Origin of the sequence: Streptomyces sp. NPDC096013 (genome assembly GCF_044763565.1) — a bacterium.
GTDB lineage: Bacteria > Actinomycetota > Actinomycetes > Streptomycetales > Streptomycetaceae > Streptomyces.
Map to the genome: position 1 here is coordinate 376,377 of NZ_JBIWGK010000004.1, position 353,911 is coordinate 730,287.

Consider the following 353,911-nt stretch of genomic DNA (forward strand, 5'->3'; position numbering starts at 1 on the left):
GCAGCAACACCTGGATACGGGCGAGCACTTCGGCGATCCGGAAGGGCTTGGTGACGTAGTCCCGCTCCCCCGCGCCCAGTTCGGGCAGCAGTTTGTCGAGGGCGTCCCAGGCGGTGAGCAGGAGGACGGGCGGGCGGTGCGTGACGAGCCCATGGCCCTGCGCGAGGGCGTCCATCTCGGGCAACTCGGCGTCGATGACGACCAGTTCGAACCGCTGCTCCGCGAGCCGTGTCACCACTTCGGTGCCGCTGCCGGCGATCCTGATCCGGTAACCCGCCAACTCCAGCGTCGTGGACAGGAGTTCGGCGTCGTCCGGCCCGTCCACGGCGACGAGCAGGTGCTGCCCGCCACCGAGGGCGAGCGATCGCGTCTCACTGATGCCGCCGTACGTGGACATGTGCGCCACCTTACCGTCCTGCTTGCCTGACTCAAGCAAATCGATGCCGTTGCTTGACTCAAGTAAGTCACATATGCTTGCCTAACTCAAGTAAGGTCACCGTGAGGCGGCCACGGGACAGCAGGGGCACGACCGAGCCCTCGCCTCCAGAACCGAGGCCGCCTTGAGCGGAAGGCGGCTCCCGCGCCGAACCCGTGGGGACGGGGGTCGGCGCCGTCCCGGACCCGGTCGCCGTCCACTTCCCGGACCGGCGCCGGGCCCGCGGACGAACCCCTCGCCGTCTCCCGCACGCTTTCGAACGAGCAGATGTGGATCCTGGCTGACGTGTTGCCCCGACGATTCCGGCGTCCGCCCGGCACCCCGAGGAAGCGGTCCCCCGCACCGCCGGTGGACCGCGCCGCACCCCTGTCCGGCGAACCGCTCCGCCCTGCCCGCACGGATGCGCCTGACCTGATCCTCATGCGCGCCACCGTGCGGCAGGCCGGCCGGGCGACACTCCACCTGGCCCTCTCCGCCGCGACGGCCTTCGGGTCGTACATCTTCATCACCGTGCTGCTGCTCACCGCGATCGCCACGGCCACGGTCGTCGGCGCGTTCATGCTCCCCGAGACGGTCCTGCTGATACGGCGCATCGCCGGGGCCAAGCGGCAGCAGGCGGGCGCGTGGACGGGCGGGAAGATCCCCGAGGCGTACCAGCCGCTCACCGGCACCGTGCGCGAGCGGCTGCGGACGGCGGTCCGCGACCCGGGCACGCTGACCGACTTCCGCTGGATGGTCGCCTACTACGCCTACGGCACGCTGCCCGTGCTGATGCTGCCGTTGTGGCCGCTGGGCCTGGTCGTCGACGGGGTGTGGTGCGGCCTGCTGCGCCGCAGGGCCGTCGTGCTGCCGCTCATCACCCGGCTCGCGGATCTCGACGCGCACTGGTCGACCGTCCTGCTGAAGCCCTCACCGAAGGCCCGACTCGCCGTGCGGGTCGAGGAGTTGACGCAGACCCGGGCGGGCGCGATCGCCGCGCACGGTGCCGAACTGCGCCGGATCGAACGCGATCTGCACGACGGCACCCAGGCCCGGCTGGTCTCCCTGTCCATGCGCATCGGGCTCGCCAAGCGGGCCTACGACCAGGACCCGGAGGCGGCGCGCCGGATGCTGGACGACGCGCAGACGCTGGCCGAGGAGGCGCTGACGGATCTGCGGCACGTGGTGCGTGCCATCCATCCGCCGATCCTCACCGACCGCGGCCTGGTCGGCGCGGTGCGCGCGCTCGCCGCCGGCAGCGCGCTCGACGTGACCGTGACCGTGGACGGGCTGACCGACGGCCACGACGGGCCGCGCGCCCCGGCGGCCGTGGAGGCGGCGGCGTACTTCGTGATCGCCGAGTCGCTGACCAACGCGGCCAAGTACAGCGGCGCCGGCCGCGCCGCCGTCCACCTCGCCCGCTCCCGCACCGGACTGCGTGTCCGGGTGCGCGACGAGGGCCGGGGCGGAGCGGACGAGGCGGGTGGTTCGGGGCTGCTCGGTATGCGGCGCCGGATCGCCGCGCTCGACGGAAGCGTGACTGTGACCAGCCCCGTGGGGGGACCTACCGTGATCGAAGTGGAGCTGCCGTGCGTCTGGTGAACGTGGCCGAGGCGGGACTGACGTGAGAGTCGTGATCGCCGAGGACAACGCCCTGCTGCGGGAGGGCCTGGTCCTGTTGCTGACCTCCGTGGGTCACGAGGTCGTGGCCGTCGCCGGCAGCGGCCCCGAGGTGCTGCCCGCGCTGCTCGACCACCGGCCCGACGTGGCCGTCCTCGACGTCCGGATGCCGCCCGGCTTCCGCGACGAGGGGCTGCGGGCCGCGCTGGAGGCACGGGAGCGGATTCCGGGGCTGCCGGTGCTGGTGCTCTCGCAGTACGTCGAGGAGTCGTACGCCGCCGAGCTGCTGGGCGTGGGCGCGAGCGGGGTCGGCTATCTCCTCAAGGACCGGATCGGGCGCGTGGACGAGTTCCTCGACGCGCTGGACCGGGTGGCGGCGGGCGGTACGGCGCTGGACCCCGAGGTGGTGACCGAGCTGCTGACCCGGCGCCGCGATTCACCGCTGGACTCGCTGACCCCGCGTGAGCGCGAGGTGCTGAAGCTGATGGCGGAGGGCCACGACAACACGACGATCGCGAAGACCCTGGTCGTCACGGAACGCGCGGTCAGCAAGCACATCGGCAATGTGTTCCTGAAGCTGAGCCTGCCACCGAGCGACAGCGGACACCGGCGGGTGCTGGCCGTGCTGGCGTATCTGCGGAACATGTGAGCCGTGGCACCGGACGCCGGTCGCGGCGGCCGTCCCGCCCAACCCTCCGCAACCCTGTTCGACCCCGACGCCTGACGCTACCGCCGAGGGGGCACCATCGTTCTCAGGGCTCCCGGGATCATCTCGACCCCGGAGGCCCGAGAGGACGGAACGTGGCAGCTGAACGCGGGATCTCACGGCGGGCGGTTCTGATCGCGCTGGCCATCGCCGGGGCGACGGCTGTCCCGGCGGGTGCCCAGGGCCCCGCCCCCGGGAACGGCTACACCATGCCCACCCTCACCTTCGACGACGACACCGTCCAGCAGCGCCTCGGCACCGTCCACGCGTCCGCGCTCCGCTCCGTGTCCGGCGCGAACACCATCGGCGCGGACCGCGCGGTGTACGACCGTTCCGGCCTGCTGTCCTATCCGCCCGGCACCGTCGTCCGGGCGGGCGGCGGCTATCCCGCGCCGCAGCGCTGGACCCGGGACGCGGCGGTCAACGCGTGGAGCGGGGTCAGCCTGCTGGCGCCGGACATCGGCCGGAACACCCTGTGGTCCGTCGTCGACCGGGCACGGGACGGGCTCGTCGTCCAGCAGGACAACCAGTGGTGGGACCAGATCGTGTGGGTGCTGGCCGCCCACCACCACTACCTGGTCACCGGCGACCGCGACTTCCTCACCCGGGCCCACGACACGTCCGCACGCACCCTCGCGGCCCGCCGCGCCGAGCACTTCAACCCGTCGTTCGGCCTCTTCACAGGCCCGGGATTCATGAACGACGGCATCTCCGGCTACCCCAGCCCGCCCGCGTCGAAGTCCGTCCACTCCTCGTTCGTCCTCGACCACCCGCACGCCGCGAAGCTGATGTGCCTGTCGACCAACTGCCTCTACTACGGCGCCCATCAGGCCCTCGCCGCCATGTCCGAGGCCCTCGGCCACCCCGTGCAGGCCGCCTCGTTCCGCTCGGACGCGGATCACCTCCGTACGGCGATCGACCAGCACCTGTGGCGCGCGGACGCGGGCACCTACGGCTATCTCGTGCACGGCGAGGGCCCCCTCGCCGGACATCTCGACACCTCGCAGGAGGGCGCGGGCCTGGCCCTCGCGATCCTCCTCGGCGTCGCCGACAGCACACGCGCCGGCCAGGTCCTGGACGCCACCCACTGGCAGCCGTACGGCATCGTCAACGTCTGGCCGCACTTCCCGCGCTTCGACGACCGGCACCCCGGGCGGCACAACGTGATGGTCTGGCCGATGGTCCACGGCCTCTACGGCCGGGCCGCCGCCGACGCGGGCCGCACCGAGCCGTTCGCCCTCGCCGTCGACACCCTCGCCGGCCTGGTCACCGCGAGCGGCGGCTTCTACGAGCTGTACGACTCGGAGACCGGCAAGGTCGACGGCGGCTGGCAGGGCGGCGCGAGCGGGCACGCGGACCACTTCGTGTCCCAGCCCGACCAGACCTGGTCGGCGACGGCGTACCTCCGCCTGATCCACGAGGGCCTCTTCGGCCTGACCTTCACGGACGACTCGCTACGGCTGGCTCCGTGCCTGCCGTCGGCCTGGGGACCGGTGAGCCTGCGCGGGCTGCGGTACCGGGGCATGACGCTGGACGTGCGGCTGAGCGGCGGTGGAAGCCGGGTGGAGTCGTGCACGGTCGACGGACTGGCCGGGGACCCCGTCGTCCCGGCGGACGGGCGGGGGCATCACACGATCGAGGTCGCCCTGACGGACTAGAGCGTGCCGTACGGACCCGGGAGACCCGTGGGCCGCCTGCCCGGAGATGGGCCTGAAGTTGTCGCCAGGTGTCTCCATGGGTCAACGCGGACATGCCGGACGGTCTATCGTGTCGGCATGTCCGTGCCCGAACTGATCCGTATCGTCTCCCGTGACTCGCCCATGGCGCTGGCCCAAGTGGAGCGGGTCCGCGCCGAGTTGGCCGTCCTTCATCCGCAGGTGCGCACCGAGGTCGTACCGGTGAAGACGACCGGCGACAAGTGGATGGGCGATCTCGCCCTGGTGGAGGGCAAGGGGGCGTTCACCAAGGAGGTGGACGCGGCGCTGCTCGCCGGTGACGCGGATCTCGCGGTGCACTGTGTGAAGGACGTGCCCGCCGACCGTCCGCTCCCCGCCGGTACGACGTTCGCCGCGTTCCTGAAGCGGGACGACATCCGTGACGCCCTGATCCACCCGGGCGGCCTGACCCTGGACGAGCTGCCGCCCGGCACCCGCGTCGGCACCTCGTCGGTCCGCCGGGTCGCCCAGCTCGCCGTCACCCACCCCGAGCTGGAGTGCGTGCCGTTCCGCGGCAACGTCAACCGGCGGCTGGAGAAGCTCGCGGCGGGCGAGGCCGACGCGCTGCTGGTCGCGATGTCGGGCCTGGAGCGCATCGACCGCACCGACGTGATCACCGAGGTGCTGTCCCCCGAGGCGATGATGCCGCCGATCGGCGCGGGCATCCTCGCCCTCCAGTGCCGCGAGGGCGACACCGACGTCATCGACACGGTCAGCGGACTCGGTCACCCGGAGACGCACCGCGAGGCGACCGCCGAGCGCATGTTCCTGCATGTCCTCCAGGGCCACTGCAACAGCCCGATCGCCGGCTACGCCAAGGTCGACCGCAGCGGCGAACTCTCGCTGCGCGCCTGTGTGTTCACCCCGGACGGCAAGACCCGCCTCAACGCCCACGAGTGGGCGGGCCGTCTCGACCCGGCGACGCTGGGCACATCGGTGGCGGTGGCGCTGCTGCGGCAGGGCGCCCGCGAGATCATCGACGGCATCCCGCACTGACGGCTCAGCGCCGGCAGGCTCAGGGAGTACCGGAGGCTCAGGCGGTACCCGGCTCCGCCTGGTCCCGGAGGAAGTTGCTGACCTGGTGTGCCAGGCCGTCCCGCCCGACCCCGGCGGCGACGGCCGCCTCGCACAGGCCGATGCCGCCCGCCCACAGCCGCCGTTCGGTCCACTCCTCCTCCACCCGCAGCTGGACCTGTACGTCCACCTGCTTCAGGGAGGCCTCCGCACCGGCCGCGTACACGACGGCGGTGGCGCGGCGCAGCGGATAGACATCGAAGCCCTCGATGAACTGCGAGCTGCGCCAGTCGATGAAGGCGCTCTCGCCGTCCGGGCCCACCCTGACGTCGATCTGACCGTCCTCCAGGTGGATGCCGTAGTGCCGCGCGCCGCGGTTCTCGACGGTGACACGGAGCGTGAAGTACGTCAGGCCCTCGGCCGCGTCGTCGCGTCCGCGTGGCGGCTCGGCGGCGGCCAGGCTGTGGACGCGGACACGCAGACCGGCATGTTCGTCGTACTCCTGCCAGTCCCCGACCACGTTCGGCTCGTACACAGTGCACCCTCTCGACCTCAGAGAGCTGCTTCCTATCTGTGTGCTCAGCGCACTGTCAAATGAGCGGAATGCGCTGTGGCCAGCGTTTTCGTCCGCTTGATCACTGATCAAGCCGTGCGCAGGAGAAATCCGTTTTCCGGCCATCGAATCCCGGTCGGGGGCGTGCCGCACATCACGTCGCCAGCAAGATCACCGGGCGAGCCGTCCGAGCAGGGAGGAGGCGGCCGCGATACCGAGTGCGGCGGCCACCAGGAGCACGGCGAAGTCGGTGCCGACGTGGGACGGGGTGCCGAGCAGCAGCCCGCGCAGCGCGTCCACTTCGTAGCTCAGCGGGTTCACCTTGCTGACCGCCTGGAGCCAGCCCGGCATGATCGCCACCGGGTAGAGGGCGTTGGACCCGAAGAACAGCGGCATGGTGATCGCCTGTCCGAAACCCATCAGCCGGTCCCTGCTGAGGACGATGCCGGCGATGGTCATCGACAGACAGGAGAAGAAGGCCGAGCCGAGGATCACGATCGCCCCGACGCCGATCAGCTTCAGCGGGTTCCAGGTCAGCGCGACGCCGAGAAGTGCGGCGATGACGACCACGACGACGGCCTGGATCAGCGACTTCACCCCGGCCGCGAAGGCCTTGCCGGTGATCAGCGCCGAGCGCGGGGTGGGGGTGACGAGGAGCTTGTTGAGGATGCCCGCGTCGCGTTCCCAGATGATCTGGATGCCGTAGAAGATGGCGATGAACATCGCGGACTGGGCGATGATGCCCGGGGCGAGGTAGTCGATGTACGGGATGCCGCCGGTGGGGATCGCCTTGATGCGGGTGAAGGTCTGGCCGAAGATCAGCAGCCAGAGCGCCGGTTGGACGGCCCGGGTGTACAACTCGGTGCGGTCGTGGCGGAGTTTCTGGAGTTCGACGGCGCACATCGCGATGACGCGGGCGGGCAACAGACGCCATCCGGCCCGGGGTTGGGGCGGAGTCAGGAGAAGGTTCAGGTCGTTCTCGGTGGCGGGGTCAGCCGACACGGTTCGCGGTGCGGCGGGTGCTTCGGACATCGCGGAAACCTCCTGACTGGTCTTCGAGGCCGCTGCCGGCGATGTCCCGGAAGACGTCTTCGAGGGTGGGCAGCGGATCGGTGGCGGGCGCTCCGTCGGCGCGGCGGCGTTCGCCGAGGCCCTCGCGGAGCTGCTCCGGGGTGCCCAGGGCGCGGATGCGGCCGCGGTGCATGAGGCCGACGCGGTCGCAGTACTGGTCGGCCTCGTCCATGTAGTGGGTGGTGACCAGGACGGTCATGCCGGTGGCCTCGCGCACCGCGTTGATGTGCTCCCACACGCTGGTGCGGGCGATCGGGTCGAGGCCGATCGTGGGCTCGTCGAGGATGAGCAGGCGGGGCGCGCTGACCAGGGCCTGCGCGAGTTCGAGACGGCGGACCATGCCTCCGGAGTAGGTGTTGGCGAGCCGGTCGGCGGCGTCGGTGAGGTCGACGGCCCGCAGCGCCTGGGCGACGCGTGCGGCGCGTTCCTTGCGCGGCACGTCGAAGACGCGGGCGAAGAGAGCGACGTTCTCCCGGCCGGTGAGCCCGCTGTCGGCGGACAGTTGCTGCGGGACGTAGCCGAGCATGCGCCGTACGGACATCTGCTCCTTGGCCGTGTCGTGGCCGAAGACGTGGACCATGCCGGCGGGGACCGGCAGGAGGGTGGTGATACAGCGGATCGCGGTGGTCTTCCCGGCGCCGTTGGGGCCGAGCAGGCCGAAGACCTCGCCCTCCCCCACGGACAGGTCGAGCCCGTCCACCGCGGTCGTCTCGCCGAAGGAATAGGCGAGCCGGGTGCAGCTGACGGCTGCGGACCGCCCGGTGTCGGTGGCAGCGTCGATGGACGGCGTCATGATTCCTCGGCCTCCTCGTGCAGGTTCACGGCCAGGTGGCGCAGGGCCGGGATCGCCGCGCGCAGCGCGTCCCGGTCCGGCCGGCCGAGACGGTCCACCTGGGCGCGGACGAGCGCCGCGCGCCGCGCGTGCCAGTCGGCGAGCCGGGTCTTGGCCGCCTCGGTGAGCTGGAGGCGGGCGGCGCGCCGGTCGGCGGGGTCCGTACCGCGGATCAGGAAGCCGTCCTTGACTAGTTGGTTGACGAGCGTCGACACCGAGTTGCTCGCGAGGAACAGCTCCCTTGCCGCGTCCGAGATGCCGATGCCGGGCCGGACCTCGACCAGGCGCAGCAGTTCCACTTCGGCGCCGCGCAGCCGCGGCAGGGTCATCTCGCTGCGCAGTCGCCTGCGGATCAGCCGCTGGACCCCGACGAGCGCGTCGGCCAGCTCTTCAGGGAAGTTCTCCGTCTCCACACTCCTGAGATTACCTCTTTAGCAGAGGTAACTAACCCAAAAGGATGGTCAAGACGCCCGCTCGGCAGGCCGTCGGACCGGTTCCGGTTGGACACTGGTGGAGACCGGTGGCCGCCGGTCCACGAGATCGGAACGCGACTGCCATGAACCACGACAGGAAAACGTCCCCCGGTGAGCCGGACGCCGTCTCCACGCGTTCGGTGTTCGGCGCCCCCTGCTGGGTGAGTCTCACGAGCCGCGATGTGGAGACGACCGAGGCCTTCTACGAGTCCGTGTTCGGCTGGAAGTGGCGCTCGGCCAGCCTCGGCGACCGGTTCCGGATCGCCACGGCGAACGATGTCCCGGTGGCCGGTCTGGCCGCGGTGGCCACGGTGTGGCAGGTGGCGGTGGCGTGGACGCCGTACTTCGCGGTGCCCGACGCGGACGAGGCCGCCGCCCGGGTCCGGGAGCGCGGTGCGACGGTCGCCGTGGGCCCGCTCTCCTTCCCGCCCGGCCGCGCGGCACTGCTGGCCGACCGGGACGGCGCGACCTTCGGGATCTGGGAGGGCGACCTCGTCGGCGGCTGGGAGACCTGGCGCCGCTCGGCCCCCGCCTTCGTCCGGCTGCACACCCGGGACGCCTTCGACGCGGCGATCTTCTACGGCGAGATCCTCGACTGGGCGTCGGCGGACCCGGCGAGCTGCGAGGTCCGGTACGAGGGCGGCGAGGTCGTCCTGCGCAGTGGCGGCAAGACCGTGGCCCGGATCACGTCGGGCGCGCTGGAGGCGGCGCCCGACCCGACGGTCCGGCCGCACTGGCAGGTCCACTTCGCGGTCACCGACATCAGGTCGTGCGCCCGCGTCGTGGAGGCACAGGGCGGCAGCGTCCTGCGGGAGAACGCCACCGAGGCCGTCCTGCGCGACCCCGACGGCGCCCGCTTCACGGTCACCTCCCGCGACGCGCCCTGACTCCCGCGCCCTCCCGGGCGGGCCGCGACAACAGCACCAGGCTGCGCGCCTCCACGAGCCTCTCGGTGCCGGCCTTGTGTTCCGTCTCGTCCGGGGCGTCCCGCGGTTCGGCGGTGTCGATCAGCGTGGTCCAGCGCTCGCCGTAGGCGACGTCGGGCAGCCGGAAGCCGACGGGCTCCCAGAAGCTGTTCAGCAGGAGCAGGAACGAGTCGTCGACGACGGGCCCGCCGTGCGGGTCGCGTTCGGCGATGGCGTCGCCGTTGAGGAACACACCGACGCAGTGCGCGTCGGAGCGCTGCCAGTCCAGGTCGGCCATCTCCCGGCCGTCGGGCAGCAGCCACACCAGGTCGGGCAGCGGCTGCCCGGCGTGCACGGCGGTCTCGCCCCGGAAGAACCGGCGTCGCCGCAGCACGGGGTGCGCGGCCCGCAGCCCGATGACATACCGCGTGAAGTCGGCGAGTTCACGCTGCTCGTCGGTCAACTCCCAGTCGATCCAGGAGATTTCGTTGTCCTGGCAGTAGGCGTTGTTGTTGCCGCGCTGGCTGCGGCCGAGTTCGTCGCCGTGGCCGAGCATCGGGATGCCCTGCGAAAGGAGCAGCGTGGCGAGGAAGTTGCGCTGCTGCCGGGCCCGTAGTTCAAGGACGCCGGGGTCGTCGGTCTCTCCCTCGGCCCCGCAGTTCCAGGACCGGTTGGTGCTCTCGCCGTCCTGGTTCCCTTCCCCGTTGGCCTCGTTGTGCTTGTCGTTGTAGGAGACGAGGTCGCGCAGGGTGAACCCGTCGTGCGCGGTGACGAAGTTGACGCTGGCGCGCGGCCGGCGCCGGCTGTGCTGGTACAGGTCGGAGGACCCGGTGAGCCGGGACGCGAACTCGCCGAGCGTGTGCTCGCCGCCGCGCCAGAAGTCCCGTACGGCGTCACGGTACTTGCCGTTCCACTCCGACCACAGCGGCGGGAAGTTGCCGACCTGGTAGCCGCCCTCCCCCACGTCCCAGGGTTCGGCGATGAGCTTGACGCGGCTGATCACCGGGTCCTGCTGGATCAGGTCGAAGAACGCGGACAGCCGGTCGACCTCGTGGAACTGCCGGGCCAGGGTGGCCGCGAGGTCGAAGCGGAAGCCGTCGACGTGCATCTCGGTGACCCAGTAACGCAGCGAGTCCATGATCAGCTGGAGGACGTACGGGTGGCGCATCAGCAGGCTGTTGCCGGTGCCCGTCGTGTCGTAGTAGTGGCCCCAGTCGCCGTCCACCAGGCGGTAGTAGGAGGCGTTGTCGATGCCCCGGAAGGAGAGGGTGGGGCCCCGCTCGTTGCCCTCGGCGGTGTGGTTGTAGACGACGTCGAGGATGACTTCGAGTCCGGCCGCGTGCAGCGCCTTCACCATGGACTTGAACTCGGTGACCTGGCGCCCGCGTTCACGGTGCGCGGCGTAGGCGTTGTGGGGCGCGAAGAAGCCGATGGTGTTGTAGCCCCAGTAGTTGGACAGACCTCGGTCCTGGAGCACGCCGTCCTGCACGAACTGGTGCACCGGCATCAACTCGACCGCTGTCACCCCGAGTTGGACCAGGTGCTCGACGACGGCCGGGTGCGCGAGTCCCGCGTACGTCCCCCGGAGTTCCTCGGGGACCTCCGGGTGCGTGCGGGTCAGGCCCTTCACATGGGCCTCGTAGATCACCGAGTCGGAGTAGGGGCGCCGGGGCGGCCGGTCGTCGCCCCAGTCGAAGGCGGGGTCGGTGACGACGCCGAGCATGCCGTGTCCCGCACTGTCGCCGGGGGCGGGTCCGGCCGAACGCTCGTACAGCGAGGGGTCGTTGTCGATCTGGCCGTCGACCGCCGTGGCGTACGGGTCGAGGAGCAGTTTCGCCGGGTTGCAGCGGTGTCCGGCGCCCGGATGCCATGGCCCGTGCACCCGGTAGCCGTAGCGCTGGCCGGGACCGATGTCCGGCAGGTAGCAGTGCCACACGAAGCCGTCGGCCTCGGTCAGCCGGACGCTTCGGTGGCTGCCGTCGTCGTCCACGAGGACGAGGTCGACGCGTTCGGCGACTTCACTGAAGAGCGCGAAGTTCGTGCCCGCGCCGTCGTATGCGGCCCCCAGGGGAAAGGGGTGCCCGTTCCAGACGGGCACCCCTTTCCGGGACGGGCTCGCGCTCACTTGGCGTCCTCCAGGACGCCGTCCGCCGGTCGGGCCAACAGGGCGGCCGGTACCTCGCGGGGAAGGTCGAGCATCTCCCGCAGGCGCGGCGCGGGCGTCCTGGGGACGCGCGGGACGCGTTCACCGCTGCGGGCACGCTGCGAGAACCAGATGACCCTGCTCCCGGTGTCGGTGGCGCAGCATCCCCAGCCGTCGCTCATCGCGGCGATCCGGGCGAGGCAGGCGCGCAGGTCCAGGTCCGGGCGCAGATCGCGGTCGTTGTCGCCGATGGCGGTGATCAGGTGCTGGCCGTTCCACCACAGCTCGATGGACGTGTGCTTGTCCGTGGCGTGCTCGTCGATGGCCCGCAGCAGCAGCTCGGCGCCGCGGCAGACGGGCTCCACGAGGATCTCCAGGTCCCACAGCCGCAGGTGCGCGGCCAGAATCCGCTTCACCTGTCCGACCCGTTCCTGACTGACGTCCACGTCGAGGTGGTAGTAGCACGGGACTGCGGTCTTCATCTTCGTTGGCTCCTCACCGGCGGAACTCACGCTCCGCCTCTGCCCCCTGCGGGCCCCGGACCCGAACACGAAGCGTGAGCACTGATCGCTTCTGAGTCACCTCCCAGAGTGCGAGGGCTAGGCCATTCGTGCAACACGAGCGACGGATGAGGTAGTTGAAGAACCAACAAGACGCTTCGTCATCAGATGTGCACCATGAGTGAAAGCCTCGACTGCCGTGACGGAGCCATGCCGCTCCGTGCACGGCCGCCACCCGACGGTCGGGAACCGCGGTCCGCCGAGGCGAAAGGTGAACAGCGCCATGCTGCTACCCGCCAAGGCCGAGGTCGCCCGCCAACTGCGGCGCTACCGGGCGTGGGAACGCGTGATGCTCGCGTCGCCGGGCGACCGGACGGTACGGGCCTCCTTCGAGGACTCGGGCTACACCCTGTGCGTGCTGATGGGCGAACGCTGCGCGCGCGAGGCCGCGGAAGCCGCCGAGCGCTATCTGCGCAGCACCGTGGGCACGTGCCTCCAGGAGCAGAACGGACGCCCCCGTACGACGGCCGTCGTCCACCGCGGTCCGCCCATGACCGTCGATCATCGTTCGCCGGCGGGAAGGTAGGTCCCCCGTCCGGCGCAGCGCGCACCCACCCCACGGCCGGGCGAACAGCCCGGCCTCCGGCACGACGGAGGTGACACCCATGAACGCGACCCCGGCAGCCATCGGCCGCATTCCGGTACGTGACGTACGCCCGTCCGTGGACAGCGGCGCCCGCCCGGCGAAGGCGGTGGTCGGCGAACCGTTCCAGGTCACCGCCACCGTCTTCCGCGAGGGCCACGACACGATCGGCGCCAACGCCGTCCTGTACGACCCGGACGGCCGCCCCGGCCCCTGGACCCCGATGCGGGAACTCGCCCCCGGCAGCGACCGCTGGGGCGCCGAGATCACCCCGACCGCCACCGGCCGTTGGTCCTACGCCGTGGAGGCCTGGGGCGATCCCGTCGCGACCTGGCGCCGGGCCGCCCGCATCAAGATTCCGGCCGGAATCGACATCGGCCTGATGCTGGAGGAGGGCGCGGAGCTGTACGCGCGCGCCGCGGCCGGGGTGCCCGAGGGCCCGGCCCGCGCCACGGTCCTGGCCGCCGCGGAGACACTGCGCGACGACACCCTGCCGGTGGGGACACGCTTCGTGGCCGCGCTGACGCCGGACGTGAACGCGGTGCTGGAGCGCTATCCGCTGCGGGACCTGGTCACGGTCTCCGAGCCCCGCCCCCTCCTGGTCGAGCGGGAACGGACGCTCTACGGCTCCTGGTACGAGTTCTTCCCCCGCTCCGAGGGCACTCCCGCGCAGCCCCACGGCACGTTCCGCACGGCCGCGAAACGGCTGGAGGGGATCGCGGCGATGGGCTTCGACGTCGTCTACCTCCCGCCGATCCACCCGATCGGGACGACCTTCCGCAAGGGCCCGAACAACACCCTCTCCGCGGGGCGCGAGGACGTCGGCGTCCCCTGGGCCATCGGCTCACCCGAGGGCGGACACGACGCGATCCACCCGCGGCTGGGCACACTGGAGGACTTCGACGCGTTCGTCACGCGCGCCGCCGAACTGGGCATGGAGATCGCGCTCGACTTCGCGCTCCAGTGCTCCCCCGATCACCCGTGGGTGGAGAAGCACCCGGAGTGGTTCCACCACCGCCCCGACGGGACGATCGCCTACGCGGAGAACCCGCCGAAGAAGTACCAGGACATCTACCCGATCGCCTTCGACCGGGACATGGACGGACTCATCGCCGAGACCGTCCGCGTGCTGCGGCACTGGATGGACCACGGCGTACGGATCTTCCGCGTCGACAACCCGCACACCAAGCCGGTCGTGTTCTGGGAGCGGGTGATCGCGGAGATCAACGGCACCGACCCGGACGTGATCTTCCTCGCCGAGGCCTTCACGCGCCCGGCGATGATGCACACCCTCGCCCAGATCGGCTTCCAACAGTCGTACACCTACTTCACCTGGCGCAACACGAAAGAGGAACTCACCGCATACCTGACCGAGCTGTCGGGCGACGCGGCGGCCTACATGCGGCCGAACTTCTTCGTCAACACCCCCGACATCCTCCACGAGTTCCTCCAGAAGGGCGGCCGGCCCGCCTTCGAACTGCGGGCGGTACTGGCCGCCACCCTGTCCCCGACCTGGGGTGTCTACAGCGGCTACGAACTCTGCGAGAACACCCCGCTGCGGGCGGGCAGCGAGGAGTACCTCGACTCGGAGAAGTACCAACTCCGCCCGCGGGACTGGGACTCCGCTGAGCGGGAAGGACATAGCATCGCGCCACTGCTGGGCAAGCTCAACGCGATCCGGCGTCGTCACCCGTCGCTCCACCGGCTCAGGAATCTCCGCTTTCACGAGACGGACAACGACGCGGTGATCGCGTACAGCAAGACCACGGGTGTGGACACGGTCCTGGTGGTCGTCAACCTTGACCCGCACCACACCCAGGAGGCCACGGTCTCGTTGGACATGCCGCAACTCGGCCTGGAATCAAACGAATCCATGTCGGTGTACGACGAACTGACGGGTGAGTCCTATCAGTGGGGCAGGACCAACTATGTGCGCCTGGAACCCGGCAGGGCACCCGCGCACGTGCTCCACGTCCGGCGGTCCACACAGAGCGGAGGGTCAAGAGCTTCATGACTGTCAACGAACCGGTCCACGACACCTTCGAGGACACTCCCGCCAAGGACCGGGACCCCGAGTGGTTCAAACGCGCCGTCTTCTACGAGGTCCTGGTCCGCTCCTTCCAGGACAGCAACGGCGACGGCGTCGGTGACCTCAAGGGCATCACCGCCAAACTCGACTACCTCCAGTGGCTGGGCGTCGACTGCCTCTGGCTGCCCCCCTTCTTCAAATCACCGCTGCGCGACGGCGGCTACGACGTCTCCGACTACACCGCCGTCCTCCCCGAATTCGGCGACCTCGCCGACTTCGTCGAGTTCGTCGACTCCGCCCACCAACGCGGCATGCGCGTCATCATCGACTTCGTCATGAACCACACCAGCGACCAGCACCCGTGGTTCCAGGAATCCCGCAAAGACCCCAACGGGCCCTACGGCGACTACTACATGTGGGCCGACGACGACAAGCAGTACCCCGACGCCCGCATCATCTTCGTCGACACCGAAGCCTCCAACTGGACCTTCGACCCCGTCCGCAAGCAGTACTTCTGGCACCGCTTCTTCTCCCACCAGCCGGACCTCAACTACGAGAACCCCGCAGTGCAGGAAGAGATCCTGGCCGCCCTTCGCTTCTGGCTCGACCTCGGCATCGACGGCTTCCGGCTCGACGCCGTCCCCTATCTCTACGCCGCCGAGGGCACCAACTGCGAGAACCTGCCCGCGAGTCACGAGTTCCTCAAGCGCGTCCGCCGCGAGATCGACGCGATGTACCCGGACACCGTGCTGCTGGCCGAAGCGAACCAGTGGCCCGAGGACGTCGTCGACTACTTCGGCGACTACCAGAGCGGCGGCGACGAGTGCCACATGGCATTCCACTTCCCCGTCATGCCCCGCATCTTCATGGCCGTACGGCGTGAGTCCCGCTACCCGGTGTCGGAAATCCTCGCCAAGACCCCGGCGATTCCCTCGGGTTGCCAGTGGGGCATCTTCCTGCGCAACCACGACGAGCTGACCCTGGAAATGGTCACCGACGAGGAACGCGACTACATGTGGGCCGAGTACGCGAAGGACCCGCGTATGCGCGCCAACATCGGCATCCGCAGGCGCCTCGCGACCCTGCTGGACAACGACCGCAACCAGATCGAACTGTTCACGGCCCTGCTGCTGTCCCTGCCCGGCTCGCCGATCCTCTACTACGGCGACGAGATCGGCATGGGCGACAACATCTGGCTCGGCGACCGCGACGCCGTCCGCACCCCCATGCAGTGGACCCCCGACCGGAACGCGGGCTTCTCCTCCTGCGACCCGGGGCGGCTCTTCCTGCCGGCCATCATGGACCCCGTCTACGGCTACCAGGTCACCAACGTCGAGGCGTCGATGTCGTCGCCCTCCTCGCTGCTGCACTGGACCCGCCGCATGATCGAGATCCGCAAGCAGAACCCGGCGTTCGGGCTCGGCTCGTACACCGAACTCCAGTCGACGAACCCGGCGGTGATCGCGTTCCTGCGGGAGTACGAGGACGACCTCGTGCTGTGTGTGCACAACTTCTCGCGGTTCGCGCAGCCCACGATGCTCGATCTGCGGGAGTTCGCGGGCCGGCATCCCGTGGAGCTGATCGGCGGGGTGCGGTTCCCGGCCATCGGTGAACTGCCGTATCTGCTGACGCTCGCGGGGCACGGCTTCTACTGGTTCCGGCTCCCCCGAGCAGCTCCCCGCACCGGCCGACGACGTTGAGGATGGGCCCGCGAAAGGACGCGTCACCATGCCGAAGACCGCACCTCTCCCACTGAGCAGCCCCGGCGTCGACCGGCCTCCGGCCACGCTCGCCGGGCTGCTGCGTGAATGGCTGCCCGGGCAGCGCTGGTTCGCCGGCAAGGACCGGCCGGTGGCCGACCTCGACGTGCTGTCCACGACGGAGATCTTCCCCGGCTGCCTGCATGTGCTGGTCCACGCCTCCCACCCGCCGGTGCCCTCCTCCGGCGGCACTCCCCCGCCCGGCGACTGCTACCAACTCCTGCTCGGCGTAAAGGAACACGTCTCGCCGCGGCTGGCCCGGGCCTTCATCGGCCGGGTCCGGGAGGGGCAGTTGGCCGGTCTCGTGGTCTACGACGCCCTCCAGGACCCGCGGTCGGCGCAACTGCTGCTGGAGCGGCTGCGGCAGCCCGGCAGGACGGGTTCCCTGCACTTCGAGGCGGACCCTTCGGTCTCCGTGCCCGCCGGACTCACGCCCCGGCTGCTGGACGCCGAGCAGTCCAACTCCTCGCTGGTGTACGGCGATCGGTTCATACTGAAGGTCTTCCGGCGCATCCAGCCGGGCATCAATCCGGACCTGGAACTGCCGGGGGCGCTGGCCGCGCAGGGCTGCAAGCGGGTCCCGGCGCCGGTGGCCTGGTTCCGGACCGCGGATGCGCGGGCCGCGACGCTCGGGGTCCTCCAGCCGTTCCTGCCGGACGCCTCCGACGGCTGGGCGCTCGCGCTGCGCGCCCTCGCCGACGGGGACGAATTCACCACCGAGGCCTACGAGTTGGGGCAGGCGACCGCCGATGTCCATCTCGCGCTGGCCGCGGCCTTCCCCTCCGACGACCATCCCCTCGCCGAGAACGACCGCACGGCGGCGGCGATGACCGAGCGCCTGGAGGCGGCCGCGCACTCCGTGCCCGCGCTGCGGCCCTTCGTACCCGGGCTGCGGACCGCGTTCGGGGCGCTCGTCGGCCGCGACGCCGGACCGGCCGCCCAGCGCATTCACGGCGATCTGCATCTCGGCCAGGTGCTGCGGGCCGGCCGCGACTGGTTCGTCATCGACTTCGAGGGCGAGCCGTCCAAGCCGCTGGCCGAGCGGCGCAGCGCGCAGTCCCCGGTGCGGGACATCGCCGGGATGCTGCGGTCCTTCGACTACGCGGCCCGGCAGCGCCGGCCCTGGCGCCCGGAGTGGGCGCTCCGCTGCCGGGAGGCTTTCTGCGCGGGCTACGCGGCCCGGGCAGGCTGGGACCCGCGGACCAAGCACGCCCTGCTGCGGGCGTACGAGACGGACCGCGCCGTGTATGAAGTGCTGTACGAGGCCAGACACCGTCCGGACTGGCTTCCCGTACCCATGGCGGCGATCAAGCGTCTCGCCGTCCGAGGAGGCTGAACTCCGTGGCCCTGCGCGACACTTCACCTCAAGAGGCGGGCGGCCCGTCCGCGCCCGCGCCCGCACCCAGGAGCGCCTCCGCACCCCGGAGCACCGCCGCTCCCCTGGACCCCGCCGACCGCGACCGCCTGCTCTCCGGCGCCCATCACGACCCGCACGCACTGCTCGGTGCGCACGCGGTGCCGGGCGGGTTCGTCTTCCGGGTGCTGCGGCCGTACGCGCGGGCCGTGAGCGTCGTGATCGAGGGGACGCGCACTCCGCTCACCTCCGACGGGGGCGGCCTCTTCTCGGGCGTGCTGCCGCTCGACGCGCTCCCGGAGTACACACTGCTGGTGTCGTACACGGAGGACGACGAGCACGAGATCCATGACCCGTACCGTTTCCTCCCCGCCCTCGGCGACCTCGATCTGCACCTCATCCGGGAGGGGCGGCACGAGGAGCTGTGGAAGGCGCTCGGCGCGGAGCCGATGACGCACGGCGGAGTAGCGGGCACCCGGTTCACGGTGTGGGCGCCGAACGCCCAAGGGGTGCGTGTCTGCGGGGAGTTCAGCTCCTGGGACGGGACCGCGTTCCCGATGCGGTCGCTCGGTTCGTCGGGTGTGTGGGAGCTGTTCCTGCCCGGCATCGGCGAGGGCACGCGCTACAAGTTCGAGATCACCTCCCGGTACGGCGAGCGCCTCCTGAAGGCCGACCCGATGGCCCGCCGCACGGAGGTGCCGCCCGCCACCGCGTCCATCGTGACCGCCTCGCACTACGAATGGGACGACGAGGCCTGGCTCGCGCGACGGACGGAGACCCCGGTCCACGAGGCGCCCTTCTCGGTCTACGAGGTCCATCTCGCCTCCTGGCGACCGGGCCTGACGTACCGTCAGCTGGCTGCCGAACTCCCCGCCTATGTCAACGAACTCGGCTTCACCCACGTCGAGTTCATGCCGGTCACCGAGCACCCCTTCGGCGGTTCATGGGGTTACCAGGTCACCGGCTTCTACGCGCCGACCGCCCGCCTCGGCAGTCCCGACGACTTCAAGTTCCTCGTCGACGCGCTCCACCGGGCCGGTATCGGCGTGATCATGGACTGGGTACCGGCGCATTTCCCCAAGGACGACTGGGCGTTGGCCCGGTTCGACGGGGAGCCGCTGTACGAGCCCGGGGACGCGCGGCGGGCCGAGCATCCGGACTGGGGGACCTACGAGTTCGACCTCGGGCGGACCGAGGTGCGCAACTTCCTTGTGGCGAACGCCGTCTACTGGTGCCAGGAGTTCCACATCGACGGCCTGCGGGTCGACGCGGTCGCCTCGATGCTCTACCTCGACTACTCGCGCGACTCGGGCCAGTGGACCCCCAACGTCCATGGCGGGCGTGAGGACCTGGACGCGATGGCCTTCCTCCAGGAGATGAACGCGACCGTGTACCGCAGGGTGCCCGGTGTCGTGACGATCGCCGAGGAGTCCACCGCCTGGGACGGGGTGACCCGGCCGACCGACACCGGCGGTCTCGGCTTCGGGTTCAAGTGGAACATGGGCTGGATGCACGACTCGCTCGGCTACATGTCCCACGAGCCCGTCCACCGCAAGTTCCACCACCACGAGATGACCTTCTCCATGGTGTACGCGTACAGCGAGAACTATGTCCTGCCGATCTCCCACGACGAAGTCGTCCACGGGAAGCAGGCGTTGGTGTCGAAGATGCCGGGCGACTGGTGGCAGCGGCGGGCCAACCACCGCGCGTATCTGGGATTCATGTGGGCCCACCCGGGCAAGCAACTCCTCTTCATGGGCCAGGAGTTCGCCCAGGGCGGGGAGTGGTCCGAGTCCCAGGGACCGGACTGGTGGGTCCTGGACCCCGCCTACGACGCCGCGCCCGACCACCGGGGCGTCCAGGATCTCGTCCGGGACCTCAACACGGCCTATCGCGCGACCCCCGCGCTGTGGCAGCGCGACACCGATCCCGGCGGCTTCCGCTGGGTGGTGGGGGACGCGGCCGAGGACAACGTCTTCGCGTTCCTGAGGTTCGACGCGGAGGGCTCCCCGCTCCTCGCCGTCAGCAACTTCTCCCCCGTGGTCCGCCAGGACTACCGCCTCGGCGTCCCGGAGGACATCCCCGCCTGGCAGGAGACCCTCAACACCGACTCCGCGCGCTACGGCGGAAGTGACGTCGTCAACCGCGACCCGGTCAAGCCGGAGGACGGTCATATCCGGCTGACGCTTCCGCCCTTGGCGACGGTGTGGCTGACACCGGGGTGACATGCTGCTCCCATGCCGACGCCGATTCCCCCCACTACCGCCCAACTGACCGGCCTGTGTCTTGAGTTGCGGGGCGTCACGCAGGAAGTGCGGGGCGCCGGGCGGGTGTTGGACGATGTGTCCTTGGAGGTCGGGGCCGGGCGGCTCGTGGTCATCGCGGGCAGCAGCGGTGCGGGCAAGACGGTGCTGTTGCAGACCCTCGCGGGACTTCAGCGCCCGACAGCCGGGGACGTGCTGCACGACGGGGTCAGGCCAGGCCCGCCGGGACCGGAGTTCGGGTTCGTGCCGCAGGAGGACGTCATCCACCGTGAGCTGCCGTTGCGGCGCACGCTGGAGTACGCGGGGCGGTTGCGGATGCCGGGCGGGACGGTCCCGGCGCGGGTGACCGAGGTGCTCGACGTCCTCGGTCTCGCCGGGCGCGCGGATACGCCGGTGCGGGCGCTGAGCGGCGGGGAGCGCAAACGGGCCTGTATCGCGGCCGAGTTGCTGACCCAGCCCCGGGTGCTCTTCCTCGACGAGCCCACGTCCGGGCTCGATCCGGTCACCGGGGCCGCGCTGCTGGCGACCTTGCGCGGGCTGGCCGAGTCCGGGACCACGGTGGTCCTCACGACCCATGTGCCGGCCGATCTGCCGCGCTGCGACGAGGTCGTGTTCCTGTCTCCGGGCGGGGCGGTCGCGTTCGTGGGGGCGCCGGACGCGCTGCTCGGGGCGTTCGGCGCGGAGACGGCGGAGGACGTGTACGCGGCGGTGGCGGAGGGGAAGCGGGCGGAGCGGGCCGCCCCGGCACGGGGTGCGGAGCGGGTCCCGGCGCCGGTCGCGCACCGTCCGCCGCGCGTCGGCGCCGTACGCCAGTGGGCGCTGCTGACCCGTCGTACGACGGCGCTGGTGGTGCACAACCGGCTGTCGGTCGCAGTGTTCGTGGGGTCGCCGGTGATGATCGTGGCGATGTTCGCGGTGTTGTTCCGGGCGGGTGCGTTCGATCCTGCGGCGCCCGATCCGGGGTCCACGGCGATGATCATGTTCTGGATCGCGTTCGGGGCGTTCTTCTTCGGGCTGACGTACGGACTGCTCCAGATCTGCACGGAGTTGGCGGTGCTGCGGCGCGAGTGGCTGGCCGGGGTGCGGATCGGGCCGTATGTCGCCTCGAAGTTGACCACCGTGCTGCCCGTACTGGCCGCGGCGGACACGCTGTTGCTCGCGGTGCTGCGGGCGCTGGACCGGTTGCCCGCGGCGGGCTGGGACACGTACGGCTCGCTGTTCCTCACCAGTGTGCTGGCCTCGGCCGCCGCGCTCGCCCTCGGGCTGCTCACATCGGCGGCGGTCACGGACCCCGGCCAGGCGACCCTGATGCTGCCGTTGCTCTGCTTCCCGCAGGTGCTGTTCTCGGGGGCCTTCGTGCCGGTACCCCGGATGGCGACGGCCGGGCAGGCGATCAGCTGGGCGATGACCAACCGCTGGGCCTTCGAGGCGCTGGGCTCCGCGATCGGCCTGGAGAGCCTGTGGCACGACGGCGACTCCCCTGCGGGACCTCCCCTGCTGAGTTCCTACGGCAACTCGTTCGGCCACCCGGCCGACCGCGGCCGCCTGATCCTGGCGGGCTTCACCGTGCTGTTCCTGGCGGCGACGTGCGCGGTACTGGTGCGCAAGTGCCGACAAGGGGTGGGGGCGGCCCGCGCCGGGCGGTGAGCGGTGGCGGGTCTTCTGCGGTCCTGGCGGTCCCGGCGACCCGGCGGGGTTCTGTTTCGCCGGGTTCTCCCGGCGGTGCCGGCCAGGCGTCGCATCCTCGCTCGCACTCAGCAGCCCGCCCGGTCCGTGAGGCCCGCCGCCGTCGGGACGCGGTCGCGGTAGGTTGTCGCGACGAAATCCAGGAACCTGTCCACGTCCCTGGGTTGTGAGGAGACGCCCACCGAGGCGCGGACCGCGCCCGCCGACGGCAGTCCCAGGACCGTCAGGTACTCCTCCAGGGAGCCCAGGCGTTTCCGGGCCGCCGAGCGGAGGCCGCGGAGCGGGAGGGCGAACGCGGCTTCTCCGGCGCCCGGGTTGCAGAAGCAGCCGAAGCGGAGCGAGATGCGGTGTTCGGCGCTGTCCTGGGAGACGACCCGTTCGTCGATGACGCGGCCGTCCGCGCCGAGGAGGTTGAGGGCGACGGTGCCGCCGCGTGCGGGTCCGGTCTCGGTGGGGCCGTAGACCTGGGTCATCGGGGTGCCGTCGGAGTGGCGTAACTCGGCCACGCCCGCGAGGAGTCGGCCGGTCAGGCGGGTCACGTGGTCGTGGACCCGGTCCATGCCGATGGCGTCGATCCACTCCAGGCCCGCCGTGATGTCGGGGATGGAGAGGAAGTTGACGGTGCCGTCCTCGAAGGCCGCCTCGCCGTCGGCGAGGACGTGCCACTGCGCCTGGGCGCTGGCGGCGTAGATGGTGCCGCCGGAGAACCAGGGGCGGCGCAGCCGGGCGAGGGCCTCGCGGCGGACGATCAGGCTGCCTATGCCGGTGGGGTAGCCGAACACCTTGTACCAGCTGACCACGGTGAAGTCCGGGTGGTGGCGGGAGAGATCGAGGGGGTTGGAGGGGACGGACGCGGCGGCGTCGAGGAGGACGTCGTAGCCGAGTTCCTGGGCCGTGGCGATCCAGTCCAGGGAGTGCCGTACGCCGGTGAAATTGGACTGTGCCGGATAGGCGAGGAGTCCGCGGCGGCGCCTGCGGGCCGTGAGGGCGGTGTGCAGGCGGTCCTCGTCGATCGCCAACTCCTCGCCCCGGACGGGGACGTACTCGGTTCGGGCGCCGGCCGCGCGAGCGTACTCGCGCAGTCCGTTCACGGAGTTGTGGTTGTCGAGGAGCATCACGAGCCGGCCGCCGGGGGCGAACGCGTACGACTCGCCGATCAGACGCAGCGCGGCCGTCGCGTTCGCGGTGAACACCACCGCGTACTCGGCGGGGTCGGCGGAGAAGTGCCGCAGCACGGCGGCGCGGGCTCCGGCCAGCAGGTCGCCCGAGGCGCGGGAGGCGGGGCTCTCCGAGTGCGGATTGCCGAAGACGCCTCCCGTGATCCGCTCGGCGCTGGCCCTGACCAGCGATGTCGGGGCGAGTCCCGCGCCCGTCCAGTCGAGGTAGGTGTGTCCTTCGGCGTCCAGATAGCCGAAGTCCTGGGCCCTCAACTCGCCGAGATCCACCGCGTCCATGCCCTCGCACCCCCCGTGCCGTCGAGTCATTTCCACTCAACCACCGAACTACGCGAGAGCACTTCCCTGTTCCCCACACCAATCGCTCACACCTGGGCTACATTCGAGCACCGTCGATAACAGTAATGATCGGCCAAGTCACGCCCCGTACAACCCAGGAGCAGCGCATGCGCGACTTCGCCGTCGCTCCACCCCCCACCTCCACCCTGACCGGCGGCCTCGCCGACAGCATCTTCGAGATGGCCGTCCGCAATCCCACCCTTCCGCTGGTCGCACGGCGGGCGGACCCCGCCTCCACGGTGTGGGAGGAGGTGACCGCCGTAGAGCTGCGGGACGAAGTCGTCGATCTGGCCAAGGGGTTGATCGCGTCCGGGATCTCGCCGGGCAGCCGGGTCGCGATCATGGCCCGCACCCGTTACGAGTGGACGGTGCTGAGCCACGCCCTGTGGGCGGTGGGCGCCGAGGTCGTGCCGGTGCATCCGACGTCCTCGCGGGAGCAGGTCGAGTGGATACTGCGGGACGCGAACTGTGTGGCCGTGGTGGTGGAGGACGAGCAGGGCATCATGACGGTCGGCACGGTGTGTGCCGCGCTGCCGCTGCTGCGGCACGTCTGGCAGCTGGACTCCGGGGCGCTGGCCCAGATCGCGGAGCGGGGCACGTTCATACCGCAGACCACGGTGGACTCGCTGCGCCGGATCGTGATGCCGGACTCCACCGCGGTGATCGCCTACACGTCGGGCACCTCGGGCCGCCCCATGGGCTGCGCGCTGAGCCACCGCAGCCTCGCCAGCCCCGTCGACACACTGCTCGCGGGCTGGTCGCACACGGCGGCCCCGCCGGGCGAACAACCGTCCGTGCTGGCCTTCCTGCCGTTCTCGCATGTGTACGGGCTGATGATCCAGGCCCTGTGCATGCGCGGCGGCTGGGTGATGGCTCATGAGCCGGAGATGACGGAGGAGGCCCTGGTGTCGGGGCTGCGTTCGTTCCGGCCGACCTATCTGTACGCGGTGCCGTCGATCTTCGAGAAGATCTACAAGAACTTTCTCCGTACGGCCCAACAGGCGGGCCGCGGCGCCCTGTTCGACCGGGCGGCGGCGACCGCGCGGGAGTTCGCGGCGGCCGAGGAGAGACAGAGACTGGGCCGGGGTTCGGGCCCGGCCCTCGATCTTCGGCTCCAGCACGCCGTGTTCGAGCGGACGGTGTACCGGAAGCTGCGCTCCGCACTGGGCGGCCGGGTGGTCCGCGCCACCTCGGGCGGCTCCCCCCTGAACCGTGAACTGTCCCTGTTCTACTCGGGTATCGGCATCCTCGTGCACGACGGCTACGGCCTCACGGAGACCTCCGGCGGGATCACGATGCAGCCGCTGGGCCGGGAGAAGATCGGCACGGTCGGGCAGGCGCTGCCGGGCACGGAGATCCGGGTCGCCGAGGACGGGGAGATCATGGTGAACGGCCCGTCGGTGTTCCAGGGTTACATCAACGACGAGCGGGCGACCCGGAGCGTCCTGCACGCGGGCTGGCTGGCCACCGGGGACATCGGACGGCTGGACACCGAGGGCTATCTGACGATCACCGGCCGCAAGAAGGACATCATCATCACCAGCAGCGGCAAGAGCGTCGCGCCGGCCGCCCTGGAGAACCGGCTGCGGATGCATCCGCTGATCCATCAGGCGGTGGTCGTCGGCGACGACCGTCCCTGTGTGGGGGCGCTGCTCACCCTGGACCCGGAGTTCGTCGCGCACTGGCGGGCCGGGCTGGCGTTGCAGAGCGACGCGCGTGGCCGGGAGGCGCGCGAGGAGAACGCGCTGCGGGAGGAGATCACCCGGGCCGTCGCGACCGCCAACAGCCCTGTGGGGCGCGCCGAGTCGATCCGGGTGTTCCGGGTGCTGCCGCAGCCGTTCGACGTGGCGGGCGGACTGCTGACGCCGTCGATGAAGCTGCGCAGGGACGCGATCGTGCGGCACTACGCGTTCGAGATCGACGCGATGTACCAGGCACGCGCGCGTACCCCGCAGCAGTCGACGGCGGAGGAGCAGCTGTCGGGCTGGGACGACGCGGACAACGTGTTCCGCTGACCTCACCGGCCCGGGATCACTCGTGGCCGGGGTCCTTCCGGCCGGGTGTCAGTCAGGCCGGGTGTCACTCGGGGCGGTGGGCGACGACCGCGAACATCGTGACGGACATGTGCAGCGCGCCGCGCTCGGCCGCCTCGGCGAGGTCGGCGTAGGCCCGGTCGCGCTGGGCCTCGGTGAGCGCCCCGCGGCGCACCGCGGACTCGCCCAGCATGCGGATCAGCGGCCAGGCCACCGACCGGTGGTCCTGGAGCAGCGCCTGCGAGCCGCGGTCGTCGACGACGAGTCCGGCGGCGCTGAGCTGGCCCACGAGCCGGCGTCCCGAGTAGGGGTTGACCGCGCCGGTGAGGGCGCCGGAGGTGAACGCGGCCGTGATCTCGGGGTCCCCCGGGTGCAGGATCGTGGTCGCCCAGTCGGTGTCGAGGAGGGCGACGCGTCCGCCGGGGCGCAGCACGCGGGCGATCTCGGCGACGGCCTTGTCGGGTTCCGTGAGGTGCTGGAGCACCCGTTCGCACCAGACGACGTCGACGGAGGCGTCGGGCACCGGCAGGGACAGCGCGTCGCCGTCGGTGAAGCGGGCCGGGTTACCGGCCGACGCGGCACGTTCCTCGGCGATGGCGCGCAGTCCGGGGTTGGGTTCGACGCCGAGCGCCGACCCGTTCGAGCCGACGGCGGCGGCCAGTTCACGGGTGGTCGAGCCGGTGCCTGCCCCGATGTCCAGGGCGCGCTCGCCGCTGCCCGCGGCGAGTGCCTCGTGCGCCCACGCGCGCAGTCGTCGTACGCCTGGATTGGCTTCCTGGATGTCGAGCGCGGCCACCAGCCGCGTCACGTTGCCGGCGTCGATGTTCTGGGTGCGGAAGCCTGACCCCGGCTCGGGCTGAGTGTGCGACATGGCGTGCACTCTACGGTCAGGAGCGATCGCCGAGAGGCGGGTCGAAGGTCATCCGGATACGCCATTTGTTCACACATCCGCGGCGTACGGACAGCCTCGGCGGGGCATGCTGGTGCCCACGCGTTCGTCTGCCTGCCGCGCTCAGCTGGCGGAACGGCTCCCGGCACGATGGGATCGACTGTGGTGCGAAGCAGCGATCCAGGGGCAGGCGTACGGCGTCGAGGCAGACCGCCTGGAGCCGCAGAAGGGATGAACACCGTGACACGACCGAGGATCCTGGTGGTTGGCGCAGGCTTCGCAGGAGTGGAGTGCGTTCGCCGCCTGGAGAGGAAACTGACCCCGGAGGAAGCCGACGTCACGCTGGTGACGCCGTTCTCCTACCAGCTCTATCTGCCCCTGCTGCCCCAGGTCGCCTCCGGCGTCCTGACCCCGCAGTCGATCGCCGTCTCGCTGCGCCGCAGCAGCAAGTACCGCACCCGGATCATCCCGGGCGGCGCGATCGGTGTGGACATCAAGGCCAAGGTCTGTGTGATCCGCACGATCAACGACGAGATCGTGAACGAGCCCTACGACTACATCGTGCTGTCCCCCGGCAGCATCACCCGCACCTTCGACATCCCCGGGCTGACGGACCACGCCTTCGGGATGAAGACCCTTGCGGAGGCCGCGTACATCCGCGACCACGTCATCACACAGCTGGACCTCGCGGACGCGAGCGACGACCCGGCGGAGAAGGCGTCGCGGCTTCAGTTCGTGGTGGTGGGCGGCGGGTACGCCGGCACGGAGACGGCCGCCTGTCTGCAAAAGCTGACGCATGCCGCGGTCAAGCGGTATCCGCGTCTGGACCCGGGTCTGATCAAGTGGCACCTCATCGACATCGCGCCGAAGCTGATGCCCGAGCTGGGCGACAAGCTCGGCAGGAGCGCGCAGGAGGTCCTGACCCGGCGGGGTATCGACATCTCCCTGGGTGTCTCGATCGCGAAGGCGGGCCCGGAGGAGGTCACCTTCACCGACGGGCGGGTGGTGCCGACCCGGACGCTGATCTGGACGGCCGGTGTGGTCGCCAGTCCGCTGGTCGCGACGCTCGGCGCGGAGACGGTGCGCGGGCGGCTCGCGGTCACCGCCGCCATGAACCTGCCCGGCCACGACGGGGTGTTCGCGCTCGGTGACGCCGGTGCGGTGCCGGACGAGGCCAAGGGCGAGGACGGGGCGATCTGCCCGCCGACCGCGCAGCACGCCATGCGGCAGGGCAGGGTCGTCGCGGAGAACGTGATCGCGACCCTGCGCAACCAGCCACTGAAGCAGTACGTCCACAAGGACCTCGGGCTCGTCGTGGACCTCGGCGGCAAGGACGCGGTGTCCAAGCCGCTCGGTATCGAACTGCGCGGTTTCCCCGCCCAGGTCGTGGCCCGCGGCTACCACTGGTCGGCGCTGCGCACGACCGTCGCCAAGGTCCGCGTCGCGACGAACTGGACGCTGAACGCGCTGGCAGGCGACGACTTCGTGCGCACCGGCTTCCAGGCCCGCAAACCGGCCACGCTGAAGGACTTCGAGTACACCGACTCGTACCTCAGCCCGGAGCAGGTGCGGGAACGCGTCGAGGGGTCCGGAACCCAGGAGCCGTAGCATCGGGGTTACGGATCTTGGCGTGAACCTGGGGAGAGTACGGCGGCGTGAGGGCAGCGGGACGGGCGGCGTGGGCACGGGTGTGGGATCGCGTCTCGGCGTCCGATCCCGGACTGCTGCGACTGACGGCGGGGCTGCGGACGGTCTGCTCGATCGCCCTCACCCTCGCCGTGCTCTCCCTCGCGGGGGCCTCGGTGCCGCATCTGGTGGCCGGGGCGATGTCCGCGATGGTGTCGACGTTCGCGATCCGCGAGAAGCAGCGCGGACAGCAGGCGGTGACGCTCGCACTGGGGCTGCCGGTGGCGCTGGCCTCGGTGTCGCTGAGCGCGCTGCTGAACTCGCGGGTGGTCGCCGGTGACGTCTTCTTCGTCCTGCTGATCTTCGGCGCCGTCTACAGCCGCCGCTTCGGCGACCGCGGCACGGCGCTCGGTCTGATCGGCTTCCAGATCTACTTCCTGTCCCTGTTCGTCGGCGCGACCGCCGCCGCGCTGCCGCGGCTGTACGGCGTGATCGGCGTGGCCTTCGTGTGCAGCGCGCTGGTGCGGTTCGCGCTGGTGCCGGAGACGCCGACGGGGACGCTGGACCGGCTGCGGCGGGCGTTCCGGGCGCGGTTCGCGCAACTCGTCACCGCACAGCTCGCGTTGCTCGACGCCGGTCCCGACGACATGGAGAAGGTCCTGGCCGACGTGCGTGAGGGCACCGCGCGGCTGCACGAGACGGCGCTGCTGATCCAGGGCCGGCTGGAGGACGGGACCTCCGACGAGACGGTGGCGCGGCTCGTGCAGCGGCGTATCGCCGACGCCGAGGTCGCCGCCGAGCGGCTGGGCCTGCTCCTGCTGACCGCGCGCAGCGCCGAGCGGGGACACACGCTGACCCTGCATCTGCCCGGGGCGCCGGTCCCGCCGGCCGCCCGGCCGCCGGTGCGGGACGAGGCGACCGAGACGCTCCGCCGCGATCTGGAGGCGCTGCGGCTGCTGGTGCTGCGCCCCTCGGGCCTGGACTCGGGCACCGCGCTGGCCCATGTGCGCAACCGGCTGCTGGGGTACCGGGAGGAGGAGAACCTGCCCGACGCCTCGGACGCCGTGCAGGACGTGTTCCGGGGCATCGGTGAGGCCGGGCGGGCGGTGCTGGGGCTGCGGATCGCGGTGGACGGGCCGCAGGACGAGTCGGAGGACACGCCCGCGACGACCCGCTCGCGCGAGGAGCTGGACGCGGAGGACCTCGCCATCGCGGGCAGCGAGGAGAGCGACTCCGAGGACGCGGACCGCACCGGGCTGCGGCGGCCGACGACGCGGGCGGCGGTGCAGGTCGCGGTGGGGTCGTCGCTGGCCATCGTCGGCGGCGAGTTCCTGTCCAGTCAGCGCTGGTACTGGGCGGTGCTGACCTGCTGGATCGTGTTCCTCAACACCTCGTCCACGGGCGAGATCCTGGTCAAGGGCTACCGGCGGCTGCTGGGCACGGTCCTTGGTGTCGTCGCCGGTATCGGCCTCGCGGGTCTGGTCGGGCCTCACACGTGGACGGCGTTCGCGCTGGTGCTGCTGTTCATCTTCGCGATGTTCTACACGGCGCCGCTGTCGTACACCCTGATGTCGTTCTTCGTCACCGCGATGCTGGGCCTGCTCTACACGCTGCTGCACACCTACAGCGCGTCGGTGCTGGTGCTGCGGGTGGAGGAGACCGCACTCGGCGCGGCCTGCGGGGTGGTCGCGGCGGCGCTGGTGCTGCCGGTGCACACGGACCGCCGTACGAACGAACTCCTCGGCACCGTGCTGGAGCGGCTCACGGACGTCACCGAGGCCGCCGTCGACCAGCTCAGCGGCGGGACCGCGACCGAACTGCTCGACAGGGCACGGGACCTGGACCAGGCGCTGGCCGATCTGAGCGCGTCCACGCAGCCGTTGACGCACCCGATCACGCCGTTGCGGGCGCGCCGGGACACGGCACGGTACGTCGTCGCGCTGCTGGAGACCTGCGCCTATCACGCGCGGTATCTGGCGGCGACGGCCGAGCTGCTGCCCACGCATCCGTCGATAGCGGCGGATCCGCGGCTGCGGGAGGCGGGCCGGCGGATCGTGCACAACATCGGGGTGATCGGCGCGCACGTCTCCGACGGGGACGAAGCCGCCGTCGGCGAGATCGAGACCGGGCCGAGCATCGCGTCCCTGCTGCGGCCCGGCACGCCGGAGACCCCGCGCTACGGCCGGGTCACCGACCGCGTGCTGCGCCATTTGCAGCGCCTGGACGAGGCCGTGGTCGGCCTGGCCCGCCCGCTCGACGTGCCGATCGGCGCTCCGGCGAAGTGAACCGCGCGCGCCGGGGTAGGCGACGGGCATGACTGATGTCGTGGACTCGGACGAACTGCTGCGGCGCATCCGGCGGGCCAGGGCTTTCGCCGCCCAGGAGATGCAGACGTGGGCGCAACAGGGCGACGCCGTACGGGAGGTGGCCTACGAGACGGTCCTGCGGGTGCTGGACGAGATCGTCGACCCCGGCCGGGCCGCCCCACGAAGTGAAACCGGTCACGCGACCGGTTGACCCGGGTACAAATGACGCGTTGATGGTTTACGGTTCATTCATACGTGGTCACGGAGTCGACCGTACCGTCCTCCGCCGCCACCGCTTACGGCCCTGGCTGGTCTCCCCCGTCCAGCCAGGGCTTTTTTCTGCCCGTTTCCGCCCCCGAGGTGCCTGGGGCGTCGGCAGAGGCTGAAATGGGCGTAGGGAGAATTCCGGATCCGCTGCCGGCGAGGAGCCCTGTGCCATGACCAAAGCGATAAAACTGCTGACCGCCTTGCCCCAGGCCCAGCGCGAGCGGCTGATGGAACTCGCCCGCGAGGTCTCGTTCGCCGAGGACTCCAGGATCTTCGAGGCGGGTGGCACGGCCGACCGCTTCTGGGTCGTGCGCTCCGGTGCCGTCTCGCTCGACCAGCAGGTCACCCCGCAGCAGCGGGTCACCGTGGCCACGCTCGGCGCGGGCGACCTGCTCGGCTGGTCGTGGCTGTTCCCGCCGTACGAATGGGACTTCGGCGCGGAGGCGTTCAGCGCGGTGCGGGCCTACGAGTTCGACGCGTCGGCGGTCCTCGCCGTGTGCGTGGAGGACCCGCTGCTCGGACTCTCCCTGGTCCGGATCGTCGCCGAGATCCTCGCGCACCGCCTCCAGATGACCCGGAGCAAGCTGATGGAGCACTACGCGATCCACCGGCCGGTCTAGGGCCTGTCCGGCGTCCGGCCGCAGGAAGGAAACGGCGACCGATCGGCCCCGCGCCCGCGACAAGGCTCCGCCGGACCGGCCCTGGGCGCCCTCAGATGCGGTAGCGGCGCAGCGCCGGGACCGTCGCGGCCAGGGCCAGCATGATGACGATCACCAAGATGCCGCCCCCCGCGACCGCCGTGCGCGGGCCGAAGGCCGAACCGGCCGAGCCGTGCAGGACGTCGGCCAGACGCGGGCCGCCCGCGACGACGACGGTGAAGACACCCTGCATCCGGCCGCGCATCTCGTCGGTGGCGGCGGACAGCAGGATCGCCCCGCGGAACACCATGGAGACCATGTCGGCGACCCCGGCGGCGGCGAGGAAGACCACGCCGATCCAGAGGTTGCCGCTCAACCCGAAGCCGGTGATGGCCGCGCCCCAGGCGACGACCGCGCCGATCACCATCCAGCCGTGCCGGCGGGCTCGCGAGAAAGTGCCGGAGAAGAGTCCGCCGACCACCGCGCCGATGGGGATCGCCGCGAACAGCATGCCGAGGGCGAGGCCCTCGCCGTAGGGCGCGTAGGTCTGGGCGGCGAGCTGGGGGAAGAGCGCTCGGGGCATGCCGAAGACCATCGCGATGATGTCGGCGAGGAAGGACAGCAGCAGCACCTTGTGCAGGGAGATGTAGCGGAAGCCGGCGACGACCTCGCGCCAGCCCGCGCGGCGCGGGGTCGCGGACGCCAGGGGCGGCAGCGAGGGCAGTTTCACGACCGCCCAGAGCGTGACGCACAGGGCCAGCGCGTCGATGAGGTACAGCTCGGGCAGGCCGATGACCGGGATGAGAACGCCCGCGAGGAGAGGTCCGACGACCTGCCCTGTCTGCATCACGGTCGAGCCGAGGGCGTTGGCGGCGGCCAGCTGCCCGGCCGGGACCAGACGGGCGATGGAGGCGTTGCGGGCGGGCGCGTTGAGGCCCCAGAACGCCTGCTGCATGGCGAGCAGCACCATCAGCGCGGTCACCGAGTCGAGGCCGACGGCGGCCTGCACCCAGAACAGCACCGAGGTCACGGCTATCCCGCTGTTGGTGATCAGCAGGAGTTTGCGGCGGTCCATGGTGTCGGCGATCGCGCCGCCCCACAGCGCGAACACGATGAGCGGCAGCAGGCCGGCCATGCTGGCGGCGCCGACCCAGGCGGAGGAGCCGGTGATGTCGTAGATCTGCTTGGGTACGGCGACCGCGGTGAGCTGGCTGCCGACGGCCGTGACGATGGTCGAGGACCACAGGCGGCGGTAGGCGGGGATGTGCAGGGGGCGGGTGTCCATGGCCCAGCGGCGCCAGCCGTGCCGGGGTGCTGTCGCCGGTTCCCGGTCCTTCTCCGACTCGGGTTCGGTGCCGCTGTCGGTGCTCTCGCTGGTGTCCACTGGCTTCCTGGTTGCTCGCTACATCTAATCGACCGGGGTTCACTATCGCAGCACCGGCTGTGGCTGCCGAACCGGCCGTCTCACGCTCCGGCGGCGAGCGTCGCGCCGAGACCGATCATCGTCGCGGCGACCAGGCCGTCCAGGACCCGCCAGGCCGAGGGCTTGGCGAGGAAGCGGCTCAGCAGGCGGGCGCCGAAGCCGAGGGCGGCGAACCAGCACACGCTGGCGCAGACGGCGCCGAGGCCGAAGGTCCAGCGCAGCGGGCCGCGGCCGGCGGCGATCGAGCCGAGCAGGAACACGGTGTCCAGGTAGACGTGCGGGTTGAGCCAGGTCATCGCCAGGCAGGTGAGCACGGCCCGGCGGCGCGAACGGGTCGCCTCGCCCTCGGCGTGCAGGGCGGCGGGGCGGAACACCCGGCGGGCCGCGAGGACGCCGTAGACGAGCAGGAAGGCGCCGCCGATCAGGCCGACCGCCCGCAGCGCGCCCGGCCAGGCGACCACGACCGCGCCGACACCGCCGACGCCGAGGGCGATGAGGAGCGCGTCGGACAGGGCGCAGATGCCGACCACGGCGAGGACCGCCTCGCGGCGGATGCCCTGGCGCAGGACGAAGGCGTTCTGGGCGCCGATGGCGACGATGAGCGAGAGGCCGGTGCCGAAGCCCGCGGCGGCTGCGGAAAGTGCGTTGTTCACGCCCTCGACGCTAAGGACGATGGCATCAGGAGTACAGCTAATGATTCTTACGTATCATTAGCACTTGTGATGGTTTCCGAACTGCCCCTGGACCAGGTGCGGACACTGCTCGCGGTGGTGGACGAGGGCACGTTCGACGCGGCGGCGTCCGCGCTGCATGTGACGCCGTCCGCGGTCAGTCAGCGGGTGAAGGCGCTGGAGCAGCGGACGGGCCGGGTCCTGCTGCTGCGCACCAAGCCGGTGCGGACGACCGAGTCCGGCGAGGTGGTCGTGCGGTTCGCCCGTCAGCTGGCCCGGCTGGAGCGGGACGCGCGCGCCGAGCTGGGGATGAGCGGGGCTGGTGAGGCGACCCGCGTGTCGATCGCGGTGAACGCCGACTCCCTCGCCACCTGGTTCCTGGAGGCGCTCACCCGTGTCCCGCGCGAGCTGCGGGTCTGCTTCGAACTCCGCCGGGAGGACGAGGACCATACGGCGGCCCTGTTGCGCGAGGGGCTGGTCATGGCGGCGGTCACCTCCTCGCCGGACGCCGTGCCGGGCTGTTCGGTGCGGGCGTTGGGGCGGATGCGGTACCTCCCGGTCGCGAACCCGGAGTTCAGGGACGCGTATCTCGGTGGTCCGCTGAAGGACGCGCTGGCCGAGGCGCCGGTGGTCACCTTCGACCGGCTCGACGACTTTCAGGACACGTTCGTGCGGCGGCTGGGGCGGGGGCAGGGCGGGGCGGGTGCCGTACGGCATCTTGTGCCCACCTCGGAGGGGTTCCTCGAGGCGGTGACCGCGGGGCTGGGGTGGGGGATGGTGCCCGAGATACAGGCAGCTCCGCTGGTGCGAGCCGGGAGGCTGGTGAACTTCGCGCCTTCGCGGTCGGTCGAGGTGCCGCTGTACTGGCAGCAGTGGAAGTTGGATTCGCCGGCGTTGGCCGCGGTGGCGGGGGCGGTTGTGGGGGTGGCGGGCGAGGTGTTGCGGGGGTGAGCGGGTCGTAGACCGGGGCGGTGTGCGGCCCCGGCCGTGGGGGTGTCCGTGCCGGTTTTTCTGGTGCGGCGCCGTTCTGGCCGGTCGCGCGGTTCCCCGCGCCCCTGTGGGGCGCCGGCCAGTACGGGCACAGCCTCGCTCGGTTCGCTCAGGGCCGGACGGTTTTCAGCTGGGCGGCCGCGCTGTCCAGGAGCATGTCCAGCGCCGTCGGGTAGGCGCTGTCGGGCATACGGGCCGCCAGAAGCTCGGCCGCCTCGGCGATGCGGGGGTGGGTGGTGCGGGGGAGGTGGGCGTAGGTCGAGCGCCACATGGACTCGTCGGCGTGCAGGGCGGCGCTCGGGAGGGCCAGGGACGCCGCGTCGAGGGCGGCGAAGGCCAGGGTCTGGTCGATGAAGGCGTGGTAGATCCGGACGGTGTCCGGGAGGGGGAAGCCGGCCGTGCGGAGGATGTCCAGCACGGCCTCGTCCGCGGCGAGTTCGTTGGGGCGGCCGGTGACACGGCTCGCGGTGAGCTGGGCGGCCTGCGGGTGGGCGACGTACGCCGCGTGGATGCGCAGCCCGATCGCGCGCAGGTCGGGGCGCCACTCCCCCGTCGGCTCCCAGCCCCGCAGCGCCTGTCCGACGAGGGCGTCACCGATGGCCAGGGTCAGTTCGTCCATGCCGCGGAAGTAGCGGTAGAGGGTGCTGGGGTCGGCGTCCAGGGCCAGCCCCAGGCGGCGGGCGGTGAGGCCCGCGCTGCCGTGTTCGCGCAGCATGCGCAGGGCCGTGTCGACGATCAGCTGCTCGGACAGGACGGTGCCGCTCCTGGTCGGACGACGCCGTCGCCGCTTCTCCTCGGACACCACCGGTTTCGGCATCGCGGCCTCCCACTCTCCTTATGCCAACGCCATTGACCTTATCCGTGCGACCGGCGTTGTATCTCCGGCAGGCCCGCTGACGTTCGCAGCTCGGCAGTGAAGGAGTTCTTGTCATGCGTGTACTGCTCGTGGGAGCCGGTGGGGTGGGGACCGCGGTCACCCGGATCGCGGCCCGGCGTCCGTTCTTCGAGGCAATGGTGGTCGCCGACTACGACCTGTCCCGCGCGGAGGCGGCCGTCGCGGCGCTCGGGGTCGACGGCGGCCGGTTCACCGCCGTGCGGCTGGACGCGAGCGACGAGGAGGCCGTCGTGACGGCGCTGCGGGCGCACGCGTGCGATGTGCTGCTGAACGCGACCGACCCGCGCTTCGTCCTCCCCCTGTTCCACGCGGCACGGACCGCCGGGGCCGACTACCTCGACATGGCGATGTCGTTGTCCCGGCCGCACCCGGAACGGCCGTACGAGGAGTGCGGGGTCAAGCTCGGGGACGCGCAGTTCGAGGACGCGGCCGACTGGGAGAAGGCGGGTGCGCTGGCGCTGGTCGGGATGGGGGTGGAGCCGGGGCTGTCGGACGTGTTCGCGCGGTACGCGGCCGACGAACTCTTCGACGAGATCGAGGAGATCGGCATCCGCGACGGGGCGAACCTCACCGTCGACGGCTACGACTTCGCGCCCTCCTTCTCCATCTGGACGACGATCGAGGAATGCCTGAACCCTCCTGTGGTCTACGAGGCCGACCGAGGCTGGTTCACCACCGAACCGTTCAGCGAGCCCGAGGTGTTCGACTTCCCCGAGGGCATCGGGCCGGTCGAGTGCGTGAACGTGGAGCACGAGGAGGTGCTGCTCGTGCCGCGCTGGGTGGACGCGCGCCGGGTCACCTTCAAGTACGGGCTCGGCAACGAGTTCATCGAGACCCTGAAGACCCTGCATCTGCTGGGGCTCGACCGCACCGAGCCGGTCACCGTGCCGAGTGCCGCCGGGCCGGCTGCCGTGTCGCCGAGGGATGTGGTGGCCGCCTGTCTGCCCGACCCCGCGACGCTGGGCGACCGTATGCACGGCAAGACGTGTGCGGGCACGTGGGTGCGGGGCACGAAGGACGGGGCGCCGCGTGAGGTGTATCTGTACCACGTGGTCGACAACCAGTGGTCGATGGCGGAGTACGGCTCCCAGGCCGTGGTCTGGCAGACCGCCATCAACCCGGTGATCGCACTGGAGTTGCTGGCCACGGGGGCGTGGAGCGGGGCGGGTGTGCTGGGCCCCGAGGCGTTTCCGGCCGGGCCGTTCCTCGACCTGCTGACGGAGTACGGGTCGCCGTGGGGGCTGCGGGAGCAGTGACCGGCGTCAACTCCCGCGCCGTCGCGCTGATCTGAGCGGGCATCAATCTCCGTTCGGCGCCTCGGCGTTGGGCAATCGTAGGGTGAACACCGAACCGGTGCCGGGCTCGCTCGTCGCCTCCACCGTGCCGTTGTGGGCGGCGACCAGGTCGCGGACGATGGACAGGCCCAGGCCGCTGCCTCCGGTGCGGCGGCTGCGGGACTGGTCGGCGCGCCAGAAGCGGTCGAAGACGTGGGTGAGGTTCTCGGGGGCGATGCCCGAGCCGGTGTCGCTGACGGTCAGGACGACGGTGCCGGCCTCGCGCCACGCGGTCAGGGTGACGGTGCCGTCGGCCGGTGTGTGGCGCAGCGCGTTGGACACGAGGTTGCCGAGGACCTGGCGCATGCGGACCGGATCGGCCTCCAGCCAGAGGGAGTCGTCCGTCTTGCCGGTCAGGGCGACCCCGGCCGTGTCGGCGGAGACGCGGTACGCGGCGACGACCTGGTCGACGAGGTCCTCCACGCGCACCGGTTCACGGTGCAGGCGCAGGGTGCCGGCGTCGGCGGCGGCGAGGTCCTGGAGGTCGTCGATGACGCGCTGGAGGACCATCGCCTCCTCGTGCAGGGAGCCGAGGAGGGCCGGGTCGGGTTCGACGAAGCCGTCCCGGGTGACCTCCAGCCAGCCGCGGATGTTGGTGAGGGGGCTGCGCAGTTCGTGGGCGATGTCGCTGACCATGGCCTTGCGCTGGGCCTCCAGGCGTTCCCGGCGTTCGGTGAGGTCGTTGAACGCCTCGGCGAGGATGCCGGTCTCGTCCCGGGTCCGCACCGGCACCCGGACGTGCAGCTCGGGCGGCTGCTGGGCCGCCTCGGTCAGCGCGCGCAGGGGGCGTACGAGCCGGGTGGCGACGACCGCCGTCACCAGGACCGTCAGCGCGAGGACGGCCGCCGCCGCGCCGACGACCTTGGCCTTGTTCGCCGGGGAGACGTCGAAGCGGGGGGCGGTGGTGTGGCCGCCGCCGAGGAAGAGTTCGGCCACCGGTGCGACGTACGGCTCCAGTTGGGCGCGACGGGCGGCGTCGGTGCAGGCCTGCGCCGCGCGGAGACCGGCCGCGTCGCCCATCTTGGTGTACGCGCTGATGGTGTAGCGGGAACCCAGGCTCTTGTCGAAGACGTCGACCCCGAAGTACGGGACCTTGTAGCCCACGCCTTCCCGGGTCAGGCAGGGCTGGGCGCTCGCCAGCAGGCTCTTCAGCGCCTTGCTCTCGGTGGGGGTCGGGGAGTTGAGCTTCCCGTCGGCGCACCGGTCGGGCACATAGCCGCCGTTGGCGTCGTTGCCGTCCGCGTCGGTGAGGACGGGACGGCCGCTGGGCGTCACCGTGATGGTCGTGTCGATTCCGCTCTGTTCGAAGCACGCCTGACGGTCCTTGGCCAGCTTCGCCAGCCGGACGCGTTCCTTCGCGGTCAGCCGGTACGGTCCGACGACCCGGGGGTCCAGTCCACTGAGCTGGGCGCCCGGCTCCGTGTACGTGTCGGTGTGCAGCGGGTCGATGTTCGCGGCGGCGCGGGGCGGCAGGGAGGTGCCGTGCGGTGCGGAGTCGGCGATGAGCGTGCGGTCGGAGGTCGTCAGGGCGATCCGGCGGCCCATCGTCACCGAGAGGGCGCGGACGGTCGGTGCGACGCCCGTCCACTCGGGGTGGGTCGCGGCGTAGCCGCTGAGCCGCGCGAGGATGCGCATGTCGTCGGCGAGGTCCTGGCCCTGTTCCTCCTTGATGGCCCGGGTGGTGGTCTCCACCGCCAGCCAGGCCGTCGCCCCGACCGAGCACAGCGCGATCAGCACGGTGGCGACGAGCAGCCGGACCAGGAGCCGCTTGCGCAGCGGTATCCGGGGCCTCACGCGCGACCGCCGCGCAGCTTGTAGCCGACGCCGAACACGGTCAGCAGCCGGATCGGGCGCCGCGGGTCCGCCTCTATCTTCCGGCGCAGGTTCATGATGTGGACGTCGACGGCCCGTTCCGTGGACGCCCGGTCGAGACCCCGGGTGTACTGGAGCAACTGCCGCCGGGAGAAGACCCGTTCGGGCTCGGTGGTCATGGCGAGGAGGATCTCGAACTCGGCCGGTGTGCAGTCCACCGGCACCCCGTCGCAGCGCACCTCGTGGCGTACCGCGTCGACGGAGAGACCCGCCGCCCGGACGACGGTGTCCTCCTGCCGGTCCTCGGCGGCCCGGCCGCTGCGCCGCAGGACCGTGCGGATGCGGGCCATCAGCTCACGCGGGCTGTACGGCTTCGTCATGTAGTCGTCGGCGCCGAGTTCGAGGCCGAGCAGGACGTCGTCCTCGGTGGAGCGGGCGGTGAGCATCAGCACGGGGATGTCGTCCTCGCCGCGCAGCACCCGGCACACCCCGAAGCCGTCGATCAAGGGCAGCATGAGGTCGAGCACCACGAGGTCGGGTCTGAGTTCCCGGGCCGCCGTGATGGCGGCGGCCCCGTCGTGGACCACGGTCGCGGTGTGGCCCTCCGTCAGCAGGGAGCGTCGTATCAGCTCGGCCTGCATCTCGTCGTCCTCGGCGACCAGCACATGTGCGCACACGTGGCGGATCCTAGGCGGTCAGTGGCCGAGGGCGGCGGCGTCGCCCATGACGACGACGGGGTGCCGGGCCGGGTCCAGGGTGCGCAGGAGTTCTTCCATGTGGTCCTCGGCGATGCTGACGCAGCCGTGGGTGGGGCCGCCGTGGTCGACGTGGATCCAGATGCCGCCGCCGCGCGAGGAGCCGAGCGGGCGGGTCCAGTCGAGGGGTGAAGTGCCGGGCTTTCGGTTGTAGTTGATGGCGATCACGTAGTCGAAGGACCCGGCGAGGGGTTCGCCCTCGAAGCCGGTGCCGGGCGAGACGAAGCCCGGCCCCTGGTCGTACGAGAGCTTGGTGCCGGGGTCCTTGAGCAGGCCGCCCGCGTCCGTGAGCCCATACACACCGACCGGTGAGCGCAGGTCACCGGCCATGTGGTGGTCGGACCAGCCCCTGCGCGCGTTGTGCGCGGCCCAGGTGGCGGTCTCCTCCCAGCCGTCGTCGGTGCGCTCGTACAGGGCGAGGGTGGAGAGGGCGGAGTTCACGCCCCGGCCGGTGACCAGGACGACCTGCTCGGTGTCCGCGGGTATCCGGGCCAGCATCTTCGGCCCCACGCCCGGGAGTTGCCGGGCCGCGGCCTCGGCGGATATCTCCGACGAGGGCGAGGGCGCAGACGAGGTTGGGGACGAGGAGGCGGGGGTGGGGGCGGACGCGTGGTCCGTCGCCGCCAGCGCACCGCCGCCGCATCCCGTGAGGAGAACGGATGCGGCGACCAGTGCGACCGAGGGAAAACGAGTGATCATGAGTCGACGATGACCGACACATGTGAGGAACTCGTCAGTTCCTACGGCTGGGTCGGCTTGCCTTTCGTGTAGAGCCAGGTGTGGAAGAGGGCATCCAGTCGTGTGCCCGATTTCCGTTCCGCCAGGCTGACGAACTGCGCGGTGGTTCCGTGGCCGTACCGGTGGGCGCCGGCCCAGGTCCGCAGGATCGAGAAGAACGTCTTGTCGCCGACGGCCAGGCGCAGTTCGTGCAGGGCCATGGCGCCGCGGGCGTACACCGGGGTGCCGAAGATGTTCGCGCCGCTGCCGGGGTCGCCGGGCGGGTAGGCCCACAGGTCGTCGGTCGCCTTGCGGGCGTACAGCGCGTCGAAGGTCTGCTGGGCGGTCTTGCCGCCGTGCTGCTCGCTGTAGAGCCACTCCGCGTAGGTCGCGAAGCCCTCGTTGAGCCAGATGTCCTTCCAGGCGGTGAGGGAGACGGAGTCCCCGAACCACTGGTGGGCGTTCTCGTGCACGAGGGTGCTGAGGTCGGGCGCCGAGTCGTAGAGCGGCCGTCCCTGGGTCTCCAGGGCGTAGCCCACGTCGGGGGCGTGGTCGACGATCGACCCGGCCGAGCGGAACGGATAGGGGCCGAACAGCTTGGTCTCCCACTCCAGGACGGCGGGGAGCTTCTTCAACACGGGTGCGGCCGCGGCGACTTCACGCGGGTCGACGGCGTTGTACACCTTGACGCCGTCGCGGGTGGTGTACTGCTCGACCTTGAACTTCCCGACCGTCGCGGTGGCGAGGTAGGCGGCCATGGGTTCCGGCGCGTGCCAGCGGAACGTGGTCTTCCCGTGCGCGGTCCGCTGCCCGAGGAGCACGCCGTTGGCGACCGCGGTGCGGCCCTGCGGGACGGTGATCGTGAAGTCGTACGCCGACTTGTCCTTGGGGTGGCTGTTCGCCGGGAACCAGGTCATCGCGCCCTGCGGCTCACCGGCCACGAAGGCGCCGTCGTCGGTGGCGATCCAGCCGTCGGCCGAGCCGTCGGGGTCGGTGACCTGCTTCGGGACGCCCTTGTAGGTGACGGTGACCTGGAAGCGCTGGCCCTTGCGCAGGGCGTGGCGCGGGGTGACGACGAGTTCCTGGCCGGCGCGGCGGAAGCCTGCCTTGACGTGGTCGACGGTGAGGCCGGTGACCGTGAGGCCCTTGAAGTCGAGGTCGAAGCGGGTGAGCTTCTCGGTGGCGCGGGCGGTGAGGACGGCGGTGCCGTCGAGGTGGCGGCTCGTCGGGTCGTAACGGAGCGTCAGTCCGTAGTGGGCGACGTGGTAGCCGCCGTTCCCGGAGAGCGGGAAGTACGGGTCTCCCGCGCCGGACGAGCCGATGGTCGTGGCGCCCGCGGGCGCGGCGGCCGCGAGCAGGGCCGCTACGGCGACGGGGACGGTGGCCACGACGGCGCTGCGGCGGAGCACGGCGGTGCGTCTTGTGGACTGCGGCCGGAGGTGCGTCACATGCGCTCCTACATGAGTGAGGGGGGTGATCATTCGCCTCAGAGACTAGGCCGGGGACTCCCCCGGAATCCCTCATGTCGAGGCAAAGTCCGGGCGCCGGCACCAACACGCCGCGGCCCGGGGGCTGTCGCGCCCGGGCCGCGGCGGCGGTCGAAGTGCCGGCCGGTCAGACCTCGCTCGGGGTGAGCGCGGCCAGTTCGCGGTCGACGGCCTCTTGGTGGACCGCCGCGTCCTCGCGGGCCTTCTTCGGGCTCCAGCGGCCGGCCATCACGAACACGAAGGGCAGGAACAGGACTTGGCCGCCGACGCAGATCCACCACCAGGTGCGCCACTCCCCCGGGCCGTTCTCCGCGGCCTTCTGCACCTTCGGCCCGTACTCCTTGAGGACCTTGAGCTGCGGCTGCGCCTTCTTTACGGCGGCCAGGTCGGCCGGTCCGACCTCCTTGACCGCTTGGGCGGCCAGGGCAGGGGGCGTGGTGGTGGGCGTGTACTTGCCGAGTTCGGCGAAGAGTTGGGGGTGGGCGTCGACGATGGCGAGGGCCGGGGCCGCCTGCTTCGTCGCGGCCGCCACCTCGGCGCCGTGCTCGACGAGCGGGGTGACGGAGGTGACGAGCACCGGGATGAACGCCGCCGACACGGCGACCACGATCCGTACCGTCCAGCCCCAGACCGCGAGGCCCGCGGCGGTGGCGGCCGGGTTCCGCTTCTCCACGGTCTCGGTGAAGCTCGCCATCCAGGGGGCGTAGGCGACCCCGCTGAACACGCCGATCGCGACGAACAGCCAGGCGAAGGTGTAGTAGCCGGTCGTGGCGTGGGTGGCCAGGGCGGCGAAGAACCCGGTCGCGACGATGGCGCCGACCCCGCCGACGATCATGAAGGGCTTGCGCACCAGCAGCCGGTCGGAGAGCAGTCCGGCCACGATCAGGGCGAGGGCGTTCGCGGCCCAGTACCAGTTGGCGAGGGCGTTGGTGCGCTGCTCGCTGTAGCCGAAGGTGGTCGAGAAGTAGACGACGAAGTTGCCGACGGCCGCGTAGTAGAGGAGCAGGAAGACCGCGATCGCGAAGGCGGAGCCGAGGATGTCCAGGCGCAGCATCTGCCGCCATTCACCGCGTCGTACGGCCTCGGTGTCGAGGCCCTTGGCGCGGGCCTCGACCAGGGCGCGGTCGCGCAGGCTGACCATGATCTGGTCGCGCAGAGCCGGGGCCAGCTCCCGAAGGGCGAACAGGGCGACGACGAAGACGATGAGTCCGGCGGCCCCGGAGTAGCGGACCTCGTCCTCCCAGGTGGAGGTGGAGAGCGTGCTGCTGGTGACCGAGGTGACGACGAGGCTGCCGATGACGGGGCCCATCGTCCAGTAGCCCATCGCGGTGGCGCGGCCGAGCTGGGGTGAGAAGTCCCTGATGAGGGCCGGGGTGGCGACGAGGACGATGCCCTCGATGAAGCTCACGGCGGCGAACAGCACCAAGTACGTCGTCTTGTCGCCCGCGTTGGGCAGTCCGAAGAAGACCAGGAGCGCGGCCACCAGCAGGCCGTAGACCACGAGGTTCGCGCGTCCCCAGCGGTCCGCGAGGCCGGCGACGAGGGAGGCGAAGGCCCCGACCGCGTTGCCGACAACCGAGACCCACACGAAGTAGCGGTAGGTCATGTCGAAGTGCGTGATGATCGACGTCGCCACCGCGTACTGGATGTAGAGCATGTAGTAGAGCACGACGGTCGTGATCACGACGATCGCGAGGTACGACATGCGTCGCCCGGTGGCCGGGTACGCCGCGAGGTCGCGGCGGTACAGCCGGGCGAGCGAGCCGCGAGCACCGGTGCCGGGCGCGTCGGCACCTGGGCTGCTCGTGTCGAAGGATGCGGAGGCGGAGGGCATACGGCTCCCTTTGGAACGGCCGGGGACGGTGCGGACGGCGGGAGGCTGGGGGTTCCTTCCGTTCGGGCGGACGCTAGTACCGACTAGTCGGTATGACTAGATGCGCGACACGACTTCGCGCGCAGTTATTGGGGCTTCATCACGCCGAGGGTGTTCTTGTCGATGCCGAACACGAATCCCACGCGCAGACCGGGGTTATTGGCGTCGAGGGCGGCCTTCGGTTCGGTGTGTACCCGCAGCTAACCGGTCGTGGCGCCTTTGCCGGTTAGATCGACGCAGAGGGAGTGGATGAGCCGGTCGGGGCCGACCAGTGGGCGAGCCGGTCGGGGCCGACCGACCCGCGCGAGGGCTTCAGCGCCAACGCCCTTGCCGCTAGCGCCCCTTGCGTACCCGCGCCGCCGCCCGGGCCTCCGCCGTCTTACGTGCCTCCGCGGCCTTCCGGGACTCCTTGGCAGGCCGTCCCGGCCGGGTGCCCATCCCGCGGAAGGGTGCGTTCCCGCCGCTGCTCTTCGTCGTGGTCGGCGGTCGCTTCGCCCCGGTGATGGCCGTCAGCTGCTCCTCGCCGGAGCGCACCTGCGTGACGGTCGGCCGGATGCCGGCCTCGGACATCAGCCGGTTCACGTCCCGCCGCTGGTTCGGGGTGACCAGGGTGACCACGCGCCCGGACTCCCCCGCACGCGCGGTACGCCCGCTGCGGTGCAGGTAGTCCTTGGCGTCGGCGGGCGGGTCGACGTTGACGACGAGGTCGAGGGCGTCGATGTGGATGCCCCGCGCGGCGACGTTGGTGGCGACCAGCACGGTGATCGCGCCGTCCTTGAACTGGCCGAGCGTGTGGGTGCGTTGGGGCTGCGACTTGCCGCTGTGCAGCGCGGCGGCCCGGACGCCGCTGGCCCGCAGATGACGGGTGAACTGGTCGACACCGGCCTTGGTGTCCAGGAACATCAGCACCCGGCCGTCCCGGGCGGCGATCTCGGTCGCCGTCGCGTACTTGTCGGCGGCGTGGATGTTCAGCACATGGTGGTCCATCGTCGCGACCGAGCCCGCCACCTGGTCGACCGACGCGTGAACGGGGTCGTGCAGATGCTCCTTGACCAGCGTCTCGACGTCACGGTCGAGCGTGGCCGAGAACAGCAGCCGCTGCCCGTCGGCCGGGACCTGCGCGAGGAGGTCCGAGACCTGCGGCAGGAATCCGAGGTCGCACATCTGGTCCGCCTCGTCCAGCACGGTGATCCGCACCTGGTTGAGATGGCAGTCCCGGCGTGACACCAGATCGGTCAGCCGCCCCGGCGTCGCGACGAGCACCTCGACGCCGGTCCGCAGCTGCGCCTGCTGCCGATTGATCGACAGCCCGCCGACGACCGTCGCGAGCCGCACCCCCAGCGTCCGCGCGTACGGCTCCAGCGCGTCGCTCACCTGCTGGGCGAGTTCCCGGGTCGGGACCAGGACCAGCGCGAGCGGTCGCTTCGACTCGGCGCGCTTCCCCGCGGTCCGCACCAGCAGCGCGAGCCCGAACGCCAGCGTCTTGCCCGAACCGGTGCGCGCCCGGCCGAGCACGTCCCGGCCCGCGAGCGCGCCGGGCAGGGTCGCCGCCTGGATCGGGAACGGCTCGGTCACCCCGAGGCTGGTCATCGTCCCGACCAGCGCGGGCGGCAGCCCCAGCTGGTCGAAGGAAACGGCCGGCGGCTTGGCGTTCATGGGGAACCTTCCTGGATCTGTTGCCCGCAACGCCACCGGGGCCCGTACCCCTTGGCACGGGCCCCGGCGACATCGAAGCGTGCCCCCATTTTACCAGCGGGACCACCCGCCCGGCCGGACCGCACCCCGCGTCGTCCCCGCCCCCGGCGCCCGCCCGGACGTAGGCTCACCGCACCACCGCCGCCCGAGGGAGCCCCGCCCGTGACCGTCCGTGTGCGCCGTGTCTACGACCCGCCCGAGCCGGAGGACGGCGTCCGCGTCCTGGTCGACCGGCTCTGGCCGCGCGGCCTGTCCAAGGACGCGGCCCGGGTCGACGAGTGGCCCAGGGAACTCACCCCGTCGACCGAACTGCGCCGCTGGTACCACGCGGGCGAGGGCTCCTACGACGAGTTCGCCGCCCGCTACGAGGCCGAACTCGCCGAGCCCGAAGCGGCCCAACTCCTGCACACCTTGCGGAACTTGGTCCGGATGGGCCCGGTGACCCTGGTGACGGCGGTCAGGTCGCCGCAGGAGAGCCACGCCTCGGTGCTGGCCCGCCTCCTGTCGTCGTGACATGCGGGGACGGGCCGTAGCGCCGACGAGCGAAGTCCCGCCCGGTCAGGCCGTCTGCTTGGCCGCCGCGCGTCCCGCCGCGCGCCCGGAGAAGAGGCAGCCGCCGAGGAAGGTGCCTTCGAGGGCGTTGTAGCCGTGCACTCCCCCGCCGCCGAAGCCCGCGACCTCGCCCGCCGCGTACAGTCCGCCGATCGGCTTCCCGTCGGCGGCCAGCGCGCGGGAGTCCAGGTCGGTCTGGATGCCGCCGAGGGTCTTGCGGGTGAGGACGTGCAGCTTGACGCCGATCAGCGGGCCGGCCGCCGGGTCGAGGATGCGGTGCGGGGTGGCGACGCGGCCGAGGCGGTCGCCGATGTAGCGGCGGGCGTTGCGGATGCCCTGGACCTGGGAGTCCTTGCTATAGGGGTTGGTCAGCTGAAGGTCGCGGGCCTCGATCTGGCGCCGTACGACGGCCGCGTCGAGGAGCGGCTTGTCGGTCAACTGGTTCATCTTCTCGACGAGTTGCTCCAGATTCCCGGCGGTCACGAAGTCCGCGCCCTTGCGCAGGAAGGCGTCCACCGGACCCGGCGCGCCCTTGCCTAGCAGCCGGTCGCGCAGGACCGCCTTCTTGTCCTTGGCGGTGATGTCGGGGTTCTGCTCGGAGCCCGACAGCGCGAACTCCTTCTCGATGATCTTCTGGGTGAGGATGAACCAGGAGTGGTCGTGGTCCGCCAGGTCCGGTGTCGTGCGCAGGTACTTGAGGGTGTTGAGGGTGTCGTAGCCCGGCAGGCACGGGTCGGGCAGGCGGCGGCCGAGGGCGTCGAACCACAGGGAGGACGGGCCGGGCAGGATGCGGATGCCGTGGCCGGGCCAGACCGGGTCCCAGTTCTGGAGGCCCTCGGTGTAGTGCCACATGCGGTCGCGGTTGACGAGCCGTACGCCCGCCTCGGCGCTGATGTCGAGCATCCGGCCGTCGACGTAGGCCGGGACGCCGGTGACCATCTCGGCGGGCGGGGTGCCGAGGCGCTCGGGCCAGTACGCGCGGACGATGTCGTGGTTGGCGCCGATGCCGCCGGTGGTGACGATCACGGCCTGGGCGGTGAGTTCGAAGGCGCCGATCGGCTCGCGGCTGGAGGAGACGCCCCGGGCGGCGTTGTCCTCGGCGAGGACCGTGCCGCGGACGCCGCGTGCCTCTCCGTCCTCGATCACCAGCTCGTCGACCTGGTGGCGGTAGTAGAAGGTGAGCAGTCCGTCGCGGGCGGCCTGCTTCGCGTAGTCCACGAAGGGTTCGACGACCCCGGTGCCGGTGCCCCAGGTGACGTGGAAACGCGGGACGGAGTTGCCGTGGCCGTGGGCGCGCAGGTCGCCGCGTTCGGCCCAGCCGACGGTGGGGAGCAGTTTGATGCCGTGGCTCTCCAGCCAGGGGCGCTTCTCACCGGCGGCGAACTCGACGTAGGCGCGCGCCCAGCGCACCGCCCAGGAGTCCTCGTCGTCGACGCGGTCGAAGCCGGCGCTGCCCTGCCAGTCGTTCCAGGCCAGGTCGAAGGAGTCCTTGATGCCGAGGCGGCGCTGTTCCGGCGAGTCGACGAGGAACAGTCCGCCGAAGGACCAGAAGGCCTGCCCGCCGAGGTTGTTGGCGTTCTCCTGGTCGACGAGGGCGACCCGGCGGCCCCGGCTGGTCAGTTCATGGGCCGCGACCAGACCGGCCAGACCGGCTCCGACGACGATGACGTCCGCATCCATGGCGACCGTTGCCCTTCTCAAGTGGGTTGTCATTCAGGGGTGTTGCCGCTGTCGGTGAGCAGCGCGGTGAGCAGCTGCCTGAGCCAGGAGCGCGCCCGTTCCGCGTCCTTGTCGAGCAGCAGTTGGGTGGTGACCCCGTCGTAGGCGGCGATCACCGCGTGGGCGGCGCCGTCGATGTCGCCCAGCACGGCTGGGAGTCGGGTGTGTCCACCCGCGCGGGTGAGCCGTTCGGCGATCGCGCCGCGCAGCCGGGCCCGGTGGTCGAGCAGGGTCTGGGCGACGGCCGGGTCCCGGGCCGCGTGCACCAGGAAGTCGGTCTTGACCAGCAGCCAGTCCCGGTCGAGGAGCAGCACGTCGGTGACGCGGTCCACGGCGGCGGGAACGTCGAGGCCGGGCCCGTCGAGGGCGAGCGCGCCCGCCACCTGCTCGGCGATCAGCTCGGCGCGGTCCCGGTAGAGGGCGAAGAACAGCTCGTCCAGGCTGCCGAAGTTCGAGTAGAACGCGCCCCGGCTGTAACCGGCGGCCTCGCAGACCTCCTCGATGGAGACCCGCCCGAACCCCTTCGCGGCGAACACGGCGAACGCGGCGTCCAGCAGATTGGCCCGCGTGCGGACCCGCCGCCTGGTCACACGCTTGGCCGCCGTCTCCGCCACCATGCCCGGCCCTCCGCCCTCGGTTCGATACGCGAATGTATCCGATACGCCGATGTATCCAAAGGGGTGCGACCGAAGAAGCGTCGGGGGCGGAGCACGGAGGGGGAAGCGTCACGGGAAGCACCGCGGAAGAAGTGCGGGAACTCTATTGGAACAGATATTCGAATAAGGAGTACGCTGGTCCCATGACCGCGCACCACCTCCAGGGCTCCCTCTTCGACCAGACCGACCAGCTCCGCCTCGGCCCCCTCGACGGGATACACCGCACGGCACTGGGACTCGGCGCCTGGATCGACGTGCTGCCCGGGTGGCTCTCCGGCGCCGACGCCCTCTTCGAGGAACTGGCCACCGAGGTCCCGTGGCGCGCCGAGCGCCGTCAGATGTACGACCAGGTCGTCGCCGTACCGCGACTGCTCGCCTTCTACGGCGCCGACGACACGCTGCCCCACCCGGTGCTCGCCGAGGCGCGGGACGCCCTGTCGGTCCACTACGCACGGGAGTTGGGCGAGCCGTTCGCCACCTCCGGGCTCTGCTACTACCGCGACGGCCGGGACAGCGTGGCCTGGCACGGCGACCGGATCGGGCGGGGTGCCCGCGAGGACACGATGGTGGCGATCCTCTCCGTGGGCGCGCCCCGCGATCTGCTGCTGCGGCCGGTGCGCGGCGGCGAGTCGGTGCGGCGCCCGCTGGGACACGGCGACCTGATCGTGATGGGCGGCTCCTGCCAGCGGACCTGGGAGCACTGCGTCCCCAAGACCAACCGCGCCGCGGGACCGCGCATCAGCGTGCAGTTCCGCCCGCACGGCGTGCGCTGAGGCGGAGAGGCGGCCGCTTCGGACGCACGCGGGGGCCGCCTCCGGCGGACGGCGCCGGAGGCGGCTTCCCCCGCGCGAGCCGATCTCGTCCGCGTCTGGTTGGCTGTCCCCGTACGGGGCACCACCTCACGAGGGACGATCATGCGGGCAGAAGTGCGCCAAGTCGCCGACGGTACCTACCTGGTGCACGGCAGCAACACCAACTGGGTGATTCTCACGGACGGCGACGCGGCCACGCTGGTCGACACCGGATACCCCGGTGACCGCGAGCTGCTGCTCGACTCCCTTGCGCAGGTGGGGAGTTCACCGACGTCGCTCACGGCGGTGCTGATCACCCACGCGCACAACGACCACCTCGGTTCGGCGGAGTACCTGCACAGCGCGTACGGCACGCCGGTCCTGCTGCACGAGGCCGAAGTACCGCACGCCCGGCGGGAGTTCCTCCAACAGGTCACCGTCGGCGACGTGTTGAAGAACATCTGGCGTCCTGGCGTCCTGCCGTGGATGGTGCACACGATCCGCGTCGGCGGCACCGAACAGAATCCGGTCGCCGCGGCCGAGGCGTTCCCGAACCCGGACGGCCCGCTCGACCTGCCCGGCCGGCCCGTCCCCGTGCACACCCCCGGCCACACCGGCGGGCACTGCGTCTTCCACCTCCCGGAGCGCGGGATCGTGATCTCCGGAGACGCCCTGGTGAGCGGCCACGCGACCTCCCGGATCAAGGGTCCGCAGCTGCTGCCCGACATGTTCCACCACGAGCGCGACCGCGCCGTGGCCTCGCTGGACGTCATCGAGGCGCTCGACGCGGACACCCTGCTGCCCGGCCACGGTCCCGTGCACACCGGTCCGGTCCGTGAGGCGGCCAAGCGCGCCCGCGAACACGCGATCTAAGGTCACCCCATGGCACTGCAGATCAACGCGACGAACCCGGAGCATCCGGTCCTCCTGCTGGAACTGCCCTGGGACGTTCCGCTGGAGGAGTGGCCCGACGAATACCTGGTCCCGCTGCCGCGCGGCATCTCCCGCCACGTGGTGCGCTACGCCCGCGCCGGCAGCGAGGTCATAGCCGTCAAGGAGCTGGCGGAACGGCCCGCGCTGCGCGAGTACGAGCTGCTGCGCGACCTGGACCGGCTCGGCATCCCCGCGGTCGACCCCCTCGCAGTGGTCACCGGACGCGTCGACGCCGCCGGCGAGCCGCTGGAGCCGGTGCTGATCACCCGGCACCTGGGCGGCTCGATGCCGTACCGCTCGATGTTCGAGACGACGCTGCGCCCGGCCACCATGCACCGGCTAATGGACGCCCTCGCGGTGCTGCTGGTGCGGCTGCACCTGGCCGGATTCGCATGGGGCGACTGCTCGCTGTCCAACACGCTGTTCCGGCGGGACGCGGGGGCGTACGCCGCGTATCTGGTGGACGCGGAGACCGGCGATCTGCACCCGCAGCTCAGCAACGGGCAGCGGGACTACGACCTCGACCTCGCCCGCGTGAACATCAGCGGGGAGCTGCTCGACCTGGAGGCGTCCGGGGCGCTGCACCCGTCCGTCGACCCGATCGAGTTCGGCATGGAGATCTGCGCCCGCTACCAGAGCCTGTGGGAGGAGCTGACGCGGGTCTCGGTGTACCCGGCGGGCAAGTACCACTTCATCGAACGCCGTATCCGCCGGCTGAACGAACTCGGCTTCGACGTGGCCGAGATGCAGATCGAGCACTCCTCGAACGGCGACACGGTGACCTTCGTGCCGAAGGTCGTCGACGCGGGCCACCACCAGCGCCAACTGCTGCGCCTGACCGGCCTGGACGCCGAGGAGAACCAGGCGCGGCGGCTGCTGAACGACCTGGAGTCCTGGATGGCCACCCAGGACGACTACGCCCCGGGCGATCCCCTCGCCGCCCGGCCCGAGGTGCTCGCGCACCGGTGGGTCCGGGACGTGTTCCGGCCGACCGTGCGGGCCGTACCGCTGGAGCTGCGCGGCTCGATGGACCCGGCGGAGATCTACCACGAGCTGCTGGAACACCGCTGGTACCTGTCCGAACACGCCCAGCACGACATCGGTCTGGACACGGCGGTCGAGGACTACCTCAAGAACATCCTGCCGAAGGCGCGCGAGACGCTGGAGCCGACCACCCCGGAGTGACCCGGGTCAGCCGGTGGCGGGCGGGGCCGTGGTGCCGCGGACCACGAGGCGCGGCGGGACCACGCTCTCGCCGTCCGGTACGGCCTCGCCGTCGAGCCGGGCGATGGCGCGGCCGACGGCGAGTTCCGCGAGGCGCGGGACGTCCTGGGCGACGGTCGTGAGGTCGACGTGGGCGAGCCGGGACAGGCTCGTGTCGTCGAAGCCGACCACGGAGATCTCGCGGGGGACGGACACACCGGCGCGCAGGAGGGTGTCGAGGACGCCGGTGGCGGAGCGGTCGTTGAAGGCAAGTACCGCGCCGGGCCGGGCAGTCGGGGCATCCGCGAGCAGGGTGCGGGCGCCGCGCGCGCCGTCCTCCTCGGTGGGCCCGCCGGGCAGCACCTGGACGTGGTCGGCGAGGCCGTGGCGGTGCATCGCGGTGCGGTAGCCACGGCGGCGGTCGGCTGCACCGGGTGCCCTGCCGCCGTCGATGTGGGCGATGGTGCGATGGCCGAGCGCGACCAGGTGGTCCACGGCCTGCCGGGCGCCCTCGTCGTCGGCGGTGCGGACGACGTCCACCGCGGGCGGGGCGGGCCGCAGCCGCCGGGCCACGGAGACCACCGGGACCTGGGCCGCGAGTTGCGCGAGGCGAGCGGCCGGGACCTCGGGGCCGAGCAGGACGAGCGCCTCGCACCGGTCGGCGAGCAGCGCCTCCACGGCCTGCCGCTCGCCGCGCGAGGGGGCGACCGCGCTCAGGGCGACCTGGTAGCCGGCGGGTTCGGCGGCGGCGTAGATGCCCTCCACCAGGTCGGTGTGGAAGGGGTGGCGCAGGCCGAACTGCACGCCGAGGAGGCGGGAGCGGTTGCTGCGCAGCACCCTGGCCCGGGTGTCGGGCCGGTAGCCGATCTCCTCGGCGGCCTTGAGGACCCGCTCACGGGTGGTGGCGCTCGCGCCGTAGGCCCCGCGCATCACGATGGAGACCAGTGCGACGGAGACGCCCGCCCGGGCCGCGACATGGGCCAGCGTGGGCCGCTTCCCGTCGGGGACCGCGGGGGTCGTCGGCACGGGGGTCCTTCCGGTAGAGGTGTCGTTCCGTTCCGGGATGGTAGCCGCTCCGAAGGGCCTGGTCTCCGGGACGGCAGGCCGCTGGGAAGGGCCTGGTCCGACGGTACTGCAACGTTCTAGAAACATGCCCGGCGAAGCCTTGACACAGGAATCCCGCGGTGGCGTACTACTGCCATCTAGAACGTTCTAGAAGAGGGCGAGCACTGATGTACACGTTGGCGGTCTGTGCCGAGATGGTCTTCCGGGACCTGCCGATCCATGAGCGGGCGCGGCGTATCCACGAAGCCGGTTTCCAGGTCGAGATCTGGGACTGGACCCGGCACGACCTGGACGCGCTGTCGCGGACCCCGGCCGAGTTCTCGTCGATGACGGGCTACATCCGGGGCAGTCTCACCGACGAGGCCGGCGCCGCCGAACTCCTGCGCACCGCCGAGGAGTCGGTGAAGGCCGCCGACCAACTGGGCTGCCCCCGGCTCAACGTGCACGGCACGGGTCTGGACTCCGCGGGCCTGCCGGTGGTCCCGGTGACCGGCGAGCCCACGGGCGCGATGTGGATCGCCGCCCACCGCACCCTGACCCGCCTCGCGGAGCTGGGCGAGAGCGCCGGGGTCACCTTCACGCTGGAGAACCTGAACGCCGCGGTCGACCACCCGGGCGTCCCGTTCGCGTCGGCGGCCGACACCCTGGCCCTGGTCCAGGCGGTGAACCGCCCGGGCCTGCGCATGAACCTTGACCTGTACCACGCGCAGATCGGCGAGGGGAACCTCATCGAACTGGTCCGCCGCGCCCACGAGTCGGACCTCATCGGCGAGATACAGATCGCGGACGTGCCCGGCCGCCAGGAGCCGGGCACCGGCGAGATCAACTATCCGGCGATCGCCCGCGCGCTGGCCGACATCGGCTACGACGGCACGGTCGCGATGGAGGCCTGGGCCTCGGATGGCGACAGCGAGCGCGCCCTGGACCGCTTCCGCACGGCGTTCACCGTCTGACCCTCAGGAGGCGTCAGGCGCGTTCACCGTCCGACCCTCAGGGGGCGTCCGGCGCGGGCACCACGGCCACCGGGCACTCCGCGTGGTGCAGCACCCCGTGCGCGACCGAGCCGATCCGCGCGCCCACCGCCGTCCGGTGGGCGCGTCGCCCGACGACCATCAACTGGGCGCGCCCCGCGACCGACAGCAGCACCTGCCCCGCGCTGCCGATCTCCACGTGCTCGACCACGGGCACGTCGGGGAAGCGCTGCCGCCACGGCTCCAGCGCCTCGGTGAGGCCCTTCCTCTCGTACGGTTCCAGGCCACCCGCCTCGTCGAGAAGCCGCAGGGAGCCGGGGCTGTAGGCGAACACCGGCGGCAGGGTCCATGCCCGCACGGCCCGGACCGTGGCGCCGCGTGCCGCCGCCGTCTCGAAGGCGAAGCCCAGCGCGGCGGCGCTGTCCTCGGGGTCGCCGTGCTGGCCCACGACGATCTCCCGCCCCGCGGCCTCCCGGGAGGCGTCGTCCCCGGCGCGCACCAGCACGACGGGCCGTACGGAGTCCGCGATCACCTGCTGACCGACGGACCCCAGCAGGAAGCCGACGACGGGCCCGTGTCCGCGTGAGCCGAGGACCAGCAGTTCGGCGTCGGCAGCTGCGGCGGTCAGCGTCTCGACGGGATCGCCCTCCACGACGTCGGTCCTCACGTCCAGGCCGGGGTGACGCTCGGCGAGCGTCCTGGCGGCCTCGGCCGCCGCGTCCCGCACCCAGCCGTCCTGGGTGTCCCGGTCCGCCGCGTCGAGGCCCTGGTGCTCCTCGTACCGCCACACCCGCACCACCCGCAGCGCCAGCCCCCGCCGTACGGCCTCCCGGCCCGCCCAGGCGAGTGCGGCGAGACTCTCCGCCGATCCGTCGACCCCTGCGGTGATCGGGCGTGTCATTCGGTGGCCTCCCTGTGGTGCGGTCATGTGCGTCGGCCTCAGTCTTCACCATGATCTTGGAGTGGGAGCAGCCAGTCGTGGGTGACGCTGATGGATCCCGAGGGGAACGAGTTCTGCGTGTTGCGCTCCCGGCGCCCCTGAGGCCCCGTATCAGGCGGAGCGGAGCGGACCGGGGCGATCGAACATACGATGAGGGTGAGCCGGCACGGTGACAACGGCGCCGCCGTGCCGTGAAGCCGACCACTCGGGGTGGGAGACGTATGGCACAGGCCGCCGAATCCGCGCGGACCGTCATCATGACCGTGGACGACGATCCGGGAGTTTCCCGTGCCGTCGCCCGTGACCTGCGGCGGCGCTACGGCGAGTCGTACCGCATCGTGCGCGCCGAGTCCGGCGAGTCCGCGCTGGACGCGTTGCGGGAGCTGAAGCTGCGCGGGGATCTCGTGGCCGTGATCCTGGCCGATTACCGCATGCCGCAGATGAACGGCATCGAATTCCTTGAGCAGGCCCTCGACGTCTATCCGGGCGCGCGCCGGGTGCTGCTGACCGCGTACGCGGACACGGACGCGGCGATCGACGCGATCAACGTCGTGGACCTCGACCACTATCTGCTGAAGCCGTGGGACCCGCCGGAGGAGAAGCTCTACCCGGTCCTGGACGACCTCCTGGAGGCCTGGCGCAACAGCGACTACCGGCCCGTGCCCGCCACGAAGGTGGTCGGTCACCGCTGGTCGGCGCGGTCCTCGGACGTCCGGGAGTTCCTGGCCCGCAACCAGGTGCCGTACCGCTGGTACTCGGCCGACACCCCGGAGGGGCTGCGGCTGCTGTCCGCCGCCGGGCAGGACGGGCAGAGGCTGCCGCTCGTCATCACCGCCGACGGGAACGTCCTGGTCGAGCCGGAGCCGACCGAACTGGCCACCGAGGTCGGCCTCGCGACCACACCGACGGCCGACTTCTACGACCTCGTCGTCATCGGCGGTGGTCCCGCCGGACTCGGCGCCGCCGTCTACGGGGCCTCGGAGGGACTGCGGACGGTCCTCGTCGAGCGGTCGGCCACCGGCGGGCAGGCCGGGCAGAGTTCGCGCATCGAGAACTACCTCGGCTTCCCGGACGGCGTCTCGGGGGCCCAACTCACCGACCGGGCACGGCGGCAGGCCGGAAAGTTCGGTGCCGAGATCCTGACCGCCCGCGAAGTCACGGGACTTGAGGTCAACGGCTCCGCGCGCGTCGTCCGGTTCGCGGACGGCTCGGCCGTCGCCGCACACGCCGTGATCCTGGCGACCGGCGTCTCGTACCGGCAGTTGGAGGCGCCCGGCACACCCGACCTGACGGGCTGCGGGGTCTACTACGGCTCCGCGCTGACCGAGGCAGCGTCCTGCCAGGGCCACGACGTGTACATCGTCGGCGGCGCCAACTCGGCCGGGCAGGCGGCGATGTACCTGTCCCGGGGCGCCAAGTCGGTGACGCTCCTGGTGCGCGGAGGCTCGCTGGCCGCGTCGATGTCGTACTACCTGATCCAGCAGATCAACGAAGCCGAGAACATCTCCGTGCGCACCGGCACCGTCGTCGAGGCCGCGCACGGCTCGGACCATCTGGAGCAGCTCACACTGCGCGACACCGAGAGCGGGAAGACCGAACTCGTCGACGCGCAGTGGATGTTCGTGTTCATCGGCGCGGCCCCGCTGACCGACTGGCTGGACGGCTCGGTGCACCGCGACGAGCGCGGGTTCATCCTGTCCGGGCCCGACCTCACCCCGGACGGCACCCCGCCCGCGGGCTGGGAGCTGGACCGGCCGCCGTACCACCTGGAGACCAACATTCCCGGCGTGTTCGTGGCGGGCGACGCGCGCGCCGAGTCCGCGAAACGCGTCGCGTCCGCCGTCGGAGAGGGAGCCATGGCCGTGATGCTCGTCCACCGCTACCTGGAGCAGTCATGAGCGGCCAGGTGCTGCCGTGCAGCCCGCAGGAGATCGGCACGCTGTTCCTGTTCGAGAAGCTCACACCGGAGCAGCTCGGCCGGCTGTGCTGCGACGGTCAGGTGGAGCTGTTCGAGGCGGGGCCCGTCTACACCGAGGGCGAACCCGCGACCTGCTTCTACGTGATGATCGAGGGCACCGTCGTGCTGTCGCGCCGGGTCGGCGGCGACGACGTGGAGGTCAGCAGGACCTCGCAGCGCGGGGTGTACACGGGCGCGATGCAGGCCTACATCGGGGACCGGGTGCAGCAGGTGTACCTCAACTCGATGCGGGTGACGGAGCCGACGCGGTTCTTCGTGCTGCCGGCCGAGACCTTCGCGAACATCATGAGCGAGTGGTTCCCGATGGCGGTCCACCTGCTGGAGGGCCTCTTCTTCGGTTCGAAGAGCACCCAGTTGGCGATCAGCCAGCGTGAACGGCTGCTGGCGCTCGGGTCGTTGTCGGCCGGGCTGACGCACGAGCTGAACAATCCGGCGGCCGCCGCCGTCCGCGCCACCTCCGCGCTGCGCGAGCGGGTGGCGAAGATGCGGCACAAGCTGCGGGTCATCTCGGCGGGCCGGTATTCGCGCGAGGCGCTCGCCAACCTGATCGACATCCAGGAGCGCACGGCCGAACGGGTCGCCAAGGCGCCCTCGTTGAGTCCCCTGGAGGCCTCGGACCGCGAGGACGCCCTCACCGACTGGCTCGACGACCACGGGATCACCGAGTCGTGGCAGATCGCGCCGACGTTCGTGCAGGCCGGTCTCGACATCGAGTGGCTGGACCAGGTCGCGGCGGCCGTGGACGCGGAGATCCTGCCGAGCGCGATCGGCTGGCTCAACTACACGGTCGAGACAGAGCTGTTGATGACGGAGATCGAGGACTCCACGACCCGCGTCTCGAACCTGGTCGGGGCCGCCAAGCAGTACTCGCAGCTGGACCGCGCGCCGTACCAGGTGGTCGACGTCCACGAACTCCTCGACAGCACCCTGCTGATGCTCGCGGGCAAGTTCGGCGACCGCATCAAGGTCGTCAAGGAGTACGACCGTTCGCTCCCCAAGATCCCCGCGTATCCGGCCGAGTTGAACCAGGTGTGGACGAACCTGATCGACAACGCGGTCTCGGCGATGGAGAGTTCGGAGGGGACCGGCACGCTGACGGTGCGGACGGCGTTGGAGCGGGATCAGCTGATGGTGGAGTTCCGGGACACGGGGCCCGGTGTGCCGCAGGAGATCCGCGGCCGTATCTTCGATCCGTTCTTCACCACCAAGCCGGTCGGCGAGGGCACGGGACTCGGTCTGGACATCTCCTGGCGGATCGTCGTCAACAAGCACCACGGCACCCTCCAGGTGGAGTCGGTGCCGGGCGACACCCGCTTCCAGGTCCTGCTGCCGCTCACCGCCGTCGACAACGAGACGCCCGAGGAGTCCGCATGAGCGACATCGCAGGAATCGAGCCGAACGTCCCGCCGAGCGGGGCGGGTTGTGTGGAGTGCGACGCGACCGGCGGCTGGTGGTTCCACCTCCGGCGGTGCGCGCAGTGCGGTCACGTCGGTTGTTGCGACGACTCCCCCGCCAAGCACGCCACGGCCCACTTCCAGTCCACGGGACACCCGTTCATCCAGAGCTACGAGCCGGGCGAGGACTGGTTCTGGAACTTCACCACCTCCGAGCTGTACGACTCCGGTCCCGAGCTGGCCGCCCCGGTGAGCCACCCGAAGGACCAGCCGGTGCCGGGTCCCGCGGGACGCGTGCCGGCAAACTGGGCCGAGACCCTGCGCTGAACCGGACCGCCGGGCGGGAGCCGTCTTCCGCCCGGTGGCCAGGTGCGTTGTCGGTGGCGCGTGCCAGGATGGGGGCGTGTCGTCATCCGTAGCAGCAGCGCCGCTCATCGGCCGGGACGAGGAACTCGCCCGCCTCACCGGTGTCCTGGACCGTGCCCGCGCGGGGACGGCCGGGGCGGTGCTGATCGCCGGGGACGCGGGCGTCGGCAAGACGCGCGTCCTGGACGAGGTCGCCGGGCGGGCCGCGGGCTCCGGTATGACGGTGCTCACCGGACACTGCGTCGACCTCGGTGACGTCGGTCTGCCGTATCTCCCGTTCACCGAGATCCTTGGGGCGCTCGCCGACGACGAGCGGTTCGCGGGGGCACTGGCCGCGCATCCGGCGGTCGACCGGCTGCTGGGCGCCGGTTCGGACGCGGACCGCGACGCGGGCGGCCGGCTGCGGCTCTTCGAGGGCATCGCGGGACTCCTCGCCGACCTCGCGGACATCGCACCCCTGCTGCTGGTCCTGGAGGACCTGCACTGGGCCGACCAGTCCTCCCGCGACCTGCTCCGCTTCCTGCTCAGCCGGGGCATCCTCCAGCGCCCGGCGGGCGGCACCCCCACCCACCGCCTCGCGGTCCTCGCGTCGTACCGCGCGGACGACCTCCATCGCCGCCATCCTCTGCGGCCCCTGCTGGCCGAGCTGGTCCGGCTGCCCGCCGTGGAGCGGATCGAGCTGCGGCCCATGGCGGACGCCGAGGTCGCCCGGCTGGTGCGCGCGCTGCGCACGGCCCCGGTGCCGGACGGCACGGTCCGCCGGATCGTCGAGCGCGCCGAGGGAAACGCCTTCTACGCCGAGGAGTTGCTCGCCGCGAGCGACCTGGAGGCGGGCGGGGTGCCGAGCGGTCTTGCCGACGTCCTGCTGATCCGTTTCGAGCAGCTCTCCGACACCGCCCAGCAGGTACTGCGCACCGCCGCCGTCGCCGGGCGCCGCGTCGAGTACGACCTGCTGCGGGACGCCGTCCGGCTCCCCGAGGACGAGCTGGAGTCGGCGCTGCGCGAGGCCGTCGAGCGCCAGCTCCTGGTCCCCGGGCACGGCGACACGTACTCCTTCCGGCACGCCCTCGCCCGCGAGGCGGTGTACGCCGACCTGCTCCCCGGCGAGCGCTCCCGGCAGCACGGCGCGTTCGCCCGCCTCCTCGCCTCACGCGGTCACCCCGCCGAGAGCGCGGCGGAGCGCGCCCACCACTACCGCGAGAGCCACGACCTCGCCGAGGCGCTGGCCGCCTCCCTGGAGGCCGCCGACCACGCCCAGCGCGTGGGCGCGCCCGCCGAGGAGCTACGGCATCTGGAGACCGTCCTCGACCTGTGGTCGTCGGTCGACCCGGCCGCCCGGCCCTCGGGCGAGGGCACCGACAGCGTGACCCTCACCCTGCGCGCGTCCGCCGCGGCGGCCCATGCCGGGGACGCGCACCGCGCGGTCTCCCTCACCCGGTCCGCGCTCGCCGGGATCGGCCAGGACACGGACTCCGAACTGGCCGCCCGCGTCCGCTACACGCTGGCCGGGAACCTCATGGGCGTCGACAGCCTCACGGCCGCGTTCGCGTACAGCAGCGAGGCGCTCGCGATGATCCCCGCCGACCCGCCCTCGCGGACCTGGGTGTGGGCGGCGGCCACGCATGTGCTGGCGGCGCGTCAGGTCGGCGAGGACGAGATCGCGCTGCGGATCGCCCGCCAGGCCCTCGGTGTCGCCGAGGAACTCCAACTGACCGACGCCCGGGCCGACTTGCTGATCTCGCTGGCCACTCTGGAAGAGGGCGGCCGACGCACCCGCAAGGGCCGGGAGCGGCTCGCGGAGGCACGCGAGCTGGCCCGGCGGTCCGGGCACGCGCCGGTGGAGATGCGCGCCCTGTTCCATCTCGCCATCGGCAGTTTCGAGTCCGGGGAGCTGGAGGAGTCGCTGCCCTGGCTCACCGAGGGCCTGGACCGGGCCCGCCGCGCCGGGCTGCTCTCGTCGCCGTATCCGCTGGAGATGCGGTATCTCCAGCTCCTGGTGCTGTACACGCTGGGCCGCTGGGACGAGTGCCTGAAGGCCGCCGCGAGTGACGCGGCGTCGCTGCCGCACGCGGCCGGGTTCACCATGGGTCCCGCACTGTATGTGGCGCTGGCGCGCGGGGACTTGGGGGCCGTGGAGCGGGCGCGGGCGCTCCTGGACGGGCCGTTCGACTGGATGGCCGTGATGGTGTCGAGCATCGCGCTGACCGACGCGGGCGCTCTCCAGGGCGATCCGGAGGCGGCGGTCGAGCAGGTGCGTACGGCGGTCGCCGCGCTCACCGACGACTCCGGGCGCCGCCCCGATCTCACGGTCCGGCTGGCCGCCCTCGCCCTGACCTCGGTCGCCGACCGCGCCGCCGCGCTGCGGCAGACCGGCGACGAGGCGGGGGCGGGCCGCTGGGCGGACACCGCGACGGAACTCGTCGAGCTGGCCCGGTCCGTGGCCGACACGGGCGGCGAGGCACGGCCGCAGGGTCCGGAGGGCCAGGCATGGCTGGCCCGCGCCGAGGCCGAGTGGACACGCGCGACCACGGGACCGGACGCGGCGGCCTGGGAGAAGGCGGTGACCGCGTTCGACTACGGCGATGTCTACGAACTGGCGCGCTGCCAATTCCGTTACGCCGAGGCCTTGTTGGCGGCCGACCGCCGTGCGGAGGCGACCGCCCCGGCCCGTACGGCACGGGAGACGGCCGCCCGGCTCGGCGCCGCGCCTCTGCTCGCCCAGCTGGACACCCTGATCCGCCGTGGCCGCCTGGGCGACCCGGCGCCGGACACCGGTGACCGCCCCTCGCCGCTGACGGCCCGCGAGCAGGACGTGCTGCGGCTGCTCGCGCTGGGCCGCAGCAACCGCCAGATCGGCGAGGAGCTGTTCATCAGCGGCAAGACGGCGAGCGTCCACGTCTCCAACATCCTCGCGAAGCTGAGCGCCGCGAGCCGTACGGAGGCGGTGGCGATCGCCTACCGCCAGGGCCTGATCACCCCGGAGGCGACGACGTCCGGCTGAGGTTCACCTCCGGCAGTCGAGGGCGTTGAGGTCGACCGCGTCGGCCATGGCCGCCATCCCCTTGTCGTTGGGGTGGATGTGGTCGCCGCCGTCGAGGAAGGGGAGCATCCTCTCCTGGTCGTAGGGGCTGCGGAGGATGTGGTCGAAGTCGGTGACCGCGTCCAGTTCCCCGCTGCTCCTGATGAACCGGTTGACCTCCTGGCGTACCGCCTCACCGGCCGCGTCCCATTCGGGCCAGCCCTTGAACGGTCCGACGGTGGCGCCGACGACACACTTCCCGGCCGCGTGCGCCCGCTCGATGATCTCGCGGTAGCCGGCGATCAGGTCCTGGGCGGTGACCCCGGAGTGCGCCTTGATGTCGTTGACGCCCTCGAAGAGGAACACGGTGCGGACGCCGGGCTGCGAGAGCACATCGCGCTGCAACCGGTTCAGCGCGCTCTGCCCGGCGCCGTCCGCGAGGACCTTGTTGCCCGAGATCCCCTCGTCGGCCACGCCCTTGACGGTCGTGCGGGCGTTCTGGAGCCGCCGGGCCAGGTAGTCGGGCCAGCGCCGGTTGAGGTCCGACGTGGACGCCCAGCCGTCCGTGATGGAGTCCCCGAGCGTGACCACGGCCCCGATGCCCGCGCTCGGCCGTACGGAGACGGCGTCGAGGTAGAACCAGGAGCCGGTGGTGTCCGTCCAGGCGGTGGCGTCCTCCTGGCCGGTGTGGTCGCCCTGGGTGACGTACGACGTCTGCATGGCCATGCCGTGGCCGGTCGCCGGGCCCGCCGCGTCCGGGGTGTGGATGCTGACCACGAGGTTGGTCGCGGCGGGCAGCCTGCCGGGGAGGGGGTCGCTGTAGGCGATTTCGCCCGCGGGGATCGTGACCGACTGGGCGCCGCCGAAGGTGAGCCGCCGGTTGGAGCCGGGGACGAGCGCGGCGCCCGACTTCTGCACACCTGCGTAGGCGCTGTCGAAGGTCAGCGGCCGGTCGCCGAAGGCGTTGGAGAGCCGGATCCGCGGATCGCCGCCGGCCACGCTGGTGTGCACGACCAGCCGGTAGCCGCGGTCGGCGACGCCGTCACCGAGGCGGTCGGCGCTCGCTCCCCAAGTGATCACGCCCTTCGGGTCGTTCACGGCCTTCACCTGCGCCTGTGCTTGCGGTTGCGCGTGTGCGGGTCCGGCCTGGAAGGCGGCGGCGAGCAGGAGGAGTGCGGCCGTGCGGCGCAGTCGTGCCCGTCCGGCGCTCACCGGGCGAAGTCCCGCAGCGTGACGGACCCGCCCGGCTTGACGGTCACCGTGCGGGTCTTCCCCCCGTGGGCGACGGTCGTGGTGCGACCGCCGACACTGCGGAGCTTGACCTCGGTCGGCCTGCCGTTCTTCCAGCGCAGGTCGACGACGAAGCCGCCGCGGGCACCGGCCCCGGTGATCGAGCCGGAGTCGGCCCAGGCGTCCGGGAGAGCGGGCAGCAGCTCCAGATGGCCGGGCCGGGAGTAGAGGAGCATCTCGGTCACGGCGGCCGGGGTGCCGAAGTTGGCCTCGATCTGGAAGATGCCGCGGCCGGTCTCCACCTCGTAGATGTCGAAGAGGTTGAAGGCGGTGCCGTTGGTGCCGTTCTCCGACGGGCGGAGGTTGTTGACGATCAACTGGTAGGCGTTGTCGGCGTTCTTGAGGCGGGCCCAGCACAGGCTGCGCCAGGCGTTGGCCCAGCCGAAGCTGTTCATGCCGCGCGCGGTGAGCAGGGCGGTGGCGCCGTCGACGATGCCCTTCGGGGTGGAGCCGTCGGGGCGGATGCGGTCGCCGGGGAACAGATTGATCAGCGGGGACAGATGGCGGTGGGTGGTCTCGCCGAGGTTGTCGGGCGACATCCACTCCTCCAGCCAGCCGGACGTGGGGCTCACCTCGGGCAGGTACAGCCGCCTGCGCAGACCCGAGATCGTGTTCGCGAACCCGCTGTCGCGCTGCAACTCGGCCGACGCGGCCGCGTAGTTGCCGAAGAGGGTCCACACCACTTCCTGGGCGTAGGTGTTGCCCCTGCCGTCCTGCGGACCCTGCTCGGGCGACCAGTCGTGGTCCGCGACCAGTACCTCCTTGCCGTTGTCCAGGGTGGTGGTGACCAGCCGCGTCTCCCAGAACTCGCAGGCACCCTTCAGGAGGGGGTAGATCTTCTCCAGGTGGGTCCGGGAGTGCGTGAACTCGTAGTGCTCCCACAGGCTGTTGCACAGCCAGGCGTTGCCCGCCGGGTGCCACCACCAGCCCAGTCCGCCATAGGGGTTGGTGGAGAACGCGACGGTCCAGCCGGCGACCTTTCCGCTGGTGTTGCGGAAGCGGTTGTGGGGGTCCTGGAACAGCCTGCCGGTCAGCTCGGTCCAGTCCTTCACCTGGGTGACGCAGTAGTCGGTGAACGCGTCGAAGCAGGAGGACAGGCCCACCCGGTCGGCCATCCAGTAGTTCATCTGGATGTTGATGTCGGTGTGGTAATCGCCCATCCAGTCCGGGTCGTTGCCGTCCAGCCACACCCCCTGGAGCCCCATCGGCAGGCTGCCGCGCGATGAGCCGACCATGAGGTAGCGGCCGAACTGTACGTAGGCGGCCTCCAGTTCGGGGTCGGGTTCGCCACTCGTGGCGCGCAGTCGGATGCGCTCCCAGGTGTCGAGCGCGCGCTGCTCGGCGGTCGACTCGCCGAGCGAGAGGCCGAACGTCCCGAACGCCGTTCGGTGGTCGGCGACATGGGTGCGCAGCAGGGTGTCGGCCGAGTGCTCGGCGGCGGCGCGGACCTTGCCGCGGGCGAGCTTCTGCGGGTCGGCCTTGGGGTCGCGGTAGCCGTGGGCGGGGTCCGGCGCGTAGTCGGTGCCGCCGCTGACCACGACGGTCAGGTCCTTGCAGCCGGAGAAGGTGATGTGCGCGCCGCTCACGGTGACCCGGCCGCCGCTGCCGTAGGCGGTGACGGCGGCCCCGTACTTCAGACCGTTGGCGAACGCGGCGCCGAAGGAGGTCGCGGGGGCCTCGCCGTGCGTCCCCTCCAGCGTGATCGTGCCGGTGTAGCGTCCGCCGCCGTTCTGGCTGAAGTGGAGGACGATCGCGTCGTCGGGGCGGCTGGCGAAGATCTCCCGCTGGTACGTCACCCCCGAGCGGACGTAGGAGGCTCCCACCACGCCCCGCTCCAGGTCGAGGGTGCGGCGGTAGCCGGAGACGGCGCCCAGGTCGTGGTCGGGGATGTCGACGGTGAGCTTGGCGAGCAGCGTCAGGGACCCGAAGTCCGCGCGGCCGTAGGGGAATTGGCCGTCGGAGTCGAGCGTGTCGTTGAGGCCTCCGGTCCACATCGTGGCGTCGGTGACGAGGAGGACCTCGTGGCCCGGGTCGTTGCTCGCGAGAGCGCCGAGCCGGCCGTTGCCGACAGGGAGGCCCTGTTCGATCATCGAGGTGTCGCCCGCGGGCGCCTGCCACCACAGGGTGTGGTGTGAAGTGCCGCTGTCGGTCGGGGAGTCGGCGGGGCGCTGCGGTGCGGCCGAGGCGGTGAAGGCGGGCAGTCCGGCGAGGGCGCCGGTGGCCGCGGCGAGGGCGAGCACATTGCGTCTGGGCAGGTCGAACGGTGCACTGGACATGACGGTCTCCGCGAAGGTCGGCTCAGGAGGAGGAGGTGGGCACGTCGATCCGGTCGATGTCCGGCGCGTAGCCCGAACCGCTGTCGAAGGTGATCGTGTTGGCGCCCGCCTTCAGGGACACGGGCACGCTGACCGTCCCGACGGTCCCCCAGTCGCCGGTGGAGGGGAACTTGTGGCTGGTGGCCGCGTTGCCGTTCGAGGAGATGCTCGCCGAGCGGGAGTCGCCGCTGACGTAGGCGATCTTCACCTGGTAGGTGCCGGCCTTGGCGACGACGACGTTGTTGACGGTGAGCTTGCCGCCGACGTAGAGGTTGCCCACCTTCTTGCCGTCGGAGCAGGCCGAGCAGTCGGCGGCGGAGGCGTTGCCGGAGAGGGTGTTGCCGGTGGCTTCGGCCTCGTAGGCGGTGGTGGTGACGGCGCTGCCGCGCGGGGTGACGGTGAAGAGGCGGGAGCCGTGGGCGGGCAGGGCCTCGGTGACCTTACCGGTGTAGGTGCCGAGGTCCTCGTGGTTCCAGAGGTCGCGGACGGCGGCCTTGCCGGTGAAGCCGAGGGCCGTCCAGTTCGCGGAGACGGCGGCGGGGGCGTCGGCGAGGTTGAACAGGGCCACGGTATAGGTGCCGTTGGGGTTCTTCGCGGCCCACACCTGCTGGGGGTCGGACGGGGTCACGGGGCGCGCGGGCGGTGCGTCGCTCTGGTCGACGCCGATGACCTCGCGGTTGGTGAGCAGCGAGAGGCCGTAGTCGTCGAGGCGGGTGAGGTCGTCACCGCTGAACAGCGGGGACTTGGCGACGGCCCACAGGGTCGCGTAGCTCTGGCGCTCCGCCTTGGTCAGGCCGTCCATCGCGCCGTTGCCGACGTCGAGGGAGTCGAGGTCGTTCCAGCCGCCGGGGCCTGCCTGGCCGGTCCACGCGGGGGTGTCGTCCCAGCGGTCGTCGACCGAGTTCTCCCAGCTGACCAGGGTGTTGCAGTAGCACTCGACGTCGGTGTCGATGCGCCAGCCGTTGGAGTACTTCTTCCAGTCGGCGGCGTGTCCGTAGTCCAGGGACCAGGACAGCTCCAGGTGGATCGGGCGTCCGGCGGCGGCGATGGCCCTGTTCCAGGCGGCCACGTCGGCAACGTTGTCGTACTGGTCGCCGCTCTTCCCCGACCCGGGGCCGACACCGTCGAGCTTGAGGAAGTCGTAGCCCCAGTCGGCGATCGACTGGGCCTGCGAGTCGATGTACTTCTGGGTGCAGGGGCGGGAGAAGTCGAGCTTGTACGAGCTGTCCCAGCCGTTGGTGGTGCGCAGGTCGCTGTAGACGATGTCGGCGGTGGTGCAGCCCGCGGCGTTCCAGATCGGGGTCCTGCCGTCGTTGTACGCCTCCTTCTCCAGGCCCGCCGGCAGGTAGATGCCGGCCTTGAGGCCCTTGGAGTGGATGCGGTCGGCGACGGCCTTCATGCCGCTGGGGAAACGTTTCGGGTCGGCCTTCTGGCGGCCGTACTGGTCGTACTCGGGCGTCCAGGTGTTGTCGCGCCACCAACCCGCGTCGATGTTCACGTAGGTGTAGCCGAACTTCTTCAGCTTCGAGGCCAGCGCGTCGGTCTGCTTGGTGACGTTCGCCTCGGTCAGGTAGCTGTAGTCGCCGTCCGGGTTGAGACCGGGGTACTTGGACGACTGCATGCTCCAACTCGACCAGCCCATGAAGGGTTTGGCGGCGAGGGTCGCGGGCGTGTCCGCCGCCGGGGTCGCCGCGTGCGCGGCGGGGAGGTGGGTGGCGAAGCCTGCGGTGAGGGCCAGGACCACCATGGCTCTCAGGGCGCGGACGGGCGTGAGGGAGTACATCGTCGGGCTCCTCGTGCGGGTTGGGAGGGGGCGGTTGTCAGGTGGGGTGCGAGGGCGGGCTAGCCGGCGGCTCGGATGAAGGACTGGATCGCGGTGGCGGCGGCCCCGCGCGCCCACTCGTCGAAGGGCAGGGGGCGGGTGTGCACGTCGCAGCGGGCGGCGGAGCCGAAGGCCGCGGCGGTGAAGGAGTCGCGGATCTGCTCGGCGAAGAGGTCGTAGGCGGCCAGGCCCTCGCCGGAGATGATCACGCGTTCGGGGCCGAACAGGTTGACCACGGTCGCGATGCCCCGGCCGATGGCCTCACCGGCCCGCGCGTACACCTCGCGCGCTCCGGCGTCGCCCCGGTGGGCGAGTGTCAACGCCTCGGCGGTGTCGGCGACTTGGACGCCGGTGACCTCGCGGACGCGGGCGAGGATCGCGGCGTCCCCGGCGATCGCCTCGACGCAGCCGCGGTTGCCGCAGTGGCAGGGCGGTCCGGTGGGGTCGACGACCACGTGCCCGATCTCACCGGCCACCCCGTGGGCGCCGGCGACGACCTGACCGTGCACGACGAGTCCGCAGCCGATGCCCGCGCCGACGGTCACCACGGCGAAGTCCGTGAGGCCCGCGCCGGCGCCGAACCACTGCTCGGCGACGGTCAGCGCGCGGACGTCGTTGTCGACGGTGACCGGCAACCCCGTGGTCATGGCGGCCAGTTCGGCCAGGGGGACGTCCCGCCACTCCAGGAACGGCGAGTAGCGGACGATCCCTTCGCCGCGGTCCACGTCGCCGGAGACCGCGAGCCCGAGGCCGAGCACCGGGATGCCCAACTCGTCCGCCTCGATGCGCAGTTCCTGGGCCAGGCCCGCGATCGAGGCGAGCACCGCCTTGGGGTCGTGGTCGGTCAGCGGCACATGGCGGGCGACGCGGAGGCGGCAGCAGAGGTCGGCGAGGACGGCGATGATCTCGTCGCCGGTGACCTTGATCCCGATGAACAACGCCCGTCCGCCGTCGACCCGTACGAGGTTCGCGGGCCGTCCGAGCGCCGGGGGCGCGTCCTGGTCGGCGCCCTCCGCCAGGTACCCGGCCTCCATCAGCGGCCGGACCGCCTTGGTCACGGCGGCCGCCGACAGCCCCGTCCTGCGGGCCACCTCAAGACGCGTGAGGGGGCCGTGGGACAGCACGGTCGCGAAGACCTGTGAGACGGCCGGCGTGTGTGCCGGGAACGACTCGGTACCGGGGATCGAGCGCATGGCGGGAACTTAGATCCCTTCTTTTCCGTCGTCAATAAAAGAAGCAGGATTGGTCGCAGCGAAGATGTGGGCCACCTGTGCCGCGCCGGTGACAGCGGGAGCCGAAGTGCTGGCAGCGGAGGCCGAGTTGACGGCAGGGCGAGCCGCGTTGTCAGTGCCGGGCGGCACAATCGCCGTATGACGACGATCGATTGGTCCGGACTGAACCACGCCTACGGCAGCGCCGAGGACATCCCGGGCCTGTTCGCGCGCCTCGGGGGCGCCGAGGACGACGAGGTGTGGCAGGAGCTGTGGGGCTCGCTGTGCCACCAGGGTTCGGTGTACGACGCGAGTTGGGCGGCGCTGCCCGTGCTCACCGACATCGCGCTCGGCCGGGCACCGGGCGGGGCGGTGCAGGCGGTCACGATGGCCGGGCTGATCACCACGGACCCGGACGAGGAGAGCCGGGTGCGGTACGCGCGGGAGATAGGCCGACTATTGGCCACGGCAAGGGAGTTGCGTGCCGAGCCGGGGCAGGACGCGCACACCTTCGTCTACCTCCAGATGGCGGTGCTCGCCTTCGAGGACGGCGGGGTGTGGGCGGAGGCACTGGAGGGGATCAACAGCGAGGAGTACGAACTGGAGTGCCCCGAGTGCGAGGAGGGCCTGTTCGTCGCGTTCGGCTCGTACGGCGTCTTCACCTCGGCCGGCGACTACGTGACCGGTGCGGGCGCCGAGGACACGGCGCGGCGCACGGAACTCGTCCCGGCGGTACCGGACCGGCTCGACGGCATCGGTGCGCGACTGCACGGCGAGGCGGTCGAGTTCGGACAGCCGGAGGTCGCGCGGGCGCTGACGTACGTGTTCGGGAAGGCGAGCTGTCCGTCCTGCGAGGCGGAGTTCACCGTGTCCGAGGAGATCGAGAAGCAGTGGGTCTGAGGAAGTCCGGAAGCCGGTAGGACCGAGAAGGCCGACAAGCCGGTCGGCCCGGGACCCGGCGGCCGGGTGCCCCGCTCGTGGTTCGCGGCAGGGCACCCGGCCGCTCGTCAGTGCCTGGCGGCAGGGGTGTTGGCGACCGTGACGTTCACGGCGGCCCACGCCTGGTCGACGGTCGTGTACGCGGTGCTGTTCGCGCCGTAGAGGTCCGCCGCCGCCTTCAGGGTCGCGATGCGCGCGTCGTGGAAGTCGGTGGTGGAGACCATGTAGCGGGTGAGCGCGCGGTAGAAGATCGCCGTGGCCTTGGTGCGGCCGATGCCGGTGACCGTGGACCCGTCGTAGGTGGGCGAGTCGTAGGTGAAGCCGCCGATCTTCTTGCTGCCGCTGCCCTCCGCGAGGAGGTAGTAGGCGTGCGAGGAGACCCCGGAACCGGCGTGCACCTCGGCGTCGTAGGCCTGCGGCGACCAGTAGTCGATCGTGCCCTCCAGCTTGTCGAGGGAGGGGTGGTCGAGGCGGCGCAGGAACTTCTGGGCGAGGCCGAGCTTCTCGCCGATGAGGTAGTTCGGCGGGTTCTTGGCGTTGTTCGCGCTGAACTCGACGTTGGAGCCGAAGATGTCCGCGAGTGACTCGTTCAGGGAGCCCGGCTCGCCGAACTGGTTGCCCTCCGCGTCGACGCGGGTCGGCTCCAGCTTCGCGGTGGCGTCCACGACGCCGTGGGTGAGTTCGTGGCCGGTGACGTCGAGGACGACGAGCGGCTTCTTGAACATGTCCCCGTCGCCGTCGCCGTAGAGCATGCAGCCGCAGGTCGAGTCCCAGAAGGCGTTGGCGACCTTCTTGCCGAAGTGGACCATGCCGCGCGCGGCCTTGCCGTTGTTCGCTATGCCCTTGCGGCCGAAGGTCTTCTTGTAGAAGTCCAGGGTCTTGGTGATGCCGAACTGGGCGTCGACGGCGGCGCTGTCGCGGCGCGAGACGGCGCCGTTGCCCCATATGTCGTTCGTGGTCGTGAACTTCTTGCCCTGCGCGAAGCTCTCCAGTTCCCTGCCCTGGGCGTCGCGGGTCTCGGTGCCCCAGCGGGTCGGGTCCTTGAGGAGGTAACTGGTGCGCGCGGTGCGGGTGGTGGTCAGCGGCACCTTGCCGACGAAGAGGGAGGCGCCGGTGCCCGAGGCGGTGACCGGGTAGTGGACCGCGCGGCTCGCGGCGGCCGACGTGAGCGACTTCGGCTGTACGCCGGTGCCGGTGGCGGGGTCCAGGGTCTCGCCGTGCTCGCGCAGGGTGTCGAGGAGCTTGGGCGAGAGGAACTCGTCGCTGTCGGGGGTGTTGCTGCGGATGCCGCCGGTGACGGCGTCGACGACGACCGTGCGGGTGCCGGTCGCGTCGGCGGTGCTGCTGTCGCTGACCGGTATGCGGTAGGCGAGGGCGGCTCCCCCGTCCCGGGCGTCCACGACGAGTTCGGCGGTGCCCGCGTCGCCCCGGGCGACGGCGGCGGCCTTCGCCTCGGCCTGCGCCGCCGTCAGTTCGGGCAGTGTGGTGGCGGGGCTGACGCCGTGGTCGGCCGCCCGGGTGACGCCGGTGTAGGCGAGCCGGCGGGAGAGATGGACGACGAGGTCGCCGCCGAGGACGGGCATGCCCTGGTGCGTGCGGAGGAACCGGACATGCCGTGCGCCCTCGGGGTCGATCAGCACGTCCTGGGCCCGGAGTTCATCGCCCCGCGTGACACCGGTCGCCGTGGCATGGGCGAACGCGGCAGCCCGCGCGGCCGCGACGACGGTGGGGGCGCTGACGCCGGTCGACGCCGTCGCGCGGTCCGTCCCCGTGGCCGGTCCCGCGAAGGCCGTTCCGGCCAGCCCCGTGGCGGCTGTCGTCACCGCGACGGCGACCGCCAGGCTGCGTATGTGGGGTCCACGCATGGATGAGGGCTCCTCCGTTCGAAGACGGCCGGGATCACCAACCGCCTTGTGCCGGGGCGCGGTTGACCGCGTCCCGGGGGGCTGGTCGGGCCCCGAGGAGAAACCCTTGCAAATCCGTCATGTGCATGTAAAGCCGAAATGAACGGGTTTCGAACTTTTCAGGGCAATACTTTGCGAATCCGATCGCTCAGTGATCAGCAAGTGACCAACTGTGCGTCAGCTGTGGAGATGTGACGGGACGCGAGAAGGTTGCCTCGCGCGACTGTGACCGATCTCGCAGACAGAGAGAAACGGGAGAGAACCGCATGGTCTCAAGAACGGTGCGCAGGGCCACGGCCTCGGCGGCGGCACTGCTGACGCTCGCGGCGGTACCGGCCCATGCCGCGAACCACGGGTCGGACACCACGAGCAAGGGTGGGTCGGCCACGCTTCCGCGTCCCGCCGCGGCGGGACGTGCGGCTCCCGACATGGCGGGTCTGCGGGCCGTGCTGCGCACGCTGACGGCGCAGGGCGCGCCGGGGGCGATCGCCCGTATCGACGACCACGGCACGGTCTACACGGCCGCCGCGGGCGTCGACGACCGCACGACCCGCCGCGCCATCGGCAACGCCGACCGCTTCCGCATCGGCAGCATCACCAAGTCGTTCTCGGCCGTCGTCCTGCTCCAACTGGCCGACGCGCACAGGCTGGACCTCGACGCCTCGGTCGACCGCTACCTCCCGGGGCTGCTGCCCGACCGGCGGATCACGGTGCGCCACGTCCTGAGCCACCGCAGCGGTCTCTACGACTACACGAACTCCATGTTCGCCGACTCGGTCTCCGGCTTCGAGGCCGTACGCGACAAGGTCTTCACCTACCGGCAGCTGGTCCGGCTCTCCCTGGACCACGCGCGCACCAACGCGCCGGGCGCCGCCTACTCGTACTCGAACACCAACTTCGTGGTCGCCGGAATGCTCATCGAGAAGCTGACGGGCCACTCCGTGGGCACCGAGTACCGCGACCGCATCATCAGGCCGCTCAACCTGCGCGACACCTTCTACGTCCACCCCGCCACCAAGATCCCGGGCCGCCACGCCCACGGCTACCTCACCCCCGACCGCTCGGGCGCGCAGCTCATCGACGCCACCGACCAGACGGTCTCCTGGGCGCAGAGCGCCGGCGCGGTCATCTCCACCACACGCGACCTGAACACCTTCTTCTCCGCCCTGCTCGGCGGCCGGCTCACCTCCGCCGCCCAGCTCGCGCAGATGGAGCGCTGGACCCCGGTCAACAGCACCACGCGCTACGGCCTCGGGCTGCGGCGCCGCGATCTGTCCTGCGGGGTCTCCGTGTACGGGCACACGGGCGCGGTCCAGGGTTTCTACACCTACTCGTTCACCTCGAAGGACGGCCGCCGCAGCCTCACCGCGCTGGCCAACACCTCCAACAACGGCACGGTCCTGAACACGATGGCGCGGACGCTGGAGTCGGCGTTCTGCGGCGCGCGCACCAAGGCGATCGAGCCGGTCAAGGTCTCGTCCCTCACCGGCCGGGGCTCCCTCGTCACCGAACGGAACGTCGCCTACGAGGACATCGCCCCGGGGATCGCCCGGGACTGAGAGGACACGGACGGGGGGCGAGGGGGCGAGGTCGCACCCCTCGCCCCTCCTCGCGCGGGAACCTCCGCGCCCCGGCGGGACGTTGAACGGCCGACGAGGTCCCCACCGGGCGACAGAGGTCCCCGGCAGGCCCGCGAGGTCACCACCGGGCACGAAAGGCGAGGGCGGTGCCATGAACGAGCTGGTGCCGGGCGGAAATCTGCCCCTCCCCGGCGGTGCGCTCACCCTGCGGGTGCCCGGCCCCTTCGACGTGTCGGCGCTGATCACCGACGTGAGCGGCAAGGTCGGCGGCGACGCGGACTTCGTGTTCTACAACCAGCCGACGACACCCGGAGCGCGCCTCCAGGGCGACACCCTGACCATCGACCCGGCCCGCCTGCGCCCCGGCGCCGCGCGGGTCACGGTGGTCATCAGCTCCGCCGATCCCGCCGCTCCCCTGGGCCGCCTGCCCGCACCCACCCTCCACGTGACCGACACCGCCGGCCGCCCCGTCGCCCGCTTCACCCCACCGCGCTCCCAGCAGGAGACGGTCCTTCTCCTCGCCGAGCTGTACCGACGCGGGACCGGCTGGAAACTGCGCGCGCTGGGACAGGGCTACGCCGACGGACTCGCGGGCATCGCACGGGACTTCGGCGTGGACGTCGCGGAAGACGTGACGCCCGTGCCCCCACGACCGGCTTCCCCACCCTGGTCGGCAGCCTCAACCGGCTCCCGCCCCCACTCGGCCTCCCCGGCACCCGACCCCACCGGTTTCCTCGCCCTGGCCAACTCGGCCCGCGCCGGCGCCGGTTCACCGCCCGTCTCGCTCGACCCCCGGCTCGCGTCCGCCGCGCAGGCGCACGCGTCCGACATGGCCGCCGCGGGACGGCTCGGTACCGAGGGCCGTGACGGCACGTCCGTGTACCAGCGCGTCCTGCGCGCCGGTTACTCGTATCTCACCGTCGGCGAGCACCTGGTCTCCGGCCCGCGCACTCCGGCCGAGTTCGTCGACTACTGCCTGCGCACCGAGCAGGCCCGGCAGACGCTGCTGGAGCGGGTCTTCACGCACGCGGGTCTCGCGCAGGCCCTCGATCCCCGTTCGGGTGACGTCTACTGGACGGCGCTGTGGGCACGGCCTCTCACCACGGGCAATCTCGCCAACACGGCGGAGAAGGTCGTCCAGCTGACCAACGCGGAGCGCGCGAGGGCCGGGCTGCGCGCGCTCGCAGTGGACCCGTTGCTGGCCGCCGCCGCGCAGGCGCACAGCACCGACATGGTGGCCCGCGCCTTCTACTCCCACACCTCCCCCGACGGCTCCCAGCCCTGGGACCGGGCCGCGGCGGCGGGTTCGCGCAGGCGCAGCATCGGCGAGAACATCGCCTGCGGTCAGCGCTCCCCCGCCGAGGTGGTGGAGGGCTGGATGAACAGCCCCGGCCACCGCGCCAACATCCTGAAGCCGGACTTCACCCACATAGGCATCGGCCTCGCGGGCGGCGGTCAGATGGGGACGTACTGGACGCAGCTCTTCGGCGCCTGACCGTCCGGCACGTTCAACCCGTCCCCGATCTTGGCGGAATGAGATCTTCCGGGTCAGGATGCCCGCATGAAGGGTGATCTGTTTTCCAGTGAGCACATGGTGCAGCCGGCCACCGCGCCGGGCATGACCGTAGAGAACGCCAAATGCATCAGATACGCGGTCAACGGCGAGATGCTCGCCCGCCAGGGGGCGATGATCGCCTACCGCGGCAACCTCCAGTTCGAACGCAAGGGCCAGGGCGTGGGCGGCATGCTCAAGCGCGCGGTCACCGGTGAGGGGCTGCCGTTGATGGCGGTGCGCGGCCAGGGCGAGGCGTGGTTCGCGCACGAGGCGCAGAACTGCTTCGTGGTCGAGATCGACCCCGGTGACGAGTTCACCGTCAACGGCCGCAACGTCCTGTGCTTCGACGCCTCGTTGTCGTACACGATCAAGACGGTGAAGGGCTCCGGCATCGCGGGCGGCGGCCTGTTCAACAGCGTCTTCACCGGGCAGGGCAAGCTGGGCCTGGTCTGTGAGGGCAACCCGCTGGTGATACCCGTCTCGCCGCAGTACCCGGTGTACGTCGACACGGACGCGGTGGTCGGCTGGTCGGCCCACCTCCAGACCTCGTTGCACCGCTCCCAGTCCATCGGCTCGATGCTGCGCGGCGGTTCGGGCGAGGCCGTCCAGCTCATGCTCCAGGGCGAGGGTTTCGTCGTCGTACGCCCGAGCGAGGAGACCCCGCAGAAGGCCCAGCAGCACTGAGGCACCGGCGGGCGGTCCACGACCTCGCCGTCCGCTACGACGCCTTGATCCGCGGCAGCCGACGCGCGCCCTGGCCGCCCCTGGCCGGGGCGGAGTGCCGGGCGGGTCCGAAACGTGTTGACCTGCGGGTCCCTCGCAGGTCAGGGTCGGAGCGGCACGGCTCACCAGTCCCCGTGCCGAGAGGATGACTGCCTTGATCGGCATCTCGGACATCGAAGCCGCCGCCGAGCGGATCGCCGGACACGTCGTACGCACCCCGACCGTGGAGAGCTTCGGACTCTCGGAGCTGCTCGGGGTGCCGGTCACGACCAAGCTGGAGCTGTTGCAGCGCACGGGTTCCTTCAAGGCGCGCGGGGCGGCGGCGAAGCTGCTGTCGCTGAGCGAGGGCGAGCTGGCCGCCGGAGTGGTGGCGGTCAGCGGCGGCAACCACGGGATCGCGCTCGCGGTCATGGCGGCGGCGCTCGATGTGAAGGCGACGGTGGTCATGCCCCGTTCGGCACCGGCGCGGTCCATCGCGCTGGTGGAGGCGACGGGCGCGTCGCTGCGGCTGACCGAGGACATGCCGAGCGCGTTCGCGCTGGTGAACCGGTTGCGGGACGAGGGGCTGACCCTGGTCCACCCGTTCGACGACCCGGTGGTGATCGCCGGACAGGGCACCGTGGGCCTGGAGTTCGCGGAGGACGCCGGTGACCTCACCGACGTCCTGGTCAGCATCGGCGGCGGTGGCCTGATCGCGGGCGTCGCCGTCGCCCTGCACGCCCGGCGGCCCGGCATCCGGGTCTGGGGCGTGGAGACCGAGGGCGCCCTGGCCATGACCGAGGCGCTGGCGGCGGGCGGCCCCGTGCCGGTCACGCCGTCGTCGATCGTGACGACACTCAGCGCGCCGAGCGTGGCGCAGCTGACGTACGACCATGTGTCGGCCCTCGTCACCGAGGTGCTGAGCGTCCCGGACCGGGAGGCCGTGCGCGGGTGTCTGGATCTCGCCGAGCACGCCAAGGTGTGGACCGAGCCCGCCGCGGGCTGTCTGCTGCCCGCCGCCCGGCAGGTGCTGGAGCGAGTCGGCGACGGCGCCCGGCTCGGCCTCGTGGTCTGCGGGGGCAACGCGACCGTCGGGGAGATCGCGGGCTGGTCGGACGAGTTCGGGCTGCGCTGACAAACCGTCAATGAGGCTCGACGACGGACTCGTTGACGGGAGTCACGACGAAGTTGTCGACAAACACTGGGGTATTGAGGGTCTCCGGGTCGCCGTTTACCGCTGGTTACCACCAGGTCCGGCGTTGATATTCCGCCACGGGCGCCTCCGTGGCGAATTCCGCCGGGCCGGGACACGAGCGGCGACCTGGGACCTCCTTGCGACTCCTTTTTCTCGCACACCTGCTCGCAGCCGTTGAATAAAAGGCAGAAAACACCGGGGAATTGGGCTTCGTTTGAACGCAGCCCGCCACACCCGCCGTACCTCTGGGAAAGGTGAGAAACCAGGGGTTCAGCGAGGGATGGCCATGGTCGAGACACATGTCTCCGCACACGAGTTGGTGGCCGGCAGATACCGGCCCATGGAGGTCGCGCACCGCGAGACCAACCTGGTCTCCTGGTACGGCGAGGACACGATCGCCGAACGCCCCTGCCTCCTCACGCAGGTGACCCTCCCCGCCGCCCCGGAAGGCGAGGGCACCGGGCGGACCGCCGCCGGTGTCCTGCGCACCACCGAGACCATGGTGCTGCTCGCCCCCACCCGGGTCGCCCCGGTCATAGACGCCATGGAGGACCGCGGCACGCTGTGGACCGTCACCGACTGGATCGACGGCGTCCCGCTCGGCCAACTCCTCGCCCAGCAGGGCACGTTCCACTATGTCCGGGCCGCCCGCATCGGACTCGAACTGCTCGACATCCTGGAGACCGCGCACAGCGAGGGCATCACCCACGGCGAACTCAGCCTCGGCCAGGTCTTCGTGCGCGACCAGGGCGGGGTCGTCCTCACCGGCTTCGGCCTGGCGGGCGCCACCCTCGCCCCGCGCATCACCGCCCCGTCGTACGCGTCGCCGGAGCAGGCCCGCGACGAACGCATCGGCCCCGCCGCCGACTTGTGGGCGCTCGGCGCGATCCTCTACACCCTGGTCGAGGGGCATCCGCCGTTCCGCGACCGGGGCCGCCCCGAGGCGACGCTGAAGGGTGTGGACCGGCTCCCGATGCGCGGCCCGTCGCGGGCCGGGCCACTGGCGCAGATCGTGCAGGGGCTGCTGCGCAAGAACTCCCGTGAGCGGCTGACCCGCCCGGTGGTCCGCGAGTCCCTCACCCGCATCCTCACCGACGACCCGTACGCCGACCGCGAGCCGGTCCCGCTGCACCGGCTGCGGCGCGCCTACGACACCGTCCGCGGCGCGGGCACCACCTGGAGCGGACGGGGCATGGCCGCCGGGACCGCCCTAGCCGTCGGCACCGTCACGGTCGCCGTCCTCGCCGCGACCCATCAACTCCCCGGCACCCAGACCTCGGCGGCCACCTCGCCCTCGCCGCTGCCGTCCGCCTCGGCCACGGTCGGCACACCGGGCGACACCGTCGACGGTCACGCCTACTCCCCGTCCGCGACCCCGTCGCCCACGTCCCCCGCCGCACCTCCCGCCTCCGTGTCCGCCGCCGCCTCGCCCTCCGTCACCGCTTCGCCCTCGCCCTCCCCCAGCGCCTCGGCGCTGCCCGCGGGCTTCCGCGTGTTCAAGGCGTCGCAGGGCTTCTCCGTGGCGCTGCCCAAGGGCTGGAAGGTGGTGGAGACCCAGCAGGTGTCCAGCGCCTACCGGGTCACCTTCGGCGCCACGGGCGACCCGCGCACGCTGGCCGTGACGTACAGCACACAGGCGGGCCCGGACCCGGTGGCCGTCTGGCGGGACGACGTCCTCCCCGGGCTCAGGCGGACCGAGGGCTTCCAGCAGATCGGCGACATCAGAGCCACGACCTTCCAGGGCGACAAGGCGGCCGACCTGGAGTGGTTCTCCGGGACGGGCGACGACCGGGTGCGCACCCTCGGGCGTGGTTTCCTGATCGGCGGCGGGCGCAGTTTCTCGCTACGGTGGACGACGCCCGCCGACGCGTGGAACGACGCCGCCAACCGCCAGGCCCTGGGGACCTTCTTCAAGACCTTCCGGCGGTGATCGCATGACGGCGCCGGTGGCGACGCGAAGGCCGGGCGCTCAAACCAGCGGCAATGGGTGGATATAGGCTGCGTGTTCGCACCGTGCCTCATCACAAGCCCAGGAGAGTCCGCCTTGACCGTAGTGATCGACCAGGCCGAGACGTCTTTCACCGCCCTCGACGACGCCGGCCTCGTGGCCCGGGACGCGCACGAGTTCGGAGCCTACGCCCGCACCGGCGGCTGGGCGTTCGGCCTCAAGGTGGCGCGCAGCGTCCGGCCCGGCGGGCAGAGCGCGGACGAGACACCGAAGGTGTCCGCGAAGGAGTTCGCCGAACTCGCCGACTGCTCCCCCGAGCGCGTCATGCGCTACTACAAGGCCTGGGACCGGGCCGCGGACGACGGTCTCGTCCCGCACTTCGAGGAGCTGGCCCCCGGCCAGGAGGTCGAACTCCCGGACGCGGACGTGTGGTTGACCTACTACGTCTCCCGTTCCAGCGCCACCTCCGAGCGCGGCACCGCCATCACCGAGGCCGCCGAGGCCGAGGGCATCCGCCCCACCAAGGCGCTGGAGGTCGCGGAGAACCCGACCGCGCTGCGTGCCGCGATCCTCGCCGACCCCTCCACCGCGCGGGCCGCCCGCCAGGCCCTGCTGGACCGTGTCCGTGAGGACCCCGAGCTCCAGTCCGAGCTGGCCCGGGACGTCGTCCGCACGGACGACCTGAAGAAGGCCGTGGCGACGGAGAGCCGCTCGGCGGACCGCATCGGGTACGTGCGGCAGATCGCCGAGTCGGGCCAGATCAAGACGCCCGCGGGCCAGACCGTCGACGCGCCCGTCGACCTGCGCCAGGAGGCCGAGCGGCACCTGTCCCTCCTCGACGAGCTGGAGGACGGCGAGGACACCGGCGAGTGGGCCACCGAGGCCTACGACACGATGAAGAACCTGGTCGTCGAGGCGGTCGAGGCCGACCCCGAACTGCGCGTCCAGGAGAAGCGGACCAAGTTCTACAGCAGCCTCCAGAAGGCGACGAAGGCGTTCGAGGAGCTGACCTTCGACGACGCCCAGGACTTCTACGAGGACGACATGGTCCAGCGCCTCGAAGAACTCCAGCAGGCCATCGACAGCTGCCTCAACGCGCTGCGCAGGACCACCACTCCGGGTGAGTAGCCGTACTCATGCCACGAGTTGGGCCTTCGGACACGATGGGGCTCCCCACGACAAGGGAGCCCATCGTGTCCGTTCCTGTTTCCCGGCGCCGACTGCCGGCCGTCATGGCCGCGCTGGTGGTCGTCGGCATGGCCGTCTCGGCCTGGCATCCGCACGACCGCACGACCTGGTTCCTGGAGACCGTGTGGGTCTTCATCGGCCTCCCGGCGATCGTCCTGACCTGGCGCCGCTTCCCCCTGACCGGTCTGCTGTGCTGCCTGCTCGCCGTCCACGCGCTGGTCCTCGCCGTGGGCGGTCACTACACGTACGCGGAGGTACCGGCGGGCGACTGGGTCCGGGACACCTTCGGCCTCAGCCGCAATCCCTACGACCGTCTCGGCCACCTGATGCAGGGTTTCGTGCCCGCGGTCCTGGTGCGGGAGGTGCTCACCCGGACCTCGCCCCTGCGCGGCAGCCGCTGGCTGGCTCCGCTCACGGTGTGCGCGTGTCTCGCCTTCAGCGCCCTGTTCGAGCTGTTCGAGTGGGCCGCGGCCGTGATCGGCGGGCACGGCGCGGACGCGTTCCTGGCCACTCAGGGCGATGTGTGGGACACGCAGTGGGACATGTTCTGCGCGCTGATCGGGGCCACGGTCTCGGTGCTGGTGCTGAGCCGGGTGCACGACCGGCAGCTGGCGCGGCTCGGGGTCATCGGGTCGTATGCCGGTGCCGTGTCCACAACGGCAGCACGAACCAGCACAGCAGGTACCAGATGACCACCCCGGAGACCAGCCAGGGCACATAGCCGTCATGCGTGGCGACCCGGAGGATCAGCAGCAGCGCGGAGGCCATCGTGGCGAGCAGCAGCACGAGCCCGACGAAGGTCAGCCGGGACGCCCAGCGCACCGCCTGCGGTTTCACCTTCCGGCCGGAGACCAGCCGGTGCAGGGACACCGGGCCGATCAGGGCGCCGGTGGCGGTGGCGCCGAGGACGACGGTCACGATGTACAGGACCTGGTTCGCGTGCTCGAGCTGCGCGTACTTCGGGGTGAAGACGACGGTGAGCAGGAACCCGAAGAGGATCTGTACACCGGTCTGTGCGACCCGGATCTCCTGGATCAGCTCGCCCCACATCCGGTCGGCCCGCTCGTCCTCGGACTCGTCGCGCCCCGACCGCCGTTCTTCCTCCTGGATCATGCGGTCCGTGTAACCGGACCGCCGACCCTTCAAACGGAGCCGCGGCCTACCAGCGGCCCTCGACCTGGTCCTTGATCCTGCGGTCGTAGAGGTCCCTGATCGCGGTGAGCGTGTCCTGGGACAGCGCGGGCAGCTTCGCCGCCGCCGCGTTGGCGCGGGCCTGTTCGGGTGAGCGGGCGCCGGGGATGACCGAGGTGACACCGGGCTGGTCGATGATCCAGCGCAGGGCCAGCTGGGCCGGGGTGTACCCCTCCGGGGCGAGCGCGGAGAACTCGGCGGCGGCCTCGACACCGGTCGTGTAGTCGACGCCGGAGAAGGTCTCGCCCTGGTCGAAGGCCTCGCCGTGCCGGTTGTAGGTGCGGTGGTCGTTCTCCGGGAAGACCGTGTCCTTGGTGTACTTGCCGGAGAGCAGCCCGGAGGCGAGCGGCACGCGCGCGATGATGCCGACGCCCGCCTCCTGGGCGGCCGGGAGCACCTGGAGCAGGGGCTTCATGCGGAAGGCGTTGAGGATGATCTGCACGCTGGTCACGTTCGGCCGGGCGATCGCGGTGAGGGCTTCCTCGCAGGTCTCCACGCTGACGCCGTACCGGGCGATGCGCTCCTCGGCGACCAGGGTGTCGAGGGCGTCGAACACCTCGTCCGAGGAGTACACCGGCGTCGGCGGGCAGTGCAGCTGCACGAGGTCGATGCGGTCGACGCCGAGGTTGCGGCGCGAACGGTCGTTCCACGCACGGAAGTTGTCCAGGACGTAGTTCTCGGGGATCTGGTCGACGCGGCGGCCCATCTTCGTCGCGACCAGGACGTGCAGGTCGGGCCGGCCGCTCAGGAACGTGGCGATGGTCTGCTCGCTGCGGCCGTCGCCGTACACGTCGGCCGTGTCGAAGAAGGTCACCCCCGACTCCGCCGCCGCCTCCAGCACGGCGAGGGCTTCCTTGTCGTCGACGTCTCCCCAGTCGGCGCCCAGCTGCCAGGTGCCGAGACCGACGACGGACAGCTGCTGATTCGACCTGCCGATTACACGTTCGTCCATGGAGCCAGTCTGTCATCCGTCACGGACATGCGCGGACCGGGCTCGTCCTGGTCATGACCTGTGAATCTTTCACTCGGACGAGTGAATAGGTTCGACAGGATGCCTACTCGTGTCAACGCCCGCCTAGCGTGTGCGCGTGACCGATCATGTGGCGAACAACCTCCAGCCGGGGAACGGCAGTTCCGCTCCCTGGACCCGTCGGGGCTTCCTCCGCTCAGCGGCGGCCCTGGCCGTCGTACCCGTGCTCCTGACGGCCGATCCGGCCGTCGCCGCGGCCGAGCTGCCCGACTTCCCCGCCGAGGTCGGCCTCTACCGCTCCGCGTACCGGAACTGGGTCGGCGAGATCACCGCCGACGGCCTGTGGGCCTGCGCCCCGACCGACGCCGACCAGGTGCTGGCCGTCGTCAACTGGGCCTGGCGGCACGGCTGGCGGGTCCGCCCGCGCGGCTCCTCGCACGGCTGGTCACCCCTGACGATCGAGTCCGGTACGACGTCCGACGCGCCGGTGCTGCTGGTCGACACCGCCCCGCACCTCACCGGCCTGGCACTCGATTCCCGTTCGGCGGTACGCGCCGGCCCCGGCATCACCCTGGAGGCCCTGCTCACCTTCCTGGAAGGCGAGGGCCTCGGTCTCACCGCCTCGCCCGCCCCGGGTGATCTGACGCTCGGCGGCGCCCTGGCCATCGACGCGCACGGCACGGCCGTACCGGCGCACGGCGAGGAGCGGACGACGGGGCACACGTTCGGGTCGCTCAGCAATCTGGTGCTGGAGCTGACGGCCGTGGTGTGGGACGCGGACATGGGCGCGTATGTGCTGCGGACCTACACGCGCGACGAGGCGGACTGCGCGGCGCTGCTCACGCATCTGGGGCGGGCGCTGGTCACCGAGGTCGTGCTGCGGGTCGGGGCGAACGCGAACCTGCGCTGTGTGAGCCGTACGGACATCCCGGCCGGCGAGTTGTTCGCGGCGCCCGGGTCCGGCGGGCGGACCTTCGCGAGCTTCCTGGACGCGTCGGGGCGGGCGGAGGCGATCTGGTTCGCGTTCACCGAGTTCCCGTGGCTGAAGGTGTGGAGCGTAGCGCCGACCCGCCCGCCGGCCTCGCGGCGCGTCTCGTCGCCGTACAACTATCCGTTCTCCGACAACGTGCCGACGGTCGTCGCCGATCTCGTCGGGCGTATCACGTCCGACGCGGCGTGGTATCTGGCGCCGGTGCTCGGCAATGCCCAACTCACCGCCGCGACACTGGGGTTGACGGCGACGCTGTCGGCGGACATCTGGGGGCCGTCGAAGAACACGCTGCTGTACATCAAGCCGACGACGCTGCGGGAGACCGCGAACGGGTACGCGGTGCTGACCACCCGGGCCCAAGTGCAGCGCGTGGTGCACGAGTTCACCGCCTTCTACCGGAAGCGGCTCACCGCGTACGCCGCGCTCGGCCGGTTCCCCGTCAACGGCACCGTGGAGATCCGGGTGACCGGTCTCGACCACCCCGCCGACACCGAACTGGACGGCGCCCGCGCCCCGTTGCTCTCCGCGCTGCGCCCGAGCACCGAGCACCCCGAGTGGGACACGGCGGTCTGGCTGGACGTCCTGACACTGCCCGGAACGCCCTACGCGGAGGAGTTCCTGCGGGAGTTGGAGCAGTTCCTGCTGCGCTCGTACGACGGCACGGACGCGCTGACGCGGGTCGAGTGGTCGAAGGGCTGGGCCTACACCGAGCGGGCCGGGTGGAGCGACGAGGAGGTGCTCGGCACGGCGATCCCGGGGTCGTTCGGGGAGTCGGTGTGGGGACAGGCGGCGGGCACCTTCGACCGGCTGGACCCGCACGGGGTGTTCGGGAACGCCTTCCTGGACCGGCTGTTCGGCTAGGGACTGCTAGGTCGTGTCCGCAAAGTCCCGTCGTCCGCCCGGAGGGCGGGCCTCGCGGCGTCCAGTGCGTGCGCTCGGTGTGCCGCCCGGAAGCCCCCGTACTGGACGTACTTGGGCTTCCGGGCGGTGCGGCGAGCGTGCGTGCCGGGCGTCGCGAGGCAGGCGGGACTTTGCGGACACGGCCTAGCGCTTCGCGGTGGTGTAGGTCAGGTGGGTCACCCGGGACGAGGCGTCCGAGCGGGCCTGGGTCAGGGCGAGGCGGTCGGGGTCCACGTGGTCGAACAGGCGGATGCCGGTGCCGAACAGCACGGGCGCGAGCGTGATCGAGAACTCGTCGACCAGGCCCGCGTCCAGGTACTGCTGGATGGTCTCGGCGCCGCCGGCGATCCGCACGTCCCGGTCACCGGCCGCCTCGCGGGCCTGGTCGAGGGCGCTCTCGATGCCGTCGTCCACGAAGTGGAAGGTGGTGCCGCCCGGCCGCTCCCACGGATCGCGCGCGGTGTGGGTGACCACGAACACCGGGGTGTGGAACGGCGCTTCCTCCGGCCAGGACAGCTCACCGGCGTCGAACATGCGCCGACCCATGACGCTCGCGCCGGTGCGCTCGTAGGTCGCCCGGGCGACGTCGTTGTCGGTGCCCTCCTCGCCGCCCTCGCCGAGTTTCAGGTTCTCCCGGAAGAAGCGGAGCGGGAACACCCATGCCTGAAGCTCCGACCACTTCGCCATCCAGCGCCGGACCCTGGGGTCGCTCTGGCCCGCCGACGAGAAGACGTCCTCGAAGGGCACGTCCTCCGGTGCCATGAAGCCGTCGAGCGACATCGTCACACTGAAGAACACCTTGCCGGCCATCAGTCCTCGACTCCCTTGGGTGCGGTCCCGTCCATGTCGCCTGCGTCCCGGGTGAGTTCGGCGACGTAGGCCGCCAGGTTGTCCAGCGTCTGCTCGCCGCCCTCGATGGCGTGGTACTTCTCCACGGCCTCGTCGCGGAGTTCCTTCGTGGGGAACAGCGTGCGCATGACGATCCGGGTCCGCCCGCCGGCCGGTTCGAAGGTCAGGGCCGACGCGAAGGAGTTCGGGTCGTCGCGGGACTCGCCGTGCAGCAGCTCGATCCGCTCCGGCGGGACGATCTCCCGCCAGGTGATCCACTCCTGGTAGTCGGTGCCGTCCGGCCCGTGCATCACGAAGTCCCAGGCGCCGCCGACGCGGAACGCGAAGGACCGGGTCGTGGTGGTGAAGCCCGCCGGTCCCCACCACCGGGACAGGTGCCTGACCTGGGTGAACGCCTCGAACACCAGCTCCCGCGGCGCGTCGATCACCCGGGAGATCACAATCTCGCGGTCCGCGGTCGATTGGGCGGCCTCGCCGCCGCTACCGGTCGTCGCCATCGTGTGGTCCTTCCTGTCTTTCCCGCTTCAACTCCTGGACGTAGTCGTCCAGTCGGCCGAAGCTCTCGTTCCAGAACCGCTCGAAACCGCCGACCCATGCATGGACCGGCCGCAGTCCGCTCGCGTCCAGGCCGTACAGCCGCTGTCTGCCCGCCTCACGGACCGTGACGAGCCCGACCTCTCGGAGGACCCGCAGGTGTTTGGACGCCTGCGGCTGGGTCATCCCGAGGTCGCGCGCCAGGTCGGTCACCGGTCGCTCGCCGAACCTCAGCAGCACCAGGATCTCCCTGCGCTGCGGTTCGGCGATCGCGTTGAACGCGTCCGAGGTCGTCGCCGCTCGTGCCATGACACCATCGTATGCCCATATAGGCATGTGTCAACGCCTCTCGCCCGGCCCGTCACCGGCGCCGTGCCGCGCGCCCACTACGCTTCCGAGGTCACTCGCCGTGCCGGACGGCCGAGGAAGGAACGCAAGAGGAGAGTCGTGACCCGCTGGTCCACCGCCCTGAAGACGGCGGGTGTCACCGACCCGCGACTACGACGCGCCTACGACGCCCAGCGCCGGCTCGTCCGCAGGTTCGCGCCGCACGAATACGCCGCCGTACGGCTGCTGTTGCCGCCAGAGCTGCATCCCCCGGCCGTCGCCGCGGTGGCCTATATGCATGCGACCGACGAACTCATCGACACCGGCGCCGTGGACGTCCGCACCACGGTCCTCGCCTCCTGGGACGCCGAGACCACGGCAGCCCTGGACGGCGGTGAACTCCCCTCCGACGAGACCCTGTTGGCGCTCCGGGACACCACGCTCCGGCACCCTTACCTGGCCGCCCGGGTGCGGGACTTCCTCGACGGCGCCACGGTCGAGGTGAAGTGGACCGGCTTCGCGACGGAGGCCGACTTCCAGGCCTACGTGGACAGTTACGCACTGCCCGCCCTGATGCTCACCGCGTCGCTGCTCGCGCCCGATCCCGACGCCGGCCCCGGCGATCCGTACGTCCGGGGGTGCCGCGCGCTGATCGAGGGACTCCAGCGCACCGACTTCCTGGCAGATCTCGCGGAGGACGCCGAGGACGGCCGTATCGGCATCCCGGAGGACGAACTGGTCCGGCACGGGCTCACGTTCGAGGATCTGCGCGGCAGGTCGGAGGCCGCCGTGCCCGCGCTGGAGCGACTGGTCCGCGAGCAGGCCGACCTCGCCGAGGCCACGCTCCCGGAGGGCCGCACGCTGCCCGCTCTGGTCGCCGCCGAGCACCGCCCGTTCCTCGACGCGCTGATCGCCGTCCAGGAACTGCGGCTGCGCGCGGTACGGCGCGAGGGCGGGAAGCTGATCCGACGCGGGGCGAACCCGGCGGTCCTCGCCGGTCTCGGGGTCCTGGCCCGGCAGTACGGGCGAGCACGGAAGGCACGGCGCCGGGCACGCCAGGGCCTGTCCGGCACTTCCCGTCGTCGCCCGTAGCCCGGCAGACGGGAAGTGCCGGACAGGCCCTGGGTCAGCGGGGCGTCAAGTGGGCCTGCACAGTGGGTCCGTAGCGCTCCACGACGGTGTCGATCGCGGTCGCGCGCAGCCGGGTGCCGCGCGCGATGCCGTACATGACGCCGAGGCCGAGGATGGTCGCGACGGCGAGTTCGGCGCGCAGGGCGGGATCGGGGCCCGAGAGGCGCTCGGTGAGGCGGTCGACCACCTGGGCGCGGAAGTTGACGCGCAGGATGTCGCCGCGGTCGCCCTGGATCGGTGCGAACGCGATCCGCAGCAGCGGGTCGGCGCCCCGCTCGCGCTGACTGACCAGGACGTGCCGGACCATGTGGTGGCCGAGTCCGTCGAGCGGGGCGTCCAGCAGGTCCGCCGCGTCGGTCTCGAAGGACATGACGCGGGCGAAGAGGGCGTCCTTGTTGCCGAAGTACTTGAGGATCAACGGCGCGCTGACACCGGCGCGTTCGGCGACGGCCTTGAGGGTGATGTCGGCGTGCGCGTTGCGCGCGAGGAGGTAGCGGGCGGCCCTGAGGATGGCCGCCTTGGTCGCCTCGGCGTCACGGCGGGCGGGCGGGGACGCGGTGGGGGGAGTGGCGCTCACGGCACTCATGCTCCCTCCAGCGCCTCGTTCCGCGCGCCCTCGGCGCGGTCCGGGGTGCGCCGTGTGTCGTCGGGGGCGGGGTCGCCCGGGATGGTCAGGGCCGCCGCGGCGGCCACCAGGGCGATGGCTCCGGCGATGCCGAACGCCATCAGGTAGCCGTGCAGCGTGGGCAGCGGGAGCCCGCCGACGAGGCTGGTGTGATGGACCAGCACGGCGGCGACCACGGCGCTGGAGGTGGCCTGGCCGATGGTGCGCATCAGCACGTTGACGCCGTTCGCGGACGCGGTCTGGCCGGCCGGGACGGCGCGCAGGATGAGGGTGGGCAGCGCCGAGTACGCGAAGGTGGTGCCGGTGGCGACGACCGTCGCGCCGAGGATGATCGTCCACAGGTCGCGGCTGTCGGCGATGCGCACCACATAGCCGAGCGCGATGATCGCGGCGCCGATGGCGAGCGTGATGCGCGGACCGCGCGCCGCCGAGATCCGGGCCGAGACGGGCGAGAGCAGCAGCATGGTGACCCCGCCGGGCAGCAGGCACAGGCCGGTCTGCACGATGGACAGTCCGAGCCCGTACCCGGTGGCCTTGGGCGCCTGCACCAGTTGTGCGGTGACCAGCGAGTTGGCGTAGAACGCGAAGCCGGTCAGCAGGGCCGCCACATGCGACAGGCCCACCCTCGGCCTGGACACCAGCCGCAGGTCCACCAGGGGCTGTTCCACCCGGAGTTGCTGCCACCACCACAGCCCGAGCACGACGACCGTGGCGAGGAACAGCGACAGGATCCGCCCGCTCCCCCACCCCCACTGCCCGCCCTGCGACACCCCGAGCAGCAGACACACCAGCCCTACGGCCAGTCCGAGCGCGCCGAGCACGTCGAAGCGGCCCGGTTCGCGGACGGGCGACTCGCGCACCGCCCACCAGATCGCCCACACGCCGAGTGCGCCGAGCGCGCTGGTCGCCCAGAACATGACGTGCCAGTTGGCGTACTGCACGATCAGCGCGGCGAGCGGCAGTCCGAGCGCGGCGCCGATGCCGACGGTGGAACTCATCAATGCGACGGCGCCGCCCCGGCGTTCGGGGGGAAGTTCGTCGCGCAGGATGCTGATCGACAGGGGGACGACGGCCGCGGCGGCGCCCTGGAGGGCACGGGCGAAGATCAGTACGCGGATGTCGGAGGACAGCGCGCACATGACCGAGCCGACGGTCATCAGCGCGAGCGCGCTGGTCAGCACGCGCCGCTTGCCGTACATGTCACCGGCCCGGCCGAGCACGGGGGTGAGGACGGCGCCGGAGAGGAGGGTCGCGGTGACCATCCAGGAGACGGCGCCCGCGGAGGAGTGGGTCAGCCGGGGCAGCGACGGCAGCAGCGGGACGACCACGGTCTGCATGACCGCCATGAGGATGCCGCCGAACGCCAGCACCGGAACGGTGAGCCGGTCCCGGAAGGGGGTCCGCCCGGCGAGGCTGCCGGACGGCTCGGGTATCGGGACGGGCTGGCCCATGGGCACTCCACAGCTGGCATAAAGGAGGTGAATGGCTATTCACCCTATCCGGTGAATAGCCATTCACCCAAGCTCGCCCGGCCGCCCGCGGAAGCCCGCGCGCTCCCGGCGGTCGTCTACTTGCGGGTCGCGAGCGTCCGCGCGTGCACGGTCCGCGCGACCTTGGGCCCGAGCCAGCGCTTGAACCGGCGCAGCGCCTCCAGGCTTCCCGCCGCCTTGTCGATGCCGTAGTAGACCTGCGGCGGGACGTACGGCAGCAGCGGCGAGTGGCGCTGGCCGAGCAGGGCGAACATGCGGTGCGGCGGCAGGTCGATGTAGCGCTGGAGGTTCTCGTACCACTGGGCGCTGTAGCGGGCCGCGCTCTGGATGGACAACAGGGCGGCCTTACGGCGCTGCTCGTAGGCGGCGAGGGCCTGCGGCAGCGCGCTGTGGTCGCGCAGGGCGTCGGCGAGCGCCATGGCGTCCTCCAGGGCGAGGGTGGTGCCGGCGCCGATGGAGTAGTGGGTGGTGTGGGCGGCGTCGCCGAGCAGGACGAGGTTGTCGCGGTGCCAGGTGCGGTTGGTCAGGGTGCGGAAGTTCAGCCACTGGGCGCTGCCGTCGGCGGAGGCGCGGCCGATCAGGGAGTGGCCGTCGAGGAGGTCCGCGAAGAGCTTCTCCAGCAGGGCGAGTCCGTCGGCCTCGGGCGCGGTGTCCAGGCCGAGGCCGGTCCAGGTCTCGGGGGCGCACTCGATGACGCAGGTGCTGCCCTCGGGGCCGAACGCGTAGCCGTAGCACCAGATCCAGCCGTGGTCGGTCTCGACGAACGCGAAGGTGAAGGAGCCGAAGACCTTGCTGGTGCCGAGCCAGATGTACTGGTTGCGGCCGGGTGTGAGGTCGGCGCCGAAGTGATCGGCGTGGCGGTTGCGCAGCGCGCTGTTGACGCCGTCGGCGGCGACGATCAGATCGGCGTCGGGCAGGTCCTCCGCCGTGACGTCGTGCTCGAACTCCAGGCGTACGCCCAGGGTCCGGGCCCGTTCGGCGAGGATCTTGAGGAGGCGGTGGCGGCCGATGCCGTGGCCCTCGTCGCCGGGCTGGGTGGTCGTCAGGTCCCGGACGCGGGCGACGCCGTCGCTCCAGCGCACCGAGTGCTCGTCGACGGCCTGCGCCGACTCCGGGTCGTACTCCCGGAGTTGGTCGAGCAGCCCACTCCAGTACGTCACGCCCCAGCCGTAGGTCGAGCCCTCGGGGTTGCGCTCGTAGACGGTGATGTCGTGGGACGGGTCCTGACGCTTCAGCAGGATCGAGAGATACAGACCGGCGGGCCCGCCTCCGACACAGGCGACCTTCACGCGCACACCCCTGGGGATTACTCAAAGTGGTCAATTGGCACCGCAGAGTAGCAGGCCGAGCGCGCAGGAAAGCCACCTCGACCCGAAGGGATGAGGCGCGTCGTTGACGGGCTCCCCGAGGAGGCGGGCACGGAGGCGGGCGAGCGGGTCCGTTGCGGCGGACCCGGTCTCACCGCGGGCCGGACCGGGTGGCTAGGCCTCGGCCGTGCGGCACTCCGGGTGGCCCCAGCCCTTGTCGTTCTTACTGATGGGTTCGCCCGCCGCGTAGGCGCGACCGCAGAGGCAGCGGCCGGGGAACTTGGCCTTGATGGTGCGGGCGGCCGAACTCGCGCTCTTCCGGGCCGACTTGGCGGCGCCGGCGCGGGCGGGCTTCTTCGGGGTGTCCGGCGAGGGGGGCGGTTCAGGGGAGCCGAGGTCGCTGCCCGCGGGCTCCTGGACGATGGCCGCCTGGCTGGCCGCGCGGTCGGCGAAGTCGTTCAGCGGGTCGCCGTCGACCTGGTGGGCGGGGACGTAGCGGAACTCGACCGAGCGGCCGTCGAGGAGTTCGTCGATACGGACGACCAGCTCCTGGTTGGCGACGGGCTTGCCGCCGGAGGTCTTCCAGCCGTTGCGCTTCCAGCCGGGCAGCCAGGTGGTGACCGCCTTCATGGCGTACTGCGAGTCCATGCGGATCTCCAGCGGCACGTCCGGTGCGGTCGCCGTCAACAGGCGTTCCAGCGCGGTGAGTTCGGCGACGTTGTTGGTGGCCTTGCCGAGCGGCCCCGCCTCCCAGCGGGCCGGGCTCTCCTTGTCGTCCGACACGACCCAGGCCCAGGCGGCAGGCCCGGGATTCCCCTTCGAAGCCCCGTCGCACGCGGCCACCACACGTTCACGCATGCGCCCGATCATGCCATGGCGCTACGGCACGCCCCGCACGCACCCGCCCGGTGGGCGGTCGACGGGGCGTGATCGACCGCGTCGGTCAGACGTCCGTGCTGGTGGGCATCTCGCCCTGGGTTTTGGTCACGTCGATCACCGTGAACGAGGCGCCCTGCGGATCGCTGAGGGCCGCGAACCGCCCGAAGGGGCTGTCCGTGGGGCCGAAGCGCACGATGCCGCCGAGTTCGGTGGCCTTGGCGACGGCCTCGTCGCAGTCGGGGACGGTGAAGTAGACGTTGATGTACGACGGCACCTCGGGCGGGAACTCGTCGCCCATCCGCATCCGGCCCAGCACCGGCCGGTCGCCGAGGCTGTACATCCGGTAGTCCATGCCGTCGCCGTCCATCTGCTTCTGCGCGAAGGGGAAGACGCCCGTGAAGAACGGGTCCGCCTTCTCGGGCTCGCGGGTGAAGACCTCGGCCCAGGCGTAGGCGCCGGGCACGCCGATGGCCTCGAAGCCCTCGTGGGCGTCGCCCTGCCAGATGCCGAAGACGGCGCCGCTGGGCTCGGTGGCCAGGCACATCGTGCCGAAGTCGCCGACCTTCATCGGCTCCATCAGCACCTGGCCGCCGTTCTCGCGGATCTTCGTGGCGGTGGCCGCCGCGTCCGGTGACGCGAGGTACAGGCACCACTGCGACGGGCTCTCCTGCCCGGGCATCGGCGGTACGACGGCCGCCACCGCCTTGTCGTCGACGAAGGCCTGTGTGTAGTTGCCGTACTCCGACGACGCGTCGCCGAAGGTCCAGCCGAGGACCTCGCCGTAGAAGCGCTTGGCTCCCTCCACGTCGCTGAACATCGCGTCGGCCCAGCAGGGGGTTCCCTCAGGTTGTACGGCCATGGCTGCGGCCCTCTCCGGTCGGTCGGGTTGTCCGAATTCTCACGCTAGTCACCCGGGGAGCGGGGCGCGCGCCGAACGTCGCGTTCCGTTCCACACTGGACGCATGGCGGATGCGACGATGCGCGCGTGGGCCGTGACCGAACCGGGGCCCGTCGAGGCGGGCGTTCTCCGGCTGGTGGAGAAGCCGGTGCCCGTACCGGGGGACGACGAACTCCTCGTGCACGTGCGCGCGTGCGGGGTCTGCCGCACCGATCTCCATGTCACCGAGGGCGATCTGCCGGTGCACCGCCCCGGGGTGACGCCGGGGCACGAGGTCGTCGGCACGGTCGCCGGGTACGGGGCCGGGGTGAGCGGCTTCGCGGTCGGCGACCGGGTGGGCGTCGCGTGGCTGCGCCGTACCGACGGGACGTGCGCGTACTGCCTGCGCGGGGCCGAGAACCTGTGCCCGCGCTCCGAGTACACCGGCTGGGACGCCGACGGTGGTTACGCAGAGTACACGACCGCACCGGCCGCGTTCGCCCACCGCCTCCCCGCGGGCCTGGACGACGTGGCCCTGGCGCCGCTGCTCTGCGCCGGGATCATCGGCTACCGCGCGCTGCGCCGGTCCGCCCTGCCACCGGGCGGCCGGCTCGGTCTCTACGGCTTCGGGGGCAGCGCCCATCTCTGCGCGCAGGTGGCGCTCGCCGAGGGGGCCACCGTGCATGTGCTGACCCGGGGCGAGGCCGCGCGGCGGCTCGCGCTGGAGCTGGGGGCGGCCTCGGCGCGCGACGCGTACGAGGCACCGCCCGAGCCGCTGGACAGCGCGATCCTGTTCGCGCCGGCCGGTGAGCTGGTACCGGTGGCGCTGCGGGCGCTCGACCGGGGCGGCGTCCTCGCGGTCGCGGGCATCCATCTGAGCGACACACCGCCCCTGGACTACGAGCACGAGCTGTTCTACGAGAAGGAGGTGCGCAGCGTCACCTCCAACACCCGTGCGGACGCCCGGGAGTTCCTCGGCCTGGCCGCCCGGTACGGGGTGCGCGCGACCACCCACACGTATCCGCTCTCACGCGCCTCGGACGCCCTGACCGATCTGAAGGCGGGCCGCTTCGACGGGGCGGCGGTGCTGGTGAACGACTTCGACGGACGGGCGGCGCGCGGCACTCCACGCGGGTGAGGTGTTCGCGCGCCCCGTGCGCCGGGGCACGGGGAACGATCTGTTCCACTCTCCGCCCCGATCAGGGGTTTACACCCTCCAGGGCTCGAAACCGCCCCCCTCGCGCGGTTACCGGTCCTCGGCAGGACTGTTTGGCTTGTACACCGACGACGCGCTCACCCCTGTTCACCTCCCGGGAGGGAAAGTGTCCACTCCGGAAAGCGCCACCGGTCCCGCCACCGACGAACCCGACCCCGCCAACCCCGGCAACGGGCAGCTCACCAGCCTCAGCACCGTGGCGGCCCGCCAGCTCGCCACGACGACCAAGTCCGAACCGCAGATGCAGGCCATCACCTCGCGATGGCTGCTGAAGATGCTGCCCTGGGTGGACGTGCGGGGCGGCGCCTACCGGGTCAACCGGCGGCTCCAGCTCAGCGTCGGCCGCGGCCGGGTGCAGTTCGAGCAGAACGGCGCCGACGACATCAAGGTCATCCCCCAGACGCTCACCGAGCTGCCGGTGCTGCGCGGGTACCCCGACGCGGAGGTCCTGAAGGAGATCGCGGGCCGCTTCCGGGTCCGTGAGGTGCGGGCCGGCCAGGTCCTCTTCGAGGCCGGACAGCCCGTCACCGAGGCCTACTTGGTCGCGCACGGCCGCTTCACCCGCTACACCGCCGGCAAGTACGACGAGGAGGAGATCCTCGGGGTCGTCACCGACGGCGACCAGATGGGCGACGAGGCGATCGGGCAGTCCGATCCGCTGTGGCTGAGTTCGGTGCGCGCCGAGACCGCGGGCGTCCTGCTGGTGCTGCCCTGGGACGTGGTGTCCGAATTCACCGACCGCGTACCGTCGTTGGCCGCCCATCTGGAGGCGTACGCCGAGCGGCAGCGGCTGCCGATGAACCGCAAGGGCGAGGCCGACGTCCCGGTGCAGGCCGGCCATGTGGGCGAGCCGACGCTGCCCGGCGGCTTCGTGGACTACGAACTCGCCCCGCGCGAGTACGAGTTGTCGCTCACCCAGACCGTGCTGCGGGTGCACACCCGGGTCGCCGACCTCTACAACGACCCGATGGACCAGACCCAGCAGCAACTCCGGCTCACCATCGAGGAGATCCGTGAGCGCCAGGAGTGGGAGCTGGTCAACAACCGGGAGTTCGGGCTGCTGCACAGCGTCGACTACACCCAGCGCATCAGCACCTTCACCGGCCCGCCGACCCCGGACGACCTCGACGAACTCCTCGCCATGCGGCGCAAGACACGGCTCTTCCTGGCCCATCCGAAGGCGATCTCGGCGTTCTTCCGGCAGTGCAACAAGCGCGGCCTGGTGCCCGGCACGGCGAACGTCGACGGGCACGAGATCCCCGCCTGGCGCGGTGTGCCGTTCTTCCCGTGCGGCAAGATCCCGATCACCCCGCAGCACACCAGCAGCATCATCGCGCTGCGCACCGGGGAGGCCGACCAGGGTGTCATCGGGCTGTTCCAGACCGGTATCCCCGAGGAGTTCCAGCCCGGCCTGAACGTGCGCTTCATGGGCATCGACTCGGCCGCGATCATCCGTTACCTCGTCACCGCGTACTACTCGATGGCCATCCTGGTCCCCGACGCGGCGGGGATCCTCGAGAACGTCCAGATCGGCCGGACGGCCGAATGACGGCGTGGAGCACTTCATGACCACACCCACCACGACCTCCGTCCCGCTCCCCGGGCCGCCGAACCTGGCCCGTACCGTGCGGGCCCGGCGCACCGGGGCGATCCCCGGCCTCACGTACCGCCCGGTGGCACCCGCCGACCCCGAGAAGGCCGCCGAGATCGACCGCAGGCTGGAGGCCTGGGCCCGCGAGCTCGATCTGTTCCCGGCCGAGTGGGACGGGGACTTCACCGGGTTCCAGTTCGGCCGGGCCGTGGTGCTCCAGCACCCGGGCGCCCTCGACCTCGAACGGCTCACCGCGGCAGGCAAGTTGCTGCTCGCCGAGAACATCGTCGACAGCTGCTACTGCGAGGAGGACGAGGGCAGGGGCGGCTCGCACAGCGGCCTCGGCGGACGGCTGATCTTCGGGCAGTCGGCGCTCGACCCCTTCCACTCCACCCCCGAGTACGAGGAGGAGTGGCGGCTCGGCGTCCAGTCCGACGGCCCGCGCCGCTCGTACCACTTCGCCCTCAAGGACTACGCCCTCCTCGCCACCCCCAGCCAGACGGACCGTTTCGTCCACGACATCGCCCGCCTCCACCTCGGCTATCTCGCCGAGGCCGCCTGGGCGGAGACCCGGTACAAGCCGCGGGTCTGGGAGTACCTGACGATGCGGCAGTTCAACAACTTCCGTCCCTGTCTGTCGATCGTGGACGCGGTCGACGGCTACGAACTGCCCGAACAGGTCTACGCCCGGCCGGAGATCCAGCGGGTCACGGCCCTGGCCTGCAACGCCACCACGATCGTCAACGACCTCTACTCCTTCACCAAGGAGCTGTCCGAACCCGACCATCTCAACCTCCCCCAGGTCGTCGCCGCCAACGAGCGGTGCGGGCTGAAGGCGGCCTATCTGAAGTCCGTCGAGATCCACAACCGGATCATGGACGCGTTCGAGGAGGAGTCTGCGGCCCTGTCCGCGCTCTCGCCCCTCGTCGAGCGCTACACCCAGAGCCTGGCCGCCTGGGTGGCCGGCAACCACGAGTGGCACGCCACCAACAGCCACCGCTACCACCTGCCCAACTACTGGTAAGAGCACGGACCCTGACATGCCGTCAGACGTACGACGCAAGGAGTCACCGTTGACCACTGCCGACGCCGGCACCACCACCGCCACTGCCCCGGTGCCGACCCAGTCCACGTACCAGAACCGTGTCGCGGACTACTGGAACGCCGAAGAGAACCCGGTCAACCTCGACCTCGGACAGATCGACGACCTGTACCACCACCACTACGGGATCGGCGGGGCGGACGAGTCCGTGCTCGACGAACCCGACCCCGTCCGGCGCCGTGAGCGGCTCACCGCCGAACTCCACCGCCTCGAACACGCGCAGGCCGAACTCCTCGCCTCCCACCTCGGCGGGCTCACCCCCGCCGACCGGGTCTTCGACGCCGGCTGCGGGCGCGGCGGCGGCAGTGTCGTCGCGCATCTGCGCTACGGCTGCCGGGCGGACGGGGTGACGATCTCCGCCAAGCAGGCCGAGTTCGCCAACGCGCAGGCGCGCAAGCGGGGCATCGACGACAAGGTGCGCTACCACCACCGCAACATGCTCGACACCGGCTTCCCGACCGGTGAGTTCGCCGCGTCCTGGAACAACGAGTCCACGATGTACGTGGAGCTGGACCTGTTGTTCGCCGAGCACTCCCGGCTGCTGCGCCGCGGCGGACGCTATGTGGTGATCACCGGCTGCTACAACGACACCTACGGCCGGGCCTCACGCGAGGTGTCCCTCATCAACGCCCACTACATCTGCGACATCCACCCCAGGTCGGAGTACTTCCGGGCGATGGCACGCAACCGCCTGGTGCCCGTCCACGTCCAGGACCTCACCGAGGACACGATCCCCTACTGGGCGCTGCGCAAGCAGGCCGACCATCTGGTGACGGGCATCGAGGACACCTTCCTGGACGCCTACCGCAACGGCAGCTTCCAGTACCTGCTGATCGCGGCCGACCGGGTCTGAGGCCCGGCGCCCGGCGATCCTGGAGGCCGCCTCGGGGAGTCCGGGCTCCGGGTTCAGCACGTCCAGCGTGCCGTGCGCCCGCAACAGGCGCACGGTGCGCGGGGCGCACACCACGGCGAACCCCGCCTCGCTCTCCCGCACCCGGCGGCGGAACCGCAGCACCAGGTTGAGCCCGGTGGAGTCGATGAACGTGACGCGCCGCAGATCGACGACGTAGGCGGGCGCGCGCAGCGCCACGACCGAGTCGAGCCAGTCGCGCAGCGGGGTGGCGTTCGCGAGGTCGACGTCCCCGTGCAGGTCGACGACGAGCAGGCCGTCCCGCGCGCCCAGCAGGGCGTGTGCGCCGGGTGCGGGCCAGGCCGCGGTGGGTCCCGGCGCCAGGCTGTTCCCGGGCAACAGGCAGTTCTCGTGCAAGGTGTTCCGTCCCCGTTCCGTGCCCGCCGCGCGCCGGCGCGCGATCCGGCGCGGGCCCGTGCGGCGGCTTCGACATCCCCGCACCGCACGAACCCACGCCGGAACTCCCCCCGAGCGGCTCCCCCTTGAACCGTGGGTACCAACTGTTCTACCTTCGCCACATGGTCGGGGCATCAACGCCCGCTCGTCAGCGACACAACGAGCGGGCAGCACATGGGCCAGGTGATCCGGAATGCGTCCGCACCTCGCCCTGATCGAGGACGAACCCGATTTCGCACTGATGTGCCGTTCCTATCTGGAACACGAGGGATTCACCGTCACCTGGGCCATGGACGCCCGCGCCGGCAAGGCCGTCCTCTACGAGAGCCGCGTCGATCTCGCCGTCCTCGACCTCGGCCTCCCGGACGGCAGCGGCCTGGAACTCCTGCGCGCGCTGCGCTCCACCAGCCGTCTCCCGGTCATCGTGGTCACCGGCCGGGGCGCGGAGACCGACCGGGTCGCGGGCCTGGAGATCGGCGCCGACGACTACCTCGTCAAGCCGTTCTCGCAACGGGAGCTGGTGGCCCGGATCAGGGCCGTACTGCGCCGCTCCCAGCCACCGGAGGTCCCGGCGGTGCTGCGGATCGGCTCGCTGCGCATCGACACGGCGGCCCGCCAGGCCTCGGCCGACGGCGTCCTTCTGACGCTACGGCCCAAGGAGTACGCCCTGTTGGAGATGCTCGGTGAGGCTCCCGGCCGGGTGTTCTCCACCGAGCAGGTGCTTGAGCGGATCTGGGGCGCCTCCTGGCAGCAGCCCGCGACCGTCATCGAGCACGTGTACCGCCTGCGCGGCAAGCTGGCGGCACTCCCCACGCCCGCACCCCGGATCACCACGGTCCGCGGCTACGGCTACCGCCTCGACCCCTGAGAGCCGCTATGCCGCCCGCCGCCACCCCGGACTTCCGGCTCCTCTTCGACTCGGCGCTGTCCCCGCTGCTGGTGCTCACCCCCGACTTCACGATCGTCGAGGTCAACCGCGCGTATCTCGCGGCGACCCGTACGGAACGCGCGATCGTCGGGCAGCGCATCTTCGACGTGTTCCCCGACAATCCGGACGACCCCTCGGCCGACGGAGTCGCCAATCTGTGCCGCTCACTGGAGTCGGTGGTGGCGTCGGGCCGTACGGACACGATGGCCTTGCAGCGCTACGACATCCCCGGCGGCGAGGCGGGGACCTTCGCCGAGCGCTACTGGAGTCCCGTCAACACCCCTGTCCTGGACGCCGGGGGCCGGGTCACGCACATCATCCACCGGGTGGAGGACGTCACCGACTTCGTGCATCTGCGCCGGGTCGGCCGCGAGCAGGAACGGGCCGTCGCCGAGGCGCAGATGCGGGCGCAGGGCATGGAGATCGACCTGTTCGTCCGGGCCCGGGAGATCCGCGAGGTCAACGAGCAGCTGAGCCGGGCCAACGCCGAACTGGACGCGGCCGGGCGGCAGTTGAGGGAGGAGCAGCGGGCCAAGGACCGTTTCATCGCCACGCTCTCGCACGAGCTGCGCAACCCGCTCGCCGCCGCGACGGCGGCCGTGGAACTGCTCGCCCTCGACCAGCCCGACGGCGGTCATCCCGCACTGTCCGTCCTGGAGAGGCAGTTGGGCACCCTGGTGCGGATGAGCAACGATCTCCTGGACGGGACACGGGCGTTGACCGGTCGCCTGGAGCTGGTCCCCGAGCGGGTCGACATCCGGTCCGTGGTCGAGAGCGCGTGCGCCGACATCCGCGGTCTGTTCGGCCACGAGGAACGCACGCTGCACCTCACTCTGCCGGACAGGCCCGTCGTGGTCGACGGCGACCGGCTGCGGCTGGCGCAGGTGCTGACGAACCTGCTGTCCAACGCGCTCAAGTACACCCCGCCCGGCGGCCGTACGGAGGTCCGCCTCACGATGGAGGAGGGGCAGGCCCGGCTCACCGTGCGGGACGACGGCATCGGCTTTCAACCCGCCCAGGCCGAGGACCTGTTCGGTGTCTTCACCCGCGCGGCCCCCGCGGGACCCAACACACCCGAGGGCCTGGGCCTTGGACTCGCGGTCGCCCGCACGGTGGTCGACCTGCACGGCGGCCGGATCACCGCGCACAGCGAGGGCCCCGGCAAGGGAGCGACGTTCACGGTCCTGCTCCCCCGGGCCGACGACACGACGCCCGAGCCGCCGCGGCCGTCCGCGCCGCCTCGCCCCCGCCGCCAACTGGCCATCCTGATCGTCGAGGACAACACCGACCTGGCCGCGACCTACCGCACCCTCCTGGAACGCCGGGGCCACCACGTCACCGCCGTCCACACCGGCGCCGACGCGCTCACCGCGACCGAGTCCGACGTCTTCGACGTGGTCCTGTGCGACCTGGGCCTGCCCGACACCGACGGCTACACGGTGGCCCGTACGGTACGCGCCCGGCCGCACGGCGCCCGGCCGCGCCTGATCGCGGTCTCCGGCTTCAGCCAGGGCACCGACCGCTCGCTGTCCCGGGCGGCCGGCTTCGACGCCCACCTCGCCAAGCCGCTCCCGCTGAACGATCTGCTGGACCTCCTGGACCGGCCCGCTCAGGAGAGCGGGGCACTCACCGGGCGGGACGACGACTCGCCCCTGGGCCCGGCCTAGGACAGCCCCAACTCCGTCTCGATCAGCCGGTTGAGGTGCCTGCGGGCGTCCTGGGTGCTCAACGGCGGTGCCTGGCGGAGCCGTTGGAGGGCGAGGCCGTCGGCGAGGGCGGCGAAGCGGACGGTGAAGCCGTCGAGGTCGTCGGAGGCGAACTCGCCGTCGGTGACGCCCCGTTGGGCCAGGGCCCGGATCTGCTCGTGCCAGGTCTCGTAGCGCCGGGCCTGCCCGCCGCTGAACGCCTCGTCGGTGCCCTGCTCACCCGCGTTCCAGTAGTCGAACCACATCCGCCAGTGCCGGTCGGTGTCCTCGGTGAACAGCGCGTCGACGAGCAGCCGCAGCGCCTCGGCGCCGCTGGTCGCCTGCTCGGCGGCCTCGTTCAACTCGGCGTAGTAGCGCTCGATATGGAGCACCATCGCCTCGGAGAGGATCTCCTGCACGCTGCCGAAGTGGTACGTCACGGTGCCGACGGAGACCCCGGCCGCCGCCGCCACGTCGCGTACGCCGACCGAGGCGTAACCGCGTTCCGCTATCAACGGCACGGCCGCCTCGACGATGAGCCGGCGGCGCACCTCGGTGGGCTGCCGGGTCCGGTCGGCGGCGGCGACCGCGCGGCGCGGGGACTTCGCGGCCGGCTGCTTGGCGGCCGTCATCCCGACGTCCTCGGGGTGGTGCGGTGCCATGCGCGCTTGGCCACTGTCTCTCCGTTCGCCCGTGCTTCGACCCGACTGTCCATGACGAAGTCCGCGGCCGTGGCCCGCAGCTCCGTCCGCGTCATGATCTCAGCGTCCCACTCGTCCCCGCGCCGCAGGCGGATCCGCCACTCGGACACGGCGTGCGCGGACAGCGGGTCGTCGCCGCGGATGCGGTACGTCTCCCGCGCGCTCTCCTCGTAGCGCAGCCCGTCCGGATACGTCCGCGACCCCCCGTAGTTGGGGTCGACCTCCAGCGTCCACTCCCCCTTGGCGACATCGTGGGTGACGAGCCGCTCGGGTGCCGCGTCGGCGGGCCGGTCGTAGGTCACGTCGAGCGGTAGGGACTGCTCGGGCTCCTCGAACCGGATCCGCGGCTCTGCCCCGCTTTCCCGCAGCGGCAGTTGTACGTCGCTCCCGGCCGGGACGACGCGCAGCTCGCCGCGTTCGCCGTGCGGCCAGACCCACGGCCAGTAGGTGTCGGAGACGGCGAGGCGGATGCGGTGGCCGGGCGGGATCGCGTAGCCGATGCCGGTCAGCTCGAACTCGACGTCCTCGTAGGTCCCCGGGGTCCACTCGACGGCCCGGTCGCGGCCGTGCCTGCTCAGCAGGTTGAGCACACCCCTGGTGACGAGCGTGGACGAGCCGTCCGGTGCCACGTCGCAGAGGCGGGCGATGACATGGGCGCGCGGGGTGCTGCTGTCGAGGCGGAGCCGGACGCGCGGGCGGCCGAGGATCTCGACGCGTTCGGTGAGCGGCTCGGAGTCGAAGCAGACCGAACGGCCGTCCTCCTCGCGCTGGTCCGGCGGCAGGTCGCTCGCGTTGCCGAAGGGGAAGAAGCGCCCGGCGTCGAGGCCGGTGTGCTGCGGGGAGCGCACGAGGACGGGCTCGCCGCTCGCCCCGAGCGTCCGCGCCTCCCACGTGACCTTGTGGCTCGGCCAGTCGGTGTCCCCCACCCACCGCCCCGGCAGCACGTCGTACGACGTCGCCGGCGGGACCGGGTCGGTGATCCAGGACCGCAGCAGCGGCTCACCCATGACGCCCGTGTCGACGCCCTTGAGGTGCTGGTCCCACCAGCGCAGGGTCTCCTGGAGGAAGCCGATCGCGGGACCGGGCGGCAGGCCCCGGTCGGGGTACTGGTGCGACCACGGGCCGATGATGCCCCGGACGCGGTCGCCGGGCAGGTGCTCGACGAGCCGCAGCACGGCGTCCCGGTACGGGTCGTTCCAGCCGCCGACCGCGAGGACGGCCGCGTCGATCGCTCCGTAGTCCTCGCAGACGCTGCCGTGCTTCCAGTAGTCGTCGCGCTGCTGGTGGGCGAGCCAGGTGTGGAGGAAGGGTTCGAGGGCGTCGAGGCGTTCGCGCCACATCGGCAGCCAGCGGTCCGCGCCGACGTTCGCGGGGTCCGGCGGGCGGGACGCGAAGGCGAGCATGGTGCCGGCCCAGGCGAGCATGTCGATGCCGAGGACGGCGCCGCCCATGTAGTGGACGTCGTTGTCGTAGCGGTCGTCGGTCGAGCAGACGGTGACGATCGCCTTCAGGGGTTCGGGGGCCAGCGCGGCGATCTGGAGGGAGTTGAAGCCGCCCCAGGAGATGCCGAACATGCCGACCTTGCCGGTGCACCAGGGTTGCGCGGCAAGCCAGTTGACCACGTCGACCCCGTCGGCGAGTTCCTGCGCGTCGTACTCGTCGCCGGGCAGGCCCTCGCTGTCGCCGTGGCCCCGGATGTCGACGCGGACGGAGGCGTAGCCGTGGCCCGCGTACCAGGGGTGGCGCTGGGCGTCGCGGGGCGCGGTCCAGTCGCTCTTGCGGTACGGGAGGTATTCGAGCAGCGCGGGCACCGGGTCCGACTCGGCGTCATCGGGCCGCCAGATACGGGCGTGCAGCCGGGTCCTTCCGTCCCGGGTGGGGATCCAGACGTCCTCCCGGACGACCCGGCGCTCGAACTGCTCGCGGTACTTCACGAAACTCCTTCCGCCACAGGGGCGTTGAGTGGGCGCCAGCGTCGGACGCGGTGGCCGTCGGCGCCCTGGTCGGTCCAGATGTCGTCGCCGTCGGCCGCGTCGGTCCAGTCGGCGCTGTCGTCGACGTAGGGCCGCGCGTCGGGGTCGGGTTCCAGAGCGGCGGCCATGAGCCGGCGGGTGTAGGGGTGCCGGGGGTCGGCGAACACGGCTTCCGTGGGGCCCTCTTCGACGACGACTCCGTGGCGCAGGACGACGACCCGGTCCGCGATGCCTCGTACGACCGCGAGGTCGTGGCTGATGAACAGGCACGCCAGGTCGCGTTCCCGGCGCAGGTCGTCGAGAAGGCGCAGGACGTCGGCCTGGACCGATACGTCCAGGGCGGTGGTGATCTCGTCGGCGATGAGGACGTCCGGTTCGCCCGCCAACGCCCGTGCGATGCCTATGCGTTGGCGCTGGCCGCCGGAGAGCTGGGCGGGCAGGCGGTCGGCGAGGGCCGGGTCGAGGCGTACGTCCGCGATGAGCCGGCGGGCCCGGTCGGCGGCCTCCGTGCGGTCGGTCACCGTGCCGAAGAAGCGCAGGGGGTGGCGGACCGCGTCGCCCACGGAGCGGCGGGGGTTGAGCGAGGTGTCGGCGTTCTGGAAGACGAGCTGCACCCGACGCCGCAGGGACAGCGGCCGTTGCTGTGCGGGGCGGGCGAGGTCGCCGTCCGCGTGGCGCATCGTGCCGCCGGACGGGGTGCGCAGTCCGGCGAGGGTCCACGCGAGGGTGGACTTGCCGCTGCCCGACTCCCCGACGAGAGCGAGGACTTCACCGCGCCGGACGTCGAAGGAGACACCGTGCATGGCCCGGGTGCTGCCGTAGTCGATGGTGATGTCCTGGGCGGAGATGGCGACGGGGGCGTCGGCGGGGACCTCGGCCCTGGGCCTGACCTCCCGTTCCCCCGCCTCGCCGACGACGGCGAGTCCGGCGTCGTCCAGGCGCGGCACGCTCGCCAGCAGGCGGCGCGTGTACGGGTCCTGGGGCTGCGAGAAGAGCTGCCCGGTGGGCGCAGACTCCACCACGCGCCCCGACCGCAGGACGGTCACATCGTCGGCCATGTGGGCGACGACCCCTAGGTCGTGGCTCACCAGCACCGCGGCGAGGCCGAGTTCGTCGCGCAGTGCGGCGATCAGGTCGAGGACGCTGCGTTGGGTGACGACGTCGAGGCCGGTCGTCGGTTCGTCGAGGACCAGGACCTTGGGGCGGGCCGCGATGGCCATGGCGATGGCGACGCGCTGCTGCTGGCCGCCGGACAGCTCGTGCGGATAGCGGCGGGCCAACTCCGCGGGGTGCGGCAGCCGGACCTGTTCGAGGAGGTCGACGACGGGCACGTCACCGCCCGTCTCGGCGATCTGCCGTCCGATGCGCATGGAGGGGGTAAGGGCGTGGCCGGCGTTCTGGCCGACCATGGCGACCGTGCCGCCGCGCAGCCGCCTCAACTCCCGCGCGGGCAGATCGAAGACATCGGCACCGGCGACCTCGACCGAGCCCCCGGTGATCCGGGAGCCGTGACGCAGATGGCCCAGGAGGGTCGCGGCGACGGTCGACTTGCCGCTGCCGGACTCGCCGACTAGAGCGTGGGTGCGGCCCTCGGCGACGTCCAGGGACACCTCGTGCACGACGGGGACGTCACGGCCGCCCGAACGGTAGGCCACGGACAGGGAGTTGACGGACACGATCGAGGTCATCAGGAGCCCTCCCTGATCCGGTCGACGCCCCACGCCTTGGACAGGCCGTCGGCCGCGAGGTTGAGCCCGACCACGAGGGTGGCCAGGGCGATGATGGGGGCGAGGCTGGCCATCGGGACGACGGTGATGGCGGTGCGGTTCTCGGCGACCATCAGGCCCCAGTCGGGAGTCGGCGGGTCGGCGCCGAAGCCGAGGAAGGACAGCGAGGAGATCAGCAGCACGACCCAGGAGGCCCGCATCGCGAACTCCACGCACACCACGTCGGTGATGTTCGGCAGGATCTCCCGGCGCAGGATCGACCAGGTGCTCTCGCCCCGGGCGCGGGCCGCGGTCACGTAGTCGGCGGGGACCACCGCGAGGGCGGCGCCGCGCACGACACGGACGACCTGCGGGACGTAGACGATCGCGACGGCCAGGACGATGACCGCCGGGCCGGTGCCGAGGGCCGTCACAACGACGAGGAGGGCCAGGACGGACGGGATGGAGAGGATCGCGTCCAGGACGCGGCCCAGGACGTCGTCGAACCAGCCGCCGCGCAGGGCCGCCGCGCAGCCGATGACCGTGCCGAGGGCGACGGTGAGGAGGGTGGCGGCGACGGAGACGCCGAGGGCGTACCGGCCGCCGTACAGGACGCGGGCGAGGACGTCGCGGCCGTACTGGTCGGTGCCGGCCCAGTGGCTCCAACTCGGGCCGAGCAGCGCGTGGCCGGCGTCGTTGGCGATCGGGTCGTAGGAGGTGAGGAGGGGGGGCGAGCAGGGCGATCAGGATGTGGACGGCGACGATCGCGAGGCCGACGAGGACGGTGCGGGAGCTGCTCAGGGTGCGCCAGGCGCGGACGGTGCGGGCGCCGCGGACGGTCGTCGGCGGGACGGTGTCGAGCGTGGTCATCGTGTCCTCCCTCGGGTGCGGAGCCTGGGGTTGAGGGCCATGGTGGCGAGGTCGGCCGCGAGGTTGCAGACGACGTAGACGACCGCGCTGATCAGGGCGATGGCCTGGATGGTGGGCAGGTCGCGGTTCTGCACGGAGGAGAGCATCAGCTTCCCGATGCCCGGGTAGTTGAAGACGTTCTCGACCACCGCGACCCCGCCGACCAGCCAGGCGACGTTGAGCGCGATGACGTGCAGCGTGGGCAGCAGGGCGCTGGGCAGGGCGTGCCGGGTGACGACCCGCCAGGTGGAGAGGCCCTTGAGGCGGGCGGTGGTGACGTACTCGGTGGCCATCACGTCGATGACCGAGGTGCGGGCCATGCGGACGATGTACGCGGCCATCACGACGGCGAGGGCGAGCGCGGGAAGCCATACGGCGGGCAGGAGTTGGCCCACTCCGGCATCCGGGCCGTAGAGGACGACGGCGGGGAACCACGGGAGGGCGACCGAGAAGCACAGGACGAGGACGGTGGCGACGACGAACTCGGGGACGCTCATGCCGACGAGGCTGACGGTGGAGATGACGTGGTCGGGCCAGCGGTCGCGGTAGAGGCCGGCGAGGATGCCGAGGACGATCGATCCGGTGACCGCGAAGAGGACGGTGACGAGGGCGATCAGCGCCGAGTTGCCGAGGTACATGGACACTTCGCCGCCGACGGCCTTGCCGGAGACGAGGGAGGTGCCGAAGTCGCCGTGCAGCGCGCCCCACACCCAGTGGCCGTACCGCTCCCAGGCGGGCTGGTCGAGGTTGAGCTTGGTGCGCAGGGCGGCCACCGCGTCCGGGGTCGCGTCCTTGCCGAGGATCTGGGTGGCGACGTCGCCGGGCAGCGCCTGGACGGCGAGGAAGACGAGGATGGACGAGAGGAACAGGGTGCCGACCGCGGCCGCGATACGGCGGGTGGTGAAGGAGAGCACGGTCAGGCTCCCTTCAGGCCGATGTTGAGGTAGTCGAACTCGAAGCCGTGCTCGGCGTATCCGCGTACCTTGCGGGAGATGCCGACGAGCCGGTCGGCGAACATCGGGGTCATCGCCCCGCCTCTCTCGATCACCAGCGTCTGTGCCTCGCCGTAGAGTTCGCGCCGCTTGGTGGCGTCGGTCTCGGCGCGGGCCCGGTCGAGCACCGCGTCGAAGCCCTTGTCGGACCAGGCGGTCTCGTTGTAAGAGGAGCCGCTGCGGAAGATCTGGGTGAAGAGCTGGTCGACGGGCCGACCGGTGAACCAATAGGTGGCCATCAGCGGCTTCTTCATCCAGATCTGGGTGTAATAGGAGTCCGCCGAGGCCGTCTTGACCCTGATCCTGATGCCCGCGCGCTTCGCCGAGTCCTGGTAGGCGAGCGCCATCGGCGTGAACAGCGGGTCGTAGGACGAGGTGTAGAGGTCCATCGCCAGGCCCTCGTGGCCCGCCTGCTTGAGCAGGTATTTGGCCTTCTCCGGGTCGTGCTGGGGGTGCGCGGTGATGTGCGCGGGGTCGCTCGGCGGCACCGGGTTGTCCCAGCCCGCGGTGCCCGCGCCCTGGAGGGCGACCCGCACGACGTGGTCGGGGTCGTAGGCGAGCTTCATGGCCTGGCGGACGCGGACGTCGGTGAAGGGCTTCTCGGTGGTGAGCATCGGGAGGACGTACCACTGGGCGTCCTTCACGCGGGCGACGGTCGCGCGGTCCGAGGCGGCGACCACGCGGGCGGTCGCGAAGTCGAGGTTGGTCTGCGACAGGAGGTCGACCTGCCCTGCCAGCAGGGCGTTCGAGCGGGCCGACATGTCGGCGACCGAGTAGAAGGCGATCGCGTCGAGCACGGGGCGGCCGGCCCAGTGGTCCTTGTTCGCGGTGACGCGGCCGGGGCCCGCCGGGGCGAACGACTCCAGCTTGAAGGGGCCGGTGCCTATGCCGGTGCGGCCGATGGACTTCGCGCTGCCGTCCGGTACGACGTAGCAGTTGTAGTGCGTCAGCAGGCTCGGGAACTCGGCGTTCGGCGTCTTCAGCGGCACGACGAGGGTGTGCGCGTCGGGCGTGCCCAGCTTCGCCGGGTCGATGAGCGGGGCGAGGACCGCGGCCTGCGGGGACGCCGTCGCCTTGTCGAGGATGTGGCGCAGGGTGTACGCGGCGTCGGCGGAGGTGAAGGCGCGGCCGTTGTGGAAGGTGACGCCCTTACGCAGCCGGAAGGTCCAGGTGCGGGCCTTGGCGTCGGTCTCCCAGGACTCGGCGAGGTCGGGGGCCAGTTCGCCGTTGGCCGATACGCGGACGAGCCGGTTGTAGAGGGCGCCCAGGTATTCGTACGCGGACAGGGAGCTGGCGGGGTCGAGGGTCTCGGCGTCGGAGGCGGGCGGCCGGGCGATGCGCAGGGTGCCGCCGCGGTCGGGGGCGCCTTTCCGGGCGGCGGCCGGGAGGACGGGGGCGGCCTCCGCCCCGCCGCAGCCGGTCAGCAGCCAGGACCCGCCGAGCGCGGCGGCCGAGGCGACGCCCGCGGCGAGCACCGACCGGCGGCCCGGGTGGTGGATGTCGGACATGTACCGACCGTCCTTGTCGCTATTCGTTCAGCCGAACGATTGAGTGAAGTTGGTGAACGATAACGAGGGGATGGTTTCCCGCCAACCCTTTGGGCGCGGAAATTAACGTCCGAAACGCACTGGTTACGCGGGGAATCCGCGCGGGATGCGGACCCTTGGGCCAACTGCCGCCCCTGGAGGCCCTGTTGCCGTCACACACGCACGCGTGGGCGAAGGCAGTGCACGCGTGGGCGACAGCATTGCACGACATGTCGAATGACATTCGAGATCTCGAACACGGCGGGGCGCTGGTCCTCATCCGCGCGGTCGGCAACGGGGAGCCGGACGTAGGTCTACGGCTTACGGGGCCGTGGCAGGGCGCCGCGCGCCGCCGGGGTGGCGGCGCCGGCGCGAGCGTTCGCTGCCTGACCGGGGCCCGGCCGGTCGGGCCGTCACTCCCCCGCGAAGGCCTTCTCCAACTCGGCGAGGTCGAACTTGCCCATGGCCATGAAGGACGCCGTCGCACGGGCGACCTTCGCGGGGTCCGGGTCGATCATCATCTCGATGAGCCGGCTCGGGACCACCTGCCAGGAGACCCCGAACTTGTCCTTGAGCCAGCCGCACGGGCCGGGCTCGCCGCCGTCGGTGAGCTTGGCCCAGTAGTAGTCGATCTCCTCCTGGTTCTCACACGGGATCTGGAACGAGATCGCCTCGGTGAACTTGAACTCGGGTCCGCCGTTCAGCCCCACGAACTTCTGCCCGAAGGCCGTGAACTCGACGGTGAGCACCGAGCCCGCGGGCTGCCGGGCGCCCTCGCCGTAGTGGCTGACGTGGCCGACGCTGGAGTTCTTGAAGATCGACACGTAGTGGTGGGCGGCTTCCTCCGCCTGGCCGTCGAACCAGAGGCAGGTGGTGAGTCCGTCGGTGCGTGCGTCGGTGGTCATGAGCTCCTCCATGGGCTGCGGGACGTCGAACACGGTCATCTGTATCGACCCCGGCCCGCCCCGAAACTCATCGGTGGACCGGAAACCCACCGGACCGGCACAGGCTCCGGCCGACTCCTCTGCTCACGGCGAATCTGCTGAGGGCCTAGAAACCCCCAGGCAGGGGCGTTGTCGGCCGACAGTGGAGACAGGTCACGACACACCTTCGACAGCCTCGACAAGGAGTGCCCATGTCTCCGCTCACGGCCGGTTTCGCGCCGGCCCTCATGCCCCGCGCCGAGGAGGGCGACACCCCGTCGTCCCGCTTCGACGACCATCTCGCCGCCCAACTGCTGGGCCAGCGCATCGTGTTCCTCGGCACCCAGGTCGACGAGGTCTCCGCCAACCGGGTCTGCGCGCAGCTGCTGCTCCTGTCCGCCGAGGACCCCCGCACGGACATCAGCCTGTACATCAACAGCCCCGGCGGCTCGGTGACGGCGGGCCTCGCGATCTACGACACGATGCAGCTGATCCCGAACGACGTCGCCACCCTGGCCATGGGTTTCGCGGCCAGCATGGGCCAGTTCCTGCTCAGCGTCGGCACCCAGGGCAAGCGCTACGCCCTCCCCCACGCGCGGGTCATGATGCACCAGCCGTCGGCGGGCATCGGCGGCACCACCGCCGACATCGAGATCCAGGCGGAGAACCTGGACTTCACCAAGCGGACCATCGAACGGCTGACCGCGCAGCACACGGGCCAGAGCGAGGAGACGATCTCCCGCGACGGCGACCGCGACCGCTGGTTCACGGCCGAACAGGCCAAGGAGTACGGCATGGTGGACCGGGTCGTCGCCTCCCTGGACGATGTCCGGCCGGCCGCCTCGAAGCGACGGATGGGGCTCTGACATGGGGACGTACACGATTCCGAACGTCGTCGAGCGCACCCCGAACGGCGAGCGTTCGTACGACGTGTTCAGCCGGCTGCTCTCCGAGCGGATCATCTTCCTCGGCACCGAGATCGACGACGGCGTCGCCAACGTCGTCATCGCGCAACTCCTCCATCTGGAGTCGTCGTCGCCGGAGAGCGAGATCGCGATCTACATCAACTCGCCCGGGGGATCGTTCACTTCACTGATGGCGATCTACGACACGATGACGTACGTCCAGGCCCCGATCTCGACGTTCTGCGTCGGTCAGGCCGCGTCGACGGCGGCGGTGCTGCTGGCCGGCGGGGACCCGGGGCGGCGGTTCGTCCTGGAGCACGCGCGGGTACTGCTCGGCCAGCCCGCGACCGGCGGGCAGCGCGGCATGGTCTCCGATCTCGCCCTCCAGGCCAAGGAGATGGTGCGGATCCGCTCCCAGGTGGAGGAGGTGCTGTCCCGGCACACGCACCACGACATCGCCACGCTGCGCGCCGACATGGACCGGGACAAGGTGTTCACCGCTCAGGAGGCCGTGGCGTACGGCCTGGCCGACGAGGTGGTCAGCCGACGCCTCGGCCAGGCCTGAGCGACCCGGCCGGTCAGGCGGCGACCAGACTGAGCCGGCCGTTGTAGGGCGAAGTGACCCTGCCCTGACGCCTGTTGCGGTGCCGGCCCAGTTCGTCGCGGGCCAGCGACAGCAGGTCTCCGAGGTCGAGCCCGAGGGCGTGGGCGGCGGCCGCGAGGACCTCAGAGGAGGCCTCCTTGCGGCCCCGCTCCACCTCCGAGAGATACGGCATGGAGATCCGGGCGGCGTCGGCGACGTCCTTCAGGGTGCGCTCCTGGGCGAGCCGCTCCTGCCGCAGGACATCACCCACCAGGTCGCGCCACAGGGGCTCCTTGGGCGCGGGGACCTGCGGCTCGGGCAGGTGGGGGGCCGGCTCGTGCGGGCGCAGGGGGATCACGCGGGCGTGGTTCGGCGCTTGGTTGGTCACCCTCTCAGACTAAAAGCGCTGGACGTCAGGGGAAGGGGTCAGCATTCTGCCCTGGGTGGAATCACCGAGGTGAAGGGTGTCGGAACGGTGCTGCGCGACACGTTCGACGGGGCGGCCGAGCGCTACGACCGGGCCCGGCCCCGGTATCCGCGCCCACTGGTCGAGGAACTCGCCCGTACGGCGGGCCTGGGCCCTGACAGCCGGGTGCTGGAGATCGCCCCCGGCACCGGCCAACTCACCGTCCCGCTCGCCGAGTTCGGGTGCCGGCTGATCGCCGTGGAGCTGGGCCCCTCGCTCGCCGCGGTGGCCCGGCGGAATCTGGAGGCGTTCCCGCGGGTGGACGTACAGGTCGCGGACTTCGAGCGGTGGGAGGTGCCGGACGAGCCGTTCGACCTGGTGGTGATCGCGACGGCGTACCACTGGTTCGATCCCGGCCTGTTCCTGGCGAAGGCGGCGTCCGCGCTGCGACCCGGCGGGCGGCTCGCGGTCGTCACGACGCACCATGTGGCGGGCGGCACGCGGGAGTTCTTCGACCGGATGCAGGCGTGCTACGAACGCTGGGACCCGGCCACTCCGCCCGGCCTGCGGATGCCCACCGAGGACGAATCGGCGACGGACACCGGGGAGTTCGAGCGTGCCGCGCGCTTCGGGGACGTCACGGTGTGGCGCGGGGCGCAGGAGATCACGTACACGACGGACGAGTATCTCGACGTCCTGCTGACCTACTCGGGCCATCTCGCGCTGGACGAGCCCGCGCGCCGGGGCCTGCTGGCCTGTCTCCGGGAGCTGCTGGAGACGCGGCACGGCGGCCGGGTCACCAAGCGCTATCTGCACGAGCTGATCACGGCCACCCGGGCGTGACCGACTAGGGCCTGTCTGCCAGGTGCACCACGGCGCGCACCCGCTTGCCGACCGGTACCCGTTCGACGGTCACCTGCGCGGCCAGGGCGTGGACTATCTCCAGGCCGTGCCGGCCGATGCGCTCGGGGTCCCGGGCGAAGAGCCGGGGCAGGGCGACGCTGCTGTCGCAGACGGACACCGTCACCGAGGTGTCCGTGCCCTCCAGCTCGAGGATGTACGGGCCGTTGCTGTGCCGGTCCGCGTTGGTGACCAACTCGCTGACCAGCAGGAGCAGTTCACCGTCGGACTGGTCGTCGATCGTGGCGCACCACTCGGTTCTGAGCTGTTCGAGGAACTGGTGCGTGAAGTGGCGGGCCGCTGAGATGCAGCCCGGTTCGCCGGTGTAGTGCGCCGCCCGCCGCAGCGGTTCCACGGGCACGTCGAAACGAGTCGGTATCACTACCCCGTCCCGGTGGTCGATCATGCGTGTCTCTCTCGGAAGGCGGCTCTGCCGGTCGCTGTCGTACCAGTGCTCGTACCCAGCACCACGCCCGGCAGTCCCCCCGATCAGAGTGCCGGTGAAATCGACTCGGAGGAAATCGACGCGCTGACCGTCGAGGCGGAAGTCGTGGCCGTGTCCGACGCGGCCGAGGCGGACGAGGAGGAGGCGCCGGAAGAGGCTGATGAGGCTGATGAGGACTCCGTCGACGGCGGCTGGGAGGACGGGGTGTCCGACCCCGGTGACGAGGACGACGGCGACGACGGTGCGCTCGACGACGGCGGGCAGGGGCTCGGGGACATGCCGGGGGTCTTGGGGGCGCACGGCGGCGGGGACTCGGAGGACGGCGAAGTCGGCGGGGACACGCTCACGGAGGGGCTGGCCGGGTTCACCGGCGGCGGGGTCCTGTGGTCGTGCTTTCCCGTGTCGCCGTGACGGCGGCCGAACCAGTGGCCGTTGTGCGGGTCGTAGATCACGAAGATGTTGATGATCCGGGGTGCGGGGGTGACCACGACGACGTTCTGCGGGCGGTACGAGGACCAGGTGTCGCCGGTGCGCTTCGGGGTGGTCTGCTGGGCAACGGGCGGCGTCAGCGGGTTGCCGCAGGCGCAGCGGACGCGGGGGACGCCGTGGTTGTCGACGAGGACGGCGGTGCCGGCCTGGAGGACGGCCTGGTAGCTGGTGGCGGCGCCGTCGCGGTAGCCGTGGTTGGTGACACGGGTGTCCATGCGCAGCTGTACGGGAGTGAGCGAGCGCAGGTAGGCGGGAACTCCGGCGGGCTGGACGCCGGCGACGGACGCGAACGCCGTGTTCTTCGCCGGGGCCGCCTGGAGGGCCTTGATCTGCCGCTCCACATCGCAGGCGGAGACGTTCTGGGTGCCGCCGTAGAGGCCCGGGGCACCGCCGTCGACGCCGCGTACCGCGTTCACCGGTTCCGAGGCGCTGGGGGACGCGGTGACGGGCGGGGCCGAGTTCTCGGTCGCGGTGGACTCCGTGAACGGTTCGGGGCCGGTCTTGGCCGCGGCCTGGAGGAACACCTCGCCCTTGCCCGCCGTGGTGGTCGAGCCGCCGTCGGACCGGGTGAGGACGACGGTCAGCACCACGGCGGCGACCACGACCGCGGTGAGGATCGCGACGCGGGGCGCCGACCTCCACCAGGGCCGGTGCGGCTCCGGCGCCCCGCCACCGCCGCCGCCCGAGGGCTGCGAGGGCGGTCCCGAAGGCGGCTGGGAGGGTCCCGAAGGCGGCTGGGAGGGTCCCGAGGGCGGCTGGGAGGGTCCCGACAGCGGGCCGGAGGGCGGTCCGGTGGGGCGGCCTGAAGACGGAGGTTCGACGCTCACGAGCTCTTCTTCCCGACGCGGGCTGCAAGGCCACTCGTACCGATAAGTGACCTTTTGTCCACAACGAACCCATTGTGTGCTCGGGGCATGGTCCGCCCGCAAGCCGACGCGGACGGCCCTCCCGGCGGGCGCGCTCCCCGGTCGCTGCTTAGCGTGGCCGTGTGACCCCCCGAACCCCCTCTGACCAGGCGACGGCCCGCCACGGCTGGCCCCAGGCGCTCGGCACGGTGCTGGCCGGACTGCTCACCATGGGCGTGGTCGCCGCGCTGGGCCTGTGGGCGGCGGGCGCGGCGGACCTCCCGGACGGAGCGTTCCCCCGGGTCGTCACGGCGACGGTGGTGGCAGCGGTCGGCGGCACCCTGAAACTCTCCGGGAACGCCGGCTCCCTGGCCGACACCAAAGCGGGCCTGACCGCCATCCCCCTCTCGGTGACCCTGTCCGGCGCCCTGGCGACCGCGACGGCCTTCCTACGGCCCCTGCGGCACCGCGCGGTCGCCTCGGCGACGGAGCTCGCCGGCTGGGCCGCCCGCATCGCCGTCCTGTGGCTGCTCGGCCTGATCGGGCTGGCGCTGGGCGCGCGCCAGAAGTTCTCGATCTCCCTCGGCAGCGGCACCCTCGGCGACATCGGCGACCTGCTCGGCACCTCCCCCGAGGTCGGCTTCGAGGCCGACGTACCGCAGACGGTCCTGTTCGGCCTCCTGTGGCTGGCCGGGGTCCTGGTCCTCGCGCTCCTGGTGTCCCCCGGCGCGCCCGTCCCCGCGCGCCTGCTCCGCTTCCACACGGCGGTACGCCCGGCCGCGTACGCGGTGGTGGCCCTCCTGCTGGCCTACGTGGCGCTCGGCGTCGTCCTGGCCCTCGTCCTGGCGGCCACCCGGGGCAATGCCACCCAGACCTTCGCCCTGATCCTGCTCGGCATGCCGAACCTGGTCTGGCTGGCCCTCACCCTCGGTTTGGGCGCCACCTGGAACGGGCGCGTCGACGGCCCCTTCGGCCTCCCCGTCCCCCACCTCCTCGACGAGGTCCTGCGCACCCCGGACATCTCCACCCTGAACCTGCACACCCTCGCCGCCCACGACGGCCGCGTGTGGTGGCTCCTGGTCCTGGACGCGGTCCTGCTCCTGGCCACCGCGTTCCTGATGGCCGCGCGTTCCCCGTCCCGCGTCCGCGCCTGGCAGCACGCCGTCCACCTCGCGGTCGCCCTCGCCCTCGCGGTCCTCATGATCTGCCTGGTCGGCCGCGTCTCCGCCCACTACGGCCTCTCCCTCCTCGGCATCGGCGACGTGGGCGGCGGCCTGTCCGGAGACCTGTTCCTGAAGCCCGAGGTGTGGTCGGCGATGGGGCTGGCCGCGCTGTGGGGGCTGGTGTCGGGCTTCCTGGGCGCCCTGCTGGCGAAGCCGGTCCACCGGAGGGGCGCGGTGGAAATCCCGGCGCAGCCGGGGCGGCGGACGTGAGAGGGTGCGCCGAGCCGACGGAAGGGCAGACATGGCGCTGACACTCGAAGACCGCCTGGCCATCACGGAGTTGATCGCCCTGCACGGCCACCTGGTCGACGAGGGCGAACTCGACCGGCTGGCCGAGGTGTTCACCCCGGACGTCGAGTACGACCTCACCGACTTCGCCCAGGGCACCCTCACCGGCCTCACCCAACTCACCGCCGCCGCGCTCGCGTTGGGCTCCGCCAACCCCGTCGCGCACCACGTGACGAACGTGCTGATCGAGGACTCGCCGGACGGCGGCGTCCGGGCCCGCTCAAAGGGCCTGGGCATCCGCACGGACGGCTCCTGCGGCTCGGTGACGTACGTGGACACGCTGGTGCGGGAGGGGTCGGGCTGGCGCATCGCACGCCGAAAGGTGTCAGCACGACGCACCCCGCTGAACGGGCTGAGCGACACCCCCGAGGACGCGCACCTGTGAACGCGCCGGGCGAGCCCCCCTTAGGGGCGCGCATCAGAACGGGCTGAGCAGCATCCCCTGAGGACACGCGCGCCTCTCAACCGGCTCGGCCTCATCCCCCCAGGGGCGCGGGGAACTGCGCGACCGACCCCCACGGACCCGCACCCGAAAACCTCACTCACGCACCCTGAACACAGGCTCCGCCCACCGAGGCAACGCGGGAGGCCCCTCATCCGGCCCCCCGCCCACCCGCAGATCCACCTCGGTCGCCGCATGCCCACCCCCGCCCCCGCCCTCACCCCCGCGCAACGCCGACACAAACGCACGACACGACGCGTACCGATCATCAGGACTCTTCGCCAACGCCTTCGCGAAGACCCCGTCGACATGCCCAGGCAGACCCGCCCGAGCCTCACTGACCGCCGGAGGCACGTCGTACTGGTGCGCCCACAACAGAGCCATGTCGTCATCACGCCGGAACGGCGGCCGACCCGCAAGGGTTTCGTAGGCGACACAGGCGAGCCCGTACACATCGCACCGCCCGTCGACCGGCCGCCCCGAGATCTGCTCGGGAGCCACGTAGTCGAGCGTCCCGACGAACTGCCCGACCGTCGTGAACCCGGTCAGTGACAGCGACTTCTTCGTCAGCCCGAAGTCGGTGAGGTAGACGTGCTCGGGATGGTCGCTGTCGGTACCGTGCGCCACGAGGATGTTGCCGGGCTTCACGTCCCGGTGGACCAGCCCGTGTTCGTGCGCCGCGTCCAGCGCGGAGGCGACCTGCCCGATGATCCGCGTGGCCGTCGGGAGGTCCAACGGCCCCTCCCGGTCAAGGAGATGACGCAGATCACTGCCGGAGACGTAGCGCATCGCGATGTACAGGACGCCGTCCGTCTCGCCCGCCTCGAAGACGGGGACGATGTGCGGATGGTCGATCGCGGCGGCGACCCGGGACTCGTGGGTGAAGCGTTTGCGGAAGGTGTCGTTGCGGGCGAGTTCGGGGGCGAGCAGCTTGAGGGCGACGGTGCGGTCGAGGCGCAGGTCGCGGGCGCGGTAGACGACGGCCATGCCGCCGCGGCCGATCTCGTCCTCGATGCGGTACCCGGCGATCTGCTGCCCGATGAGCTCGGAGGGCCGCCCGGAGAAGAGGCTCGCGTCACGGGCCATCGGTGCTCACGACCTGGGTGGGGGCGTGGCCGGGGTCGGCCGGTTCGGCGCGGGGTCCGTCGTCTGAGGCGTAGGTGCTGAGGCGGGTGCCGTCGGTGTGGACCCAGCGTTCGTGGTCGGCGTCGTAGAGCCAGACGGACTCGCCGTCGACGACCACGCCGATCCGCAGGCCCCTGGTGCGGGCCTGGAACGTGGCGCCGTCGAGGCCGCCGCCCGCGAGGTCCTCGACGGCGCTGCGGTAGCGGGCGAGGGCCTGTTCGGCTCGGGCGAGGAGGGGGCGTGGGTCGGCGGTGCGGGTGAGGGGGCCGCGGGCGGCCGGCGGGTCGTGGGCGACGGAGATGAGGTGGCGGCCGTCGACCCAGGCGGACCAGCCGTTGGAGCACAGGGCGTGGGCCCAGTCGCCGCGCCGCTCCAGCAGCTGCACGGGGAGCAGCGCGTCGAGGGGCACGGTGGGACGGGCGGGGTCCGGGGCCTCCCAGGCGGGCATCCCGTGCTCGGGGACGACGTGGGTGGGCCGGAAGCCGGGGGTCGTCATCGTGGCGGCCCCTATTTCCGCATCACGGCGGGTTCGTGCCGCCGGAGCAGCCGGGAGACGAGGAAGCCGAAGAGCAGCGACAGCACGACGAGCATGCCCATGTTGAGCAGCCACACCCCGGCCGAGTGCCGGAACATCGGATCGCCGGTCAGCTCGCCCGGCACGATCCGGGCCAGCCCGATGGTGCCGGCCATCCCGCCGAGCGCCCACCGCGAGGGGACGAGCCAGGACAGCTGTTCCAGGCCGGGCACGCCGTGCAGCTTCAACAGGGCGCCGCAGAAGACCACTTGGACGATGGCGAGCAGCACAAGCAGTGGCATCGTCACCTCCTCCTTGCGGACCAGCGCGGAGACCAGCAGGCCGAGCATCATCGCGGTGAACGCCAACAGGGCGACGGCGACCGTGATTTCGATCAGGGGTGGCATCAGCACCCCTTTGCCGCCGGGCGCGTTGAGGTCGACGCCGAACAGGCCGACCAGGGTGAGCACCACGGCCTGCGCCACGGTGATCGCGCCCAGGACGACGACCTTGGAGAGCAGATACGCCGATCTGGAGAGGCCGACGGCTCTCTCGCGCCGGTAGATCGCGCGTTCCTTGACGAGTTCGCGGACGGCGTTGGCGGCGCCGGTGAGCACACCACCGACGCACAGGATGAGCAGGGCATTCATCGCCGTGTCGCGGGTCAGCTGGCTTCCGGCCAGCGCGCGGGCCATCGCGCCCATGACGAACGGCAGCGCGATCATGATGGCGAGGAAGGTCCGGTCGGCGCCGAGGGCGGCGGTGTAGCGGCGGATGAGGGTGCCGAGCTGGGCGCCGCGGCTGCGGGGTCTGGGCGGCGGCGGGGCCGAGGCGACCGGGCCCGGGCCCAACTGGTGCGGCTGCGCGGTGGAGTTGACGATGTACTGGCGCCGGAACGGCGACTCCCGGTACTCCCCCGCCCAGTCCCGGTCCTGGTCCCGCTCGAACGCCTCGAAGGCCTCCGGCCAGTGCTCGAAGCCGAAGTAGGCGAGGGCGTCGTCGGGCGGCCCGTAGTAGGCGACCTTGCCGCCGGGCGCGAGCACGAGCAGCCGGTCGCACACGTCGAGGCTGAGGACGCTGTGGGTGACGACGATGACGGTACGGCCGTCGTCGGCGAGGCCGCGCAGCATGTGCATCACCGAGCGGTCCATGCCGGGGTCGAGTCCGGAGGTGGGTTCGTCGAGGAAGAGCAGCGACGGCTTGGTCAGCAGCTCCAGGGCCACGCTGACGCGCTTGCGCTGCCCGCCGGAGAGGCTGTGCACGGGCTGCGCGGCGCGCTGTTCGAGGCCGAGTTCGCGGACGACCTCGTCGACCCGGGCCCGGCGTTCGGCCTTGGCGGTGTCCTGGGGGAAGCGGAGTTCGGCCGCGTACGACAGGGCGCTGTGCACGGTGAGCTGGGCGTGCAGGATGTCGTCCTGCGGGACCAGGCCGATGCGCTGGCGCAGTTCGGCGTAGTCGCGGTAGAGGTCGCGGCCGTCGTAGAGGACGGTGCCGCGGTCGGCGGGGCGCTGGCCGGTGAGCGCGTTGAGCAGGGTGGATTTTCCGGCGCCGCTGGGTCCGACCACGGCGAGCAGGCATTTCTCGCCGACCGGGAACGACACCTGGTCGAGCAGCACCTTGCGGCCCCGGTCGACGGCGACGGTGAGGTCCTGCACGTCGAGGGAGACCTCGCCGGTGTCGACGTATTCCTGCAGCTGGTCGCCGACGAGACAGAACGCGGAGTGTCCGATGCCGACGATGTCACCCGGCCCGACGGGGGCGCGGGCGACGGGCTGGCCGTTGAGGTAGGTGCCGTTGTGGCTGCCGAGGTCGACGATCTCGTACGTGCCGTCCGGCCCGGCCCGCAGTTCGGCGTGGCGCCGGGAGACGACCAGGTCGTCGACGACGAGGTCGTTGTCGGCGGCCCGGCCGATGCGGATCGCACGGCTGGGCAGCGGTCGTACGGTGGTGGGTTGCCGGTAGGTGCCGGTGAAGGCCGGCATGGACACCGCCGAGGGGCGTTCCGGGGCCGGGGCGGGGCGGTCGGCGAGGACGACGCGGGGGCCGTCGGCCGGGTTGCCGAAGCGGATCACGCTGCCGGGTCCGACGCCCCACTCCTGGATGCGGCGGCCGTCGGCGTAGGTGCCGTTCGTGCTGTGCTCGTCCTCCAGCGTCCAGTGGTCCGCGTCGGGCCGCAGGACCGCGTGGTGCCAGGAGACACGGGCGTCGTCGATGACGATGTCGCTGAGCGGGTCGCGGCCGACGTGATAGTCGCGGCCCGGGGTCATGACCGTGGAGCCCGATTCCGTCTCCAGGAGGAGGTCGGGCGCGGTCGGCACCATCGGCCGCTCTGACATGCACCGAATTCTACCGATTCGTTCACGTGTGTGCCCGGTCAGCGGTCAGGGGGTGCGGTGGTCGACACGTGTCAGGCGACGGGGACCACGAGTGCCGGAACGGTCCGCTGCATCCTGAGGGCGTCGACCGACTCGGCGAGCAGTTCGTACTCGGTGGTCTCGTCGCTGATGGAGATCTGCACGAGCCGTCCGGCCGCCAACTCGTAGGCGACCTGCTCCTGTTGACCGACATCGCGGGACCAGGTGCGTAACGCGCGGGGCACGTCGGGGGCCGAGTCGGCGACCGGGACCAGGGCACCCCTGGGGAAGCGCGGGTTCTCCGGTTGCGGGTCGAGCCGGTCGGCCATCCACACCGCGCGGTCCCGTAACCACCACAGCGCGAGCGCCAGGGTCGGGGCGCGGTAGGTCCCCAGGGGCACCCCGACGCGCTGCCCGCCGCAGGTACCGTACGCGGTGACATGGCACAGGAATTCGTCGTGCACGATCACTCCCCCGTCGCGTGTCTCGATTGCCGGTCGGGCCTCGCTTTCCATGCGGCTCTGATGGCGGCTCGGGTGGCTCAAGTGGTGCGCACGATGGCGGCTTTGCCTCGTGAAGTGATGCCCTAGCAGTCGAGTATGTTCACTCCCGAAACACTGTCACCACGACTTTTTAGCCACTCTCTTGGCATATTCACAGCCTTGTTTGGCCGAAAACCTTCGGGACCCCTTTTGCGGTGATCTCGCGCCGTCATCACCCGAGGGGTAATCGACGTCCTGCGCACTTCCCGGCAGGGTGAAGGCACCGGGGCGGCAGGAAACCGGACCCCGGTCCTGACCAGTACGAACGACCTCGCTGAAGGCCGATGCACCACCGGTCCGTCGAGGGTACAAAGGCGGGGGCGATCAGGTCACCGTACGGCTTGAAGAACGGCTCGACTCCCGGCCAGGGCTTCTTCGCGATATCGCCGCGGTGCCACCCCGACCGTCCGCTTGAAGGCATTGCTGAAGGCGCTCTCGGAGGTGTAGCCGACGGAGCGGGCGAGTGCGCCGACCGGGGTGGTGTCCTGGCGGAGGGCCCGGGCGGCGAGGTTCATGCGCCAGTTCAGCAGGTACGTCAGGGGCGGCACACCGGCCGCCTCCTTGAACCGTACGGCGAACGTGGTGCGGGACATCGCCGCCGCCCGGGCCAGCTCCTCCAGCTGCCAGGGATGGGCCGGGTCGCCGTGCATCAGGCGCAGCGCCGGGGCGAGGCGCTCGTCGGCCAGGGCGCGCAGCCAGCCGGGCGGCAGCCCGTCCGCGTCGGTCAGACAGATCCGCAGCACCTGCACGAACATCAGCTGCGCGAGCTGCGCCGACACGAACTCGGCCCCTGCCCTGCGCATGCGCATCTCGGCCGCCAACTGCCCGATGAGCCACCGCAGTACGCCCGCCTCGGGCGAGTCGGCCCGCACGTGCACCAGCTCCGGCAGCGCCCGGCGCAGCAGGTCCCCGCGGTCCCGGCTCAGGTCGATGTGCCCGGACACGCAGGCCACGTCCACCGCGTCGCCCTGCCCGAGCCGGCCCATGCGGGTCGCCGGGTCCACGACGACGTCCGCGGAGTCGGTCGGCGCCACGCCGGGCCGGCTGCACAGGGTGTACGGCTGACCGCCGTCGGAGATCACGACGTCCCCCTCGGCGAGCCGCACGGGCTCGCCGCCGTCCCGGACCAGCAGACAGCCGCCCCGCACCACGGCGTTCACCTTCAGCCGGTCGCGTCCGCGCAGCTGGAGCGCCCACTCGCCGCCGGCGGTGAAGCCGCCGGAGAACACACTGCGGGCATCGGCGACGGCGAGGGCGTCGGACAGCGGATCCTCGGACATGCTCGAACTATCACGCAAGTAATGCGGATTCTCAAGTATTCATCGTACGGAACCGTCGACCTACGGTGGTCGCGACAGCCCAAGCCGACGAGGAGCACACAGACATGACCACCGCACAGCAGCCCCTGAATTCCGGGTTCGGCGCCGCCTCGACCGCCGAGGAGGTGATCAAGGGCATCGACCTCACCGGCAAGGTCGCGATCGTCACCGGCGGCTACTCCGGCATCGGCCTGGAGACGGTCCGCGTGCTGCGCGCGGCCGGCGCCGAGGTCGTCGTGCCGGCCCGGGACGTGGAGCGTGCCCGGGCGGCAGTCGCGGCCGTCCCCGGGGCCGAGGTCGAGCACCTGGACCTGCTGGACCCCGCGTCCGTCGACACCTTCGCGGCGACGTTCCTGGCCTCCGGGCGCCCGCTGCACCTCCTGGTGAACAGCGCCGGGATCATGGCGACACCGCTGGTCCGGGACGCGCGCGGCTACGAGTCGCAGTTCGCCACCAACCACCTGGGGCACTTCCAGCTCACCACCCGGCTGTGGCCCGCACTGGCGGCGGCCGACGGCGCGCGGATCGTCGTCCTGTCCTCGCGGGGCATCCGCTTCGGCGGCGTCGACTTCGACGACCTGCACTTCGAGCACCGGGCGTACGAGCCGTTCCTCGCCTACGGCCAGTCGAAGACGGCCAACGCCCTCTTCGCGGTCGAGGCGGACCGGCGCGGCCAGGAGCAGGGCATCCGTGCCTTCGCCGTGCACCCGGGCCTGATCATCGACACCGGTCTCGCCAAGCACCTCGACACGGCGGTGCTCCGGGCCGCGGGCGCCCTGGACGACGAGGGCCGGCCGGTCCGTGATCCGGAGCGGCAGTTGAAGACCGTGCGGCAGGGGGCGGCCACCGGCGTCTGGTGCGCGACCAGCCCACGGCTCGACGGCCTGGGCGGTGTCTACTGCGAGAACGTCGACATCAGCCCACTGGTGACCCCCGAGAACGAGGCCGCCTGGTACGCCGGGGAGAACACTCCGGGTGTGCTGCCCCGCGCGGTCGACCCAGAGGCGGCGGCCCGCCTCTGGGAGGTCAGCGAGCGGCTCACGGCCTGACGGCCGTGAGGTGCCCTACGGCTTGATGATCGCGTCGATGCGGGCCAGCTCGTCGGCGTCGAAGTCCAGGTTGCGGGTGGCCGCGACGCTGTCCTCGATCTGCTGCGCGCTGCTCGCGCCGACCAGCGCGGAGGTGACCCGGCCGCCGCGCAGCACCCAGGCGAGGGCGAGCTGGGCGAGGGTCTGGCCGCGTCCCTTGGCGATGTCGTTCAGGGCGCGCAGTTGGCCGACCAGGTCCTCGGTTACGGCGTCCGAGTTCAGGAACGGGCTGTCGCTCGCCGCCCGGGAACCCTCCGGGATGCCGTCGAGGTAGCGGGAGCTGAGCAGCCCCTGCTCCAGCGGGGAGAAGACGATGGAGCCGACCTTCAGCTCGTCCAGGGCGTCGAGCAGGCCCTCGTCCTCGGGGCGCCGGTCGAGCATCGAGTAGCGCGGCTGGTGGATGAGGAGCGGGGTGCCCAGCTCGCCGAGGATGCGGGCGGCCTCCCGGGTCTGCTCCGCCGAGTAGTTGGAGATGCCGACGTAGAGCGCCTTGCCCTGCTGGACCGCCGAGTGCAGGGCGCCCATCGTCTCCTCCAGGGGAGTCTCCGGGTCGGGGCGGTGCGAGTAGAAGATGTCGACGTAGTCCAGGCCCATGCGGCTGAGGCTCTGGTCCAGCGAGGACAGCACGTACTTGCGCGAACCCCACTCGCCGTACGGGCCGGGCCACATCAGATAGCCGGCCTTGGTGGAGATCACCAGCTCGTCGCGGTACGACCCGAAGTCCGCCTTCAGCGCCTCGCCGAGGGCGGACTCGGCGGCGCCGGGGGGAGGGCCGTAGTTGTTGGCGAGGTCGAAGTGGGTGACGCCGAGGTCGAAGGCGCGGCGCAGGATGGCGCGCTGGGTGTCGACCGGGCGGTCGGGCCCGAAGTTGTGCCACAGGCCGAGCGAGATCGCGGGCAGCTTCAGACCGCTGCGTCCGGTGCGCCGGTAGGGCAGGTCCGCGTAGCGGTCGGGGTGTGCGGTGTACAACGCGACTCCAGAGGGGTTGGCACACGGGATACCGGTTCCAGGGAACCACCGCCCACTCTGTCGTGACCTGCGGACAGTGGTCCAACAGAAGAATCCGATGGAATTCAGCGGTTACGCTTCTCAATCATGGAACTGCGTCATCTCCAGCATTTCATCGCCGTCGCCGAGGACCAGCACTTCACCCGTGCGGCCGAGCGGCTGATGGTGTCCCAGTCCGGGCTCTCGGCCTCGATCCGCGCGCTGGAACGGGAGTTGCAGACCCCGCTGTTCGTGCGCACCACCCGCCGGGTCACGCTCACGGAGGCCGGGCGGGCGCTGCTCGGCGAGGCGGAACGCATCCTGGCCCAGGTGCGCTCGGCGCACGAGGCGGTGGCCGCGGTGCAGGGCGTGCTGCGCGGCACACTGTCGCTGGGCACCGAGCAGTGCATCGCCGGGGTGCATGTGGCGGGGCTGCTGGCCGCGTTCCGGCGCCGTCACCCCGATGTGGAGATCCGGCTGCGGCAGGCGGGTTCCGGCGCGCTGGCGGAGGAGGTCGCGGCCGGACGCCTCGACCTGGCGTTCGCCTACCGCACCCAGGCGGACTCCGACCAGCTGCGCTCGGTGTCTCTCACCAGCGAGCCGATGACCGTGTTGTGCCATCCCAGCCACCGGCTCGCGGAGACCGGTGCGGCGGTGACCCCGGACGACCTCGGCGGCGAGGTCTTCGTCGACTTCCACCCGGACTGGGCCTCCCGCCGCACCACCGACGCCGTGTTCGCCGCGGCGGGCGTACGGCGGACGGTCGCGCTGGAGGTCAACGACGTCCACAGCCTGCTCGACCTGATCGACGAGAACCTCGGCATCGCGGTGGTCCCCCAGCACTTCCGCCACAAGCGCGAGCCCCTCACCGCGCTCCCCCTCAAGGGCACCGGCGAGGAGGTCTACGAGACGGTGGCGCTGCTGCCGCCTCCGCAGGCGACCAGTCCGGCGGCCCGGGCCCTGATGACGATCCTGGAAACGGACACCCCGGCCGCATGACGGACGGCGATGCGCGATGGTGGTCGCATGCATGCCAACGACATCCTCATTGACGCGTACGGCCGCATCCAGGAAGAAGTCCACGCCGCGGTCGACGGCCTCACCCCCGACCAACTGCACGCCCGCCCCGCCGCCGACGCCAACTCCATCGCCTGGCTGGTCTGGCATCTCACCCGGGTCCAGGACGACCATGTCGGCGAGGCCTCGGGACTCGACCAGGTGTGGCTGGCCCAGGGCTGGGAGAAGCGCTTCGGCCTCGACCTGCCTGCCAAGGACACCGGGTACGGCCACACCGCCGCGAAGGTCGCCAAGGTGCGGGTCGAGTCGGCCGGGCAGCTCACCGGGTACTACGACGCCGTGCACGACCAGACGCTGGCGTACCTGCGCGGGCTGACGGCGAAGGACTACGACCGGATCGTGGACGAGCGCTGGGACCCGCCGGTCACACTGGGCGTCCGGCTGGTCAGCGTCCTGTCCGACGATCTCCAGCACGTCGGACAGGCCGCGTATGTGCGCGGGCTGCTTCAGAGCGCGGAGGCGTAACCCGGCAGGACGACGTCCTCGATGAGGGCCTTGCGCTCGTCGTACGGGATGAACGCGCTCTTGAGGGCGTTCACCGTGACCGTGCGCAGGTCCTCGATCGTCCAGCCCGCCTCCTCGACCAGCAGGGACATCTCGCGCGTCATCGTCGTACCGGACACCAGTCGGTTGTCGGTGTTGAGGGTGACGCGGAAGCCGAGGTCCTTCAGGGCGGTGATGGGGTGCTCGGCGATCGAAGTGGCCGCGCCCGTCTGGAGGTTGGAGGTCGGGCACATCTCCAGCGCGATCCGGCGGTCCCGGACCCAGCCGGCCAGGCGGCCGAGCTTGCCGTCGACGATGTCCTCGGTGATGCGGACGCCGTGGCCGATGCGCTGGGCGCCGCACACCTGAAGTGCCTGATGGATGCTGGGCAGGCCGTGCGCCTCACCGGCGTGGATCGTGAACGGGACACTCTCGCGGCGCAGGTGCTCGAACGCGGCGAGATGGTCGGCGGGCGGGAACCCGTCCTCGGCACCGGCGATGTCGAAGCCGACGACACCGGCGTCCCGGAACGCCACCGCGAGGTCGGCCGCCTCGGCGACCCGGTCGAACATCCGCATCCCGCACAGCAGCGTCCGCACCTGCACCGGGGTGCCCGCGGCGGCGGCCTTGGCCATGCCGGCCGCGAGCCCCTCCTGCACGGTCTCGACGACCTCGGCGAGCGTGAGGCCGCCGTTGGTGTTCAGCTCGGGGGCGTAGCGCACCTCGCCGTAGACGACACCGTCGGCGGCCAGGTCGAGGACGTACTCCTCGGCGGTGCGCAGCAGGCCCTCGCGGTTCTGCATCACGGCGAGGGTGTGCTCGAAGGTGGCGATGTAGCGCACCAGGTCACCGGAGTTGGCCGCGTCGAAGTACCAGGCGGCCAGCTCGTCCGGGTCGGTGGTGGGCAGCGTGTGCCCGACCGCCGCCGCGAGCTCCACCACGGTGGCGGGACGCAGGCCGCCGTCGAGGTGGTCGTGCAGCACGGCCTTGGGGAGCCGGCGGAGGGTGTCGGTGTCTATGCGCGTAGATGACATGTGCGGGGGTTCCTCGGTCGTCGTTCGGTGAGCGGAGGTCGGCGGGTACGGAGGCTCAGGCGGCGGGCTGGAGCAGGTCCCAGCGGTTGCCGTACAGATCCTGGAACACGGCGACGGAACCGTACGGCTCGTGCCGCGGCTCCTCCAGGAAGGTCACGCCGGCGGCGAGCATCCGGGCGTGGTCGCGGGCGAAGTCGTCGGTGTGCAGGAAGAACCCCACCCGGCCACCGGTCTGGTCGCCGACCCGGGCGCTCTGGCCCTCGCCCTTGGCGCGGGCGAGCAGCAGCCCGGTACCGCCCTCGTCCGCACCGGGCGGCACGACGACGACCCACCGCCCCCCGCCGTCACGCGCCTCGTCCTCGACGAGCCGGAAGCCGAGAGCGTCGACGTAGAAACGGATCGCCTCGTCGTAGTCGTCGACGACGAGGGTGACCAGGGCGATACGGCTCATCGGGGGGCTCCGTGCGGGTTCCGGGCGAGGGGATTGACGGGTGAGGTTATACGTAAAACCCGGTGGGCGCCAGTCGGATTCACAGGGGGTTCGGGAGGGGCGGAAGGCTGCGCGAGGTTGGGGAGCCAGTGGATACGTGGGGTGAGGGCTGCACACCCGCATGGCGCGCGCCGCCTTCCCCCTGGCACGGGGACGGTCGGGCGTCAGCGGGCCGTCACGCCCGACGACAGGGCGTCAGCAGGCGGTCACGCCTCCCCGGACTCCAGCAGGTCCCGCAGCACGCGCTCGTCGTCGGGACTCAACTGCGCGACGAACCGGGCCAGCACCGTCTCCCGGTCGCCGTCCCGGTCGAGTTCCGTGTGCATACGGCGTGCGGTGAGCCCCTGCGCGTCCTGCACCGGAAAGTAGGCGTACCCCCGCCCCTGGCGCCGCCGCTCGACCACACCCTTGTCGTGCAGCCGAGTCAGGATCGTCGTCACCGTGGTGCGGGCCAGGCCCGTGTCGAGGTTCAGCTGTACCTCCCCGGGCGTCTGCGGGGCACCGGCTGCCCAGAGGGCGGCCATGACGCTGGCCTCCAGCTCACCCGCCGGTCGGCGTTCATCCTTCGCGTCGGCCATGGGAACGATCCTCACCCCGTCCTCGTCTACAGTTCAGTAGACCGTCTACAGAATTGTAGTCACTCGGGCGCCGTCTCGTCGCAGCGCCCTTGTGTCCATTCCCGCCCGCCCATTATGGAAGGCACCGTCGACGATGACCGCAGGGCTTCGCACACTCATTCCCACGCGCGCGTCGACGAGTCCGCACGCGATACCGGCGCTCCGTCTCCGCCCAGTTCCCACGACGGAAGAGCGCCACGATGTGTCCCAGGCCCGCCAGGATTCTCCCCGTACCCCGCATGCTCACCCTGCTCCGCCGCCACCTGGGCCGAGCCGTCGCCGTGACGTACGTCGCCGCGGCGGTGCTGCCTGCCCCCGGCCTGTGGCTCCGCCACCCGCACGCGACGGGCATCGGCGACCTGTCGCTGCGCACACCCCAGTTACTCCTGGCCCTGGTCCTCTTCGGCGCCGGCCTCCAGGTGCCCCTGCGTGAACTGCGGTTGCTGGTACGACGCCCCGCGGCCCTGCTCGCGGGCCTCGCGCTGCACATTCTGGTGCCGCTGCTGATCGTCCCCGGGGTCGCCCTCGCGCTGCGACTGTCGCCGGACCACGACGGCGGCAGCGGCATGATCGCCGCGATGATCCTCGTCGTCGCGATGCCGGTGGCGGCCGGGGCGACGGTCTGGACCGCGAAGGGCGACGGCGACCAGCCCACGGCGGTGGGCCTGGTCCTCGCCTCGACTCTCGTCAGCCCGCTCACCGTCCCGCTCACCCTGGCCGTCCTCTGCCCCCTCCTCCAGGGCGACTACGCGGGCAGACTCGCCGTCGCCGCCCACTCGGCCGGAAACGCCTTCGCCCTCACGTCGGTCGTCCTGCCCTGCGCGGCGGGCATCCTGTGCCGACTCGCACTTCCGCAGCGCGTGCTGAGCGGCCTCCTGAGCGTCGCCGTATCCGCCGCGCTCCCCGCATCCCTCCTGCTGACATACGTCAACGCCAGCGGGGTGCTGGGCCCCTTCCTCCGCCACCCGCGCCCGGCCCTCCTGCTGGCCGCGCTCGGCGTCGCCGCGACAGTGTGCGGACTGTCCTTCACGCTGGGCCGGGTCGCCGCGCGGGCCCTCCGCCTCGACGCCCGCGCCGGCGCCTCCGTGACCCTGGCCTGCGGCATGAACAACAGCAGCGCCAGCGCGGTACTGATCACGACGACCCTCCCCGACCGCCCCCACATCCTCCTCCCGGTACTGGCGTACGGCCTCCTCCAAAAGGTGGCCGCAGGCCGGGTGGTCCGCATGAGCGACGAACCGACCCGACCACCGACCCGCACCGAACAGCCGACCAGAACCGGATGACGGGCCTGAGCCGGGCAGCCGACCCCCACCGGACATCGAACCCCGCACCGGACGTCGGGCCCCGCGCCACATAGCCGACCCCTACCAGACGTCGAACCCCGCACCAGACAACCGACTCACAGCGGATGTCCCTCCCGCGCCACACAGCCGACCCTGACCAGACGTCGGCCCCGCGCCACTCAGCCGACCCCCACCAGACATCGGCCCCGCACCAGACAACCGACCCGCACCGCATGACAGGCCCGCACCCGACAGCCGCCCGCACCAGACGTCAGCCCCGCACCAGACAACAACCGCAAGCCAGTTGACCGCCCCGCGCCGAACCGCCGGTCCTCACGGGACCGTCGGCCCACGCCGCACAGCCGCCCCACAGACCATGATCGAGCCGCACCACACAGCGGGTTCTCACCAGACGGTCCACCCGCACCAGTCCCCGAGCAACGCCAGTTCACCTACGCGTGCCAAGCAACGGGCCCGCGCCATACAGCCGACCCGCACTGGTCCCCGACCAACACCAGCTCAGCAACTCGCGCTGGGCAGCGGCTCCGCGCCGGATGATCGACCCGTGTCGTCACGACCGGTCCTCGCCGGGCGGCCGGCCCACACCGAACAGCCGACGCACGCCAGTTGACCCGCCCGCGCCAAAACAACCGCCCCCTCCAACCCGCCGCACCCGGCCATGACACGCTGGAGATCGGATCGGGCCCCGGCCCGACCATGCCCCACCACATATCGCCGTACAGGAGTTGAGCCCCCATGTCCTCCGAGCTGCCGAAGTCGACCGGAGCCCCGGCCCACCAGAACGTCACCTTCCCCAGCGCCGGGGGCACCGCCCACGGTTATCTCGCGCTGCCGCCGTCCGGGAGCGGGCCGGGCGTGATCGTCATCCAGGAATGGTGGGGCCTGACCGACCACATCGCCGACGTGGCCGACCGGCTGGCCCAGGAGGGCTTCGTCGCGTTCGCGCCGGACCTCTACGGCGGCAACGTGGCGCACGAGAGCGACGAGGCCCTGCGCATGATGCTGGCACTCCCGGTCGCCCGCGGTGTCGAACTGCTCTCCGGTGCCGTCGACCACCTGCTGTCCCTGCCCGAGGTCACCTCGGACACGGTCGGCGCGGTCGGGTTCTGCATGGGCGGCGGCTTCGTGCTGTACCTCGCCGCGGCCGACCCGCGCGTCAGCGCCGCGGTCCCGTTCTACGGCGTGATCCAGGGCGAACTGCCCGACTTCTCCGGCCTGAAGGCACAAATCCAGGGCCACTACGGCGAGTTGGACGAGAGCATCCCGGTCTCCGGTCTCGACGCCCTCGCCAAGCACATCCAGGAACAGTCCGGCATCACCCCCGACCTGCGCCTCTACCCGGCCAACCACGCCTTCTTCAACGACGGCCGCCCGGTCTACGACGCCGACTCCGCCGCCCGCGCCTGGGCGAGCACCATCCCGTTCCTTCACGAGCAGCTGGGCTGACACCCCCCGACGTCCGCAACGCTCGACGTCCGCGGCACCTCGGGCCAGAGTCCTACGCCCTTGGCCCGAGGTGCCGCGTCCACATCCCCGGTACCGTCCCCGGCATGAAGATCACCGAGCCGCCCCGAAGCCCCGAGGAGCGCAGGCGTGACGTACTCGCCCGGCTGGAGCGGGAGTTGGACATCTGGGTGGCCTCGGCGGACGCCGACGGGGTGCCGTGTCTGGTGCCGTTGTGGTTCCAATGGGACGGGCGGTGCGTCTGGCTGGCGACCCGGGCCACCAATCCCACCGGCCGCAATCTCACCGGCCGTAATCTCACCGACGGGCGGCGCACCCGGCTCGCCTTCGCGGACACCCGGGACGTCGTGCTCATCGACGGCGAGGCGACCGCCTTCACCGCGCAGGACGTCCCGGCCGCCGCTGCCGACGCCTTCCACGCGAAGTACGGCTGGGATCCCCGCGAGGAGCGGGCGCCCTACTCGTTCTTCCGGGTACGGCCGGTAGCCGTGCAGGCTTGGCGGGAGCAGCGCGAGCTGCCCCGGCGTCATGTCATGCGCGACGGGACCTGGCTGGCCTGAGCCCCGGACAGGAGCCCCGCCACACCCCCGCCTCCGCTCAACTCGTCTTGCCGTGCACCGCGTTGAGCCGATCCAGCTCCTCCCCGGTCAGCCGGATCGCCCCCGTCGCCACGTTCTCCGCGAGGTGGTCGGGGTTGCCCGTGCCGGGAATCGCGAGGACGTGCGGGCCCTGGGCGAGGGACCAGGCGAGGCGGATCTGCGCGGGGCTGGCGTCGTGGGCGGCGGCGACGGCGAGGACCTCCTCGTCGTGGGCGGTGGTCGCGCCCTGCGGCCCGGCCTCGCCCGCGATGGCGAAGAACGGCACGAAGGCGATGCCCTGTTCACCGCAGATCCGCAGCATCTCGTCGGCGTCGGGGCTGGACGAGTCGAGCCCGAAACGGTTCTGCACACTCACCACCGGCGCGATCTCCTGCGCCTCGGCCAGGTGCCGCGGCTCGACGTCGGAGATCGCGAGGTGCCGGATCAGGCCCTCCTCGCGGAGTTCGGCGAGCGCCCCGAAGTACTCGGCGATCGAATCCTGTCCCATCCGGCGGAGATAGACGACATCAAGGTGGTCGCGCCCCAACTGCCGCAGGTTCTCCTCGACATGGCCGCGGAGGTCGTCGGGGCGGGCGGAGGTGCTCCACTCCCCCGAGTAGTTCCGGAAGGGGCCGACCTTGGTGGCGATCACGAGGTCGTCGGCGTAGGGGGCGAGGGCGGAGTTGATGAGTTCGTTGGCCGACCGCAGTGACGAGAAGTAGAAGGCTGCCGTGTCGATGTGGTTCACACCGAGCTCGATCGCCCTGCGCAGCACGGCGATCGACCGGTCGCGATCGCTCGGTGTCCCGAAGTTGAAGGCCGCGCTGCCCGTCAGCCGCATCGCTCCGAAGCCGATGCGGTGGACGGGCAGGTCGCCGAGTGTCCAGGTGCCCGAGGCGGCGGCGGTGATCTTCTCCGATGTCATCAGCGGAGTTTCGCACACCCCGCCCGCACGGCCGCCCGCACTTTACGGATACGTGTAGCTGTTCAGGGAGTTGACCGCGGCGGCCGGGTTGCCGAGGTCGTAGCGGTCCACGGCGAGGAAGGTGGGCTTCTTGCGCGCGGCCGGCTGGCAGAATCGCTGGGCCCGGTCGAGGACCTTGGTGTTGTCGGTCTGGGCGGTCCCGGCGATGGTCGCGTCACGGAAGTGGTTCATGACGAACAGCGGGCGGAACGCCGAATAGGTCTGCGTCAGCGGGACGTTGAGGTCGCTGCCGTACCAACGGCTGTAGCAGGACCAGTCGGAGGAGCCGGCGCCGGAACCCATGGACCAGTAGTTCTCGACAGTCCAGTCGCGCTGGTACATCACGCCGAAGCTGTCCCGGGTGAGTCCGGCGGACTCGTCGGAGGCGCGGCTGTGGTCGGTGAAGATCAGCAGCCGGTGGTTGGCGGCGATCAGGTCGGCCATCTTCGGCCAGCCGTTCTGCCGTACGCCGGTCTGGTCGGGGCGGTACAGCACGTCGTACAGGCCGTTGACGCGGGCGAGTTCACCGCGCAGGACGCCCGGGTCGACGTAGTCCTCCAGGAAGACGGTGACGAACTGGTCGGGGTGTGCCCTGAGGAAGTCGACCATGCGCTGGAGGTCGACGTTCAGGGCGACCGGGCTGCTGACCAGGGTGCAGCTGTCGTGGCAGAGGATCGCGCCGTCGGAGGTCTGGTGGATGTCCAGCATGAACCCCCGTACGCCGTCGGAGAGTTGCTGGTTGATGCCGCGCGACTGGTTCGGGAAGAAGTTCACGAAGGGCGGGGCGAACCCGCCGTCGACGCCGTTGGCGTAGGCGTTGTGCGCGGTGAGGAACGTGACCTGGTCCAGGGTGCGTTGGTCCTGGGGCGGCATCGGGTTGGTGGGTGAGGTGATCGGCGTGAGGTACCAGGAGGCGAGGTCGCCGGAGGAGCCGATGGCCAGCTGGGCCGGGTAGTTGGCGCCGGAGGGCTTGGCACCGACGGTCAAGTAGCTGTCCGCGCCCGGGACTTTGAGTGTGTACTCGTCGCCTCCGAGGGGCGTGATCTGCCAGGCGGCGTCGATGCTGGTGCAGGAGACGGTCCTGGCCTGGCCGCCCGAGCGGCCCAGGCAGCTGCCGGCCGTGTCGGCGCTCTCCAGGACGTACGAGGTTCCGCTCGTTCGGAGGTTCCACTGCTGGTGGTCCTCGTTGCCCTTGGGGTTGTGCTGCTCCACCGCTCCCCCCTTGTCGGCCGCGTTGAGCCCGGTGGTGGCGCTCTGGACGTAGTAGGTGCCGGCGGCCGGGACCGCGTCGGCGGCTCCGGCCGGTGGAGCGGCGACGGCCGCGGCGAGCGCGGCGGTGAGGGCGAGCAGGGCGTGGGGGGTTCTCATGGGTGCCCTTCGGTCGAGTGTGGTCAGGCTCATGACACCGAAAAGGTGATCGCGCCACACCCAAGCGCCTGTGGTCCGAACCGGTCAAGAGTCGTGAACGGTCGGCGGAGTGAACGGGGAAGGGCGAAGCCGGTCAGCCCGCCTTCCTCAACTCCCGCCAGGCCAGGTAGTGGTCGAGGAGTGTCTCCTCCAACGGCCGGTAGGTGATGCCCAGTTCCTCGATGCCGCGCCGGTTGTCGACGGGGAGCCTGATCCCGAGGTGCTTGCGGATGTAGTCCTGGGTGAGCCCGAACGCCGGGCCCAGCACGCGCACCGGCCAGTGCGGCAGACCGTGCCGGGGCAGCCGGTAGGCGCGCGGGAAGTGCTTCCGCAGGGCGCGTGACATGTCGAGGAAGGACGCCATCCGGGCGTCCGCGACGATGTACCGGCCGTGCGCCTCGGGGTTCTCCGCCGCCGCGATGTGCGCGTCCGCGACGTCCCGTACGTCGGCGACGGTGAAGCTGAAGTCGGGTGCCCCGTAGAAGAAGTAGCCCTTGAAGAGCTCGTCGAGGAGGAAGAGACTCCCGGAGTCGGAGGCCGGGGTGAGGGATGGGCCCAGGATCAGGCCGGGGTTGACGGAGACCATGCGCCAGCGGGACTGCGCCTGCTGGGCGTCCCAGGCGGCGCTCTCGGCGACCGTCTTGGCGTAGTGGTACGGGTTGTTCTCCACCGTGCTGGTGGTGTTGACGTAGTCCTCGGAGAGGATGCCGTCCTTCATGTTCCGTACGTCGATGTAGTCGCCGAAGATCGCGCCGACCGTCGAGGTGAACACCAACTTCTCGACCGTGGGCGTGCGTTCGATGCCGGCGAGCACGTTCCGGGTGCCGGTGAGCGCGGGGTCCACGACGTCCTTCTGCCCGTCCTTGATCTTCTCCGGCATCAGGAACGGCGAGGCGACATGGAAGACCACCCGGCAGCCCTCCATCGCCGCGTCGAAGGAGCCGTCCGCCAGCAGGTCGGCCTCGAACAGCTCCAGTGTGCCCGGGAGTTGGTCCCGCAGGGCGAGCAGGGGTGCGACCTTCGCCTCGTTGCCGAGGGAGCGCACGGTGGTGTGCACGCGGTAGCCGCGCTCCAGCAGTCGCCGGACCAGGTGGCTGCCGACGAATCCGCTGCCGCCGGTCACCAACACCGTCTCGCCGCCGTCACTCATCCCTGGCTCCGATCACCGTGGCGTCCAGCGCGCACGCTACAACGGTGATCGGTCCCGGGTCAGCGCTTCGGCCGCTCCGCGTCTCAACTCCCGGCGCCTGTGTAGGCGGCCGTGGTCCGGTCGGCCGCCTCGCGGGCCGCCGACTCGTCCTCGCCGCTCGCCACGTTCGCCGCGAACCACGCCTCGCTGCTCAGGGTGACGAACCGGCGGCCCTCCTCGGACACCATCCAGGCCATGGCGTCCTCGGGCTTCACGGACCCGCTGCCCGACACGTTCCCGTGCAGCCCGAGCAGGATCGAGTCCCAGCCGACGCCCACCGCGCCGGGCCCGAACTCGGCCCACTTCGTGTCGTCGACGTGGGCGATGTGCTCCAACTCGAAGCGCGTGCCGTCACCCTCGGGCGTCAACCGCAGCTCGATCCAGCTGACTTCGCCGCCGAACTCCCAGGTGGCGAAGAAGGAGTTGGGGGGATCGCAGCGCTCGACGGTGCCGCCCGCGTTGCCCTGCAACTGGTACTTCCCGCCCGGCCGCAGTTCGCCGGTGACCGGCAGGAACCAGCGCGGGATGCGCTCGGGGTTGGTGCAGGCGTCCCAGACGTCCTCGACCAGTGCGTCGTAGGACTGGCCGATGGTGATCACTCGGGCCTCGCCGGCCTTGAACGCGCGTCGGCCGACCGTGCGGCTCACGGAGTTGATCTGGTGGGTCACGTCGATCATGGGGTGCTCCTCGACTCGTCGGGGCTGTGGTCGTCGGACTCGCGGAGCCGGCGCTCGCGCTTGCCGCGGGCCAACTCGGTGGCCAGGGCGTCCAGATGAGGGGTCCAGTAGCGGCGGAACCGGTCGAGCCAGGCGTCGATGTCGCGCAGCGGCCCGGCGTCCACGGCGTAGAGGCGCCGGGTGCCGTCCGGCCGTACCGTCGCGAATCCGTTCTCCCGCAGCACCTTCAGATGCTGGGAGACCGCGGGCTGCGTTATCCCGAACTCGCGCCGGACGACGTCGCTGACCGTGCCCGCGGGCTGCTCGCCCTCGGCGAGCAGTTCCAGGATGCGGCGGCGCACGGGGTCTCCGAGCACATCAAAGGCGTGCATGCGGCAAAAAATATCACCGGTCGCTTATATAAGCGACCGGTGATAGATGAGTGATCCGGTCAGCCGAGCGGCTTCTCCAGCAGGGCCTTGCGGTGGCTGAACGTCTCGATGGAGTAGCGGCCGTGGTAGTTGCCCATGCCGCTCTCGCCGACGCCACCGAAGGGCAGGTCGGAGACGGTGAGGTGGGCGAGCGGGAGACCGTAGCCGATGGCGCCGGAGGAGGTCTCGGCGGCGATCCGGGCGCGGGTGTCGTCGGAGTCGGTGAAGACGTAGAGGGCGAGGGGCTTGTCGCGGTCGGTGATGAAGGCGATCGCCGCGTCGAGGTCGGGGACCGTGACGATCGGCAGGATCGGGCCGAAGATCTCCTCCGCCATGACCGGCGCCTTCGGGTCGACGTCGGCGAGGACGGTCGGCGCGATGTACTTGTCGCCGCGGTCGCTGCGCCCGCCGACGACCACGCGGCCGGAGTCGAGCAGTCCGGCGAGCCGGTCGAAGTGGCGTTCGTTGACGATCCGGCCGTACTCGCCCGAGGTCTGCGGGTCGGCGCCGTAGACCTTCTCGACCGCGCTCGCGAGGAGGGGTTCGAGGGCGGCGGCGGTCTCCGGGTCGGTCAGGACGTAGTCGGGGGCGACGCAGGTCTGGCCGGCGTTGAGGAACTTGCCGCGCGCCAACCGGTCGGCGACGACGGTGAGATCGGCGTCGCGGTCGACGAACGCCGGTGACTTGCCGCCGAGTTCGAGGGCGACCGGCGTCAAGTGCTCGGCGGCGGCGCGCAGGACGATGCGGCCGACGGCGCCGTTGCCGGTGTAGAAGATGTGGTCGAAGCGCTCGGCGAGCAGGGCCGTGGTCTCGGGGATGCCGCCCTCGACGACGGCGACCGCGTCGGTGTCGAGGTAGGCGGGCACCAGCCGGGCGATGGCGGCGGAGGTGGCCGGGGCCATCTCGCTGGGCTTGAGGACCACCGCGTCACCGGAGGCGAGCGCGCCGACGACCGGGGTCAGCAGCAGCTGCACCGGGTAGTTCCAGGGCGCGATCACGAGGACGACGCCGAGCGGGTCGTACTGCGTCCAGGCGGTGGCGTCCGTGCCGAGGTGGGCCGGGACCGGCGCGGACTCGGGGCGGAGCCATTCCTCGAGGTGGTCGAGGGTGTGGTCGATCTCTCGGATCGTGAAGCCGATCTCGGTGCGCTGGGCCTCGGCTGCGCTCTTGCCGAGGTCGGCGTTGAGGGCGGCGGCGAGGTAGTCGCCGTGCTCCGTGAGCAGGTCGCCCAGGCGGCGCAGCTGGGCGGTGCGCCACTCGACGGGCTTGGTGCGGCCGGTGCGGAAGGTGGCGCGCAGCCGGGTCACGATGTCGGCGGGCTGCTCGGGGCTGGACTGGTTCACGGTGCCTCGCTGCTGGTACGTGGTGGTTCTCGACGGTCAGATGTATATAGCAACCATTCTTGCACCGGGAAAAATTCCGGTGCGGCCATGGTCACCCTCCGCCGCACGGCTGTCACACGCGGACGAGTTCCCGCCGCCGGCGTTCCAGATAGGCGCGCTCGGCCGCGCTCCCGGTGCGCGCGATGGCCGCCTCGTACGCCCCGACGGCCTCGGTGTGGCGACCGAGCCGGCGCAGCAGGTCGGCGCGGACGGCGTGCAGGACGTGGTAGTCGTCGAGGTCCAGCGCGTCCACGAGGTCGAGGGCCTTGCGCGGGCCGTCGACCTCGGCGACGGCGACGGCCCGGTTGAGGGCGACGACCGGACTGGGGGCCACGGCCATCAGCTGGTCGTAGAGCTGAAGGATCTGCCCCCAGTCGGTCGCGTCGGCGGTCGGGGCGTCGCTGTGCACGGCGTTGATCGCGGCCTGGATCTGGTACGGCCCGGGGTGGTTCAGCCGCAGGCACCGCCGTACGAGTGACTGGCCGTCGGCGATCAGCTCACCGTCCCAGCGGTCTCGGTCCTGCTCGGGCAGCGGCACCAGCTCACCGTCCGGGCCCTCCCGCGCGGTCCGGCGCGACTCGATCAGCAGCATCAGCGCGAGCAGGCCGGTGACCTCGGGCTCGTCCGGCATCAGCTCGGACAGCAGACAGCCCAGGCGCAGGGCCTCCGCGCAGAGTTCGGGCGAGCCGGTGTAGCCCTCGTTGAAGATCAGGTAGACGACGGCCAGGACGCCCTTCAGCCGGTCGGGGAGGTCGGCGTCACGGGGCACCCGGTACGGGATTCGCGCGTCGCGGATCTTGGCCTTGGCGCGGACGAGGCGTTGGGCCATCGTCGGTTCCGGGACCAGGAAGGCGTCGGCGATCCGGGCGGTGGTGAGGCCACCGAGAAGGCGCAGGGTGAGCGCGACCTGCGCCTGGGTGGCGAGCGCGGGGTGGCAGCAGGTGAAGATCAGACGGAGCCGGTCGTCGCGCACGGGTCCCTCCTCGGCGGGCGCGTCGGACGCGTACAGCAGCGCGGCCTCGGTGTGGCGCGCCTCCCGGGAGGACTCGCGGCGCAGCCGGTCGATCGCGCGGTTGCGCGCGGTGGTGATGATCCACCCGGCCGGGCTCGGCGGCACTCCGGTCTCCGGCCACTTCTGTACGGCCCTGGTGAAGGCGTCCTGGACCGCTTCCTCGGCGAGGTCGATGTCACCGAGGAAGCGGACCAGGACCGAGACCGCCCGCCCGTACTCGGCACGGAAGACGGCCTCGATGTCGGTGTCGAACGGCATCAGCCCTCGGCCGTGTTCATGAAGGGGCGCACCTCGACGGGCAGTGTGGTGGCCCAGGTCGCGCGCTTCCCCCACTCCAGGGCCGCGTCCAGATCGGCCGCCTTGATCAGACAGAGGCCGCCCAGGTACTCCTTTCCCTCGGCGTACGGCCCGTCGGTGATCAGCACGTCACCGTCCTTGGGACGCAGCACGGTCGCGGTCTCCGGCCCGTGCAGTCCACCGGCGAAGACCCAGGCTCCGGCGGCCTGCAATTCGTCGTGGAAGATCTCCAGCTTGCGGACGATCTCCGCCATCTCGTCGGGCGAGGGCATCTGCCCGTCGGTCGGCGTGATCACGCTGAGCAGGTAGTGCTGCATGACGTCCTCCATGGCGTAAGCGATTCTCCGACCCCCTGGGGGTCTCTCACCTCCTACACGAACGTCATCGTCCCGGATCGACACCGCGCCTCGGAAATCGGGCGGGATTTTCTCCGCGGCCTCGTCGGCGGCGGTACGGGCGACATTGCCGCTGTCCTTCAGGTCGGTCTACTGTGCGGTTCTCATCACGAGCCTCTGCGAGGGCGCCGGGGCCTGGGCCGTTCCCCGCGCCCGCACGCCCTCACGGAGGTGGTCCGGTGCATCCCCTGCCGCCCGGACGGATCGACGGCCCGCTCGGAACTCTGGTCGTGGCCCTGGTCGTCCCGCTGCGCGGTCCGGCCGGTGTCTTCGGCCCGTCCTGCGAACTGGCCGCACAGCTCGCCGTCGAGGAACTCAACGCCGTCGGCGGTGTGTTGGGCCGCGAGGTCCGGCTCGTGGTGGTCGACGGCGGCGCGCCGCCGGAGCAAGTGGCCGCCGAGGTCGAGGTGTTGGTGTCGATGGGTGCGGTCGACGCGGTCGTCGGCTGGCACACCTCGGCGGTCCGCAAGGCGCTGCTGCCGCGTGTCGCGGGCCGGGTGCCGTACGTCTACACCGCGCAGTACGAGGGCGGCGAGCGCACGCCCGGGGTGTTCCTGACCGGCGAGACCGACGCGGCCCAACTGCTGCCCGCCATGCGGCTGTTGGCGGAGGCGACCGTGGCGCGCCGCTGGTGCACGGTGGGCAACGACTATGTGTGGCCGAGGGTGACCGCCCGCGCCGCGCGCCGCTACGCCCGTGCCTGCGGCGGCCGGGTGCGCGACGAGGTGTTCGTGCCGTTGGGGACATACGAGTTCGGGCCGGTGCTGCGCCGGATCGAGCGCTGCGAGGCGGACGCCGTACTGATGCTGCTCGTCGGGGACGACGCGGCGCGCTTCAACCAGGCGTTCGCCGCGTACGGGTTGCACCAGCGGTGTCTGCGGCTGAGCACCCACATGGACGAGAACATCCTGCTGTCCACCGGCGCGGACGCCACCGAGGGACTGTGGGCGGCGGCCGGCTACTTCGAGACCCTGGCCACCGCCGAAAGCCTTGATTTCAGCGGGCGTTACGCGGCCCGCTTCGGCGTGGAGGCCCCCGTCGTGGGCAGCCTCGGCGAGTCGTGTTTCGAGGGCGTACGACTGCTCGCGGCCCTGGCCGAGGAGGCGCGCTCCCTGGAAGTGGGCGCCATGTGCGCGCTGGGCGGCACCGTCTCCTACGAGGGTCCGCGCGGCGCACTCCGTCTGCACGGCAACCACCTCCGCCAACGTCTGTACCTGGCACGGGCGGACGCCTTCGACTTCGACATCGTCGCCCAGCTCTGAACTCCTTCGCGGGCGACTCCCCCACCACTCGGCCTCGCTGCTCACACCGACACGGACCGTCGCATCGCTCATGGTCAGCCCGCCGACCGGGAGAATCTCCGCATGACCCACCCCCTCGTCACCCGCGCCCGACACCTCGCGGACGACCTCCTCGTCCCGCATGCCGAACAGGTCGACCAGGAGGGCGTCCCGGCGAGCCATATCGAGGCGCTCAAACGGTCCGGCCTGCTGGGCGTGAGCGCCCCCGTGTCCTACGGCGGCTCGGCGGCACCGGCCGCGGTGGCGCGGGAGACGGCGGAGATCCTGGCCGGTGCGTGCTGCTCGACGTGGTTCGTGGGGACCCAGCACCACACCCCGGTCCTGACCCTGGCCAAGAGCGAACTCCCGGTACGGGAGCGGCTGTTGGGCCCGCTGGCACGAGGCGAGCTGCTGTCCGGAGTGGCCTACGCCCATCTGCGGGCTTACCCCCGGGTCCCGGTGCGGGTCACCCGCGACCGGGGCGGCTGGCGCTTCGACGGCACCGTCCCCTGGTACACGGGCTGGGGCCTGAACGACGTGATGCTGCTCGCGGGGGTGACGACCGCGGACGAGGCGCTGTTCGCGTTCACGGAAGCGAGGGAGCAGCAGGGTCTACGGCCGTCCGAGCCGATGCGCCTGGCCGCCCTCACCGCGTCCCGCACGGTGTCCCTGGAGCTGGACGGCCTGTGGCTGCCGGAGGACGCGGTGGCGCTGCGGACGCCGTACGAGGCATGGGCGGAGGCCGACAGCCCGAAACCGACGAACGCGTCACCGGCGGTCTTCGGGGTGGCGGAGGCAGCTCTCGCCCTGCTGGACGAGGACACGTCCGCCCCGCTCCGCACCCGTCTGGACGAGGTGCGCGAGGAGGCTTACGCGCTGGCCGAACACCCCGTCCCGCACGAGCACTTGGCGGAACGGCTGGCGCTCAGGACACAGGCGTACGAGGTACTGATGACGGCGACGACGGCCGCGGTGGTGGCGGGCGGCGGGCGGTCGCTGTCCCTGACGAACAGGGCCCAACGCCTCGCGAGGGAAGCCCTGTTCCTGCTGGTGCAGGGTCAGACCGCCGAGTCGAGAGGGGTGCATCTGAAGGCGCTGGCCGGCTCTTTCGCCTAGCACGGACGGCAGTTGGCCGCCCGGCCTTCCGGGGTTGTGGGATGACCTGTCGTAATTCGCTTGACCTGGTCACCGAGCGGCGCTGCACTGTGGCGGGACACCACGGGAGTGGTGACGTGTCAGGGGAGGCAGCGGCAGCGATGGAGATCCGTTCCACGACCGACGAGGACCGTGACGTCTTCGTCGACACCGTCCATGCCGCGTTCGGCAGCTTCCCGGAGACCCCGACCGACGGGGGCGGGCTCTGGTGGTCGGCGATCGAGATGGACCGCTGTCTGCTCGCCCTGACGGATGACGGGCGGCCCATCGGCACCGCGGCCACCTACCCCTTCGAACTCACCCTGCCCGGCGAGACGCTCCTCCCGGCCCCCGGGGTGACCGCCGTCGGCGTCCTGCCCTCGCACCGGCGCCAGGGCGTGCTCAGCGCGATGATGCGGCATCAGCTCACCGCCCTGCGGGACAGCGGGGAGGCCCTCTCCGTACTGCTGGCCTCCGAGGCCCTGATCTACCGCAGGTTCGGCTACGGACCGGCGACCTACACCGCGCGCCTCACCGTGCCTCGCCACCGGGCCGCTTTCGCCGCTCCCCGGGCCGGCGGCGCGACGGCGGCCGGCTCGGTCGAGGTGCTGCGCCGTGCCGAGTGCGGCGAGATCCTGGAGGAGGTCTACGACCGCTACCGCCGCGCCCAGCCCGGCGCACTGTCCCGGCCGCACCGCTGGTGGGCGCTACGCGCGGGGCAGCCCCCGATCTCACCGGCACCGCGCTACGTCGCCCTCCACCGGGACGCCGACGGCGTCCCGGACGGGTACGCCAGCTACTCGCTCGGTGAGGCCACCACCCTGACCGTCGATGAGACCATCGCCGTAGACGACGCCGTCTTCACGGCCCTGGCCCGGTTCGCGCTCGGCCACGACCTCGTCTCCCAGGTCGTGTTCAGGCATGTCCCGTCCTGGCACCCGCTGCGCTGGCAGCTCGCGGACTTCCGCGCCGCCGAGGTGAGCGGCGACACGGACTGGCTCTGGGTACGGCTGCTCGACGTGCCGCGAGCGCTGACCGCGCGCGGCTGGTTCGCGGACGGCGAGCTGGTGCTCGCCGTCGACGACCCGTTCCTGGACGGACACGGCCGGTACCTGCTGACCGTCCGGAACGGCAAGGCCGACTGCGTGCCGACGGGCCGGGAGCCCGACCTGTCCCTGGACATCGACGACTTGGGCTCGCTCTACCTCGGCGGCACCGCCCCGAGCACGCTGGTCCGGGCCGGACACATCCGGGCCCACCACCCGGACGCGGCCGCCCGCGCCGACACCCTCTTCCGCACCGACCGCTCCCCGCACTGTCTGCACTGGTTCTGACCCCGCGCCCGGCAACGACGCCCGCGGGGCGCGGAGTCGGTCCGTCGGCGGAACCCGTCAGCCGGCGAACGGCACCTGTGCGGCAGCGGTCCTCCGCTCGCCGACGGGGTGCTGCCACACCCCGTCCGCCGCCAGCCTCGGCAGCACGCCCTCCCCGAACCAGTACGCCTCCTCCAGGTGCGGATAGCCGGACAGCACGAACTCCTCGATGCCCAGCGCCGCGTACTCCTTGATCCGCTCGGCGACCTCCTCGTGGCTGCCGACGAGCGCGGTCCCCGCCCCGCCCCGGACCAGGCCGATGCCGGCCCACAGATTGGGATGGATCTCCAGCCCGTCCCGGCTCCCGCCGTGCAGGGCGAGCATCCGCCGCTGCCCCTCCGACTCACTCCGGGCGAGTCCCGCCTGGACGGACCGCACGGTCTCGGAGTCGAACCCCTCCAGCAGCCGGTTCGCCTCCGCCCAGGCCTCCTCGGACGTGTCACGTGTGATGACGTGCAGCCGGATCCCGAACCTCAGGGTGCGCCCCTCCTTCGCCGCGAGCCCCCTGATCAACGCGATCTTCTCGGCGACCTGGGCCGGCGGTTCGCCCCATGTGAGGTACACGTCCACGTACTTGGCGGCGATCTCCCCGGCGATCGGCGACGATCCCCCGAAGTACACCTCGGGCACCGGGTCGGGCAGCCGCGCCAGCTTGGCGTCCTCGACCCGCAGATGCTCACCGGCCAGATCGACGGTCTTCCCGTCCCACAACTGCCGTACGACCTCCAGGAATTCGCCGGTACGACGGTATCGGTCGTCCTTGTCGAGGAAGTCGCCGTAGGCCCGCTGTTCGTGGCTCTCGCCGCCGGTGACGACGTTGAGGAGCAGGCGCCCGCCGGTCTGCCGCTGGTAGGTGGACGCCATCTGCGCGGCGAGCGTCGGCGAGACGAAGCCGGGGCGGAAGGCGACGAGGAACTTCAGGCGTTCGGTGTTCTGGCTGACCATCGCGGTGGTGAGCCACGCGTCCTCGCACCAGGCGCCGGTGGGCGTGAGGGCGCCCACGAAACCGAGGTCCTCCGCCGCGCGGGCGATCTGGCTCAGGTAGGCGACCGTCGGCGGCCGGTCCCGGCCGGATGCGGTGGCGGGGGTGCCGTGACCACCGCCCACGACATGACGGCTGTCCCCGTTGGTGGGGAGGAACCAGTGGAAGGTGAGGGACACGTGGGGTCTCCGATCTGGGCTGTCCTGCAAGGGAGTCAGAGAAGGCCGTGGCGGGGCGGCCTGGTGCCGTTCAGCACGTACCGGCCGATGTGCTGGATCTTCCAGCGGGCCGGATCGTGCAGCGTGTGGGTGCGGGCGTCCCGCCAATGCCGGTGCAGATTCAGCGAGTTGAGCGCCGAGCGGGTGCCGGACACCTCGAACAGCGCGCCCGCCACCTCCACGGCCGCCTGCGCCGCGTGCACCTTGGCCGCCGCGACCGCGATGGACGCCTCCGCCGCCGAGTCGTCGTCGAGGTCGGCGCGGGCCGCGTCCACGGCGCGCGCGGCCTGGACGAGCAGGGCCTCGGACGCCCGCACCTGGATGGCGAGTTCGCCGAATCTCTGGATCAGCAGGGGGTCCTCGGCGGCGGTCTCGACCCCGCTCTCGAACCAGGGGCGGCTCTTCGTCCGTACGAACTCGGCGGCCTCGGCCAGCGCTCCCCCGGCGATCCCGGCGTCGATGGCCGCGTGCAGCAACTGGGCGACGGCGCCGTGGAGTTGGGGTCCCTCGAAGGTGAGGTGGTGCGGCAGGACCCGGTCGGCTGGCACGGCGACCGCCTCCAGGCGGACCGTGCCGCTGGCCGTCGTGCGCTGGCCCATGCCGTCCCAGTCGTCGACGACCGTGACGCCCTCGGCGTCGCTCGGGACGTACGCGACATGGAGGTTGTCGTCCTCGGTGCGGGCGAGGACGGGGATCCAGTCGGCGAAGAGGGCGCCGGTGGAGTAGTGCTTGACTCCGGTCAGCCGGTAGGAGCCGTCGGGCCGGAGTGTCAGCCGGGTGCGGATGTCCTGGACGTGCCTGGTGCCGGCCTCGGACTGGGCGTTGCCGAAGCGGCGGCCGGCGAGGAGCTCGGCGAAGAAGAACTTCTGCTGGTCCGGGGTGCCCTGACGGCGGATCACATTGACGTAGGCGAAGTGGCTCTGCGGGATCTGGGCGAGGCTGCCGTCGGCCGAGCCGAGGAGGCGGAAGATCTCGGCGAGGGTCTCCGCGCTCACGTCGGCGCCGCCGTGCTCGGCGGGCACGGTGACCGCGAGCAGTCCGGCGCCGGAGAGGCGGTCCAACTCGGCGCGCGGGAGCCTGCGTTCGGTGTCGCGCGCGGAGGCACCGGCCCGGAACTCGTCGGCGAGCGCGGCGGCCAGGGCGAGGGCCTCGGCGTCGTCCGCGATCACGTGGGCGGTCGCACGGTCGGTCATGGCGCTCAGCTCGCCGCGGCCAGGAGCGGGGTGCGGCTGAGGGCCGCCGAGAAGTGGTCCACCACCTGTGTGAGCGCCTCGGTGGCGGCCGGGGTGACGGTGAGCGAGCCGTCCTCGTGGGCGGTGATGTCCCTGTCCAGGGTGAACCAGCCCTGGACTATATGGGCGGCACCCATGGAGTTCAGCACCGGGCGGAGCGCGTAGTCGATGGCGAGCACATGTGCGGTGGACCCACCCGTGGCGAGCGGCAGCACGGTCTTGCCGGTGAGGGCGTACTGCGGCAGCAGGTCGAGCAGCGCCTTGAGGACCCCGGAGTAGGAAGCCTTGTAGACGGGAGTCCCTACGACGACCCCGTCGGCGCGGGCGAAGAGTTCGGTGGCCTCGACGATGGCCGGGTGGCGGAAGTCCGCGCCGAGCAGGGCCTCGGCGGGGATGGTGCGCACGTCGAGCGGGATCACCTCGTGGCCCTGGGCGATCAGCCGCTGGTCCAGGTGCCGTAGCAGGCGGTTGGTGCGGGAGGAGACGGAGGGGCTGCCGGAGACGGACAGGACGGTGGCCATGGGTCCTCTTTCGGGGAGGCGGGGCGCCCGGTCGACTGACGGGCGCCCCGGGGCAGTTCGGTCAGGAGTACCAGGTGGGTTCGGGCAGTTCGCCTTCCAGGACCCAGCGGCCGACCTCGCGCCGCTTGTAGGCGACGGGATCGTGCAGGGTGTGGGTGCGGACGTTGCGCCAGAACCGGTCCAGGCCCTCCGTGGTGGCGGTGGAGCGGGCGCCGGTGACCTCGAAGATGCGGTTGCCGATCTCCAGGGCGACATCGGTGGCGCGTGCCTTGACGGCGGCCACCCTGACCTCGAAGTCGCCGCGTGTCTGCGCGGTGACGGCGTCGGGGTCGTCGTGCAGTTTCTGTCCCTCGGCGGCGACGGTGTCGGCGAGGGCCTCGACCGCCCAGAGCTTGGCGGTGAGGTCGCCGTAGGTGTCGATGACGTAGGGCTCGTCGACGGCGCGCTCGTAACCCCCGTGCAGCCAGGAGCGGGCCTTGGTGCGGGTGTAGGTGGCGGCCGTCTCCAGGGCGCCCGCGGCGATGCCCAGGTAGAAGTTGACGAAGACGAGTTGGATCGTGGGGACGTTGAGCGTGTTGTACGTGCGCGGGGTGAATTCCTTGTCGACGTAACCGGCCGCCGAGGACCACGGGGTGCGGACGCCGTCGAGGATGACGCCGCCGCTCTCGGTGAGGCGCTGGCCGATGTTGTCCCAGTCGTCGAGGAAGGTCAGGCCCTCGCTGTCGGACGGCACGATCGCGAAGACGTGCTGGTCGGTGCCTTCCAGGACGCCTTCGAGGACGGTGACGTCGGAGACCTTGCTGCCGGTGGAGAAGGACTTGCGGCCGGTGAAGACGAGGTCGTCGCCGTCCTCGGTGACGGTGACGTCCTTGTCGCGCGGGTTGACGGCGCCGCCGAAGAACCACTGGTTGCGGGCGGCCTCGGCCTCGACGTGCTCCCACTGCTCGCGGGTGCCGACCAGGCGGGCGGCCCAGTTCCACAGGTAGTGGTAGCCGAGGAGCTGGCCGATGGAGCCGTCGGCCTTGGCGACCTCGCGGACCACCCGGTAGGCGGTGGGCCAGTCCTGGCCTCCGCCGCCGTGCTCCGTCGGGCCGAGCAGGGTGACGAGGCCGGAGTCCTTGAGGAGTCGGACCTCGGCGTGCGGGGTGGCGCCGGCCCGGTCGCGGGCGGCGGCGTCGGTGTCGAGGAGGGCGGCGACCTCGGCGGCGCGGGCGATCCAGTCCTGGGCGGACTGCGGGGCGGGGCCGGTCTGCCAGTGGGTGGGCGTGACGGTGCTCATGCTGGGGTCCTCTTTCGCAGTGGGGTGCGATCAGGCGTGCACGGAGACGGACTCGGCCTCGGCGTCGGGGAGTTGAGCCTCCAGTTCGCGCACGAGGGGCAGCACGCGCTTGCCGAAGTACTCGACCTCCTCGTGGTAGTGGAGGAAGCCCAGCAGGAGCAGGTCGACGCCCAGCTTCTTGTAGGCGACGATCCGTTCGGCGATCTGCTCGGGGGTGCCGATGAGTCCCGTGCGGAACCCGTCGTTGTACTGCACGAGGTCCTCGAACGTGGAGTCCTGCCACATGCCCCTGCCGTCGGCCGAGGACTGCCCGGCCTGCTTCACCGCGGCCCCGAAGCCCTCGACGGCCTCACGGTCGGCCTTGGCGACGATCTCCCGGAGCGTGTCGCGCGCCTCGGCCTCGGTGTCGCGGGCGATGAGAAAGCCGTTGAGGCCGAACTTCGGTGCGGTACGGCCGACTTGGGCCGCCGAGTGGCGTACGTCGGCGAGCTGCTCGGTGACGCCGTCGAAGTCCTTGCCGTTGGAGAAGTACCAGTCGGAGACGCGGCCGGCCATCGCGCGGGCGGCGGTGGAGTTGCCGCCCTGGAAGATCTCCGGGTGCGGACGCTCGGGGGTGTTGAGGGGCTTGGGCTTGAGGGAGAAGTCGCGCAACCGGTAGAAGTCACCGGCGAGTTCGGTGTGGTCCTCGGTCCAGATCTGGCGCAGGGCCTGGATGAACTCCTCGGAGCGGCGGTAGCGCTCGTCGTGCTCCAGCCAGGGTTCGCCCAGCGCGGTGAACTCGCCCTTGAACCAGCCGGAGACGACGTTGACGGCGAAGCGCCCGTTCGACAAGTGGTCGGCGGTGGCGCCGAGTTTGGCGAGGACGCCCGGGTGCCACAGGCCGGGGTGGACGGCGGCGATGACCTTCAGACGCTGGGTGGCGAGCAGCAGGGCGAGGCTGAAGCTGGTCGACTCGTGCTGGAACTCGGCGCCGTAGCTGGCCATGTAGCGGACCTGGCTGAGCGCGTACTCGAAGCCGTTGTTCTCGGCGAGGACCGCGAGTTCGCGGTTGTACTCGTAGCCCCAGTCGGTGCGCTGCTCGATCTTGCTGGTGACGAGTCCCCCGCTGACGTTGGGGACCCAGTAGGCGAATTTCACGGGCTCTGCGGGCATGCGGAACTCCTGTTGCGGAATGCGTTTTCGGGCACGCCGAATCCGGCCGGAGCGATATCCGGCGAATATCAGGTGCGAGGGAAAAGTGGGCGGCGGATCACAGGACGGAGGTGATGGGGATCAGGCCGCGGTGCAACAGGAGGCGCTGGAGACGCGCGCGAGGTCGACATGGCGTCGCCGCGTGAGGTCCAGTCGCATCATCATGCCGTCGATCGTGGCAGCCGTCGGCGAGAGCCGTCAAGGAAAACCCGACCGGTCTCGTATCCCGGACCATTGAATTTCACGAAGGTGTGACAGGGAAACCCTTGAACAGGCCGGGAAATCGGCCGCATTCTGCGGGCATGCGGACCGAACAGCTGGAATACATAGCGGCCGTGACCCGGCTCGGCTCGCTGCGCCGGGCCGCCGAGGAACTGCGCCTGTCGCAGCCCGCGTTGAGCGAGACGGTGCGGAACCTCGAACGCGAACTCGGCGTCGATCTCCTGGAGCGCAAACGGTCCGGGGCGACGATGAGCGCGGAGGGGCGGGAGTTGCTGCCGAAGATCGTCGATGTGCTGGACGCGGTGGACCGGCTGCGGGCGGCGGCAGGCGAGCAGCACAGGATCAGCCGCATGGTGCGGGTGGGCACGGTCAACGCGGCGACCGTGCCGCTGCTGCTGCCCGTCGTCCGCGACTTCCGCGCCTCGCATCCACTGACCCAGGTCGAGGTGGTCGGCGCGCAGCAGACCGACATCCACCGGGCACTGTCGGAGGGCGGCTTCGATCTCGGCCTGGTCAACCATCTCGACGGCGACGACATGCCGGCCGACTTCGAGTCCACGGAGCTGCTGTCCGGGCTGCCGGTGGTGTGCGTGCGCCCCGACAGCCCCCTCGCGTCCCGCCCGACCGTGAGTGTGGAGGAACTACTCACCGAGCCGCTGATCGGTATGCGGTCCGGCTATGTGATGCACCGCTATGTGCACCGGCTGCTCGACGGCCGGGGCCCCGCCTTCGCGTACTCGACCGACGGCGCCGAGATGGGCAAGCTCATGGTCGCGGAGGGGCTCGGGGTGACGGTCCTGCCGGACTTCAGCGTGGTCGGGGACCCGCTGGAGCGGCTTGGGGCGATCACCTTCCGGCCGATCGCCGGCGACACGGCCCGTGTCCTGCTGATGCTGCGCCGCCGCCGCGCCGACTCCGTACCGCAGGCGGCCGGGGATCTGCACGAGGCGTTCGTACGGCGGGCACGGGAGCTGAGCGGGGCAGGGGTCTGAGACCGGGCCGAACGTCAGCCCTCGGCCCTCACGTCCTCGTCGCCCGCCGGGACCGGACGTCAGTCCTCGTCGCCCACCGGAATCACCACGAGGAACGCGTCGGACTTCAGGTCCATGACGACCTTGGCGGGTTCGCCCTCGGCGCGGCGCCGGGCCGCGAACTCCTCGGCAGGCCATGATCCGCGCGGAGCCCCCGCCGAAAACCGCTTCAACACCTTCGCGCCCATGTCCGCAGACACCTCCAGCATCGTTCTTCGGCTCCCCACCGGGGCCTTCGTAGCTGTTCGCATGCCCGCGATCGACGCCTACATGCCAAGTTCGCCGACGGCCGGAGGGCGCCGGGAGCGTGTACGCCCGTCGGGTGACAGCCGCATCCGCCGGGCGCTTCGCACGGGAAGCATCACATGACACCCTTTTTCCCGTCTCCCGGAGCGCGCACCATGAACGTCTCGGTCGTCCTGTTCACCTCCGACCTGCGTCTGCACGACCACCCCGCGCTGCGCGCCGCCGCCGAGGCCCGCGAGGTGGTCCCCCTGTTCGTGCGCGACCGGGGTGTGCTGGACGCCGGGTTCGCCGCGCCGAACCGGCTGGCGTTCCTCGCCGACTGTCTGCGCGATCTCGACGCGGGCCTGCGCGAGCGGGGCGGCCGGCTGGTGCTCCGGTCCGGCGACGTCGTCGACGAGGTGTGCAAGGTGGCCGCCGAGACCGACGCCGACGAGGTGCACCTGGCGGCGGACGTCAGCGCCTACGCGCGGCGGCGCGAGCAGCGGCTGCGGCGGGCGCTGGAGGCGGAGGGGCGGCGGCTGCACGTCCACGACACGGTGACGACGGCCGTCGCCCCGGGCGCGGTGACACCGGCGTCCTCGGACCACTTCGCCGTCTTCACGCCGTACTTCAGGCAGTGGTCCGGGCAGCATCTGCGCCCGGCGCTGGCCGCACCGCGCACCGTGCGGGTCCCGGACGGCGTCGGCTCCGAGGAGCTGCCCGACCGCCCCGGCGCCGAAGAGCTGTCACCGGGTCTGGCGGCCGGCGGGGAGACCAACGGCCGTAAGATGGTGGGCCGTTGGCTGCGCGACGGCATCGCGTCGTACGAGGACCTGCACGACGACCTGGCCGCCGACTCCACCTCCCACCTCTCGCCCCATCTCCACTTCGGCACCCTCTCCCCCGTGGAACTGGTCCACCGGGCACGGCAAGCGGGCGGACCGGGCGCCGAGGCGTTCGTACGGCAGCTCGCGTGGCGGGACTTCCACCGCCAGGTACTGGCGGCCAGACCCTCGGCCGCGGGCGCCGACTACCGTACGAAGCACGACCGTTGGCGCTCCGAAAGCACGGCCCGCGAGGACATCGCGGCCTGGAAGGAGGGCCGCACCGGCTATCCCGTGATCGACGCGGCGATGCGCCAACTGCTCCACGAGGGCTGGATGCACAACCGCGGACGGCTCCTGACGGCGAGCTTCCTCACCAAGACGCTCTACGTCGACTGGCGCGTGGGCGCCCGGCACTTCCTCGATCTGCTGGTCGACGGCGACGTGGCCAACAACCAGCTCAACTGGCAGTGGATGGCGGGCACCGGCACGGACTCACGGCCCAACCGGGTCCTGAACCCCGTCACTCAGGCGAAGCGCTACGACCCGGACGGCGCGTACGTCCGCCGCTGGGTGCCCGAACTCGCCGAGCTGGACGGGCGGTTGGTGCACGAGCCGTGGAAACTCCAGGGGCTTGACCGTGCCGCTCTCGGTGACTATCCGGACCCGATCGTCGAGCTCTCCGACGGACTCGCGCGGTTCCGGCAGGGCCGGTCGGGCGACTCGGCGGGCGACTGAGGCCCCGGCACGCCCTTTCAGCGCCACGCCGTCCGCGCACGGTCAGCGAGCCGCCCTCTGCACACGCTCTGCGGGGCGCTCCGCACACCCGTCGGCGGGGCGCCTCCCCCGCCCGTCAGCGGCCCGCCCCGTGCGTCCCGTACGCCCCCGCCACGAGCTCCACCGCGTCCTGAAGGCTCGCGGGCCGCACCGCCCCCCGCACCGATGGCCCGGACCAGCCGGGTCCGGCCAGCACCACCGAGGGCTGGCGCCGGGCGCCCTTCACTCCCCAGCGGAGGTCGGCGACGTGCCGGGCCAGCGGCAGGCTCGCGGTGGAGCGTGCCTGTGCCCACAGGACGACGGCCGCCGGGCCCAGTCGCCGTACCGCGGCGGTGAGCGCCTCGGCGGGGACGGCGGCGCCGAACATCCTTGTGGGCAGGCCGAGTTCACTCAGCGCGGCGTTGAGCGCCTCGATCGGGAGGGTGTGCTGCTCGCCGGGTACGCAGGCCAGCATGACGGGCCCGGCGGGCGGGGTGTCCGGCCGCGGACCGGCGGCTGGAGTGCGTCGGCGCAGGGCGGTGGACACGTGCCAGGACAGCAGGTGCTCCACCTCCACGTAACGGTCCCCGGACGAGGCCCACTTGCGTCCCACCGCGTGCAGGGTCGGCATCATCACCTCCTGCCAGGCGACGACGATGCCGTACTGGCCGACGGCGTCGGCGAGTTGGCGCTCGACGGCGGGCGCGTCGAGCCGGACCGCGGCCCGCGCCAGCCCGCGGCACTCCTGGCGCACATCACCGAGGGGCAGGGTTCCGGCCGCCCGCGAGGACCCGCGGGCCCGGGCGGCCTGCCCGGGGTCCGCACCGGTGGCTCCCCTCGCCACCCGCGCGGCCTCGGCCGGGGGCACGCCCGACGAGGTCAGCCGGCACATCTCCTCCAGCGCTGCCACGTCCCCGGGAGCCCAGCGCCGGTGCCGTCCCTCGGCGCGGACCGCGGGCCCGATGCCGTAGCGCCGCTCCCAGGACCGCAGGGTGGTCGGCGCCACACCCAGTCGGCGGGCCAACGCGCCGGTCGTCAGGGGCACTTGGGCCGCGGAGGGGTGCGCGGGGTCCTGGTCGGCGGACAACTCGCTCATGCGTCGACTATACGACGCAGAATCGACGCGAGTTGAGCAACTTGCCCCGGCCTCTCACGATGGACGCAACCGGGCATACCCGGCAGACAACGCGAACCGCCGTGCACCACAGCCTGGCCCCCGGCGGTCGCCGTAGGACGTGACCCAGCAGGTGTTTCTCGGGGTGTGGCGCGGGCGCGGGGGTTTCCGGCCCGAGCGCTGCACGGTCGGCGGCTGGATCATCGGCATCGCCCGGCGCACGATCGCCGACACCCTGTCCGCCCGCACCCGGCGCCTGCGTCTGACGGCCGCCGCCGGGGCGTCACTGACACTCACCAAGCCGGAGCCGGTCGTACCGACGCCCGAGGCGGTGCTCGACCGTGTCCTCGTGCTGGGCAAACTGGCCCGACTACCCGCGCCCCAGCGGCGGGCGCTGCGGCTGACGCACTACGCGGACCTGACCCAGACGCAGATCGCGCGACGCGGGCTGCATCAGTTGGGGCGCCGCCCTCACGACGACGAACCGCCTGAACTCTACACATAAAGGTGAAATAAGAGCACAATGGAATGAAGCGGCTCCTACCGCGGACCGCACCAGACGCGGTCAGGCCAGCAAGGCAAGGCAAAGGAGACGAGTCATGGCCAACGTCTCGCACACCAGGGGTGACATGGCGAGCCACCCCGACGTCTCCGAGATGCAGGCGCGCTACGCCCGCATGCTCGGTGGACGCGATGTGGCGCTCGTGGACGGACCGGTGTTCCTGCTCGGTCTGTACTGCGCCGTATCCCCGTGGATCCTCCACTACACGACGAGCCAGCCCGCGCTCGTGCCGCACAACCTCATCATCGGCATCGCGATCGGCCTGCTGGCGCTCGGTTTCACCAGGGCACCGGAACGCATGTACGGCCTGAGCTGGGCCATGAGCGCCCTGGGTGTCTGGATGATCGTCTCGCCGTGGATCGTCGGCAGCAACCCCGACAAGGGCGTCATCCTGAACAACGTGATCATCGGCGGACTCGCCGTGCTCATGGGCCTGGTGTGCGCTGGTACGGCGGCGCGGAGCACCCCCAAACCGTAGGGACCCCGGGCCGACCCCGGAACCCCGGACTCCGGAAGGAAGCCACGCCCCCTTCAGTGGCCGCCCGGCACCTGCCAGGGCGACTGCGGGAGGGGGCTGCCGGTTTCGAGCAGCGACTTCAGGTTCGACAGCACGGCCGGCCAGCCGCCGGAGACGTCGGAGAGTTCGCCCTCGTCGGCGAGGTCCTCGTGGGTGACGGTGAGGCGCACGATGTCCTCGTGCGGCCGGATGTCGTAGGTGACCCGGGAGTGCGCGTCCTCCTGGTCCTCCTTGTCCGGCGAGGACCACGTGGTCACCAGCCGGGTCGGGCGCTCACTCTCCACCACCCTGCCGACGACGTCGGCGATGCCGGAGCCGTCGATGCGCCGGTGTTCCCAGCGGGAGCCGCGCCGCCAGTCGGACACGTTGCTGTGACCCCAGTAGGCGGCGGTCAGATCGGCGTCGGTGAGCGCGTCCCAGACCTTCTCCGGGGTGCTCGCGATGTAGGTGACGTAGACGAATGTCGGCTTGTCGGTCATGGCTTCCTCGGCTCGTCGTTTGAGGGCACCGAGCGCGCGCAGACGCGGGCGCTCGAACTTGTCGATCCAGCGCTCCTGCATCTCGTGCAGCGGGACCGGGTTGAGGTAGTGCAGCTTCTCCCGCCCGCGCCGCACCGTACTGACCAGGTTGGCGGCCTCCAGGACGGCGAGGTGCTGCGTCACCGACTGACGGGTCATGTCGATCCGCCCGCACAGCTCCCCGAGCGTCTGCCCGTTCTCCTCGTGCAGCCGGTCGAGCAGACGCCTGCGGGTCTCGTCTGCCAGCGCCTTGAAGACCTTGTCCATCCCTGAGTCCTGTTCGGATCGCACACTCAACGTTATGCAGGCGATTAACTGCATGTCAAGGTGAGCGACTTCGCCCGGTGTGCCCGGTTCGCGATGGCCTGGTCTACGACGGCTCAGCCCAGGAATGCGCCCAGCTCGCGGCGGTGCGCGGCCACCCAGTTCCGCGCGTCCCGGATCTCGTCCAGGACCCCGCGCGCCCGCAGCTCGGCCATGCCCCGCTCGCCGCGCTCGGCACCGGCCTCGATGCCCCGCCGGCACCGGTCCTGCCACCACAGCACGGTGTCGAGGAGCCGGTGGGTGTCGTCGAGGCCGTACGCCTCGCAGATCAGCGCGATGCGGCGGGCGGTCGCGGGGACGTCGGTGATGTCGGGGCCGAGGTCGAGGTACTGCCAGCAGACATGGGCGACGTCGTGGACGCGCTCACCGGGGGCCGCGAGGTCCCAGTCGACGAACGCCAGGGGGTGCCACGCGTCGTCGTAGACGGTGTTCTTGGGCGCCAGGTCGTTGTGGCAGACGACGTCCTGGTCACCGGCCTGCGGTGTGCCGTGGGTCAGATCGTGGAAGGCCCGCACAAGCCGTGCGACGCGCACGAGGCTGTCGTCGGTGCGGGCGGCAGCCCGTTCCTCGGCACTGACAGCCGCCCGGCCCTCGATGTACCGGAAGGTCTCCCGCCCTCGCTCGTCCGTGCCGAGGAACCGGGGCGCGCCCGGCCAGCCCCGGCGCTCGAAGTGCGCGAGGAGTCCGGTCGCATAGCCCGACCGTTCCGGCGACGCCGGAGTGCGCCGCACGGTCTCGCCGACCCGGACGACCTCGTTGACCGCGCCTCCGCCGAGCGCCGATTCCTCCACGTGGCCCGCCTCCCGAACTGGTTCGCCCGCACGAGTATCGCTCGGCACCCCGCCCCTGTGGATCACGCGGAGGCCTCACGCATCGGGCGGCGATCGGCGAGGCCGACTCGACCGCCGTGTGACCGCGCGCGCCCGCCGGCACCGTCCGGGTGGTGGCCGACGGGCGCCCGGTCGTCGACGTCGTGGAGGACGTGCTCGCCGCGACCGGGTGGGTCAATACACCTAGGTCGTGTCCGCAAAGTCCCGTCGTCCGCCCGGAGGGCGGGCCCCGCGGCGTCCGGTGCGTGCGCTCGGTGTGCCGCCCGGAAGCCCCCGTACTGGACGTACTTGGGCTTCCGGGCGGTGCGGCGAGCGTGCGTGCCGGGCGTCGCGAGGCAGGCGGGACTTTGCGGACACGGCCTAGGCGCCCGCGGGTTCCGGGGTCGCCTCCGTGAGGTACTCCTCCGAGATCTCCTTCGGGCCGAACGGCCAGACCTTCTCGAAGCGGGCCCAGAGGACGAACGCGACGCAGCCGAGGGCGAGCCAGGCCAGGGACCATTCGATGGGGTGGCGGCCCGGGGAGTTCTTGTCGGCGTAGCCGTAGATCACACACCAGCCGACGAAGGCGATGATGCTGGGGACGGGATAGAGCCACATGCGGTACGGGCGGCGCAGCGTCGGCTGGCGTCGGCGCAGGACCGTGAGAGCGATGATCTGGGCCAGTGCCTGGACGATGACCATGACGGTGGTCAGGAGCTGGATCAGGGTCGCCAGATCCGTGTGGCGGCCGATGAGGAAGCCGATCGCGGTGAACACGCCCATGGTGGCGAGGCCCAGCATCGGGAAGCGGTGCTTGGGGTGGAGCTTGGCGTAGGGGCGGAAGAAGACGCGTTCGCGGGCCGCGTCGTAGGGGACCCGGGAGCCGCCGAGGAGGCCGGTGAAGACGGAGGCGAAGGCCGTGATCAGGATCAGGACGGTGACCGTGTCGGCGGCGCCCTTGCCCCAGGTCTTCTCCAGGACCGCCGAGGCCACGGAGGTCGAGGCGATGTCGTTGACGTGGGTCATCCGGTGCCAGTCGATGACCCCGAGGGTGCCGATCTGGAGCATCAGGTAGATCGCCATGATGCCGACGATGGAGAAGAGGATCGAGCGCGGGAGGGTGCGGCCCGGGTCCTTGATCTCGGCGCCCATGTAGGCGGTGGTGTTGTAGCCGAGGTAGTCGTAGATGCCGATGGTCAGGCCGCCGGCGAACCCGAGCCAGAAGTGGTTGCTGCCCAGGTCGAAGGCGCCCGACGGGTACGTGAAGGCGAGGTGCGCGCTGAAATCGCTCGCGGCGGCCACGATGACCAGGAACACCGCCGCGATCATCACCGCCCACATCACGGCGGTGATCCGCGCGATGTTCTCGATGCCGCGCCACAGCAGGAGCACCACCAGGGCGATCACCCCGAGGCCGATGAGATCGCCCGACGTCTTGCCCATGTCCGGTGCCAGATAGCCGAGATACTGCACGAAGCCGACGACGCCGGTCGACATGATCAGCGGGATGAAGAGCATCGCCGTCCACACGAACAGGAACGGCATCAGCCGCCCGGTGCGGTACTGGAAGGCCTGCCGCAGATAGACGTAGCTCCCGCCGGAACCGGGCATCGCGGCGCCCATCTCGGCCCACACGAGCCCGTCGGCCAGCGCGAGGATCGCTCCCGCGACGAAGCCGATCACGGCCTGCGGGCCGCCGAACGCGGCGACCATCAGCGGGATCGTCACGAAAGGCCCGATGCCGCACATCTGGCTCATGTTGATGGCGGTGGCCTGGAAGAGGCCGACGCGGCGGACGAAACCGCCGTCTGGGGGCGGACTGCCGGACATGGAGGCTCCTGAGGGTGTGCGTGACGAAGGGAGAGGGGGTGCGGCGTGCGGGCCGGTATCCGGTGGCTGACTGGGCGATAAAGTTAAGGAGCCTTACTAGACTCGTCAAGAGGCTGTCCCGGATACCGGAGAATGATGCGATGCCCGTCAGTGACGCCGTGGAGCGACCGGACCAGCCATGGAGCCGTCAGCGGCTGCGCAGTACGAACGCGCGGCTGCTGCTCGACCGGCTGCGCACCGCCGGTGCCGCCTCGCGGGCCCAACTCGCCCGCGAGACAGGCCTGTCGAAGCCGACGGTCTCCAGCGCGCTGGCCGCGCTGGAGGAGGCGGGCCTCGTCCACGAGGTCGGCACGCAGGCCCCCGAGCGCGGCCGGACCGCCGTGCTCTACGCCCCTGACCCGTCCGCCGGTTACGCGCTGGGGATCGACGTCGGGCGCAGCTGGCTGCGGGTCGCGGTGGCGAATCTGGACGGCGAGGTGGTGGCCCGGGCCGATGTCCGCAACCGGGCCCGCAGCTCGGGCGCGATGGCCGAGCTGGTGGTCGCCACCGCCCACCAGGTCGTCGCCAACTCCGGGGTGGAACCGGCGGCGGTGGTGCACGCCGTGGTGGGCACGCCCGGTGTCTACGACGAGCAGCGGCGCCGGGTGCGGTACGCGATGCATCTGCCGGGCTGGGGCCGGGCCGGGCTGTTCGACCGGATGCGGGAGGAGCTGGGCGTCCCGCTGGAGGTGCACAACGACGCGAACCTCGCGGCACTGGGCGAGTACACGTACGGCGTCGGCGCGGGCAGCCGGCTGTTCGCGTACATCCTGATCGGCACCGGTCTCGGCATGGGCGTGGTGAGCGAGGGGCGGCTCTTCACGGGGGCGCACGGCGGTGCCGGGGAGATCGGGTTCCTGCCGTGGCCCGGGCGGCAGAAGCCGGAGACACTGGAGGACGCGGTGTCCGGGGTGGCCGTGGTGGAGGCGGCCCGCAGGTTCGGCATGAGCGGCCAGCAGCTCACCGCGAAGGCCGTGTTCGACGCGGCGAGGCAGAAAAACGCCGCCGCGATCAAGGCGGTCGAGCTGGAGGGCGAGCGGATCGCGCACACCGTGGCGGCAGCGGCGGCGGTGCTCGACCCGGACCTCGTGGTGCTGGGCGGCGGGGTCGGACACAGCGTGGATCTGCTGCTGCGCCCGGTGCGGGAGAACCTCCGCGCGCTCACTCCCCTCCGCCCGAAGGTCGCGCCCAGCGCGCTGGGCGAGGACGCGGTGCTGCTGGGTGCCGTGGCCACCGCGCTCGGCACCGCGCGGGACCTGGTGTTCGAGCGCCACTCGGCGTCCTGAGCAACTCACCCACGGACACAGGTGTTTGACAGGCACCGTCGGGCGCCCTACCTTCTGGTGCGGTTAGTAAAGCTTCCTAACTTGACGAGGCTGGAGACCGCCGTGTTCCATCGCCCCGCCGTCCCCCCACTCCGCAGAAGCCGTCTCACCACGGCCGCCGTCGCCCTCGGCCTCATGGGCTGCCTCACCACCGGCGCGTGGGCGGGGGCACAGGAGTCGTCCCCGCCACAGCACACGCGGGTCCCGGTGACCGCCGTACGCTCGACCGCCGGGACCGCCACCCCGCTGTCCGGCTACGCGATCCAGTCGTCCGCGAAGGTCCCCGACTCGGCCGCGGCCGTCTCCTCCCCCGGCTATCCGGCGACCGGCTGGTATCCAGCCGGGGCCCGCTCGACCGTCCTCGCGGCCCTGATCGCCGACGGTGTCTTCCCCGACCCCTTCTACTCGACCAACCAGCGGAAGATCCCGAAGGCCGACTTCCAGGTGCCGTGGTGGTACCGCAGCGACTTCACGGTCGCGGACACCGGCAGGCGCACCTACCTCGACTTCAGCGGGGTGATCTCGGCGGCCGACGTCTATGTCAACGGCAAGCAGATCGCCAAGGCCGCCGACGTCAACGGGGCTTACACACAGCACGAGTTGGACGTCACCTCGCTGGTCCGCTCCGGGACGAACACGGTCGCCTTCCGTATCCGGCCGAACGACCCGAACAAGAACCTCACCATGGGCTGGATCGACTGGCTCCAGCCGCCGCCCGACGAGAACATGGGCGTCGTCCGTGACGTCCTCCTCCGGCGCGGCGGCCCGGTCGCGCTGCGCGACGCGCACGTGGTGACCAAGCTGGCCGTCCCCTCGCTCGCCTCCGCGGACCTGACGGTGAAGGCGCGGGCCCGCAACGACTCGGGCGCGCCCGTCACCGCGAAGGTCAGGGGCAGCGTCGGCGGGACGGCCTTCGAGCGGACGGTCTCCCTCGCCGCCCACCAGACGAAGCCCGTCACCTTCGCCCTCCACCTCACCTCCCCGAAGGTCTGGTGGCCCGCGGGCATGGGCGGCCAGCCGCTCTACGCCCTCGACCTCACCGTCTCCGTCGCGGGCACCCCCTCCGACACCGCGCACCAGACCTTCGGCATCCGCGACGTGCGGGCCCCGCTGAACTCCGCCGGTGACCGCCACTACCTCGTCAACGGCCGCGCGTTGCTCATCAAGGGCGGCGGTTGGTCACCCGACGAGTTCCTGCGCTGGGACAGGACCTACGTCGAGGACCGTCTGAAGTACGCCCTCGACCTGGGCCTCAACACCATCCGCCTCGAAGGCCACATCGAGCCGGACGAGTTCTTCGACCTCGCCGACCGCTACGGCATCCTGACGCTTCCCGGCTGGGAGTGCTGCGACAAGTGGGAGGGCCAGGTCAACGGGGACGAGACCGGGGACAGGTGGACCGCCGCCGACTACCCGGTCGCCAAGGCGTCGATGGCCGCCGAGGCAGCCAGGCTGCGCGACCACCCGAGCGTGATCTCCTTCCTCATCGGCAGCGACTTCGCCCCCGACGCGAGGATCGAGAAGACCTACCTGGACGCCCTGAAGGCCGCCGACTGGCACACCCCGGTGGTAGCCGCCGCCTCCGACAACTCCTCACCCGTCAGCGGCAGTTCGGGCATGAAGATGACCGGCCCCTACGACTGGGTCCCGCCCGGCTACTGGTACGCCAAACGCGAGGGCGGCGCCACCGGCTTCAACTCCGAGACCAGCGCGGGCCCCGACATCCCCACCCTCGACACCCTGCGCCGCATGATGAGCCCGGCGGAACTCGCCACCCTCTGGAAGGACCCGAACGCCAAGCAGTACCACCGCTCCCCGTCCTCCACCTTCAACACCCTCAAGCTCTACGACAACGCCCTCACCGGCCGCTACGGCCCGCCGACGAGCCTCACCGACTACGTCCGCAAGGCCCAGCTCGCCCAGTACGAGAACGTGCGGGCCCAGTTCGAGGCCTACGAGCGCAACGCCACCGACGCCTCGAAGCCGGCGACCGGGGTCGTCTACTGGATGTTCAACAGCGGCTGGACCTCCCTGCACTGGCAGTTGATGGACCGGTACCTCGACCAGGGCGGCGCCTACTTCGGCGCGAAGAAGGCCAACGAGCCGCTGCACATCCAGTACTCGTACGACGACCGCTCGGTCGTCGTGGTGAACAACCGCAACGCACCGGCACGCCAACTCACCGCCCGCGCGACCCTGTTCAACACCGACGGCACCCGGAAGTACGACAAGGAGGTGCCCGGGGTGAAGGTCTCCGGGGGCGGCGCGCACAGTACGGCGCTCACCCTCCCCGCGCCCTCGTCGGTGCGCGGACTGTCGACGACGTACCTGGTACGCCTCACCCTGACCGACGCGTCCGGCAAGGAGGTGAGCCGGAACGTGTACTGGCTCTCCGGCAGGCCCGACACGCTCGACTGGGCGCACACCGACTGGTACTACACGCCGACGACGAGCTACGCCGACCTCAAGGGGCTCGACTCGATGGCGCGGACGCCGGTTTCGGCGACGGCGTCGACCGAGGCGGGTCCGGGCGGCACGTCGACGACGACGGTCACGGTGCGCAACTCCGGTAAGGGGAAGACGCCTTCGCTCCTCACCGACGTCCATCTCGTGGACTCGGCGGGCAGGCCGGTGCTGCCGGTGCGGTGGTCCGACAACGACGTGAGCCTGTGGCCCGGGGAGTCGACCACACTGACGGCGACCTACCGGACGGCCGATCTGCACGGCTCGGTGCCACGGGTGCGGGTCTCCGGCTGGAACGCCCCGGAGCTCACGGTCCCGGCGCGGTGAACCGGTGGGGCCCGGCCGCCGCCGGGCCCCACCGGTCGTTCCTCGTCAGCTGACGTTCAGCGCCGTGTCGTCGATGACGAAGGACGTCTGGAGCGTGGAACCCTCCACGCCGGTGAACTTGAGGGTGACGGTCTGCCCGGCATAGCTCGCGAGACTGAAGCTGCGCTGGGTGTAGCCGCTGGCCGCGTTCAGGTTGGAGTAGGTCGCCAGGGTGCTCAGGACGGTGCCGGAGCTGTTGAGGACCTGGACCTTGAGCGTGTCGTACGCCGTGCTGGTGGTCGTCTCCGCCGTGTCGACGTGGAGATAGAAGCTCAGCGCGGCGGTGGTGCAGCCGGACGGGATGGACACCGACTGGGACAGGGTGTCGGTGGTGGCGGTGCCGTAGCCGTCGAGCCAGGCCTTGTACGAACCGGTTCGGGCGGCCTCGCTGCTGGAGTTGGTGATCACACCGCTGGAGGCGCTCCAGGTGGTGTTGCCCGACTCGAAGCCGTTGTTGCCGAGGAGCTGCGAGGCGGTGCAGGTGGTCCCGCCTCCTCCGCCGCCTCCGCCTCCGCTGGTGCCCTCGCCGGCCAGCCAGGCGGTGGCGTTGAGGGCGAGGGCGGCGTTGGTGGCGCCGGTGTCGTTCCAGCCGTCGTAGAGCGTGTTGCCCGACTGGCCGGTGCCGTCGTCGATCGGTGAGCTGTCGCCCCAGAACGCCACGCGACCGCTGCCGAAGGTGCTGGTCGCGAAGAAGGCGCCGGTGTTCCCGGAGTAACCGCTGCGGTACACAAGGCCCTTGACGGCCGAGTTGTCGGCGGGCTTCAGCGTGGCCGTCGTGCCGTCGGCGATCAGGCTCTTGGTGACCGTGCCGAAGGAGCCGTGCAGGACCGGGTCCGTGCTGTCGCTGATCGCGGCCGGGTAGCCGGAGCTGATGTCGAGCGAGTCGATGGAGAAGCCGAACGGGTCGGTGGAGTCCACGCTGTTGTTCGTCATCAGGTCGTTCAGGATCTCGACGGCGTCCTCGCCGTCGTTGTTGCGGTCGGCGCCGGTGTGGTCGGAGATCATGAACAGGCCGCCGCCGTTCTTGACGAACGTCATGATCGCGGTCTTCTCGGCGGTCGTGAACAGCGTGTTCGGCTCGGGCAGGACCAGCGTGTCGAAGTTCGACAGGTCGGTCGTCGACGAACCGCCGTATGTCAGCGCGCTGGTGGCGGTCTTCAGGCTGTAACTGCCGGTCTTCTGGAGGGCGACGCCCCATGAGGAGAGCGCGCCGGTCCAGTCGGTCTCGGCGGACGGGGAGGAGTCCTGGGAGAGCGGGTCCGGCTTGCTGGTGGAGATGATCCAGTCCGCGTTCCCGGCCTCCTCGGCGTGCCCGTCGTCGAACAGGACCCGGTGGGTGGTGGCCGCGTGCGCGGGTGTGGCGGTGGTGGTGACCTGAAGCGCCGCCCCCGTGACGAAAAGTCCGAGGCCGGCGAGGGCGGTGGTGAGTCTGCGGCGGGATCTTCTGGATCCAAGCATCCGGCGAACCTCCGTGAGGGGATGGGGAAAGGTGCGATGCGGGCGCCTGATCTGCGCGCGTAGAACGGTAGTTGGGGAGTTCTACACGCGTTGAACGATTGAAAGGTACATGGCATGACGGGGTCGTGAACAGAAAGTCCCGGCAATAACAGGCGACGGAAGTCGGCCGGACTGCCTTGGCGTGCAGCGGGCACATGAAGAGAGCGGGGATATCGACAAAAAAGAGGGGCGGAGATGGAGATCTCGGGCATCATCAGTGCCATCATCATCGGCATCATCATTGGCGTGTTGGGACGGCTCGTCGTTCCGGGCCGCCAGCACATCGGCGTGCTGCTGACGATCGTGGTCGGCATCGTGGCCGCGTTGATCGGAGCGGCGATCGCATCGGGCCTCGGGGTCGCCGACACCAAGGGCATCGACTGGATCGAGTGGCTCATCCAGGTCGGCCTGGCAGCGGTCGGCATCGCCGCACTGGACCGGTCGAGGGTGCGCCGCTGAGCAGGGGCCGGGACGAGCCGCGGGTGAGACCGGGCGGAGGGTCGCACGTGCGGGCCTGTCGCCCGGTTCCCCTCGTCCCGCGCTCCTGACGGGCGACCCCTGTCACCAGGCATCATCCCGCTCGTCGATCCGAGGTCCGGCCCGCCGAGCCGCGGGCCGGCTTCCGTGCGCCTGCCCCTCCCTGCACCAGGGAGGGGCAGGCGTTCTCCTGCTCAACGCGCCGCGTGCAGGGCCGCGAGCCCCTCGCTGCTCGACGAGTACACCGGGGTCCAGCCCAGTTCCCGTTCCGCCTTCGCGCTGGACACCCGCAGGTTGCAGGTCATCATCGTGTGGACGTACGCCATCGGGCGAACTGCCCACAGCGGTACGGCCATTGGCTTCGGGAGGTCGAACTCCTCTGCCACGCACAGGAGATGGGCGCGGAAGCCGAGGGGCGTGCGGTCGGCGATGTTGTACGCCTCCCCCGGGCGCCCGCGTTCGACGGCGGCGGCCACCGCGCGGGCCGCGTCGGTGAGTTCGACCCAGGGCAGGACCCGGCCGTCGTCGTCGGGGGCGGGGAGCCGGCGCCCGCGCAGCATGGGGAGGAGGGGGTCGGTGCCGCCGGGGCCGTAGAGGAGGCCGAAGCGGAGGGCGATGCCTTCCAAGTCCTGCGCCTCGAAGGTCAGTTGTTCCTTGTCGCGCATGCCCGCCAGATGCTCTTCCAGCTGCGGGGTGGTGCCCCGTGGGCCGAAGGGGTCGTCCTCGGTGAGGGTGCGGGTGCCGAAGTCCCCGTAGCCGTAGCCGAGGACGATCGACTCGACGATGAAGCGACGGGCTCCGGTGGCTCGCGCCGCCTCGATGAGGTGGGCGGTTCCTTCGATGCGCAGGGCGTCGGTGGCGCGCATGTCGCGGTGGCGCATGGGTGCCTTGCGCAGGGCGGTCGCGGCGTGGATCACCGTGTCGAAGTGGTGTCCGTCGACCGCGCGCAGCAGTGCGTCACGGTCCATGAGGTCGGCGCGGATGTCGTTGCCCGGCCCGCGGCCGAGGCCGGTGACCTTGTGACCGGCGTCGGTCAGGGCCCGGGCGATGTGGCCGCCGAGGACGCCGCTCCCACCGGCGAGGAGGATCTCCTGACTGCTGGGACTGCTCTCGTTCGTCGTCATACCGATAAGACGCATCGGGCCGCCGCGGATGTGACATCCGGGCCGGACCGCTGCTCTACGGCTCGTAGACGTACGGCGTGGTCGTGGTCAGCGGGGCGAGGCCGAGGCGTTCGAGGATGGGGCGGCTCTGGTCGGAGGCGTCGACCTGGAGGTAGCGGTAGCCGTGGTCCGCGGCGATGCGGGCGCGGTGGGCGACCAGGGCGCGGTAGATGCCGCGGCCCCGCCATGCCTCGACCGTGCCGCCGCCCCACAGACCGGCGAAGCGGGTACCGGGGACGAGTTCCATCCGCGCCGCGCTCACCGGTTCGTCTCCCGCGAGGGCGACCACGGCCACAACGGTGTCGGGATCGGCGGCCAGTTGGTCGAGCAGCCGGGCGCGCAGCCGGGAACTGTCCGTGCCGAACGCCTTCTCGTGGACGTCCGCCACCATGTCGACACCGGCGAGGTCGGTGGCGGCCAACAGCCGCACACCGTCAGGGAGTTCGGCGTCGAGGGCGAGTTCGGTGATCTCGCCGACCATCAGCGTCTCCTGCGGCTCGGGCGTGAACCCGGCCGCCGTCAGCCGCTGTCCGAGATCCGTCGGCAGGTCGTGGCCGTAGAGCTTCCACTCGAAGTCGCGGCCGAGCCCGGTGAAGAACGCGATCTGCTCGGCGATCACCGCGTCCGCCTCGGCGGCGTCCAGGTCCGACCACAGGATGCCGTTCCACCCGTGCTCGTCGGCGACATGGCGCACCACTCCCCCGACCCGCTCTACACGGGCGCCGGGTCCGTCGGGGCGGGCGCGCTCGCGCAGGTCGCGGTCGTGGAGGGCGAGTACCGAGGCATGATCCATGCGCTCACTCCACCATCCGCCGGCGGACCGGGCAACGGGATTACGACCCCTGCGCGGGCACGTCGGGCCGCACCGCCGCCAGATACGCGCTGAGCCGGTCACGGTTGCGGGCCAGACAGTCGATGCGGGCCTGAATCCGCTCGATATGGCCGCTGAGCAGGGCGGCCGTCTCCGGAGTCAGACAGTCCGCGGGAACGTGGATCTCCTCCGGCCCGGAGAGGTACGGCAGGATCGCGCGAATCATCTCCGTGGTCAGACCCGAGTCCAGCAGTCCGCGGATCTGCTGGACGTCCCGGACCGCGGGCTCGCCGTAGAACCGGTAGCCGTTCTCGGTGCGGTCGGGGTGGAGCAGGTCCTGTTCCTCGTAGTAGCGCAGGAGGCGGGTCGGGACGCCGGTGCGGCGGGAGAGCTCGCCGATCTTCATGCCTGCCTCCGGGGACAGCGTGCGGGGCCCGGTCGCGGGGCGCGCTTGCCTTCACACTGATGTGAGGGTTCGACCATGGTCCCATGACCACCGTATCCCCGGCCAAGGGCACCGCCCTGCCCTGGTCCGGGCTCCTCGCCCTGTCCACGGCCGCCTTCACCGCCGTCCTGACGGAACTCCTCCCCGCGGGTCTGCTGCCCCGGATGGCACCGGCGCTCGGCGTCTCCGAGGCGCGGGTCGGCTTCCTCGTCACCGGTTACGCGGTCGCGTCCTTCCTGGCCGCGATCCCGGTCACCGCGGCGCTGCGCGGACTTCCGCGCCGCCCGGTCCTCGTCGGTACGCTGCTGGGCTTCGCCTGCGCCGACGCGGTGGTCGCGCTGTCGTCGTCGTACGCCGTCGCCTTCGGCGCCCGCCTGCTGGCCGGGGTCATGGGCGGCACGATGTGGGCGATGCTCGCCGGGTACGCCGCCCGGATGGTGCCCGCCGAGCGGCGCGGCCGGGCCATCGCGGTCGTCCTGGCCGGCATCACCCTCGCCCTCTCCCTGGGCATTCCCGCCGGCACCGCCCTAGCCGACGCCATCGGCTGGCGCCCGGCGTTCGGCACGCTGTCCGGGCTCGCGCTGCTGGTGGTGGTCTGGATACGGCGCCGGGTGCCCGCCTTCCCCGGCGAACTCCCGGGCACACGCGTCCCGTTGAGGCGGGTCGCCGCACTCCCCGGAATCCCGGCCGTCCTGTCGGTCACCCTGTTCCTGCTGCTGGGCCATCAGGTGATGTACACGTACGTCGCCCCGTTCACCGCGCACACCGGCCACGGCCGTACGGACGTCGTCCTGCTGGTGTTCGGGGCCGCCACGGTCGTGGGCGTCTGGGCCACCGGCGTACTCGTGGACCGCTGGGGACGCCCCACCCTGCTCGGCGCGCTGACTCTGATCGTGACCGTCATGTGCGTACTCGCCCTGTGCTCCGACTCCCCTGCCGTCCTGCTGACGTCCGTCGCCACGTGGGGAGTTGCCTTCGGTGGCGCCCCCACCCTGATCCAGACCGCCCTCGTCAATGCCTCCGGCCCCCAACACGCCGACGTGGCAACGTCGTTGCAGACCACGGTGTACAACGCGGGTATCGCCGGGGGCTCGTTCACCGGCGGGCTCGCGCTGTCGGAGTGGGGCGCCGGAGCCTTGCCCTGGACGGCGTCGCCACTGGTGGCGCTCGCACTCACCGTCGTCGTACTGAGCCGACGAGGATTCCCGGCCGGCGCCCCAAAGGGGCGCGGGGAACCGCGCGACCAGCCCCCACCGACCCGCAGCCGAACGACAACTCCCGACCACCCCCCGACTTCCTACAGCTCCCCGAAGTAGTCCCCACCCTCAAGATCGGCCAGCAATCCCACCTCCACCGGCTCCCACCCCGTCTGCTTCCGCGTGAGCGCACTCGACGCCGGGCAGTCCAACGAAGCGACCACGCCGAGGAAGCCGAAGTGATCGACCGCCTGGTCGGCCGGCACGCTTCCGGTCGGCACATCGAGTCGCCGCCCGATGACCTCCGCGATCGACCGCAACGGCAACCCCTCGTCACCGACCGCGTGGTACTGGGAACCCGCCGGAGCCGACTCCAGCGCCCACCGGTACAACCGCGCCGCGTCGAGCCGATGCACGGCGGGCCACCGCGCGCTGCCGTCGCCGACGTACGCCGACACGCCCTTCTCCCGGGCGGTGGCGATGAGTTGAGGCACGAAGCCCTGGTCCCCCGTACCGTGCACGGACCGAGGCAGCCGCACCACCGACGACCGCACCCCCCGCTCCGCCAGCGCGACCGCCGCGAGTTCGGACGGCTGCCGAATCGCCGCGAAGGACTCGGGGTCGACGTGGTCCTCCTCCGTCGCCACCTCCCCGCCGGGCAGCCCGGGTGTGCCGGAGGTGACGACGAAGGGCTTGTCGGTGCCCGCGAGCGCGTCGCCGATGGCCTCGATGGCGCGCAGGTCGGTGGCGCAGTTGGCGGCGAAGTCGGAGAAGTCGTGGATGAAGGCCAGATGGCACACGCCGTCCGCCGCTTCGGCGCCCGCGCGCAGACTGTCGAGGTCGTCGAGCGATCCCCGGTGCACGGCCGCCCCGGCCGCGGTCAGCGCCTCGGCGGACGCGTCCGAGCGGGCCAGTCCGGTGACCGTGTGCCCGGCGTCGAGCAGTTCACGGACCACGGCGGAGCCGATGAAGCCGCTGGCGCCGGTGACGAAAACACGCATGGTGCGTTCCTTCGAAGAGGTGGGGGTGGAACTCCGATGTGTCTCCATCGTGGGCATCACGCGGGCTCGGGGTCCAAAGCCTGTTACGTATGGAGCAATACGTTTCAGGCATCACAGCAGCTCAAGGTACACATCCAACGAGCAGGCCCCCGTGCTCCGCAGTACACTCCAGGCATGACGGACCTCCCTCCCGCCCCCGACCTCGAACTGCGTCTCGTGCGGTACTTCATCGCCGTCGCCGAGCAGCGGCACTTCGGCCGCGCCGCCGAGGCACTGCACATCACCCAGCCGTCACTCAGCCGTCAAGTACGGCGCCTGGAGGACCAGTTGGGGGCGCGCCTGCTGGACCGTACCCCGCAGGGCACCCGGCTCACGGAGGCCGGGGAGGTCTTCCTGCCGCGCGCGAAGGCGCTGTTGCGCTCCACCGCGCAGGCCGCCGCCGAGACCCGCGCAGCCGCCCAGCCCGGCCGCCTCACCGTCGGCTACATGGCGAACCTGTTCGTCACCCCGGCGGTGCGCGACGTACGGCGCAGGCATCCGGACGCCGATGTGCACGTCGTACATCTCGCCTACGACGACGTGCGGACGGCGCTGCTCGACCGGCGGGTGGACGTGGCGGTGGCCCGACTGCCTTTCCCCACCGGTCGGTTGGACGTCACGATCCTCTACGACGAGCCGCGCTTCCTGCTCGTCCCGCTCGACCACCGCCTCGCGGGCAAGGAGTCCGTGACCCTGGACGACATCGCCGACGAGCCGCTTCCCCAGATGCCCGGCGCGGACCCGGCGTGGACCGCCTTCTGGCGCATCGACCCCCGGCCGGACGGCCGCCCGGCACCCGGCGGTCCGGTCATCCGGGTGGTGGAGGACAAGTTCGAGTTCGTCGCCGACGGCCAGGCCGTGGCGATCGTGGCCGGTCTCCGGCCCGGCCAGACGGTCCGCCCCGACATCACGGCGATCCCGCTCCACGGCGTGGAGCCGAGCCATGTCGCCCTCGCGACCCGCGCCGGCGAGCACCACCGTCTGCTGACCGCGTTCCGGAAGTCCGCCCGCGCGCTGCTCAGGGCGCCGTCGGCGCGGCCCGATGAACTCCCCACCGTTTCCTAGGAGTTGATGCCCTCCGCCCTCCCCCGGAACGGCGGAGGCCCCACCGGTCGCACACCCGGCGGGGCCTTCCGTCCTGGTGCGGGTGCTGGGGTCAGCGTCCCGCCTTGGGGCGGTGGCGCCGGTAGAGGGCGGTGCCGCCCAGGAGGAGGGCCGCGCTCGCGACGGCGGCCGGGATGGTGCCGTCGGCGCCCGTGTGGGCGAGGGACGCCTCGGCCACGGGCTGGGCGGGGTGCCCCTTCACCTCCGTCATCGGTTCGGGGCCGGGGTGCGACTTCACCGGGGCGGGCGGCGCGGGGGTCGGGGGCGCGGGCTGGTCGGGGTGGTCGGGGTGGTCGCCCGAGGTGTTCTCGGAGTGGTTGCCCACGCTCGGGTTGCCGACGCCGACCACGCTCACGGAATTGCCGCTGAGGTTGACGGGGAGGTGGATCGGGAGTTGCACCCCGTTGCCGGAGAGCAGACCCGGCGAATCCTTTTCGCCGCCCTGTGCGACGGCACCGCCGTGCGTCCCGCCGGTGTTCTTCCCGCCGCTCCTGTGGACGCCTGCGGCTTTCGCTCCGCTGTCATTGGCGCAGCTGTTCCCCGCGGCCGGATTGAGGAGTCCCACCACGTTCACGGTGTTCCCGCACACGTTCACCGGTACGTGCACCGGGAGCTGAATGGTGTTGCCGGAGATCACCCCGGGCGAACCGGCCGCGGCGCCCTCCGCGCCGGAGTCCGCGAACGCGGGCATCGCCGCGGTCAGCGCACCGGATGCGGCGGCTACGGCGATCACACCGTTTCGGGCAACCCGTTTCATAGAATCCCTGCCTTCCAGAGATGTAGCGGGCACACACCCGCACCGGATAAAACGCGGGCGCACCATGCGAGTTATGGCTTATCTGCCTTTCACTCCATCGAGCGTCGCGATTATCGAACTGCCCGTAAAAATTCCCGATCAGTCGGAAAACCATTAGTCGGAAAACCTCTTAGGACTATGGAAGGAGCGCAGAATACGGCACCGGACGCCACCCCGCTCGCCGGGAGGCGCGGCCCGTTCGGCGCACTTATCGTGATCGGAGGCGCTGGTCACGGCGCGTTCTTGGAGGCATTGATGCTGGCCAAGCTGTCAACGCGGCCCGCGTTCCGGCGCCGCGCGTTCACCGGGGTCCTCACGCTGGCGCTGCTCGGCGCGGGGGTGCCCGCGCTCGCCACGGCCGACGACCGGCCGCAGCCCGACCTGTCCCGGTTCTACCGGCAGAAGGTGAAGTGGGCCGCATGCAAGGACATGGACGCGCCCAAGGACCTGGAGTGCGGGAAGGTCACGGTCCCGCTCGACTACGCGAAGCCCGGCGCGCGGACGCTCGACCTCGCGCTGGCCCGGTACCGCGCGACCGGCAAGTCGCGGGGTTCCGTGCTGCTGAACTTCGGCGGTCCCGGTGGCGCGGGGGTGAGTGAACTCGCCTCGGACGGCAAGGAGTTCATGGATCTGACGAACGGCTACGACGTCGTCACCTTCGATCCGCGCGGCGTCGGCCAGTCCTCGCCGGTCAGTTGTGGCGCGGGTACCGAGGAGGGCTCGACCGCGGGCGGGGAGGACCCGTCCGACAGCAGCGACCCGAAGGTCGTCATGCGGCAGCTGCGGAAGGCGGCGGCGATCTGCGCCAAGTACTCCGGGCCCGTCCTGCCGCACATCGGCACGGTCAACGCCTCCCGGGACCTGGACGTGATGCGTCAGGCCCTCGGCGACAAGAAGCTCAACTACTTCGGCTTCTCGTACGGGACACGGCTCGGCGCGGTGTACGCGGCCCAATTCCCCAAGAAGGTGGGCCGGTTGGTGCTCGACGGCGTCGACACCCTCACCGAACCGCTGTCCGAGCAGGGGGTGGCGGGCGCCCAGGGGCAGCAGACGGCGCTGGAGGACTTCCTCGACTGGTGCGTGCAGGACATCGCGTGCCCCTTCGGGACGGACGGGCGCGAGGCGCCGGACCGGGTCGTCCAGCTCGTCCGGTCCCTCGACAAGGACCCGGTGCAGACGGACTTCGGCGACACGTTCTCCGGCCAGGACCTGGTCGGCTCCATCAGTCAGGCGCTGTACAGCAGGCAGCTGTGGCCGGCGCTGGAGCGGGCCATCGCCTCCCTGGTGGAGGACGGTGACACGCGGGCCGTCATGGGGTTCTCCTCGGGCGGCACCGGTGTCCCCCGGCTCGGCGGCAGCGGCGGGATCGTCGACGCGCAGGACGTCCCGCTCGACAACCTCCCGGCCGCCCTGATGGCCGTCAACTGCGCCGACGACCCGGACCGCCCCACCGCCGACCAGATCACCAGGCACCTGGGCGCGCTGCGCGCCGAGTACGAGCAGGCGTCTCCGGTCTTCGGCCGCTACCGGCTCACCGAGGTGCTGATGTGCTACGGCCGCCCCAAGGGCACCGACTACATCCGCGACGACGTCAAGGACGTGGACACGTCGAAGATGCTCCTCGTCGGCACCCGGGGCGACCCGGCGACGCCGTACCGCTGGACCGTGGAGACGGCCCAGCGGCTGGGGTCCTCGGCCGTGGTGCTCGACAACAAGGGCGAGGGCCACACCGGTTACGCGTCCTCGAAGTGCGTGCACGGCAAGGTCGACGACTTCCTGCTCTACGGTTCCCTGCCGCCCAGCGGGAGTTCGTGCCCGCCGGACACCGTGCCCACGCCCTGAGTTCGCGCGAGTTGTTCAGTCGAGTGAGATCTCGGGCTTGTAGAGGTCCATCCAGAGCGCCAGGTCGAGGGCACGTTCCAGTCCCCGGCGGCCCGCCTGGGTGCTGATGGGGGTGTCGCGGTGGGCGGCCTGGTGGAGCCTCTCGCGGTCGACGAGGTCGAAGACCGGGTGGGAGGGCCGAGCCAGGAGGTCCTTGGCGTGGTCCTGGAGGGCGACCGCGTACTTGGGGTCCTGGGTGGACGGGTAGGGGCTCTTGACCCGGTCGTAGACGGACTGCGGGAGGACGTCCGCGGTGGCCTCCCTGAGCAGGGTCTTCTCCCGGCCGTCGTAGGACTTGAGGGCCCAGGGGGTGTTGAAGACGTACTCGACGAGCCGGTGGTCGCAGAACGGGACGCGGACCTCCAGGCCGACGGCCATGCTCGCGCGGTCCTTGCGGTCGAGGAGGATGCGGACGAAGCGGGAGAGGTGGAGGTGGCAGATGCGGCGCATGCGGTACTCGAAGTCGCTCTCGCCGTCGAGGCGTTGGATGCCGGCGACGGCGGTGCGGTAGCCGTCGGCGATGTAGGCCTGGGTGTCGAGGGCCTTGGTCAGGTCGGGGCGCAGGACGTCGGCGTCGTCGCCGAAGTGCTGGCCGAAGCGGACCAGCCAGGGGAAAGTGTCGGCGCGCCGGGCCTCCTCGTCGAAGAACTGGAGGTAGCCGCCGAAGACCTCGTCGGCGGACTCGCCGGACAGGGCGACCGTGGACTGGTCGCGGATGGCGCGGAACAGCAGGTACAGCGAGGCGTCCATGTCGCCGAAGCCCAGGGGGAGATCGCGGGCGCGGAGCATCTTCGCGCGGACGTCGAGGTCGGCGAGGGCCTGTGCGTCGAGCACGATGTCCTGGTGGTCGGTGCCGGAGGCCCTGGCCACATCGTGGACGTACGGGGTGTCGGGGGTGCCGCGCAGTTCGTCGGCGACGAAGTTCTCGTTCTGGCCGGCGAAGTCGACGGCGAAGCTGCGCACCTTCTCGCCGTGCTCGGCGAGTTGGCGGGCGGCGATCGCGGTCATGGCGGAGGAGTCGAGGCCGCCGGAGAGCAGGGTGCAGCGCGGTACGTCGGCGACGAGCTGGCGGCGGACGATGTCGTCGAGGAGGGTGCGGACGTGGGTGACGGTGGCGTCGCGGTCGTCGGTGTGCGGGCGGGTCTCCAACTGCCAGTAGACGCGCCGCCGAAGACCCGAGCGGTCGACGGTGACGACGGTGCCGGGCTCGACCTCGTGCATGCCGTCCCAGATGGCGTGTCCGGGGGTCTTGATCATGGTGAAGAGTTCGCGCAGGCCGTCCAGGGTGACCTTGGGGCGGGCCAGCGGGTTGGCGAGGATCGCCTTCGGCTCGGAGCCGAACAGGACGCCGTCCGACGTCGGGTGGTAGTAGAAGGGCTTGATGCCCATGCGGTCGCGGATCATGACGAGTTGGTCGCGGCGGCCGTCCCAGATCGCGAAGGCGTACATGCCGTTGAGGCGTTCGGCGACGCCGTCGCCCCATTCGAGATAGCCGCGCAGGACGACCTCGGTGTCGGATTCGGTGGTGAACCGGTGCCCCCTGTCGGCGAGTTCGCGGCGCAGCTCGGTGAAGTTGTAGGCCTCCCCCGAGTAGACGAGCGCGACCGTGCCGTCCGCCGTGTCGGCGGTCATCGGCTGACGGCCGCCGGGCAGGTCGATGATCGCGAGCCGGCGGTGTCCGAGGGCGGCGGGACCCTGCACCCAGGTACCGCGGTCGTCCGGGCCGCGGCAGGCCATCGTCTCCGTCATTGCATCCAATGCGGCGACCTCGGAGCGCAGTTCACGGTCGAAGGAGACCCAGCCGGTGATGCCGCACATGCGTTACCTCCTGCGTTCGGTCCGCCGGAGATGGGGCGTTGACCTGCGTGTTCCCGCACGCCAGGCCCGCATCCGGCGAACCAGATGTATTCAGCACCTATATGACGAGCGTGTGTCACACCCACCGGGCCGGTCAACACGCCCGTAACCTGAACGGCCGCCCCGACCCCCGGTTTTGAGCCGCGCTTTGCGCACCCGAGGTCCATGCGTCGGGGCCCCACCGGGCAGCGCTCGTCAGGAATCGGCCATGGGCAAAGAGTTGCTCAACATCCCGTCGGCGCCCGGAACCTCAGAACTCCACCGGGTCCCGCACGATCGGGCAGGTCATGCAGTGGCCGCCGCCCCGGCCGCGCCCGAGTTCGGCGCCGACGATCGTGGTGACCTCGACGCCCGCCTTGCGCAGCAGGGTGTTGGTCTGGGTGTTGCGGTCGTAGGTGAAGACCACGCCCGGCTCCAGCGCGACCGCGTTGTTGCCGCTGTCCCACTGCTGGCGTTCGGAGGCGTAGATGTCGCCGCCCGTCTCGACGACCCGCAGTCCGGGCAGGCCGAGCGCCTTGGCGACGACGTCGGTGAAGGGGGCCGAGCCCTCGTCGACGATGTCGATGCCGGGCGCCTTGTCGCCGGGGCGCAGGGAGAAGGTGTGGACGGCGTCCATGATCGCCGGGTAGAGGGTCACCAGGTCGCGGTCGGCGAAGGTGAAGACCGTGTCGAGGTGCATCGCGGAGCGCAGCTTCGGCATCCCGGCGACGACGACGTGCTCGGCGGCGCCCAACTCGAAGAGGGCTTTGGCGACTTGGGTGATGGCCTGGCGCGAGGTGCGCTCGCTCATGCCCATCAGGACGACGCCGTTGCCGACGGGCATGATGTCGCCGCCCTCGAACGTGGCCTGCCCCCAGTCGAGTTCGGGGTCGCCCCACCAGACTACGGAACCCGCGAAGTCGGGGTGGAAGGTGTAGATCGCCTTCATCAGGAGGGTCTCGTCGTGCCGGGCGGGCCAGTACAGCGGGTTGAGGGTGAGGCCGCCGTAGAGCCAGCAGGTGGTGTCGCGGGTGTAGAGGGTGTTGGGCAGCGGCGGCATCAGGTATTCGCGGACGCCGGTCGACTCGCGGACGAGGGCGACGTAGTCGGTGCGGTACTCGTCCGGGAGGTCGGCGGTGGCCAGGCCGCCGATCAGATACTTCGCCAGGTCGGCCGGTTCGAGGCTCTCCAGGTAGGCGCGGGTCGCGTCGATGAGGCCGAGGCCGACCTCGTTGGCGATGATCTTCCGGTCCAGGAGCCAGTCCCTGGCGGCGGGGATCGTCATGGTCTGGGCGAGCAGTTCGTGCAACTCGACGACGTCGACGCCGCGTTCGCGGAGTTTGTTGACGAAGTCGGCGTGGTCGCGCTGGGCGTTCTCGACCCACATCACGTCGTCGAAGAGCAGGTCGTCGGAGTTGGTCGGGGTGAGCCTGCGGTGGGCCAGGCCCGGCGCGCAGACCAGCACCTTGCGGAGGCGGCCGACCTCGGAGTGGACGCCGTACTCATGTCGGTTCACGCTGTCCTGGCTGGTCACGGTGCACCTCTCCGGGGGTCGGGGGCGGGTCAGAGGCTGATCCAGCCCAGCGTCAGGGCGACGATCCCGACGGCGGCGCCGGCGATCGAGACGGCGAGGATCACCAGTTCTCGGGCCGAGAACGGCGAACGCCCCTGTTCCCTGCGGGCCTTGACGAACAGGAAGGTGGCGGGCGCGTAGATGATCAACGAGACGAGGAGGTACTTGAGCCCGGCCGCGTAGAGGAGGAACGCGGTGTAGATCGTGGCGAGGACCGCGACCGTCAACTCGCCGCGTCCGGCCCGGGTTTCGGCGAGGGCGATCCGCACGGCGAAGCCGGCCGCGAGCAGGAACGGGATCAGGGTCAGTGAACTCGTCAGGTCCAGGGCGAAGTTGAAGGCATCGTCGGAGAAGTAGGTGACGATCAGGACGACTTGGCTGAGCAGGGTGGTCATCACCAGGGCGGGGACGGGCACATCGGCCGCCGTGGACCTCTTCAGGAAGCGCGGCATGTCGTCGTCCTTGGCGGCGACGAACAGCACCTCGGCGGCCATCAGCGTCCAGGCGAGATAGGCGCCCAGCACGGAGATGATCAGCCCGACGCTGACGAAGGCCTTCCCCCAGGTGCCGACCGCGTGTTCCAGCACGCCCGCCATGGAGGGCTGGCGCAGTTCGGCGATCTCACCCATCGGCATCAGGCCGTAGGACACGATCGTGACCGACGCGAAGACGGCGAAGACGCTGAGGAAGCCGAGGACGGTCGCGCGGCCGACGTCCTCGCGGCGCTTGGCATGGCGGGAGTAGACGCTGGCGCCCTCGACGCCGAGGAACACGAAGACGGTGGCCAGCATGGTGCCCTTGACCTGCTGGAACAGGGAGCCCGCGTAGTCGGCGCCACCGAAGTTCTCGGCGAAGACATGGGGCTTGAGGTAGAAGAGCGCCAGGACGACGAAGACGAGGATCGGCACGACCTTGGCGACGGTGACGACGCGGTTGATGGCCGCCGCCTCCTTCACCCCGCGGCTGATCAACAGGAAGAAGAGCCACAGCCCGACCGAGGAGAGGACCACCGCGAGGACGGTGTCGCCCTCGCCGAGCGCGGGCGCGATCGTGCCGATCGTCGACATGATCAGCACCCAGTACGTCACATTGCCGACGCAGGCGCTGGCCCAGTAGCCGAACGCGGAGAAGAAGCCGAGGTATTCGCCGAAGCCGGCCTTGGCGTAGGCGTAGACACCGGCGTCCAGGTCGGGTCTGCGGACCGCGAGGGTCTGGAAGACGAAGGCCAGCATCAGCATGCCCGTACCGGCGACGGCCCAGGCGATCAGGGCGCCGGCGACGCCCGTCTCCTGCGCGAAGCGGCGCGGGAGCGAGAACACGCCGGCCCCGACCATGGAGCCGACCACCATGGTCGTGAGCGTCGGCAGGGTCAGTTTGGCGGCTGTGGTCCCTGGGGCGGTGGTGGCGGCTTCCGTCACCCGAGGGACGTTAGCAACCAAATGCCCCTATTGCCTGGTGGGCTTCCCCCATATGCCCCATCCGCGAATCGGCCCTATCGTGCTGTTATGGAGCACGCACTGAGTTCTGCCACCCTGACCGAACTGCGGCGCCCGCGCCCTTACCCCGCGGTCTCCGTGCTCACCCCGACCCATCGCCGCGAGCCCGACAACGCCCAGGACCCGGTCCGGCTGCGCAACGTGGTGGCCGAGGCCAAGAAGCAGTTGGAGGCCGATCCCGCGGTCCCCCGGGACCGGCGCATCGACGTCGTCCACCAGCTCGACCAGGCCCTCGCCGAGGTCGATCTGGCGCACGCCGAGGACGGTCTGGTGATCTTCGCCGCGCCGGGCGAGCACCAGGTGTGGTCCCTCGCCAGGTCGGTACCGGAGCGTGTGGTGCTCTCGGACACGTTCCTGACCCGCAATCTCGTCTCCGCGCAGGCCTCCGAGCGTCCGTTCTGGGTGCTGTCGCTCGCCGCGGACCGCGTCACGCTGTGGAACGGCGGCGTCGACCGGGTCGTCGAGGACCATGTGGGCGGCTTTCCGCTGACCCGCGACCACCGGGACAACTTCGACGCCGAGCGCCTGGAGCGGATCGGCGACATCCCGAGCACCTTCCGCGACGAGGACACCCGGCACTTCCTGCGCGAGGCGGACACCGCGATGGGCCGGGTCCTGCGCGAGCACCGGCGCCCGCTCTACGTCACCGGCGACCAGGCCGCCCTGTCCGCCTTCGACGAGGTCGGCAGCGCCACCAAGGACGCGGTGCACATCGCGCACGGCGGCCTCGCGCACGGCACACCCGACGCCGTGTGGCAGGCCGTACGGCCGCTGGTCGACGCCGAGGCGCGCAAGAACACCGTCACCGTCACCCGCGAGCTCGAATCGGCGCGCGGGCGCAAGGAGTTCGCGGCTGGCGTCGACGAGGTCTGGCAGAACGCCCGGGAGGGCCGGGTCCGGCTGCTGGCCGTCGAGGAGAACTACCGTGTCACGGTCCGCGACGACCACGGCGAGCATCTGGTCCCCGCCGACAGCGACGATCTCGACGCCCGCGAGGACATCGTGGACGAGATCGTCGAACAGTGCCTGGAGACCGGCGCCGAGGTCCGCTTCGTCCCCGACGGCACCCTGAACGACGCGGAGGGCATCGCGGGCGTCCTGCGCTACTGAGCCCGCCGTGCCCCGGAGCCCGGCGCACTCCTGAGGCCGCCCCGCACTCCTGAGGCCACCCCTCCCCTGCGGCGTACGCTACGGCGTGATCGTCGACGGAGAGGGAGTGCGCACGTGGGTGACCTGCTGGGTGTGGCCGTACTGGGTGCGGGACACATGGGAGCCGACCACATACGACGCCTCGATCAGGTGGTGAGCGGCGCCAGGGTCGCCGCCGTGGCCGACCCGGACACGGATCGCGCCAAGCAGGCGGTGGCCGGCCTCGACGCGGTCGCGGTGCACGAGGACGCCGTGGCCGCGCTGGACGCCCCCGGGGTCGAGGCGGTGCTCATCGCCTCACCGGGTCCCGCACACGAGGAGGCGCTGCTCGCGGCCTTCGCGCGCGGCCTTCCGGTGCTGTGCGAGAAGCCCATGGTGCCGGACTCGGCCGGGGCGCTGCGCGTGGTGGAGGCCGAGGCGCGGCTCGGGCGGCGGCTGGCGCAGATCGGGTTCATGCGGCGCTACGACGCGGAGTACCGGCGCCTCAAGTCTCTGCTGGACAGCGGACAGTTGGGGCGCCCCCTGATGCTGCACTGCACCCACCGCAACGTGTCGTCGCCCTCGTACTTCACCTCGGCGATGCTGATCGACAGCTCGGTGTCGCACGAGATCGACGCGGCCCGCTGGCTGCTTCGCCAGGAACTCACCGCGGTGACGGTGCTCAGCCCGCGCTCGTCGGCGAACGCCCCCGAGGGTCTGGTCGACCCGCAGCTGGTGCTCTTCGAGACCGACGGGGGCGCCCTGGTCGACGTCGAGATCTTCGTCAACAGCGGCTTCGGCTACCAGGTGCGCTGCGAGGCCGTGTGCGAGGCGGGCAGCGCCCGGATCGGCGAGGATCACTCGATGGTCGTCACCACCCGGGGCAGCTCCCACGAGGACGTGCCGCTGGACTATCTGGTCCGGTTCGCGGCGGCCTACGACCGCGAGGTGCAGTCCTGGGTCGACGCCACCCGGCGCGGCCTGGTCACCGGCCCGAGCGCCTGGGACGGCTACGCGTCCTCCGCGATCGCCGAGGCCGGGGTCCGGGCGCTGGAGAGCGGCGGCCGGGTGGCCGTCGAGCTCGCCCCGCGCCCGGAGCTGTACGCCGACGTCAGCCGCTGACGCTCGCCGCGCCCGACTCCAGGTGCCCGGTGAACCGGCGCGACCAGGTCGCGTCGGAGTCCACGGTCACCGTGAAGTCGTACCAACCGCTCTGGTACGCCACGGCGTTGAAGAAGTCCTCCGTGGAGGCGCCCGCGGCGACGGTGTAGGTCCACGGTCCGTCGCCGCGGTAGTGGTTGGAGGTGATGGTGAACTTCACCGGGGCAGCCGACGAGTTGGTCATCTTGAAGTAGATCGCGAGCTTGCCCGTGCCCGGCTCGACGGCGTAACGGGTGCTCACCTCGACGGACTTGCCCGCCTTCGTCGCGTCGCCCTGGAAGCGGCGCAGGAAGCGGTTGGGGCCGGCCATGGTGAGGTCGTACTTGCCGCTGCCGTAGCCCGTCCCGATGTTGAAGTAGTCGGAGGCGGTGCCGCCCGGGTCGATCGTGTACTGCCAGGGCGTGGTGTCCCGGTAGGCGTTGGGGTGGATCGACAGGTGGGCGGCGCTCTTCGCTGCGCCGCCCTGGTTGCTCATGGCGAACCAGGCGAGAATCTTGCCGCTCGTCCCGAACTCCAGGTGATCCAGGTACCCGTTGGGCTGGTACGGCAGCGCACGGGCGGGCCGGGTGCCGGTCTCCTGGACGGGCAGGGCGTTGGTCGTCGGCACCGGGTTGGGCAGCGGGCCGCAGGTGGAGATGCCGATGACGCTGGTCGCGGGCAGGGACACCGCGCCGTGGACCGGGTTCGCGAAGTCGAAGACGCCGGTCAGGTCGCCGCTGACCTTGCGGCGCCAGGTACTGATGTTGGGGCAGGCGGCCGGCTTGCCGAGGGCCGTGGTCCAGGTCTCCAGGAAGCGCAGGACCGACGTGTGCTCGAAGACCTCGGAGGAGACCCAACCGCCGCGCGTCCAGGGCGAGATGACGATCATCGGGACGCGGAAGCCGAAGCCGTAGGGCACGCCGTTGAGGAACTCGCCGTCGGTGCCGGTCGGCGGGGCGGGCGGCGGGACGTGGTCGAAGTAGCCGTCGTTCTCGTCGTAGTTGAGGAACAGGACCGTCGAGTCGAAGACGGCCGGGTCGGCGGCGAGGGCCTGGTAGACGAGGCTGACGAAGTGCGCGCCGTCGCCCGGCGGGGCGTAGGGGTGCTCGGAGAACGCCTGGTTGGGGACCACCCAGGAGACCTGCGGGAGGGTGCCCGCGAGGACGTCGGCCTTGATGGCGGCGGCGATGTCGTCCGGGGTGGAGCCGGTGGCGGCCGGGACGGAGGACATGCCGCGGTCGTAAAGGGCGCTGCCCGCCTTGGAACCGGCGAAGTTCTTGAAGTAGGCGCAGCCGTTGTCGCCGTAGTTGTCGGCCGCGTTCTGGTAGACCTTCCAGGTCACTCCGGCGTTCTGGAGGGACTCGGCGTAGGTCTGCCAGGTGAGGCCGGACTCGTCACCGCCGTCGTAGCTGGAGGAGTCGACCTTGCCGCTCCACAGATAGGTGCGGTTGGGGCCGGTCGCGCTGAGCGTGGAGCAGAAGTAGGCGTCGCAGATGGTGTAGTTGTCGGCGAGCGCGTAGTGGAACGGGATGTCCGAGCGGTCCAGATAGCCCAGCGAGCGGACGTTGCCCACGCCCGAGACCCAGTTGTCGAGGCGGCCCTTGTTCCATGCCGAGTGCTGCGATGACCAGGAGTGCGGCAGGTCGCCGTTGCACTGGGCGAGGGTCTCGCCGTCCTGGCCGCCCGCGGCAGGGGTGGCGCTCAGCTTCCACGGGTACTGCCGGCCGCCGCCGTTGGGCTGGTTGAAGACCGGGTAGCCGCCGCTCAGGGTGAGACCGCTGCGGTCGTCGAAGCCGCGGACGCCCTTGAGGCGTCCGAAGTAGTGGTCGAAGCTGCGGTTCTCCTGCATCAGGATCACCACGTGCTTCACGTCCGAGATCGTGCCGGTCGCCGCCGTCGCCCGCTGCGCCGCGACCGCCGGCCGTGCGCCGGTGCCCGTCGCCATGCCCGCCGCCACGGTGGCACCGAGCCCCACGAAGCCTCTTCGGCTGATCGGTGTCATACGCCCCGCCCTCGTCACAGGCGTGCCCGAGCGGCACACCGCGCGCAAGGGTGCACGGGGTGATCGCCAAGGTCCATACCCGGACGGTTAGGCGGAGGTGAACAAAAGTCAAAACCGCCTCCGGGGTGCCGGGTCGCGCTCAGACGATCCCGAACAGGGCGGTCAGGCCCCGGTCGACGACCGCGTCCATGTCCTCCTGTCCGGTGGCGACGAGGTCGTAGGTCCGCAGCAGGAAGCGGCGCAGTTCCGGGGTGTGGAAGTGAAGCAGGGCGAGGCCGAACGGCGAGTGGAACTCCAGCACCGTCCGGTCCCGGCCGCACGGCCACAGGTGCACATCACCGCCGCCGGCCGGCCTGCGCAGCCCCTCCTCCAGCAGCGAGCGGGCGAAGGTCCAGGTGACGCCCTCGCCGTCGAGGGAGACATCGGGCGGGAAGTCGAGGTGCACGGCCAGCGGGTCCGACGCGAGGTAGCGGAGCGTGGCGGACACGGGGATCTCGCTGTCGTCCGCCGTGATCAGCCGGGCCCGGGTGGGCTGTTCGAGGGTGATGTCCATGGTCGGTCTCCACTCCGGGTGTGAGGTCGGCCGGATTGCCGTGTGCCTGTACGACCTCGCAGGTGCCCTTCGCATTACGCGGAACCCCGAATGAATCCATGTGACCTGCATCACATCAGCGTCGTCAGGTGGGGCCGCCGGTGCATTCGTTTCCGGCGGGACGGGCGGGTCCGGTGCGGTGGACCCCGTGAAGAGGGCCCCGGAACAGGGACGACGGACGCGGTGCCACACGTCGGGGGTCCTCACGGCACGCCCGCCGACCACGCTCGCCCGGGCGCCGTTCCGGACCGTGACGGGACCGGTCGGCGCGGGCCCCTTCGCGCCCGACGAGGAGCGGGCCGCCTACGGCACCTGTCCGGACGTCCGTAGGTTCGGAACCGTACTGGCGGCGGGCATGCTCGGCCTGTACCAACACCCGTACAGCCAAAGGCGAGTTGATCAACCCGGCCCGGCCGGCCAGGCGCTCACTCCCGCGCACCCCCCGTATGCGGATCGTCCGCATCGAGCGCCGCCCCCCGAATCGCGGCCGCCACCCGCGTGACCGCCTCCGAAGGTGTTCCGGGCAGGTGGGCCAGGAGGAGGCGGCGTTGCTCCTGGGGGCCGCCGCGTACCGGCAGGACGCGGACGCCTGGTGGGGCGGCGGGGGCGAGGGAGCCGGCGACCGTGGTCAAGCCGGCGCCCGCGGCGACGAGGTGGAGCTTGGCCAGCCAGTCGCGGGCGGTGTGGGCGATCTCGGGGCGCTCGTCCAGACCCGGCCACACCCCCATGAGGCGGTCCTCGCCGGAGGAGGCGCTCGCGATCCAGCGCCGGCCGCGCAGATCCGCTACGTCGACGTAGTCGCCGCGTGCCAGCGGATGCGTCGCGGGCACCGCGAGGCACAGCGGGCGTTCGGTCAGGGTGCGCAGCACCAGCGGCGGCGACTCGGTGTCCGGCGGCCGGAACGGCGGTGCCGACGCCAGCAGCGCGAGGTCGAGACTCCCGGCGCGCAGGGCGCGGACGAGGGCCGGGGTGCCGCCCTCCCGGCTGACGACGTGCAGGTCCGGGTCGGTGCGGCGCAGGGCGGCCAGCGCGCGGGGCACCAGGACCGCGCCCGCGCTGGGGAACCAGCCCAGGCGGACGGTCGCGCCCTCCGTCGGCAGCCCGGACAGCTCGCGCGCGGTCGCGTCGATCTCGTCCACCACGACGGTCGCCCGGCGCAGGACGACCCGGCCGGCCGGAGTCAGCCGTACGCCGTCGCGGCGCCGTTCGAGCAGTTCAGCGCCCGCGGCCCGTTCGATCGCGGCGATCTGGCGGGACACCGCGGACTGGGTGTAGCCCAGCGAGGCGGCGGCCGCGGTGAAGGTTCCTTGTTCCGCGACCGCGCGGAAGACACGCAGGGCGGTGAGTGACACATCCGTGAAGTCCATGACGTTTACGCATACTAGCGGTGCGTAACTCTCGTTGGACGCACACCCGGCGCGTTTCTACCGTGGCAGTCATGAACGCTGCACGCATCGCCCTCGTCACGGGCTCCAACCAAGGACTCGGCCGCGCCCTCGTCGAAGGACTGGCGGCCCGGCTGGGCCCCGCCGACCTCGTCCTGCTCACCGGCCGCGACCAGGCACGGGTCACCGACGCGGCCCAGGAGGTCGCCAACCTGCCCGGCACCCGCGGCCGTGTGGAGGGCCGGGTCCTGGACGTCACCGACACCGACGCCATCGCCGGCCTAGCCACCGACCTGCGGCGGCGGTACGGCGGGGTCGACATCGTCATTTCGAACGCCGTGACCCGGATGCTGCCCGGGGAGTCGCAGGCCGCGCGCGCCGACGAGTTCATCGACGTCTCCAACACCGCCACCCACGCGATGCTCCGCTCCTTCGGGCCCGTCCTGCGCCCCGGCGGCCGGTTCCTCGTCGTGGCCAGCAGCCTCGGCACCCTCGGTCACCTGGACCCGGCCCTGCACCACCTGTTCGACGGCGCGAGCCTGGACCAGGTCGAGTACGCCGTCGAGTCCTGGCGCAGCGCCGTCCACCACCGGACGACGGCCGAGGCGGGCTGGCCGCTGTGGCTGAACGTGCCCTCGAAGGTGGCTCAGGTCGCCGCCGTCCGCGCGGTCGCCGCGGAGCGCCGCGAGCACGACCTCGCGACCGGCACCCTGGTCGCCGCCGTCTGCCCGGGCATGGTCGACACGGCCACGTCCCGCCCGTGGTTCAGCGACTTCAGCCAGGCCCGGTCCCCGGCCGAGGCGGCGGGCGCCGTGCTCGACCTCGTCTTCAGCGAGCACGTGGACCCCACGCACTACGGCGAGTTGGTCCGCTTCGGCAAGGCCCTGGACTGGCACGGCGGCACCCCGCCGGTGGAACAGGACCAGCTGATCACACCGTGACCGCGAGGCATGGATCAACTGACCTGTCACGCGCAGCAGTTGTGGCCGCGTCCGGGTGGCGGCTGGTGTGCCGTCACCCGGACGCGGCCGTCCGATCCGAGTCCGCTCAGCCGCTAACCACGCGGCCGGACCGGCCTGTTCACGGGGTGAGCTGCCACTGCTCGATGTAGCCGACGTCGATCGCCGCGTGGTCCTGCACCCGCAACGTCCAGGTGCCGTCGACCGGTTGCGCGGAGGCGTCGACGGTGAAGGTCTGGTCGACGTTGTCGGCGGAGCCGCCCGAGCGGTTCAGCAGCGAGTAGACGGTGCCGTTCGGCCCGACGAGGTCGACGGTCAGGTCGCCCCGGTAGGTGTGGACGATCTTGACGTAGACCTGGGTGGTGGCCGAGGCGTTGCCGTCGCGGCCGGTGACCGTGATCGGGGACTCCACGGCGCCGGCGTTGTCGGGGATGTCGACGCGGGTGCTGCTGGCGTAGATGTTGGCCACGCGCCAGGTGAAGGCGGTGGTGGCGCTCGCGCCGGTGTCGTCGGTGACGGTCACCGTGACGTCACTGGTCCCGAGGGTGGTCGGGACGCCGGAGATCAGACCGGTGTCGCTGATGGTCAGCCCGTCGGGCAGTCCCGTCGCCGAATAGGTCAGGCTCGCACCGGAGTTGGTGGTGTAGGCGTCCGTCTGGAGGGACACCGCCTGTCCTACGCCGCTGAGTTGGCCGGTGATCGGGGCCACGTTCACGCCGAGGGCGATCCGGCTGCCGACGTTGATCGCCGCCCAGGCGTCGGCCACGGCGAGGTAGGTCGGGCTGTAGGCGCCGAAGAGGTCCGCTGCGGCCTGGAGGGTCGCGGTGCGGGCGCCGGCGTAGTTGGTGGACGAGGTCATGTACGTGGTGAGGGCCCGGTACCAGACCTTCTGGGCGTTGTCGATGCCGATGCCGGTGACCGGCTGGCCGTCGTAGGTGGGGCTGTCGTAGGAGACGCCGTTGACGGTCTTCGCGCCGCTGCCCTCGGACAGCAGGTAGAAGAGGTGGTTCGCCGGGCCCGATGAGTAGTGGACGTCGACGCTGCCGAGGGTCGAACTCCAGTAGTCGCGGGAGGCACCGTCCTTGGACGGCTTGTCCATGTAACGCAGCGGTGTGCCATTGCCGTTGATGTCGATCTTCTCGCCGACGAGGTAGTCCGGCGGATCGGCGGGCAGGTTCTCGTGGAACTCCACGGCGGCGGCGAAGATGTCGGAGGTGGCCTCGTTGAGGCCACCCGACTCGCCGGAGTAGGTGAGGCCCGCGGTCGCCGCGGTGACGCCGTGGCTCATCTCGTGCGCGGCCACGTCGAGCGCGGTCAGCGGGTGGGTGTTGCCCGAGCCGTCGCCGTAGGTCATGCAGAAGCAGCTGTCGTCCCAGAACGCGTTCACGTAGTTGTTGCCGTAGTGGGCCCGGCTGTAGGCGGCGACCCCGTCGTCGCGTATGCCGTTGCGGCCGAAGACGTCCTTGTAGTAGTCCCAGGTCGCCGCGGCGCCGAACGCGACGTCCACGCCCGCGGTCTGCCGGTTGCTCTGGGTCCCGTCACCCCAGACATCGTTGTCATCGGTGAAGAGGGTGCCCGTGCCGGAGGTGCCCTGGTTCAGGTCGTAGGTGCGGTGGCCCGCCCGGTCGCCGTCGACGAGCTGGTATGTCGAGCCGGAGAGCGTGGTGCTGAGCGGGACCGTTCCGTTGAACTGGCCGGTGCCGGTGCCCGTTTCGATGCCCTGGTAGTGGAAGAGGGCCTTGCCCGAGTCGGCGTCGGTGATGACGTGGAGTTCGCTGGGCGTGCCGTCCTCCTGGAAGCCGCCGACCACCGCCTCCCAGGCGAGGACGGGCTTGGCTCCGGCGGCCCAGACGACGAGCCGCGGGGCGCCGTCGAGCTCGGCCCGTTCGCCGCCCGCCTTCGCGGCGGTCGTGAGGGCCTTGGCCTTGACGGTCGCCGACGACACGTTCGCGGTGATGTCGGGCAGGGTCAGGTCGGCCTTCGCGGCCTTCGACACGGTGAGACGGCCACTCTTGGCGTGGACGACCAGGTCGCCGCCGAGGACCGGCAGTCCGGAGTAGGTGCGCTCGTAGCGGGTGTGGGTGGTGCCGTCGGCGTCCTGCGTGACGTCCTTGACGACGAGCTTCTCCTTGGCGCCGAGGCCGAGGGTCCGCGACGTGTTCTTGACGGCGGCGCCGGCGCTCTTGAGGAGGGCGGCGTGCTTCGCGGGCGACAGCGCGGCCGGGGCCGCTCCGGCCCGGGGGGTGGCCAGGATCTTCGCGGGGGCGCGGTCGCCGCCGGGAACGGCGGAGGCGGCACCGGTCTGCATGCCGGCGGCCAGCAGGGTGCCGACGGCGGTCAGCACCAGGGCGGCGGTGTATCTGGGGTGGTGCGGAAAGCGGTCATGCCGGGTCAAGGCGTTCTCCTTTGTGGGGTGGTCGGACTCGGTGGAGTCCTGGAGAGCGGGTCGGGCCGGGGTACGGCCGTCCGGCGGGCGCGCGGGTGTGAGAGAGAACGGTGAGGAGGAAGGGTGAGGAGCAAGTGAACGCTCGGTGAGCGTGGTGCCAGCAGCGTGGCATCACGGCCACAGGATTGTCATGGCTACAACAAATCAACGACTCAAAATGACTGTTGCGAACTGCGGATCACTCACCTGAGCGACACTTTTCGGCCGCACGGAGAGCCACGGCACCGCACACGAACACGAACCCGTCGAACAGGTGGTTGAATGTGGACGCGGAAGGGTAACCAATCCTTCAACTCGCCTACGGTGCATACGAGTTGCCCCACCAGGACAGCTACGCCACGAGCACGGCGCAAACCACCCGTGAAGACGCTGGCATATGCCAGAAGCACCACCGGATCGTGTGTTGCCAAATCCCTTACAGGGCGTCGCAGGCTGTGCGACAGTCGTAACCGGTCCCTCCATCCGCCTTGGTCGTACCGTCCCCCGCATCGGAGTGCGTCATGCCGTCCCATCTCTCTGCGGACCGCCCCGCCGCCCAGCCGCCCGCGCGCGGCTCGGTCGAGGCGCTGATATCGCAGGCGCGGCGGCTCATGGGCGACGTGGACGCCGTACGACGGGACGCGCAGCACGACGGATCGGACCCCCGGGAGCGGTGGCAGCGGGCGCTGTGCGATCTGGCACTGCATCAACTCAGCGATCTCGACGAGCACTTGGCCCAGCTGCGGGACGGCCCGCCCCCCGTGCCTGCCGCCGTCGAGGAGCCGCCCACCCCGGCCGCCGTACCGGAAGCGCCCCGACAGGACCCGCTGCTCACCCGGGTGGGCAGCGCCGAGTGGAACCTGCTGACGGACGAGGCGAGTTGGTCCGGGGAGCTGTACCAGATCCTCGGCCGTGACCCGGCCGCTCCCCCGCTCACCCTCGACGAACTGCCGTCCCTGGTGCTCGACGAGGACCGGCCGGGCCTGACCGCGATGGTCACGGACTGCCTGATCGACGCCAAGCCCATCGACGGCGAGTTCCGCGTCGTACTGCCCGACGGCGCCGTGCGGACGGTGCACATGATGGGCGAGCCCGTGCTCGACGCCGACGGCGGCACCGCCTCGATGTGGGCCGTGCTGCGGGACGTCAGCGAACTGCGCCGCAGCCAGCGGACGGTGAGCGAGACCCGTGACTCGCTACAGCTCCACCGGCACCACGCGCAAACCGAGCGCCGGCTCGCGGTCGAGTTGCAGGAGGCCGTGCTGCCGCCGTGGCGCGGCTCCCTGCGGCTCCCGCACCAGGGGCCGGAGACCTTGGACCTGGCCGCCCGCTATCTGCCCTCCTCGACGAGCGCGCTGATCGGCGGCGACTGGTACGACGCGCTCCAACTCGCGGACGGCGCCACCCTGTTGAGCGTCGGCGACCTCACCGGCCACGGTGTCGCCGTCACCTCGGGCATGGCGATGCTGCTCGGCGCCCTGCGCGGGATGGCGATGGCGGGCACCGAACCGGGTCAACTGATGTCCTGGCTCAACCAGTTACTGGACGCCACCGTCCAGCCGGCCCTGGGCAGCGCGGTGTGCTGCCGCTACCGGCCCGAGACCCGCACCCTGGTCTGGGCGCAGGCGGGACACCCCGCCCCGCTGCTGTTCCGCGGCGGGACGGGGCGCGTGCTGAGCGCACCGGACGGCGTGCTGCTCGGCGCCACCTCGGGAGCGGCCTATGGACAGGCCGAGGAGACTCTGGAGGCGGGCGACGTCCTGCTGCTGCACACGGACGGACTGGTGCCCGGGCACAGCGGACCGGAGGCCGTGGACCGACTCCTCGACCTGGCCCCGCGGTTCGGCGAGGCGCGCACCGCACAGGACTGCGTACGGATGGTCGTGGAGGAGTTCGGCGACACCGAGCGCACGGATGACGCGTGTGTGCTCGTCGCCAGGACGACCTGAGCAACTACCCCTCAACGCAAGCGCTTTGAAGTACCGTCAGATCCCTGATGGACCGTGAGCCGCACAAACCCCCTATGCCTGCGCGCTGTTGGCGCCCTTGGCCCGCGGGCTCTTCGACGGTGTCCTCGGCAGCGCGAGTTTGATCTCCTCCCGGAGTTCGTGGATCTTCGGATAGCCGGAGTACTGGGCGGTGAGGCGGTACATCTCGCGCAGCCGGTCCCAGGTGCGGTGGGAGGAGTTCGATCCCATCGACATCAGGGCCAACCGCGCGTACCTGTCCGCCTGTTCGGGGTCGTCGGCGATGAAGCAGGCCGAGGCCATCGACAGGAAGTCGAAGATCTTCGACCGCTGCCGTCCGTCGACCCGCAGCGCCAGGGCCTTCTCCGCGAAGTACTGGGCGTGCACGGCCGCGCCCGGCTCGTGCTCGGCCAGTGTGCGGTAGGCCAGGGCCTGCATGCCGTAGAGGTCCTCCTCCTTGAAGGTCTGCATCCAGCCCGGTGCCGGTACGTCGCCGCGGTCGGAGACAAAGAGGTCCTCCGCCTGGCCGAGGGTGCGGCGCATGGCCTGGCCCTTGCCCATCGACGCCTGTGCCCAGGCCTCGACGGTGTAGAGCATCGCCCGGGTGCGCGGCAGCACCTCGTCCCCGGAGCCGGCCTTGGCGAGTTTCATCAGGTCGAGCGCGTCGTCGGGCCGGCCCAGGTGCACCATCTGGCGAGCCGCCCGGGAGAGCGCCTCCCCGGCACGGGGCCGGTCGCCGCCCTCACGGGCCGCGTGGGCGGCGATGACGAAGTACTTCTGGGCCGTGGGTTCCAGGCCGACGTCGTGCGACATCCAGCCCGCGAGCACGGCGAGGTTGGCGGCGACGCCCCACAGGCGCCGCTGCAGATGGTCGGGGTGACGGTAGGCGAGCATGCCGCCCACCTCGTTGAGCTGTCCCACCACAGCCTTGCGCTGCAGCCCGCCGCCGCGGGCCGCGTCCCAGGCGCGGAACACCTCGACGGACTCCTCCAGTTCCTCGATCTCCTGCGACCCGATGGGGGCGGCCTCATAGCGGTCGAACCCAGCGGGGTCGGCGTGCAGGGGATCGTCGTACCGGGGAGCATCGGCGGAAAGAGTCGGATCGGAGTGCAGCCAGTCGTACATGGCACTGCTGAGTGCGGAGCCTGCGGCGAGCGCGGCGCCCGCGCCCACCAAGCCGCGTCGGTTGAGCATGAGGTCCATTCCCGTGAATTCGGTGAGGACCGCAGCAGTCCGTTCGGGCGCCCACGGCACACCGTCGGGATGTTCCACATTCCCGTCGTCGGGCCGTTTCCCTGTACGCCCGTGCCGGACCAGACCGAGGTCCTCGATGGTCACGACACGGCCGAGACGCTCGGTGAACAGAGCCGCCAACACCCTCGGCACCGGATCGCGCGGGATCTCTCCCATGTCGATCCAACGCCGTACCCGCGAGGTGTCGGTCGACAGCTGGGGGTGGCCCATGGCCGCCGCCTGCCGGTTGACCCGCCGCGCGAGTTCGCCCTTGGACCAGCCGGCCATGCCGAACAGGTCCGAGAGACGGGAGTTGGGTTGTCCGTTCACGTCAAGCCCCCAGGTTCTCGGCTGACTTGAACATAGCCCGGTGCGCCTTGCCGGGCGACTATTCGCCAGGGTTCGCCAGGGTGCGCCAGATGGTGTGCCACTGCGCATCTGGTGTCAGGTAGGAACGCGCCACCCCGACCCGGTCCCCGAGGAACACTCCCCAGGGTGCACCAGCGGGACCGGGCCGGGAGCGCGCTTGCTTGGACAGGCACTGCAGGCACACGAAGGGATCTGTTTCTCCCATGTACACAGCATCGTCCTCCGTGTCCGCCCCGCCCCGGTCGCTGCACCCCCGCCCGGGCGCCGGCGGCCCCTACCTCGACCCGGCTCGTCCGGCGGCCGGCCCCGTGCTCGGTGCGGGCAGGCCGCGGCGCGTTCCCGGGCTCGGCCCCCAACCCCTCAGCGGGAGACTCGACTTGTCCGGCCCTCAGGGCGCCCAGCTGCGTACGGCGATCGCGTCGGTGCACCGGATCTGCCCGGAGTTCGCTCCGGTGCAGGTGCTACGCCGCAACGGGCGCTCCGTGCTTCTGGTCGGAACGACCGGACGCAGCACGGCCGTAGCGAAGTGTTTACTGGACCACTCCCCCGCGTGGGCCGAGCGGATCAGGCACGAAATAGCCGCCTACCGCTCGTTCGTCCGGCACCGTCCGCCGGTGCGTGTGCCGCGTCTGATCGCGGCGGACCCGGACAACTGCACGCTCGTCATCGAGCGGATGCCGGGCCGGGTGGCGGCGTTGCACCGGCACCCGGCGGAGGCCCCGCCGCGGGCGGACATCCGGGCGGCGCTGGGCGCGGTCTGCCGGCTGAACGCCTGGCGGCCGCCGGCGGGCACGTTCGACGCACCGCTGGACTACGCGGCGCGCATCTCCCGCTATCACGAGCTGGGGCTGCTCACCGACCGGGACCTGGGAGACCTGCAGAAGCTGCTGCACGGCATCGCGCACTCGGCGGGCCGCGGCGGGATGGGCCAGTTCTGCCACGGTGACGCCCTGTTGTCCAACATCCTCCTGTCACCGGCCGGTCCAGTGCTGGTGGACTGGGAGCACGCGGGCTGGTATCTGCCGGGATACGACCTGGCCACGCTGTGGGCGGTCCTCGGGGACGCGCCGGTGGCCCGGCGGCAGATCAGCCAGATCGCGCAGTCGGCGGGACCGGCCTCGCGTGACGCGTTCCTGGTGAACCTGATGCTGGTGCTGACCCGGGAGATCCGTACCTACGAGATGGCCGTGCAGCGTTCGATGCACGAGTCGGCCCCGGCGGCTCCGGGAACGGCCCACCCGGGCGCCGCGCCGACCGGCGAGGAACAACGGCTGCTGCTGAGGCGGCTGCACGACGACTGCCAGATGGCCCGCCGGGCCGTGCGGGCGGCGGTCGGCACTCGCTGACGGGGACAAGGTCCGCGGTACGCCCTGCAGCGGCGCACCGCGGACCTTCGTGTGTCAGGCCGCCATATGGCGGACCTCCATGTGCCCGGCCTCCATATGTCGACCCGCCATATGTCGGCCCGCGCCGCGCCGCTCACCCCCCATTGGTGTACTCCACTGACGCCCCGCAGGCCCGGACACCACCGCCACGAAACTCCCCGCATCCCCCGTTGACATGGGAAATCGCCGTCCTCTGGGCATGATTGACGGATCGTCGGCAAGCCGGTACCACTGACCCACGTCCGGCCCCGCACGGTTCATGACAATCCCGCCGTCCCAGGAGGCTGCATTGCGAGGAACCTCGACCGACCCCACCCGCTCTCCCGGGCACAGACGCGCGCGCCGGTCCGCCGGCGCGCTCGCCACCGCCGCCCTGCTGCTGCCGCTGCTGGGCGCGGCCCCGTCGGAGAGCCCCACCGACTCCTCCGCCTCCACCCTCCAGCGGGCGTTCGCTTCGGCGTCCGCCGAGTACCACGTGCCGCAGACGGTGTTGCTGGCCGTCTCCTATCTCCAGTCCCGCTGGGACACGCACGGCGGAGCGCCGAGTGTGACCGGGGGCTACGGCCCGATGCACCTCACCGACGCCCGCGCCGCCCTCGCCGCGACGGAGCACCTGAGCGAGGGCACCGAGGACCCGCGCGGCGACGGCGCCCGCACGGCCCTGCACCCGACCGCGCAGCTCCCGGCGGAGTCCCGACTCCCCGCCCGCCTCCGGACGTTGGCGAAGGCGGCCGAGCTGACCGGGCTCCCGGCGGCCGACCTGCGTACCGACGAGACCGCGAACGTGGCGGGCGGCGCGGCTCTCCTGGCCGACGCCCAGAAGGATCTCGGCGAGTCGCTGAGCGCGGACCCCGCCGACTGGTACGGCGCGATCGCGCGCTTCTCCGGCGCGGACGACACGGCGACGGCGGCGGCGTATGCCAACGATGTCTACGACGTGATCCACACCGGTGAGCAGCGCACCACGGACGCCGGTGAGCGGGTCTCCCTGGCCGCGCGGCCGGGTCTCGCGCCCGACACCGCGCAGCTGCGGCGGACCGGTCTGCGCACGGTCTCCGCGGACGGTGCGGAGTGCCCGAAGAAGGTGTCGTGCGAGTGGATCCCGGCGCCGTACTCCCAGTTCGGGAACGACGACTACGGCAACCACGACCTCGGTGACCGGCCCGCGTCGCAGAGCATCAAGTACATCGTCATCCATGACACGGAAGGCCAGTGGGACGGTGTCCTGAATCTGGTCCAGGACCCCACCTATGTGTCGTGGAACTACACGATCCGCTCCACCGACGGTCTGATCGCCCAGCATGTGAAGGCCAAGGACGTGGCCTGGCACGCGGGCAACTGGTACATCAACGCCAAGTCGATCGGCATCGAGCACGAGGGATTCCTCGCCGCGCCGGATGCCTGGTACACGGAGGCGATGTACCGCTCGTCGGCACGCCTGGTGGCGTACCTGACCAAGAAGTACGGCATCCCGCTGGACCGGCAGCACATCCTCGGCCACGACAACGTGCCGGGGCCGACCACGTCCACGGTCCCCGGGATGCACACGGACCCGGGCCCGTACTGGGACTGGGCGCACTACTTCGACCTGCTGGGCCACCCGGTCAGGCAGACCGCGCACAGGAGCGGCGGCCTGGTGACGATCCGCCCCGACTATGCGGCCAACCAGCCGGTGTACACGGGCTGCGTCACCGCGGGCCAGCCGTGCGCGGTGCACGGTTCCAGCGAGGTCCGGCTCTACTCCGGGCCGGGCGAGACCTATCCCCTGATCAAGGACATCGGCCGCGGTACGGCACCGACCACCGACGTCAACGACCTGTCCTCACGGGTGTCCACCGGGCAGCAGTACGCGGTGGCCGACCGTGCCGGGGACTGGACCGCGATCTGGTACCTGGGACAGGAGGCCTGGTTCAAGAACCCGAAGAAGCAGCCCACCGCCGTGGCGGCGGCCGGTCTGGTGGTGACACCGAAGGCGGGCGCGGACAGCGTCCCGGTGTACGGCCGCGCCTACCCGGAGGCCTCGGCCTATCCGACGGGAGTGCCCGCCCAGGCGGTCTCCCCGCTGCCGTACACCCTGCTCAAGGGCCAGAAGTACGTGGTCGGTGACAAGGTGCCCGGCGAGTACTACTACGCGGTCACCTTCACCACCGACTCGCACAAGGTGGTCGTAGGAAAGGATCTCTACTACGAGATCCAGTACGGCCACCGGGTGGAGTACGTGCGTGCCGCGGACGTCCAGCTGGAGCGGTCCAGCCGGTAGCCGCGCCTCAGCCCTGCTGGAACAGTTCCGCCGGGAGCGGTTTCAGCAGGGCGTAGAGGTCGTCCGTGATGGGGCGGTCCCAGGCGGCGATGGTGACCAGGACGTTGTCGCTGCGGTCGAACTGCACGCAGGAGATCCGGCTCTCGGAGAGCTTGAGGCGGCGCACGATCAGCAGGTTGTCGCCCTGCATCACCGGCATGTCCTCGGCTCCCACGACGGTCACCTCCTCGTCGTTCTCCAGCGCGAGGAGCAGTTGCGCGACCTCGAACGGGATCTCGTCCTCGGCGACGTCACGGGCCGGGGAGCCCTCCGGCAGATTGCCGATGACCATCGCGGGGCCGCGACCGCCGAACAGGTCGTACCGCAGGAACACACCCTGGCACGTGCCGTCGGGAGCGGGCAGCAGACCGGCACCGAGGTTCCCGGGCCAGTCGCCCGGGTCCATGGCCAGCACATCGAATTCGGGGCCGGCGGGGGTGGCGCTGCGGCGGCGGAGGAACGACATGTGGCCATGGTACGGGGTGCTGTCCGGCGGTGGAGCCGTAGTGGGCGCGCCGTCGAGTGCGGGCCGTGGGAGCTTGTCGCGCCCACGCCGCGGAGCCGCATATCGGCACGGCCTCGCGCCCCTGAGGTGTGGGGCTCACGCGAGGTTGAACAGTGCCGTGTCCAAGCCTGTGCGGTCCGTGCCCAGTTTCCGGTAGGCCGCCGAGAGCAGCCGTACGGCCGTCTGTTCGTCCGTGTGGAGTGCTACGGCCAGTTCGTGGTCCGTGCGGCCTTTCGCGGCCAGGGTCGCGGCGGCGCGTTCCTGGGTGGTCAGGGTGTCGGTTTCCGTGCTGTGGAGGAGGCGGGGGCGCAGTCCTGCCGCGACCAGTTCGGCGCGGGTGGTGTCGGCGAGGCCGTCGGCGCCGCACTGGACGGCCGCGTCGAGGCCCCGGTAGAGGTGGTCGCCGGCTTCCCTGGACCTGCCGGTGCGGCGGAGTTCGGTGCCGAGGGCGACCAGGGCGCAGGCCAACTCGTAGGCGGCCGGGGAGCGTTCGAGGTGGGTGACGGACTCTTCGAGGAGTTTGGCGCGGGCCGGGCCCGAGGAGACCTCGGCGGCGATGCGCAGGGCCTGGCCGATGGCGGACGGGGTGCCGAACTGGCGGGCGCGGGCGACCGCTTCGTGGGCGGTGGCGACGGCGCGCTCGGGGGTGTCGTGGCGTTCGGCGCGGGCGAGGTGGAGCTGCCAGGGGCACCAGGCCGGGTTGCGGATGCCGCGCGGGCCGAGGCGGCGGCCGGCGGAGGCGAGTTCGGCGGCGGCTTCCTTGGCGAGGCCGCGGGCGAGGAGCAGTTCGCCGTAGACGGTCTGGGCGTCCGGGAAGACCACGGCCGCCGGGAAGGGCGCCGCGAAATCGTGGTCCTCGGCCAGCCGGGTGGCCTCCTCGACCCGGCCGCGGGCGAGCAGGACCTCGATGAGGATGCCGGTGCCGTACCAGTAGACAGGGGTGCCGGGTCCGACGCGTTCGGCGAGGCGCAGGCCCGCGCGGGCGAAGTCCTCGGCCTCGGCGAGGCGGCCGCGCCGGTAGCGGAGGTAGCCGAGGAGGGTGTAGCCGAAGGACAGGTGGGCGCCGCGCCAGCCCTGCTGTTCGAAGTCGGCGATGCCGGTGGCGAACAGTTCCTCGGCGCGGCCCGGCCGGTCGCAGTACATGAAGGCGAGGGCGACCAGCACCGGCACCTCGAACCCGCGGTCGGCCTCGGCCCAGCCGAGGCCACCGCTCAACGCGCGCTCGGCATGGTGCAGGGCCACCTGTGCGGGTTCACCGCGGAGTACGGCGTCCCAGGTGCGCAGGCCGATGATGTACCGCTCGGTGAGGTCGCGGCCCTTGAGCCGGTCGGCGAGTTTGGTGAGGCGGCGGGAGCGCGAGGGGTGGTCGGGTTCGTCGGCGCGGAAGGCGTCCCACATGAACTGCTCGGAGAGCATGCGCAGTTTGACCCGGGCGTCGTCGGTGACACGGATCTCGCGGGCGAGGGTCTCGGAGGCCTCGGCGAGGCGGTCGCTGTGGGCGAGGACCTGGGAGAGGCGGTAGACGATGTTCTGCCGCAGACCTGCGTCGCTGATGGGCTCTTCGAGGGCGGCCCGCAGATGGTTGACGGTGGTCGCCGGTTCGGTGAGCAGGGAGGCGCAGCCCAGTTCGTGGAGGACGGCGGCACGGTCGTCGAAGGGCGGGGGTTCGCGCAGGGCGCGGGCGAGGTAGCTGCGGGCGGTGTCGGGGGCGCCCGCGCGCAGGGTCTCGCCCGCTGCGGCGCGGAGTTGCCGGACCACCCAGTTGTCGCCGTCGGGGTGGGTCTCCATGAGGTGGCGGGCGGCGGCGGAGGGGCCCTGGCCTTCGTCGATGACGCACCAGGCGGCCTGGCCGTGCAGGGCGACGCGGACGCCTGCGGGGATGGCCCGGTAGACGGCGGTGGCGATGAGCGGGTGCGCGAACTCGAGCCGGCCCGAGGCGGTCGGTGTACCGGTGAGGATACGGGCGCCGCGCAGTGCGTCGGCGGCGTCGGCCGCCTCCTCGTGGCCGAGTCCGGCGACGGCGGCGGCGAGCATCGGATGGGTCTCGGTGCCGAGGACGGCGCAGGCCCAGGCGAAGCGGACGGTCGAGGCGCCGAGGCGTTCGAGGCGGGTGGTGAGGCCGCTGCCCTTGACGGCGGCGGCGAGGTCGCGCAGTTGGTGGGCCCCGGCCTCGGTGGGGGTCAGGCCGCGGTCGTGGACCTTGGCGGTGAGTTCGACGGTCTCGAAGGGGTTCCCGGCGGTGACGGCCCAGCACTCGTGGCAGAACGCGTCGTCCGCGTGCTCGCCGAGCGTCTCCCGCACGAGGTCGGTGACGGCTTCGACGCTGAGCGGCTCCAGGTCACGGGGTCGGCCCCCGGCCCGGCCGGGCAGTCCCCTGAACGACTCGGCGTGGGCCGGGAGTTCGTCGGGCCGGTAGGCGACGACGACCAGCAGCGGGAGTTGCTCGGCGCGGGGTGCGAACGCGGCCAGCCAGCCCAGGGATTCGGGGTCGGCCCAGTGCGCGTCGTCGAGGACGAGGACCATCGGGGCACGCTTCACCGCGAGGTGGGTGAGCACCCAGTCGAGGCCGTCGCGCAGACCCTGCTGGTCGGGCGGGGAGCCCTGGGTGGGCGCGCACAGTCCGAGGGCGGGGCCGACGATGTCGTACCAACTGCCCAGCGCGGCGCGGAGATCGACGTCGGCCGACCCGGCGAACTGCGGTTGCAGGAGCTGGCGGGCGACGTGGAAGGCGACCCGCTGTTCCTGGTCGCCGCCTCGCGCGGAGAGGACGGTGCAGCCCTGGGCGGCGGCGCGGCGGCGCACTTCGGTGAGGAGGGTGGTCTTGCCGATGCCGGCCCGTCCCGCGAAGGCGAGGAGGGCACCGCGCGGGCGGTCGCCCGGCTCGCCGCCGTCCGTGCGCAGTCCGGTCAGTTCGCCCAACGCCTCGTCCACGGCGGTGAGTTCATTCTCCCGTTCGAAGAGCGTCCGTCGACCGCGCGCGCTCCGCTGCCCCATGCCCATACCCCCTGCCACGGTGGTGCGCCCGCGCGGGGAGCGAACGCGCACCGTGAGCTACAGGGACCTCAGCGTACGCTTTCCGAAGGTCGCGCGACCCGGTAGTGGCCGAAAGCGTATCGGCCGGTTCTCCCGGGTCCCGGGGGACGGCGGAGGCACGGGGGAGTATCGATGGATGATCTACGGCGGCTGCTGCGCGATGTGGAGGTCTTCGCTGGTGAACTGCCCGTCTTCGACCCGCTGATCGCGCCGGACACCCCGTCCGAGTTGTTCACGGAGTGGCTGCTGGGGGCGCTGGAGGCCGGGGTGCGCGAGCCGCACGCGATGACGGTGTCCACGGCCGGTGCGGACGGCAACCCGACGGCAAGGACCCTGATCCTCAAGGGCGTTGGGCCCGACGGCTGGCGGTTCGCGTCGGACGGCGGCAGCGTCAAGGCCCGCGATCTCGCCCAACGGCCGTTCGCCGCCCTGACGTTCTACTGGTCGCCGCTGGCCCGTCAGATCCGGGTGCGCGGTCCCGTGGTGGCGGCGGACGCGGAGGAGAGTGCGGCGGACTTCCTCGCCCGGAGCATCGGGGCCCGCGCGGAGGCGCTCGTCGGCCGCCAGTCACAGCCGCTCGCGGATCCGGCCCAACGGGACGCCGCCGTCGAGGAGTCACTGGAGCGGCTGGCGGACGAGCCGGATCTCGTGGCACCCGGCTGGACCCTGTACACGGTGCGTCCGGAGTCGGTCGAGTTCTGGCAGGGCGACAAGGAGCGGCGGCACACGCGGCTGGTCTATCTGCGTGAAGTCGGGGGCTGGCGGAAGCAGTTGCTGTGGCCGTGACCGGCGCCCCGCCCGCCGGCGCACCACTCGAGGCGTGACGCCGTCGGGCAAGTCGCCGTAGCGGCAGGGGAGTTGGTCACTCCTCCGGCGCTGTCGGCGGTACCACGGCCACCGGGCTCGCCGCGTGCAGCAGGACCGCCTGGGTGACCGAGCCGAGCAGGCGGGCCGGGGACAGCAGGCGGCGGCGGTGGCGGCCGACCACGACCATGTCGGCATTCCCGGAGGCGGCGACGAGGTGGCCGGCCGCGTCGCCGGGTGCGACGTACGACTCGGTGTCGAGGTCCGGGTGGCGCTTGCGGTGCGGGGCGAGGAGGGCCTCGGTGAGGGTGCGGGTCTCGTCCTCGACGGCGTCCTGGTCGATGACCGGCGGGACGAGTTCGCCGGGGGCCGCCCAGGCCTGCGGCGGCCACGGGTAGGCGGCGACGACCTGGACGCGGGCGCCGCGCAGGGCCGCCTCGGCGAAGGCGAAGGAGAGGGTGGTCTCGTCGGGGCTGTCCACCTTCAGTCCCACGACCACGCGGGGTCCGGGTCCGGCCGGGACCTCGCCGTGCACCTCGCGCCCGGGACGCGGCACCACGACGACGGGACAGTCCGCGTCACGGGCGGCGGCCATGCCGTTCGAGCCGAGCAGCAGGCTGGCGAAGCCGCCCCGGCCACGCGAGCCGAGCACCAACAGCTGTGCGCCGGAGCCGAGTTCGGGCAGGACGGCGCCGGGGGCGCCCTGCATCCCGACGTACTCGGTGACCGGCAGGTCGGCACGCCCTTCGAGATGTGTACGGACCTGGTCGAGCACGTCGTCCTCATCCGGTTCCGGTGGTCCGGCGACCAGGACGCCGGGCGGTGTCCAGGCGGCGGCGTACTGCCACACGTGGACCACCCGCAGCGGTGCCCCGCGTCCGCGGGCCGCGTCGACGGCCCAGTCCAGGGCGCGCAGGCTGTCGTCCGAACCGTCGACCGCCGCGATGACCGGCAGGGTGCTCATGGGTTCCTCTCCTCCGGAGTAACGGGACCTTCCCCTCCGGGGCCAGCCTGGCTCAGGCAACGGCACCGAAAGGGTTCTCAAGGTCGCGTGTCCGGAAAATCGCGCGGGGCACCCTTGCGAGCGGCGGCTGTACGCGGACGGCGACGGGGAGATCCCAAGGCGGTCCGCGCCGGCCCGCGGTCGTACGACCCGTCGCCGCGACGCCGTCCGCGGGCGCTCTCGCGGGACATGACCAGCCGCTCGGGGAAACCGACCGGAGACAGCCGCGTGCGGCACGCAGCCCGGCCGCCACCCTCACGGGTGAAGGCCGGGCGGAGGATGTGCGCATGTCCCCGCCGCTCGGCCGGGAAACCGTCACCTTCAGGTGAGGTCGAACTCCCCTTCCCGCGCCCCCGACACGAACGCGCCCCATTCCGCGGGCGTGAAGATCAGGGAAGGGCTTTCCGGGCGGCCGCTGTTGCGCATCGCGATGAATCCCTCGACAAAGGCGATCTGGACATCCCCCAGGCCACGGCTGCTCGAGTGCCAATCGGCGTCACTGAGGTCCAGCTCCGGCTTGTCCCAGCCCGCAAGCGGGTGCTGCTGGATGGTGCTCTCGGCCACGTCCGTGCTCCTCCCGATTCGTCGTCCGCGGCCAGCCTAGCGATCGGTTTCTGATGCCAACAGGCCACGTGAGGGGGACCTTTCAGGAGGCGGGGGGTTCGCTGCCCACGAGCCACATCGAGAAGAACTGCGATCCGCCGCCGTAGGCGTGCCCGAGAACCCGTCGAGCGCCTTCCACCTGGTGTTCTCCGGCCTGGCCCCGCACCTGGAGGGCGGCCTCCGCGAAGCGGATCATGCCCGAGGCGCCGATCGGATTGGTCGAGAGCACTCCCCCTGACATGTTCACGGGAAGGTCGCCGTCCAGCTCGGTCACCCCCGATTCGGTGAGTTTCCAGCCCTCTCCCTCGTCGGCGAAGCCGAGGTTCTCCAGCCACATGGGCTCGTACCAGGAGAACGGCACGTACATCTCCACGGCGTCGATGTCCCGCCGCGGATCGGCGATCCCCGCCTGCCGGTACACATCGGCCGCGCAGTCCTTGCCGGCCTGTGGCGACACACAGTCCTTTCCCGCGAACAGTGTGGGTTCGCTCCGCATGGCGCCCCCCAGCATCCAGGCCGCCGGACGTGGTGCGCGGGCCGCGCCCGCCCGGTCGGTGAGGACCATCGCGCAGGCGCCGTCCGAGGACGGACAGGTCTCCGAGTACCGGATCGGGTCCCACAGCATCGGCGAGGCCTGGACCTTCTCCAGCGTGATGTCGTGCTCGTGGAGATGCGCGTACGGGTTCTTCAGCGCGTTCCGCCGGTCCTTGTACGCGACCAGCGAGCCAACCGTTTCGGGCGCCCCGGTCCGCCGCATGTAGGCCCGCACATGCGGCGCGAAGAACCCGCCCGCACCCGCGAGCAACGGCTGCTGGAAGGGGATCGGCAGGGACAGCCCCCACATGGCGTTCGACTCGGACTGCTTCTCGAAGGCCAGCGTGAGCACCGTGCCGTGCACCCGGGCCGCGACGAGGTTCGCGGCGACGAGCGCCGTCGACCCGCCCACTGAACCGGCGGTGTGCACCCGCAGCATCGGTTTCCCCACGGCGCCCAGCGCGTCCGCGAGATACAGCTCGGGCATCATGACGCCCTCGAAGAAGTCGGGCGCCTTCCCGATGACGACGGCGTCGATGTCGGCCCACGTCAACTCGGCGTCTTCCAGGGCGCGTTGGGCCGCCTCCCGGACCAGCCCCGCGATGGAGACGTCCCGCCGCGCGGCGACATGCTTGGTCTGGCCGATCCCTACGACGGCCACGGGCTCCTTGCTCATCGCGGATCCCCTTCGAGTACGGCGACCAGGTTCTGCTGGAGACAGGGACCGGAGGTCGCGTGGGCGAGGGCCCGGTCGGACTCGCCCCGGTGGATGCGGGCGGCGGCCTCGCCGATGCGGATGAGCCCGGCGGCCATGACGGGGTTCGCGGCGAGGGCGCCCCCGGACGGGTTGACGCGCACGTCGTCACCGAGGCGCAGCGCCTTGCGCAGGACGACCTCCTGCGCGGTGAACGGCGCGTGCAACTCGGCGGTGTCCACGGGCCGTTCGAAGGTACCGGCCTTCTCGGCGGCGAGCCGCGCGGACGGCGAGTCCGTCAACTCCCGCACGCCGAGCCCGTGTGCCTCGATGCGGTGGTCGATCCCCCTGATCCAGGCGGGCCGTGGGCACAGCTCGCGGGCCCGGTCCCCGGCCGCGAGGATCACGGCGGCGGCGCCGTCACCGATCGGCGGACAGTCACCGGTGCGCAGCGGCCGTACGACATAGTCGCCCTGCGGTACCGAACCGCGCACCTGGGCATGGGAGTTGGCGCTCGCGTCGGTCCGGCTGCGGGCCGCGACGGCGGCGAGCGCGGGTTCGTCGGTGTCGCCGGCGTCGATGAGGGCCTGCGCCTGGAGGGCGGCCAGGGCGACCGCGTCCGGCCACAACGGGGCGACGTAGTACGGGTCCAGCTGCCGGGTCATTACGTCGCGTACGGAGCCGGGGGACGACTTGCCGTACGAGTACACGAGCGCGGTGTCGGCGTCGCCGGTGACGAGTTTGACCCAGGCCTCGTAGAGCGCCCAGGCGCCGTCCATCTCGACGTGCGACTCGGAGATCGGCGGCCAGGCTCCGACGCCGTCGAGGGCGAGGGTGAAGGAGAAGGCCCGGCCAGCGAGGTAGTCGCTGGAACCGGAGCAGGTGAAGTCGATGTCGGCGGTCCTGAGGCCGGTCTGTTCGAGGACGCCGTGCAGCACCGGCATCAGCATCTCCACCTCGGACAGCTCGTCGGTGGTCCGCCGGTGGTCGGTCTGCGCGAAGGCGACCACGGCGATCTCGCGCGGTGCGGGGTCTCCTGACATCACAGCAGCTCCTTGTAGGCGTCGTAGTCCGCGTCGGGTTCGCCGGTGGGCCGGTAGTGGTCCGGATAGCGGCCCCCCTCGCTCCACACCGCCTCGACCCGCAGCCCCATGCGCACCTGGTCGTACGGAATCCCGCCGATCCGCCCGTGCAGCGCGAGGTCGGCGCCGTCGAGGGCGATGTGCGCGTAGACGTACGGCACTTCGATGTCGAGGTTCTTCGCCTTGATGTTGACGATGCAGAACGTGGTCACCGTGCCCCGCGGACCCACTTCGACGTGCTCCGCCGTGGCGACCCCGCAGGTGGGACACGCACCCCTGGGCGGGACGTACACCTTCCGGCAGGAGGGGCAGCGTTCTCCGACGGTGCGCTGTTCGGAGAGCGCGCGGATGTAGTCGGTCTGGGCCCGCCCGGGCGAGTAGACGTAGTCGAGCCGCGCCTGGGCCACGATGCCCGTGACCATGTCCTCGAACTCACCGCTGTGGGCGACGGGTTGACGCCCTTCCTCCCCGTCGTACGGCTCGAAGCAGGCGATGTCGGTGATGGCACCGGTGCGTTCCCCGGCCCACCGGACGCGTACCCGCATACCGGTACGCACGGCATCGGGTCCGGTGACATCGAGGGCGTGCAGCAACGCGGTATCGGCACCGTCGAGCCGCACCAGCACCCACGCGAAGGGCGTGTCGAGCGGCTGCCCGCGCCGGGGTTCGTGATTCCAGGCCCAGGTGGTGACCGTCCCGCTGTCCCCGACCTCGACGAGATCCCGGATCTCCTCAGCGGTCACGGGGTCGTACTCGACGGGAGGCACAAGAGTCCGCCCGTCCCCGGTCCTCACCCCGAGGACGACGCGCTCGCGCAGCCCGGTGAGAAATGCGCTCTGGACGGGCCCGAGGGAACGGGTGAAGGGAAATTCGAGGATGAGGGGAGCTTTCAGCACTTCGGTCACGACATTCTCCTGACTGAACAGTTGGGCCCGCGCATCCCCACCCGGGGGCGCGGGGCTGTGTCGTATATGCGGCTCCGCCGCGTGTGCGCGACCAGCCACAACGAACCCGCGGACACAACCGGACCGACCCGCCTACGCCCGCCGGTAAACAGCCGCCCGCTTCTCCGCGAAAGCCCGGGCCCCTTCCTTGGCGTCGGCGGTGTCGAAGATCGGCCACCCCCGCTTGAGCTCAGCCGCAAGCCCCTCCGTCTCGGTCAGCTCGGCCGTCTCGTACACCGACGCCTTGACCGCCTCGACAGCCAACGGCCCACACGAATTGACGAGTTCGGCGATCTCCAGAGCCTTGTCGAGGGCACAACCCTCAGGCACGACATGCCCGACCAACCCGATGTCCGCCGCTTCCCGAGCGCTGTACGGCCGCCCGGTGAGCAGCATCTCCAGCGCATGCGTCCGCGGAATCTGCCGCTGAAGCCGCACGGTCGACCCCCCGATGGGGAACAACCCCCGCTTCACCTCGAACAACCCGAAGGTCGCCGACTCCCCCGCGACCCGAATATCGGTGCCCTGGAGGATCTCCGTACCGCCGGCCACGCAATACCCCTCGACGGCGGCGATCACCGGTTTTCGGGGCCGATGGTGCCGCAGCATCGCCTTCCAGTGCAGATCCGGATCAGCGGTGAGCCGATCCCGGTACTCCTGCCCCTCCATCCCCTTGCCGGCAAGCGCCTTGAGGTCCATGCCCGCACAGAACGAGCCACCCGCACCCGTCAGCACGATCGACCGGACCGCGTCGTCCGCGTCGGCCTCGACCCACCCGTCGTACAGCCCGACCAGCATCGGCAACGAGAGCGCGTTCTTGGCCTCGGGCCTGTTGAGCGTGAGCACGAGCGTGGCACCCTCACGCCGCACGGTCAGGTGTTCCGTACCGCCCATTGCCGTCCTCCCGTCGCCGTACCGCCTCCGGAACGAGAACAGGTTGCAGGAGGTGCCGTGGCAGTACAAGAGGTTTCTGACACTCAGTCAGATTTCTTCTGCGCGGACCCTTCACAGTTGCCGCGCCCTTTGCTCTGATGACCGGCGAACCGACGTCAGGAGGAGTGGTGGAGTACAACATTGCCGACCTGTTCGAGTCGGTCGTCGACGTGGTCCCGGACCGCGAGGCGCTCGTGTACATCGACCACCCGGGCACGGGCGCGGAACGCCGCCTGACCTACGCGGAGTTGGACGCGGCGGCCAACCGGATCGCCCACCATCTGATCGACACCGGAATCCGCCCGGGTGAGCATCTCGGGCTCCATCTCTACAACGGCGTCGAGTACGTGCAGACGGTGCTGGGCTGCCTGAAGGCGCGGGTCGTACCGGTCAACGTCAACTACCGCTACGTCGAGGAGGAGCTGGTCTACCTCTACCGGGACGCCGACCTCGTGGCGTTGGTCTTCGACACGGAGTTCACCGAGCGGGTGTCCGCCGCGCTGCCGCGCGCGGAGCAACTGCGGCATCTGGTACGGGTGGGAGCGCCGTCGGCGGAGGGGCCGGACGTGCCTGCCGTGGCCTTCGCCGACGCCGAGGCCGCCGGGTCACCCGAGCGCGGGTTCCCCGCACGGTCGCCGGACGACCAGTTCATCATCTACACCGGCGGCACGACCGGGATGCCCAAGGGTGTGATGTGGCGTCAGGAGGACCTGTTCTTCTCGGGACTCGGCGGCGGTGCGCCGACAGGTGAACCCGTCAAGAAGCCACAGGAGTTGGCCGAACGGGTCGCGGCCGGCGGGGCGGGGATCACGTTCTTCCCCACTCCCCCGCTGATGCACGGCACCTCCACGCTCACCGCGTTCATCGGCTTCAACTTCGGCCAACGCGTCGTGATCCACCGGAAGTTCGTGCCGGAGGAGGTGCTGCGGACCGTCGAGAAGGAGAAGGTCAGCAGCATGTCCCTGGTCGGGGACGCGATGCTCCGCCCGCTGATCGACGCCCTCAACGGGCCCATGAAGGGCACCGACTGCTCGTCGCTCTTCAGTGTCTCGTCGTCCGGCGCGATCATGTCGGAGACGGTGCGGCGGCAGTTCCAGGAGCTGCTCCCGAACACGATGCTGCTGAACAACTACGGCTCGTCCGAGTCCGGCTTCAACGGCACGGCGACGGCCGACTCCGGCGCCGGCAAGTCCTTCCGCATCCGGGTCAACTCCCGTACGCAGGTGGTCGATCCGGCCACCTACGAACCCGTCGCCGTCGGCGAGATCGGCCGGGTCGCCCAGTGCGGCCATGTACCGCTCGGCTACTACAACGACCCGAGGAAAACCGCCGAGACGTTCTTCGAGAAGGGCGGGCAGCGGTGGGTGCTGCTCGGTGACATGGCGACCGTGGACGAGGAGGGCGTCGTCACGGTCCTCGGCCGGGGCTCGCAGTGCATCAACACCGGTGGGGAGAAGGTGTATCCGGAGGAGGTCGAGCAGGCGCTCAAGTCGCATCCGGATGTCTACGACGCGCTGGTGGCCGGGGTGCCGGACGCGAAGTGGGGCAACCATGTCGCGGCCGTCGTAGAACTGCGCCCGGGCGCGGAACGGCCGTCCCTGGACGACATCCAGACGCACTGCCGTACCCATCTCGCCGGGTACAAGATCCCGCGCCAACTGGTGTTCGCCGACTCCATCCAGCGCTCGCCGAGCGGCAAGGCGGACTACCGGTGGGCCCGGGAGGTGGCGGTCGCCGCAGCTCAGTGAGTCAACAGTGGGTCAACGCGCGGGCCAGTTTGAACTGGCGGTAGCGTGCGGCCGTACTGATGGTGACGGATCCGGTGGCCCGGGCCGGCTACGTCATGCCATCACCGGGCTCAGCACGGAAGGACGTTCGGGTGCCGCTCTTCACTCGCTCTCACCCATTGGCGCAGCGGAAGGCCACCGGGGAGACCGACCCGACAGCGGCGCCGGAGGCCGCGACATCGCCCGAACGGCATGAACCACCCGAGCCGGTCGCACCGGACGAGCCGAGCGGCGAGACCGGGTCGGCGGATTCCCCCGACGGCGCCGACTCCGGCGAGGCGACTGCCTCCGCGGACCAGACGGATCAGACCGACCCGACGGACCAGACCGACCCGACCGATACGGCCGACTCGGCCAAGGCAACTGATCCTGCGGGCGCAGCAGATCCCACCACGAAGCCCGACTCGGCCGACGCGGTCGACTCGGCGGAATCTGCCGACTCGGCGGAATCCGACGACCCCTCATCCCCGCTCCCGCCCCGCGCGGGCTGGTTCGGCTGGCGCACCCGTTTCCCCCTCGCGGCGCGTGTCGTCCGCGTGGGGACGAGTGTGCTGGCCGGTGCGCTGCTGGTCGTCGCGCTGGTCATGCCCGACCGGCTCGACCGGATGTCGTTCCAGTCGTTCCTGCGGCTGCCCGTGGAGCTGATCGTGCTCGCGGTGGTGCTGCTCGTGCTGCCGTCGCGGGCGCGGCGGATCGCCGCCGTGGTCACGGGTGCGATCGTCGGGCTGTCCACCGTCCTGAAGTGCCTCGACATGGGCTTCTACGAGACTCTGGCGCGGCCGTTCGACCTGGTCTTCGACTGGGTCCTGCTGAGCGACGCGGCGGACTGGATGAAGGACTCGTTCGGTCACTCGGGCGAGGTGCTCGCGATCATCGGGGTGATCGCCCTGCTGATCGCGGTGCTCGCGGGCAGCGCGCTCGCGATGGTGCGGCTGGCGGACGTGCTGGCCAGGCACCGCCCCGCGGCCGTACGCACCACCCTCGTCCTCGGTGTCGTGTGGATCATGTGCTTCACGCTGAGCGTGCAGGTCGGCGGTGTCACGCTCGCGACCAAGGGCTACAGCCAGTTCCTCTCCAACCGGGTGAAGTACGTCCGCGAGGGCCTCGGTGACGCCGACGTCTTCAAGAAGCAGCTCACGGTGGACGCCTTCGCGAAGACCCCGCCCGACCAGCTGCTGACCGGACTGCGCGGCAAGGACGTGCTGTTGACGTTCATCGAGAGCTACGGCCGTGTCGCGCTCGACGACCCGACGATGGCGCCGGAGATGGACAAGACGCTCACGGCGGGCGACGCCCGGCTGAAGGCGGCCGGGTTCTCCTCGCGCAGCGCCTGGCTCAGGTCCCCGGTGACGGGCGCGGGCAGCTGGCTCGCCCACTCGACGTTCCTGTCCGGCCTGTGGATCAAGAACCAGCAGCGCTACCGGACCGTCACCACCAGCACCCGCGCGACCCTCACCAGCTACTTCCAGAAGACCGGCGCCTGGCGCACGGTCGGCATCGTCCCCGGGGTGCGCAAGTCGTGGCCCGAGGGCAAGTACTTCGGCCTCGACAACATCTACGACTCGACCCATCTCGGGTACCAGGGCCCGTACTTCAGCTGGACGCCGGTGCCGGACCAGTTCAGCCTGGAGTCCTTCGAGAAGCTCGAGTACGGCAAGAAGAACCGCGACCCGATCATGGCGGAGATCATCCTGGCCTCCAGCCACAACCCCTGGTCCCCGATCGCCCACACCATCCCGTGGAACCAGCTCGGGGACGGCACGATCTTCAACCAGATCAAGAAGGAGGGCACGAACCCGACGGAGGTCTGGAAGAGCGCGAAGCGCGTGCGGACCGAGTACCGCAAGGCCATCCAGTACTCCGTGGACAGCCTGACCCAATGGGTCCAGCGCTACGGCAACAAGAACACCGTCCTCGTCTTCCTCGGCGACCACCAGCCCGTGCCGACGGTCACCGGCGGCACCAGCGACCGGGACGTGCCGATCACTATCGTCGCCCACGACCCGAAGGTGCTGGACAAGATCTCCAGCTGGGGCTGGACGGACGGGCTCAAGCCGGCCGACCGCGCACCGGTGCTGGGCATGGACAAGTTCCGGGACCGCTTCATGACGGCGTACGCGAAGTAGCCCTCACCCTTCGAGGAACGCGGTGACCCGGCGCACGAACCACACCGGGTCGTCGAGCCACGGGTAGTGCCCGGCGCCCGGCTGCACCGCCGACTCGGCCTCGCGGAAGGCGTCGGCGGTGCGGCGGGCGAGGTCGGGCCGGGGGCCGCCGTCCAACTCGCCCGCGAGGACCAGGGCGGGCGCGGGCAGGTCCGCGAGGGCGGCCAGGGTGGCGGGCGGGTCGAAGGCGCCCTCGGAGAAGTAGAGCTCGGCGGCCTCGTCGTTGCACTGCTCGTCGGCCGCCGCGCTGTGCTGCGCGGCGGCGGCGTCCCAACTGCCGTAGAAGAAGGGCTCGATGGCCGGGTCGAAGTCCGCGGTGCCGGCCAGCCATGCCTCGAACGCGGGGTACGCGTCCTCGAACCAGGTCTCCCCCTTCCGCAGCCGTGCCGCGGCGAGCCGGTCCTCGGCCGTGGCCGGCCTGCCGAGCGCCCACGGCGTGGCGGTGATGAGCGCCAGCCGCGCCACCCGCTCGGGATACCGGGCCGAGTACAGCATCGCCAGGCTGCCGCCCGCCGAGTGCGCGAGCAGATCCATGTGATCCAACCCCAGGTGGGCGCGCAGCACTTCCACGTCGTCGACCAGCCGGTCGCAGCGGTACGACGCCCGGTCGGCCGGCGTCGCGGAGTCCCCGGTGCCCCGGAGGTCGAGCAGGATCAGCCGCCGGTGGGCGGCCAGTCCACCCAGGTCCCCGAGATAGCCGGAGGCCCGCATGGGCCCGCCGGGGAGCACGACCAGGGGCTCGCCCTCACCCCGGACGTGGTAGGCGAGTTGGGTGCCGTCGGTAGCGGTGAAGGTGGGCATGCGGTCGATCCTCACCGTCAACCGGCGTCCGCCGCAAGGCAGTTCCCCGGAGTCGCCGGAGCGCGGCGTGGCTGAGATCCGGCGCATCGTGGACCTCCGCATGCCCTGATCACCCCGTCACGCCGGCCCCAGCAGCTCCGCGAGGTTCCCGCCCAGCACCCGGTCGCACACCTCGCCCGAGGACGTGACCCGTTCCACCGTCGTGCGCGGCACACCCCGGCGTCAACCGCCCGCTGGGAAGGCTCAGTTGCCGAACCGCTCGCGCAGCTCCCGCTTCAGGATCTTTCCGCTGGCGTTGCGCGGCAGCTCTTCCACGAACACGACCCGCTTGGGTGCCTTGAAGTGGGCGAGCTTCTCCCGTGCGTGGTCGATGAGCTGGGACTCGGTGACCTCGCCGCGCGGGACGACGACCGCGGTGACGGCCTCGATCCAGCGGTCGTCGGGGAGGCCGATCACGGCTACCTCGGCGACGCCCTCGTGGGTGTAGAGCGCGTCCTCGACCTGGCGTGAAGCGACGAGTACGCCACCGGAGTTGATGACGTCCTTCACCCGGTCGACGACGGTGAAGAAGCCGTGCGCGTCCCGTACCGCGAGGTCGCCGGAGTGGAACCAGCCGTCGCGGAAGGCGGCGGCCGTCTCCTCGGGCTTGTCCCAGTAGCCCTCGCACAACTGCGGTGAGCGGTAGACGACTTCACCGGGTGTGCCGTCGGGCACGTCCTTGCCCTCCTCGTCGACCACCCGCGCGTCCACGAACAGGACGGGCCGGCCGCAGGAGTCCATCCGGCCCTTGTGCTCGTCGGGGCCCAGGACCGTGGCGAGCGGGCCGATCTCGCTCTGCCCGAAGCAGTTGTAGAAGGCGAGCTTGGGCAGCCGCTCGCGCAGCCGTTCCAGGACGGGCACCGGCATGATCGACGCGCCGTAGTACGCCTTGCGCAGCCCGCTCAGGTCACGGGTCGCGAAGTCGGGCCGGTTGGCGAGGCCGATCCACACGGTGGGCGGCGCGAACAGGCTGTCCACGCGCCCGGCCTCGATCAGGTCGAAGAGCCGGTCGCCGTCGGGTGCGTCGAGGATGATGTTGGTCGCCCCGACCGCGAGGTAGGGCAGCAGGAACACATGCATCTGCGCCGAGTGGTACAGCGGCAGCGAGTGCGCGGGCCGGTCACCGGCGCTCAGGTCCAGGGCGGTGATCGCGCTCAAGTACTCGTGCACCAGGGCGCGGTGGGTCAGCATCGCGCCCTTGGGGAGGGCGGTCGTCCCCGAGGTGTAGAGCAGTTGCACCAGGTCCTCGGTGCGCGGCTCGGGCCCGTCGTACGGTTCGGCGGACGGCAGCCGCTCCAGCAGCGAGCCGTCCGCGTTCCGCAGCGGCAACGTCGTCACGTCGTCGGGGAGTTGCCCGGCGAGGTCGGGATCGGTGAGTACCAGCCTGCTGCCGGACTGGCCGACGATGTACGCGAGGTCGTCGCCGGTGAGGTTGTGGTTGACCGGCACGTGCACGAGGCCCGCGCGGGCGCAGGCGAGGAAGCCGATCAGGTAGGCGTCCGAGTTGTGGCCGTAGGAGCCGACCCGGTCGCCCGGTGTGAGTCCCCGGTCGAGGAGCACGGTCGCCGCGCGGGAGACGGCGTCGTCGAGTTCCTCGTACGTCCAGGAGCGCTCGCCGTAGTCCACCGCCACGCGGGCGGGAGTGCGCCGGGCACTGCGTCGCAGTACCCCGTCAACCGTGCTGCCGTGTCCGGGCGTCATGACACATGATCCTCGGTCCGCCGCCCGGGCAGGTCAAGCGGGGGCGGGGTGGTCCCGCGCCACTGCTCACCACCCACGCCCTCCTCACATGGGCCGGGTCCGTCCCTCCCAGTACGGCTCCCGCAGTCGGCGCTTGTAGAGCTTGCCGTTGGGGTCGCGGGGCATCTCGGCGATGAAGTCGATGCTCTTGGGCCGTTTGTAGCCGGCGAGTTGTCCGGCGCAGTGGTCGAGGAGGGCGGCGGCGAGGGCGGGTCCTGGTTCGTGGCCGGGGGACGGTTCGACGACGGCCTTGACCTCCTCGCCCCAGTCGTCGTGCGGGATGCCGAAGGCGGCGGCGTCGGCGACGGCGGGGTGGGCGAGGAGTGCGGACTCGATCTCGGCCGGATAGATGTTGACGCCGCCCGAGATGATCATGTCGATCTTGCGGTCGCGGAGGAAGAGGTAGCCGTCCTCGTCGAGGTAGCCGAGGTCGCCGACGGTGAAGAAGTCGCCGATGCGGTTCTTCCGCGTCTTGTCCTCGTCCTTGTGGTAGGCGAAGCCGCCGGTGCTCATCTTCATGTAGACCGTGCCGAGTTCGCCGGGCGGGAGCCGCTTGCCGTCGTCGTCGAAGACCGCGAGTTCGCTGATGGGCCAGGCCTTGCCGACCGTGCCGGGCTTCTTCAGCCAGTCCTCGGCGGTCGCGAAGGCACCACCGCCCTCGCTGGCCGCGTAGTACTCCTCCACGCAGTGGCCCCACCAGTCGATCATCGCCCGTTTCACATGGTCGGGGCAGGGGGCGGCGCCGTGGATGGCGTGCCGCATGGAGGAGACGTCGTAGCGCGCCCGTGTGTCCGCCGGGAGGGCGAGGAGGCGGTGGAACTGGGTGGGGACCATGTGGGTGTGGGTGCACTTCTCGCGGTCGATGAGGCGCAGCATCTCCTCCGGGGTCCACTTGTCCATCAGGACCAGGCGGTGCCCGATGTGCAGGCTCGCGCCGGCGAACTGGAGGACGGCCGTGTGGTAGAGCGGCGAGCAGACCAGGTGCACGTTGTCGTCGAACGGCTTGATGCCGAAGATGCCGAGGAAACCGCCGAGGTACGCGGACTCGGGGGGCTTTCCCGGCAGGGGGCGGCGGATGCCTCGGGGGCGTCCCGTGGTGCCGGAGGTGTAGTTCATGACCCAGCCGAGGGTGCGGTCCTCGGGCGCCGACTCCGGCTGCCCGTCGAGGAGTTCGGTGTACGGCCGGAAGCCCTCGACCGTGCCGACCGCGTACCGGTGGGTGGCGGGCAGCCCTGCCTCGTCGGCGGCCTGGCGGACGGGCTCGGCGAACCGCTCGTGCGCGATGAGGACCTTGGCGCCGGAGTCGGCGACGATCCAGGCGATCTCGGGTGCGACGAAGTGGTGGTTGACGGGGACGAGGTAGAACCCGGCCTGGCTGGCGGCCAGATGGGCCGTGAAGAACTCGACGCCGTTGGGCAGCACGACCGCGAAGGCGTCACCGCGTTCGAGCCCGGCGGCGCGCAGACCGTGGACGAGCTGATTGGTGGCGGCGAGCAGCCGGCCGGCCGTCCACTCCTCGCCGTCGGGCGCGACGAGGACCGTGCGGTGGGGGTTCTGAGCGGCCTGGGCCCAGAATCCGGTGGGAGGTGTGCTCACGACTGTCCGCTCCTTCCGGCGATGCGGTTGATGCGGTCGACGGCCTGCTCGAAGCCGTGGGTGAGGTCGTCGAAGACGGCCTGGACGCTGCGTTCGCTGTTCATGCGGCCGACGATCTGGCCGACGGGTGTGCCGAGGAGTGGTTCGATCTCGTACTTCTGGATGCGGGAGACGGCGTCGGCGACCAGCAGGCCCTGCAACGGCATCGGGAGGGTGCCGGGGCCGTCCGGGTCGTCCCAGGCGTCGGTCCACTCGGTGCGCAGCTGACGGGCCGGTTTGCCGGTCAGGGCGCGCGAGCGGACGGTGTCGCCGGACCCGGCGGCGAGCAGTTTGCGGGTCACGCCGGGCGAGTGCATGTCGGCTTCCGTGGTGGTCAGCCACAGGGAGCCCAGCCACACACCTTGCGCGCCGAGGCTGAGCGCGGCGGCCACCTGCTGTCCGCTGCCGATGCCGCCGGCGGCCAGTACGGGCAGGGGATCGACGGCCTCGACGACCTCGGGCGTGAGCACCATGGAGGCGATCTCACCGGTGTGCCCGCCCGCCTCGTAGCCCTGGGCCACCACGATGTCGATGCCGCCCTCGGCGTGCTTGCGGGCGTGCCGGGCGCTGCCGGCGAGGGCTGCGACGAGCACGTTCCGGTCGTGGGCGCGGGCGACGACGTCGGCGGGCGGGGAGCCGAGGGCGTTGGCGAGCAGCTTGATCGGGTAGTCGAAGGCGACGTCGAGCTGGTTGCGGGCGACCTGTTCCATCCACCCGGTGATGCGCCAGCCGGACGCCTCGCCCTCGGCGAGTTCGGGCACACCGTACTTGGCCAGGGTCTCGGTGACGAACCTCCGGTGCCCTTCCGGGATCATCGCCTCGACCTGGGCCTCGGTGACGCCCTCGACCTTCTTCGCCGGCATGACGACGTCCAGGCCGTACGGCATCCCCTCGACGTGTGCCTCCAGCCAGTCGAGGTCACGCTTGAGGTCGTCGGGTGCGGTGTAGCGGACCGCGCCGAGCACTCCGAAACCGCCGGCCCGGCTGATGGCCGCGGCGACGGCGGGGAACGGCGTGAAGCCGAAAATGGCGTGCTCGACTCCCAGTTTCTTGCTCAACTCCGTCTGCATGGGCGCAGAATGCCGCAGTCCTCCGGACGACGGAAGAGCTTTTCTGATGCTCCGTCAGATTTTTCGGAGGCTAGACGCGTCGCGCGGTGAGTAGGGGCTGGTAGAAACCGCTGGCCTCCGGGTCGTGCCAACTGACCTCCGAGAAGCCGGAGTCGGCCACCGCGTCGCTCACCTCCGCGCGCGTCAGCGCCCAGTACGCGGTACGCCGTACCCGCACCTCCCAGCCGCCGCCCGTCGCCGGTACCAGCTGGAAGTGCTCCAGGTCGTAGCGTTCGCCGTCGTCGTGCCAGTGCCACAACTGGAAGGTGACGGCGCGGCCCCGGGCGGTCGTCGACACCTGCGGGGGCGTGGACGTGGGGCGGGCGGCGCGGACCTCGTCGTAGTCCCGGACGGTCAGCAGCAACAGCCCGCCGTCGCGGAGGACTCGGCGCATACCGGCCAGCGCGGTGCGTACGTCGGCCGTCGTGAGCAGGTGCGGCAGCGAGTTGTCGGCGCACACGACGGCGTCGAACACGGCTGCCCGGTAGGGGAGTTCGCGCATGTCCGCCACGGTCACCGGAAGGACGGCACCCCGGGCGGCGGCCTCCGCGGCGGCGCGTGCGACCGCGGCCGGGCTCAGATCGCCGCCGACCACACGGTGCCCGGCCCTCGCAAGCCCGATCGCCTGGGTGCCGATTCCGCACGAGCAGTCCAGCACCCGGTGCGGCCCCGGCCCCAGCCGTGCCCGGACGACTCCGTCGAGCGCCCGGGCCTGGGCGGTCATGCTCGCGTCCCAGTCCGGGAAGATCAGGTGGTAGTCGGCGGCGAGCACGTCGTAGAAGTCACCGACCGATGACACGAGCACCCTCCCTTCCTCCCGGCCACCGCATCATCCCGCCCGGTACCTCCTCAGCGCTCCCCCGCCTCCAGTACCGCCATCGCCGCGTTGTGCCCGGGCACCCCGCTTACGCCCCCGCCGCGCACCGCGCCGGCGCCGCACAGCAGTACGTTCGCGTGCCGGGTCTCGACGCCCCAGCGGCCGGTGTCGTCCTGGGCGTAGGGCCAGGTCAGTTCGCGGTGGAAGATGTTGCCGCCGGGGAGCCTGAGGTCGCGTTCCAGGTCGAGCGGGGTCTTCGCCTCGATGCAGGGGCGGCCGTCCGCGTCGGTGGCCAGGCAGTCGGCGAGGGGTTCGGCGAGGTGATGGTCCAACTGGGCCAGCGTCGCCTTCAGCAGCTCTTCCCGTACGGCGTCGTTGTCCTGCTCGAACAGGCGGGCCGGGGTGTGCAGGCCGAAGAGCGTGAGGGTCTGGTAGCCGTCCTCGACGAGGTCCCGGCCGAGGATGCTCGGGTCGGTGAGCGAGTGGCAGTAGATCTCGGAGGGCGGTGCGGCGGGCAGCGAGCCGGACGCGGCCTGGGCGTGGGCGGCGGCCAGTTGGTCGTAGCCCTCGGCGATGTGGAAGGTGCCGGCGAAGGCCTCGCGGGGGTCGACCGAGGTGTCGCGCAGCCGGGGCAGCCGCTTGAGCAGCATGTTGACCTTGAGCTGGGCGCCCTCGGCGGGCGCGGGCGGCTCGTCGCCGGTGAGGGCGGCCAGTTGCTGCGGGGACGCGCCGACCAGGACGTGCCGGGCGGCCGCGGTGCCCTCGCCCTCGGCGGTGCGGTAGGTGATCTCAGCGGCGCGCCCGTCCGTGTCGATGCGTACGGCCTCGTGCCCGGTGGCGAGTACGGCGCCGGCCTCGCGCGCGGCGGTGGCGAGCGCGTCGGTCAGGGCGCCCATGCCGCCGACGGGCACGTCCCAGGCGCCGGTTCCGCCGCCGATGACGTGGTAGAGGAAGCAGCGGTTCTGGGCGAGCGTGGGGTCGTGGGCGTCGGCGAAGGTGCCGATGAGGGCGTCGGTGAGGACGACGCCCCGGACCAGGTCGTCGGTGAAGTTCTCCTCGATCGCGACACCGATCGGCTCCTCGAACAGCATCCGCCAGGCGTCCTCGTCGTCGACGCGTCGGCGCAGTTCTTCTCGGGTGGGCAGCGGTTCGGTGAGCGTGGGGAAGACGCGTTGCGCGAGGCGGCCGGTCAAGCCGTAGAGCCGCTGCCAGGCCGCGTACTCGCGGTCGCCGCCGGTCAGCCGGGCGAAGGCGTCGCGGGTGCGGCGCTCGCCGCCGCCGACGAGGAGGCCGGTGGGGCGTCCGTCGCGTTCGACGGGGGTGTACGACGAGATGGTGCGTCCGCGGACGCGGAAGTCGAGGCCGAGGTCCCGCACGATCTTCTTGGGCAGCAGGCTGACCAGGTACGAGTACCGGGACAGCCGGGCGTCGACCCCGGCGAAAGGGCGCGTCGACACGGCGGCGCCGCCGGTGCCGTCGAGCCGTTCCAGGACGAGCACGGAGCGCCCGGCCCGGGCCAGGTAGGCGGCGGCGACCAGGCCGTTGTGGCCACCGCCGACGATGACGGCGTCGTACGTCCGGTGTCCGGGTCCCTCGTGTGCAGGCATGGTTCTTGGTAACACGAGGTGATCTAGGTCGGCCAGGGGTGGGCGGGGTGCGGGGCGCGTTTGGCTGTGCGTCCTCGGGTTGTTTCGTGGGTGCCGCGGGGCGGGGGCTGGTCGCGCGGTTCCCCACGCCTCTTCACGGCGTCGGGCCCTGGCGGCTGGGCTGCTGCGCTGGTGTGGCCGTCCGCGATCACGGCCCGAGGAGAGCGGACGGTACCGGGCGTCCGAGGCCGGAGTCGGCGCCCCGGCCCCTCAGTGCCCGCCGGATGCCGGCCCCTGCCGTAGCGCGGCCACCCGGCGGTACAGTTCGGCCGCCTCCGTGCTCCGGCCGAGTTGTTCCAGGCAGTGGGCCTCGTCGGTGCGGCTGGAGAGGGTGTCCGGGTGGGCGGCGCCGAGGACGCGTTCGCGGGCGGTGGCCACGCGCCGGTACTCGGTGAGGGCGTCGGCCCAGCGGCCGAGCCAGCCGAGGCCTACGGCGACCTCGCGGCGGCTGACCAGGGTGTCGGTGTGGTCGGCGCCCAGGACGCGCTCGCGGATGGCGCAGACGTCGCGGGACTCGGCGAGGGCCTCCTCCCAGCGGCCGAGGCGTCCGAGGTTGACGCCGAGGCCGTGCCGGGCGCGGAGGGTCTCGGGGTGGGCGGGGCCGTGGACGCGGGTGCGGTCGTCGATGAGGTCGCGGTAGAGCTTGAGGGCGTCGGCGCTGCGGCCGAGGCGGCCGAGGCTGATGCCGATCTCGTAGCGGGCGGCGAGGGTGTCGGCATGGTCGGGGCCGAGTGCCTTGGCGCGGGCCTCGGCGACCTCGCCGTACGTCTGGAGGGCCTCGGGCCAGCGGCCCAACTGGCCCAGCGCGTAGGCGACTTCGTAGCGGGTGACCAGGGTGTCGGGGTGACTGGGGCCGAGCACGCGGGCGCGGGCGGCGGCGACCTCGCGGGCCATGCGGTACGAGTCCTCCAGACGGCCGAGTCTGCTGAGGTTGAAGGCGAGGTTGTGGCGGCAGCGCAGGGTGTCCGGGTGGTCGGGGCCCATGGTGCGTTCCCGGGCGGCGAGCACGGACGTGTACACCTGGTGTGCGTCGAAGTGGCGGCCCAACTGGCCCAGGACGTACGCCATTTCCTGCCGGGCGGCGAGCGTGTCGGCGTGGTCGGCGCCCAGCGCCCGTTCTCTGACGCGGGCGACGTGGGTGTACTCGTGCAGGGCGTCGGCGGTGCGGCCGGTGCGGCTGAGGGTGAAGCCGAGTTCGTAGCGGCTGGCGAGGGTGTCGGGGTGGTCGGGGCCCAGCAGGTTCCGGCGTTCGGCGGCGACCGCGCGGTGCACCTCGCCCGCCTCGGCCCAGCGGCCCAGCCTCCCCAGGCTCAGGCCCGCGTTGTGCCGTCCCGCGAGGCCGTCGAGGATCTCCCGGGACGGTGGGGAGGCGGACTCGGGCACCGGCTCCTCGGCGTGGCCGGTGGCCGGGCGGGCGATCCATTCGCTGGTGAGGCCGGCTCCGGCGTCGGGCGGGGTGGTGCGCAGTCCGGCGCCGGTCGCCTTGTGGCCGGTGGTCATCCCGTGCGTCCAGGACGGCAGACGCGGCTCACCGGACGCCGGTTCGGCCGGGCGGAGTGGGGGCTGCGGGGTCACAACGGTCGGCACGTACAGGGGTGTCGTACGGCCCAGGTTGATCCGGCGGCCCAACTCCCGCGCGTCGTAGGGACGTTGTTCCGGGAGCTTGGCCAGCAGGTCGAGGATGACCTTCTCCAGGTACTCGGGTACCTCGGGGCGCCGGGTGCGGGGCGGGGTGGGCGCGGTGTCGCGGTGGCCGATGAGGATGGCCCAGGCGTCGCCGAGGTCGAACGGCGGTGCCCCGGTGGTGAGTTCGTACAGCACGCAGCCGAAGGAGTAGAGGTCGCTGCGCTGGTCGACCTCGGAGCCGCTGATCTGTTCCGGCGACATGTAGTGCGGGGTGCCCATCGCGATGCCGGTGCCGGTGAGCCGGGAGGTGAAGCCGATGTCGGCGCCGAGGCGGGCGATGCCGAAGTCGCAGATCTTCACCGTGCCGTCGGTCAGCCGCATGATGTTCGCGGGCTTCAAGTCCCGGTGCACGATGCCTTGTTGGTGGGTGTAGGCGAGGGCGGAGGCGACCTGTTCGGCGATGTCGACGACGTCGCCGACGGGCAGTGGCCGCTGCTCGTTGTCCTCCAGGAGCTGGCAGAGGTTGCGGCCGTCGAGGAGTTCCATCACCAGGTAGAGGACTCCGTCGGACTCGCCGAAGTCGTGGACGACGGTCACGCCTCGGTGCTGGAGCGCCGCCGCCACCCGGGCCTCGCGCCGGAACCGCTCGCGCAGCACGCCGGTGAACGACTGGTCGTGGTGCGCACCCAGCGGCTTGAGGCACTTCACGGCGACATGCCGCCCGAGCGACTCGTCCCGCGCGCGCCACACCTCGCCCATGCCGCCGCGCCCGATCAGTTCGAGCAGCCGGTAGCGGCCCTGGATCAGCCTGCTGTCCCCCATCTCCCGCGATCGCCCCCGTCGGTGTTCGTCCCGCCCTCCCCTGGCTCGTCCAGTATGGCGAGCGATCGTCCGACTTTGTACGGGCCCGGGCGCGTGCCGTCGCACTGCCCGGAGAATATGCCGGGACGGGGGGCGTACCGGCGCACGGGCGGGAGCACAGAGCAACAGGATGCCTGCGGCGGGCAGTTGCCGCGGGAGCCGGTGGCGGGCCGGACGGCCCTCGGAAGGGAAGCATTTCGATCCTCACCGAAGTGATTGACGCTCCCGGGCGCCCCGGCGAATGGTTTCCCTTCAGGCAGACGCACAGCGCTCGGGAAGAGCGGCCCGCGCGCTGCCGATCGGCGTGAGAACTCACATCGCGTACCGCACGAACACCATGGGCGGTTCGTCACATCATCGTGGGGAGATTCCTGTGACCGAGTGGATATTGGCGTTCGACGCGGACTGTCGATTCTGCGAAGACGTGGTGGACCGGGTCCGGGTGTCCGTCGAGGGCACGTTGACCACCGCGGGCCTCGCGGAACCCCGAATTCGCGACCTGCGGGTGCGTGCCCTGGGAGAAGGGGCGGAGTGGGCCCCGACCCTGCTGGCGGTCGACGGCGACCACGTGCGCGCCTGGACCGGAACCGCGCTGTCCCTCCGTCTGGGGCGGCTGCTGGGGCCCTCCGACTCGCTGCGGGTGGTGCGTGCGCTGCGCGACCTCGATGGGCTGCGGCCTCCGAGCCGTCGCGGAATCCTCAAGGCCGTCCCGGGGCTGGCTCTGGGAACGTTTCTGGTCACCGGCGGCCTGGCAGCCTCCCCCGCGCAGGCCGTGACCCGCGCCCGGGGCAGTAAGGCGTCGCGATGGGTGAAGGCCAACCTCGACCGGCTGCCCTCCGGCTACTCCGAGTTCGCCTCCTACCCCGCGGACTACCGGCGCGCCATCTACGGCGCGCTGTCCGCGTCGGCCCGGAGTGACCTGTGGGTGGCGCACTTCGCGGACTACCGGAAGACGCACCCCGGCCTCTCGGCCGAGCAGTCCGCCGTGCTGGATCACGCGACGCGGTCGGCACCGCAGATCATCGCGGGGCGCCGGCAGGAAGCGGGCGCCGAAGACCTGAAGGCGGCGGCTGTGGCGGCGTTCGGCGAGAGCGGGGCGCGGGCGGTGCTCATGACGCTGGGCCCCGCCGACACACAAGGCGTGACTCCTCGGAGCGATCAGAGCGGCCAGGTTCTCGACTGCAATTCCCAGTGCGCGGGGACCGGAAGCTGCGACACCGTGTGCTACGCCTCACCGTTCTACTGCAACTGGACCGACCGCGGCTGCGGTCCGCTGTGGCTGGGACCCTGCAGCGGATACTGCATCTGAAGCCACCCCTGCTCGGCGCTCGCGCCTTCCTGTGGCGGTGCACGACCCGGGCTAGGTCGTGTCCGCAAAGTCCCGTCGTCCGCCCGGAGGGCGGGCCTCGCGGCGTCCGGTGCGTGCGCTCGGTGTGCCGCCCGGAAGCCCCCGTACTGGACGTACTTGGGCTTCCGGGCGGTGCGGCGAGCGTGCGTGCCGGGCGTCGCGAGGCAGGCGGGACTTTGCGGACACGGCCTAGCGCCGCACCCTCGGCATCCCCAGCCCGATCCACGAGATGATCTCCCGCTGGATCTCGTTGTTGCCGCCGCCGAAGGTGAAGATGACGGCGGAGCGGTAGCCGCGTTCCAGTTCGCCGTGCAGGACCGCGCCCGCCGAGCCCTCCTTCAGGGCGCCTGCGGCGGCGACGGTCTCCATCAGCCAGGCGTAGGCGTCGCGGCGGGCCTCGGAGCCGTAGACCTTGACGGCGGAGGCGTCCTGGGGGGTGAGGGTGCCTTCCTGGACGGCGTTCACCATCTGCCAGTTGAGGAGTTTCATCGCGTCGAGCCTCGCGTGGGTGCGGGCGAGGAGGCGGCGGACCCAGGGGAGGTCGACGACGCGGCGGCCGTCGGCGAGCTTGGTCTCCATCGCCCAGTGCTGGACGTCGTGCAGGGCGCGGATCGCCATGGTGCCGTGGGCGGCGAGGGTGACGCGCTCGTGGTTGAGCTGGTTGGTGATCAGGCGCCAGCCCTGGTTCTCCGCGCCCACGCGGCGGGTGACGGGGACGCGGATGTTCTCGTAGTAGCTGGCGGTGGTGTCGTGCGAGGCGAGGGTGTTGATCACCGTGCAGGTGTAGCCGGGGTCGGCGGTCGGCACGAGGAGCATGGTGATGCCCTTGTGCGGCGGGGCCTCGGGATCGGTGCGGACGGCGAGCCAGACCCAGTCGGCGGTGTCGCCGTTGGTGGTCCAGATCTTCTGGCCGTTGACGACGTACTCGTCGCCGTCACGTACCGCCCGGGTCTTCAGGGCGGCCAGGTCGGTGCCGGCCTCGGGCTCGCTGTAGCCGATCGCGAAGTCGATCTCGCCGGAGAGGATCTTCGGGAGGAAGTACGCCTTCTGTTCGTCGGTGCCGAACCGCATGATCGTCGGTCCGACGGTGTTCAGCGCCATCAGCGGCAGCGGTACGCCGGCCTGCGCGGCCTCGTCGAAGAAGATGAACTGTTCCATCGGCGTCAGCCCGCGCCCGCCGAACTCCTCGGGCCAGCCGACCCCGAGCCAGCCGTCCGCGCCGAGCCGCCGGATCGTCTCGCGGTAGAAGCGCTTCTGGGCGGCGGGGTCGTCGTAGCGCGAGTAGGCGTGATCGGGTACCAACTCGGCGAAGTAGGCGCGCAGTTCGGTGCGCAGCCGCTGCTGCTCGGGCGTGTAGTCGAGATGCACGGCGCCTCCAGGCTCCCCAAGGCCGGTCCTGACGGCGCACACCGTAGAACGCGTTCCAGAAATAGGGAATGGCGAGGCGTCGATGCCCTCAAGAGGGCGCAGTCACCCGTCGGCCAAGTGGCCGCGGGCCGCCGTCAGTTCAGTGTCGCCAGGAAGTCCGTGCACGCCTGTGCGCAGTCCCGGCACGCCTGGGCGTCCGCCTCGGCGCCGGGCTGGGCGTCCAGGACCTGCGCGCACTCCAGACAGACGAGCAGGCACCACTTGGCCTGCACGCGCAGGGACGGCTCCTCCTGGAGGTTCTGTTCGGCGAGCATCCGGCAGGTCGCGTCGCACACCTCGGCGCACAGCAGCGCCTTGCGCCGTACGAGCGCCTCGTGATCGGTGGCGTCCGGACCCGAGCGGCTGACGCGCAGCACGCAGGCCCGCGAACAGTCGGTGCAGGCCTGTGCGCAGGCGAAGCGGTCCTCCAGGAAACGGACGAGTTCCTGTTGTGTGGTCATCGCTGTCACATGGTCCGGGTTGCCGTTGCCGCGCGCGGCAAACCCGGCGGAGGGGGCATCCAGGGTGCGCGCTCCCCCGCCGGTCAGTACGGTGCTGTCCAGGTGTTCGACCTTGGACACGGGAAACAGCGCACGTCATCGAGGGGTTGAGGCGGCATGGCCGGCAAGAAGGCGACGAAGCTGCCGCGCGAGAAGTACGAGACCGAACTGCTGCGCCTTCAGACCGAGTTGGTCAAGCTCCAGGAGTGGGTGCGGGCCGAGGGCGCCCGGCTGGTGATCGTCTTCGAGGGCCGGGACGCGGCGGGCAAGGGCGGCACCATCAAGCGGGTCGCGGAGCACCTCAACCCCCGTGTCGCGCGCATCGCCGCGCTGCCCAAACCGACCGACCGCCAGCGCACCCAGTGGTACTTCCAGCGCTACGTCGAACATCTCCCGGCCGCGGGCGAGATCGTCCTGTTCGACCGCTCCTGGTACAACCGCGCCGGGGTCGAGCGCGTGATGGGCTTCTGCACCAAGGAGGAGTACCAGCTGTTCCTGCGCCAGTGCCCGATCTTCGAGCGGATGCTGGTGGAGGACGGGATCGTGCTGCGCAAGTACTGGTTCTCGGTGAGCGACTCCGTGCAGCAGGACCGGTTCCGCCGGCGGCTGGAGGATCCGCTGCGGCGCTGGAAGCTGTCGCCGATGGACCTGGAGTCCATCACCCACTGGGAGGCGTACTCGCGGGCGAAGGACGAGATGCTGGTGCACACCGACATCTCCGAGGCTCCCTGGGCCGTCGTCGAGAGCGACGACAAGCGCCGGGCCCGGCTGAACATGATCGCCCATCTCCTCGGCTCCCTCCCCTACCACGAGGTGGCGCCCCCGGTCCTCGAACTCCCGCCCCGCCCGCCGTCCACCGGCTACGAGCGTCCGCCGCGCGATCTCCAGACGTACGTCCCGGACCACGCGGCGAGTCTCTGAGGCGGTCGGGGCGAGGAACACCGTGTCCCCCGGCGGGCGCGCCCTGGAGTGGCGGCGCCTGACGCCCGGCATCGCATCACTGGCCGGCTACCGGCGCGCCTGGCTGCGCGGCGATCTGCTGGCCGGTGTCACGGTCGCCGCGTACCTCGTCCCGCAGGTCATGGCCTACGCCGGGGTCGCCGGGCTGCCACCGGTCGCGGGCCTGTGGGCGATCCTGCCGGCGCTCGCCCTGTACGCCGTGCTGGGCTCGTCCCGGCTGCTCTCGGTGGGCCCCGAGTCGACGACCGCGCTGATGACGGCGACGGTGGTGGGCCCGCTCGCGGGCGGTGACCCGGGCCGCTACGCCACGCTGGCCGCCGCCCTCGCGGTCACGGTCGGCCTGCTCTGCCTCGCCGCGTGGGCGGTACGCCTCGGCTTCGTCGCCGACCTCCTCTCCCGCCCGGTGCTGATCGGCTACCTGTCGGGCGTGGCCCTGATCATGATCGTGGACCAACTCCCCAAGCTCACCGGGGTGTCGACGACCGGCTCGGCGTTCTTCCCCCAACTCTGGTCCTTTCTGCGGCACTTGCACCGACTCCACGCGCCCACCGTGCTGTTCGCCGCCGTCACACTCGCGTTCCTGTTCACGGTGGCACGGCTGTCCCGGATGGTGCCGGGACCGCTGCTTGCCGTGGTGCTGGGCACGGCGGCCGTGGCCGCCCTCGACCTCGACGACCGCTACGACATCAAGGTGATCGGCCACGTCCCGGCGGGACTTCCCACGCTCGGCCTGCCCGACTTCACCCAACTCCCCCACCTGGTACTGCCCGCGCTCGGTGTCCTGCTCGTCGCCTACACCGACTTCATCCTCACCGCACGGGCCTTCACCGGCGGCGAGGACGACGACGGCCCGGGTCTCGACGCCGACCAGGAGTTCCTGGCCCTGGGCGCGGCCAACCTCGGCGCCGGAGCGCTCCACGGCTTCCCCGTGAGCAGCAGCGCCAGCCGCACCGCGCTGGCCTCCTCGGCGGGCGCCCGCAGCCAGGCGTACTCACTGATCGCCGGAGCGGTCGTCCTGGCGGTCCTGCTCTTCCTGAGCCCCCTGCTGTCCCGCACGCCCTCGGCGGTCCTCGGCGCCCTCGTCGTCTACGCGGCCGTCCGCATGATCGACCTCACCGGCTTCCACCGCCTGGCCACCTTCCGCCGCCGCGAACTCCTGCTCGCCCTGGGCTGTTTGGCCGGAGTCCTCGCCCTCGACATCCTCTACGGCGTGATCGTCGCCGTGGGCCTGTCGGTGGCCGAACTCCTCACCCGGGTGGCCCGTCCGCACGACGCCGTCGAGGGCCTGGTCCCGGGCGTGGCCGGCATGCACGACGTGGACGACTACCCGCAGGCCCGCACGATCCCCGGCCTGCTCGTCTACCGCTACGACTCACCGCTGTTCTTCGCCAACGCGGAGAACTTCCGCCGCCGCGCCCTGGCCGCCGTGGCCCAACAGACCACCCCTGTCCGCTGGTTCGTCCTCAACGCCGAGGCCAATGTCGAGGTGGACATCACCGCCCTGGACGCGGTCGACGAACTCCGCCGCGAACTTGCCCACCAGGGCGTGGTGTTCGCCCTGGCCCGGGTCAAACAGGATCTCCTCGCCGACCTGCGGGCCTACGGCCTGGTGGACTCCGTCGGCACGGACCACATCTTCCCGACCCTGCCGACGGCCGTGGCCGCGTACCGCGAGTGGAGCGTCGCGCACGATCAGGGGACGACGGGACCGGTGCCGTAGGCCCGCCGGTTCACACCGAACCGAGCAGGCCGTCGAGGATTCCCTTCTCGGCGAGATGGAAGGCGAGACCGCCCACGGGGGCGAGCACGGCGCACAGCCAGGCGCGCCGCACTCCGGCGCGCGCCAGGTATCCGGTCAGGACAGCGACGAGCAGCGCGCCGATGACCAGGAACGCGGTCGCCTCATCCCAGTAGTGGAGCGTGGGGCCCAGCCAGAGCGCCTCCCCCAGCACCACCATCGCGACGACCGCCCCGGCCACCGGCCGCACGCGTTCCGGCCCGCGCCGCACGGTCCACCCGGCCCAGCCCAGCAGCGGCCCCCCGGCCAGCCCCGCCAGCGACCACACGGCGGCGCTGCCGAGACCGCCGGCGCCGAAGGTGTCCCCGAGCGTGGAGGCCGTGTAGTAGCCGACACAGGTGGCGAGCATCATCAGCGCCCCGCCCCAGACGGCGAGCGGCCGGGACCGGATCAGCGCACCGGCCGCGGCGGTCCAGATGATCCAGGCGGACACCGAGTTGGTCGCCCGCTCCAGCAGGGGTGTCGTGCCGTGCAGGCTGTACGTCGCCCAGCCGAGCAGCAGCCCGAAGGCGGCGGTAGCGGTGAGGACGGTGACGGGGGTGTCCCGAGGGGACGCGGTCGCGGTGGCCATGACCCGGACTATACATGCGGCGTATACACGGAACGTATACGCGCGGCGTATAGCCGAAAACGACCCCGCCCGCTTCGGCGGGCATGCGCCCTATTCGTCGTCCGTGGCCGCCATCAGTTCGACCTCGCTCACGCCGTCGTTCTGGAACAGCTCGGACGTCAACTGCCCGGCGTCGGCGGTGCCTTCGAGCCGCAGCAGGACCTGCGCTGCCGGGTCGGCCCGCTCGGGCAGCCGGTCGACCTTGACCGCCTGGATGCGGAAACCCCGCCGCGTACAGGTCTCCATCAGTTGGGGCAGCAGCGCCGTGCCGGTGCGGTAGGTCAGCCGCACCTCGAAGGCCGCCGGGTCGACGCCGGGTGCCAGGTGCGCGAAGAGCAGGGGGTAGCCGCGCACGACGAGGAAGTGCACGGCGGTGGTGGCCAGGGCCAGGATCGGCAGGCCGCCTCCGCAGGCCATGCCGACGGCACAGGTGAGCCAGATGGTGGCGGCGGTCGTCAGCCCGCGGACCGCGTCCCGGCGCACGAAGATCAGGCCGCCGCCGATGAAGCCGATACCCGAGACGATCTGGGCCGCCACGCGCGAGGGGTCGAAGGAGACGTTGTCCAGCCCGAGGACGTTGGTGAAGCCGTGCTGGGAGACCTCCATCATCAGCGCGCTCGCGATCCCGACCAGGGTGTGCGTGCGCAGCCCGGCGCTCTTCTGCTGTGCCGCACGCTCCCAGCCGATCAGGGTCGACAGCAGCAGCGCGAGCCCCAGTTCGGCGAGCTGGCGCAGCCCCTGTCCATTGCTCACGTCCCACATCGGGACCGCCAGTCCGGCCATGCGGGATCTCCCTTCCTGCTCCCTGTCACGGCATTGCCCCTACCCGGACGCGCGAGACCATGCCCCTCCGACAACTTCCTCCGCCTTGACAATATTTTTTGTCGGCTAGATGCTGGAGTGGTCCGCACACAGAGCACCCATCCACCCGAGGACCCACGATGCGCACTCTGATCAGCACCGCCTTCCTCTCCCTCGACGGCGTCATGGAGGCCCCGGGCGGCGAGCCCGGCTACCGCAACGCCGGATGGACCTTCAAGGAGGTCGACTTCCTGCCGGAGGCGTTCGACATCAAGGGGCGCGAGCAGCTGGAGTCCACGGCGCTCCTGATGGGCCGGGCCAGCTACGAGGCGTTCAGTCCGGTGTGGCCGGGCATGGAGGAGTTCGCCCACTACAACGCCCTGCCGAAGTACGTCGTCTCCACCACCCTCACCGACGACGCGCTGGTGTCGAACTGGGGCGAGACCACGATCCTGCGCTCGCTCGACGAGGTCGCCGCCCTCAAGGAGACCGAGGGCGGGGCGATCACCGTGCACGGCAGCGCGGCCCTGAACCACGGCCTCGCGGACGCCGGTCTGGTCGACCGCTACCACCTGCTCGTCTACCCGCTGCTGCTCGGCGCCGGAAAGCGGCTGTTCCCCGCGACCGACAAGGACACCCAGAGGCTGAAGCTGGTCGAGCACGCCGTGTACGCCAACGGACTTCAGCTGAACGTCCTCGACGTCGTCCGCTGACCCCGCCCCGGTCGGCGGGGCGGAAACCGGACAGCGGCACGAACGAACAGAACCGAGAGCGGTCCGGGCCCGGATTCACGAGCGGACAGAGGCTTTGAGGCAGGACGGGCCCACGCCTTGACGATCAGTCAGCACAACTCCACACTGTCGCCCGAACCTCCACGGACAGCCGGGACCGCGCCCGCGTCTGAGAGCGCTCTCCTCACCTGTCCTCACCCCCCGCTGGAGAAGGACGACACCGTGAGAAGAACCCTGAGACGCCTCCTGCCCTTATGGGTCATGGCCCTGATCGCCGCCCTCTGCTCGACAGGTGCGCAACCGGCCCTGGCGGCGGCCGCGGCCACCTCGATCACCGTGGACGGCGGCCAGAGCGGCCGGACATTCGACGGGATCGGGGCGATCAGCGGCGGCGGAGGCAACTCCCGTCTGCTGCGCGACTATCCGCCCGCCCAGCAGTCGCAGATCCTGGACTACCTGTTCAAGCCGGGCTACGGCGCGAACCTCCAGCTGCTCAAGCTGGAGATCGGCGGAGACGCCAACTCCACCGACGGCTCCGAACCGTCCATCGAGCACACCAAGGGCCAGATCAACTGCGACGCCGGGTACGAATTCTGGCTCGCCGAGCAGGCCAGGGCCCGTAACCCGGACATCAAGCTGTACGGCCTGGCGTGGGCCGCCCCCGGCTGGATCAGCGGCGGCTTCTGGTCCACCGACACCATCGACTACCTGATCTCCTGGCTGGGTTGCGCCCGGCAGCACGGTCTGCCGATCAGCTACCTCGGCGGCTGGAACGAGCGGGGCCACGACGCCGCCTGGTACGTCCAGCTGCGGACCGCGCTCGACAGCGCGGGGTACGGCAGTGTGCGGATCGTCGCCGACGACTCCGGTTGGAGCGTCGCCGACGACATGGCGGCCGACTCCGCGTTCGACAACGCCGTGTCGGTCATCGGCGCCCACTACCCGTGCGCGGGCGGCGACGGCGGCAGCGCCGACACCTGCTCCAGCACCACCACCGCGAAGAACAACGGCAAACCGCTCTGGGCCTCGGAGAACGGCTCCCTGGACATGGACGCCGGAGCACCGGCGCTGATCCGCTCCATCGTGCGCGGCTACGTGGACGCCCGCATGACCGCCTACCTCAACTGGCCGCTGGTCGCGGCCATCTACCCCAACCTTCCCTACGGCACGGTCGGCCTGGCCACCACGAACTCGCCCTGGTCCGGGAACTACTCGATCGGCGAGAACACCTGGGCGACCGCGCAGGTCACCCAATTCGCCCAGCCCGGCTGGAAGTTCATCGACTCCGCGTCGGGCTACCTCGGCGGCACCGAGTCCAACGGCACCTACGCCACGCTCACGTCACCGGGCGGGGCGGACTACTCCACGGTGCTGGAGACCACCACCGCCACGGCCGCGCAGACGGTCGACGTCCAGGTGCGGGGCGGTCTTTCCACCGGTGCGGTGCATGTGTGGGCGACCCGGGTCAACAGCCCCAGCCCGTCAACGGACTTCGTGCACACGCAGGACATCACCCCGGCCGGGGGCGCGTACTCCCTGACGCTGCAACCGGGCTGGATCTACACGGTCACCACGACCACCGGCCAGGGCAAGGGCACCGCCGGCGCGCCGGCCGCGCATGCCCTCGCGCTGCCCTACACCGACTCCTTCGACAACGATGTCTCCGGGACCGAGGCCACCTATCTGTCCGACATGCAGGGCTCGTTCGAGGCACGGCCGTGCGCGGACGGCCGTGGCGGACAGTGTGTGCAGCAGGTGACGCCGGTCAAGCCGATCGAGTGGCAGGACGACTCCGACGCCTTCTCGCTGCTCGGCGATCCGACGTGGACCGACTACACCGTCAAGGCCGATGTGAACCTCCAACAGGCCGGTACGGTCGAGCTGTTGGGCCGGGCCAACACCCAGAACCGTCCGCAGAGCCACCAGGCCGCCTATCTGTTCCGGGTGAGCGACACGGGCGCCTGGTCCCTGGTGAGGAGTTCGGCGGCGGGCACCCTGACCACGCTGCTCTCCGGAACCAGGGCGGCACTCGGCACGCACGCGTGGCACACCCTTGCCCTGGGTTTCTCCGGTGACCGGATCACGGTCACCGCGGACGGGGTCAACCTCGGTGCCACCGACGACAGTTCGTATGCGGCCGGCCAGATCGGCATCGGGGTGGTGGGCTACCGGACCGACCAGTTCGACAACCTGTCCGTCACCGCGAACCCGCCGGGCAACCACGCCGGCATCCTCAAGGGCCGCCAGTCCGGCCTGTGCGCGGACGTTCCCGGGGCGAGCCGCGCCAACCGCACCCAACTCGCCCTCTGGGACTGCAACGGCGGTGCCAACCAGTCCTGGACCCTGACGCCCGCCGCCCGCCTCACCGTCTACGGCGGCGCGAAGTGCCTGGAGGCCAAGGGCGGCGGCACGACCGACGGCACCCCCGCGCAGATCGGCGACTGCGACAACTCCGCGGCCCAGAAGTGGACCGTGGGCGGCGACGGCAGGGTGGTCAACCCCGCCTCGGGCAAGTGCCTGGACGCCACCGCGGAGGCCACCGCTCCGGGCACCCTGCTGGAGTTGTGGACCTGCACCGGCGGAGCCAACCAGAGCTGGCTGCGCGGCGCGGTCGCGGCGCCGCTCACCGGCCAGGAGTCCGGCCGCTGCGTCGATGTCCCCGGCGCCGACCAGACCAGCGGCACGCGGCCCGCGCTGTGGGACTGCAACGGCGGCGCGAACCAGACCTGGACGTCCACGACCACCAACCAACTGACCGTCTACGACTCCAAGTGCCTTGAGGTCACGGGCGGTGCGACCGCCGACGGCAGCCCGGTGGAGATCTGGGACTGCGACGGCGGTGCCGGCCAGCAGTGGCGGGTGCGGGCCGACGGCAGTGTCGTCAACGTCGGCTCCGGCAAGTGCCTGGACGCGGTCGGCCACGGCACGGCGAACAGCACGGCGCTGGACATCTGGACCTGCACCGGCGGCGCCAACCAGAGCTGGCGCCGGTCGTAGCGGGACCGGTCCCCGCCGGGTCGTAGGACCGCAGTTGTCCGTGACCCGGCGGGGACCGCTGCCTGTGCGCGCTCCGGGATGGCATCGCGCTCGTCGTCTGAGTAGCCTCCGGTCCATGCGGATCTCTGTTTCCTCGGACATGGACGAACCTGTGGCGCGGGCGCTCGTCGTGGAACTGCGTGACCGGGGTCATGAGGTGGTGGCGCACGGGGCGTTGCGGCCCGGGGACGACCCGCGGTGGGCAGTGTGTTCGGAGGTGGCGGCGCGTGAGGTCGCCGACAGGGTGTCGGACCAGGCGGTCGTGTGCTGCTGGACCGGGACGGGCGCGTCGATCGCCGCGAACAAGGTGCCGGGGGTGCGGGCGGCCCTGTGCACGGACGCCGGTACGGCGGACGGCGCGCGCCGCTGGAACGACGCCAATGTGCTGGCGCTCAGTCTGCGGCTGACGTCCGAGCCGCTGCTCAAGGAGATCCTCGACGCCTGGTTCGCGGCGGAGCCCAGCGCGGACACCGAGGACCGGGAGAACGTGGCCCGGGTCGGCCGGCTCGACCTCGGCAGGCCCGCCCGTTAGGCCGGTTCGCGGAGCGGAAAATCGTCCGCGAACAGGCATTCTCCAGCCTCCCGAATTATTTCACTGCCTCCGGCGCATGATTCATTTCCGGCAGGGCACTCGGACGCCTGGAGGTTGATAAACATGGTTCCCTTGCTCCTGGTTCTTCTGTTGGCACTGCTTCTTTTCGGTGCCGGATTCGCCGTCAAGATTCTCTGGTGGGTCGCCATTGTCGTTCTCGTCCTGTGGCTGCTGGGCTTTGTGGCGCGTTCGCCGGGTGTCGGTGGCCGCCGGGGTCGTTGGTACCGCTGGTAGCGGATAAACCGCTGCGCGAATATCCGCGATATCGCGGAATGCAACGTTCCCCGAATTTCCCGCACCACTGAAGTGAGGTTTGACATGGCGGACCACATGTGGGACTACCAGGCCGAGTCGGGTCACCAGGCCGGTACCGATCTGACCGGATTCAAGGTCGAGGCGACCGACGGCTCGATCGGCAAGGTCGACAAGCACTCCGAGGACGTCGGCGCGATGTACATCGTGGTCGACACCGGTGTGTGGATCTTCGGCAAGCACGTACTGCTGCCCGTCGGGACCATCGCGTCCATCGACGTCGCCGAGCGGACGATCCACGTCGACCGGACGAAGGAAGAGATCAAGAACTCCCCGGAGTTCGACAAGGACAAGCACGTGGGTGATCCCGGTTACCGCGACGAGGTCGGCGGCTACTACGGCAACCCGCGCATCTGATCGACACCTGGCGTACCGCGGGGTGGGGGCACCGACAATCCGTCGGTGCCCCCACCCCGTTTCCGCCGCCCCCGTAGACTGCCGGTGCGGTGACCGCCGTCCGCCTTGTCATCGCAACGTCCTGGACATGTCCTGTCCCGGCCCGACAAGGATCGAGGTGGCGGTGCGATGAGTACGGCCACCGAGGGTCGAGCGTTCGTCCATCCCGCGCTGTTCTACCGCGGCGAGGAGCAGTACACCGCCGGTACAGTCCCCTTCGTGCGGGACGGACTGGCCGCCGGGGAGGCCGTCGCGGTCGCCGTTCCCGGTCCGCGACTCGACCTGATCAGGGCCGGACTCGGAGTTGGCGCCGACGGTGTGCGGTTCCTCGACATGACGGAGGTCGGGCGCAACCCCGGGCGGATCATCCCGGGCGTGCTGCGGGCCTTCGCCGACGCCCACACCGACCGCCGGGTGCGGATCATCGGGGAACCGATCTGGCCGGGCCGCAGCGCCGCCGAGTACCCCGCGTGCGTGCAGCACGGGGCGCTCATCAACTCCGCGTTCGCGGACCGTGACGTGACGATCCTGTGCCCGTACGACGCGGACCGGCTGGCGCCCGGAGTGCTGGCCGACGCCCACGCCACCCATCCGGTCCTCATCGAGGGGGACACCCGGCTGCCCAGCGCCGCCTACGATCCGCGGGGCGTGATCGCCCGCTACAACGAGCCGCTCCCCCATCCGCCGGGCGCCGCGTCCGTCGCGTTCGACGCGGGCGAACTCCCCAAGTCCCGCTATTTCGCGGTGCAGGAGGCCGAGCGGCTGGGCCTGGCGGGTGTACGGCTTCAGGATCTGACCCTGGCCGTCGCGGAGCTGACCACCAACAGCGTGCTGCACGGCGGCGGTTCGGGGACGCTGCGGATCTGGGCCGAGGACGAGCGGATCGTCTGCGAGGTGCGGGACCGGGGGCAGTTCAAGGACGCGCTGGCCGGCCGGCGACCGGCGTCACGCGACCAGCCCGGCGGGCGGGGGCTGCTGTTGGTGCACCATGTCGCCGATCTCGTCCGCGTCCACACGGCTCCGGACGGCACCACCATCCGTTTCTACCTGGCCCGTTGACGCGTCAGGGGTGTGCGGCCGGCGGTGTCCAGGCCGCTTCCGCCTCCCGCGCGGTCGCGTGGGCGGGGAAGACCCGGTCGAGGCCGACCATTCGGAAGATCCGGCTGACGTGCGCGGGGACCGCCGCCAGCGCGATGGTCGCCCGGGCGGCGAGGGCGTGATTGCGGGCCGCCAGTAGGGCCGTGATGCCGCTGGAGTCGCAGAACGTGACACCGGCCAGGTCGACGACGAGTTGCTGGCCGTCGTGGAGCGCCAGCGCGGGCAGCAGGTCGCGCACCTCGGAGGAGCTGTCGTAGTCGAGTTCTCCGGCCAGTTCGACGACGGGGCCGGCGGGCGTGGTGCGGGTACGGATGGCGAGTTGGGTCACGGCTGCTCTTCGCTGGTGGGTCGGGGCACGTTGATGGCGAGGACGGCGGTGTCGTCGTCGACGCCGGTGCCGAAGGTGTCGAGCAGGTCGCGGATCGCGGCGACGGCCGCTGAGGCGGTGGTGGGGGCCAGGGCGCGGGCGAAGTCGAGGAGGGCCTCGTCGCCGTAGCGGTCGCCCTCGCCGGTGCGGTCCGGGTGGGCCTCGGTGAGGCCGTCCGTGTGCAGCAGGAGGGTGTCGCCCGCCGCCAGGTGCACGGTGGCGGTGGCGATATGGGCGTCGGGCAGCGCGCCGATGAGCTGTCCGCCGGGGGTCTCCACGGGGTCGGCGCTGCCGTCGGCGCGCAGCAGCAGGGCCGGGGGGTGGCCGCCGCTGGCCAGGGTGATGCGGAAGCCGCCGCGGTCGCCCTCGGGGGTGAGCAGGCCGAAGACGACGGTGCAGAACCGGGGGTCGTGGCCGTTGTACTCGTGGCTGAGGACGGTGTTGAGGTTGCTGAGGACGGCGGCCGGGTCGGGGTCGTAGACGGCGGCGGCGCGCAGGGTGTAGCGGGCCAGCGAGGTGACGGCCGCCGCCGCGGCGCCCTTGCCGCACACGTCGCCGAGGAAGAGTCCCCAGGTGCCGGCGGAGAGCGGGAAGAGGTCGTAGAAGTCGCCGCCGACCATGTCGGTGGAGGCCACGTGGTAGTGCGCGGCGACGTCAAGTCCCGGCACGTTCACGAGGGCCGGGGGCAGCAGGGTCTGCTGGAGGGTGACGTTGAGGCGCTTGAGCTCCTCGCGTTCGCGTTCCGCCTGCTGGCGGGCGCGCAGCAGTTCCGTCTCGTAGGCGCGGCGGTCGCGGGCGTCGAAGACGGTGGTGCGGATCAGCAGCGGCCGGCCGTCGCCGCCGGTCTTGACGGTGGAGGTGACCAGCACGGGCAGCCGGGCGCCGTCGGCCGCCCTCAGTTCGAGGGCGATGCCGCTGACCTCGCCCTGCATGCGCAGCAGCGGGGCGAAGTGGGTCTCGTGGTAGAGCCGGCCGCCCACGGTCAGCAGGTCGGCGAAGGTCCTGCGGCCCACCAGGTCGCCGTGGTCGTAGCCGAGCCAGTCGAGCAGCGTCGTGTTGATCTTGGCGATGGTGCCGTCCAGCAGGGTGGAGAGGAAGCCGCACGGCGCGTGCTCGTACAGGTCCTCGGCGCTGTCCTCCAGGAGCGCGGAGAACGCCGCGTGGTCGACACCGGGCGACTTGCCGGGCGCTGTCCCGTGGGGTCTCTCGGGCGCCCGGTGATCGCCGCTCTCGCCGTCGCCGCCCATCAGCGCACGGCTCGGACGAAGTCGGTGACGCGGGCGATGTCGGGATCGGTGCGGCAGAAGCTGTTGGTCAACTCCTCGCCCCGTTCCGGGCGTTCGGGGTTGCCCATGATCACCGGCGCCAAGGCGCCCGACCGGCCGAGGTGGTTCGCGTCCGGCGATTCCAGGAGTTCGTCGATGTCCTCGGCGCTGAATCCGCCGCGGTAGCCGGTCGCCGGGTCGCCGATGAAGCACGGCGAGGGGGCGAGCACGTCGTGTTCCGGGAGCGGTACCGCCAGCCGCCACATGCGCCGGCCGCACCCGAACCCGTGCGCCGGCATCACGACCGGCCCTCCGGCCCGGCCCGACACCGTCACGTGGTTCCTGCTCCGCACACCCATGCGGCTCATCCTCACAGACCGCGTCCCGCCCCACCCGTCGAAACCCACCCGTGCCGACGCGTTCAGGCCTGCTGTGGCTTGCCGAGGGACCAGCCGGAGACGTCCGTGAGCCGCCCGCGCCACAGCGGCATGACGACGGTCCCGCCGTTTCCGGCGACTCCGGTGGCGTCGCGCAGGTGGATCCACTGCGGCAGGCGCTGCGGGACGGGTCCGCCCTGCCGGTCCTCGACGACCTCGTCGACCTGCTGCGGGAACCGCTCCAGCAGCTGGGCTCCGGAGCCCTCCATGCCGTGCAGGCTGCGCGCCCAGTCGGTGGTCCATGCCTCGTGGGAGATCAGGTCGCCGTGGAGGAAGGCGCCTCCGACGGTGAGTGTGATGGGCAGGGCCGCCTGCGCGTCCTGGGCGATCAGCCGTACCAGCAGCTGGAGTTGGAGGTCGGGGACCGGCTCCGTCACGATCGGTGCGGCGGGCTGGTGCAGGGGATCGTGGTCGGTGCTCGTGGTGCTCATGCGGAGTGATCCTTTCGGGGCCGCGCGCGGTGAAGTCTGTCGGGCGGGGGGGGATCACGTGGGGAGCAGGCCGGTCTTCAGCTTGGCGAGGGTGCGGTTGAGCAGCCGGGAGATGTGCATCTGCGAGAGGTTCAGCTCGCGGCCGATCTCCGCCTGGGTCAGCTCCTGGCCGAAGCGCATCTCGATGATGGCGCGCTCCCGCTCGTCGAGCTGCTGGAGCAGCGGCGCGAGCGTGTGCAGGTCCTCGAAGAGCTCCATCGCCGGGTCGTCGTCGCCCATCGTGTCGGCGTACTTCGGCGCGCTGTCGGCCTCGTCGTCGCCGCTCGGGGTGTCGATGGAGCCGGCGACATAGCCGTTCGCGGCGACCAGGCCCTCGATGATCTCGTCCTCGGACAGCTTCAGATGGGCGGCGAGTTCCTTCACCGTGGGGGTGCGGCCCAGCTCGGTGGCGAGGGTCTCCTTGCTCTTCGCGAGGTCGACCCGGAGTTCCTGCAGGCGGCGCGGGACGTGCACGGCCCAGGTGGTGTCCCGGAAGAACCGCTTGATCTCACCGAGGATGTAGGGGATCGCGAAGGAGGTGAACTCGACCTCGCGGGTCAGGTCGAACCGGTCGATGGCCTTGATGAGGCCGATGGTGCCGACCTGGATGACGTCCTCCATGTCACCGCTGCCCCGGTTGCGGAACCGGCGCGCCGCGAAGTGCACCAGCGACAGGTTCATCTCGATGAGGGTGTTCCGCGCGTACTGGTACTCACGGGTGCCCTCCTCCAGCTCCTGGAGCCGGTCGAGGAAGAGCTTGGACAGCGCGCGGGCGTCCTTGGGAGCGACCTTCGCCCCGTCCTCGATCCACGGCAGGTCGTCGATGACCTCCGGGGCTCCCGTGCGGACAGGAGCAGTTGCCGCGAGGGCCTTCACGGAGGAAGCCACGATGCCGCCTTAGCTTGGAGAACAGGACGAACGTCGCGTGCCCCCATTGGAGCCGTGCATGTCTCCCCGCACCTCACAATTCCGCCGAGCCCCCGAAAACTTTCCCGCGAACCGCCCCCGTCACGCGAATACCTCCTGGTTTCACACCATTTCAGATGTTCTACGACGCTGTCATGCGCCGGGGTTCACAGGCGCCGCCAGCGGGCCGAGGCGAAGGAGAAGCCGCCGAAGAGGACCAGGCCCACAGCGACGGCGACCAGCAGCCACGGCCCCGCCGGGGTGTGCGCGAAGGTGCGCAGGGTGGCGTCCAGGCCCTTGGCCTGGTGCGGGTCGAAGCGGATCGCGGCCACCAGCGCGAACACGCCGACCCCGGAGAACACGACACCGCGCGCGGCACCCCCGCCCACGCCCAGCGCGGTGACGACCTGCCGCACCCGGCGGCTCATCCGCCCGGTCTCCAGCTTCCGCAGGAAACGCCGCATCAGGGCACGCACCGCGAGGACCACACCGACGCCGATGAGGACGCAGCCGACAAGACCCACGAGCCACCGCCCGCCCGGCCACTTCAGCGCCGAGGCGGTCCAGTCCTGCGACTTGCTGTCACTGCCGGACGAGCCGCCGGTGCCGGCCGCGAAGGACGCCGTACCCCAGCAGACGAAGCCGTAGAACACCGCCCGGCCGCCGTTCATCAGGCGTGAACCGACCTTGTTCCGAGGGCCGTTGGCGAGCAGCGCCTGGGAGGCGCGCCAGATGGCCATGCAGCCGAAGCCGATGACGAGCAGCCACAGCATCGCCTTGCCGAAGGGCTGCGCGGCGACCTCTTGCAACGCGCCCTGCCGGTCCGCCTCGCGGCCCCCGCCGCCGAACGCGATCCGAAGGGCGAGGACGCCGACGAGGACGTACACGACGCCGCGTGCGACGAATCCGGCGCGGCCCGTGACGGCCAGCGCCCGCTTGCCCTCGGCCTCTCGGGGTGCGCGGTTCCGGGCGGTGGAACTCGCCCTCCCCAGGCCCCACTTGTGCGTCTGCGACGAGGTCATGATGCCCTCCCGGTAACGCCGGACGGTCCGGAACACGGACGCTCGGTGCACGTCCCGTACTCTCGCGTGCCCCGTGTGGGCAGTTCGATGTGCGTCAAGGGCACGGCCTTGCCGATCGCCCGGCGAGGGGGCCTTCGGAACTGTTAGTTTCCTTTGCGTGATCCACTGGATCGCGTCCCCCACCCACACACCCCGCGGCGAGGCATGCATGCCCAACTCCCCTTCCGTAGACGGCATCAGCGGACGCCACCGCAAGAGCAGACCACTCAGTCCGGCGCTCCGCCGCGCCGCCGTCGTCGTCGTGGCCGCTCCCGTCGCCGGCACGATCCTGTTCGGCGGCTCCGCCTTCGCCGCCGGCCAGACCGCCGGCACGGCCACCACCGCGACGCTCGACCCGGCGGAGCAGAAGATCGCGGCCAATCTCGACGCCCGGGTCCAGGACACCCGTCTGGGCAGCACGTTCAGCGGTGTCGTCATCGACTCCACGGAGAGGACACCGATCTGGGGCCATGACGCGACCACGGCGCTGATGCCCGCGTCCAACACCAAACTCGGCACGTCCACGGCCGCGTTGACGATCCTCGGCCCCGGTCACCGCTTCACCACGAAGGTCGTCTACGACAACGGCACCCTCACGCTGGTCGGAGGCGGGGACCGCACCCTGACCACCGCCGACCTCACCACGATGGCGAAAACCGCCGTGGCGGGCCTGAAGAAGGCGGGCCTGACGTCGGTGAAGGTGGCGGTCGACGACAGTCTCTTCCCCGAGCCCACGCTCGCCACCGGCTGGAACGACGGCTACTACCCCGACTCCGTCGCGCCGGTACGCGCGCTGGTGGTCGACGGCCGCCATGTCACGGACACGTCGCTGGACGCCGGTCAGAGCTTCGCGAAGCTCGTCGCGGGGCAGGGGGTCACCGTCACCGGGACGGTCAAGCACGCCACCGCGGGCACCGGGGCCGTCCCCGTGGCGCGGCACGACTCCGCGGCCCTGTCGGCCATCGTGGAGCACATGCTCAAGGTGAGCGACAACGACATCGCCGAGACCCTGCTGCGGATGACCGCGCTGGCCGCCGGCCGCCCGGCCACCTTCGAGGACGGCACGGCGGTCGTCCGCGAGGTCCTCACGCAGTACGGCGTATCGCTAGCCGATTACGAGATCCACGACGGCAGCGGGCTGTCCCGCTCGAACCGCATTCCGGCCCGGGCGATCGCCGACATCCTGGACCTGGCCGACGACCCGGCCAACGCCCCGACCCTGAAGTACATCGTCGACGGGCTGCCCGTCTCGGGGGAGGCGGGTTCGACGCTGGGCCCGGAGTGGGGCCGCTTCGACACCGCGGACTCGAAGTGCGCCGTAGGAAAGGTCAGCGCCAAGACCGGCACGCTCACCGGCGCGATCGCGCTGAGCGGTCTGACGAAGGCCGAGGACGGGCGCTGGAAGATCTTCTCGTTCATCGAGAACAACTCCACGGCCGCTCCGGACGCCACCAAGGACGCCCTCGACGGTCTCGCGGCCACGGTCAACGGCTGCTGGGCGTAGCCGACCGGCGCACCGCACGACGATCGGTTCCGTGCGGCGGCGATCCATGCGGTCCCGCCGCCGGAACCATCCGATCGACGGAGCGACAAATCGATTCGCCGGGTGAACGCGCCGGCGTCCGGCCGACCGCACCGGTCAGCACGGCGATCCTGGAACGGCTGTCCGCCGAGCCGCGGCGACAGCCCTTCCAGGACCGTCCTCTCCCCTGACCAAGGAGTCCCTTTGCGTCTTCGTCGTACGGTGACCAGCGCCCTCGGTGCCGCCGCCCTCGTGCTGACCTCGCTGGGCGCGGTGGCCGCCGCGAGCCCCATCGCCTCGGGCGAGCCCTGCGGTTTCTACGAGACCGGGTCCGACGCCTTCTACCGCCACTGCACCACCGACGGCTCGCGGGTCGTCATCAAGGTGGAGGTCGCCCGGGCGCGCGACTACGAACGGTGTGTCGCGCGGGGCACGACCTGGCTGGGCTCCGCCCGCAAGATCCAGGGCGCTCACTACACGGGCCGCACCTGCTGACACCGGCCCGCATACGGCGCGGGGCCGCCCCTCTCGCGAGGGGCGGCCCCGAGTCGTCGACGGGTGTGTCACAGCGCGGCGGTCGTCCCCTCGCCGGAGCCGCTGCCCGCGAGCCACTGGGACCAGTCGAGGTTGAAGTCGGCGTAGCCGTTGTCGGCCGGGGCCTTGCCGCGGGGCGAGCCGGTGATGGTGATGGGGTCGCCCTGCTTGACCTGGCCGTAGAACCACTTGGCGTCCGACATCGACAGGTGGACGCAGCCGTGCGAACCACGGGCGCTGCCGGAACCGGGGTTCGGGTCGCCGGTCGAGTAGTGGACGTAGGTGCCGGACTGGGTGAGGTGGATGTCCCAGGGCAGCGTCAGGTCGTAGTAGTTGGGGCTGCCCTTGTCGCAGCTGATGCCGACGCTGCAGGAGGTCATGTGGACCTTCTCCTGCTTGTCGATGACGGCCATCGTGCCGTCCCAGGTCGGGTACTGGGCGCTGCCCGCGTTGATCGACAGGGTGCGCACGGCCTGGCCGTTCTTGGTCACCTTCATGGTGTGGTTGGTGACCGAGACGTCCGCGCGGACGTCGTCGCCGACCTTGAAGGTGTGGGTGTAGTTGTGCACGCCGTAGCGGCCGTTGCCGTTGCTGACGCCCGTCATGTCGGCGTCGATCTTCACGGTCGTGCCGGCGGGCCAGTACGTCTTCGGACGCCAGTCGGCGCGCCTGTCGCCCATCCAGTGCCAGGCGCCGACCACCGACTGCGAGGCGCTGACCTTCATGTGCTTCTCGACGGTGGCACGCGCCTTGGCGGACACCGGGTTGGTGAAGATCACCGAGATCGGCATGGCCACGCCGACCGTGGTGCCGGTCTGCGGGGTGATCGTGTCCAGCAGCATCGGCGGGCCGGCGGGTTTCGTCGGCGACGGAGAGGTGCTCACGGTCGCCTTGCCCGACGCCTTCGCGTCGTTGCCGCTCGCCTTGTCGCTGCCACCCCCGCCACAGGCACTCGCGCCCACCAGCACCGCACCCGTCACGAGTGCGATCCCTATGCTGCCCTTGCGCCGTCCCACGACGTGCCCCGCTCTCTCTCGGTTCCCCGGCCCTGACGGGCCCGACTCACAGTCAGACAGCGACTGCGGGGGCGGCAGTTGCGTGCGGCGCGTAAAGCGTGTCTCAAGATTCCGTACGCACCGGGTGACCCGGGCCCGCGAGCACTCCGCGTCACCGGCCGCCACTCCCCGGCACGGCCTCCCGCCGTCCTCCCCATCGCTCCTACCTTGAATACGCGCGGGTATGCAGAAACTCCCAATCCCCGTGCCGCTGGGCCGGGATCGTGCCGCAGCGTGAGATCTCCAGCAGGACGCGCCGCAGCCTGTGGCGCAGGTCCGTCATCGTGCGGCGGGACCGCGGTGTGTCGGCGTAGATCGAGTTGATGTGCAGGCCGGAGGTGTCCCGCTGGAACCAGGAGGAGGTCCCGTTGGAGCGTGACGCCCAGACGTGGGCCGTGGGCCGCCAGTCCTCGTGGTGCTCCGCTCCCGGGCACTTCCGCATGTCGACGTAGGAGAAGAAGTTCACCGGGAACGGCCAGGTGCGCAGGGCGAACTCGTCCGGCGCGAGCAGCTCCCACACCCGCACGAACGGTACGTCGACGCTGCGCAGCATCTCCGCGAAACCGGCCCGCACGTTCGCCATCACCTCGGCGAAGTCCTCGTCCTCGGCGACGGAGAACTCGATGGGCATGGTGTTCACGAACCAGCCCATCGAGTGCAGCCACTCGCCCCGGCCGCGTTCGCTGACCGGCATCAGCCCGCGGTAGACCCCGGGACCGCCCGCCTGCCGCAGCGCGATCGCCACGGCGGCCAGCACCCCCATGAACGCCTTCCCGCCGACGGCACGGCAGCGGCTCTCCAGCTCGGCGGTCTGCCGGGCGTCGAGGAGCGGGCCCGCCTCGTTGACGGTGGGGTAGGTGCGGCCGGGCTCGATGCCGAGGTCCAGCGGGAACCTCGGGAAGAACTCGCCGTTCCGCGCGATGAAGGACTTCCAGTAGTCCAGCCGGCCGTCCGACTCGCTGATGGACAGATAGTGGTGGCGCTGTTCCTGCGCGAAGTCCAGATAACTCCCGGCAGCCGGGAGTACGACGTCACGTCCGGCCGCGTACGAGGCGTACGCGGTGCGGACGTCGCTGACGACGTTCGGCATCGACATTCCGTCGCACACGATGTGGTCGAAAGCGAGGTACACCGTCGAGACGTCGTCCCTGACCACGGCCCCCATCAGGAACAGCGGCCACGAAAGCGTGTCGATCTGCTCCTTGAAACCGTCGCCCAGGAACGTCCGGAGCTCCTCGGTGGATGCGAATTCCCCTACGTCGACCGCGGTCAGTCCGATGTCCTCCGGCCGCAGCGGTTCGCACGCCAACTCCCCGGCCAGGCGCCGGAATTCGCACCGCAGCACCTCATGCCGCCGGGCGAAGTGCAGCAGCGCGGACTCCAGCGCCCGCCGGTCGAGGGCGCCCGGCACCTCGAACGTGACGGCGAGCCAGGACGAGAACCCGTCGTCCTCGCGCCGTCCTTCCTCGGCCACGGTGAAGTGCTTGTCCTGGTTGAACGAGGCCTGTTTGACCAGCCCTTCACCAGCACCGCCACCCCGCTCCCCCGTCCGATGAAGCCGCCACTCCACCAACCGCCCGGGCGCCAAGTCGAGCGCCTCCAGGGGAAACTGCCTCATGCCGGCTCTCCCGCCACCTAAGAACGACTCTCCGGACGGCTAACGACCGCGAGTGCCTGGCGTGTCGCCCTTGGCCGAGGAGGCTCAGGGGGCGGCTGGCGGGTTGCCGCTCCGCGCGCTCATGGGTAACCGGGTTTCCCCGCCTCCGCGAATCGAGCCGATCACCACGCCGAGCGGATCATCGGCGTCGGGGATCTCGAACCCCAGCGTCTCGCGGGCGTACTCACGGGCGGCCCGGCGATCGTCGTCATCGGCGACGCGGATCTCGTTACGGCCCGGCGGATATCCGTGTGCCGCCTCGAAGGTGGACACCATCGCGCCGACCGCGTCCGTGATCTCCTCACGCCAACGTGACAACCATGCGGCCGAGTACGGGAGTTGATCCATGGCGCCCGGATCATTTCACCCCGCGTGGGCGACTTGCCGGGGTGGGTGAGCGGGGATCGGGAGCGCGGCCCTGTCGGCCGACGTGCGGGGTGCGGGGTGCGGGGAGCTCGATGCTCCGGAGGGACCTAACCCCTTTCGCCAATTCCCTGGATACGGCAATTCCGGAGGCCATATATCCGTAGCCACCCCGCTCCCCGGATTGGTCTGAGGGAAAGTTTCATCAGATCGGGCAGACGGCCAATCCGGCGGCCATTCGGAACCGGATTCCCCACGTGACCGACGACGAGCAGATCCCCCGGCCCGGAATGCGCACGGTGCGGTTTTCGCACGGCGATTCCGGTACGTCGGCGCGGACATCTCGACGAGTCGGCCCGGCTGACCACGTACGACCTTTCTCACCCCCCTCTGCCGGCACGCGCCGCACGAGCAACAGGAGAAACACCATGACCACCCGCATCCGTATGCGCCGTACCGCCCTTGTCCTCGCCGCCTCCGCCGTGCTGCCGCTGGCCCTCAGCGCCTGCGGCAGCAGCGGCAGTGACTCCGCGAAGTCCGATGCCTCCACCAAGGCGTCGTCGACCGCGACCGCCGCCGACAACGGCATGACCGGTGCCGGTGCCACGACGTCCGGTCAGCCCCTCGGTACCGGGTGTGCCGCCGTGCCGAAGAGCGGTTCCGGTTCCTTCGACGGCATGGCTCAGGACCCGGTGGCCACCGCCGCGTCGAACAATCCCGCGCTGTCGACGCTGGTGGCCGCGGTGAAGAAGGCCGGGCTGGTCGACACTCTCAACAACGCCCAGAACATCACGGTGTTCGCGCCGACCAACGACGCCTTTGCGAAGATCCCGAAGGCCACCCTGGACAAGGTCCTCAACGACAAGGCCCAGCTGACGAAGATCCTCACCTACCACGTCGTGGGCCAGCAACTGACGCCCAAGGACCTGGAGAAGGGCTCCTTCACCACGCTGGAGAAGTCGAAGGTGACCACCTCCGGCTCGGGCGAGAACTACACCGTCAACGGCTCGTCCAAGGTCGTCTGCGGCGACGTCAAGACCGCCAACGCCACCGTCTACATCGTCGACACCGTCCTGATGCCCACCAGCTGAGGGTCCACTGGCAGGCCGGGTACCCGATGTCACGGCGTCCGGCCGTACGGCTCCTGTGACGGGGAAACGGGAGACGGTGAGGGGCGAGGCACCCATGGCCTCGCCCCTCACTGCTGCCCACAGCCACCGCCCGACGGCCTGAACCCGCCCTGGACGCACGGTCGAACTGATCGCCGACGGAACCCGGGTGACCGAGGCAACGACCAACTGGTCGATCCCGTCTGGTAGTTCGGGGACCGTGGCGATGCTTGAGGAACCTTTGGGGCAACTGTCACTGAACCAGGACATATCGCATAGGGATGTGAGGGCAGGATGGGCGTTGACCATGTTTCTGACGGTGAACACCCGTCAGGGGCATAGAACAAGGCAAGGAGTGTTCTTGATGCGTACCAACCGGAAGATCGCCGTCAGCCTCGTCGCAGCCGCCGTCCTGGCGGGCGTCGGAGGAGCGGGGATCGCGCAGGCGGCACCGGCGGCGAACGGGAGCGCCGCCCCCTCCGCCTGCCGACCGGCCAACCACACCGCGAAGATCACCGCGGACACCTCCAGCGCGGGACACCGTCACTACCGTGTCACCCTGACGGCGCCGCGCGGCTACGCCTCGTGCAAGCTCGCCGGTTCGCCCACCGGCGTGCGGTTCACCGACCACGGCACGGGCACCGGGGTCACGCCGCACAGCTACGGCGGCCAGCGGACCGCCGTGACCTTCGGCCCGGGCCACCCGGTCCACTTCGACATCCAGGTCCCGAACAACGCCCGGAGCAAGGCCGCGAACGAGGCGTCGTTCACGCTGCGCACCCCGGGCGGCGGCCAGATCCCCGGCAAGTCCTTCGCCGAGGGCCGGCTCAAGGTCGCCGTCGGCACCCAGATCGGCCCGGTCCAGCGCGGCGCCTGACCTTCCGCACCCCGTCCACCTTGGTGGCGTCCCGCGACAGCGTCTCCGTCGCGGGACGCCACCGGCGTTTTCGTGCGGGGGTTCAGCGCCAGCCGAGCTCCGGTGCCACCTGGGTCAGGATGCTCTCCAGGACATGGGCGTTGTAGTCGACGCCGAGCTGGTTCGGGACGGTGAGCAGGAGGGTGTCCGCGGCCTGGACTGCCTCGTCCTCGCGGAGCTGCTTCACCAGCACGTCCGGCTCGGCGGCGTACGAGCGACCGAAGATCGCCCTGGTCGTGTCGTCGATCATGCCGACCTGGTCCCGTGACTCGCGGTCGTGGCCGAAGTAGGCCCGGTCCATGTCGTTGGTCAGGGCGAAGATGCTGCGGCTGACGGACACCCGCGGCTCACGCGTGTGCCCCGCCTCCTTGTACGCCTCGCGGTACGCCTCGATCTGCTTGCGCTGCTGGACGTGCAGCGGTTCGCCGGTCTCGTCGTCCTTCAGGGTGGAGCTCTGGAGGTTCATCCCCAGCCGCGCGGCCCATACGGCGGTCGCGTTCGAGCTGGAGCCCCACCAGATCCGGTCGCGCAGCCCCTCGGAGTACGGCTCGACGCGCAGCAGGCCCGGCGGGTTGGGGAACATCGGCCGCGGGTTCGGCCGCGCGAAACCGTCGCCCTCGATCACCTTGAGGAATGCCTCGGCGTGGTGGCGTGCCATGTCCGCGCCGGTCTCGCCCTCCGCGGGCGCGTAACCGAAGTACCGCCAGCCGTCGATCACCTGCTCCGGTGACCCACGGCTGATGCCGAGCTGGAGCCGGCCGCCGGAGATGAGGTCGGCGGCGCCCGCGTTCTCGGCCATGTACAGCGGGTTCTCGTACCGCATGTCGATCACGCCGGTGCCGATCTCGATCTTCGAGGTCCGCGCCCCGATGGCCGAGAGCAGCGGGAACGGGCTGCCCGCCTGCTGCGCGAAGTGGTGCACGCGGAAGTACGCGCCGTCCACGCCCAGTTCCTCGGCGGCGACCGCCAGATCGATGGACTGGTGCAGGAAGTCGGCGGCGGACCGGGTCTTGGAGTGCGGACTCGGCGACCAGTGACCGAACGAAAGGAAACCTATCTTCTTCACGCAGGTCACAGCGTCCTAGAGCCCCGTTTGATTCCCGCACCGACCCTCCGTGACAGCAGCCGTCGTGCCCAGCGGCACGGTCGCGGTGAGGGTCTCCACGGGGCGGTCCGGACGAGGTGTGCGCCGGCTGATCCACTCGGCGGAGTCCGGCCAACCAACCCGTCCGCAGGGTGAGTTGACACCTCTGATCCGCTACGACGACAGGGCAGCGTGCTGCGGCTCGACCGCTGGCCCCCTCGGCGGCTACTCCGGCAGCGGCCGGTCCTGCACGACGTTCTTCATGACCAGGGTGGACGTCAGCCGCTGGACACCCGGGAGCCGGGCGAGCTGCCGGTCGTAGAGCTGCTGGAACGCGTCGAGGTCCGCGGTCGCGACCCGGAGGAGGTAGTCGGGCTCGCCGAACAGCCGTTGCGCCTGGAGCACATGCGGCACGGCGGCCACGGCCTCTTCGAAGGCGGTGACGGTGTCGGGGGTCTCCCACCGCAGGGTGACGAAGACGAGTGCCTCGAAGTCCAGCCCTACGGCGGCGGGGTCGACGACGGCACGGTAGCCGCGGATCGCACCCTGGCGTTCGAGGTCGCGCAGTCGGCGGTGGCACGGCGACACGCTGAGCTGTACGCGCGCGGCCAGTTCGGTGATGGTCAGGCGGCCGTCGAGCTGTAGCTCGGTCAGAATCTTCCGGTCCAGGGCGTCCATGGAGAAGATTCTCCCTCGGATCGCCCGATCGCGAGGTAAATGCGCAAACACCTTCGGGCGTATCCCGCCTAGCTTTCCCTCCGGAGCAAGACGTGCGAGAGGGAACGAGCGATGGATACGACGACACTGGCCGCCTTCCTGGCCGTGGACCTGCTGCTGGTGTTCACGCCCGGCGCCGACTGGGCCTACGCGGTCTCCGCCGGACTGCGGGGGCGCTCGGTCGTCCCGGCCGTCACGGGGCTGATAGCCGGGCACGCGGCCTACGCGCTGGTGGCCGTCGCGGGCCTGGCGGTGATCGTCGCGAACTCCCCGGCCGCGCTCACCGCCCTGACCGTGGCGGGGGCCGGTTACCTGCTGTGGCTGGGCTGGGGCGTCCTGCGGCAACCGGCCGTACCGGCGACGGCCGCCGACGACAGCGCGGACACCTCCCGCCTTCAGGCCGTCCTCAAGGGCGCCGGGACAAGCGGCCTGAACCCCAAGGCGCTGCTGCTGTACTTCTCGCTGTTCCCGCAGTTCATCCACCCGGCCACGGGCTGGCCGGTCGCCGCGCAGACCGGGCTGCTCAGCACCGTGCACCTGACCGCGTGCGCCGTCGTCTACCTCGGCGTCGGCGTCCTGTCCCGCACGGTCCTGAGCACCCGCCCCTCGGCCGCCCTGGCCGTCACCCGCGTCAGCGGCGCCATGATGCTCGCCATCGGCGGCTTCCTGCTGGTGGAACGCCTGACCCACTGAGGAACCCGGCCCGGACCTGGGGAGAGCACCCAGGTGGAAGACCCGCCGCACCCAGACCGTCCGCCAGCCGGAGGTCTACGGCGTCCAGCTCGACGACACCCGGACTTGCCGCGAACGGCCGGCAGACGCTGCTCCGGGTGAAGGGCCGCCGCCGGCTCCGGCGGCACGGAAGCCTGCCTGACGCCTCCCGCTCAGCGCGGCCCCGCCGTAGTCCGCCGCTCGACGAGATGCGGAGCGAGGACCACCTCCCGGGGTTCGGTGCGCCCCTGGTCGAGGCGCTCCACCGCGGCAGCCACCGCGTAACGCGCCTGCTCCTCCGCTCCCTGACTGACCGTCGTCAGGTCGAAGCAGCTCAGACGGGAGAGCCTGTCGTCGTCGTATCCCGCGACCGACACCTCACCGGGGACGGAGACACCGGCGCGGGCGAGAGCGGCCAGGACACCGATCGCGCTCTGGTCGTTGAACGCGACCACGGCAGTGGGCAGTTCACTCGCGTCGAGAAGATGGCGGGCCGCACGCTCACCGGCCGCCTCGGTGTTGTCACCGCGCAGCACGCTGATGTGCGCGTCCAGACCGTGGCGCCGCATGGCGCTGCGGTATCCGCGGCGCCGGTCGGTCGCGATCACTCCCCTGCCTCCGTCGACGTACGTGATCTCGCGGTGCCCGAGTGCCACGAGACGGTCGACGATCTGCCCGACGCCGTCGTCGTCGGCGGTGCGCACCACGTCCAGCCCGCCCGCCTCGATACGGCGGCCCACGACGATCACGGGGGCCTTGCCGTCGAGCGCGGCGAGTTCGGCGACGGGGGCGGTCGGCCCGAGCAGGATCAGCGCCTCACTGCGAAAGGCGAGCAGCGTCTCGACGGCGGTGCGTTCGTCGCGGGTACGGGTCTGGGTGCTCAGGACGAGGTCGTAGCCGACGTCCTCGGCGGCCGAGTGCAGCTGCTCGACCAAGTCCGCGTGGAAGGGGCTGTGCACGTCGACCATGACACCGAGCATCCTCGTCCGTCTGCTGGCCAGCAGGCTGGCGGTGCGGTCCACCTGATAGCCGAGGTCGGCAGCGGCCTTCAGGACCCGCTGCCGGGTGCGCTCGCTGGGCCCCGCCACACCGCGCAGCACGAGGGAGACGGACGCGGTGGAGACACCCACCCGCGCGGCCACGTCCTCCAGTCGCGGGCGCTTCTTCGCCGCTGCCCGGTGGCCTTCCACCCCGACCTCCTCCACTGTGCCTCCCGGCCGCGGTCTTCTCGCGCAACACCCTTGACACGCTCTCGGAACGAGCCGATAGTACCAGGAATTAAAGCGCTTTAAATTGTCCTGACGTTCCACCGAAGGCAGCCGGCCCATCGCCCGCGACCGACGGGGACACCTCCACTCCGTCGACGCCGCCCACAAGGCGGACCAAGCGGACACGGACGGCGCATCCGGCCGCCGCAGATCCATGCGGGCCGACTCCGATCCCCCACCCCGAACCCGGCCCGTCAAGCAGCAGCGGACTCGCCTCCCTGCTCCCTCATCCAGCCGCACAGCGAGGTGCACGAACCATGAGCCGTACATCCCTCCCCCGTTCCCGCAGAGCCCTCCCCGTCGTGGCCGCGGCCACCGTGGCCGCCCTCGCTCTCGCGGGCTGTTCCAGCAGCTCCGGCGGCAAGAAGTCCGAGGAGTCGACCGGCAACGCCTCGGCGGGCAGGGCCACCACCCCGCGCATGACGATCGCGATGGTCACCCACGCCCCCTCGGGCGACACCTTCTGGGACACCATCCGCAAGGGCGCCGAGGCCGCCGCCGCCAAGGACAACGTCAAGCTCATCTACTCGAACGACGAGACGGCCGCCGACCAGGCCAACCTGGTGCAGAACGCGATCGACCAGAAGGTCGACGGCATCGCGGTCACCCTCGCCAAGCCGGACGCCATGAAGGCCGTCGTCGCCAAGGCGGAGCAGGCCGGCATCCCCGTCGTGGGCTTCAACGCGGGGCTGAGCGACTGGAAGAAGCAGGGCCTGCTGTCCTTCTTCGGCCAGGACGAGTCCGTCTCCGGCCAGGCCCTCGGCAGCAAGCTCAACTCCACCGGCGCGAAGCACGCGTTGTGCGTGATCCAGGCTCAGGGCGACGTCAACCTCGAACAGCGCTGCGCCGGCGTGAAGAAGACCTTCAGCGGCAGGACCGAGGTCCTCTACGTCAACGGCACGGACATGCCGTCGGTGAAGTCGACGATCACCGCGAAGCTCACCCAGGACAAGTCCATCGACGAGGTCGTCACCCTCGGCGCGCCCTTCGCGCTGACGGCCGTGCAGTCGCTGTCCGACGCGGGCAGCAAGGCGAAGGTGGCCACCTTCGACCTCAACAAGGACCTGATCTCCGCCATCGAGAAGGGCACCATCCAGTTCGCCGTCGACCAACAGCCCTACCTCCAGGGCTACTTGGCGATCGACTCGCTGTGGCTCTACAAGAACAACGGCAACTACAGCGGTGGCGGTGAGCAGCCCGTACTGACCGGCCCGGCCTTCGTCGACAAGACCAACGTCGACGCGGTCGCGAAGTTCGCCGCGAAGGGCACCCGCTGACGAGCACGACCCACCACGCCGAGCCGGCGGTGACCTCACCGCCGGACCCCGGGCCACGGGCACCCGGGCCACGGGCCACTACGGCAGGACCGCCGAACTTCCCTTGCCGATAAGGCAGTTGGGCCCCGCCGCCCCGACTCCCCACCCCTCCGCACCCGAAGGCACTCCCTCATGAAGATCGCAGTCGACCCGTACATGATCCGCCATCTCCCGCTCCTCGAACTGCCCGGTGTGGTCGCCGAGTTGGGCTACGAGTGGATCGAGCTGTCGCCCCGCGAGGACTTCATCCCGTTCTTCCGTCATCCACGCGTGGACGACGCCACTGTGCGCAAGTTCCGCAAGGTGCTGGACGCGGCGGGTGTGGGCATCTCGTCCCTGCTGCCGCTGTTCCGCTGGTCCGGCCCCGACGAGGATGCGCGGCAGGCCGCCGTGCGCTACTGGAAGCGGTCGATCCAGATCGCTGCCGAACTGGGCGTCGACAGCATGATCTCGGAGTTCAACGGCCGGCCCGAGGAAGCCGACCGCAGCGAAGCGCAGTTCTGGAAGTCGATGGACGAACTCCTCCCGCTCTTCGAGCAGGAGGGCATCCGCCTGACGCTGGAACCGCACCCCGACGACTTCATCGAGGACGGCCACCAGGCGGTCGACTTCATCCGGGGCATCAACCACCCGAGCGTCAGCTTCCTCTACTGCGCCCCGCACACCTTCCACATCGGCGACGATGCCCCCGGCATCATCCGGCACGCGGGCGACCTGCTCACCCATGTCCACCTGGCCGACGCGTTCGACCACACCGCGTCCTCGGGCAACCGCTACATCCTCAACCCGCCCGGCACCACGGCCCGCATCCACCAGCATCTCGACATGGGCGAGGGCGAGGTCGACTTCTCCGAGCTGTTCCGGGCCCTGCGGGACAACGACTTCGACGGCACCCTCACGGCGTGTGTCTTCGCCTGGGAGGAACGGGCCAAGGAGTCCTCGCTGCTGATGCGTTCGAAGATCGACGAGTACCTCGCCGCGTCCTCATAACCAGCGATCGCCATCGACGTCCGCCCATAGGGCACCGCCCGCAGACCTCCAACTGGCCACCCAAGGCGTCGACTTGCCTCCCTCCAGCCGAACTCTCTTCTTCTCAAGGGACATTCATGACCTCCTCCGCCAAGCCCCTGTCCGTCGCGGTGATCGGAGCCGGTATGGCAGGCCGCAGCCATGCCGCCGGGTACCGCAACGTCAACACCGTGTTCGGGGCCGGACTGCCGCCGGTCCGGCTGGCCGCGATAGCCGACGCCAACACCGCGCTCGCCGAGGACGGCGCGCGCCGCTACGGATTCGAGAAGGCGCTGCCCAGCTGGGAGGCCGTGGCCGAGGACCCGACGATCGACGCCGTCAGCATCGTGGTGGGAAACGCGCTGCACCGGCCGATCGCCGAGGCGCTGGTCGCCGCCGGGAAACATGTGCTGTGCGAGAAGCCGCTCGCCGGTTCACTCGAAGACGCCCTGGCGATGGCCGAGTTGGAGCGGTCCGCCGATGTCGTCACCGCCGTGGGCTACACCTTCCGCCGCTCCCCCGGCATCGCCGCGATCCGCGAGCATGTGCGGCGGGGCGAGCTGGGTGACCTCACCCTGTTCAGCGGTCGTTACTGGTGCGACTACGCCACCGACCCCCGGGGGCCGCTGAGTTGGCGCTACAAGGGGGGTGCCGGTTCCGGCGCGCTGGGGGATGTCGGCTCGCACGTCATCGACGCCGCGGAGTATGTCGCCGGGCCCATCGCCTCGGTCGCCGGTGCCACGCTGTCCACCCAGATCGCGAAGCGTCCGCTGCCGCTGGGCGCGGTTGTCGGGCACAACTCGGCTCCCATTTCGGACGAGTTCGGCGAGGTGGAGAACGAGGACACCGCGTCCTTCACCGTCCGTTTCGAGTCAGGGCTCGTCGGCACCATCTCCGTCACCCGTACGGGTTTCGGTCTGCCCAACGGGCTCGCGTTCGACGTCCTGGGGGTCGGCGGCCGGGCCGCGTTCGACCAGCATCGGCCGGCGGAGTACCTCTTCGACGACGCCCAGCCCGACGTTCGTTCCCGGGGCGCCCGCCAGATCATCGTGGGTCCCCGGCTTCCGTACTTCGCGGGCGGGGTGCCGATGGAGGCGCCGGGGGTGGGCGCGAGCAACGCCGACAACTTCACCTACCAGGCCCGTGCGTTCCTCGACCAGGTCGCGGGGGTCGCCGATCCGCTGCCGGCCTGTGCCTCGTTCGCCGAGGGGCTGCGGACCCTGGAGATCATCCGCGCGGTCGTCGAGTCCTCGCGGGCCGACGGCGCCGTCGTCCAGGTCCCGCCCGCCGTCTGACCGTCCCCGCGTATCCAAGGAGCACCCGCGTGTCCCTCAAGCTCGGCGCCTACACCGCCTGTCTGCACGACCGCCCGCTGGCCGAGGCCCTCGACTTCCTCAAGGAGAACGGTCTGACCTCCGTCGAGGTCAACACCGGCGGGTTCATCCCCTCCCCGCACTGTCCGGTCGACCTGCTGCTGTCCTCGGCGACCGCGCGCGAGGAGTACCTCGCGACGTTCGCCGAGCGCGGCATGGAGCTGACCGGCCTAAACTGCAACGGGAATCCGCTCAGCCCGCTCCCGGGAGTCGGCCCGAAGCACGCGGACGACCTGCGCCGTACGATCCGCCTGGCGGGGCTGCTGGGGGTGCGGCACGTGGTCACCATGTCCGGTACGCCGGGCTCGGACCCGGACGCCAGGTACCCCTCCTGGGTGGTGAATCCGTGGGACGGCGTCTACCTGGACGTCCTGGACTACCAGTGGGGTGTGGCCGTCGAGTTCTGGAAGGAGATCGACGCGCTGGCCCGGGAGCACGACGTCCGGGTCGCCATCGAGATGCACCCGCACAACGTCGTCTTCTCCCCGGTCACCCTGAAGCGGCTCGTCGACGCGACGGGTGCGACCAACGTCGGTGCGGAGATGGACCCCTCGCATCTGATGTGGCAGGGCATGGACATCGTCGCCTCCATCAAGTGGCTGGGCCCGCTGGTGTTCCACGCCGCGGCGAAGGACGCGACGCTCTGTCCCGGCGCCGACATCCGCGGTGTGCTGGACACGTCGTTCACCCGCGTCCCCGCCGACGCACCCGGCAAGGTGCCCACCGGCTACGGCTTCTGGTGCAACGCCTGGCCCGAGAACCCGGCATGGAAGTTCGTCGCCGTCGGCGTTGGCCACGACATCGCGTACTGGACCGAGTTCCTGCGTGCCCTCGCCGAGGTCGACCCGGAGATGGCCGTGAACATCGAGCACGAGGACGCCGCGTACTCACAGACCGACGGCCTCGCCCTGGCCGCGAAGAACCTGCACGCCGCGGCGGCCGCCGTCTGACGCGACCGCCCCGGTGCGGTTCGGGACCGAGCCCGGTCCGCCGGGCCGGTCCACCGTTCACGGGTAGGGTGATCCTCGGTCGTCAATGACGGAGGAAAAAGCGCGATAGCCTCTTCGCCGCGTCGGGTAAACGGGCGGTTCGGCCACGGCGGAGACCGTATCCCCCGCGCCGCCCCGTACGCTTCGTGGTGTCCACGGCGTCACATAGCGGGCGCCACACCACTGGAGGCAACACCACGTGCTGATCGCTCAGCGTCCGTCCCTCACCGAAGAGGTCGTCGACGAGTTCCGCTCCCGGTTCGTCATCGAGCCGCTGGAGCCGGGCTTCGGCTACACCCTCGGCAACTCTCTGCGTCGTACGCTCCTCTCCTCGATCCCCGGCGCTGCTGTCACCAGCATCCGGATCGACGGTGTCCTGCACGAGTTCACCACCGTGCCGGGCGTCAAGGAGGACGTCACCGACCTGATCCTCAACATCAAGCAGCTGGTCGTCTCCTCGGAGCACGACGAGCCGGTCGTGATGTACCTGCGCAAGCAGGGCCCGGGTCTGGTCACCGCCGCCGACATCGCGCCCCCGGCCGGTGTCGAGGTGCACAACCCCGACCTCGTCCTCGCCACGCTCAACAGCAAGGGCAAACTGGAGATGGAGCTGACCGTCGAGCGCGGTCGCGGCTACGTCTCCGCCGTGCAGAACAAGCAGGTCGGTCAGGAGATCGGGCGCATCCCGGTCGACTCGATCTACTCGCCCGTGCTGAAGGTCACGTACAAGGTCGAGGCGACCCGTGTCGAGCAGCGCACCGACTTCGACAAGCTGATCGTCGACGTCGAGACCAAGCAGGCCATGCGTCCCCGTGACGCCATGGCGTCGGCCGGCAAGACCCTGGTCGAGCTGTTCGGTCTCGCCCGCGAGCTGAACATCGACGCCGAGGGCATCGACATGGGCCCGTCCCCCGTGGACACCGCCCTTGCCGCCGATCTCGCCCTGCCGATCGAGGAGCTGGAGCTCACGGTCCGCTCCTACAACTGCCTCAAGCGCGAAGGCGTCCACTCGGTGGGCGAGCTTCTCGCGCGTTCCGAGGCCGACCTGATGGACATCCGCAACTTCGGTGCGAAGTCCATCGACGAGGTCAAGGAGAAGCTGGCCGGCATGGGCCTGGCCCTGAAGGACAGCCCGCCCGGACTGAACCTGGCCGCCGCCGCCGACACCTACGGTGCCGACGACGACGTGGACGCCGGTTTCGTGGAGACCGAGCAGTACTGAGCACCACGCTGTCGAGCGACCTCGACCGGTTTCGCGCCGACGCACCGCCATGCGGTCCGGGCCGAACGTCGCAGGTCGCTCGACCGCTTCACGGGCTGTTCGTCGGCGCGGGGTGCGGGTGTGGGTGTCGGCTGCCCGGGACCCACACCCCGCGCCTTCAGACACCGGACATGCGCCGAGGTATCGGCCCCCTTCCGGCTGAGGCATCTCTCACAGTGCCGCGCGGCCGTACGGCCGGATGTCTCACGCCACGGGCCGCCGCTCGTCCACGGGCCGTCCGGCCGACCGGGCGAGGTCCTGTTCGAGGTCGTCGAGTGCCCGGCGGGCGGCGGCGACGCGTTCCAGCAGCAGGCGGCTGTCCTCGTCGCCCGGTCTCGGCGCGGGCCGCTGCCGCGGCTCGTCCCGCTCCGTCTCGCGTGCGTCGTCCAGCGACGTCAGGACCACCCCGATCAGGACGTTGACCAGGACGAACGAGGCCAGCAGCACGTAGGAGGCGTAGTACAGCAGGCTCCAGCGGGAGATCTCAAGACCGGTGTGGACGGCGTCACCGATGCCGTCCAGGGTCATCAGCAGGAACAGGGTGAGGACCGCGCGGCCGATGGAGCCGTAGTGCTCGGGGTCGTGGCGGCCGAAGAAGACCCAGCCGACCATCGCGTAGACGTACAGCACAAGACCGCCGACGAGCAGGAAGCTCAGCGTGCCGGGCAGGCTGCGGGCGACGGCGACCAGGACGACCCGCAGTTGGGGCAGGAAGCGGGCGGTGCGCAGGACGCGGGCGAGGCGCAGCAGTCGTAGCACCGTGGTGTTCTCGCGTACGACGGGCAGGAAGGCACACAGGACGACGGCCAGGTCGAAGAGGTTCCAGGGGTCCTTGGCGAAGTCCCGCGGGCGGTCGGCGTGGGCGGCCACGCGGAGCAGGATCTCGACGGTGAACGCGACCAGGCAGGCGTGCTCGGCGAGCCGTAACCAGTGGCGCCACTCGGCGACCAGGCCCGGGTACGTCTCGATGCCCAGAAGCGCGGCGTTGGCGAGGATGACGCCGAAGACGGTGAGGGCGAACCAGCGCGCGTCGGTGATGGCCCGGCAGCGGCGTGCCAGTTCCTGCCTGGCCGGTCGGGGTGCCGTCTCGATGGCGGGGTCGTGTGGGTACGGCATCCTGCTGCCTCTGCTCCTTCGCGCCGGCTCTCGCCCCGGCCAACCGGACCGGCGGGCGGGGTTGTTGAGAGATCACACCTCAGGAGAGACTTCTACAGCACTGTAGATTCACGCGTGTGGCCGGTACGCCGTAGCGGCTCGTTCCCCGGGAGAAAGCAGACCTGATGTTCGGCTTGAGCGAACTGGCCGTGATCCTCCTCGTCGTCGTGGTCGTCCTGGGCATCAAGAAGCTGCCGGAGCTGACACGTTCGGCGGGCAAGGCGACCCGGATCTTCAAGAGCGAGGCCAGGGCACTCAAGGAGGACGACACCCGGCGGCCGTGACGGCGCGGGACGCGCGGGCGGGGGTGGGCGGACAGGCGGGGTCAGGAGCCGCGACGGACGGGCTCCGGACCCGGCGCCGCGCCCTTCGCGGACCCCCAGCCCTCGCCGCTCCCCGCGCTCCCCGCCCTCGGCGCTTCCCCCGCTCCTCGCCGCGCGGACCCGCCCCCACAGCGGGCCCGCGCTCACGGCAGCGTCAGACGTTGACCCCGAAGTCCGAGGCGATGCCCGCCAGTCCGGAGGCATAGCCCTGGCCGACCGCCCGGAACTTCCACTCCGCGCCGTGGCGGTACAGCTCGCCGAAGACCATCGCGGTCTCCGAGGACGCGTCCTCGGAGAGGTCGTACCGGGCGATCTCCCCGTTGTTCGCCTGGTTCACCACCCGGATGAACGCGTTGCGCACCTGGCCGAAGCTCTGGCCGCGCGCTTCCGCGTCGTGGATGGACACCGGGAAGACGATCTTGTCGATCTCGGCGGGTACGGCCGCGAGGTTCACCTTGATGCTCTCGTCGTCCCCCTCACCCTCACCGGTGAGGTTGTCGCCGGTGTGCTCCACCGAGCCGTCCGGGCTCCTGAGGTTGTTGTAGAAGACGAAGTGCTGGTCGGAAGCGACCTTGCCCGACGCGTTCAACAACAGGGCGGAGGCGTCCAGGTCGTAGTCCGCACCGGTCGTGGTGCGCACGTCCCAGCCGAGACCGACGAGCACCGCCGTAAGACCCGGCACCTCCTTGCTCAGTGAAACGTTGCCGCCCTTGCCCAGGGAAACTCCCACGGCCCTTTCCTCCTGCCTGTCGCCTTCTGTACGTCACTTGAATCAACGCGGTACCCGGCCCGACGGTTCCCACACTTGCGCAACCGCTAAAGTGATCTGCACCGGGCGGGGCCATGCGGACAGGCGAGTCGGCCGGTACGGACAGCGAGGAGCGGCGGATGTTCCCGGACGTAGGACTGCCGGAACTGTTCACACTGGCGATTCTGGCCGTCCTGCTCTTCGGTCCGGACAAGTTGCCCGAGATCATCCAGAGCGCGGCGGAGTTCGTGCGCAAGGTGCGGGCGATGTCCGACAGCGCGAAGGAGGGAATCCGCTCCGAACTGGGGCCGGAGTTCAAGGACTTCGAGTTCGAGGATCTGCGTCCGAGGACGTTCGTGCGCAAGCACGTGCTCGACGGCGATGGCACCGGCCTCGATCTGGGCCTGGACGACATCCGCAACGCCCTTGATCCGAGGCGGGAGTTGGCGGAGGTGGCCGACGCCGTGCGGACGGCCGCGGAGGACACGTCACCGCGAGCGGCGGCGCCCGCGGTGACGTTGGAGAAGGCCGCCCGGCGCCCCGAGGAAGCCGCCTTCGATCCCGACGCCACCTGACCCGCACTCCGTGGTCGTTCCCTTGGCGTGCAAGGGAGTTCACCCTCCGACGGCTTTGCCTGCCTTGGCCCAGTCGGAGTGCAGCCGGTCGAGGTACGACTGCGCCTGGGGGCCCGGTGCCGTACCGGCCGCGAAGGCGAGCATGTTCCCGGTGCCGGTGTTGTAGCCGAGCGCGAGGAGTTGGTCCCGGCTGAGCGAGGAGCGCCAGGTCGGGGGCAGTTGGGCCGACAGGTCGTGCAGGTACCAGGCCTCGGCCTCGATGGCGAGGTCGTGGTCGTCGGGCAGTTCGTCCCAGCTCCGGGCGGCGAAGTCCCGGCCCTTCTTGACCTCGTCGAAGGTGGCGCGGTGCATGTTCGCGATACCGAAGGCGGCGTCCGGCTTGTACTTCTGCCAGGCCCGCTCCAGGGCCGGGTCGTGCGGCTTGTACGCCTCGTTGTAGAGGACCGCCATCACCAACTGGGCGCTGACATCGGCCTGTTGGGCCCGGGTTCGGACCTGGGCGGCGTAGGCGGCGGGATCGTAGGCCGAGGAGGTGGCTGTGGCGGAGGGGCTGGTCGGGGCGGCGGGCGTGGCCGGTTTCGTCGTCCCGGTCGTCCCGGTCGAGGGGGGCGTGGCGGCCTGCGGGGTGTCGGCCGCCCGCACGATCACGTAGACGACGACCGCGAAGATCACCAGCGTGAGCCAGCGCCGCCGTGTCCGGGGTTCGGCCATCTCCCGCCTTCTCTCGGGGCCGCCTGTGCGTCCGGCACCCGAAAGTACCGGTAAACCCTTGTACAGCAGGCGGATTAAGGCCCGTGTGAAGCGCCGGGAGCCATTCGGCCGGGATCGGTCAGGTGCCGTTCCGCCCGCGACCTGACCGCCGTCAGACCGGCCGCGTAGAGCACGAGGACCGCGGCCAGCAGCAGGTAGTAGACGGCGGGCAGCGGGGTGAGGCCGAGCAGCGAGCCGAACGGAGTGAACGGCAGCAGCAGTCCTACGGCGGTGAGCGCGCCCGCCGCCCAGCCGATCGGACCGGGCCTGCGGCCCTCGGCCGAGTGGCGTCCGGCGCGCAGGAGCAGCATCACGAGGGCCTGGGTGATCAGGTTCTCGGTGAACCAGCCGGAGTGGAACACCGCCTGGTCGTCGCGGCCGTCCGGGCCGTAGAGGGCGAAGGCGAGGGCGCCGAAGGTGGCGAGGTCGGCGACGGCGTTCAGGGCGCCGAAGCCGACGATGAAGCGGAGCAGGTCGCGCGGGCGGAGCACGGTCGGGCGGCGGAGCACCGCGGGGTGGGGGCGGTCGTGGGCGAAGGCGAGCTGGGCGGCGTCGAAGCACAGGTTCTGCGCGAGCACCTGGGCCGGGAGCATCGGCAGATAGGGCAGCAGGAGGCCGGCGGCGAGCATCGCGATGACGTTGCCGAGGTTCGAGGAGAGGGTGATCCGCAGGTAGGTGGCGATGTTGCCGCCCGCGTGCCGTCCGGCGGCGATGCTGTGGCCGATCGCGGTGAGGTCCTTCTCGGCGAGGACCACGTCGGCGCTGTCCCTGGCGACGGCCACGGCCTCGCGCGGGGCGATGCCCACGTCGGCGGCGCGCAGGGCGGGCAGGTCGTTGACGCCGTCGCCGAGGTAGCCGACGGTGTGTCCGCCCGCGCGCAGGGCCGTCGCGATGCGGGCCTTGTGCTCGGGGGTGCAGCGGGCGAAGACGGTGGTGCGGGACGCGGTCGTGGCGAGGTCGCCGTCGTCGAGCCGCTCGATGCGGTCGGCGGTGAGGACGCCGTCAGGGGGCACGGGGATGCCCAGGTCTCGGCAGGCGCGGGCGGCGGTGCCCGGGTGGTCGCCGGTGAGGATCTTGACGGTGACGCCACGGTCGGCGAGGACCTTCAGCGCTTCGGCGGCGGTGGGGGCGAGGGCGTCCTTCAGGGTGACGAACCCCCGGAAGGCGAGCCCGCGTTCATCGGCTGGGACGAGGTCGCGGCTGCGGGCGATGGGGGTCCCCCCGCTCGAGCGAAGCCGAGAGTGGGGGAGTTCGGCGAGGGCGACCGCCAGGACGCGCAGTCCGTCGTCGGCGTGGGTGGCGGCGAGGGCGAGCAGCTTGTCGCGCTCCTCCGCCGTCAGGGCACAGCGTTCCAGTACGGCTTCCACGGCGCCCTTGACGACGAGGGTGTGCGTGCCGAGCCTGCCGGGCGTGCGGACGACGGCGGTGGCGAGGCGCCGTACCGGATCGAAGGGAAGGGCCGCCACCCCGTCGTAGGCCGTCAGGTCGTCCTCGTGGACGGCGTCCAGGACCGCTTCGTCGAGGGCGTCCGGGGCGGGCAGGTCGGCGAGTTGGAGGGTCCACCAGGCGTTCACGGCGGCCCAGCGGAGCACCTCGGGGTCGTCCTGGCCGTCCGGGCCGAGGGCGCGGTCGAGGACCGGCCGGTCCTGGGTGAGCGTGCCCGTCTTGTCCAGGCAGAGCACGTCGACGGCGCCGAGGTCGTGCAGCGCGGGCAGCCGCTTGACGATGACGCCGTGGGTGCGGGCCAGCAGGGAGGCGCCGCGCGCCAGGCAGATGGTGACGATGACCGGCAGCATCTCGGGGGTCAGTCCGACGGCCACCGCGACGGAGAAGGGCAGCGTCTCCAGGCCGCGGTCGCGCAGGGTCGCGTTGGCCATGAGCACCAGGGGCGGGGTCAGCAGCATGAACCGGATGAGGATCCAGGAGATGCCGTGGACCGACCGGTCGAAGGCGCTCGCCTCGCGCCGGGCACCGCCCCGGCCGTGAGCGGCGGCGAACCGGGTCCGCGCACCGGTCTCCACGACGACCGCGGTGGCGCTCCCGGACGCGACACCGCTGCCCTGGAAACAGAGCTGGGGCTGGTCGAACACTCCGCCGGAAGCCGCGCTCGCCGTGTCGTCGGCGGCCTTCGGTACGGGCGCCGACTCGCCCGTGAGCGCGGCCTGGTGCACGGTCAGTCCCTGGGTACGCAGCAGTCGTACGTCGGCCGGGACGAGGTCGCCCGGGCCGAGCCGGATCACATCGCCGGGCACCAGGTCGTCGACGGGGATCTCCCGGGCGTCCGGCGGCGCGTCCTCGTCCGGGCGGCGCAGCACGGTGGCGGTGGTGGCGACCAGTCCACGCAGTCCGGCCATGGACCGGCCGGCCCGGTACTCCCCCGAGGTCCGCAGCACACAACTGACCGCGACCAGCAGGAGGATGACGCACGCGGTGCCCCAGGACGCGACCGCCGCCGAGACCAGGCCGAGGCCCAGCAGTACGGCGGTGAACGGATCGCGCAGACTCCGTATCAGCACGCGCGGCCAGGAAGCCTCCCCGTGGGCCGGCAGGACGTTGGCCCCGTGGCGGGCCATGCGGTCCTCGGCCTCCGCCTCCGTCAGCCCCCGCGGACCGCTGTCGAGCCGGCGCAGCGTCTGGAGCACGGTCGGCAGTCCCGGTATCGGGCCGTCGTCGCCGTGTGCGGGCTCGGGAAGGAGTACGCCGTCGTCCGAGGCCGCGGTGGTGTCAGCCACCGGTCCCGCGCAGGCTGCGGGCGGGTGGGTAGGCCCCCTCGGCACGCGCGGCCAGCTGGCCGACCATGACCCGGACGACGGTGACGACGTCGGGGTCGTCGACGTAGTAGATCTGGCGTCGGCCGTCCCGGCGGGAGCGTACGAGGCCCGCCAGTTTCAGCTTGGCCAGGTGCTGGCTGACGGCGGGCAGGGCGCCGCCGACGCGGTCCGCGAGGTGGGTGACGTCGCACTCGCCCTGGGCCAGCGCCCACATCAGGTGCAGCCGGGCCGCGGACGCCAGCAGCCCGAACGCGGCGGCCGCCTCCGCCAGCACCTCGGCGGATGGATCCTCGAAACCACCGATGCCCGCTGCCACAACCCGCTCCCGTCCCGCCCCGATCGTCACGCGCCGTACCCGCGCCGCTCCAGTCTAGGTGTCCGGCCGCGCACGCCCGTCGGACGGCACCCGCCCCAGGCGCCTGATCCAGCGCCCCCGGAGGGGCGGGCGCCGCTCCGTCTCCGCAACCGCACCCGCCCGGAATCGCGTCCTCACCAATGTCTTGGAGTTGCGCAACCGGGCAACTGACATTCTCTGGAGGACAACGACGTGGGCATCATCGGCTGGATCATCCTCGGTCTGCTCGCCGGAGGCATCGCCAAGCTCCTGCTCCCCGGACGCGACCCGGGCGGTTTCTTCGGCACGACCCTCATCGGTGTCGCGGGCGCGTTCGTGGGCGGCTGGATCTCGGCCCGGTTCTTCGACCGCCCGGTGGAGAAGCACTTCTTCGACCTCTACACCTGGGGTGCGGCGATCGGCGGCTCCCTCGTCCTGCTCATCGCCTACCGCGTCCTGTTCGGCAACTCCCGCGACTGACCCGGCAGTTCGGGGGCGCTGTCACAGATGGGCGGCGACGGCGGGCAGCAGGTCCTGGAACGTCCGGCCGGCCGCGGGCTCGCCGATCGCCTTCAACTGCCAGCTCCCGCCGACTCGGTGGAGCTTCGCCATGATCTGCGCGGTGTGCGTGCCGCCGCCGCTGAGCGTGTAGCGGGCCAGCTCCTGCCCGGTGGTCTCGTCGACCAGCCGGCAGAAGGCGTTCTGCACTTCGGCGAAGGTCTGCCCGGTGAACGAGTTGACCGTGAAGACGATCTGGTCGACGCGGTCGGGCACTCGGCCGAGGTCGACGAGGATCGTCTCGTCGTCGCCCCCGGCGCCCGCGCCCCCGGTCAGGTTGTCCCCGGTGTGCCGGACCGAGCCGTCGTCGCTCGTCAGATGCTGGAAGAAGACGACATCGACCGGCTCACGGCCGGCGAAGAGCAGCGCCGACGCGTCCAGGTCGATATCGCGGGACCCGGCCAGCTTGGCCAGGAAACCCTTGCGGGGCGCGGCCTGCCAGCCGAGCCCCATCCGTACCGAACTCAGGGCGCTGCCGTCCGACTTGCTCAGGCTGATCTGCTGGCCCTTGCCCAGGTTGACCGACATGGGTGACCTCTCCTTCCGGCGGTTCTCAGACGCCCACGCCGAAGTCGGAGGCGATCCCTGCCAGCCCGGACGCGTAACCCTGACCCACGGCACGGAACTTCCACTCGGCGCCGTTGCGGTACAGCTCGCCGAAGACCATCGCGGTCTCGGTCGAGGCGTCCTCGGAGAGGTCGTAGCGGGCGAGTTCGGCGCCACCGGCCTGGTTGACGACGCGGATGAAGGCGTTGCGGACCTGGCCGAAGCTCTGCCCGCGGGACTCGCCGTCGTGGATCGAGACGGGGAACACGATCTTGTCGACCTCCGCGGGTACGGCGGCGAGGTCCACCTTGAGGGACTCGTCGTCGCCCTCGCCCTCACCGGTGGTGTTGTCGCCGGTGTGCTCCACCGAACCGTCGGGGCTCTTGAGGTTGTTGTAGAAGACGAAGTGCTGGTCCGAGAGGACCTTGCCCGAGGCGGTGAGCAGCAGCGCCGAGGCGTCCAGGTCGAAGTCGGTGCCGGTGGTGGTGCGCACGTCCCAGCCGAGCCCGACCAGCACCGCCGAAAGACCCGGCGCCTCCTTGCTCAGCGAAACGTTGCCGCCCTTGGACAGGGAAACACCCATGAATCGTCCCTCCACACACGCCGATGGTCCGGGCCCGCGCGGCGCGGGCCCGCACTAGAATCTACAACAATGTAGAAATAATCGAGGGCGGACGGCACGGTCGACCGGAACCGCGTGGGTACACCGACCGTCACCGGGTCGACAGGCCCACCGACACCGCGTCGATACGATGGGACGCTCACGACCCCGCACCGGCAGGCAGGAGACGGAACGTGGCGGAGCCTGATCCGCGCCCGCAGCGCAGAGCGCAGGGCGAGCTGGAGATCCAGGTGCTCGGCGTGCTGCGTACGGCCGGCGCACCCGTGACCGCGGCCTGGGTGCAGGAGCGGCTGGACGCCGCGCTCGCCTACACGACGGTGATGACCGTGCTGAGCCGGCTGCTGGAGAAGCAGGCCGTGACCCGCGTACGGGAGGGCCGCTCGTTCGTCTGGTCGCCCGCCGCGGACGAGGCGGGACTCGCCGCGCTGAAGATGCGCAAGGTGCTCGACCGCGAGCAGGACCGCCGGGCGGTGCTGGCCAGCTTCATCACGGCACTCCCCGACGACGACGAGCAACTGCTGCGCGACCTGCTCGACCAGGCCGCCGACGAGTCGGCGGGCTGACGTTCCGTGGGCTTCTTCGTCCTGCTGCCGCTCGTCCTGCCGCTGACGGCCTGGCCGATCGCCCGCCTGGCCACCGAGCACCTCCATCCACGCACCGCCACAGGCCTGTTGAGCGTCATGGCCGCCGTCATGGCCCTGTGCAGCACGCTGTGCGTGGGCCTGCTGATGGTGGTCGGCACCGCCCAACTCCCGGGCAACCCGCTGCCGGACGGCTGGTCGGACCCCGAGGTACGGGAGAGCGTGCCGCACGACGAGATCGTGGGAAAGGCCGCGATTCCCGTGCTCCTCGCGGTCGTCCTCGGCTGCGGCCGAACTCTCCTGCGCCACCGCCGAGTTCGGCGCACGGCCCATGCGGCACTCGCCGGCCTGCGCGACACGTCGGTCGCGGTCCTCCCCGACGACGAGCCGTACGCCTACGCCCTGCCCGCCGGCCCACGCGACCGCGTCGTGGTCACCACGGCGATGCTCGCCTGCCTGAACTCCCGGGAACGCCGCGCCCTGTTCGCCCACGAGCGGGCCCACCTCACCGCCCGGCACCACCGCCACCTGCTGATCGCCCAACTGGCCGCACAGGCGAACCCGTTCCTGCTCCCCCTGCGCACGGCGGTCTCCTACGTCACGGAGCGCTGGGCGGACGAGGAGGCCGCCCAGTCCGTCGGCAGCCGCAAGGCCGTCGCCCGCGCGATCGGCAAGGCGGCCCTCGTCTCGCGCGGCACCCCGGCACCGACCCTGGCGGCCCTCGCGGCACCGGGCCCACTCCCCCGCCGGGTCGCCGCCCTGCTGGCCCCACCGCCCCCGGCCCGCACCTGGCCGCCCCTTTTCACCACGGTGGGCCTGGCGCTCTGGAGCGCGGCGACGGGTGCGGCTCTGTCCGCGATGTTCTCGGCGAACTCGGCGGTGACGCTGTTGCTGCTCCTGCACGCGGCGACACCGCTGTAGGCGGAGTGTCGCCGGCCCGGCGCGTTGCACCCGACCACACCACCGCGCCTGGCGGGGGTCGAGTCCCGTCGCGGACGACAACACCACCGTGGCCGACGGGAGTTGAGTCCCGCCGGCCACGGTGGTGTTGCGCTCAGCGGCGAGAGCGGGTCAGAGGTCGAACTCGTGCGGCGGCAGCCCCAGCGCGAAGCACGCGTCGCGGACGACGGCCCGCTCCGTGGCGTCGAAGTCCCCGTCGGCGCCGCCGATGACGATGCCGATCTGGATGACGGCACGCGCCTCGGCCGGCTTCTTCTTCGCCTTGGCGATCTCCTGCAACACACCCACCTTGCCGAAGTCGAAGTCGGCGGTCAGCTTGTTGAGGTTGTCGTCGAAACGGCGCTGGAGGTCGTCGGCCGGGAAGTTCTGCAACACCTCGTTGCTGAAGATGAGTTGGGCGACGCGCTGCCGCTCGGACGGGTCGATCTTCCCGTCGGCGGCGGCGACGAGCGCGCACATCGCCATGCTCGCGTCGCGGAAGGCTCCGCTCTTCAGGTCGTTCTTCTTCGCCACGAGTTGGGTCTGCATCGTCGACGCGGACTCCTTGAAGCGGTCCCACAGGGCCATGCCAACTCCGATTGTCCCGGGCCGCCGGAGCCGCGCACGAGGCGTCCCGGTCGGCCGTCCCATTCCTTATATCTACAACGCTGTAGAAGATACCAGGATGGATTCGGACCCTGACCGCGCAGGCCAAAGCAGGCCGAATTGGGTCAGGAGGTGGGAGGCGTGGACGTGGGCTGATTCTTCACGCTCGACTCCTCGATGCACTCCAGCAGGAACGGCACCATCCCCCACTCCAGGAGGGCGAGTTCCCACTCCTCCCGCACCCAGGCGGCCTCCGGCCCCCGACCGTCGTCCGCTCCGCCGTCCGCGCTGTCGTCCACGCCGCGACGGTCGCGGGCCCCCGCCATGAGCGCCCAGACGACATCACCCACCAGCGCCCCGGCGGCCACGGCTCCGGTGATCAACCCCGCCGTGATCAGCCCGTCGCCGACGTAGGGCCGCCCGCCGAAAACCCGTAGCCCGAAACCGACGGCCAGCAACCCCGCCGCGACGACGGCCACCAGGACGAGCACGGCCATGAGCCATCCGCCACGACGCGCACCGGCCGCGTCGAGACAAGCGGAGCCGCGCTGACCGCCCTGCACGTCGCCGGAGGCCAGGTAGTCGCGATAGCCCGCGTCGGCGGCCTCACCGATGGCGTCACGGGCCTGGAGCGCCTGCGTCCGCAGTTCCTCCCGGTCGACCGCCTCCCCGGCACGGTCCAGCGCTTCCCTGACCCGCCCGGAGTTGAGAGCACGGTCCAGGATCACCTCGAAGGCGACACCGACGTCCTCCCTCACAAGCTCAGAATCCGGCATGCATCTCCCCCGATGAACGAAAACTGCGGTGACTGGAGCCGACCGCATGCGCGTGAGCGCCAAGGGGTGGAGAGTGTAATGGTTCTTGGCTTGCGCAAGCCCTAAAGGATCTGTAAGTGCTCGTGACGCGGTCCAGGGTGGAGCGGGGCAAGGGCCTCCTCCCCGGCGCAGGGAAGTCTGCCCAGCCCCTTGATGGTCGGGGAGCCCTTGCGGGAGATGACCGACGGGATCTGCCGCTCGTGCACCCGCCGGTCGGGAGGGGAGTCGTAGCCCCTCTCTCCGAGGAGGAAGAGCCGAACTCCAGCTCCAACGGCAGGCGTTGCCGAACCATGTCGTTGTGCGGAACGTACGGGATGCCCTGCGGACAGGGCCGGTCCGGCGCCGACAGCGGACCCGGCGGCTTCCCCGGCTGGGGCGGCGACAGCGGCTCGATCGGCGCCCACAAGTCGTCGTCCACGATCCACGGCCGGGTGCTCACACCCTCCCAAACGGCGGAATCGTCACATCGGTCACGGCGGACCGGGGCGCTCCGACGAGTTCGAGGCCCGGGATCTCTTCGCCGCGCCGGTCCCGCCTCGCGGTACCGAGTACCTGACGCCTTGGCGGGTACCCGGCGAGTCGACAGCCGCCCGAGAAACAGACAGATCCTGGAGGCATCCATGTTCCGCGCCATCGCTGACGTGCTCCGCAGCATCGGCAGTGCGATCGCCACCGTCGTCACGCTGCCGTTCCGGGCACTCGCACGATTGTTCGGCGGGGCGTCGCGTTCCGCGCACTGACGACCTCCGCGAGTGGGCCGGTGACAGGCGGCGCACCCTCCCGGCCCCTCCCGTCCCGACCCCTCCTGCGGGGCGACGGTCCGGGAGTCTCGCGGACGGGAAGAGCCGCTGGACGACGAGGCGAAGACGGACAGCGGTGGCCGCTTGATCGTGGCTCCGGGCGAGGAAGCGTGCCGACAGAGAAGGTCATGCTTGCCCCCGCCGTCGACACCGACGGCGGGGGCGGCCTCCGCCCAAGAGCCGCCCACCGGATTCCGGACGCCGGTCTCGATCACCGAGGGGCGCAAGGGCTCAACGGGTTCGTTCGTGCGCGGTCACCAGGGCAGTCGTCCTGTGCAGTTCGGCGCGCTCCCGTTCGCTCGTTCCGCCCCACACGCCGTGGACCTGACCGCTGCCCATCGCCCAGTCGAGGCACTGCCGAATCACGGGGCACCGGAGGCAGACGCGCTTGGCGGCGAGTTCCTGCCGAAGCGCCGGTCCTGTGGAACTGAGGGGAAAGAACAACTCCGGGTCCTCATCAACGCAGGCAGCCCGCTGTGCCCATTCCATGAACGCCTCCTCCATGACTTGCCCCGAATTCCGCTCGTCCGTCCGCATCCCGGCCCGAGTGCCCCGGTGTCGCGACCGGAAACCGAAGGGCAACCCCGTGGTGGAAAAGACCTGTTGGGGTTCGCTCCTAGTCGGCTCGCGTATCAGGGATTACCGCCTCCCGTTCCGGCGCCCGTGGGACAGCGCCTGTCCCGGCCCGGTCCGTTTCGGACACGCCTGTCCCAGCCCCGGTCCGTTTCGGGCCACGCAGAGCGGGCACACGGGACTCCCATAACGCGATTCGGCCCGGCAGGCACGCTTCCCTCCCCTTCGAGGGGTGTCATCGCGTCCTCCCCCACCCATACGGAACACCGTCCGCGGTCTTCGGAGGTGAGATCGAATGGCGACGACCACTCAACGCGGGGTGATGCGGGCGCTGCTGGACGCCCACGGCCGCACCTACGCCGACGAGGCGGGCATCCCGCTCAAGGACACCCCTCAGCCGTTGTACCGGCTGCTCGTGCTCGCCTGCCTGCTCAGTGCGCGTATCCGGGCCGACATCGCGGTCGCCGCTGCCCGAGAACTGGCCGCCGCCGGAATGCGTGATCCACGCCGGATGGCACAGGCCACCTGGCAGCAGCGCGTCGACGCGCTCGGCCGAGGCGGCTACCGGCGCTACGACGAACGCACCGCCACCCAACTCGGCGACGGCGCGAAACTGGCCACCGAACGCTACGGCGGCGACCTGCGACGGTTGCGCGACCATGCCGAGGGCGACACGGCGACGATGCGACGCCTGCTCCAGGAGTTCCCCGGAGTGGGACCGGCCGGCGCCGACATCTTCCTGCGCGAGGCACAGGCGGTCTGGCCCGAGACCGCGCCGTATCTCGACGCCAAAGCACTCGAAGGCGCCCGCGCCCTGGATCTGCCCACGAAACCCTCGGCCCTGCTTGGCCTGGCGGACGGCGCGGAGCCCGCTGTGGTAGCCGCAGCCCTGGTCCGTGTCGCTCTCGACAAGAAGGCCCCTCCGGCCATCCTCGAAGCCGCCCACACCTGACAGCCGGTCGACGGCACGCCTACCGAAGATCCAGGTCGCCCGAACTCACGAGACCCGTCGACGCAGTCCTTGAACAGCCATAGGCGAAGGCAGCAGCGTGTCGGGGAGTTCCCGCACCGCGCTCACCGAGACGGGCGTATGGCATACCCCGTCTCGGCGGCCAAAAGCGGCGAAGCGCTGATGAATCAATGTGGCTGAGCGGCTGCCGCCGTCTCACCTGGCAGATTCGGAGTCTCGCTCACGCGGCATCCCAAGCGGCGCGCCACGCTGCACGTCCTGCCGTGCGCCACGCTGCACGTCCTGCCGCGGGTCACGCTCTGCGCCCCGCCGCGCGTCACGCTGTACGCCCTGCCGCGCATCCCGCTGCACGCCCTGCCTCGCGTCCCGCTCTGCGTCCCGCCGCCCGTCACGCTCTGCGTCCTGCCTCGCATTCCTCCGCGCGTCCTGCTGCGCAAGCGCGGACAGCAGTACGTCGACCTTCACTCCCGCCTCGGCCGGGTGCCGCAGGATGGTCCCGCGGTGGATGCGATAGGCGTTGGTCCGCCCCTCCCGCGTGTGGGTGAGATAGCCGCCCTCCTCCAGATCGGAAATGATCTTCTGGACGGCCCTCTCGGTGAGCCGGCATCGCGCGGCGATGTCACGGATGCGCGTGCGGCGATCCTCGGCGATCGCGGCCAGCACCCGGGCATGGCTGGTGAGGAACGTCCATCCAGTGTGCGTCTCGGATGCTTCACCCATGAACCCAGCATAGGAGCCAGGTTTCACGCATATCAAGACGCGAAATAAATTTCATGCATCTCTTGACGTGTTTCATGCACCGGAAGAAACTTGTACCGGCAGAGGACAGGCGAAGGCTTCGGGAGAGACCGCCATGCCGGAACACGACCCTTCCGCTCCCCCCAGGAGCAGCGCAGCCGTCCAGGCGACCCCCTGCGTCCCGGCGCCGGTCGCCCCGCCGGCCTACCTGGAGATCGTGACGCGTCCGGCCGGGACCCGGACGGTCGTGGTGGTCTCCGGAGAGCTCGACATAGACACCGAACAGACGCTGCGGCGCGCCCTGCGCCTGGCGCTCGCCCGGTCGTCCGAAGGAGTGGACCTCGACCTGACAGGAGTCGGCTTCTGCGACTGTTCGGGGCTCAACGTCCTGCTGCGTGTCCGCCGTATCGCCCTGACGGACGGCAAGACCCTCCGCATCCGAGCCGCCGCCCCGGGGGTCGAGAGACTGCTGGCCCTCACCGACACGTCGTCGCTGTTCACCGATGCGCCTACGCCCGTCGACGGCGTGGTCCACGACGGGCACCGGCATTCCCCCGCACCGCACGGCCTCATGGAGGAGTACGGGGTCTCCGACGAGGTCGAGGAGCTGCGCGTCGAGGTCGCGCAGCTCAAGCGCGCGATGCTGACCCGGCCGGTCATCGACCTGGCCCGCGGAACCCTGATGGCCACCTTCGGCCTCAGTCCCGAGGACGCCTGGAACGTCCTGGCCGACGTCTCCCAGCACACGAACACCAAACTCCACCAACTCGCCGAAGAACTCGTCGAATCGGTCAATGGGCCCCCGCTGTCCCCGTCTCTGCGGCAACAGCTGTCCGCGGCGGTCGACGCGGTCTCCGGCCCGGCTTAGGGGCATCCGGGGCCGACGTTTCCCGGTGCCCGTCCGGGTCACCCGTGGGCGCACGATCCGCTACCCGCGAGGAGAGCGCCATGACGGAGTTCGGATACTTCCTGTCGTGCGAGGAGCACGGTCCCGCCGAGCTGGTGGAGCAGGCCAGGATGGCGGAACAGGCGGGGTTCACGTCGTTGTGGATCTCCGACCACTACCACCCCTGGAACGACGCGCAAGGGCAGAGCCCGTTCGTCTGGTCGGTGATCGGCGCCCTCTCACAGGCCGTCTCACTGCCCGTGCAGACCGCCGTGACCTGCCCCCTCATCCGTATGCACCCGGCGGTGGTCGCCCAGGCCGCGGCCACCAGTGCCGTACAGCTGAACGGCCGGTTCCGGCTGGGTATCGGCAGCGGCGAGGCGCTCAACGAGCACATCCTCGGTGACGCGTGGCCCGAGGCCGATGTGCGCCTGGCGATGCTGGAGGAAGCGGTGCACGTGATGCGGGAACTGTTCACCGGGAAGCAGATCAGCCACCGGGGCGAGCATTACACGGTGGAGAACGCCCGGCTGTACACGGTCCCGGACGAGCCGGTGCCCATCGATGTATCCGCCTTCGGCCCGCACGCCGCCGAGGTCGCCGGCCGCGTCGGGGACGGATTCATCACCATGGCACCGGACGCCCCCGCCATCGAGCGGTTCCGGCGCAGCGGCGGCGGAACCAAGCCCGTCTCCGCCGGACTCAAGGTGTGCTGGGGGACCGACAAGGAAGAAGCCGTGCGTACGGCGCACCGCCTGTGGGCCAATGAACAGCTGCCTGGCGAACTCGCTCAACTCCTGCCCACCCCACGCCACTTCGAGCAGGCCTCGGAACTCGTCGGCCCCGATCGTGTCGCGGCCGGCGTCACCTGCGGCGACGATCCGGACGCCCATGTGAAGGCGGTCGAGCAGTACACCGACGCCGGGTTCGACACCGTCTACATCAACCAGATCGGCCCGGACCAACAGGGCTTCTTCGACTTCTACCGCACCAAGGTGCTGCCCCGACTGGGGAAGTGACACCCAGATCGATCGGGAAGTGACGCCCATATCGACGCGCCTGAATGCCGTTGTAGCTCAGAATCTCCAGGGCCCGGGTGTCCAGTGCCGCCGTCGGTCCGCGTGCCTCGACCACCGCCGACTCCCCTCTGCGAGCGGCCCGACGTGGCGGGCCGCTGGATGCGCTGAGGCGGGTTCCCGGTGATCGAGGGGGGCGGACGTCCTGTCAGGGGGTCCGGTCAGGGTGCCTTCCGGGCCTTGGCGAACTCGTCGAGGAAGGTTTCGCAGAACGCCTTCAGGTCGTCGGGCTTACGGCTTGTGACGAGCGTGTTCGGGCCGTGATCGCACACGCTCACCTGTTCGTCGACCCAGGTGCCGCCCGCGTTGCGGATGTCCGTGCGCAGACTCGGCCACGAGGTCAGCGTGCGGCCCGTGACCACGTCCGCCTCGATCAGCGTCCACGGCGCGTGACAGATCGCGGCGACCGGACGGCCCAGGTCGAAGAAGCCGCGGACCAACGCCACGGCGCCCTCGTCGGTGCGCAGCATGTCGGGGTTGGCGACCCCGCCCGGGAGCACCAGGCCGTCGAAGGTGTCGGCCGACGCGTCGCGCACGGTCAGCTGGACCGGGAACACCTCGGCCTTGTCAAGGTGGTTGAACGCCTGGATCTGTCCGGGTTCGGTCGACACGAGGACCGGCTCGTGTCCCTGGTCGATGACCGCCTGCCACGGCTCGGTCAGTTCGATCTGCTCGACGCCTTCGGGCGCCATCAGGAATGCGATACGCATCGTGTTCGATCTCCTTCTGCGGGTTGCCATGTGGCCACGTCGTGGACCGGTTCTGTGCGGGTCCCTGGCAGCCCTGGGTCAGTGCGGCAGCACGAGGCACCGGGCGCTCGGGTCCGAACGCCCGCCGTGCGCGAGGGATGTGACCCGATCGCCGTACAGGCACATCAGGGCGGTGAAGGGCAGGGACTCCTCGGTCCCGGCGGGCCGGTTGCGGAGGCGGAGCATGCTGTCTCCTCTGCGGTGGAGTCCCGGATCTTCGGGTACCGCCACCGCGTACCCGGTGGACGCCATTCCGACACGGAGGTTTGTCCCGCCGCTCCGAGGACACCCGCGCACTCGGAACGGCAGGTCGTCGCGTGCCGCCACCGCCAGGAGGATCGGCGGTGCTTGGATGACGCCACGGAAGCAAACCGGTTGAATTCGGGTGGACGGGTCCCGGCGGAGGTGCCATGTGAACCGGCGTAGAACGCTCCTGGGCGCGGGTGAGGTCCTGGCATGGTGGGCCGTTCTCGCCCTGCTGTGGCTGGTCTTCATCAGCGCGGTGGACACCCTGGAACTCGTCGTGGGGGCGTCCGCCGCGCTGATCGGCGCGTTCGCCGCGTGGGGTGCGCGCCGCGCGGTGAGCGGGTGGTGAACGGCTGGACCGTCGCCGCGACCGCCGCGCTCACCGCGGGCGTCGGGGCCGCGGTCTGGGGCGTCGCCACGGGCCCGCTGCGCCGCCGGGTCGTGGCGCAGAACCTGTCCACCTCGCTGGCCTGCCCCGTACTGCTCCTCCTGTCCCAGGGCTACGACCGCCCGTCGTACGTCGATCTCGCGCTGCTGCTGGCCCTGTTGGGCCCGGTCGGCACACTCGTCTTCGCCCGGCTGCTCGCGGAGGACCTTGCGGACGATCCTCCTCGCGCTTGGGGACTCACGTACGCGGTCGCGGGGTTCGGCGGTGCCGTCGTGATCGCCGTGTGCGTGGCCGCGGGCCCGGGGCGCGCCCTGGCCAAACTCCTGGTCGTCGGCGCCCTGTTGATCGGCGGGAACCTCACCGCGTCCCGTGCCCTGTCCGGCGGCTTCGCGGGGAGCCGGCGTGGATGATCCGCTGATCGTCGTCGCGCTGCTGCTGGTCGCCGCGTCCGCGACCGCCGCCGTGGCCGTCCGCGACCCCGCACGGCAGGCGCTCGTCCTGGCCGTCCTCGGAACGGTCCTCGCCGTCCTGTTCACCGTGCTCCAGGCCCCCGACGTGGCGCTGTCCCAACTCGCCGTGGGCTCCGCCCTCACTCCCCTGCTGATCATGCTGTCCGTGCGCAAGGTCCGGCGGCCGGAGCGACGCAAGGAGACGGAACGATGACCCGGCGGGCACGGCTGCTCGTCATGGCCGTCGGCGGCACGGGCCTCGCGGTCCTGCTGGTCGCCGCCTGCTTCGACCTGCCGGGCTTCGGCGGGGCCCGACACCCCTACGGGGACCGGGTGGTGCGCGCCTCCCTCGCCCGGCACACCGCGAACACCATCGCCTCCGTCAACTTCGACCAGCGCGCCTTCGACACCCTCGGCGAGATGAGCATCCTCTTCGCGTCCGTCCTGGGCACCGTCGTCCTGCTGCGCCAGACCCGCGACGAACACCGCGCCGCCCCCGAACCCGGGCACGTCGCCCTCCCCGTACGCCGGTACGCCCTCCTCGTCCTCCCCGTCGCCGTCGTCACCGGCCTGTACGTGATCGCGCACGGCCAGCTCAGCCCCGGCGGCGGCTTCCAGGGCGGTGTCGTCGTGGCGACCGCCCTCCACCTGCTCTACCTCGGCGCCGACTACCGCGCCCTGGAACGCGTCCGCCCGGTCGGCACCTACGAGATCGCCGACGCCCTCGCCGCCTCCGCCTACCTCGTCCTGGGCCTGGCGGGACTGGTCGCCGGCACAGCGTTCCTCGCCAACTTCCTTCCCTACGGCACCTTCAACACCCTCTCCTCGGGCGGCACGGTCCCCCTCCTGAACGCGGCCATCGGCATGGAGGTCGCCTGCTCGGTCGTCGTCCTGCTCGCCCACTTCCTGGACCAGGCTGTCGAGATCGAGAGCGGAGACGCGAAGTGATGTCGGTGTTCCCGTACCTCGTCGCCGCCTGGGTGTTCCTCGTCGGCTGCTACGGGCTGGCGACCAGCCGGAACCTCATCCACGCCGTGGGCTGCCTGGCCGTCTGCCAGTCAGCCACCTATGTCCTGCTGCTGGCCGTCGGCTACCGCGACGGCGCCACCGCGCCCGTCTTCTCCGACCTGAAGCCCGGCTCACGCCCCGTCGTCGACCCGGTGGTCCAGGCCCTCGCTCTCACCGACGTGGTCGTGGGGGCCACGGTGACCGCCGTACTCCTCGCCCTCGTCCTCCAGGTCTCCAAGCTCCACGGCACGCTCGACCCGGACGAACTCTCGGAGCTGCGCGGCTGATGCACCACCTGCTCCCGGTCCTCGTCGCCCTCCCCCTGCTCGGAGCCACTCTCCTCGTCGCCGCCGGACGCCACCTGCCCCGCGCCGCCGCCGAGACGCTCGGCTGCGTCTTCGCCGCGGGCACGGCCGGACTCGCCGTCGTACTCCTCCTCAACTCCTCACCGCCGCTTGTCGACTGGGTCGGCGGCTGGAACCCGAAGGGCGGCGAGAGCGTCGGCATCGTCCTGGTCGGGGACGGCCCCGGACTCGGCATGGCCGCGCTCGCCTCGCTGCTGACCGTGGCGGCGCTGGTGTACTCCTGGCACTACTTCGACGCGGCGCCCCACCGCCACGCGGGCTCCTTCCCCGCCCTGATGCTGCTCTTCCAGGGCGGCATGTGCGGCTTCGCGATCGCGGGCGACCTGTTCGACGCCTTCGTGTTCTTCGAGCTGATGGGCGTCGTGGCATACGCGCTGACCGGACACCGTGTGGAGGAACCCAAGGCCGTCCAGGGCGCGTTGTCCTTCGGCGTCCTCAACTCCCTCGGCGCGTACGCCATGTTGATGGGCATCGGCCTGCTGTACGCGCGCACCGGCGAACTCGCCATGACGAAGATCGGCGCGGGCCTCGACCGGCACGGTGGCCCCGACGCCCTCACCCTCGCGGCCTTCGCGCTCGTCCTGACCGGACTGCTGGTCAAGGCCGCCGCCGTGCCGTTCCACTTCTGGCTGCCGGACGCGCACGCGGTCGCGCCGACGCCCGTGTGCATGCTGCTGTCCGGCGTCATGGTCGAACTCGGCGCGTACGGCGTCTGGCGGGTCTACCACAGGGTCTTCTCGGGCCCGGGCGGCATCCCGGCGTCGGACCTCGAACGCGCCCTGGTCGTCCTCGGTGCCCTGACCGGCCTGGTCGGCGCGGTGATGTGCTGGTACCAGCGGCACATCAAACGGCTGCTGGCGTACTCCACGGTCGCCCACATGGGGCTCTTCCTCATCGGCATCGGCAGCCTCGGCCCCGAGGCCGACGACGGAGTCGCCCTGTATCTCCTGGGCCACGCGGGTGTGAAGGCCGCCCTGTTCGCCTGCACCGGCGCTCTCCTGGACCGCTACGGCTCGGTGGACGAACACGCCCTGCACGGACGCGCCCGCGAACTGCGCGCGGTGGCCGTGCTGTACGTCGTCGGCGCGCTGAGCCTCGCCGGGCTGCCGCCCTTCGGCATCGGCCTCGGGAAGGCGGTGCTGGAGGAGGCGGTGGGCGGCCCGTTGACCGTCCTGGTCGTCGCCGTGTCGGCGGTCACCGCGGGCGCGGTGCTCCGGGTCGCCGCACGCGTGTTCTTCGGCCTCGGCCCCCGGCCCGGCGACGAGTCGTCGTACGAGACCACCGGCGAGCGGGAGGAACCGGAGACGCGGAACCGGCTGAGCCGGGTGCCGGACACCATGACCGCGGTGCCCGCCGTGCTGTTGGTCCTGTCCCTCGCCATGGGCGCGTTGCCCGGCTTCGCCACAGCGGTCGGACACGCGGTGTCGGGCCGGGCCGCCCCCGCCCCGCACTGGACTCTCGCCGGCGTGCTCCTCGGCCTCGCCTCGACCCTGCTGGCCCTCGCCCTGGCCGCACTCGCCGTGACCCACCCGAAGCCACTCGGCGACCCCTCATGGACGGCTCCGCTACGACGCCTCCAGTCCGGCCACATCGGCGACTACGTGGCGTGGCTGCTGGTGGGCACGACCGTGCTGGCTGCGCTGGCGCTGCCGGGTGTCCTCAACGGCTGAGCGCCTTGCGCAGCGCCCGGCGCGACGCCTCGGCCCACACGGGCGGGATTTCCCGTTCGTCCCGCTCGGCCGCGGCCTGCTCCTGGCCGTACAACAGGCCCCAGGTGAAGCTCGGTTCACCCGCCGCGTGCGCCGCCAGGGCCACCGTCCGCACGGCGTCGCGCGCCACGACGCTGTCCTGGTGGTCGCCGAGCACCTGCTGGACGGCCTTGACCCGCCTGCCCAGCCGCTTGGCCGGTTTGCCGAGCGCGGCGCGGGCCGGTTCGGTGGCGTACCGCGTCTTCTTGGCCGCCTTGCGGGCCTCGTGCAGGGCCTTGTCGCGTTTCGTTCCCGGCGGGAGGTCCAGCGCATGGGCCATGCGGTCGGACAGGCGGTCGTACTCCTTGAGGACGGCCTTGGCCATGACCTTCTCCGGCGGCCGGGCGGCCCTGCCGCGCAGCGGGGGGCGTTCCGTCAGCGTCGCCAGACTGTTCAACAGGGCGAGGTGGCGGGGGGAGTTCAGGGCGGCGAGCGTGCGCAGGCGGGCCTCGGAGGTGTCGCCGACGTCCCACACCTGAAAGCGTGCGGCGGTCTCGCCGAAGACGAGTTCGCGGGGCAACTCCTCGATCCGGGCGGCCAGTCGCTCCCGAAGGACCTCATGGTCGCGTTCCGCGCCCAGTTCGGCGCCCAGCCACTTGAGTTCGTCGCGGACGGGGTCGGTGACCTCGCGGTCCAGGACCGACCGGTAGGAGCGCAGGACGCTGCGCAGCCGTCGGCACGTGGTGCGCATCTGGTGCACGGCGTCGGGCAGGCCGCGGCGGACGGCGGGGTCCAGGTCCACCAGGGCGCGGACCCGTTCGTCCACATACCGCAGGATCTCGTCGCCGGCGGACCCCGGCACCACGGTCTCGGCACGCGCGTCCGGCACCCGGGGCGCCCCGATCTCCGTCTCCTCCAGGGCGCGAGCCAGCTTGGAGGGGCTGTGCGCGCGGCGGATGCCGTGGGAGCCCAGCGTCTTCTCCACGGCGTCCAGCAGCCCGGGGTCGCTGTCCGTCGCGAGTTCGACCTCCATCTCGGTCCACGCGGCCCGGGTACCCGTGCCGAGCAGCGACTCGGCGCGGACCGCGTCCACGCTCAGCTCGGCGAGGGCCCCTCCGCCGGAGTCGACGAGCTGCCGTACGCCGCGGGCGGAACGGATGCGGACCACCGGCCGCAGCTCCGCGCCCCGGGTCCGGGAGAGCGTCAACTCCCGCAAGGCGTCCGGGAGTTCTTCGGACAGCGGGGCCCGCACCTCCTCCCGGCTGTCGCCGGACAGCGGCAGTTTGAGGTGCCAGCCCGCGTCGCTTCCGCCCGTCCTGCGCCGGAGCGTGGCCGAGGCGCGGGCCAGCCTCAGGTCGTCGGTGTCGTAGTACACGGCGTCCAGGTCCTCGGTGCCCCGGTCCACGACGGACGCGATCGCGTCCGTACCGGTGAGGTCGGGCAGCCACGAGGTGTCGTCGGCCGAGGGTGCTTCGTACTTCCGCTCTGTCTCTCGTTGCGTCTCGGTCATGGTGTGCGCGTACACATCTGGGGCCCGGTCAAACATCGGCGGTCCGTCGCCGCGTCAGGAGAGGGGTGGGACGAGCGGGGCGTCCCCGGGTTCTCCCGCCCGCCCCGGGCCACTTCGGGCCGCCGGCGTGGAACGGAGTTCCGGCAGCGGCCTGTCCCACACCGAGGGGCGGAGGGCGGCGAGCAGGTCGGCGAGGCCGTCGGGTGCCCGGCCGCGCAGTCGGGCCGCCGTACGGACGGGGTGCCGGTCGGTGCGGGCGATGCGATGGCCCTGCGCGGTGAGACGGGCCACCAGGTCGCGGTCCTCGCCGGTGGGCAGCGCGGCGAAACCACCCGCCCGCAGGTAGGCCGTGGCCGAGAGACCCAGGTTCGCCCCGTGGACATGCGGATGGTGCCACGGCTCCCCCGCCCCGGCGGGCCTGGTCCGGAAGTAGTGGGCGTCGTGCAGGGCGGTCAGCCTGCGTGACCCTCCGGCCAGCCGGACGGTGCCCAGCACCACGTCGTACCCCTGCCGCGCCCAGTCGATCTGGTCGGTGAGCCAGGTGTCGGGCACGGTCGTGTCGGCGTCCGTCATCGCCAGCCAGACGTCCCGGCCGGTGCCCGCGAGGAGGTGCAGCGCGTGGGCGGTCCCGGCGGCGCGCGCGACTCCTACGGTGCGGTGTTCGAGACGCACCACGTGTGCCCCGGCCCGCGCGGCGACGACGGCCGTGGCGTCCGTGCAGGCGTCCGCCGCCACCACCGTCACGACCGGCAGCGGCGCCACCTCCGCGGCCGCGCGCCGCACACTGCGCAGGCAGGCGCCGATCCGGTGCTCCTCGTTGTGCGCGGGGACGACGACGGCGACGGCCATGGGCGTCACGCCAGGCCCTCCGCCCGGGCCGGGGAGAGAACGGGGCCGTCCTCGCGGCCGTACTCGTGGACGGTGAGGGTGAAGTCGGGGTCGTCGTAGCGGGCGAGCCGCTTCAGGCCCGCCAGGGCGTCGACCTCTTCGGCGATGTCCCGGCCCGTGCAGGCGTGTTCGGCGACGGGATGGTTCCAGTGCGCCGTGACGAGATGGCCGCCCGCGGTCAGGCTCTCGGTGGTCCGGCGCAGCAGCCGCGCCCGTGTGCTGTCGTCGAAGTAGTAGAGCAGTTCCGAGAGGACCACGAGGTCGAACCGTGCGTCGGGCCACTCGTCGGGGACCGTCATCCGCCGGACGGTGACGTGGTCCGTCCCCTGGGTGCGCCGGGCCGTCGTCGCCACCGCCGAGGCGACGCGGTCGGTGGAGAGCAACCGGTCGCAGCGGGCGGCCAGCAGTGTGGTCAGCACGCCCACCGAGCAGCCCGGTTCGAAGGCCCGCTCGTAGCGGGGGCGGGGCAGGGCGGCGATGGTCAGGCCGTACTTGCGGCGGTCGTACCAGCGGTCCGCGAGGTGCCAGGGGTCGGCGGCGCCGGCGTACTGGTCCTCGAAGTAGGCGGCGGGGGTGTTCACCGGATCACCGTTTCGAACGTGCGGATGTGGTGGGCCAGTTCCTCGGGCGGCAGCACGGGCGGGACTCCGGGGCCGCGTGCGTCGAGCTGGCTGGCGAAGCGCGCCAGCGCGGCCTTCTTGCGTCCCAGCGCCACGGGGGTAAGCGGCAGCACACCGGCCCGCCGCCAGGGCACCCGGGGGTCGTCGGGGCGGGCCCAGTGCCACATCCACACCGGGAAGGACCACAGCGTGGTGCCCGTCGCGCGGCAGGCGCGGCGCGCCGCGCGTCCGGCGGCTTCGTGGTCGCTGTGCAGGTCGCCGTCCCACGGTGCCAGGCACAGGCGCGCGTCCGTCTCGGCGAGGAGAGCGGCGACGGCCGCGGTCGCCTCGTCCTCGTGCCGGTCCAGGGCCGTGTCCGGGAGGCCGGTGTGCAGGGGTGCGTGGAGCGGGCCGAGTTCGTCCAGCGCGGCGGTGAGTTCGCGGCGGCGCAGCGCGGCCAGCGTGTCGCGTGCCGGTGCGTCGCCGTCGCCGTGCGAGGCCTCCCCGTCGGTCAGGCAGATCGTGTGCACGGCGGTGCCCGCGCCGACGAGGGCGGCCATGGTGCCGCCGAAGCCCAGGACCTCGTCGTCGGGATGGGCCGCCACGACCACGACGGGCCCCTCGGGAAGGTCCAGGTGCGGCAGGCGGTCGGGCAGCCGGGCCGCGCGCCAGTCCTTCTCGTCGGTTCCGGGCGCGTCGATCTCCGCGGCGGCCGCCTCGCGCTCCTGCGCGGACAGGGCGCCCCGCGCCGCCCTCATCGCGTCTCCCGGGAACCGTCACCCAACGCGTGCCCCAGCTGTGCGAGGTCGCCCTCGGCGTGGTGCTGCCGGATGTAGACGGTCAGGTCGGCCACCGCACGGGCATGGCGTTCGTCGTGGCAGAGCGGACCGGCGCCCAGGGCCCGCCCGGTGTGGTCGAGGACCTCTGCGCACACCTTCTCGACCAGAGCCCTCACCCGCAGACCGCGCACCCGGGCCTCGCCTCGCTCGTCGAGAGGATCGGCGTCGATGTCCTCGGCCGCCCGGCGCATGACCGTGTCGGCGGTGCTGAGCAGCACGTCCACCGCGCCCGCGTGGGCCGCCGCGTGCTCGTTGAGCCGACCGGCCGCGGAGCGCTCGTACAGCGGTGCCGCGACCGCGTACGCGCCCCCGAGCCAGCAGGCCGCCACGCCCACCCCTCCGTGCAGGAAACCGGGCCGGTCCACGTAGGCGCCGGGCTCGCCCACCGCGCGGGCGGGCACGTCGGCGAAGGACACGTCCAGGCTGTCGCTGTCGGCCATCCCGACCGCCGGCCAGGTCCCGGGCAGCGGCGTCACGCCGGGGTGGTCCAGCGCCACGGCGAAGAGGCGGTACCCGTCGTCCGCCTCGGCGGTCACGAGCGCGTGGGTGCAGCACCTGGCTCCGGAACAGTACGGTTTGACACCGCTCAGCCTCCATCCGTCCGCCGTGCGCGTCGCGTTCACGACGGGGCTCGGCGGCCGTGCCGCCCACACTCCCCAGCGCTCCCCCGGCTCGGGCAGCGAACCGTCGACCTCGTGGAGGATCGCGGCCGCGTCAAGATGTCCCTCGGCCAGCCGGGCGAGCGACAGGTCACGCCGTCCCAGCGCGGTGAGGACGGCGAATCTACGGCCCGTCGAGCGCCCCGGCAGCGGTACGGCGGGCGCCTCCCGCTCGACGAACCCGGCGAACAGCCCGGACGTCCGCCGCGCACCGGTGTCCGGCGTCCTCCCCTCGGAGGCATCGGGCTCTCTCCCCTCGCCGACGTCGGACACTCTCCCTCCGTCGGCTGAGGAAACTCCGAAATGGGCGACATCGGTGGACGTGATCACCGCGGACTCCTTCAGGTGCGACAAATCCGAACATGCGCCCGTGTTTCCAGGGACGGCCAGCGCAAACGCTGTGCCCGAAGTGGTCTCCGGTGCCCCTGTCGCGTCGTCCCCGTCGTACACCGCACCGCCTCGCGGGCACTCGCCCGGCTCCACGCCCCCCGTCCGAGGAACCGCCCCTGACCACACGTCCCCGCGACGTGTTCCCTGCGCCGCCCGGAGGAGCCCGCTCGGCGAGCGGAAAACCGCACATCCCGGGTACGCGAGCCATCGACCGACTCTGTGGCCGTTCGTATGGGAGGCAGTGGCTTGTTCGAGGGCTTCGAGATCAGCCGGTTCGAGGTCGACGACGCGTCGATCTTCGTCCGCCACGGCGGCGAGGGCCCACCCGTGGTCCTGCTGCACGGTCATCCCCGCACGTCCGCGACCTGGCATCGGGTGGCACCGCTGCTGGTACGGCGCGGTTTCACCGTGGTCTGTCCCGACCTGCGAGGCTACGGCCGCTCGCGCGGGCCGGTGCCCACGGCGGACCACACCGGGTACTCCAAGCGGGCCGTCGCCGCCGATGTCGTCGCGGTGATGCGCCGCCTCGGCCACAGCCGGTTCGCCCTAGCCGGGCACGACCGCGGCAGCGGCGTCGCCCTGCGGCTCGCGCTCGACCACCCGGACGCGGTGTCGAAGGTGGCCCTGATCGACGGCCTGCCCATCTCCGAGCATCTGTCCCGGATCACGCCGGAGTTCGCCACCCAGTGGTGGCACTGGTTCTTCTTCGCCCAGCCGGACGTCCCCGAGCGGGTCATCAACGCCGACCCGGACAGCTGGTACAGCGGCGACCCGCGGAGCATGGGCGAGGAGAACCACGCCGAGTGGCGGGAGGCCATGAGAAACCCCGATGTCGTCCGGGGGATGCTGGAGGACTACCGGGCCGGGCTCACCGTCGACCGGCGGCACGAGGAGCAGGACCGGGCGGCCGGGGTGCGCATCCGGTGTCCGGCGCTGGTCCTGTGGTCGCTCAGGGACGACCTGGAGGACCTGTACGGCGACCCGCTGAAGATCTGGCGCGCGTGGGCGCCGGACGTGCGGGGTCACGGCATCGACTCGGGGCACCACGTGGCCGAGCAGGCTCCGGAGACGCTCGCCTCCTCCCTCGCGGACTTCTTCGCCCGCGAGGACGCGGACGAGCACCGCGACGGGCACCGTGGCGCAGCCGGTTGACCTGGCCTGCGGCTCGTCGGGCGGCGGGGCACCGCAGGAGAGTGCCGGCGCCCCGTGTGACTCCGCCCCGCGTGGGGTACCCGGCGTCGGGTCGAGGTTCCGCAGACACAGGGAGAGAAGCGTGAACGAGTACAGTCCGGGCAGTCACGGGGACGGCGAGGGCCGGGAGACCAAGCCCGTGCCGAGGGACATGCCCGACCAGCAGGCGGGCGCCGCCGGGGATGCCTGGGAGCCCGACGGCGACGCGCCTCGGTCGGCCGAGGACGAACAGCCCGACCCGCAGGTCCCCGACACGGACGAGGCCGGCACGGGTAGGCATGGTTCCCCGCGCTCCGGAAGCCCCCGCCCCGAGCACCCGGTGCCCGACGAGCCGTCCGGCTGACATTCCGCGCGCCGTAGCGGCCCCGGTGGGCCAGTCTGGAGACGGCGCCACTGCCGCCGTCGGAGTCCCAGCCGTCGAGAGGACACACCATGGGTGTGCGTACCTGGATCAGCGAGTGGCCCGCCTTCCGTCAGCTCACCGGAACGGACCCGCTGGGCCGGGGCCGGGCCGCGATGTCGACGCGCACCCGACAGCTCAGACCGCGCACGGACACAGCCGACCGGGTGGTGAAGTCCGTGTGCCCGTACTGTGCCGTGGGCTGCGGCCAGCAGGTCTACGTCAAGGACGACAAGGTCGTCCAGATCGAGGGCGACCCGGACTCCCCCATCAGCCGGGGCCGCCTGTGCCCCAAGGGCTCGGCGACGCTCCAGCTCACCACCGGACCGGCCCGTCGCCACGAGGTGCTGTACCGGCGGCCGTACGCCACCGACTGGGAGCCCCTGGACCTGGAGACGGCCATGGACATGGTGGCCGACCGGGTGATCGAGACACGGCGCCGGACCTGGGAGTGGGAGTCGGAGGGGCTGCGCACCGCGCGCACCCTCGGCATCGCCAGTCTCGGTGGCGCGACCCTCGACAACGAGGAGAACTACCTGATCAAGAAGCTGCTGACCGGTCTCGGCGTGGTCCAGGTGGAGAACCAGGCCCGGGTCTGCCACAGCTCCACGGTCGCCGGGCTCGGCACCTCCTTCGGGCGGGGCGGCGCCACCACCTTCATGCAGGACCTCCAGCACGCCGACTGCATCGTCATCCAGGGCTCCAACTTCGCCGAGGCGCACCCGGTCGGCTTCCAGTGGGTGATGGAGGCCAAGAAGCGCGGTGCCCGCGTCATCCATGTCGACCCGCGCTTCACCCGCACCAGCGCGCTGGCCGACCTGCACGTCCCGATCCGGGCCGGCAGCGACATCGCGTTCCTGGGCGGGATCATCAACCACGTCCTCACCGAGGAGAAGGACTTCCGCGAGTACGTCCTCGCCTACACCAACGCCGCCACCCTGGTGAGCGAGGATTTCCGCGACACCGAGGACCTCGACGGCGTCTTCTCCGGCTTGGACGAGGGCAAGCACCACTACGACCCGAGCAGCTGGCAGTACGAGGGCGTCGAGGTGCAGCAGCCCACGGGTGAGGTCGACGAGCAGTACGAGGAGCGTGTCCAGGGCTCCGGCGGCTCCGAGACACACGGTTCGGGTGGTGCGCAGACCTCGGGCAGGCCACCCCGGGACGAGACACTGCGCCACCCGCGCTGCGTCTACCAGATCCTCAAGCGCCACTACGCCCGCTACACACCGGAGTTGGTGGAGGAGGTCTGCGGTGTACCGCGCGAGACGTTCCTCCGGGTGTGCGAGGACCTGACCGCCAACTCGGGCCGGGAGCGGACGAGCGCGTTCGTGTACGCGGTCGGCTGGACCCAGCACTCGGTCGGCGCCCAGTACATCCGCGCGGCGAGCGTGCTCCAGCTGCTGCTCGGGAACATCGGCCGCCCCGGCGGCGGCATCCAGGCCCTGCGCGGCCACGCCTCCATCCAGGGCTCCAGCGACATCCCCACCCTCTTCAACCTGCTGCCCGGCTACCTCCCCATGCCGCACGCCCACGCCCACGAGGACCTCGAAGCCTTCATCGACGCCAGCCGCACGGACAAGGGCTTCTGGGGCAACATGCGGGCCTACTTCGTGAGCCTCCTCAAGGCGTACTACGGCGACGCGGCCACCGCCGCCAACGACTTCTGCTTCGACCACCTGCCACGCCTGACCGGCTCCCACTCCACCTACGACACCGTGCTGGCCCAGCTGGACGGCGTGTGCAAGGGCTACTTCCTGATGGGCGAGAACCCCGCGGTCGGCTCCGCCAACACCCGGCTCCAGCGGCTCGGGATGGCCAACCTGGAGTGGCTGGTCGTCCGGGACTTCTCCCTCATCGAGTCGGCGACCTGGTGGCAGGACGGCCCGGAGATCGAGACCGGCGAGCTGCGCACCGAGGACATCGGCACCGAGGTGTTCTTCTTCCCGGCCGCCGCCCACACCGAGAAGGCCGGCTCCTTCACCAACACCAACCGCTGGCTCCAGTGGCACCACGCGGCCGTGGAACCCGAGGGCGATGCCCGCAGCGACCTGTGGTTCATGTACCACCTGGGCCGCCGCATCAAGGAGAGGCTGAGCACGTCGACCGACCCGATGGACCGGCCCGTGCAGGATCTGACCTGGGACTACCCGGTGGACGGTCCGTTGCGGGAGCCGGTCGCTGCCGCCGTGCTCGCCGAGATCAACGGCCACGGCCCGGACGGCGCGCCGCTCTCCGCGTACACCGAGCTCAAGGACGACGGCTCGACGCGGTGCGGCTGCTGGATCTACTGCGGGGTCTTCGCGGACGGCGTGAACCGGGCCGCCCTCCGCAGGCCCGGCAGCGAACAGGACTGGGTGGCCGCCGAGTGGGCCTGGGCCTGGCCCGCCAACCGGCGCATCCTCTACAACCGGGCCTCGGCCGCACCCGACGGCACCCCGTGGAGCGAGCGCAAGGCGTACGTCTGGTGGGACGGCGACGCGGGGAAGTGGACCGGTCACGACATCCCCGACTTCGTGCCCGACCGGGCCCCGGACTTCGTACCGGACGAGGACGCGACGGGTCCGGACGCCCTGCGCGGCGACGACCCGTTCATCATGCAGGCCGACGGCAAGGGCTGGCTGTACGCGCCCGCCGGGCTGGAGGACGGCCCGCTCCCCACGCACTACGAACCGCAGGACTCCCCCTTCACCAACGCCCTCCACCCCTCCACACCACGTTCCCCCGTGCGCCAGTTGCTGCCCCGCGAGGGCAACCGCTACCACCCCAGCGGCGACGAGAAGGGCGCCGAGGTCTTCCCGTACGTCGTCACCACGCACCGGCTGACCGAACACTTCACGGCGGGCGGCATGAGCCGCTGGTCGCCCTATCTCGCCGAGCTCCAGCCGGAGTTCTTCTGCGAGGTCTCCCCCCAACTGGCCGCCGAACGCGGCCTGGAGCACATGGGGTGGGCCACCATCGTCACGGCCCGCAACGCCGTCGAGGCCCGTGTGATGGTCACCGCGCGCATCAGGCCGCTGACCGTGGGCGGCCGTACGGTCCACCAGATCGGGCTGCCGTTCCACTGGGGTCCCAACGGCGTGGCCACCGGCGACGCCGCCAACGAACTCGTCGCCATCGCCCTCGACCCCAACGCCCATATCCAGGAGGACAAGGCGCTCACCGCCGACATCCGCCCGGGGCGCCGGCCACGCGGCCCGGACCTGCCGAAGCTGGTCGCCGAGTACCGCAGGCGCGCGGGCATCACCGCCGAAACAGGGACGGAGACGAGGAAATGACGGACCGTCATCTGCTGAGCGGCACCGAACCCGATCCCGCCCGCGACGCCGGACACTCCCAACCCCCGCCCCGCGTCGGCTTCTTCACCGACACGTCCGTCTGCATCGGCTGCAAGGCGTGCGAGGTGGCGTGCAAGGAGTGGAACGCCATCCCGGAGGACGGCCTCTCCCTCACGGGAATGAGCTACGACAACACCCAGGGGCTCGGCGCCTCCACCTGGCGCCATGTCGCCTTCATCGAGCAGGAGAAACCTCAGGTTCCGGCGCCGGAGGGACGCACCCAACTCCAGCTGGTGGACCCGGAGTCCGAGACGCGGGCCGATCCCGGAGAGATGCGCTGGCTGATGTCGTCCGACGTGTGCAAGCACTGCACCCACGCGGCCTGCCTGGACGTCTGCCCCACCGGCTCCCTCTTCCGCACCGAGTTCGGCACGGTCGTCGTCCAGGAGGACATCTGCAACGGCTGCGGCTACTGCGTACCCGCCTGCCCGTACGGCGTGATCGAGCAACGCCCGGACGACGGACGGGCGTTCAAGTGCACGATGTGCTACGACCGGCTCGGCGCCGGACAGGAACCCGCCTGCGCCAAGGCCTGCCCCACGGAGTCCATCCAGTTCGGCCGCCTGGACGAACTGCGCGAACGGGCCGCGCTGCGCGTGGACCAGTTGCACGAGGCGGGCGTGGACGGCGCCCGGCTCTACGGCCACGAACCCGATGACGGGGTCGGCGGCGACGGCGCGTTCTTCCTGCTCCTCGACGAGCCCGAGGTCTACGGACTGCCCCCGAACCCAGTGGTCACCACCCGCGACCTCCCCACCATGTGGAAGCACGCGGGTGCGGCGGCCCTCTCGCTGGTCGGCGGCATCGCGCTCTCCTTCGCACTGCCCGCCCTCCGGGGCAGGAAGGGAACACGATGACGGCGGTAGAGCGGAACGAGCAGGGCGGTCCCCGCGGGCGCGGCGGACGACGCGGTCGTCGAGGTCGTCGCGGAGAGCAACTCATGGTCCCCCGCGCCGAGTTCGAGTCGTACTACGGCCGCCCGGTCATCAAGGCACCGTCATGGGGCGCACGCGACATCGCCGGGTACTTCTTCCTCGGCGGGCTCGCCGGTGCGGGCTCCGTGCTCGCGGCCGGCGCCCAGCTCACCGGACGCAGGACCACCGCCACGGCGATGAAGGTGTCCTCGCTCGCCGCGGTCTCCCTGTCGGCCGCCGCGCTCGTGCACGACCTCGGGGTACCGAGCCGGTTCCCGAACATGCTGCGGGTCCTCAAGCCGACCTCTCCCATGAGCGTGGGTTCGTGGCTGCTGGCGGGGTACGGTCCGGCCGCCGGCGCGGCTGCCCTGAGCGCGGTCACCGGGCGGCTGCCCCGGGCCGGTGCGGCGGCGACCGCCGCGGCCGCGCTGCTGGGTCCGGCGGTGGCCTCGTACACGGCGGTCCTGGCGGCGGACACCGCCGTGCCGGCCTGGCACGGCGCGCACCGTGAACTCCCGTACGTCTTCGCCGCGTCGGCGACCGCGGCCGCGGCCGGGATGGGGCTGGTCGTCGGTGCCGCGGAGGAGTCCGGCCCGGCCCGCAGCGCGGCGCTGCTGGCAGCCGCGGCCGAGGCGACGGCGCTCCGGGCGGCGGAGAAGCGGCTGGGCATGGTCGCCGAGACCTATCGAGAGGGGCGGGCCGGGACCCTGTTGCGGGCCGCCCGGCTGCTCACCGCCGCCGGAGCCAGCGGCGGTGTGCTGCTCGCCCGGCGCAGTCGGGCGGCCGGCGTGGCGAGCGGACTCGCCCTTCTCGCGGGCTCCGCGTGCACCCGCTTCGGCGTCTTCGCGGCCGGGGTCGCCTCGGCGGAGGACCCGAAATACACCGTGGTGCCCCAGCGCGCCGCCGTGCCGCCCGACGTGAGCTGAGGTTCCGGGGCCCGGACACGGACGTCACCGAGCCGGCCGTCCCGGATTCCCGGGGCTCCGCCGCCCTCCTGACACCCGGTCCTGGCGCGCGGGCGCTACGCGGCGTCGGCCATGACGCCTTCGCGCACAGTGGCGCACGAGGTGCTGATCAGCCGGGAGATGTGCATCTGGGAGACACCGAGTTCCTCCGCTATGCAGCTCTGCGTCATGCCCCGGAAGAAGCGCAGGTACAGGATGGTGCGTTCACGCCTGGGCAGCTTCCGCAGGACCGGCTTGACCGCTTCCCGGTCGACGACCAGGTCGAACCCCGCGTCCCACTCCCCCAGCAGCCCGGCAAGCGTCGACCCGCCGTCCTCGCCCGGCGTCTCGGCATCCAGCGAGAGCGCGGTGAAACTGTCCAGTGCCTCAAGCCCGATCCGCACGTCCTCCTCGCTCAGGTGCGTGTACTCGGCGATCTCCGCGATGCCCGGGCACCGCTCCGCGCCCGACCCCGCTCCCGACAGCTCCCGTACGGCGATACGCACCCGGTTGCGGAGTTCCTGGACGCGCCGGGGCACGTGCAGGGCCCACATGTGGTCGCGGAAGTGCCGCTTGATCTCACCGGTGACGGTCGGGACCGCGTAGCTCTCGAAGGCGTGGCCGCGCCCGGGGTCGTAGCCGTCGACCGCCTTGACCAGGCCCAGTGCCGCGACCTGGCGCAGGTCCTCGTAGGACTCGCCCCTCCCCCGGTAGCGGCCGGCGATGCGTTCGGACATGGGCAGCCAGACGCGCACGAGTTCGTCGCGCAGGGCGTCGCGTTCGGGGCCTTCCGGCAGACGGGCGAGGCGGGCGAACGCGGCGGCGGTGTCGGGGGCGTCGTCGTGCGGGTGGCGCTTCCTGGTGGCAGTGTCCATGGTGCTCACAACTCCCTCAAGGGGTGTCGAATGGACGATCCCCATGGGAGCGAACCCACGCCGACCAGGTGGAACACACCCGCGATCCGACATGTGCCGACTCCCACGGACGTGCCTCCTGTCCGAAGCACTCACAGCCCGTTTTCCCGCTCGAACGCCCCCGAAACAGTCATATGGGGACAATGACAGCGGGTGAACAAATCATCGCGAAAAGTAGCAAACCGGTCAAGAGGAGCGGATGGCAGTCGGGTTCGCACGGCCGGGAAAGCGCTGTGCATGCGTATGTCGACGCGGGGTATTCGGCCCGCGGACAACAGGTTCAGGTGAATGGAGGCCCCTGGTGCTGATGGCACACCCCGCGGTGTTGAAGGACCTGGTCGAGCAGTACGAGACGCTGCGCGCGCTGCATGCCGAGAACGGCGGCCCCGCCGCTCGCCGACGCATGGACGACATCGCCTACACGCTGTGCGTGTCGACCGGTACCCGTGACATGGACGTGGCCCTCGTCGCCGCCCGCCATCGGCTCCCCGGCGCCCGTCCTCAGGACGACTCCTTGCTGACGGCGGGCTGACGACCTCCCGCAGGAGGAGTCCTCGGCTCCCCGACACACACGCGGGCACCGGTGTGTGGATCAGGCCCACGTGGATACGTGGAGTGGAGCAATCCGAATCGTCCGAAAGGTACGCACACCATGGGGAGCCAGAACCACGACGACGTCATGGGCGACGAGGTCTACCAGCCCGAGGGCCCCGACGACCGGGAGGACGAGGGCATCCTCGACCCCGAGGACACGCTCACCGACCGGGTCAGCGACCCCTATGACGAGGGCTGGTCGCCGCCCGAGCGTCCCCTCGCGGTGGAACACGAGGGCACGACGGCGCGTGAGCAGCGCGAGGGCGAGAGCCTGGACCAGCGGCTGGCGGAGGAGCGTCGCGACCCGGCGCTGGAGGAGCCCGGCGCGGACGACGGCGTAGGGGATCTCCCGGACGGCGCGGGCGAGCCGCTGGACGACGAGGTGGGGGCGGACCGGGCCGGTCGCCTCGTGGCACCGGACGAGGGCGCCCACGAGGACGCCGAGAAGGACATGCTCGCCGAGGACGTGGGCATCGACGGCGGTGCGGCCTCCGCGGAGGAAGCGGCCGTCCACCGCATCCCGGACGAGGACGACATCCGCCCCTAGGGCCTGTCCGTAAGGGAGACCTTCGGCCCGGCCGTGCCTCGCGCGACAGGCCGGCCTCGCCCGCGGGCACCGTGCCCGGGAGACCGGTCAGCGCCCGTCAGACCCCCGCGCCTCCGCGGCGACCTGGTGGAGGGTACGGCCGCTGCGCACCGAGCGGGCCCGGCGCGGGTCGGGGGTCGCCCGGGCCGCCGTACGGGAGCTTTGCTCCTTGGTCTTCACCAGCAGCCAGGCCTCGTCCTTGCCGCCGCCCGCACCGCCGCGGAACCGGGTGAGCGCGTACTCGCCGTGCAGTTTCGAGCCGTGGAGCCGGAAGGTGACGTGTCCGTGGTCGAGTGCCTCGTCGAACGGGACGGGCCGGCCCTGCCGGTCGTGGCTCTGCGGGCGGTAGGTGCCGTGGTCCCAGACGATGACGGTCCCGCCGCCGTACTCGCCCTCGGGGATGACGCCCTCGAACTCCTCGTACTCCAGCGGATGGTCCTCGGTGGGGACGGCGAGCCGCTTGTCCCCCGGATCGGCGGAAGGACCTTTGGGCACGGACCACGACTTCAGCACGTCGCCGACCTGGAGCCGGAAGTCGAAGTGCATCGTGCTCGCGTCATGGATCTGCACCACGAACCGCGGCTCCGCCCCGCTCCCGCCGGACCGGCCCCGGGGCTCGGCGGTCCGGCCGAAGTCGCGCTTTCCGTGGTACGTCCGCAGGGGGTCCTTGTCCGTCACGTCGAGCCCGCCTTTCCGCGCTCTCGGGGGCGCGAGCCCGGTACGAGACGCCCGCCCGAGGCTCACGAGGTCACGGACCGGGTACCCGTCCGCTCCGGCCCGACCCACGGAACGGCTCCGGAGGCGAAGAATCCGCTCGAAGGTGCAGGCTGGAACACATGGCAAAGACCGCGCTGATCGTCATCGACATGATCAACACGTACGACCACGACGACGCCGATCTGCTGCTGCCCTCGGTGAAGGCGTCCCTGCCGGGGGTGACCAGGCTGCTGGAGAGCGCCCGTCGGCACGACGTGCCGGTGATCTACGTCAACGACAACTTCGGGCAGTGGCGCTCGCACCACGGCGAACTCCTGGAGGCCGCGCTCCGCGGACCGCACGCGGAACTGGTGCGGGCCGTCGCCCCCGACGACACGTCGCTGTTCGTCGTCAAGGCACGGCACTCGGCGTTCTACGAAACCCCGCTCAGTTATCTGCTCGGCCAGGAAGGCGTCGACCACGTGGTGCTGTGCGGGCAGGTCACCGAGCAGTGCGTGCTGTACTCGGCGCTCGACGCCCACATCCGGCATCTGGACGTCACGGTGCCGCGCGACGCCGTCGCGCACATCCACCAGGACCTGGCCGAAGCCGCCCTGGAGATGATGGAACGCAACATGGGCGCGCACATCACGACCGCGAACGAGGTCCGCTTCCCCGACCAGACCGACCCGTGACGGACGGCCGTGACCAGTCCGGTCCCGCTCCCGGGTGACGACCTGAATCGCGCGGTAACGACCGGGTCCCGTCGGAGTGATGACCGTTCCTTGCCGACGGCTTTGCCGCCGCGCACCCGTTCCCGGGAAGGAGAACTCGCATGACAGCGAACAGATCCCCCCGCGGCACGACCCTGCTCGCGGACCCCCTGCGCAACAAAGGCACCGCGTTCGGCCCCCAGGAGCGGGCGGAACTCGGCCTCGAAGGGCTGCTCCCGCCCGCGGTGGAGACGCTCGACCAGCAGGCCGACCGCGCCTACGAGGCGTTCCTCGGCTACGACAAGCCGCTGAACCGGCACATCTATCTGCGCCAGTTGCAGGACACCAACGAGGTCCTCTTCCACCACCTGGTCACCGGCCATCTGGAGGAGACACTGCCCGTCGTCTACACGCCGACCGTCGGGGAGGCGTGCCGGCGCTTCAGCGAGATCTACCGCCGCCCGCGCGGACTGTTCCTGTCGTACGAGGACCGGCATCGCTTCCGGGAGATCCTGCGCAACCGACCGCACCGGGACGTGGACGTCATCGTCGTCACCGACGGCCAGCGCATCCTGGGACTGGGCGACCAGGGCGTCGGCGGCATGGGCATCCCGGTCGGCAAGCTCAGCCTCTACACCGCGATCGGCGGCATCCACCCGGCCCGCACGCTGCCGATCCTGCTGGACGCCGGGACGGACAACGAGGAACTGCTGGCCGACCCGCACTACCTGGGCCGCCGCGAGCACCGGGTCACCGGTGACGCGTACGACGAACTGGTGGAGGCACTGGTGTCGGCGGTGGAGGCCGAACTGCCCGGCACGCTGCTCCAGTGGGAGGACTTCGCGACCGCCCACGCCCGCCCGATCCTCACCCGCTACCAGGACAGGCTGCTGACCTTCAACGACGACATCCAGGGCACCGCCGCCGTCGCCCTCGGCGCACTCACCACGGCCACGACGGTCGCGGGCAGCCGCCTGACCGACCAGCGGATCGTGGTCCTCGGCGCGGGCTCCGCCGCGGTCGGGGTGGCCGACATGATCCGTACGGCGATGACGGACGAGGGCCTGTCACCGGACGAGGCCCGTTCGCGGTTCTGGTTCGTGGACGTCGACGGACTGCTCGTGGACTCCCGTGACGGCCTGAGCGAGGAGCAGCGCGTCTACGCCCGCGGCGACATGCCGGAGTCCTATGACCTGGCCGAGGTGGTCCGCCGGGTGGAGCCGACGGTGCTGATCGGGCTGTCCACCGCGAAGGGCGCCTTCACCGAGGAGATCGTCCGGCACATGGCGTCCACGTGCGAGCGCCCGGTGATCTTCCCGCTGTCCAACCCGACCTCCCACTCCGAGGCCGACCCCGCCGACCTGGCCCGCTGGACGGACGGCAGGGCGCTGATCGCCACCGGCTCACCGTTCCCGCCGCTGAAGACCGACGGCCGCGAAGTACCGGTGGCCCAGGCGAACAACGTGTACGTCTTCCCGGCGATCGGCCTCGCGGTCACGGCCGCCCGCGCGACCAGGGTCACCGACCGGATGCTGGTCGCCGCCGCCCGCGCCGTCGGCCGGTGCGCCGCACGATCCGTGCCGGACGACGCCGGCCCCGCACCCCTGCTGCCACCCTTGCGGGGCATGCGGGAAGCCGCCCTCGAAATCGCCGTGGCCGCGGCGGTGGCGGCGGTCGAGGACGGCGTGGCACCGGAGGCGACCGAGGACGAACTCCGGGCGGCGGTCACCCGCACGCGATGGGTCCCGCGGTACGAACGCTGACCGGCGGAGCAAGGGGGCGGCGCGACCCGCGCCGGGCGGGAACCGGTCACAGCCATTTCAGGCGCCTGAACAGCGCGTAGAGGATTCCGCAGATCGCCGCGGTGGCGACGATGGTCATCGGGTAGCCCCAACGCCAGTGCAGCTCCGGCATGTTGTCGAAATTCATGCCGTAGTTCCCGACCACCACCGTCGGCACCGCGGCCAGAGCGGCGACCGCGCTGATGCGCCGCATGTCGTCGTTCTGGCCGACGCCGATCTCCGCGGTCCAGGCGTCCCTCGCGCTGTCGAGCATCTCCCCGAGCTGCTCGGTCTGCTCCACGACGCGACGCAGCCGGTGCGCGAGGTCACGCAGCGGATCGCCGCCCGGCCCCGACGCGGCCAGGGCCTCCGCCGCCGCCCCGAAGGCCAGCGCGGCGGGCCCGGCGGTGCGCCGGAGCCGGAAGATCTGCCGGTGCAGGTGGTGGGCGGCCGCGAGCCGGCGCCGCCGTTCGCTCCGCTCGGCCCGGCGCCCCATCTTCGTCAGCACGTCGTCATCGGGCTCCGGGTCCGCCTCCTCGGTCGCCTCCTCCAGCGCTTCGGCGATCTCCTCGTACTGGTCCGTGACCACGCCGGTCACCAGCCGTACCAGCTCGGTCGAGTCCCCGCCGCCCGTGAACCGATCGTCGAATTTCCGTTCCAGGGCTTTTCTCAGCCCGGTCCGGCCGTGCTCCACGGCCAGCGCGAACCCCGGTCCGGCGAACAGGACCACACATCCGGAACGGCTCACACGAGGCAGCTCGCCAGCAGCGCCCGCAGATCCGTCGAGGCCGCACGTCCGAAGCGTCAGGACGGTGACGTCGTCCACCCGGTCGAGCCCCGGCCGTGTGCCCGGCACACTCGCTCGCTCCGCGAGGCCTCGGGCCAGACCGCATGCGTCGGCGGCCCGCCGCAGACCGTCACCGTCATCGCCGTTCACCATGATCCAGGCGACACCATCCCGCGCGCGGGCCTGTCGCACCAGCTCCGGCAGATCGTCGCCGGATGTCGGTGAAGTAGCGGCACCGCCCAGCACCACGGCCCACGGGGGCGGCGCGGGACGTGCGGGTCGGGGATCGGAAACGGTCATCGCGGAGCCCTCCCGGCTGACGACTGTCGAGGTCGCATGATCGGCACGTGTGCCCGCGTCTCCGCACGACACGCATGCGATGAACCTCCGACTCCGCGCGAGCGGCGCTTTCCACACCGCACCGGGCCGGCCCCCGGCAGCAGCGTTCCTGTGTCGGCCGTGGGGCTGCTGGTGGGGGTCAGGGGTCAGTCGCGGTTGCGGCGCCGGTCGCCGCTGCGTCGGCGGAGTCCGTCGGTGTGGCGGGTGAGGTCGTCGACGCGTGCGGCGAGGTCGGGATGGCCGGACGCCAGGTAGGGGTGTGTGTCCGTCAGGGGTGCGACGAGGGCAGCCGGGTCGTTGTCGGCGAGAGCGGTGGTGAGTTCGGCGAGCGGGGCGGCGGCGGAGAGGTCGGGCAGGGCGGTGATCTGTCCGGCGAGCTGGCGCAGGGTGGCGGCGTTGGCGCGGGCCCACGCGGTGACCGTGCGGTCGGCGGCACGGCGGTCGCGGGTGGCCGTCACCCGCTGCTCACCCGTGGTCCCCGGCCTTCCGGGGCGGACGCGCAAGTAGCGGCGTTCAGCGGCCTGGCGGCTGGACACGCCCAGGGGGTGAGCGAGATCGGCCCAGCTGGCGCCGGCCTCCCGTGCGGCCTCGATCAGGCCCGGTTCCCACTCGGCGAGTTGCTCGCGTGCTTCACGCAGCACGAGCAGCGCGGCGAGCACCTGCTCGGAGCTGCCGGGGTCCGGGGCGGGGGCGGTGCCGTCCGGCAGGGCCCGGGCGGTGTGCAGGGCCTCCTGGATGGTGTCCAGCGCCGCGGCGGCGGCAAGGAAGGATGCCGGCGCGGGACCGGGGGCGCGCGGAGTGGGCTCATCGTCCTTGGTCATCGGGCCTCCAACCCTGTTGTCATCCTCTCGATGACTGCGAACTTGTCATCACTTGGATGACATGTTACAACGGATGACAGGTGAACGCATTGGCAGTGACCAACCGGAACCCTGGAGGTGTTTGACGATGTTGATGCGTACCGACCCCTTCCGCGAGCTCGACCGGCTCGCCCAGCAGGTCCTGAACACGACGGGGACCTGGTCTCGGCCGTCGGCGATGCCGATGGACGCCTACCGCGAGGGCGACCAGTACGTGATCGCCTTCGACCTGCCCGGCGTGGCCAAGGACGCGATCGACATCGACGTCGAGCGGAACATGCTGACGGTCAAGGCCGAGCGGAGGCCCGTCACCAAGGCGGACGACGTACAGATGGAGCTCTCCGAGCGGCCCCTGGGCGTCTTCTCCCGCCAGGTGATGCTGGCCGACACCCTGGACACCGAGCACATCGACGCGGACTACGACGCGGGGGTGCTGACCCTGCGCATCCCGATCGCCGAGCGCGCCAAGCCCCGCAAGATCGCCATCGGCGGCGGGTCCGCGCGCAAGGAGATCAGGGGCTGAGTCGGCGCCCAGCCCCACCGGAGGACGGGGAGCCGACCTCCCCCGCGGTCACCCCCGTCCTCCGGCCGGCCCGCGTACACGCACGGGAGCAGTGATGGTGATGCGTTGGGAGGCGTTCCTCGACCAGGTCAGGGAACGCGGCGCGTACGAGAGCACCGAGGAGGCCGAGCGGGCCACGCGCACGGTGCTGGCCCTGTTGGGCGCGCACCTGGTGGGCGAGGTGCGCGCGGACCTGGCCGCCCGGCTGCCGGAGGACCTGGCCCTGGTCCTGCTCAATCCGCTCCAGGCACGCGAGCCGCTGTCGCCCGAGCGCTTCGTACGGGCCACCGCGGCCTGGATCGAGGGAGCCACCGAGCAGACCGCCGCCTGGGACGTGAGCGCTGTCCTCAGCGTGGCCGCCGATGCCGCGGGCGAGGAACTCACCGGCCACATCCTGCTCCAGCTCCCGGTGGGCTACGACCTGCTGTTCGGCCACCCCCAGGCCGCCTGACCCCACCCGGCCGACAGGCGACCACACCCCTTTTCCCCGACCCCTGTAGTCACCGAGGGCTCGAGACATGGGCCCCGGCCACCGGTGACACGCCCACCGCACATGAGAAAGGCAACCGTGTCAGCGATGAATCACCAGCAGCAGCCGTTCCGGTCCACCGCGGGCATGACGTTCGAGCAGATGCTGGCACAGGTGCGATACGAAGGCGCCTACGCCACCCGCGCCCAGGCCGAGCAGGCCGTGCACGCCGTACTGGCCGCCCTCGGACGCCAGATCACCGGCGAGGAGAGGGTCAGCCTCGCCGCCCGGCTGCCCTACGAGGCCGCGGCCACCTTCACCTCCCAGATCCCCGCCACCGAAGCCCTCAGCGGCTGGGCCTTCGTCAAGGACCTGGCGAGTACCACCGGCGGCAGCCCGGCCACCACCCGCTGGGACACCGGCACCGTCTTCCGCGTCGTGGCGCGGCTCGCCGGCGAGGACCTCCTCTCCCGCATCCTCACCCAACTCCCCTCCGGCTACGCCCTGCTCTTCGGCCGAGCCGAACTCACCCAGGCGGCCTGACCCCCGCCCGAGGACGGCCATCGCCGAATCCAGGGCCGATTCCGGTGTCGATGAGGGCGGCGCCGCCCTCATCGACGCCCCCGCACGTCGACCTGGAGCGAGCTTCGAACGACTCGGCGCATCGGACCCGCCAGGATCGCCGGATTCACCGGGCCCCGGGGCGGGTTCGGGCGACGAGCCGGGTCTCGATGATGCGCAGGGTCGAGATCACGGTGTCGATGTCGTCGGCATCGGTCACGGCCTCCTCGAGAAGGCGGCTCCAGACCTCACGCAGTCGTCGCAGGTTCTCCTGCGCCTTCTCGGTGGGATAGAGGCGCACCCGCCGCGCATCGTGCTGATCGGTGTCGCGCCGTACCAGGCCCGCCTGCTCCAGGCCCCGCACCGCGCGGCTGAAGTTGCTGGAGATCATCTGGGTGGCTTCGGCCGCCTCGCGGGCCGTCGTGCCCGGGTGGCGGTCGATGTAGCGCATCACCGCTCCCTGCAACGGCGATCCCGACTCGACCTCGCCCTCCTTCGACGCCCCGATGTGGCGGCCCACCGCCAGAATCCGGTCGGCGAGTTCGAACAGCCGCGAAGCCTGCTCCTCGTCCATGCGCCAGACCTCCGCCGTCACCTTCGATTGCTGTCAGTTGACAGCTACTTTAGTCCGGGCGTTAGCTTTGCTGTCAACTGACAGGTATCGGTGGAACGAAGCCACCGGACGTGTCGCCCGCCCGATCGAAGGACGACGACCATGACCCTCATCGCCATCGAAGAACACTGGGTGACCCCGGGCCTCACTTCCGCTCTCAAAGCCCTGCCGCGGCCCGACGAGAGCCTCGCATTCAACGAGATGGGCGACCACCAAGGCCGCCTGGAGGATCTGGGCGAGGGCCGGATCGCCGCGATGGACGCCCAGGGCATCGACATCTCGCTCCTCGCCCTGACCCCGCCCGGAACCCAGCCGCTCTCCCCCGAGCGGGCCCGGCAGCTGAGCCGCGCCGCGAACGACATGGCCGGCGCGGCCGTCGACAAGAACCCGACGCGGCTGCGGGCGCTTTCGACGCTGCCGATGTCCTCACCCGAGCACGTCGTCGACGAACTCGTGCGCGCGAAGGGCCTGGGCCACGTCGGCACGATGGTCTACGGCCGCTCCGGCGACCGCTTCCTCGACGACCCGGCCTACGACGAGTTCTTCGCCGCCGCGGCGGAACTCGGCCAGCCGGTCTTCATCCACCCGCAGATCCCCTCGGACGCGGTGCGCGACGCCTCCTACCGGGGCCTCGGCGAGCTGACCGATCTCGGCCTGGCCACCTTCGGATGGGGCTGGCATCTCGACACCGCGACCGCGGCCCTCCGGCTCATCCTGCGCGGCACCTTCGACCGCAACCCCGCGCTACAGGTGGTGCTCGGCCACTGGGGCGAGATGCTGCTGTTCTGGCTCGACCGGGCCGACAGCCTCTCCCGCCTCGCCGGCCTGCGACGGCCCGTCTCGGACTACATCCGGACCAACTTCCACATCACCACCTCCGGCATGCTCAACCCCGCACTGCTCCACCACGCTCTGTCCGTCACCACCGTCGACCGGCTGATCTTCTCCACCGACTACCCCTTCCAGCACCCGACCCGGGACGAGATCGACTCCTTCCTCGGACACTTCACCTCCGACGAGGACCGGCGGAAGTTCTCCTCCGCCAACGCGGCGGCGCTCTTCGGCCTCGAACTCTGAACAGGGCGAGACAGCGGCCCTTTCCAAGGCAGGACGGCCGGCGTCACGGGATGCGCGAGGTCGTCAATCCGCCGCGGTACCGGAACCGGACCTGCCGCCTGCGGGTTGCCGTACGCACTCCAGGCATGGTCGGGCCGAGCCGGGTAACCCCACTGGTATGCCACGGACACCGGGACCAGATGAACAGGTCGAGCGCCAGGCGCCGGACCGGCCCAGCAAACTGCCGAAGCGGTCATGGTGGGCGGTGCTGAAGGGCACGGTCAGGGAGTTCCAGGCCGACGAACTCGCCGACCGGGCCGCGGCGTTGACGTACTACGGGGTGCTGTCGCTGTTTCCGGCCCTGCTGGTCCTGGTCTCGCTGCTCGGCATCGCCGGCAAGTCGGCGACACAGCAGGTCCTGGACAACATCGAGAAACTGGCGCCGAGTTCGGCCCGGGACATCATCAGCAACGCGGTACGCCAGCTCCAAGGGCCCGGCAGCCTCGGCTCGATCGTCGCCGTGGTCGGCATCGTGGTCGCGGTGTGGTCGGCCTCCGGCTACATAGCGGCGTTCATCCGCAGCGCCAACGTCGTCTACGACATGCCCGAGGGCCGCCCCGTGTGGAAGGTCCTGCCGATCCGGGTCGGCGTCACCGTGGTCCTGCTCGTCCTGACGGTGATCAGCGCGCTCATCGTGGTGTTCACCGGCGGCCTGGCCCGCGCGGCGGGTTCCGCCCTCGGCATCGGTGACGCCGCGCTGAGCGTGTGGTCGATCGCGAAGTGGCCGGGACTGGTCGTCCTGGTCATGGCGATGATCGCGATCCTGTACTGGGCGGCGCCCAACGTGAAGGGCCGCGGCTTCCGTTGGGTCACTCCGGGCAGCGTGCTGGCCCTGGTGGTCTGGATGATCGCCTCGGGGGGCTTCGCGTTCTACGTGGCGCACTTCGCGTCGTACAACAAGACCTACGGCACGCTCGCCGGCGTGATCGTGTTCCTGATGTGGCTGTGGCTCAGCAACATCGCCGTCCTGCTCGGCCTCGAATTCGACGCGGAACTGGCCCGCGAGCGTGCCGTCGCCGGCGGACACCCGAAGGGTGAGGAGCCGTACGTCCCGCCCCGGGACACCCGCGCCTGGAGCAAGAAGGACCGCCGCCGCATGGACTGACCGGCCCCGGCGGTTCTTCCGGCACACGGTCCGAACCGGAAGAACCTGACCATCACATTCCCCCGGGGGAAACAGCGACGGCTGCGGGCCGAGTGCCCACATATCCGCGTCCTACCTGTCACCCCGCGGATCAGCTGCCGTCGGACGGACCGCAGTAAAATCAACACTGGGTATACGCCGGAGTCCGTGCGCCGAGCGACCGGGTCGGGTCCAAGGGAGGTGTTCGAGTCGTGGTGCTCTTCCTGCTGCTGGTCCTCGTGGCCGTGGTACTGGGAATCATCGGCGTGGCAGCGAACGGCCTGGGCTATCTGCTGGCCATCGGCATCGTGGTCCTGCTGGCCGACATCGCCCTCGCGGCCGTACGGCTGTCCCGGCGCGGTCGGCGGCCCCTCCGCTGACGGCACCCGCCCGCGGGCAAGGCGACGCGGGCCGATCCGCCGCCGCTGTCGAACGGGGCGACACCGCGGCCGAGCCGAACCCGGCAAAAGGTGCGCTTCAAGTGGGTCGGATGCGATGCCGGGGGTAGCCGGAGTGCGGGAGCCGACCGGCTCCCGGAATTCCGACGAGGCGAAGGCGGGCCATGGACGCGATTGTGCTGCTCAAGGAAGACCACCAGACGGTCGAGAAGCTCTTCAAGGAGTTCGAGCAGGCCGGTGACCGCGCCTACAAGACCAAGCGGAAGATCGCCGACAAGGTGATCGAGGAGCTGACGGTCCACACCTGGATCGAGGAGGAGATCTTCTACCCCGCCGCCCGTGCCGCCGTGCCGGACACCACCGATCACGTGCTGGAGAGCGTCGAGGAGCACCACGTCGTGCTGTGGATGCTGTCCGAGCTGGCGGGCCTCGACCCCGAGGACGAGCGCTTCGACGCCAAGATGACGGTCCTCATGGAGAACGTCCGCCACCACGTCGAGGAAGAGGAGAAGGAGTGGTTCCCCCAGGTCCGCTCCGCTCTCGGCCGCAACCGACTCGGTGAACTGGGCGAGCAGCTCGCCACCGCCAAGGCCGACGCTCCCCACGATCCCCTGCGGGTCCCCAGCGCGCACGAATGACGGCCACGACCGCGGAACCGACCACCGACCTTCCCAAGGAGCGACGGCATGACGACTGAACCTTCCGGCAACACGACCTCACCGGGCCGGTCCGTGACGATGCCCGTGGCGGACGACGCCGGGTGGGACCAGGTCGACGTACGGGCGGTGGACACCGTACGAGTGCTGGCCGCCGACGCGGTGCAGAAAGTAGGCAACGGCCATCCCGGCACGGCGATGAGCCTCGCCCCGCTGGCGCATCTGCTGTTCCAGAACGTCATGCGGCACGACCCGGGCGACGACCAGTGGCTGGGCCGCGACCGGTTCGTCCTCTCCTGCGGCCACTCCAGCCTGACCCTGTACATCCAGCTCTACCTGACCGGCTACGGCCTGGAGCTGGCGGACCTGGAGGCCTACCGCACCTGGGGTTCGGCCACTCCCGGACACCCGGAGCACCGGCACACCCCCGGCGTCGAGATCACCACCGGCCCGCTGGGCCAGGGGCTGGCCAGCGCGGTCGGGATGGCGATGGCGGCCCGCAGGGAGCGCGGTCTGCTCGACCCCGACGCCGAGCCGGGCAGCAGCCCCTTCGACCACCACGTCTACGTCATCGCCTCCGACGGCGACATGATGGAGGGCGTCACCTCCGAGGCCGCCTCCCTCGCCGGCCACCAGGAGCTGGGCAACCTCGTCGTCTTCTACGACTCCAACCACATCTCGATCGAGGACGACACCGACGTCGCCTTCAGCGAGGACGTACCGGGCCGCTTCGCCGCGTACGGCTGGCACGTGCAGACCGTCGACTGGACGCGCACGGGCGATTACGTCGAGGACGTGGACGCGCTGCTGGCCGCGGTGCGCGCCGCCCGCGACGAGGACGGCAGGCCCTCGCTGATCATGCTGCGCACGCTGATCGGCTGGCCCGCACCCACCAAGCAGAACACCGGCAAGGCCCACGGCTCCGCACTCGGCGCGGACGAGGTCGCCGCGACCAAACGGCTGCTCGCCTTCGACCCCGAGCGCGACTTCGTCGTGGAGGACGCGGTACTGGCCCGCACCCGCCAGGCCGCCGACCGCGGGCGCCGCGCCCACGCCGAGTGGGACGAGGCCTACGCGGCTTGGCGGTCGGCCCACCCCGAGCGGGCCGAACTGCTGGACCGGCTGCTGGCGCAGCGGCTGCCGGACGGCTGGACCGACGCCCTGCCCGAGTTCCCGGCCGACTCCGAGGGGATGGCCACCCGAGCCGCGTCCGGCGCGGTGCTCAGCGCGCTCGCGCCGGTGCTGCCGGAGCTGTGGGGCGGCTCCGCCGACCTGGCGGGGAGCAACAACACCACCATGGACGGCGAACCGTCCTTCGTCCCCGCCGACCGCCAGACCAAGAACTGGAAGGGCGGCCCCTACGGCCGCACCCTCCACTTCGGCATCCGCGAGCACGCCATGGGCGCAATCCTCAACGGCATCGCCCTCCAGAGTCTGACCCGCCCCTACGGCGGTACGTTCCTGACCTTCTCGGACTACATGCGCCCGGCCGTACGCCTGGCCGCGCTGATGAAACTGCCCACCGTCTACGTGTGGACCCACGACTCCATCGGCCTCGGCGAGGACGGCCCCACCCACCAGCCCGTGGAGCATCTGGCCGCGCTGCGGGCCATTCCCGGCCTGGACGTGGTCCGCCCCGCCGACGCCAACGAGACCACCGCCTGCTGGCGTACCGTCCTCGAACACCACGACCGCCCGGCCGCGTTGATCCTGACCAGGCAGGACGTGCCCGTGCTCGACCGCGGCGGCGATGCCTGCGCTCCGGCGCGGGATGCCGCGCGCGGCGGATACGTGCTCGCCGACACGGACGAGGACGGCTCCGGCCCGGACGTCATCCTCGTGGCGACCGGTTCCGAGGTGCACATCGCCCTGGCGGCGCGCGAGCTGCTGGCTGCCGAAGGCCTCGCGGTGCGGGTCGTGTCGATGCCCTGCCGGGAGTGGTTCGCCGCTCAGCCGCAGGCCTACCAGGACGAGGTCCTGCCGCCCTCAGTGCGGGCCCGGGTCAGCGTCGAGGCCGCGGTGGGGCAGGGCTGGCGGGACGTGGTCGGCGACGCCGGACGGATCGTAGGCCTGGAGCACTACGGCGCCTCCGCCGACTACCAGCGCCTGTACACCGAGTTCGGCCTCACCCCCGAGGCAGTGGCCGCGGCAGCCCACGACAGCATTCGCGACGCCGGCCACGCCCCGCGCCCCGGCGGCCACCGCCAGACCTCCGCCCCCACCGAAGGCGGCACCGGCGACCGCCCCTGACAGCCCGCCCCGCGGCGGACGACAGCTGCCTGTCCGCACCGCCGCACACGGAAGGACCGTCCGGCTTCCGGCGTGCCCGGTATCCGCCCCCAGCACTGCTCCGAAACGCCCGCCCCCGCAGAGGACGGGCGGACCGCGCGCTTCTCGCGTGACCGATGCCCAGCACTTCCTGGAGGTTCGTATGTCCGACGCCATCGCGTCCGATCCGCTCGCCGACCTGTCCGCCGCCGGAGTCTCGGTCTGGCTGGACGACCTGTCCCGCGAGCTGCTGGCCGGCGGTGGCCTGGCGGAGCTGATCGCGCGCAAGCACGTGGTGGGGGTGACCACGAACCCGACGATCTTCGCGTCCGCGCTGTCCAAGGGCGAGCGCTACAACGACCAGCTACGGGAGCTGGGCGCCGAGGGGGCGAGTGTCGACGACGCCGTCTTCACGCTCACCACCGACGACGTCCGCGCCGGCTGCCAGGCGTTCGCGCCGATATACCGGCGGACCGGCGGGACCGACGGCCGGGTCTCCATCGAGGTGGACCCGCGGCTTGCCAAGGACGCGGACGCCACCGTGGCCCAGGCTCAGAAGCTGTGGGACACCGTCGGCGAACCCAACCTGTTCGTCAAGATCCCCGCCACCCGCGAGGGCCTGGCCGCGATCACCGCCGTCACCGCCCGGGGCATCAGCGTCAACGTCACCCTCATCTTCTCGCTGGAGCGCTACCGCGCCGTCCAGGACGCCTACCTGACCGGACTCGAACAGGCACGGGCAGCCGGACACGACCTGGCGGACATCCACTCGGTCGCCTCCTTCTTCGTCTCCCGCGTCGACTCGGAGGTGGACGCACGCCTGACCGCCCTCGGCACGCCGGAAGCGCTCGCGCTCCGCGGCCGGACCGCCGTGGCCAACGCCCGGCTGGCGCACCAGGCCTTCGAGGAGACGGCCCGCTCGCCCCGCTGGCAGGAACTGGCGGCGGCGGGCGCGCGTCCGCAACGGCCCCTCTGGGCGTCGACCGGCGTCAAGAATCCCGACTATCCCGACACCATGTACGTGAGTGAACTGGTCATCCCGGGGACCGTGAACACCATGCCGGCCGGCACGCTCGACGCGTTCGCCGACCACGGTCACGTCCCGGCCGCCGGTCCCCTCGCCGACGCCTATGCCGCGGCCGCCGCCCACTTCGAGGAACTGGGCCGCACCGGCATCGACTTCACCGATGTGACCGACACCCTGGAACGCGAAGGGCTGGCCAAGTTCGAGGACAGCTGGGCCGAACTGGGCGCCACGGTGGACCGTGAGATGCGAGCCGAGGGCGAGACCCCCGGGGAGGGCACCGAGCAGTCGGCGGAGTCGTCGAAGGCCCCCGCTCTGCTGGCGATCTACCTCAACGACCATCTGGCGGGCGCGACCGGCGGCCTGGAACTCTGCCGCCGTGCCGCGCAGGGACAGCGGGACCAGGAGCGGGCCGCCGCCTTCTCCGCCCTGGCCAAACAGGTCGAGGAGGACCGCGACTCCCTGGTGCAGATCATGTTCGACCTGGGCGTCTCCACCGATCACTCCAAGGTCGCGCTCGGCTGGCTGGCCGAGAAGGCCGGGCGGCTCAAGCCGAACGGGCACCTCTTCTCCCGCTCACCGCTCAGTGACGTCCTGGAGCTGGAGTCGATGCTCCTCGGCGTACAGGGCAAGGCGTCCTGCTGGCGCACCCTGCGCGTCCTGTCCGAGAACGACGACCGCCTCTACGCCGACCACCTCGACACCCTCCTGGAACGCGCCGAGCACCAGGCCACGACCCTTGAGGAACTGCTCCTCGCGACAGTCGCGCACACGCTGGGACACACGACGGTCTGAGCCTCGGGCCGGGCGACGGCGGGCGCGCGAGCAGCCGCCTCGCGGCGGCGGTACGTCAGCTCTGTGCGGTGTCGTCGCCCGTCTGCCCGGTGCCCTCGGCCGCGCGTGCCTTCTCGCGCATCTTGCGCACCAGTTCGGCCTTCTGGTCGGCGGCACCCTGGCGGTCGAGGTTGCGGTGCGGACCGTGGTTCTGCCGCTCGGCGCGGGACTGCCTCTTGCGCTGGCCGCCGCCCATGCCCACGGGGTTGTTGATGTTCTTGCTCACGGTCACGGGTTCTCCCGGTGGTGATGTGAAGTGATCTGCGGATTCATCGGTGGAGGGGGCGACGTCGAAAGACGTCAGCAGAGGCCCATCACGCTCTCACTCGTCAATCGGCGTCTGGAAGAACATGCCAGGACGTTACCCGGTTCCGTCAGCCTCGCGCACCAATCGGGCTGCCTCCCCGGCGTCGGGGCAGGCGGCTCATGGGGTCAGTCGACGGTCACGACCACGGAGTGCCACCCGCTCGCGCCGTCGGGAATGGTGTGGGTGCGCTTGTCGGTCTGCAACCGGCCGGTGCGGTCGGTGGCGCGGACGGTGAGGGTGTGGCCGCCCTTGGTGGCCTCCCAGGGGAAGGACCACTGGCGCCAGGTGTCGCGGGTGTCCTCGGCGGCGAGCCGCGCCTCCCGCCACGGGCCGTCGTCGACGCGGACCTCGACCTTGTCGATACCGCGATGCTGGGCCCACGCGACCCCACCGACCATCACCGTCCCGGCGCCGGGCCGGGCGAACGGCTTGGGGGTGTCGATGCGCGACTCGGTCTTGATGGGGGCCTTGCGGGCCCAGCCGCGCTTGACCCAGTAGGGGTCGTAGGAGTCGAACGTGGTGAGTTCGATGTCCTTGATCCATTTGCAGGCCGAGACGAACCCGTAGAGGCCGGGCACGACCATGCGGACCGGGAAGCCGTGCGCGAAGGGCAGCGGTTCCCCGTTCATGCCGAGGGCGAGGAGGGCGTCCCGGCCGTCCATCACGTCCTCGACCGGGCTGCCGATCGTCATGCCGTCCACCGAGCGCGCCACCAACTGGTCGGCGGTCCCGCCCTTCGAGGGCGGCCTCACCCCGCATTCGGCCAGCAGATCGGCCAGTCGTACGCCGATCCAGCGGGCGTTGCCGACGTATGGGCCGCCGACCTCGTTCGACACACAGGTGAGGGTGATGTCGCGCTCGATCAGTTCGCGCCGCAGCAGGTCGTCGTAGGAGAGGGTGACCGGGCGTCGTACGCCCGTTCCGTGGATGCGCAGCCGCCAGGTCGCGGCGTTCACCTTGGGCACCACGAGGGCGGTGTCGACACGGTAGAAGTCGCTGTTGGGGGTGGTGAAGGCGCTGATCCCGGGAATCCGCACCTGGGCGCCCCTGGGGACGGCGGCGGCTGCGGAGATGGGGCGGGGCAGGACGACCTTGTTGCGTGAGGCGACCGCGTTCTGGCCGCTCGCGCTGTTCAGCGCCCGGCCCAGCACGCCTGCCCCGGCGGAGGCGGCGGCAGCGGCTGTCGCCGCGATCACGAAGCCACGACGGTCCCAACCCGCTCCGGAGGCCGGGTCTTCGCGCTCGCCGCCGGCCGGTTCCGCGCCCGGGACCCGCGGTGTCAGGCGGCCCGCCAGTACGTAGAGCGCTACGGCTCCCGCGAGCGCGCCGGCCACGGAGGGCAGCGCGTCGGAGAGACTCGTCGAATCCGGCCGACTGGTGGCCGATACCGCCCCGACGATTCCGAAGAGCAGCACACCGGCAGCACCGCCGCGCCGGAAACGCAGTGCGACAATTCCCAGCACCAGCGCGAAAAGCGCCAGCACCGCGAGAATTCCGAGCTGGAGAATCAGCTTGTCGTTGGTTCCGAAGTGCCGGATCGCCCAGTCCTTCACAGCGGCCGGGGTACGGTCGATCGCCGCACCGCCGACCGCCACGACCGGACCGGCCTGCGGACGCACGGCGGCCGACACCAGCTCGGCGACGCCGAGCGAGACGATACCGGCCAGCAAACCGCTGCACGCACCAAGGACCATGCGTGCCCAAGGGAGGCGGTGTCGCGTTTTCTTCTCATCTTCGGTCACGTGGGGAATCCGGCTCCGAAAGGCCGGCGGATTGGCCGTCCAGCCGATTCGGATGAACTATTTCCCGTGCGGAAAGGATGTGATCCGTCATGTGACGCCCTGCCGTGGGCTCGCGCTCGTGTCGGGCGGAACCGGGTCGAGAGCCGCAGGCACGGCGAGGTTCAGAGGGAGAGCGCGGACCATGCCCGCCAAGCGCTGTGGAGGTCGGTGTGCCAATGCAGGCGTACGTCGTCGGCCGTCAGGGAGCGGAGGGGGTCCGGGGCCAGGAGATGAATGGTGTGGGGGCCTTCCGGCCACGGTGTGTCCGGCAGGAACTCGTCGCCGGTAAAGCGGAGTTGGCGTAGGTCGAGCCCGACCACCGTGGTGCAGTGGCATTCGGACGGTCAGCTCGGCGCGCAGGGTCCGGCTGGTGGCCGGGGTCAGTGTGCCCGCGGCGGCGCACCAGAGTCGGGTGTCCGAGACGGCGAGGACTCGGACGCGGAAGAGTGCCGACATGTGCTGAGCTCCGTCATCTCTCGGCATGTCCCGTAAGGGGCACGGGAGTTGGGCAAAGCGGTGAGGGGCGGGGCATGTGCCCCGCCCCTCACCGTCTCCCCGTCACAGGAGTCGGGCGGCCGGGCACCGCGATGTCGGGTGCCCGGCTCTGCTGGTGGTCCGTCTGCTGGTGGTCCGCCTGCTGACGATCCGTCAGCTGGTGGGCATCAGGACGGTGTCGATGATGTAGACGGTGGCGTTGGAGGTCTTGACGTTGCCGCAGACGACCTTGGCGGAGTCGTTGACCATGTAGTTCTCGCCCGAGCCGGAGGTGGTGAGCTTCGACTTCTCCAGCGTGGTGAAGGAGCCCTTCTCCAGGTCCTTGGGGGTGAGTTGCTGACCCACGACGTGGTAGGTGAGGATCTTCGTCAGCTGGGCCTTGTCGTTGAGGACCTTGTCCAGGGTGGCCTTCGGGATCTTCGCGAAGGCGTCGTTGGTCGGCGCGAACACGGTGATGTTCTGGGCGTTGTTGAGGGTGTCGACGAGCCCGGCCTTCTTCACTGCGGCCACCAGCGTGGACAGTGCCGGGTTGTTGGACGCGGCGGTGGCGACGGGGTCCTTGGCCATGCCGTCGAAGGAGCCGGCACCGCTCTTCGGGACGCCGGCACAGGCCGTGCCGAAGGGCTGGTCGGCCGTCGTGGCGCCGGCGTTGTTCATGCTGTCGCCCGAAGCGGACGAGGACGCCTTGGTGGAGGCATCGGACTTCGCGGAGTCGCTGCCGCTGCTGCCGCAGGCGCTGAGGGCCAGCGGCAGTACGGCGGAGGCGGCGAGGACGACGGCGGTACGGCGAATGCGGGTACTCATGATGTTTCTCCTGTTGCTCGTGCGGCACATGCCGCCTGTAGACGGGGAAGCGAAGAGTGTTCGAGGTCTGCCGACCGGCCGGAGGACATCGCCGAACGCCCGGGGAATTCCTGGTGGTTCGCGTTTTCCTTCTCGTTGTCGGTCACGTGGGGAATCCGGCTCCGAAAGCCCGGCGGATTGGCCGTCTGCCGGATCGGATGAATCTTTTTTCCGGACCAATCCGCAGTCCGACCGGCTACGGATACCTGGGGCGCGGTCTTACGAGTACGCCGGGAATTCGCATTTTCCACACCCGTCCGCCGCGGTGCCCGCGACGGATTACCTGTGCGAAGGAAAGGAGCTGATCTGCGATGGAACGCTCCTACGTGAGCTTCGCGCCCACACCGGAGAACGGGCTGCGTCCCGTGCGCGGTGCCGTACGCGACCAGCTGGCACGGTGGGGGCGCGGTGAACTCGTCGACGACGCCCTGCTCGTCGTCAGCGAACTGCTCGGCAACGCCTTCGGGCACGGCACGACACCGGTCCGTCTGTCGCTCGCTCTGCACGGGCGGGCCGGTCACCAGTCGCTGATGATCCAGGTCAGCGACACGAGCCCGGGTTTCGACACGAAGGCGATCCGGGCCGCGTGGACACGTCCGTGCGCCCCCCCGAGCGGCGGCGGCCGGGGTCTCCGGCGGGGGGGGGCGCGCGCCCCCGCCGGGGGCGCCCCGCCCAACCCCCCGGGCCCCCCGGTCTGGGCCGACCTTCCCTCACGCATCGCCTGACGGCGGCCATGGCCCCGCCGGACCGCGGTGCCGTGTCCGCTCAGGCGGGGAAGCGGGTCAGGGCGAGCGGCAAGGTCGTGGGCCGTTGCGAACCGCCCGCGGGTTCGACGGTGATCCCCATGCCCGAGGCCCCGTCCACGGCACCCCGCAGCAGCACGGTCTGGTCGGCGCGGTCGGGGTTCATCAGGCCGGCCGACCGCATGGTGCCACCGTCGTCGAACCAGAGCTGGTAGACCTTCCCGGCCGGCGCCCGGGTCATCCCGGCCACCACGAACACCGCCTGGTCCCGGCCGTGTGAGACGACCACGGTGCCGGTGGCCCCGCCGGGCAGCGCCACCGCCCGGGTCCGGGCGTCGGGCGCGGCGAGCACGGCACTGATCTGTGCCGTTCCCTGTTCGGCCCGGTGCGCCTGGGCGAGCGCGCTCTCGGCCCGCTGGTGCTGCCATACGGCCGTCCCGCCGAGCGCGGCGGCCGCGGCCAGGCAGGCGGCCAGCGCCCACCGCGACAGCAGACGCGCCCGCAGCACCGCGCGGCCGGAACGCGGCGCGGTGCTCTCGACCGGTGTCTCCTGACGGACCGTGGTGATGCGGCGCAGTACCCGCCCGCGCGTCTCCCGGTCGGGTTCCACGGACACGGCGAGGCCCAACCGGGCCGCGGTGGCGGACAGTTCGGCGGTTTCCTGGGCGCATGCCTCGCAGCCCGCGAGGTGCCGCTCGAAGACCTCACGCTCCTCGTCGGACAGGGCGTGCAGGGCGTAGGCACCGGTCAGCAGGTGCAGGTCGTCGGTGATCACGCGGTCACTCCCAGGCAGTCGCGGAGCCGGATGAGGCCGTCCCTCAGCCGGGTTTTGACGGTGCCGAGCGGCAGCGCGAGCGCCTCGGCCACTCCGCGGTAGGTCAGTCCCCGGTAGTAGGCGAGGGTGACGGCCTGGCGCTGGATCTCGGTCAGCGTGCGCAGACAGCGCCGTACCTGTTCGCGCTCCAGCCGCGCCTCGACCTGCTCGGTGACCTCGTCGAACTCAGGGGTACGGGCGAGCAGCGCGGCCTTGTGGTCCCGGGCCGCCGCCGCGTCCGCCGAACGCACCCGGTCGATCGCCCGGCGGTGGGCCAGGGTGAGGATCCAGTTGATGGCCGTCCCTCGGTCGGAGCGGTAGCGGGGTGCCGTGCGCCACACCTCCACCAGCACTTCCTGGGCGACCTCCTCCGACTGCGCGTGGTCGCGCAGGACGGCACGGGCGACTCCCAGCACCGGACCCGCCACGGCGTCGTAGACGGCGGCGAAGGCCTTTTCGTCGCCGAGGGCGACCCGGCCCACCAGTTCTTGCAGATCTGGCTGCATTGCCGGATTTCGACCGATACTGACGGCTTCTTTCACAAGGATCCTTCGTGAGGGGGACATCTCCGGACGTAATCCGATCCTGAACCCCACCGAGGATTGGTCCCGGAGCAACACGGGCGTCTTCGGGCGGACCACCCCGCGCTCCTGTTCGGCGACCGCCGTGCGCAGCTCGACCAGGGAGCAGCGCTGCCGCAGCAGAGCCTCCTGGCAGTCGGCCGGGATCACACCCCGAACTGCCAAGAGGCCCTTCCGTTGTGCCGCGGCTGCCAAGAGATCGCCCGAGCAGGAACGGCGTTCGGCCGATCGAGCCCGCCGAAGGGTGAGCGGCAGGCTTCCGGGAAACGGCCTAATTCACGGTCCAGACCTGGGCCGCTGCCGGGTGCGCGTCGTCACAACTCCATTGCATGAGCTGGCTGCCGGTACCGCCGACCGTGTCGAGGCACAGATTGGTGCCCACGTGCCTGGACTTCGCGCCGACCCTCTGGTCGGCGATCGCCGTGGCTTCGACCCACTGTTCCGACGCCAGCCCGTCACAGAGGTACTCGTCGACGGTCTCGCCCGGAACGCTCGTGCCGTTGTTGACCTCGGCGCAGTACCCACTCGCCTGGTTCACCAGGTAGTAGGTGTCCGTCGAACCGGTCGACACGAACGCCCAGTTCTGAGTGGTGGAACCGTTGCAGTTGGCCAGCTGGAGTCTGACGTTGAGCACCCCGCCGGGCGCGTCCACGCACTGGCTGTAGGCCATGTTCTTGATCGTGTGATAGCTGCTCGCGGCCGCGGCGGCCGCGACGCGGGCGGACACGACCGCCGTGGGGTCCGGCGTCGACGCGGCGGCGCTCGCCCCCGTCGCCAACGTGACCATGCCCGCACAGCTCACAAGCGTCGCCGCCGGGACAGTGATCCTGTTGTCGATCTTCATCGTCGCAACTCCTATGACTTGTCGACCGGAAACCCGATTCCGTCTCGCTCGTGGACAGCGTGTTCCGGCGACAGCGCGCAGTCGCCCTCCGTTCCGCCCAGTGGACCGGCCAACGCTCCCCGGCCCGATCCCTGAGCGGGCCCGCACCTCCCCAAGCAGGAGAGACGCCCAGCCGATGAGAAGCCGGCCCTCGTTTCGGCCGCGGCTCAAGGTGACGCGGCGAGCACCCTGGAGACCGGGTCGCGGTTGAACACCGGGCCACATTCTTATGACGCTCTCACCTCAATAGGACTAATCCAGCGTGCTCACACTCACCTCTACATGATGTAGTTGCTGAGTATGGAGAAGGTGGACATGGCCGCCCATACCGTCGATACCGGACTGCCGCGGGACCACACGCGCCCGCCCGCAGTCGGCCGGTCGTGGGCCTCCGGCGACGCGGACAGCCCCCAGCAGTGGCACCGGGGCATGACGCTGATCGGCACGATCAGCCTGTTCATCGGCACCCGCTCGGCCTGGACCCAGGCGATGCTCTCCGACCCGCCCGTCGCCGGGGTCATATCCGTCTGCTACGCCGGGATCCTCGTGTGCGGGGTCCTCGCACTGGTCGTTCGGGGCCGTCGGGCCCTGGTCCGGGTGGACGTCGGCGTTCTCGTCCTCGCGGTGGTCCTCGTGGTCTGCGGATACTGGCTGAACCACGCCGGTACCGACGAGGGCGTACTGACCGCGCAGGCCGCGAACCAGATCGCGCACGGCCGCCCCGTCTACGGGCAGCCCTGGCCCTGGCTGTTCGGTACCTCCCATTCCGGCCTGACCAAGACGATGTCCGGCTCGGCGGACTACACGTACGGCTATCCGCCGCTGACCGCCCTGCTCGCCGCCCCGGTCCACGCCCTCCTGCACACGTCGGCCGCCGCCACCCTGGTCACCACCGGGGCGCTGCTCGCCGGAACGGTCACGCTGTGGCTGCTGCTGCCCGCCCCCTGGCGGTCGGCGGCCACCACCGTGTGCCTCGGCTTCGGCATCCTCCCCGGCTACGCCCGCTCCGGCTACCCGGCGATCGTCGCCCTGGCCCTGCTGATCCCCGTGGCCGTCTACTGGCCGACCACGGGAGCGGGTGGACGTCTGGGACGGAGCGGGGTGCTGCGGGCCGTGTGCCTGGGTGCCGCCTGCGCCGCCCAGCAACTGGCCTGGTTCTTCGCCCCGTTCCTGCTGATCGGCCTGTACGCGGTACGGCGCGGCGAACTCGGGGGGCGCCCCGCGGCGGCCGTGCTGGCACGCTTCGCCGGAGTCGCCGCACTGACCTGGGCGGGCATCAACGCCTACTTCGCCGCCCAGGACTTCTCCGCCTGGCTGCACGGACTGCTGCTGCCCCTCACCCAGAAGGCGATCCTGCACGGCCAGGGCCTGATGGGCATCTCCTACTACTTCACCGACGGCAGCAGCCGCCTCGACTACTACTCCTACGCCAGCGAACTCCTGCTCCTCGGCCTGCTCGCCGCCACCCTGCTGTTCGTCCGCCGCCTGGGAGCGGCGCTGACCGTGCTGCCCTGGCTGTCCTTCTACCTCGCCACCCGTTCCCAGGACGGCTACTTCCTGATGATGACCCCGCTGTGGCTGGCCGCCGCCGCGACGGTCCCCTCCTCGGCCCTGGCGCATGCCTGGCAGCCACGGCTACCCCGCCTCACCGGCCGCGTCGCGAGGGCGGCCGTGGCGACGGCGCTGGTGATACCCGCACTGTTGTGCGTCTGCGTCGCCGCCGCCAGCCCGCCGCCCCTGCGTATGGCGCTCACCCCGCACCTCACCGGCCGGTCCCACCCCTCCGTCACCTCCGTCACGGTACGCGCGGCCAACACCACCGACACCGCCCTCACCCCCCACTTCGCCAGCCGTCTCGGCCAGGGCGCCTCCAACTGGTGGACCATCGCCTCGGGCCCCGCCACCCTCGCCCCGCACAGCACGGCCGTGTACGTCGTACGACCGGCCGGCGGCCACCGCGCCATGCCCGGCGCGCAGCGGCGCATGTACCTCATCGCCGTGACCGGAACACCCATGACGATCAGCACCGCCCGCATCGAGGGCACCACCGACCAGAACAGTTCATCACCGACCGCCGCGCACAAGACCCTGGTGATCCAGAAGTAGACGGTGATCTCGGGGACTTTGTTCAGGCGGAGGCGGTGCGCGTGCCGGGCCCCGCCCCCGCTCTCGCGGAAGAAGGCCGTTCGTGCACCCTCCCGCCGCTTCCCACTCGCCTGTCGACCGTGCGACGAACTGGCTGCGCCGTCGGCTCGGCCGCGCGGTCCTTGTCTCCTACGCCGCCGCTCTCCTCCTTCCGGGCGTCGGCCTGTGGCTGCGCCGCCCGCACACCGTGCCGCTGGGCGGACCGGCCCACCTGACCCTGAACACCACCTCGCTCCTGCTGTCCCTGGTGCTCCTCTCTGCCGGGCTCCAGGTACCGGTCCGCGCGCTCGGCCGTGTGCTGCGGCGCCCCAAGGCCATGGTGGCCGGACTCGCACTGCATCTGGCGATTCCGCTGCTCGTCGTGCCGTTCGTCGCCTTCCTGCTGCGCCGCACCCCCGACTCCGACGGCGGCAGCGGACTGCTCACCGCGATGATCCTGATCGTGGCCATGCCCGTGGCCGCCGGTGCCACCGTATGGACCGCCAAGGGCGAGGGGGACCAGCCGACCATGGTCGGACTCGTCCTCGCCTCCACCCTCCTCAGTCCCCTCACCACACCGCTCCTGCTGGCGGCCCTGGCACCCCTGCTCAGCGGCGGCTACGCACGAACGCTCACCAGTACGAGCGGCTCCGCCCACAGCGGATTCACCCTCGCCACCGTCGTCCTGCCGTGCGCCGCAGGTCTCCTGTGTGCGCTCGTGCTGCCGCCGTCGTGGCACGGCCGTCTTCTGCGGGCCGTGGTGCCCTCGGCTCTGGCCGGCTCGCTGGTCCTGACCTACGTCAACGCCAGCGGCGCGCTCGGTACCTTCCTGACCCGGCCGCGCCCGCTGCTGTTCACCGCCGCCCTCGCCGTGGCCGCCCTGGTGTGCGTCCTGTCCTTCGTGCTGGGCCGTCTGGCCGCCCGTGTCCTGCGGCTGGACGCTCCGGTGGCCTCGTCGCTGACCCTGGCCTGCGGCATGAACAACAGCAGCGCGAGCGCGGTACTGATCACGACCTCACTGCCCGACAAGCCCCACCTGCTGCTGCCTGTGCTCGCTTACGGGCTGCTGCAGAAGACGGCCGCCAACCGGGTCGTCGCCCGACTGCGGCCCCCGTCCCCCGCGGTGTCCCCGCACCCGTCATGAGCGACGAACCCGGGCGCCGGCGCCGTTCGGTTCGGCTTCGCCGACGGGAGACGTACCCGCGAGGGAGCCGCCTTACGAGCTGTGGGTTGCCGGAGCCGGTTCTCCCTCGGCGGCGGAGGACCGCCTGCGGCGCCGAAGGGCGGGCAGCGGCGGCGGGGTGAGGAAGCCCTCGGCGCGGGCGCTGGCCAGGCCGATGCGAGGGATGTCGCCGCTCTTGGCGAACAGCAGGAAGCGGGGCTCCCACACGGGCCGGTACTTGGCGTTGGCTCGATAGAGCGACTCGATCTGCCACCAGCGGGAGAAGAAGGTGAGCATCGAGCGCCACAGCCGCAGTACCGGGCCCGCGCCGAGGCGCGCGCCGCGTTCGAAGACCGAGCGGAACATGGCGAAGTTCAGCGACACCCGCCGGATGCCCAACTCCTCGGCACGCAGCAGCAGTTCCACGACCATGAACTCCATCAGGCCGTTCTCGCAGGCACGTTCCCGGCGCATCAGATCCAGTGAGAGACCGCGCTCGCCCCAGGGGACGAAGCTGAGCAGGGCGCGCGGTTCACCGTCGGCGTCGCGGCATTCCAGCATCACGCAGCGGCCGTCGCCGGGATCACCGAGCCGTCCCAGCGCCATGGAGAAGCCGCGTTCGGTCGGTCCGTCGCGCCAGTGGTCGGCCTTGTCGATCAGCAGTGCCATCTCGTGGTCCGGGATGTCCTCGTGGCGCCGGACGGTCACCGTGTATCCGGCCCGGCGCACTCGGCTGTGCGCCTGCCGCACGCCCCGCATGGCACGTCCTTCGAGGGTGAAGTCGGCGATCTCCACGATGGCCTCGTCGCCCAGTTCCAGCGCGTCCAGCCCGTGCCGGGCGTAGATGGTGCCGGCCTCCTCGCTCGCGCCCATCACCGCCGGGGTCCAGGCGTGCCGGCGGGCCTCCTCCAGCCACGCGTCGATGGCACCGGGCCATGCCTCGGGGTCGCCGACGGGGTCGCCGGAGGCGAGGCTGACGCCACTGACCACCCGGTAGGTGACAGCCGCCTTGCCGCTCGCGGAGAAGATGGCGGCCTTGTCGCGGCGCAGGGCGAAGTAGCCGAGGGAGTCCCGCTCTCCGTGCCGGGCGAGCAGGTCGCGCAGCCGCTGTTCGTCGTCCTCACCGAGCAGGGCCCGGCCGCGCGGGGCACGGAAGCAGGCGTACAGGACGAGCAGGAAGGTCGCCGCGATCAGGATGTTGATGAGGGCGTCGACCCAGCGCGGCGCGTGCACGGCGTCCACGCGGTCGGCGAGCGGGCCGACGCTGATGCCGCGCAGCAGGGTGTAGGCGATCTCGTCGGTCAGCGTGGCGCCGGGCAGCTTGTTGGTGGCGGCGACCAGCAGCGTGCCGATCGTGCCGCTGACGAGGAGACCGCCCGCGCCCGTGGCGAGGGCCAGCTTCGGGTTGGAGCGGTCCCCGACGGCCTTGAACTCCCCGCGCCCGAGGAGCAGCGCGGCCACGAACAGGCCGGTGAGCAGCAGGGAGCCCCAGTTGGTGATGTGCTCGCGGTACGCCTGCTGGGTCATGGCGAGCGTGTACAGCGCGAACAGCCCGCCGGCCAGCAGCAGGTTGAAGATCCACGCGGCCCGTTTGCGGCGCCGCATGACCGCGGCGAGGAAGATCGCCAGGGCCGCCGAGATGAGCCCGGCGGTGGCCAGATACGGGGTGAAGTACTCACCGACGTTGTGCTCCTGGACCTCGTCGCGGAACGACAGCGAGACGACCGCGACCAGGTTGAGCACGGCGAGCACCCGCAGGTACCAGACCGTGGCCGCGGCCGCGCCCCTGCGCAGCCGTGTACGGGGGCGCGGGGGTCCGGTCGGGGAGGGAACGCGGTCCGTGGGCGTGGGCGTGGGCTGTCGGAGGTTCGAGGGCGAGAGGTGTGCGGGCACCTTGGGGTTTCACCTCGGAGGAAGGCCGGGGTCACCGGCGTGGACGGGGGACGGGGGACGGACGGCAGAGAGGCCGGGTCGGCGGTTTCGCGGAGGAGGGATCTGATGCATGACCTGGGTTGTTCCTTCGGCGGCGCATCGTACGGGATTCCCACGCGCCGAGGTCGTCGCCGTCGGGCTGGACCGGACCCCGCGCGCGAAGGCGCCGAAGGCGGGCCTGCACCAGATCGGCGGGGAGACTGCTGCGACGTCTTCCTGGATGTCGACCGGCGCCAGGGCCCTGGTGGTGGCCGGCAGCACACCGGGGAACTCGCTCTCCGGCTCACGCCGTGTGGTCGCTTCTCCTGGTTCCGCGGACGCCCGGTCGTGTCTGTCCCGCCGGGTCTCGTTCGCCGGACGGGCGTCACACCGGGCGGAGACGTCGGCGTCGAAGCCTGCACGGCGGCCGATCCGCCGGCTGCGCCCGCCATCCGTCCCGGCCGCGGCCGGACCTCGTCGGCCTTCGCGGTGCGCTCCGGGGGTGTGCGAGCTAGTTTGACCATGTTCGACCTGGCTCCTACAGGTGACCCTACAGCCTGTAAGGTCCTGAATACCCTACAGGCTGTAGGGCGCGAGGGGCGGATGATGACGAGACCTGTGCGGACCGTGACACTCGACCGCATCGGCAGCCATGAGCCGCCGCTCGGACCGGCCACGGGCTGGAGCCGCAGGGGCCAGTGGTGGCTGGCGGCGGTGGCGGGCGCCTTCGTCCTGGCCCAGTTGGTGCTCGTAGGCCCTGGGATGGGGCTGGGCTGGGACGAGTCGGTGTACGTCAGCCAGGTCAGCTCCCACGCCCCGGCATCGTTCTTCAGCGCCCCGCGCGCCCGCGGCATCTCGCTGCTGGTGGCACCGGTCGCCGGCTGGTCGTCGTCCACCCCGCTGCTGCGGGTCTACCTGGCGCTGCTGGCGGGTCTCGGGCTGTTCCTGGCACTGCGCGCCTGGCGCGGCCTGTTCCCGGTCAGGGTGCTCGCGCTGGGCGGCGCCCTGTTCGCGAGCCTGTGGGTGACCGTCTTCTACGGCCCCCAGGCCATGCCCAACTACTGGGTGGCGGTCGGCGCTCTGGCGGGCGTCGGCTGCTTCCTTCAGGCCCAGACCGATCGCACCCGGCGTGGTCCGGTGTGGGGGCTGGCCGCGAGTGCCCTGCTGATGGCGTGGATGCGGCCCACGGACGCGGTATGGGTGAGCCTGCCGCTGCTCTTCCTCTCAGCGGTGCCCCGCCGGTGGCGGCACGGACGGCTGCTCTTCGCTCTGACGGGTGGGCTGGTGGCCGGGGCGGCCGAATGGGTGATCGAGGCGTACGTCCGCTTCGGGGGCCTCGGCCGGCGGCTGTCCGAGGGATCGGACATCCAGGGAGGTCTGGGCTGGCACATCGCCATCGGTGACCAGCTGCGCAGTCTGAGCGGGCGATCGCTGTGCCGCCCGTGCACCGGCGCGATGCCGAACCCCCTGGTGACAGCCTGGTGGTTCGCCCTGCCGGTGCTGGCGGCCATCGGGCTGGCGGTGGCCGTGCGAGGCCGGCGCACACCGCCCACCGCGCTGCTGCTGGCCTGCGCGATGACGGCGGCCATCCCGTATCTGTTCCTCATCGGATACGCCGCGCCCCGCTTCCTGCTGCCCACCTACGCGCTGCTGGCCATCCCGGTCGCCGACGCGCTCACACGGCTGGTCACCGCGCCGGGAGGGGCCTGGCGCCCGGTCGCCGTGACGCTGGTGGCGTTGGGTCTGGCCGGGCATCTGGCGGTGCAGTACGCGGTGCTGGCACACACCGTTCAGCGCACCACGGCCGGCCACAAGGGCTGGGAGCGCACCGCCGCCGCACTGCGCCGGGAGGGCGTACGCCCACCGTGTCTGCTCACCGGGCCGTCGACGCTCCCCATCGCCTTCTACGCGGAGTGCGGCTCCGCCAGTACCCAGGGACCCAACGCCAACACCGATACTGCGGCGATCGCCCGGACGGCCCGGCGGATACCCGTCGCCGTCCTCACCGCCGGCGGGGCCCGTCCGCCGTCCTACGCCCGCGGCTGGAGGCTCGTCCGGCTGGACGGTGCCGTGTACGCCTACATCGCCCCCACCAGATGATTGCTCCGCCCGCGCTCAGCGCCGCACCCGGAACACCCACGTGCGGTAGGACCAGAAGCGGAAGAGGGTCCCGCACACGATCCCCATGACCTTGAAGATGTTGCTCTCAAGGGCCGAGTCCCAGCCGAAGTCGTATGTCGCGACGTACAGCACCCCGTTCTCGATGATCAGGCCGACGACACTGAAGAAACAGAAGAGAGCGAACTCCGCGGCACGGCCCTGCGGGTCGCGGTGTCGATAGGTGAAGTACCGGAAACCCAGGTAGTTGAAGACTATGGCCACGCAGGTCGCGATGATGCTGCATCGCACGACGGGCATGGACGTCAGCGCTCGACTGAGGTTGAACACGGCGAGATTCACCCCGACGCCGAGCCCGCCGACGGCACCGAATCTCGCGACCTCCCGAAGCAGCGCGGAACGATCCGTGCGCTTCGTGTCTAGTTGATCCGTAGTTTCCACCGGACGCGCAGACCTCCAGACGTTCGGGCTTCGCACGGTCGTGCCTCGGGGTCGGCGGCCGGACCGCGGGTGCATACGCGGGTCATCGACCGTCGAATCGTGGTCCGGCAGCGACCGAGCCGCCCGCCCTGCCGGGCGTCACAACCCGCTCGCACACGTCTCGGTGCGATCTTGGACAGCACCGTAACCCGGCCGCCTGCGTGAACCGGTGATTCGCGCCCGGGTGCCCGACCGATGTGGTTGACGCGGTCGGAGTCTTCGCCGTCGTCGAAGACCACCGACGCGTTGTTCGCCGCCGGCAGCGGCCCGGCGGCCTCAGCCATCACCGTTCCCCGTCATGCTTCCGGTCCCGTCCTGGCGGACCGGTACCAGCACGGTGAAGGTGGTGGGGCGGCGGCCGGTCAAGGAGAGCCTGCCGCCGAGGGTGACGGTGAGGTCCCGGGCCAGCGCGAGACCGATGCCCTCTCCTTCTCCGTCGCCGGTGCGTCCGCGCTCGAAGGGGCGGGTCGTCTCGATGGCGCCCTCGTCGGCGACGTCGAAGGCGAGGGCGTCACCGAGGTCCCGGACCGTCAGACGGACGGTGCCGCGGCCGTGCACGCGCGCGTTGTCCAGCAGGATGCCGAGGATCTCGGTGACCGGGGCACCGGGGACGCGGATGTCGTCCGGCGTGTCGCCCGTCGTGCACAGCAGCCGCCTGCCCTCGCGGGCGAACAGCCCGTGCCAGTGCTCCTCGGTCTCCCCCACCAGCCGTGCGACGGGCACGGCAGAGACCCGGGTGCCGCGCAGGCCGGGGGACCGGGACAGCCGCAGCACCTCCTCCACCGTGCCGTGCAGGCGGCGGGTGGTGGCCAGTGCCTCCTCCAGCGCCGGGCGCAGCAGGGCGTCGTCGTCCTGGGCGAGGCCCGCCTCCAGAGTGAGCTGAAGCCCGGTCAGCGGGGTGCGCAGCTGGTGGGAGGCGTTGTCGGTGAAGTCCCTTTCGTGGCGCAGGAGTTCGGTGAGGCTGTGCAGCATCTCGTTGTGGGTGCGGGCGACCTGGTCGATCTCCTCGATGCTGCTGGGTGTGGCGCGTGCGCTCAGGTCACCGGCGGTGACGGCCCGGCTGTGGCGGGAGAGGTCCTCCAACGGCGCGGCCAGCACCCGTGCCTGGCGGCGGGCGACCAGGACCGCGACGGTCAGCGCGAGGGCGCAGGCGCAGGCGAGGACGCCCCACACGGCGAGTACGCGCTTGCGTACGGCGTCGGTGGGCGAGGAGGCGCGGACGACGCCGATGACCCGCTCGGCGTGCGAGACCGGCACGGTGACGATGAGGTCACCGGCCGAGCGACCGCGCACCACCGTCGCGCCGAAGGCCTTCCGCACCGCCGCGTCACCGGTCCCGGGGCCGCTGCCCGCCCGCAGGCGCAGCTGGGTGTCGTACAGACCGAGGCGGCCTCCGGCCGGCGGCGCGGGCAGTTCCACCGGGTCGCCGGTCGTGTAGTCCGGACTGACCCGCACGGCACCCGACAGGGCCGCGCGCTCCAGGGTGTCGCGCTGGTCGGCGTACAGGGACGACCTGATGGCCAGGGCCAGCGGGACGGCGAGGAGGACCACGGCGACCAGGGCGGCGGTGAGGGCGACGCGCACGACACGCTGTCTCATGTCCTCATCCTGCGGTCCGCCGGCCTTCCCGGGGGTGGTGCGCCACGCGCTTTTGCCGTCGTCTAACCCTCGGCGTGCCGGGCGTTAACCGGCATCCTCCTAGCGTCGGTGCCATGACCGATCCCCGGTCGCAGGCTTTCCGGGAGGGCAGTGACCATGGCACCTGCACGCACACCCGCCGCCGTTGGACTGGCGCTGGTCGCGGTGGTGATCACCGGATGTTCGAGCTCCGGCTCGCACGCGGCGTCCGCTACGACTGCCGCCCCGGTCGGCGGAGGCAACGCCCCGGCGTCCCCCGCGCCCACCGAGTCGAATCCGCCGGGCGACATCCCCGACAACCAGGTGTACGTGGCGTACCGGCCCACCGGCGGTTTCACCGGCTTCACGGTGAAGGTGCCCGAGGGCTGGGCCCGTACCGGGCAAGGGGCCACGACCGTGTTCACGGACAAGCTGAACACCGTCCGCGTGACCACGGCCACCGCGTCCGCCGCGCCCACGGTCGGCTCCGTCACGAACACCGTCGTGCCCCAACTCAAGACGCAGGTGGCGAAGTTCGCGGGGCCGAAGGCGACCGAGGTGACCCGGCACGCCGGGCGCGTCGTCCGGCTGACCTACCAGGGCGACTCCGCCAAGGACCCGGTCACCGGCAAGGTGGTGCGGGACGCGTTCGAGCGGTACGCCTTCTACCGGCAGGGTCACGAGGTCGACCTGACATTGTCCGGGCCGGTCAACGCGGACAACGTCGACCCGTGGCGGATCGTCAGCGACTCCTTCGCGTGGCGGTGACCGTCATGCCCACCCGGTCGCACGACGACGCCCTCGCCGCCCGCGAGTTGTACCGCTTCTACCGTGCGGGCGAGGAGGAGACCCTGGCCCTGCGCGGGGTGTCGCTGACGGTGCGGCGGGGCGAGACGGTCGCCGTCGTCGGCCCCTCGGGGGCGGGCAAGTCCACCCTGCTGGGGTGTCTGGCCGGACTCGACGAGCCCTCGGGCGGCGACGTCCATGTGGACGGCGTCCGCATCAGCCACCGGCCGGAGACCGAGCGGGCCCGGCTGCGCGCCCGCCACGTCGGCGTCCTGCTCCAGAGCCGCAATCTGCTCCCGCACCTGACCGTGCGGGACAACATCCGCTTGGCGCAGCGGGCGGTTCGCGGCCGTCCCTCCGTCTCCGCCGAGGCGCTGCTGGAGCAGGTGGGGCTCGGCCAGCGCACCCGCGCCCTGCCGCGGCATCTGTCTGGTGGTGAACTGGCGCGCGCCGGACTGGCCGTGGCCCTCGCGAACTCCCCCGCCGTGCTCCTGGCGGACGAACCGACCGGTGAACTCGACGGCGGCACCGAGCAGTTGGTGCTGCGGATGGTACGGGAGCGGGCCGCGGACGGCTGCGCGGTACTGATCGTCACCCACAGCGCGGAGGCCGTCCGGATCGCCGACCGAGTGATCACCCTGACCGACGGACGAGCGCGGGAGACACGGGAGGCAAGCGATGTCCGGCACTGACGCCCTCATCCACTCCCAGGACGCGGCACGACTGCCGTGGAGGCCCTGCCCCGGACCGGCCGGATCACCGACCGGCCCATCGCCCCGACCGACAGGCGGACACGGGAGACACCGGAGGCAACCGATGTCCGGCACTGACGCCCCCGGCCGCTACCAAGAATCGGCACTGACCCTCGGACGCGACACGACGACCACGGCGGTCACGCCCCGGACCGACCCGATCACCGCCCCAACCGACAGACGGGCGCAGGAGACACCGGAGGCGAACGATGTCCCCCACTGACGCCCCCGGCCGCTGCCAAGACGCCGCACTGACCCTCGGACGCGACACGACGACCACGGCGGTCACGCCCCGGCACGGCCCGATCACCGACCCGCTCTTCACCCCGACCGACAGGCGGGCGCGGGAAACACAGGAGGCCAGCGATGCCCGGCACTGACGTGCTCGTCCGCTGCCAAGACGCGGCGTTGACCTTCGGGCGCGGTGCGACGGCGGTCGTGGCTGTGCACGGGACCGATCTGAGCATCCGGGCCGGTGACCGGCTGGCGATCGTGGGGCCGTCCGGGTCGGGCAAGTCGTCCCTGTTGCATCTGCTGGCCGGGCTCGAACGCCCCACCAGCGGTGCCGTCTCCTGGCCCGGTCTCGGCGGGAGCGCCGACATCGGGCTGGTCTTCCAGGCCGACAGCCTCGTCCCCGCCCTGGACGTCGCGGAGAACACCGCGCTTCCCCTCGTCCTCGCGGGCCGGTCGGAGGCGCAGACGCGTCGGCCGGTCGCCGAGGCCCTGGGTCTGGTCGGGGCGGCCGACCTCGCCGACCGGCTGCCCGAGGAGATTTCCGGCGGCCAGGCCCAGCGGGTCGCCGTAGCCCGCGTTCTCGCCCAGGAACCGCGCCTGATCCTCGCCGACGAGCCCACCGGCCGCGTCGACCACGCCACCGGCGCCCGCGTGCTGGACGCCGTGCTGATGGCGGCGGACCGCACGGGCGCCGCCCTCGTCGTCACCACCCACGACCCCGCCGTCGCCGCCCGGCTCACCGTCCGGCGGGCCATGCGCGACGGACGGCTGCTCGCACCGGAGGACACGCCATGATCACCTCGTGGGCCAGGAGCCTTGCCCGCCATCGTGCTGGTCGGCTGCTGGCCGCCATGACCGGCATCGCGCTCGCCGTCGCCCTCGTCGCCTCCCTCGGCTCCTTCCTCACCGCCTCGAAAGCGACCATGACCCAGCGCGCCATCCGCTCGGTCGCCGTGGACTGGCAGGTCGAGGTGCAGCCCGGCGCGGACGCCAACTCCGTTCTGCGGCAGGTCCGCAGCGACCCGGGCACCCGGGCCGCCCTCCCCGTGGCATACGCCCGCACCACCGGCTTCAGCGCCCAAGCGCAGGGCAGCACCCAGACGACGGGCCCCGGCGTGGCCCTCGGCCTGCCACCCGGCTACCGCAACCTGTTCCCCGACGCAATCCGCTCGCTCTCCGGTTCGCCCACCGGCGTGCTCCTCGCCCAGCAGACCGCCTCCAACCTGCACGCCGCCCCCGGCGACACCGTCACCGTCCGACTGCCGGGCGCCGGAGCGCGGCAGGTGCGCGTGGACGGCGTGGTCGACCTGCCCCAGGCCGACTCCCTGTTCCAGAAGGTCGGCGCCCCCACCCAGTCCCAGCCGGCCGCACCCCCCGACAACGTCATCCTCCTGCCCACCGCTCAGTTCACCTCCCTCACCCGCGGCGCCACCACCCTCACCAACCAGATCCACGTCGCCCGCGACTCCAGGCTGCCCGCCGACCCGGCCGCCGCCTTCAGCGCCGTCACCGGCGCCGCCCATCACCTCGAAGCCAAGACGGCGGGCGGCGCGCTGGTCGGCAACAATCTCGGTGCCGCCCTCGACTCCGCCCGCCAGGACGCGCTCTACGCCCAGATCCTCTTCCTCTTCCTCGGCGTCCCCGGCGCGGTCCTGGCCGCCGCGCTGACCGCCGCGGTCGCCTCGGCGGGCGGCCAACGGCGCCGTCAGGAACAGGGGTTGCTGCGGCTGCGCGGACTGCGTCCCCGTCAGGTCACCGCGCTCGCGGGCCTGGAGGCCGCACTCGTGGGTGGCGTGGGCGGATTCGCCGGTCTGGGCATCGCGGCGCTGACCGGGCGCCTCGCCTTCGGCGCCGTCTCCTTCGGCGCGAGCGCGGGCACCTGGGCGATCTGGTACGGCATCGCCTTCGTCCTCGGGGCCGCCGTGGCCGCCTGTGCCGTCCTCGTCCCCGCCCTGCGCGACCTGCGCTCGGTGACCGTCTCCGACACCCGCAAGGAGGCCGGCGTCCGCGCCACCCGCTCCCCCTGGTGGCTGCGCTACGGCCTCGACTTCGCGCTCCTCATCGGCTCCTGGCTGGTCTTCCGCGCCTCCTCCGGCAACCAGTACGCCCTCGTCCTCGCGCCCGAGGGCGTCCCCACCCTCTCCGTCTCCTACTGGGCCTTCCTCGGACCCGCCCTGCTGTGGATCGGCGCCGCCCTGCTGCTGTGGCGCCTGACCCTGCTCGCCCTCACCCACGGCCGCCCGGCCCTGGCCCGCCTCGCCCGCCCGCTGACCGCCGCCCTCGCCGGCACCACGGCCGCCGTACTGTCCCGGCGTCGCCGCCCGCTGGCCCGCTCCGTGGTGCTGCTCGCCCTCGCGGTGTCCTTCGCCGTCTCCACCGCCGTCTTCAACTCCACCTATCACCAGCAGGCCGAGGCCGACGCCCGACTGACCAACGGCGCCGACGTCACCGTCACCCAGCCGCCCGGCGCCCACGTCCCGCCCCGCGCCGCGAGCACGCTCAAGGTCTCCGGCGTACGGCACGTCGAGCCCGTCCAGCACCGCTTCGCCTACGTCGGCTCCGACCTCCAGGACCTCTACGGCGTCCGCCCCGGCACCATCGCCCACGCCACCTCGCTCCAGGACGCGTACTTCGCGGGCGGCACCGCCCAGCAGCTCATGCGGAGCCTCGCCCAACGCCCCGACAACCTCCTGGTCAGCGTGGAGACCGTCCACGACTTCCAGCTCTCCCCCGGCGACACCGTCAACCTCCGCGTGCAGGACGCCCGCACCAAGGCGCTGCGCACCGTCCCCTTCCACTACGCCGGAATCGTCAAGGAGTTCCCGACCGCCCCCAAGGACAGCTTCTTCGTCGCCAACGCCGCCTATGTGGCCAGGGCGACCGGCAGCGACGCGGTGGGCGCGTTCCTGCTCGACACCGGCGGGACCCACCAGCAGCAGATCGCCGGCCATCTGCGGAAGCAGCTCGGCACCAGCGCGACCGTCACCGACCTCACCCAGACCCGCGGCGCCGTGGGCACCAGCCTCACCTCCGTCGACCTGGCCGGCCTGACCCGTATCGAACTCGCCTTCGCCGTACTGCTCGCCGCCGGAGCGGGCGGACTCGTCCTCGCCCTCGGCCTGGCCGAACGCCGCCGCACCTTCGCCATCGCCACCGTGCTGGGTGCGAAGCCCGGCCAGCTGCGCGGCATGGTCCTCACCGAGGCCCTGCTGCTGACCGCCGGCGGACTGGCGGGCGGCGCGCTCATCGGCTGGGCGTTGTCGGAGATGCTGGTGAAGGTCCTCACGGGCGTCTTCGACCCGCCTCCGGCGAGTCTGTCCGTGCCGTCCGGCTACCTGATCCTGACCGCGGGCGCCGCGGTGGCCGCCGTACTGGCCGCCGCCCTCAACGGCATCCGCAGCGCCGGACGCCCGGCCGTAGAGGAACTGCGTGACCTGTGACCGTGCCGTACCGGACCGGCGCGCCGCCTGCTTCTAGGCTGTCGCCCATGCGCATGCCCGCCACCGCCGACCGCGGCCGCCCACGCGTCCTGGTCGTCGAGGACGACGACACCATCGGCCGTCACCTTCAGAACGGCCTGCGCGGCAACGACTACGCGCCCACCTGGAGCCGCACCGGCTCCGGCGCCCTGACCGAGGCCGCGCGGTCCTCGTACGACGTGCTCCTGCTGGACCTGGGCCTGCCCGACATGGACGGCCTCGACGTCGCCCGCGCCCTGCGCGCCCGCCGTCCCGACCTGCTGATCATCATCCTCACCGCGCGCACCGACGACATCGACGTCATCGCCGGGCTGGACGCCGGAGCCGACGACTACCTCGTCAAACCCTTCAGCCTCTCCGTCCTGCTCGCCCGCCTCCGCGCCCATCTGCGCCGTCGCGTCGTCGCCTCGCCGCCACAGGAACCCGTCCGCCTGGCCGACCTCGTCCTCGACGTCTCCGCCCGCCGCTGCACCCTCCAGGACGAGGAAGTCCCGCTCCGCCCCAAGGAGTTCGACCTGCTCGCCGTCCTCGCCCAGCATCCGGGCGAGGCCGTCTCCCGGGAGACCCTGATGGCCGAGGTCTGGGACGAGAACTGGTTCGGCTCCACCAAGACCCTCGACGTCACCATGGCCGGCCTGCGCCGCCGACTCACCGAGGCCGCCGACCTCTCGGCCCACGTCGGCAGCCTGCCCCGCATCACCACCCTGCGGGGGCACGGCTACCGCCTGGAACTCTGACGGGTCCCGTCGAGCGGCAGAGACGAGGAGGCGCGTTCGGCCGTCGTCCTTTCGGCCGGTGCCCGGATCTCACAACCGGCCTTTGTGCCGAGGCAGTTGAGCGGGTGGCGGAGGAGGCTCTGTGAGGAACGGCCGGTAGGGTCCGGCCGTCACAGGAACCGAGGAGCACCCCATGAAGCGCATCGTCATTGCCCTGGCCGCGGCCGCCGTACTGGCAGGCGGCGTGGTGACGGCGTGGAACCTGTTCGACAACTCGTCGGTCGCCACCGCGGGCGGCACGGACCACACGATCTCGCGCGCGGTGGTCGAGAAGCTGGCCAAGGAGAACTACGGCATCCCCTTCGTCCAGGACGGCCCGCAGTCCGTGAGCTGCCCGAGCGGACTGCGCGCGAAGATGGACTACACCGTGAGGTGCACCGCCGTCTTCAAAGGCAAGCCGAAGACGATGCTGATCTCCGTGACCGGGGTGCACGGCGACCGGGTGAGCTTCGACTACGGCCTGGAGAAGTGAGGAGGGTTCAGCGGTCGCCGACCACGCCGCGGCGCCATGCCCAGGCCGCGATCTCCACGCGGTTCCGCAGCCCCAACTTGGTCTGGATGTTGGTCAGATGGGACTTGACGGTGGAGAGCGAGACACACAGCTCGGCGCAGAGCTCCTGATTGGTCCGTCCGTCGGCGACCAGCCGGGCCACATCCAACTCCCGTTCCGTCAGCGGGCCGGAAGACACCTCGCCGCCCGGGGCGGGTCGCTGTTCACCGATCCGCTTCAGGAGCCGTACGGTCACGGACGGCGAGATCAGGGCGTCCCCGCGCGCCGCCGCGCGGACGGCCTCCACCAGCAGTCCGGGGCCCGCGTCCTTGAGCAGAAACCCGCAGGCACCGTTGCTCAACGCCCCGTAGACATAGTCGTCCTGGTCGAAGGTGGTCACGACCACCACGCGCAGCGGATCGACGGCCTTGGGGCCCGCGAGCAGCCGGGTCACCTCCAGCCCGTCGAGTCTCGGCATGCGGATGTCGACCAGGCACACGTCGGGGCGCAGCTTCCTGGCCATCTCCACGCACTCCGCGCCGTCGGCCGCCTCGCCCACGACATCGATACCGGGCTGTGTCTGGAGGATCAACCGGAAGCCCGTGCGCACCATTTCCTGGTCGTCGGCGATCAGGACCCGGATCGCCGATCCGCCCGATCCCTCCGCTGCACCCGATGCACCCGATGCGCTTGATCCGCCGGCGTTGGTCATGCGGGGGATCCTGCCACAGCGCCGCGCAGCGGGAACTCCGCCGTCAGCCTCCAGCCGCCGTCCTCGGCCGGGCTCGCGTGGAGCGTGCCGCCAACCGCCTCGGCGCGTTCGGTCAGCCCGATGAGGCCGAGGCCGCCGCGTCCCCCGAGAGGTTCGGCGTTCGGCGCCGCCGACCCGGGCGGTGGTGTGTTGTGCACCTCGACCCGAAGCCGCCGGGCAGCCGCGCCCTCACCTCCGTCGCCGTCGCCGCGATCGCCGCCGTCGTCCGACAGAGCGACCCGTACAGAGACGGACGGTGCTCCCGGTGCGTGGCGGCGTACGTTCGTCAGTGCCTCGCGTACGACGTTGCGCACGGAGGTCTCCACCTCGGGCGCGGGCCGCGCCTGCCGGGCCTCGACCGCGACCTGGAGGGTGGCAGGGGCGTCGTGTTCGGAGAACGCGGCGACGAGTTCGCCCAGTTCGGCGTACAGCTCCCCCGGCCGCACCGCCCGCGTGGTGTCGTCGCGCAGCACGCGCACCAGCTTCCGCATCGACTGAAGGGTCTCGCCCCCGGCCCGCTCTATGCCGCGCAGCAGCGGATCCACCTGCTCGGGCGCGATCTCACGGATCGCCTGGGCCGCCTGAGCCTGGACGACGATGCCCGTGACGTGGTGGGCGACGAAGTCATGCAGTTCGCGGGCGAGTTCCAGACGTTCGTTCTGACGTGTCTCGGTGACGGCACGGCTCCTGCGGTCGTCGAGGCTGCGGAGGTAGGAGCCGATGGCCACGGCGCCGCCCGTGAAGAAGATCAGGGCGAAGGAGAAGTAGACGTTGCCGCTGCCGCGCATCCGCATCGGCGCCGCGATCACGGCGGAGGCGAGTGCGGTGCCCAGCGAGGCGGCCAGCCAGGGCTGCGGTACGTCTCTCGCGGTGCGCACCAGCACGAGCAGCAGGCACACCGTCTCCAGCAGACCCCAGCCGACCGGCAGCGACGACGTCACGGACGTGAGGAAGACCAGCGTCACCATCCACGAGACGAGCACCGCGGCAGCCGCGCTCCAGGCCGGCGCGAGACGTCTGCCGGGCAGCAGCAGCGCGACGGCCGCCATGAGGCCCGGGGCCAGCCGCCACCACGCGCCGCCGCCCTCGAGTCCGGCGTCGGACGCGACGCCGGCCACGTCGACCACCCACAACAGCGCCATGACCACCCCCAGTGCGGTGAGGGCTGTGCGGTGGGGCAGCGGGGAGTTCCAGGTGTGATCGTCTCTGTCTGACACATCTCGCAGCGTAGGCGCGGTCCCGGTCGTACGGCCTCGGCCGAAAGGACGACGCCGCCGCTGCGAACCGGTCGGTCGGCCGAGGCGAAGGGCCGCGCCGGAAGCGGATGTTGGACCACATGAACAACACCTCTTCGCCGCCTGTGCTGAGCGGCATCGGTCTGTCCAAGTCGTTCGGGTCCACCCGTGCGCTCGACGGTGTGGACGTCGCCGTGCGGGCGGGCGAGTCGCTGGCCGTGATGGGGCCTTCCGGGTCCGGCAAGTCGACGCTGCTGCACTGCCTGGCGAACATCGAGCGCCCGGACGGCGGCCAAGTGCTGCTGAACGGCGAGCGCATCGACCAGTTGCGCGAGCCGCACCGCAGCGAACTGCGCCGGACCCGCTTCGGCTTCGTGTTCCAGTTCGGTCAGTTGCTGCCCGAGCTGCCCGCCGTGGAAAACGTGGCGCTCCCGTTGATGCTCGGCGGTACCCTGCGCCGCGAGGCGGAGCGGCGTGCGCGCGAGTGGTTCGCACCGCTGGGCCTGGAAGGCAAGGAGGACAGCCGTCCCGGCCAGTTGTCCGGCGGTCAGGCCCAACGGGTGGCGCTCGCACGGGCGTTGGTCGCGGGCGCCCAGGTCGTCTTCGCCGACGAGCCGACGGGCGCCCTCGACCAGGCCACCGGGCAGGACGTGATCCGGATGCTGACGGAGGTCACCAGGCGGCAGAACGCGGCGCTGGTCGTGGTCACCCACGACCCGTCGGTGGCCCGCTGGTGCGACCGTACTGTGCGGGTGCGGGACGGGCGGATCGTACGGGAGTCGGAGGCGGCGGCTGAGACTGACGCGGGACCGGCCGGGACCCGCGCGCCGGCCGACGTGACGGCCGCCATCACCGGCGGAGTTGCGCGATGAGGACCGCGCGGGCCCTGGACCGCACCACCTGGACCCTGACCTGGCGGCTGCTGCGCGGCGGCGGCAGGCACGGCCGGCTCGGCGCCGGGCTGTCCGTCGCGGCCGCGGCGATCTGCACCACGCTGCTGCTCCTGTGCGTCGGCGCCAACCTCGGCTTCACCTCGCGCGCCGCGCACGCCGACTGGCGTACCCCGGCCAAGGCCGGGCCGTCGCGCGCGGTGGCCGTCGAGGCGGTGAGCACCACCTTCATCGGCGGTGAGCCCGTGACGGTCGTCGATGTCGCGGCGCTGCCGGGCCGGAGCGGCGAGGCGCCCGCTCCTCCCGGTATGCCGCACTTCCCGAAGCCGGGTGAGGTATGGACCTCGCCCGCGCTCGGCACGCTGCCCGGCGGCAGCAGCACGACCGGCACGCTCGGCCGCGCCGCGCTGGTCAGGCCCGGCGAGAAGGTGGCCGTCGTCGGGCACCGCGCCGATGACCTGGCGATGACGGTCGAGCGCGGCACCGACCCGCGCCGACCGGGTGACATCGTCACGCCCACACCCGTCGCGGACTTCGCGGGAAAGCGCACGGCGGACGGCCTCGGCGCCCAGTACCAGGCCCTGATGAAGATCGCCACGGTACTGCTGATCGTGCCGCTGCTCGTGCTCGGCGCCTCCTCGGCCCGGCTGTCCGTCTCGCGCCGCGACACCCGGCTGGCCACGCTGCGGCTGCTGGGCGCGACGCCGGGCCGGATCGCGGGGATCGCGGTGGCCGAGGCGGCCCTGACCGGTACCGCGGGGGCCGTCGCGGGCGCGCTGGGCTACGCGGTACTGCTGCCGCTCGCGGCCAAGGTCCCCTTGGAAGGCGGCAGTTGGTACGTCGCCGATCTCTGGGTCGGTACGGATGTCCTGCTCGCCGTACTCGCCGGCGTGGTGCTGACGGTGGCGGCCAGCGCACTCGCGGGACTGCGGCAGGTGGTCGTAGGCCCGCTCGGCGTCGTACGCCGCTCACGCACCCCCCGTCTGAAGGCCGTACGCGCGGTGCTGTTCGTCGCCGTACTGGTTGGCTACGGGCTGCTGTCCAAGGGCAAGTCGATGGACATCGACGCGGTGGTGTACAGCTGCGTCGCCGTCTTCGCCGCACTGTCCGTCATCGGCCCCTGGGTGGTCGGGGTGCTCGGCGCCCTCGTCGCCGGGTCTGCGCGGCGACCGGCGACACTGCTCGCGGGGCGCCGTCTGCTCGACGACCCCAAGTCCGTGTGGCGGGCGGTGTCGGCGCTGACGCTGGCGGCCTTCGTGGCCGGTTTCTTCGCCCTGTTCAGCCTCGGCGGCGACTCGCCCTGGGGCAGCGCGGACCAACTCGCCCTGTCCGTACCGAAGGAGCGCGTCGCCGCCGTACGCCAGGAGGCCACCGCCCGGCTGCACCACGCGGGCATCCACGCCACCGTGGGCACGAACGACGACTGGGTCGCCACCGGCGCGGGTGCGGACGGCGAGCGTCAGGTCACGGCGACCGTCACGGGCCCGGGCCGGTTGGACGCGGCGCGCGGTGTGCTCGCCGGTCTGGCGCCCGGTCAGTATCCGGTCACCGGTCCCGATGTCGCCTGGCAGTCACGGCAGTTCGACCGTGACTTCCACCTGGTGACGCTGGCGGTGCTCGGTGCGAGTTTCGCCATCGCCATCGCCGCCACGGGCATCACGGCCGCCTCCTCCGTCCTGGACCGCCGCCGCACCTACGGCCTGCTGCATCTCGCGGGCACCCCGCTGCGGGTCCTGGACACGGCCCGGCGTAAGGAGGCGGTGCTGCCCGCCGCCGTGCTCGCGGGCGGCGCGCTGCTCACGGGGCTGTTCTGCGCCGCGCCGCTGACGCTCGCCGGGGGCGCCCCGCACCTGGACGGCCGTGGCGCCCTGCTCCTCTCCGGTTGCCTGGCACTGGGCTTCGCGGGTCTGGCCGGCGCGAGCGCGGCGAGCCGTCCGCTGCTGCGCGCGGTGGCGGGCGAGGCGGGCCCACGCCCGGACTAGGGTCCGTCCTCGAAGATCATCGAATGGTGGTGCCTGAGGCCGCCCGGCTGATTGCCAGTCGGGCGGCCCCCGGCTCTCCCGAGCGGACGGGTCAGCGGACCGGCAGCACGGTGGTGTGTTCCTCGCGCACGGCCTGAAGGGAGCGGGGGTTGAGACCGAGCAGGCTCAGGATCGTCGGTGCGATCTGCTTGGTCTGCACGCTCGCGGAGTCGCGCACGCCGTCCGGGACGGAGGCTCCGGACACGACGAGGGGCACGGCGAGGTCGTCGGAGTGGCCGCCGCCGTGCTCCGCGATCTTCTTGGTGCCGCCGGTGTAGACCACGCCGTACTGCGCGACACCGAGGAGGTCTGGGACCCGGGCGTCGCCGGCCCTGACGTGGAAGTAGTCGGCCGCGGCCTGGCCGGCGTAGACCTTGCCGAGCCCGCTGTGGGTGTAGGCCTTGGGCTTGGCGTTGATGTCGGTGCCGGTGCCGTTCTGCGCGAGCAGGTACTTCTTGGCGAAGGCGGTGGCCGCCGCGGAGCGGTCGGAGAGCCAGAGCAGCACGGCGTCGTCGTCCACGGCGTGCGTCACCAGGTCGGCGGCGCCGGGGTGGAGCTTCTTCCAGGCGGCGTTGAGGCCGTCCAGCAGCGGGCCGTCGGCGACGCGGGTGAGCGCGGCGGGGTCGGTGGGCGACTGGCCGTGCTTGGCGGAGAGGATGACGGTGGTGCTGCCTGAGAGGTGCCGCTTGGCGATCTCGGCGGTCAGGGCGCCGATCTCGTCGTTGACGTAGTCGAGGTTCTTCGCCAGCAGCGGGCCGGGGACGTTCTTGGCGGTGTAGCCGCCGGTGAGGCCGTCCGAGGCGGGCAGTTTCTGCGCGGTGGAGACCGACTGGAAGTTGAGGCCGAAGATCGCCGGGGTGCCGACCTTGCGGGTGCCGGTGTGGTCGTAGCCGTCGATCTCGTTGAGGACGGCCTTCACCTTGTAGGTGTCGTACTGCTCGGTGGCCTTGTTGTCCGTGGTCCAGTCACCGCCGGCGGCGTACCCGGGGGCGTCGCTGTTGATCTCCGGGGTGAACAGGTCCTGGACGCCGGTGCCCGAGGGGCCGTTGAGGATCTCGTAGGCCGCGTGCTTGTCCGACCAGGCCGTACGCAGACCCGCCTGGCGGGCAACCTCGAAGATCGTGTTCACCTTGAGGTACGAGTGCGGGTACACGGGTCGGCAGGTCTTCGGGTCGACCGGCAGCTTGGATGCGTTGATCAGGCTCGCCGGGTGGCCAGTCATCGACAGGATGCTGTCCGGCAGGCCCGTGAGGCCCTGGCCTGCGTCGATGGAGGCCTGGTTCCGGTCCAGGTCCTCCGTGAGGTCCACCTCGACCCCGGGCTTCACGCCCTTGCAGCTGCTGGTTCCCGCCGGGAGGAGCGCGGCGTTGTAGGTGTCGTCGTAGTAGACGCCCGTGGTGCCGGGGCTGCCGCCGGTCGCCTGGGCGACCATGCCGGGGAAGGAGTCGGACGGGGTGGTGGTCCTGGCATGGGTGTATTCGACCCCGCTGCCGGTCAGACGGGCCAGCGCGGAGTCGGGGTGCCTGGCCATGTACCAGGACAGGTCCGACTGGTGCAGCCCGTCCACGGAGATCAGCAGGACGTGCCTGGTGGCGGGCCGGTGGTGGGAGGCGGCGAACGCGGCGGGCTGGGCGGCGGTCACCCCGGCCAGAACTCCGGTGGCGACGAGGACGGCTGCGGGCCTGACGTGACGTCTGGGCATCTGGTCTCTCCGGGGTGTTCGGGGCGGGCTGCGGATGCGGGCCCCAGCAGAGTCCCGTTTTGTGGACCGGAAACGGCCCATGCGTGAACAAACCCGGAATGGGCGGTCGGATCTTCGCCAAGCAAGCCTGGTTTTCCCCAAGTCGGAGGGAACGCGCGCCCTCGAAGACAGGGTCCGTCAGCGGGTGGACGGTCCCGGACGCCACCACGGATCGGCACGACGAGAGGCCCGGGCAGTTCCATCCGAGGGTGCGGGCGTCACGCACCTGGTGGAGTCGGCGGCTCCGGAACACCTGACCGCGAACCCGGCGCGGGCCCGGCGAAGGGCGAAGGAGCGCGCCGGTCGGTCACCGGGCCGAACCGGTCACGGGCCTTCCTCGCCCTGGGCGATCTCCACCTGGTGGTGAAAGGCGACGACGCCGGTTGTCCCGGCGGCGACGGACAGGACCGTACAGGCCACAAGGAGGAACGCGGTCCAGCGCGTGGGGCGCGAGCGCCCCTCGGCGGATGCGAGGAGCGCGGTGACGCGCTGCGGAACCGGGCCGGTCGTCGCCGCGGGCGCGAAGTCCGGACGGGTGGACCGCGCGGCGTGGCTGGCCAGAGCGGCGCGGGCGATGGCCGTGGCGATCAGGCGCCGGTCGCCGATGGCGCCGGCCGCGGCCTCGTCGGCGTCCCGCTCGGCGGCGAGCCGAATGGTGTCGCGGACGGCGCGCAGCGCGGGGTGGCAGTGGGCGGACACCTCGGCGGCGGCCAGGAAGTAGTGGTGACCGGCCCGGTTGTGGGCGCGTTCATGGGCGAAGAGGGCTTCGCGCTCGGCAGGTTCCAAACTGCGCAGCATCGCGGTGGTGACGACGATCCGGTGCGGCCGTCCGGGCAGCGCGTACGCGTCCGGATGCGGTGAATCGACGACGCACAGGTCGCCGGCGGCAGGGCGGCGGTCAGCCTGCGTCCGAGCGGTACGGAAGGCACGCGTCTGGAGGAAGGCCGAGCGCACAAGGGTCCAGGCGCCGAGGGTGAGCACTCCGGTGGCCGCCGCGGCGGCGGGCAGGACGAGGTAGTCCGAGGGGGTGTGCAGGGGGCGAACGAACTCGCCGAGGGCGGCGAACGCGGGAACCTTCAGCAGTCCCGTCAGCACCAGGGCCCCGAGAGCCGCGACGCAGGCACCCGCCAGCGCCAGGGCCGAGGTGGTGAGAACCCACAGCGCGGTGGCGGGGGCCAGACGGTCGAAGGTTCGGCGGGCCAGCCTCGGCGCCAGGAAGGGCAGGACCAACGGCACGAGCAGCAGAGCGATCATCGCCCGTCACCCTCCAGAAGCCGACGCAGGAACTCCTCGTCGCCGGAGTTGAGCTGGGCGACGAAACGGGCCAGGACCGTCTCCCGGTCGGCGTCCCTGTCGAGAACCGTGTGCATGCGCCGGGCGGTCAGACCGGGAGCATCCTGCACGGGAGAGTAGGCGTATCCCCGGCCCTGCCGTTCACGGCTGACGACGCCCTTCTCGTGCAGCCGGGTCAGTATCGTCGTCACCGTCGTGCGGGCCAGTCCGAAGCCGAGCCCGGTCTGCACCCGCCCCGGCGTGAGCGGGACACCGGCGGTCAACAGCACAGCCATGACAGCGGCTTCGAGCTCACCGGCCGGCCGCCTCTCGTCGGTCATGGGGAACATCCTCACTCCGCCGCCGTCTGCGGTTCAGCAGACTGTCTACAAAATTGTAGTTGGTTACCCGGGCTCCCTGCGGAGGGCCCCGCACGCGCCAGGAGGTTCGGCAGCTCAGCCCACTCCGGCGGCCTGTCCCCGCATCGCCACACGGTGTCGTGATCCGATCATTCCGACGATTCCTGAATGATCCCCAGAAAGACGAAGGACGAGGCCGATGTGCCAAGTCCGAGGATCACAGCGGCGAAGTCACCGGGTCCAGGTCGTGATCTTCGCCTACGAGCACCAGCTGCGTCCGCATGGCGGATAGCGTGAAGCCTCGCCCTTCCCGCCCCCGCGCCACGCAATGCAACGCGGCCATGACCGCCGTCTCAAGCTCACCCGGCGACCGCTTCCCACAACTCGCGTGGGTCAGGGGAACGGTCCGCGCTCCTCTTTCGTCTACAGTTCAGTAGACCGTCTACAGGATTGTAGTCACTTGACGGATGCAGGCGTCGCAGTGATCCGACGGTCCGGACGAAGGACGAAGGGGCTCCACGATGACCACAGCCATGCACCTGGCGTCGCAGCTCGCTGTCAATGTGCTGGATGCGCGGTCCTTGCTGTCCGCCTTCGGCGTGTTGGGCGTGGGCGTGGTGCTGTTCGCGGAGACGGGACTGCTCGTCGGTTTCTTCCTCCCAGGCGACTCACTGCTGTTCACGGCGGGTCTGCTGTGCACCGGCACCGCCGACCGCGGCCTGAAGCTGTCGCTCGGCCCGCTCCTGGTCGCGGCGGCGGTGGGGGCGCTGGCGGGCTCGCAGTGCGGTTACCTCCTGGGCCGACGAGCGGGCGGCGCCCTGCTGGCCCGCAGCAGCTCGGCCCGCCTGCACCAGGGGGCGAAGCGGGCTGAGGAACTGCTGGAGCGCTATGGCTACGCGAAGGCGATCGTGCTGGCCCGCTTCGTCCCGGTGGTGCGCACGGTCCTGAACCCGATGGCGGGCGCACTGGGGGTACCGGTGCGCACCTTCACCGTGTGGCAGGTGGTCGGAGGCCTGGTCTGGAGCCTGGGTCTCACCCTGGCGGGCTACGCACTGGGCTCGTCCGTGCCGAACGTGGACCGGTATCTGCTGCCGATGGTCGCGGTGATCGTGGCACTGTCCCTGATTCCGCTCGCCGCCGAGGTGTTCCGCTCCCGCAGGGACGCGAAGGCGAAGGAACTCCAGGGATGATCCTCGCCCTCGACGGGTCGTACAGCTCGCCGAGGGCCGGCCGATTCGCCGGATGAAGGAGGCTCGAAACCCGACGGCGTGCCTACGACCGGATCGCGCGACGCGAGCCACCACACCGGGGTAACCGGCCCGACCCCGGGCCGGTCCAACAGCCGTGTCCTGTACGGCATTACGGCCGCACATGCCCGAGGGCGGTGTCCCGGAGCGGGTGCCATCCGCCCTGCCCGGAGACGACTCCGCCCGCACCGTGACGATCACGGCGCGGGCGGGCTCCGGCACGGGTCCACGGCGGCAGCGGAGCGGACAGTTGAAGCGACTGGGTCGGCACACCGACCGCCGGATGTCCTGAGCACCGCCCTCACCGGCCGCCGGCCACCGATGCCAGTGCCGACGCCGGTGCCGGTGCCAGTGCCGGTGCCGGTGCGCCGAACTCCGCTGCCGCTGGGGACCGTCGGCCGGGTCAGCGGAGCGTGCGGGTGAACTGGTACGCGCTCTGTGACGTACCGCTGCACGTGTCGGAGAGCTGACCGTTGGTGGCGCAGGCCTTGTCGCGCCCGAGCGACCAGAAGGACAGCTCCTGGATGCCCTTGCTCGCCGCGAAGTTGGCGAGTGTGGTGGCGTTGGCGGTGGTGAACACCTCGGCCGTGGTGTCGTTCACGCCGATCATGGGGGTGTTGCCCTCCATGGCCCACAGTTGCGCGGAGCTCTTGGTGGTCCAGATCCGGCCCAGTTGGTCGTGCAGAGCGGTCGCCGCGTCGGTGGCCGCCTTGCCCATGTCCATGGCCGGGCCGTAGTCCATGGTCATGATGTTGACCAGGTTGACCGTCAGGGCGTTGCTCTTGGCGTTGTTCAGCAGGTTGATCGAGTTCTGCTCCAGACCGGTCGGGTTGACCGGGAGGGTGTACTGGACGTCGAGCCGGCGCCCCGCCGTCGCGTATTCGCTCTGCAACTGCGCCAGGGCCTTGTTGCGCCGGTCGTTGGCAGCGGTGTTGTTGAGGGTCGAGCCCTCGATGTCGAGGTCGACGCGGGTGAGGTTGAGGCTGTCGATGACCCGCTTGTACTGGGCCTTGAGGGACGACACCGAGGTACAGGCGAGGCCCAGTTCGGTGCCGGAGGCGCCGCCGAAGGACGCGATGACATCGCCGCCCGCCGCCCTGGTGGAGTTGATGGCGGCGGTCCAGGAGGAGTCGGTGATGGACGTGTCGCCATTGAAGGTCGCGTTGCAGCCGTTTCCGGCGATGACGAACGCGAGGGTGAAGTACTTCTGCCCGGTGGCGTTGCGTGCGTTGGTGAGGGCGGACGGGGAGTTCCAGGTCTCGGCGTAGGGCGCCGAGTACCGGGCGGGAAAGCCGGGACCGGGGTTCGCCGCCGTCGGCGCGGCGGATGCCGAGGGGGCGAGGGCGGCTGCCACCGCCGCACCTGCGGCAACGGCAACGGCCAGCTTGGAGCTGCTGTTTCGACGCATGAGTCCTCCAGGACGCAGCGCACCCGATGCGCTGGTGGGGGGTAGAGGAAACCACATCCGTTCATATCCATGAACACTCTCTGTTCATGTGAACGAACTGGAGCCATTAAGGCCTAGACCAATGCGTCCGTCAACCCCTGCGGCAGCAACGGGCGGACGCTACGCCCTTGCGCTGGCGGGGAGTTGGGGAAGTCGGCCGGTCGCGACACGGCGACGACACACCGCGGCCCCGAGGCGATCGAAGCACTCGGGGCCGCTCTGCGCGTCGCGGAAAGGGAGGGGCGGTCGCCTACGCGGCGATGTGCTCTGCGGGGCTTCAGCCGGACGATCGTCCCCGCAGGCTATAGGTGAGGCCCGGGGACACTGTCCCCTCCATTCCCACGCTTTCTCCAACCACACAGACCCGCCGCGCATTCCCGGGTGCCGCGACAGGACACGGGAACCGGCGCCCGTCGTCGGCGCCTGGCTAAGCGCCCTCCGTCGCCCCGAGTTCGCCCGGTGGAGCCCAGGGGCCTGACGGTGGCGAAGGCGATGACGACGACCGCCAGGGTGACGATCCCGTACACAGGGTCACGATCCCGTACAGACGGGGGCCTGACGGAGTACGCCCCCGGGCCGGACTCCCTCTCGGGAGCCCGGCCCGGGGGCGGGTGCGTCCTCCGGTGCCGACGCTGCGACGACCGCTCTCGGTCAGGCCGTGTGGCCGAGGACCGCTGCCGGACGCGTGCCCGGGACGATCTCACGGACGGCATGACGGCTGCGGAGGAAGATCGTGGCCAGGCGGGTGACGACCTCGGTGAGCGCCATCAGCACGAAGGCCGCGACCCAGGCCTGGTCGGTGGTGATCTGGTGGGCGATGCTGAACCGTGCCACGTTGCCGGCTCCGCCGTGGTCGACCCACACCTGGAACCCCATGCGCGCGCCCATTCCCAGGACCCACAGGATCGCCGAGACCGCGCCCGCCTTGATGTAGAGATGCTCTCCCGCACCACGGATACGCGTGAAGACGCCCCCCGCGATGCCGAGCGCCGCGCCGGCCGCGATCAAGGTACCGATCAGGACGAGGTCGTTGCCCGCGGTCGGCACGGAGTGCAGGTAGTGGGAGGCCACGAAGGTCACGATGCCGAGGGGGATCAGATAGGACTTGAGATCGAGTCGTCCTTCACGCAGCTGGCGGAAGACGATGAGGACGAGCGCGATGTCGGTGATCCAGTCCGTTGTGTTCATGTCCTCAAGGCTGCTCTCACCGGCCATTCCACGCCTGGACCCGTGGGTGGAAGTAAGGGTGGAGAACTGGAGTCCACCGGGATGGACTCCCCCGCGGCGGCGGCTGCGTCAGGTCCCCGACGAGGACGGCAGCACTCACCGGGGTGGACGGCAGGGCCGCCACCGACGACGACACCGGCGAGTCCGTGCCGTGTCGACCCGGACACGCCCAGCCAGGCACCCCCGCGACCGTCCCAGCCCGTGACCTTCACTGCTCCAAGGTCGATACTGGTCGCAAGGGCGTTCCAGCCACCCTCGACCGGCCGGCTCCAGACACCCGACGACCCGTCACCGACGACCGGCACAACCCCGCTCCGACCAGTAAAGACACAGCTCAGACGCACATCTGCCAGCCTTGCCAGGAGGTACCGATGAAGATGTTGATCAACGTCGCGGAGACCGTGGTCACGGACGCGTTGCGGGGTATGGCTGCCGCTCATCCCGAGCTGACCGTGGACGTGGAGAACCGGGTGATCGTGCGGCGGGACGCTCCCGTCGCCGGGCAGGTGGGGCTGGTTTCCGGCGGGGGGTCGGGGCACGAGCCGTTGCACGGTGGGTTCGTCGGGCCGGGGATGCTGTCGGCCGCCTGCCCTGGTGAGGTGTTCACATCGCCGGTGCCCGATCAGATGGTGCGGGCCGCGGCCGCCGTGGACAGCGGGGCCGGGGTCCTCTTCATCGTGAAGAACTACACCGGGGACGTCCTCAACTTCGACATGGCGGCCGAGCTGGCCGAGGACGAGGGCATCCAGACCGCGAAAGTGCTGGTCAATGATGACGTCGCCGTCACCGACAGCCTCTACACCGCGGGGCGGCGCGGTACCGGCGCGACGCTCTTCGTGGAGAAGATCGCCGGGGCCGCCGCGGCCGAGGGCCAGCCACTCGACCGGGTCGCCGCGATCGCCCGGCAGGTCAACGAGAACTCGCGCAGCTTCGGCGTCGCCCTCAGCGCCTGCACCACCCCGGCCAAGGGCAGCCCCACCTTCGATCTCCCTGCGGGCGAGCTGGAGTTGGGCGTCGGCATCCACGGCGAACCGGGCCGCGAGCGGCGCGCGATGATGACCTCAGGCGAGATCGCCGACTTCTCCGTCCACGCGATCCTGGAGGACATGACCCCGCGCAACCCGGTGCTGGTCCTCGTCAACGGCATGGGCGCCACCCCGCTCCTGGAGCTCTACGGCTTCAACGCCGAGGTCCACCGCGTGCTCGCCGAGCGCGGCGTCGCCGTCGCCCGCACACTGGTCGGCAACTACGTCACGTCCCTCGACATGGCGGGGGCCTCCGTCACCCTGTGCCAGATCGACGAGGAACTGCTGCGGCTGTGGGACGCGCCGGTGAAGACGCCGGGGCTGCGCTGGGGCATGTGACCCGACAACGCATCCGGCCAACTCGCTCACCACGCAAGGAGATCCAGTGCTCGACGCCGACTTCTTCCGCCGTTGGATGACGGCGACCGCCGCTTCCGTCGCCCGCGAGGCGGACCGGCTCACCGATCTCGACTCGCCCATCGGCGACGCCGACCACGGCGCGAACCTCCAGCGCGGGTTCACCACCGTGACCGCCACCCTGGAGAAGGAGGCGCCGGACACCCCGGGCGCCGTCCTCACCCTCGCGGGGCGGCAGCTCATCTCCACGGTCGGCGGCGCGTCGGGCCCGCTCTACGGCACGCTGCTGCGCCGTACCGGCAAGGCGCTCGGGGACGCCCCCGAGGTGAGCGAGGAGGAGTTCGCCCAGGCGCTGCGCACGGGTGTCGAGGCGGTCATGACCCTGGGCGGAGCCGCGCCCGGCGACAAGACCATGATCGACGCCCTCGTCCCGGCCCTCGACGCGCTCCCGGACGGTTTCGCCGCCGCACGGTCCGCCGCCGAGGCAGGTGCCATCGCCACCACGCCCCTACAGGCCCGCAAGGGACGCGCGAGCTACCTCGGGGAGCGGAGCATCGGGCACCAGGACCCGGGCGCCACGTCCTCGTCGCTCCTGATCGCCGCGCTCCAGGAAGCCTCGGAGGCGACCGGTGAGTGACGTGAGCGGCGAGAAGCTCGTGGGGATCGTACTGGTGTCCCACAGCGCCGAAGTCGCCGCCTCCGTGGCCGAGTTGGCGCGCGGGCTGTCCGGTTCGGGCACCTCGGTACCGGTCGCCCCGGCCGGCGGCACCGAGGGCGGTGGGCTGGGCACGAGTTCCGAACTCATCGCCGCGGCGGCCGCGTCCGTCGACCGGGGCGCCGGCGTGGCCGTCCTCACCGACCTGGGCAGCTCCGTACTCACCGTGAAGGCCCTGCTCGCCGAGGGCGACGAACTCCCGGTCGGCACCCGCCTGGTGGACGCCCCGTTCGTCGAGGGCGCGGTGGCCGCGGTCGTCACGGCGTCGACGGGAGCGGACCTGGACGCGGTCGAGGCGGCGGCCACGGAGGCGTACGCCTATCGAAAGGTGTGAGCACCCATAGCGGGTGCTCCCCCGCGCCACCCACGCGCACCCATAGCTCCTACGACACCCACTCCGCCCTGCGAGGGCTACGACAGCCCCTCCGCCGCGATCGCCAGCGCCGCCCGCAATGTCTCCGCCACCTCGGCGTCCCCCACCGGCGCCTCCCCCGTCCCAACGCCTGACCCGCTCTCCCCCGCGCCCCACGCGAACCGCTCCACCGCCGCCCGGAGCGCCGCGTTGAGCATCGCCGCCTGGATCATGGGCCGCAGGTCGTCCGGTGGCAGGCCGGCGCGGTCGGCGAGGGCTCGGGCGAACGCGGGTTCCGCCTCGTCGTAGGTCTGGAGCCAGATCGCGCGCAGGCCCGGTTCGGTGCGGGTGAGGCGGACCAGGGCGGAGCCGGTCGCGCCGTCGGGGCCGGTGGCGGCGAGGAGGCCGGTGGCGAGGTCGGGGTCGAAGAGTTCGGACAGGGGGTGGCCGGGGCGCCACTCCCGCAGGCGGGCGGCGATCACGTCGATACCGGCCGAGAAGAGCGGGCGTACGCAGGCCTCCTTGCTCGGGAAGTAGCGCCACACGGTGCGCGCGGAGACGCCGACCGCCTGGCCGATCTGTTCGCCGGTGGTCGCCGCGACGCCCTGGGCGACGAAGAGCTCCACCGCGGCCCGGGCGATCTCCAGGCGGATCTCGGTCTTGCGAGTCTCGGTGAGCGGTGGTCGTCCGGTGCGTCCGCTGGGTGCGGTCATCAGTTCCTCTCCGGCTGCGGTCGTGACCTCCCGGGATTCTCCCATCAAGACTTTATGTCACTTGAAGACATTAAGTCGTATGGTGGGGAGATCCCGGGCGGCGCAGAGCCCTCGCATCAGGACAGGAGCACCTCATGGCCAGTGGACTCGACGGACGCGGCGTCATCGTCACCGGAGCGGGCTCGGGCATCGGCCGGGCCGCCGCGCTGGCCTTCGCGGCGGAGGGCGCCAGGGTGCTGGTGGCCGATCTGAACGCCAAGGGCGCCGAGGCGGTCGTCAAGGAGATCGAGCAGGCGGGCGGTGAGGCCGTCGCGGTCACCGGCGACCTGAGCGAGCAGGCGGTCGTGGACGCGGTGACGGCGACCGCCGTGGAGCGGTTCGGCGGGGTCGACGTGCTGGTGAACAACGCCGGGATCATGGACCGCATGTCGGCGCTGGCGGACGTGGACGACGCGGAGTGGGAGCGGGTCATCCGGGTCAACCTGACCGCGCCCTTCCTGCTCACCCGGGCCGTGCTGCCGCACATGCTGGCGGCGGGCAGGGGCGCGATCGTGAACACCGCCTCCGAGGCGGGCCTGCGGGGCAGCGCGGCGGGCGCCGCCTACACGGCCTCGAAGCACGGGGTGGTCGGCCTGACCAAGAACCTCGCGGTGATGTACCGCAAGCAGGGCATCCGCGCGAACGCCATCGCCCCGGGCGGCACGGCGACGAACATCTCCGTGGAGGCCGACGGTGCCGCCCACGGTCCGGCGGCGCTCGGCCCGCACTTCGTCAACGTCGGCCGGCTGGCCGGGGCCGAGGAGCAGGCCGCCGCGATCGTGTTCCTCGCCTCGGACGCGGCGAGCAACATCAACGGCGCGATCCTGCCCGTAGACGACGGCTGGTCGGCGGTCTGACGACACCCGGGACGCTCCTACCGACGGCTCAGTCCGCGTCCACGAAGAGCCGTGCCAGCCGCTGCCCCGTCTCCACCGCCGCCGCGTGGTCCTCGATGGGCTTGACCTGCGAGTCCTTGAACACGATGTAGGTGACCCCGCCGCTCGTCCCGCCGCCGCGCGGGTCGGTGCGGATACCGAGGCCCTTCGCGGTGGCGTAGGACGCCTCGCCGATGATGTCCCGCGGACCGACGTCTCCTACGACGGCGTACTGCACCCGGTTCCGGTAGACGACCGCGGCGACCGAGCCGCCGCCGATGCCGTGGTCGCGGTGGTTCCAGAGGGCGCTGGCGGCGGGGACGACGATGTACGGGAGCCGTTCGGCGTTCAGATAGCGCCCGTCGGACTGCTGGAACGCCGTCATGGAGGAGAAGAGCGGGTCGGTGCGCGCGTTGCAGTGGGCCCCGGCCTGGCCGTCGCAGTCGATGTCCAGGTCGGCCTTCCAGTAGACGGCCTCCTTGGTGCCGCAGACCGGGATCGTCGCGCGCTCCCCGTCGTCGCTGCGGTATTGGCCCCGCGAGACGGGGACGCAGTCGCGCACCTTGGCCAGCAGGTCGGCGGCGCGGACGTCACCTTCGCGGACCGCCGCCGGTCCCGCCTGGGGGCGGACGGAGGCGACGGGTGCGGCGGGCAGTGTGGTCGGGGTGAGCAGGGCGGCGCCGGCCGCGGCCAGCGTCAGCGACTGGACACGCACGATAGAGGACCCTCTCCTGGGGGATCTGACGGACACTCAGCCCACCCTGGTGCCGGTCCGGCGGCTCGGCCACCGGTAGAGGGCCGGACGGTGCACGCCGTAACTCGCGGGGGAGGCAGGGTCGCTGATCCGGTGTCATTCCCGACGGGGACCGCGGCCTTGAGCGCACGCCCCTCCCGAACCACAGCCGGGCCCTGAGCCCCCGTCATTCCCCGACGGGGGCCGAGGACCTGAGCCCGTGTCGGCTCAGGTCACCCGGCCGCCCGCGCCGGCGCGGGATCAGCGACGACAGCGGTCCGCGCCACCGGCCTGAACTGCCCACCCTCGGGGGCGAGTTCAGCCGTGCGGACTTCAGCATACGTAATGCCCCTGAGCGGTCGACGGCGACGCCCCCTTGATGCGGTCGCGTCCCGCGCGTCATATTGGTCCGGACCTTTGCAGTCGGTGGTGCCCACGCCATGCCGGGGAGGCAGAATCGTGCGACGCGTCCGTACCACCGCCCTCGCACTCCCCCGCACCGCCCTGCCGTGCGCGGTACTCCTGCTGCTCGCCGCGCTCGCCTCCTGCGGCTGGGGCGGGCCGGGCGACGAGGAGGACGGACACGCCCCCGGAGCCCCGGCCGGCGTCACGGCCGCGGCGGGGAGCGCGACCAGCGTGCACGTCATGTGGGACGCGGTGACGGCGGACCCGGCCGTCCGCACCTACGAGATATATCGGGGCACCACCAAGGTGAGGGAAGTACCGGGTTCCGAGCACATGGTGGATGTCATCAGGCTCAGGCCGTCCACCCTGTATGCCTTCACCGTGCGGGCCCGGGACAGCGACGGCCGCCTGGGTCCGCGCAGCCGGGAGGTCCGGGCGCGGACCCCGGTCGCCGTGGCGGCCGACCACTCGGCACCCACCCGTCCGGGCGCCGCCCAGGGCCGGGCCATCGGCAGCCGCGCGGCCCAACTCTCCTGGAACGCCTCGACGGACGACCGGGGTGTGGTGTCGTACGACATCTATCAGGGCGGGGCGAAGATCCACAGTGTGGGCGGAGCACAGACCGCGACCGTGGTGACGGGGTTGCGGCCGAGCACGCAGTACTCGTTCACCGTGCGGGCGCGGGACGCCGCCGACAACCTCTCCGTCGCGAGCACGGTCGTCCCGCTCACCACCGCGCCCGGCAGCGACGACGGGAGCGGCACCGCGCCCACCGACTTCCGCGCGGCGACGCACAAGGGCGACGACGGGGCGTACTACATCGACCTGTCCTGGGTGCCGCCGCGCACGGACGGAGTGGTCACGGAGTACCAGATCCGCCTCGACGGACAGCCGGCCACCTCGCTGGTCTGGGGCGGGACCGCGCCGCGCGGCCGGGCGACGTACAGCTTCTACGCGGGCGGGGACGCCGGAGTCAGCCACCGGGTTCGGCTGCGGGCGCGGTTGCCGGACGGTACCTGGGGCGGGTTCTCGGTGGAGCGGACGGTGACGACGGGCGCCACCGAGCCATAGGTGCTCCCCGGGGCGCCCCCACGCCGACCACCCACCCTCGGCACCCCCGGCCCCCTGACCCGGACGAAGGAATCCGTCACCTGCCCGGTCGCCGTCCGCTCGCGGTACGGCCCGGGGACGCGTTGGCTTCCTTGGAGGCAGCACGGCCGTTTCCCGACCCCGGCGGCGCAAGGGATGTTCCGCCAACCGTGCCGCCGGAGGGCAGTCCCATGCGCACTTCTCAGCTACTACTCCGCTCCGGCCTGACCGTGACAGCCGCCACTCTTCCCCTCGCCCTGACCGCCACCACCGCGGGCGCGGCATCGGGGATCTCCGTGAGCACGACCGGGACCACGGTCTCGGTCACGACCAGCGCGTGCTCCCAGAACCGCACCACCGGCGTCTGGGGCACCGGCTCACTCCTGACCAGCAGCCAGGGCAGCTTCGCCGAGGGCCGCAAGGCGACCCTGGCGGGGACGACCGTCAGCCAGTCCACCGCCTGGACGAACGTCACTCCGGGCACCTACACCGTGATCGTCATGTGCCAGAACGCCAGCACGCCCGCGGGCACCCAGACCGTGATCGTGACCAGGTCCACCACCCCGACCCCCAGGGTCACCGCCACGGCCTCGCCCTCGCGCGGTGTCATGGGCGGCCTCGGCGGTTCCACCAAGGACTACGGCCCGCTCACGCTGGGAGTGGGCGGGGGCCTGGTGGGTGCCGGCGTCATCGCGACGGCCTGGTTCCTGCGCAGACGCGCGAAGCCGTACCGCCTCTGACCTCCCCCGACCACGAGGGGCCGCCCGCACCCGGACGGCCCCTCCCCCATGTCCTGCGACGACCCGGCCGACACCGGCTCCGCGAACATTCCCTACGGCCGCTTTCCCGCCGACGCTCCCCTACTGCAGCTCCGCGAACTCCTCGATCGCGTGCGTGAGCCACCGCGTCCAGAACGTCTCCAGGTCGATCCCGGCGCGCAGCACCAGGTGCTGGAGCCGGTCCTGCGCGCTGTCCCGGCCCGGCGGGAAGTCGCGCTTCTCGATCTCCTCGTACTCGGCCAACTGCCGCTGGTGCAGGGCGAGATGGCGGCGCAGGTCCTCCTCGACACCGGCCGTGCCGACCACCGCCGCCGCGCGCAGCCGCAGCAGCATCGTGTCGCGCAGCGGCTTGGGGTCCTGGGACGACGCGGTCCAGCGGGCCAGTTCGGCGCGGCCCGCCGGGAGGACCTCGTAGCGCTTCTTCTGGCCGCGGGCCGGCTGCTCGGACGCGAGCGCCCTGATCTGGCCGTCCGCCTCCAGTCTTCCCAGCTCGCGATAGATCTGCTGGTGCGTCGCCGACCAGAAGTAACCGATCGACCGGTCGAAGCGCCGGGTCAGCTCAAGGCCCGAGGACGGCTTCTCCAGGAGGGCGGTGAGGATCGCGTGCGGGAGTGACATGGGGTCATCCTAGGGACGGCCCTCAGAGGGCCGCCGCGACCTCGGTGCCCTGCTTGATGGCGCGCTTGGCGTCCAGTTCAGCTGCCACGTCGGCGCCGCCGATGAGGTGCACGGACCGGCCGGCGGCGGTCAACTCGTCGTAGAGGTCGCGGCGCGGGTCCTGGCCCGTGCACAGCACGACCGTGTCGACCTCCAGGACGGTGCTCGTGCCGTCGACGGTGACGTGCAGTCCGGCGTCGTCGATCAGGTCGTACTGGACGCCCGGGACCATGGTGACGCCTCGGTACTTGAGTTCGGTGCGGTGGATCCAGCCCGTGGTCTTGCCGAGTCCCGCACCGACCTTGGTCGCCTTGCGCTGGAGGAGGTGGACGCTGCGGGGCGGGGCGGGGCGCTCGGGGGCGGTAAGGCCGCCGGGGGCCGCGTAGTCCATGTCGACGCCCCAGGCGCGGAAGTACGTCGCCGGGTCCTCGCTCGCCTTGTCGCCGCCGTCCGTGAGGAACTCGGCGACGTCGAAGCCGATGCCGCCCGCGCCGAGGATCGCGACGCGGTCGCCGACGGGGACGCGGTCGCGCAGCACGTCGAGGTAGCCGACGACGCTGGGGTGGTCGACGCCGGGGATGTCGGGGGTGCGGGGGCTGACGCCGGTGGCGACGACGATCTCGTCGTAGGCGTCCAAGTCCCCTGCGCTGACAGGGGTGTTGAGGCGTACGTCGACCTCGTGCTCGGCGAGCCGGGTGCGGAAGTAGCGCAGTGTCTCGTCGAACTCCTGCTTGCCCGGGACCTGTCGGGCCACGTTGAGCTGTCCGCCGATCTCGCTCGCGGCGTCGAAGAGGGTGACCTCGTGGCCGCGTTCGGCGGCCGAGACCGCGCACGCCAGACCGGCCGGGCCCGCGCCCACCACCGCGACGCGTTTGCGCAACCGCGTGGGGGCGAGGACGAGTTCGGTCTCGTGGCAGGCGCGCGGGTTGACCAGGCAGGAGGTGATCCTGCCGCTGAAGGTGTGGTCGAGGCAGGCCTGGTTGCAGCCGATGCAGGTGTTGATCGCGTCGGAACGGCCGGCCGCGGCCTTGGCGACGAAGTCCGGGTCGGCGAGCATCGGGCGGGCCATCGACACCATGTCGGCGTAGCCGTCGGCGAGCAACTGCTCTGCCAGTTCAGGGGTGTTGATGCGGTTGGTGGTGACCAGCGGGACCGAGACCGCGCCCATCAGCTTCTTCGTCACCCAGGTGTACGCCCCGCGCGGTACCGAGGTCGCGATGGTCGGGATGCGGGCCTCGTGCCAGCCGATGCCGGTGTTGATGATGGTCGCCCCGGCGGCCTCGACCGCCTTGGCCAGCATGATGACTTCGTCGAGCGTGGAGCCGCCCGGCACGAGGTCCAGCATCGACAGCCGGTAGACGATGATGAAGTCCTCGCCGACCGCTTCGCGCACCCGGCGCACGATCTCGACGGGGAAGCGCATCCGGTTCTCGTACGAGCCGCCCCAGCGGTCGTCGCGGTGGTTGGTCTGCGCGGCGATGAACTCGTTGATGAGGTAGCCCTCGGAGCCCATGATCTCGACGCCGTCGTAACCGGCCTGCCGGGCGAGGCGGGCCGCGCGGACGTAGTCCTCGACGGTCCCCTCGACCTCGTCGTCGGTGAGCGCGCGGGGCGGGAAGGGGCTGATCGGCGCCTGGACGGCGCTCGGCGCGACGAGGTCCTGGTGGTAGGCGTACCGCCCGAAGTGCAGGATCTGCATCGCGATCCGGCCGCCCTCGCGGTGCACGGCGGCGGTGATCTCCGTGTGCTGCGCGGCCTCGGCGTCGGTGGTCAGCTTGGCGCCGCCTTCGTACGGGCGGCCTGCTTCGTTGGGCGCGATGCCACCGGTGACGATCAGGCCCACGCCGCCGCGCGCGCGTGCCGCGTAGAACTCCGCCATGCGCTCGAAACCGCGCTCGGCCTCTTCCAGGCCGACATGCATGGAGCCCATGAGGACGCGGTTGGGCAGCGTGGTGAAGCCCAGGTCGAGGGGGTTCAGCAGGTGCGGGTAACGGCTCATCGGGCCCTCCGTGCGCGGTGTCGTGCCTCTGTTGTAGAGGACGGGAGGGCGTTTGTGCAACTAGTTGCATAAAGACCGATGAGCCCGCGGGCCCCGGATTCACAGGGATCTATTACCGGTTCTTTATCGGCCGCCCCGGAGAATCACAGGCAGGCGTGCCGGTGGGATGCCGCGCGCGGGGCCTAGGGAGCGAGCCGTGACGCACGATCCTCAGCACGAAGCCGGCGAGAGCGCGGCGGTGCCTCCGATGCCGGACCACGCCCCCGAGTGGGAGGTCCTCACGGGCCCCGGTGGCGCGGAGCACGAGCGCGTCGGCATCGACCGGCTGTGGCGACTGCGGTCGCGGCGGGCCCGCGCGGTGATCGCCGCGGCCACGGTGGGTGTGCTGGCGCTCGGCGGGACCGTGGCCTACGCGGCGACCTCGGGAGGCTCGGGCAGCGACGCCGTACCGGCCGCGGCAGCCTCCCCCTCGGGCACTCCGTCGCCCGGCGGTCCCGGCTTCCGGCACGGCGGCGGCTTCGGCCTCGGCGGCGCGGCCGTGCACGGCGAGGCGACGGTCAAGGACGACGCCACCGGCAAGTGGGTCGTGCGGATCTGGCAGCGCGGCACGGTCACGAAGGTCGACGGCGACCAGGTCACCGTCAGGAGCGACGACGGCACCTCATGGACCTGGACCGTGGCCTCCGACGTGACGACCCGGGGCACGGGCACCCTCAAGAAGGGCACCACGGCCTCTCTGACCGGCACCCGCTCCGACTCCGGCACCCGCCCCCGCACCGCCGACCGGGCCTTCACCGGCACCTTCGACCACAAGGGACCGGGCAACGGCCGGGGCACCGGCCCGGACGACCGAGGCCCCGGCCCCTGGGGCCGCGGCAACCACGGCCAGGGCCCGGGCGCTCCATCCAGCCCGAGCCCGTCCGGCAGCGGCGCCACGACCTGACAGGGCTCCCTGGCCCGAGCCAAGCCCCTCACCCGCCCCGCCGACACGGCACGGCTACTCAGCCCCCGCCGCCCTGACCCCCATCACCACATTCGCGTACAGCTCCTCCGACACCGCGACCCGCGTCTCCAGCCCCGCCCCCCTGAACACCCCGACCGCCGAGGGCAGTTGACGCTCGCTCGTCTCCACGAGCAGGCAACCGCCAGGGGCCAGCCAGTCGGACGCCCCCGTGGCGACCTCCCGGAGTATGTCGAGGCCGTCCGTGCCGCCGTCGAGGGCGACCAGGGGTTCGTGTTCGCGGGCCTCGGCGGGGAGGAGGCCGACCTCCTCGGTGGGGACGTAGGGCACGTTGGCCGCGAGGATGTCGACGCGGCCGCGCAACGCGGTGGGCAGCGCGGCGAACAGGTCGCCGGTGTGGACGTGACCGCCGTAGGGCGCGATGTTGCGGCGGGCGCAGCGGGTGGCGGCGGGGTCGATGTCGGCGGCGTGCAGTTCGACCGGGCCGAGGGCCGCGGCGAGGGCCGCGCCGACCGCGCCGGAGCCGCAGCACAGGTCCACGACGACGGACGCGTCCGGGGCCTGCGCGACGGCCTGCTCGACGAGGTACTCGGTGCGGCGGCGGGGCACGAACACACCGGGTTCCACATGGATGCGCAGACCGCCGAACTCGGCCCAGCCGACGACGTGTTCGAGGGGCAGGCCCGTGACGCGGCGGTCGACCATCGCGGCGAGTTCGCCGGGGGTGCGGGCGGCGGAGAGGATCATTCGCGCCTCGTCCTCGGCGAAGACACAGCCCGCGGCACGGAGCGCGGCGACGACGGAGGCGGGGGAAAGAGAGGGCATGAGAGCCGAGAGCCTTTCGGGAGGTAGCCGAAGGGCGCTCCCGCGGTCACCTAGCGGTGGTGATCCGAGCCGTCCTGAGGTGAGAGCACCCGGCCTGACACAGCGTTGATGGGTCTCACCTCCCGGGAGTTCAGGGCCGCGACCGTCCGCGACCGGGGAGCAACACTACCCCACCCCCCGGGCCCGCGAGAGGCCGCCTCACCCGCCGAGTTGTACTCTGCAACGACCAGGAGAGCGAGGGAGATCCCAGTGCGAGCGGACCAGGCCGTGGAGACCATCCAGCGCGAGATGACGGCCTTCGCCCGGCGCGCCCGGGCCTCGGCGGGCCGTCTGCACCCGGAGCTGTCGCTGGTGTCGTACACCCTGCTCAGTCACCTGGAGGAGCAGAGCGGCTGCCGGGCCACCGACCTCGCCGCGCACTACGCCCTCGACAAGTCCACGGTCAGCCGCCAGGTCGCCGCGCTGGAACGCGCCGACCTCATCGAGCGCCGCCTCGACCCCGAGGACCACCGCGTCCAGGTCCTGCACCTGACCGACGCCGGCCGCCGGATCCTCGCCCAGGTCACCGAGAACCGCCAGGCCGCGTTCCGCGAACGTCTGGCGGAGTGGCCGGAGGAGGACCTGGCCCGGTTCGCCGGTTACCTGGAGCGCTACAACTCCTGGCCCGGCGAGCCCACGGACGACGACTGACGACGGCCCGGTCGCCCTGGGCCGTACGGCGGTTCTACGACACCCCCACGGCCCGCGTCTCGGTGAGGTGTTCCGGCGCCCGGGCGGCGAGGAACGCGGTGGTCCTGCGCAGCCGGAAGCCGAGCGACTCGTAGAGGCGGATCGCGTTGGTGTTGCCCGCGCCGGTGTGCAGGAACGGGGTCTCGCCGCGTTCGCGGATGCCGTGCGCGACGGCGAGGATCAGACGGCTGGCGAGGCCCTCGCCACGGGCGACGGGGTCGGTGCAGACGGCGCTGATCTCGGTCCAGCCGGGCGGGTGGAGCCGTTCGCCGGCCATGGCGACGAGGGCGCCTTCGCGGCGGATGCCGAGGTAGGTGCCGAGTTCGACGGTGCGGGGCAGGAAGGGGCCGGGCTTGGTCCGCTCCACGAGGTCGAGCATCTCGGGGACGTCGGCCGGGCCGAGGACGACCGCCTCCGGGTCCGGTGCGGCGGCCAGCCCGTCGTCGACCATCTGTACGCCGTCGATGTCGAAGGTGACCTCCCAGCCGTCCGGGACCCGCCCCCGGAAGCCGAGGAGCGGGATCTCGGTGCCGGGTCCGGAGAGCGCGACCACGTCCGCCCAGTCGTCGGCGTCCGGCTCGTCGGGCAGCGCGATCCAGGGGGTCACGTCGACCGGGTAGCGCAGGATGCGGCCCCGCCGCTCGGCGAAATGGGCGTGCGGGCCGGTGAGGGCGGCGCGGGCGGGGTTGTCGAGTATGTGCCGTTCGGCGGCGCTCATGCGGCGACCTCGATCACGATCTTGCCGCGGGCGTGGCCTTCCTCGACGGTGCGCAGGGCCTCGCCCGCCCGGTCGAGCGGGAAGGTTCGCGTCACGTGCGGGTCGAGCTGTCCGTCGACCACCAGCTGTGCGACGGCGTCGAGGACGGCGGCGGTGCGGGCGCGCTCGACCCGGGCGCCGCCGAGCTTCTCCACCTCGGGGGCCGGTGCCCCGGCGGTGATCAGCCTGGTGCGGTCGGTGAGGAGGGTGGCGGCCTCGGCGAGCACGTCGCCGCCGACGAGGTCGTAGACGCCGTCGACGCCGTCCGGGGCGGCTGCCCGCACCCGTGTGGCCAGGTCCGGTCCGGAGGGGACGTGGACCGCGCCGAGCGACTCCACGAAGTCCTTCTTGCCCTCGCTCGCCACGCCCACGGCGCGCAGGCCCAGCGCGCGGGCGATCTGGAGGGCCGCGGAGCCGACGCCGCCGCCCGCGCCGGTGACCAGCAGGGTCGCGCCGGAGGGCAGGTCCAACTGACGGACGCCGTCGTAGGCGGTCGCCGCGGCGACCGGCAGGGTGGCCGCGTCCGTGAACGACAGCTCCGCGGGCCGGTGCGCGGTGACCGGCGCGGCCAGCAGCGCGTACTCGGCGTACGCGCCGGCCACGGCGCTGCCGAACACCTCGTCGCCGACGGCGAATCCGTCCACTCCGGCGCCGATCTCCTCGACGACACCCGCGGCCTCGTTGCCGAAGACCGCGGGGAACGCGTGCGAGCCGGTCTCGCCGGGCCGCCGGTATCCGGTGCGCTGCTTCCAGTCGACGGGGTTCACCCCGGCCGCGCGCACCGCGACGAGGATCTCACCGGCGCCGGGGCTGGGCCGGTCCACCTCGACGAGCGCCTCGGTCTCGGGTCCCCCGTAGCGCGTGAAGACGTACGCCTTCGGCATCTGCTCCCTCACTCTCCTTCGCAGTCATCGGATCACCGGCGGTCACCGCCCGATCACGGCCGGCGCCGCGACCACAGGCAGTCCGTGTTCCAGCCGCACTGAAGACCAAGGGCGATCACCCAGCGGCTATTCCCCTCCGCGCGGAGAGTTCATACGGCCGCAATGATCGGCGGTCACCCCCGGACCTGGGCATACCTCGTGGACGCGTACCGTTGAAACGAGAACCCACTGATCACGCTCGCCCGGCGGACCCGCGCCGCAGCGGCCTGGAGGCTCCACCCGTATGCACGTCACCCGAGGCTTCACCGGACGCCCGCGCGTCCCCGACGCCGGCCTGCCGCCCGGTCAGTACGACGCGGGCGACGACTGGCCCGTCCTGTCCGCCGAGGTCACCCCCGAACTGGCGCCCGCGGACTGGACGTTCCGCGTGGACGGCCTGGTCGAGGAGCCGCACACGTGGAACTGGACGCAGGCGCACGACCTGCCGTCGTCGGCCTACGAGGGTGACATCCACTGTGTGACGAGCTGGTCGAAGTTCGGCGTGCGGTTCGGGGGCGTCTCCCTGGACGCGTTCCTCAATGTGGTCCGGCCCCATGTGTCCGCCACACATGTGCTCGCGTACTCGCACACCGGGTACACCACGAACCTCCCCCTCTCCGACGTGACCGGCGGACGCGCCTGGATCGCGTGGGAGTACGACGGCAGGCCGCTGCCCGCCGAGCACGGCGGCCCCGCCCGGCTGCTGGTGCCGCACCTGTACTTCTGGAAGAGCGCCAAGTGGATCGCGGGCCTGCGCCTCCTCGACCACGACGAGCCCGGCTTCTGGGAGCAGAACGGCTATCACGCCCGGGGCAACCCCTGGGAGGAACAGCGGTACTCCGGTGACTGAGACCACCGCGCCCGAGACCCGGTTCGCGGTGCCGGGCCGTATCGCCGTGAGCAACCGCGCCGCCGCCGTGTGGCAGACCGCCACCCTCACCGAGATCCGCCGCGAGACCCCGCACGCCTCGACGTTCCGCTTCGCGGTGCCCGGCTGGGCCGGACATCTGGCAGGCCAGCACCTCATGCTGCGGCTGCGCGCCGAGGACGGGTACGTGGCCCAGCGCCACTACTCGATCGCCTCCCATCCGGACGGCACCGGGCATGTGGAGCTGACCCTGGACCACGTCGAGGGCGGCGAGGTGTCCGGCTGGTTCCACACCGTCGCCCGGCCCGGTGACGAGGTCGAGGTGCGCGGCCCCCTGAGCGGCTTCTTCGCCTGGCCCGGCGACCGGCCCGCGCTGCTCCTCGGCGCCGGTTCCGGCGTCGTACCGCTGATGTCGATGCTCCGCCAGCACCGGGCGCGCGGCCTGTCCGTGCCGCTGCGGCTGGTGGTGTCGGCGCGCAGCCCCGAGGAACTGATCTACGCGCGGGAGTACGGCGCGGAGACCGCGGCGGTCTTCACGCGCCGTGCGCCGGAGGGTGTGCCGGTGGGACGTATGGCCGCCGCACATGTGGCCCCGCTCCTGGCCGAGCAGCCCGCGGGTGGGTGGGAGGCATATGTGTGCGGCTCCAACGGCTTCGCCGAGCACGCGTCACGGCTGCTGGTGAACGCGGGACAGCCGGTGGACCGTATCCGCATCGAGCGGTTCGGCTGAGGGCCCGCTCCCGGACGCCCGCTCGCCGGGACCCGCTCCCCCGGACCCGCTCGTCGAGGCCGGATTACCGAGGTCCGCTTGCGCCTCCGGTTGAGCAGGGTGCCTCATAGGGAGTACGACATCTGTGTGGACGCTCGCATGCGTGCGCGGCGTCGAGGGAGCGGTGGCCCGGCCCTGACAGGGGCGGGTCCGGTTCCCCGGCACCGGTGACGGCGAGGAGGTCGACATGCGGACCCGGGTGCGGAGTCGACGCCGACGGCAGAATCCGTTGCGGCGCCGTTCGGATGTCGTGGAGAGGTGGACGGCGCTGGCCGTCGCCCTGCTGCTGTTCCTCGGCGCGCCCCTGGTCGGCGCCGCCGCCGGCCTGTGGGCGCACGACCGGGCCCGGACCATCGCCACCGCCGAGCGGGCCGACCGGCACCGCGTCCACGCGACGGTCATCGGCTCCCCGCCCGCCGACCTCCCCTCGGTCGAGGAAAGCCGCCCCCACGGCTTCCTGGTCGCGGTGCGCTGGACGGAACCGGGAAAGGCACCCCGCACCGCGACGGTCGCGGTCCCGACAGGAACGGGGCACGGCGACGTGGTCGACGTGTGGCTCGACGCCAAAGGGCACGACGTCGCCCCTCCCCCGGGCGAAGTCGCCGTCTGGCAGCACACGTTGACCATCGGCGTGTGGGCGGCGGGCGGCATGGCCGCGCTGGTCCTGCTCACCTCCACGGTGATCCGACGCGTCTCCCTGCGCCACCGGCTGGCCGAATGGGAACGGGACTGGGCCCTGACCGAACCGCAGTGGACCCGACGCCGGGCGTGACGCCGAGCGACAGGCCGGGACGGCAGGTCGGGGCATCGCGCGAGCCTGGCGAGTCCTCCGATGTCACACGTACGGTGTGATCATCCGCACCCACGCTTCCCAAAGGCGGTCATCGATGGCCCTGTTCGACCTTCCGCTCGACGAACTCCGCGCCTACCGCAGCGATTCCACGGAGCCCGAGGACTTCGACGCCTTCTGGTCGAAGAACCTCCAGGAGACCCGCGAGCACGACCTGGCCGCCCGCTTCGAACCGGTCGACACGGGACTGTCCACGGTGAAGGTGTACGACGTGACGTTCGCCGGGTTCGGCGGCCACCCGGTGAAGGGCTGGCTGCGGCTGCCGGCCGACGCGGCCCAACCCCTGCCGCTGATCGTGGAGTTCGTGGGGTACGGCGGCGGCCGGGGCCTCCCGCACGAGAACCTGCTGTGGGCGTCGTCGGGCCGCGCGCACTTCATGATGGACACGCGCGGCCAGGGCAGCGCGTGGGGCGGTGGCGGCGGCACCCCGGATCCGGTGGGCGGCGCGCCCGCGTTCCCCGGCTTCATGACCCGGGGCATCGACGCCCCCGAGAACTACTACTACCGCCGCGTGTTCACGGACGGCGTGCGGGCCGTCGAGGCGGCCCGTTCGCACCCGCTGGCCGATCCGGCGCGCACGGTGGCGATCGGCACCAGCCAGGGCGGCGGGATCACCATCGCGGTGGGCGGGCTGGTCGGCGACCTGGCGGGGATCGCGCCGGACGTGCCGTTCCTGTGCGACTACCCACGCGCCGCGCGCCTCACGGACCGCCATCCGTACCGCGAGATCGGCAACTACCTGAAGACCCATCGCGGCCGCACCGAGGACGTCCTGCGCACGCTCTCGTACTTCGACGGAGTCCACTTCGCGTCCCGGGGCCGCGCCCCCGCCCTCTTCTCGGCGGCCCTTGAGGACCAGACCTGCCCGCCCTCGACGGTGTTCGCCGCGTTCAACGCGTGGGCGCACGAGGACAAGAAGATCGAGGTCTACGACTTCAACGACCATGAGGGCGGCGGCCCTTACCAGGAGGCGGCCAAGCTGGACTGGCTGCGGTCGCACGCGTGAGGGGTGCCGTATGGACACGGGTGAGGCCGCCGAGCGGTTCGTGAGGGTCTGGGCGCGCGCCTGGGCGGAGCACGACGTGGACGCGCTGCTGGAGCTGTACGCCGAGGACTGCGTGCACCGCTCGATGCCGTTCCGTGAACCGCACCGGGGGCGGGCCGAGTTGGGCGGCTATCTCCGGTGGTCGTTCGCCTCGGAGCGGGTGAGGGAGGTGCGGTTCTCGGCGCCCGTCGTAGGTCGACATGGCGTCGCCGTCGCCGAGTTCAGGGTGCTGGCCGAGGAGGACGGTGAGCCGTCCACGCTCGCCGGGTGTGTCCTCGCGCGCTTCGACGGCGCCGGTCTCGCGGTGGAGACCCGCGACTACTGGCACACGGAGGCGGGTCACCGGGAGCCGGCCGGCACCCTGTTCCTGAACTGAGCCCACCACACCTTCCGGTCAGTCCGACCAGTCGGTATGTTCAGGGGGGTCCGGGCCGCAGCGTCGCGGCCCGGACGTCCGGCACACCGCGGAGGCCCCATGTCCGAGCACCAGCCAGCCGTCGAAGGCCACTGCGACCCCCGCTTCACGGCGGTGCGCGCAGCAGTCGAGGAGAACTTCCGGGACCGGGGCGAACTGGGCGCCGCGGTCACCGTCACCGTCGGCGGCGAGACCGTGGCCGACCTGTGGGGCGGCTGGGCCGACGCCGCCCGGACGCGCCCCTGGGAGCGGGACACGCTGGTCAACGTGTGGTCGACGACGAAGGGCCCGGTGGCCCTGTGCGCCCACGTCCTCGCCGACCGGGGCCTGCTCGACCTGGACGCCCCGGTGGCCGCGTACTGGCCGGAGTTCGCCGCCGCGGGCAAGGAGAACGTCCTCGTACGCCACCTCCTCTCGCACCGTGCCGGACTGGCCGGCCTGCGCGAGCCGCACTCCCTCGCGCGGCTCTACGACTGGGAGTCGACCACCGAAGCCCTCGCGTCGACGGAGCCCTGGTGGGAGCCGGGCACCCGGTCCGGGTACCACGCGCTGACCTACGGCTTCCTCGTCGGCGAAGTCGTGCGCCGCGTCTCGGGGCTGCTCCCGAGCGCCTTCCTGGAGCGCGAGGTCACCGGCCCGCTCGGGATCGACTTCACCATCGGGCTGCCGGAGAAGGAGGCCGGGCGTGCGGCCGAGCTGGTGCATCCGCCCGCCGCGTCGGCGAGTGAACAGGCCGCCGTCTTCAGCCAGTTGGCGCCCGTCGCCATCGCCGCGCTGACCAACCCGGTGGTGGGCGCGGCCGAGGCCAACACCCCGGAGTGGCGCGCCGCCGAGATCCCGGCCGCGAACGGCCACGGCACGGCACGCGCGATCGCCGCGCTCTACGGCATCTTCGCCGGGCGCGGCTCCTACGACGGCCACCGCGTCCTCTCCCCCGAGGCGGCCGAGCGGGTGCGCGAGGGGCAGGGCAGCTGCCGCGACCTGGTGCTCGGCGCCGGTTTCGCGCACGAGACGGAGGTCGGGCTCGGCCTGTGGCTGAGCGGCCCGAACGGATCGTACGGCCCCGACCCGAAGGCTTTCGGACACGACGGCTTCGGCGGCTCCTTCGGTCTCGCCGACCCCGATGCGGGGGTGTCGATCGGCTATGCGATGAACCGGATGGGGCCTCATATCGCCGACGACCCGCGGAAGATGGTCCTCATCGACGCGGTGTACAGCGCGCTGTGAGGGGTGATCGGCGCGGGTCGGTTTCGGCCTAACTGCCCTGCCGCTCTTCCCTGGTGGTTTAGACCAATGCTAGATCTGGTCGCGCAACGAGCCCGCACGGCTACGAATCGTCACCAGTTCAGCTCTCAGTCTTGTCACCAACAGGAGGCGCGGCATGGCCCGCACCACCCGCCACGACCACCCGACCGCCGACGACCAGCCCCTCTACGGAAAGGTGGCCGCGCAACTGCTCGGCGAGCTCCACGACGGCACCATCCCGCCGGGTGAACGCCTGCCCGGCGAACGGCACTTGGCCGAACACTTCCAAGTCAGCCGGGAGACCGTACGACAGGCGCTGGAGGTGCTGCGCAGGGACGGTCTGGTCTCCACCGACCGGCGCGGCAGCCATGCCACCCTGAGCGGACACCCCGTCGAGAACCCGTCCTCCCTCACCTTTCCGGTCGGCGCCCGCAGCCCTGAGCCGTCCGGCTTCGACCGGGCCACCGTCACCTGGGAGACACCCCCGCCCGATCACGCCGAGGCCCTGGGCATCGCCCCGCACCGGCCGACGCTGGTGCACCGCTACACGTCGGCGGCGGCCGACGGCAGCGGACTGCGGACGGCCGTCACGTCCTTCTCGGCGGTGGCACTGGCCGAGGTGGAGGAGCTGGCCCGCTACCGCGACCGCGCCGACGGCTCGGCCGCCGCCCAACTCCGGCGCGCCTACGACTGGATGCGCCGTGCGGGCCTGACCCTGCACCACCGTGACGTCATCACCCGGACCGCGCACGCGTCCTCGGTCCGGGTGACCCGGCGCGTGCACGACCAGTACGCGCGCCCGCTGGAGATCACCGACCTGGTGGTGGAGGCCCAACAGGAGGCCCTGATCTACGAGTTCACGCTCCCGGCAGCGGGCTGAGGCCAAGGAGTCGGGGGGGGGGGGGGGGCCCCCCCCCCCCCCCCCCCCCCCCCCCCCCCCCCGGGGGCCCCCCCCCCCCCCCGGGCCCCCCGGGGCGCCCCCCCAACTGGTGGGACGCCCCCGAGCAGCCC

General features: G+C 71.3%; 320 protein-coding genes and 5 pseudogenes (1 of these 325 running past the window's edge). 158 read left to right on the forward strand and 167 right to left on the reverse strand.

All coding sequences use genetic code 11. The annotated features are described in order from the left end of the window. Positions 1–397: the 5' portion of a response regulator transcription factor gene (locus tag ACIRB1_RS16455; RefSeq protein ID WP_403466005.1), read on the reverse strand. It extends 326 nt beyond the left edge of the window; 397 of the gene's 723 nt are visible here — the first part of the coding sequence; the start codon lies at positions 395–397; the stop codon falls past the left edge of the window. A gap of 459 nt (positions 398–856) precedes the next feature. Between ACIRB1_RS16455 and ACIRB1_RS16460 the strand changes: the two genes are divergently transcribed. The 4 genes from ACIRB1_RS16460 to hemC all read left to right on the forward strand — a co-directional run bounded on the left by ACIRB1_RS16460 (position 857) and on the right by hemC (position 5,452). Further along, positions 857–2,017 carry a histidine kinase gene (locus ACIRB1_RS16460; protein ID WP_403466006.1) on the forward strand — a complete coding sequence of 387 codons (1,161 nt, stop codon included), beginning with the start codon at positions 857–859 and terminating at the stop codon, positions 2,015–2,017. A 22-nt stretch (positions 2,018–2,039) separates the two neighbouring features. After that, the gene (locus ACIRB1_RS16465; protein ID WP_352181443.1) at positions 2,040–2,684 is read left to right on the forward strand and encodes a response regulator transcription factor; all 645 of its coding nucleotides are present in this window, start codon (positions 2,040–2,042) and stop codon (positions 2,682–2,684) included. Positions 2,685–2,836: 152 nt separating this feature from the next. Further along, on the forward strand, positions 2,837–4,399 hold the full coding sequence (locus ACIRB1_RS16470) for an MGH1-like glycoside hydrolase domain-containing protein (RefSeq protein ID WP_403466007.1): 1,563 nt from the start codon (positions 2,837–2,839) through the stop codon (positions 4,397–4,399). A gap of 117 nt (positions 4,400–4,516) precedes the next feature. Beyond that, positions 4,517–5,452, forward strand: coding sequence for a hydroxymethylbilane synthase (hemC, locus tag ACIRB1_RS16475; RefSeq protein ID WP_352181441.1), 936 nt, complete (start codon positions 4,517–4,519; stop codon positions 5,450–5,452). A gap of 37 nt (positions 5,453–5,489) precedes the next feature. Here the strand turns inward: hemC and ACIRB1_RS16480 are convergent, their stop codons facing one another. The 4 genes from ACIRB1_RS16480 to ACIRB1_RS16495 form a co-directional block, all read right to left on the reverse strand. Then, positions 5,490–6,005, reverse strand: a complete 516-nt coding sequence (locus ACIRB1_RS16480; RefSeq protein WP_352181440.1) for a hypothetical protein — start codon at positions 6,003–6,005, stop codon at positions 5,490–5,492. Positions 6,006–6,194: 189 nt separating this feature from the next. Further along, positions 6,195–7,055: an ABC transporter permease gene (locus ACIRB1_RS16485; protein ID WP_352181439.1), complete on the reverse strand. Its 861-nt coding sequence runs from the start codon at positions 7,053–7,055 to the stop codon at positions 6,195–6,197. Then, positions 7,015–7,887: an ATP-binding cassette domain-containing protein gene (locus tag ACIRB1_RS16490; protein ID WP_329556763.1), complete on the reverse strand. Its 873-nt coding sequence runs from the start codon at positions 7,885–7,887 to the stop codon at positions 7,015–7,017. The genes ACIRB1_RS16485 and ACIRB1_RS16490 overlap by 41 nt, the downstream gene beginning before the upstream one ends. Beyond that, positions 7,884–8,339, reverse strand: a complete 456-nt coding sequence (locus ACIRB1_RS16495; RefSeq protein WP_403466008.1) for a MarR family winged helix-turn-helix transcriptional regulator — start codon at positions 8,337–8,339, stop codon at positions 7,884–7,886. Before ACIRB1_RS16495 ends, ACIRB1_RS16490 begins: the two co-directional genes overlap by 4 nt. 143 nt (positions 8,340–8,482) lie before the next feature. Between ACIRB1_RS16495 and ACIRB1_RS16500 the strand changes: the two genes are divergently transcribed. Next, a complete protein-coding gene (locus ACIRB1_RS16500) occupies positions 8,483–9,286 on the forward strand; it encodes a VOC family protein (RefSeq protein WP_352181437.1) in 804 nt (267 codons plus the stop codon). Here the strand turns inward: ACIRB1_RS16500 and glgX are convergent. Further along, complete coding sequence (gene glgX, locus ACIRB1_RS16505) at positions 9,264–11,402, reverse strand: glycogen debranching protein GlgX (protein ID WP_403466214.1); 2,139 nt, start codon at positions 11,400–11,402, stop codon at positions 9,264–9,266. The two genes, ACIRB1_RS16500 and glgX, sit on opposite strands and share 23 nt — an antisense overlap. Before the next feature lie 23 nt (positions 11,403–11,425). Then, positions 11,426–11,929, reverse strand: a complete 504-nt coding sequence (locus tag ACIRB1_RS16510) for a pep a2 (protein WP_352181435.1) — start codon at positions 11,927–11,929, stop codon at positions 11,426–11,428. 301 nt (positions 11,930–12,230) lie between these two features. Here ACIRB1_RS16510 and ACIRB1_RS16515 point away from each other — a divergent pair, with 301 nt between their 5' ends. From ACIRB1_RS16515 to ACIRB1_RS16540, 6 genes are all read left to right on the forward strand, one after another. Then, positions 12,231–12,533 (forward strand): DUF5133 domain-containing protein, encoded by a 303-nt coding sequence (locus ACIRB1_RS16515; RefSeq protein WP_403466009.1) that lies wholly within the window; start codon positions 12,231–12,233, stop codon positions 12,531–12,533. A gap of 79 nt (positions 12,534–12,612) precedes the next feature. Beyond that, on the forward strand, positions 12,613–14,604 hold the full coding sequence (locus tag ACIRB1_RS16520; RefSeq protein ID WP_403466010.1) for an alpha-1,4-glucan--maltose-1-phosphate maltosyltransferase: 1,992 nt from the start codon (positions 12,613–12,615) through the stop codon (positions 14,602–14,604). Then, positions 14,601–16,319 (forward strand): maltose alpha-D-glucosyltransferase, encoded by a 1,719-nt coding sequence (treS, locus tag ACIRB1_RS16525; protein ID WP_403466011.1) that lies wholly within the window; start codon positions 14,601–14,603, stop codon positions 16,317–16,319. The genes ACIRB1_RS16520 and treS overlap by 4 nt, the downstream gene beginning before the upstream one ends. A gap of 28 nt (positions 16,320–16,347) precedes the next feature. Continuing rightward, positions 16,348–17,715 (forward strand): maltokinase, encoded by a 1,368-nt coding sequence (locus ACIRB1_RS16530; RefSeq protein ID WP_403466012.1) that lies wholly within the window; start codon positions 16,348–16,350, stop codon positions 17,713–17,715. A gap of 5 nt (positions 17,716–17,720) precedes the next feature. Next, positions 17,721–19,958, forward strand: a complete 2,238-nt coding sequence (gene glgB, locus ACIRB1_RS16535) for a 1,4-alpha-glucan branching enzyme (protein WP_403466013.1) — start codon at positions 17,721–17,723, stop codon at positions 19,956–19,958. 12 nt (positions 19,959–19,970) lie between these two features. Continuing rightward, on the forward strand, positions 19,971–21,644 hold the full coding sequence (locus ACIRB1_RS16540) for an ATP-binding cassette domain-containing protein (RefSeq protein WP_403466014.1): 1,674 nt from the start codon (positions 19,971–19,973) through the stop codon (positions 21,642–21,644). A 107-nt stretch (positions 21,645–21,751) separates the two neighbouring features. Here ACIRB1_RS16540 and ACIRB1_RS16545 read toward each other — a convergent pair whose 3' ends face one another. Next, entirely contained in the window at positions 21,752–23,137 is a 1,386-nt protein-coding gene (locus tag ACIRB1_RS16545) for an aminotransferase class V-fold PLP-dependent enzyme (protein WP_403466015.1), read from the reverse strand. A gap of 167 nt (positions 23,138–23,304) precedes the next feature. Here ACIRB1_RS16545 and ACIRB1_RS16550 point away from each other — a divergent pair, with 167 nt between their 5' ends. Next, positions 23,305–25,212: an AMP-dependent synthetase/ligase gene (locus tag ACIRB1_RS16550; protein WP_403466016.1), complete on the forward strand. Its 1,908-nt coding sequence runs from the start codon at positions 23,305–23,307 to the stop codon at positions 25,210–25,212. Positions 25,213–25,276: 64 nt separating this feature from the next. Here the strand turns inward: ACIRB1_RS16550 and ACIRB1_RS16555 are convergent, their stop codons facing one another. Beyond that, on the reverse strand, positions 25,277–26,101 hold the full coding sequence (locus ACIRB1_RS16555) for a methyltransferase domain-containing protein (RefSeq protein WP_403466017.1): 825 nt from the start codon (positions 26,099–26,101) through the stop codon (positions 25,277–25,279). Between the two features lie 249 nt (positions 26,102–26,350). Here ACIRB1_RS16555 and ACIRB1_RS16560 point away from each other — a divergent pair, with 249 nt between their 5' ends. From ACIRB1_RS16560 to ACIRB1_RS16575, 4 genes are all read left to right on the forward strand, one after another. Then, positions 26,351–27,727: an NAD(P)/FAD-dependent oxidoreductase gene (locus tag ACIRB1_RS16560; protein ID WP_403466018.1), complete on the forward strand. Its 1,377-nt coding sequence runs from the start codon at positions 26,351–26,353 to the stop codon at positions 27,725–27,727. Positions 27,728–27,774: 47 nt separating this feature from the next. Further along, the gene (locus ACIRB1_RS16565; protein WP_403466019.1) at positions 27,775–30,030 is read left to right on the forward strand and encodes an FUSC family protein; all 2,256 of its coding nucleotides are present in this window, start codon (positions 27,775–27,777) and stop codon (positions 30,028–30,030) included. 28 nt (positions 30,031–30,058) lie between these two features. Next, positions 30,059–30,262: a hypothetical protein gene (locus ACIRB1_RS16570; protein WP_403466020.1), complete on the forward strand. Its 204-nt coding sequence runs from the start codon at positions 30,059–30,061 to the stop codon at positions 30,260–30,262. Between the two features lie 226 nt (positions 30,263–30,488). Then, complete coding sequence (locus ACIRB1_RS16575) at positions 30,489–30,938, forward strand: cyclic nucleotide-binding domain-containing protein (RefSeq protein ID WP_352181422.1); 450 nt, start codon at positions 30,489–30,491, stop codon at positions 30,936–30,938. Positions 30,939–31,029: 91 nt separating this feature from the next. Here the strand turns inward: ACIRB1_RS16575 and ACIRB1_RS16580 are convergent, their stop codons facing one another. Further along, positions 31,030–32,340, reverse strand: a complete 1,311-nt coding sequence (locus ACIRB1_RS16580; RefSeq protein ID WP_352181421.1) for an MFS transporter — start codon at positions 32,338–32,340, stop codon at positions 31,030–31,032. An 80-nt stretch (positions 32,341–32,420) separates the two neighbouring features. Further along, positions 32,421–33,032, reverse strand: coding sequence for a LysE/ArgO family amino acid transporter (locus ACIRB1_RS16585; protein ID WP_352181420.1), 612 nt, complete (start codon positions 33,030–33,032; stop codon positions 32,421–32,423). Positions 33,033–33,101: 69 nt separating this feature from the next. Here ACIRB1_RS16585 and ACIRB1_RS16590 point away from each other — a divergent pair, with 69 nt between their 5' ends. Continuing rightward, the gene (locus tag ACIRB1_RS16590) at positions 33,102–34,001 is read left to right on the forward strand and encodes a LysR family transcriptional regulator ArgP (protein ID WP_352181807.1); all 900 of its coding nucleotides are present in this window, start codon (positions 33,102–33,104) and stop codon (positions 33,999–34,001) included. Positions 34,002–34,149: 148 nt separating this feature from the next. On the opposite strand, the gene ACIRB1_RS16595 is transcribed toward ACIRB1_RS16590, so the two are convergent. After that, a complete protein-coding gene (locus tag ACIRB1_RS16595; protein ID WP_352181419.1) occupies positions 34,150–34,857 on the reverse strand; it encodes a TetR/AcrR family transcriptional regulator in 708 nt (235 codons plus the stop codon). A 113-nt stretch (positions 34,858–34,970) separates the two neighbouring features. Between ACIRB1_RS16595 and ACIRB1_RS16600 the strand changes: the two genes are divergently transcribed. Further along, on the forward strand, positions 34,971–36,191 hold the full coding sequence (locus ACIRB1_RS16600) for a saccharopine dehydrogenase C-terminal domain-containing protein (protein WP_352181418.1): 1,221 nt from the start codon (positions 34,971–34,973) through the stop codon (positions 36,189–36,191). Between the two features lie 42 nt (positions 36,192–36,233). Here ACIRB1_RS16600 and ACIRB1_RS16605 read toward each other — a convergent pair whose 3' ends face one another. From ACIRB1_RS16605 to ACIRB1_RS16630, 6 genes are all read right to left on the reverse strand, one after another. Then, on the reverse strand, positions 36,234–38,063 hold the full coding sequence (locus ACIRB1_RS16605) for a HAMP domain-containing sensor histidine kinase (RefSeq protein WP_352181417.1): 1,830 nt from the start codon (positions 38,061–38,063) through the stop codon (positions 36,234–36,236). Then, positions 38,060–38,758 (reverse strand): response regulator transcription factor, encoded by a 699-nt coding sequence (locus tag ACIRB1_RS16610; RefSeq protein ID WP_352181416.1) that lies wholly within the window; start codon positions 38,756–38,758, stop codon positions 38,060–38,062. The genes ACIRB1_RS16605 and ACIRB1_RS16610 overlap by 4 nt, the downstream gene beginning before the upstream one ends. Before the next feature lie 18 nt (positions 38,759–38,776). Continuing rightward, positions 38,777–39,535 (reverse strand): L,D-transpeptidase family protein, encoded by a 759-nt coding sequence (locus ACIRB1_RS16615; RefSeq protein WP_352181415.1) that lies wholly within the window; start codon positions 39,533–39,535, stop codon positions 38,777–38,779. 41 nt (positions 39,536–39,576) lie between these two features. Further along, a complete protein-coding gene (locus tag ACIRB1_RS16620) occupies positions 39,577–41,001 on the reverse strand; it encodes a M1 family metallopeptidase (RefSeq protein WP_403466021.1) in 1,425 nt (474 codons plus the stop codon). Between the two features lie 166 nt (positions 41,002–41,167). Then, positions 41,168–42,874 carry an MFS transporter gene (locus ACIRB1_RS16625; protein ID WP_403466022.1) on the reverse strand — a complete coding sequence of 569 codons (1,707 nt, stop codon included), beginning with the start codon at positions 42,872–42,874 and terminating at the stop codon, positions 41,168–41,170. A 372-nt stretch (positions 42,875–43,246) separates the two neighbouring features. Next, entirely contained in the window at positions 43,247–44,569 is a 1,323-nt protein-coding gene (locus tag ACIRB1_RS16630) for a DEAD/DEAH box helicase (RefSeq protein WP_403466023.1), read from the reverse strand. 201 nt (positions 44,570–44,770) lie between these two features. On the opposite strand from ACIRB1_RS16630, the gene ACIRB1_RS16635 reads away from it, so the two are divergent. Further along, a complete protein-coding gene (locus tag ACIRB1_RS16635) occupies positions 44,771–45,121 on the forward strand; it encodes a DUF488 family protein (RefSeq protein WP_352181411.1) in 351 nt (116 codons plus the stop codon). A 45-nt stretch (positions 45,122–45,166) separates the two neighbouring features. Here ACIRB1_RS16635 and ACIRB1_RS16640 read toward each other — a convergent pair whose 3' ends face one another. Next, positions 45,167–46,840 (reverse strand): FAD-binding dehydrogenase, encoded by a 1,674-nt coding sequence (locus ACIRB1_RS16640; RefSeq protein ID WP_403466024.1) that lies wholly within the window; start codon positions 46,838–46,840, stop codon positions 45,167–45,169. Positions 46,841–46,869: 29 nt separating this feature from the next. Further along, positions 46,870–47,496: a TetR/AcrR family transcriptional regulator gene (locus ACIRB1_RS16645; protein ID WP_352181409.1), complete on the reverse strand. Its 627-nt coding sequence runs from the start codon at positions 47,494–47,496 to the stop codon at positions 46,870–46,872. 182 nt (positions 47,497–47,678) lie between these two features. Between ACIRB1_RS16645 and ACIRB1_RS16650 the strand changes: the two genes are divergently transcribed. The 3 genes from ACIRB1_RS16650 (at position 47,679) to ACIRB1_RS16660 (ending at position 50,444) form a co-directional block, all read left to right on the forward strand. Then, positions 47,679–48,308 (forward strand): alpha-ketoglutarate-dependent dioxygenase AlkB, encoded by a 630-nt coding sequence (locus ACIRB1_RS16650; RefSeq protein WP_352181408.1) that lies wholly within the window; start codon positions 47,679–47,681, stop codon positions 48,306–48,308. A gap of 141 nt (positions 48,309–48,449) precedes the next feature. After that, positions 48,450–49,199 (forward strand): MBL fold metallo-hydrolase, encoded by a 750-nt coding sequence (locus ACIRB1_RS16655; protein ID WP_352181407.1) that lies wholly within the window; start codon positions 48,450–48,452, stop codon positions 49,197–49,199. Positions 49,200–49,208: 9 nt separating this feature from the next. Further along, the gene (locus tag ACIRB1_RS16660; RefSeq protein ID WP_352181406.1) at positions 49,209–50,444 is read left to right on the forward strand and encodes a DUF4032 domain-containing protein; all 1,236 of its coding nucleotides are present in this window, start codon (positions 49,209–49,211) and stop codon (positions 50,442–50,444) included. A gap of 6 nt (positions 50,445–50,450) precedes the next feature. Here the strand turns inward: ACIRB1_RS16660 and ACIRB1_RS16665 are convergent, their stop codons facing one another. Next, positions 50,451–51,488, reverse strand: coding sequence for a LacI family DNA-binding transcriptional regulator (locus ACIRB1_RS16665; RefSeq protein ID WP_352181405.1), 1,038 nt, complete (start codon positions 51,486–51,488; stop codon positions 50,451–50,453). A gap of 206 nt (positions 51,489–51,694) precedes the next feature. Between ACIRB1_RS16665 and ACIRB1_RS16670 the strand changes: the two genes are divergently transcribed. Beyond that, complete coding sequence (locus tag ACIRB1_RS16670) at positions 51,695–52,480, forward strand: TIM barrel protein (RefSeq protein WP_403466025.1); 786 nt, start codon at positions 51,695–51,697, stop codon at positions 52,478–52,480. Positions 52,481–52,517: 37 nt separating this feature from the next. Here ACIRB1_RS16670 and ACIRB1_RS16675 read toward each other — a convergent pair whose 3' ends face one another. Continuing rightward, a complete protein-coding gene (locus tag ACIRB1_RS16675; protein WP_403466026.1) occupies positions 52,518–53,399 on the reverse strand; it encodes a universal stress protein in 882 nt (293 codons plus the stop codon). 260 nt (positions 53,400–53,659) lie between these two features. On the opposite strand from ACIRB1_RS16675, the gene ACIRB1_RS16680 reads away from it, so the two are divergent. The 4 genes from ACIRB1_RS16680 to ACIRB1_RS16695 all read left to right on the forward strand — a co-directional run bounded on the left by ACIRB1_RS16680 (position 53,660) and on the right by ACIRB1_RS16695 (position 60,177). Next, positions 53,660–55,336 (forward strand): FAD-dependent oxidoreductase, encoded by a 1,677-nt coding sequence (locus tag ACIRB1_RS16680; protein ID WP_403466027.1) that lies wholly within the window; start codon positions 53,660–53,662, stop codon positions 55,334–55,336. Then, positions 55,333–56,790: an ATP-binding protein gene (locus ACIRB1_RS16685; protein ID WP_352181401.1), complete on the forward strand. Its 1,458-nt coding sequence runs from the start codon at positions 55,333–55,335 to the stop codon at positions 56,788–56,790. The genes ACIRB1_RS16680 and ACIRB1_RS16685 overlap by 4 nt, the downstream gene beginning before the upstream one ends. After that, positions 56,787–57,137 carry a UBP-type zinc finger domain-containing protein gene (locus ACIRB1_RS16690; protein WP_352181400.1) on the forward strand — a complete coding sequence of 117 codons (351 nt, stop codon included), beginning with the start codon at positions 56,787–56,789 and terminating at the stop codon, positions 57,135–57,137. The genes ACIRB1_RS16685 and ACIRB1_RS16690 overlap by 4 nt, the downstream gene beginning before the upstream one ends. Before the next feature lie 76 nt (positions 57,138–57,213). Beyond that, positions 57,214–60,177: an AAA family ATPase gene (locus ACIRB1_RS16695; protein ID WP_403466028.1), complete on the forward strand. Its 2,964-nt coding sequence runs from the start codon at positions 57,214–57,216 to the stop codon at positions 60,175–60,177. A gap of 3 nt (positions 60,178–60,180) precedes the next feature. Here the strand turns inward: ACIRB1_RS16695 and ACIRB1_RS16700 are convergent, their stop codons facing one another. From ACIRB1_RS16700 to ACIRB1_RS16715, 4 genes are read right to left on the reverse strand one after another with little or no spacing between them, the layout of a single operon-like run. Next, on the reverse strand, positions 60,181–61,407 hold the full coding sequence (locus ACIRB1_RS16700) for an SGNH/GDSL hydrolase family protein (protein WP_403466029.1): 1,227 nt from the start codon (positions 61,405–61,407) through the stop codon (positions 60,181–60,183). Further along, positions 61,404–63,761, reverse strand: a complete 2,358-nt coding sequence (locus ACIRB1_RS16705) for a glycosyl hydrolase family 95 catalytic domain-containing protein (RefSeq protein WP_403466030.1) — start codon at positions 63,759–63,761, stop codon at positions 61,404–61,406. The genes ACIRB1_RS16700 and ACIRB1_RS16705 overlap by 4 nt, the downstream gene beginning before the upstream one ends. 22 nt (positions 63,762–63,783) lie before the next feature. Next, the gene (locus ACIRB1_RS16710; RefSeq protein WP_403466031.1) at positions 63,784–65,583 is read right to left on the reverse strand and encodes an alpha-galactosidase D; all 1,800 of its coding nucleotides are present in this window, start codon (positions 65,581–65,583) and stop codon (positions 63,784–63,786) included. A 59-nt stretch (positions 65,584–65,642) separates the two neighbouring features. After that, positions 65,643–66,815 (reverse strand): ROK family protein, encoded by a 1,173-nt coding sequence (locus ACIRB1_RS16715; RefSeq protein ID WP_403466032.1) that lies wholly within the window; start codon positions 66,813–66,815, stop codon positions 65,643–65,645. Positions 66,816–66,992: 177 nt separating this feature from the next. Here ACIRB1_RS16715 and ACIRB1_RS16720 point away from each other — a divergent pair, with 177 nt between their 5' ends. Further along, positions 66,993–67,733, forward strand: a complete 741-nt coding sequence (locus ACIRB1_RS16720) for a hypothetical protein (RefSeq protein WP_403466033.1) — start codon at positions 66,993–66,995, stop codon at positions 67,731–67,733. A 107-nt stretch (positions 67,734–67,840) separates the two neighbouring features. Here ACIRB1_RS16720 and ACIRB1_RS16725 read toward each other — a convergent pair whose 3' ends face one another. Further along, complete coding sequence (locus tag ACIRB1_RS16725) at positions 67,841–69,637, reverse strand: M4 family metallopeptidase (RefSeq protein ID WP_403466034.1); 1,797 nt, start codon at positions 69,635–69,637, stop codon at positions 67,841–67,843. A gap of 305 nt (positions 69,638–69,942) precedes the next feature. Between ACIRB1_RS16725 and ACIRB1_RS16730 the strand changes: the two genes are divergently transcribed. From ACIRB1_RS16730 to ACIRB1_RS16760, 7 genes are all read left to right on the forward strand, one after another. Then, positions 69,943–71,235 carry a serine hydrolase domain-containing protein gene (locus ACIRB1_RS16730; protein WP_403466035.1) on the forward strand — a complete coding sequence of 431 codons (1,293 nt, stop codon included), beginning with the start codon at positions 69,943–69,945 and terminating at the stop codon, positions 71,233–71,235. 172 nt (positions 71,236–71,407) lie between these two features. Beyond that, the gene (locus tag ACIRB1_RS16735) at positions 71,408–72,751 is read left to right on the forward strand and encodes a CAP domain-containing protein (RefSeq protein WP_403466036.1); all 1,344 of its coding nucleotides are present in this window, start codon (positions 71,408–71,410) and stop codon (positions 72,749–72,751) included. A gap of 66 nt (positions 72,752–72,817) precedes the next feature. Then, the gene (locus ACIRB1_RS16740) at positions 72,818–73,495 is read left to right on the forward strand and encodes an AIM24 family protein (RefSeq protein ID WP_352181390.1); all 678 of its coding nucleotides are present in this window, start codon (positions 72,818–72,820) and stop codon (positions 73,493–73,495) included. Positions 73,496–73,688: 193 nt separating this feature from the next. Beyond that, complete coding sequence (locus ACIRB1_RS16745; protein ID WP_352181389.1) at positions 73,689–74,648, forward strand: threonine/serine dehydratase; 960 nt, start codon at positions 73,689–73,691, stop codon at positions 74,646–74,648. Between the two features lie 340 nt (positions 74,649–74,988). Further along, positions 74,989–76,638 carry a protein kinase gene (locus ACIRB1_RS16750; RefSeq protein WP_403466037.1) on the forward strand — a complete coding sequence of 550 codons (1,650 nt, stop codon included), beginning with the start codon at positions 74,989–74,991 and terminating at the stop codon, positions 76,636–76,638. A gap of 123 nt (positions 76,639–76,761) precedes the next feature. Continuing rightward, complete coding sequence (locus ACIRB1_RS16755) at positions 76,762–77,784, forward strand: hypothetical protein (RefSeq protein ID WP_352181806.1); 1,023 nt, start codon at positions 76,762–76,764, stop codon at positions 77,782–77,784. Between the two features lie 35 nt (positions 77,785–77,819). Further along, positions 77,820–78,536, forward strand: a complete 717-nt coding sequence (locus ACIRB1_RS16760; protein WP_403466215.1) for a DUF2238 domain-containing protein — start codon at positions 77,820–77,822, stop codon at positions 78,534–78,536. Here ACIRB1_RS16760 and ACIRB1_RS16765 read toward each other — a convergent pair. Continuing rightward, the gene (locus ACIRB1_RS16765; protein WP_352181387.1) at positions 78,469–78,957 is read right to left on the reverse strand and encodes a DUF6328 family protein; all 489 of its coding nucleotides are present in this window, start codon (positions 78,955–78,957) and stop codon (positions 78,469–78,471) included. The two genes, ACIRB1_RS16760 and ACIRB1_RS16765, sit on opposite strands and share 68 nt — an antisense overlap. 46 nt (positions 78,958–79,003) lie before the next feature. Further along, entirely contained in the window at positions 79,004–79,987 is a 984-nt protein-coding gene (locus ACIRB1_RS16770) for an aldo/keto reductase (RefSeq protein WP_365306080.1), read from the reverse strand. A 136-nt stretch (positions 79,988–80,123) separates the two neighbouring features. On the opposite strand from ACIRB1_RS16770, the gene ACIRB1_RS16775 reads away from it, so the two are divergent. Next, the gene (locus ACIRB1_RS16775) at positions 80,124–81,857 is read left to right on the forward strand and encodes a cholesterol oxidase substrate-binding domain-containing protein (RefSeq protein ID WP_403466038.1); all 1,734 of its coding nucleotides are present in this window, start codon (positions 80,124–80,126) and stop codon (positions 81,855–81,857) included. 183 nt (positions 81,858–82,040) lie between these two features. On the opposite strand, the gene ACIRB1_RS16780 is transcribed toward ACIRB1_RS16775, so the two are convergent. From ACIRB1_RS16780 to ACIRB1_RS16790, 3 genes are read right to left on the reverse strand one after another with little or no spacing between them, the layout of a single operon-like run. After that, on the reverse strand, positions 82,041–82,706 hold the full coding sequence (locus ACIRB1_RS16780) for a dihydrofolate reductase family protein (protein WP_403466039.1): 666 nt from the start codon (positions 82,704–82,706) through the stop codon (positions 82,041–82,043). Further along, complete coding sequence (locus ACIRB1_RS16785) at positions 82,706–83,242, reverse strand: SRPBCC family protein (RefSeq protein ID WP_403466040.1); 537 nt, start codon at positions 83,240–83,242, stop codon at positions 82,706–82,708. The genes ACIRB1_RS16780 and ACIRB1_RS16785 overlap by 1 nt, the downstream gene beginning before the upstream one ends. Beyond that, the gene (locus ACIRB1_RS16790; RefSeq protein ID WP_328833500.1) at positions 83,226–83,588 is read right to left on the reverse strand and encodes a metalloregulator ArsR/SmtB family transcription factor; all 363 of its coding nucleotides are present in this window, start codon (positions 83,586–83,588) and stop codon (positions 83,226–83,228) included. The genes ACIRB1_RS16785 and ACIRB1_RS16790 overlap by 17 nt, the downstream gene beginning before the upstream one ends. Before the next feature lie 138 nt (positions 83,589–83,726). On the opposite strand from ACIRB1_RS16790, the gene ACIRB1_RS16795 reads away from it, so the two are divergent. Further along, entirely contained in the window at positions 83,727–84,698 is a 972-nt protein-coding gene (locus ACIRB1_RS16795) for a squalene/phytoene synthase family protein (protein WP_403466041.1), read from the forward strand. A 34-nt stretch (positions 84,699–84,732) separates the two neighbouring features. On the opposite strand, the gene ACIRB1_RS16800 is transcribed toward ACIRB1_RS16795, so the two are convergent. The 5 genes from ACIRB1_RS16800 to ACIRB1_RS16820 form a co-directional block, all read right to left on the reverse strand. Beyond that, the gene (locus ACIRB1_RS16800; RefSeq protein WP_403466042.1) at positions 84,733–85,323 is read right to left on the reverse strand and encodes a TetR family transcriptional regulator; all 591 of its coding nucleotides are present in this window, start codon (positions 85,321–85,323) and stop codon (positions 84,733–84,735) included. Continuing rightward, complete coding sequence (locus ACIRB1_RS16805; RefSeq protein WP_352185734.1) at positions 85,320–86,813, reverse strand: MFS transporter; 1,494 nt, start codon at positions 86,811–86,813, stop codon at positions 85,320–85,322. Before ACIRB1_RS16805 ends, ACIRB1_RS16800 begins: the two co-directional genes overlap by 4 nt. A 116-nt stretch (positions 86,814–86,929) precedes the next feature. Further along, entirely contained in the window at positions 86,930–88,141 is a 1,212-nt protein-coding gene (locus ACIRB1_RS16810; protein WP_403466043.1) for an FAD-dependent monooxygenase, read from the reverse strand. A gap of 192 nt (positions 88,142–88,333) precedes the next feature. Beyond that, on the reverse strand, positions 88,334–89,029 hold the full coding sequence (locus ACIRB1_RS16815; protein WP_403466044.1) for a ribonuclease H: 696 nt from the start codon (positions 89,027–89,029) through the stop codon (positions 88,334–88,336). Positions 89,030–89,102: 73 nt separating this feature from the next. Then, complete coding sequence (locus tag ACIRB1_RS16820; protein WP_403466045.1) at positions 89,103–89,897, reverse strand: VOC family protein; 795 nt, start codon at positions 89,895–89,897, stop codon at positions 89,103–89,105. A gap of 118 nt (positions 89,898–90,015) precedes the next feature. Between ACIRB1_RS16820 and ACIRB1_RS16825 the strand changes: the two genes are divergently transcribed. From ACIRB1_RS16825 to ACIRB1_RS16840, 4 genes are all read left to right on the forward strand, one after another. Beyond that, entirely contained in the window at positions 90,016–91,053 is a 1,038-nt protein-coding gene (locus ACIRB1_RS16825) for a zinc-binding alcohol dehydrogenase family protein (RefSeq protein ID WP_403466216.1), read from the forward strand. A 184-nt stretch (positions 91,054–91,237) separates the two neighbouring features. Further along, on the forward strand, positions 91,238–92,680 hold the full coding sequence (locus tag ACIRB1_RS16830; RefSeq protein WP_352185730.1) for a family 2B encapsulin nanocompartment shell protein: 1,443 nt from the start codon (positions 91,238–91,240) through the stop codon (positions 92,678–92,680). Positions 92,681–92,696: 16 nt separating this feature from the next. Next, positions 92,697–93,746, forward strand: a complete 1,050-nt coding sequence (locus tag ACIRB1_RS16835) for a family 2 encapsulin nanocompartment cargo protein terpene cyclase (protein WP_403466046.1) — start codon at positions 92,697–92,699, stop codon at positions 93,744–93,746. A gap of 49 nt (positions 93,747–93,795) precedes the next feature. Continuing rightward, positions 93,796–94,677 (forward strand): geranyl diphosphate 2-C-methyltransferase, encoded by an 882-nt coding sequence (locus ACIRB1_RS16840; RefSeq protein WP_352185728.1) that lies wholly within the window; start codon positions 93,796–93,798, stop codon positions 94,675–94,677. 63 nt (positions 94,678–94,740) lie between these two features. Here ACIRB1_RS16840 and ACIRB1_RS16845 read toward each other — a convergent pair. After that, positions 94,741–95,265, reverse strand: a pseudogene (locus ACIRB1_RS16845) (STAS domain-containing protein); the annotation flags it as partial. 58 nt (positions 95,266–95,323) lie between these two features. On the opposite strand from ACIRB1_RS16845, the gene ACIRB1_RS16850 reads away from it, so the two are divergent. After that, positions 95,324–95,998, forward strand: a complete 675-nt coding sequence (locus tag ACIRB1_RS16850; protein ID WP_403466047.1) for a response regulator transcription factor — start codon at positions 95,324–95,326, stop codon at positions 95,996–95,998. A gap of 8 nt (positions 95,999–96,006) precedes the next feature. Further along, positions 96,007–97,725 carry an ATP-binding protein gene (locus ACIRB1_RS16855; protein WP_403466048.1) on the forward strand — a complete coding sequence of 573 codons (1,719 nt, stop codon included), beginning with the start codon at positions 96,007–96,009 and terminating at the stop codon, positions 97,723–97,725. On the opposite strand, the gene ACIRB1_RS16860 is transcribed toward ACIRB1_RS16855, so the two are convergent. The 7 genes from ACIRB1_RS16860 to ACIRB1_RS16890 all read right to left on the reverse strand — a co-directional run bounded on the left by ACIRB1_RS16860 (position 97,722) and on the right by ACIRB1_RS16890 (position 106,467). After that, a complete protein-coding gene (locus ACIRB1_RS16860) occupies positions 97,722–98,375 on the reverse strand; it encodes a TetR family transcriptional regulator C-terminal domain-containing protein (protein WP_352185725.1) in 654 nt (217 codons plus the stop codon). The genes ACIRB1_RS16855 and ACIRB1_RS16860 overlap by 4 nt on opposite strands. Then, a complete protein-coding gene (locus ACIRB1_RS16865; RefSeq protein WP_403466049.1) occupies positions 98,372–100,378 on the reverse strand; it encodes a CocE/NonD family hydrolase in 2,007 nt (668 codons plus the stop codon). Before ACIRB1_RS16865 ends, ACIRB1_RS16860 begins: the two co-directional genes overlap by 4 nt. Continuing rightward, positions 100,375–102,105: a dipeptide ABC transporter ATP-binding protein gene (locus ACIRB1_RS16870; protein ID WP_403466050.1), complete on the reverse strand. Its 1,731-nt coding sequence runs from the start codon at positions 102,103–102,105 to the stop codon at positions 100,375–100,377. Before ACIRB1_RS16870 ends, ACIRB1_RS16865 begins: the two co-directional genes overlap by 4 nt. After that, complete coding sequence (locus tag ACIRB1_RS16875) at positions 102,105–102,827, reverse strand: ABC transporter permease (protein ID WP_403466217.1); 723 nt, start codon at positions 102,825–102,827, stop codon at positions 102,105–102,107. Before ACIRB1_RS16875 ends, ACIRB1_RS16870 begins: the two co-directional genes overlap by 1 nt. A 162-nt stretch (positions 102,828–102,989) precedes the next feature. Then, positions 102,990–103,946, reverse strand: coding sequence for an ABC transporter permease (locus ACIRB1_RS16880; protein ID WP_403466051.1), 957 nt, complete (start codon positions 103,944–103,946; stop codon positions 102,990–102,992). A 2-nt stretch (positions 103,947–103,948) separates the two neighbouring features. Next, entirely contained in the window at positions 103,949–105,532 is a 1,584-nt protein-coding gene (locus ACIRB1_RS16885) for an ABC transporter substrate-binding protein (protein WP_403466053.1), read from the reverse strand. Between the two features lie 431 nt (positions 105,533–105,963). Beyond that, positions 105,964–106,467 (reverse strand): VOC family protein, encoded by a 504-nt coding sequence (locus ACIRB1_RS16890; protein ID WP_352185740.1) that lies wholly within the window; start codon positions 106,465–106,467, stop codon positions 105,964–105,966. 218 nt (positions 106,468–106,685) lie between these two features. Between ACIRB1_RS16890 and ACIRB1_RS16895 the strand changes: the two genes are divergently transcribed. Then, positions 106,686–107,339, forward strand: coding sequence for an ATP-dependent Clp protease proteolytic subunit (locus ACIRB1_RS16895; protein ID WP_403466054.1), 654 nt, complete (start codon positions 106,686–106,688; stop codon positions 107,337–107,339). A 1-nt stretch (position 107,340) separates the two neighbouring features. After that, the gene (locus tag ACIRB1_RS16900) at positions 107,341–107,943 is read left to right on the forward strand and encodes an ATP-dependent Clp protease proteolytic subunit (protein WP_352185719.1); all 603 of its coding nucleotides are present in this window, start codon (positions 107,341–107,343) and stop codon (positions 107,941–107,943) included. 13 nt (positions 107,944–107,956) lie between these two features. On the opposite strand, the gene ACIRB1_RS16905 is transcribed toward ACIRB1_RS16900, so the two are convergent. After that, on the reverse strand, positions 107,957–108,349 hold the full coding sequence (locus ACIRB1_RS16905; RefSeq protein ID WP_403466055.1) for a helix-turn-helix domain-containing protein: 393 nt from the start codon (positions 108,347–108,349) through the stop codon (positions 107,957–107,959). Between the two features lie 87 nt (positions 108,350–108,436). Here ACIRB1_RS16905 and ACIRB1_RS16910 point away from each other — a divergent pair, with 87 nt between their 5' ends. Next, a complete protein-coding gene (locus tag ACIRB1_RS16910; protein WP_403466218.1) occupies positions 108,437–109,210 on the forward strand; it encodes a class I SAM-dependent methyltransferase in 774 nt (257 codons plus the stop codon). A gap of 4 nt (positions 109,211–109,214) precedes the next feature. Here the strand turns inward: ACIRB1_RS16910 and ACIRB1_RS16915 are convergent, their stop codons facing one another. Together ACIRB1_RS16915 and ACIRB1_RS16920 are read right to left on the reverse strand one after the other, a co-directional pair. Then, a complete protein-coding gene (locus ACIRB1_RS16915) occupies positions 109,215–109,673 on the reverse strand; it encodes an ATP-binding protein (protein WP_352185717.1) in 459 nt (152 codons plus the stop codon). Positions 109,674–109,756: 83 nt separating this feature from the next. Then, positions 109,757–111,028, reverse strand: coding sequence for a DUF6777 domain-containing protein (locus ACIRB1_RS16920; RefSeq protein WP_403466056.1), 1,272 nt, complete (start codon positions 111,026–111,028; stop codon positions 109,757–109,759). A gap of 161 nt (positions 111,029–111,189) precedes the next feature. Between ACIRB1_RS16920 and ACIRB1_RS16925 the strand changes: the two genes are divergently transcribed. Then, positions 111,190–112,479, forward strand: a complete 1,290-nt coding sequence (locus ACIRB1_RS16925) for a streptophobe family protein (RefSeq protein WP_352185715.1) — start codon at positions 111,190–111,192, stop codon at positions 112,477–112,479. A gap of 31 nt (positions 112,480–112,510) precedes the next feature. After that, positions 112,511–112,942, forward strand: coding sequence for a nuclear transport factor 2 family protein (locus ACIRB1_RS16930; RefSeq protein ID WP_352185714.1), 432 nt, complete (start codon positions 112,511–112,513; stop codon positions 112,940–112,942). Positions 112,943–113,095: 153 nt separating this feature from the next. Here the strand turns inward: ACIRB1_RS16930 and ACIRB1_RS16935 are convergent, their stop codons facing one another. From ACIRB1_RS16935 to ACIRB1_RS16955, 5 genes are all read right to left on the reverse strand, one after another. Further along, entirely contained in the window at positions 113,096–114,085 is a 990-nt protein-coding gene (locus ACIRB1_RS16935) for a serine/threonine-protein kinase (protein ID WP_352185713.1), read from the reverse strand. Continuing rightward, the gene (locus ACIRB1_RS16940; protein ID WP_403466057.1) at positions 114,075–114,620 is read right to left on the reverse strand and encodes a hypothetical protein; all 546 of its coding nucleotides are present in this window, start codon (positions 114,618–114,620) and stop codon (positions 114,075–114,077) included. Before ACIRB1_RS16940 ends, ACIRB1_RS16935 begins: the two co-directional genes overlap by 11 nt. An 11-nt stretch (positions 114,621–114,631) precedes the next feature. Then, complete coding sequence (locus ACIRB1_RS16945) at positions 114,632–116,974, reverse strand: FHA domain-containing protein (RefSeq protein ID WP_403466058.1); 2,343 nt, start codon at positions 116,972–116,974, stop codon at positions 114,632–114,634. Between the two features lie 71 nt (positions 116,975–117,045). Next, the gene (locus ACIRB1_RS16950; RefSeq protein ID WP_352185710.1) at positions 117,046–117,456 is read right to left on the reverse strand and encodes a hypothetical protein; all 411 of its coding nucleotides are present in this window, start codon (positions 117,454–117,456) and stop codon (positions 117,046–117,048) included. A gap of 407 nt (positions 117,457–117,863) precedes the next feature. Beyond that, complete coding sequence (locus ACIRB1_RS16955) at positions 117,864–118,814, reverse strand: AraC family transcriptional regulator (RefSeq protein WP_403466059.1); 951 nt, start codon at positions 118,812–118,814, stop codon at positions 117,864–117,866. 104 nt (positions 118,815–118,918) lie between these two features. Between ACIRB1_RS16955 and ACIRB1_RS16960 the strand changes: the two genes are divergently transcribed. Beyond that, positions 118,919–119,902, forward strand: coding sequence for an oxidoreductase (locus ACIRB1_RS16960; protein WP_403466060.1), 984 nt, complete (start codon positions 118,919–118,921; stop codon positions 119,900–119,902). A gap of 15 nt (positions 119,903–119,917) precedes the next feature. Here the strand turns inward: ACIRB1_RS16960 and mgrA are convergent, their stop codons facing one another. Continuing rightward, the gene (gene mgrA, locus ACIRB1_RS16965; RefSeq protein ID WP_352185707.1) at positions 119,918–120,910 is read right to left on the reverse strand and encodes an L-glyceraldehyde 3-phosphate reductase; all 993 of its coding nucleotides are present in this window, start codon (positions 120,908–120,910) and stop codon (positions 119,918–119,920) included. Between the two features lie 126 nt (positions 120,911–121,036). On the opposite strand from mgrA, the gene ACIRB1_RS16970 reads away from it, so the two are divergent. Next, positions 121,037–121,927: a LysR substrate-binding domain-containing protein gene (locus tag ACIRB1_RS16970; RefSeq protein ID WP_352185706.1), complete on the forward strand. Its 891-nt coding sequence runs from the start codon at positions 121,037–121,039 to the stop codon at positions 121,925–121,927. Positions 121,928–121,954: 27 nt separating this feature from the next. After that, complete coding sequence (locus ACIRB1_RS16975; protein WP_352185705.1) at positions 121,955–122,470, forward strand: DinB family protein; 516 nt, start codon at positions 121,955–121,957, stop codon at positions 122,468–122,470. Here the strand turns inward: ACIRB1_RS16975 and ACIRB1_RS16980 are convergent. The 3 genes from ACIRB1_RS16980 to ACIRB1_RS16990 all read right to left on the reverse strand — a co-directional run bounded on the left by ACIRB1_RS16980 (position 122,452) and on the right by ACIRB1_RS16990 (position 124,590). Then, positions 122,452–123,522, reverse strand: a complete 1,071-nt coding sequence (locus ACIRB1_RS16980) for an adenosine deaminase (RefSeq protein ID WP_403466061.1) — start codon at positions 123,520–123,522, stop codon at positions 122,452–122,454. The two genes, ACIRB1_RS16975 and ACIRB1_RS16980, sit on opposite strands and share 19 nt — an antisense overlap. A gap of 55 nt (positions 123,523–123,577) precedes the next feature. Continuing rightward, the gene (locus ACIRB1_RS16985; protein WP_352185703.1) at positions 123,578–123,973 is read right to left on the reverse strand and encodes a VOC family protein; all 396 of its coding nucleotides are present in this window, start codon (positions 123,971–123,973) and stop codon (positions 123,578–123,580) included. A gap of 245 nt (positions 123,974–124,218) precedes the next feature. Further along, entirely contained in the window at positions 124,219–124,590 is a 372-nt protein-coding gene (locus tag ACIRB1_RS16990; RefSeq protein WP_352185702.1) for a BlaI/MecI/CopY family transcriptional regulator, read from the reverse strand. 239 nt (positions 124,591–124,829) lie between these two features. Between ACIRB1_RS16990 and ACIRB1_RS16995 the strand changes: the two genes are divergently transcribed. From ACIRB1_RS16995 to ACIRB1_RS17005, 3 genes are all read left to right on the forward strand, one after another. Next, the gene (locus ACIRB1_RS16995; protein ID WP_403466062.1) at positions 124,830–125,915 is read left to right on the forward strand and encodes a sodium-dependent transporter; all 1,086 of its coding nucleotides are present in this window, start codon (positions 124,830–124,832) and stop codon (positions 125,913–125,915) included. A gap of 756 nt (positions 125,916–126,671) precedes the next feature. Then, complete coding sequence (locus ACIRB1_RS17000) at positions 126,672–127,382, forward strand: dienelactone hydrolase family protein (RefSeq protein ID WP_403466063.1); 711 nt, start codon at positions 126,672–126,674, stop codon at positions 127,380–127,382. Between the two features lie 104 nt (positions 127,383–127,486). Beyond that, positions 127,487–127,960 carry a pyridoxamine 5'-phosphate oxidase family protein gene (locus ACIRB1_RS17005; RefSeq protein WP_352185699.1) on the forward strand — a complete coding sequence of 158 codons (474 nt, stop codon included), beginning with the start codon at positions 127,487–127,489 and terminating at the stop codon, positions 127,958–127,960. 37 nt (positions 127,961–127,997) lie between these two features. On the opposite strand, the gene ACIRB1_RS17010 is transcribed toward ACIRB1_RS17005, so the two are convergent. From ACIRB1_RS17010 to ACIRB1_RS17045, 8 genes and pseudogenes are all read right to left on the reverse strand, one after another. Further along, positions 127,998–128,903 carry an aldo/keto reductase gene (locus ACIRB1_RS17010; protein WP_352185698.1) on the reverse strand — a complete coding sequence of 302 codons (906 nt, stop codon included), beginning with the start codon at positions 128,901–128,903 and terminating at the stop codon, positions 127,998–128,000. A gap of 42 nt (positions 128,904–128,945) precedes the next feature. Further along, complete coding sequence (locus ACIRB1_RS17015; protein WP_352185697.1) at positions 128,946–130,310, reverse strand: phospholipase; 1,365 nt, start codon at positions 130,308–130,310, stop codon at positions 128,946–128,948. Positions 130,311–130,443: 133 nt separating this feature from the next. After that, positions 130,444–131,499 (reverse strand): NAD-dependent epimerase/dehydratase family protein, encoded by a 1,056-nt coding sequence (locus ACIRB1_RS17020; protein WP_403466064.1) that lies wholly within the window; start codon positions 131,497–131,499, stop codon positions 130,444–130,446. 83 nt (positions 131,500–131,582) lie between these two features. Further along, complete coding sequence (locus ACIRB1_RS17025) at positions 131,583–132,215, reverse strand: SRPBCC family protein (RefSeq protein ID WP_352185695.1); 633 nt, start codon at positions 132,213–132,215, stop codon at positions 131,583–131,585. Continuing rightward, positions 132,212–132,586: a metalloregulator ArsR/SmtB family transcription factor gene (locus ACIRB1_RS17030; RefSeq protein WP_352185694.1), complete on the reverse strand. Its 375-nt coding sequence runs from the start codon at positions 132,584–132,586 to the stop codon at positions 132,212–132,214. Before ACIRB1_RS17030 ends, ACIRB1_RS17025 begins: the two co-directional genes overlap by 4 nt. Positions 132,587–132,645: 59 nt before the next feature. Next, a pseudogene (locus ACIRB1_RS17035) lies at positions 132,646–133,977 on the reverse strand (aldehyde dehydrogenase family protein); the annotation flags it as partial. Positions 133,978–134,080: 103 nt separating this feature from the next. Next, complete coding sequence (locus ACIRB1_RS17040; RefSeq protein ID WP_352185693.1) at positions 134,081–135,277, reverse strand: RNA polymerase sigma factor; 1,197 nt, start codon at positions 135,275–135,277, stop codon at positions 134,081–134,083. After that, positions 135,277–135,633, reverse strand: a complete 357-nt coding sequence (locus ACIRB1_RS17045; RefSeq protein ID WP_352185692.1) for a YciI family protein — start codon at positions 135,631–135,633, stop codon at positions 135,277–135,279. The genes ACIRB1_RS17040 and ACIRB1_RS17045 overlap by 1 nt, the downstream gene beginning before the upstream one ends. A gap of 257 nt (positions 135,634–135,890) precedes the next feature. Here ACIRB1_RS17045 and ACIRB1_RS17050 point away from each other — a divergent pair, with 257 nt between their 5' ends. From ACIRB1_RS17050 to ACIRB1_RS17060, 3 genes are all read left to right on the forward strand, one after another. Continuing rightward, positions 135,891–136,973, forward strand: coding sequence for a substrate-binding domain-containing protein (locus ACIRB1_RS17050; RefSeq protein WP_403466065.1), 1,083 nt, complete (start codon positions 135,891–135,893; stop codon positions 136,971–136,973). 102 nt (positions 136,974–137,075) lie between these two features. After that, a complete protein-coding gene (locus tag ACIRB1_RS17055; protein WP_352185690.1) occupies positions 137,076–138,107 on the forward strand; it encodes an acyl-CoA dehydrogenase family protein in 1,032 nt (343 codons plus the stop codon). A gap of 140 nt (positions 138,108–138,247) precedes the next feature. Further along, positions 138,248–139,459, forward strand: a complete 1,212-nt coding sequence (locus ACIRB1_RS17060) for a GNAT family N-acetyltransferase (protein ID WP_403466066.1) — start codon at positions 138,248–138,250, stop codon at positions 139,457–139,459. A gap of 57 nt (positions 139,460–139,516) precedes the next feature. Here the strand turns inward: ACIRB1_RS17060 and ACIRB1_RS17065 are convergent, their stop codons facing one another. From ACIRB1_RS17065 to ACIRB1_RS17090, 6 genes are all read right to left on the reverse strand, one after another. Next, the gene (locus tag ACIRB1_RS17065; protein ID WP_403466067.1) at positions 139,517–140,659 is read right to left on the reverse strand and encodes an LLM class flavin-dependent oxidoreductase; all 1,143 of its coding nucleotides are present in this window, start codon (positions 140,657–140,659) and stop codon (positions 139,517–139,519) included. Between the two features lie 35 nt (positions 140,660–140,694). Continuing rightward, positions 140,695–141,891, reverse strand: coding sequence for an SfnB family sulfur acquisition oxidoreductase (locus ACIRB1_RS17070; RefSeq protein ID WP_403466068.1), 1,197 nt, complete (start codon positions 141,889–141,891; stop codon positions 140,695–140,697). A gap of 5 nt (positions 141,892–141,896) precedes the next feature. Further along, complete coding sequence (gene ssuE / locus ACIRB1_RS17075) at positions 141,897–142,451, reverse strand: NADPH-dependent FMN reductase (RefSeq protein WP_352185686.1); 555 nt, start codon at positions 142,449–142,451, stop codon at positions 141,897–141,899. Positions 142,452–142,512: 61 nt separating this feature from the next. Next, on the reverse strand, positions 142,513–143,730 hold the full coding sequence (locus ACIRB1_RS17080) for an acyl-CoA dehydrogenase family protein (protein ID WP_403466069.1): 1,218 nt from the start codon (positions 143,728–143,730) through the stop codon (positions 142,513–142,515). Positions 143,731–143,760: 30 nt separating this feature from the next. After that, entirely contained in the window at positions 143,761–144,882 is a 1,122-nt protein-coding gene (gene sfnG, locus ACIRB1_RS17085; RefSeq protein ID WP_403466070.1) for a dimethylsulfone monooxygenase SfnG, read from the reverse strand. Positions 144,883–145,002: 120 nt separating this feature from the next. Next, positions 145,003–145,086 (reverse strand): putative leader peptide, encoded by an 84-nt coding sequence (locus ACIRB1_RS17090; protein WP_351305882.1) that lies wholly within the window; start codon positions 145,084–145,086, stop codon positions 145,003–145,005. 137 nt (positions 145,087–145,223) lie between these two features. Here ACIRB1_RS17090 and ACIRB1_RS17095 point away from each other — a divergent pair, with 137 nt between their 5' ends. After that, entirely contained in the window at positions 145,224–146,135 is a 912-nt protein-coding gene (locus ACIRB1_RS17095; RefSeq protein WP_403466071.1) for a LysR family transcriptional regulator, read from the forward strand. A 59-nt stretch (positions 146,136–146,194) separates the two neighbouring features. Here the strand turns inward: ACIRB1_RS17095 and ACIRB1_RS17100 are convergent, their stop codons facing one another. Next, positions 146,195–146,383, reverse strand: a complete 189-nt coding sequence (locus ACIRB1_RS17100; protein WP_352185682.1) for a hypothetical protein — start codon at positions 146,381–146,383, stop codon at positions 146,195–146,197. A 192-nt stretch (positions 146,384–146,575) separates the two neighbouring features. Between ACIRB1_RS17100 and ACIRB1_RS17105 the strand changes: the two genes are divergently transcribed. Beyond that, the gene (locus ACIRB1_RS17105) at positions 146,576–147,961 is read left to right on the forward strand and encodes a cryptochrome/photolyase family protein (protein ID WP_403466072.1); all 1,386 of its coding nucleotides are present in this window, start codon (positions 146,576–146,578) and stop codon (positions 147,959–147,961) included. A 115-nt stretch (positions 147,962–148,076) separates the two neighbouring features. On the opposite strand, the gene ACIRB1_RS17110 is transcribed toward ACIRB1_RS17105, so the two are convergent. After that, positions 148,077–149,075, reverse strand: coding sequence for a MerR family transcriptional regulator (locus ACIRB1_RS17110; protein WP_403466073.1), 999 nt, complete (start codon positions 149,073–149,075; stop codon positions 148,077–148,079). A 139-nt stretch (positions 149,076–149,214) separates the two neighbouring features. Here ACIRB1_RS17110 and ACIRB1_RS17115 point away from each other — a divergent pair, with 139 nt between their 5' ends. After that, positions 149,215–149,598 carry an RNA polymerase sigma factor gene (locus tag ACIRB1_RS17115; protein WP_403466074.1) on the forward strand — a complete coding sequence of 128 codons (384 nt, stop codon included), beginning with the start codon at positions 149,215–149,217 and terminating at the stop codon, positions 149,596–149,598. Positions 149,599–149,692: 94 nt separating this feature from the next. Further along, positions 149,693–150,133, forward strand: coding sequence for an SPW repeat protein (locus tag ACIRB1_RS17120; protein ID WP_352185679.1), 441 nt, complete (start codon positions 149,693–149,695; stop codon positions 150,131–150,133). Positions 150,134–150,186: 53 nt separating this feature from the next. Here ACIRB1_RS17120 and ACIRB1_RS17125 read toward each other — a convergent pair whose 3' ends face one another. From ACIRB1_RS17125 to ACIRB1_RS17135, 3 genes are all read right to left on the reverse strand, one after another. Continuing rightward, positions 150,187–150,957 carry a metalloregulator ArsR/SmtB family transcription factor gene (locus ACIRB1_RS17125; protein ID WP_352185678.1) on the reverse strand — a complete coding sequence of 257 codons (771 nt, stop codon included), beginning with the start codon at positions 150,955–150,957 and terminating at the stop codon, positions 150,187–150,189. A gap of 113 nt (positions 150,958–151,070) precedes the next feature. Further along, on the reverse strand, positions 151,071–151,805 hold the full coding sequence (locus ACIRB1_RS17130) for a phosphotransferase (RefSeq protein WP_403466075.1): 735 nt from the start codon (positions 151,803–151,805) through the stop codon (positions 151,071–151,073). A gap of 399 nt (positions 151,806–152,204) precedes the next feature. After that, positions 152,205–153,653 carry an APC family permease gene (locus tag ACIRB1_RS17135; protein WP_352185795.1) on the reverse strand — a complete coding sequence of 483 codons (1,449 nt, stop codon included), beginning with the start codon at positions 153,651–153,653 and terminating at the stop codon, positions 152,205–152,207. A gap of 140 nt (positions 153,654–153,793) precedes the next feature. Here ACIRB1_RS17135 and ACIRB1_RS17140 point away from each other — a divergent pair, with 140 nt between their 5' ends. Together ACIRB1_RS17140 and ACIRB1_RS17145 are read left to right on the forward strand one after the other, a co-directional pair. Next, positions 153,794–154,978 (forward strand): ROK family protein, encoded by a 1,185-nt coding sequence (locus ACIRB1_RS17140; RefSeq protein WP_403466076.1) that lies wholly within the window; start codon positions 153,794–153,796, stop codon positions 154,976–154,978. Positions 154,979–155,080: 102 nt separating this feature from the next. Beyond that, complete coding sequence (locus ACIRB1_RS17145; RefSeq protein ID WP_403466219.1) at positions 155,081–157,807, forward strand: glycosyl hydrolase 2 galactose-binding domain-containing protein; 2,727 nt, start codon at positions 155,081–155,083, stop codon at positions 157,805–157,807. Between the two features lie 45 nt (positions 157,808–157,852). On the opposite strand, the gene ACIRB1_RS17150 is transcribed toward ACIRB1_RS17145, so the two are convergent. Further along, on the reverse strand, positions 157,853–159,304 hold the full coding sequence (locus ACIRB1_RS17150; RefSeq protein ID WP_403466077.1) for a hydrolase: 1,452 nt from the start codon (positions 159,302–159,304) through the stop codon (positions 157,853–157,855). Between the two features lie 234 nt (positions 159,305–159,538). Between ACIRB1_RS17150 and ACIRB1_RS17155 the strand changes: the two genes are divergently transcribed. After that, positions 159,539–159,802, forward strand: coding sequence for a GlsB/YeaQ/YmgE family stress response membrane protein (locus ACIRB1_RS17155; protein ID WP_352185798.1), 264 nt, complete (start codon positions 159,539–159,541; stop codon positions 159,800–159,802). A gap of 212 nt (positions 159,803–160,014) precedes the next feature. Here the strand turns inward: ACIRB1_RS17155 and ACIRB1_RS17160 are convergent, their stop codons facing one another. From ACIRB1_RS17160 to ACIRB1_RS17170, 3 genes are read right to left on the reverse strand one after another with little or no spacing between them, the layout of a single operon-like run. Then, positions 160,015–160,944: an NAD-dependent epimerase/dehydratase family protein gene (locus tag ACIRB1_RS17160; RefSeq protein ID WP_403466078.1), complete on the reverse strand. Its 930-nt coding sequence runs from the start codon at positions 160,942–160,944 to the stop codon at positions 160,015–160,017. A gap of 55 nt (positions 160,945–160,999) precedes the next feature. Beyond that, positions 161,000–161,776 carry a GNAT family N-acetyltransferase gene (locus tag ACIRB1_RS17165; RefSeq protein ID WP_403466079.1) on the reverse strand — a complete coding sequence of 259 codons (777 nt, stop codon included), beginning with the start codon at positions 161,774–161,776 and terminating at the stop codon, positions 161,000–161,002. A 40-nt stretch (positions 161,777–161,816) separates the two neighbouring features. After that, positions 161,817–162,200, reverse strand: coding sequence for a MerR family transcriptional regulator (locus tag ACIRB1_RS17170; RefSeq protein WP_403466080.1), 384 nt, complete (start codon positions 162,198–162,200; stop codon positions 161,817–161,819). A gap of 83 nt (positions 162,201–162,283) precedes the next feature. Between ACIRB1_RS17170 and ACIRB1_RS17175 the strand changes: the two genes are divergently transcribed. Then, positions 162,284–163,555 (forward strand): MFS transporter, encoded by a 1,272-nt coding sequence (locus tag ACIRB1_RS17175; protein WP_403466081.1) that lies wholly within the window; start codon positions 162,284–162,286, stop codon positions 163,553–163,555. On the opposite strand, the gene ACIRB1_RS17180 is transcribed toward ACIRB1_RS17175, so the two are convergent. Continuing rightward, the gene (locus ACIRB1_RS17180; RefSeq protein WP_403466082.1) at positions 163,537–164,436 is read right to left on the reverse strand and encodes an SDR family oxidoreductase; all 900 of its coding nucleotides are present in this window, start codon (positions 164,434–164,436) and stop codon (positions 163,537–163,539) included. The genes ACIRB1_RS17175 and ACIRB1_RS17180 overlap by 19 nt on opposite strands. A 174-nt stretch (positions 164,437–164,610) precedes the next feature. Between ACIRB1_RS17180 and ACIRB1_RS17185 the strand changes: the two genes are divergently transcribed. Further along, complete coding sequence (locus ACIRB1_RS17185) at positions 164,611–165,540, forward strand: LysR family transcriptional regulator (RefSeq protein ID WP_403466083.1); 930 nt, start codon at positions 164,611–164,613, stop codon at positions 165,538–165,540. 91 nt (positions 165,541–165,631) lie between these two features. On the opposite strand, the gene ACIRB1_RS17190 is transcribed toward ACIRB1_RS17185, so the two are convergent. Further along, on the reverse strand, positions 165,632–166,312 hold the full coding sequence (locus ACIRB1_RS17190; RefSeq protein ID WP_403466084.1) for a chaplin: 681 nt from the start codon (positions 166,310–166,312) through the stop codon (positions 165,632–165,634). A gap of 318 nt (positions 166,313–166,630) precedes the next feature. Here ACIRB1_RS17190 and ACIRB1_RS17195 point away from each other — a divergent pair, with 318 nt between their 5' ends. Next, on the forward strand, positions 166,631–168,217 hold the full coding sequence (locus tag ACIRB1_RS17195) for an alpha/beta hydrolase (RefSeq protein WP_403466085.1): 1,587 nt from the start codon (positions 166,631–166,633) through the stop codon (positions 168,215–168,217). 15 nt (positions 168,218–168,232) lie between these two features. On the opposite strand, the gene asnB is transcribed toward ACIRB1_RS17195, so the two are convergent. The 3 genes from asnB to ACIRB1_RS17210 all read right to left on the reverse strand — a co-directional run bounded on the left by asnB (position 168,233) and on the right by ACIRB1_RS17210 (position 173,083). After that, entirely contained in the window at positions 168,233–170,074 is a 1,842-nt protein-coding gene (gene asnB / locus ACIRB1_RS17200) for an asparagine synthase (glutamine-hydrolyzing) (protein ID WP_403466086.1), read from the reverse strand. 289 nt (positions 170,075–170,363) lie between these two features. Beyond that, entirely contained in the window at positions 170,364–171,608 is a 1,245-nt protein-coding gene (locus ACIRB1_RS17205) for an arginine deiminase (protein WP_403466087.1), read from the reverse strand. Between the two features lie 47 nt (positions 171,609–171,655). Further along, on the reverse strand, positions 171,656–173,083 hold the full coding sequence (locus tag ACIRB1_RS17210) for a basic amino acid/polyamine antiporter (protein ID WP_403466088.1): 1,428 nt from the start codon (positions 173,081–173,083) through the stop codon (positions 171,656–171,658). Between the two features lie 87 nt (positions 173,084–173,170). Between ACIRB1_RS17210 and ACIRB1_RS17215 the strand changes: the two genes are divergently transcribed. Both ACIRB1_RS17215 and ACIRB1_RS17220 read left to right on the forward strand, forming a co-directional pair. Then, on the forward strand, positions 173,171–174,271 hold the full coding sequence (locus ACIRB1_RS17215; RefSeq protein ID WP_352185810.1) for a chemotaxis protein: 1,101 nt from the start codon (positions 173,171–173,173) through the stop codon (positions 174,269–174,271). A gap of 114 nt (positions 174,272–174,385) precedes the next feature. Beyond that, positions 174,386–175,411 (forward strand): Gfo/Idh/MocA family protein, encoded by a 1,026-nt coding sequence (locus tag ACIRB1_RS17220; protein WP_403466089.1) that lies wholly within the window; start codon positions 174,386–174,388, stop codon positions 175,409–175,411. On the opposite strand, the gene ACIRB1_RS17225 is transcribed toward ACIRB1_RS17220, so the two are convergent. From ACIRB1_RS17225 to ACIRB1_RS17235, 3 genes are all read right to left on the reverse strand, one after another. Then, a complete protein-coding gene (locus ACIRB1_RS17225) occupies positions 175,401–177,431 on the reverse strand; it encodes a phosphocholine-specific phospholipase C (protein WP_403466090.1) in 2,031 nt (676 codons plus the stop codon). The genes ACIRB1_RS17220 and ACIRB1_RS17225 overlap by 11 nt on opposite strands. A gap of 139 nt (positions 177,432–177,570) precedes the next feature. Next, a complete protein-coding gene (locus ACIRB1_RS17230) occupies positions 177,571–177,984 on the reverse strand; it encodes an SsgA family sporulation/cell division regulator (RefSeq protein ID WP_352185813.1) in 414 nt (137 codons plus the stop codon). A 464-nt stretch (positions 177,985–178,448) separates the two neighbouring features. Beyond that, on the reverse strand, positions 178,449–179,390 hold the full coding sequence (locus tag ACIRB1_RS17235) for a LysR family transcriptional regulator (protein ID WP_352185814.1): 942 nt from the start codon (positions 179,388–179,390) through the stop codon (positions 178,449–178,451). 71 nt (positions 179,391–179,461) lie between these two features. Between ACIRB1_RS17235 and ACIRB1_RS17240 the strand changes: the two genes are divergently transcribed. Further along, the gene (locus ACIRB1_RS17240) at positions 179,462–180,349 is read left to right on the forward strand and encodes an SDR family NAD(P)-dependent oxidoreductase (RefSeq protein WP_403466091.1); all 888 of its coding nucleotides are present in this window, start codon (positions 179,462–179,464) and stop codon (positions 180,347–180,349) included. A gap of 139 nt (positions 180,350–180,488) precedes the next feature. Here ACIRB1_RS17240 and ACIRB1_RS17245 read toward each other — a convergent pair whose 3' ends face one another. Then, positions 180,489–182,762 carry a M4 family metallopeptidase gene (locus tag ACIRB1_RS17245; protein WP_403466092.1) on the reverse strand — a complete coding sequence of 758 codons (2,274 nt, stop codon included), beginning with the start codon at positions 182,760–182,762 and terminating at the stop codon, positions 180,489–180,491. 551 nt (positions 182,763–183,313) lie between these two features. Here ACIRB1_RS17245 and ACIRB1_RS17250 point away from each other — a divergent pair. Continuing rightward, entirely contained in the window at positions 183,314–184,741 is a 1,428-nt protein-coding gene (locus ACIRB1_RS17250) for a PP2C family protein-serine/threonine phosphatase (protein WP_403466093.1), read from the forward strand. Positions 184,742–184,813: 72 nt separating this feature from the next. Here the strand turns inward: ACIRB1_RS17250 and ACIRB1_RS17255 are convergent, their stop codons facing one another. Beyond that, positions 184,814–186,322 carry a hypothetical protein gene (locus tag ACIRB1_RS17255; protein ID WP_403466094.1) on the reverse strand — a complete coding sequence of 503 codons (1,509 nt, stop codon included), beginning with the start codon at positions 186,320–186,322 and terminating at the stop codon, positions 184,814–184,816. A gap of 242 nt (positions 186,323–186,564) precedes the next feature. Here ACIRB1_RS17255 and ACIRB1_RS17260 point away from each other — a divergent pair, with 242 nt between their 5' ends. Further along, complete coding sequence (locus tag ACIRB1_RS17260) at positions 186,565–187,707, forward strand: aminoglycoside phosphotransferase family protein (protein ID WP_352185819.1); 1,143 nt, start codon at positions 186,565–186,567, stop codon at positions 187,705–187,707. A 328-nt stretch (positions 187,708–188,035) separates the two neighbouring features. After that, positions 188,036–190,006, forward strand: a complete 1,971-nt coding sequence (locus tag ACIRB1_RS17265) for an N-acetylmuramoyl-L-alanine amidase (protein WP_403466095.1) — start codon at positions 188,036–188,038, stop codon at positions 190,004–190,006. A 7-nt stretch (positions 190,007–190,013) separates the two neighbouring features. Here ACIRB1_RS17265 and ACIRB1_RS17270 read toward each other — a convergent pair whose 3' ends face one another. Beyond that, positions 190,014–190,511 carry a hypothetical protein gene (locus ACIRB1_RS17270; protein WP_266774848.1) on the reverse strand — a complete coding sequence of 166 codons (498 nt, stop codon included), beginning with the start codon at positions 190,509–190,511 and terminating at the stop codon, positions 190,014–190,016. Positions 190,512–190,646: 135 nt separating this feature from the next. After that, on the reverse strand, positions 190,647–193,544 hold the full coding sequence (locus tag ACIRB1_RS17275) for an ATP-binding protein (RefSeq protein WP_403466096.1): 2,898 nt from the start codon (positions 193,542–193,544) through the stop codon (positions 190,647–190,649). Positions 193,545–193,715: 171 nt separating this feature from the next. Between ACIRB1_RS17275 and ACIRB1_RS17280 the strand changes: the two genes are divergently transcribed. Continuing rightward, positions 193,716–194,369 carry a pyridoxal 5'-phosphate synthase gene (locus ACIRB1_RS17280; RefSeq protein WP_403466097.1) on the forward strand — a complete coding sequence of 218 codons (654 nt, stop codon included), beginning with the start codon at positions 193,716–193,718 and terminating at the stop codon, positions 194,367–194,369. 76 nt (positions 194,370–194,445) lie between these two features. Here the strand turns inward: ACIRB1_RS17280 and ACIRB1_RS17285 are convergent, their stop codons facing one another. The 6 genes from ACIRB1_RS17285 to ACIRB1_RS17310 form a co-directional block, all read right to left on the reverse strand. Next, positions 194,446–195,351, reverse strand: a complete 906-nt coding sequence (locus ACIRB1_RS17285; RefSeq protein WP_403466098.1) for a universal stress protein — start codon at positions 195,349–195,351, stop codon at positions 194,446–194,448. Positions 195,352–195,711: 360 nt separating this feature from the next. Continuing rightward, positions 195,712–195,954: a DUF397 domain-containing protein gene (locus tag ACIRB1_RS17290; RefSeq protein ID WP_037740657.1), complete on the reverse strand. Its 243-nt coding sequence runs from the start codon at positions 195,952–195,954 to the stop codon at positions 195,712–195,714. 82 nt (positions 195,955–196,036) lie between these two features. Next, positions 196,037–197,203, reverse strand: a complete 1,167-nt coding sequence (locus ACIRB1_RS17295; RefSeq protein WP_403466099.1) for a thiolase domain-containing protein — start codon at positions 197,201–197,203, stop codon at positions 196,037–196,039. Next, entirely contained in the window at positions 197,200–198,264 is a 1,065-nt protein-coding gene (locus ACIRB1_RS17300) for a thiolase domain-containing protein (RefSeq protein WP_403466100.1), read from the reverse strand. Before ACIRB1_RS17300 ends, ACIRB1_RS17295 begins: the two co-directional genes overlap by 4 nt. Beyond that, positions 198,264–199,208, reverse strand: a complete 945-nt coding sequence (locus ACIRB1_RS17305; RefSeq protein ID WP_403466101.1) for a Zn-ribbon domain-containing OB-fold protein — start codon at positions 199,206–199,208, stop codon at positions 198,264–198,266. The genes ACIRB1_RS17300 and ACIRB1_RS17305 overlap by 1 nt, the downstream gene beginning before the upstream one ends. A gap of 132 nt (positions 199,209–199,340) precedes the next feature. After that, positions 199,341–200,141, reverse strand: coding sequence for a crotonase/enoyl-CoA hydratase family protein (locus ACIRB1_RS17310; RefSeq protein ID WP_403466102.1), 801 nt, complete (start codon positions 200,139–200,141; stop codon positions 199,341–199,343). A 167-nt stretch (positions 200,142–200,308) separates the two neighbouring features. Between ACIRB1_RS17310 and ACIRB1_RS17315 the strand changes: the two genes are divergently transcribed. Together ACIRB1_RS17315 and ACIRB1_RS17320 are read left to right on the forward strand one after the other, a co-directional pair. Beyond that, the gene (locus ACIRB1_RS17315) at positions 200,309–201,928 is read left to right on the forward strand and encodes an acyl-CoA synthetase (protein ID WP_403466103.1); all 1,620 of its coding nucleotides are present in this window, start codon (positions 200,309–200,311) and stop codon (positions 201,926–201,928) included. Positions 201,929–202,023: 95 nt separating this feature from the next. Then, the gene (locus ACIRB1_RS17320) at positions 202,024–204,093 is read left to right on the forward strand and encodes a sulfatase (protein WP_403466220.1); all 2,070 of its coding nucleotides are present in this window, start codon (positions 202,024–202,026) and stop codon (positions 204,091–204,093) included. Between the two features lie 3 nt (positions 204,094–204,096). Here the strand turns inward: ACIRB1_RS17320 and ACIRB1_RS17325 are convergent, their stop codons facing one another. The 7 genes from ACIRB1_RS17325 to ACIRB1_RS17355 form a co-directional block, all read right to left on the reverse strand. Beyond that, positions 204,097–204,933 carry an alpha/beta fold hydrolase gene (locus ACIRB1_RS17325; protein WP_403466104.1) on the reverse strand — a complete coding sequence of 279 codons (837 nt, stop codon included), beginning with the start codon at positions 204,931–204,933 and terminating at the stop codon, positions 204,097–204,099. 243 nt (positions 204,934–205,176) lie between these two features. Next, positions 205,177–206,673 carry an acyl-CoA synthetase gene (locus ACIRB1_RS17330; RefSeq protein ID WP_403466105.1) on the reverse strand — a complete coding sequence of 499 codons (1,497 nt, stop codon included), beginning with the start codon at positions 206,671–206,673 and terminating at the stop codon, positions 205,177–205,179. Positions 206,674–206,757: 84 nt separating this feature from the next. Next, positions 206,758–208,308, reverse strand: coding sequence for an acyl-CoA synthetase (locus ACIRB1_RS17335; RefSeq protein WP_352185833.1), 1,551 nt, complete (start codon positions 208,306–208,308; stop codon positions 206,758–206,760). Beyond that, positions 208,305–209,417, reverse strand: coding sequence for a nitronate monooxygenase family protein (locus ACIRB1_RS17340; RefSeq protein ID WP_352185834.1), 1,113 nt, complete (start codon positions 209,415–209,417; stop codon positions 208,305–208,307). The genes ACIRB1_RS17335 and ACIRB1_RS17340 overlap by 4 nt, the downstream gene beginning before the upstream one ends. Before the next feature lie 70 nt (positions 209,418–209,487). Further along, entirely contained in the window at positions 209,488–210,261 is a 774-nt protein-coding gene (locus ACIRB1_RS17345) for a class I SAM-dependent methyltransferase (protein ID WP_403466106.1), read from the reverse strand. A gap of 44 nt (positions 210,262–210,305) precedes the next feature. Next, positions 210,306–211,880 (reverse strand): phytoene desaturase family protein, encoded by a 1,575-nt coding sequence (locus ACIRB1_RS17350; protein WP_403466107.1) that lies wholly within the window; start codon positions 211,878–211,880, stop codon positions 210,306–210,308. A 249-nt stretch (positions 211,881–212,129) separates the two neighbouring features. Next, positions 212,130–214,367, reverse strand: a complete 2,238-nt coding sequence (locus tag ACIRB1_RS17355) for a tetratricopeptide repeat protein (RefSeq protein ID WP_403466108.1) — start codon at positions 214,365–214,367, stop codon at positions 212,130–212,132. Positions 214,368–214,779: 412 nt separating this feature from the next. On the opposite strand from ACIRB1_RS17355, the gene ACIRB1_RS17360 reads away from it, so the two are divergent. Further along, positions 214,780–215,715, forward strand: a complete 936-nt coding sequence (locus tag ACIRB1_RS17360) for a bacteriocin fulvocin C-related protein (protein WP_403466109.1) — start codon at positions 214,780–214,782, stop codon at positions 215,713–215,715. Positions 215,716–215,943: 228 nt separating this feature from the next. Here ACIRB1_RS17360 and ACIRB1_RS17365 read toward each other — a convergent pair whose 3' ends face one another. Together ACIRB1_RS17365 and ACIRB1_RS17370 are read right to left on the reverse strand one after the other, a co-directional pair. Beyond that, a complete protein-coding gene (locus ACIRB1_RS17365) occupies positions 215,944–217,122 on the reverse strand; it encodes an acyl-CoA dehydrogenase family protein (protein ID WP_352178971.1) in 1,179 nt (392 codons plus the stop codon). A gap of 134 nt (positions 217,123–217,256) precedes the next feature. Next, entirely contained in the window at positions 217,257–217,631 is a 375-nt protein-coding gene (locus ACIRB1_RS17370; protein WP_352179595.1) for a ferredoxin, read from the reverse strand. Positions 217,632–217,778: 147 nt separating this feature from the next. Here ACIRB1_RS17370 and ppk2 point away from each other — a divergent pair, with 147 nt between their 5' ends. Together ppk2 and ACIRB1_RS17380 are read left to right on the forward strand one after the other, a co-directional pair. Further along, entirely contained in the window at positions 217,779–218,582 is an 804-nt protein-coding gene (gene ppk2, locus ACIRB1_RS17375; RefSeq protein WP_352178972.1) for a polyphosphate kinase 2, read from the forward strand. Between the two features lie 22 nt (positions 218,583–218,604). Further along, the gene (locus tag ACIRB1_RS17380) at positions 218,605–220,341 is read left to right on the forward strand and encodes a SulP family inorganic anion transporter (protein WP_403466110.1); all 1,737 of its coding nucleotides are present in this window, start codon (positions 218,605–218,607) and stop codon (positions 220,339–220,341) included. 10 nt (positions 220,342–220,351) lie between these two features. Here the strand turns inward: ACIRB1_RS17380 and ACIRB1_RS17385 are convergent, their stop codons facing one another. Both ACIRB1_RS17385 and ACIRB1_RS17390 read right to left on the reverse strand, forming a co-directional pair. Next, positions 220,352–220,990 carry a DUF6518 family protein gene (locus tag ACIRB1_RS17385; protein ID WP_352178973.1) on the reverse strand — a complete coding sequence of 213 codons (639 nt, stop codon included), beginning with the start codon at positions 220,988–220,990 and terminating at the stop codon, positions 220,352–220,354. Positions 220,991–221,080: 90 nt separating this feature from the next. Continuing rightward, entirely contained in the window at positions 221,081–221,812 is a 732-nt protein-coding gene (locus tag ACIRB1_RS17390) for an MgtC/SapB family protein (protein WP_403466111.1), read from the reverse strand. Positions 221,813–221,970: 158 nt separating this feature from the next. On the opposite strand from ACIRB1_RS17390, the gene ACIRB1_RS17395 reads away from it, so the two are divergent. The 6 genes from ACIRB1_RS17395 (at position 221,971) to ACIRB1_RS17420 (ending at position 227,956) form a co-directional block, all read left to right on the forward strand. After that, a complete protein-coding gene (locus ACIRB1_RS17395; protein WP_403466112.1) occupies positions 221,971–222,543 on the forward strand; it encodes a dihydrofolate reductase family protein in 573 nt (190 codons plus the stop codon). 240 nt (positions 222,544–222,783) lie between these two features. Continuing rightward, on the forward strand, positions 222,784–225,558 hold the full coding sequence (locus ACIRB1_RS17400; protein WP_403466113.1) for a ricin-type beta-trefoil lectin domain protein: 2,775 nt from the start codon (positions 222,784–222,786) through the stop codon (positions 225,556–225,558). Positions 225,559–225,673: 115 nt separating this feature from the next. Next, positions 225,674–226,129, forward strand: a complete 456-nt coding sequence (locus ACIRB1_RS17405) for an RpiB/LacA/LacB family sugar-phosphate isomerase (protein WP_403466114.1) — start codon at positions 225,674–225,676, stop codon at positions 226,127–226,129. A 123-nt stretch (positions 226,130–226,252) separates the two neighbouring features. Next, positions 226,253–226,423, forward strand: a complete 171-nt coding sequence (locus tag ACIRB1_RS17410; protein WP_352178978.1) for a hydrophobic protein — start codon at positions 226,253–226,255, stop codon at positions 226,421–226,423. 84 nt (positions 226,424–226,507) lie between these two features. Then, positions 226,508–226,858, forward strand: coding sequence for a PRC-barrel domain-containing protein (locus ACIRB1_RS17415; protein WP_352178979.1), 351 nt, complete (start codon positions 226,508–226,510; stop codon positions 226,856–226,858). Positions 226,859–227,026: 168 nt separating this feature from the next. Beyond that, positions 227,027–227,956 carry an anti-sigma factor RsbA family regulatory protein gene (locus tag ACIRB1_RS17420; protein ID WP_403466115.1) on the forward strand — a complete coding sequence of 310 codons (930 nt, stop codon included), beginning with the start codon at positions 227,027–227,029 and terminating at the stop codon, positions 227,954–227,956. A gap of 4 nt (positions 227,957–227,960) precedes the next feature. On the opposite strand, the gene ACIRB1_RS17425 is transcribed toward ACIRB1_RS17420, so the two are convergent. From ACIRB1_RS17425 to ACIRB1_RS17450, 6 genes and pseudogenes are all read right to left on the reverse strand, one after another. Beyond that, on the reverse strand, positions 227,961–228,323 hold the full coding sequence (locus ACIRB1_RS17425; RefSeq protein WP_352178981.1) for an STAS domain-containing protein: 363 nt from the start codon (positions 228,321–228,323) through the stop codon (positions 227,961–227,963). Continuing rightward, the gene (locus tag ACIRB1_RS17430) at positions 228,320–229,609 is read right to left on the reverse strand and encodes a PP2C family protein-serine/threonine phosphatase (protein WP_403466116.1); all 1,290 of its coding nucleotides are present in this window, start codon (positions 229,607–229,609) and stop codon (positions 228,320–228,322) included. Before ACIRB1_RS17430 ends, ACIRB1_RS17425 begins: the two co-directional genes overlap by 4 nt. 26 nt (positions 229,610–229,635) lie before the next feature. Beyond that, a pseudogene (locus ACIRB1_RS17435) lies at positions 229,636–229,986 on the reverse strand (alpha/beta fold hydrolase); the annotation flags it as partial. A 62-nt stretch (positions 229,987–230,048) separates the two neighbouring features. Further along, on the reverse strand, positions 230,049–230,495 hold the full coding sequence (locus ACIRB1_RS17440) for a hypothetical protein (RefSeq protein ID WP_403466117.1): 447 nt from the start codon (positions 230,493–230,495) through the stop codon (positions 230,049–230,051). 54 nt (positions 230,496–230,549) lie between these two features. After that, entirely contained in the window at positions 230,550–231,425 is an 876-nt protein-coding gene (locus ACIRB1_RS17445; RefSeq protein WP_403466221.1) for an RNA polymerase sigma factor SigF, read from the reverse strand. A 182-nt stretch (positions 231,426–231,607) separates the two neighbouring features. Beyond that, entirely contained in the window at positions 231,608–232,462 is an 855-nt protein-coding gene (locus ACIRB1_RS17450; protein WP_403466118.1) for a DUF1206 domain-containing protein, read from the reverse strand. Positions 232,463–232,670: 208 nt separating this feature from the next. Between ACIRB1_RS17450 and dacB the strand changes: the two genes are divergently transcribed. After that, a complete protein-coding gene (gene dacB, locus ACIRB1_RS17455; RefSeq protein WP_403466222.1) occupies positions 232,671–234,005 on the forward strand; it encodes a D-alanyl-D-alanine carboxypeptidase/D-alanyl-D-alanine-endopeptidase in 1,335 nt (444 codons plus the stop codon). Between the two features lie 240 nt (positions 234,006–234,245). Continuing rightward, positions 234,246–234,518, forward strand: coding sequence for a DUF6355 family natural product biosynthesis protein (locus ACIRB1_RS17460; RefSeq protein ID WP_403466223.1), 273 nt, complete (start codon positions 234,246–234,248; stop codon positions 234,516–234,518). A gap of 68 nt (positions 234,519–234,586) precedes the next feature. Here the strand turns inward: ACIRB1_RS17460 and ACIRB1_RS17465 are convergent, their stop codons facing one another. The 3 genes from ACIRB1_RS17465 to ACIRB1_RS17475 form a co-directional block, all read right to left on the reverse strand. Then, entirely contained in the window at positions 234,587–235,573 is a 987-nt protein-coding gene (locus tag ACIRB1_RS17465) for an Ig-like domain-containing protein (RefSeq protein WP_403466119.1), read from the reverse strand. 202 nt (positions 235,574–235,775) lie between these two features. Beyond that, the gene (locus ACIRB1_RS17470) at positions 235,776–237,230 is read right to left on the reverse strand and encodes a condensation domain-containing protein (protein ID WP_403466120.1); all 1,455 of its coding nucleotides are present in this window, start codon (positions 237,228–237,230) and stop codon (positions 235,776–235,778) included. Positions 237,231–237,314: 84 nt separating this feature from the next. After that, positions 237,315–237,617 carry a hypothetical protein gene (locus tag ACIRB1_RS17475; RefSeq protein ID WP_403466121.1) on the reverse strand — a complete coding sequence of 101 codons (303 nt, stop codon included), beginning with the start codon at positions 237,615–237,617 and terminating at the stop codon, positions 237,315–237,317. Between the two features lie 443 nt (positions 237,618–238,060). On the opposite strand from ACIRB1_RS17475, the gene ACIRB1_RS17480 reads away from it, so the two are divergent. Together ACIRB1_RS17480 and ACIRB1_RS17485 are read left to right on the forward strand one after the other, a co-directional pair. Continuing rightward, positions 238,061–238,723: a fasciclin domain-containing protein gene (locus ACIRB1_RS17480; RefSeq protein ID WP_403466122.1), complete on the forward strand. Its 663-nt coding sequence runs from the start codon at positions 238,061–238,063 to the stop codon at positions 238,721–238,723. Positions 238,724–239,105: 382 nt separating this feature from the next. Continuing rightward, positions 239,106–239,618, forward strand: coding sequence for a DUF4232 domain-containing protein (locus tag ACIRB1_RS17485; protein ID WP_403466123.1), 513 nt, complete (start codon positions 239,106–239,108; stop codon positions 239,616–239,618). Positions 239,619–239,700: 82 nt separating this feature from the next. Here ACIRB1_RS17485 and ACIRB1_RS17490 read toward each other — a convergent pair whose 3' ends face one another. Together ACIRB1_RS17490 and ACIRB1_RS17495 are read right to left on the reverse strand one after the other, a co-directional pair. After that, on the reverse strand, positions 239,701–240,723 hold the full coding sequence (locus ACIRB1_RS17490) for an LLM class flavin-dependent oxidoreductase (protein ID WP_403466124.1): 1,023 nt from the start codon (positions 240,721–240,723) through the stop codon (positions 239,701–239,703). Positions 240,724–240,966: 243 nt separating this feature from the next. Further along, complete coding sequence (locus ACIRB1_RS17495) at positions 240,967–241,419, reverse strand: Lrp/AsnC family transcriptional regulator (RefSeq protein ID WP_403466125.1); 453 nt, start codon at positions 241,417–241,419, stop codon at positions 240,967–240,969. Positions 241,420–241,530: 111 nt separating this feature from the next. Here ACIRB1_RS17495 and ACIRB1_RS17500 point away from each other — a divergent pair, with 111 nt between their 5' ends. Continuing rightward, on the forward strand, positions 241,531–242,151 hold the full coding sequence (locus ACIRB1_RS17500; RefSeq protein ID WP_403466126.1) for a LysE family translocator: 621 nt from the start codon (positions 241,531–241,533) through the stop codon (positions 242,149–242,151). 191 nt (positions 242,152–242,342) lie between these two features. On the opposite strand, the gene ACIRB1_RS17505 is transcribed toward ACIRB1_RS17500, so the two are convergent. After that, on the reverse strand, positions 242,343–243,359 hold the full coding sequence (locus ACIRB1_RS17505; RefSeq protein ID WP_403466127.1) for a LacI family DNA-binding transcriptional regulator: 1,017 nt from the start codon (positions 243,357–243,359) through the stop codon (positions 242,343–242,345). A gap of 335 nt (positions 243,360–243,694) precedes the next feature. On the opposite strand from ACIRB1_RS17505, the gene ACIRB1_RS17510 reads away from it, so the two are divergent. The 5 genes from ACIRB1_RS17510 (at position 243,695) to ACIRB1_RS17530 (ending at position 249,345) form a co-directional block, all read left to right on the forward strand. Continuing rightward, a complete protein-coding gene (locus ACIRB1_RS17510; protein WP_352178995.1) occupies positions 243,695–244,714 on the forward strand; it encodes a sugar ABC transporter substrate-binding protein in 1,020 nt (339 codons plus the stop codon). Between the two features lie 171 nt (positions 244,715–244,885). Continuing rightward, a complete protein-coding gene (locus ACIRB1_RS17515) occupies positions 244,886–245,743 on the forward strand; it encodes a sugar phosphate isomerase/epimerase family protein (protein ID WP_403466128.1) in 858 nt (285 codons plus the stop codon). A 116-nt stretch (positions 245,744–245,859) separates the two neighbouring features. Next, positions 245,860–247,056 carry a Gfo/Idh/MocA family protein gene (locus tag ACIRB1_RS17520; protein WP_403466129.1) on the forward strand — a complete coding sequence of 399 codons (1,197 nt, stop codon included), beginning with the start codon at positions 245,860–245,862 and terminating at the stop codon, positions 247,054–247,056. A gap of 29 nt (positions 247,057–247,085) precedes the next feature. Then, complete coding sequence (locus tag ACIRB1_RS17525) at positions 247,086–248,084, forward strand: sugar phosphate isomerase/epimerase family protein (protein ID WP_403466130.1); 999 nt, start codon at positions 247,086–247,088, stop codon at positions 248,082–248,084. Between the two features lie 238 nt (positions 248,085–248,322). Further along, positions 248,323–249,345, forward strand: coding sequence for a DNA-directed RNA polymerase subunit alpha (locus ACIRB1_RS17530; RefSeq protein ID WP_266774792.1), 1,023 nt, complete (start codon positions 248,323–248,325; stop codon positions 249,343–249,345). A 243-nt stretch (positions 249,346–249,588) separates the two neighbouring features. Here ACIRB1_RS17530 and ACIRB1_RS17535 read toward each other — a convergent pair whose 3' ends face one another. After that, positions 249,589–250,500 carry an ion transporter gene (locus ACIRB1_RS17535; RefSeq protein WP_352178999.1) on the reverse strand — a complete coding sequence of 304 codons (912 nt, stop codon included), beginning with the start codon at positions 250,498–250,500 and terminating at the stop codon, positions 249,589–249,591. Positions 250,501–250,664: 164 nt separating this feature from the next. Between ACIRB1_RS17535 and ACIRB1_RS17540 the strand changes: the two genes are divergently transcribed. Beyond that, positions 250,665–250,823: a twin-arginine translocase TatA/TatE family subunit gene (locus ACIRB1_RS17540; RefSeq protein ID WP_403466131.1), complete on the forward strand. Its 159-nt coding sequence runs from the start codon at positions 250,665–250,667 to the stop codon at positions 250,821–250,823. Positions 250,824–251,016: 193 nt separating this feature from the next. Here ACIRB1_RS17540 and ACIRB1_RS17545 read toward each other — a convergent pair whose 3' ends face one another. Continuing rightward, entirely contained in the window at positions 251,017–251,592 is a 576-nt protein-coding gene (locus ACIRB1_RS17545) for a TerD family protein (RefSeq protein ID WP_403466132.1), read from the reverse strand. A gap of 158 nt (positions 251,593–251,750) precedes the next feature. Here ACIRB1_RS17545 and ACIRB1_RS17550 point away from each other — a divergent pair, with 158 nt between their 5' ends. Continuing rightward, complete coding sequence (locus ACIRB1_RS17550) at positions 251,751–252,185, forward strand: sec-independent translocase (protein ID WP_403466224.1); 435 nt, start codon at positions 251,751–251,753, stop codon at positions 252,183–252,185. 39 nt (positions 252,186–252,224) lie between these two features. On the opposite strand, the gene ACIRB1_RS17555 is transcribed toward ACIRB1_RS17550, so the two are convergent. The 3 genes from ACIRB1_RS17555 to ACIRB1_RS17565 all read right to left on the reverse strand — a co-directional run bounded on the left by ACIRB1_RS17555 (position 252,225) and on the right by ACIRB1_RS17565 (position 256,022). Further along, positions 252,225–252,896, reverse strand: coding sequence for a lytic transglycosylase domain-containing protein (locus ACIRB1_RS17555; protein ID WP_403466133.1), 672 nt, complete (start codon positions 252,894–252,896; stop codon positions 252,225–252,227). A gap of 74 nt (positions 252,897–252,970) precedes the next feature. Continuing rightward, positions 252,971–255,667 (reverse strand): magnesium-translocating P-type ATPase, encoded by a 2,697-nt coding sequence (gene mgtA, locus ACIRB1_RS17560; RefSeq protein ID WP_403466134.1) that lies wholly within the window; start codon positions 255,665–255,667, stop codon positions 252,971–252,973. Then, the gene (locus ACIRB1_RS17565) at positions 255,660–256,022 is read right to left on the reverse strand and encodes an ArsR/SmtB family transcription factor (RefSeq protein ID WP_403466135.1); all 363 of its coding nucleotides are present in this window, start codon (positions 256,020–256,022) and stop codon (positions 255,660–255,662) included. Before ACIRB1_RS17565 ends, mgtA begins: the two co-directional genes overlap by 8 nt. 231 nt (positions 256,023–256,253) lie before the next feature. On the opposite strand from ACIRB1_RS17565, the gene ACIRB1_RS17570 reads away from it, so the two are divergent. Then, positions 256,254–256,520 carry a GlsB/YeaQ/YmgE family stress response membrane protein gene (locus ACIRB1_RS17570; protein WP_352179002.1) on the forward strand — a complete coding sequence of 89 codons (267 nt, stop codon included), beginning with the start codon at positions 256,254–256,256 and terminating at the stop codon, positions 256,518–256,520. A 21-nt stretch (positions 256,521–256,541) separates the two neighbouring features. Here the strand turns inward: ACIRB1_RS17570 and ACIRB1_RS17575 are convergent, their stop codons facing one another. Then, the gene (locus tag ACIRB1_RS17575) at positions 256,542–257,126 is read right to left on the reverse strand and encodes a TerD family protein (RefSeq protein ID WP_352179003.1); all 585 of its coding nucleotides are present in this window, start codon (positions 257,124–257,126) and stop codon (positions 256,542–256,544) included. A 25-nt stretch (positions 257,127–257,151) separates the two neighbouring features. Beyond that, positions 257,152–257,727 (reverse strand): TerD family protein, encoded by a 576-nt coding sequence (locus ACIRB1_RS17580; protein ID WP_352179004.1) that lies wholly within the window; start codon positions 257,725–257,727, stop codon positions 257,152–257,154. A gap of 212 nt (positions 257,728–257,939) precedes the next feature. On the opposite strand from ACIRB1_RS17580, the gene ACIRB1_RS17585 reads away from it, so the two are divergent. Both ACIRB1_RS17585 and ACIRB1_RS17590 read left to right on the forward strand, forming a co-directional pair. Continuing rightward, complete coding sequence (locus ACIRB1_RS17585) at positions 257,940–258,329, forward strand: BlaI/MecI/CopY family transcriptional regulator (protein ID WP_352179005.1); 390 nt, start codon at positions 257,940–257,942, stop codon at positions 258,327–258,329. Positions 258,330–258,335: 6 nt separating this feature from the next. Next, entirely contained in the window at positions 258,336–259,268 is a 933-nt protein-coding gene (locus ACIRB1_RS17590) for a M56 family metallopeptidase (RefSeq protein WP_352179006.1), read from the forward strand. 150 nt (positions 259,269–259,418) lie between these two features. Here the strand turns inward: ACIRB1_RS17590 and ACIRB1_RS17595 are convergent, their stop codons facing one another. Both ACIRB1_RS17595 and ACIRB1_RS17600 read right to left on the reverse strand, forming a co-directional pair. Then, on the reverse strand, positions 259,419–259,874 hold the full coding sequence (locus ACIRB1_RS17595; protein WP_266774781.1) for a tellurite resistance TerB family protein: 456 nt from the start codon (positions 259,872–259,874) through the stop codon (positions 259,419–259,421). Positions 259,875–260,017: 143 nt separating this feature from the next. Then, positions 260,018–260,650, reverse strand: coding sequence for a hypothetical protein (locus ACIRB1_RS17600; RefSeq protein WP_403466136.1), 633 nt, complete (start codon positions 260,648–260,650; stop codon positions 260,018–260,020). Positions 260,651–261,327: 677 nt separating this feature from the next. Between ACIRB1_RS17600 and ACIRB1_RS17605 the strand changes: the two genes are divergently transcribed. After that, a complete protein-coding gene (locus ACIRB1_RS17605; protein WP_328833325.1) occupies positions 261,328–261,447 on the forward strand; it encodes an LPFR motif small protein in 120 nt (39 codons plus the stop codon). Positions 261,448–261,738: 291 nt separating this feature from the next. On the opposite strand, the gene ACIRB1_RS17610 is transcribed toward ACIRB1_RS17605, so the two are convergent. Next, positions 261,739–262,044 carry a WhiB family transcriptional regulator gene (locus tag ACIRB1_RS17610; RefSeq protein ID WP_352179008.1) on the reverse strand — a complete coding sequence of 102 codons (306 nt, stop codon included), beginning with the start codon at positions 262,042–262,044 and terminating at the stop codon, positions 261,739–261,741. A 331-nt stretch (positions 262,045–262,375) separates the two neighbouring features. On the opposite strand from ACIRB1_RS17610, the gene ACIRB1_RS17615 reads away from it, so the two are divergent. Next, complete coding sequence (locus ACIRB1_RS17615; protein WP_403466137.1) at positions 262,376–263,032, forward strand: endonuclease; 657 nt, start codon at positions 262,376–262,378, stop codon at positions 263,030–263,032. Positions 263,033–263,449: 417 nt separating this feature from the next. On the opposite strand, the pseudogene ACIRB1_RS17620 reads toward ACIRB1_RS17615, so the two are convergent. Then, a pseudogene (locus tag ACIRB1_RS17620) lies at positions 263,450–263,770 on the reverse strand (helix-turn-helix transcriptional regulator); the annotation flags it as partial. Positions 263,771–263,903: 133 nt separating this feature from the next. Here ACIRB1_RS17620 and ACIRB1_RS17625 point away from each other — a divergent pair. Beyond that, entirely contained in the window at positions 263,904–264,656 is a 753-nt protein-coding gene (locus ACIRB1_RS17625; RefSeq protein WP_403466138.1) for an anti-sigma factor antagonist, read from the forward strand. An 80-nt stretch (positions 264,657–264,736) separates the two neighbouring features. After that, positions 264,737–265,693: an LLM class F420-dependent oxidoreductase gene (locus ACIRB1_RS17630; protein WP_403466139.1), complete on the forward strand. Its 957-nt coding sequence runs from the start codon at positions 264,737–264,739 to the stop codon at positions 265,691–265,693. A 218-nt stretch (positions 265,694–265,911) separates the two neighbouring features. Here ACIRB1_RS17630 and ACIRB1_RS17635 read toward each other — a convergent pair whose 3' ends face one another. Together ACIRB1_RS17635 and ACIRB1_RS17640 are read right to left on the reverse strand one after the other, a co-directional pair. Further along, the gene (locus tag ACIRB1_RS17635) at positions 265,912–266,460 is read right to left on the reverse strand and encodes a type 1 glutamine amidotransferase domain-containing protein (RefSeq protein ID WP_403466140.1); all 549 of its coding nucleotides are present in this window, start codon (positions 266,458–266,460) and stop codon (positions 265,912–265,914) included. A 78-nt stretch (positions 266,461–266,538) separates the two neighbouring features. Beyond that, positions 266,539–266,685 carry a hypothetical protein gene (locus ACIRB1_RS17640; RefSeq protein WP_403466141.1) on the reverse strand — a complete coding sequence of 49 codons (147 nt, stop codon included), beginning with the start codon at positions 266,683–266,685 and terminating at the stop codon, positions 266,539–266,541. 226 nt (positions 266,686–266,911) lie between these two features. On the opposite strand from ACIRB1_RS17640, the gene ACIRB1_RS17645 reads away from it, so the two are divergent. Genes ACIRB1_RS17645 through ACIRB1_RS17670 form a run of 6 tightly spaced genes read left to right on the forward strand, consistent with a single transcriptional unit; the run spans position 266,912 to position 270,625 of the window. Then, positions 266,912–267,094, forward strand: coding sequence for a hypothetical protein (locus ACIRB1_RS17645; protein ID WP_352179014.1), 183 nt, complete (start codon positions 266,912–266,914; stop codon positions 267,092–267,094). Continuing rightward, positions 267,091–267,543: an MrpF/PhaF family protein gene (locus ACIRB1_RS17650; protein ID WP_352179015.1), complete on the forward strand. Its 453-nt coding sequence runs from the start codon at positions 267,091–267,093 to the stop codon at positions 267,541–267,543. Before ACIRB1_RS17645 ends, ACIRB1_RS17650 begins: the two co-directional genes overlap by 4 nt. Then, positions 267,536–267,796 (forward strand): DUF4040 domain-containing protein, encoded by a 261-nt coding sequence (locus tag ACIRB1_RS17655; protein WP_352179016.1) that lies wholly within the window; start codon positions 267,536–267,538, stop codon positions 267,794–267,796. Before ACIRB1_RS17650 ends, ACIRB1_RS17655 begins: the two co-directional genes overlap by 8 nt. Next, positions 267,793–268,530 (forward strand): MnhB domain-containing protein, encoded by a 738-nt coding sequence (locus ACIRB1_RS17660; protein WP_352179017.1) that lies wholly within the window; start codon positions 267,793–267,795, stop codon positions 268,528–268,530. Before ACIRB1_RS17655 ends, ACIRB1_RS17660 begins: the two co-directional genes overlap by 4 nt. Next, entirely contained in the window at positions 268,530–268,877 is a 348-nt protein-coding gene (locus tag ACIRB1_RS17665; protein ID WP_352179018.1) for an NADH-quinone oxidoreductase subunit K, read from the forward strand. The genes ACIRB1_RS17660 and ACIRB1_RS17665 overlap by 1 nt, the downstream gene beginning before the upstream one ends. Then, on the forward strand, positions 268,877–270,625 hold the full coding sequence (locus ACIRB1_RS17670) for a complex I subunit 5 family protein (RefSeq protein WP_403466142.1): 1,749 nt from the start codon (positions 268,877–268,879) through the stop codon (positions 270,623–270,625). The genes ACIRB1_RS17665 and ACIRB1_RS17670 overlap by 1 nt, the downstream gene beginning before the upstream one ends. Here the strand turns inward: ACIRB1_RS17670 and ACIRB1_RS17675 are convergent. From ACIRB1_RS17675 to ACIRB1_RS17695, 5 genes are read right to left on the reverse strand one after another with little or no spacing between them, the layout of a single operon-like run. Continuing rightward, a complete protein-coding gene (locus ACIRB1_RS17675) occupies positions 270,615–272,153 on the reverse strand; it encodes a CHAD domain-containing protein (RefSeq protein ID WP_403466143.1) in 1,539 nt (512 codons plus the stop codon). The genes ACIRB1_RS17670 and ACIRB1_RS17675 overlap by 11 nt on opposite strands. Positions 272,154–272,207: 54 nt before the next feature. Continuing rightward, entirely contained in the window at positions 272,208–273,002 is a 795-nt protein-coding gene (locus ACIRB1_RS17680) for a glycosyltransferase (RefSeq protein ID WP_403466225.1), read from the reverse strand. A gap of 5 nt (positions 273,003–273,007) precedes the next feature. After that, a complete protein-coding gene (locus ACIRB1_RS17685) occupies positions 273,008–273,622 on the reverse strand; it encodes an SAM-dependent methyltransferase (RefSeq protein ID WP_403466144.1) in 615 nt (204 codons plus the stop codon). Further along, positions 273,619–274,398: a PIG-L deacetylase family protein gene (locus tag ACIRB1_RS17690; protein ID WP_403466145.1), complete on the reverse strand. Its 780-nt coding sequence runs from the start codon at positions 274,396–274,398 to the stop codon at positions 273,619–273,621. Before ACIRB1_RS17690 ends, ACIRB1_RS17685 begins: the two co-directional genes overlap by 4 nt. After that, complete coding sequence (locus ACIRB1_RS17695; protein ID WP_403466146.1) at positions 274,395–275,411, reverse strand: acyl-CoA dehydrogenase; 1,017 nt, start codon at positions 275,409–275,411, stop codon at positions 274,395–274,397. Before ACIRB1_RS17695 ends, ACIRB1_RS17690 begins: the two co-directional genes overlap by 4 nt. 363 nt (positions 275,412–275,774) lie before the next feature. Between ACIRB1_RS17695 and ACIRB1_RS17700 the strand changes: the two genes are divergently transcribed. The 5 genes from ACIRB1_RS17700 (at position 275,775) to nrfD (ending at position 282,297) form a co-directional block, all read left to right on the forward strand. Next, positions 275,775–276,680, forward strand: a complete 906-nt coding sequence (locus ACIRB1_RS17700; RefSeq protein WP_403466147.1) for an alpha/beta fold hydrolase — start codon at positions 275,775–275,777, stop codon at positions 276,678–276,680. A gap of 121 nt (positions 276,681–276,801) precedes the next feature. Beyond that, positions 276,802–277,062, forward strand: a complete 261-nt coding sequence (locus tag ACIRB1_RS17705; protein ID WP_403466148.1) for a hypothetical protein — start codon at positions 276,802–276,804, stop codon at positions 277,060–277,062. An 89-nt stretch (positions 277,063–277,151) separates the two neighbouring features. Further along, a complete protein-coding gene (fdh, locus tag ACIRB1_RS17710) occupies positions 277,152–280,397 on the forward strand; it encodes a formate dehydrogenase (protein ID WP_403466149.1) in 3,246 nt (1,081 codons plus the stop codon). After that, the gene (locus tag ACIRB1_RS17715) at positions 280,394–281,314 is read left to right on the forward strand and encodes a 4Fe-4S dicluster domain-containing protein (protein ID WP_403466150.1); all 921 of its coding nucleotides are present in this window, start codon (positions 280,394–280,396) and stop codon (positions 281,312–281,314) included. The genes fdh and ACIRB1_RS17715 overlap by 4 nt, the downstream gene beginning before the upstream one ends. 83 nt (positions 281,315–281,397) lie before the next feature. Beyond that, positions 281,398–282,297, forward strand: a complete 900-nt coding sequence (gene nrfD, locus ACIRB1_RS17720; RefSeq protein WP_403466151.1) for an NrfD/PsrC family molybdoenzyme membrane anchor subunit — start codon at positions 281,398–281,400, stop codon at positions 282,295–282,297. A gap of 95 nt (positions 282,298–282,392) precedes the next feature. Here nrfD and ACIRB1_RS17725 read toward each other — a convergent pair whose 3' ends face one another. Next, the gene (locus tag ACIRB1_RS17725; protein WP_403466152.1) at positions 282,393–283,190 is read right to left on the reverse strand and encodes a SigB/SigF/SigG family RNA polymerase sigma factor; all 798 of its coding nucleotides are present in this window, start codon (positions 283,188–283,190) and stop codon (positions 282,393–282,395) included. A gap of 340 nt (positions 283,191–283,530) precedes the next feature. On the opposite strand from ACIRB1_RS17725, the gene ACIRB1_RS17730 reads away from it, so the two are divergent. Continuing rightward, positions 283,531–283,761, forward strand: a complete 231-nt coding sequence (locus tag ACIRB1_RS17730; RefSeq protein WP_403466153.1) for a DUF5133 domain-containing protein — start codon at positions 283,531–283,533, stop codon at positions 283,759–283,761. Positions 283,762–283,881: 120 nt separating this feature from the next. Further along, a complete protein-coding gene (locus ACIRB1_RS17735) occupies positions 283,882–284,370 on the forward strand; it encodes a DUF5709 domain-containing protein (RefSeq protein ID WP_403466154.1) in 489 nt (162 codons plus the stop codon). Positions 284,371–284,457: 87 nt separating this feature from the next. Here the strand turns inward: ACIRB1_RS17735 and ACIRB1_RS17740 are convergent, their stop codons facing one another. Next, positions 284,458–285,087 (reverse strand): DNA polymerase ligase N-terminal domain-containing protein, encoded by a 630-nt coding sequence (locus ACIRB1_RS17740; RefSeq protein WP_403466155.1) that lies wholly within the window; start codon positions 285,085–285,087, stop codon positions 284,458–284,460. A 158-nt stretch (positions 285,088–285,245) separates the two neighbouring features. Between ACIRB1_RS17740 and ACIRB1_RS17745 the strand changes: the two genes are divergently transcribed. Together ACIRB1_RS17745 and ACIRB1_RS17750 are read left to right on the forward strand one after the other, a co-directional pair. After that, positions 285,246–285,800 carry an isochorismatase family cysteine hydrolase gene (locus ACIRB1_RS17745; RefSeq protein ID WP_352179033.1) on the forward strand — a complete coding sequence of 185 codons (555 nt, stop codon included), beginning with the start codon at positions 285,246–285,248 and terminating at the stop codon, positions 285,798–285,800. A 140-nt stretch (positions 285,801–285,940) separates the two neighbouring features. After that, positions 285,941–287,581: an NAD-dependent malic enzyme gene (locus ACIRB1_RS17750; RefSeq protein ID WP_403466156.1), complete on the forward strand. Its 1,641-nt coding sequence runs from the start codon at positions 285,941–285,943 to the stop codon at positions 287,579–287,581. 46 nt (positions 287,582–287,627) lie between these two features. On the opposite strand, the gene ACIRB1_RS17755 is transcribed toward ACIRB1_RS17750, so the two are convergent. Continuing rightward, on the reverse strand, positions 287,628–288,686 hold the full coding sequence (locus ACIRB1_RS17755; protein WP_352179035.1) for a CorA family divalent cation transporter: 1,059 nt from the start codon (positions 288,684–288,686) through the stop codon (positions 287,628–287,630). Between the two features lie 185 nt (positions 288,687–288,871). Then, positions 288,872–289,546 (reverse strand): type III effector protein, encoded by a 675-nt coding sequence (locus tag ACIRB1_RS17760; protein WP_403466157.1) that lies wholly within the window; start codon positions 289,544–289,546, stop codon positions 288,872–288,874. 127 nt (positions 289,547–289,673) lie between these two features. Between ACIRB1_RS17760 and ACIRB1_RS17765 the strand changes: the two genes are divergently transcribed. The 3 genes from ACIRB1_RS17765 (at position 289,674) to ACIRB1_RS17775 (ending at position 291,159) form a co-directional block, all read left to right on the forward strand. Next, the gene (locus ACIRB1_RS17765; RefSeq protein WP_352179037.1) at positions 289,674–290,108 is read left to right on the forward strand and encodes an Hsp20/alpha crystallin family protein; all 435 of its coding nucleotides are present in this window, start codon (positions 289,674–289,676) and stop codon (positions 290,106–290,108) included. Positions 290,109–290,202: 94 nt separating this feature from the next. Then, a complete protein-coding gene (locus ACIRB1_RS17770; protein ID WP_352179038.1) occupies positions 290,203–290,598 on the forward strand; it encodes a DUF2267 domain-containing protein in 396 nt (131 codons plus the stop codon). Between the two features lie 126 nt (positions 290,599–290,724). Next, on the forward strand, positions 290,725–291,159 hold the full coding sequence (locus ACIRB1_RS17775; protein WP_352179039.1) for a DUF2267 domain-containing protein: 435 nt from the start codon (positions 290,725–290,727) through the stop codon (positions 291,157–291,159). Positions 291,160–291,304: 145 nt separating this feature from the next. On the opposite strand, the gene ACIRB1_RS17780 is transcribed toward ACIRB1_RS17775, so the two are convergent. Then, complete coding sequence (locus ACIRB1_RS17780) at positions 291,305–291,751, reverse strand: MarR family winged helix-turn-helix transcriptional regulator (protein ID WP_403466158.1); 447 nt, start codon at positions 291,749–291,751, stop codon at positions 291,305–291,307. 141 nt (positions 291,752–291,892) lie between these two features. Here ACIRB1_RS17780 and ACIRB1_RS17785 point away from each other — a divergent pair, with 141 nt between their 5' ends. From ACIRB1_RS17785 to tal, 6 genes are all read left to right on the forward strand, one after another. Continuing rightward, a complete protein-coding gene (locus tag ACIRB1_RS17785) occupies positions 291,893–292,867 on the forward strand; it encodes an amidohydrolase family protein (protein ID WP_403466159.1) in 975 nt (324 codons plus the stop codon). A 157-nt stretch (positions 292,868–293,024) separates the two neighbouring features. Continuing rightward, positions 293,025–294,011, forward strand: coding sequence for a YihY/virulence factor BrkB family protein (locus ACIRB1_RS17790; protein WP_352179042.1), 987 nt, complete (start codon positions 293,025–293,027; stop codon positions 294,009–294,011). Between the two features lie 230 nt (positions 294,012–294,241). Then, complete coding sequence (locus ACIRB1_RS17795) at positions 294,242–294,409, forward strand: hypothetical protein (protein WP_352179043.1); 168 nt, start codon at positions 294,242–294,244, stop codon at positions 294,407–294,409. Between the two features lie 182 nt (positions 294,410–294,591). Continuing rightward, positions 294,592–295,065 carry a hemerythrin domain-containing protein gene (locus tag ACIRB1_RS17800; protein ID WP_352179044.1) on the forward strand — a complete coding sequence of 158 codons (474 nt, stop codon included), beginning with the start codon at positions 294,592–294,594 and terminating at the stop codon, positions 295,063–295,065. 48 nt (positions 295,066–295,113) lie between these two features. Further along, positions 295,114–297,333 carry a transketolase gene (gene tkt / locus ACIRB1_RS17805; RefSeq protein ID WP_403466160.1) on the forward strand — a complete coding sequence of 740 codons (2,220 nt, stop codon included), beginning with the start codon at positions 295,114–295,116 and terminating at the stop codon, positions 297,331–297,333. A 181-nt stretch (positions 297,334–297,514) separates the two neighbouring features. Further along, entirely contained in the window at positions 297,515–299,170 is a 1,656-nt protein-coding gene (tal, locus tag ACIRB1_RS17810; protein WP_403466161.1) for a transaldolase, read from the forward strand. A 55-nt stretch (positions 299,171–299,225) separates the two neighbouring features. On the opposite strand, the gene ACIRB1_RS17815 is transcribed toward tal, so the two are convergent. The 3 genes from ACIRB1_RS17815 to ACIRB1_RS17825 all read right to left on the reverse strand — a co-directional run bounded on the left by ACIRB1_RS17815 (position 299,226) and on the right by ACIRB1_RS17825 (position 302,596). Continuing rightward, positions 299,226–299,441, reverse strand: a complete 216-nt coding sequence (locus ACIRB1_RS17815) for a DUF6243 family protein (protein ID WP_403466162.1) — start codon at positions 299,439–299,441, stop codon at positions 299,226–299,228. A gap of 200 nt (positions 299,442–299,641) precedes the next feature. After that, on the reverse strand, positions 299,642–301,210 hold the full coding sequence (locus ACIRB1_RS17820) for a sulfite oxidase (RefSeq protein WP_403466163.1): 1,569 nt from the start codon (positions 301,208–301,210) through the stop codon (positions 299,642–299,644). Between the two features lie 735 nt (positions 301,211–301,945). After that, positions 301,946–302,596, reverse strand: coding sequence for a fasciclin domain-containing protein (locus ACIRB1_RS17825; RefSeq protein ID WP_403466164.1), 651 nt, complete (start codon positions 302,594–302,596; stop codon positions 301,946–301,948). A 350-nt stretch (positions 302,597–302,946) separates the two neighbouring features. On the opposite strand from ACIRB1_RS17825, the gene ACIRB1_RS17830 reads away from it, so the two are divergent. After that, positions 302,947–303,360 carry an ATP-binding protein gene (locus ACIRB1_RS17830; protein WP_403466165.1) on the forward strand — a complete coding sequence of 138 codons (414 nt, stop codon included), beginning with the start codon at positions 302,947–302,949 and terminating at the stop codon, positions 303,358–303,360. Positions 303,361–303,400: 40 nt separating this feature from the next. Here ACIRB1_RS17830 and ACIRB1_RS17835 read toward each other — a convergent pair whose 3' ends face one another. From ACIRB1_RS17835 to ACIRB1_RS17845, 3 genes are all read right to left on the reverse strand, one after another. Continuing rightward, positions 303,401–304,153 carry an anti-sigma factor domain-containing protein gene (locus ACIRB1_RS17835; protein WP_403466166.1) on the reverse strand — a complete coding sequence of 251 codons (753 nt, stop codon included), beginning with the start codon at positions 304,151–304,153 and terminating at the stop codon, positions 303,401–303,403. Continuing rightward, entirely contained in the window at positions 304,150–304,734 is a 585-nt protein-coding gene (locus ACIRB1_RS17840) for a sigma-70 family RNA polymerase sigma factor (protein WP_403466226.1), read from the reverse strand. The genes ACIRB1_RS17835 and ACIRB1_RS17840 overlap by 4 nt, the downstream gene beginning before the upstream one ends. A 310-nt stretch (positions 304,735–305,044) precedes the next feature. Then, the gene (locus ACIRB1_RS17845; RefSeq protein ID WP_403466167.1) at positions 305,045–305,617 is read right to left on the reverse strand and encodes an RICIN domain-containing protein; all 573 of its coding nucleotides are present in this window, start codon (positions 305,615–305,617) and stop codon (positions 305,045–305,047) included. Between the two features lie 354 nt (positions 305,618–305,971). On the opposite strand from ACIRB1_RS17845, the gene ACIRB1_RS17850 reads away from it, so the two are divergent. Both ACIRB1_RS17850 and ACIRB1_RS17855 read left to right on the forward strand, forming a co-directional pair. Then, positions 305,972–307,762: a hypothetical protein gene (locus ACIRB1_RS17850; protein WP_403466168.1), complete on the forward strand. Its 1,791-nt coding sequence runs from the start codon at positions 305,972–305,974 to the stop codon at positions 307,760–307,762. An 82-nt stretch (positions 307,763–307,844) separates the two neighbouring features. Further along, positions 307,845–308,924 carry a sodium-dependent transporter gene (locus ACIRB1_RS17855; RefSeq protein ID WP_403466169.1) on the forward strand — a complete coding sequence of 360 codons (1,080 nt, stop codon included), beginning with the start codon at positions 307,845–307,847 and terminating at the stop codon, positions 308,922–308,924. A 72-nt stretch (positions 308,925–308,996) separates the two neighbouring features. On the opposite strand, the gene ACIRB1_RS17860 is transcribed toward ACIRB1_RS17855, so the two are convergent. Beyond that, entirely contained in the window at positions 308,997–310,736 is a 1,740-nt protein-coding gene (locus tag ACIRB1_RS17860) for a phosphatidylglycerol lysyltransferase domain-containing protein (protein ID WP_403466227.1), read from the reverse strand. Between the two features lie 723 nt (positions 310,737–311,459). Between ACIRB1_RS17860 and ACIRB1_RS17865 the strand changes: the two genes are divergently transcribed. Continuing rightward, complete coding sequence (locus ACIRB1_RS17865) at positions 311,460–312,953, forward strand: hypothetical protein (RefSeq protein ID WP_403466170.1); 1,494 nt, start codon at positions 311,460–311,462, stop codon at positions 312,951–312,953. Between the two features lie 27 nt (positions 312,954–312,980). Here the strand turns inward: ACIRB1_RS17865 and ACIRB1_RS17870 are convergent. Beyond that, a pseudogene (locus ACIRB1_RS17870) lies at positions 312,981–313,412 on the reverse strand (GtrA family protein); the annotation flags it as partial. 315 nt (positions 313,413–313,727) lie between these two features. Further along, the gene (locus ACIRB1_RS17875; protein ID WP_403466171.1) at positions 313,728–315,050 is read right to left on the reverse strand and encodes a sensor histidine kinase; all 1,323 of its coding nucleotides are present in this window, start codon (positions 315,048–315,050) and stop codon (positions 313,728–313,730) included. 156 nt (positions 315,051–315,206) lie between these two features. On the opposite strand from ACIRB1_RS17875, the gene ACIRB1_RS17880 reads away from it, so the two are divergent. From ACIRB1_RS17880 to ACIRB1_RS17915, 8 genes are all read left to right on the forward strand, one after another. Beyond that, positions 315,207–315,836 carry a hypothetical protein gene (locus ACIRB1_RS17880; protein WP_352179060.1) on the forward strand — a complete coding sequence of 210 codons (630 nt, stop codon included), beginning with the start codon at positions 315,207–315,209 and terminating at the stop codon, positions 315,834–315,836. Positions 315,837–315,841: 5 nt separating this feature from the next. Continuing rightward, a complete protein-coding gene (locus ACIRB1_RS17885; protein WP_403466172.1) occupies positions 315,842–316,546 on the forward strand; it encodes an ABC transporter ATP-binding protein in 705 nt (234 codons plus the stop codon). Between the two features lie 124 nt (positions 316,547–316,670). Then, on the forward strand, positions 316,671–316,829 hold the full coding sequence (locus tag ACIRB1_RS17890) for a hypothetical protein (RefSeq protein WP_403466173.1): 159 nt from the start codon (positions 316,671–316,673) through the stop codon (positions 316,827–316,829). After that, a complete protein-coding gene (locus tag ACIRB1_RS17895) occupies positions 316,816–316,986 on the forward strand; it encodes a hypothetical protein (RefSeq protein WP_403466174.1) in 171 nt (56 codons plus the stop codon). Before ACIRB1_RS17890 ends, ACIRB1_RS17895 begins: the two co-directional genes overlap by 14 nt. Continuing rightward, positions 316,973–317,635 carry an ABC transporter ATP-binding protein gene (locus tag ACIRB1_RS17900; protein ID WP_403466175.1) on the forward strand — a complete coding sequence of 221 codons (663 nt, stop codon included), beginning with the start codon at positions 316,973–316,975 and terminating at the stop codon, positions 317,633–317,635. Before ACIRB1_RS17895 ends, ACIRB1_RS17900 begins: the two co-directional genes overlap by 14 nt. Then, entirely contained in the window at positions 317,632–320,280 is a 2,649-nt protein-coding gene (locus ACIRB1_RS17905) for an FtsX-like permease family protein (protein ID WP_403466176.1), read from the forward strand. The genes ACIRB1_RS17900 and ACIRB1_RS17905 overlap by 4 nt, the downstream gene beginning before the upstream one ends. 47 nt (positions 320,281–320,327) lie before the next feature. Continuing rightward, complete coding sequence (locus ACIRB1_RS17910) at positions 320,328–321,056, forward strand: response regulator transcription factor (RefSeq protein WP_403466177.1); 729 nt, start codon at positions 320,328–320,330, stop codon at positions 321,054–321,056. Between the two features lie 172 nt (positions 321,057–321,228). Continuing rightward, on the forward strand, positions 321,229–321,567 hold the full coding sequence (locus tag ACIRB1_RS17915) for a DUF4333 domain-containing protein (protein ID WP_352179066.1): 339 nt from the start codon (positions 321,229–321,231) through the stop codon (positions 321,565–321,567). A gap of 7 nt (positions 321,568–321,574) precedes the next feature. Here the strand turns inward: ACIRB1_RS17915 and ACIRB1_RS17920 are convergent, their stop codons facing one another. After that, positions 321,575–322,198 (reverse strand): response regulator, encoded by a 624-nt coding sequence (locus tag ACIRB1_RS17920; RefSeq protein WP_403466228.1) that lies wholly within the window; start codon positions 322,196–322,198, stop codon positions 321,575–321,577. A gap of 95 nt (positions 322,199–322,293) precedes the next feature. Then, positions 322,294–323,553, reverse strand: coding sequence for a sensor histidine kinase (locus ACIRB1_RS17925; protein WP_403466178.1), 1,260 nt, complete (start codon positions 323,551–323,553; stop codon positions 322,294–322,296). A gap of 119 nt (positions 323,554–323,672) precedes the next feature. On the opposite strand from ACIRB1_RS17925, the gene ACIRB1_RS17930 reads away from it, so the two are divergent. Together ACIRB1_RS17930 and ACIRB1_RS17935 are read left to right on the forward strand one after the other, a co-directional pair. Continuing rightward, complete coding sequence (locus ACIRB1_RS17930) at positions 323,673–324,443, forward strand: ABC transporter ATP-binding protein (protein ID WP_403466179.1); 771 nt, start codon at positions 323,673–323,675, stop codon at positions 324,441–324,443. Beyond that, complete coding sequence (locus tag ACIRB1_RS17935) at positions 324,440–326,443, forward strand: FtsX-like permease family protein (protein WP_403466180.1); 2,004 nt, start codon at positions 324,440–324,442, stop codon at positions 326,441–326,443. The genes ACIRB1_RS17930 and ACIRB1_RS17935 overlap by 4 nt, the downstream gene beginning before the upstream one ends. A gap of 91 nt (positions 326,444–326,534) precedes the next feature. Here the strand turns inward: ACIRB1_RS17935 and ACIRB1_RS17940 are convergent, their stop codons facing one another. The 3 genes from ACIRB1_RS17940 to ACIRB1_RS17950 all read right to left on the reverse strand — a co-directional run bounded on the left by ACIRB1_RS17940 (position 326,535) and on the right by ACIRB1_RS17950 (position 329,845). Next, positions 326,535–328,184: an alkaline phosphatase family protein gene (locus tag ACIRB1_RS17940; protein ID WP_403466181.1), complete on the reverse strand. Its 1,650-nt coding sequence runs from the start codon at positions 328,182–328,184 to the stop codon at positions 326,535–326,537. A 363-nt stretch (positions 328,185–328,547) separates the two neighbouring features. Then, the gene (locus ACIRB1_RS17945; RefSeq protein WP_403466182.1) at positions 328,548–329,477 is read right to left on the reverse strand and encodes a M48 family metalloprotease; all 930 of its coding nucleotides are present in this window, start codon (positions 329,475–329,477) and stop codon (positions 328,548–328,550) included. After that, complete coding sequence (locus tag ACIRB1_RS17950; RefSeq protein WP_403466183.1) at positions 329,474–329,845, reverse strand: BlaI/MecI/CopY family transcriptional regulator; 372 nt, start codon at positions 329,843–329,845, stop codon at positions 329,474–329,476. The genes ACIRB1_RS17945 and ACIRB1_RS17950 overlap by 4 nt, the downstream gene beginning before the upstream one ends. Before the next feature lie 530 nt (positions 329,846–330,375). Between ACIRB1_RS17950 and ACIRB1_RS17955 the strand changes: the two genes are divergently transcribed. Continuing rightward, a complete protein-coding gene (locus ACIRB1_RS17955; protein WP_352179074.1) occupies positions 330,376–331,044 on the forward strand; it encodes a DedA family protein in 669 nt (222 codons plus the stop codon). A 460-nt stretch (positions 331,045–331,504) separates the two neighbouring features. Here ACIRB1_RS17955 and ACIRB1_RS17960 read toward each other — a convergent pair whose 3' ends face one another. Continuing rightward, positions 331,505–332,509, reverse strand: a complete 1,005-nt coding sequence (locus ACIRB1_RS17960; protein WP_403466184.1) for a chitinase — start codon at positions 332,507–332,509, stop codon at positions 331,505–331,507. A 690-nt stretch (positions 332,510–333,199) separates the two neighbouring features. Beyond that, a complete protein-coding gene (locus ACIRB1_RS17965; RefSeq protein WP_403466185.1) occupies positions 333,200–333,736 on the reverse strand; it encodes a hypothetical protein in 537 nt (178 codons plus the stop codon). Between the two features lie 410 nt (positions 333,737–334,146). Here ACIRB1_RS17965 and dhaK point away from each other — a divergent pair, with 410 nt between their 5' ends. The 3 genes from dhaK to ACIRB1_RS17980 are packed head-to-tail and all read left to right on the forward strand — an operon-like array spanning position 334,147 to position 336,206. Further along, on the forward strand, positions 334,147–335,139 hold the full coding sequence (gene dhaK, locus ACIRB1_RS17970; protein WP_352289522.1) for a dihydroxyacetone kinase subunit DhaK: 993 nt from the start codon (positions 334,147–334,149) through the stop codon (positions 335,137–335,139). A gap of 46 nt (positions 335,140–335,185) precedes the next feature. Next, positions 335,186–335,794 (forward strand): dihydroxyacetone kinase subunit DhaL, encoded by a 609-nt coding sequence (gene dhaL / locus ACIRB1_RS17975; RefSeq protein WP_403466186.1) that lies wholly within the window; start codon positions 335,186–335,188, stop codon positions 335,792–335,794. 1 nt (position 335,795) lies between these two features. Beyond that, a complete protein-coding gene (locus tag ACIRB1_RS17980) occupies positions 335,796–336,206 on the forward strand; it encodes a PTS fructose transporter subunit IIA (RefSeq protein ID WP_352179605.1) in 411 nt (136 codons plus the stop codon). Between the two features lie 77 nt (positions 336,207–336,283). Here the strand turns inward: ACIRB1_RS17980 and ACIRB1_RS17985 are convergent, their stop codons facing one another. Beyond that, the gene (locus tag ACIRB1_RS17985; RefSeq protein ID WP_403466187.1) at positions 336,284–336,937 is read right to left on the reverse strand and encodes a TetR family transcriptional regulator; all 654 of its coding nucleotides are present in this window, start codon (positions 336,935–336,937) and stop codon (positions 336,284–336,286) included. A 134-nt stretch (positions 336,938–337,071) separates the two neighbouring features. On the opposite strand from ACIRB1_RS17985, the gene ACIRB1_RS17990 reads away from it, so the two are divergent. After that, positions 337,072–337,833 (forward strand): SDR family NAD(P)-dependent oxidoreductase, encoded by a 762-nt coding sequence (locus tag ACIRB1_RS17990; protein ID WP_403466188.1) that lies wholly within the window; start codon positions 337,072–337,074, stop codon positions 337,831–337,833. Between the two features lie 28 nt (positions 337,834–337,861). Here the strand turns inward: ACIRB1_RS17990 and ACIRB1_RS17995 are convergent, their stop codons facing one another. Further along, entirely contained in the window at positions 337,862–338,566 is a 705-nt protein-coding gene (locus ACIRB1_RS17995; RefSeq protein ID WP_403466189.1) for a glycoside hydrolase family 75 protein, read from the reverse strand. A gap of 477 nt (positions 338,567–339,043) precedes the next feature. Between ACIRB1_RS17995 and ACIRB1_RS18000 the strand changes: the two genes are divergently transcribed. Continuing rightward, the gene (locus ACIRB1_RS18000) at positions 339,044–340,060 is read left to right on the forward strand and encodes a fibronectin type III domain-containing protein (protein WP_403466190.1); all 1,017 of its coding nucleotides are present in this window, start codon (positions 339,044–339,046) and stop codon (positions 340,058–340,060) included. A gap of 209 nt (positions 340,061–340,269) precedes the next feature. Further along, entirely contained in the window at positions 340,270–340,818 is a 549-nt protein-coding gene (locus ACIRB1_RS18005; RefSeq protein ID WP_352179083.1) for a hypothetical protein, read from the forward strand. 120 nt (positions 340,819–340,938) lie between these two features. Here ACIRB1_RS18005 and ACIRB1_RS18010 read toward each other — a convergent pair whose 3' ends face one another. Continuing rightward, a complete protein-coding gene (locus ACIRB1_RS18010) occupies positions 340,939–341,475 on the reverse strand; it encodes a PadR family transcriptional regulator (protein WP_403466191.1) in 537 nt (178 codons plus the stop codon). A gap of 22 nt (positions 341,476–341,497) precedes the next feature. After that, complete coding sequence (locus tag ACIRB1_RS18015; RefSeq protein ID WP_403466192.1) at positions 341,498–343,513, reverse strand: FAD-dependent oxidoreductase; 2,016 nt, start codon at positions 343,511–343,513, stop codon at positions 341,498–341,500. Positions 343,514–343,709: 196 nt separating this feature from the next. On the opposite strand from ACIRB1_RS18015, the gene ACIRB1_RS18020 reads away from it, so the two are divergent. Then, positions 343,710–344,456 (forward strand): hypothetical protein, encoded by a 747-nt coding sequence (locus ACIRB1_RS18020; protein ID WP_403466193.1) that lies wholly within the window; start codon positions 343,710–343,712, stop codon positions 344,454–344,456. A 54-nt stretch (positions 344,457–344,510) separates the two neighbouring features. Here the strand turns inward: ACIRB1_RS18020 and ACIRB1_RS18025 are convergent, their stop codons facing one another. After that, on the reverse strand, positions 344,511–345,299 hold the full coding sequence (locus tag ACIRB1_RS18025) for a putative protein N(5)-glutamine methyltransferase (protein ID WP_403466194.1): 789 nt from the start codon (positions 345,297–345,299) through the stop codon (positions 344,511–344,513). Between the two features lie 288 nt (positions 345,300–345,587). Between ACIRB1_RS18025 and ACIRB1_RS18030 the strand changes: the two genes are divergently transcribed. Continuing rightward, positions 345,588–345,989 carry a MarR family winged helix-turn-helix transcriptional regulator gene (locus ACIRB1_RS18030; RefSeq protein WP_403466229.1) on the forward strand — a complete coding sequence of 134 codons (402 nt, stop codon included), beginning with the start codon at positions 345,588–345,590 and terminating at the stop codon, positions 345,987–345,989. A 34-nt stretch (positions 345,990–346,023) separates the two neighbouring features. Here the strand turns inward: ACIRB1_RS18030 and ACIRB1_RS18035 are convergent, their stop codons facing one another. Next, positions 346,024–346,746, reverse strand: coding sequence for a GNAT family N-acetyltransferase (locus ACIRB1_RS18035; protein WP_403466195.1), 723 nt, complete (start codon positions 346,744–346,746; stop codon positions 346,024–346,026). Further along, positions 346,743–347,669, reverse strand: a complete 927-nt coding sequence (locus ACIRB1_RS18040; RefSeq protein WP_403466196.1) for an NADP-dependent oxidoreductase — start codon at positions 347,667–347,669, stop codon at positions 346,743–346,745. The genes ACIRB1_RS18035 and ACIRB1_RS18040 overlap by 4 nt, the downstream gene beginning before the upstream one ends. A 283-nt stretch (positions 347,670–347,952) precedes the next feature. Between ACIRB1_RS18040 and ACIRB1_RS18045 the strand changes: the two genes are divergently transcribed. From ACIRB1_RS18045 to ACIRB1_RS18075, 7 genes are all read left to right on the forward strand, one after another. After that, on the forward strand, positions 347,953–348,558 hold the full coding sequence (locus ACIRB1_RS18045; RefSeq protein ID WP_403466197.1) for a sulfite oxidase-like oxidoreductase: 606 nt from the start codon (positions 347,953–347,955) through the stop codon (positions 348,556–348,558). Continuing rightward, positions 348,551–349,306 (forward strand): ferredoxin reductase, encoded by a 756-nt coding sequence (locus ACIRB1_RS18050; protein ID WP_403466198.1) that lies wholly within the window; start codon positions 348,551–348,553, stop codon positions 349,304–349,306. Before ACIRB1_RS18045 ends, ACIRB1_RS18050 begins: the two co-directional genes overlap by 8 nt. Positions 349,307–349,532: 226 nt before the next feature. Next, on the forward strand, positions 349,533–350,117 hold the full coding sequence (locus ACIRB1_RS18055; RefSeq protein ID WP_403466199.1) for a hypothetical protein: 585 nt from the start codon (positions 349,533–349,535) through the stop codon (positions 350,115–350,117). Positions 350,118–350,232: 115 nt separating this feature from the next. Then, positions 350,233–351,201, forward strand: coding sequence for an acetylxylan esterase (locus ACIRB1_RS18060; protein WP_403466200.1), 969 nt, complete (start codon positions 350,233–350,235; stop codon positions 351,199–351,201). A gap of 10 nt (positions 351,202–351,211) precedes the next feature. Then, a complete protein-coding gene (locus ACIRB1_RS18065; protein WP_403466201.1) occupies positions 351,212–351,616 on the forward strand; it encodes a nuclear transport factor 2 family protein in 405 nt (134 codons plus the stop codon). A gap of 99 nt (positions 351,617–351,715) precedes the next feature. Further along, positions 351,716–352,882, forward strand: coding sequence for a serine hydrolase domain-containing protein (locus tag ACIRB1_RS18070; protein ID WP_403466202.1), 1,167 nt, complete (start codon positions 351,716–351,718; stop codon positions 352,880–352,882). Between the two features lie 154 nt (positions 352,883–353,036). Beyond that, positions 353,037–353,780, forward strand: a complete 744-nt coding sequence (locus ACIRB1_RS18075; RefSeq protein ID WP_352179097.1) for a GntR family transcriptional regulator — start codon at positions 353,037–353,039, stop codon at positions 353,778–353,780. The last annotated feature ends 131 nt before the right edge of the window (positions 353,781–353,911 follow it).

Coding starts and splice junctions, on each gene's coding strand:
- ACIRB1_RS16460 (WP_403466006.1), top strand. CDS start 857: ATGCGCGCCACCGTGCGGCAGGCCGGCCGGGCGACACTCCACCTGGCC.
- hemC (WP_352181441.1), top strand. CDS start 4,517: ATGTCCGTGCCCGAACTGATCCGTATCGTCTCCCGTGACTCGCCCATG.
- ACIRB1_RS16485 (WP_352181439.1), bottom strand. CDS start 7,055: ATGTCCGAAGCACCCGCCGCACCGCGAACCGTGTCGGCTGACCCCGCC.
- ACIRB1_RS16490 (WP_329556763.1), bottom strand. CDS start 7,887: ATGACGCCGTCCATCGACGCTGCCACCGACACCGGGCGGTCCGCAGCC.
- ACIRB1_RS16500 (WP_352181437.1), top strand. CDS start 8,483: ATGAACCACGACAGGAAAACGTCCCCCGGTGAGCCGGACGCCGTCTCC.
- ACIRB1_RS16510 (WP_352181435.1), bottom strand. CDS start 11,929: ATGAAGACCGCAGTCCCGTGCTACTACCACCTCGACGTGGACGTCAGT.
- ACIRB1_RS16515 (WP_403466009.1), top strand. CDS start 12,231: ATGCTGCTACCCGCCAAGGCCGAGGTCGCCCGCCAACTGCGGCGCTAC.
- ACIRB1_RS16520 (WP_403466010.1), top strand. CDS start 12,613: ATGAACGCGACCCCGGCAGCCATCGGCCGCATTCCGGTACGTGACGTA.
- treS (WP_403466011.1), top strand. CDS start 14,601: ATGACTGTCAACGAACCGGTCCACGACACCTTCGAGGACACTCCCGCC.
- ACIRB1_RS16530 (WP_403466012.1), top strand. CDS start 16,348: ATGCCGAAGACCGCACCTCTCCCACTGAGCAGCCCCGGCGTCGACCGG.
- ACIRB1_RS16540 (WP_403466014.1), top strand. CDS start 19,971: ATGCCGACGCCGATTCCCCCCACTACCGCCCAACTGACCGGCCTGTGT.
- ACIRB1_RS16545 (WP_403466015.1), bottom strand. CDS start 23,137: ATGGACGCGGTGGATCTCGGCGAGTTGAGGGCCCAGGACTTCGGCTAT.
- ACIRB1_RS16550 (WP_403466016.1), top strand. CDS start 23,305: ATGCGCGACTTCGCCGTCGCTCCACCCCCCACCTCCACCCTGACCGGC.
- ACIRB1_RS16555 (WP_403466017.1), bottom strand. CDS start 26,101: ATGTCGCACACTCAGCCCGAGCCGGGGTCAGGCTTCCGCACCCAGAAC.
- ACIRB1_RS16560 (WP_403466018.1), top strand. CDS start 26,351: ATGAACACCGTGACACGACCGAGGATCCTGGTGGTTGGCGCAGGCTTC.
- ACIRB1_RS16570 (WP_403466020.1), top strand. CDS start 30,059: ATGACTGATGTCGTGGACTCGGACGAACTGCTGCGGCGCATCCGGCGG.
- ACIRB1_RS16575 (WP_352181422.1), top strand. CDS start 30,489: ATGACCAAAGCGATAAAACTGCTGACCGCCTTGCCCCAGGCCCAGCGC.
- ACIRB1_RS16590 (WP_352181807.1), top strand. CDS start 33,102: ATGGTTTCCGAACTGCCCCTGGACCAGGTGCGGACACTGCTCGCGGTG.
- ACIRB1_RS16595 (WP_352181419.1), bottom strand. CDS start 34,857: ATGCCGAAACCGGTGGTGTCCGAGGAGAAGCGGCGACGGCGTCGTCCG.
- ACIRB1_RS16600 (WP_352181418.1), top strand. CDS start 34,971: ATGCGTGTACTGCTCGTGGGAGCCGGTGGGGTGGGGACCGCGGTCACC.
- ACIRB1_RS16615 (WP_352181415.1), bottom strand. CDS start 39,535: ATGATCACTCGTTTTCCCTCGGTCGCACTGGTCGCCGCATCCGTTCTC.
- ACIRB1_RS16625 (WP_403466022.1), bottom strand. CDS start 42,874: ATGCCCTCCGCCTCCGCATCCTTCGACACGAGCAGCCCAGGTGCCGAC.
- ACIRB1_RS16630 (WP_403466023.1), bottom strand. CDS start 44,569: ATGAACGCCAAGCCGCCGGCCGTTTCCTTCGACCAGCTGGGGCTGCCG.
- ACIRB1_RS16640 (WP_403466024.1), bottom strand. CDS start 46,840: ATGGATGCGGACGTCATCGTCGTCGGAGCCGGTCTGGCCGGTCTGGTC.
- ACIRB1_RS16645 (WP_352181409.1), bottom strand. CDS start 47,496: ATGGTGGCGGAGACGGCGGCCAAGCGTGTGACCAGGCGGCGGGTCCGC.
- ACIRB1_RS16650 (WP_352181408.1), top strand. CDS start 47,679: ATGACCGCGCACCACCTCCAGGGCTCCCTCTTCGACCAGACCGACCAG.
- ACIRB1_RS16655 (WP_352181407.1), top strand. CDS start 48,450: ATGCGGGCAGAAGTGCGCCAAGTCGCCGACGGTACCTACCTGGTGCAC.
- ACIRB1_RS16660 (WP_352181406.1), top strand. CDS start 49,209: ATGGCACTGCAGATCAACGCGACGAACCCGGAGCATCCGGTCCTCCTG.
- ACIRB1_RS16670 (WP_403466025.1), top strand. CDS start 51,695: ATGTACACGTTGGCGGTCTGTGCCGAGATGGTCTTCCGGGACCTGCCG.
- ACIRB1_RS16675 (WP_403466026.1), bottom strand. CDS start 53,399: ATGACACGCCCGATCACCGCAGGGGTCGACGGATCGGCGGAGAGTCTC.
- ACIRB1_RS16680 (WP_403466027.1), top strand. CDS start 53,660: ATGGCACAGGCCGCCGAATCCGCGCGGACCGTCATCATGACCGTGGAC.
- ACIRB1_RS16685 (WP_352181401.1), top strand. CDS start 55,333: ATGAGCGGCCAGGTGCTGCCGTGCAGCCCGCAGGAGATCGGCACGCTG.
- ACIRB1_RS16690 (WP_352181400.1), top strand. CDS start 56,787: ATGAGCGACATCGCAGGAATCGAGCCGAACGTCCCGCCGAGCGGGGCG.
- ACIRB1_RS16705 (WP_403466030.1), bottom strand. CDS start 63,761: ATGTCCAGTGCACCGTTCGACCTGCCCAGACGCAATGTGCTCGCCCTC.
- ACIRB1_RS16710 (WP_403466031.1), bottom strand. CDS start 65,583: ATGTACTCCCTCACGCCCGTCCGCGCCCTGAGAGCCATGGTGGTCCTG.
- ACIRB1_RS16715 (WP_403466032.1), bottom strand. CDS start 66,815: ATGCGCTCGATCCCCGGTACCGAGTCGTTCCCGGCACACACGCCGGCC.
- ACIRB1_RS16720 (WP_403466033.1), top strand. CDS start 66,993: ATGACGACGATCGATTGGTCCGGACTGAACCACGCCTACGGCAGCGCC.
- ACIRB1_RS16725 (WP_403466034.1), bottom strand. CDS start 69,637: ATGCGTGGACCCCACATACGCAGCCTGGCGGTCGCCGTCGCGGTGACG.
- ACIRB1_RS16730 (WP_403466035.1), top strand. CDS start 69,943: ATGGTCTCAAGAACGGTGCGCAGGGCCACGGCCTCGGCGGCGGCACTG.
- ACIRB1_RS16735 (WP_403466036.1), top strand. CDS start 71,408: ATGAACGAGCTGGTGCCGGGCGGAAATCTGCCCCTCCCCGGCGGTGCG.
- ACIRB1_RS16740 (WP_352181390.1), top strand. CDS start 72,818: ATGAAGGGTGATCTGTTTTCCAGTGAGCACATGGTGCAGCCGGCCACC.
- ACIRB1_RS16750 (WP_403466037.1), top strand. CDS start 74,989: ATGGCCATGGTCGAGACACATGTCTCCGCACACGAGTTGGTGGCCGGC.
- ACIRB1_RS16760 (WP_403466215.1), top strand. CDS start 77,820: ATGGGGCTCCCCACGACAAGGGAGCCCATCGTGTCCGTTCCTGTTTCC.
- ACIRB1_RS16765 (WP_352181387.1), bottom strand. CDS start 78,957: ATGATCCAGGAGGAAGAACGGCGGTCGGGGCGCGACGAGTCCGAGGAC.
- ACIRB1_RS16770 (WP_365306080.1), bottom strand. CDS start 79,987: ATGGACGAACGTGTAATCGGCAGGTCGAATCAGCAGCTGTCCGTCGTC.
- ACIRB1_RS16780 (WP_403466039.1), bottom strand. CDS start 82,706: ATGGCCGGCAAGGTGTTCTTCAGTGTGACGATGTCGCTCGACGGCTTC.
- ACIRB1_RS16785 (WP_403466040.1), bottom strand. CDS start 83,242: ATGGCGACGACCGGTAGCGGCGGCGAGGCCGCCCAATCGACCGCGGAC.
- ACIRB1_RS16790 (WP_328833500.1), bottom strand. CDS start 83,588: ATGGCACGAGCGGCGACGACCTCGGACGCGTTCAACGCGATCGCCGAA.
- ACIRB1_RS16800 (WP_403466042.1), bottom strand. CDS start 85,323: ATGAGTGCCGTGAGCGCCACTCCCCCCACCGCGTCCCCGCCCGCCCGC.
- ACIRB1_RS16805 (WP_352185734.1), bottom strand. CDS start 86,813: ATGGGCCAGCCCGTCCCGATACCCGAGCCGTCCGGCAGCCTCGCCGGG.
- ACIRB1_RS16815 (WP_403466044.1), bottom strand. CDS start 89,029: ATGATCGGGCGCATGCGTGAACGTGTGGTGGCCGCGTGCGACGGGGCT.
- ACIRB1_RS16820 (WP_403466045.1), bottom strand. CDS start 89,897: ATGGCCGTACAACCTGAGGGAACCCCCTGCTGGGCCGACGCGATGTTC.
- ACIRB1_RS16825 (WP_403466216.1), top strand. CDS start 90,016: ATGCGCGCGTGGGCCGTGACCGAACCGGGGCCCGTCGAGGCGGGCGTT.
- ACIRB1_RS16835 (WP_403466046.1), top strand. CDS start 92,697: ATGACCACACCCACCACGACCTCCGTCCCGCTCCCCGGGCCGCCGAAC.
- ACIRB1_RS16850 (WP_403466047.1), top strand. CDS start 95,324: ATGCGTCCGCACCTCGCCCTGATCGAGGACGAACCCGATTTCGCACTG.
- ACIRB1_RS16855 (WP_403466048.1), top strand. CDS start 96,007: ATGCCGCCCGCCGCCACCCCGGACTTCCGGCTCCTCTTCGACTCGGCG.
- ACIRB1_RS16860 (WP_352185725.1), bottom strand. CDS start 98,375: ATGACGGCCGCCAAGCAGCCGGCCGCGAAGTCCCCGCGCCGCGCGGTC.
- ACIRB1_RS16870 (WP_403466050.1), bottom strand. CDS start 102,105: ATGACCTCGATCGTGTCCGTCAACTCCCTGTCCGTGGCCTACCGTTCG.
- ACIRB1_RS16885 (WP_403466053.1), bottom strand. CDS start 105,532: ATGTCCGACATCCACCACCCGGGCCGCCGGTCGGTGCTCGCCGCGGGC.
- ACIRB1_RS16890 (WP_352185740.1), bottom strand. CDS start 106,467: ATGGAGGAGCTCATGACCACCGACGCACGCACCGACGGACTCACCACC.
- ACIRB1_RS16895 (WP_403466054.1), top strand. CDS start 106,686: ATGTCTCCGCTCACGGCCGGTTTCGCGCCGGCCCTCATGCCCCGCGCC.
- ACIRB1_RS16900 (WP_352185719.1), top strand. CDS start 107,341: ATGGGGACGTACACGATTCCGAACGTCGTCGAGCGCACCCCGAACGGC.
- ACIRB1_RS16915 (WP_352185717.1), bottom strand. CDS start 109,673: ATGATCGACCACCGGGACGGGGTAGTGATACCGACTCGTTTCGACGTG.
- ACIRB1_RS16930 (WP_352185714.1), top strand. CDS start 112,511: ATGGCGCTGACACTCGAAGACCGCCTGGCCATCACGGAGTTGATCGCC.
- ACIRB1_RS16935 (WP_352185713.1), bottom strand. CDS start 114,085: ATGGCCCGTGACGCGAGCCTCTTCTCCGGGCGGCCCTCCGAGCTCATC.
- ACIRB1_RS16940 (WP_403466057.1), bottom strand. CDS start 114,620: ATGACGACCCCCGGCTTCCGGCCCACCCACGTCGTCCCCGAGCACGGG.
- ACIRB1_RS16945 (WP_403466058.1), bottom strand. CDS start 116,974: ATGTCAGAGCGGCCGATGGTGCCGACCGCGCCCGACCTCCTCCTGGAG.
- ACIRB1_RS16955 (WP_403466059.1), bottom strand. CDS start 118,814: ATGTCCGAGGATCCGCTGTCCGACGCCCTCGCCGTCGCCGATGCCCGC.
- ACIRB1_RS16960 (WP_403466060.1), top strand. CDS start 118,919: ATGACCACCGCACAGCAGCCCCTGAATTCCGGGTTCGGCGCCGCCTCG.
- ACIRB1_RS16970 (WP_352185706.1), top strand. CDS start 121,037: ATGGAACTGCGTCATCTCCAGCATTTCATCGCCGTCGCCGAGGACCAG.
- ACIRB1_RS16975 (WP_352185705.1), top strand. CDS start 121,955: ATGCATGCCAACGACATCCTCATTGACGCGTACGGCCGCATCCAGGAA.
- ACIRB1_RS16980 (WP_403466061.1), bottom strand. CDS start 123,522: ATGTCATCTACGCGCATAGACACCGACACCCTCCGCCGGCTCCCCAAG.
- ACIRB1_RS16985 (WP_352185703.1), bottom strand. CDS start 123,973: ATGAGCCGTATCGCCCTGGTCACCCTCGTCGTCGACGACTACGACGAG.
- ACIRB1_RS16990 (WP_352185702.1), bottom strand. CDS start 124,590: ATGGCCGACGCGAAGGATGAACGCCGACCGGCGGGTGAGCTGGAGGCC.
- ACIRB1_RS16995 (WP_403466062.1), top strand. CDS start 124,830: ATGTGTCCCAGGCCCGCCAGGATTCTCCCCGTACCCCGCATGCTCACC.
- ACIRB1_RS17000 (WP_403466063.1), top strand. CDS start 126,672: ATGTCCTCCGAGCTGCCGAAGTCGACCGGAGCCCCGGCCCACCAGAAC.
- ACIRB1_RS17005 (WP_352185699.1), top strand. CDS start 127,487: ATGAAGATCACCGAGCCGCCCCGAAGCCCCGAGGAGCGCAGGCGTGAC.
- ACIRB1_RS17010 (WP_352185698.1), bottom strand. CDS start 128,903: ATGACATCGGAGAAGATCACCGCCGCCGCCTCGGGCACCTGGACACTC.
- ACIRB1_RS17015 (WP_352185697.1), bottom strand. CDS start 130,310: ATGAGAACCCCCCACGCCCTGCTCGCCCTCACCGCCGCGCTCGCCGCG.
- ACIRB1_RS17020 (WP_403466064.1), bottom strand. CDS start 131,499: ATGAGTGACGGCGGCGAGACGGTGTTGGTGACCGGCGGCAGCGGATTC.
- ACIRB1_RS17025 (WP_352185695.1), bottom strand. CDS start 132,215: ATGATCGACGTGACCCACCAGATCAACTCCGTGAGCCGCACGGTCGGC.
- ACIRB1_RS17030 (WP_352185694.1), bottom strand. CDS start 132,586: ATGCACGCCTTTGATGTGCTCGGAGACCCCGTGCGCCGCCGCATCCTG.
- ACIRB1_RS17040 (WP_352185693.1), bottom strand. CDS start 135,277: ATGCCGTTCGACACCGACATCGAGGCCGTCTTCCGTGCCGAGTACGGG.
- ACIRB1_RS17045 (WP_352185692.1), bottom strand. CDS start 135,633: ATGCAGCACTACCTGCTCAGCGTGATCACGCCGACCGACGGGCAGATG.
- ACIRB1_RS17055 (WP_352185690.1), top strand. CDS start 137,076: ATGACCCACCCCCTCGTCACCCGCGCCCGACACCTCGCGGACGACCTC.
- ACIRB1_RS17060 (WP_403466066.1), top strand. CDS start 138,248: ATGGAGATCCGTTCCACGACCGACGAGGACCGTGACGTCTTCGTCGAC.
- ACIRB1_RS17070 (WP_403466068.1), bottom strand. CDS start 141,891: ATGACCGACCGTGCGACCGCCCACGTGATCGCGGACGACGCCGAGGCC.
- ssuE (WP_352185686.1), bottom strand. CDS start 142,451: ATGGCCACCGTCCTGTCCGTCTCCGGCAGCCCCTCCGTCTCCTCCCGC.
- ACIRB1_RS17080 (WP_403466069.1), bottom strand. CDS start 143,730: ATGAGCACCGTCACGCCCACCCACTGGCAGACCGGCCCCGCCCCGCAG.
- sfnG (WP_403466070.1), bottom strand. CDS start 144,882: ATGCCCGCAGAGCCCGTGAAATTCGCCTACTGGGTCCCCAACGTCAGC.
- ACIRB1_RS17090 (WP_351305882.1), bottom strand. CDS start 145,086: ATGATGATGCGACTGGACCTCACGCGGCGACGCCATGTCGACCTCGCG.
- ACIRB1_RS17095 (WP_403466071.1), top strand. CDS start 145,224: ATGCGGACCGAACAGCTGGAATACATAGCGGCCGTGACCCGGCTCGGC.
- ACIRB1_RS17100 (WP_352185682.1), bottom strand. CDS start 146,383: ATGCTGGAGGTGTCTGCGGACATGGGCGCGAAGGTGTTGAAGCGGTTT.
- ACIRB1_RS17105 (WP_403466072.1), top strand. CDS start 146,576: ATGAACGTCTCGGTCGTCCTGTTCACCTCCGACCTGCGTCTGCACGAC.
- ACIRB1_RS17110 (WP_403466073.1), bottom strand. CDS start 149,075: ATGAGCGAGTTGTCCGCCGACCAGGACCCCGCGCACCCCTCCGCGGCC.
- ACIRB1_RS17120 (WP_352185679.1), top strand. CDS start 149,693: ATGGCCAACGTCTCGCACACCAGGGGTGACATGGCGAGCCACCCCGAC.
- ACIRB1_RS17125 (WP_352185678.1), bottom strand. CDS start 150,957: ATGGACAAGGTCTTCAAGGCGCTGGCAGACGAGACCCGCAGGCGTCTG.
- ACIRB1_RS17135 (WP_352185795.1), bottom strand. CDS start 153,653: ATGTCCGGCAGTCCGCCCCCAGACGGCGGTTTCGTCCGCCGCGTCGGC.
- ACIRB1_RS17140 (WP_403466076.1), top strand. CDS start 153,794: ATGCCCGTCAGTGACGCCGTGGAGCGACCGGACCAGCCATGGAGCCGT.
- ACIRB1_RS17150 (WP_403466077.1), bottom strand. CDS start 159,304: ATGCTTGGATCCAGAAGATCCCGCCGCAGACTCACCACCGCCCTCGCC.
- ACIRB1_RS17155 (WP_352185798.1), top strand. CDS start 159,539: ATGGAGATCTCGGGCATCATCAGTGCCATCATCATCGGCATCATCATT.
- ACIRB1_RS17160 (WP_403466078.1), bottom strand. CDS start 160,944: ATGACGACGAACGAGAGCAGTCCCAGCAGTCAGGAGATCCTCCTCGCC.
- ACIRB1_RS17165 (WP_403466079.1), bottom strand. CDS start 161,776: ATGGATCATGCCTCGGTACTCGCCCTCCACGACCGCGACCTGCGCGAG.
- ACIRB1_RS17170 (WP_403466080.1), bottom strand. CDS start 162,200: ATGAAGATCGGCGAGCTCTCCCGCCGCACCGGCGTCCCGACCCGCCTC.
- ACIRB1_RS17175 (WP_403466081.1), top strand. CDS start 162,284: ATGACCACCGTATCCCCGGCCAAGGGCACCGCCCTGCCCTGGTCCGGG.
- ACIRB1_RS17180 (WP_403466082.1), bottom strand. CDS start 164,436: ATGCGTGTTTTCGTCACCGGCGCCAGCGGCTTCATCGGCTCCGCCGTG.
- ACIRB1_RS17185 (WP_403466083.1), top strand. CDS start 164,611: ATGACGGACCTCCCTCCCGCCCCCGACCTCGAACTGCGTCTCGTGCGG.
- ACIRB1_RS17195 (WP_403466085.1), top strand. CDS start 166,631: ATGCTGGCCAAGCTGTCAACGCGGCCCGCGTTCCGGCGCCGCGCGTTC.
- asnB (WP_403466086.1), bottom strand. CDS start 170,074: ATGTGCGGCATCACCGGCTGGGTCTCCTTCGACCGTGAACTGCGCTCC.
- ACIRB1_RS17215 (WP_352185810.1), top strand. CDS start 173,171: ATGGAGCACGCACTGAGTTCTGCCACCCTGACCGAACTGCGGCGCCCG.
- ACIRB1_RS17225 (WP_403466090.1), bottom strand. CDS start 177,431: ATGACACCGATCAGCCGAAGAGGCTTCGTGGGGCTCGGTGCCACCGTG.
- ACIRB1_RS17230 (WP_352185813.1), bottom strand. CDS start 177,984: ATGGACATCACCCTCGAACAGCCCACCCGGGCCCGGCTGATCACGGCG.
- ACIRB1_RS17235 (WP_352185814.1), bottom strand. CDS start 179,390: ATGGACTTCACGGATGTGTCACTCACCGCCCTGCGTGTCTTCCGCGCG.
- ACIRB1_RS17240 (WP_403466091.1), top strand. CDS start 179,462: ATGAACGCTGCACGCATCGCCCTCGTCACGGGCTCCAACCAAGGACTC.
- ACIRB1_RS17250 (WP_403466093.1), top strand. CDS start 183,314: ATGCCGTCCCATCTCTCTGCGGACCGCCCCGCCGCCCAGCCGCCCGCG.
- ACIRB1_RS17260 (WP_352185819.1), top strand. CDS start 186,565: ATGTACACAGCATCGTCCTCCGTGTCCGCCCCGCCCCGGTCGCTGCAC.
- ACIRB1_RS17270 (WP_266774848.1), bottom strand. CDS start 190,511: ATGTCGTTCCTCCGCCGCCGCAGCGCCACCCCCGCCGGCCCCGAATTC.
- ACIRB1_RS17275 (WP_403466096.1), bottom strand. CDS start 193,544: ATGGGGCAGCGGAGCGCGCGCGGTCGACGGACGCTCTTCGAACGGGAG.
- ACIRB1_RS17280 (WP_403466097.1), top strand. CDS start 193,716: ATGGATGATCTACGGCGGCTGCTGCGCGATGTGGAGGTCTTCGCTGGT.
- ACIRB1_RS17285 (WP_403466098.1), bottom strand. CDS start 195,351: ATGAGCACCCTGCCGGTCATCGCGGCGGTCGACGGTTCGGACGACAGC.
- ACIRB1_RS17295 (WP_403466099.1), bottom strand. CDS start 197,203: ATGAGCAAGGAGCCCGTGGCCGTCGTAGGGATCGGCCAGACCAAGCAT.
- ACIRB1_RS17300 (WP_403466100.1), bottom strand. CDS start 198,264: ATGTCAGGAGACCCCGCACCGCGCGAGATCGCCGTGGTCGCCTTCGCG.
- ACIRB1_RS17310 (WP_403466102.1), bottom strand. CDS start 200,141: ATGGGCGGTACGGAACACCTGACCGTGCGGCGTGAGGGTGCCACGCTC.
- ACIRB1_RS17320 (WP_403466220.1), top strand. CDS start 202,024: ATGCCATCACCGGGCTCAGCACGGAAGGACGTTCGGGTGCCGCTCTTC.
- ACIRB1_RS17325 (WP_403466104.1), bottom strand. CDS start 204,933: ATGCCCACCTTCACCGCTACCGACGGCACCCAACTCGCCTACCACGTC.
- ACIRB1_RS17330 (WP_403466105.1), bottom strand. CDS start 206,673: ATGACGCCCGGACACGGCAGCACGGTTGACGGGGTACTGCGACGCAGT.
- ACIRB1_RS17340 (WP_352185834.1), bottom strand. CDS start 209,417: ATGCAGACGGAGTTGAGCAAGAAACTGGGAGTCGAGCACGCCATTTTC.
- ACIRB1_RS17350 (WP_403466107.1), bottom strand. CDS start 211,880: ATGCCTGCACACGAGGGACCCGGACACCGGACGTACGACGCCGTCATC.
- ACIRB1_RS17355 (WP_403466108.1), bottom strand. CDS start 214,367: ATGGGGGACAGCAGGCTGATCCAGGGCCGCTACCGGCTGCTCGAACTG.
- ppk2 (WP_352178972.1), top strand. CDS start 217,779: ATGGCCGGCAAGAAGGCGACGAAGCTGCCGCGCGAGAAGTACGAGACC.
- ACIRB1_RS17385 (WP_352178973.1), bottom strand. CDS start 220,990: ATGGCCACCGCGACCGCGTCCCCTCGGGACACCCCCGTCACCGTCCTC.
- ACIRB1_RS17390 (WP_403466111.1), bottom strand. CDS start 221,812: ATGGCCGGACTGGCGGTCCCGATGTGGGACGTGAGCAATGGACAGGGG.
- ACIRB1_RS17395 (WP_403466112.1), top strand. CDS start 221,971: ATGCGCACTCTGATCAGCACCGCCTTCCTCTCCCTCGACGGCGTCATG.
- ACIRB1_RS17405 (WP_403466114.1), top strand. CDS start 225,674: ATGCGGATCTCTGTTTCCTCGGACATGGACGAACCTGTGGCGCGGGCG.
- ACIRB1_RS17410 (WP_352178978.1), top strand. CDS start 226,253: ATGGTTCCCTTGCTCCTGGTTCTTCTGTTGGCACTGCTTCTTTTCGGT.
- ACIRB1_RS17415 (WP_352178979.1), top strand. CDS start 226,508: ATGGCGGACCACATGTGGGACTACCAGGCCGAGTCGGGTCACCAGGCC.
- ACIRB1_RS17420 (WP_403466115.1), top strand. CDS start 227,027: ATGAGTACGGCCACCGAGGGTCGAGCGTTCGTCCATCCCGCGCTGTTC.
- ACIRB1_RS17430 (WP_403466116.1), bottom strand. CDS start 229,609: ATGGGCGGCGACGGCGAGAGCGGCGATCACCGGGCGCCCGAGAGACCC.
- ACIRB1_RS17440 (WP_403466117.1), bottom strand. CDS start 230,495: ATGAGCACCACGAGCACCGACCACGATCCCCTGCACCAGCCCGCCGCA.
- ACIRB1_RS17450 (WP_403466118.1), bottom strand. CDS start 232,462: ATGACCTCGTCGCAGACGCACAAGTGGGGCCTGGGGAGGGCGAGTTCC.
- dacB (WP_403466222.1), top strand. CDS start 232,671: ATGCCCAACTCCCCTTCCGTAGACGGCATCAGCGGACGCCACCGCAAG.
- ACIRB1_RS17470 (WP_403466120.1), bottom strand. CDS start 237,230: ATGAGGCAGTTTCCCCTGGAGGCGCTCGACTTGGCGCCCGGGCGGTTG.
- ACIRB1_RS17475 (WP_403466121.1), bottom strand. CDS start 237,617: ATGGATCAACTCCCGTACTCGGCCGCATGGTTGTCACGTTGGCGTGAG.
- ACIRB1_RS17480 (WP_403466122.1), top strand. CDS start 238,061: ATGACCACCCGCATCCGTATGCGCCGTACCGCCCTTGTCCTCGCCGCC.
- ACIRB1_RS17485 (WP_403466123.1), top strand. CDS start 239,106: ATGCGTACCAACCGGAAGATCGCCGTCAGCCTCGTCGCAGCCGCCGTC.
- ACIRB1_RS17495 (WP_403466125.1), bottom strand. CDS start 241,419: ATGGACGCCCTGGACCGGAAGATTCTGACCGAGCTACAGCTCGACGGC.
- ACIRB1_RS17500 (WP_403466126.1), top strand. CDS start 241,531: ATGGATACGACGACACTGGCCGCCTTCCTGGCCGTGGACCTGCTGCTG.
- ACIRB1_RS17510 (WP_352178995.1), top strand. CDS start 243,695: ATGAGCCGTACATCCCTCCCCCGTTCCCGCAGAGCCCTCCCCGTCGTG.
- ACIRB1_RS17515 (WP_403466128.1), top strand. CDS start 244,886: ATGAAGATCGCAGTCGACCCGTACATGATCCGCCATCTCCCGCTCCTC.
- ACIRB1_RS17520 (WP_403466129.1), top strand. CDS start 245,860: ATGACCTCCTCCGCCAAGCCCCTGTCCGTCGCGGTGATCGGAGCCGGT.
- ACIRB1_RS17535 (WP_352178999.1), bottom strand. CDS start 250,500: ATGCCGTACCCACACGACCCCGCCATCGAGACGGCACCCCGACCGGCC.
- ACIRB1_RS17540 (WP_403466131.1), top strand. CDS start 250,665: ATGTTCGGCTTGAGCGAACTGGCCGTGATCCTCCTCGTCGTCGTGGTC.
- ACIRB1_RS17550 (WP_403466224.1), top strand. CDS start 251,751: ATGTTCCCGGACGTAGGACTGCCGGAACTGTTCACACTGGCGATTCTG.
- ACIRB1_RS17555 (WP_403466133.1), bottom strand. CDS start 252,896: ATGGCCGAACCCCGGACACGGCGGCGCTGGCTCACGCTGGTGATCTTC.
- ACIRB1_RS17575 (WP_352179003.1), bottom strand. CDS start 257,126: ATGTCGGTCAACCTGGGCAAGGGCCAGCAGATCAGCCTGAGCAAGTCG.
- ACIRB1_RS17580 (WP_352179004.1), bottom strand. CDS start 257,727: ATGGGTGTTTCCCTGTCCAAGGGCGGCAACGTTTCGCTGAGCAAGGAG.
- ACIRB1_RS17595 (WP_266774781.1), bottom strand. CDS start 259,874: ATGGCCCTGTGGGACCGCTTCAAGGAGTCCGCGTCGACGATGCAGACC.
- ACIRB1_RS17605 (WP_328833325.1), top strand. CDS start 261,328: ATGTTCCGCGCCATCGCTGACGTGCTCCGCAGCATCGGCAGTGCGATC.
- ACIRB1_RS17610 (WP_352179008.1), bottom strand. CDS start 262,044: ATGCGGACGGACGAGCGGAATTCGGGGCAAGTCATGGAGGAGGCGTTC.
- ACIRB1_RS17615 (WP_403466137.1), top strand. CDS start 262,376: ATGGCGACGACCACTCAACGCGGGGTGATGCGGGCGCTGCTGGACGCC.
- ACIRB1_RS17625 (WP_403466138.1), top strand. CDS start 263,904: ATGCCGGAACACGACCCTTCCGCTCCCCCCAGGAGCAGCGCAGCCGTC.
- ACIRB1_RS17630 (WP_403466139.1), top strand. CDS start 264,737: ATGACGGAGTTCGGATACTTCCTGTCGTGCGAGGAGCACGGTCCCGCC.
- ACIRB1_RS17635 (WP_403466140.1), bottom strand. CDS start 266,460: ATGCGTATCGCATTCCTGATGGCGCCCGAAGGCGTCGAGCAGATCGAA.
- ACIRB1_RS17640 (WP_403466141.1), bottom strand. CDS start 266,685: ATGCTCCGCCTCCGCAACCGGCCCGCCGGGACCGAGGAGTCCCTGCCC.
- ACIRB1_RS17660 (WP_352179017.1), top strand. CDS start 267,793: ATGACCCGGCGGGCACGGCTGCTCGTCATGGCCGTCGGCGGCACGGGC.
- ACIRB1_RS17665 (WP_352179018.1), top strand. CDS start 268,530: ATGTCGGTGTTCCCGTACCTCGTCGCCGCCTGGGTGTTCCTCGTCGGC.
- ACIRB1_RS17670 (WP_403466142.1), top strand. CDS start 268,877: ATGCACCACCTGCTCCCGGTCCTCGTCGCCCTCCCCCTGCTCGGAGCC.
- ACIRB1_RS17675 (WP_403466143.1), bottom strand. CDS start 272,153: ATGACCGAGACGCAACGAGAGACAGAGCGGAAGTACGAAGCACCCTCG.
- ACIRB1_RS17680 (WP_403466225.1), bottom strand. CDS start 273,002: ATGGCCGTCGCCGTCGTCGTCCCCGCGCACAACGAGGAGCACCGGATC.
- ACIRB1_RS17690 (WP_403466145.1), bottom strand. CDS start 274,398: ATGAGGGCGGCGCGGGGCGCCCTGTCCGCGCAGGAGCGCGAGGCGGCC.
- fdh (WP_403466149.1), top strand. CDS start 277,152: ATGGGTGTGCGTACCTGGATCAGCGAGTGGCCCGCCTTCCGTCAGCTC.
- ACIRB1_RS17715 (WP_403466150.1), top strand. CDS start 280,394: ATGACGGACCGTCATCTGCTGAGCGGCACCGAACCCGATCCCGCCCGC.
- nrfD (WP_403466151.1), top strand. CDS start 281,398: ATGGTCCCCCGCGCCGAGTTCGAGTCGTACTACGGCCGCCCGGTCATC.
- ACIRB1_RS17725 (WP_403466152.1), bottom strand. CDS start 283,190: ATGGACACTGCCACCAGGAAGCGCCACCCGCACGACGACGCCCCCGAC.
- ACIRB1_RS17735 (WP_403466154.1), top strand. CDS start 283,882: ATGGGGAGCCAGAACCACGACGACGTCATGGGCGACGAGGTCTACCAG.
- ACIRB1_RS17745 (WP_352179033.1), top strand. CDS start 285,246: ATGGCAAAGACCGCGCTGATCGTCATCGACATGATCAACACGTACGAC.
- ACIRB1_RS17750 (WP_403466156.1), top strand. CDS start 285,941: ATGACAGCGAACAGATCCCCCCGCGGCACGACCCTGCTCGCGGACCCC.
- ACIRB1_RS17755 (WP_352179035.1), bottom strand. CDS start 288,686: ATGACCGTTTCCGATCCCCGACCCGCACGTCCCGCGCCGCCCCCGTGG.
- ACIRB1_RS17760 (WP_403466157.1), bottom strand. CDS start 289,546: ATGACCAAGGACGATGAGCCCACTCCGCGCGCCCCCGGTCCCGCGCCG.
- ACIRB1_RS17765 (WP_352179037.1), top strand. CDS start 289,674: ATGTTGATGCGTACCGACCCCTTCCGCGAGCTCGACCGGCTCGCCCAG.
- ACIRB1_RS17770 (WP_352179038.1), top strand. CDS start 290,203: ATGGTGATGCGTTGGGAGGCGTTCCTCGACCAGGTCAGGGAACGCGGC.
- ACIRB1_RS17775 (WP_352179039.1), top strand. CDS start 290,725: ATGAATCACCAGCAGCAGCCGTTCCGGTCCACCGCGGGCATGACGTTC.
- ACIRB1_RS17780 (WP_403466158.1), bottom strand. CDS start 291,751: ATGGACGAGGAGCAGGCTTCGCGGCTGTTCGAACTCGCCGACCGGATT.
- ACIRB1_RS17785 (WP_403466159.1), top strand. CDS start 291,893: ATGACCCTCATCGCCATCGAAGAACACTGGGTGACCCCGGGCCTCACT.
- ACIRB1_RS17790 (WP_352179042.1), top strand. CDS start 293,025: ATGCCACGGACACCGGGACCAGATGAACAGGTCGAGCGCCAGGCGCCG.
- ACIRB1_RS17800 (WP_352179044.1), top strand. CDS start 294,592: ATGGACGCGATTGTGCTGCTCAAGGAAGACCACCAGACGGTCGAGAAG.
- tkt (WP_403466160.1), top strand. CDS start 295,114: ATGACGACTGAACCTTCCGGCAACACGACCTCACCGGGCCGGTCCGTG.
- tal (WP_403466161.1), top strand. CDS start 297,515: ATGTCCGACGCCATCGCGTCCGATCCGCTCGCCGACCTGTCCGCCGCC.
- ACIRB1_RS17820 (WP_403466163.1), bottom strand. CDS start 301,210: ATGGTCCTTGGTGCGTGCAGCGGTTTGCTGGCCGGTATCGTCTCGCTC.
- ACIRB1_RS17825 (WP_403466164.1), bottom strand. CDS start 302,596: ATGAGTACCCGCATTCGCCGTACCGCCGTCGTCCTCGCCGCCTCCGCC.
- ACIRB1_RS17830 (WP_403466165.1), top strand. CDS start 302,947: ATGGAACGCTCCTACGTGAGCTTCGCGCCCACACCGGAGAACGGGCTG.
- ACIRB1_RS17845 (WP_403466167.1), bottom strand. CDS start 305,617: ATGAAGATCGACAACAGGATCACTGTCCCGGCGGCGACGCTTGTGAGC.
- ACIRB1_RS17850 (WP_403466168.1), top strand. CDS start 305,972: ATGGCCGCCCATACCGTCGATACCGGACTGCCGCGGGACCACACGCGC.
- ACIRB1_RS17865 (WP_403466170.1), top strand. CDS start 311,460: ATGACGAGACCTGTGCGGACCGTGACACTCGACCGCATCGGCAGCCAT.
- ACIRB1_RS17875 (WP_403466171.1), bottom strand. CDS start 315,050: ATGAGACAGCGTGTCGTGCGCGTCGCCCTCACCGCCGCCCTGGTCGCC.
- ACIRB1_RS17880 (WP_352179060.1), top strand. CDS start 315,207: ATGGCACCTGCACGCACACCCGCCGCCGTTGGACTGGCGCTGGTCGCG.
- ACIRB1_RS17885 (WP_403466172.1), top strand. CDS start 315,842: ATGCCCACCCGGTCGCACGACGACGCCCTCGCCGCCCGCGAGTTGTAC.
- ACIRB1_RS17890 (WP_403466173.1), top strand. CDS start 316,671: ATGTCCGGCACTGACGCCCCCGGCCGCTACCAAGAATCGGCACTGACC.
- ACIRB1_RS17895 (WP_403466174.1), top strand. CDS start 316,816: ATGTCCCCCACTGACGCCCCCGGCCGCTGCCAAGACGCCGCACTGACC.
- ACIRB1_RS17900 (WP_403466175.1), top strand. CDS start 316,973: ATGCCCGGCACTGACGTGCTCGTCCGCTGCCAAGACGCGGCGTTGACC.
- ACIRB1_RS17905 (WP_403466176.1), top strand. CDS start 317,632: ATGATCACCTCGTGGGCCAGGAGCCTTGCCCGCCATCGTGCTGGTCGG.
- ACIRB1_RS17910 (WP_403466177.1), top strand. CDS start 320,328: ATGCGCATGCCCGCCACCGCCGACCGCGGCCGCCCACGCGTCCTGGTC.
- ACIRB1_RS17915 (WP_352179066.1), top strand. CDS start 321,229: ATGAAGCGCATCGTCATTGCCCTGGCCGCGGCCGCCGTACTGGCAGGC.
- ACIRB1_RS17920 (WP_403466228.1), bottom strand. CDS start 322,198: ATGGTGCGCACGGGCTTCCGGTTGATCCTCCAGACACAGCCCGGTATC.
- ACIRB1_RS17930 (WP_403466179.1), top strand. CDS start 323,673: ATGAACAACACCTCTTCGCCGCCTGTGCTGAGCGGCATCGGTCTGTCC.
- ACIRB1_RS17935 (WP_403466180.1), top strand. CDS start 324,440: ATGAGGACCGCGCGGGCCCTGGACCGCACCACCTGGACCCTGACCTGG.
- ACIRB1_RS17940 (WP_403466181.1), bottom strand. CDS start 328,184: ATGCCCAGACGTCACGTCAGGCCCGCAGCCGTCCTCGTCGCCACCGGA.
- ACIRB1_RS17945 (WP_403466182.1), bottom strand. CDS start 329,477: ATGATCGCTCTGCTGCTCGTGCCGTTGGTCCTGCCCTTCCTGGCGCCG.
- ACIRB1_RS17950 (WP_403466183.1), bottom strand. CDS start 329,845: ATGTTCCCCATGACCGACGAGAGGCGGCCGGCCGGTGAGCTCGAAGCC.
- ACIRB1_RS17955 (WP_352179074.1), top strand. CDS start 330,376: ATGACCACAGCCATGCACCTGGCGTCGCAGCTCGCTGTCAATGTGCTG.
- ACIRB1_RS17960 (WP_403466184.1), bottom strand. CDS start 332,509: ATGCGTCGAAACAGCAGCTCCAAGCTGGCCGTTGCCGTTGCCGCAGGT.
- ACIRB1_RS17965 (WP_403466185.1), bottom strand. CDS start 333,736: ATGAACACAACGGACTGGATCACCGACATCGCGCTCGTCCTCATCGTC.
- dhaK (WP_352289522.1), top strand. CDS start 334,147: ATGAAGATGTTGATCAACGTCGCGGAGACCGTGGTCACGGACGCGTTG.
- ACIRB1_RS17985 (WP_403466187.1), bottom strand. CDS start 336,937: ATGACCGCACCCAGCGGACGCACCGGACGACCACCGCTCACCGAGACT.
- ACIRB1_RS17990 (WP_403466188.1), top strand. CDS start 337,072: ATGGCCAGTGGACTCGACGGACGCGGCGTCATCGTCACCGGAGCGGGC.
- ACIRB1_RS18005 (WP_352179083.1), top strand. CDS start 340,270: ATGCGCACTTCTCAGCTACTACTCCGCTCCGGCCTGACCGTGACAGCC.
- ACIRB1_RS18010 (WP_403466191.1), bottom strand. CDS start 341,475: ATGTCACTCCCGCACGCGATCCTCACCGCCCTCCTGGAGAAGCCGTCC.
- ACIRB1_RS18015 (WP_403466192.1), bottom strand. CDS start 343,513: ATGAGCCGTTACCCGCACCTGCTGAACCCCCTCGACCTGGGCTTCACC.
- ACIRB1_RS18025 (WP_403466194.1), bottom strand. CDS start 345,299: ATGCCCTCTCTTTCCCCCGCCTCCGTCGTCGCCGCGCTCCGTGCCGCG.
- ACIRB1_RS18030 (WP_403466229.1), top strand. CDS start 345,588: ATGACGGCCTTCGCCCGGCGCGCCCGGGCCTCGGCGGGCCGTCTGCAC.
- ACIRB1_RS18035 (WP_403466195.1), bottom strand. CDS start 346,746: ATGAGCGCCGCCGAACGGCACATACTCGACAACCCCGCCCGCGCCGCC.
- ACIRB1_RS18040 (WP_403466196.1), bottom strand. CDS start 347,669: ATGCCGAAGGCGTACGTCTTCACGCGCTACGGGGGACCCGAGACCGAG.
- ACIRB1_RS18045 (WP_403466197.1), top strand. CDS start 347,953: ATGCACGTCACCCGAGGCTTCACCGGACGCCCGCGCGTCCCCGACGCC.
- ACIRB1_RS18055 (WP_403466199.1), top strand. CDS start 349,533: ATGCGGACCCGGGTGCGGAGTCGACGCCGACGGCAGAATCCGTTGCGG.
- ACIRB1_RS18060 (WP_403466200.1), top strand. CDS start 350,233: ATGGCCCTGTTCGACCTTCCGCTCGACGAACTCCGCGCCTACCGCAGC.
- ACIRB1_RS18065 (WP_403466201.1), top strand. CDS start 351,212: ATGGACACGGGTGAGGCCGCCGAGCGGTTCGTGAGGGTCTGGGCGCGC.
- ACIRB1_RS18070 (WP_403466202.1), top strand. CDS start 351,716: ATGTCCGAGCACCAGCCAGCCGTCGAAGGCCACTGCGACCCCCGCTTC.
- ACIRB1_RS18075 (WP_352179097.1), top strand. CDS start 353,037: ATGGCCCGCACCACCCGCCACGACCACCCGACCGCCGACGACCAGCCC.